Annotated in this window: 408 protein-coding genes, 7 tRNA genes, 20 pseudogenes, 2 riboswitches and 1 other annotated feature (2 of these 438 running past the window's edge); of the genes and pseudogenes, 277 read left to right on the top strand and 158 right to left on the bottom strand. The window is 49.1% G+C overall.

From position 1 onward, the window contains the following. A protein-coding gene (locus tag AC0IXI_RS08250; protein WP_083962901.1) for a threonine aldolase family protein crosses the window boundary here: on the top strand, positions 1-153 show its final stretch. It extends 957 nt beyond the left edge of the window; only the last 153 of its 1,110 coding nucleotides appear in the window; the start codon falls outside the window, past its left edge; its stop codon occupies positions 151-153. A 231-nt stretch (positions 154-384) separates the two neighbouring features. Here AC0IXI_RS08250 and trhP read toward each other — a convergent pair whose 3' ends face one another. From trhP to AC0IXI_RS08285, 7 genes are all read right to left on the bottom strand, one after another. After that, positions 385-1,731, bottom strand: a complete 1,347-nt coding sequence (gene trhP, locus AC0IXI_RS08255) for a prephenate-dependent tRNA uridine(34) hydroxylase TrhP (protein ID WP_064512274.1) — start codon at positions 1,729-1,731, stop codon at positions 385-387. Positions 1,732-1,977: 246 nt separating this feature from the next. Continuing rightward, positions 1,978-2,700 (bottom strand): envelope stress response regulator BaeR, encoded by a 723-nt coding sequence (gene baeR, locus AC0IXI_RS08260; protein WP_064512272.1) that lies wholly within the window; start codon positions 2,698-2,700, stop codon positions 1,978-1,980. Further along, on the bottom strand, positions 2,697-4,091 hold the full coding sequence (gene baeS / locus AC0IXI_RS08265; RefSeq protein ID WP_134185366.1) for an envelope stress sensor histidine kinase BaeS: 1,395 nt from the start codon (positions 4,089-4,091) through the stop codon (positions 2,697-2,699). The genes baeR and baeS overlap by 4 nt, the downstream gene beginning before the upstream one ends. Continuing rightward, entirely contained in the window at positions 4,088-5,503 is a 1,416-nt protein-coding gene (gene mdtD / locus AC0IXI_RS08270) for a multidrug transporter subunit MdtD (protein ID WP_471682225.1), read from the bottom strand. The genes baeS and mdtD overlap by 4 nt, the downstream gene beginning before the upstream one ends. 146 nt (positions 5,504-5,649) lie before the next feature. After that, on the bottom strand, positions 5,650-8,730 hold the full coding sequence (gene mdtC, locus AC0IXI_RS08275; RefSeq protein ID WP_413498598.1) for a multidrug efflux RND transporter permease subunit MdtC: 3,081 nt from the start codon (positions 8,728-8,730) through the stop codon (positions 5,650-5,652). Then, positions 8,727-11,852 (bottom strand): MdtB/MuxB family multidrug efflux RND transporter permease subunit, encoded by a 3,126-nt coding sequence (locus tag AC0IXI_RS08280; protein WP_471682226.1) that lies wholly within the window; start codon positions 11,850-11,852, stop codon positions 8,727-8,729. The genes mdtC and AC0IXI_RS08280 overlap by 4 nt, the downstream gene beginning before the upstream one ends. Then, positions 11,852-13,102, bottom strand: coding sequence for an MdtA/MuxA family multidrug efflux RND transporter periplasmic adaptor subunit (locus AC0IXI_RS08285; protein ID WP_471682227.1), 1,251 nt, complete (start codon positions 13,100-13,102; stop codon positions 11,852-11,854). Before AC0IXI_RS08285 ends, AC0IXI_RS08280 begins: the two co-directional genes overlap by 1 nt. 178 nt (positions 13,103-13,280) lie before the next feature. On the opposite strand from AC0IXI_RS08285, the pseudogene AC0IXI_RS08290 reads away from it, so the two are divergent. Further along, positions 13,281-13,421: pseudogene (locus AC0IXI_RS08290) on the top strand (transcriptional regulator); the annotation flags it as partial. 30 nt (positions 13,422-13,451) lie between these two features. Here AC0IXI_RS08290 and yegD read toward each other — a convergent pair. Then, the gene (gene yegD / locus AC0IXI_RS08295; RefSeq protein ID WP_471682228.1) at positions 13,452-14,810 is read right to left on the bottom strand and encodes a molecular chaperone; all 1,359 of its coding nucleotides are present in this window, start codon (positions 14,808-14,810) and stop codon (positions 13,452-13,454) included. A 132-nt stretch (positions 14,811-14,942) separates the two neighbouring features. On the opposite strand from yegD, the gene alkA reads away from it, so the two are divergent. After that, positions 14,943-15,788, top strand: coding sequence for a DNA-3-methyladenine glycosylase 2 (alkA, locus tag AC0IXI_RS08300; RefSeq protein ID WP_471682229.1), 846 nt, complete (start codon positions 14,943-14,945; stop codon positions 15,786-15,788). Positions 15,789-15,795: 7 nt separating this feature from the next. On the opposite strand, the gene AC0IXI_RS08305 is transcribed toward alkA, so the two are convergent. Beyond that, positions 15,796-19,128, bottom strand: a complete 3,333-nt coding sequence (locus AC0IXI_RS08305; RefSeq protein WP_471682230.1) for a diguanylate cyclase — start codon at positions 19,126-19,128, stop codon at positions 15,796-15,798. Positions 19,129-19,484: 356 nt separating this feature from the next. Here AC0IXI_RS08305 and udk point away from each other — a divergent pair, with 356 nt between their 5' ends. The 3 genes from udk to asmA all read left to right on the top strand — a co-directional run bounded on the left by udk (position 19,485) and on the right by asmA (position 22,727). Next, the gene (gene udk / locus AC0IXI_RS08310; protein ID WP_064512250.1) at positions 19,485-20,126 is read left to right on the top strand and encodes a uridine kinase; all 642 of its coding nucleotides are present in this window, start codon (positions 19,485-19,487) and stop codon (positions 20,124-20,126) included. 152 nt (positions 20,127-20,278) lie between these two features. Then, entirely contained in the window at positions 20,279-20,860 is a 582-nt protein-coding gene (gene dcd, locus AC0IXI_RS08315; RefSeq protein ID WP_064512248.1) for a dCTP deaminase, read from the top strand. Between the two features lie 22 nt (positions 20,861-20,882). Next, on the top strand, positions 20,883-22,727 hold the full coding sequence (asmA, locus tag AC0IXI_RS08320; RefSeq protein ID WP_413498592.1) for an outer membrane assembly protein AsmA: 1,845 nt from the start codon (positions 20,883-20,885) through the stop codon (positions 22,725-22,727). 101 nt (positions 22,728-22,828) lie between these two features. Here asmA and AC0IXI_RS08325 read toward each other — a convergent pair whose 3' ends face one another. Beyond that, on the bottom strand, positions 22,829-23,827 hold the full coding sequence (locus AC0IXI_RS08325) for a hemolysin family protein (RefSeq protein ID WP_471683214.1): 999 nt from the start codon (positions 23,825-23,827) through the stop codon (positions 22,829-22,831). 33 nt (positions 23,828-23,860) lie between these two features. Then, positions 23,861-24,408: pseudogene (locus AC0IXI_RS08330) on the bottom strand (TerC family protein); the annotation flags it as partial. Between the two features lie 735 nt (positions 24,409-25,143). Between AC0IXI_RS08330 and AC0IXI_RS08335 the strand changes: the two are divergent. The 38 genes and pseudogenes from AC0IXI_RS08335 (at position 25,144) to wzzB (ending at position 67,435) form a co-directional block, all read left to right on the top strand. Beyond that, the gene (locus tag AC0IXI_RS08335; RefSeq protein WP_134185384.1) at positions 25,144-26,277 is read left to right on the top strand and encodes a polysaccharide export protein; all 1,134 of its coding nucleotides are present in this window, start codon (positions 25,144-25,146) and stop codon (positions 26,275-26,277) included. Between the two features lie 6 nt (positions 26,278-26,283). Continuing rightward, on the top strand, positions 26,284-26,727 hold the full coding sequence (wzb, locus tag AC0IXI_RS08340; protein ID WP_064512241.1) for a low molecular weight protein-tyrosine-phosphatase Wzb: 444 nt from the start codon (positions 26,284-26,286) through the stop codon (positions 26,725-26,727). Positions 26,728-26,729: 2 nt separating this feature from the next. Further along, positions 26,730-28,898 carry a tyrosine-protein kinase Wzc gene (gene wzc, locus AC0IXI_RS08345; protein ID WP_134185386.1) on the top strand — a complete coding sequence of 723 codons (2,169 nt, stop codon included), beginning with the start codon at positions 26,730-26,732 and terminating at the stop codon, positions 28,896-28,898. A 115-nt stretch (positions 28,899-29,013) separates the two neighbouring features. After that, the gene (gene wcaA / locus AC0IXI_RS08350) at positions 29,014-29,850 is read left to right on the top strand and encodes a colanic acid biosynthesis glycosyltransferase WcaA (protein ID WP_064512236.1); all 837 of its coding nucleotides are present in this window, start codon (positions 29,014-29,016) and stop codon (positions 29,848-29,850) included. Between the two features lie 2 nt (positions 29,851-29,852). Beyond that, a pseudogene (gene wcaB / locus AC0IXI_RS08355) lies at positions 29,853-30,337 on the top strand (colanic acid biosynthesis acetyltransferase WcaB). Then, complete coding sequence (locus AC0IXI_RS08360) at positions 30,334-31,551, top strand: glycosyltransferase (RefSeq protein ID WP_471682231.1); 1,218 nt, start codon at positions 30,334-30,336, stop codon at positions 31,549-31,551. Before wcaB ends, AC0IXI_RS08360 begins: the two are co-directional and overlap by 4 nt. Continuing rightward, a complete protein-coding gene (gene wcaD / locus AC0IXI_RS08365; RefSeq protein ID WP_064512230.1) occupies positions 31,526-32,746 on the top strand; it encodes a colanic acid polymerase WcaD in 1,221 nt (406 codons plus the stop codon). The genes AC0IXI_RS08360 and wcaD overlap by 26 nt, the downstream gene beginning before the upstream one ends. A gap of 11 nt (positions 32,747-32,757) precedes the next feature. Next, a complete protein-coding gene (wcaE, locus tag AC0IXI_RS08370; RefSeq protein ID WP_471682232.1) occupies positions 32,758-33,510 on the top strand; it encodes a colanic acid biosynthesis glycosyltransferase WcaE in 753 nt (250 codons plus the stop codon). 53 nt (positions 33,511-33,563) lie between these two features. Further along, positions 33,564-34,103 (top strand): colanic acid biosynthesis acetyltransferase WcaF, encoded by a 540-nt coding sequence (gene wcaF / locus AC0IXI_RS08375; RefSeq protein WP_134185396.1) that lies wholly within the window; start codon positions 33,564-33,566, stop codon positions 34,101-34,103. A gap of 53 nt (positions 34,104-34,156) precedes the next feature. Continuing rightward, a complete protein-coding gene (gene gmd, locus AC0IXI_RS08380) occupies positions 34,157-35,278 on the top strand; it encodes a GDP-mannose 4,6-dehydratase (RefSeq protein ID WP_064512223.1) in 1,122 nt (373 codons plus the stop codon). A gap of 2 nt (positions 35,279-35,280) precedes the next feature. Continuing rightward, the gene (fcl, locus tag AC0IXI_RS08385) at positions 35,281-36,246 is read left to right on the top strand and encodes a GDP-L-fucose synthase (protein ID WP_134185400.1); all 966 of its coding nucleotides are present in this window, start codon (positions 35,281-35,283) and stop codon (positions 36,244-36,246) included. Between the two features lie 2 nt (positions 36,247-36,248). Then, a pseudogene (locus AC0IXI_RS08390) lies at positions 36,249-36,713 on the top strand (GDP-mannose mannosyl hydrolase); the annotation flags it as partial. A gap of 205 nt (positions 36,714-36,918) precedes the next feature. Beyond that, a complete protein-coding gene (locus AC0IXI_RS08395; protein WP_471682233.1) occupies positions 36,919-38,139 on the top strand; it encodes a WcaI family glycosyltransferase in 1,221 nt (406 codons plus the stop codon). 2 nt (positions 38,140-38,141) lie between these two features. Further along, a complete protein-coding gene (cpsB, locus tag AC0IXI_RS08400; protein WP_471682234.1) occupies positions 38,142-39,587 on the top strand; it encodes a mannose-1-phosphate guanyltransferase in 1,446 nt (481 codons plus the stop codon). A gap of 185 nt (positions 39,588-39,772) precedes the next feature. Next, positions 39,773-41,143 carry a colanic acid biosynthesis phosphomannomutase CpsG gene (cpsG, locus tag AC0IXI_RS08405; protein WP_471682235.1) on the top strand — a complete coding sequence of 457 codons (1,371 nt, stop codon included), beginning with the start codon at positions 39,773-39,775 and terminating at the stop codon, positions 41,141-41,143. Between the two features lie 67 nt (positions 41,144-41,210). Then, positions 41,211-42,605, top strand: a complete 1,395-nt coding sequence (gene wcaJ / locus AC0IXI_RS08410) for an undecaprenyl-phosphate glucose phosphotransferase (RefSeq protein ID WP_064512211.1) — start codon at positions 41,211-41,213, stop codon at positions 42,603-42,605. Between the two features lie 11 nt (positions 42,606-42,616). After that, on the top strand, positions 42,617-44,095 hold the full coding sequence (locus tag AC0IXI_RS08415; protein WP_471682236.1) for an MOP flippase family protein: 1,479 nt from the start codon (positions 42,617-42,619) through the stop codon (positions 44,093-44,095). 27 nt (positions 44,096-44,122) lie between these two features. Next, positions 44,123-45,403 (top strand): colanic acid biosynthesis pyruvyl transferase WcaK, encoded by a 1,281-nt coding sequence (wcaK, locus tag AC0IXI_RS08420; RefSeq protein ID WP_471682237.1) that lies wholly within the window; start codon positions 44,123-44,125, stop codon positions 45,401-45,403. After that, positions 45,400-46,620 carry a colanic acid biosynthesis glycosyltransferase WcaL gene (gene wcaL / locus AC0IXI_RS08425; RefSeq protein ID WP_471682238.1) on the top strand — a complete coding sequence of 407 codons (1,221 nt, stop codon included), beginning with the start codon at positions 45,400-45,402 and terminating at the stop codon, positions 46,618-46,620. The genes wcaK and wcaL overlap by 4 nt, the downstream gene beginning before the upstream one ends. Positions 46,621-46,649: 29 nt before the next feature. Beyond that, positions 46,650-48,077, top strand: coding sequence for a colanic acid biosynthesis protein WcaM (gene wcaM, locus AC0IXI_RS08430; protein WP_471682239.1), 1,428 nt, complete (start codon positions 46,650-46,652; stop codon positions 48,075-48,077). Between the two features lie 176 nt (positions 48,078-48,253). Then, the gene (gene galF / locus AC0IXI_RS08435) at positions 48,254-49,150 is read left to right on the top strand and encodes a UTP--glucose-1-phosphate uridylyltransferase GalF (RefSeq protein ID WP_471682240.1); all 897 of its coding nucleotides are present in this window, start codon (positions 48,254-48,256) and stop codon (positions 49,148-49,150) included. A 425-nt stretch (positions 49,151-49,575) separates the two neighbouring features. Further along, complete coding sequence (rfbB, locus tag AC0IXI_RS08440; protein ID WP_471682241.1) at positions 49,576-50,652, top strand: dTDP-glucose 4,6-dehydratase; 1,077 nt, start codon at positions 49,576-49,578, stop codon at positions 50,650-50,652. Next, entirely contained in the window at positions 50,652-51,515 is an 864-nt protein-coding gene (gene rfbA / locus AC0IXI_RS08445) for a glucose-1-phosphate thymidylyltransferase RfbA (protein ID WP_471682242.1), read from the top strand. The genes rfbB and rfbA overlap by 1 nt, the downstream gene beginning before the upstream one ends. Positions 51,516-51,523: 8 nt before the next feature. Next, positions 51,524-51,931 carry a sugar 3,4-ketoisomerase gene (locus AC0IXI_RS08450; protein WP_471682243.1) on the top strand — a complete coding sequence of 136 codons (408 nt, stop codon included), beginning with the start codon at positions 51,524-51,526 and terminating at the stop codon, positions 51,929-51,931. Continuing rightward, complete coding sequence (locus tag AC0IXI_RS08455; protein ID WP_471683215.1) at positions 51,918-52,376, top strand: acyltransferase; 459 nt, start codon at positions 51,918-51,920, stop codon at positions 52,374-52,376. The genes AC0IXI_RS08450 and AC0IXI_RS08455 overlap by 14 nt, the downstream gene beginning before the upstream one ends. 2 nt (positions 52,377-52,378) lie before the next feature. Continuing rightward, a complete protein-coding gene (locus tag AC0IXI_RS08460) occupies positions 52,379-53,482 on the top strand; it encodes a DegT/DnrJ/EryC1/StrS family aminotransferase (protein ID WP_471682244.1) in 1,104 nt (367 codons plus the stop codon). After that, positions 53,479-54,735, top strand: coding sequence for an O-antigen translocase (locus AC0IXI_RS08465; protein WP_471682245.1), 1,257 nt, complete (start codon positions 53,479-53,481; stop codon positions 54,733-54,735). The genes AC0IXI_RS08460 and AC0IXI_RS08465 overlap by 4 nt, the downstream gene beginning before the upstream one ends. 18 nt (positions 54,736-54,753) lie before the next feature. Then, entirely contained in the window at positions 54,754-55,842 is a 1,089-nt protein-coding gene (locus AC0IXI_RS08470) for a glycosyltransferase (protein WP_471682246.1), read from the top strand. A 1,207-nt stretch (positions 55,843-57,049) separates the two neighbouring features. Then, a complete protein-coding gene (locus AC0IXI_RS08475; RefSeq protein WP_471682247.1) occupies positions 57,050-57,520 on the top strand; it encodes a hypothetical protein in 471 nt (156 codons plus the stop codon). A gap of 4 nt (positions 57,521-57,524) precedes the next feature. Continuing rightward, entirely contained in the window at positions 57,525-58,559 is a 1,035-nt protein-coding gene (locus AC0IXI_RS08480) for a glycosyltransferase family 4 protein (RefSeq protein WP_471682248.1), read from the top strand. Beyond that, positions 58,556-59,674, top strand: a complete 1,119-nt coding sequence (gmd, locus tag AC0IXI_RS08485; RefSeq protein WP_471682249.1) for a GDP-mannose 4,6-dehydratase — start codon at positions 58,556-58,558, stop codon at positions 59,672-59,674. Before AC0IXI_RS08480 ends, gmd (AC0IXI_RS08485) begins: the two co-directional genes overlap by 4 nt. A gap of 3 nt (positions 59,675-59,677) precedes the next feature. Next, positions 59,678-60,640, top strand: a complete 963-nt coding sequence (fcl, locus tag AC0IXI_RS08490; protein WP_471682250.1) for a GDP-L-fucose synthase — start codon at positions 59,678-59,680, stop codon at positions 60,638-60,640. Between the two features lie 203 nt (positions 60,641-60,843). Continuing rightward, positions 60,844-61,095, top strand: a complete 252-nt coding sequence (locus AC0IXI_RS08495; RefSeq protein WP_471683216.1) for an NUDIX hydrolase — start codon at positions 60,844-60,846, stop codon at positions 61,093-61,095. A gap of 18 nt (positions 61,096-61,113) precedes the next feature. Further along, positions 61,114-62,526 (top strand): mannose-1-phosphate guanylyltransferase/mannose-6-phosphate isomerase, encoded by a 1,413-nt coding sequence (locus tag AC0IXI_RS08500; protein ID WP_471683217.1) that lies wholly within the window; start codon positions 61,114-61,116, stop codon positions 62,524-62,526. Beyond that, on the top strand, positions 62,523-63,266 hold the full coding sequence (locus tag AC0IXI_RS08505) for a glycosyltransferase family 2 protein (protein ID WP_471682251.1): 744 nt from the start codon (positions 62,523-62,525) through the stop codon (positions 63,264-63,266). The genes AC0IXI_RS08500 and AC0IXI_RS08505 overlap by 4 nt, the downstream gene beginning before the upstream one ends. A gap of 2 nt (positions 63,267-63,268) precedes the next feature. Beyond that, the gene (gene cpsG / locus AC0IXI_RS08510; protein WP_471682252.1) at positions 63,269-64,639 is read left to right on the top strand and encodes a colanic acid biosynthesis phosphomannomutase CpsG; all 1,371 of its coding nucleotides are present in this window, start codon (positions 63,269-63,271) and stop codon (positions 64,637-64,639) included. A 146-nt stretch (positions 64,640-64,785) separates the two neighbouring features. Next, positions 64,786-66,195 (top strand): NADP-dependent phosphogluconate dehydrogenase, encoded by a 1,410-nt coding sequence (gene gndA / locus AC0IXI_RS08515; protein ID WP_471682253.1) that lies wholly within the window; start codon positions 64,786-64,788, stop codon positions 66,193-66,195. Positions 66,196-66,439: 244 nt separating this feature from the next. Beyond that, a complete protein-coding gene (wzzB, locus tag AC0IXI_RS08520) occupies positions 66,440-67,435 on the top strand; it encodes an LPS O-antigen chain length determinant protein WzzB (protein WP_471682254.1) in 996 nt (331 codons plus the stop codon). Positions 67,436-67,492: 57 nt separating this feature from the next. Here wzzB and hisIE read toward each other — a convergent pair whose 3' ends face one another. The 9 genes from hisIE to hisL form a co-directional block, all read right to left on the bottom strand. Beyond that, positions 67,493-68,104: a bifunctional phosphoribosyl-AMP cyclohydrolase/phosphoribosyl-ATP diphosphatase HisIE gene (gene hisIE, locus AC0IXI_RS08525; RefSeq protein ID WP_471682255.1), complete on the bottom strand. Its 612-nt coding sequence runs from the start codon at positions 68,102-68,104 to the stop codon at positions 67,493-67,495. After that, positions 68,098-68,874 (bottom strand): imidazole glycerol phosphate synthase subunit HisF, encoded by a 777-nt coding sequence (hisF, locus tag AC0IXI_RS08530; protein WP_154153373.1) that lies wholly within the window; start codon positions 68,872-68,874, stop codon positions 68,098-68,100. The genes hisIE and hisF overlap by 7 nt, the downstream gene beginning before the upstream one ends. After that, entirely contained in the window at positions 68,856-69,593 is a 738-nt protein-coding gene (hisA, locus tag AC0IXI_RS08535) for a 1-(5-phosphoribosyl)-5-[(5-phosphoribosylamino)methylideneamino]imidazole-4-carboxamide isomerase (RefSeq protein ID WP_471682256.1), read from the bottom strand. The genes hisF and hisA overlap by 19 nt, the downstream gene beginning before the upstream one ends. A 5-nt stretch (positions 69,594-69,598) precedes the next feature. Beyond that, positions 69,599-70,189, bottom strand: a complete 591-nt coding sequence (gene hisH, locus AC0IXI_RS08540) for an imidazole glycerol phosphate synthase subunit HisH (RefSeq protein WP_471682257.1) — start codon at positions 70,187-70,189, stop codon at positions 69,599-69,601. Next, entirely contained in the window at positions 70,189-71,256 is a 1,068-nt protein-coding gene (hisB, locus tag AC0IXI_RS08545) for a bifunctional histidinol-phosphatase/imidazoleglycerol-phosphate dehydratase HisB (RefSeq protein ID WP_413498565.1), read from the bottom strand. The genes hisH and hisB overlap by 1 nt, the downstream gene beginning before the upstream one ends. Then, positions 71,253-72,335, bottom strand: coding sequence for a histidinol-phosphate transaminase (gene hisC, locus AC0IXI_RS08550; RefSeq protein WP_471682258.1), 1,083 nt, complete (start codon positions 72,333-72,335; stop codon positions 71,253-71,255). Before hisC ends, hisB begins: the two co-directional genes overlap by 4 nt. Further along, the gene (gene hisD / locus AC0IXI_RS08555; RefSeq protein ID WP_064512166.1) at positions 72,332-73,639 is read right to left on the bottom strand and encodes a histidinol dehydrogenase; all 1,308 of its coding nucleotides are present in this window, start codon (positions 73,637-73,639) and stop codon (positions 72,332-72,334) included. Before hisD ends, hisC begins: the two co-directional genes overlap by 4 nt. Before the next feature lie 4 nt (positions 73,640-73,643). Continuing rightward, positions 73,644-74,543: an ATP phosphoribosyltransferase gene (gene hisG / locus AC0IXI_RS08560; protein WP_471682259.1), complete on the bottom strand. Its 900-nt coding sequence runs from the start codon at positions 74,541-74,543 to the stop codon at positions 73,644-73,646. 35 nt (positions 74,544-74,578) lie between these two features. Then, positions 74,579-74,701 (bottom strand) — a sequence feature (His leader region). Continuing rightward, positions 74,677-74,727, bottom strand: a complete 51-nt coding sequence (gene hisL / locus AC0IXI_RS08565; RefSeq protein WP_208326149.1) for a his operon leader peptide — start codon at positions 74,725-74,727, stop codon at positions 74,677-74,679. (Overlaps the previous feature by 25 nt.) A 197-nt stretch (positions 74,728-74,924) precedes the next feature. Here hisL and AC0IXI_RS08570 point away from each other — a divergent pair, with 197 nt between their 5' ends. The 5 genes from AC0IXI_RS08570 (at position 74,925) to AC0IXI_RS08590 (ending at position 79,714) form a co-directional block, all read left to right on the top strand. Then, on the top strand, positions 74,925-75,752 hold the full coding sequence (locus AC0IXI_RS08570; RefSeq protein WP_471682260.1) for an SDR family oxidoreductase: 828 nt from the start codon (positions 74,925-74,927) through the stop codon (positions 75,750-75,752). 38 nt (positions 75,753-75,790) lie between these two features. After that, a complete protein-coding gene (locus AC0IXI_RS08575) occupies positions 75,791-76,705 on the top strand; it encodes a LysR substrate-binding domain-containing protein (RefSeq protein ID WP_471682261.1) in 915 nt (304 codons plus the stop codon). Positions 76,706-76,844: 139 nt separating this feature from the next. Further along, on the top strand, positions 76,845-78,143 hold the full coding sequence (gene gabT / locus AC0IXI_RS08580; RefSeq protein ID WP_064512158.1) for a 4-aminobutyrate--2-oxoglutarate transaminase: 1,299 nt from the start codon (positions 76,845-76,847) through the stop codon (positions 78,141-78,143). Positions 78,144-78,297: 154 nt separating this feature from the next. Further along, positions 78,298-78,360: a membrane protein YoeI gene (gene yoeI / locus AC0IXI_RS08585; protein ID WP_115631794.1), complete on the top strand. Its 63-nt coding sequence runs from the start codon at positions 78,298-78,300 to the stop codon at positions 78,358-78,360. Then, on the top strand, positions 78,350-79,714 hold the full coding sequence (locus AC0IXI_RS08590) for an APC family permease (RefSeq protein ID WP_064512283.1): 1,365 nt from the start codon (positions 78,350-78,352) through the stop codon (positions 79,712-79,714). Before yoeI ends, AC0IXI_RS08590 begins: the two co-directional genes overlap by 11 nt. 46 nt (positions 79,715-79,760) lie before the next feature. Here AC0IXI_RS08590 and sbcB read toward each other — a convergent pair whose 3' ends face one another. Further along, positions 79,761-81,188, bottom strand: coding sequence for an exodeoxyribonuclease I (gene sbcB / locus AC0IXI_RS08595; protein ID WP_471682262.1), 1,428 nt, complete (start codon positions 81,186-81,188; stop codon positions 79,761-79,763). 264 nt (positions 81,189-81,452) lie between these two features. On the opposite strand from sbcB, the gene dacD reads away from it, so the two are divergent. The 4 genes from dacD to AC0IXI_RS08615 all read left to right on the top strand — a co-directional run bounded on the left by dacD (position 81,453) and on the right by AC0IXI_RS08615 (position 84,969). Beyond that, positions 81,453-82,619, top strand: a complete 1,167-nt coding sequence (dacD, locus tag AC0IXI_RS08600) for a serine-type D-Ala-D-Ala carboxypeptidase DacD (RefSeq protein WP_064512154.1) — start codon at positions 81,453-81,455, stop codon at positions 82,617-82,619. A 205-nt stretch (positions 82,620-82,824) separates the two neighbouring features. Beyond that, positions 82,825-83,295, top strand: a complete 471-nt coding sequence (sbmC, locus tag AC0IXI_RS08605; protein ID WP_134185476.1) for a DNA gyrase inhibitor SbmC — start codon at positions 82,825-82,827, stop codon at positions 83,293-83,295. Between the two features lie 88 nt (positions 83,296-83,383). Further along, positions 83,384-84,442: an FUSC family protein gene (locus AC0IXI_RS08610; protein ID WP_064512130.1), complete on the top strand. Its 1,059-nt coding sequence runs from the start codon at positions 83,384-83,386 to the stop codon at positions 84,440-84,442. Positions 84,443-84,648: 206 nt separating this feature from the next. Continuing rightward, positions 84,649-84,969, top strand: a complete 321-nt coding sequence (locus AC0IXI_RS08615) for a DUF496 family protein (RefSeq protein ID WP_064512128.1) — start codon at positions 84,649-84,651, stop codon at positions 84,967-84,969. 133 nt (positions 84,970-85,102) lie between these two features. Here the strand turns inward: AC0IXI_RS08615 and AC0IXI_RS08620 are convergent, their stop codons facing one another. Beyond that, the gene (locus AC0IXI_RS08620; protein ID WP_422568320.1) at positions 85,103-85,963 is read right to left on the bottom strand and encodes a GHMP family kinase ATP-binding protein; all 861 of its coding nucleotides are present in this window, start codon (positions 85,961-85,963) and stop codon (positions 85,103-85,105) included. Between the two features lie 160 nt (positions 85,964-86,123). Next, positions 86,124-86,295: riboswitch (cobalamin riboswitch) on the top strand. A gap of 158 nt (positions 86,296-86,453) precedes the next feature. On the opposite strand from AC0IXI_RS08620, the gene AC0IXI_RS08625 reads away from it, so the two are divergent. From AC0IXI_RS08625 to AC0IXI_RS08730, 22 genes are all read left to right on the top strand, one after another. Continuing rightward, positions 86,454-87,836: a cobyrinate a,c-diamide synthase gene (locus tag AC0IXI_RS08625; RefSeq protein WP_471682263.1), complete on the top strand. Its 1,383-nt coding sequence runs from the start codon at positions 86,454-86,456 to the stop codon at positions 87,834-87,836. Next, complete coding sequence (gene cbiB / locus AC0IXI_RS08630; protein ID WP_471682264.1) at positions 87,833-88,792, top strand: adenosylcobinamide-phosphate synthase CbiB; 960 nt, start codon at positions 87,833-87,835, stop codon at positions 88,790-88,792. The genes AC0IXI_RS08625 and cbiB overlap by 4 nt, the downstream gene beginning before the upstream one ends. Positions 88,793-88,801: 9 nt before the next feature. Continuing rightward, a complete protein-coding gene (locus tag AC0IXI_RS08635) occupies positions 88,802-89,434 on the top strand; it encodes a cobalt-precorrin-8 methylmutase (protein WP_064512122.1) in 633 nt (210 codons plus the stop codon). Continuing rightward, positions 89,431-90,579 (top strand): cobalt-precorrin-5B (C(1))-methyltransferase CbiD, encoded by a 1,149-nt coding sequence (gene cbiD, locus AC0IXI_RS08640; protein WP_471682265.1) that lies wholly within the window; start codon positions 89,431-89,433, stop codon positions 90,577-90,579. Before AC0IXI_RS08635 ends, cbiD begins: the two co-directional genes overlap by 4 nt. Further along, on the top strand, positions 90,573-91,175 hold the full coding sequence (locus AC0IXI_RS08645; protein ID WP_413498551.1) for a cobalt-precorrin-7 (C(5))-methyltransferase: 603 nt from the start codon (positions 90,573-90,575) through the stop codon (positions 91,173-91,175). The genes cbiD and AC0IXI_RS08645 overlap by 7 nt, the downstream gene beginning before the upstream one ends. Beyond that, positions 91,165-91,734: a decarboxylating cobalt-precorrin-6B (C(15))-methyltransferase gene (locus tag AC0IXI_RS08650; protein WP_064512116.1), complete on the top strand. Its 570-nt coding sequence runs from the start codon at positions 91,165-91,167 to the stop codon at positions 91,732-91,734. Before AC0IXI_RS08645 ends, AC0IXI_RS08650 begins: the two co-directional genes overlap by 11 nt. Next, positions 91,727-92,500: a cobalt-precorrin-4 methyltransferase gene (locus AC0IXI_RS08655; RefSeq protein WP_064512113.1), complete on the top strand. Its 774-nt coding sequence runs from the start codon at positions 91,727-91,729 to the stop codon at positions 92,498-92,500. Before AC0IXI_RS08650 ends, AC0IXI_RS08655 begins: the two co-directional genes overlap by 8 nt. Next, positions 92,481-93,542, top strand: a complete 1,062-nt coding sequence (gene cbiG, locus AC0IXI_RS08660) for a cobalt-precorrin 5A hydrolase (protein WP_471682266.1) — start codon at positions 92,481-92,483, stop codon at positions 93,540-93,542. Before AC0IXI_RS08655 ends, cbiG begins: the two co-directional genes overlap by 20 nt. Further along, positions 93,536-94,264, top strand: coding sequence for a precorrin-3B C(17)-methyltransferase (locus AC0IXI_RS08665; RefSeq protein ID WP_471682267.1), 729 nt, complete (start codon positions 93,536-93,538; stop codon positions 94,262-94,264). The genes cbiG and AC0IXI_RS08665 overlap by 7 nt, the downstream gene beginning before the upstream one ends. A gap of 46 nt (positions 94,265-94,310) precedes the next feature. Continuing rightward, positions 94,311-95,096 carry a cobalt-precorrin-6A reductase gene (locus tag AC0IXI_RS08670; RefSeq protein WP_424222914.1) on the top strand — a complete coding sequence of 262 codons (786 nt, stop codon included), beginning with the start codon at positions 94,311-94,313 and terminating at the stop codon, positions 95,094-95,096. Beyond that, positions 95,093-95,887 carry a sirohydrochlorin cobaltochelatase gene (cbiK, locus tag AC0IXI_RS08675; RefSeq protein ID WP_064512106.1) on the top strand — a complete coding sequence of 265 codons (795 nt, stop codon included), beginning with the start codon at positions 95,093-95,095 and terminating at the stop codon, positions 95,885-95,887. Before AC0IXI_RS08670 ends, cbiK begins: the two co-directional genes overlap by 4 nt. Further along, complete coding sequence (locus tag AC0IXI_RS08680) at positions 95,884-96,597, top strand: cobalt-factor II C(20)-methyltransferase (protein ID WP_064512105.1); 714 nt, start codon at positions 95,884-95,886, stop codon at positions 96,595-96,597. The genes cbiK and AC0IXI_RS08680 overlap by 4 nt, the downstream gene beginning before the upstream one ends. A 3-nt stretch (positions 96,598-96,600) precedes the next feature. Further along, a complete protein-coding gene (gene cbiM / locus AC0IXI_RS08685; protein WP_034458382.1) occupies positions 96,601-97,332 on the top strand; it encodes a cobalt ECF transporter S component CbiM in 732 nt (243 codons plus the stop codon). A gap of 1 nt (position 97,333) precedes the next feature. After that, entirely contained in the window at positions 97,334-97,615 is a 282-nt protein-coding gene (locus AC0IXI_RS08690) for an energy-coupling factor ABC transporter substrate-binding protein (RefSeq protein ID WP_064512101.1), read from the top strand. Continuing rightward, positions 97,602-98,279, top strand: coding sequence for an energy-coupling factor ABC transporter transmembrane protein (locus tag AC0IXI_RS08695; RefSeq protein ID WP_471682268.1), 678 nt, complete (start codon positions 97,602-97,604; stop codon positions 98,277-98,279). The genes AC0IXI_RS08690 and AC0IXI_RS08695 overlap by 14 nt, the downstream gene beginning before the upstream one ends. 11 nt (positions 98,280-98,290) lie before the next feature. Next, positions 98,291-99,100 (top strand): ATP-binding cassette domain-containing protein, encoded by an 810-nt coding sequence (locus AC0IXI_RS08700; RefSeq protein ID WP_424222911.1) that lies wholly within the window; start codon positions 98,291-98,293, stop codon positions 99,098-99,100. Further along, on the top strand, positions 99,097-100,632 hold the full coding sequence (locus tag AC0IXI_RS08705) for a cobyric acid synthase (RefSeq protein WP_471682269.1): 1,536 nt from the start codon (positions 99,097-99,099) through the stop codon (positions 100,630-100,632). Before AC0IXI_RS08700 ends, AC0IXI_RS08705 begins: the two co-directional genes overlap by 4 nt. After that, positions 100,629-101,171, top strand: a complete 543-nt coding sequence (gene cobU / locus AC0IXI_RS08710) for a bifunctional adenosylcobinamide kinase/adenosylcobinamide-phosphate guanylyltransferase (RefSeq protein ID WP_064512096.1) — start codon at positions 100,629-100,631, stop codon at positions 101,169-101,171. Before AC0IXI_RS08705 ends, cobU begins: the two co-directional genes overlap by 4 nt. After that, entirely contained in the window at positions 101,171-101,914 is a 744-nt protein-coding gene (gene cobS / locus AC0IXI_RS08715) for an adenosylcobinamide-GDP ribazoletransferase (RefSeq protein ID WP_064512146.1), read from the top strand. The genes cobU and cobS overlap by 1 nt, the downstream gene beginning before the upstream one ends. 48 nt (positions 101,915-101,962) lie before the next feature. After that, entirely contained in the window at positions 101,963-103,015 is a 1,053-nt protein-coding gene (gene cobT / locus AC0IXI_RS08720; RefSeq protein WP_422568306.1) for a nicotinate-nucleotide--dimethylbenzimidazole phosphoribosyltransferase, read from the top strand. Between the two features lie 247 nt (positions 103,016-103,262). Further along, positions 103,263-103,526 carry a type II toxin-antitoxin system RelE family toxin gene (locus AC0IXI_RS08725; RefSeq protein WP_413498545.1) on the top strand — a complete coding sequence of 88 codons (264 nt, stop codon included), beginning with the start codon at positions 103,263-103,265 and terminating at the stop codon, positions 103,524-103,526. 73 nt (positions 103,527-103,599) lie between these two features. Next, on the top strand, positions 103,600-103,974 hold the full coding sequence (locus AC0IXI_RS08730) for a helix-turn-helix domain-containing protein (protein ID WP_134185507.1): 375 nt from the start codon (positions 103,600-103,602) through the stop codon (positions 103,972-103,974). 113 nt (positions 103,975-104,087) lie between these two features. On the opposite strand, the gene acuI is transcribed toward AC0IXI_RS08730, so the two are convergent. Continuing rightward, positions 104,088-105,062: an acrylyl-CoA reductase (NADPH) gene (acuI, locus tag AC0IXI_RS08735; protein WP_064559374.1), complete on the bottom strand. Its 975-nt coding sequence runs from the start codon at positions 105,060-105,062 to the stop codon at positions 104,088-104,090. A gap of 259 nt (positions 105,063-105,321) precedes the next feature. On the opposite strand from acuI, the gene AC0IXI_RS08740 reads away from it, so the two are divergent. Genes AC0IXI_RS08740 through AC0IXI_RS08755 form a run of 4 tightly spaced genes read left to right on the top strand, consistent with a single transcriptional unit; the run spans position 105,322 to position 108,365 of the window. Continuing rightward, positions 105,322-106,308, top strand: coding sequence for an ABC transporter substrate-binding protein (locus AC0IXI_RS08740; protein ID WP_471682270.1), 987 nt, complete (start codon positions 105,322-105,324; stop codon positions 106,306-106,308). Positions 106,309-106,317: 9 nt separating this feature from the next. Further along, positions 106,318-107,097 (top strand): ABC transporter ATP-binding protein, encoded by a 780-nt coding sequence (locus tag AC0IXI_RS08745; protein ID WP_471682271.1) that lies wholly within the window; start codon positions 106,318-106,320, stop codon positions 107,095-107,097. Next, positions 107,094-107,852, top strand: coding sequence for an ABC transporter permease (locus AC0IXI_RS08750; protein WP_064559369.1), 759 nt, complete (start codon positions 107,094-107,096; stop codon positions 107,850-107,852). Before AC0IXI_RS08745 ends, AC0IXI_RS08750 begins: the two co-directional genes overlap by 4 nt. Before the next feature lie 12 nt (positions 107,853-107,864). Next, the gene (locus AC0IXI_RS08755; protein WP_064512090.1) at positions 107,865-108,365 is read left to right on the top strand and encodes a nucleoside deaminase; all 501 of its coding nucleotides are present in this window, start codon (positions 107,865-107,867) and stop codon (positions 108,363-108,365) included. Positions 108,366-108,426: 61 nt separating this feature from the next. Here AC0IXI_RS08755 and cueP read toward each other — a convergent pair whose 3' ends face one another. After that, positions 108,427-108,969, bottom strand: coding sequence for a copper-binding periplasmic metallochaperone CueP (cueP, locus tag AC0IXI_RS08760; protein ID WP_134185511.1), 543 nt, complete (start codon positions 108,967-108,969; stop codon positions 108,427-108,429). Between the two features lie 678 nt (positions 108,970-109,647). Between cueP and AC0IXI_RS08765 the strand changes: the two genes are divergently transcribed. Beyond that, the gene (locus tag AC0IXI_RS08765) at positions 109,648-110,142 is read left to right on the top strand and encodes a putative pterin-binding protein (RefSeq protein ID WP_413498560.1); all 495 of its coding nucleotides are present in this window, start codon (positions 109,648-109,650) and stop codon (positions 110,140-110,142) included. A gap of 17 nt (positions 110,143-110,159) precedes the next feature. Next, positions 110,160-112,088, top strand: a complete 1,929-nt coding sequence (locus AC0IXI_RS08770; RefSeq protein ID WP_471682272.1) for a putative bifunctional diguanylate cyclase/phosphodiesterase — start codon at positions 110,160-110,162, stop codon at positions 112,086-112,088. A 106-nt stretch (positions 112,089-112,194) separates the two neighbouring features. On the opposite strand, the gene catA is transcribed toward AC0IXI_RS08770, so the two are convergent. The 5 genes from catA to AC0IXI_RS08795 all read right to left on the bottom strand — a co-directional run bounded on the left by catA (position 112,195) and on the right by AC0IXI_RS08795 (position 117,476). Next, on the bottom strand, positions 112,195-112,863 hold the full coding sequence (gene catA, locus AC0IXI_RS08775; RefSeq protein WP_134185515.1) for a type A chloramphenicol O-acetyltransferase: 669 nt from the start codon (positions 112,861-112,863) through the stop codon (positions 112,195-112,197). 441 nt (positions 112,864-113,304) lie between these two features. Then, a complete protein-coding gene (locus AC0IXI_RS08780) occupies positions 113,305-114,315 on the bottom strand; it encodes a DUF1214 domain-containing protein (protein WP_120066470.1) in 1,011 nt (336 codons plus the stop codon). 37 nt (positions 114,316-114,352) lie between these two features. After that, on the bottom strand, positions 114,353-115,132 hold the full coding sequence (locus tag AC0IXI_RS08785; RefSeq protein ID WP_120066471.1) for a hypothetical protein: 780 nt from the start codon (positions 115,130-115,132) through the stop codon (positions 114,353-114,355). 95 nt (positions 115,133-115,227) lie between these two features. Next, complete coding sequence (locus AC0IXI_RS08790; RefSeq protein ID WP_471682273.1) at positions 115,228-116,334, bottom strand: DUF1254 domain-containing protein; 1,107 nt, start codon at positions 116,332-116,334, stop codon at positions 115,228-115,230. A gap of 59 nt (positions 116,335-116,393) precedes the next feature. Further along, entirely contained in the window at positions 116,394-117,476 is a 1,083-nt protein-coding gene (locus AC0IXI_RS08795; RefSeq protein WP_424222396.1) for a DUF1254 domain-containing protein, read from the bottom strand. A 305-nt stretch (positions 117,477-117,781) separates the two neighbouring features. Between AC0IXI_RS08795 and AC0IXI_RS08800 the strand changes: the two genes are divergently transcribed. The 4 genes and pseudogenes from AC0IXI_RS08800 (at position 117,782) to AC0IXI_RS08815 (ending at position 120,782) form a co-directional block, all read left to right on the top strand. Next, a complete protein-coding gene (locus AC0IXI_RS08800) occupies positions 117,782-118,969 on the top strand; it encodes an OmpP1/FadL family transporter (RefSeq protein ID WP_471682274.1) in 1,188 nt (395 codons plus the stop codon). Positions 118,970-119,110: 141 nt separating this feature from the next. Further along, positions 119,111-119,341 (top strand): annotated as a pseudogene (locus AC0IXI_RS08805) (glycoside hydrolase); the annotation flags it as partial. Positions 119,342-119,892: 551 nt separating this feature from the next. Then, entirely contained in the window at positions 119,893-120,372 is a 480-nt protein-coding gene (locus tag AC0IXI_RS08810; RefSeq protein WP_471682275.1) for a transporter substrate-binding domain-containing protein, read from the top strand. Next, the gene (locus AC0IXI_RS08815; protein ID WP_471682276.1) at positions 120,360-120,782 is read left to right on the top strand and encodes a hypothetical protein; all 423 of its coding nucleotides are present in this window, start codon (positions 120,360-120,362) and stop codon (positions 120,780-120,782) included. Before AC0IXI_RS08810 ends, AC0IXI_RS08815 begins: the two co-directional genes overlap by 13 nt. A gap of 429 nt (positions 120,783-121,211) precedes the next feature. On the opposite strand, the gene AC0IXI_RS08820 is transcribed toward AC0IXI_RS08815, so the two are convergent. Beyond that, positions 121,212-121,910, bottom strand: a complete 699-nt coding sequence (locus tag AC0IXI_RS08820; RefSeq protein WP_413498537.1) for an RluA family pseudouridine synthase — start codon at positions 121,908-121,910, stop codon at positions 121,212-121,214. Between the two features lie 179 nt (positions 121,911-122,089). On the opposite strand from AC0IXI_RS08820, the gene AC0IXI_RS08825 reads away from it, so the two are divergent. Further along, entirely contained in the window at positions 122,090-123,073 is a 984-nt protein-coding gene (locus tag AC0IXI_RS08825; protein WP_166671981.1) for a Gfo/Idh/MocA family protein, read from the top strand. A 135-nt stretch (positions 123,074-123,208) separates the two neighbouring features. Here AC0IXI_RS08825 and AC0IXI_RS08830 read toward each other — a convergent pair whose 3' ends face one another. After that, positions 123,209-124,000, bottom strand: a complete 792-nt coding sequence (locus AC0IXI_RS08830; protein WP_471682277.1) for an MBL fold metallo-hydrolase — start codon at positions 123,998-124,000, stop codon at positions 123,209-123,211. 209 nt (positions 124,001-124,209) lie between these two features. Further along, positions 124,210-124,285 (bottom strand) — tRNA-Asn (locus AC0IXI_RS08835). A gap of 528 nt (positions 124,286-124,813) precedes the next feature. Here AC0IXI_RS08835 and AC0IXI_RS08840 point away from each other — a divergent pair. The 7 genes from AC0IXI_RS08840 (at position 124,814) to AC0IXI_RS08870 (ending at position 133,317) form a co-directional block, all read left to right on the top strand. Beyond that, positions 124,814-125,935, top strand: coding sequence for a branched-chain amino acid ABC transporter substrate-binding protein (locus AC0IXI_RS08840; protein WP_471682278.1), 1,122 nt, complete (start codon positions 124,814-124,816; stop codon positions 125,933-125,935). 169 nt (positions 125,936-126,104) lie between these two features. Next, complete coding sequence (locus AC0IXI_RS08845) at positions 126,105-127,019, top strand: ABC transporter permease subunit (RefSeq protein WP_134185620.1); 915 nt, start codon at positions 126,105-126,107, stop codon at positions 127,017-127,019. Positions 127,020-127,030: 11 nt separating this feature from the next. Continuing rightward, positions 127,031-128,323 (top strand): high-affinity branched-chain amino acid ABC transporter permease LivM, encoded by a 1,293-nt coding sequence (gene livM, locus AC0IXI_RS08850; protein WP_134185531.1) that lies wholly within the window; start codon positions 127,031-127,033, stop codon positions 128,321-128,323. Next, a complete protein-coding gene (locus AC0IXI_RS08855) occupies positions 128,320-129,195 on the top strand; it encodes an ABC transporter ATP-binding protein (protein ID WP_471682279.1) in 876 nt (291 codons plus the stop codon). The genes livM and AC0IXI_RS08855 overlap by 4 nt, the downstream gene beginning before the upstream one ends. Next, positions 129,192-129,911 (top strand): ABC transporter ATP-binding protein, encoded by a 720-nt coding sequence (locus tag AC0IXI_RS08860; protein WP_422568030.1) that lies wholly within the window; start codon positions 129,192-129,194, stop codon positions 129,909-129,911. The genes AC0IXI_RS08855 and AC0IXI_RS08860 overlap by 4 nt, the downstream gene beginning before the upstream one ends. Positions 129,912-130,107: 196 nt before the next feature. Continuing rightward, positions 130,108-131,550, top strand: a complete 1,443-nt coding sequence (locus AC0IXI_RS08865) for an EmmdR/YeeO family multidrug/toxin efflux MATE transporter (protein WP_134185537.1) — start codon at positions 130,108-130,110, stop codon at positions 131,548-131,550. Between the two features lie 249 nt (positions 131,551-131,799). Next, complete coding sequence (locus tag AC0IXI_RS08870) at positions 131,800-133,317, top strand: AbgT family transporter (RefSeq protein ID WP_134185539.1); 1,518 nt, start codon at positions 131,800-131,802, stop codon at positions 133,315-133,317. 39 nt (positions 133,318-133,356) lie between these two features. Here AC0IXI_RS08870 and AC0IXI_RS08875 read toward each other — a convergent pair whose 3' ends face one another. Beyond that, positions 133,357-134,268, bottom strand: a complete 912-nt coding sequence (locus AC0IXI_RS08875; protein ID WP_064559311.1) for a LysR family transcriptional regulator — start codon at positions 134,266-134,268, stop codon at positions 133,357-133,359. 110 nt (positions 134,269-134,378) lie between these two features. Between AC0IXI_RS08875 and AC0IXI_RS08880 the strand changes: the two genes are divergently transcribed. From AC0IXI_RS08880 to AC0IXI_RS08890, 3 genes are read left to right on the top strand one after another with little or no spacing between them, the layout of a single operon-like run. Then, entirely contained in the window at positions 134,379-135,386 is a 1,008-nt protein-coding gene (locus AC0IXI_RS08880) for a zinc-binding alcohol dehydrogenase family protein (protein ID WP_134185542.1), read from the top strand. Between the two features lie 27 nt (positions 135,387-135,413). Next, positions 135,414-136,067: an oxygen-insensitive NAD(P)H nitroreductase gene (nfsB, locus tag AC0IXI_RS08885; protein WP_064559309.1), complete on the top strand. Its 654-nt coding sequence runs from the start codon at positions 135,414-135,416 to the stop codon at positions 136,065-136,067. A gap of 2 nt (positions 136,068-136,069) precedes the next feature. Then, on the top strand, positions 136,070-136,372 hold the full coding sequence (locus AC0IXI_RS08890) for a putative quinol monooxygenase (RefSeq protein WP_134185544.1): 303 nt from the start codon (positions 136,070-136,072) through the stop codon (positions 136,370-136,372). A gap of 69 nt (positions 136,373-136,441) precedes the next feature. Here the strand turns inward: AC0IXI_RS08890 and AC0IXI_RS08895 are convergent, their stop codons facing one another. Next, positions 136,442-137,341, bottom strand: coding sequence for a LysR family transcriptional regulator (locus tag AC0IXI_RS08895; RefSeq protein ID WP_471682280.1), 900 nt, complete (start codon positions 137,339-137,341; stop codon positions 136,442-136,444). 107 nt (positions 137,342-137,448) lie between these two features. Here AC0IXI_RS08895 and AC0IXI_RS08900 point away from each other — a divergent pair, with 107 nt between their 5' ends. Beyond that, the gene (locus tag AC0IXI_RS08900) at positions 137,449-138,831 is read left to right on the top strand and encodes an MFS transporter (protein WP_471682281.1); all 1,383 of its coding nucleotides are present in this window, start codon (positions 137,449-137,451) and stop codon (positions 138,829-138,831) included. Continuing rightward, entirely contained in the window at positions 138,828-139,217 is a 390-nt protein-coding gene (locus AC0IXI_RS08905) for a DUF4440 domain-containing protein (RefSeq protein WP_134185551.1), read from the top strand. The genes AC0IXI_RS08900 and AC0IXI_RS08905 overlap by 4 nt, the downstream gene beginning before the upstream one ends. Here the strand turns inward: AC0IXI_RS08905 and AC0IXI_RS08910 are convergent. Both AC0IXI_RS08910 and AC0IXI_RS08915 read right to left on the bottom strand, forming a co-directional pair. Continuing rightward, positions 139,209-139,910, bottom strand: coding sequence for an ABC transporter ATP-binding protein (locus AC0IXI_RS08910; RefSeq protein ID WP_471682282.1), 702 nt, complete (start codon positions 139,908-139,910; stop codon positions 139,209-139,211). The genes AC0IXI_RS08905 and AC0IXI_RS08910 overlap by 9 nt on opposite strands. Positions 139,911-140,031: 121 nt before the next feature. Further along, positions 140,032-140,343, bottom strand: a pseudogene (locus AC0IXI_RS08915) (IS66 family transposase); the annotation flags it as partial. Positions 140,344-140,436: 93 nt separating this feature from the next. On the opposite strand from AC0IXI_RS08915, the gene AC0IXI_RS08920 reads away from it, so the two are divergent. From AC0IXI_RS08920 to AC0IXI_RS08930, 3 genes are all read left to right on the top strand, one after another. Then, positions 140,437-140,604 (top strand): hypothetical protein, encoded by a 168-nt coding sequence (locus AC0IXI_RS08920; protein ID WP_413498527.1) that lies wholly within the window; start codon positions 140,437-140,439, stop codon positions 140,602-140,604. 5 nt (positions 140,605-140,609) lie between these two features. Next, on the top strand, positions 140,610-141,125 hold the full coding sequence (locus tag AC0IXI_RS08925; protein WP_134185555.1) for a P-loop NTPase family protein: 516 nt from the start codon (positions 140,610-140,612) through the stop codon (positions 141,123-141,125). 137 nt (positions 141,126-141,262) lie between these two features. Continuing rightward, a complete protein-coding gene (locus tag AC0IXI_RS08930; RefSeq protein WP_424222400.1) occupies positions 141,263-141,562 on the top strand; it encodes a chorismate mutase in 300 nt (99 codons plus the stop codon). A 235-nt stretch (positions 141,563-141,797) separates the two neighbouring features. On the opposite strand, the gene AC0IXI_RS08935 is transcribed toward AC0IXI_RS08930, so the two are convergent. The 4 genes from AC0IXI_RS08935 to AC0IXI_RS08950 form a co-directional block, all read right to left on the bottom strand. Next, the gene (locus AC0IXI_RS08935) at positions 141,798-142,343 is read right to left on the bottom strand and encodes a cysteine hydrolase family protein (protein WP_413498526.1); all 546 of its coding nucleotides are present in this window, start codon (positions 142,341-142,343) and stop codon (positions 141,798-141,800) included. A 191-nt stretch (positions 142,344-142,534) separates the two neighbouring features. Then, entirely contained in the window at positions 142,535-143,161 is a 627-nt protein-coding gene (locus AC0IXI_RS08940) for a LuxR C-terminal-related transcriptional regulator (RefSeq protein ID WP_471682283.1), read from the bottom strand. Between the two features lie 1,127 nt (positions 143,162-144,288). Beyond that, positions 144,289-144,930: a helix-turn-helix transcriptional regulator gene (locus AC0IXI_RS08945; protein ID WP_424222380.1), complete on the bottom strand. Its 642-nt coding sequence runs from the start codon at positions 144,928-144,930 to the stop codon at positions 144,289-144,291. A 466-nt stretch (positions 144,931-145,396) separates the two neighbouring features. Further along, positions 145,397-146,206 (bottom strand): MipA/OmpV family protein, encoded by an 810-nt coding sequence (locus tag AC0IXI_RS08950; protein ID WP_471682284.1) that lies wholly within the window; start codon positions 146,204-146,206, stop codon positions 145,397-145,399. 345 nt (positions 146,207-146,551) lie between these two features. On the opposite strand from AC0IXI_RS08950, the gene AC0IXI_RS08955 reads away from it, so the two are divergent. The 3 genes and pseudogenes from AC0IXI_RS08955 to AC0IXI_RS08965 form a co-directional block, all read left to right on the top strand. Continuing rightward, complete coding sequence (locus AC0IXI_RS08955) at positions 146,552-147,217, top strand: response regulator (protein ID WP_413498523.1); 666 nt, start codon at positions 146,552-146,554, stop codon at positions 147,215-147,217. A 1-nt stretch (position 147,218) separates the two neighbouring features. Beyond that, on the top strand, positions 147,219-148,619 hold the full coding sequence (locus AC0IXI_RS08960) for a sensor histidine kinase (protein WP_134185571.1): 1,401 nt from the start codon (positions 147,219-147,221) through the stop codon (positions 148,617-148,619). Continuing rightward, a pseudogene (locus AC0IXI_RS08965) lies at positions 148,616-148,768 on the top strand (MDR efflux pump AcrAB transcriptional activator RobA); the annotation flags it as partial. The gene AC0IXI_RS08960 and the pseudogene AC0IXI_RS08965, both read left to right, overlap by 4 nt. Before the next feature lie 40 nt (positions 148,769-148,808). Here the strand turns inward: AC0IXI_RS08965 and AC0IXI_RS08970 are convergent. Together AC0IXI_RS08970 and AC0IXI_RS08975 are read right to left on the bottom strand one after the other, a co-directional pair. Continuing rightward, positions 148,809-149,279 carry a hypothetical protein gene (locus AC0IXI_RS08970; protein WP_424222377.1) on the bottom strand — a complete coding sequence of 157 codons (471 nt, stop codon included), beginning with the start codon at positions 149,277-149,279 and terminating at the stop codon, positions 148,809-148,811. Continuing rightward, positions 149,276-150,127: a winged helix-turn-helix domain-containing protein gene (locus AC0IXI_RS08975; protein WP_471683218.1), complete on the bottom strand. Its 852-nt coding sequence runs from the start codon at positions 150,125-150,127 to the stop codon at positions 149,276-149,278. The genes AC0IXI_RS08970 and AC0IXI_RS08975 overlap by 4 nt, the downstream gene beginning before the upstream one ends. A 1,443-nt stretch (positions 150,128-151,570) precedes the next feature. On the opposite strand from AC0IXI_RS08975, the gene AC0IXI_RS08980 reads away from it, so the two are divergent. The 10 genes and pseudogenes from AC0IXI_RS08980 to AC0IXI_RS09025 all read left to right on the top strand — a co-directional run bounded on the left by AC0IXI_RS08980 (position 151,571) and on the right by AC0IXI_RS09025 (position 172,525). Further along, positions 151,571-152,269: a hypothetical protein gene (locus AC0IXI_RS08980; protein WP_134185577.1), complete on the top strand. Its 699-nt coding sequence runs from the start codon at positions 151,571-151,573 to the stop codon at positions 152,267-152,269. A 70-nt stretch (positions 152,270-152,339) separates the two neighbouring features. Next, positions 152,340-153,569 (top strand): annotated as a pseudogene (locus AC0IXI_RS08985) (ESPR-type extended signal peptide-containing protein); the annotation flags it as partial. A gap of 288 nt (positions 153,570-153,857) precedes the next feature. Then, the gene (locus tag AC0IXI_RS08990) at positions 153,858-167,807 is read left to right on the top strand and encodes a YadA-like family protein (protein ID WP_471683219.1); all 13,950 of its coding nucleotides are present in this window, start codon (positions 153,858-153,860) and stop codon (positions 167,805-167,807) included. A gap of 84 nt (positions 167,808-167,891) precedes the next feature. Further along, entirely contained in the window at positions 167,892-168,701 is an 810-nt protein-coding gene (locus tag AC0IXI_RS08995; RefSeq protein WP_243839639.1) for an OmpA family protein, read from the top strand. 8 nt (positions 168,702-168,709) lie between these two features. Beyond that, on the top strand, positions 168,710-169,561 hold the full coding sequence (locus AC0IXI_RS09000; RefSeq protein ID WP_471682285.1) for a hypothetical protein: 852 nt from the start codon (positions 168,710-168,712) through the stop codon (positions 169,559-169,561). Between the two features lie 194 nt (positions 169,562-169,755). Continuing rightward, entirely contained in the window at positions 169,756-170,292 is a 537-nt protein-coding gene (locus AC0IXI_RS09005; protein ID WP_134186448.1) for a hypothetical protein, read from the top strand. Positions 170,293-170,380: 88 nt separating this feature from the next. Further along, positions 170,381-170,971, top strand: a complete 591-nt coding sequence (locus AC0IXI_RS09010; RefSeq protein WP_134186450.1) for a hypothetical protein — start codon at positions 170,381-170,383, stop codon at positions 170,969-170,971. A gap of 50 nt (positions 170,972-171,021) precedes the next feature. Next, the gene (locus AC0IXI_RS09015; RefSeq protein ID WP_471682286.1) at positions 171,022-171,606 is read left to right on the top strand and encodes a hypothetical protein; all 585 of its coding nucleotides are present in this window, start codon (positions 171,022-171,024) and stop codon (positions 171,604-171,606) included. 35 nt (positions 171,607-171,641) lie between these two features. Next, a complete protein-coding gene (locus AC0IXI_RS09020; protein WP_471682287.1) occupies positions 171,642-172,004 on the top strand; it encodes a PHP domain-containing protein in 363 nt (120 codons plus the stop codon). Between the two features lie 38 nt (positions 172,005-172,042). Then, positions 172,043-172,525: a PHP domain-containing protein gene (locus AC0IXI_RS09025; RefSeq protein WP_471682288.1), complete on the top strand. Its 483-nt coding sequence runs from the start codon at positions 172,043-172,045 to the stop codon at positions 172,523-172,525. Between the two features lie 126 nt (positions 172,526-172,651). Here the strand turns inward: AC0IXI_RS09025 and AC0IXI_RS09030 are convergent, their stop codons facing one another. From AC0IXI_RS09030 to mdtM, 4 genes are all read right to left on the bottom strand, one after another. Then, the gene (locus AC0IXI_RS09030) at positions 172,652-172,894 is read right to left on the bottom strand and encodes a hypothetical protein (protein ID WP_471682289.1); all 243 of its coding nucleotides are present in this window, start codon (positions 172,892-172,894) and stop codon (positions 172,652-172,654) included. 23 nt (positions 172,895-172,917) lie between these two features. Continuing rightward, positions 172,918-173,175 (bottom strand): YjhX family toxin, encoded by a 258-nt coding sequence (locus AC0IXI_RS09035; protein ID WP_134186456.1) that lies wholly within the window; start codon positions 173,173-173,175, stop codon positions 172,918-172,920. 303 nt (positions 173,176-173,478) lie between these two features. Beyond that, positions 173,479-174,225, bottom strand: coding sequence for an SAM-dependent methyltransferase (locus tag AC0IXI_RS09040; RefSeq protein WP_134186458.1), 747 nt, complete (start codon positions 174,223-174,225; stop codon positions 173,479-173,481). A 189-nt stretch (positions 174,226-174,414) separates the two neighbouring features. Further along, positions 174,415-175,641: a multidrug efflux MFS transporter MdtM gene (gene mdtM, locus AC0IXI_RS09045; protein WP_134186460.1), complete on the bottom strand. Its 1,227-nt coding sequence runs from the start codon at positions 175,639-175,641 to the stop codon at positions 174,415-174,417. A gap of 702 nt (positions 175,642-176,343) precedes the next feature. On the opposite strand from mdtM, the gene AC0IXI_RS09050 reads away from it, so the two are divergent. Beyond that, positions 176,344-177,153 (top strand): sugar-binding domain-containing protein, encoded by an 810-nt coding sequence (locus AC0IXI_RS09050; protein WP_243839646.1) that lies wholly within the window; start codon positions 176,344-176,346, stop codon positions 177,151-177,153. 33 nt (positions 177,154-177,186) lie between these two features. Here the strand turns inward: AC0IXI_RS09050 and AC0IXI_RS09055 are convergent, their stop codons facing one another. The 5 genes from AC0IXI_RS09055 to AC0IXI_RS09075 form a co-directional block, all read right to left on the bottom strand. Then, entirely contained in the window at positions 177,187-178,191 is a 1,005-nt protein-coding gene (locus AC0IXI_RS09055) for a GRP family sugar transporter (RefSeq protein WP_413498777.1), read from the bottom strand. Positions 178,192-178,351: 160 nt separating this feature from the next. Next, positions 178,352-178,999 (bottom strand): L-fuculose-phosphate aldolase, encoded by a 648-nt coding sequence (locus AC0IXI_RS09060; protein WP_134186466.1) that lies wholly within the window; start codon positions 178,997-178,999, stop codon positions 178,352-178,354. 43 nt (positions 179,000-179,042) lie between these two features. Further along, complete coding sequence (gene mtnA, locus AC0IXI_RS09065; RefSeq protein ID WP_134186468.1) at positions 179,043-180,146, bottom strand: S-methyl-5-thioribose-1-phosphate isomerase; 1,104 nt, start codon at positions 180,144-180,146, stop codon at positions 179,043-179,045. A gap of 9 nt (positions 180,147-180,155) precedes the next feature. Further along, a complete protein-coding gene (gene mtnK, locus AC0IXI_RS09070; RefSeq protein WP_134186470.1) occupies positions 180,156-181,433 on the bottom strand; it encodes an S-methyl-5-thioribose kinase in 1,278 nt (425 codons plus the stop codon). A gap of 228 nt (positions 181,434-181,661) precedes the next feature. After that, positions 181,662-181,874, bottom strand: coding sequence for a conjugal transfer nickase/helicase domain-containing protein (locus AC0IXI_RS09075; RefSeq protein ID WP_461336307.1), 213 nt, complete (start codon positions 181,872-181,874; stop codon positions 181,662-181,664). 56 nt (positions 181,875-181,930) lie between these two features. Here AC0IXI_RS09075 and AC0IXI_RS09080 point away from each other — a divergent pair, with 56 nt between their 5' ends. Beyond that, positions 181,931-182,152: an NUDIX domain-containing protein gene (locus tag AC0IXI_RS09080; protein WP_413498779.1), complete on the top strand. Its 222-nt coding sequence runs from the start codon at positions 181,931-181,933 to the stop codon at positions 182,150-182,152. Positions 182,153-182,554: 402 nt separating this feature from the next. Here AC0IXI_RS09080 and AC0IXI_RS09085 read toward each other — a convergent pair whose 3' ends face one another. From AC0IXI_RS09085 to mtfA, 4 genes are all read right to left on the bottom strand, one after another. Beyond that, a complete protein-coding gene (locus AC0IXI_RS09085) occupies positions 182,555-182,839 on the bottom strand; it encodes a phage integrase central domain-containing protein (protein WP_134186474.1) in 285 nt (94 codons plus the stop codon). Positions 182,840-182,923: 84 nt separating this feature from the next. Next, positions 182,924-183,118 carry an Arm DNA-binding domain-containing protein gene (locus tag AC0IXI_RS09090; RefSeq protein WP_134186476.1) on the bottom strand — a complete coding sequence of 65 codons (195 nt, stop codon included), beginning with the start codon at positions 183,116-183,118 and terminating at the stop codon, positions 182,924-182,926. A gap of 160 nt (positions 183,119-183,278) precedes the next feature. Further along, positions 183,279-183,354, bottom strand: a tRNA-Asn gene (locus AC0IXI_RS09095). A gap of 100 nt (positions 183,355-183,454) precedes the next feature. Further along, complete coding sequence (gene mtfA / locus AC0IXI_RS09100; protein ID WP_413498781.1) at positions 183,455-184,252, bottom strand: DgsA anti-repressor MtfA; 798 nt, start codon at positions 184,250-184,252, stop codon at positions 183,455-183,457. A gap of 801 nt (positions 184,253-185,053) precedes the next feature. Here mtfA and drpB point away from each other — a divergent pair. The 3 genes from drpB (at position 185,054) to AC0IXI_RS09115 (ending at position 187,618) form a co-directional block, all read left to right on the top strand. Beyond that, the gene (drpB, locus tag AC0IXI_RS09105; RefSeq protein WP_064512143.1) at positions 185,054-185,290 is read left to right on the top strand and encodes a cell division protein DrpB; all 237 of its coding nucleotides are present in this window, start codon (positions 185,054-185,056) and stop codon (positions 185,288-185,290) included. A 104-nt stretch (positions 185,291-185,394) separates the two neighbouring features. Next, positions 185,395-186,099 carry a phosphohydrolase gene (locus tag AC0IXI_RS09110; protein WP_064512078.1) on the top strand — a complete coding sequence of 235 codons (705 nt, stop codon included), beginning with the start codon at positions 185,395-185,397 and terminating at the stop codon, positions 186,097-186,099. 97 nt (positions 186,100-186,196) lie between these two features. Continuing rightward, positions 186,197-187,618, top strand: a complete 1,422-nt coding sequence (locus AC0IXI_RS09115) for a DNA cytosine methyltransferase (RefSeq protein WP_134186938.1) — start codon at positions 186,197-186,199, stop codon at positions 187,616-187,618. 56 nt (positions 187,619-187,674) lie between these two features. On the opposite strand, the gene AC0IXI_RS09120 is transcribed toward AC0IXI_RS09115, so the two are convergent. Beyond that, complete coding sequence (locus tag AC0IXI_RS09120; protein ID WP_471682290.1) at positions 187,675-188,193, bottom strand: hypothetical protein; 519 nt, start codon at positions 188,191-188,193, stop codon at positions 187,675-187,677. 445 nt (positions 188,194-188,638) lie between these two features. Between AC0IXI_RS09120 and AC0IXI_RS09125 the strand changes: the two genes are divergently transcribed. Beyond that, complete coding sequence (locus AC0IXI_RS09125; protein ID WP_134186482.1) at positions 188,639-189,136, top strand: very short patch repair endonuclease; 498 nt, start codon at positions 188,639-188,641, stop codon at positions 189,134-189,136. Between the two features lie 4 nt (positions 189,137-189,140). On the opposite strand, the gene yedA is transcribed toward AC0IXI_RS09125, so the two are convergent. Continuing rightward, the gene (gene yedA / locus AC0IXI_RS09130) at positions 189,141-190,058 is read right to left on the bottom strand and encodes a drug/metabolite exporter YedA (protein ID WP_064512074.1); all 918 of its coding nucleotides are present in this window, start codon (positions 190,056-190,058) and stop codon (positions 189,141-189,143) included. Between the two features lie 205 nt (positions 190,059-190,263). On the opposite strand from yedA, the gene AC0IXI_RS09135 reads away from it, so the two are divergent. The 3 genes from AC0IXI_RS09135 to dgcQ all read left to right on the top strand — a co-directional run bounded on the left by AC0IXI_RS09135 (position 190,264) and on the right by dgcQ (position 193,339). Continuing rightward, positions 190,264-191,178: a DUF808 family protein gene (locus AC0IXI_RS09135; protein ID WP_134186484.1), complete on the top strand. Its 915-nt coding sequence runs from the start codon at positions 190,264-190,266 to the stop codon at positions 191,176-191,178. Positions 191,179-191,270: 92 nt separating this feature from the next. After that, positions 191,271-191,450 carry a YodC family protein gene (locus AC0IXI_RS09140; RefSeq protein ID WP_134186486.1) on the top strand — a complete coding sequence of 60 codons (180 nt, stop codon included), beginning with the start codon at positions 191,271-191,273 and terminating at the stop codon, positions 191,448-191,450. 212 nt (positions 191,451-191,662) lie between these two features. Then, a complete protein-coding gene (gene dgcQ, locus AC0IXI_RS09145) occupies positions 191,663-193,339 on the top strand; it encodes a cellulose biosynthesis regulator diguanylate cyclase DgcQ (RefSeq protein ID WP_471682291.1) in 1,677 nt (558 codons plus the stop codon). Positions 193,340-193,344: 5 nt separating this feature from the next. Here the strand turns inward: dgcQ and AC0IXI_RS09150 are convergent, their stop codons facing one another. Further along, the gene (locus AC0IXI_RS09150; protein ID WP_471682292.1) at positions 193,345-194,160 is read right to left on the bottom strand and encodes a mannosyl-3-phosphoglycerate phosphatase-related protein; all 816 of its coding nucleotides are present in this window, start codon (positions 194,158-194,160) and stop codon (positions 193,345-193,347) included. 405 nt (positions 194,161-194,565) lie between these two features. Next, entirely contained in the window at positions 194,566-194,781 is a 216-nt protein-coding gene (gene yodD / locus AC0IXI_RS09155; protein ID WP_064512069.1) for a YodD family peroxide/acid resistance protein, read from the bottom strand. A gap of 131 nt (positions 194,782-194,912) precedes the next feature. Between yodD and dsrB the strand changes: the two genes are divergently transcribed. Next, positions 194,913-195,101 carry a protein DsrB gene (gene dsrB / locus AC0IXI_RS09160; RefSeq protein WP_064512068.1) on the top strand — a complete coding sequence of 63 codons (189 nt, stop codon included), beginning with the start codon at positions 194,913-194,915 and terminating at the stop codon, positions 195,099-195,101. 56 nt (positions 195,102-195,157) lie between these two features. On the opposite strand, the gene rcsA is transcribed toward dsrB, so the two are convergent. The 14 genes from rcsA to fliF all read right to left on the bottom strand — a co-directional run bounded on the left by rcsA (position 195,158) and on the right by fliF (position 206,910). Then, a complete protein-coding gene (gene rcsA / locus AC0IXI_RS09165; protein WP_134186492.1) occupies positions 195,158-195,781 on the bottom strand; it encodes a transcriptional regulator RcsA in 624 nt (207 codons plus the stop codon). A gap of 334 nt (positions 195,782-196,115) precedes the next feature. Beyond that, complete coding sequence (gene fliR, locus AC0IXI_RS09170) at positions 196,116-196,901, bottom strand: flagellar biosynthetic protein FliR (RefSeq protein WP_064512066.1); 786 nt, start codon at positions 196,899-196,901, stop codon at positions 196,116-196,118. Next, positions 196,898-197,167: a flagellar biosynthesis protein FliQ gene (fliQ, locus tag AC0IXI_RS09175; RefSeq protein WP_034458225.1), complete on the bottom strand. Its 270-nt coding sequence runs from the start codon at positions 197,165-197,167 to the stop codon at positions 196,898-196,900. The genes fliR and fliQ overlap by 4 nt, the downstream gene beginning before the upstream one ends. 11 nt (positions 197,168-197,178) lie before the next feature. After that, positions 197,179-197,916 (bottom strand): flagellar type III secretion system pore protein FliP, encoded by a 738-nt coding sequence (fliP, locus tag AC0IXI_RS09180; RefSeq protein WP_134186494.1) that lies wholly within the window; start codon positions 197,914-197,916, stop codon positions 197,179-197,181. Continuing rightward, positions 197,916-198,308, bottom strand: a complete 393-nt coding sequence (fliO, locus tag AC0IXI_RS09185) for a flagellar biosynthetic protein FliO (protein WP_064512064.1) — start codon at positions 198,306-198,308, stop codon at positions 197,916-197,918. Before fliO ends, fliP begins: the two co-directional genes overlap by 1 nt. Positions 198,309-198,312: 4 nt before the next feature. Beyond that, the gene (gene fliN, locus AC0IXI_RS09190) at positions 198,313-198,726 is read right to left on the bottom strand and encodes a flagellar motor switch protein FliN (RefSeq protein ID WP_134186496.1); all 414 of its coding nucleotides are present in this window, start codon (positions 198,724-198,726) and stop codon (positions 198,313-198,315) included. Further along, positions 198,723-199,727: a flagellar motor switch protein FliM gene (gene fliM, locus AC0IXI_RS09195; RefSeq protein WP_471682293.1), complete on the bottom strand. Its 1,005-nt coding sequence runs from the start codon at positions 199,725-199,727 to the stop codon at positions 198,723-198,725. The genes fliN and fliM overlap by 4 nt, the downstream gene beginning before the upstream one ends. Positions 199,728-199,731: 4 nt before the next feature. Continuing rightward, on the bottom strand, positions 199,732-200,199 hold the full coding sequence (gene fliL / locus AC0IXI_RS09200; protein WP_064512062.1) for a flagellar basal body-associated protein FliL: 468 nt from the start codon (positions 200,197-200,199) through the stop codon (positions 199,732-199,734). 249 nt (positions 200,200-200,448) lie between these two features. Next, the gene (locus tag AC0IXI_RS09205) at positions 200,449-201,681 is read right to left on the bottom strand and encodes a flagellar hook-length control protein FliK (protein ID WP_471682294.1); all 1,233 of its coding nucleotides are present in this window, start codon (positions 201,679-201,681) and stop codon (positions 200,449-200,451) included. Beyond that, positions 201,678-202,121, bottom strand: coding sequence for a flagellar export protein FliJ (gene fliJ, locus AC0IXI_RS09210; protein ID WP_471682295.1), 444 nt, complete (start codon positions 202,119-202,121; stop codon positions 201,678-201,680). The genes AC0IXI_RS09205 and fliJ overlap by 4 nt, the downstream gene beginning before the upstream one ends. A 62-nt stretch (positions 202,122-202,183) precedes the next feature. Then, positions 202,184-203,542, bottom strand: coding sequence for a flagellar protein export ATPase FliI (gene fliI / locus AC0IXI_RS09215; RefSeq protein WP_471682296.1), 1,359 nt, complete (start codon positions 203,540-203,542; stop codon positions 202,184-202,186). After that, on the bottom strand, positions 203,542-204,243 hold the full coding sequence (gene fliH, locus AC0IXI_RS09220; protein ID WP_471682297.1) for a flagellar assembly protein FliH: 702 nt from the start codon (positions 204,241-204,243) through the stop codon (positions 203,542-203,544). Before fliH ends, fliI begins: the two co-directional genes overlap by 1 nt. After that, a complete protein-coding gene (gene fliG, locus AC0IXI_RS09225) occupies positions 204,236-205,228 on the bottom strand; it encodes a flagellar motor switch protein FliG (RefSeq protein WP_064512055.1) in 993 nt (330 codons plus the stop codon). The genes fliH and fliG overlap by 8 nt, the downstream gene beginning before the upstream one ends. Then, positions 205,225-206,910: a flagellar basal-body MS-ring/collar protein FliF gene (gene fliF / locus AC0IXI_RS09230; RefSeq protein ID WP_471682298.1), complete on the bottom strand. Its 1,686-nt coding sequence runs from the start codon at positions 206,908-206,910 to the stop codon at positions 205,225-205,227. Before fliF ends, fliG begins: the two co-directional genes overlap by 4 nt. A gap of 217 nt (positions 206,911-207,127) precedes the next feature. Between fliF and fliE the strand changes: the two genes are divergently transcribed. Next, the gene (fliE, locus tag AC0IXI_RS09235) at positions 207,128-207,439 is read left to right on the top strand and encodes a flagellar hook-basal body complex protein FliE (protein WP_134186506.1); all 312 of its coding nucleotides are present in this window, start codon (positions 207,128-207,130) and stop codon (positions 207,437-207,439) included. A 650-nt stretch (positions 207,440-208,089) separates the two neighbouring features. Here fliE and AC0IXI_RS09240 read toward each other — a convergent pair. Then, positions 208,090-208,602, bottom strand: coding sequence for an LbetaH domain-containing protein (locus AC0IXI_RS09240; protein WP_134186645.1), 513 nt, complete (start codon positions 208,600-208,602; stop codon positions 208,090-208,092). 205 nt (positions 208,603-208,807) lie between these two features. On the opposite strand from AC0IXI_RS09240, the gene AC0IXI_RS09245 reads away from it, so the two are divergent. Both AC0IXI_RS09245 and yedD read left to right on the top strand, forming a co-directional pair. After that, a complete protein-coding gene (locus tag AC0IXI_RS09245; protein ID WP_471682299.1) occupies positions 208,808-209,428 on the top strand; it encodes a LysE family translocator in 621 nt (206 codons plus the stop codon). Between the two features lie 133 nt (positions 209,429-209,561). After that, on the top strand, positions 209,562-209,975 hold the full coding sequence (yedD, locus tag AC0IXI_RS09250; RefSeq protein WP_064512139.1) for a lipoprotein YedD: 414 nt from the start codon (positions 209,562-209,564) through the stop codon (positions 209,973-209,975). A gap of 46 nt (positions 209,976-210,021) precedes the next feature. Here yedD and amyA read toward each other — a convergent pair whose 3' ends face one another. The 4 genes from amyA to fliD all read right to left on the bottom strand — a co-directional run bounded on the left by amyA (position 210,022) and on the right by fliD (position 213,797). Beyond that, on the bottom strand, positions 210,022-211,509 hold the full coding sequence (amyA, locus tag AC0IXI_RS09255; RefSeq protein WP_134186647.1) for an alpha-amylase: 1,488 nt from the start codon (positions 211,507-211,509) through the stop codon (positions 210,022-210,024). Positions 211,510-211,611: 102 nt separating this feature from the next. After that, positions 211,612-211,974, bottom strand: a complete 363-nt coding sequence (gene fliT / locus AC0IXI_RS09260; RefSeq protein ID WP_471682300.1) for a flagella biosynthesis regulatory protein FliT — start codon at positions 211,972-211,974, stop codon at positions 211,612-211,614. After that, the gene (fliS, locus tag AC0IXI_RS09265; RefSeq protein ID WP_232864734.1) at positions 211,974-212,381 is read right to left on the bottom strand and encodes a flagellar export chaperone FliS; all 408 of its coding nucleotides are present in this window, start codon (positions 212,379-212,381) and stop codon (positions 211,974-211,976) included. The genes fliT and fliS overlap by 1 nt, the downstream gene beginning before the upstream one ends. Positions 212,382-212,396: 15 nt before the next feature. Then, positions 212,397-213,797, bottom strand: a complete 1,401-nt coding sequence (gene fliD / locus AC0IXI_RS09270; RefSeq protein ID WP_471682301.1) for a flagellar filament capping protein FliD — start codon at positions 213,795-213,797, stop codon at positions 212,397-212,399. A 243-nt stretch (positions 213,798-214,040) separates the two neighbouring features. Between fliD and AC0IXI_RS09275 the strand changes: the two genes are divergently transcribed. The 8 genes and pseudogenes from AC0IXI_RS09275 (at position 214,041) to sdiA (ending at position 221,637) form a co-directional block, all read left to right on the top strand. Continuing rightward, positions 214,041-215,549: a flagellin N-terminal helical domain-containing protein gene (locus tag AC0IXI_RS09275; RefSeq protein WP_471682302.1), complete on the top strand. Its 1,509-nt coding sequence runs from the start codon at positions 214,041-214,043 to the stop codon at positions 215,547-215,549. A gap of 176 nt (positions 215,550-215,725) precedes the next feature. Continuing rightward, the gene (locus AC0IXI_RS09280; protein WP_064512046.1) at positions 215,726-216,445 is read left to right on the top strand and encodes an RNA polymerase sigma factor FliA; all 720 of its coding nucleotides are present in this window, start codon (positions 215,726-215,728) and stop codon (positions 216,443-216,445) included. A gap of 149 nt (positions 216,446-216,594) precedes the next feature. Further along, positions 216,595-217,143 (top strand): annotated as a pseudogene (gene fliZ / locus AC0IXI_RS09285) (flagella biosynthesis regulatory protein FliZ); the annotation flags it as partial. A 211-nt stretch (positions 217,144-217,354) separates the two neighbouring features. After that, a complete protein-coding gene (tcyJ, locus tag AC0IXI_RS09290; protein ID WP_064512045.1) occupies positions 217,355-218,155 on the top strand; it encodes a cystine ABC transporter substrate-binding protein in 801 nt (266 codons plus the stop codon). A gap of 123 nt (positions 218,156-218,278) precedes the next feature. Continuing rightward, on the top strand, positions 218,279-219,265 hold the full coding sequence (dcyD, locus tag AC0IXI_RS09295) for a D-cysteine desulfhydrase (RefSeq protein WP_471682303.1): 987 nt from the start codon (positions 218,279-218,281) through the stop codon (positions 219,263-219,265). A gap of 24 nt (positions 219,266-219,289) precedes the next feature. Next, positions 219,290-219,958: a cystine ABC transporter permease gene (tcyL, locus tag AC0IXI_RS09300; protein WP_064512043.1), complete on the top strand. Its 669-nt coding sequence runs from the start codon at positions 219,290-219,292 to the stop codon at positions 219,956-219,958. Next, a complete protein-coding gene (gene tcyN / locus AC0IXI_RS09305) occupies positions 219,955-220,707 on the top strand; it encodes an L-cystine ABC transporter ATP-binding protein TcyN (protein WP_064512042.1) in 753 nt (250 codons plus the stop codon). The genes tcyL and tcyN overlap by 4 nt, the downstream gene beginning before the upstream one ends. A gap of 207 nt (positions 220,708-220,914) precedes the next feature. Beyond that, positions 220,915-221,637: a transcriptional regulator SdiA gene (gene sdiA / locus AC0IXI_RS09310; protein ID WP_064512041.1), complete on the top strand. Its 723-nt coding sequence runs from the start codon at positions 220,915-220,917 to the stop codon at positions 221,635-221,637. A 73-nt stretch (positions 221,638-221,710) separates the two neighbouring features. Here the strand turns inward: sdiA and AC0IXI_RS09315 are convergent, their stop codons facing one another. Continuing rightward, positions 221,711-221,935 (bottom strand): DUF2594 family protein, encoded by a 225-nt coding sequence (locus tag AC0IXI_RS09315; protein ID WP_034458173.1) that lies wholly within the window; start codon positions 221,933-221,935, stop codon positions 221,711-221,713. A gap of 421 nt (positions 221,936-222,356) precedes the next feature. Here AC0IXI_RS09315 and uvrY point away from each other — a divergent pair, with 421 nt between their 5' ends. The 4 genes from uvrY (at position 222,357) to ldtA (ending at position 226,542) form a co-directional block, all read left to right on the top strand. Next, the gene (uvrY, locus tag AC0IXI_RS09320; RefSeq protein WP_064512040.1) at positions 222,357-223,016 is read left to right on the top strand and encodes a UvrY/SirA/GacA family response regulator transcription factor; all 660 of its coding nucleotides are present in this window, start codon (positions 222,357-222,359) and stop codon (positions 223,014-223,016) included. After that, complete coding sequence (gene uvrC, locus AC0IXI_RS09325; protein WP_064512039.1) at positions 223,009-224,841, top strand: excinuclease ABC subunit UvrC; 1,833 nt, start codon at positions 223,009-223,011, stop codon at positions 224,839-224,841. The genes uvrY and uvrC overlap by 8 nt, the downstream gene beginning before the upstream one ends. A gap of 57 nt (positions 224,842-224,898) precedes the next feature. Continuing rightward, a complete protein-coding gene (gene pgsA, locus AC0IXI_RS09330; protein ID WP_064512038.1) occupies positions 224,899-225,456 on the top strand; it encodes a CDP-diacylglycerol--glycerol-3-phosphate 3-phosphatidyltransferase in 558 nt (185 codons plus the stop codon). Positions 225,457-225,606: 150 nt separating this feature from the next. After that, positions 225,607-226,542: a L,D-transpeptidase gene (gene ldtA, locus AC0IXI_RS09335; RefSeq protein ID WP_134186662.1), complete on the top strand. Its 936-nt coding sequence runs from the start codon at positions 225,607-225,609 to the stop codon at positions 226,540-226,542. Positions 226,543-226,600: 58 nt separating this feature from the next. Here ldtA and AC0IXI_RS09340 read toward each other — a convergent pair. The 6 genes from AC0IXI_RS09340 to ttrB form a co-directional block, all read right to left on the bottom strand. Further along, positions 226,601-226,676, bottom strand: a tRNA-Asn gene (locus tag AC0IXI_RS09340). Between the two features lie 132 nt (positions 226,677-226,808). Continuing rightward, the gene (locus AC0IXI_RS09345) at positions 226,809-228,587 is read right to left on the bottom strand and encodes an aminopeptidase P family protein (RefSeq protein ID WP_471682304.1); all 1,779 of its coding nucleotides are present in this window, start codon (positions 228,585-228,587) and stop codon (positions 226,809-226,811) included. Between the two features lie 12 nt (positions 228,588-228,599). Next, on the bottom strand, positions 228,600-230,060 hold the full coding sequence (locus tag AC0IXI_RS09350) for an AMP nucleosidase (RefSeq protein ID WP_064512035.1): 1,461 nt from the start codon (positions 230,058-230,060) through the stop codon (positions 228,600-228,602). 143 nt (positions 230,061-230,203) lie between these two features. Beyond that, the gene (ttrA, locus tag AC0IXI_RS09355) at positions 230,204-233,269 is read right to left on the bottom strand and encodes a tetrathionate reductase subunit TtrA (RefSeq protein ID WP_471682305.1); all 3,066 of its coding nucleotides are present in this window, start codon (positions 233,267-233,269) and stop codon (positions 230,204-230,206) included. Then, complete coding sequence (gene ttrC, locus AC0IXI_RS09360; protein ID WP_471682306.1) at positions 233,262-234,284, bottom strand: tetrathionate reductase subunit TtrC; 1,023 nt, start codon at positions 234,282-234,284, stop codon at positions 233,262-233,264. The genes ttrA and ttrC overlap by 8 nt, the downstream gene beginning before the upstream one ends. Continuing rightward, positions 234,285-235,019 (bottom strand): tetrathionate reductase subunit TtrB, encoded by a 735-nt coding sequence (ttrB, locus tag AC0IXI_RS09365; RefSeq protein WP_471682307.1) that lies wholly within the window; start codon positions 235,017-235,019, stop codon positions 234,285-234,287. Between the two features lie 178 nt (positions 235,020-235,197). Between ttrB and ttrS the strand changes: the two genes are divergently transcribed. Together ttrS and ttrR are read left to right on the top strand one after the other, a co-directional pair. Then, positions 235,198-236,979, top strand: coding sequence for a tetrathionate respiration histidine kinase TtrS (ttrS, locus tag AC0IXI_RS09370; protein ID WP_424222298.1), 1,782 nt, complete (start codon positions 235,198-235,200; stop codon positions 236,977-236,979). Next, a complete protein-coding gene (gene ttrR / locus AC0IXI_RS09375; protein ID WP_422568093.1) occupies positions 236,954-237,541 on the top strand; it encodes a tetrathionate respiration response regulator TtrR in 588 nt (195 codons plus the stop codon). Before ttrS ends, ttrR begins: the two co-directional genes overlap by 26 nt. A gap of 76 nt (positions 237,542-237,617) precedes the next feature. Here the strand turns inward: ttrR and AC0IXI_RS09380 are convergent. Continuing rightward, positions 237,618-237,809 (bottom strand): annotated as a pseudogene (locus AC0IXI_RS09380) (Arm DNA-binding domain-containing protein); the annotation flags it as partial. A 195-nt stretch (positions 237,810-238,004) separates the two neighbouring features. Next, positions 238,005-238,080: transfer RNA gene (locus tag AC0IXI_RS09385), tRNA-Asn, on the bottom strand. A 190-nt stretch (positions 238,081-238,270) separates the two neighbouring features. Between AC0IXI_RS09385 and AC0IXI_RS09390 the strand changes: the two genes are divergently transcribed. From AC0IXI_RS09390 to ltrA, 10 genes are all read left to right on the top strand, one after another. After that, the gene (locus AC0IXI_RS09390) at positions 238,271-238,636 is read left to right on the top strand and encodes a hypothetical protein (RefSeq protein WP_064512029.1); all 366 of its coding nucleotides are present in this window, start codon (positions 238,271-238,273) and stop codon (positions 238,634-238,636) included. A 49-nt stretch (positions 238,637-238,685) separates the two neighbouring features. After that, entirely contained in the window at positions 238,686-240,572 is a 1,887-nt protein-coding gene (locus AC0IXI_RS09395; RefSeq protein WP_424222297.1) for a protein-disulfide reductase DsbD family protein, read from the top strand. After that, a complete protein-coding gene (locus AC0IXI_RS09400; RefSeq protein ID WP_064512027.1) occupies positions 240,569-241,183 on the top strand; it encodes a DsbA family protein in 615 nt (204 codons plus the stop codon). The genes AC0IXI_RS09395 and AC0IXI_RS09400 overlap by 4 nt, the downstream gene beginning before the upstream one ends. Beyond that, the gene (locus AC0IXI_RS09405; RefSeq protein WP_424222295.1) at positions 241,173-241,676 is read left to right on the top strand and encodes a protein disulfide oxidoreductase; all 504 of its coding nucleotides are present in this window, start codon (positions 241,173-241,175) and stop codon (positions 241,674-241,676) included. Before AC0IXI_RS09400 ends, AC0IXI_RS09405 begins: the two co-directional genes overlap by 11 nt. A gap of 221 nt (positions 241,677-241,897) precedes the next feature. Further along, entirely contained in the window at positions 241,898-242,815 is a 918-nt protein-coding gene (gene nac / locus AC0IXI_RS09410) for a nitrogen assimilation transcriptional regulator NAC (RefSeq protein WP_064512025.1), read from the top strand. 105 nt (positions 242,816-242,920) lie between these two features. Further along, on the top strand, positions 242,921-243,865 hold the full coding sequence (gene cbl, locus AC0IXI_RS09415; protein WP_064512024.1) for an HTH-type transcriptional regulator Cbl: 945 nt from the start codon (positions 242,921-242,923) through the stop codon (positions 243,863-243,865). Positions 243,866-244,089: 224 nt separating this feature from the next. Next, a tRNA-Gly gene (locus AC0IXI_RS09420) sits at positions 244,090-244,165 on the top strand. A gap of 49 nt (positions 244,166-244,214) precedes the next feature. After that, a tRNA-Cys gene (locus tag AC0IXI_RS09425) sits at positions 244,215-244,288 on the top strand. Positions 244,289-244,300: 12 nt separating this feature from the next. Next, positions 244,301-244,387, top strand: a tRNA-Leu gene (locus AC0IXI_RS09430). A gap of 579 nt (positions 244,388-244,966) precedes the next feature. Then, on the top strand, positions 244,967-246,319 hold the full coding sequence (gene ltrA, locus AC0IXI_RS09435) for a group II intron reverse transcriptase/maturase (RefSeq protein WP_471681983.1): 1,353 nt from the start codon (positions 244,967-244,969) through the stop codon (positions 246,317-246,319). A gap of 305 nt (positions 246,320-246,624) precedes the next feature. Here the strand turns inward: ltrA and AC0IXI_RS09440 are convergent, their stop codons facing one another. From AC0IXI_RS09440 to AC0IXI_RS09450, 3 genes are all read right to left on the bottom strand, one after another. Continuing rightward, positions 246,625-247,227, bottom strand: a complete 603-nt coding sequence (locus tag AC0IXI_RS09440; protein WP_471683220.1) for an EAL domain-containing protein — start codon at positions 247,225-247,227, stop codon at positions 246,625-246,627. Next, positions 247,155-248,849 carry an EAL domain-containing protein gene (locus AC0IXI_RS09445; RefSeq protein WP_471682308.1) on the bottom strand — a complete coding sequence of 565 codons (1,695 nt, stop codon included), beginning with the start codon at positions 248,847-248,849 and terminating at the stop codon, positions 247,155-247,157. The genes AC0IXI_RS09440 and AC0IXI_RS09445 overlap by 73 nt, the downstream gene beginning before the upstream one ends. 489 nt (positions 248,850-249,338) lie before the next feature. Continuing rightward, positions 249,339-249,611 carry a hypothetical protein gene (locus tag AC0IXI_RS09450; protein WP_134186683.1) on the bottom strand — a complete coding sequence of 91 codons (273 nt, stop codon included), beginning with the start codon at positions 249,609-249,611 and terminating at the stop codon, positions 249,339-249,341. A 109-nt stretch (positions 249,612-249,720) separates the two neighbouring features. On the opposite strand from AC0IXI_RS09450, the gene AC0IXI_RS09455 reads away from it, so the two are divergent. The 12 genes and pseudogenes from AC0IXI_RS09455 to AC0IXI_RS09510 all read left to right on the top strand — a co-directional run bounded on the left by AC0IXI_RS09455 (position 249,721) and on the right by AC0IXI_RS09510 (position 263,762). Continuing rightward, the gene (locus tag AC0IXI_RS09455; RefSeq protein WP_064512021.1) at positions 249,721-250,305 is read left to right on the top strand and encodes a UPF0149 family protein; all 585 of its coding nucleotides are present in this window, start codon (positions 249,721-249,723) and stop codon (positions 250,303-250,305) included. A 323-nt stretch (positions 250,306-250,628) separates the two neighbouring features. Continuing rightward, positions 250,629-252,044 carry an undecaprenyl-phosphate glucose phosphotransferase gene (locus tag AC0IXI_RS09460; RefSeq protein WP_424222292.1) on the top strand — a complete coding sequence of 472 codons (1,416 nt, stop codon included), beginning with the start codon at positions 250,629-250,631 and terminating at the stop codon, positions 252,042-252,044. Further along, a complete protein-coding gene (locus tag AC0IXI_RS09465) occupies positions 252,034-253,320 on the top strand; it encodes an outer membrane beta-barrel protein (protein ID WP_471682309.1) in 1,287 nt (428 codons plus the stop codon). The genes AC0IXI_RS09460 and AC0IXI_RS09465 overlap by 11 nt, the downstream gene beginning before the upstream one ends. Before the next feature lies 1 nt (position 253,321). Beyond that, a complete protein-coding gene (locus AC0IXI_RS09470) occupies positions 253,322-253,879 on the top strand; it encodes a polysaccharide biosynthesis/export family protein (RefSeq protein ID WP_064512018.1) in 558 nt (185 codons plus the stop codon). A 2-nt stretch (positions 253,880-253,881) separates the two neighbouring features. Next, positions 253,882-256,020 carry a GumC family protein gene (locus AC0IXI_RS09475; protein ID WP_471682310.1) on the top strand — a complete coding sequence of 713 codons (2,139 nt, stop codon included), beginning with the start codon at positions 253,882-253,884 and terminating at the stop codon, positions 256,018-256,020. Further along, the gene (locus AC0IXI_RS09480) at positions 256,017-257,228 is read left to right on the top strand and encodes a lipopolysaccharide biosynthesis protein (protein WP_471682311.1); all 1,212 of its coding nucleotides are present in this window, start codon (positions 256,017-256,019) and stop codon (positions 257,226-257,228) included. The genes AC0IXI_RS09475 and AC0IXI_RS09480 overlap by 4 nt, the downstream gene beginning before the upstream one ends. Then, positions 257,225-258,598, top strand: a complete 1,374-nt coding sequence (locus AC0IXI_RS09485) for a capsular biosynthesis protein (protein ID WP_471682312.1) — start codon at positions 257,225-257,227, stop codon at positions 258,596-258,598. Before AC0IXI_RS09480 ends, AC0IXI_RS09485 begins: the two co-directional genes overlap by 4 nt. Before the next feature lies 1 nt (position 258,599). Beyond that, positions 258,600-259,587: pseudogene (locus AC0IXI_RS09490) on the top strand (glycosyltransferase family 2 protein). Between the two features lie 9 nt (positions 259,588-259,596). After that, entirely contained in the window at positions 259,597-260,808 is a 1,212-nt protein-coding gene (locus tag AC0IXI_RS09495; RefSeq protein ID WP_134186695.1) for a glycosyltransferase family 4 protein, read from the top strand. Between the two features lies 1 nt (position 260,809). Then, positions 260,810-261,922: a glycosyltransferase family 4 protein gene (locus AC0IXI_RS09500; protein ID WP_413498810.1), complete on the top strand. Its 1,113-nt coding sequence runs from the start codon at positions 260,810-260,812 to the stop codon at positions 261,920-261,922. Between the two features lie 2 nt (positions 261,923-261,924). Further along, on the top strand, positions 261,925-262,332 hold the full coding sequence (locus AC0IXI_RS09505; protein ID WP_413498811.1) for a hypothetical protein: 408 nt from the start codon (positions 261,925-261,927) through the stop codon (positions 262,330-262,332). Between the two features lie 38 nt (positions 262,333-262,370). Then, positions 262,371-263,762, top strand: coding sequence for a DUF4832 domain-containing protein (locus tag AC0IXI_RS09510; protein WP_471682313.1), 1,392 nt, complete (start codon positions 262,371-262,373; stop codon positions 263,760-263,762). A 107-nt stretch (positions 263,763-263,869) separates the two neighbouring features. On the opposite strand, the gene galE is transcribed toward AC0IXI_RS09510, so the two are convergent. From galE to yecR, 4 genes are all read right to left on the bottom strand, one after another. Continuing rightward, positions 263,870-264,886 carry a UDP-glucose 4-epimerase GalE gene (galE, locus tag AC0IXI_RS09515; protein WP_471682314.1) on the bottom strand — a complete coding sequence of 339 codons (1,017 nt, stop codon included), beginning with the start codon at positions 264,884-264,886 and terminating at the stop codon, positions 263,870-263,872. 105 nt (positions 264,887-264,991) lie between these two features. Further along, on the bottom strand, positions 264,992-265,915 hold the full coding sequence (locus AC0IXI_RS09520; RefSeq protein WP_471682315.1) for a glucosamine inositolphosphorylceramide transferase family protein: 924 nt from the start codon (positions 265,913-265,915) through the stop codon (positions 264,992-264,994). 287 nt (positions 265,916-266,202) lie between these two features. Beyond that, positions 266,203-266,700 carry a non-heme ferritin gene (ftnA, locus tag AC0IXI_RS09525; protein ID WP_064512007.1) on the bottom strand — a complete coding sequence of 166 codons (498 nt, stop codon included), beginning with the start codon at positions 266,698-266,700 and terminating at the stop codon, positions 266,203-266,205. Between the two features lie 228 nt (positions 266,701-266,928). After that, a complete protein-coding gene (yecR, locus tag AC0IXI_RS09530; protein WP_342446873.1) occupies positions 266,929-267,222 on the bottom strand; it encodes a YecR family lipoprotein in 294 nt (97 codons plus the stop codon). 392 nt (positions 267,223-267,614) lie between these two features. Here yecR and AC0IXI_RS09535 point away from each other — a divergent pair, with 392 nt between their 5' ends. Then, positions 267,615-268,769, top strand: a complete 1,155-nt coding sequence (locus AC0IXI_RS09535) for a methyl-accepting chemotaxis protein (protein WP_134186707.1) — start codon at positions 267,615-267,617, stop codon at positions 268,767-268,769. Between the two features lie 162 nt (positions 268,770-268,931). Beyond that, positions 268,932-269,570 (top strand): RpiB/LacA/LacB family sugar-phosphate isomerase, encoded by a 639-nt coding sequence (locus tag AC0IXI_RS09540; RefSeq protein ID WP_424222286.1) that lies wholly within the window; start codon positions 268,932-268,934, stop codon positions 269,568-269,570. A gap of 77 nt (positions 269,571-269,647) precedes the next feature. Here the strand turns inward: AC0IXI_RS09540 and AC0IXI_RS09545 are convergent, their stop codons facing one another. Both AC0IXI_RS09545 and AC0IXI_RS09550 read right to left on the bottom strand, forming a co-directional pair. Beyond that, a complete protein-coding gene (locus tag AC0IXI_RS09545) occupies positions 269,648-269,914 on the bottom strand; it encodes a hypothetical protein (RefSeq protein ID WP_424222285.1) in 267 nt (88 codons plus the stop codon). Positions 269,915-269,968: 54 nt separating this feature from the next. Further along, positions 269,969-271,387, bottom strand: coding sequence for an MFS transporter (locus AC0IXI_RS09550; protein ID WP_064512003.1), 1,419 nt, complete (start codon positions 271,385-271,387; stop codon positions 269,969-269,971). 216 nt (positions 271,388-271,603) lie between these two features. Here AC0IXI_RS09550 and azuC point away from each other — a divergent pair, with 216 nt between their 5' ends. The 6 genes from azuC (at position 271,604) to AC0IXI_RS09580 (ending at position 277,320) form a co-directional block, all read left to right on the top strand. Beyond that, positions 271,604-271,687, top strand: a complete 84-nt coding sequence (gene azuC, locus AC0IXI_RS09555) for a stress response protein AzuC (protein WP_115628089.1) — start codon at positions 271,604-271,606, stop codon at positions 271,685-271,687. A 201-nt stretch (positions 271,688-271,888) separates the two neighbouring features. Next, positions 271,889-273,481, top strand: coding sequence for an ABC transporter substrate-binding protein (locus tag AC0IXI_RS09560; RefSeq protein ID WP_134186713.1), 1,593 nt, complete (start codon positions 271,889-271,891; stop codon positions 273,479-273,481). A 95-nt stretch (positions 273,482-273,576) separates the two neighbouring features. Continuing rightward, entirely contained in the window at positions 273,577-274,530 is a 954-nt protein-coding gene (locus AC0IXI_RS09565; protein WP_064512001.1) for an ABC transporter permease, read from the top strand. 4 nt (positions 274,531-274,534) lie between these two features. Then, positions 274,535-275,380 (top strand): ABC transporter permease, encoded by an 846-nt coding sequence (locus AC0IXI_RS09570; RefSeq protein ID WP_064512000.1) that lies wholly within the window; start codon positions 274,535-274,537, stop codon positions 275,378-275,380. Further along, a complete protein-coding gene (locus AC0IXI_RS09575; RefSeq protein WP_064511999.1) occupies positions 275,373-276,356 on the top strand; it encodes an ABC transporter ATP-binding protein in 984 nt (327 codons plus the stop codon). Before AC0IXI_RS09570 ends, AC0IXI_RS09575 begins: the two co-directional genes overlap by 8 nt. Further along, positions 276,343-277,320 (top strand): ABC transporter ATP-binding protein, encoded by a 978-nt coding sequence (locus AC0IXI_RS09580; protein ID WP_134186717.1) that lies wholly within the window; start codon positions 276,343-276,345, stop codon positions 277,318-277,320. Before AC0IXI_RS09575 ends, AC0IXI_RS09580 begins: the two co-directional genes overlap by 14 nt. 16 nt (positions 277,321-277,336) lie before the next feature. Here the strand turns inward: AC0IXI_RS09580 and AC0IXI_RS09585 are convergent, their stop codons facing one another. Then, positions 277,337-277,909 carry a sugar O-acetyltransferase gene (locus tag AC0IXI_RS09585; RefSeq protein ID WP_471682316.1) on the bottom strand — a complete coding sequence of 191 codons (573 nt, stop codon included), beginning with the start codon at positions 277,907-277,909 and terminating at the stop codon, positions 277,337-277,339. Between the two features lie 170 nt (positions 277,910-278,079). Between AC0IXI_RS09585 and AC0IXI_RS09590 the strand changes: the two genes are divergently transcribed. Further along, on the top strand, positions 278,080-278,331 hold the full coding sequence (locus tag AC0IXI_RS09590) for a DUF2766 family protein (RefSeq protein WP_034496127.1): 252 nt from the start codon (positions 278,080-278,082) through the stop codon (positions 278,329-278,331). Positions 278,332-278,543: 212 nt separating this feature from the next. On the opposite strand, the gene AC0IXI_RS09595 is transcribed toward AC0IXI_RS09590, so the two are convergent. The 3 genes and pseudogenes from AC0IXI_RS09595 to AC0IXI_RS09605 all read right to left on the bottom strand — a co-directional run bounded on the left by AC0IXI_RS09595 (position 278,544) and on the right by AC0IXI_RS09605 (position 283,354). Beyond that, positions 278,544-279,887 carry an anaerobic C4-dicarboxylate transporter gene (locus AC0IXI_RS09595; RefSeq protein ID WP_471682317.1) on the bottom strand — a complete coding sequence of 448 codons (1,344 nt, stop codon included), beginning with the start codon at positions 279,885-279,887 and terminating at the stop codon, positions 278,544-278,546. Positions 279,888-280,086: 199 nt separating this feature from the next. Continuing rightward, positions 280,087-282,104, bottom strand: a pseudogene (locus tag AC0IXI_RS09600) (heparinase II/III domain-containing protein). 20 nt (positions 282,105-282,124) lie between these two features. After that, on the bottom strand, positions 282,125-283,354 hold the full coding sequence (locus AC0IXI_RS09605) for an alginate lyase family protein (protein WP_413499011.1): 1,230 nt from the start codon (positions 283,352-283,354) through the stop codon (positions 282,125-282,127). A 616-nt stretch (positions 283,355-283,970) separates the two neighbouring features. Here AC0IXI_RS09605 and AC0IXI_RS09610 point away from each other — a divergent pair. The 5 genes from AC0IXI_RS09610 (at position 283,971) to AC0IXI_RS09630 (ending at position 289,367) form a co-directional block, all read left to right on the top strand. Further along, a complete protein-coding gene (locus tag AC0IXI_RS09610; protein ID WP_471682318.1) occupies positions 283,971-285,263 on the top strand; it encodes an ABC transporter substrate-binding protein in 1,293 nt (430 codons plus the stop codon). A 123-nt stretch (positions 285,264-285,386) separates the two neighbouring features. Beyond that, positions 285,387-286,271, top strand: a complete 885-nt coding sequence (locus AC0IXI_RS09615; protein ID WP_157092028.1) for a carbohydrate ABC transporter permease — start codon at positions 285,387-285,389, stop codon at positions 286,269-286,271. A 10-nt stretch (positions 286,272-286,281) separates the two neighbouring features. Continuing rightward, positions 286,282-287,121 (top strand): carbohydrate ABC transporter permease, encoded by an 840-nt coding sequence (locus AC0IXI_RS09620; RefSeq protein WP_064511992.1) that lies wholly within the window; start codon positions 286,282-286,284, stop codon positions 287,119-287,121. Positions 287,122-287,131: 10 nt separating this feature from the next. After that, positions 287,132-288,220: an ABC transporter ATP-binding protein gene (locus tag AC0IXI_RS09625; protein ID WP_471682319.1), complete on the top strand. Its 1,089-nt coding sequence runs from the start codon at positions 287,132-287,134 to the stop codon at positions 288,218-288,220. Between the two features lie 10 nt (positions 288,221-288,230). Beyond that, entirely contained in the window at positions 288,231-289,367 is a 1,137-nt protein-coding gene (locus AC0IXI_RS09630) for an alginate lyase family protein (RefSeq protein ID WP_422568121.1), read from the top strand. Positions 289,368-289,474: 107 nt separating this feature from the next. Here AC0IXI_RS09630 and AC0IXI_RS09635 read toward each other — a convergent pair whose 3' ends face one another. Next, positions 289,475-289,978 carry a non-heme ferritin-like protein gene (locus tag AC0IXI_RS09635; protein ID WP_471682320.1) on the bottom strand — a complete coding sequence of 168 codons (504 nt, stop codon included), beginning with the start codon at positions 289,976-289,978 and terminating at the stop codon, positions 289,475-289,477. 351 nt (positions 289,979-290,329) lie between these two features. Continuing rightward, positions 290,330-291,181, bottom strand: coding sequence for an AraC family transcriptional regulator (locus AC0IXI_RS09640; RefSeq protein ID WP_471682321.1), 852 nt, complete (start codon positions 291,179-291,181; stop codon positions 290,330-290,332). Positions 291,182-291,410: 229 nt separating this feature from the next. Here AC0IXI_RS09640 and AC0IXI_RS09645 point away from each other — a divergent pair. From AC0IXI_RS09645 to otsA, 10 genes and pseudogenes are all read left to right on the top strand, one after another. Then, positions 291,411-293,242: pseudogene (locus AC0IXI_RS09645) on the top strand (DUF2264 domain-containing protein). Continuing rightward, the gene (locus tag AC0IXI_RS09650) at positions 293,239-294,519 is read left to right on the top strand and encodes an oligosaccharide MFS transporter (protein WP_422568123.1); all 1,281 of its coding nucleotides are present in this window, start codon (positions 293,239-293,241) and stop codon (positions 294,517-294,519) included. The pseudogene AC0IXI_RS09645 and the gene AC0IXI_RS09650 overlap by 4 nt, the downstream one beginning before the upstream one ends. Positions 294,520-294,533: 14 nt before the next feature. Then, positions 294,534-295,739: a glycoside hydrolase family 88 protein gene (locus tag AC0IXI_RS09655; protein WP_064511985.1), complete on the top strand. Its 1,206-nt coding sequence runs from the start codon at positions 294,534-294,536 to the stop codon at positions 295,737-295,739. 44 nt (positions 295,740-295,783) lie between these two features. Further along, complete coding sequence (locus tag AC0IXI_RS09660; RefSeq protein WP_424222882.1) at positions 295,784-296,341, top strand: DJ-1 family glyoxalase III; 558 nt, start codon at positions 295,784-295,786, stop codon at positions 296,339-296,341. Between the two features lie 333 nt (positions 296,342-296,674). Continuing rightward, positions 296,675-297,663 (top strand): annotated as a pseudogene (locus tag AC0IXI_RS09665) (arabinose ABC transporter substrate-binding protein). 54 nt (positions 297,664-297,717) lie between these two features. Next, positions 297,718-299,232 (top strand): L-arabinose ABC transporter ATP-binding protein AraG, encoded by a 1,515-nt coding sequence (gene araG / locus AC0IXI_RS09670; protein ID WP_413498826.1) that lies wholly within the window; start codon positions 297,718-297,720, stop codon positions 299,230-299,232. A 14-nt stretch (positions 299,233-299,246) separates the two neighbouring features. Beyond that, on the top strand, positions 299,247-300,233 hold the full coding sequence (gene araH, locus AC0IXI_RS09675) for an L-arabinose ABC transporter permease AraH (RefSeq protein WP_134186743.1): 987 nt from the start codon (positions 299,247-299,249) through the stop codon (positions 300,231-300,233). A 289-nt stretch (positions 300,234-300,522) separates the two neighbouring features. Then, a complete protein-coding gene (locus AC0IXI_RS09680; protein ID WP_471682322.1) occupies positions 300,523-301,788 on the top strand; it encodes an HAAAP family serine/threonine permease in 1,266 nt (421 codons plus the stop codon). Between the two features lie 147 nt (positions 301,789-301,935). Further along, positions 301,936-302,739, top strand: a complete 804-nt coding sequence (gene otsB / locus AC0IXI_RS09685; RefSeq protein ID WP_471682323.1) for a trehalose-phosphatase — start codon at positions 301,936-301,938, stop codon at positions 302,737-302,739. Beyond that, positions 302,714-304,139, top strand: a pseudogene (otsA, locus tag AC0IXI_RS09690) (alpha,alpha-trehalose-phosphate synthase). The gene otsB and the pseudogene otsA overlap by 26 nt, the downstream one beginning before the upstream one ends. A gap of 295 nt (positions 304,140-304,434) precedes the next feature. Here the strand turns inward: otsA and uspC are convergent. Beyond that, complete coding sequence (uspC, locus tag AC0IXI_RS09695) at positions 304,435-304,857, bottom strand: universal stress protein UspC (protein WP_134186751.1); 423 nt, start codon at positions 304,855-304,857, stop codon at positions 304,435-304,437. An 806-nt stretch (positions 304,858-305,663) separates the two neighbouring features. Here uspC and flhD point away from each other — a divergent pair. From flhD to cheW, 6 genes are all read left to right on the top strand, one after another. Next, positions 305,664-306,014, top strand: coding sequence for a flagellar transcriptional regulator FlhD (flhD, locus tag AC0IXI_RS09700; protein WP_034455083.1), 351 nt, complete (start codon positions 305,664-305,666; stop codon positions 306,012-306,014). 4 nt (positions 306,015-306,018) lie between these two features. Further along, positions 306,019-306,597 (top strand): flagellar transcriptional regulator FlhC, encoded by a 579-nt coding sequence (gene flhC / locus AC0IXI_RS09705; RefSeq protein ID WP_064511976.1) that lies wholly within the window; start codon positions 306,019-306,021, stop codon positions 306,595-306,597. Positions 306,598-306,724: 127 nt separating this feature from the next. Next, positions 306,725-307,618: a flagellar motor stator protein MotA gene (motA, locus tag AC0IXI_RS09710; protein WP_064511975.1), complete on the top strand. Its 894-nt coding sequence runs from the start codon at positions 306,725-306,727 to the stop codon at positions 307,616-307,618. After that, a complete protein-coding gene (motB, locus tag AC0IXI_RS09715; protein ID WP_471682324.1) occupies positions 307,615-308,544 on the top strand; it encodes a flagellar motor protein MotB in 930 nt (309 codons plus the stop codon). Before motA ends, motB begins: the two co-directional genes overlap by 4 nt. A 10-nt stretch (positions 308,545-308,554) precedes the next feature. Next, entirely contained in the window at positions 308,555-310,558 is a 2,004-nt protein-coding gene (gene cheA / locus AC0IXI_RS09720) for a chemotaxis protein CheA (RefSeq protein ID WP_134186954.1), read from the top strand. A gap of 29 nt (positions 310,559-310,587) precedes the next feature. Next, a complete protein-coding gene (gene cheW / locus AC0IXI_RS09725; protein ID WP_034455088.1) occupies positions 310,588-311,088 on the top strand; it encodes a chemotaxis protein CheW in 501 nt (166 codons plus the stop codon). Positions 311,089-311,156: 68 nt separating this feature from the next. Here the strand turns inward: cheW and AC0IXI_RS09730 are convergent, their stop codons facing one another. Next, positions 311,157-312,419 carry a dicarboxylate/amino acid:cation symporter gene (locus AC0IXI_RS09730; RefSeq protein ID WP_064511972.1) on the bottom strand — a complete coding sequence of 421 codons (1,263 nt, stop codon included), beginning with the start codon at positions 312,417-312,419 and terminating at the stop codon, positions 311,157-311,159. Between the two features lie 587 nt (positions 312,420-313,006). Here AC0IXI_RS09730 and tar point away from each other — a divergent pair. The 12 genes from tar to lpxA all read left to right on the top strand — a co-directional run bounded on the left by tar (position 313,007) and on the right by lpxA (position 327,156). After that, positions 313,007-314,668: a methyl-accepting chemotaxis protein II gene (gene tar, locus AC0IXI_RS09735; RefSeq protein ID WP_064511971.1), complete on the top strand. Its 1,662-nt coding sequence runs from the start codon at positions 313,007-313,009 to the stop codon at positions 314,666-314,668. Between the two features lie 42 nt (positions 314,669-314,710). Continuing rightward, a complete protein-coding gene (locus AC0IXI_RS09740; RefSeq protein WP_064511970.1) occupies positions 314,711-316,315 on the top strand; it encodes a methyl-accepting chemotaxis protein in 1,605 nt (534 codons plus the stop codon). A gap of 19 nt (positions 316,316-316,334) precedes the next feature. Next, positions 316,335-317,201, top strand: a complete 867-nt coding sequence (gene cheR / locus AC0IXI_RS09745) for a protein-glutamate O-methyltransferase CheR (RefSeq protein ID WP_064511969.1) — start codon at positions 316,335-316,337, stop codon at positions 317,199-317,201. After that, positions 317,198-318,247 carry a protein-glutamate methylesterase/protein-glutamine glutaminase gene (locus AC0IXI_RS09750; protein ID WP_064511968.1) on the top strand — a complete coding sequence of 350 codons (1,050 nt, stop codon included), beginning with the start codon at positions 317,198-317,200 and terminating at the stop codon, positions 318,245-318,247. The genes cheR and AC0IXI_RS09750 overlap by 4 nt, the downstream gene beginning before the upstream one ends. Before the next feature lie 17 nt (positions 318,248-318,264). Beyond that, on the top strand, positions 318,265-318,654 hold the full coding sequence (gene cheY / locus AC0IXI_RS09755; protein WP_034455094.1) for a chemotaxis response regulator CheY: 390 nt from the start codon (positions 318,265-318,267) through the stop codon (positions 318,652-318,654). Positions 318,655-318,664: 10 nt separating this feature from the next. Then, positions 318,665-319,309: a protein phosphatase CheZ gene (gene cheZ / locus AC0IXI_RS09760; protein WP_034455095.1), complete on the top strand. Its 645-nt coding sequence runs from the start codon at positions 318,665-318,667 to the stop codon at positions 319,307-319,309. A gap of 140 nt (positions 319,310-319,449) precedes the next feature. Continuing rightward, a complete protein-coding gene (gene flhB / locus AC0IXI_RS09765; RefSeq protein ID WP_064511967.1) occupies positions 319,450-320,601 on the top strand; it encodes a flagellar biosynthesis protein FlhB in 1,152 nt (383 codons plus the stop codon). Next, entirely contained in the window at positions 320,594-322,675 is a 2,082-nt protein-coding gene (flhA, locus tag AC0IXI_RS09770; protein ID WP_134186772.1) for a flagellar biosynthesis protein FlhA, read from the top strand. Before flhB ends, flhA begins: the two co-directional genes overlap by 8 nt. Beyond that, complete coding sequence (gene flhE / locus AC0IXI_RS09775; protein ID WP_064511965.1) at positions 322,675-323,067, top strand: flagellar protein FlhE; 393 nt, start codon at positions 322,675-322,677, stop codon at positions 323,065-323,067. The genes flhA and flhE overlap by 1 nt, the downstream gene beginning before the upstream one ends. A gap of 268 nt (positions 323,068-323,335) precedes the next feature. Next, positions 323,336-324,928, top strand: coding sequence for an MFS transporter (locus AC0IXI_RS09780; RefSeq protein WP_064511964.1), 1,593 nt, complete (start codon positions 323,336-323,338; stop codon positions 324,926-324,928). Then, positions 324,928-326,067 (top strand): beta-galactosidase BglB, encoded by a 1,140-nt coding sequence (bglB, locus tag AC0IXI_RS09785; RefSeq protein WP_134186774.1) that lies wholly within the window; start codon positions 324,928-324,930, stop codon positions 326,065-326,067. Before AC0IXI_RS09780 ends, bglB begins: the two co-directional genes overlap by 1 nt. A 297-nt stretch (positions 326,068-326,364) precedes the next feature. Next, on the top strand, positions 326,365-327,156 hold the full coding sequence (gene lpxA / locus AC0IXI_RS09790; protein ID WP_064511962.1) for an acyl-ACP--UDP-N-acetylglucosamine O-acyltransferase: 792 nt from the start codon (positions 326,365-326,367) through the stop codon (positions 327,154-327,156). A 141-nt stretch (positions 327,157-327,297) separates the two neighbouring features. Here lpxA and argS read toward each other — a convergent pair whose 3' ends face one another. Beyond that, on the bottom strand, positions 327,298-329,031 hold the full coding sequence (gene argS, locus AC0IXI_RS09795) for an arginine--tRNA ligase (RefSeq protein ID WP_064511961.1): 1,734 nt from the start codon (positions 329,029-329,031) through the stop codon (positions 327,298-327,300). A 249-nt stretch (positions 329,032-329,280) separates the two neighbouring features. On the opposite strand from argS, the gene AC0IXI_RS09800 reads away from it, so the two are divergent. Beyond that, the gene (locus AC0IXI_RS09800; protein WP_471682325.1) at positions 329,281-329,847 is read left to right on the top strand and encodes a VOC family protein; all 567 of its coding nucleotides are present in this window, start codon (positions 329,281-329,283) and stop codon (positions 329,845-329,847) included. On the opposite strand, the gene AC0IXI_RS09805 is transcribed toward AC0IXI_RS09800, so the two are convergent. Further along, positions 329,836-330,978 carry a MalY/PatB family protein gene (locus tag AC0IXI_RS09805; protein ID WP_413498832.1) on the bottom strand — a complete coding sequence of 381 codons (1,143 nt, stop codon included), beginning with the start codon at positions 330,976-330,978 and terminating at the stop codon, positions 329,836-329,838. The two genes, AC0IXI_RS09800 and AC0IXI_RS09805, sit on opposite strands and share 12 nt — an antisense overlap. 95 nt (positions 330,979-331,073) lie before the next feature. Between AC0IXI_RS09805 and cutC the strand changes: the two genes are divergently transcribed. The 7 genes from cutC to fumD all read left to right on the top strand — a co-directional run bounded on the left by cutC (position 331,074) and on the right by fumD (position 337,307). Beyond that, positions 331,074-331,823, top strand: coding sequence for a copper homeostasis protein CutC (gene cutC / locus AC0IXI_RS09810; protein WP_471682326.1), 750 nt, complete (start codon positions 331,074-331,076; stop codon positions 331,821-331,823). Between the two features lie 268 nt (positions 331,824-332,091). Then, positions 332,092-332,616 carry a DUF1003 domain-containing protein gene (locus tag AC0IXI_RS09815; protein ID WP_134186782.1) on the top strand — a complete coding sequence of 175 codons (525 nt, stop codon included), beginning with the start codon at positions 332,092-332,094 and terminating at the stop codon, positions 332,614-332,616. Between the two features lie 319 nt (positions 332,617-332,935). Then, positions 332,936-334,075 carry a D-alanyl-lipoteichoic acid biosynthesis protein DltD gene (locus tag AC0IXI_RS09820; RefSeq protein ID WP_064511956.1) on the top strand — a complete coding sequence of 380 codons (1,140 nt, stop codon included), beginning with the start codon at positions 332,936-332,938 and terminating at the stop codon, positions 334,073-334,075. A 127-nt stretch (positions 334,076-334,202) separates the two neighbouring features. After that, complete coding sequence (locus tag AC0IXI_RS09825; RefSeq protein WP_424222086.1) at positions 334,203-335,324, top strand: MBOAT family O-acyltransferase; 1,122 nt, start codon at positions 334,203-334,205, stop codon at positions 335,322-335,324. Further along, positions 335,321-336,757: an AMP-binding protein gene (locus AC0IXI_RS09830; protein ID WP_471682327.1), complete on the top strand. Its 1,437-nt coding sequence runs from the start codon at positions 335,321-335,323 to the stop codon at positions 336,755-336,757. Before AC0IXI_RS09825 ends, AC0IXI_RS09830 begins: the two co-directional genes overlap by 4 nt. An 18-nt stretch (positions 336,758-336,775) precedes the next feature. Further along, a complete protein-coding gene (locus AC0IXI_RS09835; RefSeq protein WP_134186790.1) occupies positions 336,776-336,994 on the top strand; it encodes an acyl carrier protein in 219 nt (72 codons plus the stop codon). 100 nt (positions 336,995-337,094) lie between these two features. Continuing rightward, positions 337,095-337,307: a fumarate hydratase FumD gene (fumD, locus tag AC0IXI_RS09840; protein WP_134186792.1), complete on the top strand. Its 213-nt coding sequence runs from the start codon at positions 337,095-337,097 to the stop codon at positions 337,305-337,307. Positions 337,308-337,337: 30 nt separating this feature from the next. On the opposite strand, the gene cmoB is transcribed toward fumD, so the two are convergent. The 5 genes and pseudogenes from cmoB to AC0IXI_RS09865 all read right to left on the bottom strand — a co-directional run bounded on the left by cmoB (position 337,338) and on the right by AC0IXI_RS09865 (position 340,935). After that, positions 337,338-338,309, bottom strand: coding sequence for a tRNA 5-methoxyuridine(34)/uridine 5-oxyacetic acid(34) synthase CmoB (gene cmoB / locus AC0IXI_RS09845; RefSeq protein ID WP_422568134.1), 972 nt, complete (start codon positions 338,307-338,309; stop codon positions 337,338-337,340). Beyond that, positions 338,306-339,049 (bottom strand): carboxy-S-adenosyl-L-methionine synthase CmoA, encoded by a 744-nt coding sequence (cmoA, locus tag AC0IXI_RS09850; RefSeq protein WP_134186796.1) that lies wholly within the window; start codon positions 339,047-339,049, stop codon positions 338,306-338,308. The genes cmoB and cmoA overlap by 4 nt, the downstream gene beginning before the upstream one ends. A 39-nt stretch (positions 339,050-339,088) precedes the next feature. Then, positions 339,089-339,484, bottom strand: a complete 396-nt coding sequence (locus tag AC0IXI_RS09855; protein WP_064511949.1) for an MAPEG family protein — start codon at positions 339,482-339,484, stop codon at positions 339,089-339,091. A 70-nt stretch (positions 339,485-339,554) separates the two neighbouring features. Beyond that, positions 339,555-340,372: pseudogene (locus tag AC0IXI_RS09860) on the bottom strand (DUF72 domain-containing protein). Next, positions 340,369-340,935, bottom strand: coding sequence for a hydrolase (locus AC0IXI_RS09865; protein ID WP_064511947.1), 567 nt, complete (start codon positions 340,933-340,935; stop codon positions 340,369-340,371). Before AC0IXI_RS09865 ends, AC0IXI_RS09860 begins: the two are co-directional and overlap by 4 nt. Before the next feature lie 260 nt (positions 340,936-341,195). On the opposite strand from AC0IXI_RS09865, the gene aspS reads away from it, so the two are divergent. The 6 genes from aspS (at position 341,196) to ruvB (ending at position 346,603) form a co-directional block, all read left to right on the top strand. After that, a complete protein-coding gene (gene aspS / locus AC0IXI_RS09870) occupies positions 341,196-342,986 on the top strand; it encodes an aspartate--tRNA ligase (protein ID WP_413498834.1) in 1,791 nt (596 codons plus the stop codon). After that, entirely contained in the window at positions 342,961-343,437 is a 477-nt protein-coding gene (gene nudB, locus AC0IXI_RS09875) for a dihydroneopterin triphosphate diphosphatase (RefSeq protein ID WP_471682328.1), read from the top strand. Before aspS ends, nudB begins: the two co-directional genes overlap by 26 nt. A 19-nt stretch (positions 343,438-343,456) precedes the next feature. After that, complete coding sequence (locus AC0IXI_RS09880) at positions 343,457-344,200, top strand: YebC/PmpR family DNA-binding transcriptional regulator (protein ID WP_064512136.1); 744 nt, start codon at positions 343,457-343,459, stop codon at positions 344,198-344,200. A gap of 43 nt (positions 344,201-344,243) precedes the next feature. Next, positions 344,244-344,765, top strand: coding sequence for a crossover junction endodeoxyribonuclease RuvC (gene ruvC / locus AC0IXI_RS09885; RefSeq protein ID WP_034455116.1), 522 nt, complete (start codon positions 344,244-344,246; stop codon positions 344,763-344,765). 197 nt (positions 344,766-344,962) lie between these two features. Beyond that, a complete protein-coding gene (gene ruvA / locus AC0IXI_RS09890; protein WP_064511944.1) occupies positions 344,963-345,574 on the top strand; it encodes a Holliday junction branch migration protein RuvA in 612 nt (203 codons plus the stop codon). Between the two features lie 21 nt (positions 345,575-345,595). After that, positions 345,596-346,603, top strand: coding sequence for a Holliday junction branch migration DNA helicase RuvB (ruvB, locus tag AC0IXI_RS09895; protein ID WP_064511943.1), 1,008 nt, complete (start codon positions 345,596-345,598; stop codon positions 346,601-346,603). 87 nt (positions 346,604-346,690) lie between these two features. Here ruvB and znuB read toward each other — a convergent pair whose 3' ends face one another. Both znuB and znuC read right to left on the bottom strand, forming a co-directional pair. Next, on the bottom strand, positions 346,691-347,476 hold the full coding sequence (gene znuB / locus AC0IXI_RS09900; protein ID WP_471682329.1) for a zinc ABC transporter permease subunit ZnuB: 786 nt from the start codon (positions 347,474-347,476) through the stop codon (positions 346,691-346,693). Continuing rightward, entirely contained in the window at positions 347,473-348,228 is a 756-nt protein-coding gene (znuC, locus tag AC0IXI_RS09905) for a zinc ABC transporter ATP-binding protein ZnuC (RefSeq protein WP_064511941.1), read from the bottom strand. The genes znuB and znuC overlap by 4 nt, the downstream gene beginning before the upstream one ends. A 79-nt stretch (positions 348,229-348,307) precedes the next feature. Between znuC and znuA the strand changes: the two genes are divergently transcribed. From znuA to lpxM, 3 genes are all read left to right on the top strand, one after another. Beyond that, the gene (znuA, locus tag AC0IXI_RS09910) at positions 348,308-349,252 is read left to right on the top strand and encodes a zinc ABC transporter substrate-binding protein ZnuA (RefSeq protein ID WP_471683221.1); all 945 of its coding nucleotides are present in this window, start codon (positions 348,308-348,310) and stop codon (positions 349,250-349,252) included. Between the two features lie 15 nt (positions 349,253-349,267). After that, positions 349,268-350,590: a murein DD-endopeptidase MepM gene (gene mepM, locus AC0IXI_RS09915; RefSeq protein WP_074391971.1), complete on the top strand. Its 1,323-nt coding sequence runs from the start codon at positions 349,268-349,270 to the stop codon at positions 350,588-350,590. Positions 350,591-350,713: 123 nt separating this feature from the next. Further along, positions 350,714-351,688 (top strand): lauroyl-Kdo(2)-lipid IV(A) myristoyltransferase, encoded by a 975-nt coding sequence (gene lpxM, locus AC0IXI_RS09920; protein WP_064511939.1) that lies wholly within the window; start codon positions 350,714-350,716, stop codon positions 351,686-351,688. Between the two features lie 58 nt (positions 351,689-351,746). Here the strand turns inward: lpxM and pyk are convergent, their stop codons facing one another. Next, a complete protein-coding gene (gene pyk / locus AC0IXI_RS09925) occupies positions 351,747-353,189 on the bottom strand; it encodes a pyruvate kinase (protein WP_064511938.1) in 1,443 nt (480 codons plus the stop codon). A 130-nt stretch (positions 353,190-353,319) separates the two neighbouring features. After that, positions 353,320-354,189, bottom strand: a complete 870-nt coding sequence (locus tag AC0IXI_RS09930) for a MurR/RpiR family transcriptional regulator (RefSeq protein WP_064511937.1) — start codon at positions 354,187-354,189, stop codon at positions 353,320-353,322. 481 nt (positions 354,190-354,670) lie between these two features. Here AC0IXI_RS09930 and zwf point away from each other — a divergent pair, with 481 nt between their 5' ends. From zwf to AC0IXI_RS09945, 3 genes are all read left to right on the top strand, one after another. Continuing rightward, complete coding sequence (gene zwf / locus AC0IXI_RS09935) at positions 354,671-356,146, top strand: glucose-6-phosphate dehydrogenase (protein WP_064511936.1); 1,476 nt, start codon at positions 354,671-354,673, stop codon at positions 356,144-356,146. Between the two features lie 379 nt (positions 356,147-356,525). Next, positions 356,526-358,337 carry a phosphogluconate dehydratase gene (gene edd, locus AC0IXI_RS09940; RefSeq protein ID WP_134186822.1) on the top strand — a complete coding sequence of 604 codons (1,812 nt, stop codon included), beginning with the start codon at positions 356,526-356,528 and terminating at the stop codon, positions 358,335-358,337. 62 nt (positions 358,338-358,399) lie between these two features. After that, positions 358,400-359,038 carry a bifunctional 4-hydroxy-2-oxoglutarate aldolase/2-dehydro-3-deoxy-phosphogluconate aldolase gene (locus AC0IXI_RS09945; RefSeq protein ID WP_064511934.1) on the top strand — a complete coding sequence of 213 codons (639 nt, stop codon included), beginning with the start codon at positions 358,400-358,402 and terminating at the stop codon, positions 359,036-359,038. Between the two features lie 153 nt (positions 359,039-359,191). On the opposite strand, the gene purT is transcribed toward AC0IXI_RS09945, so the two are convergent. Next, on the bottom strand, positions 359,192-360,370 hold the full coding sequence (gene purT / locus AC0IXI_RS09950; RefSeq protein ID WP_424221616.1) for a formate-dependent phosphoribosylglycinamide formyltransferase: 1,179 nt from the start codon (positions 360,368-360,370) through the stop codon (positions 359,192-359,194). A gap of 138 nt (positions 360,371-360,508) precedes the next feature. Between purT and AC0IXI_RS09955 the strand changes: the two genes are divergently transcribed. The 3 genes from AC0IXI_RS09955 to ptrB all read left to right on the top strand — a co-directional run bounded on the left by AC0IXI_RS09955 (position 360,509) and on the right by ptrB (position 363,824). Next, on the top strand, positions 360,509-360,859 hold the full coding sequence (locus AC0IXI_RS09955; RefSeq protein ID WP_413498838.1) for a YebG family protein: 351 nt from the start codon (positions 360,509-360,511) through the stop codon (positions 360,857-360,859). 116 nt (positions 360,860-360,975) lie between these two features. Then, positions 360,976-361,674 carry a tellurite resistance TerB family protein gene (locus AC0IXI_RS09960; RefSeq protein WP_064511931.1) on the top strand — a complete coding sequence of 233 codons (699 nt, stop codon included), beginning with the start codon at positions 360,976-360,978 and terminating at the stop codon, positions 361,672-361,674. Between the two features lie 92 nt (positions 361,675-361,766). Next, complete coding sequence (gene ptrB / locus AC0IXI_RS09965; RefSeq protein ID WP_413498840.1) at positions 361,767-363,824, top strand: oligopeptidase B; 2,058 nt, start codon at positions 361,767-361,769, stop codon at positions 363,822-363,824. Between the two features lie 7 nt (positions 363,825-363,831). Here the strand turns inward: ptrB and exoX are convergent, their stop codons facing one another. From exoX to AC0IXI_RS09980, 3 genes are all read right to left on the bottom strand, one after another. Continuing rightward, positions 363,832-364,494, bottom strand: a complete 663-nt coding sequence (exoX, locus tag AC0IXI_RS09970; protein WP_064511929.1) for an exodeoxyribonuclease X — start codon at positions 364,492-364,494, stop codon at positions 363,832-363,834. A 38-nt stretch (positions 364,495-364,532) separates the two neighbouring features. Beyond that, positions 364,533-365,264 (bottom strand): carbon-nitrogen hydrolase family protein, encoded by a 732-nt coding sequence (locus tag AC0IXI_RS09975; protein ID WP_064511928.1) that lies wholly within the window; start codon positions 365,262-365,264, stop codon positions 364,533-364,535. A gap of 131 nt (positions 365,265-365,395) precedes the next feature. Next, a complete protein-coding gene (locus AC0IXI_RS09980; protein WP_064511927.1) occupies positions 365,396-365,626 on the bottom strand; it encodes a DNA polymerase III subunit theta in 231 nt (76 codons plus the stop codon). Between the two features lie 148 nt (positions 365,627-365,774). Between AC0IXI_RS09980 and yobA the strand changes: the two genes are divergently transcribed. From yobA to AC0IXI_RS09995, 3 genes are read left to right on the top strand one after another with little or no spacing between them, the layout of a single operon-like run. After that, the gene (yobA, locus tag AC0IXI_RS09985; protein WP_064511926.1) at positions 365,775-366,149 is read left to right on the top strand and encodes a CopC domain-containing protein YobA; all 375 of its coding nucleotides are present in this window, start codon (positions 365,775-365,777) and stop codon (positions 366,147-366,149) included. 5 nt (positions 366,150-366,154) lie between these two features. Next, positions 366,155-367,027, top strand: a complete 873-nt coding sequence (copD, locus tag AC0IXI_RS09990) for a copper homeostasis membrane protein CopD (RefSeq protein ID WP_413498842.1) — start codon at positions 366,155-366,157, stop codon at positions 367,025-367,027. Positions 367,028-367,053: 26 nt separating this feature from the next. After that, on the top strand, positions 367,054-367,395 hold the full coding sequence (locus AC0IXI_RS09995; protein WP_471682330.1) for a YebY family protein: 342 nt from the start codon (positions 367,054-367,056) through the stop codon (positions 367,393-367,395). An 837-nt stretch (positions 367,396-368,232) separates the two neighbouring features. Here AC0IXI_RS09995 and AC0IXI_RS10000 read toward each other — a convergent pair. Next, the gene (locus AC0IXI_RS10000) at positions 368,233-369,255 is read right to left on the bottom strand and encodes a transporter substrate-binding domain-containing protein (RefSeq protein ID WP_471682331.1); all 1,023 of its coding nucleotides are present in this window, start codon (positions 369,253-369,255) and stop codon (positions 368,233-368,235) included. A gap of 202 nt (positions 369,256-369,457) precedes the next feature. Between AC0IXI_RS10000 and AC0IXI_RS10005 the strand changes: the two genes are divergently transcribed. The 3 genes from AC0IXI_RS10005 (at position 369,458) to AC0IXI_RS10015 (ending at position 372,592) form a co-directional block, all read left to right on the top strand. Next, on the top strand, positions 369,458-370,948 hold the full coding sequence (locus tag AC0IXI_RS10005; RefSeq protein WP_471682332.1) for a SulP family inorganic anion transporter: 1,491 nt from the start codon (positions 369,458-369,460) through the stop codon (positions 370,946-370,948). A gap of 416 nt (positions 370,949-371,364) precedes the next feature. Continuing rightward, positions 371,365-371,892, top strand: coding sequence for a GNAT family N-acetyltransferase (locus tag AC0IXI_RS10010; protein ID WP_134182074.1), 528 nt, complete (start codon positions 371,365-371,367; stop codon positions 371,890-371,892). A 55-nt stretch (positions 371,893-371,947) separates the two neighbouring features. Next, positions 371,948-372,592, top strand: coding sequence for a metallophosphoesterase (locus tag AC0IXI_RS10015; RefSeq protein WP_064511920.1), 645 nt, complete (start codon positions 371,948-371,950; stop codon positions 372,590-372,592). A 2-nt stretch (positions 372,593-372,594) separates the two neighbouring features. Here AC0IXI_RS10015 and AC0IXI_RS10020 read toward each other — a convergent pair whose 3' ends face one another. From AC0IXI_RS10020 to yebS, 5 genes are all read right to left on the bottom strand, one after another. Then, entirely contained in the window at positions 372,595-372,786 is a 192-nt protein-coding gene (locus tag AC0IXI_RS10020) for a YdfD/YebW family protein (protein ID WP_064511919.1), read from the bottom strand. A 105-nt stretch (positions 372,787-372,891) separates the two neighbouring features. Continuing rightward, positions 372,892-373,131 carry a YebV family protein gene (locus AC0IXI_RS10025; protein WP_471682333.1) on the bottom strand — a complete coding sequence of 80 codons (240 nt, stop codon included), beginning with the start codon at positions 373,129-373,131 and terminating at the stop codon, positions 372,892-372,894. A gap of 113 nt (positions 373,132-373,244) precedes the next feature. Continuing rightward, positions 373,245-374,687, bottom strand: coding sequence for a 16S rRNA (cytosine(1407)-C(5))-methyltransferase RsmF (gene rsmF / locus AC0IXI_RS10030; RefSeq protein ID WP_134182078.1), 1,443 nt, complete (start codon positions 374,685-374,687; stop codon positions 373,245-373,247). A 72-nt stretch (positions 374,688-374,759) separates the two neighbouring features. Continuing rightward, positions 374,760-377,393, bottom strand: a complete 2,634-nt coding sequence (locus AC0IXI_RS10035) for a PqiB family protein (protein ID WP_471682334.1) — start codon at positions 377,391-377,393, stop codon at positions 374,760-374,762. After that, entirely contained in the window at positions 377,362-378,606 is a 1,245-nt protein-coding gene (gene yebS, locus AC0IXI_RS10040; protein ID WP_064511871.1) for a membrane integrity lipid transport subunit YebS, read from the bottom strand. Before yebS ends, AC0IXI_RS10035 begins: the two co-directional genes overlap by 32 nt. A 171-nt stretch (positions 378,607-378,777) precedes the next feature. On the opposite strand from yebS, the gene AC0IXI_RS10045 reads away from it, so the two are divergent. The 4 genes from AC0IXI_RS10045 to htpX all read left to right on the top strand — a co-directional run bounded on the left by AC0IXI_RS10045 (position 378,778) and on the right by htpX (position 383,196). Continuing rightward, complete coding sequence (locus AC0IXI_RS10045) at positions 378,778-379,266, top strand: GAF domain-containing protein (RefSeq protein WP_064511870.1); 489 nt, start codon at positions 378,778-378,780, stop codon at positions 379,264-379,266. Positions 379,267-379,370: 104 nt separating this feature from the next. After that, the gene (proQ, locus tag AC0IXI_RS10050; protein ID WP_034455172.1) at positions 379,371-380,051 is read left to right on the top strand and encodes an RNA chaperone ProQ; all 681 of its coding nucleotides are present in this window, start codon (positions 379,371-379,373) and stop codon (positions 380,049-380,051) included. Positions 380,052-380,071: 20 nt separating this feature from the next. After that, complete coding sequence (prc, locus tag AC0IXI_RS10055; RefSeq protein WP_471682335.1) at positions 380,072-382,120, top strand: carboxy terminal-processing peptidase; 2,049 nt, start codon at positions 380,072-380,074, stop codon at positions 382,118-382,120. A gap of 194 nt (positions 382,121-382,314) precedes the next feature. Then, positions 382,315-383,196 carry a protease HtpX gene (gene htpX, locus AC0IXI_RS10060; protein WP_034457026.1) on the top strand — a complete coding sequence of 294 codons (882 nt, stop codon included), beginning with the start codon at positions 382,315-382,317 and terminating at the stop codon, positions 383,194-383,196. 45 nt (positions 383,197-383,241) lie between these two features. Here htpX and AC0IXI_RS10065 read toward each other — a convergent pair whose 3' ends face one another. Then, entirely contained in the window at positions 383,242-384,618 is a 1,377-nt protein-coding gene (locus AC0IXI_RS10065; protein WP_064511868.1) for an MFS transporter, read from the bottom strand. A 179-nt stretch (positions 384,619-384,797) separates the two neighbouring features. Here AC0IXI_RS10065 and kdgR point away from each other — a divergent pair, with 179 nt between their 5' ends. Beyond that, on the top strand, positions 384,798-385,589 hold the full coding sequence (gene kdgR / locus AC0IXI_RS10070; protein ID WP_034455177.1) for a DNA-binding transcriptional regulator KdgR: 792 nt from the start codon (positions 384,798-384,800) through the stop codon (positions 385,587-385,589). A 46-nt stretch (positions 385,590-385,635) separates the two neighbouring features. On the opposite strand, the gene AC0IXI_RS10075 is transcribed toward kdgR, so the two are convergent. Then, complete coding sequence (locus AC0IXI_RS10075; RefSeq protein WP_034455179.1) at positions 385,636-385,878, bottom strand: YobH family protein; 243 nt, start codon at positions 385,876-385,878, stop codon at positions 385,636-385,638. Positions 385,879-386,035: 157 nt separating this feature from the next. On the opposite strand from AC0IXI_RS10075, the gene mgrB reads away from it, so the two are divergent. From mgrB to rlmA, 7 genes are all read left to right on the top strand, one after another. Further along, positions 386,036-386,179 (top strand): PhoP/PhoQ regulatory lipoprotein MgrB, encoded by a 144-nt coding sequence (mgrB, locus tag AC0IXI_RS10080; RefSeq protein ID WP_074391970.1) that lies wholly within the window; start codon positions 386,036-386,038, stop codon positions 386,177-386,179. A 74-nt stretch (positions 386,180-386,253) separates the two neighbouring features. Next, positions 386,254-386,541 carry a YebO family protein gene (locus AC0IXI_RS10085; protein ID WP_134182082.1) on the top strand — a complete coding sequence of 96 codons (288 nt, stop codon included), beginning with the start codon at positions 386,254-386,256 and terminating at the stop codon, positions 386,539-386,541. 36 nt (positions 386,542-386,577) lie between these two features. Beyond that, positions 386,578-387,579, top strand: a complete 1,002-nt coding sequence (locus tag AC0IXI_RS10090) for an MBL fold metallo-hydrolase (RefSeq protein WP_471682336.1) — start codon at positions 386,578-386,580, stop codon at positions 387,577-387,579. Positions 387,580-388,109: 530 nt separating this feature from the next. Then, complete coding sequence (locus AC0IXI_RS10095; protein ID WP_072009398.1) at positions 388,110-388,253, top strand: DUF2627 domain-containing protein; 144 nt, start codon at positions 388,110-388,112, stop codon at positions 388,251-388,253. A 13-nt stretch (positions 388,254-388,266) separates the two neighbouring features. After that, positions 388,267-388,476, top strand: coding sequence for a transcription antiterminator/RNA stability regulator CspE (cspE, locus tag AC0IXI_RS10100; RefSeq protein WP_001062678.1), 210 nt, complete (start codon positions 388,267-388,269; stop codon positions 388,474-388,476). 233 nt (positions 388,477-388,709) lie between these two features. Next, complete coding sequence (gene ftsI / locus AC0IXI_RS10105) at positions 388,710-390,455, top strand: peptidoglycan glycosyltransferase FtsI (RefSeq protein WP_471682337.1); 1,746 nt, start codon at positions 388,710-388,712, stop codon at positions 390,453-390,455. 62 nt (positions 390,456-390,517) lie between these two features. Further along, positions 390,518-391,330 (top strand): 23S rRNA (guanine(745)-N(1))-methyltransferase, encoded by an 813-nt coding sequence (rlmA, locus tag AC0IXI_RS10110; RefSeq protein ID WP_471682338.1) that lies wholly within the window; start codon positions 390,518-390,520, stop codon positions 391,328-391,330. Here the strand turns inward: rlmA and mntP are convergent. The 5 genes from mntP to manX form a co-directional block, all read right to left on the bottom strand. Continuing rightward, positions 391,322-391,894 (bottom strand): manganese efflux pump MntP, encoded by a 573-nt coding sequence (gene mntP, locus AC0IXI_RS10115; RefSeq protein WP_064511863.1) that lies wholly within the window; start codon positions 391,892-391,894, stop codon positions 391,322-391,324. The two genes, rlmA and mntP, sit on opposite strands and share 9 nt — an antisense overlap. Positions 391,895-391,904: 10 nt before the next feature. Continuing rightward, positions 391,905-392,092, bottom strand: a riboswitch (yybP-ykoY riboswitch). Positions 392,093-392,290: 198 nt separating this feature from the next. Then, positions 392,291-392,749: a DUF986 family protein gene (locus AC0IXI_RS10120; RefSeq protein WP_064511862.1), complete on the bottom strand. Its 459-nt coding sequence runs from the start codon at positions 392,747-392,749 to the stop codon at positions 392,291-392,293. 65 nt (positions 392,750-392,814) lie between these two features. Then, positions 392,815-393,669: a PTS mannose transporter subunit IID gene (locus tag AC0IXI_RS10125; RefSeq protein ID WP_034495941.1), complete on the bottom strand. Its 855-nt coding sequence runs from the start codon at positions 393,667-393,669 to the stop codon at positions 392,815-392,817. 12 nt (positions 393,670-393,681) lie between these two features. Continuing rightward, positions 393,682-394,482 carry a PTS mannose/fructose/sorbose transporter subunit IIC gene (locus AC0IXI_RS10130; RefSeq protein WP_064511861.1) on the bottom strand — a complete coding sequence of 267 codons (801 nt, stop codon included), beginning with the start codon at positions 394,480-394,482 and terminating at the stop codon, positions 393,682-393,684. 75 nt (positions 394,483-394,557) lie between these two features. Then, positions 394,558-395,526 carry a PTS mannose transporter subunit IIAB gene (gene manX, locus AC0IXI_RS10135; protein ID WP_064511860.1) on the bottom strand — a complete coding sequence of 323 codons (969 nt, stop codon included), beginning with the start codon at positions 395,524-395,526 and terminating at the stop codon, positions 394,558-394,560. Between the two features lie 476 nt (positions 395,527-396,002). Between manX and yoaE the strand changes: the two genes are divergently transcribed. After that, positions 396,003-397,562: a CNNM family cation transport protein YoaE gene (yoaE, locus tag AC0IXI_RS10140; RefSeq protein WP_471682339.1), complete on the top strand. Its 1,560-nt coding sequence runs from the start codon at positions 396,003-396,005 to the stop codon at positions 397,560-397,562. A gap of 1 nt (position 397,563) precedes the next feature. On the opposite strand, the gene AC0IXI_RS10145 is transcribed toward yoaE, so the two are convergent. The 3 genes from AC0IXI_RS10145 to AC0IXI_RS10155 form a co-directional block, all read right to left on the bottom strand. After that, positions 397,564-399,159 (bottom strand): EAL domain-containing protein, encoded by a 1,596-nt coding sequence (locus AC0IXI_RS10145; protein WP_471682340.1) that lies wholly within the window; start codon positions 399,157-399,159, stop codon positions 397,564-397,566. 164 nt (positions 399,160-399,323) lie between these two features. After that, positions 399,324-400,499: an amidohydrolase gene (locus AC0IXI_RS10150; RefSeq protein ID WP_134182093.1), complete on the bottom strand. Its 1,176-nt coding sequence runs from the start codon at positions 400,497-400,499 to the stop codon at positions 399,324-399,326. Positions 400,500-400,509: 10 nt separating this feature from the next. Beyond that, positions 400,510-401,700 (bottom strand): MFS transporter, encoded by a 1,191-nt coding sequence (locus AC0IXI_RS10155; RefSeq protein ID WP_471682341.1) that lies wholly within the window; start codon positions 401,698-401,700, stop codon positions 400,510-400,512. Positions 401,701-401,858: 158 nt separating this feature from the next. Between AC0IXI_RS10155 and AC0IXI_RS10160 the strand changes: the two genes are divergently transcribed. Continuing rightward, the gene (locus AC0IXI_RS10160) at positions 401,859-402,767 is read left to right on the top strand and encodes a LysR substrate-binding domain-containing protein (RefSeq protein ID WP_232864962.1); all 909 of its coding nucleotides are present in this window, start codon (positions 401,859-401,861) and stop codon (positions 402,765-402,767) included. A gap of 45 nt (positions 402,768-402,812) precedes the next feature. On the opposite strand, the gene sdaA is transcribed toward AC0IXI_RS10160, so the two are convergent. The 3 genes from sdaA to pabB form a co-directional block, all read right to left on the bottom strand. Beyond that, positions 402,813-404,177: an L-serine ammonia-lyase gene (gene sdaA, locus AC0IXI_RS10165; RefSeq protein WP_134182099.1), complete on the bottom strand. Its 1,365-nt coding sequence runs from the start codon at positions 404,175-404,177 to the stop codon at positions 402,813-402,815. A 274-nt stretch (positions 404,178-404,451) separates the two neighbouring features. Continuing rightward, the gene (locus AC0IXI_RS10170) at positions 404,452-405,030 is read right to left on the bottom strand and encodes a CoA pyrophosphatase (RefSeq protein WP_413498890.1); all 579 of its coding nucleotides are present in this window, start codon (positions 405,028-405,030) and stop codon (positions 404,452-404,454) included. Positions 405,031-405,033: 3 nt separating this feature from the next. After that, positions 405,034-406,389, bottom strand: coding sequence for an aminodeoxychorismate synthase component 1 (pabB, locus tag AC0IXI_RS10175; RefSeq protein ID WP_471682342.1), 1,356 nt, complete (start codon positions 406,387-406,389; stop codon positions 405,034-405,036). Positions 406,390-406,503: 114 nt separating this feature from the next. Between pabB and AC0IXI_RS10180 the strand changes: the two genes are divergently transcribed. Then, positions 406,504-406,773, top strand: a complete 270-nt coding sequence (locus AC0IXI_RS10180) for a YoaH family protein (RefSeq protein WP_064511851.1) — start codon at positions 406,504-406,506, stop codon at positions 406,771-406,773. Between the two features lie 23 nt (positions 406,774-406,796). Here AC0IXI_RS10180 and AC0IXI_RS10185 read toward each other — a convergent pair whose 3' ends face one another. After that, positions 406,797-407,141, bottom strand: coding sequence for a RidA family protein (locus AC0IXI_RS10185; RefSeq protein WP_064511850.1), 345 nt, complete (start codon positions 407,139-407,141; stop codon positions 406,797-406,799). A gap of 129 nt (positions 407,142-407,270) precedes the next feature. Between AC0IXI_RS10185 and AC0IXI_RS10190 the strand changes: the two genes are divergently transcribed. From AC0IXI_RS10190 to rnd, 5 genes are all read left to right on the top strand, one after another. Continuing rightward, positions 407,271-409,181 carry an ATP-dependent DNA helicase gene (locus AC0IXI_RS10190; RefSeq protein WP_471682343.1) on the top strand — a complete coding sequence of 637 codons (1,911 nt, stop codon included), beginning with the start codon at positions 407,271-407,273 and terminating at the stop codon, positions 409,179-409,181. 71 nt (positions 409,182-409,252) lie between these two features. After that, a complete protein-coding gene (gene tsaB, locus AC0IXI_RS10195) occupies positions 409,253-409,948 on the top strand; it encodes a tRNA (adenosine(37)-N6)-threonylcarbamoyltransferase complex dimerization subunit type 1 TsaB (protein ID WP_471682344.1) in 696 nt (231 codons plus the stop codon). 45 nt (positions 409,949-409,993) lie between these two features. Next, the gene (locus AC0IXI_RS10200) at positions 409,994-410,596 is read left to right on the top strand and encodes a Slp family lipoprotein (protein WP_064511847.1); all 603 of its coding nucleotides are present in this window, start codon (positions 409,994-409,996) and stop codon (positions 410,594-410,596) included. A gap of 203 nt (positions 410,597-410,799) precedes the next feature. Further along, on the top strand, positions 410,800-412,485 hold the full coding sequence (gene fadD / locus AC0IXI_RS10205; protein WP_134182109.1) for a long-chain-fatty-acid--CoA ligase FadD: 1,686 nt from the start codon (positions 410,800-410,802) through the stop codon (positions 412,483-412,485). 71 nt (positions 412,486-412,556) lie between these two features. Further along, the gene (gene rnd / locus AC0IXI_RS10210; protein ID WP_471683222.1) at positions 412,557-413,678 is read left to right on the top strand and encodes a ribonuclease D; all 1,122 of its coding nucleotides are present in this window, start codon (positions 412,557-412,559) and stop codon (positions 413,676-413,678) included. 159 nt (positions 413,679-413,837) lie between these two features. Here the strand turns inward: rnd and minE are convergent, their stop codons facing one another. The 3 genes from minE to minC are packed head-to-tail and all read right to left on the bottom strand — an operon-like array spanning position 413,838 to position 415,664. Then, positions 413,838-414,116, bottom strand: coding sequence for a cell division topological specificity factor MinE (gene minE, locus AC0IXI_RS10215; protein WP_034455225.1), 279 nt, complete (start codon positions 414,114-414,116; stop codon positions 413,838-413,840). 3 nt (positions 414,117-414,119) lie between these two features. Continuing rightward, the gene (gene minD / locus AC0IXI_RS10220; RefSeq protein WP_064511844.1) at positions 414,120-414,932 is read right to left on the bottom strand and encodes a septum site-determining protein MinD; all 813 of its coding nucleotides are present in this window, start codon (positions 414,930-414,932) and stop codon (positions 414,120-414,122) included. A 24-nt stretch (positions 414,933-414,956) separates the two neighbouring features. Next, positions 414,957-415,664, bottom strand: a complete 708-nt coding sequence (gene minC / locus AC0IXI_RS10225; protein WP_064511843.1) for a septum site-determining protein MinC — start codon at positions 415,662-415,664, stop codon at positions 414,957-414,959. Between the two features lie 126 nt (positions 415,665-415,790). On the opposite strand from minC, the gene AC0IXI_RS10230 reads away from it, so the two are divergent. The 6 genes from AC0IXI_RS10230 (at position 415,791) to AC0IXI_RS10255 (ending at position 419,063) form a co-directional block, all read left to right on the top strand. Then, entirely contained in the window at positions 415,791-416,066 is a 276-nt protein-coding gene (locus tag AC0IXI_RS10230) for a YcgL domain-containing protein (RefSeq protein ID WP_034455230.1), read from the top strand. Between the two features lie 75 nt (positions 416,067-416,141). Next, the gene (locus AC0IXI_RS10235) at positions 416,142-417,209 is read left to right on the top strand and encodes a lytic murein transglycosylase (RefSeq protein ID WP_471682345.1); all 1,068 of its coding nucleotides are present in this window, start codon (positions 416,142-416,144) and stop codon (positions 417,207-417,209) included. A gap of 78 nt (positions 417,210-417,287) precedes the next feature. Beyond that, positions 417,288-417,947: a fumarylacetoacetate hydrolase family protein gene (locus AC0IXI_RS10240; RefSeq protein WP_134182113.1), complete on the top strand. Its 660-nt coding sequence runs from the start codon at positions 417,288-417,290 to the stop codon at positions 417,945-417,947. An 89-nt stretch (positions 417,948-418,036) separates the two neighbouring features. Then, a complete protein-coding gene (locus AC0IXI_RS10245) occupies positions 418,037-418,483 on the top strand; it encodes a YcgN family cysteine cluster protein (RefSeq protein ID WP_064511840.1) in 447 nt (148 codons plus the stop codon). 95 nt (positions 418,484-418,578) lie between these two features. After that, positions 418,579-418,755, top strand: coding sequence for a cold shock small protein YmcF (gene ymcF / locus AC0IXI_RS10250; protein ID WP_134183199.1), 177 nt, complete (start codon positions 418,579-418,581; stop codon positions 418,753-418,755). A 71-nt stretch (positions 418,756-418,826) separates the two neighbouring features. Beyond that, positions 418,827-419,063: a putative hemolysin gene (locus tag AC0IXI_RS10255; RefSeq protein ID WP_064511839.1), complete on the top strand. Its 237-nt coding sequence runs from the start codon at positions 418,827-418,829 to the stop codon at positions 419,061-419,063. Between the two features lie 48 nt (positions 419,064-419,111). Here the strand turns inward: AC0IXI_RS10255 and dsbB are convergent, their stop codons facing one another. Both dsbB and nhaB read right to left on the bottom strand, forming a co-directional pair. Continuing rightward, entirely contained in the window at positions 419,112-419,642 is a 531-nt protein-coding gene (gene dsbB / locus AC0IXI_RS10260) for a disulfide bond formation protein DsbB (protein WP_134182115.1), read from the bottom strand. A 144-nt stretch (positions 419,643-419,786) separates the two neighbouring features. Next, positions 419,787-421,352, bottom strand: a complete 1,566-nt coding sequence (gene nhaB / locus AC0IXI_RS10265; RefSeq protein WP_134182117.1) for a Na(+)/H(+) antiporter NhaB — start codon at positions 421,350-421,352, stop codon at positions 419,787-419,789. Positions 421,353-421,650: 298 nt separating this feature from the next. On the opposite strand from nhaB, the gene fadR reads away from it, so the two are divergent. Further along, on the top strand, positions 421,651-422,370 hold the full coding sequence (gene fadR / locus AC0IXI_RS10270) for a fatty acid metabolism transcriptional regulator FadR (protein ID WP_064511836.1): 720 nt from the start codon (positions 421,651-421,653) through the stop codon (positions 422,368-422,370). Positions 422,371-422,434: 64 nt separating this feature from the next. Here fadR and AC0IXI_RS10275 read toward each other — a convergent pair whose 3' ends face one another. Beyond that, entirely contained in the window at positions 422,435-423,970 is a 1,536-nt protein-coding gene (locus AC0IXI_RS10275; RefSeq protein ID WP_064511891.1) for a SpoVR family protein, read from the bottom strand. A 326-nt stretch (positions 423,971-424,296) separates the two neighbouring features. On the opposite strand from AC0IXI_RS10275, the gene AC0IXI_RS10280 reads away from it, so the two are divergent. The 3 genes and pseudogenes from AC0IXI_RS10280 to AC0IXI_RS10290 form a co-directional block, all read left to right on the top strand. Next, entirely contained in the window at positions 424,297-425,595 is a 1,299-nt protein-coding gene (locus AC0IXI_RS10280) for a D-amino acid dehydrogenase (protein WP_471682346.1), read from the top strand. A gap of 20 nt (positions 425,596-425,615) precedes the next feature. Next, positions 425,616-426,689: a catabolic alanine racemase DadX gene (gene dadX / locus AC0IXI_RS10285; protein WP_471682347.1), complete on the top strand. Its 1,074-nt coding sequence runs from the start codon at positions 425,616-425,618 to the stop codon at positions 426,687-426,689. A gap of 40 nt (positions 426,690-426,729) precedes the next feature. After that, positions 426,730-426,831, top strand: a pseudogene (locus AC0IXI_RS10290) (hypothetical protein); the annotation flags it as partial. Here AC0IXI_RS10290 and AC0IXI_RS10295 read toward each other — a convergent pair. Continuing rightward, a pseudogene (locus tag AC0IXI_RS10295) lies at positions 426,784-428,496 on the bottom strand (potassium/proton antiporter); the annotation flags it as partial. The pseudogenes AC0IXI_RS10290 and AC0IXI_RS10295 overlap by 48 nt on opposite strands. 91 nt (positions 428,497-428,587) lie before the next feature. Continuing rightward, positions 428,588-429,508, bottom strand: coding sequence for a muramoyltetrapeptide carboxypeptidase (gene ldcA / locus AC0IXI_RS10300; protein WP_471682348.1), 921 nt, complete (start codon positions 429,506-429,508; stop codon positions 428,588-428,590). Between the two features lie 134 nt (positions 429,509-429,642). Between ldcA and emtA the strand changes: the two genes are divergently transcribed. Continuing rightward, positions 429,643-430,251, top strand: coding sequence for a membrane-bound lytic murein transglycosylase EmtA (gene emtA / locus AC0IXI_RS10305; protein WP_471682349.1), 609 nt, complete (start codon positions 429,643-429,645; stop codon positions 430,249-430,251). A gap of 116 nt (positions 430,252-430,367) precedes the next feature. Here emtA and ycgR read toward each other — a convergent pair whose 3' ends face one another. Then, positions 430,368-431,099: a flagellar brake protein YcgR gene (ycgR, locus tag AC0IXI_RS10310; RefSeq protein WP_064511890.1), complete on the bottom strand. Its 732-nt coding sequence runs from the start codon at positions 431,097-431,099 to the stop codon at positions 430,368-430,370. Positions 431,100-431,332: 233 nt separating this feature from the next. Between ycgR and AC0IXI_RS10315 the strand changes: the two genes are divergently transcribed. After that, complete coding sequence (locus AC0IXI_RS10315) at positions 431,333-431,584, top strand: GlsB/YeaQ/YmgE family stress response membrane protein (protein WP_064511831.1); 252 nt, start codon at positions 431,333-431,335, stop codon at positions 431,582-431,584. Positions 431,585-431,748: 164 nt separating this feature from the next. Here AC0IXI_RS10315 and ygjK read toward each other — a convergent pair whose 3' ends face one another. Beyond that, the gene (ygjK, locus tag AC0IXI_RS10320) at positions 431,749-434,118 is read right to left on the bottom strand and encodes an alpha-glucosidase (protein WP_471682350.1); all 2,370 of its coding nucleotides are present in this window, start codon (positions 434,116-434,118) and stop codon (positions 431,749-431,751) included. 9 nt (positions 434,119-434,127) lie between these two features. Beyond that, positions 434,128-435,168, bottom strand: coding sequence for a protein YgjJ (gene ygjJ / locus AC0IXI_RS10325; RefSeq protein ID WP_413499020.1), 1,041 nt, complete (start codon positions 435,166-435,168; stop codon positions 434,128-434,130). Positions 435,169-435,380: 212 nt separating this feature from the next. Between ygjJ and ebgR the strand changes: the two genes are divergently transcribed. The 4 genes and pseudogenes from ebgR to AC0IXI_RS10345 all read left to right on the top strand — a co-directional run bounded on the left by ebgR (position 435,381) and on the right by AC0IXI_RS10345 (position 441,663). After that, positions 435,381-436,364 (top strand): transcriptional regulator EbgR, encoded by a 984-nt coding sequence (gene ebgR / locus AC0IXI_RS10330; RefSeq protein WP_134182128.1) that lies wholly within the window; start codon positions 435,381-435,383, stop codon positions 436,362-436,364. Positions 436,365-436,535: 171 nt separating this feature from the next. Then, the gene (ebgA, locus tag AC0IXI_RS10335; protein ID WP_471682351.1) at positions 436,536-439,607 is read left to right on the top strand and encodes a beta-galactosidase subunit alpha; all 3,072 of its coding nucleotides are present in this window, start codon (positions 436,536-436,538) and stop codon (positions 439,605-439,607) included. Positions 439,608-439,620: 13 nt separating this feature from the next. Beyond that, positions 439,621-440,072 (top strand): annotated as a pseudogene (locus tag AC0IXI_RS10340) (beta-galactosidase subunit beta). Positions 440,073-440,163: 91 nt separating this feature from the next. Further along, positions 440,164-441,663, top strand: coding sequence for an amino acid permease (locus tag AC0IXI_RS10345; protein ID WP_064511826.1), 1,500 nt, complete (start codon positions 440,164-440,166; stop codon positions 441,661-441,663). Between the two features lie 82 nt (positions 441,664-441,745). On the opposite strand, the gene AC0IXI_RS10350 is transcribed toward AC0IXI_RS10345, so the two are convergent. From AC0IXI_RS10350 to AC0IXI_RS10370, 5 genes are all read right to left on the bottom strand, one after another. After that, positions 441,746-443,923, bottom strand: coding sequence for a TonB-dependent siderophore receptor (locus AC0IXI_RS10350; protein ID WP_134182136.1), 2,178 nt, complete (start codon positions 443,921-443,923; stop codon positions 441,746-441,748). A gap of 304 nt (positions 443,924-444,227) precedes the next feature. After that, a complete protein-coding gene (locus AC0IXI_RS10355) occupies positions 444,228-445,940 on the bottom strand; it encodes an alpha,alpha-trehalase (protein ID WP_471682352.1) in 1,713 nt (570 codons plus the stop codon). A 136-nt stretch (positions 445,941-446,076) separates the two neighbouring features. Then, positions 446,077-447,462 (bottom strand): serine/threonine protein kinase, encoded by a 1,386-nt coding sequence (locus tag AC0IXI_RS10360; protein ID WP_471682353.1) that lies wholly within the window; start codon positions 447,460-447,462, stop codon positions 446,077-446,079. Between the two features lie 40 nt (positions 447,463-447,502). Further along, a complete protein-coding gene (locus tag AC0IXI_RS10365; protein WP_471682354.1) occupies positions 447,503-448,453 on the bottom strand; it encodes a hypothetical protein in 951 nt (316 codons plus the stop codon). 59 nt (positions 448,454-448,512) lie between these two features. Further along, complete coding sequence (locus tag AC0IXI_RS10370; protein ID WP_134182144.1) at positions 448,513-449,007, bottom strand: SH3 domain-containing protein; 495 nt, start codon at positions 449,005-449,007, stop codon at positions 448,513-448,515. A 288-nt stretch (positions 449,008-449,295) separates the two neighbouring features. Between AC0IXI_RS10370 and AC0IXI_RS10375 the strand changes: the two genes are divergently transcribed. The 5 genes and pseudogenes from AC0IXI_RS10375 to tnaB all read left to right on the top strand — a co-directional run bounded on the left by AC0IXI_RS10375 (position 449,296) and on the right by tnaB (position 455,172). Continuing rightward, positions 449,296-451,167 carry a putative nucleotidyltransferase substrate binding domain-containing protein gene (locus tag AC0IXI_RS10375; RefSeq protein WP_471682355.1) on the top strand — a complete coding sequence of 624 codons (1,872 nt, stop codon included), beginning with the start codon at positions 449,296-449,298 and terminating at the stop codon, positions 451,165-451,167. A gap of 2 nt (positions 451,168-451,169) precedes the next feature. Beyond that, on the top strand, positions 451,170-451,883 hold the full coding sequence (locus AC0IXI_RS10380) for an exonuclease domain-containing protein (RefSeq protein WP_471682356.1): 714 nt from the start codon (positions 451,170-451,172) through the stop codon (positions 451,881-451,883). A 172-nt stretch (positions 451,884-452,055) separates the two neighbouring features. After that, positions 452,056-452,133: a tryptophanase leader peptide gene (locus AC0IXI_RS10385; RefSeq protein WP_134183203.1), complete on the top strand. Its 78-nt coding sequence runs from the start codon at positions 452,056-452,058 to the stop codon at positions 452,131-452,133. A gap of 273 nt (positions 452,134-452,406) precedes the next feature. Then, positions 452,407-453,822 carry a tryptophanase gene (tnaA, locus tag AC0IXI_RS10390; RefSeq protein ID WP_413498970.1) on the top strand — a complete coding sequence of 472 codons (1,416 nt, stop codon included), beginning with the start codon at positions 452,407-452,409 and terminating at the stop codon, positions 453,820-453,822. 100 nt (positions 453,823-453,922) lie between these two features. Beyond that, positions 453,923-455,172: pseudogene (gene tnaB, locus AC0IXI_RS10395) on the top strand (low affinity tryptophan permease TnaB). Between the two features lie 156 nt (positions 455,173-455,328). Here the strand turns inward: tnaB and AC0IXI_RS10400 are convergent. The 3 genes from AC0IXI_RS10400 to pdxR form a co-directional block, all read right to left on the bottom strand. Beyond that, positions 455,329-456,258: a dihydrodipicolinate synthase family protein gene (locus AC0IXI_RS10400; protein WP_134182152.1), complete on the bottom strand. Its 930-nt coding sequence runs from the start codon at positions 456,256-456,258 to the stop codon at positions 455,329-455,331. A gap of 231 nt (positions 456,259-456,489) precedes the next feature. Then, positions 456,490-457,137 (bottom strand): metal-binding protein ZinT, encoded by a 648-nt coding sequence (zinT, locus tag AC0IXI_RS10405; protein WP_064511817.1) that lies wholly within the window; start codon positions 457,135-457,137, stop codon positions 456,490-456,492. Between the two features lie 94 nt (positions 457,138-457,231). Next, positions 457,232-458,704: a MocR-like pyridoxine biosynthesis transcription factor PdxR gene (gene pdxR, locus AC0IXI_RS10410; protein WP_134182154.1), complete on the bottom strand. Its 1,473-nt coding sequence runs from the start codon at positions 458,702-458,704 to the stop codon at positions 457,232-457,234. Positions 458,705-458,814: 110 nt separating this feature from the next. On the opposite strand from pdxR, the gene puuE reads away from it, so the two are divergent. Next, entirely contained in the window at positions 458,815-460,080 is a 1,266-nt protein-coding gene (gene puuE / locus AC0IXI_RS10415) for a 4-aminobutyrate transaminase (protein ID WP_471682357.1), read from the top strand. 11 nt (positions 460,081-460,091) lie between these two features. Next, on the top strand, positions 460,092-461,373 hold the 5' portion of the coding sequence (locus AC0IXI_RS10420) for an NAD-dependent succinate-semialdehyde dehydrogenase (protein ID WP_134183205.1). It continues 167 nt past the right edge of the window; the window shows 1,282 of its 1,449 coding nt (coding positions 1-1,282); its start codon is at positions 460,092-460,094; its stop codon lies off the right edge, out of view.

Consider the following 461,373-nt stretch of genomic DNA (forward strand, 5'->3'; position numbering starts at 1 on the left):
GGGTATTGGTTATTCAGCAATATGGACGAGGCGGAAGTGCCTGGTTGGTGTAAAACTGAGTTCTATATAGGTGACAGCTTGTTGCAGATGAGTGACGTTCAAATCCTGGATTTATTCAGCGAATTAATGGGGCAGGTTAATAAAGGCAATTAATGTTTCTGGATTGAAACTGGCGCAACGGTGTTTGCAAATGTTGAATCGGTAACGATAAAAAGGTGGCCTGCGGAAGGGAGATTCCACAGGCCAATGAGGTGGTTCTTGGTACAACTAGCATTTATGGGTTATGTTTTTCAGCCCGGCGATAATAACCGTATACAGCGAAGCGGTATGTGATCGGTTTCTAAGAAATGTTCTGGCGCGGAAAAAATACCCATAATGAGTGACTTAGCGCGCGTTCTGAGCAACTAAATTGCGCATCAGCAACGCATAATCCAGCGACACATCTTCTGGCACCGGCATCCATACAATATGGCCATCGCCAGGTGCGACTTCAATCGGCTGCGATTTGGTATTTTCCAGCACTTCAAGGGTGAAGGTGACGTTACCTTGCGGCGTCATTAATTCCAGACTGTCGCCGAGCAGGAATTTGTTCTTCACTTTCACTTCTGCCAGACCGCCACGGCGTTCACCGGTAAATTCACCGACAAATTGCTGACTTTCAGAAACTGAGTGGCTGTACTCGTAATTCTGATAAGAATCATGATTATGGCGACGTAAGAAACCTTCGGTGTAGCCACGGTGTGCCAGACCTTCCAGCGTGGTCAGAAGCGTTGGGTCGAACGGTTTGCCTGCTGCGGCATCGTCGATTGCACGGCGATAAACCTGAGCGGTACGCGCACAGTAGTAATAGGATTTGGTGCGGCCTTCGATTTTCAGCGAGTGCACGCCCATTTTGGTCAGGCGCTCAACGTGTTCGATGGCGCGCAGATCTTTCGAGTTCATGATGTAGGTGCCGTGTTCGTCTTCGAACGCCGTCATGTATTCGCCAGGGCGTTTGCCTTCTTCCATCAAAAACACTTTATCGGTTGGTGCGCCCGCGCCCAAAGTCGGCTCAATGTTTTGTACCGGAATCGGCTCATGAAGATGCACGATATTGCCGACATCATCTTCTTTGCCTTCTTCAACTTTGTATTCCCAACGGCAGGCGTTGGTGCAGGTGCCCTGGTTCGGGTCACGCTTGTTGATGTAACCCGACAGCAGGCAGCGGCCAGAATAGGCCATGCACAATGCGCCATGAACGAAGATTTCCAGTTCCATATCTGGCACTTGTTCACGCACTTCAGCAATTTCTTCCAGCGACAGTTCGCGTGACAAAATCACGCGGGTCAGACCCATCTGTTTCCAGAACTTCACGGTTGCCCAGTTTACGGCATTGGCCTGCACTGACAGGTGAACGTCCATTTCCGGGAATGCTTCACGCACCATCATGATAAGACCAGGGTCAGACATGATCAGCGCATCCGGGCCCATATCGATAACCGGTTTCAGGTCACGGATAAAGGTTTTCAGCTTAGCGTTGTGTGGGGCAATGTTGACAACCACGTAGAATTTTTTGCCGAGCTCATGGGCTTCGTTGATGCCGAGTTGGAGGTTTTCGTGGTTGAATTCGTTATTGCGCACGCGCAGGCTGTAACGCGGCTGGCCAGCGTAGACAGCATCTGCGCCATAGGCGAAAGCGTAACGCATATTTTTCAGCGTTCCGGCCGGGGATAGAAGTTCTGGTTTAAACATGGGGTTCTCGTCTGATTTCAGGTCAGAAACCACCGCATATGGTGCGGTGGTTTGAAAGCGTGTGCATAAGGCACAGTTTTAGGGCGGGAATTGTAGCGCTAATGCTCTTCATACTTCAAGTTGCAGGGGCGTTGGCTGCGCTCACTTACCCGAATCACTTACATAAGTAAGCTCATCGGGATAAATTCCCTTGCCGCCTACCTGAAACTCGAATTATTTTGAGCATATTGATTCCAGAAACTACCCTCACGCAATTCGGCAGGCGTCGGCTTCCCAGCGATAACCCACGCCGTAGACCGCACGGATAAACGACTGTTCTTCGTCTAACGCTTCGAGCTTGCGGCGCAGGTTTTTAATATGACTGTCGATAGTGCGGTCAGTCACTACGCGGTAATCATCATAAAGCTGGTTAAGCAGCTGTTCGCGGGAAAAGACTTTGCCCGGCTCGTGGGACAGCGTTTTAAGCAGGCGGAATTCAGCTGGTGTTAAATCCAAAAGTTTGTCGCGCCAGCTCGCCTGAAAACGACCTTCGTCGATGATTAACGGGCTGATTTCATCGGCTGCAACCGGGTCGCGCTGGCGTTTGCAGCGGCGCAAAATGGTTTTGACGCGCGCTACCACTTCGCGTGGGCTATAAGGCTTGCAGATATAATCATCGGCACCAATTTCCAGGCCAAGCAGGCGGTCGATTTCCTCGATTTTAGCGGTCACCATGACAATCGGAATTTCAGAGAAACGACGAATTTCACGGCACAGCGTCAGGCCATCGGTGCCTGGCAGCATTAAATCGAGCAGGATCAAATCCGGCGGCGTCTGGCGCACGAAAGGCAGCACTTTGTCGCCGTGGGTAATCAACTCTGGCGCATATCCCGCAGCACGTAAGTAATCAATTAACAGTTGGCCGAGCTTTGGCTCGTCTTCAACAATTAAAATACGCGGTGTGTTTTCGTCAATTGGCAATTCGGTCATACAGGTCTCAACGATTCTGGCTCCAGCGGTAACTCTACTGTAATGCTTACCCCGCCGAAAGGCGAATGCGAGGCGTAAAGCTTGCCGTTATGGGCGGCAACAATATTCTGGCAGATAGACAGGCCAAGTCCTGAGCCGCCACTGGCGCGGTTGCGGGAACCTTCAGTACGGTAAAAACGCTCAAACAGCATGGTTAACTGCTCGTCACTGACACCCGGCGCGCTGTCGGCAAAGTGCATGACAAAACGTTGATTCACCACTTCGCCGGAGATAACCAGCTGGCCGCCCGCATCGGTGTAGCGCAGGCTGTTTTCCAACAGGTTATTGAATAACTGCATTAAACGGTCGCTGTCGCCAAAAATGGTGGCGCTATCTGGCAGCGCCAGGCTAATGCTTAAACCACGTGAGTTGAAGCGTTCGCGGAATGCGCCCGCCACAATCTCCAGCAGGTTAATGATATCCAGAGATTGTTTTTGGTAGGCCAGTGCGCCTTCGTCTGACATCGACAATTGGTGCAGGTCATCAACCAGTTTGGTCAGTGTGGCGACTTCCATTTGCAGTGACGCCACGGATTCAGGCGTGAATTTGCGCACGCCATCCTGAATGGCCTCCAGCTCGCCGCGTAAAATCGCCAGCGGGGTGCGCAATTCATGGGAAATATCGGCCATGTAAGCGCGGCGCATATTGTGGTTTTTCTCAAGCGTGCTGGCGAGTTGGTTAAAGTCTTGCGCCAGCTTGCCGAGTTCGTCCTGGCTGGTGGAGTCCACGCGGGTGGTGAAGTCCCCGGCGGCCAGTTTGTGTGTCCCTTCAACCAGGCGTTTCACCGGGGCTAATAACCCACGTGCCAGCAAGAATGTTGCTGCTGCAGCAAGGAGTGTTGCCAGGCCGACGATTATCCAGCTGGTGCGCCGTTGTTGGCGGTCGAAATTAATATCGGTGTTGCGCGTCAGGCGTTCGACCGGCGAGGCGACAACCCAGCCTGCATCGCGACCGTTAACGTTTATCGCCCGGCGCATACCGTCGGTCGGAACCGGGCCGCGTGGGCCAACCAGCACTTTGTAATCCTGGTCGACGACCCAGAATTGGGTGCGCCAACCATGTGGCGGCAGGTTATGGTTTTCTTCATCGCCATGTTCGAACGAGCGCAGCAGCTTGAACATAAAGCGATCGTTATTGCGCAGAAACTGCCAGTTGCCGTGCTGCTCATACTGTTCGCCCAGCGCGTCACTTAGCATCTCCAGGCGTTGTTCATTGCCACGCTTGATGTAGTCAATAAACCCATGTTCGAAACTGAGCCGCACACCCCAATGCATGATTGCCAGCACCAGCAGGCAGGTCGAGAAAATCGCGAGGAACAGTTTGCCGGTAATACCAGGCCGCCAGAGCTTCATGAGCTCCTCCTTTTGCGTCGCGCAATCACGACATTTTTGGTGGTGTCTTTCGGGACGCGAGCAAAAATCAGCGCGGGCAGGGCGATAACCACCGCCATACTGAACCAGGTGTACATAAAGACGCTGTGGACTACGGCGCTATCCGCCGTCAATTGATGATGACCGTACATTCCCAGTAACAATCCGGCGATGGTGACACCGATACTCATTGAAAGCTGCATCACCATTGAGAGCATGCTGTTGCCGCCGCTTGCCAGATCGTCCGGTAAATCTTTCAGTGTCAGCGTGTTCATTGACGAGAAGCGCGTGGAGTTGACCATGCCAAGCAGGAACAAGACTACCGGCAGCAAGTAGTACCAACCCAGTAGTGCCGTCGCCATAAACAGCAGAATAACCAGTGATAAACCGAGCGTGGTGGCGACTAAAACATTGCGATAGCCAAAGCGGTTAACCACCTGCACCACAATGCGTTTCATGCCCATGCTTCCCAATACCATTGGGATCATCATCAGGCCCGCGTGGAAAGGCGAAAAGCCAAGGCCGATTTGCAGGAATACTGGTGTCATAAACGGGATCATTCCGCTGCCGATACGGCCACAAAAACTACCTAACAGGCCGAGCGAGAAAGTCTGCGTCTTAAAAAGATTGAGGTTGAACAGGGCGTTGTCATTGGCTTTGGCGTGCCACAAATAGAGCGCCATTGCCGCAGCACCGCCACCCACTAACATCCACACCGTGGATGGGCTCACGCCTAAACCTTTTGCGCCATCAAGCGCAATGGTCAGCGCCGCCATGCCAAACGCTAAATAGACAAAGCCCATCATGTCGAATTTACGTGTCTGCATGGTGTAGTTCGGCATCAGCCATAGCGTGGCGATGGCTCCGATAATGCCAACCGGCAGGTTAATCAGGAAAATCCAGTGCCATGAGGCATACTCCACCAGCACGCCGCCGAGTGCCGGGCCAAGCAGTGGGCCGATTTGCCCGGGCAAAGTCACAAAGGTCATTGCCGCCATATATTGCTCACGCGGAACGATTTTCATCACCGTTAAGCGCCCGACGGGTACCATCATGGCCCCGCCAACCCCTTGCACCACTCGCGCCATCACTAGTTCGTTCAGCGTGGAGGCGTGCGCGCAGAGTAGTGAGCCAATGGTGAACAGCACAATGGCAGTGAAGAATATATTGCGCACGCCAACACGGTCTGCCAGCCAGCCGCTTGCGGGCAACATCACCGCGACCGTCAACACATACGACACGATAACCGAGTGCATGTGTAACGGGCTTTCACCCAGGCTCGCCGCCATCGAAGGCAGGGCAGTGTTGACGATAGTGGTGTCGAGCGATTGCATGAAGAAGCCAAAGGCGACAATCCACAGTTGCCAGCGCACGGCGGCAGGCAGTTCAGTCATTTAAATATCCTTCATACTTGAAGCTGCAGCAGCGTTGCTGCGCTCTTTCGCCCAAATCACTTACTCAAGTAAGCTCATCGGGACTCATTCACTTGCGGCCTTGCTGCAACTCCAATTATTTTGGATATTCCAGTGCCATGGGATGATTAATCCGTTGTCGCAAGACGATCATTTTTACGCGCAAAGCGCATCCGCAGGCGGTCAAAGAACAAATACACCACCGGCGTGGTGTACAGCGTCAATAACTGGCTGACGACTAAACCGCCAACGATGGTTATCCCAAGCGGCTGGCGCAGTTCCGCACCGTCGCCGCTGGTGAGCACTAATGGCAATGCACCGAAAAGTGCGGCCAGCGTGGTCATCATAATCGGGCGAAAACGCAGCAGACAGGCCTGGAAAATCGCCTCTTCCGGTTGCAGATTGCCGTTACGCTGCGCGTCGATGGCGAAGTCGACCATCATGATGGCGTTTTTCTTCACGATACCAATCAGTAGCATGATGCCAATGAGCGCGATTAAGCTAAACGGCGCGCCAAATATCTCCAGGGCTAACAAAGCACCAACGCCTGCAGAAGGCAGGGTGGAGAGGATTGTCAGCGGGTGAACGTAACTCTCATACAAAATCCCCAACACGATATACACCGTGGCGATGGCGGCAATAATCAGCAAAACCTGGGATTTCATGGTGTCCTGGAATACCTGCGCGGTTCCCGCGTACATCCCGCGCACGGTTGAAGGCACGCCTAATGCCGTCATAGTGCGGTCAATGGCATCACTGGCTTCCGATAACGACACGCCAGTAGGCAAGTTAAATGACACGGTGGAGGCGGCTGATAACCCCTGATGGTTAACGGCAAGAGGCGCGTTTGCCGGTTGCCATTTGGCAAAATACGAAAGCGGGATGGCTTTGCCTTCTTTATTGATAACGAACATTTGGTCCAACGCGCTGATGTCCTGGGTGTAACGCGGGTCGACTTGCATCACCACTTTGTACTGGTTAAGCGGCTGGTAAATTGTCGAAATCTGCCGCTGGCCAAAGGCGTTATTTAACAGATTATTGGCATCTTGAACGCTTATGCCCAACCGTGACATGGTTTCACGGTCATAAATCAGATCCATTTCTGCGCCGTTATCCTGGCTATCGGAGTTCACATCAGCGAGCTGTGGCAGTTTGGCCAGCGCCTGGCGTATTTTGGGCTCCCAGGTGCGCAGATCGGCCAAATTATCCGACAGCAGCGTGTACTGATAACTGGCATTGGCCTGGCGTCCGCCGACACGAATATCCTGCACGGCCATTAAGAACAGGCTCGCACCGGGTTCTTTTGCCAGTGATTTACGTAAACGATCGATAACCTGTTGTGCCGTCTCTTTACGCTCAGAAAGCGGCTTTAATGAGATAAACATCATGCCGCTGTTTACCCGTGAACCACCGGTGAAGCCCGTTACATTGTCCACCGCCGGATCATCCCGGACGATTTTCATAAAGTCCTGTAACTTCCCACGCATCGCCTGAAATGAAATGCTTTGGTCGGCCTGAATGTTGCCCATCAAGCGCCCGGTGTCTTGTTCAGGAAAGAAGGTTTTTGGAATCGCGATATACAGCCAGATATTCAGTGCGATGGTTGCCAGCAGCACAACACCCACCAATTTCGTATGGTTTAGCACCCATTTCAGCGAACGCCCATAACCTTGTTGCATCGCGACAAGTACGCGTCCAAATCCACGGTTACGGGTTGGGGTATGCTGCGGTTTATTCTTTAATAACCAGCCACACATCATCGGTGTAAGCGTAATCGACACCACCAGTGAGATACCGATGGCGACTGAAAGCGTGACTGCAAATTCTTTAAACAGCCGGCCTGGCAAGCCACCCATTAATAGCAAAGGCAGGAAAACGGCGACTAACGACAGGCTCATCGACAACACGGTAAAACCAACTTCGCGTACGCCCTGAAGTGCTGCCTGCAATGGTTTCACGCCCGCTTCTAGATGGCGGGAAATATTCTCCAACACCACTATAGCGTCATCCACCACAAAACCGGTGGCGATGGTTAGCGCCATTAGCGACAGGTTATTGAGGCTAAAGCCGCACAGGTACATAGCGATGAAGGTGCCGATGAGCGACACCGGAACCGCGACTGCGGGTATCAGTGTTGCGCGCCCGGAGCGCAGGAACAGGAACACCACCAGAATCACAAGTGCGACCGAGATAACCAACGACTGCTCGACTTCAGCAAGAGAGGCACGAATGGTTGGCGAGCGATCCTGGGCGATTTGCAAATCGATCGACGCAGGAATCGTTTCACGCAACTCAGGGATTTTCGCCCGGATCCTGTCAACCGTCTCGATGATGTTCGCTTCCTGGGATTTGCGAATCATCAGCAAAATCGCGGGTTTCGCGTTGGTCATCCCGGCGTTACGCACGTCCTGTACTGAATCGGTGACGTTAGCGACATCACTCAGTTGTACCGCACCACCATTGTTGTAGTGAATGATTAACGGCTTATATTCCGCTGCGGTTTTTAGCTCATCGTTTGTCTGCAATTGCCAGCGCTTAGAACCATCTTCCACAGCACCTTGCGGACGGCGCACGTTAGCATTGTCGATAGCGGTGCGGACGGCATCGAGCGAAACGCCCTGGTTGAATAGTGCTTGTGGGTTGAGATCCACACGCACCGCAGGCAATGAACTGCCGCCGACATCCACATCGCCCACACCATCAATCTGCGAGACGGTCTGCGCCAGTTGTGTGGAGGCGAAATCGTAGAGCTGGCCTTGCGAAAACGTATCGGAAGTTAGCGTCAGGATCATAATGGGTGCATCTGACGGGTTAGCTTTGCGATAGGTCGGGCGGCTTGGCATTCCGCTTGGCAGCAGGCTTTGCGCGGCGTTTATCGCGGCTTGCACATCACGCGCTGCTCCGTTGATATCGCGGTCAAAAGTAAATTCCAGAATGATACGCGTGCTGCCAAGCGAACTCGATGAGGTCATCTCATTCACGCCAGCAATACGCCCGAGTGCCCGTTCAAGTGGTGTTGCCACTGACGATGCCATGGTTTCAGGTGAGGCACCCGGCAGTGAAGCGCTGACCATAATAACCGGGAAATCCACCTGTGGCAGCGGAGCCACAGGCAGCAGGCGAAAGCCCAACACGCCGCACAATGTGATGGCGGCGGTCAGCAGAATGGTGGCGACGGGCCGGTAGATGAACAGTGCAAAGAATTTCACAGCACTTCCTCATCACGACGACCAAAGCGGCGGCGCACCGCATGCGACAGGTTATCAAACAGCAAATAGATAACCGGCGTGGTAAACAGCGTTAATACCTGGCTCACCAGCAGACCACCGACCATGCCAATCCCCAGCGGGCGGCGCAGCTCCGCACCCACACCGGTTGAGAGCATCAACGGCAATGCACCTAGCAGGGCGGCGAGAGTCGTCATTAGAATCGGACGGAAACGCAGTAAACAGGCCTGGTAAATCGCATCGTACGGTTTCATGCCTTGTTCACGCTCCGCCGCGAGGGCGAAGTCGATCATCATGATGGCGTTTTTCTTCACGATGCCGATAAGCAAAATGATGCCGATAATGGCAATCACATCCAGTTCGGCTCCTGCTAGCATCAACGCGAGTAATGCGCCTACGCCCGCAGTTGGCAGTGTCGACAGGATAGTTATCGGGTGAATGAAGCTTTCGTATAACACGCCAAGCACGATGTACATCGCCACCACTGAGGCCACGATCAGCCAGATGGTGCTGCCTAATGCCGCCTGGAAGGCGAGGGTGCTGCCCTGGAACTCAGTGGTGATATCAGCAGGCATGGCGAGCTCTTTTTCCGCTGCTGTAATCGCTTTAACCGCATCTTCCAGTGAATGACCTTGAGTGACGTTAAACGAGAAGGTACTCGACGGGAACTGATCGAGATGGTTTATCGTCAACGGGGCAAAACGCTGCTCGATTTTAGCAATGCTACTTAACGGCACGCTGCCGCCGTCAGTGCTGGCAAGGCGAATATTATCCAACCCGCTCAGGCCAGGAGTGGTGCTGGTATCGTGCTCAAGCACCACGCGATACTGGTTGGCCTGCGTATAAATAGTGGAAATCAGGCGCTGACCAAATGCGTTATAGAGCGCGTTATCGACATCTGACATGGAGATACCAAGGCGGCTGGCACTGGCCCGGTCAACATTCACATAGGCCACAAGCCCTTGATCCTGCCAGTCGCTGCTGACATCAGCCAGTTGCGGCAATGCTCGCAATTTTTCAGTTAATTGCGGCACCCAAGTGCTCAGCTCGTCGAGTGAGGTTGTCTGCAAGGTGAACTGATACTGCGTACGGCTAACTGTGGTATCAATGGTTAAGTCTTGCACCGGTTGCAGATAAAGCTCGACCCCCGGCACTTTTGCCACGTTAGTTTGCAAACGCTCAATCACCACTGGAATACGGTCGTCACGGTCGCTTAATGGTTTGAGGTTAATTTGCAAACGTGCACTGTTCAGAGACGGATTGGTACCATCCACTCCTATAAATGAGGTCAGGCTTTCTACCGCAGGATCTTTCATTATCACATCTGCAACCTGCTGTTGGCGCTGCGCCATGCTGGCAAAGGAGACAGATTGCGGTGCCTGTAAAGTGCCCTGAATAATGCCGTTATCCTGGATCGGGAAGAACCCCTTCGGGATGAAAATCCACAGTACAACGGTGAGTGCCAGAGTGCCAAAAGCGACTCCCAGCGTTAGCCATGGGTGGTCTAATACGCGGGTTAACATGCGCCCATAACCGGCAATTACGCGATCGAAGAAGCGCTCACTGGCGCGGGAGAAACGGTTCTGTTTACGCAGTGATTCGTGGCTTAACATCCTTGCGCACATCATTGGTGTCAGTGTCAGCGACACCACCGCCGATATCAGAATCGCAATAGCCAGCGTGACGGCAAATTCCCGGAATAAGCGGCCCACAATATCGCCCATAAACAGCAGTGGGATCAGTACTGCGATAAGCGAAAATGTCAGGGAAATAATGGTGAAACCAATTTCACCGGCACCTTTTAGCGATGCGGCCAGTGGTTTTTCGCCTTTTTCGATATAACGCGAGATGTTTTCGATAACCACAATCGCATCATCGACCACAAAACCGGTAGCGATGGTTAACGCCATCAGCGTCAGGTTGTTTATTGAGAAATCGAGAAACACCATCACCGCAAAAGTCCCGATCAATGACAGTGGCACTGCAACTGCCGGGATAATGGTCGCCGGAACGTTACGCAGAAACAGGTAGATAATCATGACAACCAGCGCGATGGCGAGCATCAGCTCATGCTGGGTATCGGTAACGGAGGCGCGGATGTTGGTCGTGCGGTCGCTGAGCAGTTTGACTTCAACCGATTTCGGCAGGCTTTTGGTTAGCGCGGGCAACATCGCACGAATGCTGTCGGCGGTGTCGATAATATTCGCCCCCGGCTGGCGCTGCACGTTCATCACTATCGCCGGTTGCTTGTTCGCCCACGCGCCAAGCCAGGTGTTTTCTGCCCCTTGCTCAACGGTTGCCACATCGCCAAGACGAATTGGCGCACCGTTCTGATAAGCAATGATCAGGTTGCGATACTCTTCAGCCGACTGCATTTGGTCGTTTGCTGAAAGCGTAACGGCGCGCTCCGGGCCATCCAGACTGCCTTTTGCTGAGTTAACGTTGGCGCTGGTAATTGCTGTGCGCACGGTTTCGCTGGTTAAGCCAAGTGCGGCAATCGCCGGGGCGTTAAGTTTCACGCGCACCGCCGGGCGCTGGCCGCCGGAAAGCGTCACCAGACCAACACCGGAAACCTGGGAGATTTTCTGTGCCACGCGCGTTTCTACCATGTCTTCGACTTGGGTCATCGGCATGGCAGTTGAGGTGACAGCGAGAGTCATAATTGGTGGATCCGCTGGGTTTACTTTGCTGTAAACCGGCGGATTCGGCAGGTCGGTTGGCAACAGGTTTGTGGCGGCGTTAATAGCGGCTTGTACTTCCTGTTCGGCAACATCCAGTGGCAACGTGAGTTGGAATTGCAATGTTACAACCGATGCCCCACCGGCACTTTGTGATGACATCTGTTTGAGGCCCGACATCTGGCCAAACTGGCGCTCAAGAGGCGCGGTAATTGCTGATGTCACTACATCCGGGCTGGCTCCAGGGTAAAGCGTTACCACCTGAATTGTTGGGTAATCCACTTCGGGTAATGCAGACACAGGCAAGAAGCGATAGCCAATAATCCCGGCCAGCAAAATGGCCACCATCAAAAGTGTGGTGGCAACTGGCCGTAGGATAAACAGGCGCGATGGGCCACCTGTGGAGCTCGGTGGTAACACCTGCATCAGGAGGTCGCTCCGTTACGTTTGTGTTTTGGTGCGGCTTCGGTGTTGCTCTGCGGAGAGCTTGATTTCGCTGATTGTGCCTCGACAACTTCCACTTTCGCCCCTTCAGTCAGGCGATCAATTCCGTCCGTTATCACTTGTTCACCTGCAGAAAGGCCCGCGGTGATAACGACTTTCTGGCTATCCTGAATGCCGGTAGTCACCAGGTGTTTGCTGACTTTATCTTCGCTATTGAGCACCCAGACAAAGCTGCCTTCATTGCCCATTTGTACCGCAGCAGTGGGAACAACCACGGCATCTTGTTGGGTATCCACCAGCATGCGTGCGTTAACAAACTGGTTTGGGAACAGTGCATCGTCTTCATTATTAAAGCGGGCTTTGAGTTTGATGGTGCCAGTGGTGACATCAATCTGGTTATCCAGACTTAACAGTGAGCCGCTGCTGAGCTTCTGCTTATTAGTACGATCCCAGGCTTCAACACTCAGCGTTGCTCCTGCCTTTTGCGCTTTAACCACGGTCGCTATATCACCTTCAGGCAGGGTAAAGATCAGGTCGATAGGATGTGTTTGGGTCAGCACTACAATCCCGGCGGTATCACTGCTGGAGATCTGATTGCCAACATCGACCTGTTTTAACCCCACGCGGCCATTGATTGGTGCGGTGATTCGGCTCCAGTCGAGCTGCAACTGAGCGCTGGCAACGGCGGCTTCATCAGCTTTAATCGTGCCGACAGATTCATTGACTAATGCTTGTTGCGCGTCTAATTCCTGACGTGACACGAGATTGGTTTTAACCAGTTGTTGATAACGCGCCAGGTCACGGCGTGCATTGGCAAGTGTTGCCTGATCTTTTGCTAACTGGCCCTGTGCCTGGGCAAGGGTGATTTTGAACTGGCTTGGATCGATTTCAGCCAGTAAATCACCTGCTTTTACCTGCTGCCCTTCCTGGAAGTGGATCGCCAGTAATTGCCCATCCACGCGGCTGCGCACAGTAACGGTGTTCGCGGCAGTTATAGTGCCAAGACCTGTGAGATAACGCGGTACAGATTCACTGGTCGCCGTTGCGGCCTGAACCGGCGCTAATGCACCGCCGCGCATCCCTTGGCGGTTGCCGGCATGGCGCTGCTGAGTTGATTGCGAACCTGCGGTGTCATTACCCGTGCTCGAATGGCGCCAGTAAAAAATGGCGGCGATAACGACAATGACTGCTGCTGCAATCCATAACCCACGTGCGGTGAATGTGCCTTTCATAGATTTACGTCTTCTCTTCCTGAAACGATTATCCCCGTCGTACTCAGGGGTTAGGCCTAATGATACTAGTGTAGTGAGTTAAGGCGGCGGAAAAATGGAGGAAATATGGAGTACTGTATGGATAAGTCTGAGATGGCGGTTTTTTACGAGGCGGCTCGTAAGGTTATGGTCGTTAAGTAGCCAGCCAGCCGTCACGGCAATTGAAAAACGCGGCAATGAAGTCAAACTGGGGACACTAAAGCGTTATATCGAAGCGTTGGGTGGCAAGCTTTCACTGCAAATTGAGTTTCCGGATGGCGTTAAACAGCTAAAGATTTAAAACGCCGCAGGTTTCCCCACGGCGGTTTGATTAATCGCGGAACACCACATCAGCCCAACGGGCCAGGCCTGCGGTAACGGAGCCGAAATCATCGCCTCCCGCCAGCGGAATACCCGGTAATTGCTGAGCCAATGCATGTTTCAGCAGTGGTGAGCGAGCACTACCACCAGTGAGATAAATCACATCCGGTTTCACGGCACTGTTTTCCAGCGCAAGTGTGACTTGCTCGAGAATACGTTGCAGTGGCTGACTGATAGCACTTTCCAGATCCGGTTGAGTAATCTCGCAGCCCAATTCTTTACTGATAAACGGCAGCATGGTGGCGACTTGCTGACTATCGGAGAGCGCGATTTTACTCTCCTCTGCAGCACGCACCAGGCGATAGCTAAGGCGCTGGCGCCAGACCTTTTGCAGGAATGCCACTTTTTCAGGTTCACGTGAATCGCGCACCAGTTCGTTAAGCATGCGGCCATTGGCACTGCTGTAAAAATCGTTTTGTGCCGGGACGTCGCTTATTGCGACCGCGTTCCACCACGGCAATACCGGCAAGGCGATACCTTTTTCGGTTTGTCCGCCCATACCCAGTAATGGGGAAAGCTGTTTAAAGGCCAGCATAATATCCAGATCGTTACCGCCAACTCGGCAACCACTGTGGCCTAATAGGCTTTGTTCGCGATCACGACGAGCACGCCATTGCGGCCCCATCAGCAATACTGAGCAGTCAGTGGTACCACCGCCGATATCGACGACTAAAACCTGTTTTTCTTCGTTTAATGTGGCTTCAAAATCAAGTCCGGCCGCAACCGGCTCAAACTGAAACACCACATCTTTAAAACCAGCCCGATGAGCTGCGCGGTCAAGGATCCCTTGAGCCTGCCGGTTTGCTTCATCACCACCTAAACCCTGGAAGTTAATCGGGCGGCCGATCACAGCTTGAGTAATCGGCTCGGCAACCTGGCTTTGCGCCTGATTACGGATATGTAGCATCATCGCGCAGACTAAATCTTCGAACAAAGCGACTTGCTGAGGTTTTAGGCCTGTAGCGCCGAGGAAGGATTTGGGTGATTTAACGAAGTAAACTTCTTCCGGGTCTTCCATGTACTGGCGCAGGGAACTCAAGCCAAATTGCACACTGTTAGGCAAGACATCGATATCTTCTTCGCGATTAAAGGATACCGCGCGACGCAGCAATGCCTGGGTTTCGGTGCCAGTGGCAGGAACCTCGTGATGGCGATATAGCCATTCACTTACTGATTCACGTGTCGGAGCGCACAACATTGACGGAAGCAGTTTTGAGCCGTTCTCCATCTCCAGCGCCTGTGGAACGCCGTCACGCATTACTGCTACCGAGCAGTTTGCAGTACCATAATCGAAGCCAATAAATTGCATATAATCCCCATGCCGGTGAAGAAGGGGGCGACTTTAGCGGAATGTGAAGCATCGGGCAACTGAATATCAAAGCAAGGCATTATTAGTGGCGTGCACCTATGCTATTGCGATAGTTAACGACAGGAAGAGACAATGTATCAACTGGAGTACAACCCACCTTACGACTGGAAGTGGATGTTTGGTTTCCTGGCCGGGCGAGCGGTTAGTGGCGTCGAGATTGTCACAGATGAGAATTACTGCCGCAGTTTTGCTTTAGGGAAGTATCAAGGGTTAGTTACGCTTGAGCCCGATGAGAAAGCCTGCCAGCTAAAAGTGACGCTGAGTACGGGTCTGGAGCCGGTTGCCGATGAGGTTTTGCAAAAAGTGAAACAACTGCTCGACCTTGACTGTCAGCCCCATACCATTCTTGAAAGTCTTGGGGATTTAGCGACTGCACGTCCTGGCCTTCGTTTGCCAGGTTGCATGGACACCTTTGAGCAGTCTGTTCGCGCCATCCTGGGGCAACTGGTGAGCGTAGCAATGGCAGCAAAACTTGCCAGTAAACTGGCGCAGGTTTTTGGTGAACCGCTGGTGGATTTTCCTGATTGGCGACTTTTTCCCACCCCTGAACGACTGGCATCGTTGAGCCCTGAACAGCTAAAGCCGCTTGGTATGCCCTTAAAACGTGGTGCTGCGATCATTCATCTGGCGCAACAAATGGTAAAAGGCGAGTTTCCACTCCATAGCCCTGTGGATGTTGAGCAAGGTGTGAAAACGCTTGTCACTTATCCAGGGATTGGACGCTGGACGGCAAACTACATTGCTTTGCGTGGTTGGCAGGCAAATGATGTTTTCTTACCAGACGACTATCTGATTAAGCAGCGATTTCCAGGTATGACGCCAACTCAAATTCGCCGTTACGCCGAACGCTGGAAGCCCTGGCGCTCCTACGCGTTATTGCATATTTGGTATAGTGAGGGCTGGGTGCCAGGTACTTAATAGCGAATTAATTAATCGCGAAATAACTGGTGTTCAGCAGTATTTCCAGCGGGGTTGGTTGAGTCACTGCCTCACCGAAAATAAGGTCGATGCCAATGCCTGAGAGCGTATCCATCACCATTGGCATATCGGCAGGTCCTGCGATCGTTTGCAATGATTGACGCTGGGCGTGGCCATGAATGATGGTCACCATCATTTCATCCATCAGATTGCAGTGAACATTACTAATCAGTTCTTCATCCACAATGATGTAGCTGAAACGCTGGCGAGAGACGTGTTTAAAGATATCCAGGTCTCGACCAACGTGGCTTAGGATCAACTGGCATCCACTATCGCGCAGCCTTTTCAGGTTACTGTCTATCTTCTCATCATCACTTTGCAACACTTCGCAATTGACCATCAGGTGTAACAGACGAGCAGGTAGTGGGCTACGGGATAAGCCTCTTAACAGTTCGTCGACAACTTTATCATTCGCAAGGCCCGGGGAAGAAATAGGAAGCGCGATGCCAAAACCTTTGCTTGCTACTTGTTGAGAAAACTTGCTGAAGAATTCGTTAAAAACCCTCAGGTCGAGAGCGCATTGCAACTCTTTGTCGGTAACGGCTGTGCGGAAAGGGGACTCATCAATCACGACATTATCACTTCCCCAGAAGCGTAACGACACCACATAAAAACTGGTTGATTCCGGAACGCGTGGCGGGGCAACGCCTCTGGCTACCATCAGGATCGGGTTCTCGTTGATGATGCGCTTTTGCTCATCGACGGTCATATGTTGATCTTCTTTGCGAATCTCATGCTGAGAAGATTCAAAGACGGTCACGCGGCCGCGGCCACCATTTTTCGAGGCATAACAAGCGATATCGGCCTGAGAAAGCACTTCAGAAGCAATTCTGTTATCGGCATCAATTTGGGTTATACCTGCGCTGGCGCCAATGCGGTGCAAACGCCCGTTCCACGTAAAGTGATAGTCATTAATGCTTTGGATAATACGCTCAGAAATATGGCGCGCATTGTCAGAAGAGCAATCCGGGAGCAACAAACCAAACTCATCACCGCCCAGACGAGCCAGAAAATCACCTGTTCGCAACATGCTTAGCATCAAAGAGGAGAGCTCGCGTAGCAGCGCATCGCCCGCAGCGTGCCCTGCGGTATCATTCACTGCTTTGAAACGATCGAGGTCGATAAACACGAGAGCATGGCGCTGGCGATTTTCTCCAGCACTCTGCAGCAAACGTTTGAGATGGTTTTCGAAACTGACACGGTTTGCCAGGTGTGTCAGCCCATCATGTGAGGCACTGTAGCTCAACTGTTTAAGCATTTTACGCGATTCGGTGACATCCTGAATGACCAGCACCGAACCGATGCTTTGCCCGTCCAACGTTGTTAGCGGGGTGATGCTGTAGTGGATATCGTAGCTGCCGCCGTTGCGGCAATGCAGAACGACATCGTGCTCGATGGTCGTTCGCGCATAATCACCACTATGAATATTCTCCATCACGGGCCCGGTGTCGCCAAACGTGATGTGCAGAATGGCCAGAATATGCTGACCGATTGCCTGCTGTTGTGGCCAGCCGCTGAGTTTCTCGGCAATAGGATTCATAAAGGTGATATTCATATCTACATCGGTACAAATGACCGCTTCACCTATCGAGTCAAGCGTGATGTGTAGACGTTCTTTCTCCTGATACAACGCTTCGTTCAGCTGTTTAACTTCCGTCATATCCATGTTGATGCCGAGCAGGCGCTCAACATCACCATTTTTATTCAACACCCGGTTTGCGAGTGAGCGAATATGGCGGATACCTTCTTTGACATGAATACGATATTCCATCTTGAAAGGCACTCGAGCCTGCAAAGCATCGCGAACTGTTTTCTCAGCCATTGGCGCGTCATCGGCGACGATACATTCAAGCCACAGAGCGTAGGTGGGTTTTACATGCGCCGGGACTTCATAGAGATCAAACATACGTTTGTCCCAACTGATTACATCGCTGCCAAGATCCCATTCCCAGATACCGATGCCACCCGCTTCATTGGCAAGTGTAATGCGCTCCATCAAGCGTTTATTCACCCACTCGGTATGCTTGAGATCATTAATATCTTCAATCTGCGCGATTAAATAGAGCGGGGTGCCGTCAATGTCACGCACAATAGACACCGCCAGCAATGCCCATACGACATCGCCTTTGCTGGTGTAATAGCGTTTTTCCATCGAATAGCTGTTGATACTGCCACTCACCAGCATATTGAGTTGCTGTAAATCAGCGTGTAAATCTTCCGGATGGGTTATCTGCTGGAATGTCAGTGAGCGTAGTTGTTCGGCGCTATACCCGAGGAATTTGCAAAGCGATTTATTGACCTGCAACCACTGGCCATCGGTTGATACCAACGCCATACCGATGGCGGAATACTCCATCGCGTTACGGAAACGCGCTTCGCTTTCGGTGATGTGTTTACGCTCCTCTCGAAACGAATACATCACCATTGTCATCACATTAGCTGGCAATAAAATCATCAGGAACGGCAGCCAGGGGGCGTTATTCATGATGTCCGTGTGCGGTTGCATGTCTACCGTGCTATTGGTTGCCATCATCAAAGAGACAACCATTAATGTGGCCAGGAAAATAACAAAAGCTTCCAGACGTGGCAGGCGAATAGCACTCCACATCAGAAAAACAATAATAAAGGTAAATGGCCACGGCATATAACGCAGAGCAAGATAGCTAAGTGTCAGGGTGATAACAAAAGTGAATATTGTTTCTAATAATAGTTTCGGATTTTTATGGCGTAATAAATAGCTTGGTTTAAACAATAATGCTGTTGGAACTAACGCTAAAGTACCGATAGTTTCGGATAAGATCCAAACGAAAAAAGTTTTAGCGATGTTTCCACCATCAGGACCCGCCAACCAAACTGCCAGCACGCCGCCAATAAGAGGGGGAACTATTGCACTGCAGAAAACCAGGCGAACCCAATTATTGAGGTTTTGCAATGGGTTAATTTGCGTGAGGAAACGCCGCATTAACGATGCACCAAACAATGCCTCGATAATATTTATAGCGCTGTAGCCAAGATTAATTTCATGTATGGGCTGCAAAATAGCGGAAGCGCAAAGACTTCCGAGAGCACATACCACAATGATCATTGGCCATTGACGGACTGGATTACGGAATAAGGCCACCATCATGATGGATGTTGGGAACCAAAGCGGTGCTAAAACAGTACCGACCAGAGATAATTCCAGGGAGTACAAAGTGAATATAAAGCTTAAAAACCCCAACCCCGCAGGCAGAATGAAGGAAGGCATTGCGATTAACTCTTTTGTGCTTTGTTTGATCATTACCGCAAATCCGTTAAGGCGTGCCGCCAGGTGCCATGCCCGGATGCAAATAAAAAGATAAGTTTCGGTTTTATGCTAGTACAAACAATTTACAATTCCTATGCAGGTCGGTCATAATTTAACATCAAGAAGTAATAAAAAGTGTTATTTGACATACTTATTTTTACCATTCGTTAATAACCATTCTTATGCAGTGGTTATTGATTGACTTCCATCTACCTGCTACCAGCCAGTTAAAATCACCCTCGCGTGTGCATTACTCTGGTATCAGCGGGCGGATCTCCCTATAATTGCCGCGTTTGACGTCTTTTGCGTCGCCCTTCCTCAACATTTAAGTCAACAAGGCTCGTTACAACATGACTGACAAGTCCCATCAATGCGTCATCATCGGGATAGCCGGTGCGTCGGCTTCAGGAAAAAGTCTTATTGCCAGCACGCTGTATCGCGAACTGCGCGATCAAGTTGGTGATGAACACATTGGTGTCATTCCAGAAGACAGTTACTACAAAGACCAAAGCCATCTTTCGATGGAAGAACGAGTTAAGACCAACTACGACCATCCAAACGCGATGGATCACAACTTGCTGTTTCAGCATTTACAAATGCTCAAATCAGGTAACCCTATTGAGCTGCCTGTCTATAGCTATGTTGAACATACCCGTACCGGTAACTCTGTTCATTTAATGCCGAAGAAAGTCATCATTCTGGAAGGGATTTTGTTGCTGACGGATGCCCGTCTGCGCGAAGAGATGAACTTCTCCATTTTTGTTGATACGCCGCTGGATATTTGCCTGATGCGCCGTATGAAACGCGATGTTAATGAACGTGGCCGTTCAATGGACTCTGTGATGGCCCAGTATCAGAAAACCGTTCGTCCTATGTTTTTACAATTCATCGAACCTTCCAAGCAGTATGCCGATATTATCGTGCCGCGCGGGGGTAAAAACCGTATCGCCATTGATATCCTCAAGGCAAAAATCAGTCAGTTCTTTGAGTAATCTTCAGACATAACAGCCTTTCGCGGACGAGTTCTACTTATTCGCTCGCAAAAACGTAATGAAATCCCGGTATTTACCCTTCGTAGCGTGGCTATCTTAGCCCCGCTGTGGCAGGGTAAACAAAACTGAGCTTGAGATAAGGAGCATCACTGATGCGTTTGTGTGACCGCGATATAGAAGCCTGGCTCGATGACGGGCGCTTAACGATTACCCCTCGTCCGCCAGTTGAACGCATTAGCGGTGCTACTGTCGATGTGCGTTTGGGGAACAAATTCCGTACTTTCAGCGGCCATACGGCACCGTTTATAGATTTAAGCGGTCCAAAAGATGAAGTGACCGAAGCTCTGGAACGCGTCATGAGCGACGAAATCGTCCTCAATGAAGGCGAAGCATTCTACTTACACCCTGGAGAACTGGCTTTAGCGGTAACGCTTGAGTCCGTAACGATACCTGCTGATTTAGTCGGCTGGTTAGACGGTCGTTCATCTTTGGCGCGTTTGGGTCTGATGGTCCATGTAACCGCACACCGTATCGATCCAGGCTGGCATGGCTGCATTGTTCTGGAGTTCTATAATTCCGGTAAGCTGCCTTTAGCCCTGCGCCCTGGTATGATGATTGGCGCTTTGAGTTTTGAACCGCTTTCAGGCCCTGCCGCACGCCCTTACAACAGTCGCCAGGACGCGAAATATCGCGATCAGCAAGGGGCTGTGGCGAGTCGTATTGATAAGGACTGAGTTGCATCTCTATGGGGATTGTATGAGACGATTACTTACCACGCTGATGATTTTGCTGGTTGTGCTGGTTGCCGGCCTTTCTGCGTTGGTGTTATTGGTTAACCCCAATGATTTTCGTGCATATATGGTAGGCCAGGTTGAAGCTCGCAGTGGCTATCAACTGGATTTAGACGGGCCGCTGCGTTGGCACGTCTGGCCACAACTTAGTATTTTATCAGGACGTATGTCATTGACCGCACCAGGCGCTAGCCAGCCCTTGGTACGAGCCGACAATATGCGCCTTGATGTTGCCTTATTACCTCTGCTTTCTCATCAGCTTAAGGTTCACCAGGTGATGTTGAAAGGTGCAGTAATTCAACTCACTCCCCAGACAGAAGAGCGCCGTGCCAAAGATGCCCCTGTCGGGCCGTCATCCCCCACGCCTCCACCTGATGAAGACAGCGGTTGGTCTTTTGACATAGCTAAACTCAAAGTTGCCGACAGCGTGCTGGTTTTCCAGCATGCTGATGACGAGCAAATTACGGTGCGCAATATCAATCTGCAAATGGAGCAGAATGAGCGAAAACAAGCGCACATTGAACTGAGCAGCCGTATTAATCGTGACCAACGTGATTTGACCTTGTCATTGGTGGCTGATCTTGATGCCAGCAATTATCCGCAGCAACTCAGTGCCAATATCTCCAAACTCGATTACCAACTTCAAGGTGCAGACCTTCCTGCTAAAGGGGTTACGGGCAGTGGAACCTTTGCTGCACGTTGGCTTGAACCACAGCGCCGTCTTGAACTTAATCAGCTGCAACTGACTGCCAATGATAGCGACTTGCAAGGTAATGCCAGTGCTGTGCTGGAAGACAAAACTCAGTGGGTAATCGATTTACGCTCAAGTAAATTGAATCTGGATGGCCTGGTTGCTGGCAACTCAGTGACGAATGTCAACGTGCAGCAACAGGCACAGCAGCAAAGTGCGCTACCACGTCCGATCATTGCTTCCGGGGTCGAAGAGACCAACTATCAGAGTCTGCGCGATTTTACTGCCCAGGTTAATATTGCCGCGTCGAGTGTGGTGTGGCGAGGGCTGGATTTCACCGATGTTCAAGCGGCAATAACTAACAATTATGGCTTGCTAACGGTTTCTGAACTGATGGGGAAATTTGGCAAAGGGAGTATGTCATTCCCGGGCGAGCTTGATGCACGCCAGAGTCAGCCGCAACTATCATTTAGCCCAAAAGTTGAAGACATAGAAATTGGGCCGATTCTGACTGCGTTTAACTATCCAATCGCGTTGTCTGGATTGCTATCGATGGAAGGGGAGTTCAGCGGTGACAGACTCAATGCCGAAGCTTTCCGTCGTAGCTGGCAAGGGGATGCGAGCATAACAATGCTACATACCACAATGCAGGGTATGAACTTCCAACAGCTAATACAGCAAGCAGTAACCCGTAGCAATGATGATGTTCAGGCCCAGGAAAATTATGACAATGTCACCATGTTGGATAATTTCTCGGCGCAGGCAAGCCTCGATAATGGCGAGTTATCCCTCAAGAAAATGGTTGGCGCATCTTCCATGTTGGCGCTGACAGGCGCGGGGACTCTTGATCTTGTTAAGCAGCAGTGCGATACCCGCTTTGATGTCACCGTAGTTGACGGTTGGAAAGGGGATAGCAAGTTGATTGAGGTGCTGAAAACCACCCCAATCCCGCTGCGAGTATATGGGCCATGGCAGAAGTTGAATTACTCTTTGCAAGTGGACCAGGTACTGCGTAAGCAGTTGCAGAGTGAAGCAAAACGTCGCCTGAATGACTGGCTGGGCAAGCATAAAGACAGCAGCAAAGCGAAAGACGTTAAAGATTTGCTAGATAAGCTTTAGTAGTCATTTCAATCGTCGGATGTTGCTACACTAATCTCTCCTACAAATACTGTATTTCGTAGGTCGGATTAGCGCAGCGACATCCGACTTTTTTATTTAAATCACACCTCAAAATCCATCTCATCGTCGCGGGTCTTCGGCACAATTTGCACCTTCTGTACGCGATGGCTTTCCACCTGCAATGTCCGCAACAGAAAATCCCCTACCTGAACAGCTTCTCCTGTTACCGGAATATGTTGTAACGCCTCCATCAGCAGCCCAGCAATCGTGTGATAGTTACGTTTATCATCCAGTGGTATTGGCACATACTGCACTAAGTCTTCGAGCGGCATATGACCGTTTGCGGTCCACGTCCCATCAGGGTTTTTCTGAATATCATGGCGCGCGTCTATCTCTTCAGCTTCATTGGGCAAGTTACCGGCAATGGTTTCCATCACATCACTCAATGTCACCACACCTTCGACCGAGCCAAACTCATCAACCACAAAGGCAAAGTGGGTTCTGGCGTTGCGGAACTGCTCGAGTGCGGCCAATAAAGGCAGTGTTTCAGGGAAGACAAGCGGTTGGCGAATTAACACTTCGAGGTTGAGCGGTTCGCCTTTGAGTGACTGCTGGAGCAAATCAATGACGTGTACTACGCCCAGAATCTCATCGCTCTCACCAGTTATTACCACGCGTGTATGCTGGTTCTTATCAAGCAAGGCTCGTATTTGTTCTTCCGGGTCGGCCAGTTTAATGTGTTCGACATCGTGACGTGATGTCATGATGCTGCTCACCGTGCGCTGGTTGAGATTAAGCACTCGTTCAATCATCAGCCGCTCTTGTGGCTCAAATATCTCATCTTGCCGGGCGTGGTCAGCAATCAGCGATGCGGTTTGAGCATCCAGTTCAGCCTCTTCCTTCTTACCATTCAACAAACGCAGCACCGCTTCGGCGGTGCGTTGGCGCAACGATTGATCGGCAGATAGAAAGCGGCGGCGGTTGAATATTGCCAGCTGGTTTAAACTTTCAATCATCACCGAGAACCCGATAGCAGCGTATAAATAGCCTTTCGGGATATGGTAGCCAAAGCCATCTGCGACCAGGCTAAAACCTATCATCAGCAGGAAACTCAGGCACAGAATCACAATAGTAGGATGGTTATTCACGAAGCGCGTGAGTGCTTTACTGGCGAGCAGCATCAGGCAAATCGCGATTATCACTGCGGCCATCATCACGGGCAGATGGTCGACCATGCCCACGGCGGTTATCACCGAATCGAGGGAAAAGACTGCATCCAGAATGACGATTTGTGCGACCACGGGCCAGAACCGTGCACCGCGCCGCTGCGTGTGGTTTTCGCTATCTTTGCCCTCAAGCCGTTCGTTGAGCTCAACAGTCGCCTTAAATAAAAGGAATAACCCACCAAAGAGCATGATCAGATCACGGGCGCTGAATCCGAGTTCGCCCACGCTGAATAGTGGCCGTGTCAACGTGACCAGCCATGAAATGGAGGCCAGCAACAGTAAGCGCATCAACATGGCAAGAATGAGCCCGGTAACGCGTGCTTTGTCGCGTTGAGAAGGGGGAGCTTTTCGGCAAGGATAGCGATAAACACCAGGTTATCGATACCGAGGACCAGTTCAATAACGACTAACGTTATCAATCCGGCCCAGATTGAGGGGTCGGCAATCCATTCCATGCCTTAATGCACCTCTTGTTAGATGACAAACGTCACACTTAAAGGATGGTTAACCGCGCGGGAAATTGCAATGCCGCAGGGTGGGATAAATCATGTTGCCCTTTAAATGTTAAATATTGCCTGGTTAATTCCATTTAATCACTAAGGTAAATTATTAATTATTTTTTAATAATGGTTCAGTGGTTCTTATTATAATGAAATTCACATGAGATATATCTGTATATCACATTGTGACTTATCACTTATTCATATTCTGTCAATATAAAGAAATTCCTAAACGTGTGTAAATGTGCCGTTAATATTATTCTTAAAAGTCCCTGTCTGGTTCGGTGGAACCTTGCCTGATATAGGGTTAGCTGTAACAATCGATATCGGTGTCTGATATTAGATGTATTTTTTATATTCGCTGAAGCTGTGATATTTAACCTGGTGCCATAGGGCTTATCTCCAGAGAATTATTCTTTGGGTTTACTTCCTGGAATCGTTACTTCTTATAAATTGTCTTTTTTCAGTAGGTTGGTGACTGTAAACCAGGGGCGGTAGCATGCCCGAAGGCCAGAGAATAAGCCTCGGTTATTCTGTCGCCATCATGATGTCTAAATAAGTGCTTTTTAGGAATTATGCCATTTAGTTAGATCTACATTTGGGGCCAATTTTATATCTCACTGATAAGCCTAACGAGCCACTTATTTTATTCGATCAGGATAATTACTCTGCCATAGTGATAAATACTCAATGATTAAATACAAACTTAAATTGATGCCTTTATTGGTGTCAGTAGCCCTTATGAGTGGTTGCACAGTACTCCCCGGTAGCAATATGTCTACGATGGGGAAAGACGTTATCAAGCAACAGGATTCAGATTTTGATCTGGACCGCATGGTCAACGTGTATCCGTTAACGCCGCGTCTGGTTGAGCAATTACGTGTACGTCCGGCGGTCGCACAGCCAAATATGTCTCTCGACCAGGAGATCTCCGCCTACCAATACCGTGTGGGGCCAGGAGATGTTCTGAATGTCACGGTCTGGGATCACCCAGAACTCACCACTCCAGCAGGCCAATACCGTAGCTCAAGCGATGCGGGTAACTGGGTACAGTCAGATGGCACCATGTTTTATCCGTATGTCGGCAAAGTAAAAGTCGCGGGTAAAACCTTGTCTGAAATCCGCAGTGATATTACCGGCCGCCTTGCGACGTACATCGCTGACCCGCAGGTGGACGTTAATATCGCTGGCTTCCGCTCGCAAAAAGCCTATGTCTCAGGTCAGGTGAATAAATCCGGCCAGCAGGCCATTACCAACGTACCGCTCACTATTCTCGATGCTATCAATGCCGCAGGCGGTCTGACTGATGCCGCTGACTGGCGCAATGTGGTGCTGACGCACAACGGCCAGGAAAAACGGATTTCCCTGCAAGCGCTGATGCAAAACGGCGACCTGAGCCAGAACCATCTGCTTTATCCCGGCGACATTTTATTCGTGCCGCGCAATGACGATCTGAAAGTGTTCGTGATGGGTGAAGTGAAGAAACAAACCACCCTGAAAATGGACTTCAGCGGCATGACGCTGACCGAAGCGCTGGGTCAGGCCGAAGGTCTGGATATGACGGCTTCCAATGCCAGCGGCATCTTCGTGATTCGCCCAATCAAAGAGAAGCAGGGCGGCAAAATCGCCAACATTTATCAGCTCGATATGTCGGATGCGACGTCGCTGGTGATGGGCACCGAATTCCAGTTGCAACCTTACGATGTGGTGTATGTGACCACAGCACCTGTCACGCGTTGGAATCGTCTGATCAACCAACTGCTGCCGACGATCAGTGGCGTTCGTTATATGACGGATACCGCCAAAGATATCCATACCTGGTAACGCGCTATGTTCAACAAAATTTTGGTTGTCTGTGTGGGGAATATTTGCCGTTCCCCAACCGCTGAGCGGTTACTCAAAAGCTATCACCCGGAGCTGACTGTGACTTCGGCGGGGCTGGGGGCTTTGGTCGGGAAGGGGGCTGATGCTGGTGCCATTCGCGTCGCCGAGCAGCATAACCTCTCCCTTGAGGGGCACTGTGCAAAACAGGTTTCCGGCAAAATGTGCCGCGAATACGACCTGATCCTCGCCATGGAAAAACGCCATATCTCCGCACTTTGCGAAATGGCTCCAGAGATGCGCGGCAAAGTGATGCTGTTTGGTCACTGGGATGCGGAACGGGAAATTCCCGATCCGTATCGCAAAAGCCACGACGCTTTTGAAGCGGTTTACGGTCTTCTGGACCAGAACGCCCAAAAATGGGCTAACGCACTCAACGCTCATCAGGGATAACAATGACAGAAAAAGCACGCCGTTCGAGCGCCCCGACTGAGGGCAATGACGAAATCGATATTGGCCGATTGTTCGGAACGGTCCTTGAAGCCCGTTGGTGGGTTCTGGGGATCACCGCCATCTTTGCGATACTTGCCACCATATATGCCATGTTCGCCACGCCAATTTATAAAGCCGATGCACTGGTGCAAATCGAACAAAACGCCGGTAATTCGTTAGTCAACGACATCAGCTCCGCGCTATCTAACAAGCCGCCTGCTTCCGCTGCCGAGATGCAGCTGATTCAGTCGCGCCTGGTATTGGGTAAAACGGTCGACGATCTTAACCTGGATATTTCAGTCGAAAAAAATAGCTTCTGGTTATTAGGTGCGGGCTGGGACAGGCTGCAAGGCCGCCAGAACGATACCGTTGTTGTTGATACCTTTAACCTCCCGGCAGGGCAGGCCAAAAATGTATTTACTGTGGAAGTGGTTAGTCCAACACAGTATTTGCTGACTAACGACAACGGTTTTAGCGCCAAAGGGCAGGTGGGTCAGCCACTGAGTCAGGGCGGCATCACGATGTTAGTGAGCGCGATTAAAGCGCAAGTGGGCGATACCTTTACCGTTAATAAATACTCAACGCTTGGCATGATCAATCAGCTTCAGGGCAACCTGACCGTGGCTGAAAACGGCAAAGATACCGGCGTGTTAAGCCTCTCTTATACCGGTGAAGACAAAGACCAAATCCGCACTATCCTCGACAGCATTACGCGTAACTACCTGGCGCAGAACGTGCAGCGTAAATCGGAAGAAGCGGCCAAAAGCCTGCAATTCTTAGCGCAGCAGTTGCCGGAAGTCCGCAGCCGCCTCGATGCTGCCGAAAATAAACTGAATGCCTATCGCCAACAGCAAGACTCGGTTGACCTGTCACTGGAAGCCAAATCCGTGCTCGACACCATGGTGAACATTGATGCGCAGCTCAATGAATTGACCTTCAAAGAGGCGGAGATTTCCAAACTCTATACCAAGGTTCACCCGGCTTATCGCACCTTACTGGAAAAACGTCAGACGTTGCTCGATGAAAAAGCGCGGCTGAACGGGCGTGTTACCGCGATGCCGAAAACGCAGCAAGAAATCGTGCGTTTAACGCGTGATGTCGAGTCTGGTCAACAGGTATACATGCAGCTGTTGAACAAGCAGCAAGAGTTGAAAATCACCGAAGCCAGTACCGTGGGTGATGTGCGTATCGTCGATGCGGCCATTGCTCAACCAGGCATGGTGAAACCGCAGCGTGCCCTGATTATTCTCGGCAGCATTATTCTTGGCCTGATGTTGTCCATCATGGGCGTGCTGTTACGCTCCTTGTTCAACCGTGGTATCGAAAGCCCAGCGGTACTCGAAGAGGCCGGGATTGGTGTGTACGCCAGCATCCCACTTTCTGAATGGCAGAAATCGCGCGACAACGCCACGGTGCGCAGTGTTAAAGCGGCGAAGCGCAATAAGCAAAGCCAACTACTGGCGGTGGGGAATCCGACGGATCTGGCCATTGAAGCGATTCGCAGCCTGCGTACCAGCCTTCATTTCGCCATGATGCAGGCATCCAATAACGTCCTGATGCTGACAGGTGTTAGCCCGTCGATTGGTAAAACGTTTGTTTGTGCCAACCTGGCTGCCGTGATTAGCCAGACCAATAAGCGTGTTCTGCTAATCGACTGCGATATGCGCAAAGGTTATACCCACGAACTACTAGGCACCACCAACAACAACGGTCTGGCAGAAGTGCTCTCAGGCCAGGCAGAAATTACCCGCTGTGCGCAAAAAACCTCCGTACCCAATTTTGACCTTGTGCCGCGCGGTGTCGTGCCATCGAACCCTTCCGAATTGCTGATGAGCGAGCGCTTTGCGGAGTTAATCGCATGGGCAAGCAAAAGCTATGACCTGGTGTTGATTGATACCCCGCCGATTCTCGCCGTTACCGACGCCGCTGTTGTGGGTCGCCATGCGGGCACCACGCTGATGGTGGCGCGCTACGCGGTAAATACGCTCAAAGAGGTCGAAACCAGTCTCAGCCGCTTTGAACAAAATGGCGTCACCGTACGTGGTGTGATCCTCAACTCCATCTTCCGCCGTGCGGCAGGGTACGAGGATTACGGTTACTACGAGTACGAATATAAATCTGATGCTAAGTAATCAGGCATCAACTGGCGGATGACGTTTTGCTTATTCGCCCTACAAATCTCGCCGTAGGGTGGATAAGCGATAGCCCCATCTACCAATAAATAAAAACGATTTCCGGGGGAGCGCCATGAAACGCCCACTTATCTCTATTTATATGCCGACATGGAACCGCCAGCAGTTGGCTATTCGCGCCATCAAATCGGTGCTGCGCCAGGATTATGAACACTGGGAAATGTTAATCGTTGATGACTGCTCTTCCTCTTTCGAGCAGCTTCAGCGCTTTGTTGATGAGCTGGGTGACCCACGCGTGCGTTATACCCGCAATGATTTCAATTCGGGTGCCTGCTCAGTGCGCAACCAGGCCATCTGTAATGCCACGGGTGAATTAATTACGGGTATTGATGACGATGATGAGTGGACGCCAAACCGCCTGTCGGTATTCCTGGAGCAAAAACACCAATTGGTGACTCATGCATTTCTCTACGCCAATGACTATGTCTGTGAAGGCCAGGTCTATTCGCAGCCCGCAAGCTTGCCGCTCTACCCTAAATCTCCATTCTCATTAAAGCTGTTTTACAAGCGCAATATCATAGGTAATCAGGTGTTTACTTATGCTGACCGCTTCAAAGCTTGCCTGTTCGATACCACTCTCGCGGCGGCTCAGGACTACGATATTTTCCTGCGTATGGTGGTGGAGTATGGTCAGCCGTGGAAAGTGGAAGAAGCTACGCAAATTTTGCATATCAATCACGGTGAAATGCAGATCACAAAATCACCGAAAAAGTTTGCCGGTTACTTCCATTTCTATCAAAAGCACAAAGATAAATTCGACCGTGCCAGCAAGAAGTATCAGCTATTTACCCTTTACCAGATCCGCAACAAGCGTATGTCGTTACGCACATTATTAGCGCTCTTGAGCGTGCGCAATACTAAGCGTCTGGCTGACGGATTGCGGGGGAAATAACGGTGCTTGAAGACCTGCGCGCAAACTCCTGGAGCCTTCGCCCTTGCTGCATGGTGATGGCTTACCGTATTGCCCACTTTTGCTCGGTATGGCGCAAAAAAACGTCATCAACAATCTTTGGGCAGCTCCGATAATCCTGCTTTATCGCTTTGTGACCGAATGCCTGTTTGGCTATGAAATCCAGGCGGGTGCAACCATCGGGCGTCGTTTTACCATTCACCACGGTTATGCCGTTGTGATTAATAAATTCGTGGTCGCCGGTGATGACTTCACCATTCGCCACGGCGTCACCATCGGTAATCGCGGCAAAAGCAACGCCTGCCCGGTGATTGGCAACGGTGTCGAACTGGGTGCCAACGTGGTGATTATTGGCGATATCACGCTTGGGAATAACGTCATTGTTGGTGCTGGGAGCGTGGTACTCGATAGCGTGCCAGACAATGCGCTGGTGGTTGGCGAAAAAGCACAGGTAAAAATAATCAAATGAATATCATGCAATTTAACGTGCGCCTCGCTGAAGGCGGCGCAGCGGGCGTGGCGCTGGATCTTCATCAGCGTGCCAATGCCGCAGGTTTTAGCTCGCGATTTATTTACGGCTACGGTAAAGGCGGCAAGAAAAGTGCCAGCCATGACAAGTTCCAGGGCGTGGAAAAACACACCCCACGCCTGACGTCTATCGCCAACATTATTCTGTTTCGCTTTTTCAACCGCGACCCATTCGGCAACCTGAATAACCTGTATCGCAAAGTGACTCGTGCCCAAGGCCCGGTAGTGCTGCATTTTCATGTGGTACACAGTTATTGGTTGAATCTCGAAGAGATGGTGACGTTTTGCCAGCGTGTAAAAGCGCATAAACCGGATGTCACTTTTGTCTGGACGCTCCACGACCACTGGAGCATCACCGGACGCTGTGCGTTTCTGGATGGTTGCGATGGTTGGAAAACTGGCTGCCAGAAATGCCCGACGCTAAACAACTACCCGCCCGTGAAAAAGGATCGTGCACATCTTTTGGTGCACACCAAACGCCAGTTGTTCCGCGAAATGCTCGCGCTAGGCTGCAAGTTTATTTCGCCAAGCCAGCATGTGGCCGATGCCTTTAACCTGATTTACGGAGCAGGGCGCTGCAAAATCATCAATAACGGTATTGATGTGGCAACCGAAGCGATTCTGGCTGAATTACCGCTCACGCAAGCCGCGGGCGTTAAGCCAAAAGTAGCTGTGGTAGCCCATGATTTGCGTTACGACGGCAAAACTAATCAGCAACTGGTGCAGGCCATTATGGCGCTGGACGACGAAATCGAGTTGCACACTTTCGGTAAGTTCTCGCCGTTTAATGGCCCGAACGTGGTGAACCACGGTTATATGACCGATAAAAAAGCACTGATGAGCGAGCTTAACGAAATGGACTCGCTGGTGTTCAGCTCGCAGGTAGATAACTACCCGCTGATTCTGTGTGAAGCGTTATCCATTGGCGTGCCGGTTATCGCCACGCAAAGTGATGCTGCTGACGAAGTATTGCGTAAAGTTGGCGGCAAAACCTTTAGTGATGCTCGGGTGCTCGAACTGGTGAAAATGCCAAAAGAGCAGTTAGCGCAGCAGGTGTTTGGCAAAGAGTTGCAGGTATTTAAAGCTGCAAGCCGCCAGGCGTTTAGTGGGCAACAGATGCTGGAGGAGTATGTCTCGTTCTATCAGAATCTGTAGTTATCTGCTGTTACCGTTTATCTATCTGGTGGTCAACGTCAAGTTGGCCTCATTGGGGGAAAGCTTCCCAATAACGATAGTCACCTTCTTACCTGCAATCCTCTTTTTGTACATTGAACGAATCAGCGTCAAAAAATTGATGATTGCGCTGGGTATCGGTGCCGGACTGACTGCATTTAACTACATTTTTGGCCAATCGCTTGATGCCAGCAAATACGTCACCTCGACATTATTGTTCGTCTATATTGTGCTGATTATGGCAATGACATGGAGTTGCCGTTTCAAAACTATTTCACAGCGTAATCACCATAAAATTCTGCGGTTATTTTATGGTGTGGTGGGCATTATTGTGATGCTTGCGGCGGCGGAAATGGCTCAGATTATTCTGACCGGTGGAAGTAGCCTGATTGAGAAAATTTCGAAGTTTCTTATATACAGTAATAGCTATGTTCTGAACTTTATTAGCTTCGGTGGCAAGCGCACCACGGCACTCTATTTTGAACCGGCGTTCTTCGCTCTGGCATTAATCTCAATTTGGCTCAGTATCAAACAGTTTGGTATCAAAACACCGAAAACAGATGGTATGATTCTTTTAGGGATAGTGCTTTCAGGTTCATTTTCAGGGGTAATGACTTTTATCCTGTTCTATCTTCTTGAATGGGCATTCCAGTACCTTAATAAAAATGCCATAAAGAAGAAGTTGCCATTAGCAATTATTTCTCTTTCCGTGTTTTTAGTAGGGTTAATATTCGCATTCCCTTATATCGCGACCCGCCTTGGCGATTTGGGAACCGAAGGTTCTTCATCTTATTATCGAATTATTGGCCCGTTAGCGATGGTTGGGTATTCATTAACCAATATCGACGGGGTAGTGCGTTTCGGATCTTTATATGAATATGTCGCATCATTCGGAATCTTTAACGGTGCGGATGTCGGTAAAACAGTAGACAATGGTTTGTATCTGTTAATTATTTATTTTTCATGGTTCGCGGTATTACTGACCATTTGGTATATGTGGAAAGTCATTAAAATGATGCGCACAGCTTTTGGTAATAATGAAAATTACCGCGTTCAATTATGGCTTTTTACACCCGTGTCATTATTTTTTACCGGTTCAATTTTTAGCCCTGAATATGCGTTCTTGATTGTGTGCCCATTTATTTTACGTAAGGCGCTCAAAATTACGAACACCTGAGGTCAATAACAATGCTGCTAAGTGTCATCACGGTTGCTTATAAAAATCTCGCCGGAATAGAAAAAACCTGGCATTCGCTGGCTCACTTAGCGAAGGCTGCGGGCATCACATTTGAGTGGATTGTTGTGGATGGCGCCTCAAATGACGGCACCGCAGAGTTTCTGGAAAACCTCAATGGTCAGTACCAGTTACGCTATGTAAGCGAGAAAGATAACGGCATTTATGATGCAATGAACAAAGGTATTGAGATGGCCCAGGGCCGCTTTGCTTTGTTCCTCAATTCCGGTGACATTTTCCACCAGGATATTGCCACCGTCGCGCATCAACTGGCTGCTATGCCCTCGACTGATAATGCGATGGTGATTGGCGATGCGTTATTAGATTTCGGCGACGGTACAAAAATAGAACGCCGCGCAAAGCAGGGCTGGTATATCTACCACAGTTTACCAGCCAGCCATCAGGCGATATTTTTCCCAGTATCAGGGCTGCGTAAATACCCTTACGATCTGCAATATAAAGTCTCATCGGATTATGCGCTTGCCGCACGTATGTATAAAAAAGGTTATGCATTTAAACGCGTCAAGGGGTTGGTATCTGAATTTTCCATGGGCGGCGTGTCGACATCAAATAATATTGAATTGTGTCGGGATGCAAAAAATGTTCAGCGCAAGATATTAGGCGTGCCGGGATTTATTGCGGAATTATCTTATAAGCTCCGTCTGCGTACTACCGGAAAAGCAAAAGCACTTTATAACAAAGCCTGATTCTGTAGGTCGGATTAGCGTCAGCGACATCCGACAAAAACGTAGGGAATATTATGCAGGAATTAAATGGCTTCTCGGTACCGAAAGGTTTCCGGGGTGGGCACCCTATTAAGGTTCAACTGTGGTGGGCGGTACAAGCAACATTATTTGCCTGGTCGCCACAAATATTTTATCGCTGGCGTGCCTTTTTATTACGCCTGTTTGGTGCACGAATTGGTAAAGGTGTTGTGATTCGTCCATCGGTCAAAATTACTTACCCATGGAAATTAACGCTAGGTGATTATGCCTGGGTAGGTGATGACGCAGTGTTGTATACGCTGGGTGATATCACGATAGGGGCGAATTCTGTGGTGTCACAAAAGTGTTATTTGTGCACCGGTAGCCACGATTATATGAGTAAGCATTTTGATATTACCGCCTCGCCAATTGTTATCGGTGAGAAATGCTGGCTGGCAACCGATGTATTTGTTTCACCTGGCGTGAATATTGGAAATGGCACCGTCGTGGGTGCGCGTAGCAGCATTTATAAATCATTACCGGCGAATGCCGTTTGCCGGGGTAACCCAGCAGTAAAAATACGCGATCGAGCGTGAGCGCTTTATTTAAAGCAAAGCTCTTAATTTAATCTTCAATCATAGGAATTATTATGACTAAAGTAGCTCTCATCACGGGTGTAACCGGGCAAGACGGCTCCTATCTGGCGGAACTGCTGCTGGAAAAAGGTTATGAAGTTCATGGTATTAAGCGACGTGCTTCTTCCTTCAACACCGAACGTGTTGATCATATTTACCAGGATCCGCACACCAGCAACCCAAAATTCCACCTGCACTACGGTGATCTGACGGACAGCTCAAACCTGACCCGTATTCTTTCCGAAGTGCAGCCGGATGAAGTGTATAACCTGGGCGCGATGAGCCATGTAGCGGTTTCTTTTGAATCCCCGGAATACACTGCAGACGTTGATGCCATGGGTACGCTGCGCCTGCTGGAAGCGATTCGTTTCTTAGGCCTTGAGAAGAAAACCCGTTTCTACCAGGCATCCACTTCCGAGCTCTACGGCCTGGTACAAGAAACCCCGCAGAAAGAAACCACACCTTTCTATCCGCGCTCTCCGTATGCCGTTGCCAAACTTTACGCCTACTGGATCACCGTCAACTACCGCGAATCCTACGGTATGTATGCCTGTAACGGGATTTTGTTTAACCACGAATCCCCACGCCGTGGCGAAACCTTCGTGACCCGTAAAATCACCCGCGCCATCGCCAACATTTCTCAGGGCCTGGAAAAATGCCTGTATCTGGGCAACATGGATTCTCTGCGTGACTGGGGCCATGCCAAAGACTACGTGAAAATGCAGTGGATGATGCTGCAACAAGAGACGCCAGAGGATTTCGTGATTGCCACCGGTGTGCAGTATTCCGTGCGTCAGTTCGTGGAAATGTCAGCGGCACAACTGGGTATCAAACTGCGCTTTGAAGGTACGGGTGTGGAAGAGAAGGGCATTGTTGTTTCTGTCACGGGCCACGATGCGCCGGGTGTGAAACCAGGTGATGTGATTGTCTCTGTGGACCCACGTTACTTCCGTCCTGCAGAAGTGGAAACCCTGCTGGGTGACCCAACTAAAGCACACGAAAAACTGGGCTGGAAACCAGAAATCACGCTTAAAGAGATGGTTGGCGAAATGGTCGCTAAAGATCTGGAAGCGGCGAAAAAACACTCGTTGCTTAAGTCCCATGGTTACGAGGTTGCCATCGCGCTGGAGTCCTGAGCATGAATAAACACCGTATCTTTGTTGCCGGCCATCGGGGGATGGTCGGTTCGGCCATCGTCCGTCAGCTTGAACAACGCGCTGATGTCGAACTGGTGCTGCGTAATCGCGATGAACTGAACCTGTTAGATGGTGCAGCGGTGAATGCCTTCTTTGCCGAGGAGCGCATTGACCAGGTTTACCTCGCAGCGGCAAAAGTGGGCGGAATTGTTGCCAACAACACTTATCCGGCCGACTTCATCTACGAAAATCTGATTATTGAGAGCAACATTATTCACAGCGCGCATACGCACAATGTGAATAAGCTGTTGTTCCTCGGTTCATCGTGCATTTACCCGAAAATGGCTCACCAGCCAATGGCGGAAAGCGAGCTGCTGCAAGGCACGCTTGAAGCGACTAACGAGCCGTATGCGATTGCCAAAATCGCCGGTATCAAACTGTGTGAGTCATATAACCGCCAGTACGGTCGTGATTATCGTTCGGTGATGCCAACTAATTTGTATGGGCCGAACGATAACTTCCACCCAAGTAACTCGCACGTGATTCCTGCGTTACTGCGCCGTTTCCACGAAGCGACGCAGCAAAACTCGCCGGATGTGGTGGTGTGGGGTAGCGGCACGCCAATGCGTGAATTCCTGCATGTCGATGATATGGCGGCAGCCAGCATTCATATTATGGAAATGGCCAGCGAAGTGTGGCAGGAAAATACCCAGCCGATGCTGTCGCACATTAACGTCGGCACCGGTGTGGATTGCACTATCCGCGAGCTGGCGCAAACCATCGCCAAAGTCACGGGTTACCGTGGGCGCGTAGTGTTTGATGCCACTAAGCCTGATGGCACGCCGCGCAAACTGCTGGACGTTACCCGCCTGCGCCGCCTGGGCTGGTATCCGGAAATCACTTTGGAGCCTGGCCTTGCCAGCACCTACCAGTGGTTCCTCGAAAACCAGCAACGGTTCCGGGGGTAAATATGTTTCTGAGTGCTGAAGACTTCTCAACCGTTGTCCGCTCCACACCGCTGATCTCAATCGATCTGATCGTTGAAAATCAGGCAGGAGAATTCCTGTTGGGGCAACGCACTCAGCGCCCGGCGCAGAACTTTTGGTTCGTGCCGGGAGGCCGGGTACAGAAAGACGAAACGCTGGAGCGTGCTTTTGCGCGCTTAACCGAGGCTGAATTAGGTACGGCGTTCACCTTGCAGGATGGCGAGTTTTACGGCGTGTGGCAGCACTTCTATGACGACAACTTCTCCGGCACAGATTTCTCCACGCACTACATCGTGCTGGGATTCCGCCTGCGTGTTGATGCCGATGCGCTGCAACTGCCGGATGCGCAACACAGTGCTTATCGCTGGTTAACGCCTGAAGAATTGTTGGTTCGTGATGATGTGCATGACAACAGTCGGGCTTATTTCCTTGATAAGAAACGCGCGGAGTCGCCGGGCTATTACTCGAAATCATTCGGCCTGGGTCAAGGCGGCAAACCCGAGACAAATTCGTCGGGAACGAATTTGACCAGCCAAAGGCTGGCCTTCGGTGAGAGACAGGAGTCTCTCATTAATCCTCAGGAGCTTACTCAAGTAAGTGACTGGGGTGAGCGGGTGCAGCCAACGCAGAAGCAGGTTGAAGGATGAAGAGTAAATGAAAATTTTAGTCTACGGCATTAACTACTCCCCGGAATTAACTGGCATCGGCAAATATACCGGCGAAATGGTTGAATGGATGACACGCCAGGGCCATGAAGTGCGTGTTATTACCGCCCCACCTTACTATCCGGTTTGGGAAGTGCATCCCGATTATTGCGCCTGGAAGTACAAGAAGGAAGTGGGGGCCGCCACTGTCTGGCGCTGCCCGCTGTATGTACCAAAGCAGCCTTCAACGATAAAGCGCCTGATTCATTTGGGCAGCTTTGCACTGAGTTCATTATTTCCGCTGCTGGCACAACACCGCTGGAAGCCGGATCGCATTATCGGTGTGGTGCCAACATTGTTTTCTGTGCCGGGCATGCGGTTGCTAGCAAAATTGAGCGGCGCGCGCACGCTGTTACATATTCAGGATTACGAAGTCGACGCCATGCTCGGCCTCGGAATGGCGGGCAAAAAGCAAGGAAAAGTGGCCCGACTGGCCAGCCGTTTTGAGCAAAGTGGCCTGCATAACGTTGACAACGTTTCGACCATTTCGCGTTCGATGATGAACAAAGCGGCTGAAAAGGGTGTGGATCCGAAGAAAGTGATCTTCTTCCCTAACTGGTCCGAAGTAGAGCGTTTTCGCGGTATTTCCCGTGAAGAAATTCTGGCGGTTCGTGACAGCCTGCAATTGCCTGCTGATAAAAAAATCATCCTTTATTCCGGCAATATCGGCGAAAAACAGGGACTGGAGACGGTAATTGAAGTGGCGGAGCGTTTTGCCCTCCAGCCGTATGTATTCGTGATTGTCGGGCAGGGCGGCGGCAAGGCTCGCCTGCAAAAACTGGCGCAGGACAAAGGGCTGCACAACGTGGTGTTCCATCCGTTGCAGCCTTACGACGCGCTGCCAGCGTTACTTAAGCTTGCCGATTGCCATTTGGTCATTCAGCGCCGAGGTGCGGCTGATGCTGTTCTGCCATCAAAACTGACCAACATTCTTGCGGTGGGCGGTAATGCGGTGATTACCGCAGAACCGGATACCGAACTCGGCCAACTTTGCGATGCGTTTTCCGGTATCGCGGTGTGTGTTGAGCCGGAATCGGTTGATGCCCTTGCCGATGGCATTCAGCGCTGCCTTCAACTGCCGGAACATAACATCGTGGCATGCGAATATGCCGAGCGCACGCTCGAGAAAAACAGCGTGTTGAATCAATTTATTGCGGACATTCAGGGTTAATTATGACTAATTCCAGACTCTATCCGGTCATCATGGCTGGAGGAAACGGTAGCCGTTTGTGGCCGTTGTCCCGCGTGCTTTACCCGAAACAGTTCCTGTGCCTGAAAGGCGAACTGACGATGTTGCAAACCACCGTTAGCCGTTTAAACGGCGTCGATTGCGAAAGCCCGGTGGTAATTTGCAATGAAGAACACCGTTTTATCGTTGCTGAACAGCTGCGTGAGCTGAACAAGCTGACGGAAAATATTGTGCTGGAGCCTGCCGGGCGCAACACCGCTCCAGCCATCGCGCTGGCAGCGCTGGCGGCAATACGCAATCAGCCAGAAAATGACCCGCTGATGCTGATACTGGCCGCTGACCATGTTATCCAGGATGAAGATGCATTCCGAAGCGCGGTGCGTAATGCGCTGCCGTATGCCGAAGCGGGCAAACTGGTGACTTTCGGCATCGTCCCGGATCTGCCAGAAACGGGCTACGGCTACATTCGCCGTGGCGAAGTTTCAAACCCGAATACGCCAGACGTGGATGCAATTGCGTTTGGTGTGGCGCAGTTTGTCGAAAAACCGGATATCGCCACCGCGCAGGCTTACGTCGCCAGTGGCGAATATTACTGGAACAGCGGTATGTTCCTGTTCCGCGCCGGGCGCTACCTCGAAGAGTTGAAAAAATTCCGCCCGGATATTCTCAGCGCCTGCGAAAAAGCGATGGCGAACATCGACCCGGATCTCGATTTTGTGCGTGTCGATGAAGCCGCGTTCCTGGCATGTCCGGACGAGTCTATTGACTACGCGGTGATGGAAAAAACTGCCGATGCAGTAGTTGTGCCAATGGATGCTGGCTGGAGCGACGTTGGTTCATGGTCTTCGCTGTGGGAAATCAGCACCAAAAACCAGCAGGGTAATGTGCATCACGGTGATGTGATCAGTCACTCTACCGAGAACAGTTACATCTACGCCGAATCCGGCCTGGTCACCACCGTTGGCGTGAAAGATCTGATTGTTGTGCAGACCAAAGATGCGGTGCTGATTGCCGACCGCGATCACGTGCAAAGCGTGAAGAAAGTGGTTGAGCAGATCAAATTCGATGGTCGCCATGAACACCACAACCACCGCGAAGTGTATCGCCCGTGGGGCAAATACGACTCCATCGACGAAGGCGAACGCTACCAGGTGAAACGCATCACCGTAAAACCGGGCGAAGGTTTGTCTTTGCAGATGCACCATCACCGCGCCGAACACTGGATTGTGGTAGCCGGCACCGCGAAAGTGACCCTGGGTGAGGAAGTGAAACTGCTCGGTGAAAACGAGTCCATCTACATTCCGCTGGGTGTCACCCACTGCCTGGAAAACCCAGGGAAAATCCCGCTCGATCTGATTGAAGTGCGTTCCGGCACCTACCTCGAAGAAGACGACATTGTGCGTTTCGAGGATCGCTACGGACGCATCTAACCATCATATTTCACGCTGCAGATGCGTTGGCTTCCTTTGCGCACACCGGTCACTTAGTTAACTAAGCTCGCGGCGATGCACGCAGTTGCCGCCTTCCTGCAACGCGAAATCTAATGGTTATACATTTTAGAAAAAGTTATCTCCGTACTGGAGAGGGCTGACTGTTGCCTGAAAAGAGGTAAAACATGACTGAATTAACCTGTTTTAAAGCCTATGACATTCGCGGCAAGCTGGGCGAAGAGTTGAATGAAGAGATTGCCGAACGCATTGGCCGCGCTTATGGCGAGTACCTGAAACCGAAAACTATTGTGCTGGGCGGCGACGTGCGCCTGACCAGCGAAGCGCTCAAGCTGGCGCTGGCAAAAGGGTTGCAGGATGCGGGTGTGGACGTGCTGGATATCGGTCTTTCCGGCACCGAGGAAATCTATTTTGCCACCTGGCATCTCGATGTGGATGGCGGCATTGAAGTCACCGCCAGCCATAACCCGATGGACTACAACGGCATGAAACTGGTGCGTGAAGGGGCTCGCCCGATTAGCGGCGACACCGGCCTGCGTGATGTACAGCGCCTGGCGCAAACCAACGACTTCCCGCCGGTGGACGCGGCAAAACGCGGCAGCTACCAGAAAGTTTCGGTGGTGGAGTCGTACATCGACCATCTGTTCTCGTACATCAACGTCAAAAACATCAAGCCGCTGAAACTGGTGATTAACTCCGGTAACGGTGCGGCGGGTCCGATTGTCGATGCTATCGAAGCACGCTTTAAGGCACTCAACGTGCCGCTGACGTTCATCAAAGTACACAACCAGCCTGACGGTAATTTCCCTAACGGTATCCCGAACCCGCTGCTACCGGAGTGCCGCGACGATACCCGCAACGCGGTGATTGAACATGGCGCGGATATGGGCATCGCCTTTGACGGCGATTTCGACCGCTGCTTCCTGTTCGATGAGAAGGGGCAGTTTATCGAAGGCTATTACATCGTCGGCCTACTGGCGGCGGCATTCCTTGAAAAACAGCCGGGGGCGAAGATTATTCATGACCCGCGCCTGTCGTGGAACACGGTGGATATCGTTGAGCGCGCAGGCGGCACGCCGGTGATGTCGAAAACCGGTCATGCGTTTATCAAAGAGCGTATGCGCCAGGAAGACGCCATCTACGGCGGCGAAATGAGCGCCCACCACTATTTCCGTGATTTTGCTTACTGCGACAGCGGGATGATCCCATGGCTGCTGGTGACCGAGTTGCTGTGCCTGAAAGGGAAAACCCTTGGCGAGCTGGTGCGTGACCGTATGGCGGCGTGGCCGGCAAGCGGGGAAATCAACAGCAAGCTGGCGGACCCGAAAGTCGCGATTGCGCGTGTGCAGCAGCACTTTGCGCCGCACGCGCAGGAAGTGGACCACACCGACGGTATCAGCATGGCGTTTGCCGACTGGCGCTTTAACCTGCGCAGTTCAAATACCGAGCCGGTGGTGCGCCTAAATGTGGAATCGCGCAGTAATGAACAACTGATGCAGGCGCGAACGCAGGAAATTATGGAACTGTTGAATCAGTGATCTGTGGGGACGGAAATCTCCTGAGGCAGGAAAGGGGATCCGTCACCCTTTTAATAAAGGTAAAACGATGACAAACCTAAAAAAGCGCGAGCTGCCAAAAACGAACGCATCGTTAATCTCTATGGTGCAACGTTTTTCTGACATAACCATCATGTTTGTTGGGTTATGGGTAGTGTGTCAGGTTAACGCGTTACCGTTTTTGTATATGCATTTGCTGATGGCGCTACTCGCCCTCGTGGTCTTCCAGATGATTGGTGGAATGACCGATTTTTATCGCTCCTGGCGCGGAGTGAGAATTTCCAGCGAACTGATGCTGCTGCTGCAAAACTGGACGCTAAGTCTGATTTTTAGTGCCGGATTATTGGCGTTTAACCCTGACTTTGATGGCTCATTCTGGGTGTATCTGGCCTGGTATGTGCTGACCAGTTTCGGCATGGTGATGTGCCGTTCGTTTATTCGCTTCGGTGCTGGTTGGTTGCGCAATATGGGCTACAACACACGTCGTATTGCTATCGCGGGTTCACTGCCGGTGGGTTACACGCTTGCCGAAAGTTTCCGTAACGAACCGTGGTTAGGCTTTGATGTCACCGGGGTTTATGACGACCAGCAGCCTGAATCCCCACACGGTGATTATGCCGGCTCTTTTGCCGACCTGGTTGAACAGGCGCGCGCAGGGCAAATCGACAATATCTACATCGCCATGGCGATGAGTGAAGAAGCGCAGATTAAAACTCTGGTCCGCGAACTCACGGATACCACCTGTTCGGTGATGCTAATCCCCGATGTCTTCACCTTCAATATTCTTAACTCCCGCACCGAAGAAGTTAACGGTGTGCCGGTAGTACCGCTGTTTGCTACTCCACTGAATGGTATTAACCGGATTCTGAAACGCCTCGAAGATATCGTGTTGTCGGCGATGATCTTGCTGTTTATTTCCCCGGTACTGCTGTGCATTAGTGCTGCGGTAAAACTGACCTCGCCAGGCCCGGTTATCTTCCGCCAGACGCGTTACGGCATGGATGGCAAGCCAATCAAAGTATGGAAATTCCGCTCCATGAAAGTGATGGAAAACGATGCTGTCGTGACTCAGGCCACCAAAGGCGACAAGCGTATTACGCCGGTGGGGAATTTCCTGCGCCGCACGTCGCTCGATGAGTTGCCGCAGTTTATTAATGTGCTGATGGGTGAGATGTCGATTGTCGGTCCTCGCCCCCATGCGGTTGCGCACAATGAGCAATACCGCTTGCTGATTGAAGGCTACATGCTGCGCCACAAAGTGAAGCCCGGCATTACCGGCTGGGCGCAAATCAACGGCTGGCGCGGTGAAACCGACACGCTTGAGAAAATGGAAAAGCGCGTTGAGTTTGACCTGGAATACATCCGCGAATGGAGCCTGTGGTTTGACATCAAAATTGTCTTTCTGACCATCTTCAAAGGCTTTGTTAATAAAGCTGCGTATTAAGTGAGTCTTTAATGAGCCTGAGAGAAAAAACCATCAGCGGCGCGAAATGGTCCGCCATCGCCACGGTGATTATTATTAGCCTGGGCCTGGTGCAGATGACGGTGCTGGCGCGCATTGTCGACAACCACGAGTTTGGCCTGCTGACCATTTCACTGGTGATTATCGCGCTGGCCGATACGCTGTCGGATTTTGGTATTGCCAACTCGATTATTCAGCGCAAAGAAATCAGCCATCTTGAGTTAACAACACTCTACTGGCTGAACGTCGGCCTGGGGCTAGTGGTGTTTGCGCTGGTGTTTTTGCTGAGCGATTTTATCGCCTCGGTACTGCACGCACCTAAGCTTGCACCGCTTATCAAAACCCTGTCGTTTGCTTTTATTGTCATTCCCCACGGCCAACAGTTCCGTGCGCTCATGCAAAAGGAGCTCGAGTTTTCAAAAATCGGCTCAATTGAAACTGTTTCGGTGATGGCGGGCTTTACTGTCACCGTGGGCGCGGCGATGTATTACCCGTTCGCCATGACCGCGATCGTCGGCTACCTGGTGAACACCGTGGTGCGCACCTCTCTGTTTGGTTTCTTCGGCCGCAAGATATATCGCCCGGGCCTGCATTTTTCGCTCAAGTCCGTCGGCTCTAACCTCAAGTTTGGCGCATGGCTGACTGCTGACAGCATCATCAATTATGTGAATACCAACCTTTCTACACTGGTGCTGGCGCGTATCCTTGGCGCGAGCATCGCCGGCGGCTATAACCTCGCTTATAACGTGGCGGTGGTGCCACCGATGAAGCTTAACCCGATCATCACTCGCGTATTATTCCCGGCATTCGCCAAAATTCAGGACGACACTGACAAGTTACGCCTTAACTTCTACAAATTGCTGTCGATTGTCGGAATTATAAACTTCCCGGCGCTGCTCGGCCTGCTGGTGGTATCGAACAACTTTGTGCCGCTGGTGTTTGGTGAAAAGTGGCAGTTTATTACGCCAATTCTGCAACTGCTTTGTGTTGTGGGGCTGCTGCGTTCTATCGGTAACCCTATTGGGTCGTTACTGATGGCAAAAGCGCGAGTGGATATCAGCTTTAAATTCAACGTTTTCAAAACCTGCCTGTTTATCCCGGCGATTATTGTCGGCGGGCACCTTGCTGGCGCACTGGGCGTGACGCTCGGCTTCCTGTTCGTGCAGGTGGTGAACACCGTTCTTAGCTATTTCATCATGATTAAACCGGTGCTGGGGTCCAGTTACCGCCAGTACATTCAGAGCATCTGGCTACCGTTTTATCTTTCGATTCCAACCATTGTGGTGAGTAGTGCGCTGGGAATTGCCCTGAAAGGCCATCTCGCGCTCGGTTTGCTGGTGGGCGTACAAATCGCGGCTGGCGCATTCGCCTTTATCGTCATGCTGGTGCTCTCACGTAATGCGCTGGTGGTTGAGATGAAGCGACAGTTCTGCCGTAACGACCGTTTAAAAACACTGCTTCGCGCAAGCTAAAACCCCTTAATAAGAGGTCTGATTTATATGAAATTATTGATTCTTGGCAACCACACTTGCGGCAACCGTGGTGACAGCGCCATTCTGCGCGGACTGATCGATGCGATTACCACCATTGATGACACCGTGCAGGTTGATGTGATGAGCCGTTATCCGGTGAGTTCTGCATGGCTGCTGGGCCGCCCGGTAATGGGTGACGGGTTGTATAAGCAGATGAAACAGCACAACAATGCGGTTGGGCTGATGGGGCGGGTAAAAAAAGTGCTGCGCCGCAAGTATCAACACCAGGTTTTGCTGGCGAAAGCCACGGACAACGGGCGCCTGCGCAATATATCCATCCCGCAGGGCTTTATTGATTTTGTGAAATCGCTGCAAAAATATGACGCGATTATTCAGGTCGGCGGCTCATTTTTTGTCGATCTATACGGCGTTTCTCAGTTTGAGCACGCGCTGTGTAGCTTTATGGCCAAAAAGCCGGTGTACATGATTGGCCATAGCGTTGGGCCATTCCAGGACCCGCAGTTTAATCACCTGGCGAGTTATGTTTTCGGTAATGCCGAGTCGCTGATTTTGCGTGAGTCCGTCAGTCTCGACTTGATGAAGCAAAGCAATATTGATAGCAGCAAAGTGGAGCAGGGCGTCGACACCGCCTGGCTTGTCGATCATCACAATGACAGCTTTGTGCCGAGCTACGCGGTGCAGCATTGGCTGGAAACCATCAAGCGCAAGAAGACCGTCGCTATTACGCTGCGTGAACTGGCACCGTTCGACAAACGCCTTGGCACCACGCAGCAGGCCTATGAGCAGGCATTCGCCTCAGTCGTGAATCGTGTTATTGAGCAAGGTTACCAGGTGCTGGCGTTGTCGACCTGTACCGGTATCGATAGCTACAACAAGGACGACCGCATGGTGGCGCTAAATCTGCGCCAGTATGTGAATGACCCTGAGCAATACCATGTGGTGATGGATGAGCTTAACGATCTGGAGATGGGCAAGATTCTTGGCGAATGCGAACTGACGGTTGGCACACGCCTGCACTCCGCCATTATTTCCATGAACTTTGGCACGCCTGCGATTGCTATCAATTACGAACACAAATCAGCGGGCATCATGAAGCAGCTTGGCATGCCGGAAATGGCGATTGAAATTCGCCAGCTGCTGAATGGATCTTTACAGAGTGTGGTAGCGGATGTGCTGGGGCAATTACCCGCAATTAACCAACGCCTGGCTCATGCGGTGCGCGCCGAACGTGAAGATGGTTTGCGTATGGTGGAATCTGTATTGACGCGTGTTAAGGGGGAAAAATGAAAGTTGGCTTCTTTCTACTCAAATTCCCAGTGGCATCCGAAACCTTTGTGCTCAACCAGATAACCGCATTTATCGATATGGGCTATGAGGTGGAAATTGTCGCCATCCAGAAAGGGGATTTGAACAACACGCACTCGGCATTTAAAGAGTACAACCTGGCTGCGAAAACCACCTGGCTGATGGACGAACCTCAAGGCAAAGTGGCGAAACTACAAAACCGTGCCCTGAATACTCTGCGTGGCGCACTTCGCCCGCAGACCTGGCACGCGCTAAATTCGAAGCGCTATGGCGAGGAGGCGCGCAACTTGATCCTTTCCTCTATTTGTGGCCGTAACCCGCAAACCGTACAGGCTGATGTATTTATCGCCCACTTCGGCCCGGCAGGTGTCACGGCAGCAAAGCTGCGTGAATTGGGCCTGCTTAAAGGCAATATTGCTACGGTGTTCCACGGCATTGATATTTCAGGGCGCGAGGCGCTTGCGCACTACACACCGGAATATCAAAAACTCTTTACCCGTGGCGATTTGATGCTGCCGATAAGCAATTTATGGGCGGGGCGTTTGCAAAAAATGGGCTGCCCGGCGGATAAAATCTGTGTTTCAAGAATGGGCGTGGATATGGAGCGGTTTTCGCAGCGCGCTGTTAAAGCCCCTGCCAAAACGTTGGAGATTATTTCGGTAGCACGACTGACCGAGAAGAAAGGTCTGCATGTCGCAATTGAAGCCTGCCTGCTGCTCAAAGAACGCGGCGTGAAGTTCCGTTACAACATTCTCGGTATTGGTCCGTGGGAAACACGCCTGCGTACGCTTATTGAACAAAATCAGCTAGATGACGTGGTGTTTATGCCTGGCTTTAAGCCGAACCATGAAGTGAAAGCGATGCTCGATGAAGCCGATGTGTTCTTACTGCCGTCGATAACCGGTGAAGATGGCGATATGGAAGGCATCCCCGTGGCATTAATGGAGGCGATGGCGGTAGGTATTCCGGTTATCTCCACCGTACATAGCGGTATTCCAGAACTCATTGATGCCGGCCGTTCCGGTTGGCTGGTGCCTGAAAAAGATGCGCCAGCACTCGCGGATACCTTGCAGGCATTCGGCCACATCGAAGCCAATGAACTGAAACCGATGCTTAACCTTGCCCGCGCGAAAGTCGAAACTGAATTTAACCAGAAAGTTATCTACCGAGAATTAGCCCGTCAGCTACAAACGCTGTAAACCCACCGAGTGAAACCTCACGAGGATGTATGCGCAAAAGATTTGAATCGACTCACCCTTCGTTTTCCTCCTCCCGCCGCAAATTGCTTAAAGCCAGTTCAGTACTGGCTGCGGTGCCATTCATTTTACCTCGTAGCCTGTTTGCCACAGGCCTCAAAAGCGAGGTCAACGTGCAAAAGTTCTATAGCGGTGACTGGATTGCCGCTTTCAAACAAGCCTTCTCAGCCGCTGATATCGTGACCGTCCCGGCCGATTTGGTTTGCGACAACATTAATACCGCCATTTTTATGCCGGAAGGCAAAACTTTGCACGTCGCTGGTGGCTTAAAGGGCAATGGCAAAGGGCGTTTTGTGCTGCAGCATGGCTGCCAGGTGTTAGGGGAGAAGGGCGGGCGGTTTAACAATATCACCCTCGATGTGCGTGGCTCTGACTGCACTATCAAAGGCATTGATATGAGCGGTTTTGTGCCTGTCACGCAGATCTACATTGGCGGAAAAGAGCAGCGCACCATGCGCAACCTGGTGATCGACCAGATTACGGTGCACGATGCGAACTACGCGATTCTGCGCCAGGGCTTCCATAATCGTATGGAGAACGTGAAGATCACCAACGGGCATTTTAGCCACTTGCAGGGTGATGCTATAGAATGGAATGTTGCTATCAACGACCATAACCTGCTTATCTCTGACCATGTGATTGAAAACATTGATTGCACCAATGGGAAGATCAACTGGGGCATTGGGATTGGGCTTGCGGGCAGTACTTACGACAACGAGTACCCGGAAGACCAGGCGGTGAAGAATTTTGTGGTGGCGAATATTACTGGCAGCAATTGTAGGCAGTTAATACATGTCGAGAATGGCAAACACTTTGTTATTCGTAATATTAAGGCGCGTAATATTAATCATACTTTCAGCCAGAAAGCGGGAATTGATAACGCCACAATAGCAATTTATGGCTGTGATAATTTCGTGATTGATAATATCGATATGAAAGAGAGTGCGGGTTTTCTTATTGGTTATGGTGTTGTCAAGGGTAAGTATTTATCTATTCCGCAAAATTTTAAACTAAACGATATAGCACTTGATAATACTCACATGCAGTATAAAAGCCGTGGAATACAGATTTCTTCGGGTAACGCGACGTCGTTCGTTGCCATCACCAATGTGGCGCTAAAGCGCGCAACGCTTGAGTTGCATAACAAACCGCAACACTTGTTTCTGCGCAACGTTGACGTCATGCAGTACGCTGCCACTGGACCTGCGCTGAAGCTTAACTTCGACCTACGCAAAGACGTGCGTGGCCGCTTTATGGCTAAGGGTGATACGCTCCTGTCACTTGCGAATGTGCGAGCCGTGAATGAGAAGGGGCAGAGTTCGGTGGATATCGACCGGGTTGACCATCAGCACGTGAACACGAGCGGGTTGAATTTTGTGCTACCAGTTGTGACTAAGTAGATTGTCAAATCACATTGCGATTAATCTGAGCTTTTACAATGCATAAATCAAGGTTTTGGTTTTGCGTACTTTATTGAGAACGTTAAGATGAAGTACTAATTCTGGGGATCAATTCATGCTGGCATCAGCGCACGAAAAGACTATAATCCCCCAACCATTTTGAGGTGGGCTTGAATATGATTAATTTGAAAGCAGTTATTCCGGTAGCAGGCTTGGGCATGCATATGTTGCCCGCAACAAAAGCTATCCCAAAAGAGATGTTACCGATCGTCGATAAACCGATGATCCAATATATCGTCGATGAGATCGTAGCTGCTGGTATCAAGGAAATCGTACTGGTAACGCATTCATCCAAGAATGCTGTTGAAAACCACTTCGACACATCTTATGAACTTGAAGCTCTGCTTGAGCAGCGTGTTAAGCGCCAGTTGCTCGCTGAGGTTCAGTCAATCTGCCCTCCGGGCGTGACGATTATGAACGTACGTCAAGCTCAACCGCTAGGCCTTGGTCACTCCATTTTGTGCGCCCGTCCGATTGTTGGCGACAACCCATTTGTTGTGGTATTGCCTGACGTTATCCTTGATGGCGCAAGTGCTGACCCACTGCGTTATAATTTAGCTGCTATTGTCGAGCGTTTCAGAGAGACAGGGCGCAGCCAGGTTCTGGCAAAACACATGCCGAATGTTGATTTGTCTGACTACTCAGTTATCACAACGGAAGAACCGCTAGATAATGATGGGCAGATTGGCCGCATTGTCGAGTTTGTAGAGAAACCGGATGAACCACAAACACTGGATTCCGATCTGGCAGCGGTAGGGCGCTATGTTCTGTCAGCTGATATCTGGCCTGAACTCGAGAAAACCGAGCCAGGCGCCTGGGGCCGTATCCAGCTTACCGATGCCATCGCTGCACTTAATAAAAAGCAAGCGGTAGAAGTTGCATTGATGACTGGCGAAAGCTACGACTGCGGCAAGAAAATGGGTTATATGCAGGCATTTGTGCAATATGGGCTGCGTAACCATAAAGAAGGCCAGAAGTTCAGGGACAGCATTCAGAAGTTGCTGGCTCGCTGAGAGTTTGATAACGACAGTGATGACAGTTTGATGCTAAGAACGGCAGTCAATAGTGGCGGTGAGGTTGTTTGAAGCCTTGCCAAGACTGATTGCCGTTTTTTTGAGTTGCATGTTACAAAGTGTGTTTGCCGGTGATGGCAAGACATTCGAATGAACAAAATAGGGTAGTCATCTTAGAAGCTACTGATGCAGTAAGCTCTTGTTCATTCGAATGTTTCATAAAATGTAGCCGATATAGAGCAGGGAATTCGTTCTATACATAAGTGTTTAGTGTTCTGGTAGCTGTTAAGCCAGGGGCGGTAGCATGGCTGATTAAATTATTCCCCCTTTTGTATTAGCCATTATTAACTGAATTAAATTAATTGAAACGTACGATATTCATTTATCGAAGAAAATTACTACAAGATTAAAGAGAGATTGCATCCGTGAAAATTCTTGTTACTGGTGGTGCCGGCTTTATAGGCTCAGCGGTCGTTCGTCATATCATCAACAATACTCAAGACAGCGTCGTTAATGTCGATAAATTAACCTATGCCGGCAATCTTGAATCATTGGCTGAAGTTTCTGGCAATGCTCGCTATGCTTTTATGCAAGCAGATATTTGCGACAGAAATGCACTGGACAAAATTTTTGCCGAGCACCAGCCGGATGCGGTAATGCATTTGGCAGCGGAAAGCCACGTTGATCGTTCGATCACCGGGCCTGCGGAATTTATCGAAACCAATATAGTTGGCACTTATACATTGCTTGAAGCAGCACGAGCATATTGGTCGAAATTAAACGAAGAACGTAAAGCAAGTTTCCGTTTCCACCATATTTCTACTGATGAAGTCTATGGTGATTTGCCGCATCCTGATGAATGTGCGGTAGGAACGGATCTTCCGATATTTACCGAAACAACTTCATATGCACCAAGCAGCCCTTATTCTGCGTCGAAAGCGTCCAGCGACCATTTAGTTCGTGCCTGGCAGCGGACCTACGGTCTGCCTTGTATCGTAACCAACTGTTCAAATAACTACGGCCCATATCACTTCCCAGAAAAACTAATCCCATTGGTTATTCTTAATGCGCTTGAAGGTAAGAACTTGCCTGTATATGGCAAAGGTGATCAGATCCGTGACTGGCTATATGTTGAAGATCACGCTCGCGCACTTTATACCGTTGTGACTCAAGGTTCTCTCGGCGAGACTTACAACATTGGTGGTCATAATGAGAAGAAAAATCTCGACGTTGTTTTGACTATTTGTGATCTACTGGATGAGTTAGTTCCAAAAAATACCACTTATCGCGAACAAATTACCTATGTTGCTGACCGTCCTGGGCATGACCGTCGTTATGCTATTGATGCCAGCAAAATAAGCCAAGATTTAAACTGGAAACCACAAGAAACGTTTGAAAGTGGTATTCGCAAAACGGTTGAATGGTATTTAACTAATCAACAATGGTGCCATCGAATTCAGGATGGTAGTTATCAACGTGAACGATTAGGATTAAATAGATAATGAAAGGAATTATTCTTGCAGGTGGGTCCGGAACTCGTTTGTACCCTATAACTATGGGAGTATCGAAACAGCTGCTTCCAATATATGATAAGCCGATGATTTATTATCCGCTATCTGTATTAATGTTAGCAGGCATTCGAGATATTCTCATTATTACTACACCAGAAGATCAGGAATCATTTCAACGCCTATTAGGTAATGGTTCAGCATTTGGTATTAACTTAGAATATGCGATACAACCTAGTCCAGACGGCTTAGCTCAAGCCTTCATTATCGGCGAGAATTTCATTGGACAAGACCCTGTATGCCTAGTATTAGGTGATAATATATTTTTTGGACAAGGGTTCAGCCCAAGATTAAAAGCTGTTGCACAGCGCGAATTTGGAGCGACTGTTTTCGGCTATCAGGTGATGGATCCAGAGCGTTTCGGTGTGGTTGAGTTTGATGTAAATAATAAAGCTATATCAATTGAAGAAAAACCTATTTCACCTAAATCTCATTGGGCAGTAACAGGTCTTTATTTCTACGACAATTCCGTTGTTGAAATTGCCAGAAATGTGAAACCTTCTTCCCGAGGGGAGCTTGAAATCACTTCGATCAATGATGAGTATTTGAAACGTGGGCAGCTTAGTGTTGAATTATTAGGCCGCGGATTTGCTTGGCTTGATACTGGTACTCATGACAGTTTAATTGAAGCTGGGAGTTTTGTTGAAACCGTTCAGAAAAGACAGGGGATGATGGTTGCTTGCCCTGAGGAAATTGCTTGGCGGAATGGTTGGTTAGATATTGATGAGCTAAAGACTCGAGGCAATTTGCTAAAGAAAAATGACTATGGTCAGTATTTATTAAAGCTACTAAAATAAGATATTAGATGAAAATAGAACTTATTCCATTGCAGATTCATGGTGATGATCGTGGCTCTCTTGTTTCTCTTGAAACTGAAAAAAATATACCATTTGATATTAAGCGGGTGTATTACCTTTTCGATACTAAAGAAGAAGTTGTTAGAGGGTATCATGCACATAAGGCATTGAAACAAGTAGCAATTGTGGTAAGAGGATCTTGCCGCTTCACACTAGATGATGGGCATGAAAGAATAGATATTGTACTAAACAATCCTGCTCAGGGATTATTAATTGAATCTTTTATGTGGCGAGAGATGTCTGAATTTTCTCAAGATTGTGTGTTGATGGTACTTGCTGATAGTAAATATGATGAGTCTGATTATGTCAGAGATTATGAGCAATTCAAAACGATGGCCAAAAATGAATATTCATAGTTTGAGCGATGTACAGAGTGACAGTATTGGTGTTGGGACGAAAGTATGGCAGTTTGTTGTTATACTCCAAGGAGCAAAAATAGGTGAGAATTGCAACATTTGTGCTAATAGTTTAATTGAAAATGATGTTATTATTGGGAATAACGTTACAATTAAATCAGGAGTTTATATTTGGGATGGCACAATAGTTGAGGATAACGTATTTATAGGTCCATGTGCTACTCTTACAAATGATAAATACCCTCGTTCAAAAGTTTATCCCGATAAATTCCAAACTATCACCATTAAAAGAAACGCATCGATAGGTGCTAATTCAACTATTCTTCCTGGTATTACGATTGGGGAGAATAGTATAGTTGGTGCTGGTTCAGTAGTCACAAAAAATGTACCTGCGAATGTAGTTGTTGCTGGAAATCCTGCAAAAATCATCAAGCACTTGGATTAAATATGATAAATTTTCTCGATCTTAAAAAAATAAATTCTCGTTATAAAAAAGAGTTATTAACTGCTACCGAAAGGGTAATTGACTCGGGATGGTTTATTATGGGGAATGAGCTGAAGAAATTCGAATCAAATTTCGCCAGTTACTGTGGTGTTAAATATGCTATTGGTGTTGCTAATGGTCTAGATGCTTTAACTTTAGTATTAAAAGCATGGAAAATAATGGGCGTAGTTAAAGAACAAGATGAAGTAATCGTTCCGGCAAATACTTACATTGCATCAGTATTGGCAATTTCTGAATGTGGGTTAAAGCCTATTCTTGTTGAACCAGATGAAGAAACTTATAATATTGATCTGACAGGGATTAAAAGAGCGTTATCAAGCAAAACTAAAGTCATTTTGCCTGTGCATTTATACGGGAAAATATCTCCAATGAGGGAGATCATGGATTTCGCTAATGAAAATAATCTACTCGTTCTTGAAGATAGTGCTCAGGCACATGGGGCATCGATAGATGGAAGGAAATCAGGTAGTTGGGGAAATGCATCTGGTTTTAGTTTTTATCCGGGAAAAAATTTAGGAGCACTGGGCGATGCAGGGGCTATAACTACCAATGATTCCGAATTAGCAACACTACTTTTTGCACTAAGAAATTATGGTTCGAGTGAAAAGTACAAGAATGTTTATATTGGCGTTAATAGTCGTTTAGACGAATTGCAAGCTGCTTTTCTTGATATTAAGTTGAAGTATATAAATGAGGAGGTTTCTATACGAAGAAAAATCGCAAATTTATATATTGATAATATTTTCAATCCGTTAATACAACTACCTAAAGTTGAATGTCAAGAGTCCCATGTTTGGCATCTATTTGTAATTAGAGTAAAAGCCCGAAAGAAATTGCAAAAATATTTAGAGGGGAATGGTGTGCAAACTATAATTCATTATCCTACACCACCGCATAAACAAGCTGCTTATGCGGAGTTAAATCATCTAGTACTGCCATTAACTGAAGTGATTCATGAGCAGGTTCTTTCATTGCCTATTGGGCCAACACAAACGGAAGAAGAGACTTATAGAATAATTCAAGTTATTAATGGCTATGAAGAATGAAGAAGTTTTTATCTGTTACAATCTTCACTGCTATTCTTACTTTCCTTCGTATGGGATGTGGGTTTCTTATTGGTAAGGTTGTAGCTGTTTACACTGGGCCAACAGGATTGGCCCTTTTGGGCCAATTGCAGAGCGTATCAAATATTCTTACAGGAATTACCAACGCCCCAGGGGGAACTGGGGTAGTAAGGTATACTGCAGAGCATTCTGAGAAAGGATTTGAGGCATGTTCCACATGGTGGAAAGCGTCTACAAAGTGGATTTTTATTTTTTGTGGTATATTAATACCGATAGTTTGCATTATTTCACCACTGATATCATATTTAATAGTAGGTGAAAGTAATAAATGGATTTTTATCATAATTATAGCCACTACATTACCTATTTCTGCTTTTGGAACTATGGTGACATCCATATTAAATGGTTTTCAAGGTTATAAATATTATATTTCCATTGGGATGGTTTCGGTTATAATATCCGCTGTAATCATGGTCGTTCTAACAAAAGTATACGGCATTAATGGAGCTTTAATTGCTGCATCATTGCAGGCTGGCCTAATTGGTATTATTGTTTTATTGCTCACAATCAGGATGCCTTGGTTTAAGAAAAAATATTTATACGGCAATACCGCAGCAAAGTATTTCTATGATATTAGAAAATATATAATCATGGCAGTTGTTAGTGCTCTTGCCATGCCTATTTCATTAATTTTATTGAGACGTATTATTGCCCATTATGCCGGATGGGATGTTACAGGGCAATGGCATGCGGTATGGAAAATATCTGAAGCTTATCTGGCGATAATCACCTTAGCTTTATCAACATACTATTTACCTTTTTTATCAAAAATAAATGACAATAACAAATTAAAAAAAGAAATTTATTCATCATTGCTGATCATCGCGCCTTTGACTGTTGTATTATCTAGTTGTGTATATGTCAGTCGCGACATGATTATTTCATTGCTATTTAGCAATGAATTTAATTTGGCTCGTGATTTTTTCCTGTATCAACTCATTGGTGATGTGGTCAAGATTATTTCATGGCTCTTTGCATATCCTATGCTTGCAAGAGGTAATGTTAAGTGGTTTGTTACTACGGAATTAGTATTTGCAACTAGTTTTGTATTGATTGGATGGCCTCTAATTTATTTGTATGGAGCGCAAGGGGCAAACTTTGCTTACCTGTTAAATTACATATTATATTTCTTAGTTATGTATTTATGTCTGGACAGGATCATAAAAAATGATTAAATCTAATAAGGATGCGGTATGAAATTTGGGAAAATAATAATTTATCACCCTAGCAAGTATTTAGGGGGGACTGAAATCCTTTTCTCTAGAGTTATTGATATATTTCTTGAGTCGCATTTTAAAGAAATTATTGTCGTTGATTATAACTCGGGGATCTTATCAGCGAATTTAAAGAAGAATGGTGTGACATATTATAATGTCCGAGATGCTGAATGGATCAAATATGTCTCAACCAGCTTAGTTTTGGCAAGTGCAAGGAATATAAACAGACTATTTGACACTATTGGGTCAGCCACTAAAGTTCATGTCTTTTTTTGGCTCTTGCATCCTTCTGAACTTTACTCTGGCTATTGTATTGGAAGCACTGCTATAAAGAAAAAATTAGGTTATCCATTATTAAAATCTTATCTTAAACTTCTTCCTGGTTTCAGAATGTTTTCTAGAAATATTGAGTATTTAATATCAAACAATAATTTATGGTTCATGGATGAATCGTGTAAGGCAGAAAGCGAGTGGGCTTTAGATATAAAAATAGCAAATAATACAATATTACCACTTGTAACAAATTTGGAAGTAAATTCTTCCATTAAAGATAGGAGTGAACATCATTCAGATTTAACTTATAGGTTATTGGTTATTAGCCGCCTAGATGACTTTAAAGTTCATGGTATATATAAATTACTTAAAGATTTAAAAAGGCTTGAGAAAGAGAATAGAACTTTCGAATTACATTTAATTGGTGATGGAGAACATCGCGATTCACTAATAGAAGAATGTGGTAAGATAAACAATATAAAATTAGTTTTTCATGGTTATATTCAAAATGATATGTTAAATAAGTTTTTAACACAAAATTATTTTGACTTACTTTTTGCAATGGGTACTGCGGCTCTTGAAGGTGCCAGCCGGGGAATCCCTACAGTGCTGCTAGCTGCAACTAATAGCCCTATTGTTGATAGGGATGATGTTTATAAATATATTGATCGTCAGCAGAGTATATCTCTTGGTGAGTATTTAGACACACCCTTTGAAAATAGAAATGGGATGACGTTAGAAAATATTATCTATCTAAATGATCGTGAACATAATATCCTTAAAAAAATGTAAATAATTTCTTTACATATAATTATAGTTATAAGGCTACGAGAAATAATTTTTTAAGGACTCTGGAGTCAATAGATTGTATAAACTTGGCGAAACTAGAGAGTTCATTTTTTTCAAAAATATACATAAAATTCATTAATATGAAAAAGAATTAGATCGGGAATATAAGCCATCATTGTGCAAAAAACCTTAAAAATATAGTTGTCAATATTCTAAATATATGTAGAAAACTTAAATCATTATTAAAACAATCAAAAAAGAGCCATTAATTTTATACTCACGAAACGTTGTATTTCAAAACTATTCTTTTCTTTGATCAGAATTATTAAATATCTATTTCTAGGTTCTCTTTTGTAAGTTTAGTTCAGATTCTGAGTTGAAAATTAGTAACACTCTATTGCACATATAGTAATATATTATATTCTTAATAGTTTAAATCGTTTAGTATTGTTTTCCTTTTCAAGGAACTAAAGATGGCCAGTTTCTTCTATATCGTTTTTTTTATATTTCTGATGGTTTATTTATTACAGGGAGGTATTGATCATAGAAAATGCTTGGTTTTCGGTACTCTATACTATTTTCTAACTCCATTTATTGTGGGCGAATACTTTAATTCGTTAAATATACCTAGCTTTGATAAATGGTTTTTGGTCTATAGCGAGATAACATTAGAACAGAAATTATTATTTTTATTCAACTCGTTAATGATTTTGTTTTCGTATCATTTAGGAAGTTCATGTGCATATCGGACAGTAAATAGGAAAAAATACTATAGTTCTAAGTATATTTTTGAAAATGCTTCACTCGGGCGAACAGGGGGTAATTATAAGTTCGATTGTCATTATATTTACGGCTTTGATTTGGGGGGCGGCCAATAGTCTTTTTTTAAAGGGTATTCAGGCGAATATAATACTGAACTTATGGGGAAAATGGCAACATTAAATTTGCTATTATTGGTTACCGCATTTTTTGTAAATGGTTTTGCGAAAAAAACACTTTTCTTTTTGTTGTGTGTTAATAGTGTTTTTTTGTTAAGTATGGGCGGTAGGATGTATGTTATTACAAGTGCATTATTTGTTTTATTTTATTTCTTCGACAAACAAAAAATCCCTAAATATCTATTATTATTGATATTTTCATTATGTACCTTACTGGTGGCAGTCGGCATGTTTCGTGTCAACAACACTGACGGATTGGGGGGTTTTTATATATGGGATTAGCTGAGCCTGTGTTTACAAGTTTTTCAGCAATAACTTTTCTGCTTGTCCCTGAAAATTTCAATCTCATGAGTTTTCCCTCAAATTTTGTTAGTTCTTTCTTAATGTTAGCACCAAATATAATGAATTATAAAGAAAGTATAAATATTGGCATTGAATCCATGGGGTATGTTTTTTCTTCACCTCTAGGTGCAACAAGCGCTTTTACGTCACTCAGCGCTAATTTTGGTATTTTAGGAACGTACTTATATCTTTATATTTTAGGTTTCACAATAAGTAAAATACAATATTCCCAAAAAATATATTTTAGATGTATGTATCTAATGAGTTGCGCTGTTTTACCATTTATGTTTTATCGTGATGGATTTGGCATTGTAAATAAAGTTATTTTTTTTACAGGATTAATTATACCTTGGATGTATGTGATGGTTTCAAAGATATTAATTTCATTGAGAGGGAGATGAAGTTATGATTGTAATTGATGGGATTATCTTTTCCCTACAAAGATCCGGAGGAATATCAGTTTATTTTAATGAACTATTAAGCCGGTTGGATAAGGAACAAGAAAAAATATATCATTTATTATATGAGAATCAAAATAGTTACACTAAAAACCGTGATGTAAATAGAAAAATTCGTTGGAATTTAGCATCTGAAAGATTCAGACGCGTCAATGTTTTAGGTGGTGAGGGGGATATTTTTCACTCTAGCTATTATAGATTGCCTACTAATGAATTTTCAGGAAAAGTAATTACAACTGTTCATGATTTCACGGACGATATTTATCCGCGAGGTATTAATTCTAAGATTCTTACTGCGCAAAAAAAACATGCTATTTTACATAGCGATGGAGTAATATGCATTTCAAATAATACAATGAAAGATATGCATAAATTTATCCCTGAATCTGTAAATATTACTACAAAAGTTATCTACAATGGAGTTGGAAATTTCACTGTTTCACCCAAAATTGGTTCTTATGAGCCGTATGTAATTTTTGTAGGTGCAAGAAGTGGCTATAAGAATTTTTCTATGTGTGTCACTGCCTTAAAAAAATTAAATGATATTAATCTTATCGTAATTGGTGGCGGTGACTTTAGTGATGATGAGTGTAAAATATTAAACAATACAATACCAGGGCGCTTTAGACATGCTGGGTTTGTTTCTGAGGCTGAGCTCGAAAACTTATACCATAATGCCTTGGCATTAATCTACCCATCGTATTATGAAGGTTTTGGTATTCCTGTAATCGAGGCGATGAAAGCTGGATGCCCAGTAATTGCATCAAAATCCTCATCTATTGAAGAGGTTTCTAACAATGCTGCAATATTATTTGAGAGTATTTCTGCAGAAACAATAATACAAGGCATTTTAGAACTCAAAAATCAAAAAGTTAGAATGGAAAAAATATCATTAGGTCTCGAAAATTCCAAGAATTATTCATGGGATAAAATGGCGTTAGAAACTCAAGAATTTTACAATAGCGTAAGAGGTGCAAAATGAAGGTTGCTTTAATTACTGGTATTACTGGCCAGGATGGTTCGTATTTAGCTGAGTTTCTTCTAGAGAAAGGTTACGAGGTTCATGGCATCAAGCGTCGTGCATCTTCTTTCAACACTGAGCGTGTTGATCATATCTACCAAGATCCGCATACTAGTAACACCAAATTTCATCTTCATTACGGCGACCTGACCGATACATCTAACTTGACAAGAATTATTTCAGAAGTTCAACCAGACGAGATATATAACCTAGGCGCTATGAGCCATGTTGCCGTTTCTTTTGAATCTCCTGAGTACACGGCAGACGTTGACGCTATGGGTACACTGCGCCTGCTGGAAGCGATTCGTTTCTTAGGACTCGAGAAGAAAACCCGTTTCTACCAAGCTTCCACTTCCGAACTATACGGTTTGGTCCAGGAAATCCCGCAGAAAGAAACCACTCCCTTCTATCCACGCTCTCCCTATGCAGTTGCTAAACTCTATGCCTACTGGATAACTGTTAACTATCGTGAATCGTATGGCATGTATGCCTGTAACGGTATTCTGTTCAATCACGAATCGCCACGCCGCGGTGAGACATTTGTGACACGCAAGATTACACGCGCAATCGCGAATATTTCACAAGGGCTTGAGGAATGCTTATATCTTGGAAATATGGACTCGCTGCGTGACTGGGGTCATGCGAAAGATTATGTAAGAATGCAGTGGATGATGTTGCAGCAGGATCAACCTGAGGATTTTGTAATTGCAACAGGTAAACAAATTTCTGTGCGTGAATTTGTTCGAATGTCAGCCTTGGAAGCCGGTATTGAACTTGAGTTTAGTGGTGAAGGTGTTGATGAAATTGGCACTGTGCTAAAAATTTCTGGTGAACATGTGCATTCAGTAAAAGTAGGCGATATTATTATTCGTGTAGACCCTCGTTATTTTCGTCCAGCAGAAGTCGAAACGTTACTGGGCGACCCAACTAAAGCAAAAGATAAACTTGGCTGGGTTCCGGAAATCACCGTTGAAGAGATGTGTCAGGAAATGGTTAAAAGTGATCTTCAAAAAGCCAAGCAGCATGCTTTACTTAAAGCGAATGGATTTGATGTCTCAATCTCCTTGGAGAATTAATGAATGACTAAGAGAATTTTCATCGCTGGCCATAACGGCATGGTAGGCTCGGCTCTGGTTAGAAAACTACAACAACTTAAAGACATTGAAATTATCACTAGGAACCGAAATGAGTTGGATCTTCTCTCACAACAAGCGGTGAATGATTTCTTTTCAAGCGAGAAAATAGATGAAGTTTATCTAGCTGCTGCTAAAGTTGGCGGTATTCATGCGAATAATACTTATCCAGCCGATTTTATTTATCAGAATCTAATGATCGAATGCAATATTATTAATGGGGCGCATTCAAACGATGTTAATAAGTTATTGTTTCTTGGTTCAAGTTGTATCTATCCGAGAGATGTGCAACAACCAATGCGTGAGGATGCGCTGCTAACGGGAGTTTTAGAAAGTACAAATGAGCCATATGCCGTGGCGAAAATTGCTGGAATTAAACTATGTGAATCATACAATCGACAATTCGGACGTGATTACCGTAGCGTAATGCCAACTAATCTTTATGGACAAAATGATAACTTTCACGCTGAAAACTCACATGTTATTCCTGCACTAATTAGACGTTTCCACGAAGCTAAATTAGCAGATATAGAAACTGTAACTGTATGGGGAAGTGGCAATCCTATGCGTGAATTTTTATACGTTGATGATATGGCAGCAGCATCTATCCATGTCATGAATTTATCAGAAGAGAATTATGCTAAAAACACCTCACCGATGCTTTCACATATCAATGTGGGCTCAGGTGTTGATTGCACAATTCGTGAGCTTGCAGAAACCATTGCTTCTGTGGTTGGTTTTAGAGGAAAAATCCTTTTTGATGCCAGTAAACCTGATGGTACGCCGCGTAAACTAATGGACGTTGAACGCTTAGCCGATATGGGATGGAAATGGTCTACTTCTCTGCGTGACGGCCTAACATTAACCTATAAATGGTTCCTGGAAAATCAAAATTCTTTCCGAAAATAGGAATTTCTAATGTTAGATTATGCGTTATTTAAGATGGTAGTAAATAATGCACCACTAATATCAATTGACCTTATTGTTTATAATAACAAGTCAGAAGTATTACTTGGTAAACGGATTAATTCCCCAGCACGAAATTACTATTTTGTGCCAGGGGGAGAATTTATAAGAATGAAACAATTGACGCTGCTTTTCGACGGATTTGCCTGGCTGAGTTAGGTTTGCATACTGATATTTCATCCGCTAAATCTCTTGGCGTCTATGAACACTTTTATCATGATGCTTTTGTTGGAGCGGATATTAGCACACATTATGTTGTTTTAGCATATGAGCTAAATCTGGATCTTGAACTAACTGCTTTACCCCCTGTTCAACATGATCAATATATTTTTATGAGTGTGGCGGAGGCAAAAAAAGACACCACTGTTCATTCCTATTCTCAGCAATATTTTAACTAGAAGGTTAAGATGTCTAATATTATTTTACCTGTAGTAATGGCCGGGGGAACGGGTAGCCGATTATGGCCACTATCTAGGTCATTATATCCTAAACAATTTCTTTCACTGACGTCGACCTCTTCCATGCTTCAGGAAACCATTATGAGGCTCGATGGGCTAGCACACGAAAATCCTCTGATTATTTGTAATGAAGAGCATCGCTTTATTGTTGCTGAACAGCTTCGACAGCTAAGTTTGCAGCATAGCGGTATTATTCTTGAACCTGTTGGTAGAAATACCGCACCAGCTATTGCACTTGCGGCCATACACGCCATTCAACACCAAAACGATCCGATTTTACTGGTTCTGGCCGCCGACCATGTTATTCAGGATAATGTCGCTTTTCTTACTGCCATTCAAAACGCTCTGGATTTGGCTGAGAACGGTAAGTTAGTCACGTTCGGTATTGTTCCCAACAAACCGGAAACAGGCTATGGCTATATTAAACAGGGGGTGCGTGTTTCGGCAAATGCTTTCGAAGTGTCCAAATTCGTAGAAAAACCAGATTTGGAAACGGCACAGAAATATCTTGATGAAGGCACATATTACTGGAACAGCGGTATGTTTATTTTTAAAGCCTCTCGATATATAGAGGAGTTAAAATTATATCGTCCTGATATATTAGAAGCCTGTATTAATGCCCTTGAGAATGCTTCTCTGGATCTTGATTTTACTCGTTTAAATATTGATGCTTTCACTCAGTGTGCCGATGAGTCCATTGATTATGCTGTAATGGAAAAAACATCTGATGCTGTTGTTGTACCTTTAGATGCAAATTGGAGTGATGTTGGATCTTGGTCGGCTCTATGGGAAGTTGATACTAAAGACAATAATGAAAATGTTATTCATGGTGATGTAATCGCGATTGATACACAGCGTAGTTATCTCTATTCACAGCATCGATTAATTAGTGCTGTGGGGTTAGAGGATGTCATTGTTGTCGAAACTAAAGATGCAATTCTTGTTTCACACAAAGATAAAGTACAGTCGGTAAAAGATGTTGTAAACACACTTAAATCACTTTCTCGCAATGAGTATTTGCAGCATCGAGAACTCTATCGCCCGTGGGGAACTTCTGATGCCATATCCGAAGGAAGTCGCTATCACGTCCGTAAGGTGACAGTAAAACCGGGGGAACGAACCGCAACCCAGATCCATTACCATCGTGCCGAACATTGGATCGTAGTGACTGGTACGGCAAAAGTTTATTGCAATCAAAGCGTTCATTTATTAACAGAGAATGAATCGACTTATATTCCGGTTGGTATCCCTCATTATCTTGAAAACCCAGGAAAAATCCCTTTAGAAATTATTGAGGTCAGAACTGGTGCTTATCTGAAGGATGATGATGTTGTACGGTTGGAACAATACTCTCACGGTATCTCATCATGAAAGTTAGCATTATTACTGCTACTTATAACAGTGCAGCAACTCTGGCTGATACTTTGGCTTCTTTGGATTCGCAGAGTTATGCAGATATTGAATATATCATCATCGATGGTGCATCAAAGGATTCAACAATTGAGTTGATTACCAGTACTTCGCGTCGAGTTACAACAATTATTAGTGAGCCGGATAAAGGCATTTACGATGCACTGAATAAAGGTATTCAAGCGGCGACAGGTGATATCATTGGTTTTCTGCACTCAGACGATATCTTTGCTTATCCAGATGTGATTACAGATGTGGTCGCTAGGTTCAAAGAGAACCATTGTGATGCCGTTTATGGTGATCTAGAGTATGTTTCCAAAGACGATGTGACTAAGGTTGTCCGCCGTTGGAAAAGTGGCGAATTTAGTCGCTTTAAAATGCAACTTGGCTGGATGCCACCCCACCCAAGTTTTTATATGAAGCGAGAACTTTATTTACATTGGGGGAGCTTCAACCTGGATTATAAGATATCGGCTGATTATGATTCATTGATTAGGTATTTATGGACGCATAATGCCAAATTGAATTATTTGCCTAAAGTGCTCACCAAAATGCGTGTTGGTGGTATGAGCAATCGGTCCCTTTCCAATATCGTACAAAAATCCAAAGAAGATATCAGAGCGATGAGAAACAATGGTTTATTATGGCCTGTCGTTCTTTTATGTAAAAACTTTTCTAAACTTCCACAATTCCTAAAATAATTATGACTAATTTAACCTGTTTTAAAGCCTACGACATTCGCGGCAAGCTGGGCGAAGAGCTGAATGAAGAGATTGCCGAACGCATTGGCCGCGCCTATGGCGAGTACCTGAAACCGAAAACCATTGTGCTGGGCGGCGATGTGCGCCTGACCAGCGAAGCGCTCAAGCTGGCGCTGGCAAAAGGGCTGCAGGATGCGGGTGTGGACGTGCTGGATATCGGCCTGTCCGGCACCGAGGAAATCTATTTTGCTACCTGGCATCTGAATGTGGACGGCGGCATTGAAGTGACCGCCAGCCATAACCCGATGGACTACAACGGCATGAAACTGGTGCGCGAAGGGGCTCGCCCGATTAGCGGCGACACCGGCCTGCGTGATGTACAGCGCCTGGCGGAAGCCAACGACTTCCCGCCGGTGGACGCGGTAAAACGCGGCAGCTACCAGAAAGTTTCGGTGGTGGAGTCGTACATCGACCATCTGTTCTCGTACATCAACGTCAAAAACATCAAGCCGCTGAAACTGGTGATTAACTCCGGTAACGGTGCGGCGGGCCCGATTGTTGATGCCATCGAAGCACGCTTTAAGGCACTCAACGTGCCGCTGACGTTCATCAAAGTACACAACCAGCCTGATGGCAACTTCCCGAACGGTATCCCGAACCCGCTGCTACCGGAGTGTCGCGACGATACCCGCAACGCGGTGATTGAACATGGCGCGGATATGGGCATCGCCTTTGACGGCGATTTCGACCGCTGCTTCCTGTTCGATGAGAAAGGGCAGTTTATCGAAGGCTATTACATCGTCGGCCTGCTGGCGGCGGCATTCCTTGAAAAACAGCCGGGAGCGAAGATTATTCATGACCCGCGCCTGTCGTGGAACACGGTGGATATCGTTGAGCGCGCAGGCGGCACGCCGGTGATGTCGAAAACCGGTCATGCGTTTATCAAAGAGCGTATGCGCCAGGAAGACGCCATCTACGGCGGTGAAATGAGCGCCCACCACTATTTCCGTGATTTTGCTTACTGCGACAGCGGGATGATCCCGTGGCTGCTGGTGACCGAGTTGCTGTGCCTGAAAGGGAAAACCCTTGGCGAGCTGGTGCGTGACCGTATGGCGGCGTGGCCGGCGAGCGGGGAAATCAACAGCAAGCTGGCGGACCCGAAAGTCGCGATTGCGCGTGTGCAGCAGCACTTTGCGCCGCACGCGCAGGAAGTGGACCACACCGACGGCGTGAGCATGGCGTTTGCGGACTGGCGCTTTAACCTGCGCAGTTCAAATACCGAGCCGGTGGTGCGCCTGAATGTGGAATCGCGTAATAACATCGCGCTGATGGAAGAAAAAACAGAAGAAATCCTGAAACTGTTGCGACAGTAAGGTTTGACTATATTGAATGATAGTTCATCAGTAGGTGGGCATTGTTGATCAAACTCTACCCACACCCTACAAACCTGAGTTAACATCAAGACAACATTAGTACGGCGTTGAAGTCGTAGTAACCTTCCAAAAGACAGGAGTTTGTAATGTCCAAACAGCAGATCGGCGTCGTTGGTATGGCAGTGATGGGGCGCAACTTAGCGCTCAACATCGAAAGCCGTGGCTATACCGTTTCCGTGTTCAACCGTTCAGGCGATAAAACTGAAGAAGTTATCGCTGAGAATCCGGGCAAGAAGCTGGTTCCTTATTACACAGTTCAAGAGTTTGTTGAATCTCTGGAAACTCCTCGTCGTATTTTATTAATGGTTAAGGCAGGCGAAGCCACGGACAAAACCATTGATTCCTTGAAGCCTTATCTTGATAAGGGTGACATTCTTATCGATGGTGGTAATACCTTCTATCACGATACCATTCGTCGTAATCGTGAACTGTCTGCGGAAGGGTTTAACTTTATTGGTACAGGTGTTTCTGGTGGTGAAGAAGGTGCTTTAAAAGGCCCATCTATCATGCCTGGCGGTCAGAAAGAAGCCTACGAACTGGTTGCACCAATTCTTAAGCAGATTGCAGCAGTTGCAGAAGACGGCGAACCATGTGTTGCTTATATCGGTGCTGATGGCGCTGGTCATTATGTGAAAATGGTTCACAACGGTATTGAATATGGTGACATGCAGCTTATTGCTGAAGCCTATTCACTGCTTAAAAATGGCCTGAATCTGTCCAATGAAGAGTTGGCAACAACCTTTACTGACTGGAACAAAGGCGAACTAAGCAGCTACCTGATTGACATCACTAAAGACATCTTCACTAAAAAAGATGAAGAAGGTAACTACCTGGTTGATGTGATTCTTGATGAAGCTGCGAACAAAGGTACGGGCAAGTGGACTAGCCAAAGCTCGCTGGATCTCGGTGAGCCACTGTCGCTTATCACTGAATCTGTGTTCGCGCGTTATATCTCTTCATTAAAAGAGCAACGTGTTGCTGCATCTAAGGTACTGAGTGGCCCACAGGTTAAACCATTTGCTGGTGATAAAGCTGAGTTCTCCGAGAAAGTGCGTCGTGCATTGTATCTGGGCAAGATCGTTTCTTACGCTCAGGGCTTCTCACAACTGCGTGCTGCTTCTGAAGAGAATAACTGGGATCTCAACTACGGAGAGATTGCTAAGATTTTCCGTGCGGGTTGTATTATTCGTGCGCAATTCTTGCAGAAAATCACTGATGCATATGCTGAAAATCCAGCGATTGCAAACTTGCTGTTGGCGCCATACTTCAAGCAAATTGCTGACGAATATCAGCAAGCACTGCGTGACGTAGTTTCTTATGCGGTCCAAAATGGTATTCCAGCACCGACTTTCTCTGCCGCTATCTCTTACTACGATAGCTATCGTTCAGCGGTTCTGCCTGCCAACCTGATTCAGGCGCAGCGCGACTACTTTGGTGCGCATACTTACAAACGCACTGATAAAGAAGGTGTGTTCCATACGGAATGGCTTGAATAATCATTTTCTTAATAATAAATGCTTACTTAAGCGGCCCTTTACAGGGCCGCTTTTTTTCGGATTAACCGACTAGTTTTCTCGATTGAACATGATACAGTTAGAAAATAAGCGGTAACACAAAATTAACACAAGTGAAAATAGATATTGTTTTTGAACAAAATTCCTATTTTTCAATTATATATTTCATCTACACTTATGTTGTGCGCTTAATTAAATGAATGTGACTACTTTCTCTAGGGTAAACATGAACCAAGATTACAATAATGCGGGCAAAAACCACATTGCTGAACCAATGGAATCTATTGATTTAATTGATATTTTAATGCAGTTATGGAAGGGTAAAGTTACCATAATCGCTTTTGCTGTCGCAGCTATAATCCTTGCTGTTATCTATCTTTTCGTTGCTAAAGAGAAATGGACTTCTGAAGCTATCATTACGTTGCCGGATTCAGGGCAAATTGCGAACTACAATAACTCAATGAATATTCTGTATAGCCAAAATCCGTCAAGTATTCCGAGTATTGGAGAGATACAGCAGCGTTTCTTTGGCCGGTTTAACTCCGCGTTGTCTGCTTTGTCCGAACAGTTAGACAATCAAGATAAGCCTGAAAAACTGACGATTGAAGAATCGGTAAAAGGCCAGCCTGTTCCACTGAAAGTGAGCTATGTTGCAACCACTGCGGGTGAGGCACAAAAAACACTCACCAACTACATTCAGCAAATTAATAAACGCATTGTTACCGAGCTTGATGATGACTTGCAGACCAGTATCAATTCTAAAGTTGAAGATCTGAAAGTCGATTTGGCAACCAAAGAGAAAATTGCTCAAGAGAAGAAAGACAAGCGTCTGGAGATCCTGAATCAGGCATTGATAGTTGCGCAGCAATCCAACATCAAAAACACCCTGGTTCAGCAGGCTGAAACGCTGTCTGAAGACACATTGTTTGTATTGGGTAGTGATGCGCTTTCATCCACCATTAAGAATGAAGCGACGCGTCCACTGCCGCTGGATGAGTCTTACTTCAGCGCTCGTCAAACTTTGTTAGCGATCAATGCGTTGAAGTCTAAACCAGATACTACATACGCCTTCCGCTATGTAATGAAACCAAGCTTGCCAATTCGCCGTGATAGCCCGAAAAAAGGACTGACATTAGTCTTGGGTGCTCTGGTTGGCTTGATTCTAGGGGCTGGTGTTGTCCTTGGACGTAACGCACTGCGTAACTACAAGCCAATTGTGTAAGACTTGTCTAGATGTGAATAAGGCCGCTTTCGCGGCCTTTTTCACATCAAAGCAAACTTACTTATGCCTTTCCCGCAAATTCTCAATCACCGCGCTCAAATCCAAATCCTGATCCTGCAGTAACACCAGCAGGTGATACACCAAATCCGATGCCTCATTCTTCAGTTCAAAACGGTCATTAACTGTTGCCGCCAGCGCAGTTTCCACGCCTTCCTCACCGACTTTCTGCGCAATACGCTTGGTTCCACTCGCATACAACTTCGCGGTATACGAACTCTCAGGGTCGGCAGCTTTGCGTGATGCCAGCAGTTCCTCAAGTTGGTACAGGAAGTGCCAGTCGTGGTGGGTATCACCAAAGCAGCTTGAGGTACCTAAATGGCAGGTTGGGCCAATTGGGTTTGCCAGAACAAGAAGCGTGTCGTTATCACAGTCTGGCGCGATTTTCACGACATTCAGGAAATTGCCGGAGGTTTCACCTTTGGTCCACAAACGCTGTTTCGTGCGAGAGAAGAAGGTGACTTTTCCGCTATCGATGGTTTGCGCCAGAGCTTCTGGGTTCATATATCCCAGCATCAATACTTCACCAGATTTCGCATGCTGGACGATGACCGGCATCAGGCCATCGGTTTTTTCCCAGTCCAGTTGAGCTTGTTGTTCTGTTGTTAGCACACTCTTATCTCCACGCCTTGCTGAGCCAGATAAAGTTTCAGCTCACCAATATTAATAATTTGCTTGTGGAACACTGAGGCTGCCAGCGCACCATCAACATCTGTATCACGGAAAGCTTCGAGGAAGTGTTCCATGGTTCCCGCGCCACCAGAGGCAATCAGTGGCACGTGGCAAACTTCACGTATTTTCTTTAATTGCTCCAGGTCGTAACCGTTACGCACGCCATCCTGGTTCATCATGTTCAGAACGATTTCCCCGGCCCCACGTTTTTGTACTTCCTGCACCCAATCTGCCGTTTCCCACTTGGTGACACGCGTGCGGCTTTCGTCGCCGGTATATTGGTTGACGTGATATTTCCCGGTTTCGCAATCATTCCAGGTATCAATGCCGACCACAATACACTGCACACCAAAACGTTCAGCCAGGCGGGTAATCAGTTCAGGGTCAGCCAGAGCGGGGGAGTTGATTGAAATCTTATCCGCGCCAAAAGAGAGAATCTGTGCGGCGTCTTCAATCGACTTGATGCCACCGGCCACGCAGAATGGAATATCAATAACTTCTGCCACTCGTGACACCCAGCTTTTATCAACCACACGGCCATCGCTCGATGCGGTGATATCGTAGAACACCAGTTCGTCTGCACCTTCGGCGGCGTATCGTTGCGCTAGTGGGACGATGTCACCAATGATTTCATGGTTGCGGAATTGCACACCTTTGACGACTTGCCCGTCGCGTACATCCAGGCAAGGAATTATCCGTTTTGCCAGCATGAGATTGCCTCCGTTACGTTGAATTTCCCTTCCAGCAGTGCACGCCCAACAATCACGCCTTGAACGCCTGTTCCGCGTAAAGCGGCGATATCATCGATATCACCAATGCCACCGGAGGACTGGAACGCCACCTGTGGGAAACGCGCGCAAACTTCTTCATACAGCGACACGTTAGAACCTGCCAGTGTTCCGTCGCGTGAAATATCGGTGCACAACACATGTTTGAGCCCGACGGGCAGGTATATTTCCACCAGTTCTTCCAATGAAACACCAGAGTTCTCTTGCCAGCCGCTGACAGCGACGTGTTTATTGCCTTGTTCGTCAATGCGCACATCAAGTGCTAACACCAGTGCATCAGCACCAAAGCGGGTAAACCAGCCTTTGACAACCTCGGGTGATTTCACCGCCGTTGACCCGACGACAACACGTGCAACACCTGCTTCAAGTAGTGCGGCAACATCTTCTTCAGTACGAACACCACCACCCACTTGCACGGGAACTTTCACACCCGCAACCAGCGTTTTAATCAGTGGGATCTGGCGTTTGGCAGGGTCTTTTGCGCCGGTTAAATCGACCAGATGCAGCACTTGCGCACCTTGCGCTTCGTACTCTTGCAGCCGCGGCAACGGGTCGTTGCCGTAATCGCGTTGCTGGCCATAGTCCCCCTGATGAAGGCGCACCACTGTGCCGTCAATTAAATCGAGAGCAGGAATAATCATGGTGCTTACATCTCCAGGAAGTTTTTCAGTAATTTCGCGCCAGCAGCACCCGAGCGCTCCGGGTGGAACTGCACGCCAAAGAAATTATCTTTTTGCACGGCAGCGGTGAAAGCTTCACCGTAGCTTGCCTGCGCGATGGTGTTTGCACATACCGGCATCGCATAGCTGTGCACAAAGTAAAAATAATCACCATCGTCAATGCCACGGAACAAGCGGTCACCGGCTTTGGGATAGACGCGGTTCCAGCCCATATGCGGCAAAGGCAAACCATGGTCGGTCATTTTCAGCACCGGCTGCGCGATGATGCCGAGCATGTCGATACCGTTGCTTTCGTCACTGCGCGAACCCAGCAATTGCATACCTAGGCAAATGCCCAGCACGGGTTGCGTACAGGCTTTAATCAGATCGATAAGGTCGCGCTCACGAATCTGATCCATCGCCGCTTGTGCTGTTCCTACACCCGGTAAAAAGAGTTTATCGGCGCGTAGCACCACATCAGGATCGCGGCTCACCAGTGGCTCGTAGCCGTGACGCTGGATTGCTGAGCTCACCGAGTGCAGGTTGGCGCATCCTGTGTCCAGAATCACCACGTTCATTACAACACTCCTTTTGAGGAGGGCAGCGTGTCGCCTTCAACTTTGATAGCCTGGCGCAACGTGCGACCAAAGACTTTAAACAGGCTTTCGACACGGTGGTGGTCGTTTTTGCCTTTGGTTTTCAGGTGCAGCGTCACACCCATGGTGTAAGAAAGCGAACGGAAGAAGTGTTCAACCATCTCGGTGCTTAAATCGCCGACACGCTGGAAGTTATACTCGGCTTTATATTCCAGGTGCGGGCGGCCAGAAATATCCAGCGCACAACGGGCCAGGCATTCGTCCATCGGCAAAGTGAAGCCGAAACGGGTAATGCCACGTTTATCGCCCAGCGCGATTTTCAACGCTTCACCCAGCGCCAGACCCGTGTCTTCAACCGTGTGGTGGTCGTCGATGTAGAGGTCGCCTTTCACGCTGATATCCATACGGAAGCCGCCGTGGGTGGCAATCTGGTCCAGCATATGGTCGAAGAAACCCACGCCAGTGTTAATTTTGCTGCCACCTTCACGGTCGAGCCAGACTTGCACGTCGATTTGCGTCTCTTTGGTGGCGCGTTCAACATGGGCATAACGGTCACGTTTAGTCAGTTGTTCACTGATGGTCGGCCAGTTCAGCGTTTCGCCGTGGTAGCGTAAACCCTGAATACCCATATTTTCAGCCAGTTCGATATCGGTCGCACGGTCGCCAATCACATAACTGTTTGGCTTATCAAGCACGCCTTCTTCCAGATAACCCTTCACCATGGCAATTTTTGGTTTACGGCATTCACAGTTGTCAGTCGGCAAGTGCGGGCAAATTAGCACATCATCAAAGTTGACGCCCTGCGAGGTAAACACTTGCATCATCAGGTTGTGTGGGCCGTCGAAATCCGCTTGCGGGAAGCTCTCGGTGCCTAAACCGTCCTGATTGGTGATCATGACCAGCTTGTAGCCTGCTTTTTGCAATTGCAGCAGGGCTGGGATCACCGCTGGCTCAAAGGCCAGTTTGTCCATCCGGTCCACCTGGTAATCTGAAGGTGGTTCAGAAATTAAAGTGCCGTCACGGTCGATAAAAAGAATTTTCTGGCTCACACGCCCTCCGTGGCCGTCAGGCCTGGTTGTTCACGCAGCGCTGCAATAGTGCGCTCGCATTCTAAACGGGTGCCAACGGTTATCCGCAGGCAGCCGCTTAACGATGGTTGTTTATTTTGGTCACGTAGGATAATGCCCTGATCCCACAGAGATTTAAATACAGCACTTGAAGCGGTGATGCGCGCCAGAACATAGTTGGTTTCTGAGTCGAAAACTTGCTCTACGCAACCCACTTCCTGAAGTGCTGTGACCAGGTACTGGCGATTCAACAGAACTTGCGCCACGCGCTCGCGCATTGCGTTAATACCCTGCGGGCTTAACGCTTGAGCGGCAATATCCGCGACCGGGGTCGAAAGCGGGTAAGGGGCGATGACTTTCATCAGCAAATTGATCACTTCTTCATTTGCCAGCGTAAAGCCACAGCGCAGGCCAGCCAGCGCAAAAGCTTTGGATAGCGTGCGCAGCACCACAAGGTGCGGATACTCATTCAACCAGCCAGCGAGCGTCGCCTGCGGGCAAAACTCGATATAGGCTTCATCCGCCACCACTAAGGCTTTACCGCGAGCCATTTCCAGCAATACGCGCAAATCTTGCGGATTGATTAACTGCCCCGTTGGGTTATTCGGGCTGCAAACGTAAATGACTTTTACGCCTTCAATGTTCTCCGCAATTGCCGGTAAATCGAGCTGCCAGTCTGCCAGTGTGGGTACGACGCGGCATTCCACGTTGAAGGCTTCGCAGCTTACGCTGTACATACCGTAAGTTGGCGGGCAGTAGAGAACGGCATCTTTGCCCGGCTCGCAGAATGCGCGGATCAACAGTTCAATACCTTCGTCTGCGCCACGGCTGACCAGCACTTGCTCAGATTTCACGCCTGCGTATTCGGCGTAACGTTCGATGACCAGTTTTGGCTGGCATTCCGGGTAACGGTTCAGCGTCTGTTGCGTCAGTTCGTACTCAACCGCGGTTGGATATTCATTCGCGTTCAGCCACACATCACCATTGCCACCCAGGCGGCGAGCCGACTGGTAAGGGGTCAGGGCGCGAACGTTCTCACGGGCTAACTCTTCAATGCTCATGCTTGCTCCTTAAGTGCTGCAACACGCAGGGTAACGGCGTTTTTGTGGGCATCCAGCAACTCAGCGGCGGCCAGAGTTTCAATCGTTTTCGCAAGGCTTGCGAAACCTTGTGGTGAGAGTTCCTGAACCGTCATGCGTTTCTGGAAATCAGCCAGTCCAAGGCTTGAACACGTTGAGGTATAACCGTACGTCGGCAGCACGTGGTTAGTCCCGGAAGCGTAGTCGCCAGCCGATTCCGGTGACCAGTCACCGAGGAACACGGAACCTGCACTGGTGATGCTATCGACCAGCTCACGGGCGTTGCGGGTCTGAATAATCAGGTGTTCCGGGCCGTACTGGTTGGAGATTTCAATGCATTGCTCGAGGTCGCGAGCAATAATCAGGCGGCTGCTTTCCAGCGCTTTGCGAGCGGTTTCAGCACGCGGCAGAGCGGCTAACTGGCGCTCAACGGCTTCGGCGACGGCTTGCGCCATATCTGCATCCGGCGTTAACAGAATCACTTGTGAGTCCGGGCCGTGTTCGGCCTGTGAAAGCAGGTCCGATGCCACGAAGTCAGGCGTTGCACCGCTATCGGCGATGACTAACACTTCGGAAGGGCCTGCTGGCATGTCGATGGCCGCACCATCAAGGCGTTGGCTGACCTGGCGTTTGGCTTCGGTAACAAACGCGTTGCCTGGCCCGAAGATCTTATCCACTTTCGGGATGCTTTCGGTGCCCAGCGCCAGTGCAGCAATGGCCTGCGCACCGCCGACCTGAAACACTTCCTGCACGCCACACAGTTGCGCGGCATACAGAATTTCATCGGCAATCGGTGGCGGTGAGCACAGCACCACTTTTTTGCAGCCTGCGATACGGGCAGGCGTGGCAAGCATCAATACGGTTGAAAACAGCGGTGCGGAACCGCCAGGAATATAAAGGCCAACAGAGGCAACCGGGCGCGTAACTTGCTGGCAGCGCACGCCTGGCATCGTTTCGATATCAACAGTTGGCAGTTGCTGAGCAACGTGGAATTTTTCGATATTCGCAACAGCAACGGCCATCGCCTCTTTTATCTCTGGCCCCAGGCGCGCGACGGCAGCGGTAATTTCCTGCTCGCTGACCTTCAGTTGCTGCACATCGGTTTTATCGAACTTTGCGCTGTATTCGCGCAATGCAGCATCACCTTTAGCTTTCACATTATTCAGGATGTCAGCGACCGTGCGGGTGATGCTTTCCGATGCGGAAATCGCCGGACGGGTCAGCAAAGCCTGCTGTGCGGCTTCATCGCACTCATTCCAGTTAATCAACGTATTGAAGTTTGCCATGGTGTTACTCCATCATCTTCTCAATTGGTAACACCAGAATTGAACTGGCACCCAGCGCTTTGAGTTTCTCCATGGTTTCCCAGAACAGCGTTTCGCTGCTCACCATGTGCATTGCTACACGCTGTTGATCCCCTGCCAGCGGCAGAATGGTTGGGCGTTCAGCACCTGGCAGCAGAGCAATAATCTCATCCAGACGCTCGCTTGGCGCATGCAACATAATGTATTTCGATTCACGCGCCTGAATCACGCCCTGAATACGGGTCATCAGTTTGTCGATGAGCTGTTGCTTGGCTTCAGGCATTTCACCGTCGCGTTGAATAAGGCAGGCTTTGGAGCGGTAAATCACTTCAACTTCACGCAGGCCGTTGGCTTCAAGAGTTGCGCCAGTGGAAACCAGGTCACAAATGGCATCCGCCAGACCCGCACGTGGAGCCACTTCAACAGAACCGTTTAACAGGCAGGATTTAAACTGCACACCTTTGCCATCAAGGTAACGCTTCAACAGGTGAGGGTAAGAAGTCGCGATACGCTTATTGTTCAGACTGGCAGGGCCATCCCAAGGTTCATCAACAGAAATCGCCAGAGAGAAGCGGCAACCACCGAAATCCAGACGACGCAGCGTGAAATAACGTGGGTCCTCGCCCTGAGCGCGGCGCGTTAGCAACTCTTCTTCCAGCACGTTCTCGCCGATAATGCCCAGATCCACCACACCGTCCATAATCAGCCCAGGAATATCGTCATCACGAACACGCAGAATATCGATAGGCATGTTTTCTGCTAACGCAATCAGGCGCTGAGTATGCAGGTTGATTTTTATGCCACAGCGCGCGAGCAATTCGCGTGAATCATCGCTTAAACGGCCTGATTTCTGAATAGCTATGCGTAAACGTGTGTTGTCTAACATTGATGGTTTCCCCTAATTAATTCTTGTCTGACGTCCAAAAAAAGCCCCCGGAAGAAATCTTCCGGGGGCTTATTGACTCGTTCATGCACCACTGGAAGATTTTTCTGTCTCCCAGCACACATCGCCTGAAAGACTAGTCAGGATGATGGTGATGATGGTGGATAGCAGTTTGAACGCGTGTCATAAAATTCTCGTATGAATGTTTATTCATGATGTGCTTTTAACGTAAACCATATGCAGTGCCTTGTGCAAGGGCTTTTTACCCCGCCAATTAATATTCTGTTTAGTGCCATTGATTGTCAGTTGTCGTAACGTGGCGTAGCCTTAATGAAGGGCTAAAAAGCACAGCAGAGAGATATGCTGTAATCCAGGAGAGAAGGCATGAAAAAGGTTGCGATTGTCGGGTTAGGGTGGCTGGGAATGCCACTGGCGATGTCATTGTCAGCGCGTGGCTGGCAAGTGACAGGAAGTAAAACCACCCTTGATGGTGTCGACGCCGCAAGAATGAGTGGAATTGACAGTTATCAGTTGCAACTGACTCCTGAACTGGTTTGTGACAGCGACGATCTGGATGCACTGCTGGATGCGGATGCATTAGTGATAACGCTGCCCGCTCGTCGTACTGGCGAAGGCGACGATTTTTACCTGCAGGCGGTACAAGAAATTGTTGATAGCGCTCTGGCTCATAATATTCCGCGTATTATTTTTACCAGCTCCACGTCTGTGTATGGTGAAGCTGAAGGCAGCGTGAAAGAAACTTCGCCGCTTGAGCCCGTTACCGCCAGTGGGCGGGTGCTAAAAGAGCTGGAAACCTGGCTGCATGATTTGCCTGGTACTTCGGTAGATATTCTGCGTCTTGCGGGTTTGGTTGGGCCGGAACGCCATCCTGGGCGTTTTCTGGCAGGAAAAACCGACGTGGTAAATGGCGCTCATGGAGTCAATCTGGTACACCTTGAAGATGTTATTTCAGCAATTACGCTGTTGCTACAGGCTCCGAAAGGCGGGCACATCTATAATTTATGTGCGCCAGCTCACCCAACGCGTGCCGAGTTCTACTCTTTGATGGCACGACAGATGAATTTAGACGCACCCCTTTTTCGCACTGAAACGCAAAATGGCCACGGTAAGCTGGTGGATGGCAACCGTATTTGCAATGAACTTGGGTTTGAATATCAGTATCCAAACCCGCTGGTAATGCCCATGCAGTAACCGCTGTGGGGTGTTGCTCGTGACTTTCAGGAACGAGTATGAAACCACTGCTGGATGTACTGATCATTCTCGATACCCTCGATAAAGAAGGGAGCTTTGCTGCGGCGGCAACAAAGCTCTTTAAAACGCCTTCCGCACTCAGTTACACCGTTCAAAAACTCGAAAACGATCTCAACATTCAAATTCTCGACCGTTCAGGGCATCGCGCGCGTTTTACGCGAACGGGTCTGCTTCTTCTGGAAAAAGGGCGCGAAGTTCTGCATACGGTGCGCGAACTGGAACAGCAGGCAATCAAACTTCATCAGGGATGGGAAAACGAACTGGTGATTGGCGTTGATGACTCTTTCCCATTCTCCTTACTGACACCACTTATTGAAGCTTTCTACAAAAGTTATAGCGTGACGCGGCTGAAATTCATCAACGGCGTGCTGGGTGGTTCGTGGGAAGCGCTGACTGAAGGCCGGGCCGATATTATTGTTGGCGCTATGAGCGACCCACCATCGTTGAGCGGTTTTGGTTTTACGCTGCTTGGTCAGCTTGAAAGTATCTTTGTTATTGCACCTCATCACCCACTTGCTGAAGCTGAAGAACCACTCACTCGCCGGGTTATCAAACGCAGTCGTGCAGTCGTCGTTGGCGACACATCGCGTCTTGAGCCGTCACGTTCGATGCATTTACTCGAAGAACAAGATGCCATCACCGTTTTTGATTTCAAAACCAAACTTGAGCTGCAAATCAGCGGCATTGGCTGTGGTTACGTTCCCCGTTACATGGCGCAACGTTTTATCGAAAGTGGCGTACTGGTGGAAAAGCAGGTTGTTTCCCATGTGCCTTTTGTTCCGGTATGGATTGGCTGGAACGAACAGACTGCCGGGCTTGCCAGTGAATGGTGGCGAGAGCAAATCGTCAACAGTCCCGAAATCGCGCTGGTATACGGAACTGCGCAAAAATAATGCTTTTGGGTGAGTGGCAGAGCGCCTGGCTCACATCTATTGTTTAAAGTGGCTCGTTATTTCTTCTGAATATGTCTTCGCGTTTAAATTTTCTTCTCTGCGTTGTTTTGCGGAGTTTTTTTGCACGCAAGGAGTCTGTATGAAGCAAACCAATCAGCAATGGCAGTCGCGGCGTGAACAGGCGGTTCCTCATGGGGTCGGCAATGCACTGCCGGTATACATCGAAAAAGCGAAAAATGCCGAATTATGGGATGTTGAAGGCAAACGCTATATCGATTTTGCCTCGGGTATTGCGGTGCTAAATACCGGGCATAATCACCCCGCAGTCATTGATGCGGTGCGTCAACAACTTGAAAAATTTACCCATCCTTGTTTCCAGGTGACCCCTTACGGCAACTACATCGAGCTTGCCGAACGGCTCAACAAACTGGTGCCGATAAGCGAACCGTGCCAGACGCTGTTCCTTACCACGGGTGCCGAGGCGGTTGAAAATGCCATTAAAGTGGCACGTATTGCGACGGGGCGTTCGGCCATCATCGCATTTCGTGGGGCCTTCCACGGTCGGACCTTACTGGGCATGGCGCTAACGGGCAAAGTGCAGCCGTATAAAAAGGGCTATGGTCCATTCCCGGCAGGCATTTATCACGCCCCTTATCCGGCGGCCTATCTTGGCGTGAGTGACACGCAGGCGCTGGCGTCATTGGCGGGTATTTTTGCTGCTGATGTTTCGCCAGACGAAGTCGCCGCGATCATTATTGAGCCAGTGCAAGGGGAAGGGGGCTTCTATGCCGCGTCGCCTTCCTTTATGAAGCAACTGCGTGCGTTGTGCGATAAGCACGGCATCGTTCTGATTGCAGATGAAATCCAAAGTGGTTTCTGCCGCACTGGTAAAACCTTCGCAATTGAACATAGCGAGGTGGAGCCGGATCTCATCACCATGGCAAAAAGCCTGGCAGGCGGCTTCCCACTTTCAGCGCTCGTTGGCAAAAAATCGCTGTTCGATAAGGCGATGCCAGGTGGTCTTGGTGGCACCTATGCAGGCTCACCTGTGGCCATTGCAGCGGCGCTTGCGGTTACTGATGTTATTGAGCAAGAAAACCTCAATCAAAAAGCACAGGAAATTGGTGAGCTCATTACCCATCGTTTGCATGAGATGGCCGAGCAATTTGACTGTATTGGTGATGTGCGTGGTTATGGCGCCATGATTGCAATGGAGCTGGTGGAAGCACGCGATAGCCACCGCCCAAATAAAGAGTTAACACAGGAACTTGTGAAAGAAGCAGGCAAAAAAGGTTTGGTATTGCTGTCATGTGGAGTGAGAGCGAATGTCATTCGTTTTCTCGTCCCGTTAACGGCTGAAAAAGAAATTGTTAATGAAGGCCTCAATATCTTGTCATCCTGCCTCGAATTGGTGCAAAATACGCGCCTCACTAAATGAGAACAAAAAACCGACGTTAAACGCGTCGGTTATTTTTTTGCATTAAGTTCTAGTAGTCAAACAGGCATCCGCCAAAAAAACCAAGAGGCCGGGCTTCGTACCGGATAGATACTAGCTTTTAAAAAACGACAGTCGTGTCGCCGAGGAAATTCAGATGGGGCAGCTTTTTGCTTTTGCGCAGGTATTCGCCGTTTGGGGGAATGACCATGTCGCTTAACGTCACCGCAGGTGCAAAATCTCGTGTTGAACTCCGTAAGAGCCTGACGCTCATTCCGGTTGTTATGATGGGCCTTGCTTATATGCAGCCTATGACCTTGTTCGATACATTTGGGATTGTATCTGGCCTTACCGACGGACATGTCGCTACGGCTTACGCGTTTGCCCTTGTGGCAATTTTGTTCACCGCGTTAAGTTATGGAAAGCTAGTACGCCGCTTCCCATCAGCGGGTTCCGCCTATACCTACGCTCAAAAAGCAATCCACCCAGTGGTTGGCTTTATGGTGGGTTGGTCTGCCTTGCTTGATTATCTGTTTATGCCGATGATCAACATCCTGTTGGCGAAAATCTATTTTGAAGCCCTGGTGCCGTCTATCCCGTCGTGGATTTTCGTGGTGCTGCTGGTTGGCTTTATGACTATCTCCAACCTGCGCGGCATCAAAACCGTGGCTAACTTCAACAGCCTTATTGTTGTGCTGCAAATGATCGTCATGGTGGTCATCACCGGTCTGGTTATTTACGGTGTGGCAAATGGTGAAGGTGCGGGCACATTAACCAGTACTCGTCCGTTCTGGTCGGAACACGCGAATGTGGTGCCGATGATTACCGGAGCGACCATTCTGTGCTTCTCATTCCTCGGTTTTGACGGCATTAGCTCGTTGTCTGAAGAAACCAAAGATGCAGGCCGCGTCATCCCGAAAGCGATTTTCCTGACTGCCCTGATTGGCGGCGTGATCTTCGTTGTGGTGTCCTACTTCCTGCAATTGTACTTCCCGGATATCTCCCGCTTCCACGATCCGGACGCGTCACAGCCAGAAATCATGCTCTTCGTGGCAGGTAAAACCTTCCAGTTTGGCATCCTGATTTTCTCCTGTGTTACCGTTCTGGCGTCAGGTATGGCGGCACATGCGGGCGTTTCTCGCCTGATGTATGTGATGGGTCGAGACGGTGTGTTCCCGGAGCGCTTCTTCGGCTACATCCACCCGAAATGGCGTACCCCGGCACTGAACGTGGTACTGGTCGGTATCATCGCGCTGTTTGCGATTAAGTTTGACCTGGTAACAGCAACCGCGCTGATTAACTTTGGTGCGCTGGTGGCGTTTACCTTCGTTAACCTGTCAGTGATTTCCCAGTTCTGGATTCGTGAAGGGCGCAACAAGTCCATAAAAGATCACATCAACTATTTGGTGCTGCCAATTTGTGGCGCGCTGACAGTGGGTGCGTTGTGGATTAACCTGGAAGAAAGCTCGATGATTCTGGGTCTGATTTGGGCAGCCATCGGCCTGACCTATCTGGCCTTCGTGACTCGTCGCTTCCGTAACCCGGTTCCACAATTCAACGAAGATTTAGCGTAACAGCTAAATACGAAAAAGGCCGCGAAAGCGGCCTTTTTGCTATCTATTACCCTACCAAAAACTGCGCGTACTCAAACAGCTCCTTAAGCAACGCCGTCTTTTCCTTGTCCCCTTCATGCAGGTTATACAGCGCCTCCAGTTCTTGCGCGTAGGCTTGCAACGCTTCCTGAGACAACACATCACGGCGGTGTTCTAACCAACGCTGTTGTTCTGCTTCATCCAGTGTTCCTGGGAAATTACGAGCGCGATAGTTAAACAACAGCTTTTCAATGCGTTTATCGGCGAAAGTAATATCCAGAGCAGGCAGATTTTGCGGATCGGTTTGCAGCACAATGCGCATCGCCGCGCGGTCAGCATCGCTGAAAAAGCCGTTATAAAGCTGCGCATCAACATTATCAGACGGTACAAAAGGCTCGGCTTCAGCAAAGATAGCCACAGCTTTTTCACGCACCACAGGGTGCTCGCGCAGTAACTTCAGGTTATCCAGGCAACGCTTACGATCGATTCCTAACCGTTCGGCATCTTCCGGGCGCAACGTATTTGCCACCGCCAGTACCGGACATTTATTCAGATGAACCAGTTTGATTGGTACGGCTGCGGCATCGCCCAGTGAGGTTTTCGGGGTATATAAGCGTTCGCGTAACAAATCGGCGTCCAGTTCCAGTAGTGGTGAAATATCACCTGCTAAATCGACCATTATCACCGCATTTTTGTTATCCGGGTGCCAGGCCAGCGGCGCAATCCAACTGGTGTTGCCACGCCATGCGCCGAACATCCCGGAAACATGCACCAGTGGTTTCATCTGCGGAATATCAATCAGCGTGTTGAGCTTGTGCTTAGAACGATGGCTGTAGAGGTACTCAAACAAGCGCGGCTGGCGTGTTTTGACTAATTGCGCCATGGCGATAGTGGCATACACATCTGACATCGCATCGTGCGCATTCGCATGTTCAATGCCATTGGCTTTGGTCAGGTGCTCGAGGCGAAAACTCGGCAGCCCCTCTTCGTTTTCAGGCCAGATAATTCCTTCTGGGCGCAGCGCGTAACAGGCGCGCATCACATCGAGTAAATCCCAACGAGAATTATCGTTCTGCCAGCTCCAGCCATAAGGATCGTAGAAATTACGGTAAAAAATATTACGCGTAACTTCATCATCGAATCGCACGTTGTTGTAACCGATCACGCAGGTTTTCGGCACAGTGAAGATGCTGTGAATGCGCTTTGCAAAATCGGCTTCATTAACACCGCGCGCCAGGGCTTGCTGCGGCGTTATGCCGGTAATCATCACGGCTTCTGGCTGTGGGAGGTAATCATCCGCAGGCTTGCAGTAAAAGACTTCTGGCTCACCGATGACATTGAATTGTTCATCGGTACGAATAGCCGCAAATTGCGCCGGGCGGTCAAGGGATGGGCTTTTGCCGAAAGTTTCATAATCATGAAAGAGGAAGGTCGGTTGTTGCGTTGAATTTTCCACGGTTTACCCCCGCCCTTGAGTGATGTTTAACATACTGTTATTAAACTGAAATCCCACTAAAACTCTCTCCATGTATTCATCATTATTTGCTGGTGCTGCATAACGCCATGGTAAACCATTAACCCGCCGCCTGCACCACCGGGAGAAGTATCCAATCCGGCGAGCAAATTTGATTATTCATAACTTTTTGCAATTTAATTGCGAAAATTATCGCAAACTCCAGTAAAAGAAGCGGCTGAATTTATTGTTACCGAGGGTATATCGTTGAAGATCCGTCTTTTTGCTGTCTGTTCACTGCTGTCATTATCTGCTCACACCGCTTTTGCCGACGATATCTTTGTTAATGCGCCACCACCGCCACAAATCCAGGCGGGTTCATGGGTATTGATGGATTACACCACCGGGCAAATTCTGGCTGCGCAAAATGAACATGTGCGACGCAACCCGGCGAGTCTGACCAAACTGATGACCGGCTATGTAGTGGATCGCGCCATTGATAGCGGGCGTATCTCGGCAAACGATATGGTCACCGTCGGTAAAGATGCCTGGGCGAAAGGGAATCCGGTTTTTGACGGTTCGTCGCTGATGTTTTTGAAAGCCGGTGACCGACTAACGGTACATGATTTAAGCCGCGGGCTGATTATTGATTCCGGGAACGACGCTTGTGTCGCGTTAGCCGATTATGTCGCTGGCGGGCAGCCACAATTTGTGGCGATGATGAATAAATACGTGCAGCAACTGCGACTGCGAGATACCCATTTTGAAACTGTTCACGGTCTTGATGCGCCAGGCCAGCATAGTTCGGCGTACGATTTAGCGGTACTTTCTCGCGCCATTATTCACGGCGAGCCTGATTTTTATCATATGTATAGCGAGCGCAGCCTCACGTGGAATGGTATCACGCAGCAGAACCGCAATGGCCTATTGTGGGATAAAGGGCTGAATGTGGATGGTTTGAAAACCGGCCATACTGCCAGTGCAGGCTTTAACCTTATCGCTTCAAGTGTTGATGGCGAGCGCCGCTTAATTGCAGTTGTAATGGGAGCTGAAAGCCCGAAAGGCCGCGAAGACCAGGCGCGCAAACTGCTACATTGGGGTCAGGATAATTTTGATACTGTGCAGGTGCTGCATAAAGGCAAAAAAATTGGCACCGAAACTGTCTGGTATGGCGACCAAAAGAAAGTTGAAGTCGGCACCAATCAGGATGTCTATCTGGCACTGCCAAAATCGGAAGTTCCAAATATTAAAGCCAAATATGTCCTTGATAACCCGGAGATGGAAGCGCCTGTCGCCGCTAACCAACATGTTGGTGAAATTGAACTGTTTGACCGCGACAAGCTGATTGCACACTGGCCGCTGGTGACGCTAACCGATGTTAAAAAGGGCAGTGCATGGTCGCGATTTAGTGATTATCTGAGCCACAAGCTGTAGTTGCTTAAAATTTTCAACAGGCTGACTTTATGTCGGCCTTTTTTTTCGCCTTTAGTTCTAACCTGTGGTTCTCGTCTGTACTACGATTTATTGGCGAAAAGCGATCTTGCTCGCAAAGTAACCACATCACCCAGCCAAAGGATTGCTTCCCAGTAATAGAGTGGTGTATTTATATACAGTGCTTTTAATCGGGTCAGGAGGTCATATGGAATTTAACGTACAACAAGTTCATGAGCGAAAAGTAGCGGGTTTTCATATGGTAGGGCCGTGGGAAAAAACGGTTCAACAAGGATTTGAGCAACTTTCTCTATGGGTTAAATCTCATAAAGTCGTCGGTGAAGAGTGGCTGGCGGTTTACTACGATAACCCAGATGTTGTACCTGCGGAAAAGCTGCGTTGCGACACGGTTGTTTCTGTTGCGGAAGATTTTACCGTGCCTGAAAACAGTGAAGGTGTCATCACTACACGCATTGAAGCAGGGCAATATGCCGTCGCGCGTGCAAAAGTCGACGACGGCGATTTTGCAAAACCATGGAATCTCTTCTTTGATAGTCTCCTTGCAGATAACCGCTTCCAGTTAACCGGCAAACCTTGCTTTGAGCACTATCTGAATGATGGCTCTGAAAGTGGAGTGTGGGAAGTTGATATGTATATCCCGGTTGCAGATCAAGAGTGAAGCTGAAGGGGGCGTAAGCCCCCTAACTTTGTGATGCCCACACTTAAAAAACAGGTACAATCACGCTTTTGTTTCAGGAGAGCCGGGTGTGCGCCCCGACAAATCACTAAGTCCGTTTGAACTACGCGTTTATCGCAACTACCGAATTGTGCATGGCGTTCGTATCGCGCTGGCATTTGTTCTTACCTTTCTCATAGTTCATCTTCTGAAAGTTCCGGAAGGCACATGGCCATTAATCACTTTAGTGGTGGTGATGGGGCCAATATCCTTTTGGGGAAATGTAGTACCTCGCGCCTTTGAACGTATTGGCGGCACCATTTGTGGCGCAACCATGGGGCTTATTGCGCTAAGGTTGGAGCTGTTTTCTCTGCCGCTGATGCTGGTTTGGTGCGCTTTTGCGATGTTTATTTGCGGTTACCTGGCGCTGGGGAAACGCCCGTATCAGGCTCTGCTGATTGGTATTACCCTCGCAGTCGTAGTGGGTGCACCGGCTGGTGATATGGAAATTGCGTTGTGGCGCAGTGGTGATGTTATCTTCGGATCATTACTCGCAATGCTATTTACCAGTATTTATCCGCAGCGTGCGTTTATCCACTGGCGCATTCAAATGGCGAATTTCGTCACCGCCTTTGGTCGGGTTTATAACGCAGGTTTTTCTCCGAACTTGCTGGAGCGCCCGCGTTTGGAAAAACATCTGCATCAGGTGTTGACCGATGTAGTGAAAATGCGCGCACTGATTGGGCCGAGCAGCAAAGAAACGCACATCCAGAAATCTATTTTCGAAGCGATACAAACTGTCAGCCGTAATATGGTGTGCACGCTTGAGCTGCAAATCAATGCTTACTGGGCTTCCCGAGAGAGCCATTTCCTGATGATCAATGCTCATACTCTGCGTGATACTCAGCAGATGACGCAACGCACACTCGCTGCGATTGCCCATGCATTGCATGACGGTAACCCATCACCGATTTCTGCTAATAACGAAAAGCTGACCGAGATCGTCAGCGAATTGCGCCAGCTCATGCAGGAAGGGGGAAATGGGAAACTTCAGGAAACCCCAATTCACGGTTATGTCTGGTTGAGTCTGGAGCTTGCTCGTCAACTGGAATTACTCTCGCAGTTGATCTGCCGCGCGTTACGTAAATAATTGCGGGGTGCGGAGCGAATTGCTGGTTTCGATTCAGCACCAATTGAGGTTAAGATAGCGAAAGAGACTAATCGCCTGTACTGTTTGGCTATAGAGCCCGGAACGGACGGGGATAAAAGAATTGTCAGCGGCCGCCGCTACCATTAAGGTAATCTTATGGCGGTTGTCTTAACGAATCCGAGTATGAAATTAGCAGGGGTATAAAAATGGAACCAACTAAACCTTCTTTCCAGGACGTGCTTGAGTTTGTGCGTCTGTTCCGTCGTAAAAACAAACTGCAGCGTGAGATTCAGGACGTTCAGAAAAAGATCCGTGATAACTCAAAACGTGTTCTGCTTCTTGATAACCTGAGTGACTACATTAAGCCAGGTATGAGCATTGAAGCTATTCAGGGCATCATTGCCAGCATGAAAACCGACTACGAAGACCGTGTTGATGATTACATCATCAAGAATGCTGAACTGTCTAAAGAGCGTCGTGAAATTTCCAAAAAACTGAAAGTGATGGGTGAAATCAAACCCGAGTAAATTTACCCGCCATACTTCGAGCTGCCTCTGCCTTGGCTGTGTTCACTTGCCGCCTTGATGCAACTTGAATTATTTAGGGAAATTAGTGTTAATTGTGAAAACCGCCGATTCGGCGGTTTTTTTTCGCAAGAACTTAACGCACGCCGCCTGCAATCGTCTTCACCAGATGTTGCTGCGGATAAGGCACATCAATAGCGAACTGATTAATCTGCCAGAGTAATTTCCCAACATCATGCTTACTGGTATCAAGCATCAACCCCACAGCACTCCCGCTGTGCGCCACGTTCACACCGAATAAATCAAACTCTTCAACTAGCGCTAACAGCTGCGAAAACATCGGTTTTGGCAGTAACGCCTGGCTGGCGATCGCGCTTTGCGTGGCGGCTTCTCCCAACAAGCGAGGCTCTTGCATCTTGCAACTTTGTTGCAAGCGAAGCCACGCGTCATCAAGTACTGCGGCATGGCTAATTAACGCAGATTCGCGCTGATGACGACGGTAGTCCTCAGTCAGAATCGTGGTATCACTTTCAAGCAACAGGATATCCATAGCTGGCGCGGCCTGGCAGCTAAACTGAGTTTGCGCATTCAGGTGGGAGAAAAGCGTCGGCAAAACAAAAATCGTGCTGTCGGTCGGTTCAATGTTTACACATAAAGCCGCAAGGGTGGATTCGCTGAGCGTTTCACCCAAATACCGGGCGGTCGCCACTGCCGTTGCGGCAATATCTGCGGTGCTGCTCGCAAGGCCTTTACCTACGGGGATCGTGGACTCGAGAGCGGTGCTCAGGCTCTCTGATAATGCAGCGGGGTGACCAAAATACGCCACCACCTGTTCCAGTATCTGGCGCATACGCGGGCGCTCAGTTGGTTTTTTTGCACCATCACGCACTTCAACGGTGCTAAACCAGTCTATCGGGCAGGACACCAGTTTTTCGCTGCCGCTAATCCATCCCTGAATAAATTCCCCACAAGATGCCGGGCAGCTCGCTTCAGCCATCTTTTGGGCAACGCTCATTTATGCTGGGATTCATTATTTCATTACCTCAGGGCTTAAAAAATCAGTAAAAATTGTTATAGCGCAACACTCAATATCTATTAGCTTTTACACTGTGCCAGCTTTTACATATTCACGTGCATGATAATTTGAGAATCATGCACGATACAACTGACTCGTTTATGCCATGTGTGACACATGGCTGGGAAGGGGGTGAAACTCCCCCGCAGCCCCCGCTGCTGTGATGCCGACGAACCCGCGTAACCACTGATCTTTGATTGGGAAGGGCGGATGAGGATGAAGCTAAGCCAGAAGACCGACTCGTCAGAATACTTTTGATACTTCAACTTGCAGAGCCTTGCCTGCACTGCGAATTATCTGGACTCACAACAACTCCTTCGGTGGGAAGCCAGTTGTCATCAGATGCGTGCAGCCGCAAGGTGCGCGCACGTGCTGACATCCGCATTTTGCCGAAGTAAGTAAAAAGGCAATTATGGCAGGGGCAGCGAAACACGCATTCGTCATTGCAGGAACCAGCAGCGGCTGTGGCAAAACTACCGTCACGCTCGGGCTGCTCCGTGCCCTCATGCTGCGCGGTCTGCGCGTTCAACCTTTCAAAATCGGCCCCGATTACCTCGACAGCGGCTGGCACAGTGCTGTGTCCGGCATTGCCTCACGCAATCTCGATGCATTCATGCTGCCCACTCCAACCCTTAACGGTCTGTTTGCAAAACAAATGCAGCACGCTGATGTCGCCGTTATCGAAGGCGTGATGGGGCTGTACGACGGTTACGGAACGGACCCCAACTATTGCAGCAGCGCGGCTATGGCAAAACAGCTCGGTTGCCCGGTGATTTTGCTGGTAGATGGCAAAGCTGTGTCCACGTCCATTGCTGCCACAGTCCTGGGTTTCCAGCGCTTTGACCCCACGCTTAACATTGCCGGAGTCATACTTAATCGCGTTAATAGCGATAGCCATTATCAGTTGCTTGCCGATGCGATTACCCGATATTGCGGGCTACCGGTGTTGGGGCGAGTACCCGTTATGGCCGATGTCGCTTTACCCTCGCGCCACCTTGGTCTTGTTCCGGCACAAGAACACTCCCCGCAAGATGAACGCTGGCAGCGCCTGGCGCAGCAGCTTGAAGAAACTGTGGATATTGACCGCCTGCTGGCGTTATCTCACCTAAATTCTCTGCCGCACGGCGAAGCTCCCGCGATTGCTGACGAAGCCTTAGCGCATGGGCTAACCGTTGCCGTTGCCGAAGACGAAGCCTTCAACTTTTACTACCCGGATAACCTCGACATGCTCGAGCAGGCCGGGGTGAAAATCCAGCGTTTCAGCCCGTTGCATGACTCCCGACTCCCCGACAGCCAGATGATCTGGCTCGGCGGCGGTTACCCCGAAGTCCATGGCGCAAAACTTGCTGCCAATTCCGCCATGCGTGAGTCCTTGCGTGAAGCGCATCAACGCCGCATTCCGCTGTATGCCGAATGTGGCGGGTTGATGTATCTGGGTGAATCTTTGACTGACGGCAATGATGAAACCCATGCCATGTGTGGCGTGCTGCCAGGCCACAGCCAGATGGGCAAACGGCTAACACGTTTCGGTTACTGCGAAGCCACGGCATTACACGACACGTTACTTGCCAAAAAAGGCGAAACCCTGCGCGGGCACGAATTCCATTATTCAGATTTCAGCGGCTCATTACCCGCAGCTCTCGATTGTTGCAAATGGCGCGATGGTGTTGCTATTTCGCGCTGGCAGGGCGGTTTTCAGCATCATGCGACCTTTGCAAGTTACCTGCATGTTCATTTCGCTCAACGTCCATCATTACTCAATCGCTGGTTAGCACTTGCGAGGAACCACCTATGACACTCCTTGCGTGGGCTGTTGCGTGGTTACTGGATTATTGGCTCGGTGACCCGCATCACTGGCCCCATCCGGTGCGTTGGATTGGCAATCTCATCAGCTTTATGCAGCGCCAGATACGCCGGTGCTGCAAAAGCGACCGTGCACTGAAAATCGGCGGCGGTGTGTTATGGCTGGTTGTGGTGGGCACGACCTGGGGTGTGAGTTGGGGAGTATTGCACCTCGCAAACCAGGTATCTGTGTGGCTCGGCTGGTTGGTTGAGGTGTGGATGATTTACACCGTGCTTGCCGCCCGTTGCCTGGGGGATGCAGCAATGGAGGTTTACCGCGCCTTAAAAGACGGCACGCTGGCTGAAAGCCGCGAGAAATTATCCTGGATAGTCGGGCGCGACACCTCGCAACTTGAGCGCCCGCAAATCACCCGCGCGGTGGTAGAAACCGTCGCTGAAAACAGCGTTGATGGCGTGATTGCACCGCTGTTTTTCTTAATGCTGGGCGGCGCACCGCTGGCCATGGCCTACAAAGCGGTTAACACCCTTGATTCAATGGTGGGTTACAAAACTGAAAAATACCGCGCTATCGGTATGGTCAGCGCTCGCCTTGACGACGTCGCCAACTTTATTCCAGCACGCCTGAGCTGGCTGCTGTTAAGCATCTCGGCCTGGTTCGTGCGAGCTGATTTTAGACGCGCATTGCACATCGGCTGGCGCGACCGCTATCAGCACAGCAGCCCGAACTGCGCCTGGCCTGAGGCCACGGTTGCCGGTGCGCTGGGTATCCGCCTGGGCGGGCCGAACACCTATTTTGGCGAACGGGTAGAAAAACCCTGGATGGGTGATGAACGGCGCGGCATCGCGCTCGACGATATTACCCGCACCATTCAACTCATGATGTTGGCCTCACTGCAAGCTTTGCTGCTGTTCGCCGCATTGCGCGCACTCGCGCTTGGCACCGCTTAAGGACACCCAATGAACTACTTGCAACAACCGCAGCTTATCGAGCAAAACAGCTTTGAAATTATCAGTGAGATTATTGCCGCTGAGCGCCCGGAATATCGTTTTAACGATGCCACTCAGGAGGCGATGATCAAGCGCGTTATTCACACCACCGCCGATTTTGAGTGGCTGGATATTTTGTGGTTTTCACCCGATGTTATCGAAAAACTGACCGCCAGTTTGCAGCGTGGTTGCATTTTATATACCGATACCACAATGGTGCTTTCGGGCATCAACAAAAACCTGCTGGCGGAGTTTGGTTGCAGCTGCCGTTGTTTTATTAGCGACCCGCGCGTGGTGGCACATGCCAAAGAACAAGGTGTGACGCGCTCAATGGCGGCGGTGGATCTCGCCTTGCAGGAAGAAGGCGAGAAAGTCTTTGTCTTTGGTAACGCGCCGACCGCACTGTTCCGCTTGTTAGAGTTAGGGGCCAAACCTTCAGCCGTTATCGGCGTGCCCGTCGGGTTTGTCGGGGCTGAGGAGTCTAAAGAAGCGCTGGTTGAAAGCGGCTTACCCGCCATTGCCGCCCGTGGGCGCAAAGGCGGCAGTAACGTTGCCGCAGCCATTGTGAATGCGCTGCTTTACCGCTTGCGGGAGGCTCAGTGAGCGAGCAAACCGCCGATTGCGTCTGGCATAAAGGCAAGGCATACCGGAAAGGTTATACCACCGGTTCATGCGCCACTGCTGCGGCAAAAGTCGCGGCCCTGATGATATTGCGCCAGCATGTGATCGACCAGGTTTCTATCGTCACCCCTTCGGGCGTCACACTGCATCTCAACGTTGAAATGCCGATTATCGAAGGCCAGCAGGCGACGGCGGCAATCCGTAAAGACGGCGGCGATGATGTCGACGCCACGCACGGCATGCTGATTTTCGCCCGCGTGCAGCTTAATGACAGCGGTGTTATCACACTGCGTGGCGGCACCGGGGTCGGCAAAGTCACACGCAAAGGGATCGGCTTGCCGATTGGTGAATCAGCGATTAACCGCACGCCGCGCCAGACTATTGAAGCGGCGGTGCGTGAGGTGATCGGCACGGAACGTGGTGCCGAAATTGAAATCTTTGCGCCGGAAGGTGAAGAGCGGGCAAAGAAAACCTACAACCATCGCCTCGGGATTTTGGGCGGCATTTCGATAATCGGCACCACCGGTATTGTGATGCCGATGTCCGAAGAGAGCTGGAAGCGTTCGCTGGCACTCGAGCTGGAAATGAAGCGCGCCGCCGGACTGGACAAAGTCATTCTGGTGCCGGGGAACCACGGCGAGCGTTTTGTTCGCGAGCAACTGGGGCTGGACTGTGAATGCGTGGTGACGATGAGCAATTTCGTCGGCTACATGATTCAGGAAGCGGTGCGCCTTGAGTATCGCCACATCGTCTTGATTGGCCATCCTGGCAAACTGGTGAAGGTTGCCGCCGGGATTTTCCACACCCACAGCCACATTGCCGACGGGCGCATGGAAACGCTGGTTGCGCACCTGGCATTAATGGGCGCGCCGTTTGCGTTGCTGGAAGCCGTAAGCCGCTGCGACACCACAGAAGCGGCACTCGAAATCATCAGCGAACAGGGCTGGCAAAGCGTGTTCGAACGGCTGGCGATTCGCATTTGTGAACGCGTGGAAGAGATGCTGCGTTTTACCCAATCCCCGCCAAAGTGCGATGCCATTTTGTTCTCGTTCGATAACCAGGTTTTAGGCAGTAGCCGCCCGGTGGCTGAGATTGCGCAGGATCTTGCTGGAGAAAAGCGATGCTGACCGTCGCAGGCATTGGCCCCGGCGCCCGTGAATATTTGACCTTCCAGGCACACAACGCCATCAGTGAGGCGCAAATACTGGTCGGCGGCGCACGCCAGCTGGCACTTTTCCCTGAGTTCAGCGGTGAAACGCGCCTGCTGGATAGCGACCTCGACGCCTTAATCGACTGGCTTCGTGCACGAATCGATCTTCGAGTCGTGGTGCTGGCCTCCGGCGACCCGCTGGTTTATGGCATTGGCAAACGCCTGTCAGCAAGTTTCCCGCCAGAACAGCTGCGTATCATTCCCGGTATTAGCTCGGTTCAATATCTGTGCGCCAAAGCCGCCGTCGATATGAACGACTTATGGATCACCAGCAGCCATGGGCGTGAACCCGATTTCAAAGCGATTGTGGCGCACCAAAAAGTGGCAATGGTGACCGACACCATTATCGGGCCGTATGCCATCGCCCAGGCATTTCTGATGCGTGGCCTCAATCCTATTCTCATTATTGGCGAGAAACTTTCGTCAGCAGATGAACGAATCCATCGCCTGCGAGCCGCTGATGTGGCGCAAAGCTACGCGATGAATGTGGTGATAATTCTCAATGAAAGATGATCTGTTTTTACGTGGCGCACGCGTGCCGATGACCAAAGAAGTGGTGCGCACTCAGGCGCTCGACCGCTTGCAACTTCACAACGCTAAACGGTTTATCGACATTGGCGCAGGCACCGGCAGCGTGTCGCTTGAAGCGGCGATGCGTTACCCGCAATTGCAGGTGAGTGCGATTGAACGTAACCCCGACGCGCTGGCGCTGATGGCGGAAAACCGCGAGCTTTTCGCCTGCCCGAACGTTGAGATTATCAGTGGCTACGCGCCGATTGCGCTGAACGTGATGGCCGATGCGGTGTTTATCGGCGGCAGCGGCGGGCAGCTAACCGAACTTATCGACTGGTCGCTGGCGCATTTACAGCCCGGCGGACGGCTGGTGATGACCTTCATCCTGCTCGAAAACTTAACCTGCGCGCTCACTCACCTTGAACAGTGCGCGGTGAGCGATTTCGACTGCCTGCAATTGCAGGTGGCAAACCTCACAACGCTTGGCAGCGGGCACTACTTCAAACCGAACAATCCCACTTATTTGATCTCTTGTCGCAAGGAAGGAAGCAATGACTGAGTTATTTGATACCCGCAAAGTCTGGTTCGTTGGTGCAGGTCCGGGCGACAAAGAGCTGATCACGCTGAAAGGCTACCGCATCTTGCAACAGGCCGAAGTGGTGATTTATGCCGGTTCTCTGATCAACCCGGAACTGCTGGATTACTGCCAGCCTGGCGCCGAATGCCACGACAGCGCCGCGCTCAATCTCGAAGAAATTATCGAGCTGATGGAAAACGGTGTCAAAGCGGGCAAGCTGGTGGTGCGCCTGCAAACGGGCGATCTCTCACTGTATGGCTCAATTCGTGAACAGGGTGAAACCCTCTCCAAACTTGGCATCGGCTACGTTTCAGTGCCAGGTGTGAGCGCATTTCTGGGAGCCGCCGCGCAGCTTGGCGTGGAATACACCGTGCCGGAAGTCTCCCAGAGTCTGATCATCACGCGTATCGAAGGCCGCACGCCGATGCCGCCGCTCGAACAACTTGAATCCTTTGCCAGACACCAGACCTCGATGGCGATTTTCCTCTCGGTACAGCGCATCAACCGCGTGGCAGAGCGCCTTATTGAAGGCGGTTACCCGTCTGATACACCCGTTGCTGTGGTGTATAAAGCCACCTGGCCGGACTGCCAGGAATTGCGCGGCACCCTGAGCGATATTGCCGAAAAAGTACGTGAGGCCGGGATCCGTAAAACCGCGCTGATTATGGTTGGGGCGTTTTTGGGTGAGGAGTATCACTACTCGAAACTTTACGACGCAGGGTTCAGCCATGAATACCGCAAAGCCTGAGTCGATTGCGCTGTTTTGCCTGACGCCCGGTGGCGTGGCTTTAGCGCAACGTCTGCGTGATGCGTTACCCGTGACCTGCTTTACCAGTGAAAAGCTGCTGCAACCGGGTTTTATCCCGTTCGGCGGCAGCTTTGCCCAAACAGTACAGCAGGCGTTTAGCCAGTATTCCGCACTGGTGTTTATCGCCGCGACTGGAATTGTGGTGCGGGTGATTGCGCCAATGCTGAGCGACAAACTGCAAGACCCGGCGGTGGTGGTGATGGACGAACGTGCAGAACACGTGATCAGCCTGCTTTCCGGCCACATGGGTGGGGCCAATGAACTCACCCGTGAACTGGCTGAAATTTTAGGTGCCGATCCGGTCATCACCACCGCCACAGACGTTAACCAACTGGCGGCACTCGATACGCTGGCCGCAAAACTTGACGCCACCATGCAGGGTTTTCGCCTGGCGGTGAAAACGGTCAACCAAATGCTGGTCAGCCAGCAGCGCGTTGGCCTGTGGTGGGGCAGCGAATTTGCGCCAGATGCTGAGCGTTACGACACGCGTGGCTTAATCCCGGTCGAAAGCCTGGATGCATTGCCAGAGCTTGATGCGCTGGTGTGCGTCACGCTGCGTGATTCGCAGCCTGCGTTAACTATTCCCGTTTATAAACTGGTGCCAAAGCGCGTCGTCGCAGGCATCGGCTGCCGCCGTGACACGCCGCCACAAACCGTGGCCGCGCTGCTCCGTCAGCAACTGGCGGAAAACCATTTTGACCCGCTGGCGTTGCGCGCCATCGGCAGTGTGATGCTCAAGCAAGATGAGCCTGCACTGCTGGAGCTGGCACAGCAGCATCAAATCCCATTTGAACTATTTAGCGTTGACCAACTTTCCCAACATGAGCACCGCTTTCCGGCATCGGAATTTGTGCGCCAGACCCTGGGTGTTGGCAGCGTGTCACAGCCAACAGCATGGCTGATGAGCAACGGAAACCTGGTCGGCCGCACTGTGCGAGAGCAGGGCGTCACCATAACTTTAGGAGTTTCAGACAGATGTTAACGGTAATCGGCATTGGCCCTGGCAGTGAAGCCATGATGACTCAGGAAGCCATTGCTGCCCTGCAAGAAGCGGAAATTGTCGTCGGCTATAAAACGTATACCCACCTTGTGAAGCCCTTAACCGGCGACAAACAGGTGATCAAAACCGGCATGTGCAAAGAAATCGAACGCTGCCAGACCGCCATCGAACTGGCGCAAGCCGGGCATAAAGTGGCGTTAATCAGCAGCGGTGATGCCGGAATTTACGGTATGGCGGGGCTGGTGCTGGAACTGGTGACTTCACAACAGTTGGATATTGAAGTGCGCCTCGTGGCAGGGATTACCGCCAGTATCGCTGCCGCATCGTTGTTGGGTGCGCCACTGATGCACGATTTCTGCCATATCAGCCTTAGCGATTTACTCACGCCGTGGCCGGTTATCGAAAAGCGCATTATCGCCGCCGCTTCCGCTGATTTTGTTATCTGCTTCTATAACCCGCGCAGCCGTGGCCGCGAAGCGCATCTGGCACGGGCATTTGAATTAATGCGCGAATTTACCCGCCCGCAAACCCCGGTGGGTGTCGTGAAAGCTGCTGGGCGCAAGAAAGAACAAAAATGGCTGACCACCTTTGGCGAGATGGACTTTGAACCGGTTGATATGACGAGTCTGGTGATCGTCGGCAACAAAACGACCTTTGTACGCAACGGCTTAATGATTACCCCCGAGGTTACGAGCTGTGAGTGAAACGCTGCCTCTCGTAGGTCGCAATAGCGAAGCGACTTCCGACGTTATGAAGCAGGTGCTGGTGTTTGGCGGCACCAGCGATGCCCGGTTTATTTGCCAGATCCTCGATGAACACCGCATTTCGTACACGCTTTCGGTGGCGACGGCGGTCGGGGAATCGCTGGCAGGCAATATTGGCGGGCAGATTCGCGTCGGGCGTATTGATAGCGATGAAATTGCTGACTGGCTGGTGAACCATGCGGTGCAATGGGTGATTGATGCCTCGCACCCGTATGCCGAACTGCTTAGCCACAACATTACCCGCGCCTGCGAAACGGCAGGGGTCACCCTTAGCCGTTACCAACGCCGTAGTGAACTCAATGATCTGGAACACTCGTTGCTGCACAAAGTGGCCAGCCTGCAAGCCGCCTGTGCCGTGGCGCAAACATTCGGCCCACGCGTACTGTTGACCACCGGCAGCAAAGAGCTGGCGGCGTATCAGCAAGGTTTACCGGGGAAAACGTTGCTGGTGAGGGTGTTACCAACCAGCGAAGTGATTGCCGAGTGCGAAGCGCTGGGGTTAGGCGTCGACAATATTATTGCGCTGCGCGGCCCGTTCAGCGCTGAGTTTAACGCCGCCACTTATGACTTCTGTGCGCCCGATGTGGTGATAACCAAAGAGTCCGGTGCCGAAGGCGGTTATCTCGACAAAGTGAACCCGGCGCTGGCGCGAAACATTCCCTGTGTGGTGGTCACTCGCCCGCAACCGTTGGTTTGTGGCCCTGAATTACTGGAAAGCCGTGAAGATGTGAGCCGCCGTGTCACACGCTGGCTGCAAGAGAGAAAATCATGAAGAAAGCCCTGTTAGTTATCAGTTTTGGTACCAGTTACCACGACACCTGCACCAAAAATATTGTTGCCTGTGAAGAACAACTTGGCCGCACCTTTGCCGACCGCGATCGGTTCCGCGCCTTTACCTCCGGCATGATTATTCGCAAATTAAAAAACCGCGATAACCTGGACATCGATACACCTGCGCAGGCACTGCTGCGCCTTGCTGAACTGGGTTATCAGGATGTGGCTGTGCAGTCGTTGCATGTGATTAATGGTGACGAGTACGAAAAAATCTCCCGTGAAGTTAAGGCGTACAGCCATTTGTTCCAGCGCCTGGCATTGGGCACAGCATTGCTCAGCGATTTCAATGATTACGAGCTGCTGCTTAGTGCTTTGCAAAGCCAGATGCCAGCACTTGAAGCCGATGAGCGCGTAGTGTTTATGGGCCACGGTGCCAGTCACCATGCGTTTTCTGCTTATGCCTGTCTCGACCACTTAATGGCGGCGCGCCAGATACCTGCGCGTGTTGGCGCGGTAGAAAGCTACCCGGAAATCGACCTTATCGTGCGCGGTTTACTGCAAGAAAAGGTGCGCAAAGTACACCTGATGCCATTAATGCTGGTGGCGGGCGACCATGCCATTAACGACATGGCATCTGATGAAGAAGACTCATGGAAAACTCAGTTACAGGAAGCGGGTATTGAGGCGCAACCCTGGTTGCAGGGGCTGGGTGAAAACCCACAAATTCGCGCCATGTTCGTGAACCATTTGCAGCGTGCGCTGGAAAAATCGGCGGAGGTGGCAGCATGACCGGCCGTTTATATGCTCTCGGCACCGGCCCTGGCGCCAGTGACCTGATAACTGTTCGCGCGGCGCGCATCATTGGCAAGCTTGATGTGCTGTACGCGCCAGCAGGGCGCAAAGGCGGCGACAGCTTGGCGCTTTCCATTGTGCGTGAATACCTCAGTGAAACTACCGAAATACGCACCTGCCACTTCCCAATGAGTGCCGATAACGACGAAAAAGCGGTGGTGTGGGATGAAACCGCGGCGGCGCTGCAACACGAAGTGGAGCAGGGTAAACAGGTCGGGTTTATCACGCTCGGTGATTCAATGCTGTTCAGCACCTGGGTGTTTTTGCTGGCACGTATCGGCAACCCGGAGTGGCTGGAAATCGTCCCTGGCGTCACCTCTTTTGCCGCTATCGCTTCGCGGGCGCAGTTGCCATTAGCGATGGAACAACAGTCGTTGGCGGTGATGTCCTGCACCGCATCACATCAGGCATTGTCAGAAGCATTGCGCGCGCATGACAGCGTGGTGTTGATGAAAGTCTACGGGCGTTTCGCGCAAATCAAAGCGCTGCTGCAACACCTCGGGCTTATCGACCACGCCGTGTTAATGGCCGAAGCGACATTACCGGGCGAGCAATGTTGGCGAAACCTTAACGAAGTGCCTGATGACCAGAAACTGCCGTATTTCTCGACCATTTTAGTTAACAAGCAATGGCGTAATCGGGGCTAATTCATGGAATCACTACTTAAAAAACTCTCGCTAAGCGGGCTGGGCATGGGGATGTTGTTGCTCATCGTGCCGCAAGAAGCCTTCGCGATGCACATTATGGAAGGTTTCCTGCCGCCAATGTGGGCACTGGCATGGTGGATTCTGTTCCTGCCGTGTTTGTACGTCGGGCTGGTGCGTTTGCGCCAAATCGTAGCACATGACAGCAACCAGAAAGTGCTGCTGGCACTTTGCGGTGCGTTCATCTTTGTGCTTTCGGCGCTAAAAATCCCCTCGGTTACCGGAAGCTGTTCACACCCAACTGGCGTTGGCCTTGCGGTCATTCTGTTCGGCCCGGGCGTTGTGGCGGTATTGGGCGCCATTGTGCTGCTGTTCCAGGCACTGTTACTGGCACACGGCGGCCTGACCACGCTTGGCGCCAACGGCATGTCGATGGCGGTTATTGGGCCGGTTGTCGGTTATCTGGTGTGGAAACTGGCATGTAAAGCGGGCTTTCGCCGCGATGTGGCGGTGTTCCTGTGTGCGATGATTGCTGACTTAACTACTTACTTTGTCACTTCGATTCAACTCGGTGTCGCGTTCCCCGATCCGCACTTTGGCGTTACCGGTTCCTCGATGAAATTCATGGGTATCTTCTGCCTGACGCAGATCCCAATTGCCATCGCCGAAGGCTTGCTCACCGTGATGATTTACGACCAGCTAACCAAACGACAACTGCTTCCTGCCAGGAGCCAATAAGATGAAAAAGACGCTGATATTGCTCGCCCTGGTAATAGGGCTGATGATTGTGCCGTTCTTTGTACCTCACGGTGGTGAATACGGCGGTTCTGACGACCAGGCGGAAGGCCAGATACTGGTCGTCGCCCCGCATTACAAACCGTGGTTCCAGCCGCTTTATGAACCTGCGAGCGGTGAAATCGAGAGCCTGCTGTTTACCCTGCAAGGCTCTCTTGGCACGGCGGTCATTTTCTACATTCTTGGCTATTACCGGGGCCGCCGCGAAGACCATGCTGGGGATTGATAAACTCAGTTACCAAAGCCGCTGGTGCCGTGTTTCGCCGCTGCGCAAATTTGCGCTGTATCTGGTGATGATGGTGCTGGCGTTTGCATTGCCGCCCGTCGGGCAGGCGGTTTTGCTGCTAGTGATTGCCGCTTTTACCTGTTGGCTGTTGCGCGTCGGGCCAGTGCGTTATTTGCGCTGGCTGGCGGTGCCGCTGGGCTTTTTGCTGGTCGGCGTGGTGACGATTATCTTTAGTGCCGCGCACCACGCGCAGGCTTTGTTGTGGAGTGTGCCGCTCGGCTCGTTTTATATCGGCATTGATGCGCAGGGCCTCGTGATGGCAAACCAGACCTTCTGGCGCAGCCTTGCGGCTCTGGCCGCGACTTACTGGCTGGTGCTGAACCTGCCGTTTCCGCAATTGATTATCTTGCTACAACGCCTGCGTGTTCCGCGTTTGCTGACAGAGCAAATCCTGCTCACCTGGCGTTTTATTTTTATCCTGTTGGACGAAGCACAGGCCATTCACCGTGCTCAGACATTGCGTTTCGGTTATCGTACGCTGCCTGGTGGCTACCGTTCGCTTGCCATGTTAGTCAGCATGCTTTTTTCGCGCGTGCTGCTGCGATACCAACAAATGGTCACGACGCTGGATGTTAAACTTTACCAGGGTGATTTCCACCTGTGAGAACCGCACCGATGCTGACAACCCAAAATTTATCTTTTTGCTATCAGGACGATACCGTTCTGCACGATTTGACCTTTGATTTTGGGGCGCAGCCGGTAACGGGAATCGTCGGTGCAAACGGCTGTGGAAAATCCACGCTGTTTATGAACCTTAACGGTGTTTTGCGCCCGAAGAACGGCGCAGTTTTGTGGCAGGGCAAAGCGATAAATTACAGCAAAGCCGGGTTGATTGAGCACCGCCAACGCGTCACCACCGTGTTTCAGGATCCGGAACAACAAATCTTCTATACCGATATCGACAGCGATATCGCGTTTAGCTTGCGCAACCTTGGCGTGAATGAAGCCGAAATCGCCCGCCGTGTCGAACACGCTATTCAGCTGGTGGATGCGCAATCTTTCCGCCACAAACCGATTCAGTATCTTAGCCACGGGCAAAAGAAACGCGTGGCGATTGCCGGGGCGCTGGTGATGGAAGCCGACTATTTATTGCTCGATGAACCGACCGCCGGGCTTGACCCTTCGGGCCGCCAGCAGATGATTGAAATCATTGCCCGTATTACTGCGCAGGGTAAACATGTGGTGATCTCAAGCCACGATATTGATTTGATTTATGAAGTTTGCGACAGCGTGTATGTGATGAACGGCGGCAAAATCGTGGCATCAGGCGAGCCAGGCTTTGTGTTTAGCCAGCCAGACATGCTGCGCGAAGCCGGGCTGGTGCAGCCGTGGCTGGTCAAATTACACAGCGAACTCGGCTTTCCGCTGTGCAAAACCGAAACTCAATTATTCGACGCCTTACGCGTTGCAAAGGAAGCAGTATGAGCCTTTCAATCATGGTTCAGGGCACCGCCTCTGATGTGGGCAAAAGCATGCTGGTGGCAGGGCTTTGCCGGATTTTCGCCCAGGATGGACACCGCACCGCACCGTTTAAATCGCAAAATATGGCGCTCAATTCCGGCATTACGCCGGACGGTAAAGAGATGGGGCGCGCGCAAATTTTCCAGGCCGAAGCGGCAGGGATTGCCCCCGATGTACGCATGAACCCGGTGCTGCTCAAGCCCACCAGCGACTGCAAAGCGCAGGTGGTGTTGATGGGCAAAGTTGCCACCAACATGGACGCGGTGACCTATCACAACTACAAACCGCAGCTGAAAACGCAAATCCGCGAAGTCTATCAAAGCCTGGCGGCAGAACATGATGTGATGGTGCTCGAAGGGGCGGGCAGTCCGGCGGAAATCAATTTACGCGACCGCGATATCGTCAACATGGGTATGGCTGAACTGGCGCAATGCCCGGTGATTCTGGTAGCCGATATCGACCGTGGCGGCGTGTTTGCGGCAATTTACGGCACCATTGCGCTGCTGCTGGAGCATGAAAAATGGCGCGTCAAAGGCGTTATCATCAACAAGTTTCGCGGTGATGTTGCGCTGCTTTATTCCGGTATCGAACAGATTGAAGCGTTAACCGGCGTGCCGGTTTTGGGCGTGATGCCGTGGCTGAATGTCGATCTGGAAGACGAAGATAGCGTGGTGTTGCAGCGCGGAAAATACGACGAAGTGACAGCGAAAGATCTGGATATAGCGGTGCTGAAATTGCCGTACATGTCGAACTTCACTGATTTCAACGCGCTGGCCGCACAGCCTGATGTGCGCCTGCGTTATGTAGCCAAGCCTGATGAACTGCAAAACAGTGACCTGGTGATTGTGCCGGGTAGTAAAAATACCCTCGGCGACCTGCGCTGGCTGCGTGAAAACGGCCTGGAACAGGCGCTGCTGGCGCATCATCGTAATCACGGTGCGGTGCTGGGAATTTGCGGCGGTTACCAGATGCTCGGGCAGCATATTTACGACGAAGTAGAATCCGGGCTTGGCGAAATGCCGGGTATCGGCCTGTTGGATGTGGTGACCCGTTTTGCCAGTGAAAAAACTACGACGCGCGTCACAGGGCTTGTTCAGGCGCAACTGCCGGGTATTTTCGCCGCCAGTTCAGGTACTCCTTTGCAGGGCTATGAAATCCATATGGGCGAAACGCAGCGCGGCGAAAATACCGCACCGTTTGCCACTTTCACCGAGTGTAATACTCAGCCTTATCACAATCTTGACGGTGCAATAAGTGAAGATGGCCGCGTGTTGGGTACTTACCTGCATGGCCTGTTTGATAGCGGCGAGTTTACCCGCAGCCTGCTCGACAGTTTGCGCCTGCGCAAAGGGTTGCAGGCCTGGGAAGGTGAGGTGTTCGACTATCAAGATCATAAAGATCAGCAGTTTAATATTCTGGCCGACGCTATGCGCGAACACATTAATATCGAAAAGATTTACCAGATTATGCGTGAGCACCAGGAGCAAGCGGTATGAAATTAGTTACAGGCGGCGCACGCAGCGGGAAAAGCCGCCACGCCGAACAACTGGCGGCAAACTTTGAGCGTGTGCTGTATATCGCCACGTCGAAAATTTTCGACGCTGAAATGGAACAGCGAATTGCGCATCACCGCGACAGTCGCCCGGCACACTGGCAAACCGTTGAGCAGTATCGTGATTTAGACACGGTGATTCATCAGCAAAACCAGCGCCATGAGGCCGTACTGCTGGAGTGCATCACCACGCTTATCACCAACGTGATGTATGACGCGGCGGGTGATAAACCTGAAGACGACTGGGATTTTGAGTCGATGGAACAGGTGGTGAACCAGCAAATAGACATTTTGCTGGCGGCCTGTGAATCAAGCCCTGCGGAGGTGATTCTGGTCACCAACGAAGTAGGGATGGGCATTGTGCCGGAAAACCGCCTGGCGCGGCATTTCCGCGATATTGCCGGGCGAGTTAACCAGCGCCTGGCCCAGCGTGCCGACGAGGTCTGGCTGGTTGTTTCAGGGATTGGAGTAAAAATTAAATGATCTTCCGTTTGTTCTTCGCCACTTTGCAGTTTATGAGCCGCATTCCGGTGCGCGCGCGCTGGGCGGATGGTATCGAAACGCACCAGTACGTGCGCGGTATCGTGACGTTTCCGTTTGTTGGCCTGCTGCTGGGCGCTTTGGCTGGAGGCGTGTTTACGCTGCTGCAACCCTGGGCGGGTTTACCTTTAGCCGCAATGGGTTATGTGCTGGCGCTCGCGCTTTTGACCGGTGGTTTTCATCTCGATGGCCTGGCCGATACATGCGATGGCATTTTCTCGGCGCGGACCCGTGACCGGATGCTGGAAATCATGCGCGATAGCCGCCTTGGCACGCACGGCGGACTGGCGCTGATCTTTGTGATTGTCACCAAAGTGCTGGTGGTCAGCGAACTTTCGCTGCGCGGCAACAATATGTTGATGGTGCTGGCGGCGGCTTCTGTTGCCGGGCGCAGTGCTTGTGTGTTGCTGATGTACAACCATAAATATGCGCGTGAGCAAGGGCTGGGCAATCTGTTTATCGGCAAAGTGACCGGTACGCAGGCATTGCTGACGCTGATCGGTGGCGCGGTGCTGTGCACGGTTCTGCTGCCAGCTTCCGGGCTGCTGGCGCTGGTCATCACCATACTGGCGATGTATGGCCTTGGCCTGATGTTGAAGCGCACGCTTGGCGGGCAGACCGGTGACACGCTCGGTGCGGCGATTGAACTGGGCGAAGTGGTGTTTTTACTGGCGCTGCTGCGTTGATTGTCTTCACCCAAATAATTATTACCCATGTGAATCTGAGAATAAAAAATGCAAACACTGAACTCCCTTTTGGCAACAATTTCCCCGCTTGATAGCGATGCAATGGCTCGCGCACAACAACATATTGACGGCCTGCTAAAACCGTTTGGCAGCCTTGGGCGCCTCGAAGCGTTAGCGGTGCAACTGGCGGGAATGCCGGGCATGAAAAATGGCCTGAACACCGAACGCAAAGCCATTCTCGTGATGTGTGCTGACCACGGTGTGTACGCAGAAGGCGTGGCGATTTCCCCGCAAATCGTCACCGCAATTCAGGCGATGAATATGACGCGCCATAACACTGGCGTTTGCGTATTGGGCGCGACCGTGGGTGCCGAAATTCACGTGGTAGATGTCGGTATCGACAGCGATGCACTGCCTGGCGTGCTGGACATGAAAGTGGCGCGTGGTAGTGGCAACATTGCACAAGGCCCGGCGATGAGCCGTGAGCAGGCTGAAAACTTACTGCTGGCAAGCATGCAACTCACCATGCAGAAAGCCGCGGAAGGTGTCACGCTGTTTGGTGTGGGTGAACTGGGCATGGCAAATACCACCCCAGCAGCGGCGATGGTCAGCGTGTTAACCGACAGCTCACCCGATGATGTGGTGGGCATGGGGGCTAACTTCCCTGGTGACAAACTGCACCACAAGATTGCCGTGGTACGCAAAGCTATCGAAACCAATCAGCCAGATGCGGCGGACGGTATCGACGTACTGGCAAAAGTCGGTGGTTTTGACCTGGTCGGCATGACGGGCGTGATGCTCGGTGCGGCAGCAGCTGGCCTGCCGGTTGTACTCGATGGTTTCCTGTCGTATGCCTCAGCACTAGCCGCCTGCCAGATTGCACCAGGCGTGCGTGATTACTTAATTCCTTCGCATTTATCGGCGGAAAAAGGTGCAGTGATCGCGATGAACAAGTTAGGTCTGGAGCCGTATTTGCAGATGGGGATGCGTTTAGGCGAGGGTAGTGGTGCTGCACTGGCGATGCATATTGTCGATGCGGCGTGTGCGATGCATAACAATATGGGATCGCTGGCAGACAGCAATATTGTGTTGCCTGGGTGATTTTCTCGGATCACTAATCTGAATTTGCCAGGCTCGTGATAGTTCCGCTCACTAACCTTTCAGTACAATTTATGCCGGAGCTAAGGTCAAAAGCTAAACCTGTTTTGACCTTGTTCCCGGTAAGAAGATGTTTTGTAGTTCGGGCGCTCAAGCTTAACTATTTTTAAGTGTGATTATCACTAAATTACTTTATTTATCACTAAATTTAGTTATGCTAACTATCACGGATCGACATAAGGAAGCCAAAGTGCCGAATGTTGAATGGAGTAAGACTGCAATGAAACAGCTTCTCCGCATAGATAGCCGCTACCGTGAAGCGATATATGCCCGGATAAGTGAGCTAGAAGAATTCCCTGATGTGCAGCTAGATTTAAAGAAGCTGCAAGGCAGTAAAGGGAAAGAATATCGGGTAAGGGTGGGTGTTTATCGGATGCTGTTTACGGTAATAGATGGAAATCCAACCATAATCCAGATTGAAGAGGTAATGCGCAGACAATCAAATACATACTAAGTGGAGGCGAGGCAACCCGCTTCAACCAGTGAGAAAGCTCGACTTTTCTCCAATATTTGCGAGACCCGTAAGAATGAAAAACATACAATTTTTGACCGATGAAAATGGTGCACGTCAATCTGCTGTGATACCTATTGACCTGTTTAATAAACTGGTAGAAGCCGCAGACTTGGATGATTTTTACGAATCGGCTCCCTATGCTCCTGGCCCTAACGACGATGAGACAATCCCACATGAAGTCGTAGGTTACCAAATGAGAAAGGGCGCGACTTTACATGCCGCCTGGCGCATGTATCGTGGTCTATCCCAAGAGGCTGTTGCGGAAGTGCTCGGCATCTCTCAAGCGGGTGTAGCAAACATGGAGAAACGCGCTAAACCTCAGCGTTCCACGTTAGAAAAACTCGCTCAATTGTATAGATGTCGCGTTACCCAGCTAATTGATGACTGATAAAAAATCCCGACCAATGGAGTGTCTCCAGGGTTGGTCGGGGCAAGGGATAACTACAACAAACTATCTCAATTTTTATCCTTATTGAGATAGTTTGTGAAAGAGGTGAGAGCTTACTTCACCTTCACCAACGTCCGCCCCTGAACCGCATTGTTCATGATGTCATCGGCAAATTTCGGTGCCTGCTCCAGACTAATCTCGGTCGTCGCCGTCTCATAGAAACTCTCTGGCAGCAATTTGGCCAGACGCTCCCACGCGGCAACCCGGCGTTCAATCGGCGCACTCACTGAATCCACACCTTGCAGGCGCACATTACGCAGAATAAATGGCATCACAGTCGTTGGCAGCGAGAAACCACCCGCCAGACCACAGGCCGCAACACAGCCGGAGTAGTTCATCTGTGCCAGCAATTTGGCGAGCACATTACCACCCACGGTATCCACCGCACCGGCCCACACTTGTTTCTCCAGCGGGCGAGTCTCAGCAAACTCACTGCGCGGCAGAATGCGGCTGGCACCCAACTGGCGCAGGTAGTCATGCGTTGATTCACGGCCAGAAACCGCGACAACCTGGTAGCCCAACGCATGCAGCAGGGCGATTGCGGTACTGCCCACACCGCCGCTGGCACCGGTCACCACGACTTCACCACTTTCTGGCGTCACACCGGCTTCTTCCAGCGCCATCACGCATAGCATTGCGGTAAAGCCTGCGGTGCCGACGATCATCGCTTTGCGTGCGGTTAAACCCGCAGGCAGCGCAACCAGCCACTCAGATTTAACACGCGCTTGCTCGGCAAGGCCGCCCCAATGGTTTTCGCCAACGCCCCAGCCGGTCAACACCACTTCCTGACCTGCGCTGAAAGCCGCATCATCGCTGCTCGCCACACGGCCTGCGAAATCAATGCCAGGCACCATCGGGAAGTTACGGATAATTTTGCCTTTGCCGGTAATCGCCAGCGCATCTTTATAGTTCAGGCTTGACCACTCAACATCGACCAGCACATTCCCCAACTCTGCCGCCGGAGCTGAAAATTGCTTCACTTCGGCTTGCGTCTGACCTTCAACTTGTTCAAGTACTACCGCTTTCATAATCAATCCTCATTCTTTGAACCGAGTGTTTCGGTTGAGATGTTTCTAATGCTCAACACGGTATACCCCTATGGCCTGAGAATAAAGAAGACAGCTCTATTTGGTGGCTAAATGCCTGCTTTTTAGCTGGTTATAAGATTTTCCTATTTTAACTTTTGACCATGCTACTCGTATGTTTGAAACAAAAGTTTCTAACCGTTGTGACAAATGTTTCACATCTGCCCGCCGGGCCAATTCGATCAATTTTGAGGATAAACGCATGCGTGTGATTCGACTGACAACTGCTGTAGCTCTGGCACTGATAAGTGCGCATGCCGCCGCTGCGGATAAATTAAAACTGCAACTCGACTGGATGCCGAATGGCGGTGACAAAGCCTTTGTCTTTGTTGGCGTGCAGGAAGGGTTTTACGCAGCGGAAGGGCTGGATGTCACCATTTTACCAGGTCGTGGCAGCAGCGATACGCTGACCAAAATTGCCTCCGGAGCCGCCGATGTCGGCACTGGCGGGATTGCTTCTTTAATGATGGCGCAAGCTGAAGGTGGCATTCCAGTTAAAGCTATCATGAGCATCTACTCAAAACAGCCGGATGCCATTTACTCCTGGCAGGGCAGCGGCGTGACCGATATGAAAAGCCTGAAAGGCAAAACGTTGGGCATCCCGACGTTCTCTGCTTCTAATGCGTTGTTGCCCATCATGCTGGAAAATAATGGCGTTGATCCCGATAGCGTAAAACAGATCAAAGCAGATCCTGGCACGCTGGTGCCAATGCTGGCGCAGGGGCGTGTTGATGGCGTGGTGGTGTGGTCAACTAATCGCCCGAGTATAGAAGCGACGCTGACTCAGGTCGGTAAAAAACCGCTCGAACTGGCGTGGACCGATTACGGTCTCGATGGCTACGGCCTGTCGTTCTTTGCCTCCGACAAACTCATCAAAGAAAAGCCAGATGTTGTCACGCGCTTTGTGCGTGCTTCCAAAAAGTCTATCGAGTTTAGCCTTGCCCACCCGGACAAAGCGGCTGCTGATCAAAAAGCCATGGTGCCAGAAGCCGACGTCGCGATGCTGGAAGCTGACTTTAACGTAACAAAACCGCTGATTAACAACGAAATCAGCCAGCGCGATGGGCTGGGGCAATTCGACCCGACGCTTCTGAAACACACCTGGGAGTGGGTGGCGAAATCAATGAAATATCCACTCGATAAAGTGAACCCGGAAACGCTGGTCGACCGCAGTTATCTCGCCAAATAAGGGAATGCCATGCAGCCTGTAATAGAGTTGAGTCATGTTAATCAGACATTTATATCCGCAGATGGCACGCAGGTCACCGCGCTGGAAGAGGTCAATCTGACGCTACGCCGCCATGAATTTGTCTCGTTTATTGGCCCGTCAGGCTGCGGGAAATCGACCATTTTGCGCCTGATTGCCGGGCTTTTGAAACCGAGCAGCGGCACCATTTCGGTGTATGGCAAACCGGTGACCGAACCACGCGATGAAATGGGGTTTGTGTTCCAGAAACCGACGCTGCTGCCGTGGCTCACCGTGCTCGATAACATCACGTTTCCGATGAAACACAAGTATGGCCGCGTGGATGCTAAAGATATGGCGCGCGGGCATGAACTGCTGGAAATGACCAGCCTGACGCAGTTTGCCAATAAACGCCCGGCGGAGCTGTCGGGCGGCATGCAGCAGCGCGTTTCCATCGCCCGTTCGTTACTGCATGACCCGGATATTTTGCTGATGGACGAACCGTTTTCCGCCCTCGATTCGCTAACCCGCGATGAAATGAGTTTCGAGCTCATGCGTATCTGGAACGAACGCCCGAAAACGGTGCTGTTCGTCACCCACTCGATTCAGGAAGCGCTGCTGCTTTCTGACCGCATCGTGGTGATGAGCGCTCGCCCGGGCCGCGTGAGTGAAATTATAGATGTGCCGCTGGCACGCCCAAGAGATGAGGAAACACTCAACCATCCGCTATTCCATGAGTTAACGGCGGACATCCGCCACAAAGTCTTCAGCCGCCGCAAGGAGCATGCATGAAAGCGTTTCTGGAAAGGTACATCGCGCTGCTGGCGCTGGTGGTGGCGGTTTTGCTGTGGGAAGGGGCGTGTAAATTATTCGCCATCCCGGTGTTTATTCTGCCATCGCCATCGGCCATTTTTGCTTCAGTAAGCACGTTAGATGCCGGACGCTGGGCGACTCATATCCTTGCAACATTAAGCGTGGCGCTGAGCGGTTTCCTGCTGGCGATTGTGATTGCGCTGCCGCTGGCCATTGCGATTGTCAGCTCTAAATTGCTCGCCCGCCTGGTACTGCCGTGGCTGATTGTGATTCAGTCCACACCGGTGGTGGCGATTGCGCCAATTATTGTCGTGACCCTGGGTTCCGGCATGCTGCCACGAGTGGTGATCACCACACTTATCTCCTTCTTCCCACTGGTAATTTCTACGGCGACAGGGATGAACTCCGTGCCGTCCGAATTGCTTGAGCTGTCGAAGACATTACGTGCGCCACGCAACCGCGAATACTGGCAAATCCGCATGCCTTATGCGGTGCCGTATATTTTCAGCGCATTAAAAGTAGCGATTACGCTGTCGATTATCGGGGCAGTAGTCGCGGAGTTTGTTGCAGCCGACCAGGGCCTGGGTTACCTGATTTTATTCAGCACATCATCGTTCAAAATCCCCTTGGCTTTCGCCAGTTTGTTCTTGCTGGTGGTGTGTAGCCTGACGCTTTACGGGCTGGTGAGCTGGCTGCAAAAACGGCTGTTCCCGTGGAGCCTCGATACAAAATAAGGAAGGAAAAACATGTCATTAAAACGTGGGCCTGCACCAAGTAAAGAGCAAATTTTGCGCCACCTGCGCCGCTCCAATGCGGTGGCAGAACGGGCGATGGCGCTTGGGCACCATCCGTTTGGTGCGCTATTAGTCGCGCCAGATAACGAAACGGTGTTACTTGAACAGTGCAATATCGACACGGTAAACCATGCGGAATCAACACTTGCGCGCATTGCGGCAACCAATTACACCGCCGAATATTTATGGCAATGCACGCTGTATACCGCCGTCGAACCTTGCTGCATGTGCGCGGGAACGGCGTACTGGGCGAATATCGGGCGCGTGGTTTTCGGTATGTATGAAAGCCAATTACTGGAAGCGACCGGCAGCCATCAAGAAAACCCGACCATGAGCGTGTCGTCGAAATATGTCTTCGAGCATTGCCAGAAACCGGTGGAATTGATTGGCCCAGTAGAAGAGATTATCGAAGAGACAAGGGCGATGCAGCAGGCGTTTTGGGCGGGAAGATAACGGTGGATGTCGGATTAGCGTAAGCGACATCCGACAACTCAATCCGACATTAACGTTCCTATTAGCCCAGAAGCGGCAGCGTGGTTAAACAGGTTTGGCTACTGGTATGTGTCGCAATCGGTGCGGTGGCCTTTTTCCCCTGATAACTCACTTCAATCGTGCCTTTGATATCACGAGGCAACCAGATACCCACAAAGCCATTCGCGTGGCTGGTCATCTTTTTCTGCATCAACACCTTGCCGCTTTTATCCGTTACTTTCACATCAAACGGCGTATTCGCAAGCTCGCCACGGCAGCCAGAAAGACTGTGGTTAAAGCACGGATGGGTTTGCGTCAGATAAGGTGCGAAAGACAAATAGAACTTATCACCCAGCGGATAGCTGAACTGCTGGGTTCCATCAGACAATTTCAATTCGGTGCTGGTGATACCTGCGTTATATGGCAATGGTCGCGCCTGAGTCGAACCGTCGATCGCCTCCACCATTTGCTCGGTAGTTTTGCCCGCTAAACCGTGTGCTGCGAGAAATTCTGCATCAGATTGAGCGGCGATTGCAGAGCCACTGATGCTCAGTGCCAGTAATGCAAACAGCATATTTCGTTTCATCTATGATTCCTTTCAAAAGAGAGTTGAGTTGTGCTCGACTCTAGACCTTCCCCTAAGGGGAGGGTCAAAAGGATATGCAAAACTTTACAGAGTGTGCGGGTATTTTTGGCCGTATTTAGCAAGATTATAAGGCGGCATTAAAGTCCATTTCAGTTCTATTTGATAACGAACCGGAAGCTGGTACAGCTTAAGGTGATTATCTGGAAGTGATGGTGAGTTTTAGTGAATTAAATGAAGTGAAGCACTTTTCTGGTGGTGTTCCAGGCGGCGAATGACATAAATATTTCCATAAAGCTAAGAAAGTCTACTTAGGTAACTCTAAGTAGGCCTTTGTATTTGGTAGACGCAGAAGGTCTGTTATGTGCCAGGAGAGGAAATTGCTTGCGTGAAATCTCTGCCGACTCACAAACAAATAAACCTTTATATTGCTGTGTGTTTATTTGCGAAGGGTAAATAAGTGGTTTTTTTTGCACAGGCGCACCGCTATTTTGTGTATATCAAATAACGGTGCCGACCATTTTTATTCACTATAAAAAATAAAGTATTTTTTAACTGATTGATTTTAATGAGTTAAAGTGTTGGTGGGCTGATTGCATCAACAATAGCCATGGAGCATATATAAATAGCCCAGTAACTAAATTATAATTCTTTAACATCCGGTTGAAATACGAGGTCAGAATGCGGTTAATTGTCATGCTGTTAAGCTTTGTGCTCTCCACACAGGTCTGGGCGGGCGAATTTCCTAAACCTGCCGGTAAAGTCCTTTTAACGCTGTCTGGTAATATCGAAAATACAAATGAAGGTGGAAAAGCCGTTTTTGATCTCGCCAGCCTTGAGAAATTGGGTATGGTCAGCTTTCAGAGCACTTCTCCCTGGTATGATGGCCGCACTACCTTTACGGGTATTCCACTGCAAAAGCTCATGGATTATGTCGGGGCGAAAGGTTCAGTTGTTAAAGTCACTGCGCTCAATGACTACACCACCGAAATTCCCCTCAGTGATTTTAAGAAATACAACGTTATCCTTGCTTTAAAAATCAACGGAACATATATGCGTATCCGTGATAAAGGCCCGATGTTTGTTGTTTACCCCTATGACAGCCTGCCTGAACTGAATAATCAGATTTATTATTCAAGGTCAGCCTGGCAGGTCAGCAGAATGAATATTGAGTAAGGGGTCAGAAGACCAACATGAACAGAATTTTGGCTGGCATCATTTGTTTCCTTTTTATATCTACCGGATATATTTCTTTCCTTGTGCATGAAAGGCAACAAGAGTTACAGAAACTGACTCACTACGCCGCTTCGTGGTCTGTTGCACAGATGGTATCAGAGTATTACCGGTTCGAATCGTTGCTTGGTCTTTACACTATCGATGAGACGATGACGCTGGATGATGTACGCATGCGTCTCGACATTATGCTCAGCCAGAGTGATTTAATGAAAGAAGGTGATCTGAGTAATTACATAGAAAGCAATAAAGCCCATCATGCACTGGCTCTACAGCTTGAAAAGACACTTGAGTATCTGGATATTAATCTTGAGAAAATGAACCGCTCAGAACTCCAGGCATACCTGAAAAAAATGCAGACACTTGACCCACAACTGGCTCGTCTGTCGTCCGGCGCTTTAGACAAAGATATCAACACGATTAATGACGCCAACCTCAAAATTAAAACCCTGTACTATATTTACTCAGCGACATCTGTATTGCTGATAATAATGAGTGCGATACTTGGTCTGCTGATATTTTATCAAAACAGAAATATTCTGAAGGCGCATCTTCAGGTAAAGAGTCTTGCTGAAGCACTGCAGGAATCTAAAGAAAAACTGCAAGTCCAGAATGCAAGGTTGGAGTATGACGTCTACCATGACTCTCTGACAGAGATGAATAACCGCCATTTTTTCTGGGGGAATTTAAATGAAACCATCGAAAACGCAGTAAAAAACAATAATTCTGTGAATGTGATGTTGTTTGATTTAGATCGATTCAAGGAGGTCAATGATACGTATGGTCATGATGTCGGTGATACGTTATTACGCCAGATATCACACCGTCTGATTTCTATGTGCCTGGCTTCCGATACGCTTTATCGTTTAGGCGGGGACGAGTTTGCGTTTCTCTCGAGTGGTCTGACGGAGAGCAGTGCCGTTTCACGAGCCCAAAATATATGCGATGCTATCAACCAGCCCTACACTATTTATAATACGATTATCAATATAACCACCAGTGTCGGCATTGTCATCTCAGACACTGAACGCCGCTCCGACTATCTCTATAAATTTGCCGATCTGGCCCTTTATGAAGCCAAAAAAGAAGGCGTTGGTAAGATAAAAGTCTTCCGGCAATGGATGTTAGATAAGCTGCAAGAAAGCCGAACCCTTGAGCATGATATGGCACTGGCGTTAGTGAATAAAGAATTCGTGGTTTACTATCAGCCTATTGTCGATTCTTTCAGCCAGGAAATTTACAGCTATGAAGCCCTTATTCGTTGGATACATCCTCAAAAGGGCCTACTGTCGCCGGACAATTTTATTCCTGTGGCTGAAAAAACAGGAATGATTAACGAGATGGGTAAATCGGTGCTTGAAATGGCCTGCCGGGAAGCCGCTTCCTGGGTTATTCCGGCTAAAATTTCAGTCAATGTCTCTCCTGTCCAGCTAAGCAGTAAAACCTTTGCTGGAATGGTGTTGTCCATTCTGAACGAAACGGGACTTCCCGCGGAGCGTCTTGAACTGGAAGTGACAGAATCCTCTCTCTTTACTGAGAGCAATACGCCGATGAATACGCTTAACAGGCTGCGGGCTCTGGGGGTGAAAATCTCCCTCGATGATTTTGGTACCGGTTATTCTTCTCTTTCGCGCCTGAGCAGGCTTGCCTTCGATAAAATAAAAATAGACAAGTCCTTTGTGAATTCGATATCGACACATGAAGACGCTCTTAATATTATCAGGCTCATCATCGGCATGGCGAAATCCCTCAATATGAAGTCCGTTGCGGAAGGTGTTGAAACACAGGAGCAACTGGAAAGCCTTCAGGTGCTGGGCTGTGATTTCATACAAGGCTATCTGTTTGGTAAACCTCAGCCTTATATAGATGGGAAAACCAGATACGGTTAAATGGAAAATGTTCTTTCTGCCTGGTCATACACCGGAATATCTCCTCCTGGTTAAACGCGATGGAAAAACGACAGGAGTAGCAAACTCCTGTTGCCAGCCCTGTTTTTCAGTTTGCTGCGATGGTGGCTATGCCAACACTCATCTCTTGTAACTCATTGAACAGTCTTGCCACATGGAAACCATCGCACACGGAATGATGTACCTGAATGGCGAGAGGCAACAGTACTTTTCCATCTTGTTCGTAGTATTTTCCAAGAGTGAACATGGGGGCAAAAAAGTTCTGCATGTTAGCAACATTGATATTAAAACTGGTGAAACTTACCCAAGGAATAGCTGATACGAAAAATACATTTTCCCGAGACTCTTCCTTAGGCCAATAAGAAAGGTTATTACCATATTGTGCAACATCTTCTGAATAAACGTCCTGGAAGTGATGAATATTGCCATCGTAATGACTCCATAATGATGAAAAGGTCTCCGTTTCATTATGGAAAATGGTATAGCTTGGATGAATTTCATTCCATATGACAAGCTCATTGTTCTTTATGGCCATACGGAACTCCGCATGACTGTTTACGATTTTTGAGAGGAGAAAAATAATAGTAGGGTAAAATTTCCAGCCAACTTCCCTTATATGTTTTAGCAGCACGGTAATATCTACCAGGACAGTTTGGTTAATTGTACTTTGAGCAAATGACTGGAATACTTCAAAATGCTCCTTCCTTGCCCAACGCGCTAAGTCAACAGGTGTATATTCTGGGGGTGTTTTTTCCATTTTTTAACCTTTGATTGTAAGTTATATATCAGATGTTAGTCTAAGATTTTTATGAATTAAGCAAGAATATAGCACCAAAACCATTTGGGTAGCGAACGCATTTTTGAGAGTAGCGTATTCTTATGCAGGAGGGAAGGGGGTTGGAATATTTTATATATCAGATAGTAAAAGTACATTGCGCAATAAAATAAAAATCGCTCATGATATTTAAAATAGAACTTTCAGAAAACCAGGCTGTATCAAAAGTTAAAATATAAACAGCTGCGAGAAATGGACGGACATCTGGCAAAGTGTTTACCTGTTTTCATGTTTAACTTCCGCTTCTTGCTCACAGCCGCCCGAAAGAGCGCTTAGTGTTAAGAGTCACTCCAACAGAAACACCTGACGCAAAGACATCGGGAATACACAAAGGCCAGTTTTACCTGGCCCGCGTTCACAATCTTATTTCACTTCGACAGGTGTCGGTACGGTATAAGAACCATTAATGACAGACTCCCCAGGGCGATAAATACGCATTCCCAGATACCAGTTATCTCCAGGAGTGGGTAGCCAGTTTTTCTGCGTACCGCAGACCTTTTCAGGACCATAGTAAATAGTGAATTTGCCATCCGGATCGAATTTAATGGTGCGGTTATTCAGAATAGAATTCTCATCGTGCAGGTATTTATCCGCACCATACATCGTGAAGGAGAAGAAACCACCTTCATTGAAATCTGGTTTGCTGTAGGTAGCTTTGTAGCATTTATCCCCGCTCAGACCAAAATCACGATAGAGGTAAACTGCGTCTTCTGCGGGAAGCAAACCGAGCGCGACAGAGGCGCTAAGACGTAGCATTTTCGGGTCAATTTTACCCCGTGCACCTGCGGTGTCATTGAAGTTAGGTAATTTCGCTGCCTCAGCCTGGTACTGTTTACGCAACGTCATCAGGCTGTCTTTATCCCAGTCTACGGGCGTATAAGACTTAACTTTGGTACCTGCAGGCCATTTAACGGTTATTTCATCCTGTAACTTATGGACATAGTCAATATCCTGCGGATCGCCTGGATTCACCTGAGTGCGCACCACGATTGCCGCAAACTCGGTTTTTGATTTTATCTCAAAAGTACCCGGGCCATAAAAGACCTGATCGGTGAAGTCATCATTCTGCATGATCATTGCCGACTGGTAGCGGCCATCTTTTGATTTTGGCAACGTTACCGTCGTGCCATTCGGAACATAGTAGACGCCAAAGGAGTAAATTGTGTCGCGGTTCATGGTCACTGCAGGTTGCTTATCCAGCGGCATCAGTGTGCGATCATGACGGAATTTATTGCTGCCAACGTCGTTAACCACGTTTTGATAAGAAAGGTCAACTTCGGCACGGGCATAGTTTTCTGGGGTAACTGTTTGAGCAGCGTATGCTGAAGAGCCCATTATCAATGTCGTCATCAGTATGGCATTTACTTTTATCATTATGACCTCTGGTATAAGTGAGTAACACGCTTTCGTATCAATTGAACTGAAGGTTCAGACCGGCAAAAACTTGCCAGCGTGGTTGCCCGGGTCCGCGATCGGCAACGGAGCCTTGTGGCTCAATGAAGAAGTTATAAACCGTCTTGCCCTGTTTTATGACCTGCCCCACGCCCAGCCCCAGAGGCACGCCGTAACTGTCATTCTGGAAGTTATAGTTCCAGATAGGTGCAGATCTCAGATAGGTACCGCCGCCCAGTTGATAGAATACAAAGGGCTGGAAAGCGCCGAGGTTTACGTCACTGCGATCCCCTTCCCCGGCAAAGCTGTGCTGCCATGACGCCAGATAACCGTACTGAATTTTGGGTGAACTGGCATCGAAGAGTACGTTAACCAGCCCAGCTGACCATTTTTCGCTGCCGAGAGAATTTTCCGTCGCGGTTGGTGCAGTAAGCTGAGGTCCGAAGCCAAAACTGATGGCAGGATTGCCTGTATCAATCAGATACGCCGTGAAAAGGTTCAGATCACCCAGCCCGGTCTGATGCCCTCCGTCAGGCGGAGAAGGATAGGTGTTAACGGGAAGAGAAGCACGTAACAACCAATTGCTTTCTCCCAGAGAAAAAGGCTGGGCGTAGCGAAACCAGAACTGGTTGGCATCTTTGTCCGTCCCGCTGATATCGCCGATATAGTAGTTCTGCATATTGAATGCAGTCATATTTGCCAGAGGGTTATTTGCCTGTGCGGCATCCGGTGCGTGTTCTTCAGCAGCATGTGCGACCAAAGGCAGAGAAAGTGCAAAAAGTAGTTTTGTTAGATTCACGGACTATGCCTCACCACGGTAATAAATAATTATCGGCGGTCTAACCTGAGGGAGAGAAATACCGTCGACCTGACGATACTTCTCTTAATAGCAGGTTATTTCTGACTAATGACAGGATGATTCTCCTGCATGTCTTTGGAGAATTTAAGAATATCGTCAACGGAATTTGGCAAGTAGGCACGCATTAATGCGTTCCAGTTCTTCGTAGTCTGGAAATTGTTAATCGCCTTGTCGCCACAGTTGAAATGAAGCGTGTAGCTGCCATCTTTATTCGCTTTGGCATGATGTGAATTAATCACAAATGGGTCAGATTTAACCCAGCCTTCAGCATTGTAAACCGTCAAGGACCAGTAACCATTTTTGTCATACTGAACGGGAAGAGGACGTATGGTGGTCGAGCTACATTGTGCATTCTTCGCGCCTTCATCAGCCGGAGCCACTACCCAGTAAAAAGCGTGTTTTGCCGGTAGCCCACCCCAACCGCCAATATTCACTAACTGGTATTGTGGAGTGATAATTTTATCCCCTTTAGAGACAAAACCTTTATAAATCACCGCTTCTTTCGGGCCACGGCGAACAATTTCAGCACGCAGTTTGTTGAAGGAATCAACATCGTATTTCACGTCACTTTTATAGGGTTCAGGTGTGCCCCCAAAACTTACTTTCACCATATCCTGCCGCTTATTCAGTTCTGCTATTCCTTTTTCGTCCAGACTCTTGGGCTGAGTGCGCATGAAGAGATAAACAAAACGACCGTGTGTTAAGTCCGACTGTTTAACGGTGACGGTTTGCCCCGGATAAACCACGGCGATAGTGAAATGATCCTCATCGAAAATATGTACACTCTGATAAAGATCGTAAGCAGGAACTGAAACTGTTAATCCTTCTTTGGTATCGAAAACACCGTACGAATAAATCAAATCGAAATTTGAGCGGATAACCGTCTGATTTTTTAGATCAATACCCTTACGTTCATGGCGGAATTTATTTCCCCCTGACGTTAATGTCTCTGCGGCGAAATATTTGGCTGTTTCGGCTCGGATAAGATTATCCATAGTGACCTTGGCACCGTTGGTCGCGGCGAACGAAGGGTTCTGGGCCGTGACTTGTCCGTCAGCCTGTACACCAGTATCGACGGCAAGTACTGCAGAACTGGTTAGCATGGCGACAGCGATTGCTAAAGCGCGTAATGTTGTTTTCATAGGTATCTTCTTCAGGGTACGAGGAAGACTGAATGCTCAGCCTTCCTCCAGGGAATGAATTACTTCACCGGCTTTGGTTCAGGAAGTTTATATTTATTGTCCTGAATATCCGGGGTTGGGAAATAAACACGTAAAGCCAGTGTCCAGTTATCCGTTGGCGAAATAAGCAAATTTTGTGCGTCTTTTCCGCAGGTTTGCTCAGTACCATAATGCATGGTGAACGTTTTTCCGCCCGAATCGAGTTTCAGTTCTTTGTTAGAAAGACTGGACCCTTTTTCGTTATGCAGGTAAAGGTCATCACCGTAAATCGTCAGGGAATAAAAACCGAGATCGGGTTTTGCCATTCCCGGAACCTGATAGGTCGCGGTATAGCAGGTATTTTTATCCACCTTATAGGTATTAAATGAGTACCAGGCATCTTTGTCAGGCAGTAATCCCGTGGCCACTGCCGCACCGATATTCACATCCTCTTGCGGATAATCACCACGTGGGCCGGACGTTTTACTGACGCCACGTTTATCTGCGAGCTGGCGATAATGGGCCTGAAGTTTTTTCAGCTCATCTGTGTTCCAGTCAATCATCTTGAACGCTTTTGGCGTGTATCCGTCCGGGAAGGTGACCTTATATTCATCCTGGATGACATGTGCTTTCTGGATGTCAGCCGGATCGTTTGGATTCACCTGAGTTCGAATATTCAGAACCAGGAAATGAGTCGCTTTGTCAGGGTCAATTTTGTAATCGCCTGCGCCGTAATACACATGTTCAGTAGTGTGATCATGATCCATGACGTGCAGAGAAATATACCGACCATCCCCTTCAGGAACGTGAACTGTCGCACCGTGAGAAGCATCAATAATGGCAAAAGAATAGAGAGTATCGCGGTTCATTAATACCGCAGGCTGCTTATCAATCTCCATTGGCATACGGTGGTGATAAAACTTATTCGTTGCACCATGTTTCACTTCTTCGTTCATCGCCACGTCGAGTTCGGCAAAGGCATAGTTTTCAGGGGTGACACTGACATCCTTTTTCCCAACAAGCGTCGTTTCGAGTTCGCGGACCTTATCAAGACTGATAGCGTCCGCAGCCCATGCATTACTGGCACACAAAGCCAGCATACTCAGACAAAGTACCTTTTTCATAAAATTGCAGCCTCCGGGGCTGGGAATGTTATTGAAAATAGTAGTTTAGATTTGAGATTTTACATTTGATATTTCCACAAAGAGGGAAATAACACGTTAAAGCTGGATGTAAATATGCGGTTTGCCTGGCGATGAATGCCTCTTCGCTAACGCGCTGGAAACAGGGCTAGTGGTTATTTAATCGCTTCAGTTATGAAATCGTTATTGCAGGGATGAGCATCGTAATAGTGGATATTTGAATGGCGTAATCTACGCTGTTATTAGCATTAACTATTTCAATAATGACAATAATAATCAGGTGGCAAATGAAAAAACCGATGTTGATTTGTCTCGGTCTGTTTTTCTCGCAGACAACCCATGCGAGCGCGCTCTATTTTTACGAGATAGGTACCGAAGATACGGCTCTGGCGGGAGCGGGGCAGGCCGCGCGTGCTCAGGACGCTTCCACTATAGTGACCAATCCGGCAGGGATGACACGGCTACCGGAGCATATGTTTACCGGCGGATTACAGGCAATGAATGGTGATGTCTCTTACTCACTTGAGGATGAGACTGGCCGTAAAAGCCCGGGCAATATCATGCAGTTATTTCCTAACGCCAGTGCGTTCTATACGCAAAAGGTTAATGACGATCTCTACGCGGGGATTGGGCTCTACGGTAACTATGGGCTAAGCATTGATTTTGGTAACTGGCAGGGAGATCGCCTGATTAAGAAAAGCACTATGGTTGCCATGACGCTGAGCCCCTCGGTAGCCTATAAACTCAATGACAGGCTCTCCGTGGGCGGATCTGTCAACGCTAACTACGGTTTCCTTTCGCTAACGCGTAACGTCGGGGAAAACGATGAAAAACAGCAAGATCACGACTGGGCAATGAGTTATCGTCTCGGCCTGCTGATGGAGCTGACCGATCAAACCCGCGCCGGTCTCACCTGGACCAGTCAAACCAAATACAATTTTGATATTGACGGTAAAGTCCGGCTCCCGAACTTGCCCAATGTAGAATATGACCTGCCCATTTCTGCGCAGGTGAGGGCTCCACAGCAAATTATGCTGAGTCTGGTACATGACATAAATAAACAGTGGTCTGTGATGGGGGATCTTGGCTGGCAGGACTGGAGCCAGTTCGGTGCGCCGCAGATAACTGTATCAAGCCGGGATCTCGATAAAAACAGCCGTCTGAAAGACTCCTGGCACACGGCTCTGGGTGCGCAGTTTCGCCCGACGGAGCAGTGGCGTTTAAACGCAGGCGTTGCTTTTGACAGTACGGTTTACGATTCACAGAGTGACGTCGCACTCACGTTACCCACCGGTGACGAGTGGCGTTTTGCTACTGGTGCGCAATACCAAATCACTCAGCAAAGTAACATTGGGGTTGCCGCGTCATATCTGCATATGCAGTCCTCGCACGTACAATCTCCTGCACTTTACAAAGGTAGTTATGATGATCCTTACTTTTGGTTCGCCAACGTAAACTACAGTTATCAGTTCTAATACGTGCTGATGCATTAAGCCTGAATATGCAAACTTCTTTAGTCGTAATATGGAAAGTCGAGTGCCGAGCTGTGACACTCTCACCGTTATTAGCCATGAGCTATACGTTATGGTTTCGTACAGTAAGCTACAGTTGTATTCGAGCCGCGCTATTTACTCCCTCTGAATCAGACTGTTTTTTATGATGCAGTAATCGCCATGCATAACTGGACCTGTGATCATCTCAAATTCAGCGGTGTCAAAACTACGCGCTTAGCTGCCCAGGGAGGTCTTGCTGGCGGCTTTGTGCCAAGAGCGGAATATTCGCGCCTATTAATAGATGGCCAAATTCACTATGACACAACATTGAGGGCTTCCCTTTTAAACAACTAAACCTATTGACTCCGCCCTCATTGCTTCCGTTTTGGATGACCACCCACCAGTGGATAGGTTATTCAGAATACCTACACCGACTTAAAGGCAAAACAGATATTTCTGTTATCCCGCTTGTACAGAAAGTGGAAGTGTACGCTAACAGACGGATCCATGAGCCAGTCTGAACATCAATGTCCCGGAAAGCTAAGATATTGTATGTTTACCCGCCTCGTTGGCCATCAAAATAAAACGAGAAAATCAGTTTGAAGGGAAAGAGTTAGCATTGCATATATAAAAATTCCCACCGTTTCTGTTAACATAGCGCTCTATAAATAGAGTGGAAACTGAGCAGGGAAATAACAAATAGATATATTTTGATTTAAATGCCATCAATTTCAGAGTGTTTATTTTAACATTTTTTTAAAAGCTTAACTATAGGGATAACATTTTCAATGACACATTAATAATGTTTAATGTATTACCGTTTATTGAAAGATGTTACATTTAAGCGTTTCCATTGCAAATGGATATACTAATTCAAATTCCCGTGAAGTAAAGGCTTGTTAAGTATGTTGATGAAATGTAGTCATGTGGTAATAGCTATTTTTTTGTTCTTCTCTCATGGGGTTGAGGCAAAAAATATCATAGAAAATATCAGGGAAACGCACACAATAAATATTTCATACATAGATGATCAATACCCTTTTTCATATACTCTCATGGAGAAACCAGTTGGAATGGCTATCGACTTATGTAGGAAAGTTGCCAGCCATATAGCAAATGATTTAGGTATAAAAACTCTTAATATAAAATGGATTAAAACTAATCCGGCAGCCAGGTTTCAGATGGTACTCAATCACAAATCTGACATTGAGTGCTCTAACCTTACTGATACTCCAACAAGAAGGGCAAGACTGTTATTTTCAGAACCTTTTTTCTACTCATCAACAGCTTATATCTATCATAAGAAAGCGCATTTAGAAAAAAAGAACTGCTTTCAGGACATACAGTTTTTGTTACTTCAGGTGGCGTTGCTATGCCAGAAGTAACTCTTCTGAATGCCGAATTGCATTACTCATTTTTTATTCACTTATCACAGTCATCTGTTTCAGGATTTCACAACATGGAAAATAATGATAATTCTGTGTTTGTTGGGGATGATATTTTGCTTTACTCCTTAATGTCGAAGTATTCTACGGCTGGAGAATATGAAATCTCAAGCGATAGATTGAGTGAAGTTCAGCCTTTTGCATTAGTTTCAGCAAAGGGGTCAATATATTTGCAGGAAAAAACCAATGAGACATTACATGATTTATTTGATAGTGGCGAGTTTGAAAAGATATATAAAAAATGGTTCTTAACTCCCATTCCACCTGAAAATGTTTTATTGAACGTGCCACTTTCTACTCATTTGAGAAATGATATTGCGCGAGTACAACATATCCGCAGACGTAAATGAATCCTCAACCCAATAAATTGATAAAGACGTCGACTTCAACGAAGTACATCGTTTCCATGTAAGAAACCTGTAAACAGTTGGCCCAGATATTCACTCATCTACACACCAGATAAACTATATAAAATATAAAAAAGGTGGGTGTCTGTTGGGTGACAAACCAGAAGATGAATGCCGTACAGCTCTCGCTTCTGGGATTTACAAAGTTAATTGACATGAAGCAACGGGAACTGCCTAAGTTTATTATATGCTCTGAAATGAAAACTAATTCGTGGGACAGTTTTCTTTCCATTGTAGATTGCTAGATGAAAGGCCGAGAAAAACGCTAGACTATGAATCACCCGCAGAGCGGTTCAATAAGTGTGTTGCATCCATCGGTTGAACTCACAGCTCATAGCAGACGCAAATCTAGTTTAACGAGTGTTAATACCCTCAAAACAAACTCTCATTCCGCGCTCTAATCCACTCCCCACTAACCGGATGAACAAAATGCAGTTCGCTGGCGTGCAGCATCAGCCGTGGAGTCTGTTCAGTACCTGGTAGCAAAAGTCCGCCATACAGGTCACAGCCCAAAATAGGGTGGCCCAACTGCTGGCAATGGATGCGCAGTTGATGAGTACGCCCTGTTTCCGGGGTTAGCTCAACTCGTGTTAATGGCAGTAGCGTCCCATCTTCCAGTTCGCGATAAAAGCGTTCAATGACGCGATAGCCGGAACGTGCAGGCTTGCCATTGATTGCACAAATCGACATCAGCGGGAAGATCGCCGGATCTTTGGCAATCGGCGCATCTATCACCCCTTCATTTTCGCTCAGATGCCCGCAGAGCAGTGCGCTGTACACTTTGGTCACCGCACGCTGGCTGAATTGCTGGCAAAGGGCTGCATTGATAACCTTATTAAGGGCAATCACCATCAGCCCGGAAGTGCCGAAATCCAGGCGATGGACCAGCGTGCAGCCAGGGAATATTTGCACCAGCCGGTGGTGCACCGAGTCCAGGTTTCGCGGGTTTTTCCCCGACAGACTGAGCAACCCGCTGGGCTTATTGATCAGCACCAGGTGCTCATCCTGATAGAGAACCTCTATCTTGTCATGGCACGCAGGGGCAATAAAGGTATCGATAATCGTAGACATCAGGCTGCCTGGAGGGTGAGTGGGAGCGGATGATAACGAATTTTAAACCGTCAGGCGAATCTGGCTATTCGCCTTGTCATGCAGATTGGCTATGTGATTCCGATTTTCGAATAACTCGTTGAAACTGATGTGGCTCGGCGTTATTTTTTACAACATCAAAACAGTTAATGGTCATTAAAATGAAAAAAATCCGTTGGGGCATCATTGGTACAGGAACGATTGCTAAAAAATTCGCCGGGACTCTGGGTTACTTATCAGATGAGTGCGAATTTGTTGGTGTGGCATCACGTTCCATTGAAAATGCAGAGGCTTTTGCTACGCAATATGGTGCGAAGAAGGCATTTGGCAGTTATCTGGAACTGGCACAGAGCGCTGATATAGATGCAGTGTATATCGCAACACCGCACAACTCGCACTATGAAAATAGCTTGCTGTGCTTAAAAAATAATAAACATGTGTTATGTGAAAAAAGTTTCACGATTGATGTAAGCCAGGCTGAGCATTTATTTAAACAAGCATCTGATAATGGCTTGTTTATTATGGAAGCATTCTGGACGAAATTCTTACCAGCATATGCTGAAATACATAAAATTTTAAACAGTGGTCAACTGGGCGATGTAGTGAATATCGCCGCAGATTTTGGTATTAACCCGCCGGGAAGCAGAAATGATCGTAAAATAAACCCTGAATTGGCTGGGGGCGCACTTTATGATGTGGGAATTTACGTTATTGGTATTACCTGCATGCTGTTGGGGTATAAGCCTGAACGCGTGGTGTCCAATGCCGTGTTATCAGAAGGTGGCGTCGACCTGTCAAGTTTCTACTATATGCAGTATGAAAAAGGGCAAGTTGCTTTGCTAAGCTCATCGGTAGAAGCGTTGTCGCGCCAGCAAGCGGTTATTCAATGTAAGAATGGCTATATTGTTATCGACACACCTCATGCGGCAAATGGTTTTACTGTTTACCAGAATGACAATAAAAAAGAGTATCACTTCCCGTTTGATTTCGATGGCTTTGAATATCAATTAAGGCACACCAACAATTGTATTCGTCAGGGAAAAACGGCAAGTGACGTAATGAAACCGCAAGACACAATCGCCGTATTAAAAATCATGGATAATATGCGTAAAGAATGGGGCATGAAATTCCCATTTGAAATCTAGTTTTGCCCACAGGAACAAAATCCGGAAGTGAGTCTTCATTTCCGGACTCTGCATCGCCCGCCAGGTTTAACGATAAGCACCCGATGAATTTCCCAACAACGATTTTTAAACCAGCTTTCGAATCTGGCTACATCGTTAACTGAGGCAGGCAATATACTTTTCGCCTGAACGGCGCACTATCTCATCGGCATTTTTTGCGATCTCCTTTCCTTCAAACGCGCCATAGAGTTTCGAAAATTTCACGCCGCTCAGCTGGCTGATGATGTTGCCGACCGTCACTGCTGGCAGCGGTAGCATATTCGGGTAGCTCCACATGAAGGAGACCGCATCCGCGCCAGGGGTGACTTGAACGGTGTCCCCACAAAGCAGCATTCCTTCGTCTTGTGCCCAGTGCAGGACGCTGCTGCCGGCGAAGTGCCCACCGAGTCGTAATACAGTGACGTTTGTGCCCAGTTTAAGGGTGTCGCCTTCCCAAAGTGTAATCCATGGACTGTCGCGCATGATCCACTTGCTATCGCTGGCATGAAGGTAAATCGGGGCTTCAAACTCGGCGGCCCAATCCTGCATGGTGCTGTAGAAATGAGGATGCGATATGGCGATAGCTTTGAGACCGCCCAGTGAATGAATCAGCGTTTTTGTTGCGTCGTCGAGTGTGGCAATGCAATCCCACAGAATATTGCCCTCCGGCATTCTCAGAAGAAAAGCGCGTTGACCGATCGCAAACTCAGGCACGGTTTGAATGCTGAAGAGGTGGGTTTCATGTTGTTTCCACGAATTGGTATGTGAACTAAAAAGGCTGTCACAATCGACCCATTGCTGCCCCGTTACTGGCAGATACTGGCGTTCATCTTTGCAGATTTTGCAATGTTCTGGATGGAAACCGCTGGCCTCATAAGATGTGCCGCAAGCTTTGCATAACGTGATCATTGAGTCGTCCTCTCTATTCTGGTTAAGCCAGTTTTAAAGGGAGCAGTGTGAAAGGGTAGTATCTGCATGACTGCTCTGGTGTCTTTTAAAACACAATCAGCCTGGCACACAGGTACATCAGGATGTGCCCGTTAGTGCTGCCAGAGAATTATCAAAACCCACAAAAACAAAAAAGCCCGCTTAAGTTTCCTTAAGCGGGCTCTCGAATTTGGCTCCTCTGACTGGACTCGAACCAGTGACATACGGATTAACAGTCCGCCGTTCTACCGACTGAACTACAGAGGAATCGGTTAACGGGGCGCATATTAGCGATTCGGGAGGGGCATGTCAAAGGGTTCGCGAAAAAGTTTTTCGTTTGCTCTTTTTATGTTCAACTTGTTGAGTATTAAGGCGAATTTGTCTTATCTGCAATCAGTGTATGCAAATCACGCATCGAGCTATTTCTCTGCTGAATATTAACCATCATTTATATGCGGACTATATTGGTGCAAAGGCGTATGAATTTTGTACATCACTGCTTTATTGTTAACCAGATGTGATCCCCGCTGTAATTTCACTGCAAGGTGCCGGAGCGCTTAAAACGGCGCTCTATACTCAAATAAGTCTGAACCAGGCAACCGGTAACCAAATCTGGCAACCATTTTGCTTAATGTTCAAGGCCGTGAAAATCGTAAGGAAACCCCGTATGGAAACCTCGCTGTAACCCACAGGAAATTGACTGGATAGTGCATTTTGTTCGCGTTTTTGCTTTTGAAAATGGCTCTTACACCGTTTTGCATAAACCTCTTTGCTGATTTGCTAAGGAACATACAAATGTCGCTGAAATTGATCAGAAGTCCTCTTTCTCTGGTGTTGGCTGGTTGTCTGGTAACGGCGTTTTCCGCCCATGCCGATATTGTCATCGGTGTCGCAGGGCCGTTTACCGGGCCGAACGCGACCTATGGCGATCAGTACTGGCATGGCGCGACTCAGGCCGCCGAAGATATTAATGCTGCTGGTGGGATTAATGGTGAAAAAATCAAACTGGTCCAGGGCGATGACGCTTGCGAACCTAAACAAGCGGTCTCCGTAGCTAACCGTCTGGTGGATCAGGATAAAGTGAAAGCCGTGGTCGGCCACTTCTGTTCATCGTCTACCATGCCTGCCTCTGAGGTTTACAACGACGCGGGTATTCTTGCTATCACCCCGGGGTCGACCAACCCGCTTATCACCGAGCGCAAGATGAGCGATATGTTCCGCATGTGCGGGCGTGATGACCAGCAAGGGAAGGTCGCCAGCGATTTCATTATCGATAAGCTCAAAGCCAAACGTGTGGTGATTATTCACGATAAAGACACTTACGGGCAGGGGCTTGCAGATGCCACCAAAACGGCACTCGCAAAACGCGGCGTCAATGATGTGATGTACGAAGGCTTGTCGCGCGGTGAAAAAGACTTTAACGCACTGGTCACCAAAATCGGTGCGCAAAAACCAGACGTGGTGTTCTTCGGCGGTTGCCACCCGGAAGCGGGGCCGCTGGTGCGCCAGATGCGTGAGCAGGGCGTGCAGGCGAAATTCTTCTCCGGCGACTGCATCGTGAATGAAGAGATGGTGACTGCGGCAGGCGGCCCACAATACACCAATGGTATTTACATGACCTTCGGTAAAGATCCTCGCTTAATCCCTGATGGCAAAGCGGTAATCGACAAATTCCGCGCCAGTAAATTTGAACCGGAAGGTTACACCCTCTATTCCTACGCTTCTGTTCAGGCGATTGCTGCGGCATTTAAAGCCACTGGCGGCACAGATTCAGCCAAAGCCAGTGCCTGGCTAAAAGCAAACCCGGTGGATACCGTGATGGGCAAAAAAGCCTGGGATGATAAAGGCGACCTGAAAGTGTCCGATTACGTGGTTTATCAGTGGGATGATAAGGGCAAATACAAAGAGGTTCAGTAAGGCTATTTTATTTGCCATTTTGAACCCGGGCTGTGCTCAGAATCCTCACGTACTTCATGTACGCTCCGGTTCTTCCGCGCAGGCCGTGTCCAAACTGGCTGCAACAATTACGCCTTATTAATTCTGGCTGCGTCGTTATCGGCGCAGTCACAAAAGAGATTGCCTATCTATGGACGCATTCTTCCTGCAACAATTGATCAATGGCGTAACGCTAGGTTCCGTCTACGGGTTGATAGCCATTGGCTACACCATGGTTTACGGCATTATTGGCATGATTAACTTCGCTCACGGCGAAGTGTATATGATCTCCGCATATCTGTGCGCCATCGGGCTTGCGCTGTTGTCGTACTTTGGTTTGCAGTCGTTTCCTTTACTCATTCTCGGCACGCTGGTGTTCACCATTGTGGTAACGGGCGTTTACGGCTGGACTATTGAGCGCATCGCCTATAAACCGCTGCGCAACTCCACACGTTTAGCGCCGCTGATTTCCGCCATCGGTATGTCGCTAATCCTGCAAAACTACGCACAAATCAGTCAGGGGCCGCGCCAGCAGGGGATCCCAACCATGCTTGATGGTGTGTTCCGTTTCCATATTGGCGATGGTTTTGTGCAAATCACTTACACCAAAGTGTTCATTTTGATTGCCTCGTTTGCTGGCATGTTGCTGCTCACCTGGATTATCGGCAATACCAAACTGGGGCGCATGTGCCGGGCCGTGCAGCAAGACCGCAAAATGGCCTCGATATTGGGGATTAACACCGACCGCATTATCTCCATAGTGTTTGTGATTGGCGCCTCGATGGCCGGGCTTGCCGGGGTGCTGATCACCATGAACTACGGCACTTTCGATTTTTACGCCGGTTTTATTATTGGCATTAAAGCCTTCACGGCGGCGGTACTGGGCGGGATTGGTTCATTACCCGGCGCAATGCTTGGCGGGCTGATTCTTGGCATTGCCGAGGCGCAATTCTCGGGCATGGTGAATTCTGATTACAAAGATGTGTTCTCGTTTGGGTTGCTGGTCGTGATCCTCATTTTCCGTCCTCAGGGGCTGCTTGGCCGACCTATCGTTGCCAAAGTGTGAGGGAGCAAAACATGACATCTGAAACGGCTTTGCATGAAGGCTTTTCCCTAAAACGTTGCCTGCTGGATGCGGTTTTTGCAGGGTTAGTGGCGTTAATTGTTTTTGGCCCGATAGTTGGCGTGGTGCTCGATGGCTACAGCTTTAACTTCGAAGGCCAGCGGCTGGTGGCGATTATCGCGGTGGTGATGGTCGGCCGATTTTTGCTGAGTGCTTTTTTTACCACCTCTACCGGAATGCGTTTTTTAAGCCGTTTTGAAACGGATAACTCAGGCGTGTATGTGCGCCCGCCAGAATACAAAAGCCGCATGCGCTGGATAATTCCACTGGTGATAGCGCTGGCGATTTGCTTCCCGTTTGTGGCGACCAAATATGTGCTGACGGTGGCGATCCTCGGGCTTATCTATGTGCTGCTCGGCCTTGGGTTAAACATTGTTGTTGGGCTCGCAGGTTTGCTGGATCTGGGATATGTCGCCTTCTACGCCATTGGCGCGTATGGGTTGGCGCTGGGTTACCAGTATCTCGGGCTGGGGTTCTGGTCGATGTTGCCGCTTTCGGCGCTGATGGCAGCGGCAGCGGGGGCTTTACTCGGTTTCCCGGTTTTGCGCATGCACGGCGATTATCTGGCGATCGTGACCCTCGGCTTCGGGGAGATTATCCGCCTGGTGCTGAATAACTGGCTGACGTTTACCGGCGGCCCTAACGGCATTTCAGCGCCACCACCGACGCTGTTTGGCCTTGAGTTTGGACGGCGTGCCAAAGAAGAAGGTGGCGTGCCTTTCCACGAGTTCTTCCATCTCACCTATAACCCGAATCTGAAGTTTATATTCATCTACGCCATTCTGGTGCTGGTGGTTTTACTGGTGCTGTACATCAAACACCGCCTGACGCGTATGCCGATTGGCCGCGCATGGGAGGCGTTGCGTGAAGATGAAATTGCCTGCCGATCCATGGGGCTCAACCATGTGCTGGTGAAGCTCTCCGCCTTTACGCTGGGCGCTTCAACGGCGGGTATTGCTGGTGTGTTTTTCGCGACCTACCAGGGTTTTGTAAACCCGACATCATTCACCTTCTTTGAATCGGCATTAATCCTCGCCATTGTGGTGCTGGGCGGCATGGGCTCGACGGTTGGCGTAGTGCTGGCGGCGTTTGTGCTGACGGTGACGCCAGAACTCCTGCGCAGCTTTGCCGAGTATCGCGTTCTGCTGTTTGGCATGTTGATGGTGGTGATGATGATTTGGCGGCCACGCGGCCTGATTCGCATCAACCGCAGCGGCTTTGCGGTGCGCAAGGGAGTGGCACCATGAGCGAGATGATTTTAAGTGTTGAGCATTTGATGATGCACTTTGGTGGAATCAAAGCGCTCAATGATGTGAATCTTGAGGTGCGGCGCGGCTCGATAACCGCGCTGATTGGGCCTAATGGTGCCGGGAAAACCACAGTGTTTAACTGCCTGACCGGTTTTTATAAGGCTTCCGGCGGCAATATTTTGTTTAACACGCGCAGCAAAACCACCAATGTGATTCAGATACTGGGGCAGAAATTCCAGCCTGGCGACTGGATTAGTCCGGCCCGGCTCGGTTCGCGTATTTTCTACAAAATGTTTGGCGGCACCCATCTGGTGAACCGCGCCGGGCTTGCGCGAACCTTTCAGAATATCCGCCTGTTCCGCGAAATGTCGGTGGTGGAAAACCTGCTGGTGGCGCAACACATGCAGGTCAACCGCAATCTGCTCGCCGGTGTGCTAAACACGCCCGCTTATCGCCGGGCGGAAAACCGTGCTCTTGATCGTGCGTTTTACTGGCTGGAAGTGGTGGAACTGGTGGATTGTGCTAATCGCCTCGCCGGGGAGATGTCTTACGGCCAGCAACGGCGCCTCGAGATCGCCCGCGCCATGTGTACCGCGCCAGAAATGATTTGCCTGGATGAACCTGCTGCAGGTCTGAACCCGGTTGAAACGCGCACCCTGAGTAAAATCATCCGTTTCCTGCGCGACCACCACAACATCACTGTTTTGCTGATTGAGCATGATATGGGCATGGTGATGGATATTTCCGACCACATTATCGTGCTCGACCACGGGGATGTGATTGCCGAGGGTAAACCCGAACAAATCCAACACGATGAAAAAGTGATCGCCGCCTATCTGGGCACCGACGAAGACGAGGTCAGTGTATGAGTGAGGCGATGCTGGAGTTTCGCAATGTGGACGTTTTTTATGGCGCGATTCAGGCGCTAAAACAGGTTTCTTTGCAGGTGAACGAAGGGGAAACGGTGGCGTTGATTGGCGCGAACGGGGCAGGGAAATCGACGTTACTGATGTCTATTTTCGGCCAGCCACGTATTCGCGGCGGGCAAATCCTGTTTCGCGGTGAAGATATCAGCCATAAATCGACGCACTTTGTGGCGTCTGGCGGAATTGCCCAGGCCCCGGAAGGGCGGCGAATATTCCCGGATATGACCGTCGAAGAAAATCTGCTGATGGGCACGATTCCCATCGGCAACCAATTTGCCGCGCAGGATTTGCAAACCATGTTTGATCTGTTTCCGCGTTTAAAAGAACGCCGCAAACAGCGGGCGATGACGATGTCCGGTGGCGAGCAGCAAATGCTGGCGATTGCGCGTGCGTTGATGAGCCGCCCGAAACTGTTGTTGCTGGATGAACCGAGTCTTGGACTCGCGCCTATCGTAGTGAAGCAAATCTTCCAGACGCTGCGCGAACTGGCGCGTAACGGTATGACGATTTTTTTAGTCGAGCAAAACGCGCACCACGCGCTGAAACTTTCCGACCGCGGTTATGTGATGGCAAACGGGCAGATTCGGCTCAGCGGCAGTGGTGAGGAGTTGTTGGGGAATGAGGATGTGCGCAAGGCGTATTTGGGCGGGCATGGTTGACGGGTATTCTGTCGGATGTCGCTGCGCTAATCCGACCTACACAAACCGTAAATGTTTCCAAATTTTGGTGTTGTAGGGGGGATTAGCGCAGCGACATCCACCAGTGTCTTCGACTAATTTCAAAAAACTCTTTGCAGGATAACGATTTGTAAATCATTATTTGAAATGTGGTTTCACTTCCTCCCCAAGGTCAATCTTGAACTTAAAAGCAGCACTTCATCAGCGCGTGGAAAAAACTCGCTGGTACGCCAAACGGAAAAGCAACCGAGTCCTGTTCTGGCGCGAAATTACACCGCTTGCGGTGCCTATCTTCCTGGAAAATACCTGCGTTTTACTGATGGGCGTGCTGAGCACCTTCCTTGTGAGTTGGCTGGGAAAAGAGGCGATGGCAGGCGTCGGGCTTGCTGATAGCTTCAACATGGTGATCATGGCATTTTTTGCTGCTGTGGATCTCGGCACCACCGTTGTGGTGGCATTCAGCCTCGGTAAACGTGACCCAAAACGTGCGCGAGATGCCGCGCGACAGTCATTGATATTAATGACAATTATTGCGATTTTCCTGGCGGCGGGCATTCACCTGGCGGGTGAGCATGTTGTTAACGTTATTGCTGGGGCTGCCACACCTGAAGTTAAAGCATTGGCGCTCTCGTATCTGCAAACCACCGTCTGGAGTTACCCGGCAGCGGCGATTGCGCTTATCAGCAGCGGCGCGTTACGCGGGGCAGGGAACACTAAAATCCCATTGCTGATTAACGGCGGGATGAACATCCTCAACATTATCATCAGTAGCGTCTTGATTTACGGCGCGCTGGGTTGGAACGGGCTGGGCTTTTTTGGTGCCGGTTTAGGACTGACTATTTCACGTTATATCGGCGCTATCGGTTTCGTTTATGTGCTGGTGATTGGCTTTGCTCCTTCTTTGCGTATCTCGCTAAAAAGCTATTTCCGACCGCTCAAAGTGGGCATTTTGTGGGAAGTGTTAGGGATTGGGATCCCGGCGAGTATTGAATCGGTGCTGTTTAACGCCGGTAAGCTGCTGACACAAATGTTCGTCGCCGGGATGGGCACCAACGTCATTGCCGGCAACTTTATCGCGTTCTCGATTGCGGCATTAATTAACTTGCCCGGTAACGCCCTGGGTTCTGCGTCCACCATTATTGTCGGCAAGCGTCTGGGGAAAGGGCAGATTGGCCAGGCCGAAAGGCAGCTGCGCCATGTGTTCTGGCTCTCAACGCTGGGGCTGACGATCATCGCCTGGGGAACCGCGCCTTTCGCTGGGTTGATGGCCTCGTTTTACACCCATGAAGATGATGTAAAAGAAGTCGTCAAGATACTAATTTGGTTGAATGCCGCGTTTATGCCTATCTGGGCTGCGTCATGGGTATTACCCGCCGGGTTGAAAGGCGCTCGCGATGCACGTTTTGCCATGTGGGTTTCCATGGCGAGCATGTGGGGCTGCCGCGTAGTTGCAGGCTACACATTAGGGATTGTGCTAGAGATGGGTGTGGTCGGTGTCTGGATGGGGATGTTCTTCGACTGGACGGTGCGCGGCGTGTTGTTCTACTGGCGAATGATCAGTGGGCGCTGGCTGAAAAAATACCCGCGCCTTAAAAGAGAGTCGCTCTCACAAACAGAATAAAGCTCTTACTGGAAGCTTTTGAACGCTATCTTAATTGCCCCGTGTGTTTATTGAACTCACGGGGCGATTTTCGTTTAAAACCATGATATTCATCACCCTGCAATGTCTCGTTTTGACTAGTAACGTAAAGTTACTGGCAGTGAAATATTCTAAAATGTTATTAATTGCCGCAAGCAATGACTTTGGTGAATATAACAGGAAGACGAGGTAGTGATGAGCACAACGACAAGGAACACGGAAGGTCGTCTAATGACAGGATTTCTCAACGCTGTTGAGAAAGCAGGAAATAAATTACCCGAACCTGCATTAATCTTTTTCTATTTTTTACTGGTTGTGATGGCGATGTCGGCGGTGCTTTCCACCGTTGATTTTGATGTCGTCAATCCTGTGACCAATGAAGCAGTCAGAATTAATAACCTGCTTTCGGCGCAGGCGTTAACCGTAACCCTTTCCTCAATGGTGACAACGTTTACCACCTTTGCCCCGTTGGGGATCGTGCTGGTGGCGATGTTAGGTGTGGGCGTGGCAGAGAGTTCAGGCTTTATTAATACCGGCCTGAAAAAAATGCTGCGTGTGACGCCGAAAAAACTGCTCACTCCGATGATTATTTTCGTCGCGATGTTCAGCCACGTTGCCGCTGATGCGGGTTATGTGCTGGTTATCCCATTGGGTGCGATTATCTTTATGTCTGCCGGACGCCACCCGTTGGCGGGCATTGCAGCGGCATTTGCCGGGGTTTCTGGCGGCTTTGCGGCCAACATGGTGCCAACCGGTAACGATGCATTGCTACAGGGCTTCACCCAAACTGCCGCGCAGTTGCTGGACGGGACTTATACCGTCAACACCTTATGTAACCTGTTCTTCGGTATCGGTTCGACAGTGATGATTACGCTGGTCGGCTGGTGGGTGACTGAACGTATTGTTGAGCCACGCGTGTCGAAACTAGAAATCGACGGCGATTATCAACATAACGAAGATATGAGCAGCTACACCGCTGCAGAAAGCCGTGGTTTTAAAGTCGCGGGTCTGGTGATGGTTCTGGGGCTGGCAGGTCTTGCGGCGCTGGCGTGGCCTGAAACCTCTCTGCTTCGTAGCCCGACAGATGGCTCGCTGACCAGTTATGGCGCGCCTATCATGAAGTCCATCGTGCCATTGATTTTCCTGATCTTTATCATCCCTGGTATTGTCTACGGTTTTGTGGCTGGCACCTTTAGCCGCGGCAAAGATGTCATCGATGCGATGAACCAATCCATGAGCAAAATGGGTTCATACATGGTGATGGCATTCTTCTGTGCCATGTTTATCAAAGCGTTTGGTGATTCCAATATTGGTACGCTGATTGCGCTGGCGGGTGCTGACGTGCTGAAAACCATGGCGCTGCCGGGCGAAGCGACCATTATCGGTATGATTCTGCTGACTGCGGTCGTGAATATCCTGATTGGTTCGGCTTCGGCGAAATGGGCGCTGCTGTCACCTATTATGGTGCCAATGCTGATGGCTGTCGGTATCTCCCCGGAACTGACGCAGGCGGCGTTCCGTATTGGTGACTCCACTACCAACATTATTACCCCGTTGATGGTGTTCTTCCCGCTGGTGGTGGTGTATTGCCAGCGCTATGTGAAGTCCACAGGCGTGGGTACGCTGGTGTCGATGATGATGCCTTACTCGGTTATCTTCTTCATCTGCTGGAGCATCTTCCTGCTGGTGTGGTGGGCGGTCGGTCTGCCGCTGGGCGTGAACGCGCCGTATACCTATCCGATTCAGTAAGTGTTTTTTCAACCGGCCATTTTGATGGCCGGTTTCCATTTATGCAGGCATCAGGCTTTGCAACACGTCACAACGCTGTTTCACTGCCTGATGCAACAAATGCACCGTTGCCGAAAGCTGCTTACGATGCGGGCAAATCATATTGAGCGGCACGCTATCACCCTGATACTGTGGCAGAATAATTTTAAGACGGCCTTCATTCACATCTTCGCTGACATCCAGCCAGGATTTATAAGCAATTCCTTCTCCTGCCACCGCTAAGCGGCGAATGACTTCGGCATCATCACTCATCATCGCGCTTTTCACCGCCACATGGTGCATGTCACCGTCTAAACTTAGTGTCCACTTATCGTAAACCCGCCCGCGAAGCGCGTAGGTTAACGCGTCATGTTGAGCCAGTTCGCTAATCGTTTTCGGCTCACCACAACGTGCGATATAGGATGGGGCCGCTACCACAACCCGGCTATTAAGAGGGGCGAGCGGGAGTGCGACAAACGAGGCGTCGTCGTTGTTGCCGTAACGGAAAGCTATATCCACCGGATCTTTGAACACATCGGTAATCTGGTCAGAGAAGAGAATTTTAAGATGCAGTGCCGGGTGTTCACGCCGGAAAGCCTGAAATACCGCGAGTAACATATTGCGCCCAAGGTCTGATGGCACCGCAATTTGCAATACGCCGCGCACTTCGTCACTCGCAGGCTGGATTTGCTCAAGCCCGGCCTCCAGTGTTTGCAGGGCGCTGATGGCGTACGGCAGCCAGGTTTCCCCTTCCGGCGTTAGCCGCAGACTGCGCGTAGAACGGGCAAATAATCGGATATTCAGCGTTTGCTCAAGGCGCTTTATGGCGGTGCTGACCTGTGCGGGCTGCAAATCAGCTTCACGCGCGGTTTCACTAAAACTGTTTAAGGCAGCGGCTCTGACAAACAAAGTGAGGTCTTCCAACCTGAGCATTTTAACTCTCCGAGTATAAGTGTTGTTTTACAGGCACTATTTTTCGCCCGCAGCACACCTTGTACCATGAGTTCATTCACACGATGAACCCTTTAATCTCTGGAGCAACCATGAAAGCTATCGCGATTACTCAAGCTGCACAAAATGGCACCAATCTGGAATCTCTTAGTGAGATTACTCTCCCGACTCCGGTCGCTACAGGGCACGATTTGCTGGTAGAAGTGAAAGCGATTTCGGTGAACCCGGTCGATACCAAAGTGCGTGCCGGTTTTAACGCCGAACAGCCACGCGTGTTAGGTTGGGATGCCGTAGGTGTTGTGGTTGCAACGGGTGAAGCGGTATCGCTGTTTAAACCCGGCGATGAAGTGTGGTACGCCGGTTCGCTGACCCGTCCTGGTAGCAACAGCGAATTCCAGCTGGTAGACGAGCGCATTGCCGCACTGAAACCAAAATCTATTAATAATGCCTCCGCAGCGGCTATGCCTTTAACAGCAATCACCGCATGGGAAATGTTGTTTGACCGCCTGGGTGTGGCAGAAAACGGCAACGAAAATGATGTACTGTTGATTGTCGGCGCGGCAGGCGGCGTGGGTTCCATTCTTACGCAACTGGCCCGTAAGCTGACCAATATCACTGTTATCGGCACCGCTTCACGCCCGCAAAGCCAGAAATGGGTTACAGATTTGGGTGCGCATCATGTTATCGACCACAGCAAACCGCTGACGGAAGAACTGGCGCGTATTGGCGTAAAAAATGTGACTCACGTTGCCAGCCTGAATCAAACCGAACAGCATTACGCTCAACTGATTGAAGTGCTGGCTCCGCAAGGGAAACTGGCATTGATTGATGACCCTGAAACACTGGATGCGCGCCCGCTAAAAGTAAAAAGCATTTCTTTGCACTGGGAGTTTATGTTCACTCGTTCCATGTTTGAGACCAGCGACATGATTGAGCAGCATCGCCTGCTGACCCGTGTGGCTGACCTGATTGACCAGAAGGTGTTGCAGACGACGCTAGGCGAGCATTTCGGCATCATTAATGCCGACAACTTACGTCGCGCCCATGAATTAATTGAAACCAATCGTGCGGTCGGTAAAATCGTCCTCGAAGGCTTCTAATTACATAAAAATCATAGAGAAAATATCATGGACATTATTCAATCAGCAGCATCACGTTACTCGACTAAAGCGTTTGATGCAGACAAAAAAATTAGCGAAGAAAATATCGAGAAAGTGAAGGATTTGCTGCGCCTCAGCCCGTCCAGCACTAACTCACAGCCGTGGCATTTTATTCTGGCAAGCACTGACGAAGCGAAAGCGCGCATTGCTAAAGCGACATCCGGCTTCTATGTGTTCAACGAGCGCAAAGTGCTTGATGCTTCACATGTCGTGGTGTTCTGCTCGAAAACAGCCATTGATGAAACGCACCTGTCTAAACTGTTGGACCAGGAAAATGCCGATGGCCGTTTTGCCAGCCAGCAGGCGATGGAAGGGCAGCACAAAGGTCGTTCTTACTTTGTGAATATGCACCGCTTTGATTACAAAGATGCGCAGCACTGGATGGAAAAGCAGGTTTACCTGAACGTTGGCAACTTCTTGCTGGGTGTTTCCACCCTGAATATTGATGCGGTGCCAATCGAAGGTTTTGACGCCCGTATTCTGGACGAAGAGTTTGGCCTGCGTGAGAAAGGCTTCACCAGCCTGGTTATCGTGCCAATTGGCTATCGCAGCGTGGAAGACTTCAACGCGTCATTGCCAAAATCGCGTCTTGAGTTCAGCGAAATTTTAACGGAGTGCTAAAAATGTCCGATAACACACTGTCGATCATCGCTGTACTGAAGGCCAAAGAAGGGCAACGCGACAATCTGAAATCCGCGTTACAAGCGCTGATTGCACCGACACGTAAAGAAGAAGGTTGCCTGGATTACGCTTTATTCCAGCTGCAGGAAACGCCAGATGTCTTTTATATGCGCGAGTCCTGGAAAGGGCAGGAAGCGCTGGATGTGCACATTGCGCTGCCACATTTCCAGGTGTTTGTGCAGCAGATGGATTCATTGCTGGCAGAACCGTTACAGCTCATTCGTTTGAATGCGGTTGAACCATAAGCCCTGACTGTATTTCTCTATTCTGAACCACCGAACCGAGGCCGCCACAGTATCTGTGGCGGCTTTTTTTTACCTTTTCGTACGACCCACCCACGCTTGAAAGAAATCAATAAACACGCGTACTTTCTCAGGGACATGGCGAGTATTAGGGTAAAGCGCATAGATGCTCTGGCGAGGAAACTGGTGTTGACTCAATACCGCCTGTAACTGACCCGAGGCGATCGCCGGGCGCACCAGCCATTCAGGTAACAGTGCGACGCCTGCACCTGCAAGAGCAAAGGCCAGCAGCGCGGCTGCGCTATCGGCGACGATATTTGGCGCTTTTTCCACATCAAATAATATCGCCTGCCGCTCTGGGGTCGTGACTTGCCAGCTAAGGGGCGAAGCAAGACGGCTGTGAGCCAGCCATGCGGCTTGCGCCAACTGAGCCAGGTTTTCTATGGGGTGTCCGGCCAGATAAGCCGGGGCGGCTACGGGTAAAATCGCGAAGCTATCGACAGGTGCGGCCCGATGATTCGAGTCCGCAAGCTGGCCGAGGCGGATAGCCACATCGAATCGTTCCGCTATCAAATCCGCATGATACGAAGAAGAAACGTGCTGGACGCGCAGTTGCGGATGTTCACGCGAAAATGCCGCAAGCGCAGGCACCACCACCTGAGAGCCATATTCCGGTGTGCTGGTTATGCGCAGTACGCCGCTCAACCCCTGGTGATCGCGCTGCACATCGTCCAGCAGGTTTTGAGCTTCCTCGAGCAGATGCTGGCAACGGGGATAAAAACGCTCTCCCGCCTCAGTCAGCGAAAGCCGCCGGGTGCTGCGCACCAACAGCGACACGCCTGATTCGGCCTCAAGCTGTTTGATGTTAAAACTCACTACCGCCTTAGTCAGGCCCAGCGCGGTAGCCGCTGCGGTAAAACTCCCGGCCTTCACCACGGCGACAAATATGGTTAACCGTTGCAGATTCAGCACAATAACCCTCGTCACTGTCAAAAATATTTTGACAGTGTAACGCCTGCCAGACGATTTATCCCCATCTTCCATACCGCTACACTTCGTCGCCTCTAACCGGAGGTTTTATGCGTTATCGCACCAAAGTTGCCATTGTTTATCTGCTGGGTTTTTTCGTTGATTTGATCAACATGTTTATCGCCAATGTTGCGTACCCCGCTATCGGGCGCGGGCTTGGGGCTTCAGTCAGCGAACTTTCCTGGGTCAGTAACGCTTATATTTTAGGGCTGACGCTGGTGATTCCGCTCAGTGCCTGGCTCGCGCAGCGCCTCGGTGGGCGCGCAGTTTTGCTGCTTTCGCTGAGTTCATTTTTACTGGCGACACTGGGCGCGGGAATTGCGAACTCTATCGAACAACTGATTGGCTGGCGGCTCTTACAGGGGCTGGGCGGCGGACTGCTGATCCCCGTTGGGCAGACGTTAACCTACCAGCTTTATCGCAGCCATGAACGCGCCGCACTATCGGCGGCGATAATGCTCGTGGGCCTGTTAGCGCCGGCGATATCGCCAGCGATTGGCGGGGTGATTGTCGATTCACTCAGCTGGCGCTGGGTTTTCTTCGCTAATCTGCCACTGGCTTTCATCGCGCTGCTGCTGGCGGCAGTCTGGCTAGAAAAAGAACCCCGTACCACGCAGTCCACAGCGTTGGATTTTATCGGCATGCTTAGCGGTTGCGGTGCGCTGATGTGTACTTTACTGGGTTTCACGATGCTGGCTGAAAACGGTCAGATGTTGAATGGCATCGTATTGTTGCTATGCGCGATAGCGCTGTTCGCGGGGTTCGTTCGCCAAAGCCTACGTCATCCACAACCGCTGATTAATCTCCGCCTGGTGAAGGATCCGTTATTACGCAGCGCGATGATGATTTATCAGTGTATTCCGGGGATGTTTATTGGCGTCAGCCTGATTGCGACGCTTTGGCTGCAAAATCAACTTAACCTGAGTGCTACGCGAGTGGGCAGCCTAATGGTGCCCTGGTCGATTGCCTCATTACTGGCGATAACGTTCACCGGAAAACAGTTCAACCGTTTTGGTCCACGCCCTATGCTGATAACGGGTTGTCTGCTGCAAGGGTTGGGTATTCTGGCGTTGACCCAGGTTCACAGCGCGGAACAATATCCACTTCTGCTGGCCGCATTCGCCATGATGGGGTTCGGTGGCAGTTTGTGTAGCAGTACCGCGCAAAGTTGTGCCTTTTTACAGGTGGCAGATGAGCAACTTGGCCAGGCCAGCGCACTGTGGAACATCAACCGCCAACTGAGCTTTTGTATGGGCATATCGATATTGAGTCTGCTGCTCAATACCTTGCTGGAAACGCTTGCGCCCGCCACGGCTTATCAATGGTGTTTTTATCTGGCGGCGGCAAGCACAGTAATTCCTGCGCTGCTTTGTCTGCGCATCGCTAACGGCGCTATCTTGCGTCAACTCAAGGCTCAAAAGGAGAGAAGATGAATCGCTACATTCAGGAAGTGATAGAGGCACACGTGGCAATCGAAAACTGGCTTGGCAAAGGAGAAGGGGACGTGCAGGCGTTGCTGGCTCGCTTTTCACCGGTATTTACCATGGTCACGCCCGGTGGCAACACATTGGATTTTGACTCACTAAGCGCATTCTTTCAGGCTCAGCCAGCCGCAAAACCTGGATTGAAAATTTCACTGGACCAGATAACAGTGATTGCCGAGTGGCCTGCTGGTGCGGTGGTCAGCTATAGCGAGTGGCAAAGTTTACCGGGGCAAGAAAACACGCTGCGCCATTCCACCGTCGTATTCAGTAAGACGGATTCTGATCTGCTCTGGTTACGCTTGCACGAAACCGCCGCGGTTGAAGCGTTAAACTAAACGTTCCGTTTGTTGCGCGCGAGAATGCTGACTCGCGCAATACTCGCCTTGTTGCACATAACCGATATGGTCGGCCATGAGATGGGCTTCCTGTTCGCTGTGCGTCACCAGCAATGCTGTTTGCCCCGCGTCACGCAAAATATCACGCACCTCGCCGCTGAGGCGTTCACGCGTTTTCTTATCAAGACTTGAAAAAGGCTCATCGAGTAACAGGATTTCAGGATTCGGGGCCAGTGCTCGCGCCAGCGCAATGCGCTGTTGTTGTCCGCCGGAAAGCTCGTGCGGATAGTGGCTGGCATGGCTATGCAATTCCACCATTCGTAGCAACTGAGTCACTCGCGCCTGTTGCTCCTCGCGCGGTAACCGGCGCGGGCCAAATGCCACGTTCTGTTGTGCCGTCAGATGTGGGAATAGCGCATATTCCTGAAACACCATGCCGACGTGGCGCTTTTCCGGTGGCAGGTGAACGCCTGTTCCTGCGACACGGCGTTGTGAAACATAAATCTCACCGCTTTGCAGCCGTTCAAAACCGGCAACAGCCCGCAATACCGTGGTTTTCCCACAGCCAGAAGCACCTAACAGGCAGGCCAGTTCACCTTTGCGTACTGACATCGAAAACCCTTTCAGTACCCTTTGTTGGCTGTTGCCATAGGCAACATGTACATCCTGGAGGCGTAACGCAATTTCTAACATTAATCATTCCTTAGCCCTGACGGGTCATCTGGTGACGCACCAACAAAATAACCGGTAGCGTGCCTGCAAGAACAATCATCAGCGCCGCGATTGCCCCTTCCTCGTACGTTCCGCGTGCCGCTAGCACGCTGTACAGCAACGCCCCTCGCTCACCTCCGTGATCCGAGCCGAAGAACAGGAAGTTCTTGCGCCCCAGACTGACCCTCCGCAAGGCATTCTCGGCGATGTTGTTATCCACCTCGGACGAACCGACCTTGGTATAATACGTCAGCGCTGCCCATTGGTTCAGCGCATAGGCGAACGCCTTCGCCAGTTCCGAGTGTCGCGACAGCGTTTTCATCTTTTCCCGCAGCCAGCTTTCCAGCCCGTTTAGCAACGGGGTTGCCCTTCGTTGTCGTTCCAACAGACGCTGCTCTGCTGACCACCCGCCTACCGCGACCCTTGATATTGTTCTTGAATGTGGGATCACTGATTAGCTGAAAATTGATACAAACCAATTCCTCGCGCTGGGTATTATGGTAATTATTTGAACAGCAACAACGATGGTCACCGAGAAGATACATCAGTACCAAAAGTGACTTTTCATGTAGATGGTCGTACGGTTTGGGCTCTCGACAACTGTGATGCAATATTCAATACAACAAAAAGAGAAGCACAGGCGATTGTTGAAATGGACTTGTTTGAGGGAAAATAAAACCAGTGAAGAGAGTACTGATTGTTGGCTGCCCGGGAGCGGGTAAATCGACAGCTGCAAGGGAAATATCCCAAGTGACAGGTCTTACACTCATTCATCTTGATCGGCATTATTGGTTACCCGGTTGGAAAAAGCCAAAAAATGACGAATGGAGTAAAATCGTTTCAGAACTGGTCAGTCGACCTACTTGGATAATCGATGGAAACTACAGTAATACCCTTGAATTGCGCCTTACAAAGGCAGATACACTGATTCATCTGGATTATCCCACATGGTTGTGTGTCTGGAGGGTGTTATTCCGAACTTTCAATGGACTAGCTTGTAATCGGGACGAAGAGTTTGCTTCAGGATGTAAGGAGCGTTTTAACTGGGAATTCCTGCGCTACGTAATACTTTATCGCCATGAAACAAGGAAAAAGGATATGGACAAAATGGTTGGATTTTCCGGTCAGGTTTACCGTTTCACCTCGCCGTCTGCATTAGCAACCTTCATTAAAGCTCTTAAAATCCAAAATGCCTAATTGGGTTTTTCGCTTCACTCATCGCTGATGACCATACCTTCCGTTGAATTTGTAGGCCATCAGTTGCATCTGCTCTACCGTCTCCGTGGTGGTAGCGCATGGGTAACCAAACCAATCACGCCAAATCAGAGGTTTCTATGCATTACCAGTCAATTTCAGACGTCAGAAAGCAAATAGATGAGCTTGATTCTCAGCTGGTTAAGTTGATTGCGCAACGCGGGGAATGTGTTAAAGCGGCGGCTGCATTTAAAAAGGATGCTCAGGACGTAAGGGCACCAGACAGAGTGCAACAGGTTATCGATAAGGTGAGCATCCTCGCGCAAGAGCACGGCCTGCCTCAGGAGATTATCCAGAAAATTTACCGTTCTATGATCGAGGCTTTCATTGATTTTGAACTAAAACAGCACCAGGCTATCAATCATAGCGAAGCCAATTAAATCTGCCCCGACTATCTTGGCTCCCCGGCCTGTCAGCCTAGCCCGAGCAAGCTCCAGGCATAAGCTCACTTACCGGAGCTTCTCTCAATAAGAGCAACCAGGCTGGTTTAAATGGGCCAAATTGCCTCAAAAAAACAGCCTCAATATTCTAACCATCGGCCTCACCGTCATTAAGGCAGTGTTCAAAGCACGCTACTTCCGTTTTAAAACCTGTTAAAAACCACCCTAAACAAGCTTAGTGGCCAATTTTCTCCAGAATGCCATTGGTATCCAAAACCGTCGCAAAACGCGTTTCAAGCAAGGCGAGCGTGACTTCCAGGATCACTCCAGATTTAAGATGCTTGTTTTTAATCTCAAAACTAATCAGCGCATCACTGGCAACGATCATATTCAGGCCCAAATCAGCACCGGCACGAACCGTTGAGTTGACACAAAAACCAGCAACAGCGCCAACCACGACAACCGACGAAATAGCAGAGTCATTGATATAACCTACGAGTGGTGCGCAGCCAAAGGCGGAGGACGTTGTTTTAATGAAAACTGGCTCCCCTGCAACTTCTTTAAACCCATGAAATGGGTAAGCCGGGGAATCCTGGCTCAGGATTGCACTTGGGTCGGGGTCTTTATGGCGAACATGGATAATTGGATATTCTTTTTCTCTGAATGCTACCAGAATTCTGGACATATTCTCGATGTTCTCATAAGACGTGAACTCGGTACCACTTCGGAGCTCATTGCGAATAAATTGCTGCATATCAACGATCAGTAAAGCTACAGACATTTTTCTCTCCTTACTTATGCAAACGAATCGTATAGCTAAAAAGACAATGCATGAAAGTGACAAGTTTTGAGTAAGATGACATTTCATCCGCACCCGATAATTGTGCAGAGCGAAGCTGAAAATTGAATGTTAGAATCTCTGTTCAGGTGAAATAAATACCATCGTCATTTGGCTTGATAATATCACTAGAATTAGGTGAGATATAGATTCACGGGAGGGTTGTGGGTTCTCATATTATGAAGAAACGTCACCAGTTCAGCGTCAGAATCTAAATTAAACTTCACCATTATTAATCGCTTATGCCCGCTGACTATTTTTACCGACATATCCAAATTACAAGCAATTTGCTTTATGTTGTAACCACGAATAAAAAGCCTTGAGATTGCATATTGCTTATCAGTAAAAGTTCGACGGCAGCAATGTAGACATTTTCTGTAAAACTTCAATTCCGCCGGGACCGGACGAGATCTCCATGACTCAATTACAGTTTGTCTGACTTGGTTAATCGACTCATTACGGGAGATAAACACTATATTTTTTATGCATATAGGTAGTTCTGAAAGCTCGGGTTTTTTTCTTGAGTCATAAACTCCAATAATCAAACCGCTTTTGTTGCGGAATTTAAGTAAGGGGTGGCAAACGTATTCCTCACCAGGAACAAAGCTTTTAATGATAACATCAACATTAATTGAGTTTGAGACAGTTAGCTTATCAATATGAATAGTATTGAAATTTTCTTTCAGAAATATGTCTTGAAGTAAAATCTCCATACCATGACGATAAAATGCATCTTTGTCATCAATAGCAATAGTCAGCATATTAACCTTCGCATAGTCATGATTGAGTTGAATTTAACTAAAAATAGAAATGTCACTTTGAAAGTGAAGTCGTCATTTTAAAATATGAATACCATAATCTATGGGGTAAGTTTAATTATTTTGTGGTGTTCTTATTTTCTCCAAACTTAGCCTCATGTTAACTATGTTTTTTTTCATTTGTCCTGGTTTGGCCAACGTGTGAAAGCAAAGTAATAAAGCGTCAAAATATTTACAACAGGTATAAAAAGCAACAGACTAAGTAGTGGCCGAAATCCTGCACGCATAATGATTTTTGTCATAGGAAACACATAGGCAATCACAACGAGAACATAAACGAACATTTGTCCAGGAGAAGTCATTTCGTTACCTTCAATAAATCATAAGTCGGGTTAACACAAACTAGCAGCGAAAAAATTTAATATCAGTAAGCTGTGTTTTACTTGCCTGTGACCATAATAATCATCCTTTTGTTTTCGCATTCCGTCACGTTCAATTCACAAACGCCTGAAAGGTGTTATATCGTTTAAATTAACTTCTCACTCACTCTGATGTGATAAATAATAACGGAGCCGGATGCTTCAAGCCTTAAGAAAGTATTAAAGAAAGATTAAGGTTGTCTTAATATTGAAAGGTGGGCCATGCGCCGTGTTATCCTGCAGCAGGAAAAATGCGCACCTCATCTCCTGAAGTCATCAGCATTCAATAAAAACGTTTATCGACCATTCTAAAGAATTCAATAGCCCGACATCAGAAGCGTAGTCTCAATCCACGGTATGAAAAACCCCGACAATGAGTGAGCACTGTTTTTATAACCCGTAACCATCTGCGCGATTGACAAACATGGGGATGAAATCAGGTTTTTTGCGGGCATTCATAGCTTAGTACTTATCACTCGTCGCTTTCATATCGGGTTCAGGATCGCATTTGGGTTGGGGTCTTTATGGTGAACATGAATAACCGGATTACCTTTTTCTCTGAACTTTTCCAGAATTATCGACATATTATCGAAGTACATCAAAGGATGTGAACTCGGTACCACTTTGGATCTCATTGCGAATAAACTGTTGCATATCAACGGTCAATAAAGCTTACGTATATTCCCATACGCTAACCACAGGCCACTCTCATTAAACGTAACCTGAAGCATAGTCGTATTCAACCTCCTCGAACGTGTCCACCTTACAACATCCAACCGTAGTGAGTTCGCCCGGGGAATGCAGATGAGCAATATAATCATTTGGAAACCTGATAATATCCCCTACTTTTCGAACGCCAATCTTACGCAACACGTTATGTTTATGTGCATACACGGTCTTCATTGCGATGTTAAGACGCTCACTGATGGATGATACCGAGAGACCATTAAGCGTATAGAGCAGGACCGTTTTCTCACGGTCAGTTATCACCGGGAAAGAAAACAGATCACGTCTCTTATTTCTATTAAGGAACACACTCAAAATAGCATCAAGCGGAAGATTTTCATCTAAAAAATCACAGGCCAAATTCCCCACCAGTTTTTCGTTGGATTTGTTTTTAATCAGTAAAACACGTGACTCGAGCTTATTAAGGTAAAGAAGCAAAGAAAAACTCAGAAAAAGAGAGTCAGAAGCGATAATGAAAATATCATCTGGCTTCGCAGGCGTAAGCTTAAAGAGCGGGATCACATTCTTTGGCGTAAGATGAATGCAAGTCTGATTGAAATATTGGGAAAATAAATGATTAAACCCGGCATAAAGGTAATTGTTTTCGGTCAATACATATAATCCCATGTTAACTCCATGTGTTGATTTGGTTGTGTTAACGATTTCTCACATTGAAATGCAAACATCCCAATAGCAAGAAAAGGTAGTTATTATTTTTTTGCAATATGCTAACAAGTCAAAAAAGGACTATCACTTTTCCCGACGCTGCGCTGCATTGATTATGTTAAGAAAAATAAATATCTCCTTTTCTTTTTAAATATCACTCCTTGGCTGATGTCGTATCAATACCTTTACTCATCCTGGTTAGGCCATCTGGCAAAGGCCAGATAATAAAGTGCTAAAATATTAACCACAGGGACGAGAAGCAATAAACTAAACAGTGGACTAAAGCCGGTGCGCATAACTATTTTTGTCATAGGGAACATATAAGCAATTATAACGAGAACATAAATGAACATTTGTCCGAGAGAAATCATTTCGCCACCTTTTTGGGTATTGTTTATTATGTTGAATTAAATCAACGACCGTAATATCAAAACGTATAACTGCCACTGAAGAACGCTATTCCAGCAAGTTTCTTCTCGGTGAGGGGGCTTTTTGCTGCCTCGCCAACCAGATAGTTAACGCCACAACCACTTTGCAGACTTACTGAGGGAGAAAGTTCATAATTCAACGCGGCCTGCATCATGACATCCTTAAAACCCGCTTTTGGCTGATATTGACGGAACGACGTATTCTGGGCCTGCTGGCGCGTAACGCCAAAATAGGCATTCATCATATTTTTGTCGCCCCAGGTTGAGATGAGACTCAGTACCGTTGTCACATGCCCTGGCAGAGGGAAAGTCACCTCTGCACCCAGATAGCCATGAGTGGTATAGCTAAGTTCCTCACCGCCATATTTTCTTTTCTTCAGTGCTCGCAGGGCTTTCACATAGAAACGGTAAGGTTCAACGTCGTAACTGAACTGTGTCCCTGCTTCTATGGCACCGTTCAAATCCCCCATTCCTTTAAGCGTCTTGTCCCGACCGCCCCAGGTTCGTATCTCTTCATCACGCCCAACATCGTATCCAGCCACAAGCGCAACGCCGAAGGGTTTATCAATAGGGAGTTGCCAGGTCAATCCCGTCTCGCTCGCCGTCAAGGCCCCCCAATCTTGCTGATGCATACCTGCCTCAACGCCAATAATGGGAGCCGGGCTATAGGTTTTGGCACCTTGATAGACCGGAGCGACGGCGATACCGGTACGCACCTGCAAATGAGTCTCAACGCCATGGCTTGGCAGTGCTACGATAAGAAATGCGTTACAACACAGCGCCCTTAAACATCTAAAAGTACTCTTCATAGTCATAACATCCCTGCCATCAATTGGCTTTTTGCTGTCCGTGACAAAAAGAAAACAACGTCATAATTTGAAGCGTTATTCTTAATCCATCCATTCTCGCTTTCCTTTACTTTCAGACCCTTAAAGCCACCGTGTGTCATATGCTTCAACTGCGCATCACCAGCGCTCGGTTGTCATGAAAAAGAGCGTAACGGAGTTAGGCGCAGCAACCCTTAAGGGGACGTTAAAGAAAGATTAAGATAGCCTTAAAATCGTGGGGGTCAGGGCGGGCGTTGCGTTGTATTCCTGCGGGAATATCACTAAATTAAATTATCGCTTGTTCCCTTAATTCAGGAGTTATCGCGAGTGAAAATTTTACTTGTTGAAGACGACCTCCACCTGGGGAAAGCACTCTGCCGCGCCCTGGAGCTTGCAGGTTTTACGTTGTGTTGGGTACGACTGGTAAATGATGCACAACAGAGGCTCGGCAGTGAATCTTTCGATTTAATGCTGCTGGATTTAACGTTGCCCGACGGTGATGGGCTGACAAAACTGGTTGAGTGGCGCAAGGCGGGCGAGAAAATTCCTATCATTATCCTCACCGCGCGCGACCAGGTGCAGGACCTGGTTGAGGGCCTTGATTCAGGTGCCGACGACTTTTTGGCTAAACCTTTTGTTGTTCCCGAGTTGATCTCGCGCGTGAACGCCATCAGTCGCCGCATTGCCGGATATGCATCCCAGGTATGGACGCTGGATAACCTGACGCTCAATCCGGATAACCATCAGGTGATGCTAAACGACACCCTGTTGCTATTGTCAAAAAAAGAGTACCGGCTGCTACACGAACTGATGCGCTCCCCAGGCCAGGTGGTGCGTAAAATGGTTCTGGAGCAGCGGCTGTTTGACGATGGGGAAGTGATAGAGAGTAATTCACTGGAAGTCCATATCCATAATTTACGGCGCAAAGTGGGCAGTGAAAGAATTGTCACCATACGGGGTGTGGGATACTTGCTGAATAAAGAGGGACCATGACATGCACTTACGGTCATTCTTCGTCAGAACCGCATTCTTGCAGGTCGTCGGTATTTTTTTCCTCTGGGGCGTCTTGATCTTCTGGTTAACCTTTTACTATCTGCCAGACAGTGGAGAAAAATCCCTTGATCAACAGCTGCAATCCATTTCTCAAGGCATTGCCGACATGTCGGAGGATATTGATGAAGGGAAAGGTAATTACGTAAAATTTGTATATGACTTTGAAAACATGTTTATCAAGGCTATCGACACAGGATTGAACAATGGATTTAACTATCGTCCTTTGATTGCCGTTTTCGATAAACAAAATCAATTAATCTATACCTCTCCTGACACTATGTCTGACGTCATCCGTACATTGCCGAACAATAAGATGTCTGGCGTGTTGGACTATGCAGGAGATCGCTGGCATATCTTTGGCAGCATGAGTAAGAACCAGAATTATCGCGTTATTGTGGGTGAAACACACAGCGATCGTGCAGTCAGATTAGGCAGTCCAGTGGGATTAACTGCCATCCCGTTGGCCATTATTCTGGGGACAATTGTCCTCACCATACTGTTTACCGCTTACTACAGTCTCAGACCGTTATCCATGACCGCGAAAATGATCGCCTCGCGCCAACCTGGAAACTTTACCGCTATTGAAGTTAAAGATCAGTATCAGGAAATCAGGCCGATCATTATTGAAATTAACCAGCTCATGGCGCGCATTGAAGCTGCCGATATGCGTGAAAAACGCTTTATGGCCGATGCGGCACATGAATTACGCACCCCGATAGCGGCAGCGCTCGCCCAGTTGCATCTGTTGGCCCAGTTGCAGAACTGGGAAGAAAGGCAAGAAGTCATAGAGGACATGCAACGTGGACTGGATCGGGCGGCTTCTCTTTCACGGCAGTTAATCGATATTTCCCGGCTGGAATCGGACAGCTTCACGCTAAAAGTCGGCCCCGTAGATGTCTATGATGAAATTGGAAAGTGCATTGCATTCTATGCCCCCTACGGATTGAAGAAAGGCATCAACATTTCTCTGGAAGGAGACAAACATGTTGTTATCGATACTGATGGACAATCACTCAATGTCACCCTCTCTAACTTGCTCGATAACGCCATAAAATATGGCAACCACGGCGGCATGATTGAAGTTCACCTTCAATCCTATGCGCCGATTGGTTGTAAAATCACCATTCGTGATGACGGTCCTGGCGTATCTGCCGAGCATCGAAGTACCTTGTTTGAGCGCTTCTTCCGGGTGCCGGGGGTAATACAAGGTGGAAGCGGACTGGGGCTGGCAATTGCATATTGCCTGACGCAGAAAATAGGTGGCAACCTGCTGGTTACACAGGGGCTCGGAAATAGAGGGATAGGATTTGTCATCGACCTGCCTCAGAGTATCTCGTCATAAGCTTCTGGGTAGAGAGTAATCTTGAACGCCCCTTAACACTGGATGCGGTAACAGCTCGGGTGGGTTATTCAAAATGGCATCTGCAGCGATTATTTAAAAGCGTTACGGGTCAGCGGCTTGGTTCTTATTTGCGAGCGCGGCGTTTATCCGCGCGGCAAAAGAAATACGTTTGAGGCATAACCCCCGTTATTAATGATCCGTCCGAATGCAATACAAAAGCGGCATATCATCCTCAACCACCAGATAGCTCGTCGAATTCTGAGCCAGAAACTTTAAACTCAACCCTCGGGAGCGCAGCAGGAAGAAATCAGGAACAATCGCAGACAGCGAATTGATATTGCTCTGGTTTCGGTCATTTTCTTTCGACATCAACAAAATATGATGACCTTCTTTCCAGTACTCAAAATCAAGCTTTTGGGTCACTTTTTGCGTAGGTTTGCCGGGTGCTTTATATTCACCCAGCGCATCAAAGGTGCCTGTTCCATTGCGAAAGCTGAAGTGCAGAATGGTCGAGAAAGTATAGCCATTCTTATAAAACGTAGTCTCACTCTCACAAGAAAAATGATCGCTTTGGTAGTCATAGTACCAGAGCACCAGCAACGGTAATAAAGCCACAAACAATCCAAAAGCCGCGAGTAACATCAGGTTTTTATTTTTCATTCGTCTACCCGGTAAAGATTTGATATGCAACGTGAATTATTATCTTCAATGCCTTTATCACAAACGAGTATGGACGACGTCAAATTGTGCCGATTAATGGTGAGATAAGCCACTCCGCCGGCAGAGCAGCTGATTTTGCCGTTACGAAAGAAGTTGATGAACTCCTCTGTGCTTTTTTCCCTGCCAAAGTATGACGAAAACAACAGGCAACCATTCACCTCGCCAATCTTGTTGTATTCACTGAAAAAATGCTTCCCGTAATTTAATTTATTATACGTATAGCCCGCCAGTAAACAGAACACGAAGATAACCCCTCCAAACGACAACCACAGGTTCAACCTTCTGGCGCTTGTCAGGCGTTTTGTTACAACGCTGCCACGGCTTGCCGCGGTTTGTTCATCACGCACCTCTGCAGGCGTGACCGAAGGCCCGATACCTGACGCCAACGCTTCCTCGTGATAAGCAGATTGAACCGTCGTGGTGGGTAAAACGGGCTCGGGGGATTCAGCCAATGGCGCGTCGGCAACGAAAGGTTCATCGGCCAATGCATCAGATGCCGCCAATACAACCTCTTCAGGGGTGAAAATCTCAATATCTGCAACTAACTTCACACCCTCTTTGGGGACGGTTTTGATGATATCTGACGATAAACCAACCGATTTTAATCCTTTCCTCACGATAGTGATATTTTGGTAAAACGTATTAGCCGTAACATAGGCACCGTTTTGTTCCCAAATCTGGCTAAAAAACTCTTTTTGGCTCACCACCGTCCCTGCATGTTCAATCAACAACAGTAAACATCTGCTGGCAGGGGTATTGAGGGTAATAGAATGATCGGGTTGGTCCAGGGGGTTAAAGTCCGTTCTTCGGAATCAAACAAAACACTACCATTAATAATGTGTTTTATGTTCATTTTCAATATCTTACCTTTTATAGCCTTCAGGTTGTGCCCAAAGCTATTCAAACCACATCACATCAACAGCTACAGCAATGCCGCTCTTCGTCATTGGGCCGGCAAGCAGCTTGCGTTACAGCGCCTGTGGCACTCTAACAAGTGTATGCTAATGCGCCAGGCCTGACAGAGTGCCAGTGAAAAAATCTTAATAAGGTCTGATTAAGAAAAATAAAATAAAATTAAATCAATATATTACATGAATATCTTATTTCGAGGCGTTGAGCGAGGCAGACGAGTGTGAAAATACCCTGAAATCATGAACGGTAATAAAATCATGCTGTTAGTGCTTGTTGGGCATGAATACGAAAACTTCACTACTACAAAGATGCAGACCGCCATACATTGCATCTCATCAGATAGTTCTGGGTCACTGAGAGAGGATTTAAATCAATCACGTGGCCGCTCCCTCTCCAGGGGGAGAACCGGAGAGAGAGCGCAACAGCCATAAAAGGCAAATATAAAACAGAATAACGTCATTATTTTGCTTGCGGGTGAGTGAAGTAATAAAACAAGCATATTCTTTCTTTATCCTTAATCTGTAGATATATAAAACAATGGGCCACCAATGCAAATAGTTTATTTCCAATGTAAATATGCATGCACATTGAATAATTCAAAATTCAGGTAAGCACGCCAACGCGCGGTTGAGCCGCAGTACTGACGCACCCGCATGCCGCACTGGCTCACGAGGAGCAGGAATAATTATGGGATATTCGCGCCCACGGTTCGCTATGCCATGTGTTCCGCTCGCGTAACGGCATTGGATAATGTCGAACAGGACGCGCGATATTTTAAGCTAACCTTAATCTTTCTTTAATTTTACCTTAAGCATTGAGATATCTAACTCCGTTATTCTCTTACCCGAGCAGTAAAAGGAAATCACCGGATACACGGTGTAATCAAGCACGGTAATCTAAAAATAATAAGAATTAGCTTAACAAGTGCGAAACACATCTATCACAGAATGACGCTTTGCTGGTGAATTAACTAAATAATCAAAAGGCAACGCCTAATAACGATTTCATTTTACTGGTTCGGGTAATTGACAGGCCTCTTAATAATCTACTAAGGCGATGTAAATATACGTCGCACAAGGTATTTGATGAATTTATGTAACCAATTTTATTTTTGATGTAACGAAATTGTTGCCGATATACGGCTCCCGGAAATTATCACTACGTAACAAACCTGTGCGATGACACCTATCCGCGCATGCCAGGCATATGAGGAAATTATGAGTTTATTAGTTAGTGGGATGAGTCAATTACGAGAATCATCAACATGCGCTATTTCTTTTTTCAAAGAGCACTTGCAGAGAATTCGTGGGTTTTTGGTTGTGCAATTGTTATTGGTTGCGCCGTTGCTCTTGGTGTTGTTGTTATTATTATCTGGAGCTGCCTTAGCCAACACACCAGAAACAACCACAAATAACCCTTCAGCCCTCGCGCAGCAGCACCTCGATACCTTCAATCAGGCGTTATCAAACGACCTGGCCGGCAACCCGGCGCTTGCCCGCCCGGGCTACGATGCGCTGCAAATAACGGAATTGGCGCACTACATTGCCATCCCCTCGGCCATTAACATGGTCGCGCTGCAACGTTTCGCCTCTGCCAGAGTGGCTTTCGCCGAACTGGCTGCAAGCCCAGACCCACGCGAAGCCAGCTATGCCCAGCTGTGGCAGCTATGGCTAACCGCCCGCATGGAAATCGGCGGGCCTGCTGTTATGCAACAACAGCTTCGCCAGGCCGCCGCTAACATCCGGCTGGCTACCCCTTACCAGCAAGCCATTGTCGATTTGTATGGCGGCACCGGCAGCACGCAAGCCGTGTTTAACGCCATCAATGCTATGCGCTTTAACAGCCCCCTCGATCGCCAGAATGTCGTAACCGAAGCCACGTTTTTCACCCTCGGCTGGTTGCTGCATGTGCAGCATGACAGGCCCGCGGCACAAAAGCTGTATCACCAACAAGAAAATCAACTTTGCAGTGTTTCGCTAGAAAAACCACTAATCACCAGGGAAATGGCAGCGCTGTAATTGCCTCTGCCAGTTAATTACGGAACAGATTCCGGCCGAAAAGAAAATGCCGGAAGGAGATGGGAACATCATGAATAAAATTTATCGTCTGGTATGGAATGCCGTACAACGCGCCTGGGTGGTTGCAGGGGAATTTGCCACGGCCAAAGGCAAGGGGAAAACCATGCCGCGCCGTCTGTCTGTTAAATTGGCCGGGGTGGCCGGAGCAGGAATGGTGGCACTGCTTGCCGTTGAGCCCGCGCGCGCCTGGATGGTGGACCCGGGCTCTATCGCGAATGGCTCGGCAGCAACAGATGGTGGAATTAACACAAATACTGCGATTGGTGATAACGCAATCGCTTCATCAAGCGCCAATGATGGCGCTATCACGGCGATGGGGTGGCTTGCCAGGGCATCGGCCGCTATGTCAACCGCGATTGGAGCAGAGAGTTTAGCTGAAGCGGCTGGATCTACAGCTATCGGCGGGCAGGCCCGCGTGTACAGTGCGGATTCAACGTATTCAATCGCCATAGGGTACAGTACCGGTGTGAGTGGCAACTCCCGCAGTGCGACAGCATTAGGTAGCCAATCAACTGCCACGGGAGAGGGGGCGACAGTACTTGGTGCTCTGTCGCAAGCCATCAATGAAAATGCCGTTGCGGTGGGGCATAACGTAGCCGCAACGGGCATAAATGCCACGGCCCTGGGTGCCGGCAGCGGGGCATATGCCGATTTGTCCACCGCGCTTGGTGCGAACAGCTCGGTAATTGGCACCACGTCAACCTATTCGACCGCCATAGGCAGCAATGCGACAATAACGGATAAATCAAACGTCGCAACCGTAGTAGGCAGCTACGCAATCGGCACGGGAATGGGAGCAACAGGACTCGGCGCTCAGTCGCAAGCTCTCGGCAAAAAAGCCGTTGCGGTGGGGCATGCCGCAGTCGCGGTGGGTGAAGGTGCCATGGCCCTGGGTGGCGATAGCCAGGCACTGACGGCAGGCGCTCTTGCTGCTGGGTATGGTGCTAAAGCCATGTTAAATAATGATATTGCTATAGGTGCCGGTTCATCTGCCAGAGGTGGTGTTAGTACATTGTACGGTGCAATAGATTTATCCGCTATTGCTATTGGCCATAACAGTCAGGCTGGGACACGCGAAGACGATGGCTCATCCGGTTCTGGAGACATTGCGATTGGGGAGAGCGCCAAAGCGACAAAAGGGAGTACGGCAATAGGTTTCGGATCTACATCGTCTGGACAAAGTACAGCGATTGGTTACAGTTCTAATGCCTTAGCCCCGTCTTCTACAGCTATAGGTTTTAGGAGTTATTCCCTTGGTGAGTCCGCTGTAGCAATAGGCAGTGGAGCAAACGCGCGGGGCCTAAGTTCAACGGGGATAGGAAATGGGGCAGATGCCGTTGGTAAATATTCAGTGGCTTTGGGCTCATCGCTTGCAGCGGGGGAAAATTCTTTTGGGATTGGGGGAAACGCGTATTCCAATGACGATATTGCTATAGGTAATGCTGCATATAGTGGTGTGACCGGCGCAAATACCACCGGCTCTATTGCTATTGGATCTTTTAGTACAGCCAAGAGTACCGGTATCGCGATGGGATATCAATCCCAGGCGGCGTCGGCAGGCGCTATCGCTCTGGGTGCCGACACAAAGGCCAGTGGCAGAAGAAGTATGGCTCTGGGTATCAACTCAAATGCCAGTGTTGATTATGGTATGGCGTTAGGCTCTTACTCAACAACTAGCGCGATTGGCGGCGTGGCATTGGGTCATCGTTCCCAAGCAACTACGGATGCTGGCATTGCTGGTTACCAGTCAGCCGGTGCCAGCGCTGCACAAGCTGCCGCTATTACCGCCACCACCAGCACGCAGGGTGCTGTTTCTGTGGGGGATGCATCAAGTAATTTATTCCGCCAGATTAACGGCGTGGCTGCAGGCACCATGGACAGCGATGCGGTAAACGTGGCGCAACTGCGCGCGCTGGCCGAAACCCCGCTCAAATACTTCCATGCTAACTCCACCGACACGGATTCGTTGGCCTCCGGGCTGGATGCGGTGGCCATCGGCATGGGTGCGGTAGCCAGTGCCGATAACAGCGTGGCGCTGGGCGCCGGTTCACTGGCGAATGGCAACACGCTATCTCACCAGGCGTATCTGGTGGGCGGCACGGCAACGGGTGAAGTGAACGTCGGCGACCGCCGGATCACCGGGCTGTCTGCCGGTGCGGATGATACAGATGCGGTGAACGTGGCTCAGCTCAGAGCGGTGAGTGCGGGAGCCGTGGGCGATGCGGTGATGTATGACAGCACGGCGCATAACCGCGTGACGCTGGGCGGCGATACCTATAACAGCGACACACAAACTGGCGGCGCTAAAATCACCAACGTGGCGAACGGCACTGCACCAAGCGATGCGGTGAATTTCTCACAGTTAAACACCATTTACACCACCGGCACTAAATATTTCCATGCTAACTCAACTGGTGACGATTCGCAGGCGACCGGGGCGGACGCTATCGCAGTCGGCCAGGCGGCCCAGGCCAGTGGCGTGGATAGTATGGCTCTGGGGGCTGCCAGCCAGGCATCAGGGGCGGGATCGTTTGCGGCCGGGTATACCGCCAAAGCGCTGACAAAAAACGATATTGCAATAGGCACCAATGCCTCTGCCAGTGGATCTCTTGCTGATTCTGACGTTAACTATGATTTGTCCTCTATTGCCATCGGCAGGAACAGCACAGCATTGTCTCTGTTCTCTCCTGGAGTGGGGGCAATAGCTGGAGGAGGGCAGATTGCAATTGGGGATTCCGCTACCTCACTAGGACACGCCTCCATCGCATTAGGTGTCGGTGCTACTAGCGGCAATAGCGTTAGCGCGGCTTTCAATATAGCGATTGGCTTGAACGCTCGTGCTATTAATGCAAACGATACGGCTATAGGTGATTCGGCCAATGCTACAGGTTTCTATTCGTTAGCATTAGGAACACGTGCTAAAGCTAGCGGCCATTCTAGCATGGCCATGGGCCTGAATGCGGAAGCGAGTGGTTTGGATGCGACAGCAATTGGTCGTTTTTCTTACGCTTCAGGAGCTCGAAGTGTTGCCCTTGCGGGGGAAGCGAGAGCTTCTGGCGATACTAGTATGGCATTAGGCTATACATCCATGGCCTACCGTGATGGCAGTGTGGCGCTAGGCAGTGGCTCGATCGCGAACAAGGCGGCGGGGATTGCCGGATTTATACCGGCAGGCACTAACGCCGAGCGGACTGCCGCGATCGCTGCGACAACCAGCAACCTGGCGGGTGTGTCCGTGGGGAATGCCGATTACGGTCAGTTCCGACAGATCCATAGTGTGGCGGCAGGTGCCGCAGATAGCGATGCGGTAAACGTGGCCCAGTTGAAGGCTACCACCGCTGATATAGTGCTGTATGACAACAGCGCGCACAACAGCGTAACGCTGGGCGGCTCCGGGGCAGCAGCGCCGGTGGCGCTGACCAACGTGGCGGCTGGTTCTACGCCAAACGATGCGGTGAACTTCTCGCAGCTGAATTCCATCGACACCACAGGTACTAAATATTTCCATGCCAACTCCACCGGCACGGATTCGTTTGCTTCAGGTGCGGATGCGGTAGCGATTGGTATGGGGGCCATTGCCAGTGCCGATAACAGCGTGGCGCTGGGCGCCGGTTCGCTGGCGGATGGCAGCACGCTGTCTCACCAGGCGTACCTGGTAGGTGGGACCGCACGAGCCGAAGTGAACGTAGGCGATCGCCGGATCACCGGGCTGTCTGCCGGTGCGGATGATGCAGATGCGGTGAACCTGGCTCAACTCCGGCAGGTGACTGCAGGCTCGGTGGCCGATGCGGTGGTATATGACAGCACGGCGCACAACCGGGTGACGCTGGGCGGTACCGGAGCAACGGCACCGGTGGCGCTGACCAACGTGGCGAACGGCGTGGCGGCAAGCGATGCGGTCAACGTCTCGCAGCTGACCGAGCTGACCAACACCGGCACCAAATACTTCCACGCCAACTCCACCGGCACCGACTCGGTTGCTTCTGGTGCAGACGCGGTGGCCATCGGCATGGGCGCGGTTGCCAGTGCCGATAACAGCGTGGCGCTGGGTGCCGGCTCGCTGGCGGACGGCAGCACGCTGTCCCAGCAGGCGTATCTGGTGGGCGGCACGGCAACAGGTGAAGTGAACGTCGGCGACCGCCGGATCACCGGGCTGTCTGCCGGTGCTGCGGGCACCGATGCGGTCAACGTCGCCCAGCTGATGGAAGTGGCCACCGGCTCGGTGGCGGATGCGGTGATGTATGACAGCACGGCGCACAACCGGGTGACACTGGGCACCACCGGGGCAACGGCACCGGTGGCGCTGACCAACGTGGCGGCCGGCGCGCTGACCACCACCAGTACCGATGCGGTGAATGGTTCACAGCTGTTCGCCACCAACCAGGCCATCGACGGTCTGCAGACCGGCAGCGTGCTGTATGACACAAACCCGGACGGCAGTCCTGACTACAGCAGCGTCACCCTGGGCGGCGACAGTTATAACGCCACCACCCAGACCGGCGGCACGACCCTCACCAACGTGGCGAACGGCGTGGCGGCAAGCGATGCGGTCAACGTCTCGCAACTGACGGCGCTGACCAACACCGGTACCAAATACTTCCACGCCAACTCCACCGGCACCGACTCGTCGGCCACCGGGCAGGATGCGGTGGCGATCGGCATGGGTGCGGTTGCCGATGTGGCGCGCAGCGTGGCGCTGGGCGACGGCGCTAAAACCCAGGCCGCGGTGGGCACGCGCAGCGTGACCCTGAACGGTACCGAATACCTCTTCGCCGGTCAGGCCCCGGTGGGAACCGTCAGCGTGGGCGATGTGGGTGCCGAACGGACCCTCACTCACGTGGCGGCCGGGCGGCTGAGCGACAGCAGCACCGATGCCATCAACGGCTCGCAGCTGTTCGCCACCAACCAGGCCATCGACGGCCTGCAGACCGGCAGCGTGCTGTATGACACAAACCCGGACGGCAGCCCTGACTACAGCAGCGTCACCCTGGGCGGCGACAGTTATAACGCCACCACCCAGACCGGCGGCACGACGATCACCAACGTGGCGAACGGCGTGGCGGCAAGCGATGCGGTCAACGTCTCGCAGCTGACGGAAACCAATAACAACATCACCGAATTGGGTGATGACATCACCACTATCTACGGCCGTGGCATCAAATACTTCCACGCCAACTCCACCGGTGCCCTGGCATCGGCGACCGGGCAGGACGCTGTGGCGATCGGCATGGGTGCGGTTGCCGATGTGGCGCGCAGCGTGGCGCTGGGCGACGGCGCTAAAACCCAGGCCGCGGTGGGCACGCGCAGCGTGACCCTGAACGGTACCGAATACCTCTTCGCCGGTCAGGCCCCGGTGGGAACCGTCAGCGTGGGCGATGTGGGTGCCGAACGGACCCTCACCCACGTGGCGGCCGGACGGCTGAGCGACAGCAGCACCGACGCCATCAACGGCTCGCAGCTGTTCGCCACCAACCAGGCCATCGACGGCCTGCAGACCGGCAGCGTGCTGTATGACACAAACCCGGACGGCAGCCCTGACTACAGCAGCGTCACCCTGGGCGGCGACAGCTACAACGCCACCACCCAGACCGGCGGCACGACGATCACCAACGTGGCGAACGGCGTGGCGGCAAGCGATGCGGTCAACGTCTCGCAGCTGACGGCGCTGACCAACACCGGCACCAAGTACTTCCACGCCAACTCCACCGGCACCGACTCGTCGGCCACCGGGCAGGATGCGGTGGCGATCGGTATGGGCGCGGTTGCCAGTGCCGATAACAGCGTGGCGCTGGGTGCCGGCTCGCTGGCGGACGGCAGCACGCTGTCCCAGCAGGCGTATCTGGTGGGCGGCACCGCGACGGGTGAAGTGAACGTCGGCGATCGCCGGATCACCGGGCTGTCTGCCGGTGCTGCGGGCACCGATGCGGTCAACGTCGCCCAGCTGATGGAAGTGGCCACCGGCTCGGTGGCGGATGCGGTGATGTATGACAGCACGGCGCACAACCGGGTGACACTGGGCACCACCGGGGCAACGGCACCGGTGGCGCTGAGCAACGTGGCGGCCGGCGCGCTGACCACCACCAGTACCGACGCCATCAACGGCTCGCAGCTGTTCGCCACCAACCAGGCCATCGACGGCCTGCAGACCGGCAGCGTGCTGTATGACACAAACCCGGACGGCAGCCCTGACTACAGCAGCGTCACCCTGGGCGGCGACAGCTACAACGCCACCACCCAGACCGGCGGCACGACGATCACCAACGTGGCGAACGGCGTGGCGGCAAGCGATGCGGTCAACGTCTCGCAGCTGACCGAGCTGACCAACACCGGCACCAAATACTTCCACGCCAACTCCACCGGCACCGACTCGTCGGCCACCGGGCAGGATGCGGTGGCGATCGGCATGGGTGCGGTTGCCAGTGCCGATAACAGTGTGGCACTGGGCGCCGGCTCGCTGGCGGACGGCAGCACGCTGTCCCAGCAGGCGTATCTGGTGGGCGGCACGGCAACAGGTGAAGTGAACGTCGGCGATCGCCGGATCACCGGGCTGTCTGCCGGTGCTGCGGGCACCGATGCGGTCAACGTCGCCCAGCTGATGGAAGTGGCCACCGGCTCGGTGGCGGATGCGGTGATGTATGACAGCACGGCGCACAACCGGGTGACACTGGGCACCACCGGAGCAACGGCACCGGTGGCACTGACCAACGTGGCGGCCGGCGCGCTGACCACCACCAGTACCGATGCGGTGAATGGTTCACAGCTGTTCGCCACCAACCAGGCCATCGACGGTCTGCAGACCGGCAGCGTGCTGTATGACACAAACCCGGACGGCAGTCCTGACTACAGCAGCGTCACCCTGGGCGGCGACAGCTACAACGCCACCACCCAGACCGGCGGCACGACCCTCACCAACGTGGCGAACGGCGTGGCGGCAAGCGATGCGGTCAACGTCTCGCAGCTGACGGAAACCAATAACAACATCACCGAATTGGGTGATGACATCACCACTATCTACGGCCGTGGCATCAAATACTTCCACGCCAACTCCACCGGTGCCCTGGCATCGGCGACCGGGCAGGACGCGGTGGCGATCGGCATGGGTGCGGTTGCCGATGTGGCGCGCAGCGTGGCGCTGGGCGACGGCGCTAAAACCCAGGCCGCGGTGGGCACGCGCAGCGTGACCCTGAACGGTACCGAATACCTCTTCGCCGGTCAGGCCCCGGTGGGAACCGTCAGCGTGGGCGATGTGGGTGCCGAACGGACCCTCACTCACGTGGCGGCCGGGCGGCTGAGCGACAGCAGCACCGATGCCATCAACGGCTCGCAGCTGTTCGCCACCAACCAGGCCATCGACGGTCTGCAGACCGGCAGCGTGCTGTATGACACACTGCCGGACGGCAGCCCTGACTACAGCAGCGTCACCCTGGGCGGCGACAGCTACAACGCCACCACCCAGACCGGCGGCACGACCCTCACCAACGTGGCGAACGGCGTGGCGGCAAGCGATGCGGTCAACGTCTCGCAGCTGACGGAAACCAATAACAACATCACCGAATTGGGTGATGACATCACCACTATCTACGGCCGTGGCATCAAATACTTCCACGCCAACTCCACCGGTGCCCTGGCATCGGCGACCGGGCAGGACGCGGTGGCGATCGGCATGGGTGCGGTTGCCGATGTGGCGCGCAGCGTGGCGCTGGGCGACGGCGCTAAAACCCAGGCCGCGGTGGGCACGCGCAGCGTGACCCTGAACGGTACCGAATACCTCTTCGCCGGTCAGGCCCCGGTGGGAACCGTCAGCGTGGGCGATGTGGGTGCCGAACGGACCCTCACTCACGTGGCGGCCGGGCGGCTGAGCGACAGCAGCACCGACGCCATCAACGGCTCGCAGCTGTTCGCCACCAACCAGGCCATCGACGGCCTGCAGACCGGCAGCGTGCTGTATGACACACTGTCGGACGGCAGCCCTGACTACAGCAGCGTCACCCTGGGCGGCGACAGTTATAACGCCACCACCCAGACCGGCGGCACGACCCTCACCAACGTGGCGAACGGCGTGGCGGCAAGCGATGCGGTCAACGTCTCGCAACTGACGGAAACCAATAACAACATCACCGAATTGGGTGATGACATCACCACTATCTACGGCCGTGGCATCAAATACTTCCACGCCAACTCCACCGGTGCCCTGGCATCGGCGACCGGGCAGGATGCGGTGGCGATCGGCATGGGTGCGGTTGCCGATGTGGCGCGCAGCGTGGCGCTGGGCGACGGCGCTAAAACCCAGGCCGCGGTGGGCACGCGCAGCGTGACCCTGAACGGTACCGAATACCTCTTCGCCGGTCAGGCCCCGGTGGGAACCGTCAGCGTGGGCGATGTGGGTGCCGAACGGACCCTCACTCACGTGGCGGCCGGGCGGCTGAGCGACAGCAGCACCGATGCCATCAACGGCTCGCAGCTGTTCGCCACCAACCAGGCCATCGACGGTCTGCAGACCGGCAGCGTGCTGTATGACACACTGTCGGACGGCAGCCCTGACTACAGCAGCGTCACCCTGGGCGGCGACAGCTACAACGCCACCACCCAGACCGGCGGCACGACGATCACCAACGTGGCGAACGGCGTGGCGGCAAGCGATGCGGTCAACGTCTCGCAGCTGACGGAAACCAATAACAACATCACCGAATTGGGTGATGACATCACCACTATCTACGGCCGTGGCATCAAATACTTCCACGCCAACTCCACCGGTGCCCTGGCATCGGCGACCGGGCAGGACGCGGTGGCGATCGGCATGGGTGCGGTTGCCGATGTGGCGCGCAGCGTGGCGCTGGGCGACGGCGCTAAAACCCAGGCCGCGGTGGGCACGCGCAGCGTGACCCTGAACGGTACCGAATACCTCTTCGCCGGTCAGGCCCCGGTGGGAACCGTCAGCGTGGGCGATGTGGGTGCCGAACGGACCCTCACCCACGTGGCGGCCGGGCGGCTGAGCGACAGCAGCACCGACGCCATCAACGGCTCGCAGCTGTTCGCCACCAACCAGGCCATCGACGGCCTGCAGACCGGCAGCGTGCTGTATGACACAAACCCGGACGGCAGCCCTGACTACAGCAGCGTCACCCTGGGCGGCGACAGTTATAACGCCACCACCCAGACCGGCGGCACGACCCTCACCAACGTGGCGAACGGCGTGGCAGCAAGCGATGCGGTCAACGTCTCGCAGCTGAGCGAGCTGACCAACACCGGCACCAAGTACTTCCACGCCAACTCTACCGGCACGGATTCGGTTGCTTCTGGTGCAGACGCGGTGGCGATCGGCATGGGCGCGGTTGCCAGTGCCGATAACAGTGTGGCACTGGGCGCCGGCTCGCTGGCGGACGGCAGCACGCTGTCTCAGCAGGCGTATCTGGTGGGCGGCACGGCAACGGGTGAAGTGAACGTCGGCGACCGCCGGATCACCGGGCTGTCTGCCGGTGCTGCGGGCACCGATGCGGTCAACGTCGCCCAGCTGATGGAAGTGGCCACCGGCTCGGTGGCGGATGCGGTGATGTATGACAGCACGGCGCACAACCGGGTGACACTGGGCACCACCGGGGCAACGGCACCGGTGGCGCTGAGCAACGTGGCGGCCGGCGCGCTGACCACCACCAGTACCGATGCGGTGAATGGTTCACAGCTGTTCGCCACCAACCAGGCCATCGACGGTCTGCAGACCGGCAGCGTGCTGTATGACACACTGCCGGACGGCAGCCCTGACTACAGCAGCGTCACCCTGGGCGGCGACAGCTACAACGCCACCACCCAGACCGGCGGCACGACCCTCACCAACGTGGCGAACGGCGTGGCGGCAAGCGATGCGGTCAACGTCTCGCAACTGACGGCGCTGACCAACACCGGTACCAAATACTTCCACGCCAACTCCACCGGCACCGACTCGTCGGCCACCGGGCAGGATGCGGTGGCGATCGGCATGGGCGCGGTTGCCAGTGCCGATAACAGCGTGGCGCTGGGTGCCGGTTCGCTGGCGGACGGCAGCACGCTGTCCCAGCAGGCGTATCTGGTGGGCGGCACGGCAACAGGTGAAGTGAACGTCGGCGATCGCCGGATCACCGGGCTGTCTGCCGGTGCTGCGGGCACCGATGCGGTCAACGTCGCCCAGCTGATGGAAGTGGCCACCGGCTCGGTGGCGGATGCGGTGATGTATGACAGCACGGCGCACAACCGGGTGACACTGGGCACCACCGGGGCAACGGCACCGGTGGCGCTGAGCAACGTGGCGGCCGGCGCGCTGACCACCACCAGTACCGACGCCATCAACGGCTCGCAGCTGTTCGCCACCAACCAGGCCATCGACGGCCTGCAGACCGGCAGCGTGCTGTATGACACAAACCCGGACGGCAGCCCTGACTACAGCAGCGTCACCCTGGGCGGCGACAGTTATAACGCCACCACCCAGACCGGCGGCACGACCCTCACCAACGTGGCGAACGGCGTGGCAGCAAGCGATGCGGTCAACGTCTCGCAGCTGACGGCGCTGACCAACACCGGTACCAAATACTTCCACGCCAACTCCACCGGCACCGACTCGTCGGCCACCGGGCAGGATGCGGTGGCGATCGGCATGGGTGCGGTTGCCAGCCACAGCAACAGCGTGGCACTGGGTGCCGGTTCACAGACCGCGGCGGCGGTCGGCACGGCCGGGGCCACTATCGGTGGCAACGACTACCTCTTTGCCGGGACGGCGCCGACCAGCACCGTCAGCGTGGGCGATGTGGGTGCCGAACGGACCCTCACTCACGTGGCGGCCGGGCGTCTGAGCGACAGCAGCACCGATGCCATCAACGGCTCGCAGTTGTTTGCCACCAACAGCCAGGTGGATATCAACACCACCGATATCAGCAACCTGGGCGATAACATCACTAACCTGGGCGATAACATCACTAACCTGGGTGATGACATCACCACTATCTACGGCCGTGGCATCAAATACTTCCACGCCAACTCCACCGGTGCCCTGGCATCGGCGACCGGGCAGGACGCGGTGGCCATCGGCATGGGTGCGGTCGCCGATGTGGCGCGCAGCGTGGCGCTGGGCGACGGCGCTAAAACCCAGGCCGCGGTGGGCACGCGCAGCGTGACCCTGAACGGTACCGAATACCTCTTCGCCGGTCAGGCCCCGGTGGGAACCGTCAGCGTGGGCGATGTGGGTGCCGAACGGACCCTCACCCACGTGGCGGCCGGGCGGCTGAGCACCACCAGTACCGACGCCATCAACGGCTCGCAGCTGTTCGCCACCAACCAGGCCATCGACGGCCTGCAGACCGGCAGCGTGCTGTATGACACAAACCCGGACGGCAGTCCTGACTACAGCAGCGTCACCCTGGGCGGCGACAGTTATAACGCCACCACCCAGACCGGCGGCACGACCCTCACCAACGTGGCGAACGGCGTGGCGGCAAGCGATGCGGTCAACGTCTCGCAACTGACGGCGCTGACCAACACCGGTACCAAATACTTCCACGCCAACTCCACCGGCACCGACTCGTCGGCCACCGGGCAGGATGCGGTGGCGATCGGCATGGGCGCCATTGCCAGTGCCGATAACAGTGTGGCACTGGGCGCCGGCTCGCTGGCGGACGGCAGCACGCTGTCTCAGCAGGCGTATCTGGTGGGCGGCACGGCAACAGGTGAAGTGAACGTCGGCGATCGCCGGATCACCGGGCTGTCTGCCGGTGCTGCGGGCACCGATGCGGTCAACGTCGCCCAGCTGATGGAAGTGGCCACCGGCTCGGTGGCGGATGCGGTGATGTATGACAGCACGGCGCACAACCGGGTGACACTGGGCACCACCGGGGCAACGGCACCGGTGGCACTGAGCAACGTGGCGGCCGGCGCGCTGAGCACCACCAGTACCGACGCCATCAACGGCTCGCAGCTGTTCGCCACCAACCAGGCCATCGACGGCCTGCAGACCGGCAGCGTGCTGTATGACACAAACCCGGACGGCAGCCCTGACTACAGCAGCGTCACCCTGGGCGGCGACAGCTACAACGCCACCACCCAGACCGGCGGCACGACGATCACCAACGTGGCGAACGGCGTGGCGGCAAGCGATGCGGTCAACGTCTCGCAGCTGACGGCGCTGACCAACACCGGTACCAAATACTTCCACGCCAACTCCACCGGCACCGACTCGTCGGCCACCGGGCAGGATGCGGTGGCGATCGGCATGGGCGCCATTGCCAGTGCCGATAACAGTGTGGCACTGGGTGCTGGCTCGCTGGCGGACGGCAGTACGCTGTCTCATCAGGCATATCTGGTAGGCGGCACCGCGACGGGTGAAGTGAACGTCGGCGAACGTCGTATTACCGGGCTGGCTGCAGGTGCAGATGATACAGATGCGGTGAATGTGGCGCAGTTGAGCACGCTTAAGAACCATTACTACAGTTTCAACGATGCGGAAAACCGTGGTTTTAACTACGACAACGAGGGAGCCACAGGTGTTAACTCCATTGCTGCAGGTATCAATGCTGCAGCGACAGGCGAAGCGGCTGTTGCGACTGGTGTGAATGCAGAAGCAAACGGGGATCACTCTATCAGTCTGGGCTATGGCACCACCGTTAATGGGGCGCGTTCAGCAGCGATTGGTGATCCAACAGTGGTTAATGGTGATGACAGTTACTCCCTGGGCAACGAAAACCGAATCGATTCCAACAAAGTCTTTGTCATGGGCAACAACGTTACGGTTGGCGCAGGATTAGACGGATCGGTGGTTTTGGGTGATGGGTCTTCCGTCAACGCTGCTGTGGCAACGTCGGGCATTACGCTCAACGGCACTGACTATCTGTTTGCCGGTGTTGCCCCGACCAGCTCGGTCAGTGTAGGCAGCCTTGGGGCAGAACGTACTATTACCAACGTGGCGGCAGGTCGTTTGAGTGGTATCAGTACCGATGCGGTAAACGGTTCGCAACTGTTTGCCACCAACCAGGCAATCGACGGTCTGCAAACTGGCAGCGTGCTTTACGACACGCACGTAGATCGCACCACGAACCACAACAGCGTGACGCTGGGTGGCGACACCTACAACAGCGTAACGAAAACTGGCGGTACCCGGATAACTAACGTGGCGAACGGTGTTGCGCCGAGTGATGCGGTGAACTTCTCGCAGTTGACGGAAACCAACAACAGTATCACTAACCTGGGCGATAACATCACTAACCTGGGTGATGACATCACCACTATCTACGGCCGTGGCATCAAATACTTCCACGCCAACTCCACCGGTGCCCTGGCATCGGCGACCGGGCAGGACGCGGTGGCCATCGGCATGGGTGCGGTTGCCAGCCACAGCAACAGCGTGGCACTGGGCGCCGGTTCACAGACTGCGGCGGCGGTCGGCACGGCCGGGGCCACCATCGGCGGCAACGACTACCTCTTTGCCGGGACGGCGCCGACCAGCACCGTCAGCGTGGGCGATGTGGGTGCCGAGCGCACCCTGACCCACGTGGCGGCCGGACGGCTGAGTGGCAACAGCACCGATGCGGTCAATGGCTCGCAGTTGTTTGCCACCAACAGCCAGGTGGATATCAACACCACCGATATCAGCAACCTGGGCGATGACATCACCAACCTGGGCGATGAGGTGACCAATATCTTCGGGCAGGGCATCAAGTACTTCCATGCCAACTCCACCGGCGCCCTTGCATCGGCGACCGGGCAGGATGCGGTGGCGATTGGTATGGGTGCCCTTGCCAGTGCAAACAATAGCGTGGCGCTGGGGGCGGGTTCACTGGCGGATGGTAGCACCTTGTCTCATCAGGCGTATCTGGTGGGCGGTACGGCAACAGGTGAAGTGAACGTCGGCAATCGCCGGATCACCGGGCTGTCTGCCGGTGCGGAAGATGCGGATGCGGTGAACGTGGCTCAGCTCAGAGAGGTGACTGCAGGATCGGTGGCCGATGCGGTGATGTATGACAGCAGTGCGCACAACCGCGTGACGCTGGGCGGCAGCAGGGCAACGGCACCGGTGGCGCTGACTAACGTGGCGGCTGGGGCACTGACCAGTACCAGTACTGATGCGGTCAACGGTGCACAGCTGAAGTCCACCAATGATCAGGTGGATATCAATACCACTAACATTGCGAATCACACTGTCGATATCAGAGGGCTGAAACAAGATGCACTGCTGTGGGATACCTCGCTGGGTGCGTTCAGTGCCAACCATACAGGAAGTGGACCAAATAAGATCACCAATGTGGCTAAGGGGACCTTGAGTGAAACCAGTACTGACGCAGTAAACGGTGCGCAACTGTATGCGGTTAACAATAACGTGACCAATCTGGAAAACGTTATCAACAATCTGAGGCCGACAGATGTGAAGTACCTGAAGGTGAACTCCAGCAGCACCGCATCGGTGGCTACGGGGTCTGAAGCGATAGCCATTGGGCCGGATGCGGTTGCCTCCGGGAACAGTTCTATCGCTTCTGGTAAAGGTGCTCAATCTTCAGGTCTGAGTTCTATTGCGATGGGTACGGAAGCCAATGCCAGTGCCGATGGCAGTATTGCTACCGGTAATCATGCCAAAGCATCTGGCCTGGATAGCGTGGCAATAGGTAACAGTGCGAATGCCACAGCCTCCAACGCCGTTGCCTTGGGTGCCAACTCGGTGGCGGATCGTGCTGATAGCGTGTCGGTTGGTGCGGCAGGTAAAGAGCGCCAGATTGTCAACGTGGCAGCAGGGACCAGGGATACCGATGCAGTAAACCTGGCCCAGTTGAATAAGGTGACCGGAGATATCACCAACATCGATAATACGGTGAACAATATCTCTAGCGGTACCGACGGCATGTTCCAGGTGAACAATACCGATGGCTTACCAAAACCTGTTGTGGAGGGCAAAAACGCATTGGCCGGTGGTGCCGGTTCTGCAGCCAGCGGTGATAACAGTATGGCGGTTGGGACTAGCGCGAAATCGAGCGGGGTAGATTCAGTCGCACTGGGGAATTCTTCTTATGCAACCGCGAAAAACTCGGTGGCATTGGGGGCTAACTCTGTAGCGGATCGTGAAAATACCATTTCTGTTGGTTCTGTTGGTTCAGAACGTCAGATAGCAAATGTGGCAGCAGGGACTCAGGGCACCGATGCGGTCAACGTGACTCAACTCAATAGCAGTATTAGCAATGCGAATAACTACACGGATAACAAGTTCAGCTCACTGAAAAATATGATTGACGATAACAAGGACAAAATGAGCGCCGGTGTTGCGGGTGCCATGGCGATGGCCAGTTTGCCACAACCTTATTCACCAGGTGCAAGCATGGTGAGCATGGGCGGGGCGACTTTCCAGAATCAGTCCTCTGTTGCGTTAGGCGTCTCCACTATCTCTGATAACGGCAAGTGGGTAACTAAGTTCTCAGGGAGTACCAATACCCAGAATGATCTCGGTGTGTCTGTCGGTGTGGGCTACCAGTGGTAATTCGTCAAACGTCGTAGTATCGGCAGGCGATATCCCCGGCATTCGCCGGGGGTATCCCGTAAATCTATTGAAGTGAGAATAATCATGTTAGTGAAATCGAAGCAAATACATTGGGCATTAATACTGGGTGGCGTGTTGTTGTTGTCGGGGTGTACCCGTTCCGTAAGCGATGTGGCAGACAACGGCACAACAGCGATCCCGGTGTTCCCAAACCCTGACTGTGCGGTTAAACGTGAAGGCAGCTTTGTTAATCTGGATAACTTGCAACAGGTGAGGAAAGGTAATACCAAAGCACAGATTTATGAAATGCTGGGTACGCCGCACTTCTCTGAAGGTGTGTTAAAGGTCAAAGAGTGGAACTACATTTTCCACTTTACGAAAGCCGATAAGTCGGTTTTAACCTGCCAGTATAAAGTGCTGTTTGATAGCAAAATGACAGCGCAGAGTTTCTACTTTTTACCAGAAAACTGTTTATCGCAGTTGGACGTGAAACCTGCCAGACCTTCAGTGGTGCGCCAACATCAGGAGCTAAGCGGTGAAGGGTTATTTGCTTTTGGCAGTGCAATGCTGCTGCCGGGTGGGGTTGCCCAGATTCAGGCGCTGTCTGCCAATCTGCAAACACAACCGCTGGCAGGTAAACGTGTGACTGTCGTTGGTCATACAGACCGTTTTGGTCCTGCCGCGAGTAATCAGCGTTTGTCACTGGCGCGGGCAAATTCTGTAAAGCAGCAGATGGTGGTTAATGGTATTCCCGCCTCGATGATTGATACCCGCGGTTTGGGAGCCAACGAACCACGTGTTTATTGCCCTGGCAGTAAAACCCCAGCGGTTATCGAGTGCCTGGCACCGAACAGACGTATCACCGTGGATGTTGAAAGCGTTAAAGGCGAGTGAGTTTTATCATGAAGGCGTTCGGTAATGTTTTAAAGGCCGTCATTGGCGGTCTTATATGGCTAAGTAGCCTCCAGGTGTTTTCAGCGCCAGCAGATTTGCGCGTAAAAACCATCAGTGTGCCCGTTTATAATTTAATTACCGAGACATTGATTGATATTACGCCGCGGATAAAAGGTGAGCGCAATGAGTTTATGATGCAGTTAGTGTGCGATCTGGCGCGTGACAGTAAAAGTCAGGAGGCGGTTAATGCGATACTCACGGAAAACAACCTTAATCCAGAGAGCATTCCTGCAAAGGGCAGTTCGTTGTCACTGCTGGTAAACAATGATAAACCCCAGCAGCAAGCCGCCTGCGCCAGTTTTATAGCAACATCATTATTCTTCCCTGTGGATAATAGTGTGCTTTTTGAAACGAAAAAAGATGAGAAGGGTAAGGACGTCACGACACTGGATTCGGCGGGGTTTGCCCGGGAAATGAAAGTGAGGATGTCGATTGCCCAAGCGACAGCACAATTTTATGCCGTGATCGCCAATAACCTGAAAAAAGAAAAGAATATGACGTGGGTAGATTATCAGAAGGATGTAGCCAGTATTACCGCAGACTACGCGCCTGAGTATTTACGTTCTATAAAGCGAATTTTTGCTGCTAATCAGGCGACGTACACCCCGCGGGACATTACCGTCGGTGGTTATGATGTACAAGACAGTAATGGTCGTCGGCTTATTCAAAATAGCATGGAGTCACTTTTGGTATCACGTGGGGTTGACTGGTTAGGAAACGGAAAAATTATGGGTAAGGAGTACTTTGTTGATATTCAGGTTATTGATTCTGCGGCGAAGGTGAAATCCGGGAAGAAATAAAGAATACTATTTTTTTACCCGTTTTTAAATAAACCCAATAAGCGTTTTCTTGTTTGGGAAGGATAGTTACGTTTTAAGTACGGTGTATATCCTGTTTGATTAAGGATGCCATCCTCACCCCGGCGTAAAGTGTTGCAGGTTAAAGATATTTGTAATGTTTGTGTTCAACTATAAAACCAGTAAGGAAGTTGGAAATGAAGATCAGTTTAAAAAATGTTTTATTTGGAGTGTTTGCGCTTGTTTTTGCTGCATCTGCAATGGCGGGGCAAGGTAAAACGCAAAGGGTGGAGGTATTAGATAAGTTAGTGTCAATAGAGATGCCTGCGACATTCAAGGCGACGAAAATACCCGAATCAGATATCAAAAGTTCAACCTATAAACTTCCTCCGGAAGCTTACACTCACGTAAAAAATGCTGCTAATTTTGTTTTTAGCTACACCACGAGAAAGGTTGCTGACAATCAACTTGATGCTTTTGCGGAGAAAATGAATCAGATGTTGGCAAAGCATTCTCCAAAAGTGAGTAAGTTAAAAATAAATGGCCAACAAGCACAGCTCATTGACTATGTCGCACCTGCAACAGATGGCTTAAATGTACACTCTCTTATATTGGCAATGTCCGTCGACGGAAATTTGTTGATGGTCACATTTAATACCCCTGAAGTGCAGGCTTCAACATTTTTGGCTGTAGGGCGTGAGGCACTACTTTCTATTAAGGTAAATAAAAAGTAGTGGAAAAAAGGCATCAGGGGATTGTTATCCTGGTGCCGTTTTTACTGACGAAAATAGAAAAGGGAATAAGATGCAACAGAGGACTAAGATGGCAACCGATGTGATTACGCTACGAAAAGAGCAGCGGGCGGCTATCGGAACAGCGGGAGTGTTACGTTCGCTGCGAAATATCGTGAAAGTAATCAGCATTATGGGGGCTGTTATTTCTCTGATTGTTATCTTTTTTGCAGTGAAAGGATATTATTCATTACCGTCTGCAGATGACTATGTGGATAAAGGAATCTATACCTTTATGCCATCACGAACCTACACCATGCAGGAGAAATATAAAATTAAAATTTCTCGCAGTTGGCAGGAACGTTCCAGATCGGTGAATGTCGTGGAATATCGCGCGCATAAAGACGGTTATCGTCATCTCGTGAAAGTAGATTCAAAAACTGACGGGCAGAACCTTGTGCGTGAGCACGTTGCTATCCAAAGAAAAATTTTCTCACTTAAAAACACCAAGGATTTTATTACGGTAGGGTCAGAAGAAACAACGGTTAATTATACAAACCGTGCTCGCTTAAAATATATTTTATTTTTCTCTGCGAGTGCCTTCTATTTGTGCGTTTTTGGTGGGTTGTATTATTTTAAGAATCGGAAAGCAAAGCAGACTGTTACGATTGTTTCGCGGTAAGAATGCGTCTTTGCGGTTGATAATGAATGTTAGTCAAAGAGGATGTTGAAATGAAGAGAGTTGATGTTGCTTATGTTGGTAAATGGGTTGTTGGGTTTTTAGTCATTGCTATTGCTGTGTTAGCGGTTATTATTTTTTTCATTTTCGAAATGATTAATATGAATTTGTTGCTCTTGATAGTGGCTATCTCCTTTGCTTTGGCAATAGTGATTATCCCTGCGGTCATGGGGAATATAATGAAGAAGAGTGCTATCGCGTTGGAGAAGGAATTTCCCTCACAAGGATTCATCTATCAACAGAAGTACGTTTCCAATAATGCAGTTTTCTACATTGATATTGATGGTCGCCTTGGTGTTGTGTGGAAATATAATCCGACACAATTTTCCCTTGTCGATGTTTCTAAGATTACTGACATAAGAACCAATAATGGTAAACAGCTGAGGGGCACGTCACTGGTAAGTTGCCAATTTAAGCTCGATGGTCGGAAATTTAAAATCTATACGCTGCGAGTTTCTAATGGACAGCTTGCTATGACAGACGAAAAAGTAATAAAAGCAATCTCAAAAGCCGATAGGCTGGGTGAGGTTCTGGAGATTGCTAAGCAAAATGCTGCGAAAAAAACCAGCATGCAATAAAGAAAGTAATTGATCATATCAAGAAGAGGTAACTCATGGAAAAGATCGACCTACATATGCATTCCCGTTATAGCGATGATGCGGATTTTCCCGTTGATGTGTTAATCGCGCGCTGTAAGGCGAATGGCGTGAGTACTCTGGCAGTCACTGACCATAACAGCGCTCACTCGGTGGCAGAAGCTAAGGCATGGCTATCATCCGATCTGAATGTGATATCCGGTATTGAGATTGATTGTACCTTTGCCGGGAATAACTACCATTTGTTGGGCTATGGTTTCACTCCCAGTGATGATTTTGTTGAGATCCACAACAATTTCAACGCAATTCAACGGGAATTGACGCCGAAAAAACTCGCAAAGCTGCGCGAGTTGAATTTTTTCTTGATGAAACACGTTTAGCAGAGGTTTGTGGCGATACCATTCCTCAAGAAGAACAGATGGGAGAGGTGATTCTCGAAGATGAGCGCAATGACGGCCACCCATTGCTGTTGCCATATCGCACTGGCGGTGCCCGGGCGGATATGCCGCTGATTAATTTTTTCTGGGATTTCTTTGGCCCAGGCAAAGCCTGCCATTTACCGGTTACGTTTCCTCCAATGAACGAGATGGTTGATGTGATTCGCCATAATGGCGGGATACCGATTTTGGCCCATATCGGCGCTAACGTTAAGCAAGATCATACGCAGGTTATTGAAGAGATGCTGAAAATTGGTGTGATGGGCGTTGAGGTGTTCTCAAGCTACCATTCACCGGAACTGACCGATCAGTTATATGACTTTACCGTTAGCCGTTCGGCATATGTTACCTGTGGCAGTGACTTTCATGGGCGTAACAAGCCAAAAATTGAAGTCGGGCAATGTGTTTACGAGCCTTACCAACTGGCTGAAATTAAAAGATTCATTTCTTGCGTAAGTGCTTGATTGTTTTATTTAGTCTGCCCTGAAATTATTGTTCCAGATGATGTATGTACCCGAACACTTTAAAGATGCAGGTGCAATCACCTCGCCCTCTCCCTCCACAGTAGGGAGAGGGCGTTAAGGGAAGGATTACTGCTGGGTATGCGCTAAAAGCGTATACAGCTTGCCTTGAAACGTGTCACTTGTGGGCCAGGCTGAAGTCTCTATCCGCTGTGGTTTTTGAAAGCCACATTCTGTCAGTAGCTGCTGGTATCCGTTATCCTGCCATGCCGTCATTTGGCTACCGAAGCGCGTTACCGCGCCATTTTCTTCTACGGCCCAGAATAATGTTGAGCTTGTTTGCGTGGCGTCATCCCAACCGTGTTGCGTCAACAGCTGATATCCATATATTTTCCTTAACGGTTGTCCAGTTGGGCGCGAACGTTGTTCAGCCCCGTGGTGTTAATACGGTACGGCTGACCATTCACGGACTTGATAAGCTTCTTGGTTTTAAGTTTTTTGAACACGACGAGTGTGCAGTCGCTGAGCAATAGCCCTTCGCGGGTGTAGCATTCAACGGAAGTGATGCGGCCTGAAGTATCGCGGATGTGCGCAATACGTCCACCTTTGGCGAGAACGTGTAAGGTGCGTTGTTCCTGACGGGATAAATTCATACTGGAAAACCCTGTTAATCATCATGTGCAAAACGTGCAAACACACAGCGGTGTCCGCATTCGATTTCGGCGCATTGATAATCAGTCCGGCCTGAAAAGGTCGGGAAGCTGATTATCTGATGATTACATTCTCCAGCATCAAAGCCTCGGATTGAGTTGAAAGGTATTTACCGGTTAATTCTATCACAGGATTTTTATGCAGGAATGAGGGAGTCTGAAAAGTGTGATCCGCCAAAGGAAAGCGGGTGGCGTTAGCCACCCGGAGGAAAACCTCAGTTCAGAAAATAAACGCCAGTATTGACATTACCGTGCCATCAGGGCGAATACGCCCCATCCCAGGTATTCACGCGTATAGGTGACGTGGCGTTCAGGCCATATTGTTAATTGTGTCCTGACTTCTTTCGCAAAGTCATCGTTAGGGTTGGCTTCAAGCCAGCGGCGCATCGTAAGCCACTTGGCCGCTTCGTATCTGTCCCAGCCTTCCTGGTCGGCCAGGACCATTTCTACAATGTCATAGCCGAGCTTGTCGAAAGAGCTGACAAATTCAGGAAGGGTGAGAAAATCGGAGATAGAAGTGGCTCCGCATGATTTGGCTATCTCTTCCGTCGGCGGTAACTGACGCCACCAGGGCTCGCCGATGAGGATAATCCCATTAGGTTTTAGGCTCTTGGTCAGAAGCTCAATAGTGCCGGTGACGCCTCCACCAATCCAGGTAGCACCCACGCAGGCTGCTACGTCGCATTTTTCTTCGGCTACGTAGCCAGTGGCGTCGTTATGAATAAAATCGACACTACCGGTGACGCCAAGTTCTTCTGCGCGTTTTTTGGCTTGCGTGCTGAATAACTGGCTCATGTCTATGCCGATACCGGTGATCCCGAAATCACGTGCCCAGGTACAGAGCATTTCACCTGAACCACTGCCGAGGTCGAGCACCCGGGTACCTGGCTCCATGCGTAGCACGTTGCCGAGCGTGGCGAATTTTTCGGGCGTGAACGGGTTATGAATACGGTGAGCACTTTCACTAATGTTGAAAATACGTGGGATGTCCATTTCAGAGTTCCTTTTACTGGGTTATTTAATTTGGTTATCCCTTAGAGATGCGTGATCCGAAAAGGGAAAGTGGCTGGCAGGTCATTGGTGCCCAGCATGATATAAGAAAACATATCTCCTCCTTACCAGGGGTAACTGAAGCGAGAAATCCTCGCTCGCTCCGCATTTAAAACTGCTCCGTTATCCATTTTAGTCGCCTTGCAGATAAGTTTTATGCAGGTGTTGATAACGCAGCAACCGTGACAGGAATAAGACCCCCGTAACACCCGCGACCACTGCCAGCAGATGAAAAGGGATACGCCCTCCGGCTTCAAACCACAGCCAGCGAGCCAGTTCAACGGACGCGGCGCAAATGCTCAACACAACAATGTTGAGTGATGCTGATACCGTTCCTTTCGGAAGCTCGTTTGAGAATAAAGTAAAACGAAAGAGTGTCGGGAAGATGAGCCCGATACCAAAAGCATAGATACTGGTTCCGCCTGCTGACCACAACCAGACGTGCGGATAAACGATATTGCCGATAATCAATGTGGCCAGGCCGAGCAACTGGATGGGGACTGCCTTCCAGATAAAACGCGCAGAGGTAGGATCGTCGATAAACTTAACCACGACCATATTCGCCAGGATCACGGCACTAAAAACCGGTATCTGAGTCCAGGCAAATTGTGAAGTTGTAAGCCCCCCATGTTCGATGAGTATCACGGGGGATACTGCCACCCAGCTCATTATCGGTATGTAACATAACGAGATGGTGACTACACCGTTGAGGAAAATGCTGTTGCGAAACACCTTTCTAAAATCATGGAGTACGCCAGATACGCTGAATGGCGTGCTTTTTGCGCCTACCGTATCTGGCATGTTAAACAGTAATCCTGTCCATGCGATGAGCCCCATTAACCCCGTGATCCCAAACAACGCTTTCCAGTGAACGAAATGCATCAACGTAGCCCCTGCCAACGGACCTATAATAGGGGCGATGAGCACCACCGATGTGATGATAGCCATGAGTTGAATGCCCTTTTTTTCACCAAAGATCTCCTGCACGGATACGTATCCAACGGTGGCGATGAAGCAGATGCTGGTTCCCTGAATGAATCTTGCTATCAGATATTGCGTCATTGAGGTGGTAAACAGTGTGGCAAAACAGGCCAGGGTAAAAATCATTGCCCCGGTGAGTAGTACCGGTCGACGGCCAACGCGATCGGACAGTGGCCCAAGCAGCCACTGCAATACCATACCGCCAGCCATGTACAAACTAACGGAAGCGGGAGCAAGCCTGACATCGGCATTGAAATCCCGGACCACATCAATAATTCCGGGTTGGATCATGTCGGTACTCAGATATGCAGCAAATTCATAAAGAATCAATGCCAGAGGAAATAAACCTATGCTTAGGGTGTTCTGTTTTCGTGACATATTTTAATGGGCTCATCCGGGAGTCAGTTTTAAATATATATTTAAAATATTACTTTTATTCCTTCATAGTACATTATGTAACATAATTTATATTATTACCATTGGTTTTAGTAAGGTTAACTAGTGTAATTAATAGTTAAATAACTGTTTCTTATTCTATAAAATATATTTTAATATTAAAATTAACGATGCGGAATTAATATATTTATGAGTTTTATAAAGTAATTTTAGAATATTATTTTGTTGCGTCAGCAGAGAGTGACACTTCATCATTGCTGTTTCCGTGTTGCTGAGGTATCAAGGCGGCAACGTTGTAGAAAATTTTCAGATAGCGATGCCGTTAAAAGTCCTTTTAAAACAGTCGATAATAATGTTAGTAACCCCGCCGGGATGCACATTCTTTAGGGGATTAGGCGTTCCAATAATCGGTTTGCAGCTGTAAAGTAGTGGTTAATATTTGAAAGCACTTTGTCCGGCGCTGCTGTGATGAAGTAAAGACAAACTGGGATAACAAAAGTGGATATCGGACTGCAAAACGGCAGCTTGTTCAAAGATGACCCTGTACTGCATGCGACGTGGCTGTACTATCAAGAAGGGAAGAGCCAGAGTGAAGTCGCGGCATTGATAGGTGTGTCCAGAGTGACGGTGGTTAAGTACCTGCAGACAGCAAGAGAGAGCGGTCTGGTGCAAATTAACCTTGATATGAATGTCTTCGGGTCTATCGATGCCTCTTTGCGCATCCGCGAAAAATTTGGTCTGCATCAGGTTATTATTGTGCCAGACGGCGAGCACGTCGGTAAGCGTGACGATGCACAGCTCATGCGAGAGAGGCTCTCACGTGCCGGGGGGATGTACCTTAATCAGGTGATAGAAAACAATGATGTGCTCGGTGTTGCCTGGGGGAGAACTATCCACCAGATGAGCAAAACCATGACGCCAAAATCGTGTAAAGGCGTTACGGTCATCCAGATGTTGGGGTCTATGCCTTCGCAGCCCGATCTCACCATTATCGAATCCTCTTCCCAGATTGCTTATAAGCTTTCTGGTCGTGTTGCGTCTTTGCACGTGCCTGCCGTGGTATCGAGTGCCAGGCTTGCTATGGAATTGCAGGCAGAGCCAATCATCTGCTCTAACTTTGATGTGTTAACCCATTGTACCAAAGCATTTTTTGTTGTTGGAAACGCACTGGATGAAAACCCCCTGATTCGCGTCGGCGTGTTAAGTACCAAAGAGATGCAAGCCTATCGTGATTCAGGTGCTGTGGGCGTGATTTGCGGGCGGTTTTACGATAAAAACGGCATGCCGATTGTGATGGATGTTGATCAACGAATACTCGGGATCAGTCTTGCTCAGTTGCGGTTAATTGAACGAAAAATCTTCCTGGCGGGTGGTGAGCGGGGATACGCCGCCACGTTGGGCGCATTGCTTGGCGGTTATGTTACCGACTTGATTGTTGACGAAGGTACCGCCGAATTTTTACTGACGTGTGAATTGCCCTCTGCGAAATCCTGAATGATGCCCCACCGTGAGGGTGGGGCCGAATGCTTACTGATTGGCGGCGATGATAAGGATAATCCCGATGATATATAAGATAAACATGGCAAAGATCAGCTTATTGGTACCGGCTGGCGCTTTGGCAAACTCGCGCCAGATAAAGACGCCCCAGATGACGGCTATCATGGTGGCGCCTTGCCCAAGTCCATAGGACACGGCGTATCCTGCCTGGCCGGAGGCAATCAGACTAAAGCCCAGACCCACACACCAGATAATTCCACCAATTCCACCGCAGAGGTGATCCCGGAAGCTACCCGAAAAATACATTTTTCCATTGACCGGTTCACCGGTTATTGGCTTTTTCATCACCAGCGTGTTGAAAACAAAGTTGGATAAAAACAGCCCCACAGCAAACAACACCAGTGCTGAATAAGGCGTCATTAAACCAGCAACCGGTTCACTGAAGTTGTCCGACATGGACGCGGCCAGGAAGCGGAAAAACCAGCCCATAATGATCCCCGCGAGAATTGCGGTGATAAGCCCCTTGTTTCGACGGGATTTGTCTGATTCCTGCGTAACACGACCATAGGCGATGGCGGTCAGGATAATGGCGACAACAATACAGGCAACGCCCAGAAAGAGGATTTGGGCATCCCCCTGAGGGTTGCCGATATACGTGGTGATAACACCAAGTGCCAAGGCCAGACCCACACCCACCGGGAAGGCAACCGCCATACCGGCCAGGTTGATTGATGCAACCAGCAGGATATTCGAGATATTAAAGATGATACCGGCGAGCAATGCCGCGAACAGACTACCGGCACCCGCCTGCTGAATATCTGTTATAAAACTGCGACCAGACTCTCCCATCGACCCGAGAGTAAAAGCGAAAAGCAGGGAGCACAGTAACAGGCCAATCGAATAATCCCAGTAGAAAAGTGGAAATGCCCAGTTTTTATTGCTGACGAGTTTCGTGGTATTTGCCCACGATCCCCAGCAAATCATGGTGATGAAACACATGATTATTGCAACGGTATAAGACTCCACGATAAACATAAGTAACTCCTTGTGGTAGCTATAAATTATTGCTTCTATATAAGACCCCACGACAAACATAAATAACTCCCTGTGGCAGTCGTAATGATTTCCTATGGATAAAAACTGTGACATCCGCCATTTAAGGTGGTCGTCGTGTCTTCATAGAAGTTTTAAAATTTTACTTCTCAGTTTTTAAACCGTAATTTTTAAATTTTCCGATAACCTTTTTCATTTCGTCAGCCGGGAGTACGGGAGGAGGGGCGTGTAACCCACCTACTTTTAAATACAGTTCGGCGAGCGTTTCAGTTTCGCCAGCAAGCCACAGTGCTTTTTCCAGATTAATTTCCATGGCCAGCATGCCATGGTGTTGCATTAATATTGATTTGCTTTCTTTTATTCCGCTAAATACACTTTCTGCCAGTTCTTTAGTACCAAACGTATCATAAGGAATGCATGGAATATGATCGGTACCGGTTACCGCTACCATGTAATGAATCGCTGGAATAGCGTGGTTCATTATTGCTACCGCTGTTGAATTGACGGCATGCGTGTGGATCACGGCATTGAGTTCACCTCTGGCCCGGTAGCAGGCCAGATGAAACAACCATTCACTGGACGCTACTTTGCCGGGTTCAGATACACCATTCTCATCCACATACACAATCATTTCTGGTGTGAGTTTGACGTATGGAATACCGCTGGGCGTGATCAGCATACCGTCCTGATAGCGGACACTGACATTTCCTGAGGTGCCCTGATTGAGACCTGTGGCATTCATTTCCAGACAGGTATCAATAATATTTTGCGCTAACGAATTTCTTTCCATTTGAGATCCTTACAGCAGTGGGGAATTCCCCACTGCTGGTCTGTTATGCAAAATTCGATTTCAGGTCGCCAAACATATCAGCCAGCGCGGTTTCACTGGCGGTACACACGCCCCGTTCGGTGATTAAACCGGTGATGTATCTGGCAGGGGTGACATCAAAGGCGTAATTCCCGCATGCCGTGCCTTTCGGTGCCGTATCGACCCAGCTCAATTCACCTTGCGGATTAATGCCGTAAACATGCGACTGCTCTTTTCCGCTGCGTTGCTCGATTGGGATTTCCTTTAATCCGTCCTTAATGGTCCAGTCGATGGTGGGGGAAGGTAAGGCTACGTAGAACGGTACATTATTGTCATGAGCCGCCAGCGCCTTCAGGTAAGTGCCGATTTTATTGCAAACATCGCCGCGGGTTGTGGTGCGGTCGGTACCCACGATACACAGGTCGACTTCACCATGTTGCATCAGGTGCCCGCCGGCGTTATCGGCAATCAGCGTGTGCGGTACGCCATGTGAACCCAGCTCAAAAGCAGTCAGTCCGCCCTGATTACGTGGCCGTGTTTCATCCACCCAAACGTGAACGTTAATCCCCGATTCGTGCGCCTTGTAGATGGGAGAGAGTGCCGTACCCCAGTCCACAGTGGCCAGCCACCCCGCATTGCAGTGCGTCAGAATATTCACCACGCTGCCTGCGGGTTTCTTCTGAGCAATAGCGCGAATAATGTCGGCACCGTTTTGCCCGATTTTTTCACACAGGCCGACGTCTTCATCAGCAATTTCTGCCGCCAGTTGCCAGGCGGTTTTCACACGTGCTGCTGGCGGTGTGCTTTGCAATATGGCAAGTGTTCTATCCAGGGCCCACTTGAGATTAATGGCCGTAGGACGGGTTTTGATCAGCAGGTCATAACAGCGCTGCAGGTTTTCATCGCTGGTGTCTACTTTCATGCCCAATGCCATACCGTAAGCTGCCAGCACGCCAATCAGAGGTGCACCACGTACCCACATCTCCTTAATTGCAGTGGCCGCCAGTTCAACGGAAGTAAGCGCTACCACCTCAAATTTGAAAGGAAGTTTGGTCTGATCGATGATTTCTACCGCTTCTCCATTATCGGAAACCCAGACCGTTCGGTAGTGTTTACCACTTATATTCATAATTCCCTCTTAACGTGCTTTAGCAAATTGACCAACAGAAGACATATTTTTAAACAGGCGGGCGTTAACAATAAGTTCGCGTGCCATTGCAAGTGCGCGGCGTTCGCATTGCGCACGTAAATCAGCGTCATCAATCAGTTTGAAATCGGCTACACCGGCGAAACCAATAATCCGTCGGTTCATTTCCATACCGGCATTGACCAGGGTGTCTTCAAAGAGTGTCGCGAGGAATTGGTCCTGCGCTATTTCCCGTGCGTTATGATCCAGGTCGTTATCCGGGCACTGCTGATAGATTTCGACAGGCCAGGCTTCACCCTGTGTTTTTTCATTCCATAGCTGGCGGAAGTGAGTGGCAAAAACAGCCCAGGTTTCTTCCATCTGGCCGATTAACCAGTGTTGATACTCTTCACACGCCTGTGCTGTGGCATCCCAACCCGGCCGTGAGAAGAAGGCGAGCAACAGGTTGCCGATATAGTTTCCGATATCGAACGCCATTGGCCCCATAAAGCCAAATTCTGGGTCGATAATTTTGGTATCGCTTTCGGTTACCATAATTGAGCCAGAGTGCAAGTCGCCATGTAACAGTGCCTGCGCTTCAGTCATAAACTTGAATTTGTAACGCATCGCGACTTGAATCATTTCTTTGTCGTTCCAGACTTTCTTCATGTCAGCGTCAAGTTGTGGTGACGTCCAGTCGTTTCGTTTTGCTGGGTAGTACGGCTCAGTGAAAATCAGATCTTCAGTGATCTTGCACAGTTCGTGATTAAGGGAGAATTTAGCGGTAAGCGCTTTTTTCTTCTCCGCCGCCATTCCGATATCGGAGGTATAAAAAAGCGTTCTGGCGATGAAAGTGCCGACATCCCGTGCGAGATTCGGGAATTTTTTCCCGGCGATCAGCTCCTTACGCAGGATGACGTGCGGAGTCAGGTATTCCATGGCAAAAAGGGCCATTTCCTGATCGTAGAAATACACTTCGGGCACCAGGTCGTGGCCGGCGAATTGCGCTTCATTACAGAGTACGTTGTATTCGAAGCCTGCACGGGTCAGGGATAACGGCCAGTCTTCTCCTCCGGCCCGTAGCCAGGGCAGAGCTTGCTTCACAATGATGGTTTTCTCTAAACCTTTCACAATGAAAACCATATTCAGGTTTCCATCACCGACTTCTTCCACCTGCCACTGGTCGGGTGTTCCTCCAAGCTTAAGTGCGCCGGGAAGCTTTCTGGCGAGATAATCGGGCAATGTTTCATTCGTCTGCGGTTTGTAACCTGCGGGTATAGCGTTCGACATGATAGATCTCCTTTCTTTTCTCAAGATGCTTTGATAATTCGCTTCGCTGCTTGTGCTCCTTACATGTGCTGACTATATCTTGTCATGTGTAAAACATGATGTGACATATGTTTGGTTTTTAGATCATTTTATAAAATTGAGTAGATGGATTGAATTTAGTGGTTATTGTAACGTTTTCTTGTAGTTAGTGGTTGTGGTGTGGGTTTTTCGTTGTTTTCAAGTGTAAAATTATACGGTCATTTGTTTTGCGTGGCGAGGGTGGGATGCAGCGTAACTGCGAAGCGGCAGCTCTGTAAATATCACCAATGGATCCTGCAACAAATACCCATGCAACTGTCGTGATTTACGTGGTCCGGTGACGTCACACATCCAGATATTCAGGCCGCTGGGGTGCTTGCGGTGTAGCTGTGCATCTATCACTGCAACTTCATCCTTCGTCATCGACAGGTTCTGGTGCTTGCCGTTACTTAGGCCAATAACCTAATCATCCCGTTGGTTTGAACATCAGTAGGAAACTCGTCAGGCGTTCCAATCCGCCTGATGCTGGACTGTGGGGGGGGCCGGGTGGGAAAATTGATGCAGGTGAAACTATCGAAGAGGCCGCAGTCCGTGAAGTATACGAAGAAACCGGACTGGAAGTGGTGAGCCAGTCGAGGGAAGCCCTGCTTGAAGCTTTTGACTACGATGGGCCGGTTATCTTCGTTACCACTATCTTATGATACCGCTGCTGTGCATGTATCAGAGTGGTATGCCAGTTGCCGCATCGGACGTTTTTGCTGTGCGTTGGTTTAACCACTTGGATTTACAGAATAAATCTTACATATTCAGCGAGGGGGTCGTTCAACTGGCCTGCAAAGCGATAAATAAAAATAGTCAGACCTGCATATGACACGCTCTGGATATCACGTCAGTTATTTTTGAAATGGTAGGGCGCAACGTGAGTCAGCTGATTAGCATCGAGATAATCTACCCAGCACTGCATCATTTTTGAACCTCGCTCGGAATAGCGGACTCCGTGGAGGGATTCACGGATACTCGGTATGGTCCACAGGGCATTATCAAAATCTATTTCATCCCAGCGCGCAAAGCGCAACTCACTGGAGCGCACAAAGATATAGAGATTAAACAGCACGGCCAGCCGGGTTGTATTTGATTATCTGGTTCTGAACCGCGTAGCGCATGATACTGACAAGCCGTTGCTCTAAACGCAGTGCCACCTCAAGAAATTCTCTCTCTTCAACATTTTTCAAAACCGCGATCAGAGCAGCCGTGGTGATAGCCTGTTGTCCAGGGTACGGAAAGAGATAGATTTCGAGATTTCTGAGTATGCGGTTCGTATGATGAGCAGACCAGGTGCGATTGCTCTTGTGCCAGTTACGTGCGGCTTCTTCCAGCGGGTCTCCCAACTTTCGGGCTTGTTTTTCAGTGAGGCGCAGTTTGCTGGGGTCAGCACTCAGGCTTAGATGGGTACGGGAATCGTCACGCCGTTTTCAGGCCTGAGCAAGAGATACTGTGGGGTATGCTCCGAAAGCGAGCTTCTTCTCTTTCCCCGCATAGCGGTATTTGAGATACCAAAGTTTTGAACCGTTGGGTTTAACAAGAAGGTACAACCCTTGACCATCTGCCATTTTGAATGGCTTAGTGCAGGGTTTGGCATTACGAATAGAAGTATCATTCAGGGACATTGGGGATCTCGACTAAATCGAACCGGACAGGCCCTAATAAAGCCCCCAAATGAGTTGGCAGTCAACCACACTATATGGAACCGAGAAGAACCCGATTTTTATATAATGTGTTGATTTTCAAACATCTATGGTATTCGCTGGAATACCAAAGAACTAGAATTGGCTCCTCTGACTGGACTCGAACCAGTGACATACGGATTAACAGTCCGCCGTTCTACCGACTGAACTACAGAGGAATCGTTTGAACGAGGCAAATAGTAGCTTCAGGTTCCAAAAGAGTCAATGATAAAAATAACACATTGATTCAAGTGATTAAATTAAACCCAGCTTGCTGAATTAATGCACCGTATTTCCATTGGATGACTCGAAGTTTTCACTCTCACGTAACCGTAATAACGGGTCCTGACCATAAAACTGGCAAAAACGCTGATAAAGTGAAGGGAAACGAGGCGCCAAAAGCTCTGGGGCACTGAAAAAATACTCTGAGAGCACGGCAAAACATTCTGCCGGTTCAGATGCCGCATAGGCATCAATACTGGCGGCGTTTTCTCCCACCATATCAATTTCGTCCTGGATGTTACCCATTGCCGCCTGGAGATCGTGTTCCCAGCCCGCAACATCGCGCAGCGCTATCAACGGAACGCCGCTGGCACGATCGCCATTACGCATATCCAGTTTATGCGCCACTTCGTGGAACACCAGGTTAAAGCCAGAAGCGTCAAATGAGTCCTGCACATCAAGCCAGTTAAGAATGATGGGACCTTGCTGCCAGCTTTGACCAGACTGAACAACGCGTTGGTTATGTACCAGGCCAATGTCATCTTCCCATTCATCATCCACTACGAATGGAGCAGGGTAGATGAGGACTTCATGAAAACCGTCCAGCCATTCGATACCAAGCTCAAGCACTGGTAAACAAAACAGTAACGCAATCCGCACGCTTTTTAGTTCATCAAGCTCAAACCCCTGCAAAGGCACCAGCCGTTTTTGCTGTAAAAACCGGTCAGCCAGAAGGACCAGTTTTTTTTGCTCAGCAGTCGTGAGCGTTCCCAGGACCGGAATGGCTAAAGCCTGCTCCCACGGCAGTACCGTGACAGCGGATGAATCATTTGATTTCCAGGGCCACTTAATCATGTTACTCGCTCGCAATGTCATCTCTTGAACGGAAAACTACTATACCGTGACTGTGAAAATGCCGCACTAGTGGGGCACATGGCAGCGACCAGAACAGGACCGCCGAGAGATGGGTTGCACCCTATATCTCTGTGCCATTATTCAAACACTTACCACTTTTTCTTTCAACGACGCGGGTCACAGCTTGGGCGGGAAGCCATAAAATTATTTCACCCCTCAATGTTTGCAGTAGAAATATATGTATCAGCTATATGAACGCACGTTCCGGGGAGATCCTGGGGTAGGGGGGTTGCGAGTTGCCAGACTGCATCTATAGTCTGAGCATTTGACAGGGGAGCCCGCAGGTATTCGAAGTCTAATTAGTATTATTATCGATATCTATTGCCTGCATTTTTATAATCCAAAATGTCTTTTTGTCTTATATCTCTAATTTAATCTAACCGGATAAACTAAGAGCTAATATTTTTGAATGCATTCATGATTTTTGTTGTTGTTTTTACTGGACTTTAATTCAGTTGGGTATTGTTTTGGTGTTTGTGCTTAAAACTGGCTGGATATTAAGTTAACAATGTCTAAAATTACATATTTATAAAATCGTTCAATAAGTGACCTTATGTTTGCGGGTTGTTAATTTGGTGAGAAATGACATGATATATTACAATTTTAGGAATTATCCTGATTAAAAACAGCTATTTCATGCTGTTAAAAAACAATGAAAATGTGATAAAAATCACACCCATGGAGATGCTCCACCTATCTCAATACATCAGCTAATTAATTGAGGGACATATGTCAGAGGTTATGGACGAAAAACCGACTCGTACTCCGGGCGGAAAATTGGCGCTGTGGTTGTTTTATGGATTTTGCCTGTACACGGTTTGGGCTGTGGTACGTTACTTTTGGGTTGTCAGTGACGTAACCGGTGGCGATATGGGATCGCTCGGTGGAAAGTTGCTTGGCGCCTTAATGGGGTTATTAGTTCTGGGATCGGTTGCCGCCTTATTAGGTGGTTTGGCCTGGTATACGCGGGCCAGGTGAATAAAATCGTGCCAATGTGGTCTGTTGTCAGCGCTTTACTTGCTTATTTTGTGATCTTGTACTCATATTAAGTACCGGGTCCAGCTGCGAAGTGAGGAGTACGTATGCCGATAGCCCACTGGCAAGAACGTTTTGATGAGTATTTGCAACACAACTGGTTGCAGGACGATAAAGCCCATGATGTGGCACATTTTCGTCGTGTATGGAAAACATCACAGCAGATCATGGAAACCACAGAGGCCGATAGGCTGGTGGTCCTAACCGCGTGTTACTTCCATGATATTGTCAACTTGCCGAAGAACCATCCTGAACGTCATCTTGCTTCCACACAGGCCGCTCAAGAGACTTTACGTATTCTGGATGCTCACTTTCCCGACTTTCCGCATCCGTTATACGATGCCGTTGCACATGCTGTGCGCGCTCATAGCTTTAGCGCCGGGATTGCACCTCAAACACTTGAAGCGAAAATTGTGCAAGATGCCGATCGTCTGGAGTCTTTAGGAGCAATAGGACTTGCGAGGGTTTTCTATACTTCTGGTGCGTTAGGGCGACCACTGTTTGACAGCGAAGATCCACTGGCATGCCATCGCGAGCTGGATGATGCCACTTATGCCCTTGATCACTTCCAGAAAAAGTTACTTAAATTGCCTGATACCATGCAAACCGAGGCAGGGCGTGCGCTGGCTCTTCTTAATGCAGATTTCTTGGTGAATTACATGGCCAAACTTTGTGCTGAGTTGAAAGGTGATTACTGCGGTATTGAGCAGGACGTTGTGCATCAATTTTCTTCCCAAAAAATTCCCTCTTAAAATTAAATAGATGCCCGCATGGTTGCGGGCTGTTCTGATTCTCTCTGGGTCAAATCAGTGATAGAGTGACACTCTATTTTCCCTGCTATGGTTCATGATGAACGACTTCGACACTATTGCCGTGCAAATCTCACAACAATCCCTCCGCCAGCAGCAGCAACAACTAGAAGAAGACTACGCACTCGTGAGCCACATTCTGGAAATCTATGACCAGAAGACAGTGGCGCACCATTTGCGTCAGGTGAGCGGTGACTGGACTCGTGAATCGTTAAACCGCTGGTTTAACCGTAAATCGTCTCCGCGTACCTTGACGCCTGCTGAAAGCGAAATGCTGCAAAACATGTTGCCGCCATTGCCAGCGCATCATGGGAAATACGCATTTAAATTTGTCGATTTATTTGCCGGGATTGGCGGAATTCGTAGCGGTTTCGAAGCAATTGGCGGCGAATGTGTATTTACCAGCGAGTGGAACAAGCACGCGGTACGTACTTATAAAGCCAACTGGTATTGCAGCCCGGAGAATCATCAGTTCAATCAGGATATCCGCGATGTCACTTTGAGCCATCGTGACGATGTCAGTGATGAAGAGGCTGCGGCACATATTCAGGCAACGATGCCCGATCACGATGTTTTGCTGGCGGGTTTCCCATGCCAACCTTTTTCTCTGGCTGGGGTGTCGAAGAAGAATGCATTAGGGCGAGCACATGGGTTTGCTTGTGAAACGCAGGGCACATTGTTCTTCGATGTCGCGCGCATTATTGATGCGAAACGTCCGGCAATTTTTGTGCTCGAGAACGTTAAAAACCTCAAAAGCCATGATAAAGGCAACACCTTCCGTATCATTATGGAAACCCTCGATAGCCTGGGTTATGAGGTGGCTGATGCCGCAATAATGGGGGCGGGGGATCCAAAAATTATTGATGGTAAAAACTTCCTGCCACAACACCGTGAACGTATTGTGCTGGTAGGTTTTCGTCGCGACCTCAATCTGCATAAAGATTTCACATTAACTAAACTCAGTGAGCTATATCCTCAACGCCGCCCAACCTTTGGTGAATTACTGGAACCTTCTGTCGATAGTAAATATATTCTGACGCCAACGCTGTGGAAGTATCTTTATTATTACGCCAAAAAACATCAGGCGAAGGGTAATGGATTTGGTTATGGATTAGTTGATCCCCAGAACCCCGCAAGTGTGGCCCGCACATTATCAGCCCGGTATTACAAAGATGGCGCGGAAATACTTATCGACCGGGGATGGGATAAATCTCTTGGGGAAGCCGACTTTGACAACGCAGATAATCAGGTTAACCGCCCCCGTCGTTTAACGCCCCGCGAATGTGCGCGTTTAATGGGTTTTGAAGCGGTTCAAGGCAATGCATTCCGTATTCCGGTTTCGGATACTCAGGCTTACCGACAGTTTGGTAATTCAGTGGTGGTGCCTGCGTTTGCTGCGGTCGCCAAACTGCTTGAGAGCACAATAAAATTGGCGGTTAAAAATCGCACTTATAATAAGTGATTAACTTTGGGGTCATATGGCAATAATACGACCCCAAATTTCTTAAGCACCGAAAATTAATTTGCGCGATTCTGTCTCTGTTTCTCAATGCTGACTCCATATCTGGCGGTCACGATGCCAGTCTGGAATTCCATCGTTTTTATTTGCTCAAAGGCATCGTTGCCATCTTTAACATCCATATCCAGAAGCTGTGCACTTAGCGTTTTAACTAACAGCTCGCCATTTCCTTTGTGCTCATAGCTCGCACCTTCAATGCAGGATATTGTTGCCAGGCGGTCAAATAGCTGTAAATCTTCGGACAGAAATGCCGTCTCTGTCATTTTCGTGCCGGTTTTATGTTGCCACAAATTGACCATTGCACTGCGATAAGTCTTTGGCGCTACAGTTTTGCAACTCTTCACAATATCAGCATCGAGGATTGCGGCCTGTGAGATAGGATTGGCCTGTCCATCAATGGCTTCATTCCAGTGAGCCATATAATCCAGAGTAATATTATTTTCCACGTCCCCAGCCCATGTGCTGAATACGCCACTCAACAACAAAGTTGGGATGAATAATGCTTTGTATAGCTTCATGTTATCGTCTTAAAAAAGCCCAGTCCGGGCATAAAAAGTTAATTAGAATATTTGATATAATGAAGAGCTGTTACATGCCAACAAAATAATGCAACTGATGTTAACAACTTGAGTTTTTCTTCTTCATAATGGGTGCTACGGAATATAGATTGCCATTTTAATTCTACAGATCAAAGTTGAAATTATTTCAAAAGTGGCTAAATGATGAGCGGGAATTGGTGTATTTTTAGTTGATACATGATGTTAGGAGAATAGTTGCTGTCGTGGAATGTCCAAAAGTATACATAATTAAATTCAGCGATATTCATTTTCGGCAGCGAAAATAATTTTCCTATTAAATCATTTTTAATTATTCGCAGCGGAGCCCTTCTTTTTTATAACGTATGTTATGTGGTTGTTGCTAATATTGGTCTGAGTATATTAATAACGAGTAAGAGAGCCGCTAATGGTTGATGTGCATAGTAAGGCGATTCGCAGCAAAAACATGCGCGCCATTGCAACGCGTGACACGGCTATTGAAAAACGATTGTCTGGTTTATTGAGCGATTGTGGCTTTGCGTTTCGCGTGCAGGATGACTCGCTTGCTGGTTGTCCGGATTTTGTTATTGATGAGTATCGCTGCGTTATTTTTGCTCATGGCTGTTTCTGGCATCACCACGACTGTTATCTGTTCAAGGTTCCGGCAACCCGCACCGAGTTCTGGCTTGAGAAGATAGGTAAAAATGTGCAGCGCGATAAGCGAGATATACAGCTTTTATTGAACGAAGGTTGGCGGGTGCTTTTAGTCTGGGAATGCTCATTGCGTGGGCGCGAAAAACTCAGTGATAGCGCGCTTTGCGAACGGCTTGAAGAGTGGGTCTGTAGTGGTGGCAATCACGCGCAAATTGATACGCAGGGAATACATGCATTAAATGAAAGCGGGTGGCAAGCGCCACCCGAATGAGAGATCACTTCTCTATTTCACACGCCGTTACTACCGGCTTTGGGGGCAACAGATATTTCCCCAACGTCACCAGCACCACCGCAAAAATAATCACCCCCAGCGCCAGCCATTCTACTGGCGACAAGCTTTCCCCGGCAAAACCCGTACCTAAAAGCACTGCCACTACTGGGTTGACGTAGGCATAACTGGTTGCCACCGCAGGTGCCACATTACGAATCAGGTACATATAAGCGCTGATCGCAATAATAGAACCAAATAGTGAGAGATAAGCTACCGCTATAAAACCTGCTGGTGTAGGCATTGCAGTCAGGCGTTCACCGGTTAACGCGGAAGCGACCAGCAACACGACACCTGCCGCAAGCATTTCAACCGCGCCTGCCATCAAGCCGGTTGGCAATTCAATACGCGACCCGTATACCGAACCAAACGCCCAACTTAAGGAGCCAATCAGAATTAACAACGCGCCCCAGGGATTGCCACTCAGGTTTCCACCGCTATTAAGTAACACAATGCCAGCAAGCCCAATGGCAATGCCTAGCCATTCTAGTTTGCGCGTTTGAATGCCAAACAGTCGGCTAAAGCACAAGGTAAAGAGCGGAACCGTTGCGACCATGACTGCGGCAATACCCGAGGGAACATGCTGATGTTCTGCGACGGTCACAAAACCATTGCCAACGGCCAGCAACAACACGCCAATTAACGCGGCATTAAGCATTGGGCGCATGGCGGGTAACTTATGGCCCCGCAGTAATAAAACGCTCATCAACAACACACCAGCAACCATAAATCGCACGCCAGCCATCATAAATGGCGGCCAGCTTTTCACGCCTACGGCGATAGCAAAATAGGTGGAGCCCCAGATGATGTACAACGCAAATAATGCAGCAACCAGCGGCAATAACTGACCAGAACGAACGCGCATGTTTCCTCTCTTTACCCTTCCTGCAACTCGAATTATTCAGGGTAACTAACGCTAATAGAGCTAATAGTTAACGTCAAAACTATCTTTCTGGCGAGGATTTTACTTGTTTGTAGAATGTTAATTTTTATTGACAGATGAGTTTGATTTTCGCCAGCTAAGTTTTGTTCCATACTATTGAGTAGACAAACAAAAAAGGATGCTCATTTTGGCTGGAAGTAGCTTACTAACGTTGCTGGATGATATCGCCACTTTGCTGGACGATATCTCGATGATGGGGAAACTGGCGGCGAAGAAAACTGCCGGGGTATTGGGAGACGATTTATCCCTTAACGCACAACAAGTTTCAGGTGTACGGGCAAACCGTGAATTGCCGGTGGTGTGGCAAGTCGCGAAGGGGTCGGCCATCAATAAGCTGATCCTCGTTCCTCTGGCTCTTATTATTAGCGCTTTTGCACCGTGGGCTATCACGCCGTTATTAATGATTGGCGGCGCTTTCTTGTGTTATGAAGGCGTGGAAAAAGTCGTTCACACGCTTCAGGCCCGTAAGCACAAGGAAACACCGGAAGAGCGCCAGAAGCGGTTAGATGATATTGCCGCGCAAGACCCGATGGTTTACGAAAAAGACAAAGTGAAAGGTGCGATTCGTACCGACTTTATTCTCTCGGCTGAAATCGTAGCGATTACGTTAGGCATTGTCGCCGACGCGCCTTTGCTCAACCAGGTGTTGGTGCTATCGGGGATAGCGCTGGTCGTGACGATCGGGGTGTATGGCCTGGTAGGAATCATCGTTAAGCTCGACGATCTTGGTTTTTGGCTGGTTGAAAAAACCTCGGTTATCGCACGCGGGATTGGCAAAGGGTTATTAGTGCTGGCACCGTGGCTGATGAAATTCCTCTCGGTTGTCGGAACTCTGGCTATGTTTTTGGTCGGCGGCGGCATTCTGGTTCACGGTATTCCGGTCCTTCATCATGCCATTGAAAACTGGGCGCAGAAGGTGGGTGGAGCCGTTCATTTACTTGGGCCAACCGTAGCAAACCTGGTTATCGGTTTTGTCATTGGCGCCATTGTGCTGGTAGTCGTTAATGGCATAAGCCGCCTGCGCGGGCGCACAGTTCACTAATTTTTTGCGTAAATTTGCCTGGTTTGCCAGGCAAAACACCAGGTCATTGTCTATAACTGTAGAAGTTTTCACCCCTGATACAGGAGGCAGTTATGGTCTTTATGGTCAGCGATGAAGTCCAACCTAAGAATGGTGGCCCAAGGATGATTGTTACCGGGTTTTCCAGCGGTATGGTGGAGTGTCGTTGGTATGATGGTTTTGGTGTAAAGCGCGAGGCCTTCCGAGAGGATGATTTGGCCCCACTGGCAACAGGGGGCGGCTCGCAAGGATAAGCCTCAAATGCCCTGTCATTGATAGGGCATTTTTATTTCCTGATTACCTTTCGTTTTGAGGGTAATATAATTCCTATGAATATATTTACCCTTAGTAATAATCCTGAGTGGTCATGTATTCTCTACATATTAGAACCGACCCATGACCTGGGTGTCATGGCACCGGCAGTGTTGACAGATTTTAGATGATTGCGGTTTCAGGGAGAGTGTTAGTGTTAGGCAATGCATTACAACGCGTGATCGGCCGCTTCAAAAATCCGCAAAAGGTCGTTAACCTTTGTTTTATCTTCGTATTTTTGTTCTCCACCGTGTTGACATGGCGAGAGGCAGTGGTACTAGAAGGGGCTTATGTCGCCAACCAGCGTAATAGTCTCGATAGCGTTGCCACTTTGCTTGACCGACAGCTCCAGCACAGCATCGACAATCTGCTGTTTTATCGCAATGCGATGCTGTATGCGCTGCAATCCCCGATCTCAACGGATAGAACCCGCAAATCCCTGGCCGATTTTGATACCTTGCGTACCCAGCCTTTCTGGCAATTGCGCCTCGATTTAAGCCGCAGTTTGCCGATGAGTGGCGTATCTGATGAATTTGTAAACAAAAGCCCATTGCTCGACCGAGATGAGCATACGCTTCACTCAGAATTAAGCTCGGCGCTGGAATTAAGTTATATCATGCGCTTATCCGACAGTTCCGGGAAAATGCCACAGCGCATGTTCTATGCCTCGCGCAGCGGGTTCTTTTTGACGAACACGCCGCCCGCAAACGATCCGAATATCGTCTCGCTTTACTACCGCTTGATCGCCAGACCCTATTTTTCCTCTCAGTCGCTGCAAAATAACCCACAGCGGTCTTTGAAGTGGACACATACTTTTAATGGCAACGATACATCAGGGCAGATTGTTACCGCTTCGGTCCCGCTTGATTTTAACGGGCGTTGGTATGGCGTACTGGCTCTCGATTATCCTATCGAATCACTCCATAACTTCTTGCGGGAAGCCAAATATGATGACCATGAAGGCACGGTGCTGCTCTACGATAACGAATTAAATCCTATTGCGACTTCGGCCAGGAATTTGCCGCAGCATGAGCTGTTTACCGCACCCCAATTGGCGCGAATTGCCAACGTGGTCACTGCTGCAAAACAGGGGGAAGAGGGTGAGTTGCGTATGGATAGCCGTTTTATCACCTGGGCGAAGCTGAATAACTTTGATGGTTTGCTGGTTAAAGTCCATACCCTGGAAGAAGGGGTTCAGGGCGAATTTGGGCGGATTAGTATTGTCCTGAGCATTCTGTGGATGCTGTTTACGCTTATGCTGTTTGCTTCATGGATGGTGATTCGCCGCCTGGTCAATAACATGTTCAGCTTGCAACAAACCCTGACCTGGCGGGCTAACTACGACACGCTAACTCGTTTGTACAATCGCGGTGCCTTCTTCGAGATTGCGCGTAAATTGTCGCAGGAGTGCGAGCAGCAAGGATTACCTTTCTCGGTGATTCAGATGGACCTTGATCTCTTCAAAAGCATAAACGACAGGTTTGGCCATAGCTGTGGCGACAAAGTACTTATCCATGCGGCAGCGATGCTCAGTGATGCGTTTCGTACGGGCGATATTGCCGGACGCGTCGGCGGTGAGGAGTTCTGTATCGTGCTGCCTGAAACAACGCTGGAAGAGGCGACAAAAGTGGCTGAACGCATCCGAGTGCGCATTAACACTAAGGAATTACTCATCAAGCAAGGCAATACGGTAAGGATCAGTGCCTCATTTGGTGTGAGTAGTTCGTTTGAATTTAGCGATTACGATTTCGAACGCCTGCAAACTTACGCTGACCATCGGCTGTATAAAGCGAAGCAGGGTGGTCGTAATCAGGTCTGTAATCACGATTAAACCGATTACTCAGGGGTGATGAAATGATTGAGACCTTCTTTCCACCCTTCAGGACCGTAGTTCTGGCTGCGATACACGCGCTGTGGGTCGTCCCGTTGCAGCGTCACTGTCTGGCGGCTGTAGCCTTTGACAACCACGGCGTAATCGACGCTATCAAGCAGTAATGCATCGCTCGGGCTGTCCCCCAGACCTATTGTGATGTGGGTTTTCCCTTCGCGTTGTTGAAACTGCTCCTGAAGCCAGTGTAGCGCCTTATCTTTGCCGGCCTGCATATCTAATACATGCCAGAACCGCCCGCCTTGCAGCATCATTAAACCCAGGCTTGCCAACTGGTCGTTAAATGCGGCCATCATTTCTTCGCTATCGCGCCATATTAAGGTTTCAGATGCTTCACTGAGCTTTGCAAGGGCTGCCTGTTTGCGTGTAAGGCCAGTTAATTCACAGAGGGTATTCTCATCGGCGTCGGCAAAGCAGGTGAATTTAAAACCAAATTTCTGCCGTAACTTATCCAGAACAGAAAACAGCTCTTCATGACGAATACCCGTCATCAGACGAGGGTAATCGTCGCTGTCACTCCAGCGTGAATCAAGTTGGATAACCGCCCCGTTTTCAGCAATAAACGCCTGTCCGGTTAATGAAAACTCATTTTGCCACTCAATGATTTCCGCAGCACTTTTCGCACTACACAAAATCAGTGGGATCTCGTTCTGGCGCAAAATGTTAATCCAGGGACTTGCGGCCTCCCAACGGTAGGAATGGTGTTCCAGCAGTGTGCCATCGAGATCTGAAATGATTAATAGCGGATCGTGCAGATGCAGCATGGTACTTCTCCTGAATCCAAAGGCTAAATGATTGGTTGAGTAGGATAAATCTCAATTAAATTCGCAGCCTAATCATTAATGAGTATCCGTATTATTGCTGGAAACCGCTAAGAATAAGGAATGGCGGCACGATTCAGCTAAGTCGTTGCGAAAAATTGAATATTCATAGAACGAATCATTTCATTGTTTTGAAATAAATCTGATGTATGGTGGATGCACATCAGATTTCCTGGTGTAACGAATTTTTCAATTGCTTCTTGCTAACGCAAGTTTAATCCCGGCTTTCCTGCCGGGATTCTTTTATCCACTTCATACTTCAAGCTGCTGAAATCTGATTTGAACGCTGTAAGCGCTGTTCAAAAGGCTGAAGCCTTTTGTCCTGCAACTCGAATTATTTCGGGGAATTCAGCGGTTCACTTCATTAACACTAAAATCGTGTATATCCAGTTCAAAGGCTTCCGCTAATTCGGAATAGGTGTGCCATGTGCGCCCATCGATACTGACTCGATGCGGATCGTCACTCGCACGTGTCACTTCACTTTCGCTAATCTCATTGATGGCCGCCAATAGCGCATCGACATCGATACGTGTGGTTTCATTAAGCTCTTTCGCGGTCTTCATGCAGTCGTCCTCCAGGCTGTACCCGTGTTTAAGTATAGACGCTTAACAAAATGCATAACCTTGCGCATCATGCGATGCGAATGAGTCGTTTTTGATCTACACTGGCACAAAGAAACTTGGAGATTTTTGTTATGAATATCAACGATCGCGTGACAGTCAAAACCGATGGCGGCCCGCGTCGGCCTGGCGTGGTATTAGCTGTCGAGCAATTTAGCGAGGGAACGATGTACCTCGTATCGCTGGAAGAGTATCCGTTGGGGATCTGGTTCTTTAACGAACTGGGGCACCCGGATGGCGTTTTTGTTGAACGCTCTGAGTAAAATATTTGCGGTGGATATCGCTTGCGCTAATCCACCCTAAAACCATCCTGGTCGGCTTAACGCAAATTTACAAAGATACCGTTGGTGACATTATCTGTAAGGCGCACCACATGATAAATCACTTGCTTATTATGTGTCTTTATCTTGCGTTTTATATTCCCTTTGTGCGACGAAACCGTTTTTGCTTTGATATTCATCTGGTCGGATATTTGAATTGTGCCTTGTCCAGACATCCACATTTTAAGCATGCTGGACTCAGTTCGGCTTAATGATAACGTGGGTAAATTAATATGCCCGATGCAGTGAGCATTTTTTGCTAAATATTCTGAAAGTATTTCGTCCAGTGACTCTGGCTTAATAGATTTAGAACTGATCAACAGATTACTACGCACCAAAAGATATTCATCGAAATGAATATTAGCAATTGCCATAAAGACCAGGAATAAAGTACTGGGATGCTGATTAATGATCTGCTTAATTCGCTCGCTGCTTTGAGCGTCATGGATAAAACAGTCCTCATTAATAAACACCACATTGGGTGTCTGGGACTCACAAGCGAGCGCTAAATCCTCAATCGTCTCCACATTGGTCATCTGTCGTTTTCGGATGCCACGGCTGGTTAAATAACCTGTTAACCCCAACCGGGTATAACTGCATAAGTCCATAATGATCGTTGACATAACACCCCCCACCCGTAATTAAGTATTTTTAGGCGTACTAACCTGCATATTTCAAACTGCATCTTTGTTGACCGCACTGACTCGTCACAATCACTTACTGATGTAAGCTCATCGGGACTTATTTTCTTGCAGCCGCGATTCAGCTCGAATTATTTCGGTTACAACTATCTAGTAAAGTTATGTATAATTTGTTAAGAATGCTCTCAAAGTAAAGTGAATGTTACATTATGTGAGATAGCTAAAAGCATATAAGCCGCGCCAGTTATATCCTGGTGGATGTTATTCAAGAAAGCTTTTAGGAATATCCTCAGTAAGACTCCACAAAACCTGGGGGTTAATTCGCGGGAATTTCACTCACAATATCTGAGAGCAAATTAAATACTTCACTAAATAAGTGTTCGGCGAAAGGAGCCATTAAGGGAATTAATGCCGTCATCACCAACATGCCCACAGCAAGTGTCAGCGGAAAACCGATAACAAACACAGACAGTTGTGGTGACATACGGTTTAGCAGACCAAGGGCAATGTTTAGCGTGAGCAACAAAGTGATGAGTGGGAGGGCCAGCATTAAGCCATTGAGGAAGATCATGCCGCCTGCTCGAGTCAGCGCCATAAACGCGTTACTGTTAATCGGATTGCCACCGATTGGCAGGGTGTGAAAAGTGTCGACCAGCATCGATATCAGCCATAAATGGCCGTTAAACACCAAAAAAAGTAACATGGCCAGCATGTCCATAAAACGGGCAAGGACTGGCATATTCAGGCGGCTACCAGGGTCAAAGAAGGTAGCGAATGAGAGCCCCATCTGCAGGCCGATTATCTCACCTGCAGTACGAATGGCGGCAAAGGCAAACTGCATGGTGAAGCCAAGCGCAATGCCAATCAGAATTTGTTGTGCTGCGAGCCAGAATCCGGCCGCCGAGAAAATAGTGACCTCAGTTGCCGGAAGGGTCGGTGCCACTATCCAGGTAATCATCAACGCGAGGCCAATTTTTACCTTCTTTGAAATCGCGCGTTCACTGAGTATTGGTGCAGTTGAAATCAGGGCCAGAATACGAATAAATGGCCAGAACCCCATACTTAATAACGTGAGCCACTGCCCGCTATCAATGTGAATCATCCAATGTTCATCGGGATGTTCGTCAGCAGCGTGCGCATATAATCCAGCAGCAGATTAAGCATCCACGGCCCTGCAACGATAATAGTGACGAACACCGCAAGAATTTTCGGGATAAACGATAGGGTCATTTCGTTTATCTGGGTCGCGGCCTGCAGCATACTGATCACCAGACCTGTCACCAGTGCCACCATCAATAATGGGGCTGCGAGCGCCAAAGCCACTTTCATGGCTTCGGTGCCCATCATCATGACCGACTCAGGAGTCATCTTTTTCCCCTCTAACTGTAGAAACTTTGCGCAAGTGAGCCGACCAACAACTGCCAGCCATCCACCAACACAAACAGCATTAATTTAAAGGGCAGGGCGATAGTTGCCGGTGGCACCATCATCATCCCCAGCGCCATCAGTACGCTTGCGATAACCAGGTCGATAATCAAAAACGGAATGAAGACTGTAAAGCCAATCTGGAATGCGGTTTTCAGCTCGCTGGTCACGTATGCCGGCAACAATATGCGCATCGGAACCACTTCAGGCCCTTCCAGCGGCGGTGTATCTGCCAGGCGTGCAAACAGTGCCAGATCCGCTTCACGGGTTTGACGCAACATAAACTCACGCAGCGGCTTCGAACCTCGCTCGAGGGCTTCGTCCATCTGGATTTTGTTTTCACTAAATGGCTGGTAAGCGTCGGTATAAATTTTGTCGAATACCGGGGCCATAATGAAAAAGGTCAGAAACAGCGCAAGTCCCAACAATACCTGGTTGGGTGGTGCAGACGGTGTGCCCAATGCGCTACGCAGCAGGCCAAAAACAATGATGATGCGTGTGAAGCTTGTCATCATTAGTAGAATCGCCGGCAAAAATGTCAGCGAAGTAATAAATACCAGCGTCTGAACCGGCAGCGACCAGCTTTGGCCGCCGTTAGACATCGGCTGGCTGATAAGGCCGGGTAGTTGTGCAAAAGCGGCTGGCATGACTAACAACAGGCCAAGCAACGAGAAAGGGAGCCAACGTTTCATCAATCTTTCCCGTTACGTTTAAGCAGATTTTTCATCAGACTGTTTTTCATCAATTCGCGGAAATCAGCAGGTGCTGCTGGAGACACAGTTTCGCTCACTATCGCGGCGGGGAGCGTATGCAAATGAGTGATTTGCCCGGCAGTCACGCCGAGCACCAGACGCGCATCTTGCACGTCGACAATCACCACTCGTTCACGCGGGCCAACGCTACAACTGGCGCTGACTTTCATCTCTTTGCTGGAGCCAGTTTTCGGCGTAAAGCCAAAACGTTTTGCCACCCAGGCCGCGAGTAAAATAAAAATGATAATCGCCGTTAATGCGCCGCTCACTTGCACCAACGGAGAGCCGGTGCTGGCAGTGGGTTGTGACTGAACAGTTGCCTGGGTTTTCATGGTGTTAGCGGCTCAAACGACGCATACGCTCAGATGGCGTGATAATGTCGGTGATACGAACACCGTATTTGTCAGCCACTACCACGACTTCGCCCTGAGCAATCAGATAACCGTTGATCAAAATATCCAGCGGTTCACCTGCTAAGCCATCCAGCGCTACCACTGAACCTTGCGACAAACGCAGCAGCTCTTTGATAGTCATACGGGTACGGCCCAGCTCCACAGTCAGTTTGACGGGGATGTCCATAATCAGGTCGATGTCTTGCATCGCGCCCGCTATGTCATTGCCTTCAAGAGCACGGAATACGCTGTCTGCGGTGCTTTTGTTGGTCGTAACTTTCTGTTCGTTTAACGCGTCAGCCCACAGATCGTCCACGGAGTCTGCATTGTCGTCGGACGGTTGATTAATATCACTCATTTGGGCTGTTCCTCGTTCAGCGAATTCAGTATCGGGTTGATCAAATGTTCGACGCGCAGAGCGTACTGGCCGTTAAGCGTACCGTACTGACTAGTCAGTACCGGGACACCGTCAACGTGCGCCAGAATCCTGTCCGGTTTATCAATCGGCAACACGTCACCAGGTTTCAATTTTAAAATTTGCGACAGGCGTAGCGGGATGTCAGCGAAATTGGCAATTAGCTCAAGCTCAGAATGCTGAACCTGACGTACCAGGGTATCGCGCCAGCTTTGGTCTTCCTGACGGGAGTTTTCCAGCGGCGGATTCACCAGCAGCTCGCGCAAAGGCTCAATCATGCTAAACGGCAGGCAGATATTAAACTCGCCGGTCAGGTTGCCGATTTCCACATGGAATGGCGTATTCACCACGATGTCGTTGGGCGGCGTCGTAATGTTGGTAAATTTCACCTGCATTTCGGAACGCACATACTCCACTTCTAGTGGATAAATGGCTTTCCACGCGTCGCTATAAGATTCCAGCGCCAGTTTCAACATGCGGTTAATCACGCGCTGCTCGGTATGGGTAAACTCCCGGCCTTCAACTTTAGTTGGGAAACGTCCGTCACCACCAAACAGGTTGTCCACGGCGATAAACACAAGGCTTGGGGAGAATACGAACAAACCTGTGCCGCGCAGCGGTTTCAGATGCATCAAGTTGAGGTTGGTAGGCACGGGCAAGTTACGGGCAAACTCGTGGTACGGCTGAATGCGGATAGCCCCGACGGTAATGTCCGGGCTGCGACGTAACAGGTTAAATAACCCCATACGGAATTGACGAGCAAAACGCTCGTTAATAATTTCCAGAGCCTGTAAGCGCTCGCGCACCACACGACGTTGGGTATTGGGGTCATAAGGACGAATGTCGGTTTCATTAACGACACTGGTCTTGGGTTCGTCGGAGTTGTCACTGTCGCCATTTAACAGTGCGTCAATTTCGGCCTGAGAAAGAATGCTGTCGCCCATGGGATTACCGCAAAATAAAGGCGGTATACAGCACATCGCTGACTGCCTGTTGAGGTTGTCCGGCGACCAGAGGCGGTGCCAGCGTATTCTTTATCGCTTCAACCAGTTTCTGTTTACCTTCATCGGTCGCAAGGGCTGCACTGTCCTGGCGGGAAAACAGCAGCAATAGACGACTACGTACTTCTGGCAGGAATTCACTCAGACGTTGACGCGTGGCTTCATCCTTCAGGCGCAATGTGACACCGATATACAAGACGCGGTCAGCATCACCGAGGTTAACGGTGAAGGTGTCCAGTGCGAAAAATACCGGTGCTGGCGGTGGCTCTGGTGCCTTCGCCTGTGCGGCAGCAGGTTGCTGCTGCATACGCCAGTAGCTGTAACCAGCGGTAGCACACGCGGCAAGTGTAATCAGGACCAGTAATGGCATCCAGATGGAGCGCTTGCGGCTTTTTGGCAAAGCGTTGTCAGTCATAAAATGAATCTTTCCTGTATCGGTACTGCATATATACCCATCGCCCTTCAAGTTGCATGGGTGTTGGCTGCTCTCATTCACCCGAATCACTTACGCAAGTAAGCTCATCGGGATTCATTCGATTGCCGCCTACCTGCACCTTGAAGTAGCTTGGGTATCGGTTAATTATCGCGTGTCGGCGGGCGTTCAAAGGCCCGAAAACAGGTGATATTTGTTGTTACCTCTGACGTTTAGCTTAGGGAACGTGGCTCAGGCGAAAATATCCACCGCGTTATTACCCGACGCTAAACGTTGTACGCTGGCAGGAACTGCCAGCGAATCAGCATCACCCATTGATGGGAAAGTAGCGCCCGATCGTGATGCTTGTTGCTGCTGTTGGCCTGATTGCTGTTGCTGCTGCCCGGCAGAACTTTCGCTACTGATACTGCTCTGCCCAAGCTGAATACCACTTTCTGCCAGCGCAATACGCAGGTTTGGTAATGTCGCTTCAAGTGCTGCGCGAACGTGGCTGTGGGCTGAAACCATCTGCAATTGTGCCTGGTTGTCATCAAGCTTCATGCTGATTTGAATCTGTCCTAAATCTTCAGGGTGTAAACGTAGCTCGGCACTTTGCTGGCCCTGGCGAGTGAATAGGGTGATGTGCTGGCTAACTGCCTGCTGCCACTCCTGGCTGCCAAGTTGGGCGCTAATTTGTGGTGCGACTGGCACAGCAATTTGCGCCGAAGCAGGTGTCGCCACCGTTGCGGTACTGAAAGTTGGCGTGGTTAGTGCCGAAGCCGTGCTGGTGTTGTTCGCTGCGGCATCACGGTTGCCATTTTCAGTGCTACTTATGGTGAAAGCTTTTGCTTCAACCGGTGAGTCGGTTGTTGCGGGTGCATTTTTTGCTGTAACTGCGCTATCCAGAGCCAAGGTGTTATCTGTCGCGATGGTGCTGTTGGTTCGTGCATCAACCATCGGCGCATTTTTTATGCCGCTACTGGAAAGCAAAGTATTCAGGCTAACCGCCGCGCTGCTCTCACCATCTGGCAGGGGGGCAAGTGTGCTTGCTGCTGGCAATTGCTGTGGCAGCATGGCAAACAGCGCGCTTAATGCCTGCATGTCAGCATTGCTAAGCGTGTGGGTTTGCTCATGTTGCGCATCGACCTGCACCGTTTTTTCATCGTTGCTGCTTTTCTTCACATTAGAGAGCAAGGCAGATAATGCCTGTGGTGCATCGAGTTTATTTAATAGCGCGGCAAGCGTGGTTTTTTCATCAGCGGTATCAGCAGCAATAGCAGGCGCGTCTTTGCCTGCTGTTTTATCCAGAGCGGCTTCCAGAGACACGGTTTTACCATCTGCCAGAGTAACCTCACCCGGCAGCGCTTTGCTCAGCAGGCTCAGGAAATCCTCACTGAAGTCTATATCGCCAGGAACTACACTACCCGGAGCAGACGCAGTACTTGCGACATCGGGAGAGGTTGTAATCAGGGGCTGCATAATCATTCTGCTTTCCTCAATGTTGCCCGCTGGGCGTATTCATCCATCAGTTTTTGATCAAGCTTGTTCTCAGCCAACAGGACTTGCGCTGCTTTGCGCTGCTGTAACATGCTCCAGGCCTGCAATCTCTTCTGCTTCTCTTGCCATACATTCAGCGCCTGAGTGACCTTTCCGTTCCACTGCATCAACTGTTGGCGATGCTGATCGATAGCTTTCTCAAGCGTTTGTATAAATTGCTGATAATTCTGCCAACGGTTACTGGCAATGCCCTGACTCATGCTGTCGTTGAGGCTGGAGCTATATTCAAATTGATAGTTAATCAGCATGTTGAGCTGTTCTTCTGCCGCCTGGCAGCCGCGGCGCATTTCCCCTAAGCGTACTGCTGCGTCCTCGACCTCTTTTTCTGCCAGGTCGTGCAGGGTATCCAGTGCTGTGCTTTGGTTCATTGTTACCTCTCGTCAAGCTTAAGCCGGATGACGCTGATGCTTATCCGACCTACTATGGCTTATCAAACCGTTGGAAAAATAATCTCCAGTGACTGGCAAGCTTCTTCCCAGCCGCTGCGCTCAAAAATCCCTTGCTGCAAAAAGGCTTCCAGTTGCGGCCACAGCAGAATTGCTTTATCGAGCTGCGGGTCACTACCTTTGGCATACGCGCCTACGCTGACCAAATCGCGGTTGCGCTGGAAACTGGATAACAGATGTTTGAAATGGCGCACGCGTGCGTAGTGCTGATCGGTAATTAACGAAGTCATGGCACGACTGATAGACGCTTCAATATCGATTGCCGGGTAGTGACCGCCTTCGGCCAGACGGCGCGATAACACAATGTGGCCGTCAAGAATGGCGCGCGCGGAATCGGCAATCGGATCTTGTTGATCGTCACCCTCGGTCAAAACGGTATAAAACGCGGTAATCGAACCGCCGCCAGAAATGCCGTTACCCGCACGTTCAACCAGCGCAGGTAGCTTGGCAAACACCGACGGTGGGTAACCTTTGGTTGCAGGCGGCTCGCCAATCGCCAGAGCAATTTCACGTTGCGCCATCGCATAACGGGTTAGGGAGTCCATAATAAGCAACACATGCTGGCCACGGTCGCGGAAATCTTCGGCGATGCGCGTGGCGTAAGCGGCACCCTGCATACGTAGCAGCGGCGAAACATCCGCCGGAGCAGCAATGACCACCGAGCGGGCACGCCCTTCAGGGCCAAGAATGTTTTCAATAAAGTCTTTTACTTCTCGCCCACGTTCGCCGATTAACCCCACGACGATTACATCGGCCTGGGTATAACGTGCCATCATGCCCAGCAGCACACTTTTCCCCACGCCAGAACCGGCAAACAGGCCCATACGCTGGCCACGACCCACGGTTAGCAGCGCGTTGATAGGGCGCACACCAACATCGAGCACGTGTTCAATGGGGGTGCGTTGTAAAGGGTTGAACGGGGCGGCACCCAATGCGCCTAGCGTGGTGGTTTCCGGTGCCGGAAGGCTGTCGAGTGGGCGACCACTGCCATCCAGTACACGGCCCAGAAGCGCCGGGCCGAGGGGCAGTTGTTTGCCACTATGCAGGCCACCTTCGCTGGTGGCGCGGGCATAAACACGCGCACCGGGCAGAATGCCTTCGACTTCCTCAAGTGGCATCAGAAACAGTCTTTGACCGTTAAAGCCGACGACCTCACACTCGATATCTCGTGAGTGCTGCTCGATGATGCAGGTTGCACCAAGCGGTAATTGCAGACCTGTGGCTTCCAGTACCAGACCGGTTGCGCGAGTCAAACGACCATAACGACGCACGGTCGGCAGTTGAGACATTTTCGCCTCAAAAGTATCGAGCGAATTAAGCCAGCGAGTCAGACGCGCAGTCATCACAACACTCCTGGCGCTGCAAGGCGGCAGAGTTCTTGCCAGCGCGTTGCAACGCTTGCGTCGAGGTCACCTTCATCGGCGGAGACTTTGCAGCCGCCCTGATGCAGACTTGGGTCGCCACGCAAACGCCAGCCATGCAGGCTGAGGGTTGCGCCCAACATCTCGTCAACACGTTGCAAATCATCCGGGTGAACGCGCAACTGCGGTTTGCCGCTGAATAATGGTTCTTGCTGCAAAAGCGACTGAATCTGCTTAATCAGCGCATTGTTATCAATGCCTTTGGTTTCGCCGATAACCTGGCGAGCCGCCTCCAGTGCCATCTGCATCAAACGTGAAGCGATTACGCTGTCGAGCGCGTCGAGCGTGTACTGGAACTCGCTCACCAGTTGCTGCATTCGCGCATGTACCGGCGCTTGTTGCTGCTTAGCCTCAGCAAGACCTTGTTCAAGTCCTTGCTGAAAACCTGTTTTACGACCCTCTTCCACGCCAATTTTTTGCCCTTCGGCATAGCCCAGTTGATGGCCTTGCTCATGAGCCTGCATCTGCATTTGAGCAAGTTGTTGCTGTAAATCAGGCACGCTTTCCTGAGCCTGGTCAGGCTCATCGCCATCCGATTCCGACTGGAACATCGGCTCGAAGGTCTGTGATGGTGGGGCCAGGTCGTCTGGTGTCCAGATTTTCCATGGCAGCGAGTTAGACATAAGTATCCTCGCTGGTGCCAATTACCATCTCGCCGGTTTCTGCCAGGCGACGAACAATAAGCAGAATGGCTTTCTGTTCGTTTTCCACTTGCGACAGGCGCACCGGGCCACGGTTGGAGAGGTCATCGCGCAGAATATCTGCTGCACGCTGCGACATGTTGCGCAGGAATTTCTCGCGCAGCGGTTGCTCGGCACCTTTGAGGGCGATAAGCAGCGATTCGGATTCCACTTCCTGCAACAGTCGCTGGATACTGCGATCGTCCACTTCGACCAGGTTTTCGAACAGGAACATTTCGTCGATAATTTTCTGTGCCAGTTCGCCGTCGAAGTCGCGAACAGCGGAGATAACCGCTTCTTCCTGCTGCGTTTTCATCAGGTTGATAATTTCTGCTGCCGTTCTCACGCCGCCCATTTTGCTGCGTTTGAGGTTCTGGCCATCGAGCAAGTTGTTAAGCACTTCGGTCAACTCTGCCAGGGCCGCAGGCTGCACGCCGCCGAAGGTGGCGATACGCAGCATTACATCGTGGCGTAGACGTTCGTCGAACAGCGCCAGAATATCGGCCGCCTGAGCGCGTTTGAGATGAACCAAAATCGTGGCGATGATCTGCGGGTGCTCGTCGCGAATAAGGTCGGCGGCACTCTGTGGTTCCATAAAGTTGAGCGTTTCCATACCCGAGGTGGTTTCGCGGGTTTCCAGAATATCTTCCAGCAGGCTGGAAGCACGCTCTTCACCCAATGCTTTGATCAACACAGAGCGCAGGTAGTCGTTGGCGTTAATCGACAGCGCCGCATATTGCTCGGCTTCTTGTTCAAATTCAGCTAACACCTCGGTCAGCTGTTTGTTGGAAATCTGGCGAATGCTGGCCATGGCCGCACTAAGATGCTGGACTTCACGTGGACTAAGGTGCTTGAACACCTCTGCCGCACGGTCTTCGCCAATGGTCATCAACAGAATTGCGCTTTTCTCTGTTCCGCTAATACTCATAGTTCGTTACTCATCCATTGGCGTATCACCAGCGCAACGACGCGCGGATCGTTATCAGACATCTCGCGAATACGCTGGCTCATCACTTCAGCGCTCAGTTTTTGATTCACTTTGCGTTGCTGCTGCTGTTCGTCTTTCGTCAGACGAACTGAAACTGCATCTTCCTCTTCCGCACGCTGGCGTTGTGCTGCCACCTGCGTTTGTTGCACCTCGACCTTACGTTGAATAAGTGGGCGCACCAGTTTGCGCCACAGCAGCCAGGCAACAATCAGTACCACCAACCAACGGCCTGCGGACATCAACATTTCGAAGAAGGCTTGTTGCTTCCAGAACGGCAGCTCAAGGCTGGTTTCTTCTGTTGCACTAAATGGTGAGTTCACAACATTGAGCGTGTCGCCACGTGTATCGGAATAGCCCATCGCTTCACGCGTCAGGTTCTCAATTTGCTTCATCTGCTCGGCGGTCAACGGCAACGGTTTGCCATCGGTTAGCTGGCGGTAATTCACGACGACTGCCACAGACAGGCGTTGAATATCACCGACGTTCAGCTTGGTATGCAAAATAGTGCGGTCAACTTCGTAGTTGGTTGTTTCGTCGCGCTGAGTATTGCTTGAGCCGGTTGGGGTAGACCCACCCATCGGCGTCGTTTGATTTTGTTGAGGTGCATTTGCCGCATTGTTTTGTGGTGCGTTGGCAATAGGGGCATTGTTCGGCGGAGCCGGTTGGTTTGAAAGAGCACCCGGAACACCACCTGGGTTACGGCCATTAACCTGCTCACTTTGGTTTAGCTGGCGTGAACGCACGGCGGCCTGAGAAGGATCGCTATTCGGGCGATACTGCTCTTCAGTTTTTTCTTTATTGGCGAAATCTATCTGGGCGGTGACCTGAGCATGGACATTCCCGCTACCCACGATAGGTGCAAGGATTGATTCGATACGGCGCTGGAAGCGGCTTTCAACATCCATCGCATATTTCAGCTGGGCATCGTTTAAGTCGCGGCCTGCGGTATTGGACTGCGTGAGCAGATGCCCGCCTTGATCAACAAGCGTTACATTACCTGGTGGCAGCCCTGCAACCGCGCTGGAAACCATATGGACAACGGCGCTGATTTGCCCTTCATCTAAAGCGCGGCCAGGTTCGAGGCTGAGCGTTACGGAAGCAGAAGGGGATTTTTGCTCGCGAACAAAGAGAGACGGCTTTGGCATGGCGAGATGCACTCGCGCATTTTTTACCGGGCCGAGTGTTTCGATTGTTCGCGCCAGTTCACCTTCCAGTGCACGCTGGTAGTTCACTTGCTCGCTAAATTGGCTAATACCAAATTTTTCCTGGTCCAGCAGCTCAAAGCCGACTGCGCCACCTTTCGGCAACCCTTGTTGGGCGAGGCGCAGACGCAGGTCGTAGACTTTATCGGCTGGAACTTCAATGGCACTACCGTTATCGGAGAAGCGGTAAGGCACATTCATTTGGGTCAGTTGCGTGACGATGGCGCCACCGTCCTGATCGGCCAGATTGCTGTATAGCACTTTGTAATCAGGTGTTTTGGCCCACAGTACCAGCGCGATAATAACGGCGATCGCCGCCGCACCTGCGACCATCAGTGGGATTTTAGGATTCGCGCGAACGCGGGTCAGCCACTCCTGGGGTTTGTTTTGTGACGTTTGTGCCTGGTCCGCTGCGGTCATTGAGCACCTCGCAGCTGAACATAGACATCATTTTTACTATAAAGAGTGAACAAAACGAGCTCCCACAACAAAAGTTCCACATAGATGGCACCGTCATTATTTTCTTTCTCAAAACTTTCGATGGCTGAATTAGCTCTATTTATTGACGCTAATTACCGCCTTTGTCCTATTGACAAGGTGTTAATCTTGCCGCGTTAAAAATCATTGGGGCAGGTAAATGGCAATTCAGGGCATTGAAGGCGTTCTTCAGCAGTTGCAGGCAACCGCGCTGTCGGCGGGGAATCCGGTTCAGAATAACGAGCCTAAAGTGAGTTTTGCTGGTGAGTTGCAGGCAGCACTTGGTCGCATCAGCGAAACCCAAACCGCTGCGCGTACCCAGGCTGAAAAATTTGCCCTGGGAACTCCCGGTGTTGCGCTAAATGATGTGATGGTCGATCTGCAAAAATCGTCAGTTTCGTTACAAATGGGGATTCAGGTGCGTAACAAGATGGTGTCCGCCTACCAGGAAGTAATGAACATGCAGGTGTAGTTGCTTGATCTATAAGATATATAAAAATATAGACGTACAGTTTTATCACTAAACTAAGAGAGCGTAGGTCAGTACATATGCGCCTACGAAGAAGTGTTATTGTGAAAAAGTTTGTGGACTTGTTAATTATCATCATTGCTAACCCATGATAATCATTATTTTTTTGTCATTAATGCCTTAAAAATTCCTCAAATGTAATAAATGACTTGCCGCTTCCTGATTCGATTCACATAATCCGCGACTGTTTATAGGGGGTATTGTGGCAACTGTTTATTATTTTATGCTTCTGGCGTCAGGTTATACGAGTAATGTTTCATGGAACGTGACCCCCATGCCTAGCATGGAAGTGTGCGAACTCACCTTAAAAGAGGTGATGAAGGGAATTCCTGATAGAAGTTACGGTACTGTCCAGGCCCCATCCGCTGGAAAATGTATAGAAGTTCAGAAGTAAGCAAGATTTTTAAAATGATTCTAAAGGCTGACAATCGTCGGCCTTTTTCTATTTAGCCTGCCATCCATCAAACGCTTCTACTGTCAGAGAGCGTGCCGTGGTCAGATACTGACCGAGAAGGGGAATTTGAGTCCGCCTAAAGTTGTGGAATATGAGCGGCTTAAAACATGTTTCCGATGCTGGGTATTGCGCTAGTTAATTAAATGGTTAACGTTTCGGGCTTTTCGATAATAACCATTTTATTGCTGGAAATGACCGTGCTATTAGACGGAACGCTTTTTAAAACCAGCGTACCTACGCCAATTGTCACGTTGTCGCCAATTTCTATATCATCGCCAATGATGCAGGAATGGGCGCCCATATTGACGTTGTTTCCCACTTTAAATTTGATGTCGACACCATTTTTATTGCTGCCAAGGGTGCAGAATTGCCTGATAGTAAACCCTTCTCCAATCACACAACTTCTGTTGATAATCATTGAGTTACCGTGCCATATCTTAAAGCCCTTGCCAATTTTCAAATGGTAAGACAGCTCTACCCCAAACAGGCCTTCATTAATAACTCGGTTGAGTATCACAAACATCAGCGAAATCGGGTAAAGAGCCTTTGTTTTGGCATGAATAGTGGCCATTCTAAAAATTAAAATAATCAGCTTAGATTTGGCTGTGTTGATTTTTAAGTCATATTTTAATGTGGAAAAGAAATCACGCATGGCGATATTCCTTTTAAGATTTATAAGAATAATCTTAATTCATAATCTGCAACTCGCCATTGAGTCTGGTAAAAGATTTGCTGTGCCGCGCCTTACTGGAATGGCCCAGGCCAGGATAATCATGAAAAAGTCGCTATAACTTGAGTAGGTTTCAATTGTGCGAATGTTAACTTTTCAGTAACATCCGCTCTTTCGGAGATAGAAAATGTCTGTCGCGGATTCCCTTCTTGCCTTCTCAATTGCTGCACTCCTCTTAACGCTGACTCCTGGGCTTGATACCGCACTTATCCTGCGGACGGCTACTGTCGAAGGTGGAAAAAAGGCCTTTCAGGCTGCACTAGGCATCGATACCGGCTGTTTTATCTGGGGCGCTTTAGTCGCTTTTGGACTGGGTGCGCTACTTGCTGCATCTGAGCTGGCTTACGATATTCTCAAGTGGTGTGGCGCTGTGTATTTATTCTGGCTTGGGATACAACTCATTCTTAGGCCTCGTCATACATTTGATACAAGTCAGCTTGAACGGCCCACCTCAAGTAATTGGTTTTTGAGAGGAATGCTCGGAAACGTATTAAATCCTAAGATCGGTGTGTTCTACGTTTCGTTCTTACCTCAATTTATACCTGCAGGGCATTCGCCCATTATCTGGACATTCCTGTTGGTCTCTATTCATGTCGTTTTAGGCACACTTTGGTCATTAACCTTAATTATGGCAACGCGTTATGCGTCGGATCTGCTTAAGATCCCAGCCATTGTGAAATGGATGGATCGTGCCACCGGCGGAGTGTTCATGCTGTTTGCAACAAAACTGGCGTTGAGTAGCCGATAAGAATGAGCCGTATACACTCAGACGTGAAGATGGGGAGTCTTAATCTCCTTCGATGGGTTGCAAGCTACTGAAACACTGGCGGGCTAAGTGCTTTAATGCGAAAATTATTTTTTCTCCGCAGTCGGGATAGATGATGAAGAAGATTGCATTATTGACAGTGTTGCTGGCGTTAAGCGGTTGTGTGCAGGTTGATAATTACCGCGAAGTGGTTAAAACCCCAGCGCCTGCAGGGCTTGCTGGTTACTGGCAGTCACAAGGCCCACAAAGTGAGATGGTGAGCCCGGAAGCGATCGCGACTCTTGTGGTCACACCGCAAGGGGATACGCTCGATTGCCGCCAGTGGCAGCGCGTGCTTGCTCTGCCAGGTAAACTGACTGTGCGTTCAGATGACTGGTATAACGTGACCAACAAACGCGATGTTTATAGCGTTGAGCGTGAAGGCGATACGCTGGAATATGCCGGTATGACCCTGAAACGTGTTGATCGTCCGACGCAAGAATGTGCTGATTATTTGCAGAAGAACCCGCTGGATAGCAAATTACCGTAAGTGATGATTCCCTCTCCTTTAACTGGAGAGGGAAGTTTCAGTCAATCTATAACACCTCTTCCATTACCCACACGCTGACGCTTCCGCCGTTGCAGGAAAATGTCGCACTACCTTTTTCATCGGTGGTGACGGTTTCTTCACGGTTGCCCAGATAATCCCGCCAGTTTTTGCTGCCGTAATTATCGCCGAGCGTAATAGTTTTCTCGCCATCATCACCGTTTGATAACACCACCACGCAACCTGGATTTTCATCGGTACCGCTGCGGCTAAAGGCGATGCAATTAGGGTGATCAAACCATAGCGTTTGCACGCCGTGGGCGAAGCGTTCACGGGCATGGATTAAATCATCCAACTGCTCAATTATCGGCATGTCGATGTGGTAAGTTTCGCCATCGCCACCTTCGTCATCGTAACTGGCGCCAAATAAATCGGGATAAAACACACTCGGCACACCGTTTTCGCGCAGCAAAATCAGAGCATAAGCTAAGGGTTTGAACCACGGTTCTACAGGTGCTTCAAGTGATTGCAGGGGTTGCGTGTCATGGTTGGCAACGAGAGTGACGGCATGGAAAGGGTCAGCTTCAACTAGCGTGCCGGTGAAAATCTGGCTCATGTCGTAATCGCGACCTTGTTTTGACGCCTCGTGGAATTTCATTTGCAGCGGTGCATCAAACAGCATCGTTTTGCCATCGACCTGCGCGATATATTCCTGAAGTTTATCGACTTCATGGGACCAGTATTCTGCAACAACAAACAGCGGTTGTTCAGCCACTTCCTGAACATGTTCAATCCACTCTTTGTAGAACCACGCCGGAATGTGTTTGACCGCATCGAGGCGGAAGCCGTTACAACCCGTCTCTTCCATTACCCAGCGTGCCCAGTATTTCAACTCTTCTGTTACGGCGTGATTGCGAAAATCGATATTCTCGCCCATTAGATAGTCGAAATTGCCGAGCTCATCATCAACCTGGTCGTTCCACCCTTCACCGGTATAATCATTGATTATCTTGAAAATACCGTCCTCATTTGGGTTTTCGATGTGGTCAACGCCACTAAAGCATTTGTAATCCCAGACAAATTTCGAGTATTGACCGGCACGGGCAGGGAAGGTGTAACGCGTCCAGGCTTCGCATTCGATAACTTCGTCGTCTATTTCATTACGGTTTTCTTCGTTGACACGATTGACCTGAATGCGCTCTTTCTCATCAGCGCCCATTTTGTGGTTAACCACCACATCAAGCAGCACAGCAATATCGTTTTCTTTTAGGGCTTTTATTGCTGCCAGCAATTGCGCTTTATCGCCGTATTTGGTCGCCACAGAGCCTTTTTGGTCGAATTCACCGAGATCAAAAAGATCGTAACAGTCATATCCCACCGAATAGCCACCGGAGCTACCTTTGTAAGCCGGTGGCAGCCAGACCATATTGACGCCGATATCATTGAGCGTTGCCGCGCGTTCGGCGACTTCTGCCCACAACTGACCCCCACCGGGGTAATACCAATGGAAAAATTGCAACAAGGTTGGGTTTTTCATCGAGTCCACGCTCCAGGAGTCATTTAGCTGACCACTGGAGTATGGAAGATTTTAGGATGATTAGCGGATTAGTTATTGAATGCTTTGCAGTGTGAGGCAAAATTATTGTGGTGCATCAGGTACCAGTAACTGGCCTGATAACCTTCCATACGTGTGGTTCAGGGTTTGCTGGCGCGATGACTGGCCGATTAACGAACTCAGTTCGTCCAGGCGCTGCTGTAATAAGTTTTTAAGCGCCTGCTCATTTTCCAGAATTTGCTCTAGTTTTTGCTGCAACATATCCTGCACGCTTTTCGTCGTCCCTGGTGGAATAGGGTTGGCGTTAAGCGTCTCAATGCCTTGCAGGTAAGCGACTTCCTGCTCCAGCAATAAATCCCACTCGCCACGCTGTGCCAGTTCCAGCAACGACTGGCTTAACAGCACCACGTTCTGCCAGCGGCTGATCAGTTCTACATACGGCGACATTAGGCAGGCTCCCGCGCAGCATTCAGAGGTGAGATCTGTTTCCAGGCATCCGCAATATTGGTTAATAGCCTTTCGACCTCCTCTATTGCACTAACATCATTATGTAAATTTGCTTGCAATAGACGGCGAACCAAATAGTCGTATAGAGAAGATAAACTGTCTACTAATTCGCCACCTTGTTCATGATTGAGTCCTGCCTTCAGACCGTTATCAATAATATTGATAGCTTTGCTCAGTGCTTCACCCTTCGCTGCCACCTCTCCTTGCTGCATAAACAAGCGAGCTCTAACCAGGGCGCTTAATGCTCCATCGAAAAGCAAAACAATCAATTGATGAGGACTCGCGCTCATGACGGCGCTTTCCACACCTATCTGAGCATATGCTTGTGTACCCCGCGCGCTGTACATAATTACCCCTTGTTATCAGGAACTGCTGGATGAGAATTGTTGAGTCAGATATGAACTGGTGTTGTTCAGCTTGCTCATCATTGTATCGAGTTGCGTAAACTGAGCTTTATATCGGGCAATGGTGTCGTCAATGCTGGTGCTGACAGCAAGGTATTGCTTGGTCAGACTTTTCAGTGTGGAGTTGATGCTGGTGGTGGCGCTGTCGATAATGCCATCGTCAGCCAGGTAGCTTTTTACCAGGTTGGCGGTTGTTGTGGTGATACCGGTTGTTTTGCCATCGCCGACGAGTAATTTCTGAGTATCAACAGAGTTAGTTGTGAGAGCTGTTTTGAGCTTATCGTCGTCAATTTTGAGCTTGCCGGTCGTGGGATCTTGAGCAATGCCGATCTGCGACAGGGTACTAAATTTCGAACCAGTGTCGCCCGTCGTAAATTGACCACGAATGCCCGTCTGGATGGTGCGAACCACGCTGTCACCCAATAACACGCCGTTACCCGCGCTTTGGTCAGCACCTGCATCCACTGCACTGTATTTCGTCAGGGAGCTGAAGGTGTCCAGCATTGAGTTGTAGGCATCAACCCAGGCTTTAATCGCGGTTGTCGCTTTGTCGTTGCTTTTAGTGATGGTGACGGTAGCGTTAGTCACTTCTTTATTAAGAACTAAAGTGACTCCTTCTGGGGTGTCCTTAACGGTATTGCTACCGCTTACTACTTTAATATTGTTGATGGTTAACTCGGCATCTTGAGCAGAAATCGTTTCAGTTAACCCATTTTTCGTGGCGGTAGAATCATAGCCAATAAGTTCGTTTAGCTCGCTGTCGCCAGTGACACTAATCGTCATTGCTTTGTCTTCGCCGGTTTCGGTAGAAGTAATAACCAGCTGGAATTTGCCTTCACTGTTTTTAATAACGCTCGCAGAAACACCACCGTCGGCAGTATTAATCGCATCGCGAATACCATTCAGCGACGTCTGATCGTCGGTGAGTTTGATTTCCAGTGACTTTTCACGCCCTGGCTGGTTGATAACCAGCGTACGGTCGGTTGATGTAACAGTGCTTTGCTTGTCCGTAGCGTTGGCGATTCCGCCAGTAGCCAGAGACTGTGCCTGCGCCAGCTGAGTCACGCTAATAGTGTATTTACCTGCAGCGGCCCCTGCACCAGTGCTAACACCCAAATCCGTGGTGCTGCTGGTTGCGGTACTGCTTTTAAAAAGGGTGGCGTCATTAAGCGAGGTATTCGCGGTCTGGAATTTTTCAATCGCACTTTTAAGTGAACCGTAAGCTGTCAGTTTGGCGCTATAACTGGATTGTTGTGCAGTTATCGGAGTGAGTCGGCCTTTCTCAGCCGTACTTAGGTTAGTTAACAGTGTATCCAGTGGTAGATTGGAGCCGACCCCTAATGAAGAAACGCTAGCCATTATTAATCCCTTTTCATTACTAACAATTATTCATGTTGGTATCGGCATTGAGAGCGCAAAGTTTAATGATATTTGAAGGTATTTAATGGAGGGAATAATGAAGGCGTTGCGGGTTATTTCTGCGGCTAGTTAAAAAGTGAAATTTTTCTAAAGTTCGAAAATAGTGTGCCGATACATGGGTAGACGGTGAGAAACCGTGGGCAACAGCCCAACCACAAAATGTGAATTGATAAGGATAAAATCATGGCACAAGTTATCAACACTAACAGCCTGTCGCTGTTGACCCAAAACAATCTGAATAAATCTCAGTCAACTCTGGGCACCGCAATCGAGCGCCTGTCTTCTGGTCTGCGTATTAACAGCGCTAAAGACGATGCAGCGGGCCAGGCCATTGCCAACCGCTTCACTTCGAATATCAAAGGCTTGACTCAGGCTTCTCGTAACGCCAATGATGGTATTTCTCTTGCACAAACCACAGAAGGTGCGTTGAATGAAATCAACAACAACCTGCAACGTGTTCGTGAACTTGCTGTGCAATCATCTAACCAAACTAATTCAGATAGCGATTTGTCATCTATCCAGGCTGAAATCCAACAGCGTTTGAATGAAATTGACCGCGTTTCTGGACAAACTCAATTCAACGGCGTCAAAGTTTTGTCTGAAACACAGGGAATGACTATTCAGGTTGGTGCTAATGATGGTGAGACTATCACTATCAATTTGCAGGAAATTAACTCTGAAACTTTAGGTTTGACTGGTTTTGGTGTTAAAGATGCAACTACCTTAAAACCTGCCGCGCAGGCTACGACTTCATTTGGTTCTGCTGGTACACCTATAACCCTCGATGCAGCCACAACATTAGATGCCGATATTGCAGCTAAAGCTTCTGGTACAAGTACAGCAGGTGCACGCAATGGCGTAGTCATGACTGACACAAATGGAAATCTGTTTGTTGAAGTAACAGGCTCTGATGTGCCAGCGGAGAACGGCTACTATTCAGTTGCTGTTGATAAAGATCCAGCATCAGCTACTGCTGGTCAGCTTACCCTTGGCAATAAAGCTACTACTCAACCTACACCTGGTAACTTAACAACTGCCACAACTGTTTCTGGTTCAGATGGCTCTACAGTTGCTGTCAAAATTGGAACTGATGCAGCAACGGCATCAATTACCAACGCCAAGCTCTTTAAATTACAAGATGCAAATGGCAAAGATACCGGCTCTTATGCATTGATCGGTGATGATGGTAAGCAATATGCTGCAACTGTGGATGAAAAATCAGGTGATGTTTCTGTTAAAACCGCTTCTTACACAGATGCATCAGGTACTGCACAAAATAATGTAAAAGTGCAATTAGGGGGTTCTGAAGGTAAAACAGAAGTCATTAAAACCGCTGATGGAAAAACTTATAATGCAAGCGATCTAAGTGGCAAAAACCTTAAAACTGACACTGTAACGTCTATCTCGACTACTAAAGCTACTGATCCATTGACTAAAATTGATGCAGCATTGGCTCAAGTTGACGCTCTACGTTCTGACCTTGGTGCGGTACAGAACCGTTTCGATTCTGCTATCACCAACTTGGGTAACACCGTAAACAACCTGACCTCTGCTCGTAGCCGTATCGAAGATGCTGACTACGCGACCGAAGTTTCCAACATGTCTAAAGCGCAGATCCTGCAGCAGGCGGGTACTTCTGTTCTGGCACAGGCAAACCAGGTTCCGCAGGGCGTTCTGTCTCTGCTGCGTTAAGTTTCATAAAAAAACGCACATTCCTGACCAAACCCCGCGCTTGCGGGGTTTTTTCATATCCATTGTTACCCATAACCCCCAAATAACCCCTTATTTCACCCACTATTCTTGCGATTAAAAACCCTCCAGAAACGGATAATCATGCCGATAACTCAACTAACGCAGGGCTGTTTATCGTGAATTCACTGTATACCGCTGAAGGTGTGATGGATAAACACTCGCTGTGGCAGCGTTATGTACCGCTGGTGCGTCACGAAGCATTGCGCCTGCAGGTACGCCTGCCCGCGAGTGTGGAGCTTGACGACCTGCTACAGGCGGGCGGCATCGGGTTGTTAAACGCAGTGGACCGTTATGATGCCCTGCAAGGAACGGCATTTACTACCTACGCGGTGCAGCGCATCCGTGGGGCGATGCTTGATGAGTTGCGCAGCCGTGACTGGGTGCCCCGCAGCGTCAGGCGTAATGCCCGCGGCGTGGCGCAGGCAATTGGTCAACTGGAGCAAGAGCTGGGCCGTAATGCGACTGAAACTGAAGTGGCTGACCGGTTGGATATCCCGCTCAACGAATACCGTCAGATGTTGCTCGACACCAATAACAGCCAACTCTTCTCTTATGATGAGTGGCGTGAAGAGCATGGCGATAGTATCGAACTGATTACTGAAGAGCATCAGCAGGCAAACCCGCTTCAACAACTGTTGGAAGGGAATTTGCGTGAACGTGTGATGGGCGCAATTGATGCGTTACCCGATCGCGAAAAGATGGTGCTGACACTTTACTACCAGGAAGAGCTGAATCTGAAAGAGATTGGCGCGGTGCTGGAAGTAGGGGAGTCGCGCGTCAGTCAGTTGCACAGCCAGGCGATTAAACGTTTACGCACTAAGCTCGGTAAGTTGTAAATGCCCGTCATACTTCAAGTCGCATCTTTGTTGGCAGCGTGCACGCGCCCGAATCACTTACTGACGTAAGCTCATCGGGATTTGTTCTCTTGCCGCCGCGGTGCGACTCGAATTATTTGGGTATTTGGCGAGATAATCGGGATTACATAATGACGGTGCAGCAATTAAAAAAACGGCCATTAAGCCGTTATTTGAAAGACTTTAAACACACACAAACGCATTGCGCGCAGTGCGCAAAATTGCTCGACAGAATCACGCTTACGCGTGGGGGTGAGATTGTCAGCAAAACCGCAATTGCCCAACTTGATACCTTAATAGATGAAAATGGCTGGCAGGCTGAACGCCAGTCCTGGGCAGCACTGTGCCGTTTTTGCGGTGATTTGTATTGCAAAGAGCAGAAACACTATTTCGATATCATTGGCTTTAAAGAATACCTGTTCGAGCAAACTGAGATGAGCCACGGCACTATCCGCGAATATGTGGTGCGCCTGCGTCGTCTGGGGAATCATTTTGCCCTACAAAACATCCCATCTCCCACTTCAACTAAGGCCTTCTTCGACGATTCCCTGGAAGAATGGTTACCGCCAACCAGCACCAACAATTACCGTATTGCACTGCGCAAGTACGGGCAGTTCCAGACCCTGAACCAAAATACCCATGCCCATTTCCAGGAAAATAAATCAACTTCTGATCATTACCCAAAAGATTTCATGTTGCAGGAAGGCGGCAAGCGAGTGAATCCCGATGAGCTTACTGTAGTAAGTGATTCGGATGAAAGAGAGCAGCCAACGCACCTGCAACTTGAAAGATAAGGGTATATATTAAAATGGCATAACTTGTAGCGTAGTGGTTTTGATTGATTATATTAAGTCGTTACACTACATCAAATTATCGACATTCGGGGTATCTATGAAATTAGCAATGGTGGGGCGTCAGGCGCTAATGGGCGTGCTGGCTGTGGCAATGGTAGCTGGCGCGAGTGTGCAGACGTTTGCGGCGGAAAACTTACTCAATAAAGTTAAAGAACGCGGCACGTTGCTGGTTGGGCTGGAAGGGACTTACCCTCCGTTTAGCTTCCAGGGTGATGATGGCAAACTGACCGGTTTTGAAGTGGAATTTGCAGAACAACTGGCACAGCACCTGGGCGTGAAAGCCGCGCTTAAGCCGACTAAATGGGACGGCATGCTGGCGTCACTGGACTCCAAACGCATCGATGTGGTGATTAATCAGGTCACAATTTCCGATGTGCGTAAGCAAAAATATGATTTCTCCACGCCATACACCGTTTCTGGTATTCAGGCGCTGGTGAAGAAAGGCAATGAAGGCAGCATTACCGGACCTGAGTCGCTGAAAGGTAAGAAAGTGGGCGTTGGCCTTGGGACAAACTACGAAGAGTGGTTGCGTGCCAATGTGCAGGGCGTTGATATCCGCACTTATGATGATGACCCAACTAAGTATCAGGATCTGCGCGTAGGTCGTATCGATGCCATTCTGGTTGACCGCCTGGCGGCACTGGATCTGGTGAAGAAAACTAAAGATACCCTGGCAGTAGCTGGCGCTCCATTCTCTCGTCAGGAAGCAGGTGTTGCCGTACGTAAAGGCAACGAAGACCTGGTTGAAGCTATCAACAAAGGTATCGCTGAAATGCAGAAAGATGGTTCTTTAGCGAAGCTTTCCGAGAAGTGGTTTGGTGCTGACGTGACTAAGTAGTTTCCGAAAGCCTGAAAAAAGGTGCTGATTTCAGCACCTTTTTTTATTTGCATTTGCGGGCATTCGGCCAGGCTCGTGCATAATGAAGAGATATGAATTTTTAATAAGTGTATGGAGTTGCTCATGTCACTGCACAATCTGACGCGTTTCCCGCGTCTGGAATTTATCGGCGCCCCGACGCCACTCGAATATTTGCCGCGTTTTTCTGACTATCTCGGCCGTGAAATCTACATCAAGCGTGACGACACAACCCCTATGGCGATGGGTGGGAATAAGCTGCGTAAACTTGAGTTTCTGGCGGCTGACGCATTACGTGAAGGGGCTGACACGCTGGTCACCGCAGGGGCAATTCAGTCGAATCACGTTCGCCAAACTGCAGCGGTTGCTGCAAAGCTTGGCCTGAAATGTGTCGCTTTGCTGGAAAACCCGATTGGTACACAGGCAGAAAACTATCTCACCAATGGCAACCGTTTGATGCTCGACCTGTTTGATGTCGAAATTGAAATGTGTGATGCGTTGCATTCGCCGGACCAACAACTCGAAGAAATAGCCGTTCGTCTTGAAGCACAGGGTTTTCGCCCGTACGTGATTCCGGTGGGTGGCTCGAATGCACTGGGTGCGTTGGGTTATGTGGAAAGCGCGCTGGAAATCGCCCAGCAGTGTGAAGGTGCGGTGAGCGTATCATCTGTTGTTGTTGCGTCCGGAAGCGCCGGGACTCATGCAGGACTTGCGGTAGGGCTTGAACAGCTTATGCCGGATGTTGATTTAATTGGCGTTACCGTGTCGCGCACCATTGCTCAGCAATTACCGAAAGTGGAAGCATTGCAGCAGGCTGTGGCGCAGTCGCTTAGTGTCAGCGCAAACAATCCGATTAAACTTTGGGATGACTACTTCGCTCCGGGCTACGGCACGCCGAACGAAGAAGGGCTTGAGGCGATTAAAATTCTCGCCCGCCTGGAAGGGATACTGCTCGATCCGGTTTACACTGGCAAAGCGATGGCGGGGTTGATAGACGGCGTTACCCAGAAGCGTTTTAAAGACGAAGGCCCGATTATCTTTATTCATACCGGTGGGGCGCCAGCGTTGTTTGCTTACCATCCGCATGTCTAAGTCATAATAAAATACAGGGTTACTATGCAAGAAAGTATTCAACTGGTGCTGGATTCAGCGCCATTTCTGCTCAAAGGTGCGGTGTTCACGCTGCAACTCAGCATCGGCGGTATGTTCTTTGGGCTGATTCTCGGTTTTTTACTGGCGCTGATGCGCTTGTCACGATTTTGGCCGTTTTCACTGCTCTCACGTTTCTATGTTTCGATTTTTCGTGGTACGCCGTTAATCGCACAGCTGTTTATGATCTATTACGGCCTGCCGCAGTTTGGTATTGAGCTAGATCCTATTCCGGCTGCAATGATTGGTTTGTCGTTGAATATGGCGGCATATGCATCAGAAACTCTGCGTGCTGCCATTTCATCAATTGAGAAAGGGCAGTGGGAAGCGGCGGCAAGTATCGGTATGACGCCGTGGCAAACTTTGCGTCGGGCGATTTTACCGCAGGCCGCGCGCGTGGCATTACCACCACTGAGTAATAGCTTTATCAGTCTGGTGAAAGACACCTCGCTTGCAGCCACAATTCAGGTTCCCGAGTTGTTTCGTCAGGCTCAGCTTATTACTTCGCGCACGCTTGAGGTGTTTACCATGTATCTCGCGGCTTCCTTGATTTACTGGGTGATGGCAACGGTGCTCTCTTCGTTGCAGAACTACTTTGAAAATCAACTCAATCGCCAGGACAGGGATCCAAAATGAGTGCCATCGACGTAAAACAACTGATCAAGAAATTCCATGGGCAGACCGTGCTGCATGGCATCGATCTGGAAGTAAAAGCGGGTGAAGTGGTGGCGATTATTGGGCCAAGCGGCTCAGGTAAAACTACGCTCTTACGTTGCATTAACTTGCTGGAACAACCGGAGTCGGGAACCATCAGGGTTGGCGATATCTCCATTGATGCAGCGCTTTCGCTGAATAAGCAAAAGAATAAAGTGCGCGAACTGCGCCAGCATGTTGGTTTTGTATTCCAAAGTTTCAACCTTTTCCCGCACCGCACGGTGATTGAAAATATCATTGAAGGGCCGGTGATTGTTAAAGGTGAGCCGAAGGAAGAGGCAATAGCACGTGCTCGCGAGCTGCTGGCGAAAGTTGGGTTAAGCGGCAAAGAAACCAGTTACCCGCGCCGCCTTTCAGGTGGCCAGCAACAGCGTGTAGCGATTGCCCGTGCGCTGGCGATGCGCCCGGAAGTGATTCTGTTTGATGAGCCAACCTCAGCACTCGATCCGGAGCTGGTGGGGGAAGTGTTGAGTACAATCCGCCAGCTGGCTGAAGAGAAGCGAACCATGGTGATTGTGACCCATGAAATGAGCTTTGCTCGTGATGTTGCTGACCGAGCTATTTTCATGGACCAGGGGCGTATTGTTGAACAGGGTCCGGCTCGTGAGTTATTTGCTAACCCTAAGCAGGCTCGTACCCAGCAATTTCTTGAAAAGTTCCTGACGCAGTAGCTTGAACGGCCCCAAATGGGGCCATTTATTTATAGTGAACTAACCCTATAATTAATAAGCGTTATAAATAAAAAATAACTATTGAGTAATGACTTTCAATATTCAGCTGTTGTTGCAGTTAAATCATATAAAGAATGTTGGTAAATGTGATAGCGTTAAGCATTACATTTGAAAATGAATTCAATGTCAGGAGATTCGCCAGATATAATGGATGATCGTAACTTTTTTAGCTGGCGGCTGGATGCGCTTAATATCTTCCAGTCTGTCACTCAGGCTGATGAAATAACAAAAATTCTGCATCAGCAAACTGAGCTGTTGGAGTTTGACTATTACTCGCTATGTATACGTCACCCGGTGCCATTTACTCGTCCTAAAACCTCTTTAAGGTCTTCCTATCCTCAAAGCTGGCTCGATCACTACCATGCAGAAAACTACTTTGCGATTGACCCGGTGCTACGCCCGGAAAACTTTATGCGTGGTCATTTACCCTGGGATGACGAGCTTTTTAGTGATACCCCGCAGTTCTGGGATGCGGCAAGGGATCACGGCCTGCGCCGCGGCATTAGTCAGTGTGTAATGGCACCTAATCGGGCAATCGGTTTTTACTCGGTTTCACGTACTCAGGGCAAAGGGAAAGTATTACCTGGTGATGAGCTTCAGTTACGTCTGCAGTATTTGGGTGAATTGAGCCTGATGACATTAACGCGTCTCAACGATCCGTCTATGGATGCGCTGACATTAAAACTCAGCAAGCGCGAGCGGGAAATATTGCAGTGGACGGGGGAAGGAAAAACATCGGCTGAAATAGCTATTATTTTGTCGATATCAGAAAATACCGTCAATTTTCATCAGAAAAATATGCAGAAGAAATTTAACGCGCCAAATAAAACACAAATTGCCTGTTATGCGGCAGCGATTGGAATAATTTGAAAGGGGAGTTAATTCGATGACTCTTCAACGAAACGGCTGGAGAAAAATTCCTCATCCAGCCGCCGTTTAACGATTACTGACGGTAAGCCTGTTTAATTTGCTTAACAGTATTACCAAAGACTTCTGCGTGTGCCGAGTCGTCCATCTGAGCAATTTGCTTTTCCATTTTGATGATAACCTTGCCTGCATCGGCTTGGCCCATGGCTTTCAGCATCTGAGTCAGCATAGCTTTCAGGCAGGTAACTTCAATAGCCAGTTCACTACTGTTGTCTGCGGTGGAAAAATCAGGAGTGCTCATTTGTGTTCCTCGGTCTCGGTTGGTACACCGTTGTTTTGTGTAACGGTTTCGTAAGGCGGCGGAGTATAGCACAATCGTAAACCATTTTATTAGTGCTAACGCTGATCGTCCAGGTTGTAATCTGTACGATGCTGTTAAATTGTTTTGATTATGTTTGTTTGTAGTTAAAAGTTAGGGTGTATAAGCATTATTTAATACGTCTAATATTAATGGATTATCGTTTTTTTTAATGTGAAAAGCATTTTTATTATTTAAAGACATAAATTAATCAATTTGCTTGTACAGTTTCCACTGTACAATTAAATTTCCAAAAACAGTGGAAACTCTGAAAATCTGTTTTTGCATTTTAAAGTTACCGGAAAACCCGTTAATATAGCGTGATAATTTTTAGTAGCGTAATTCCTTTTCTGGAGAGTCCCCTTTGATCAACGTACTTCTTGTTGATGACCACGAACTGGTGCGCGCAGGGATACGACGCATTCTTGAAGATATCAAAGGGATCAAGATATCAGGTGAAGCAAATTGCGGTGAGGATGCCGTTAAGTGGTGCCGTAGCCATCAGGTTGATGTTGTCCTGATGGACATGAACATGCCGGGCATTGGCGGCCTTGAAGCAACACGCAAAATCGCGCGATACTCAACTGATATCAAAGTGATTATGCTGACGATTCACACTGAAAATCCGCTGCCGGCGAAAGTCATGCAGGCAGGTGCTGCGGGTTATTTAAGTAAAGGTGCAGCACCGCAGGATGTTGTTAATGCGATTCGTTCAGTAAACGCGGGTCAGCGTTACATTGCATCAGACATCGCCCAACAGATGGCTTTAAGCCAGATCGAACCAGAAAAAACGGACACACCGTTTGCCAGTTTGTCTGAGCGTGAATTACAGATTATGCTGATGATCACCAAAGGCCAGAAGGTCAATGAGATCTCTGAGCAGCTTAGTCTAAGCCCGAAAACGGTCAATAGTTACCGTTACCGCATGTTTAGTAAACTGAATATCAGTGGCGATGTTGAGCTGACACACCTGGCCATTCGTCATGGTTTATTTAGTGCGGAGACGTTAATCAGTAGTGAGTGAAATCTTTGACCCACGAGCTTTTCTCAAGACAGTAACCAGCCAACCTGGCGTCTATCGTATGTATGACGCCAGTGAGACGGTTATTTACGTTGGTAAAGCCAAAGATCTGAAAAAACGCCTGTCGAGCTACTTCAGGAGCAATCTTGCCAGCCGTAAAACGGAAGCTCTGGTTGCTCTCATCCAGCATATCGACGTGACGGTAACCCATACCGAGACAGAAGCGCTCCTGCTTGAGCATAACTACATCAAGCTTTATCAGCCACGCTATAACGTGCTGCTGCGTGACGACAAATCCTATCCTTTCATTTTCCTTAGCGGTGATACTCACCCGCGACTTGCTATGCATCGTGGGGCGAAACATGCGAAGGGTGAATATTTCGGGCCATTCCCGAACGGTTACGCAGTACGCGAAACGCTGGCGTTATTACAAAAAATCTTCCCGATTCGTCAGTGCGAAAATAATGTTTATCGCAATCGCTCTCGTCCATGTTTGCAATACCAGATTGGACGCTGTCTTGGGCCGTGTGTTGCAGGTTTGGTCAGTGAAGAAGATTACGCCCAGCAGGTGGAATATGTGCGCTTGTTCCTGTCAGGAAAAGACGATCAGGTTCTGAACCAATTGATCGCCAGAATGGAAGGGGCGAGCAAAAACCTGGAATTTGAAGCCGCTGCGCGAATTCGTGACCAGATTCAGGCAGTTCGCCGTGTGACAGAAAAACAATTTGTCTCAAATACCGGCGACGATCTGGATGTGATCGGTGTGTCGTTTGATTCGGGTATGGCGTGTGTACATGTGCTGTTTATTCGCCAGGGTAAAGTGTTGGGCAGCCGCAGTTACTTCCCGAAAGTACCCAATGGCACAGAACTGTCAGAAGTGGTTGAAACATTTGTTGGCCAGTTCTATTTGCAGGGCAGCCAGATGCGCACCTTACCTTCTGAAATTCTGCTCGACTTCAATTTGCCGGATAAAAACCTGCTCTCAGATTCACTGACGGAACTGGCGGGGCGGCGCATTAACGTGCAGACCAAACCACGAGGCGATCGCGCTCGTTACCTTAAACTTGCCCGAACTAATGCGGCTACCGCACTGGTGACGCGTCTGGCGCAGCAGTCGACTATCCATCAACGTTTAGCAGCCTTAGCCAGTGTGCTTGAGTTGCCAGCCATAAAACGGATGGAGTGCTTTGACATAAGCCACACTATGGGTGAGCAGACAGTAGCCTCCTGCGTGGTCTTTGATGCTAACGGCCCGCTACGTGCGGAATATCGCCGCTACAACATTGAAGGTATAACACCTGGCGATGACTATGCCGCGATGAACCAGGTATTGCGTCGTCGTTACGGTAAAACTATCGACGAAAGTAAAGTCCCGGACGTTATCCTGATTGATGGTGGCAAAGGACAACTCGGCCAGGCAAAAACCGTCTTCGCAGAACTAGATGTGGAGTGGGATAAAAATCATCCACTGTTGCTCGGCGTGGCAAAAGGCGTGGACCGCAAAGCCGGGCTTGAAACGTTGTTCTTCGAACCAGAAGGGGAAGGTTTCTCTCTGCCGCCGGATTCCCCGGCGCTGCATGTCATTCAGCATATCCGTGATGAATCCCACGATCATGCCATTTCCGGGCATCGTAAAAAACGCGCAAAAGTGAAAAATACCAGTGCGTTGGAGACAATCGAAGGGGTTGGGCCAAAACGTCGCCAGATGTTGTTGAAATATATGGGGGGATTGCAACCATTAAAGAATGCATCCGTAGAAGAAATTGCAAAAGTGCCAGGCATCTCGCAAGCGTTGGCAGAAAAGATCTTCTACTCGTTGAAACATTAAGGGCTCTGTAGCAACATAGAGACAATTTCCACTTACGACAGACAGTTAACCAGCACTATGCAATTTAATATTCCGACATTGCTTACTCTGTTTCGTATCGTCCTTATCCCATTCTTTGTGCTGGCTTTTTATCTGCCGTTCAGTTGGGCACCTTTCCTATGCGCGTTTATCTTCTGGTTTGCTGCAATAACAGACTGGTTTGATGGCTATCTGGCGCGCCGCTGGAACCAAAGCACGCGCTTTGGCGCCTTCCTCGACCCCGTAGCGGACAAAGTTATGGTCGTGGTTGCGCTGGTGCTGGTAGTGGAACACTACCACTCATGGTGGGTGACGCTGCCTGCGGCCACTATGATTGCCCGTGAAATTATTATCTCTGCGTTGCGCGAATGGATGGCTGAAATTGGCAAGCGCAGCAGTGTTGCGGTCTCGTGGATTGGTAAGTCCAAAACCATGGCGCAAATGCTGGCACTGATTGGTATGCTCTGGCGCCCAAATATGTGGGTTGAGTATGCGGGGATCGGTTTATTCTTTATCGCTGCGGTACTAACTTTCTGGTCAATGTTCCAGTACTTAAAAGCGGCAAGCAAAGATCTGCTCGACAGCTCCGGCACTTAATAACCGTATCAGACACAAGAGATGAGCTCCTTTCGGGCTCATCTCTTACAAGCACCAAACTCCCCCAGATCCAAATACCGAAATCCTCACCGAATCTCAATAGAAGGTTATATTTAACCTATCGATGCCATATCCGATAATAGGGAAATTATGATTCGCTTATCCTCGCTTGCCCTTGTGCTTGCCGCCGTTACCTGTAGCGCCCAGGCCGTTACCTATATGCTTCCACCCGAGGGTAGCCGCTTGGTTGGCTCGCCGCTAACCGTTAGCGTACCTGAAGGGAATACCCAGCCGCTAGAGTACTTTGCCGCGCTCTACGGGCAGGGACTAAGCAATATGCTGGAAGCCAATCCAGGGGTAGATCCATTTCTGCCAAAAGCCGGTACCCAGTTGACGATTCCGCAGCAAGTGATTTTGCCTGATACCGTACGCCAGGGCGTCGTGATAAACGTCGCCGAAATGCGGCTTTACTACTATCCGGATCAGAGCAACACGGTTGAGATCTTCCCCATTGGCATAGGACAGGCCGGGCGAGAAACCCCGCGTAACTGGGTGACGAGGGTTGAGCGTAAGCAGGAAGCTCCAGGCTGGACACCAACACCTAATACCCGACGCGAATACGCGAAAGAAGGGAAAACTTTGCCAGCGTACGTGCCGCCGGGTGAGGATAACCCGATGGGGTTGTATGCGATTTACATCGGCAAGCTTTATGCTATTCATGGTACTAACGCCAACTTTGGTATCGGCCTGCGCGTTAGCCAGGGGTGCATCCGCCTACGCAAAGACGACATTAAATATCTGTTTGATAATGTGCCGGTGGGCGCGCGCGTGCAGCTGATTGATCAGCCGGTGAAAGCAACCGTCGAACCTGACGGAAGGCATTGGTTGGAAGTGCATGAGCCTTTGTCCCGTAACCGCGCGGAGTTTGAATCTGACAAGAAAGTCCCGCTACCAATGACATCGGCACTGCGCGATATGACGCAAGGTTCTGGCGTAGATGCAGGTATGGCGAGCGCAGCGTTGACCCGTCGTTCCGGGATGCCGGTGCCAATTAGCATTGAATCTAGAAAAGCAGGTCAGCTATAAAACGCAAATGTTAAAAAGCAAAAAGCCCGCTTAGCTTCCTAAGCGGGCTTCTCTAATATGGCTCCTCTGACTGGACTCGAACCAGTGACATACGGATTAACAGTCCGCCGTTCTACCGACTGAACTACAGAGGAATCGGTTAACGGGGCGCATAGTAACTAGCGGCTACTGGGTTGTCAAAGGCTGTTTAGGTGAAATGCGTTTGATTGCTGGTTTAATCAACAAAAAGAATAAAAGAGCCGCAAAAACACGGCTCTTTGAGGGATTTACATGCGTTGCGTTCTAACTGGCGCTGTTGCCTCTATCAGCCATGGCCGCGCAGTACTGGAAACGAGCGGCGACAATGTTTCCCGCACCAACTGGTGGTAATCATCAAGCCAGGCAATCTCTTGCTCGCTTAACAACGGTAACTCTACCGCGCTTAAATCAATCGGAATCAGCGTCAGCGAGGCGAATTTACAGAATCCCGGCTGTGAGGCGACAACCTCAACCTGGTTTTCAATACGAATGCCGTGGCTGCCAGCGAGGTAATAACCCGGCTCGATAGTCAGCACGTTGCCCGGCAGCATTGGCCACGGGTTCACTTTTTTTGCCATACGGTGCGGGTTTTCGTGAATCAGCATGTTGTGCCCGACGCCGTGACCCGTACCGTGGTCATAATCCAGACCCAGTTCCCACAGCGGACGACGCGCAAATGCATCCAGTTGGTGGCCCTGTGCACCTTGCGGGAATTGCAGCGAAATCAGCGACAGGAAGCCTTTCAGAACCGCGGTGTAGTGCAGACGGCGTTGGGCATCAAGTTGCCCAAAGTTCAGCGTGCGGGTGGCATCGGTGGTGCCGTTGAAATACTGGCCACCGGAATCATTGAGGTAAAATTCATTACCGACGATGGCGAAGTTGGTTTCCGGCGCGCTGTGGTAGTGACACATCGCGGCGTTACTTGCTGCGGCGGAAATGGTGCCAAAGCTTTGCTCGATGAAATTGTCACATTCCTGACGGAAAGCGAGCTGTTTTTCCTGAGCTTCAAGTTCAGTAATCGGGTTGCCAGCGGCTTCACGCAGCGGTACTTCATGGCTGAGCCATGCAAGGAAATTAACCCATGCGGCACCATCCTGAACGTGGCTTGAACGATAGCCTTCAAGTTCAATATCGTTCTTATTGACTTTCATCAGTGTGATTGGATCTGGCTGCCATTCGATGTCACCGCCGCCTTGTTCCACAGCAAAGCGCACGGCGACAGGCGTGTTGTCGCCATCAAGCAAAAAGCGTTTGCCGGCCGCAAGTTGCTGGCAGCGCGCGAGGAATGTTTCCGGGCTGTGGAGGGCTATTGACTCCAGCACTGAACTGTCGAGTTGTTGCAGCTTCGCCTCGTCAACAAACCACTCAACGGCACCGTCGCTTTTAACCAGCGCAAAAGAAAGCGGCACCGGGCTTGTTGGGATGTCTGAACCACGAACGTTAAGCAACCAGGCAATATTGTCTGGCAACGTGAGGGCAAGATAATCGACACCTTCGTGCGTCAGTGCCTGCGCGACGCGGGCGCATTTGGAGGCGGTTGATTCGCCGCTAATCTCATCAGGCATCTGGCGTATCGGGCCGCGAGGTATCGCCGGACGTGTCGCCCAGATTTGATTGATCGGGTCATCATTAACGGCAACCAGGTCGCAGCCGCTGGTACGCAGGTTTTCATACTGGCTGTTGACCATCAGTAGTGGTTCAAATGCGATACGTTTACCGGCTGACAAGTTTTCATGAAGCCAGAGGTGAATCGGCTCATCGTGTAAATGGTGGATTTCAAACTCGTCCAGATTCACCTGCTGGCGCGCCTGAACCTGATAGCGCCCATCAACGAACAGCAACGCGCGGTCAGCCAGAATCAGCGCCAGGCCCGCAGAGCCATCAAAGCCGCTGATAAACTCCAGTTTGTCGTCATAAGGCGCGCAATATTCACTCTGATATGCGTCGGTGCGTGGAACCAGCATGCCATCCAGTTCGCGCTCTTTAAGCAGGCTGCGCAAGGCAGCCAGGGGTGAGGTGTGTTGCATTATTATTTTCTCTTAACGGAAAGGAGGTTCATTAAAAGTACGTAATTTGCGTGAATGCAGGCGTTCGCCCTCAGCTCGCAAGAGATCAATCGCGCAAATACCAATCTGCAAGTGCTCCGAAATCGCCCCTTCATAAAAGCGGTTGGCCTGGCCGGGGAGTTTAATTTCACCGTGCAGAGGTTTATCGGAAACACATAACAACGTGCCATACGGTACGCGGAAGCGATAACCCTGCGCGGCAATAGTGGCGCTTTCCATATCAATAGCGACGGCGCGGCTGAGGTTAAAGCGCAAGGCCGATGCGGAATAACGCAACTCCCAGTTACGATCGTCGGTGGTGACGACAGTCCCGGTACGTAAACGTTGCTTAACTTCTTCACCCGGCATGCCGCTCACCAGTTTGGTTGCGTCATAGAGCGCACGCTGCACTTCGGCAATGCTTGGGATTGGGATATCCGGTGGCAGCACTGCATCCAGAACGTGATCGTCACGCAGATACGCATGAGCCAGAACATAATCGCCAATCGACTGGCTTTCACGCAGACCGCCGCAGTGACCAATCATCAACCACGCCGCTGGGCGCAACACCGCCAGGTGATCACAAATGGTTTTCGCATTCGACGGGCCAACACCGATATTCACCAGCGTGATGCCGGTACCGTTGGCATCGATCAAGTGCCACGCAGGCATCTGGTGTTTTTTCCACGCGAGATCGGAAATCGCTTCTTCCGGGGCCTGGCTGTCGGCCGTCAACCACACGCCACCTGCGCAGGAAAGTGCAACATACGGGCTTTCAGGGTCAAGAATTTGCTGGCAGCCCCAGCGTACAAACTCGTCCACGTAGCGGGTGTAGTTGGTAAACAACACGAATGACTGGAAATGTTCTACCGGGGTGCCGGTGTAGTGGCGTAAACGCGCGAGTGAGAAATCGACGCGACGGGCATCAAAATGCGAAAGCGGGTAGAACTCGCCAGGGTGGAACAACCCATCGGCGGTCTCATCGCCAATTTGCGACAGTTCGGTGGTGGGAAAATAGCGCGGCAAACCGGCGCTCATTGAGCGGTCCAGCGACAAACTGGAACCATCAATCACATACGGATACGGGATTTCATGCTGCGATAACCCTACTTCAATTTGCGCGCCATAGTCGTCATAAAGCAGTGTGAGTTGTTCGGCGAGATAATGGCGGAATAAAGCAGGACGGGTGACGGTGGTGGTGTAACTGCCAGAGTGGGTGAAGCGGGCATAGGCACGGGTTTTATTTGGGTGATGTACGGTGCCATCCCAACTGACGCGTAACTCCGGGTAGACAAATAAACCGGCGGCACGTTTTTCAATTTCGGGTAGTGTGCCGTTCTCAACATACTGGCCAATAGCGTCGCGCAGTGCGTTGACCGAGGCATCGTACAGCTCCTCTAGTTTATCGAGGGCCTGGTTCGGGGTAAGGGCTGTGGCGGCTGTCTGATGCGTCATCTTTTCTCCTCATCCTGCTGATTTTTACAGGGCTGTTTGCAGCTTCGATAGTATGTCATCGGGAGGAGGGAACGGAAGGGGGCGTGGTCAGAAAAGCAAAAGCCGGCTCAGGAAACATGCAGGCCTTTGCACCTGTGAAAGGATTATATCCGTTCAATTTTTGCCGGAAGCCCCTGTCTGACTGATGCCCCAGACACCCAATCCAGCCAGGTATTTACGACCTTGCGTGTAGGGTCGGCAAAGCCCAGGTCATTGAGGTTTATCCCTGCTTTTATTTTCTCATCAATTGGCATGGCTTCACCGTCGAGATAATGCTGCGCCGCCCCCATTTCACGGTGCCCGTAACCGTGCTCAATGGCAATGACTCCAGGCATCACGCCGTGAAGCAGACTGATTTGTGCTACCGCGTGCCCGCCCGGTGTCGTGATACGGACGGTGTCGCCGTGCGCCAGGCCGTAGCGCTTGCCATCTTCAGGATTGAGCGCCACCAGGTTAGTCGGTTTGACTTGATGTAACCGTGGGATTGTTGATGTGCTGCTGGACATGGTATTGGATTTAAACGAAATCAGTTTCAGTGGCCACTGCTGCACAGGGAATATCTCGTCCACGGAGCGCCCGTCAGACAGCCGTGCAGGATACCAGGCCGGACAGCCGCTGTAACGTTCGCCAGTAATGGCATGACGATGTGCGGCGACTTCTGCATTCCAGATTTGCAGCGGTTTCTGCCACGCATTGCCGACGCGATTATCCTCACGCCCGCTGCAGTCTGGGGCAAAACGTCCGCCTCGGGAGTAGATGAAGGCGACGCGGCTGACCTCATCAGGTTTTAGCGTCTGTTGCATCACGGGCAAAATGCGTTGCACGCCGGTTAGAGCCACGTCCTCCTGATTTGCTGCCGCGACTGGGGCTTTGCCCATATATGCGATGTTGGCGGCAACACGCAGGTAGTAATCTTCCGCGCGATTAAGCGGGTAGCTGTTACCTTGCGTGTCGGTAATTGCATTGTCGCCAAAACCTGGCAGTTCGAGGCGTTTAGCCACTGCGATGCAGAAGGCCTCCATTGATACCGGCTGCCCATCTGCGGTTTGGCTAGTTGCGGACGAAACGACAGGCCAACGGGCGGTGGTGGCTTTGCTGGCAACGCCAGCCCACGGCGCGCTGAATCCCCAGCTTTCGAAGTTGTGCGTATCCGGCACGATATAATCTGCCAGCGCTGTGGTTTCATTCATAAACGCGTCAATGGCAATAAACAGCGGCAGGTTTTTAGGATCTTTGAGTTTCTCTTCCGCCACGGCCCGCAGCCCAGGGATGCCGTAAAACGGATTCGTCATATTGGAGATCCACGCTTTCAGCGGGTAGGGGTAGCCTTCCAGTGCCGAAGTAAGCAGTTCTGTCAGTTGCCCCGCCACGAACGGATACCACGGTGCTTTAGCTGGGAAGGGGGACTTCCCGGCGGCGACTTTATTCCGGTATTCTTCGGAGGATTCATAGGCCGTTTTGCTGCGCGCGATGCTCAGCCCTTTCGGTTTTACCTTTCCAGGGAAGCTGTCCATATTGTAGCGCGGGCCATCGGCTGCACCGTTGAATTTACCGCCGCTAACAAACACGCCGCCTTCCAGACTGAGGTTGCCAATCAGCGCGTTGAGCATCATGACGGCCCAGGCGTTGTAAAACCCGTTGCCTGCCATCATCCCGCCGTGGGTAATGACAGCGGCTTTTCGCCCGTGGCGGGTGAAGGCATCCGCCAGCGCGGCAATTTTTGCTTCCGACACTCCGCACTGCTGGCTGTACTGCGCCATTGTGAGTTTGTGGGCAGCCTCTTTGAGCAACTGGAATCCGCTTTTCACGGTGACGATTTGTCCGTCAGCCAGCGTGACTTGCTGAGTCACAAATAACTGCGCGCGCTGGCAAAGGCTGGCGGCAACTATTTCTGCGTTTTCATTAAGCACCACAGGATCGCTTGCGTCATCAGCCACCAGATGCGCCAGCGTCAAATGTTGCCCGGCAAGTTGCGGGAGCTCATCAGTGATCACCAGATGCGAGGCGTTGGTCCAGCTTTTCTCACCCGCCTGCTGCATGGCTTGCGCATCAGGGGTGGCAAGGTAGTCTGCGTTGTAACGTTCTTTCTCGATGATCCAGCGGATCATGCCCATCGCCAGCGCCGAGTCAGTACCAGGAATAACGGGCAGCCAGTGTCCGCGATCGTCGGCCAGCACTGTAGTTAACGGCAGCGCTGGGTCGACGACGACATACTGGAAGTTATCGCGCACGCGGGCGCTGGAGAGTTGCCGCGCCTGGCGTTTAAAAGGGTTGCCGGACTGCGCCGGTGAGGTACCCATAAACAGCGCAAATTCAACATGATCCCAGTCAGGTTTCACGTGCGGGTTTTTATCCAGATCGCCCATCAGTGCACCAGAACCGGCCCGATAAGCCAGGCCGCAATAGGCGCCGTGTGCGCCGAAGTTTTTGCTGCCGAAACTGTTGAGCGCAAAGCGTCGCAGGAACGTATCGCGGCCATCATCACCCGCATTGGTCACCAGTAATTGGTTAGTTTTCGGGCCAAATCCAGGATGCTTCGGATCGATGGGCGTAGTGGGGGCATGAAGCGCGCGTAAACCTTCTACGTACCCTTCACCAAATAGATCGCCACCTTCCACGACTTCTTCTATCAGTTGTTCAAAGCTGATGCGCTGCCATTTTCCTTCTCCACGTTTACCGACGCGTTTCATGGGTTCCAGAATACGTAGCGGGCTGTACAGGCCTTCCATCATGGTTGCGCCACGGGCGCAGGCGGTGGAGCGGGAGTCGAGGCCGGTTTCTCCTGCAAGTTGCGCCATCGACTCGGCAAACGGGACGGAGGCGTTAATGTGGTGTTCATGGGATAAAGGGTGATAAGGGTTGCCTGCAATTCGCAGCACTTTCTCTTTTTCGCGGTCAACCCGCACTCGCACGCCACACTGCGTCCAGCAGCCAAAGCATTGCGTCATCGAGATCACTTGTTGCGGGTTTTGTTGCCAGTGGGGTTGCGCGTTAGCCTCGGGAATCAACGCATTACCGAAGATGCGGTCGCGTGTTATCTTGCCGGAGGTGCCGTTTTGCAAACCGTCAATGGCACGCTTTGCGACATCCCGATAACTCAGCCCAAAAGTCACCATTCCGCCCAGAGCGAGGCCGACTTTAAGCCACTGACGACGGGTTAAATTAGCCATGTTGCATTCTCCTTGCCAGACCATTCACGGTTTCACGAACAATAATGAGCAGCGCTATCCACAAACCAAAGGTGCCGAAGATGGCGAGCCAGCCATCGGTTCCTGCGGGCAGGGTGTAAGGGTTAAATTGCGCGTTAAATTTCGGTATGGTTTGCACCTGAATCAGTAAGGTCCAGCGTATCAGCCAGCACAACGCCATGGCGCTGAACGCCTGCAAAATGCGTAACGGCGTGGATAACGGTTTAAGCAATGCCATACTGCTAATACCAAGAGATAAACACCAGAATACGGCCCAACTGATAGCGTAGCCTCTGGCGGAAGGGGCCACTGCAAGCCAGTCGCGAATAGCAGTGCCAGACAGCATGTCACCGCTGACCCAAAACACGACTACGATGGCAAGCAGCCCCAGAATCCAGAGTTGCCCTTGGGCCAGTTTCCGCTGTAATGCCTGTTCACTGCGCAGCGACACAATGAGCAGCGCAAAAAAGGTGTGGAAGGCACTGAGAAACATCACGAAAGGAAATGCGTAGCTAAACCAGACAGGGCGCGCCTGTACCACAGACACTTCGCGACCGGTATACACCAGTAATCCCACTGCCGTTAAGGCACTTGCCAGCGCCAGCCATTTCGTCACGCGGTAGCTTTTTTGTGTGAAGCGTTTGATAAGTTGTGCGAGAAACCACAATCCCAGAAACCCGGTGAACAGCGGTAAAAATAATGCGCCCCAGGGCATCCATGACCACGGCGTAGGGTAAGCGTAGAAATGCCAGAAGCGAGCGGTTTGGTGCAGATCGGCCGTTAGCGCCAGAGGGGCAGTAATGGCGCAGGTTAAGGCAATCAACAGCGTCAGGTTTTCCAGTTTTGCGGACTCTCTTTTGCGCCAGTGAAGTACACAGGCAAACAGGGCCGCACAGGCGGCAATGCCGATGAAAAAGAAGTATTGCACAGCCCAGGGAAGCCAGCTTATCTCTTGCGGGCGTGCCAGTACCTCCTCGATTAATAGAGAATGCGTCATTTAAACCTCCTGCCAGAGTGCGGGTTGAGCACGCCCCATCAATGGGGTGACGAAGGCCTCGTCCAGGCCTAAATAGAAAATATGGGGTAGGGTGCCGTTCTCCGGTTTCAGCACTTTGATGGCATCGCGGTGCTCGTGAAGCATCTGCGCGATGCGGCTGTTCTTATCCTTCAAATCACCAATAATTCGTGCGCCGCCAACACAAGATTCAACACACGCGGGGAGCAACCCGGCCTCGAGACGGTGGACGCAGAAGGTGCATTTATCGGCAGTTTGTGTTTCGTGGTTGATAAAGCGTGCGTCATAAGGGCAGGCCTGAACGCAATAGGCGCAGCCGACGCAACGCGTGTTGTCTACCACCACAATGCCGTCTTCCCGCTGGAAGGTTGCCTGAACCGGGCAAACGGGAACGCAAGGTGGGTTATCGCAGTGGTTGCACAGGCGGGGCAGCAACACGTTGGTGACGCTGAGTTCGCCTTCCAGTCGCACCTGATATTGATTGACATGGGTGCGGAATTCGCCCTGAGGTGTCTGGTTTTCAATGGCGCAACTAACCGTACAAGACTGGCAGCCAATACAACGGCGCAGGTCGATAAGCATGGCATAACGATGGCGTGTGGAGCCTTCATGTCGCTCAGGGGAGAAGGGGAATTTCGCCTGAGCCAGCGGCACTAAAGAGGCACCCGCGCTCAGGATACCCAGTTGCTGGAGAAACTGCCGTTTACTGCTGTCCATATTTTCTCCCGTCGTGATGCAACAACAAAACATAAGTCACGTCGTTGACTGGCTGGTGATGTATTAAAAATGTCTATGATTTACAGTGTAAAAATCAGGGAGGGGGGACTCTATTGTGGTTAACCACATACCCGTCTTGTTGTTGATCTAAAACAACATAATCAACAGGGATAATTCGGTGAGAGGCATAACGATGAGACGCCTGGCATTACTGCTGTCAGCCATCATGATGAGTAGTGCCGCATGGGCGGGGTCGTGGAATATTGGCATTCTGGCGATGCGTGGCGAGGTGCAGACTCGCAGCCACTGGCAACCGTTGGAAGCCCTCCTCAATCAACAATTGCCTGGCGAGGAGTTTCATATCCAGCCGCTGGACCTCCATCAAATGCAGGAGGCGGTGAACCGTAAAACGGTGCAGTTCGTGGTGACTAACCCCGCGCAGTTTGTGCAATTGAACAGCCATTCACCATTACGCTGGCTGGCCTCTTTGCGTTCCACTCGCGGCGGTAAAGCGGCGAGCAATGTTATCGGCAGTGCTATCCTGGCCAGGCGCGACAGCGGAATCACCTCGGTACACGATCTGATCGGCAAAACGGTGGGCGCTATTGATGCACAGGCTTTTGGCGGCTATTTACTGGGGTATAAGGCGTTAAATGATGCCGGCATTCGCCCTGAAAGGGACCTGCAACTGCGTTTTACCGGCTTCCCGGCCGATGCCCTGGTGTATTTGTTACGCGAAAAAGCCGTTCAGGCGGCGATAGTGCCGGTGTGCCTGCTGGAAAATATGGATAAAGAAGGGCTTATCCGTAAAGAAGATTTTGTGGCGCTGATAAACCATCCTGCTCCCATTCCCTGTTTAACCAGCACACCCCTTTATCCCGACTGGTCTTTTGCGGCACTGCCGACGGTCAGTGATGAACTGGCGGACCGTGTCACGCGGGTACTGTTTAATGCGCCAGAAACCGCCCCTTTTCATTGGGGGGCTCCGGCTTCTACCAGCCAGGTTGAAGCGCTGTTACACGACGTGCGCCAGCATCCGCAACAGAGACGTTTGTGGCTGGATATCAAAAGCTGGCTGATTCAGCACCAGGTCGCGATGGGCGCAGTTGCGCTGGTGTTACTGTTGCTCATGCTAAATTACATCTGGGTCATGCTGCTGGTGCGGCGGCGTGGTCAGCAACTGGAACGCAATAATGTACTGTTGCGCCAGCAAGAACAGGCACTGGAAACGGCAAGACAAATGAGTGTCCTGGGGGAGATGACCTCCGGTTTTGCCCATGAGCTTAATCAACCACTTAGCGCTATTCGTCACTATGCCGGGGGCTGCCTGATCCGCCTTGAGGCGCAGGATGAGCAGCATCCGTTGCTTCCCGCCCTGAAAGAAATTGACAGCCAGGCACAACGTGCAGCCGACACGCTGCGAAATTTGCGCCACTGGGTTAGCCAGGCACAGGGAAATCCAGTCATGACGGAGGAGTGGGGGCAGGTCAATATTCATGACGCTATTTTGCACGTCTGGCGACTATTGCGCATGGCGCAGAATTTCCCGGCAGTCACGCTGCAAATGGAAGTGCATTCTGAGTTGACCGTGCACCTGCCGCCGGTCCTGCTTGAGCAGGTGCTGACGAACCTTATCCTGAATGCAGCTCAGGCGGGAGCGACAACGGTGTGGATTATGGCGGAGCATAAAAATGGCGGCGCGCGAATCACCCTGCAGGATAATGCTGGAGGGATTGATGAAGTGTTATTGCGTCAGGCATTCCAACCCTTTGTGACAACCCGCGAAGAAGGGATGGGATTAGGGCTGGTGATTTGCCAACGCCTGGTCCGTTACGGGCAGGGCGAAATTACTATCCAGAATCACAAAGCTCCGGATGGCCTGACAGGTGTGGCCATAGTGTTAGATTTCACGGACAGAGAGGAACGAAGCCGCGATGGCGATAATTCATTTGCTGGATGACGATGTGGCAGTGACCAAAGCCTGCGCATTTTTGCTTGAAAGCCTGGGGTACGATGTTCGCTGCTGGAATGAGGGGGCGGTATTTTTGTCTCAGGCCGAGCTTTACCAGACTGGCGTGTTGTTGTTGGATATGCGTATGCCAGTGATGGACGGGCAGGGCGTGCATGAGGAGATGTTGCGGCGCGGCAGTACGCTGGCGGTGGTGTTCCTGACAGGGCACGGCGATGTGCCAATGGCGGTGGAGCAAATGAAACGCGGCGCCGTTGATTTTCTGCAAAAGCCTGTTGCGGCAAAGCCCCTTCAGATGGCGTTAGAGCACGCGTTACTGGTTTCCGTACAAGAGTTTGACCGGCAAAAAATTGTTACCTGTTATCAGCAACTCACCCCCAAAGAGCGGGAACTGGCAGGGCTTGTGGCAAACGGGTTACTCAACCGCGAAATTGCCGACAGCATGAATATTGCGGTGCGAACAGTAGAAGTGCATCGTGCCCGCGTAATGGAAAAAATGCAGGCAGGCAGCTTGGCCGAACTGGTGAACCGCCTGCAGCAGGTGCGGGAATGACTGGTTGCGGTAGAAACGAAAAAGCCGGGTTTATCACCTGAGTCAGCAGTTTGCGGATACCATCACGTTGCTGTCAGGCTTCTGCAAGAGACAATGCGGGATAACTCCCTAAACAAATGCGAGATTCTTTGCCGTTAAAGCGATATTTGAGATACCAGAGAAGGGAACTGTCGGGATTGAAAAGCAAATAGAAAACCTGAGCATCGCTCAGTTTGAAGAATTTATCAGAAGGTTTGGAACTGGGGATTTTAGAATCATTTAAAGACATTTGGTGGTCACTTCACAATCGAACCGGATAGACCCCATATCTGACCACCATTTTCGCCCGATGCATGCAGATAAATGAAAACACATCGGGAAGGTTTTTCACGCTAACTTATTGAATCAAAATAAAATAGAAATTCGAAAAGATGCCTAAAAACAAAAAAGCCCGCTTAAGTTTCCTTAAGCGGGCTTTCGAATTTGGCTCCTCTGACTGGACTCGAACCAGTGACATACGGATTAACAGTCCGCCGTTCTACCGACTGAACTACAGAGGAATCGGTTAACGGGGCGCATATTAGCGATGCGCTTCGGGGTTGTCAAAGGCTGTTATCACACTGCTGGTTTGTTTGCTGATAAAACAATCAAACCTGGCTATGCAGGCATGCAGACATATCTTTACAGCACATCAGTTGCCAAACGAGAACGACTGTTTAAGATATGCGGTTCATATAGTGCGAGGGATTTATGTTTAAACGGAAGCATTTTGCAAAGTGGTTTTTATTGCTGGCATGTCTGGTGGTGTTAGTTTGCACCGCGCAGCGCATGGCGGGATTGCACGCTTTGCAAATGAAAGCTGCCCAAAGCGTCATGCTCTCGCAAAGCAGCAATTCTGAAGTTGAAGATAACGCATCGATTACCCCTTGCGAATTGAGTGCAAAGTCATTACTTGCCGCACCTCCAGTGTTGTTTGAAGCTGCATTTTTTGTTTTCAGTCTACTTCTGGCGCTCATTGCGCCATTACAAGCTGAACGATCATCTGTTTCTCCCGCCAGGGCATTTAGTTCGCCCACCCTAAGAGTCCATCTGCGATTCTGCGTTTTTCGTGAATGAAACACCGGCTGTTTAACACAGTTCGATAATTCATTTACGGAGAAAAAATATGTTGAGTCTTTTTAGGCGAGCGTTGCTCTGCCTGCTACTGCTATGGATGCCATTTTCGTGGGCTGCGGAACCCGGCTGGCTTCAATCTACGGATAATCAACACGCCAGCGTTCGGCTGCGTGCAGATACTTCACAGCCAGATGAAACTCGCGTCCTGCTGGATGTGAAACTGGAAGAAGGGTGGAAAACCTATTGGCGTTCGCCGGGTGACGGTGGCGTTGCGCCGACTATTGTCTGGAGCGAACCCGTGAAATCGGCCCAGTGGTTCTGGCCGATGCCGCAACGTTTTGATGTGGCGGGGATCACCACTCAGGGTTACCACAACGCAGTCAGTATTCCACTGGCGCTTGATGGTGCATTTACAGGGAAAATCGCAGGTGTACTTACGCTCTCGACCTGCAAAGATGTCTGCCTGCTGACAGATTTTCCCTTTGAAATCACACCTGAGAATGGCAACGCAGCATTTGCCCACGATTATGCACAAGCGATGGGTAAAGTGCCGCTTTATAACGGGCTAACCGATAGCCTGAAAGCTGGTTATCACAGTGCTGAGCTGGTTGTGCAGGCCACACGTTCCGCAGGTTGGCAGAAACCCGAGCTGTTTTTTGATATGCCAGAGGATGCCAGTTTCGGTAAACCAAAATATCGTGTCGAAGGTGAAACGTTATGGGCAACCGTACCAGTTAGTGATGGTTGGGACGGCGCCGGACCCGATCTACGTGGGCGCAATCTCTCTTTGGTTATCGCCGATAATGGCATTGCTCAGCAAAGCAATGTCACGATAGCTGAAACGCCAGTTGTACCTGAGGCAGGGGGCGACTTTGTACTCTGGCAAGTGTTACTGCTGGCCCTGGTGGGTGGGTTCATTCTTAACCTGATGCCATGTGTGTTGCCGGTTTTGGGAATGAAACTCGGTTCTGTGTTACTGGCTGAAAAACAAGAAAAGCGCGTTATTCGCCAACAGTTCCTCGCCTCATTTGCCGGTATTCTCGTTTCGTTTATGGCGCTGGCGCTATTAATGACGGTACTGCGTTTGACAAACCAGGCGGTGGGCTGGGGGATTCAGTTCCAGAATGCCTGGTTTATTGGCTTTATGGCCGTAGTGATGTTGGTGTTCAGTGCCAACCTGTTTGGGCTATTTGAATTCCGACTTTCCTCAAAAGTGACAACCAGGATTGCTACGCAAGGTGGCAATGGCATAAGTGGGCATTTCTGGCAGGGAGCGCTGGCAACGCTGCTGGCAACACCTTGCAGTGCTCCATTCCTCGGCACAGCCGTAGCCGTGGCACTTGGTGCATCGTTACCAACATTGTGGGGCATCTTTTTAGCACTTGGTGTGGGAATGAGCCTGCCGTGGCTGCTTATTGCCATGCGCCCTTCATTGGCATTACGACTGCCGAAACCCGGGCGCTGGATGGTGTGGTTGCGCCGCATCCTGGCTGTGATGATGCTGGGCTCAGCTTTATGGCTGGTTAGTCTGTTACCGGTGCATTTTGGGTCAGCAGTAAATACTCCCGTTAAAGAAAATATTGCCTGGCAGCCGCTAAGTGAACAGGCAATTCAGGATGCAATCGCGCAAAACAAGCGTGTGTTTATTGATGTCACCGCCGACTGGTGTATCACCTGCAAAATTAACAAGTTAAACGTCCTTTCCCGTGACGACGTGCAAGCGGTATTGCAGCAATCTGATGTGGTTGCGCTGCGCGGTGACTGGACACTCCCTTCAAAAGAGATAACCACATTCCTCAAACAGCGTGGGCAAGTTGGTGTGCCATTCAACCAGGTCTATGGACCCGGCACACCGGAAGGAAAAGCCCTGCCAACTCTGTTGACACGAGATGTCGTATTGAACGCGCTAAATGATGCGAAAGGAGATAAAAAATGAAAATGATCATGACGCTTGTACTGCTGTTGGCGACCACTTTTGGTGCCACTGCCGAGACGCAACCTAATAATGAAGAACAAATACAGCAGATGATCTATCAAGCGTTGTATCACGATCCTGCCAGCCCAAGGATTGGTGCAACTTCACCGAAATTAACCATCATTTCGTTTACCGACTACAACTGCCCGTACTGTAAAAAATTCGACCCAATGCTTGAGAAGATTGTGGAGAAGTATCCCGACGTGGCGGTAGTGTTCAAACTGCTGCCATTTCGTGGTGAATCATCATCGCTTGCTGCGCGTGTCGCCTTAACAACCTGGCGCGAGAACCCGCAGCAGTTTCTGGCATTGCATCACAGTTTGATGTCGAAACAGGGTAATCACACCGCAACCACTATTGATGCCGCGTTCGTCAAAAGTGGGGTGACAGTGGTTAAGCCGGATGAATTGAGTAGGGAAACACTGAGTCTGAACCTACAGCTGGCTCGGGTCGTCGGTGTGGAAGGCACGCCGGCAACGTTGGTGGGTGATACTTTACTGGCAGGGGCAGTACCATGGGAGTCTCTGGAAACGCTAGTAATAGAAAAGCGGGCACAGGCCAATGAAAAGTAAATTAAAGCGCTGGGGACGGGAAGCGTTGGTGATGATGGTTGTCCTCATCACCATTGTCTTTCTGATGGACTGGTGGCGAGCGCCGAAAATGCCCACGACATTCGACAGCACACCACTTCATACACTAGATGGCCAGGCAGTAGTGTTGAGCGCGTTGAGTGAAGAGCGCCCATTACTCCTTTATTTCTGGGCCAGTTGGTGCGGCGTGTGTCGCTATACAACACCTTCTGTTGCGCAGTTGGTGGGAGAGGGAGAAAACGTGATGACAATTGCGCTACGCTCAGGCGAACCTCAGGATGTGACGCGTTGGTTAGCCCAGAAAAAGATCCATCTTCCAGTGGTCAATGATGCCTCAGGAGAGTTATCTCGCAACTGGCAGATTGGTGTCACGCCTACGTTGGTTGTGCTTTATAAAGGAGAGGTTGTCTCGTCAACGACCGGATGGACTACGCTTTGGGGAATGAAACTACGTCTTTGGTGGGCCTCATTGTAATGGCATGAACAGGCGCACCGTAATGGTGCGCCAATACCTCTAATGGGGCATAAGAGAACCACTGTTTCAAACTCATTTTTCCTCGTTTTAAATCACTTTCGCTTATTATCCAGCTTGTTAGCACATCTGGTCGGATGTTTCTCAAAAGTGGCAAGCATATTGCAATTCTTAGAAAGACATCACTGCCGAGACTGGCGTTGGCATTCCGTGTAGGGGGCAAAATGAATTTAAGACGACTGAAGTACTTCGTGAAAATCGTCGATATTGGTAGCCTGACTCAGGCCGCAGAAGTGCTGCATATTGCGCAGCCGGCGCTGAGCCAACAAGTTGCTACCCTTGAAGGTGAAATGGATCAGCAGCTGTTAATTCGTACCAAACGCGGCGTAACGCCAACAGAAGCAGGAAAAATTCTCTATACCCATGCGCGGACTATTCTGCGCCAGTGTGAACAGGCTCAATTAGCGGTTTGCAATGTGGGCCAAACTTTAGGAGGCCAGGTTTCTATTGGTCTGGCTCCCGGTACCGCAGCTTCTTCAATTACCATGCCTTTATTACAGGCAGTACGTGCGGAATTACCCGACGTGCTGGTCTATCTGCATGAGAACAGTAGTTCTGTCCTGAATGACAAGCTGTTAAGCGGCCAGCTTGACATGGCGGTCTTGTATGACCGTTCTCCAACGGCGGGCATCATCAGCCAACCGTTACTTAAAGAGGAGTTGTTTCTGGTCGGCACCCGCGATTGTCCAGGTCAGACAGTCGATCTTTCTGCGGTTGCCGAAATGAACCTATTCCTGCCGCGAGACTATAGCGCCGTACGTAAACGCGTGGATGAAGCGTTCTCGCTACGCCGCCTGACGGCAAAAATTATCGGTGAGATTGATTCTATCTCGACGCTGACGGCGGCAATTGCCAGCGGTATGGGGGTAACAGTGTTGCCAGAATCAGCGGCACGCTCGCTGGTGAGTTCGGCAAACGGCTGGATGGCGCGTATCACCAGCCCATCACTGAATTTACCACTCTCGGTGAATTTATCGGCCCGTACCGCGCTGACCCCTCAGGCGCAGGCAGTAAAAGACATTTTGATGTCGCTGGTGGTTCGTCCTGCGCAGGAAAATCGCGAACTGCTACTGGTAGGGTGATTCGGCTTATTGCTAAATCGAATAAGTTGCTGGTTTTTATTATTTGTTATATCGGGGTTGCCACTTTAACAATAGTGTAAAGAATGGTTATGCCCCGGGGGCAATGTGAACTTCCAGCAACTCAAAATCATCCGCGAGGCGGCCCGGCGGGACTACAACCTGACCGAAGTCGCCAACATGCTTTTCACTTCGCAATCGGGCGTAAGCCGCCATATCCGCGAGCTCGAAGAAGAACTCGGTATCGAGATTTTCATCCGTCGTGGTAAACGTTTATTGGGCATGACAGAGCCGGGTAAAGCCCTGCTGGTGATTGCTGAACGTATTCTTAATGAAGCCAGTAATGTACGTCGTCTGGCTGATGTATTTACCAACGACACCAGCGGTGTGCTCACAATTGCTACCACACATACTCAGGCACGCTACAGTTTGCCGTCGGTTATCAAATCGTTTCGCTCATTATTCCCTGAAGTACGCCTTGAGCTAATCCAGGGGACGCCGCAAGAAATCGAGATGCTGCTACATAATGGTACGGCAGATATTGGTATTGCCAGTGAGCGCTTGAGTACCGATCCCTTAGTCGTTGCTTATCCGTGGTTTCGCTGGTCACATACTTTATTGGTGCCACGCGGTCATCCACTGATCCATGCTAATCCTCTCACGCTTGATGATATTAGCCATTGGCCGATTATTACCTATCGCCAGGGGATCACTGGCCGTGCGCGCATAGACGAAGCCTTTTCCCGCCGTGGTTTAACGCCGGATATCGTTTTGAGCGCGCAGGATTCTGACGTGGTGAAAACTTACGTTGAGCTGGGATTGGGTATCGGTCTGGTGGCATTTCAGGCAAGCAGCGAGGAAGGGGAGTTAGTCAGACTCGATACTCGTCATCTTTTTGACACTAACACCGTATGGCTTGGATTGAAGCGAGGTCAGCTACAACGGAATTATGTCTGGCGCTTTATTGAGCTGTGCAATCCTGAGCTTTCTGTTGCCGACATTAAAAGACTGGCGCTAGAGCCAGAAGAGACGGTATTGGATTATCAAATTTGATTCCCTTTCACTGGTTAATGCATCAATATTTGCACGCAGTAGGGGCTTATTTGCTCGAACCGTGATCGGTACGGTGCAAAATTCAGCAAACGGAGTGCGATGACGGAAAATTTCATTGACTCATCGCGTCAGGTAAGTAGAATGCAACGCATCGAACGGCAGCACAGCTTGCCAGAAGATAGTAAAATCAAATGATTAGCTTTAAGGTTAATTGATTAGATTTTGCGGGAATAGCTCAGTTGGTAGAGCACGACCTTGCCAAGGTCGGGGTCGCGAGTTCGAGTCTCGTTTCCCGCTCCAAATTTATGTAGCAGAGTTTCTGTTACAGCCTGCGAAGGTAAAAGGTTTTGGCGCGTTAGCAAAGCGGTTATGTAGCGGATTGCAAATCCGTCTAGTCCGGTTCGACTCCGGAACGCGCCTCCACTTTCTTCCCGAGCCCGGGTGGTGAAATCGGTAGACACAAGGGATTTAAAATCCCTCGGCGTTCGCGCTGTGCGGGTTCAAGTCCCGCCCCGGGCACCATGGGAATAAAAGTAATAAAATCAATGATAAAGCAGTGTCGTGGAAACCACCTTCGGGTGGTTTTTTACTTTCTGCAATTTGAGTCAATGGCGATGGGGTGGCGACAGACTTTTAGACTGTGCTATCCGTGCAAATGAAACCCGCAACCTGCGGGTTTTTTTACGGTGTGCCGGGCATGCTCAGCAGCTCGGGGGTGAAAGTCCCCTGTCCAGCCTGATGGTGGTGAAGGACTAGTGAAGCGCAAGGGCGTCGCCGCGAGGCGGGGTCTGAAGGAAGCGTGGAGCAAAACCATGACCTGACGAACAGAAATCCAATATGAGGCCTACCCGGCAGGCGGAGCAAGCCGTTGATTGCGAAGGCCATAACCATCAAGAGCCGGGGTGGTAGATTGGGCAGGTGTGTGGTGAAAGCGGCTGAGCTTACCCCGGGAGGCCTGTCCGGCGTTCTGTATTCAGAACTGAGCGCATCGTAAGGTGCGCTGACCGGCGGACAGGAGTCAGCAGAGGGCATAGTAGGACGCAATGTCTGAAGGCCCGAACGGTAATGAGTGATGAGTATCAGCGGAGGTTCTGAACGGTCATGCAGCAGAAAACGCATCGCGGCCCTGAAATCCGAAGACGGGGTGAAGCCCCGGACGCCGGTTCTCAGGGGGCTGAAACCGTGCAGGCACCGACGACCAGAGAAAGTCCGTCGTCAACAGTATGGCTGATGGAAGCCATCTGCGAACCAGTCAATCTCAGGCAAGCCCTGAAAAGAGTGAAGGCCAATAAAGGTGCGGCGGGAGCCGACGGCATGAGCGTAAGCGAACTGCCGGAGTACCTGAAATACCACTGGCCCGAACTGAAAGCGCAACTGCTGTCCGGCAGCTATCGCCCATCCCCTGTAAGAAGAGTGACCATCCCGAAACCCGGTGGCGGCGAACGCCAGCTGGGTATCCCGACGGTGGTGGATCGCTTTATCCAGCAGGCGATGATGCAGGTGTTGCAGGCGCAATGGGATGCGTCGTTCAGCGACAGTAGCTACGGGTTTCGCCCCGGACGCTCGGCCCATCAGGCAGTGAACCAGGCTCAGGAATATATCGGGTCCGGGTATCACTGGGTGGTCGATCTCGATCTGGAGAAGTTCTTCGATCGGGTGAACCACGACGTGCTGATGGTCCGGATAGCGAAACGGGTGTCGGATAAACGGGTACTGTCACTTATCCGCAGGTTCCTGAACGCAGGCGTGATGGAAGCAGGGCTGGTAAGGCCGGTGACAGAAGGGACGCCGCAGGGCGGCCCGCTGTCGCCGCTGTTATCAAATTTGCTGCTGGACGACTTCGATAAGGAACTGGAGAAACGTGGCCTGAAGTTCGCCCGTTACGCAGACGACTGTAATGTTTATGTGAAAAGCGAACGTGCAGGCAATCGTGTGATGGCGGGACTGACGTACTGGCTGAGCCGGAAACTGAAGCTGAAGGTCAACGTGAAGAAGAGTGCGGTAGCGCATCCGGAGTCGCGTAAGTTCCTGGGTTACAGCTTCAGAAGAGGGAGAAAGGCGTGGTGCGTGGTGTCACCGGAATCGGTGAAGCGGTTCAAAATGCGGATAAGAGAACTGACGGGGCGTAACACGGGCAGAAGTCTGGAGCAGCTTATCGAGTCGTTAAAGCGATATATGATGGGCTGGGAAAGCTACTACAGGCTGAACGAGTGGCCATCGCTGATAAGAGAGCTGAACGGGTGGATAAGGCGCAGGCTGCGAAGCGTTCTCTGGAAACAGTGGAAAACGAGCGGCAAGCGCTTCAAAGAGCTGCATGGTCGGGGTGTGAGAAAAGACCTTGCAGCGCAAACGGTAGGGAGTTGCCATAAACAGTGGCGGATAAGCTGTAGCCCGGCGCTGAACATAGCCCTCCCCAATAATCTGTTCGTCAGACTGGGCCTGCCGGAGCTTTAGGCGGGTGACGATAAACATAACCGAACCGCCGTATACGGACCCGTATGTACGGTGGTGTGGGAGGAGGCTGGTCGTGAGATCAGCCCCTATCCCGATCCCAAAGAATAACGATCCCGGAGGCTGGGTTCTTGTGGTTGCTGTAGGATTGTCGTCTTCCTCGTACGCCATATTTCATCATGCCCAGCGTAGCTGCATGTCGCGCCTTTATTTTTAAGTCAAAATCACCCGGTAGCCAACCAGGATTTTAGGCTGCCGGGTGATTAAGCGGTTTCTGAGTAAAATGCGATTACTAACTTAATATTAAATTACAGTTCTGCTTGCTCAACGGGGATAGGTTTCCCAATATGGTATCCCTGTAACCAATCGATACCCATCTCAGTTAGCATTTTCGCGATTTCTTCATTTTCGACAAACTCTGCAACTATTTCCATATTTTTTAATTTCGCCATTTCGCAAAATGATTTAACGGCACAGTAGCTAAATGGATCATCAATGATGTTTTTGATAAAAGAACCATCGATTTTTAAAATGTCTGCATTCAGAACACGTAATCTGTCATAACTTGAGGAGCCTGTGCCAAAGTCATCAATGGCAATTTTACTGCCCGCATTGCGCAGACTCCTCAGGATGTCTGAGACATTTTCATTATCAAGAATTTCAGACTCAATAATTTCAAAAATAATACGGTAAGGAGCAATGCTGTACTTCTTGAATAATGTAGAGACATTATCCAGAAAGTCCGTTTGGTAAAGTGACTCTGGCGTCAGGTTGATTGAAAAATAACAATCAGGATCAGAGGTTTTTCGGGTCTGCATAAAGCGGAAGGTCTGTTCTATTACCGTGATATCCAGTGCAGGCAGCAGGCCACCTTTGCGGGCCAGGGAAGGAAGGTATCCGGGAAAATTAATTTTCCATCTGCTGTTTTGAGGCGAATAAGAATCTCATGGTAATGAATTTTACCCCGAACAGAGATGACGGGTTGCGCAGTGAGCACCGTGGATACAATGGGCTGTGCCATAAGCAACAACGATTGTCTGTCGATAGCTTGTTGCAGAACATCGCGTATCATCCCTGATTCAACAATGTTATCACCAGGAACTGTTGGGCTCAGAGATAACGGTCTTCCATGCAACAAAGAAATATAACTGTTAATATTTAACTGTTTTATTGCTTCTGATAAATTGCGAATGATTCTTTTATCACTAGTATAGGCCACCCCACAATTGAGCCCGAGGATAGATGTTTTCCATTGAAAGCGAAAAACCCTGAGTGATCTGTAAAATACTGGGACGTCCGGTAGCGTGTTCAGCCTAAGAATTATACCGTGACCAGGGCTGTAATAAACCTGGTCACAGCATGGCAATAAACCTGTTATATACGAACTTAGCGCTTTAACAAATTCAAAACGAAACTCCACACCATAAGTCTGTTCAAGCTCATTTAGCTCTGGGCAACGAATCAGGCATAATGCTTCTGCTGAGTGTTTATCTATATCCATACTCAGAGCCTGAAAATTTAGAAGCCCAGTGTTTGGCTCGGAGCGATATAATCTACTGACATGTTGGGAGTATTTTAGGTTATGCGCAGATATCACTCCTGTAGCAACAATTGTCAGGGAGAAAATGAAAATAGTTGTGGATGATATGATTAAGCTGTGTAGATGGTTGGCATCTGTAAGCGTATTTGCTATTGAAATATATCCATCAATATAATTTCCCAGCAATGCCAGTATGATAACCCATACAGGAGCTACCAAAGCATGCCCAATACGTACTGTCCCCCATAACATTACCGGCAATAACCACAGTAAAGAATAGTCGGTAAAAAGCAGTGTATTGAGATTTTCTGAAATCAGGCAGTACATAATTATGAGCAGTAAAAGCCACCAGATTGCCTGATATAAAATGGCTGGGCCTGATTTTACTGATGCCCTTACGTGTCTTAAATATTGAAGTCCCCATGCAGGTTTATGGCAGACCCGAAGCAAAAGATAGCAAAAGGGAATACCCGTAATACAAGAGTTCATCATCCATTGCAGGTTAATCAGTGTCTGCACTGTAAAAATTTCAGTGGCTGACTCTGGATCAAAATAAGTCTGAAGTGAGTGTTGAAAAAATATATATAACAGAGAGTTGCAGCAGACAAGCCAGCCTATGCGCCGCGGAGTTAACTGGCTACGCCCAAAACTGACCGTACCACGTTTTCCCGTGTTCCAGTAATACAGTAACTGACTGATTAATGCTGCTAGCAGCTGGGAAGTGAGTGTCAGTTTCGCTGATAATGGATGACTAGTGATCGAATAAAGGAAAAATATCCCTAGTATAGGAAGCGCCTTCTTTCTGTATAACACCAGCAAAGCAGAAATCAGCGGCAGTGTAAGGTCATAAAACCGGATTGTTGCATCTGCAATATGTTCCTGAGCGGTAAGGGACTCGGCCAGAAACTGAAAGATGAAAAATGCCACACCGGTACAAAAAGGGCCTATCATTCTTTTCAGTAAAATATCATCTTTGGCTTCTGCCAATAACATGCTTTATTCTCTGCTTAATAAGTTTATTTTTATAGTTGGATATATTTAATGTGTAAAATTACACATTAAATATGCCCGCAATCTCAGAATATTTCTTTACTGCAACTTGAAGGGGTGATATGCCGTCAAAAAGTTGGTTCTACATCGGATTGATAAAACCATCGTAATTAGCCACCCAAACAGATGAAAGAGATGTTTCTGTATCACATAAATAATCGTTCAAAACGTTCAATGAATCAATATAAAAATATTTTGTGATAGTTTTTTAAGGTCATTAACTCTAAAAATAACAGTTAAGACCTATCAAAACATCAATTGTTAAATTAATGTTATTTAATGGTTTTGGTATGTTGTATTGATGAGTTACACAAGCGCATGTGCAACGAAGACTCAATAAGTGATATCGGCGCACCAGGACTTTATCATTTTTCCTGGTTTAAATTTTTTCATATATTAACGTTAGTATTGGCTATGAATACTGATAATAAATTAATCACGAGTATTTGACTGTTTTATACTCAAAGCTTGTTTAGTTTGTGGTTTTATAATCGTACTCGTTTTGGCTTGCTGCACTTGTGCTATAGAGAAGACTGCTCTTTCCCCGCTATGGCTATCCAACGCCATCGCACTTACGTGTAAGTAGGCGACAACTCCCACTTTGAGCACCTTGATAATAAAATCAATGATAAGCCGTTCCTTCAGAGAACCTCTCGGTGGTTTTGTTCTTTTGGTGATCGGTATTTTATGAATCCATTCTGACAAATCTTTCATTCTTAGATGAATATCACGGCATACTACAGGCTGAAATCAATCGTATGAGTCTTTGTATCAACATTGACTTAAAAATCGCACAACTTCTGGAGAACTCAGTATGAATCAAGGGCCACTAAACGAAGAAGAATTGGAATGGCTGGATGATACACTCACTCAGTATGGTAACGATGACTCCGTACTGGATGTGTCCGAGTTGGACGGGATGCTCACTGCTATTCTTTCTGCCCCTGGAACGATTGAACTCACGCAGTGGCAAACTGCACTTTGGGGCGGCGAATCCCAGCTGCCTCATTGGGAGAGTGAAAAGGAGCAGCAACGCTTTAACGATCTCGCATGTCAGCATATGAACGATATTGCAGAACGTCTGTGTCATGCTCCTGATCAGTTCGAGCCGCTATTTGGTTTACGCGAAATTGATGGCAAGGAATACACCATTGTAGAAGAGTGGTGCTTTGGTTATATGCGTGGTGTAGAACTGAGTCATTGGGAGGCATTGCCAGAACAACTGGAAGCGGCGCTGGACACGATAGCTCTCCATGGGGATGAAGCGCACATTGCAAAGCTTGAGCAAATGACTGAGCAAGAATATGAAGCAAGTCAGGCAGCAATTGGTCCTGCTGCGTTACAACTGCATCGCTTCTGGCAAGAAAAGCGTGAGGCTGGGTCGGCGGTTTTACATTAATTACATGCAGCAAAGTCTTTCTTTTAATAACCAGGCAGCATTCGGTGTGCTGTCTGGCTTTTGAAAAAAACCTTCCAATTACCACAGCGAATTTCCATAAGTAAGTTAAAACAGCTTAAATCGCTGTGTTAACTTACTGTGGTAAAACAAACATCTACATGGCAAATTTCACTATTCCTAATAGTGTTTAAAATAACACTAACCACTAACACCTTCTTTTACAATTCTTAACAAATTCCCTTGTATTCTTTACATTTATGATATAATCAAGATGGGAAAGGCAAGTATCAACAACGATAATTCAATGAATAACGAGTCTACTTATGCCGAGAAATTCTTTGAAATTTACCCATGGAGGGTATCCAGTATTTATAAAGTTTGCTGATTTTCTCTTTATAAACTCGATTTTAATATTGAGCGCATTTCTATTAGCCATGGAATCAGCAAGTACTGTTTTGATGCTTAGCTTTCTTTTTTCTACCACTTTTTTACTATTTGGCGAGTACACTGAGCTTTATCTACATAAACCTAAGAAATGGAGCATACGTGGTCAGCTAAGATTGATCCTGTGCTCATTTTTAACTATTGTTTTTGTTGAGTTTGTCAGGTTTTCAGCTGGCGGACTGCAATCACTAGGTTATTTAAGAATTTTTGAGAATAGTTTTTTCCCAGCTACGCTCTTCTGGTATGCCATTCCACTGTTTTTACTCTATTTAATCCATTTAATTGTCCTTAAGTATTCAGCTAAGAAAAGCATTCATGTGGCTATTGTGGGAGTTACAGACAATGGTCTGGCGGCCGAAGAGGCGCTTCTTAAGGAATACTCGGATATGAAACTGGATTTGGCTTTCTACGATGAACGTGATGTTTCAAGATTCAGCACACTTATAGGCCAAATCAATAGCCCCTTTAAGGGGTCAGTAAGTGGCCTTGTTGAAGAGGCCAAAGCGGGAAGGGTAGATGAGATCTATATCGCATTACCGCTAGTGGCATTAGAGAGAATTCGTCACTTTTTGTCGATGATGTCAGATACCACGGTTAATACTTATATCGTTCCTGATTTTAACTCCTACAGTACTCACATGTCGAAGTTGCGCTCTATACATAACTTGCAAACGATCAGCATCCTGAGTTCTCCGTTTGAAGGATTTGGTTCTTTTATTAAGCGTGCCGAAGATTTAGTTCTTGGCAGCATTATTATGGTATTGATTTCCTCACTGTTATTACTAATTAGTATCGGGATAACACTAACTTCACGCGGGCCGATATTTTTCAAGCAAGACAGGTATGGTTTGAGTGGGCAAAAAATTAAAGTCTGGAAGTTCCGTACTATGCACGTGATGGAAAATTCTGATACGGTGGTTCAAGCAACAAAAGACGATCCACGTGTCACTCGTTTCGGTGCATTTTTGCGTCGCACATCACTCGATGAATTACCGCAGTTCTTCAATGTATTGCAGGGTAGTATGTCGATTGTTGGTCCCAGGCCTCATGCAGTCACACACAATGAACAGTATCGTAAGCAAGTCGAAAACTACATGATTCGCCATAAAGTCAAGCCTGGGATCACAGGATTAGCACAAATTAACGGTTATCGCGGCGAAATTGATGCACTTTATAAAATGGAAAAGCGTGTTGAATATGATATCGAATACATCCAAAACTGGTCGTTATGGCTAGATATTAAAATTATTATAAAGACTATTTTCAAAGGATTTGTCGGTAAAAATGCATATTAAATATTTTATTATTGCCGGAATGGTTTTATCGCCGCCGGCCATGGCAGATCTAACACCGAAATCACATATCGGCATTGCGGGTATTGATTTTCAGAGCAACGCTGGTGTGAATTATGGTTATGAAGATAATGTGACTTATCAGCCACATAAAAGAGATGCTATTGGTTCAAACTTTATCAGTGCTACACCTGAGTTAAGTTTAACCGGCCAAAGGTATCAGGATAAATACTTATTAATGTACTCAGGTGATTATCGCAATTATAACAATGATTCAACTGATAATTACAACGACCATTTCTTTCGTTTCAATGGCGCGTGGCGCTATGGGTTAATGCATGGCCTGATGTTAAATGTTGAAGATGCACTTGGACATGAAGACCGTGGTCGTGGCATTACTGAAGGGTTTATACCTGAACAATTTCAAGAGTTTGGCGTTAATTCTCCATTAAGCACTAACTTATTAAATAGTGAACTGCGTTATAGTTACGGCGCTCCTGAAGGGCGTGGCAAAGCAGAAGTTGCGTTGATTTATAAAAAACTTCGTTTCGGTAATACGCAGGATGTGCAGAATACTGACAATGATTTTTACAACTATATCCGGCAGCAGGAATGGCATCAAAACAGCCTCGTTGCTGAAATTTTTGACCAGTACACATCGCAAACGCGATTCCGTTATAGCTTTATTACCAACCAGATCCATTATGATCATGCTTCTGAAAAAGACAGTGACGAATATTATTTGCTTTATGGAATAAAATCACAGGTTACTGGTAAAACTAACATCGATATGAACCTGGCATGGTTGTATAAAACATTTGAGAACAATCCCAACTCACAGGATTTTAATGGGCTAAACTGGGATATTAAGGGCGAGTGGAAGCCGCTCAAACAATCTATTTTTACAGCACATACCTCACAACGCATTAAAGACCCTTCAGAAGTGGGGGGATATATTTTGGTTTCACAGTATGGCATTTCGTATCAACATTTTTGGTTCGATGACCGTTTCTCCACCTTGTTAGATTACTCGTACACCACAGAAGACTATAAGAAGCAAGATAAGGACAGAAATGACAAGGATGGTGTGTTCACCTTCACCATGAGTTATGACTTCAGGCCCTCTATTAACTTTGAGTTGAAATATCAAATAGATACATTGCGTTCAAATAAAGAGACCGATTCGTTTTATATCGGACCTGACGACGACAGAGAAGTCTTGAGAACGTTGGGTTATGACAATTCGCTGATTATGTTTACAGCTAAGGTGCAGATTTAAAATGAAAATAATGAAATTATGGGTATTTTTATTTTTCAGTGTGCTTCTGGCAGGATGTTCTGCATCTAAGCCGCCACTAATGGATAATCCTGATTCTGAATCAAAAGGATACCTGCTTGATGCAGGTGATGCCGTTAGTATTAATGTGTACGGCGAACCTGATCTAACAATGAAATTTATACTCGATAAAAGCGGAACTATTACTTTCCCTTATATTGGGCAACTCACGCTAAAAGGCAAAACTCCAGAACAGGTGAGTGCAGAGTTAACTAATCGTCTGCGAGGCGATTACCTGCAAAATCCAATGGTGACGGTTAATATTGCTGAGTTCCGAAAATACTATGTTTCAGGTGAGGTAAAAAATCCGAATGGATTTTCCTATGAACCTGGGCTCACAGTTGAAAAATCGATTGCGCAGGCCGGTGGCTTTACAGACAGAGCCGATCGCAAAGATATCAATATTCGCTTAGCTGGCACAAACCAATTGCTTGAGAACGTGGACGTAAGACATTCCGTTCACCCTGGTGATATCGTGATTATTGGCATGGGCTTCTTCTAACTATGAAACTATCAATAGTTGAAAATGGCAAGAAACGAGAAAGCTCTATCGATTTCTCCCGGTTTGCCAAGGAAATTAAAAGAAACAGTTGGAAAATCCTCCTCGGCGGTGTGATTGCTGGGGCGATTGCCTGGCCACTTATCAACATGATGACATCGAAATATGTCTCAACGGCGACAGTGCTGGTTAAGGCTCAGCCTGATAATGTCTCACCTTTCCCGCAAGTTGATGGCTATGACTCGACACGTAACGGCTACTACGAAACACAATATGCGTTGATGCAGTCACGTATTGTGCTTGCACAGGCCGTTCGAAATTTGAAATTGGATGAAAATCCAGATTTCAATGGCGTTAAATCAGACAGCAAAGATGCCAACACTCACGAAAATCAGCAGCAACGCATTGATAATGCGCTGAAAACTATGCTGAAAAATCTCACTATTACCAGTATTCGCACGACCCATCTGGCATCTATTTCCTATGAGTCACCTTCCCCAGAAATGGCAGCAAAGGTAGCTAACGGTGTTGCGCAGGCGTTTATCAACTATACGGCTGAGCAAAAGCGTATCAATACGCAGAAAGCTCGAGAAAGCAATCTGCAGAAAATGGACGATTTGCAAAAACAAATTGCCTTACAAAAACAGGCAATTGATGAATATCTCAATAAAGAAGGGTTGTTGACCTTCCGTGGTGTAGATGGTTTTGAAACAGAGCAGTTAGGTATTGTGACTAACCGTTTGGCCGATGCGACCCAGCGCCGCGTGGTTGCTGAATCGCTTTACAACGAAGTTAGTAAAGGGACAGGACAATCTCTCGAAGATGTCATTTCTCTCCCGGTAATTTCGGACCATGCGCAGATTCAGGACTTACGTATTGCCTTGATCCAGGCGAAACGTTCGCTTTACGAATTGCGTAAATCCTATGGGCCAAAGCATGCCAAAATTCAGGAGGCTCAGGCTCAGGTTCAGGCGATCCAGGATCAAACCTATAGTGTGCTGGGTGAGCTGGAAACTGGATTGCGTCAGCAATATCAGGCAGCGCTGGCAGATGAAAATAGCTACCAGAAACAGTTAGATCAGCAAAAAGAAATATTCCAGAAATTGGCAACCAAGCGCGATGGTTATAACAGTTTGAAATTGGCGCTGGATAAAACTGAAGAGTCATACAAAACGTTATATCAACGTACTCAAGAGCAGTCACTTTCGAGTAATTATGCTGAAGCGGATGCTGTATTGTATGACCCGGCAGTACCGGCTGAACGCCCATCCAAGCCTAATAAATCGCTGCTGTTTATTATGGTGGTTTTGTTAGCGCTGGCATTTTGCATCATGTACTTCATTGTGAAAGCGGCGATGGACAGCACGATTAACAACTTGAGCCAGGTGAAGAAGCGCTTGAACCTCGAACCACTCGGTGAGATTCGCCGCTATAAGGGGCTCGGGAGTCGTGCGCAAATCCGCGATATTATCTCTAATAACCCGCTCAATGCAGACATCATTCACAGCATCCGCACCCATATTATGTTGGATAATCGGCAGCTTCAGGCGATTACTGTGACATCAGCGGACCATGGTGATGGACGTACACTGCTGGCAAATCTGTTGGCTAACTCATTTAGCTTCGATCAAAAAACACTGCTTATCGACCTGGATTTTTACAATAACGAGGGTTTGTCGAGCGAACTTGCTAAGCATTCCGCGCAAGGTGTTGCCGAGTTGCTTCGTGGTGAAGTTACCTCCGAAAATCTGATTGTTAAAGTGAATGAAAATCTTGATTTCCTGGCGCGTGGTAATGCGACGGTTTCATCATTGCTCATGCTGTCATCAGAGAACCTTGAGCACTTAATGCGCGAACTACGCAGCAAGTATCAGCGCATTATTATTGATGCTGCGGCGGTGAATCAGAGCCAGGATAGCCAGTTAATTAGTCGGGTTACAGATGGCCTGATATTTGTACTAAAAGCAGGTGCGGCACCGGCTGAGCACATTATCCACGCGCTGGATAAAATCGAAACCAATCAGTCTGTTGTTATCGGCGTAGTCATTAATCAAGTTTTTGATAAAAATCTGGAAACCAAAGAGGGATTACGTTCACTCAACCTGCAAACTAATGAACTGATGAATGGCACAGGCCGGGCATGAGTTTACTGAAGAGCGCGTCTACAATTGCTGGTTCATCAGTCATTTCGCAATTGATTGGTGCGCTCTCTATTTGGTTGATTTCTCACAAATATGATCTGGCCGAGGTAGGGCTTTACGCGCTTAATTACAGTATTGCGCTGATTGGTGCCCAGGTATGCACATTTGCTTCGCAACTTTTGATTCCGAAGCAACAAGATGATGAACTAGCCCAAAACGTCGTGTTTTGTTTACTGCAAAGTCTGATTACTGCTCTCCCGTATGCTTTGCTAACTGCGTGGTTATTTGACCAGAATATCTTCTTCCTTTATTTGCTTACGCTTTCTAATACGTGGGTGTTGATATCGGAGAACTTATCGTTACGTACGGCTAATTTTGGCTTTTTAGTCTTTCAGAGAATATCTGTTTCCGTGGTGGTGGTGCTTTCTGTCATGCTCACCACACATGTTCAGGCGTTCTATTGGGCATGGGCAGGTTCAATGATGCTTCTGACGATTGGCTGCATTCTTTGCGCATTTGATTTGCGCTCGGTGACATTACAACATTTAAGTCCGAAAAATAATTTCGCGTTCTTTAATAAACACGTTCATCACATCACCAAAGTAGGCAGTGCTGAAGTGCTGGCAATGGCAAACGGTAATTTACCTATTATGCTGATTAACTTTTGGTTCTCTGCACTGACTGCAGGCTATTTTTCTATTGTCAGCCGTTTCTGTCTTGCTCCGGTGGTGATCGTTGGAAATGCCGTTCGCAATGCTATTTTTTCAAAATGGTCTATCGATTTTAGACATAACACCTTCAATTATGACGAGTACAAAAAAGTACGCTTGCTGCTGCTGGTACTGGGGGTTATTTGTACCTTAGGCGTATTTATTTTCTATCCGATAGTTATGCACCTTGGTTTTAGTGAAGATTGGATTAACTCAATTCCGACTTCGCGATATATGTTGCCTTATTTGTTCCCGGCTTTAGCTGTCTGCCCACTGACAGTGATTGAGCTTATTTTTGGCTCTCACCGTTACTTTTTACGCATTCAGTTTGAACAATTGGCTATCGTATTGATTTCGTTTGTTGTCGTACCCTATTTTTATAATGACTATGCCACATCAATCATTCTGTTCTCGGTACTAACATTCGTCCGTTATGCGTTTATTTATCTGAAGGTCAATAAGCGCGCCAACCTCTTAAAAGACAGACCGGTTGTATTATGAATCTTAATACTGGGCACTATTTACAGACCTACTCTTTAATTACCCTTGTGTTTTGTGGGGTGGCTCAATATTTCACCGGCTTATTGTCGGTGCTGTGGATCCCATTTTTCCTGACATTGCTGATGTTTAGCCTGTTGGTCATGCAAACGCGCTACGAAACATTACAGCTGGATAAGCAAGAAATAATTGTGCTCACGCTGTATCTCGTTTTCCTGGTCATGGCGGGGGTATCGACAATTTTGCAGGAAGGGGTAACGGATGCGATTGTCGGATTTAAAAATGAAATTGCACTATCTCTAATCATGCTCTGCCTGTTATTAGGATTCTGCCGTGAATCGCAGGTCTACCGTGTAACCAAAACTTTATACTGGGTATTTTACGCACAATTCCCGATGGTTCTTTACCAGTTGTTGTTTGTGGTTCCCCAGCGTGTGGCCACGTATGGTGAGGAAGATAAATGGGATTCAGTGGTTGGAACCTTCGGTGGTGACCCGATGGGCGGCGGTAATACTGCGGCCATGGGGCTGTTTTGCCTGCTGATTATGCTGTTGAAAATCTCTGAATTTAAGCACGGACTAACGACATTTAAATCAATGGCACTGCATATCATATTGGGCTTTGGCTTATGTATCGTTGGCGAAGTAAAATTTGTTATCTTGTTATCGCCGATACTCATGTGCTGGGTTTGGCTAATGCCAAGCTACGTTAAAGGGATGAGTAAAGTAAATCTAAAAGCATTGCTGCTGATTTTTGCAGGCATGGCTCTATTGATTACGTTTGCGATACTTATCCTGGCTTCTGGTTATTCATCTGCCTTTGGTAGTGACCCAACAGAGAGTTCATTAAGTGTCTTCCTGTCGTCGTTAGACTACATTTTTGATCCAAATTATATTCTGCCATCAGGGGAGGTGGGCCGCTTTACCACACTGACTTTTTGGCTTAAAAATAACGATCTTTGGGGGTTGTCGGGCACGTTATTTGGCTATGGTCTGAATGCGACAAACAGTGGCAGTATTGTCTCGCAGGGTTTTTTAAACCTTACCTATAACTTGATTCTGGATTCGACCTCTTTAAGTATGTTGCTTTGGGAAGTGGGTGTAGTAGGAACTCTGCTATTTATTGGCCTAATTATTTATACGCTAAAAATCGTGCAGCCTAAGCCCTTGTTGGATCGCGAGAAATTAGATCAACAAGACCTCCAGTTACTGAGTTTCTCACCTGCTTTTAGTGTTTTTGTTATTAGCTGTTTATTGAGTCTACCCTATAGCCAAATACTCACAATTACCCCAATGCTGCAATTTATTTTTTATTTATCGCTGGGTTCGAGTCTGGTAATTCGTCGGTCCGTTTATCGTTATGCGGAGCAATAGTATGGCTAATAAACCGTTTATTACAGTGAGTATTAAAACCCTTAACGAAGCCGAGTGCATCGAGAAAACCATCGATAGTATCCAACAGCAGATTGCTGATTATCCGCATAAGATCATCGTGGCTGATAGTTTATCGACCGATAACACTCAACAATTAGCAAGCGCTAAAGGCGTGACCGTGGTGTCTTTAACGCAGCCTGCGGATCGTTGCTGTGGGGTGGGGCATCAACTAGGTTATCTGTATAGCGAGGGTGAATATCTGTTGTTAATGGATGGCGATATGGAACTGGAAAAAGGGTTTATTGATAGTGCAGTTACATTTCTTGAGGCACACCCAGAATACGCGGGCGTTGCGGGTACCGTTGAAATGGATGATGCAGCAAATTATGAGTTTAAGTCACGCAAGCAACGACTACATGAAATATATCCGATAGGTGATTGCGATCATTTAGGGGGGAGGCTTATACCGTCGCGTGGCAATTGAAAAAATTGGTTATCTTACCAACCGTAATCTGCATGCCTTTGAAGAGGCAGAGCTCGGGATGCGTTTATTACATGCCGGTTATAAACTCCATCGCCTTGATGTTCCTTATTTCAGTCACACCTCACATAACATGCCGACATTCAAATTAATAATGTACCGTTGGCGCAGTGGTTATAACCAGGCAACAGGTGAGTTACTACGCAGTGCATGGGGGAGACCCTATCTGAGTCATGTTCTGAGTATGGTCAAAAACGAGATTATTTTTTCCATCTATATGTTTTTGCTTTTGGTTTCGATATTGACATTCAATGCTGAAATTATTGGTGTAGCGCTACTGCCATTACTTGCATTTATTATCCTGAAAGCGATTAAAAATCGCTCATTAATTAACGGGTTGCATAGTGTAATAAATTTAGCCGTGCTCTCTGCTGGGTTAGTCAAAGGGCTGACTCATCCAGTACGAGATCCTATGGTTCCACCCGATAGCAAAGTTATTCATGAATAGGCGGCCATGATGAAAATATTACTGGTAAATAAATTTTTCTACATCAAAGGCGGCGCGGAAACAGTTTATTTTCAAGAACGCGATATGCTGAAGCAGGCTGGTATCGAAGTTATTGATTTCTCTATGCAACATGAGAAAAATTTCCCCTCAGATTACGCAGAATATTTTGTCAGTAATGTTGATTATCATAAAAGCAGTAACTTATTAGGCGGGGTTAAAACAGCTGTAAATTTCATTCATAATGCTGAAGCATGCAAGAAAATGAAAGCGTTACTGGAGAAAGAGCGCCCGGATATTGTTCATTTTCATAATATCTATCATCAGCTAACGCCTGCAATTATAAAAGTTGCCCGTGATTTTGGTTGTAAAACGGTGTTAACTGCACACGACTACAAAATTGCTTGTCCATCATACGCGATGTTGCGCGATGGCAAGGTGTGTGATGCTTGTATCAACGGTGCCGTCTATAACGCATTCAAATATCGTTGCTATGAAGGCTCGGCATTTAAGAGTTTATTAATTTCTTTAGAAGCAACCTGGCAATATATTGCAAAAAATTATCAGGCCATTGACGTTATTATCTCCCCTAGTGAGTTTTTGCGGGGGGTGATAAAGCACACATTACCCAATTCGCGCATTGACGTTATAGTTAATGGCATTGATGACAGCCAACCATTTGACAATATAGAAGATAGAGGCTATTTGCTTTTTGTTGGTCGCATCAGCCCTGAAAAAGGAATTGAAACCTTGGCTCAAGCGCATCAGATGATGCGTAATAAAATACCACTAAAAATTGTCGGCCATGGTCCTATCTACAATGAATTGATTGAGAAGTATCCCGATGCTGAGTTTCTTGGTTTTGTACATCAGGGTGAAGAATTAGACAATCTGATAAAGCACGCGCGAGCGATTATTGTGCCTTCGGAATGTAATGAAAATTGCTCAATGTCAGTACTTGAAGCCATGTCTTTTGCTCGGCCAATCGTTGGGTCACGCATTGGCGGAATACCTGAACAAATCCGTGATGGTGTCGATGGGGCATTATTCGAACCAGGAAATGCGCAACAGCTTGCCGATATACTTGACGATTTGGCAATTAATCCAGAAAAAGCCCAACGCATGGGTCTAAATGCCCATGATCGCCTTTGCGGTAAATATGCAATGCGCGATCATCTTCAGGCATTACTGAATTTGTATCAAGAACTGTTAAGTAAGTCATAATATGACCAGAAAAATTACGGTTCTGGGCACTCGTGGAATTCCTGATGTACTAGGCGGGGTAGAAACGCATTGCCAAAATCTCTATCCCGCAATCAAACAACAATTTGATATCGATATCTGCGTTATTGCTCGTGCTCCTTATGTCGATTACCGTCATTCGCAATATAAAAATATCGAAACCCGCGCACTGTGGGCACCGAAAAAACGTTCTTTAGAAGCCATTGCCCATTCAGTTTTAGCGGCATTTAGCACCGTGTTTGATAAATCATCAATTGTTCATGTTCATGCCATTGGCCCTGGGCTTGTCGTGCCGTTACTACGTTTGCTGGGCAAGAAAGTAGTATTTACTCATCATGGCCCTGACTATGAGCGTCAGAAATGGGGATACATTGCAAAACAGGCTTTACTGATTGGCGAAAAACTTGCCGTTAATTATGCCAATGAAGTCATTGTTATTTCCGAGGTTATTAATCAGCTAATTCAAAAAAAACATCGGCGTATGGATGCACATTTAATCCATAACGGGGTTAATATTCCGGAACCGCTGGCAGCAGAAACCATTAGTAAAACACTGGGTCGGTACGCGTTAAAACCTAAGAACTATCTTGTAGCGGTAGGGCGTTTTGTGGAAGAAAAAGGGTTACACGATTTGATTACTGCCTATCATAAATCTGGCGTCTCAGAGACATTAGTATTGGTTGGTGATGCAGATCATCCTTCTGACTACAGTATGCAGCTGAAGCAATTAGCGATAAAAACACCGAATGTTATTTTGACCGGTTTCTTAAAAGGTGATGCACTGAAGGCAGTCTTTTCCCAGGCTAAGCTGTTTATAATGCCTTCGTATCACGAGGGATTGCCGATAGCATTGCTTGAAGCAATGTCGTATTCACTGCCTGCTGTAGTCAGTGATATTCCGGCGAATTTGGAAGTAGGGTTGCCAGCTGAAGCCTATTTTAAAGTCGGCAATGTGGCTGATTTAGCCGAAAAAATTAAGGCAAGAGTAGTACTCAACAATACCGATTACAGTGACTTCCTGCGAAATTATGACTGGCTTGAAATTGCCAGAAAAACAGTCAAAGTGTACCACTCAATAAACAAATCAATAGGTTAAAATTGAGCAATTCAACCAGACGCCCACTCGTACTTGATCGTTTTTATGAAGTGCTTGATGAGCAAACCCAGGCACAACTGACTGCTGAACAAAAGCAGGATATAGAAGATGCGATAGTTTCAGTCACGTTGTCGTCACGTCATCGCATCGATGTCCGCAAGAGCTTCCCATTTTTTGGCAGGCGCTATTATCTGGTCTTTTTGTTAGGGCGAGATTTCCGCAAGCGACTACGCAAAGAATCCACACTGGTGCGCATCGTCGTGACGATTTTGATCCTTTCAGGCTTGCTGTTCGCAACGCTCTGCGTGTTACTCACGCTATATATGATTAAGTCTGCCGTAGGCATTGATCTCATTCATGATTTCCATGTTGGGATTTGGGACTGGTGGCTCAGTCTGAGGAACAAATAGCTTTTGGCTCATTAACCCTCTACGGATAACGGAGTCTCATGAATATTAAAACTTTTATAGCGTTGATGTGCATGGTCGTTCCGGGAGCCGTACTGGCTGAGTCGATGACAGTCGTTACACCTAAGGCACTCTCAGGCCCACTCACTAACCCAGGCATGGGCATCGCCAGTTTTCACCAGGGTTACGGCGAGCAACACACTGAGGCCGACTACCCGAATCCCGGCATTGAATACGAACGCTTCTACTGGAGCGAGCTTGAACCGGTTGAAGGGCAATTTAACTACGCATTGGTTGACGACGCTTTTAAATTCGCAGCGATGCACACGCCCGCGATGAACGTCGGGCTGCGCTTTATGGCCCTCGATGGCCCGGAAAGCGGTTCAAAAATCCCTGACTGGTTGATTAAAAAAGTTAAGGGCGTATGGACTTCAGACGGAAAAACCTTCGTCCCCAATCTCGATGACCCAGTATTTCTGCAATACAGCCAGCGCCTGCTCAATGCTTTCGGCAAGCACTACGATGGAAATGAAAACCTGGCATACCTTGATATCGGCATGGTGGGGTCGTGGGGAGAGTGGCACAACAGCAATTTCCCCTCACTTAAACCGCTCGATAAACGCTACACACCAGCGCAATTAGAACAGTACGTCAGAATGCATTTTACCGCGTTTCCAAAAACACCGAAAATTATGCTGATTGCCGGTGGCGACAACCTGGTCAGCGCCGTGAAGCAGGGCGCAGGCTGGCGGGCTGATTGTTTGGGTGACTGGCGTAACTTTTCGGCAACCTGGAATCTGATGGAAGATGATTATCCGCAGCGCTTAGAGGCGGCTCAAGCTGCGTATTCCGGTTTCAATGATGCCTGGAAACGAGCACCTGTGAGTTTCGAAATCTGCGGGTACATGCCGGAGTGGAAAACCGAGCAACATTACAGTCTTACCGAAGTGCAACGCACATTTGACTGGGCCATCGCACAACACGCCAGTACGATTAATTTGAAGTCACGGGCGGTGCCAAAAGAGTATCGCGGCATTGTCGACCAGGCGCTGACCAGGCTTGGTTATCGTTTTCGTTTAGTCTCATTGAGCCATAATTCTGCTGTCGCGAAAGGTGGTGTTCTGACGCTTAATAGTCAGTGGGCAAATGACGGTATCGCACCCATTTACCTGAAATACAACGTGACATGGCGTGTGGTCAACGAGTTGAACAAAGTCATTGCTCAGGGGAAAACCAGTGATGATATTCGCACCTGGTTACCCGGAAAGCGGCCAATCGCATATCAACTGCCAATACCTGGGACGGTGGCTGATGGGCAGTATTATATCGAAGTGGCAATACTGGATGGGACGGGGAAATCGAGAATTAATCTGGCTAACGAAGGGAAACGTAGTGGTAGCTGGTATCGGATTTCTAAGTTAAATGTTCAGTGATTAATTGGCTCTGAGTCTGTCAAGACAGACTCAGAGTGTAAATACCCGTCATACTTTAAGCGGCATATGCGTTGGCAATACTTGGTCCATTCGCGGGCCTCGCCATACTACGAGCTGTAACCATTCGGATTATTTTTCTGCCAGTTCCAGGTATCACGCATCATTTCATCAATCGTTCGCGTGGCCTGCCATCCCAATGTTTGTTTTGCTAAAGATGAATCTGACCAGCATTCCGCAATATCACCGGCCCTGCGTTCCACAATCTTATAGTTAATCTTAGTCTGAGATGTTTTTTCAAATGCCTCAATGAGATCAATGACGGAATAACCCACGCCAGTACCCAGATTTATCGCTTTAAAAGATGCACCCTCATTTTGATGATCCAATGCCGCCAGATGTCCACTTGCTAAGTCCAGCACATGGATATAATCGCGAACGCCTGTGCCATCAGGTGTAGGGTAATCATTGCCATATACCGACAGACACTTCAGTTTGCCGATTGCCACTTGTGAAATATAGGGAACCAGATTATTTGGAATACCGTTAGGATCTTCGCCAATTCGCCCCGATTGATGAGCGCCAACCGGATTGAAATAGCGCAAACAGGTAATGCGAAACTCCGGTTGTGCGAGGGAGAAATCACGCAGAATCTGCTCAACCATAAGTTTGGATGTGCCATAAGGGTTTGTGGTGCCGCCAGTCTGGCAATCTTCGCTCAACGGCACTTTTTCGGGATTCCCATAGACGGTTGCCGATGAACTGAAGATGAGGCTATTTACACCGGCATTTAGCATCTCACTAAGTAACACTATTGTGCCAGTAACATTATTCTCATAATATTCCAGTGGTTTTTTAATTGATTCACCAACAGATTTTAAACCAGCAAAATGAATCACATCAGTAATCGAATGTTTTGAAAAAATAGTTCTCAAAATATTCTTATCTAAAACATTAGCAACATAGAGAGTAGGGTTTTTTCCTGTTAACTCTGCAACCCGGACTAAAGATTCTTGAGATGAGTTAGAGAGATTATCGATAACGATGACCTCATCACCTCTTTCCAGTAAAGCCAATACAGTATGGGAGCCTATATAGCCAGCACCACCTGTTACAAGAATTGCCATAATATCTCCAGATAAATATTACAAAACTAGTGTGGTATTCGGTGCTTAATTTACTGTCAACTATTGAAAACCTAGCACCGGTCGATGGATTTTTCTTATGTATATTCAGGCAAACGATTTTTTACGGTATTTAACCCAAGCCTTAAATAAAACTTTTTTTAAAGGAGACAAAAGGCTGAATACCCAATTTTTGGTGTCATAAACAAGATGGTTATTCGAAAAGTTTAACGTGTGAATACCTGCGCTTTGGTTGATTTCAGGTGTGACATGTGCCGCCAGTTTCTCCTCAAAAATCAGTGGATTGATGGTGATTAATTCTTTGATAAAAATGGATTTCCCGTAAGAGTCAGATGTGCATTCTTGAGTGAGGATATATTTCTTATCATTGATAAAATAAGAAGCACCGGCCCCACGGTGATGGTGGTTGCACAGTTTTAAAGACGGGTTTATTTTTTTCCACTCACCGAGTATTTGATCTGCAGTGTGAATAACCATCTCATTGTTAAGTGTGGTAGAAATGAGGTAACAGGTATTCTCTAAGGTGAAGAATATATTATCGGTAAATTCAGCGTCAGAAATTAGCACCTTCACCTTTTTCCAGCGAGTGGGAAACTCAGTGGATTGGAAGAGTATCACTTCTTTTCGCTCTGAAGACTCAGGAATCATAAACAGATTATCATTAAGATAAAAAAGATATGGGAAGGATAAATGGCACTTTAAATCATCAAACCCTTCTAGTTTGATATCCTGAATCTCATTAAGTTTATCGTCAAGAATCCGACATCTGAGAATGCCTTTAGAATTTAGAAAGCTAAGTGCTTCATAGAAAAGGTAGAGTTTATTATCTTTCTCTATAATAAAAGGATCTGCCTGGAAGGTATATTTTTTCTTCAGTAATTTTGCTTGTGAATTATTTAAAATATCCAGGGTATTTTCAGGAAAAGAATGAGAGTTATTTTTGATGATCATAATATCCCATGATTCATGGAAAAATAACTTTCTAATTAATTTATTGTTTTTACTTAACATTTTATCATATTGTCCATATTAGTTATTGCAAGTAACAGGAAAAACATGACGCTTATTATTATAAATAATGCTTAACAATCGATGTGTGGAGCAGCTCATTGCACCAGCAAGTAGCCATAGAAAACTGACATGAGAAGGTGCTGAATTGGAGTATAGACGCTTAACAGATATCCGCCACAGAGTAAGGTTTTTAGCGGAAAAGTGATTATCAGGGATTACTGAAGGGAGAGGGGAGTTTTAGTTAAGGAGAACCGGCAAGTACAAGATATACTTGCCGGGAATATTTATTAAGCTTGAGTATCGAGGGTAGAAAGCTCTTTATCTACGAAATACAGACCTTCGCCGCTTTTTCCAACCAGACTTAATTTATCCAGTACGGACTTGAACAGTTTCTCTTCTTCATGTTGTTCAGAAACATACCATTGCAGGAAGTTGAAAGTTGGATAGTCCTGAGATGTCATCGCAGCATGAGCCAATTCATTAATCTTGCGAGTAATTAACTGCTCATGTTCGTAAGTGGCATTAAACAGGTTATCTAAAGATGAGTAGTCATGGTCTGGTGCCGGGACCGCATTTATGCGTGGCAAGCTTCCAGTGTCAGTCAGGTAAGAAAACAGACGCTGCATATGCTCCATCTCTTCCTGAGCATGGCGACGCAGGAAAGCGGCAGCCCCTTCAAAGCTATGGTAGCTGCACCAGGCACTCATTTGTTGATAAAGCAGGGAGGAATAAAGCTCAAGATTCATTTGTTCGTTAAGTTTTTCGATCATTTCAGCTTTTAGCATGGTGCGCTCCACGAGAATGTATATTTAACAATGTCGCTACTTTAATTTTATTATTTCTATAATGCAAAGGAATTGTTAATTATATTATTGTAATGAGAATGGTTGTTAATATTGTTTCTTTTTTATAATTAATTCGTTCTGAAAATAAGAATTATTACTGTTTATTTATGGGTCAGAAGATAAATCTTAGCTAACCCTAATTTTAATGACGTTAAGGTGATTGTTCTATTATTGAACAACACTCTCATCTTTCAGATACCGCTCCATTCCCACTCCGCGACACTGGTACTCAAGCGTTACTTTTTGGCTCAGGCACACAGAGCCACTGGTCACGCTACAGGTTTTGATTGGCTCTCCGTAAGGATATGCGGCGATATAACCCCACTGCTGGCATTGGTGGCTGGCTGCTGATTGCGCAACATAAGTATCCACTTTCGCCGTTTGTAATGGCGCAAGGTCAAATCCCAGACGAACCACACCCACCACTTCACTACTTTTTACGGGCACAGGCGTTTTATTCACCGTACATCCAGCTAATAACGCCGTGGTTAAAATTAAATAAACAGTTTTCATTATTCTGATGCTCGAATGATTTTTTAATGATTTTAGCACGCACAAAAATGAAAAATGACCAACAGCATAAAGCTGTTTAATTTCGATTAGGGCGAGGTAAATGGATTTTCCTAACATAAATTTTGGGGCTTAATAATGGTGAAAATGGGCATCACCAATATTTGTGGTGTGATTAAATTTTGATCACAACTGCCATCAAGTTTGGCTGAATCGTGCCGACAATACTGGTAATGCACGGTCTTCTCTCAGTATTGGTATACAAAAACCGAATAAACGGAGCTGAGGTGACTACAGCTGGTGCAGGAAAGACTTTTTATTATTTCACCAGGAAAATACAAAACATGAAGTTTATTCGTAATATCAAAATCCGCGTCATGGTGGTGCTGATACTGATCTTCTCGTCAGTGGCGTGGCTCGGTGTTTCCGGGCTGGCGCTGTGGTTTTTACATGATTTGCAACAAAACCTGGTACTGAATGCGCAACAAGAAATGTGGATCGGTATCGTTCGTTTCTTGCTCGGGGCTTCGGTGTTAGCAAGCATTGCCATTACGTTGGTAACTGAGCGCTATCTTTATTTCTGCCTGGTGAAGCCGGTCGAGAACATTCGCGCACATATGCATATTCTTGCGCGTGGTGAACTCGAAACCCAATTACCTGATTTAGGCAGTAACTGCATTGGTTTGATGGTTTCACCGATCCAAAAAATGCAGTCGAATTGGGAAAAAGCCGTTTCCAACATTCGTTCCAGCGCTCACACCATTCGCGGAAATGCCACGGAAGTGGCTGAGGTGAACAACGAATTGTCTTCTCGTTCTGAGCAACTCGCCGCAGCGTTAGAAGAAACGACTGCCAGCATGGAGCAATTGAGTAGCACGGTTACGCTGAATGCTGAAAATGCCAGCCACGCGAGCGTACTTGCAAAAAATGCGACTAAGACGGCAGTAAACGGCGGGGAGTCGGTAAAAAAAGTGATGACCACGATGGAGACGATAACCAGCAGCTCTCATAAAATTGTCGATATCACCACCGTGATTAACAGCATCTCCTTCCAGACCAATATTCTGGCGTTGAATGCTGCAGTTGAAGCCGCTCGGGCCGGTGAGCAAGGGCGAGGTTTTGCAGTAGTAGCAAGTGAGGTACGTAATCTCGCTCAACGTAGTGCAGTGGCGGCGAAAGAGATAGAAACCTTGCTCAAAGAGTCCGTTGATAACATTCATACTGGTTCTGAACAGGTGAAGAAAGCGGGTGAAGCGATGGGGGAGATTCTGAATGCGGTCACTCAAGTGAACAATATTATGGGCGATATTGCCAATGCGTCGGGTGAGCAGAGCCAGGGTATTGGGCAGGTAGGGGTTGCAGTAAGACAGATGGATGCGGTCACGCAGCAAAACGTCAATCTGGTTCATCAATCTGCACTTTCGTCAGTGGAACTGGAAAAACAAGCGCACCAGCTTAACGATATTGTGTCGATGTTTCGCATCGCTAAACCCGGCTGAAAATGTGGGAATACTCTCAGTTGAACACAGAAGTGTGAGCGCACCTTAATTTTTTAAAACAAAATTTCATTAAATTTGAAAGTGTGTTTGTGAGCTAGTATCGTTAGTGCATACCAAAGCTATTCACCACGGAAAATCCCGTGACCCAATCAGGAGACGGAAATGAAAATAGCACTGATGATGGAAAACAGTCAGGCTGGCAAAAATGCAATCATTCTTAATGAGTTGCAAGCGGTTGCTGCTGAGAAAGAGTACCCGGTTTACAACGTAGGTATGAGCGATGAGCAGGATCACCACCTGACCTACATCCACCTCGGTATTATGGCCAGTATCCTGTTGAACTCTAAAGCTGTAGATTTCGTTGTGACCGGTTGCGGCACAGGTCAGGGCGCAATGATGTCTCTGAACATCCACCCAGGTGTGGTTTGTGGCTACTGCCTGGACCCTGCTGATGCATTCCTGTTCTCACAAATCAACAACGGTAATGCGTTGTCACTGGCATTCGCTAAAGGCTTCGGCTGGGGCGCTGAGCTCAACGTTCGTTACATGTTTGAAAAAGCATTTACTGGCCGTAAAGGCGAAGGCTACCCGATTGAGCGTAAAGAACCACAGGTTCGTAACGCCGGTATCCTGAACCAGGTTAAAGCTGCAGTTGTTAAAGAAAACTACCTGGATACCCTGCGTTCTATCGACCGTGAACTAGTGAAAACCGCTGTGACCGGCGAACGCTTCCAGAAATGTTTCTTCGAAAACTGCCAGAACAAAGATATTGAAGCATTCGTACGCGAAATCCTTGCTTAATCTCTTTTAGCCATGCTTACGGCCAGCCTTTGCTGGCCGTATTTTTTGTGCCAACACCGCTTTAACTCGTGGCGCTTTTAGCGCCATCCTTCGATTCGCCCGCTAAAATGCGCAACTGGCTCTTGCGGCCACCTCTGATGTTCGGCAGCCATATGCTGCTCATCCCAATGTTTACTGTTTATTCCTTGCTCCGGCATTATTTCCGGCCAGTCTTGCTGCACAGCACTGGTTTTTGGATAAGGGTTATGCAAAGAAGGGTTGGTAAGAGGTTGGATCTCAACAGCAAGAGCTTGAGACCCTATCAGCGATAACATCATCAGTAAGAATATCGATAAGCGTTTCATAGTGGCCTCACACACCTGACCTATAGTTAAGTGTAATTGAGGCCAGCGACCGGGTTAGTGTTTTTTCGACACACTGCTACCCGCATTGTGTGGTAAACGCAGCAGATCAAACAAACCTACCAGGCAAATGAGCGTAATCATCACAAAAGAAATCTTGATAGAAATGCCTGGGATTGCAGTTAAATCGAGCCACTGACTGACTTTCTCCCCCAGACGAATCCCTATCGCACCAAGCGTAATTCCCAGCCCTACAGAAAGCTGTGTGGCGGTACTAAATAGCGTGTTGGCGTAGCTCATTTGCGTGGATGGCACATCTGAAAAGGCGAGGGTGCTTATGCCCGTAAACTGCATCGAACGGAACATCCCGCCAAAGAAGAGTATTGCTATGGTCGCCCATGCTGCGGTGTGCGGAGTAAGAAACGCACAAGCCAGCAGAGAAGCGACGTTCAGAAGGCCATTAATAATGAGTAATTTCTTGAACCCTAATGCGCGAATTAACGATGTCGTTGCAGGTTTCATCGCGAGATTTCCGGCGAAGACTGCCAATACCAGTAAGCCCGAATGAAAAGCATCCATTCCGAAACCAACCTGGAATAGCAACGGCAATAAAAAAGGGACCGCGCTGATGGAGGTACGAAATAAAGAGCCCCCGTACATCGTCACACCAAAGGTCTGTACCTTTAAAGCATCAAGGCGAATCATCGGGTGCTTAGCGTGTTTAAAGTGCCACAGTGAGAACCACAGCGCCGCTGCACCTAATACCAGCAAGCTCACAGTTGGCAGCACCTTAATTTGCGATTGCCCAAGCATTTCCAGGCCGTACACCAGGCTAATCATTGCCACCGCAGTGCCGGTAAAACCAATGCCGTCAAACGGGCGGCGGTCATCATCATGAATATCGGGAATCAATCGCCACGCCAGCGCCATGGCAATTAACCCAAGTGGTAAGTTGATATAGAAAATCCAACGCCACGACGCGTAGCTGGTGATAAATCCGCCCAGAGGAGGGCCAATAATAGGAGCAACCAGCGCGGGCCAGGTGAGGGTGGCAATCGCGGTGATCAGTAAATGCTTAGGGGTTGTACGCAGCACAGCCAACCGCCCGACTGGCACCATTAGCGCACCACCGACCCCCTGTAAAATGCGCATCGCGACAAACTGCTCAATCGTATTGGCCATGCCGCACAGTACCGAGGCGAAGGTGAAGATCCCTAGTGCCAGGGTGAAAACTTTACGTGCGCCAAATCGGTCCGCAATCCAGCCGCTGGCGGGTATCAATACCGCCAGAGTCAGCAAGTAGGCACTCATACCGATATTCAGATCAACGGCATCAACACCAAAAGTTCGGGCCATTTCCGGCAGCGCGGTGGCAATGACCGTCCCATCGAGAAATTCCATAAAAAAAGCGCCAGCGACCAGGAGTGCCATTCCTGAAATGCCACGCTTTGCTGCCGGAGAAGGGGAGTTAGTCATGAGTGAAATTCAAAATTAAAATAATGTTTTAAAAAATTGTTGAGTCAATTAACCAGTTAAGTCGTGGATATGCAAGCCATTTTGTGTGACGAAGATGTAAAATCCACACTGAAAATGTGTGATGCGCATCACAAAACTATTGATTTATGTGACGGATGTCTTATTATTAGCCCCATAACAAGCAACACCTGCAAAACAAAAAAACTGGAGCACACAATGAAAATGCGCAAAATCCTGAAAAGCATGTTCGAGCAATACTGCAAGACTTTTAAAGATGTACCGCCGGCTGGCATGTTTTAATCTGCCCGCTTGAAAAAAAACCTGCTGCGGCAGGTTTTTTTATGTCTGAAATTTGCCTTTTTACCCACGATATTAATCTTTATATCCACAATTTCTTCTTTAGCACTATTTCGCATAACGTTATGCGTTTTACACTTATTTACATTGTGGGTATGGCTGGTGCACTATGCGGTCTCTAATTGAGATGGAGTCCGTGAATAAATGCGTAAACCCCTGTTGTTATCTGCGCTGTTTGCCTCTTTGGCCCTGGCCCTTTCTGGCTGTGATAATGCAAAAACTGAAACTGCGGCTGCTCCTGCACCGGCTAAACAAGCAGCCCAGGATGGCGGCAATTTAATTGTTGGCGTGACCACCGGCGATCCGCTAGCGATGAACCCACTGTATGCCAGCGACCGTACTACGCTGACTATCATGCAGACGCTATACGCACCGCTTTATAGCTTCAATGGCGATAAAATTGAATGGGCTCTGGCAGAGAGTCTTACGCCTTCAGAAGATAACCTCTCATACATCTTAAAACTCAAACCGAATTTGAAATGGCAAGACGGCAAGCCTATTACCGCAGGCGATGTGGTGTTCACTTTCAACAAATTGCTTGATGAGAAACAGCACAGCTTCTTCCGCAGCATGTTTGTGTACGGCGATAAGCCAATTCAGGTCAGCAAAATTGATGACCTGACCGTGAAATTTACTCTGCCACAGGTGAGTGCTGCGTTTGTAGGCACCCTGGTACAGATTTACCCAATCCCAGAACATGTGTTTGCTAATGACAGTGACGATCTGGAAAAGAGTACCAAAAACGATGCTCCAGTCGGTTCAGGCCCGTTCAAATTCAAAGAATATCGCGCCGGGCAGTATTACTCGCTGACACGCTTTGATGATTACTGGAACGGCAAGCCGAAGCTTGAGACTGTGACTTACCGTTTCGCTAAAGACAGCAACTCTGCCAATCTTGCGCTGCAAAACGGCGAAATCAATATGAAGATGATTGACCCGCAGGATGTCAATCGTTTGAAAAATAGCGGTAAATTTGACTTCGTTATCTACCCGGAAGGGCGTCTGGCATATATGACGTTTAACCAGAATATTGACAGTATGAAGAACAAGGCACTGCGTCAGGCCATTGCTTATGCCATCAATAAAGATGAACTGGTTCAGGCTGCATTCTCTTCGCTGGAATATGCGCAACCTGCCGCATCTATTCTGACGCCAGACACGCTGTATCAGACCAACGATGTTGAAACCTACAAGTACGATGTTGAAAAAGCGAAAGCATTGCTGAAAGAAGCGGGCACGCCTGCCGATCTGAAACTGCGCCTCGCCTACATCAATAGCAATAAAACTCAGGAAAGCATGGGGCTGTATATTCAGCAGCAGCTGAAAAACGTGGGTATTGCGGTTGAGCTGATGCCACTGGATGCTAACGCCATGTCGCAACGCAGCCTGGATATGAAAAATACCTCTTATGAGCTGAGTCTGGGTGGCTACATCATGGGTATGGAACCTGATGGCTATAAGTCTTTGTACCTGAGCAACGAAGCTTATAACTATGCCCACTACAAGAACCCAGCGTTCGATGCGTTGTGGAACCAGGGCGCAACTGAAACTGACAAAACCAAACGTGCTGAAATCTATAAGCAAATCCAGCAGACCGTTGCAAACGACATGGCATGGTACCCAATTGCTTATACCAATGCGGTTGTTGCGGTAGATAAACGTTTTGCCGGAACCAAAGAGGCTGAACCTAAGCCTGTTTATATGTTCCAGGATTGGTCGAAGATCTATCAACAATAATGAACACACTGCCCTGAGGTAGTCGTAGGGTGGGTAACGCAAGCTACCCGCCCTACAGTTTTCCCCTTCTGGGGGCTTATTTTTTGGAAAGCAGTATGAACAATGTGTTAGTCCGACGCCTGGCCCAACTGGTGCCGATGCTGTTCTTCATCTCGCTGGTGTCGTTTTTGCTGGTCAAACTTGCTCCCGGCGACCCGGTGCAGGCTTATATTACTCCGCGTATGAGCCCGGAGGATATCGAGCGTATCCGCCACAGCCTGGGGCTCGATAAGCCCATGTTTATGCAATACCTGTTGTGGCTAAAAAACGTGCTGCAAGGGGATTTGGGCTACTCACTGATTTACCATCGCCCTGTGTTAACTATGATTGCCGAGCGCATTCCTGCAACTCTTGGCCTGATGGGTGCATCACTAGTTCTGGCTATGGTGTTGGCTATCCCGCTGGGTTTAGTGGCGGGCGCTTACAAACACCGCTGGCTTGATCACTTCCTGAATATGTTTGCCTATATTGGTATTTCGGTGCCTATCTTCTGGTTTGGTATTTTGCTGATAACCGTGTTTTCGGTGCAGCTAAACTGGTTGCCGAGTATGGGCATGCGAACAATTGGTATGGAAGACTCGTGGCTTGATGTGGTTCGTCACGGTATTTTACCGTGCATTGCACTGAGTTTTTATAACCTCTCCAATTACGTGCGTTACATCCGCTCCAACACCATTACGCAGTTGTCGGCTGATTATGTGCAAACGCAGCTGGCATACGGTGCTACACGTCGTTCAATCCTATTCCGCCATGTCCTTAAAAACGTGCTGCTGCCGGTTATCACACTCTTTGGTATCTCCTTTGGCGAGCTGGTGGTGGGGGCGTACGTGACTGAAAGCGTCTTCTCCTGGCCAGGTATGGGCCTGTTGGGGATTCAGTCGATAACTTCCCTGGATTACCCGTTAATCATGGCGATGATCATGCTCTCTTCAACGATGCTTATCGTCGGCAATTTATTGGCTGACATGTTATATCGCGTGGCAGACCCGCGCATTAAGGCGTTGAGGTAAGACGATGAGTAGACGTTGGCAACAAGTTAAACATGGCCTGAAACGTAATCGTCCAGCTCAATTGTCACTTCTGGTTCTGGTCGTTTTCAGCATTGCAGCATTACTGGCAACATTCAGTCCCTGGGACCCAAACCAGATGTCACTGACCGCAAGGCTCACACCACCGGATGCGCAACACTGGTTCGGAACTGATGACTACGGACGTGACTATTTCACTCGCGCTTTATACGGCGGCCAGATTTCGTTAATGGTCGGTTTTCTGGCAATGATATTTTCAACGTTGATTGGCACGCTGGTAGGCACTGTCAGCGGCTATTTTGGTGGGCGAATCGATAACCTGATGATGCGGGTAGTCGATATTTTGATGTCGATCCCAGCCTTTTTCCTGCTGTTGGTATTGAACGCATACCTGAAGCCCGGCATTGCCAATATCATCCTGATTATCAGTGCATTGACCTGGATGAATATGTCGCGCCTGGTGCGGGCTGAAACCTTGTCGGTGAAAGAGCGTGAGTATGTGGTGTACGCCCGCGCGTGTGGTGAGCATCCGTTAATCATTATTGCGCGCCATATCATCCCGAATATTTTGCCGACCATTATGGTTGCGGCAACGCTGAATATAGCCTCAGCAATTCTGATGGAGTCGACGCTGAGCTTCCTCGGACTTGGTGTGCAGCAGCCAAATGCCTCATGGGGAAGCATGCTCAACAATGCGCAATCCTTTATTGGTGAAGCAACATGGCTTGCGATGTTCCCGGGTGTCCTTATTTTGCTGACGGTGCTGAGTTTTAACGTATTGGGCGATGTATTACGTACTGCCTTTGAGCCCGGAGCTAACCGCGATGAATAACTTACTGGAACTCGATAACCTGCAAACGTCCTTCTTCACCCGCGAAGGGGAAGTCAAGGCGGTGCGCGGTGTAAGCTTTGCAGTCAAACGCGGTGAAGTGGTAGGGATTGTTGGTGAATCAGGTTGCGGCAAGAGTGTTACCTGTAAATCAGTGCTCAAACTGTTGGGTAGCAACGGTAAAGTTGTAGGCGGCCATGTCCATTTTATGGGCGAAGATTTAGCCCGTAAAACTCCCGAACAAATGCGCCATATTCGTGGCAACGATATTGCCATGATCTTCCAGGATCCCATGACGGCACTTAACCCGGTGCTGACCATTGGCAAGCAGATGAGCGAAATCCTGATACGCAATCAGAACCTCAGTAAAAAAGCGGCCAAAGAAAAGTCGATTGCCATGTTGCAGCAGGTGGGGATTGGTAATGCGGAGCAGCGTTACAACCAGTATCCGCACGAGTTCAGTGGCGGTATGCGCCAGCGCGTGATGATTGCTATTGCACTCTCATGCCACCCGGCGTTACTGATTGCCGACGAGCCAACAACTGCACTGGATGTCACCATTCAGGCGCAGATTTTACGCCTGCTAAAACAACTACAACAGCAAACCGACACCGCAATTATGCTCATCACGCACGATCTTGGGGTCGTAGCCCAGGTTTGTTCACGTGTGGTGGTGATGTACGGTGGGCTTGTGATGGAGCAGGGGAGCGTGGAGGATATTTTCTACCGTCCAGCGCACCCTTATACCCGCGGGCTTTTGGCATCATTGCCGCGCCCAGGCGAGGCAAGCGCTCGTTTGTCACCTATCGAAGGCTCGCCACCAGGGTTACTCAACCCACCTCCTGGTTGCCCGTTTGCAGAACGTTGCCCGCAGCGCATGGATCGTTGTAGCAGCCTGCCTCCGATGTACCAAACCGGAGAGGGTCATCAGGCAATGTGCTGGTTATGGGATTCGGAGGTGAACAATGCAGGACGTTAAGCCATTAGTCCGTGTAAAGGGCTTACGCAAATATTTCCATAGCCAACAGGGATGGTTTAATAAAACGCCACCGGTGAAAGCTGTCGATGGCGTGAGTTTCGATATCTATCCAGGTGAAACCTACGGGCTGGTTGGCGAGTCTGGGTGCGGGAAATCAACACTTGGGCGCAGCGTCCTGCGCCTGTTTGATATTACCGATGGCGAAATTGAGTTTGCAGGCCAGGACATTGCAAAGATGAGCGACAAGCAACTTAAACCGTTGCGCCGTCGCATGCAGGCAATTTTTCAGGACCCATACTCATCGCTTAACCCGGGCATGACTGTCGCGCAATTAATTGCCGAGCCGATGAAAATCCATGGTTATGGTAAACAACAGCGCGAAACCCGCACACTTGAACTGCTGGAAAAAGTGGGGTTAAAAGCGGAACACTTAAACCGCTTCCCGCATGAGTTTAGCGGTGGCCAGCGGCAGCGTATAAGTATTGCCCGAGCTCTGTCAGTAAACCCTGAGTTTGTGCTTTGCGACGAACCACTGTCGGCACTGGATGTATCCGTGCAGGCGCAGGTGGTTAATATCTTGCAGGATTTGCAGCAGGCATTGGGGCTGACATATCTGTTTATTGCACATGACCTGTCCATGGTGCGCCATATTTCAGACCGAATTGGTGTGATGTATCTTGGCACTCTGGTTGAGGAAGCACCGGCTGAAACTCTATATACAGAGCCTGCGCATCCCTATACCAGGGCACTTCTTGCCTCAATCCCGGTGGCCGATCCGCATGTGCAAATGCTTGATCAAGGTGGCATTAAAGGCGAATTACCAAGTGCCATGAGCGACTGGCCAGGTTGCAAATTCTGCAATCGCTGCCCAAGGGCGATGGATAAATGCCAAAGCCAAAGCCCGGTGATGCAAGAGATTTCACCTGGGCATCGGGTTGCGTGTTGGTTGTTTGAAAACTCGTGATTAATAGCGGGGGAGCTTATTCAAGCTCCCGCACTACTTTGCATGGTTGCCCCATTGCCAGCACACCAGCAGGAATATCTTTGCTGACAATGCTTCCCGCGCCAATCGTGGTGTTATCACCAATCGTCACACCCGGTAAAATAACCACATTGCCGCCAATCCAGACATTGCTGCCAACAACAATCGGTTTGGCGCTGGTCAGGAATGGATAATCGGGATCTCCGGTCAGGCGCTCTTTCGCCGACAGCGGATGTACAGGGGTGTAGAACTGAACATTTGGCCCTACCAATGTGTTATCGCCAATCGTCACGGTATTACAGTCAAGAAACACCACATTGGTATTTATAAAGCAGTTACGGCCAATGGTGACGTGCTTTCCGTAGTCACACCACAACGGTAATTCAATCCAACTTTCATCACCAAAACCACCCAGCATTTCACGCAGCAGCATAAGTTTGGCTTCAAAGTCATGAGAATCCAGCTGTGCCAATTGTTTGGTTACCGCCCGTGCGTTGTGATACATCCCGAGCAATTCAGGATCTCGGGTGTTGTAATGCAAACCCGCCAGCAATTTTTCATGTTCTGTCATTGTTCTGCCCTTATGTTTATTGGCAGCATTCTAATCGTGTGACCATAAAAATACTGTTGTAAAAGCCACAAAATTCGCTGCGCGAATAAAGTAATGGGATGTCGATTACCGATACCGTTTCAGCGTGCAGAAATGTACTATGTCGCCCATTGTGAAACAGGAGAGAAATGATGTCTGAACAATTATCTGCCGACCAGGAACTGGTTTCCGATGTGGTGGCATGCCAGCTGGTGATTAAGCAAATTCTGGATGTAATTGATGTGATTGCACCGGTAGAAGTGCGCGAAAAAATGGCTAATCAATTAAAGACCATTGATTTCGCCACTCATCCGGCAGCGGCAGATCCGGTGACCCGCCGCGCAATTCAGAAAGCGATTAGCTTGATTGAGTTGAAGTTTACGCCACAGAACGAAGCGCATTAATTTCATCCGTTAAATACCCTAATAATTCAAGTTGCATCGCGGCGGCAAGAGAACAAATCCCGATGAGCTTACTAAAGTAAGTGATTATTCGGCCCGTCCATGGGCCTCACCCCTTCGGGGCGCTGTAAACAGCGTTCAAATCTGCTCCTGCAGATTTGTCGGGTGAGTGAATGCAGCCAACAAAGAGGCAACTTGAAGTATTACGGGTATTTTTAGAAGAACGTCATCACCAGCATATAACTCGCCGCACAAGCACAGCTCACGCCAATCAACCCTGGTAAAATGAAGCTATGGTTGATGATGAATTTACCAATCTTCGTGGTGCCCGAGCGGTCAAAGCCAATACATGCCAGATCACTCGGATAGGTAGGTAGGACAAAGTAGCCGTAAGATGCCGGGAAGAAGGCAATCAGCATTTTCGGCTCAACACCCAGCATCAATCCCATCGGTGCCACAGCTGTTAACGCAGCCGCCTGGCTATTTACCAGTTTAGAAACCAAAAACAGCACGATGGCATAAGTCCACGGGTGGCTTTTCACCACGCCTTCCAGTGCCATTTTCAGCTCTTCAAGGTGTGCCTGAAAGAAGGTATCACTCATCCAGGCGACACCAAACACCGAGAAAATCGCCACCATCCCGGCTTTAAATACCGCACCATTAGAGATAGCGGATGCATTTACTTTGCAGACTATCAACATTACGGCACCCGCAATCAGCATCATCATCTGGATAACCAGATTCATTGATAGCGGTTTTAACGCGCCTTTGATTTCAAACGCCGGACGCAGCGATGGGATCGCACCCAGTAACACCACCACCAGGATCCCAGCAAAGAAAATCCAGGTTGACCAGTAGGCTTGTTTTGGGAACACCTGGTCCATCAGCGTTTCGCTGCTGCCGTAAATAAATTCACGCTGTTTTGGGTCTTTGAGCTTCTCCTGAAACTCTTTATCGTCCTGCAAATCTTTACCGCGACGCAAACTCCACAGTGCAGCAATTAACACGCCAAATAACGATGCGGGAACGGAAACACAGAGAATATCGAGAATGCCCCAGGCATGACCAATGCCATGGTTAGCGGCCAGAATTGAGATTAGGGAAACTACGGCGACGGAGACAGGCGATGCGGTAATCGCCATCTGCGAAGCAATAGATGCCACCGCCATTGGGCGCTCCGGGCGAATCCCTTTTTTTAGCGCAATATCGGCGATAATCGGGAACATGGTGTAGACCACATGCCCGGTTCCACACAGGAACGTCAGCATCCAGGTAGTGAAAGGAGCAAGCAGTGTGATGTGTTGCGGGTGTTTACGCAGTAGGCGTTCAGCAAACTGCATCATGACATTCAGGCCGCCCGCGGTTTGCAATGTAGCTGCACAACCGATTACGGCAAGAATGGTGAGCATTACATCAACGGGCGGCTTTCCTGGTTCAAGGCCAAAAATGAAAGTCAGGATAAACAACCCAATTCCACTGATTAAACCAAGCCCCATCCCGCCAAAGCGAGTCCCGACCAGCAGGCATAAAATAATGACAATAAATTCAATAGTAATCATGACAATCCCTTTTAAAATTCAATCGTATAAAGCATTACAGATTGTAAGGATTACCATTGAGACGTAGATCGGATTTGTTAAAACTCAATTAAAACAATTGATTATAACAAAAAGTCAACAATTTAATGGACGGTATCTATGCCAACCTGGCAAATTAAGCGTTTAATTGAGTTGGGCGGAGAAGCATCCGCCCAGCAATTTAAAAGGGAATATGTGAGGTTTTAAGTTGTGGGAGTACTGCATATTCTTCACAAAGATCAACTAGTAAGGTTCTTTCTCCACGTCTGAGTTGGATAGTCATACCGTTAGAATCCGGCGTGACGTGCATATCGGTGATCGGTTGTTGATGGTCAAAATCCCAGACGCAAATGAACTGAGAGGTTTGTTCTTTGCTACGCAGAACCAGATAGCTCAGATCTTGAACCGCCGGGTTATCAGGAGCATTTCCTTGCCATAACTCAGCATGACCGTACAGCCATAACGCTTGTCCATTATGAGGGGTGGCGAAGTGACGTGGCTGACTATTGATTAACTGTACGCAACGGGCATCCTTCATAATCACCAGAGGGCCTTGAGTGCTAAATTGCGCACATTCTCCCTCGCTATCCAGCGCTTTACCCTGAAGATGCAACGTCCAGTCAATTTGTTGGCTGTGCGGGTTTTGCACAGTGCTGATATCAATAATCGCGTTATCCAGCCACAGTAAACGACGGCGAAAACGCACATCGCGCCAGGCTTCGCTATCCCACTGCACACGCGTATGGCTATCGAGATCCGGGGGAATTTGCCGCCAGTCTACTCCAGTATCCAGCCAGCAAAATGCATCACTTTCGTGATAATGATGCACCACAGGCACAGCAGGCGGTTGGTTGGTTTGATTTACCGTGATCGTATTGTGGGTGGCGCTATTTTTGTAATACGCATAATGCATGGGCGCGCCGTAACCGGTGGTGCCCAGATCGGGGAGGATCTCTTTCCCACCATTAAAAAGCAGGATATTCAGGCGGTCATAGTGGTCATGTTCACCGCCGAATGGCGTGTGTTTTATCAGTAATGCGCGTTTTTTTGCGAGTTGCGCCAGATAGTCAGGCCGCAATTTGGAGCGTGTAGGTGACACTCAGGAATCAGTTCCGGCAGTTTCTCTGGCAGTGACGAGTCGTAAACAAAGGTATCAAAATGGGGCATTGGATACTGCTGGCGAATAGCCTTTAGCGCCGCGGCGTATCGCTCATCCTGGTAGTAATACCAGGCAAACTCATACAGATGGCTATGATCGAGCTTTTCCTGGCCATAGATACAATCATTGATACGTGGAAAGGTGCCATCGGGCATCAGTAGCGCAAGAGGGAAGCTGAGCATTTTTTTATAGAAAGGCTCATCAAGCAAGCTCCAGCGCGAACCAATAGCCAACTTTTCGAATGCCAGGAATCCTTGTAGTGCGTAGAAGTGATAATGAATGGACCCTTCAAACCACAGTCCCTCTTCAAACAGACCATGTTCAAGTTGATAGCGCAGCCCGTAAGGCTGATTTACCGCAAATTCCAGCAAGGCCTCATCTTCGAGAACAAAGCCGAGAACCCCTATGGCACAGCCGATTTTTACCTCATGGTTATGCAATTGGGCAGTGCGATGGGCCATTAGGAATTGCGCACCTTCGCGTAATAAGCGGCTAGTAATGTATTCACGCTGCTGCGCGGACAAAGCTTCAGCGATGCAATCATAGCCGAGGGTGAAATCCAGCATACAATTGGCTTCGCACAGCGTCTGTGCGTTCATTTTTCCGGGGCCGTTGTAAGGGATACCACCGTGGATTTCGTAGCCCGGGTAAAACTCGGCATAGCGCATTAACAGTTCGCGGACCTTATCCAGATAACCTTGTTCACCTGTGAGTTGCCACAGCAAGCCAAGCTGGTGGCAGGCTTTGGCATTCAGCCCATTTAGCTCGCGCCACCAGGCTCCGTCATAGGGTTCTCCGCTAAACGACTGCCCATCAACCGGGCAGCAATGGGAGGTTGGGGTGTGACGATCCCACTTCAGTCTGACTCCGTGATCCGGGCAGAAATAGTAGAGGTTCCAGGTTGCCCGTGCGGTTTCCGGCACTTTGACCGGGTTGTTAAGCACCACGGTATTTTCGGCAATCAACTGCGCCACTATTTCAGGCTGCTGGGTCATGCGTTGGCGAAGGAGAATAAGTTGTTGCGTGGTGAACTGCTTCATCGCTCGATCCTTACTCTCTTTCAGTGTTGTTTTAATGGGGTAATAAGATGGGAGATATCATCAGGATATTTTGCCATTAGCCATTGTGCTTTTTCGGCAAAGGCGCTGTCATCTGGCCATGCACGAGCCGCACTGACCATGTTCACTAACGCTTTTTCATCATCCATTTTGTCGATATCTTTCCACGGCCATGGCTCATTGTTGTGAACATAGTTGGCGACATAGGCGTAACCTTTACGCAGGCTTCGGTCATCAAGGGTGAAGTTCCAGACATCCACCTGCGCGATTTCTCCAAGGCGGCCAAGTTTGTTGTAGGCTTCCAGGTGGAAATTGCTGTAATGCCAGGGACGAGTACGCTCAATTTCCGCCATCTGGCGGCCATCTCTGTCGAAATGAGCGGGAATACGACGCAGTTGGGTGATTTGCAGACGATTTTTAGCCGCAGCGAGATCGCCACTAAACAGTGCAAAAGACGCTGCCTGCAAATCAAAGTAAGTGCCGTGGTTGTTGTGCCAATTATCTTCTTCAAAACCATTTTGGCTGGTTGTCATCCAGTGGTAGAAATCGCCATACCACTGTTTAATTTTTTGATACTCATCATCACTAATCACGTTAGCCGGGCGTAGTAACTCCACGGCATCGATGACTTCCACCAATGCGCGGCTGTCGATGAGTCCAATTCCACGTCCGTCATTAATCCCAGGGATCGCCTGAGCGTGTTGTAGGTTAGGATTCATGCGCGTGTCAGGATTAACGAACCAGTTCAGTAACTGGTCACGTGCTTTTTCGGCATAGGCTGGCTTTTGGGTAAATTGCCATGCAAGCGACAGTGTCCAAACGTCATTGCTCATATTCACCAGGCGCTTTTTGTCCGTGGCGTCGCTGTTGGCATCCGGGTTGGTTTGACCATCCTTACGAATATAAGGCAGACCATCTTTTTTGTTCGGATCGGGCCACCAGTATGGAGGGAAGCTGTAGTAATCATGTTTGTCACCACTTGCGGCTGTCAGAGTCTTATCCATAACCGAGTAGAGTGGTTTGCCCAGCGCTTTGTCAGCCCCGGCAATGAGCTTTTCATATGCGCCAAGAAACTCAGGGTTTCTCGCCGCAAGCTGTTGTTGGCTGTAACGTAAATCATCAAGTTTGATTTGCAATGGATGTGCATCAGCGGCGTACAGTGGCGATGCTGTTAATACGCTAGCAACCGCTAACGAAAGTAATGACAAGCAAGACAATAAAATGGGTTTCATCGGGCGCATATTTTCTCCGTCCACCAATGGAATAATATCTGGTTATTTATACCCGTCATACTTCAAGTTGCATGTGCGTTGGCTACGTTTACTCACCCGAATCACTTACCTGAGTAAGCTCATCGGGACTCGTTCTCTTGCCGCCTTCCTGCATCTTGAATTATTTTGGGTATATATCTATAGAGGCACTGTTAATTCGTAAAATATAAGATTGGGAATAATATTTATGATGCCGAGTGCGCAGTGTAAGAGACAGAATGAATTTTTATGTGACTCACATCAAATTAACGCTTTCAAGGGTAAATAGCCTCAGAAAGTGAGGCTGGAGTCACGTAAATCAATGGTTTTAAATTATTTTTCAAATGTTACGAGTATTTTTTATTTATGTAATTCATTGAATTTAATGGTTATGTTTTTAACTGAGGTTTTTGACTGACTTTGCTGCGTGACCTGAAGCACACTTCTACATTATGAAACGCTATTTCTGTTTCGCCCCGTTGTTTTTACCTCATGCATTCTATTTAATTACTCCGCAGCCTTTTTTCATTCTTGAAATAATCTGCTTCACTCCATTTCCTCAATAATCAAATCTCTTAAAATAAGGACGTGAATATAAATGTTTTCCACAAAATTAAAATCCGTATTACTGATCTCCGCCCTCGGTTTTAGTGCTTCGCAAACATTTGCGGCTGAAACACTAAATGTCTGGATCCGTGCCAGCAATGATTCTAAAAATATTTACAAGCAAGAGGCTGAAACTTTTGAGAAGAAGACAGGCATTAAAATCGAATATTTTAATGCTACGACAGACTTTGAACAGCGCCTTGCTCGTGCCGCTGCAGGCAACGCATTGCCCGATCTGATCTTCAATGATGCGGTAGCCATTGGTCAGTTCATCCAACTCGGAATAGCTGATGAAATAGATCCGAAATCCATTGCAGGTGGCGAAAATATTTATCCTACAGCCTGGGAAAGTACTCGCTACACCGATGGGAAATTCTATGGGGTGCCCACTTCTGCCCAAACCTTTGCGCTGTTTGTTCGCAAAGACTGGCGTGAAAAACTGGGTATGCCTGAGCCCAAAACCTGGAGTGATGTGGCAAAGCTGGCTAAAGCCTTTACCACACAAGACCCGGACGGCAATGGTAAAAACGATACCTACGGCTTTTTGTTGCCGGGTTCCACCACGCGTGGTTACGCCAGCTGGTTTATGAGCGCATTTTTATGGCAGGCAGGTGGTGATTTCATTCGCGAATCAGGCAAGGGTAAATTCAAAGCCTCGCTTGATGAGCCAGCTGCCGCTGAAACCATGGCATTTATGCGAGGAATGCTGTGCGACAAAGTTGTTCAGCCTGGTGCTATCAACGCGACAACCGCAGACATTATCCCATCATACCGCTCAAGCCAGACCGGTATGTTCTTCACCGGCCCGTATCACATTGCATTGTTTGATAAAGATCCTGGTAAAGACAAGTTTGAAGTCGTGACCCTCGAAGGGCCGAAAAGTAGTGCGACTCTTGCCGAAGGCACCACTGTCTTCATGATGAAAAGTAGCAAGAATAAAGAAGCCGCGCGGAAGTTCATCGAATTTATGATCTCCCAGGAAGGGCAAGAAATCGGTATGGGCAAAGGCACGAAACACATGCCGGTGGTGCGCTTACCTGTGAATAAACAGGTTGATATCCAGACTGTATATGACGATGCACGTTGGGCAACCTTCGCCAAACTTTACGCTGAACACGGGCGTTATGTGCCGCAAGTGCCTAACTGGACGCCAATTCGTCAGATAACCGCCGATGGCTTCAACCGTATTCTGGCTGACTGTAATGGTGATATTGCAGCCGAACTGAAAGCGACCAATGAGAAGGTCAATGCCGAGCTTGATAAACAGCAGGTGCTGGCGAAATAAGTTTGATTTTTGAATTCGGTGAACGGTTCTTACGCTTATCCATCTGCATGCCCCGAAATGTAGATCGGGTAAGCGAAGCGTCACCTGACACTCAGTCACAGCCTGAATCTTTATAGAGTGAAAATAACGATGTTAACTTCTCGCCAGAAACGGAATCTGGTGCCGTGGATGTTTCTTGCTCCGGCACTGGTCATCTTCACCTGGTTTAAATTTATCCCCATGCTGCAAGGCCTGGTGATGAGTTTCTACAAGGTGAACTTCAATCAACCAGACGAATGGGTGGGATTTACCAATTTTGCCCGCGCTTTTGCCGATATTGAACTCCATGCTGCGGTATTCAATACCTTCCTTTATGTCGTGGTGACCATGGTGGTTGGAGCAGTACTGGCATTTTTCCTCGCCATGTTACTTGAAGGGCCCGCTCGTCATCTGCGTTTTATCCGCACCGCCATTTTCCTGCCCGCGGTAACCAGTGCGGCTATCGTCGCCGAAATGTGGCGAATCTTGTTTAACCCAACTCCGAATGGTGTGATGAACCACATCCTGAGCTGGTTTGGTATTGCCGACCAGGGATTTCTTGCAAGTTCAGACCAGGCTCTGTGGGTCATCATGTTGCTGCATATTTGGAAAGCGGTGCCGTACAACATGGTTATCTTTATCGCAGGCCTGGCAGGCATTAGCCGCGATTTATATGACGCCTCAAACGTTGATGGCGCGAACTGGTGGAACCGTCTGCGTTACGTCACGCTGCCCGGGATGATCCCGGCGATTTCAGTCGTGTTGATGCTCTCCTTTATTCGTGGGTTCCGTGTGTTTGCAGAAGTGTATGCCACAACCGGCGGTGGGCCATCTAACGCCACTGAAATGATCATGACCCATATCTACAAACTCGGATTTGAGCAATTTGACTACGGCTATGCTTCGGCGGTGTCGTTCCTGTTATTCGCCTTCACCGTGCTGTTGACGATTTGTCACCTCACGTTGAAAAAGCGTATTGCCCGTTATTAAGGAGCCACCGATGTTAGGTAAACGTTGGGATATCGCAGGCCGCTGGATGATTTATGGCTTGTTGCTGATTGTATTCGTTGGGCCATTCTGGGGCATTGTTGCTACTGCATTTAGCGGGGCACCGGTCAAACCGGGCGAGTTGCTGGCATGGCCTAATGAGTTTTCGTTGGAGAATTTTATATTCGCCTGGAACGACATTGGCGTTTGGCAATATCTGCTTAACTCAATGATTGTCGTTTTTGTCGGCACCATTTTGCAGGTGTCGGTGAGTGCGCTTGCTGCTTATGCCCTGGCGCGTAAAAAGTTCATCGGCGTGTCGCTGGTGAGTCTTGTGATCCTCTCCACCATGATGTTGCCGGAAGAAGTCATCGCTATTCCGCTGTACATGATAATCAACTGGAAGCTGCCGCTGATTGATGCGTCGCTCTATAACACCTATCTAGGGATGATCATGCCGGTAGTGGGTTGGGCATTTTCCATCTTCGTGCTGAGCGAATTCATGGCCGCTATTCCCAAAGAGCTAGAAGAGGCCGCACGCATCGATGGTGCGAATGAATGGCAAATCTTCTTCCACGTCATTTTGCCGTTGGTGAAACCTGCTCTAGGCACGGTAGTCACGTTTGGCTTCATCATGATTTGGGACCAGTACCTGCTGCCGCTAATTGTCGTCAACCACGACAGCCTGAACACTATTCCAGTGATTCTCGGCAGCTTGCGTACCGATGAAAGTATCACCCCGAACATATTTATAGCCATTACGCTTCTGGCGATGTTGCCAAGCATCATCGTTTATCTCGGTCTGCAAAAACATTTCAACCGCGGGATTATGTCCGGTGCGGTCAAAGGATAAGGAGAATCTCATGGGTTCCGTTGTACTGAAGAATGTCTGTAAATCTTATGGCGATGCACATGTCATTAAAGATGTTTCTCTCACTATCCCTGACGGCGAGTTTTGTGTGCTGGTGGGCCCAAGTGGCTGCGGTAAATCAACGTTATTACGCATGATTGCCGGACTTGAGGAGATAACGGGCGGTGAGGTGGCCATCAACGAAAAAGATGTGACCGACGTTGAGCCGAAACTGCGTGATATTGCGATGGTATTCCAGAGCTACGCACTTTATCCGCAGATGACCGTGCGCGAAAACATGGGCTTCGCGTTAAAAATGGCGAAGCTGCCAAAAGCAGAAATCAGCCGTAAGGTTGAGGCCGCAGCCGATCTTCTGGGATTAGGCGTCTTACTCGACCGTTTGCCAAAAGATCTTTCGGGTGGCCAGCGCCAGCGTGTAGCAATGGGGCGTGCGATTGTACGCAATCCACAGGTGTTTTTGTTCGACGAACCACTCTCAAACCTCGATGCAAAACTCCGCACCCAGGTGCGTGGGGAAATCCGTGAATTGCACCGCCGCCTGAAAACGACATCTGTATATGTCACTCACGATCAAATTGAAGCCATGACGATGGGGCAGATGATTGTGGTGTTGCATGAAGGGCGTATTGAACAGGTGGGTAGCCCGCTGGAGTTGTATGACCGCCCGGCAAATCTATTCGTGGCAGGATTCATTGGTTCTCCTGAAATCAATCAGTTAAAAGGTGAAGTCATGCTACAAAATGGTGAAATGATGCTGCGCCTCGCCGATGGCTCCCTGCTAAGCTTGCCGCCGGGTATGCAGGTAAAACCGCAACAGACAGTGGTTTATGCGATTCGCCCGGAGCAGGTCAATGTTGTGGAAGAAGGCGAGGGTAATGGGGCACTAAAAGCGACCATTACCGCCATCGAAAACACCGGTTCTGATATGCAATTGTTCTGTAACACTGGAGGTGGTTCATTTACCTCGGTGTTTAAGCAACGCTTAAATGTTCAGGAAGGTGAAACGGTATGGCTACAACCCAAACTGACCGGTATTCATATATTTGATGCCGAAAGCGGGCAACGAGTAGCATGCCATTAAGGAGCGATAGATGAAGTTGTACACCCTGGATGAGACGTGTCTTGAGAATGCCCGCCGTGGCCTACAGCAGCCTTTTTCTCCTTTGCAGCTGGCGTTGGGTCGTCTGGTTAGCGAAGCGGATAAGCTTCGTGGGCAGCCACCGGAAAGTGTGGTGCATAAGAAATTACGCCCGGTAAGCGGTGATCCTCATGATTATTACAGTCTGGGGACGTATTGGTGGCCAAATCCGCGCAGGCCAAATGGCCTGCCATATATTCGCCGTGACGGACATACTAATCCGCAATGCCAGAATAATGACACGGACACCACGCGTATCATCCGCATGTGCGAACGCTGTTTGACGCTTGGGCTGGCTTGGTATTTTACCGGCCATCGAAAATATGCCCAGGCCGCAGCAGAGCAAATCAAGTGCTGGTTCCTTGACGAACAAACGCGTATGAACCCGCATCTGAACTATGGCCAGGCGATCCCCGGTATTGTTTCCGGGCGCGGTACCGGGCTAATCGATACACGCCTTTTATGGATGGTGATTGATACTATTGGTTTGATTAGCCCTGCGGGTGTACTGGATACCGATGACATTATTGGTTTGCACCAATGGTTCAGGGACTTCAACCACTGGATGTTTTACAGCGACGTGGGTCATTCTGAATACGTGTGGCATAACAACCACGGCACCTGGTATGACGCACAACGTGTCGCTAATGCACTGTTTTATGGTGACAAAGGGCTGGTGGCACGCATTATTCAACAGGGCATTACCCAACGAATGGCGGCTCAAATCGATCAGGAAGGTAAACAGACGATGGAGCTGGAACGTCCGGTGCCATTCCATTACTCCTTATTTAACCTCGAAGCCCATCTGTTGCTTAATCGTTATGCGGAACACGTCGAATTTGACCGCTGGAATGCCGTACAAGATGGCAGGAGCGTGAAGCTTGGTATCGATTATCTGATGCCATTTATCGCAGACCCCGATTTGTGGCCTTACAGTGATTTGCAGGGTATCGTCTGGGACAGCGCGTTGCGCCTGTTACTGCAATCCATGAGGGGATATCCAAAGGAGATGGCGTGCTATAAAGTCGTGCTGGCTAATTTCCCGGAAGATACGCTCAGTCTACGTGAACAGTTGATGTGGTGTGCATGACTAAGGCGGATTAGCGCCAGCAACATTTATTGACGATGGCGACAAAAGTGAATGAATCGGTTTTGTCGCTCGGGTAATAAACGCTGTATTACCCGACACAATGAGACCTAGTGCTGTTGATGATTCACTAAATTTGTCAGGTGCTCATCTGTTTGGCTCATACACAATCCGGCTTTATGAGCACTACGTACTTCATCAAGAATAGTGTTGAGCAACAGGCCTTCGTCTTGTTGTTCCTGATCCATAGTTTTCAGGAACTTGAGGGTTGAATAATCTTTCAATGCTGTTGCTTCAGCGGTCAATTTAGTCAGTGTGGCGCAGCGCTGCTGATAATCTTCAACCGTTTTTTCAAATAGAGCTTCCAAAGAGTCACATTCGCTTTGTGGGGTTTCAATCGTCCCTACAATGGGAGTGCCGCCCGCTTGTTTCATAAAATTAAATATACGCATCATCTGCGTAACATTACATTGAGCCTGATTTCTTAAAAAATTCGCCGTGCCAGTTAAACTCTTTTCTGAGCACCAGTGACTCAACTGTAAATACAGATTTGAGGAATAAAAATCACGATTTATCTGTAAGTTGAGACTTTGAACCATGCCGGAAGTTGCCATGATAATTTCCTTATTTAGCCGGAACATCGGTTAGGATTAGAATTTTGTATGACATGAAATATGACGGGTATATAGATAAAAAAGATTGTATCCATGTCCTGTGAGTCCGCGTCCTGACTGCGTTGTAAAAAATAGTACCTCTTTAGGGTTATCAATAAAACAGTTGATTCTGGTGTTTCATTCTTATTTACAAATTTATTCAACAGGAAATATTAAAAAAGACTAATTAAATAATTATCTCCTGGTTTATCTATATTAAATAATTTAAGTGAAATGACCAAAACTGTGATTCATCACTGAATAATTAACCTGCTATGAGGTGGTTTATTGTGTCAGATCATATTTGAGCCCTTAAGTTGAATGAGCTCGTGACCGTTTACGATACTGCAATGGTGTCTGGGCCATCATTTTTTTAAAACAGGTGATGAAGTAGGTCACTTCTATGAACCCTACCTCCTGGGCGATAGCTTCGATGCTTAATGGTGAGGTGCGCAATAGATCACAACTTTTCTTTATGCGTCGCGTTAGCAAATACTCATGAATACTGCCGCCGGTTTGTTGACGAAAAATCCGCGAGGTATAGCTGCGTGATAAGCCAATGGATTGCGCCAGCTCATCCAGTGAAAACTTCTCACTATAGTTACTCTCAACCCACTGCATGATGCGTGATGCAACAGTCTGTTGCTGCGGGATAAATAGCTGCGGTTGAGCGGGCAGGAAGGCCATAATTTGCATCACCATAAACGCAACGTCGCTGGCGGTGGAGTGCTCCGTGGGGTCGAGTTTGTCGAACTGCTCGAGAATCACTTCCATATAATCGGCCTGCTCACTTAAATCGTAAATTTGTGCCGGAACGTTGCTTGCAGCGAGGGCAGAAAATTGAGCCTGCTGGCGTGGAAAGCCATGCAAGGTACTGATAACAGAAGAGTGTTCAATGTGCATGGTTGTGCGGTGATACTGGTTTTTGTCATCGGCATCGACATGAACCTTGTGTAGCCGAAAAGGTGGGAAGATAAAAAGTCGCCCGGGCCTTGCGGTGTAATGCTGGTTGTCCACCACAACGATTCCGTAGCCCTTTGAAATATAGAGAAACTCAACGCATTGGTGCCAGTGATAGTACCTGGCGCTGGACGCTCGCAGGCGGTGAAATGAGATAACCTGGCTGTCGAGTGTAATTCTCTCCATCAATTGTGGTTCACTCATTTCCCCTCCAGGACAACAAATTTAAATTTTTACGCCATGATTTGTAATTTATTACCCTCGCAAATTGAAAAATCCAGTGAAAATGAAATAACGGTTTATTTTTGTGATGCTGCTCACTCTGAGCCAGGAATAAAAGCGACTACTCTTTGCCTCAACGCACATAAGCAGTGCGAAGACGAATATTAATAACAACAACTTATAATATTCTCGTGTCTGGCGGGAGGACATTGTGCAACCTGAAAACATTACCCTGAATAACCCCCTTAAAAGTCGGGGAGATCTTCATAAACTGGTGAATGAATTATTAAATGCCGTTTCGCCATTCTTTAAAAAAGAGGCCAGTGGCGTAGACCTTGCTAATTTCACCGCCCATTACGGCCAGCAAGTAGCCAATATGGAAACTTTCTCTCGTTTACTGTGGGGTGTAACGCCACTGTTGGCGGGTGGGTACGAGCCTGAAGAGTTCTCTTTTTATATTCAGGCCATTAAAAATGGCACAGACCCTAAACATGCCGAGTATTGGGGAGAAGCCGCGGCATACGATCAACGGATTGTCGAAATGGCAGCATATGGACTCTTACTGGCAGTCGCCCATAAACCGCTGTTGGCGCACTTTAATGAACAGGAGAAACACAACCTCTGGCAATGGCTGAAACAGAGTGAAACTCTGGATATACCTGACAACAACTGGCATTTCTTCCCAATTCTGGTGCAGGTCGGTTTCCACCACTGCGGGATGTTGAACAATGCCGATACGTTAGAAAAGCATTTCGACGCCATGGAGCATTATTACCTCGGTGACGGTTGGTATTCCGATGGCCCAGGCCGACCACGTGATTACTATATTTCGATGGGCTTCCATTTCTATGGTCTCATCTATTCCAAATTAATGGCCGATGTTGACCCGCAGCGCTGCAAAAAACTACGCCAGCGCGCAACACTCTTTGCCGCAGATTTCATCCATTTCTTTGCCGACGATGGTGCAGCTATTCCTTTTGGTCGCAGCCTGACTTATCGCTTTGCGCAGGCCGCATTCTGGAGTGCTGCTGCATTTGCAGGTCTGGAAGTCTACGAACCTGGAGTAGTGAAAGGAATTGTGTTGCGTCATTTGCGCTGGTGGTTGCAACAGCCATTGTTTGATCGTGACGGTGTGCTGAGTGTTGGCTACAGCTATCCCAACCTAATAATGGCGGAAGATTACAACGCGCCGGGTTCCCCTTACTGGGGTCTGAAAACCATGCTGGTGCTGGCGTTGAGCGAACAAAATGCCTTCTGGCAAGCAGAGGAAATGCCGTTACCTGAGCGTGAAACGCCTCATAGCATTCCCCATGCGTCGCAAATTCTGGTTCATCAAAAGCACCATTTATGGATGCTGACATCCGGGCAGCTTGAGCTAAATAACTTCGTGAATACCGAAGCTAAATACTGCAAATTTGCCTATTCAACTCGTTATGGATTCACCATTGAGCGTGGTCGCTACGCGCTGAATCATGCGGCACCTGACTCGATGTTGCTGTTATCCGAGAAAGATAACTATTGGCGTGGACGCCGTGAATGCCAGCAAATCAGTACCGCAGACGGAATGATTTTCAGCCGTTGGCTGCCGTGGCACGACGTGAATATCGATACCTGGTTACTGCCGTTGGGCGACTGGCAAGTACGGGTTCATCACCTCAAAACGGCGCGTGAACTCGATTGTGCGGAAGGGGGTTCTGCCTGCCAAATCGTCCGCTTCCACAAGCACACATGACGCAGGGGAGTTGTTTGCTTACAACCAAAACTGATACCAGCGCCATTTATTGTTTAAGCCCGAAATCACGCAGTGCACAGTTAGTTCTGACACCACCAAACAGCAATCTACTCTTTGCCGAGCGGGCAGCAGTGCCGTTGCTGCAAGGTGAACTGAGTATCGGCACACATCTGTTAATCAGTGCCACCTGGGCAGGGGATACCGACGATTTTGATGCGCAATCTTGCCCGCAAGCCATTATCAGCGAGGGTGTTGTACGCCTGGTGATGGGCAATCAAAGCAAACTCCTTATTCTGGAGAAACACCCATGAACATCTCGACACCAACGCGTACCGCACAGATTAAAATGAGCAGTTTTATCTTTCTCTACTTTTTCACCTGGTCCTCAAGCTTCGGGTTATATGCTCTGTGGTTGAGCCAGAAAGTGGGGCTGGACAGCATCACCATTGGCAGTGTTTTTGCTATCAATGGCGTCTTTGCGGTAGTCATGAAACCGGTCTATGGCTACATCATGGACAAAATTGGTATGAGCAAGTGGCTGCTCTATTTTGTCTGCGCGATTTCGGCACTGATGGCGCCGTTCTTTGTCACGGTTTATCAACCGTTGCTGCTGACGCATACCACCCTTGGCATTGTGATCGGTGCTTTTTACCTGAGCCTCGGCTGGTACGCAGGTGTTGCGGCTTCTGAATCTTATGCCGACCGCTTTAGCCGATTGTATGGTCTGGAGTTTGGGCGCATTCGCATGTGGGGATCGCTTGGTTGGGCAATGGCGGCATCAGTTTCAGGTCTGCTTTTCAACTACACGCCGCTGGCAAACTTCATCGTCAGTAGTACCACCTCCGTATTAATGCTGTTGGTGCTGATTAGCCTGAAAATTGGTGATGAACAACTGCGTAATAACAATGTGATTTCAGCGAATAAAATCGTTTTCGCTGATGTTCTGATGCTACTGAAAAACCGCAAATTCTGGATGTTCAGCCTGTATGTGGCAGGTGTCGCGTGGATGATGTTTGTTGCTGAACAGCAATTCCCACGCTACTTCGTCTCTTTCTTCGATACCAAAGAGCAGGGCAACGCATGGTACGGCTACCTCAGCACGCTACAGTCCGGCATGGAATTCGTGATGATGATGTTCATCCCGCTGCTGGTGAATCACTACGGTGCTAAAAAAGGGTTGTTGTTGTGCGGCTGCGTAGTGGGGTTACGCTTGATTGCTTCGGGGCTGACCTCCGACCCGCTGGTGATTTCAATCATCAAGCCGTTCTACGGTGTTGAAATTGCCCTGTTGCTAATCTCGGTCTTCAAATATATCGCCGAGCATTTCCATAAGAAAATCAATGCCACCATGTATTTACTGGGTTATCAGGCGATGATTTATGTCGGCTCAGTTGTGGTGGCACCGCCTGCGGGTTACCTGTACGACAAAATCGGCTTCGAGCACACCTACTTAATGATGGGATGTTGCGCACTGATATTCACTCTGATCTCTGCTTTCACTCTCTCGCGCTGCCAGTCAAAACGCGATGAATCCAATACGTTCTTATCCGCTTTAGATACCGCTCCGGTTGAGCCGGCAAAACATTAATTAAAGGAAACGTTATGACCTGTAATTTAGTCACTGAAAATGTGGTGACCGAGCCACTGCGCCCTATTGAATTGCATCAGGTAGACCGTCTGGCCCTAAAACGTAAGCTTGATAATGCGCTTAATAGCGTGACAAAAAAGCTGGATAAAACTATTGCCATCGTCGGGAACAAATTCCCTAACGAAGCTTGTGAAGGGGGTAAATGGCAGCCGACCGACAACGTCGAGTGGACGACTAGCTTCTGGCCAGGCCAACTGTGGCTTGCGTGGGAGATGACTGGAGATGACAAATATCGCCAGGCGGCAGAGCGTTATTTGCCATCTTTTGCGGAGCGCTTAGACAAGCGTATCGAAACAGCCACTCATGATCTGGGCTTTCTGTATTCGTTGTCGTGTGTGAATGCCTGGCGTTTAACTGGCAATGAAACAGCCCGTCAAATCGCGCTGCAAGCGGCTGATATTCTGATGGAGCGCTATAACCCGGTGGCGAAAATCATCCAGGCCTGGGGAGATTTGAATGATCCAGAACAACAGGGGCGGATGATTATTGACTGTAATATGAACCTTCCGCTGCTTTATTGGGCAAGCCAGCAAACTGGAGATCCGCGTTACGCGCAGGCTGCTACCGCACATGCGCAGCAGGCCGCGAAGTATATCGTTCGCCCGGACGCTTCAACGTTCCATACTTATTATATGGATGTGATAACCGGTGAGCCGCGATTTGGTAATACGCATCAGGGGTATAGCGACACCTCATGCTGGTCGCGCGGGCAAGCGTGGGGGATTTACGGTTTCTTGCTCACTTATTTGTATACCGGTGATAAAAGCATGGTGGACCTCACCCGTAGCCTTGCGCATTACTTCATCAACCGCTTGCCGGAAGATGATGTTTGCCACTGGGATTTAGCATTGCTCGGAACGGATGCGGTGCGTGATAGTTCAGCTGCGGCAATCACTGCCTGTGGTTTGTTGGAACTGGTGAAAACATTACCCGTGCTGGATGAACATCGTGCCCATTATGAAGAAATGGCGCTGCGTATTATCCAGTCACTCACTGATAACTATCTGGCGCGGGACGATGAGCCATGTGAGGGCTTGCTGAAACATTCTGTGTATCACATGGCAAGCGGCAAAGGTGTCGATGAATGTTGTAGTTGGGGAGACTATTTCTACCTTGAAGCACTTATACGTGTGCGACAAGTGTGGAGTCTTTATTGGTAAGTTTTGCGCCCCCGCAAGACAGCGGGGGCTACATGGAGAGTAAAATGAAAACTGTTGCAGTTTTGCTAGCCCCGGGTTTTGAAGAAGGGGAAGCCATTGTTACCATTGATATTCTACGTCGTTTAAAAATTAACGTGCGTACCCTTTCTTGCGTCGATACACGCGCGGTAGTGAGTTATCACGATATCCCGATGGTGGCAGACGCTACGCTAAGTGAATGTTTTGATGAAACCTTTGACGCAGTTGTGCTCCCCGGTGGTCCGGAAGGCAGTGTCTTTCTAGCCCAAAGCGCGAACGTTATTGCATTCGTGCGTCGCCATGACGATCTTGGCAAATTAATCTGCCCGATTTGCTCTGCAGCGGCACGTGTCCTGGGTGGTAACAGTTTGCTTAAAGGCCGCCGCTACGTCTGTTCTGGTGATTTGTGGCAGCAGGTGACGGACGGTGAATATGTTGATGCTGACGTAGTCGAAGATGGCAATCTGATAAGTGGGAAAGGGTTAGGTAAAGTATTTGATTTTGCACTCACTGTTGCCGCGCGCCTTGAAGGCGACGAAGCCCCAGCGCGAGATCACGCGGAACATATTTATTACCAATGGTAATAGGTCAGGAATAGCGGCGGGTGAGCGCAATACTTACCCGCCTTCTTCAATCTGTATTTCTATCAATCAGCTTATCCACCTCAGCGCTGAATTTATGGATATATCTGCTAGTCCATATTTCATTTGTCCGACATAACGCCCTATTTTTATGTCTTTTATTGCTGAATACATGCACGGTCTTACTGTATTTCTGCCATGTGATTGCGCTCTCCTATGGATTATTAATTTCCCGCTACAACTATCTCCAGCCCCGAAGCAAAAAGCTCATACGGCTAATGGCTTGTTTTAACTAAACCTTACCCTACAGAAAATAAAATCGAGCTGGAGAATACCATGCACAAATTTACTAAAGCGCTAGCGGCAATTGGCATTGCTGCAATTATGTCACAATCCGCTATCGCAGAAACAATGAAGCTGGGTTTCCTGGTGAAGCAACCAGAAGAACCATGGTTCCAGACCGAATGGAAATTTGCCGATAAAGCCGGGAAAGATCTTGGCTTTGAAGTGATTAAAATCGCCGTTCCCGACGGTGAAAAAACCCTTAATGCTATCGATAGCCTGGCCGCCAGCGGCGCGAAAGGCTTTGTGATTTGTACTCCGGATCCAAAACTGGGTTCGGCAATTGTGGCGAAAGCCAAAAGCTACGACATGAAAGTCATTGCCGTTGATGACCAGTTCGTCAACGCGAAAGGCAAGCCAATGGATACCGTGCCATTAGTGATGATGGCGGCGACTAAAATCGGCGAACGCCAGGGGCAAGAGCTGTACAAAGAGATGCAAAAACGCGGTTGGGACGTGAAAGAATCCGCAGTTATGGCGATTACGTCTGACGAGCTCGATACTGCCCGCCGCCGTACTTCTGGCTCAATGGAAGCTCTGAAAGTAGCTGGTTTCCCGGAAAAAAAATCTACAAAGTACCGACCAAATCTAACGACATCCCCGGGGCTTTCGATGCCGCTAACTCGATGTTGGTTCAACACCCTGAAGTGAAACACTGGTTAATTGTTGGCATGAACGACAACACCGTGCTGGGTGGCGTGCGCGCCACTGAAGGGCAGGGCTTTAAAGCGCCGGATGTTATTGGTGTAGGTATTAATGGTGTGGATGCTGTAAGTGAACTGTCGAAAGCTAAGGCCACTGGTTTCTACGGATCTTTGCTGCCAAGCCCGGATGTACACGGCTATAAAAGTAGCGAAATGCTCTACAACTGGGTCACCAAAGGTGCAGAGCCACCGAAGTTCACTGAAGTTACCGACGTGGTGCTGATCACTCGCGACAACTTTAAAGAAGAGTTGGCTAAAAAAGGCCTCGGCGGCAAGTAATCTCTTTGGCGGATGAGGTTTATGCCCATCCGCCCTTCAACATTGGGGTATGTCATGCAACATGAGACACCGTATCTCTCTTTTCGTGGTATAGGCAAAACTTTCCCCGGCGTGAAAGCCTTACAGGACATCAGTTTCGACTGTTATGCCGGGCAAGTTCACGCACTAATGGGGGAGAATGGCGCCGGGAAATCAACGCTCCTGAAAATTTTGAGCGGCAATTATGCTCCCACCCAGGGCTGTATTGCCCTGCGCGGTGAAAAAGTTGCTTTTGCCGACACTCCCGCAGCGCTTAATGCCGGAGTCGCGATTATATATCAGGAGCTTCATCTGGTGCCGGAAATGTCGGTCGCAGAGAATATTTACCTCGGACAGCTACCTCATAAAGCGGGGTTCGTTAACCGCTCTTTACTGAATTACGAAGCAAAGTTACAGCTTGAGCATCTTGGGCTGGATATTGACCCGAGCACGCCGCTCAAATATTTATCCATCGGCCAATGGCAGATGGTCGAAATCGCTAAGGCGCTGGCTCGTAATGCGAAAGTGATCGCCTTTGATGAGCCGACCAGTTCTCTCTCTCGTCGTGAAATAGACAACCTGTTTCGCGTCATCCGTGAGTTACGCGCCGAAGGCCGCGTGATCCTCTACGTCTCGCATCGTATGGAAGAAATCTTTGCTCTCAGTGATGCCATCACCGTGTTTAAAGACGGGCGCTACGTGCGCACCTTTGATGATATGAAGCAGGTCAGTCATGACTCGCTGGTGCAGGCGATGGTCGGCCGCGATCTTGGTGATGTCTATGGCTGGAAACCTCGTGAGCATGGGACTGAGCGTTTACGCCTTGATGGTGTAAAAGCCCCAGGTGTACGGACACCTATTTCGCTTTCAGTGCGTAGTGGTGAAATTGTCGGTCTGTTTGGTCTGGTCGGTGCCGGTCGGAGTGAACTGATGAAGGGCATGTTTGGCGGTACGCGCATCACCGATGGCAAAGTGTTTATTGATGGTGAAGTTATCAATATCAATAAGCCCGCCGACGCGATTCGTGCCGGCATGATGCTCTGCCCGGAAGACCGCAAAGCTGACGGCATTATTCCGGTGCATTCGGTGCGCGACAATATCAACATCAGTGCGCGGCGTAAGCATATTAGCGCCGGTTGCCTGATCAACAACCGCTGGGAAACAGACAATGCCGCCTCGCATATCCGTTCGCTGAACATCAAAACCCCTTCAGCTGAACAGCTGATCATGAATCTCTCTGGTGGCAACCAGCAAAAAGCGATTTTAGGACGCTGGCTGTCGGAAGAGATGAAAGTGATTTTGCTCGATGAGCCAACGCGCGGCATTGATGTAGGGGCAAAACACGAAATCTATAACGTGATTTATGCGCTTGCTGCACAAGGTGTGGCGGTGCTGTTTGCATCAAGCGATCTGCCCGAAGTACTGGGCCTTGCGGACCGCATTATCGTGATGCGCGAAGGGGAAATAGCTGGTGAATTGCTGCATGGCGAAACCAATGAGCAACAAGCATTAAGTCTGGCAATGCCAAAAACCAGTGCGTCTGCCGCATGAGTAAGGAGATAAAAATGTCTGCATTAACTACATCAGGTGACAGCAATAAGAAATCGTCCCTAAGTCTTGGGCGTATCTGGGATAACTACGGCATGTTGGTGGTGTTCGCCGTACTGTTTATTGCCTGCGCTATTTTCGTACCGAATTTCTCTTCTTTCGTGAATATGAAGGGATTAGGGCTTGCCATCTCAATGTCGGGAATGGTGGCTTGTGGCATGTTGTTCTGCCTGGCATCTGGTGATTTCGATTTGTCCGTAGCGTCGGTGATTGCTTGTGCCGGGGTCACCACGGCGGTAGTCATCAACATGACCGAAAGCCTGTGGATTGGTGTGGCGGCAGGGCTATTGCTCGGTGTGTTATGCGGCCTGGTGAACGGTTTTGTTATTGCAAAACTAAAAATCAACGCGCTAATAACGACTCTTGCCACCATGCAAATTGTACGCGGCCTCGCATACATTATTTCTGATGGTAAAGCGGTGGGCATCGAGGATGAACGCTTCTTTGCACTGGGTTATGCCAACTGGTTTGGGCTGCCTGCACCCATCTGGCTGACAGTTGCGTGTCTGATAATCTTTGGTTTCCTGCTCAACAAAACGACCTTTGGCCGTAACACATTAGCGATTGGTGGCAACGAAGAAGCGGCACGTCTGGCGGGTGTACCAGTGGTGCGCACTAAAATCATCATCTTTATTCTCTCCGGGTTAGTGTCGGCAGCGGCAGGGATTATCCTTGCTTCGCGTATGACCAGTGGCCAGCCAATGACGTCTATTGGTTATGAGTTGATTGTAATTTCAGCCTGCGTGTTGGGTGGGGTATCACTCAAAGGTGGGATTGGTAAAATTTCCTACGTGATTGCCGGGATTTTGATTCTTGGCACCGTGGAAAATGCCATGAACCTGCTGAACATTTCGCCTTTCTCGCAATATGTGGTGCGCGGTTTGATTCTGCTTGCTGCTGTCATCTTCGATCGCTACAAACAGAAAGCAAAACGTACGGTTTAACGGCTTGGTTCTGCTGCGCAGATTTCGGGTAGTGGGAATACATTGTAGCGGTAAAGGGTGTGAGTTCTTTTTTGGGGGTGGATTAGCGAAAGCGACATCCACCATTTTTTTGCCATCAACATTGTTTAATTTTCACTCAGATAAGATATCCAGTGTTTAAATGTGATATTGATTAGATTGTTAGTATTTCCCTCCATAAACTAATTCAAACCAGGATATGAATCACTGTAACAATCACGCGGCTAAAGTAGAGTCGGCAGCCTGAATTCGGCCTCAAGGAGATGAGCCAATGAGCAGTGATGTTAATTACACCCGTAGTAAAGTGCATATTCCCGGGAATCGTAAGTTTGATACCACCTGGGTTCTGAGCCTTTTTGGTACGGCGGTTGGGGCAGGGGTGTTATTTCTCCCGATCAACGCAGGGATGGGCGGATTCTGGCCGTTAGTGGCACTGGCGGTTATCGTTGGGCCAATGACCTGGCTTGCTCACCGGGGGCTTGCTCGTTTTGTCTTATCATCACGTAACCCTGGCAGCGATATCACCGAAGTTGTGGAAGAACATTTCGGAGCTAAAGCGGGCATCTTAATCACTCTGCTGTACTTCTTCGCAATCTATCCAATTCTGCTGATTTACGGTGTAGGTATCACCAACACCATTGATTCGCTAATGGTCAACCAACTGGGAATGGCTTCACCACCGCGTGTGATTTTGTCGATTGTGCTGATTGTCGCGCTGATGGCGGTGATGCTGACGAGTGAGCGTGTGATGCTGAAAATTACCGAGCTGATGGTTTACCCGTTAGTCGGTATCCTGCTGTTCCTCTCTTTATATTTGATTCCACACTGGAACACGGCAGCTCTTTCCCAGGTACCTACTGCGATAGATTTCACTACCACTATGTGGCTGACTATTCCGGTGTTGGTATTTGCTTTTAACCACTCCCCGGCTATCTCCTCATTTGCGTTGTCTCAACGTCGTGAATATGGCAACCAGGCAGATGAAAAAGCCAGCCAGACACTGCGCAAAACATCCACCATTTTGCTGGCGTTTGTTATGTTGTTTGTCTTCAGCTGCGTGCTAAGTGTGACTCCGGCAGATTTGATGGCAGCAAAACAGCAAAATATTTCAATGCTGAGCTTCCTTGCCAACAAATTCGATAACCCGCTGATCTCCATCTTTGGCCCACTGGTAGCAATTCTGGCAATTTCCAGGTCCTTCTTCGGCCACTACCTGGGAGCACGCGAAGGTCTGCATGGACTGGTGAAAAAAATTGCCCGCCACAACGGCAAGCGTTTTGATGACCGCAAGCTGAATAAAGCTATCGCTCTGTTCTTCCTACTGAGCCTGTGGTTGGTGGCAACGCTTAATCCAAGCATCCTTGGCATGATCGAATCGCTGGGCGGCCCAATCATCGCGATGATCCTGTTTATCATGCCGATGTACGCTATCCACAAAATACCTGCGCTGGCGAAATTCCGTGGCAAAGTGAGCAATATCTTCGTTACGGTTATGGGGCTCGTGGCTATTTCAGGACTTATCGCAAGCTTCTTCTGACACCTGCCAAACCGAAACGCCAGGCCATATGCGGCCTGGCGATTTATCCTGGAAAATTGCGACACCCGTCACCCTGTCTATACTTACATGGCTAATCATAATCTACCGTTACGGTAGTAATACTAACTATGTAAGGAGGAGCCGCTGGTGGCTGAAGTTGCATCTGTACCGCCTCTACTTTCAGGAAACCTTGCCTTTTTCTTCGACCTCGATGGCACGCTTGCAGAAATCAAACCGCACCCGGACCAGGTTTATATCCCCGCTGCGGTGCGCACATTGCTGCAAAAAATGTCGCTCATGAGTGGTGGGGCGTTGGCATTGATTTCAGGGCGCTCAATGACTGAGCTTGATAAGCTCGCCACTCCATTTCACTTCCCGCTCGCGGGTGTGCATGGGGCAGAACGCCGTGATATCAATGATAAAACCCATGTAGTGGCGCTCCCTGAACCGGTAGTAACCGCATTACATCAGCATTTAAGCAATGCGCTTTTACAGCTTCCGGGTACTGAACTTGAAGCTAAAGGGATGGCTTTTGCGCTGCATTACCGCCAGGCGCCCGAAGCAGAAGAGGCTATTTTTGAATTGGCACAGCAAATGACACTGCGCTTTCCTGAACTGGCGTTACAACCGGGGAAATGTGTCGTGGAGTTGAAACCTTTGGGTATCGATAAAGGTGCTGCTATTCGTGCATTTATGCAGGAGGCACCCTTTGCGGGCCGCACACCGATTTTTATTGGTGATGATTTAACAGATGAAGCAGGGTTTAAACAGGTTAACGCCCTTGGAGGGGTGACCATTAAAGTGGGAAATGGCGACACGATTGCTAACTTCCGACTGGCAAACGTGCGCATGGTTTATCACTGGCTTGGCAAATTAACGCAACACATAGAACAACAAAAGTCAGATATTTTACGGGGAGAAGATTATGAGTCGCTTAGTGGTAGTCTCTAATCGCATTGCGCCACCGGACGATAAGAAAGGTGGTGCAGGTGAGCTTGGCTGTGGGGATTTTGGGTGCTTTAAAGACGGCCGGTGGGCTGTGGTTTGGCTGGAGTGGAGAGGTCGGTGACCCCGATGCTGCATTACAAAAGACTAAACGGGGCAACATCACCTGGGCTTCTTTCAATCTCAGCAAAGAAGACTATGAAAGCTATTATCTGCAATTTTCCAACGCTGTCCTTTGGCCAGCATTTCACTATCGTCTGGACCTGGTCGATTATCAGCGTGAAGCCTGGGAAGGCTATCAACGGGTTAATACCATGCTTGCGAGCAAGCTTAAGCCATTGTTGGAAAAAGACGATGTCTTATGGGTACATGACTATCATTTGCTGCCCTTCGCCGCAGATTGCCGCAAACAAGGGCTAAATCACCGCATCGGTTTTTTCTTACATATTCCATTCCCAACGCCTGAAGTATTTAACGCGCTCCCGCCGCATGAGGAGTTACTAGAAGCGTTGTGTGAATACGATTTACTGGGTTTTCAGACGGAAAACGATCGCCAGGCATTCCTGGATTGTGTTGCAAGTCAGACGCGGCTTGATAGCCTGGATAAAAACCAGCATCAGGCGTATGGCAATACGTTTCGCACTGAAGTGTATCCGATAGGTATCGAACCAGAAGAAATTAAAAAGAGCGCTCAAGGTCCGCTACCGCCGAAGTTGGCGCAGCTTAAAGCGGAATTGGGGAGTATCAAAAACATCTTCTCGGTTGAGCGACTGGACTACTCCAAAGGATTGCCTGAACGGTTTCTCGCTTTTGAAGCGCTACTGGAAAATTATCCCCAGCATCACGGGAAAATCCGTTACACGCAAATTGCACCGACTTCGCGTGGCGATGTGCAGGCGTATCAGGATATTCGTCATCAGTTGGAAACTGAAGCAGGGCGCATCAATGGTAAGTACGGTCAGTTGGGCTGGACTCCGCTGTACTATTTGAATCAACATTTTGATCGCAAACTGGTAATGAAAGTATTCCGCCATGCGGATGTTGGCTTAGTGACTCCACTGCGTGATGGGATGAACCTGGTGGCGAAAGAGTATGTTGCGGCTCAGGACCCTGCTAATCCGGGGGTGCTGGTGTTGTCGAAATTCGCCGGTGCCGCAAATGAATTATCCTCGGCACTCATTGTTAACCCTTACGACCGTGACGACGTTGCCGCAGCCCTGGATCGTGCGTTAACTATGCCTTTGGCCGAACGTATATCACGCCATAGCGAAATGATGACGGTGATTGAGAAGAATGATATTCACCACTGGCAGAAGCGGTTTATAGAGGACCTAAAGCAGGTTGCTCCACGAAATGAGGAGTTTGAGATGGGAAAGAAGGTGGCAACGTTTCCTAAGTTGGCGTGACTCTATCCCATCGCCCATGGTCGGGCGGTGATTATTCCGTTCGCATAGATGATTTACCTGCATTGCAAACCCGCTAACGGTGAACGTGTCAGGGGGTATTTTCCCCCTGACAACCCTCGCCAGATCATTAAATTGCCATTTCACGGTAAAGCTTAAGCAATTTATATTCGGAGCCAGGTCAAAATCGAATGGGCTTTTGAATTTTTGTTTTGAAGTTAGCTTTGAGTGACATCAATTTAAGATAGATACCCCTGTTATTTCTGATGATATAAGCCAGATTTAACTTAAATACTGCTTATCTCAGCGGGACTAGCAAAACATCAACTTGACTGGATGCTACCACTGCTTTCGCGGAGCAAATTATCTTGCTGAAAAAGGATTGATTGTGGTTACCACAAATCACTAAATCCACAGAACCCTTATTACATATTGCCAGAATGTGCTCACTTAATTCGCCGGTAGCAATAACCGTTTCTGTAATAGGGTAATTTGCCTTTTTAACCAGCTCATCAATAAAAAGCTGAGTCTCTTCAAGCATTAATTCCCGCAGGTTTTCCATCATGGGTGCGGCAAATTGATTATAAAGTTCGGGGTCGGATGCGAGTGTAATCAGCGAAATTTTCCCATTCACCGGTCGGGCGATTGAAACCGCCTTTTCAACCAGGATCTGGCTTTCTGGACTGATGGCGACAGCAACCAATATATGTTGGTAACTCATGACAACCTCCCACTTATTGATAACAAATCACTTACATTTTCCTTACTACAACTCACATTCTTACGCAAGAATAGTACCCATGGAAAATGTGAGTCTGCTCATGAAAAATGATTAATAATTCTAATGTAAACAACTTGTGAAGTGGCCTGAATGCCTGGGTAGCTCATTTTTCCATCAAACTTTAGTATTAATTTATATTGATACTGCGCCTGTCATCCTGGTGTAAGAATTTATCACCATTCTTACGCGAAATTGAAAAACTCAAGGCGTTATGTGCTAAAAACAAACATTAATGCAGTGTATTAAATTACTTGATAAAAAATGCGATATAAATCACATAGCTAAGTAGCTCTTAAGACGCGTTATTGATGTTAAGTCATCAGATTGTTAGGCAAACGAAAAGGTTTTACCAGATGAACGTAACGGTTATTTCGAGTTTGGTTGTTTAACGAGCAAATGAAAAGTCTTGCTGATGTTTTAAGGGGAGTCATAAAGCAAATATATGTGATCTGCGTCACATATAACTCAAAATTCGCAGGCATCCGCATTGTATGTCTAAAGGGCTACGAGTAGAGTTTGCCCGGAATTAGGAAAAATCTTAATTTAATGTCAGAAATTTAAGCTCCGATAAGAACGTACCCACAAGGAAGTCTCCACTGCATTTTCGTGTCGGTGGATTCAGTGCGTGTTATCAGTCAATTGAATTTGTCTTTTTTGGTTGTTCTAATTTTAACCGGGATTTCTCGGCGACTCACGGGGTGCGGTAATACCGCATGTATAAAAGTAAGTTTTTCAGGATGAACAAAATGCATACATCCGAGTTGTTGAAACATATCTACGATATTAATTTATCGTATTTGTTGCTTGCGCAGCGCCTTATTAGTAGCGATAAAGCCTCAGCAATGTTTCGTTTGGGAGTGACCGAGGATATGGCCAATTCCCTGAGTGAATTAACATTGCCGCAAATGGTGAAATTGGCGGAAACCAACCAGCTGATTTGCCAATTCCGCTTTAACGATAACCAAACCATTACCCGCCTGACACAAGACTCTCGTGTGGATGATTTACAGCAAATTCATACTGGCATTTTGTTATCCACCCGCTTATTAAATGAGGTCTCCGCAATAGACGAGGCACCTCGCAAAAAAAGGGCGTAACAAAATGAGCGAAAAAAGTATTGTTCAGGAAGCCCGTGATATACAACTGGCGATGGAGTTAATCACGCTCGGTGCAAGATTGCAGATGCTGGAAAGCGAAACGCAATTAAGCCGTGGCCGACTGATCAAACTATATAAAGAGCTCCGTGGTAGCCCACCACCGAAAGGGATGCTGCCTTTTTCTACCGACTGGTTTATGACGTGGGAGCAGAATATTCATGCTTCTATGTTTTGCAACGCCTGGCAGTTCTTGCTGCGCACCGGATTATGTACCGGTGTCGATGCAGTCATTAAGGCTTACCGCTTGTACCTGGAACAATGCCCGGCACAAGAAAGCGGGCCGCTGCTGGCGCTGACTCGCGCCTGGACACTGGTGCGTTTTGTTGAAAGTAACATGCTTGAATTGAACTGTTGCAATTCCTGTGGTGGTAACTTTATTACTCATGCGCATCAGCCCGCAGGTAGCTTTGCTTGCAGTTTATGCCAGCCGCCGTCGAGAGCGGTAAAAAGACGTAAACTTTCTACGAATACTGCCGATATTATTCCACAACTGCTGGATGAACAGGTCAAACAGGCCGTTTAACAGTTCGGTGTGGTAAACACTCCAGCAGCGATAAGCAATTATCGCTGCTTTTTTTTGCCCTGCACTGAGCCATAAACACCTCTGATTTGTGATTCCTCGTCACATTTAACAGCAGAAGGATGTACTCGTGCTGATTGTAATAGGCTATCTGGTCGTTATCGCGACTGTATTCGGCGGCTATATGATGACCGGTGGTCATCTTGGCGCACTCTATCAACCAGCTGAATTTATCATCATTGGTGGGGCGGGAATTGGGGCATTTATCGTTGGAAATAACGGTAAGGCTATTAAAGCAACGGTGAAAGCATTGCCATTACTTTTTCGCCGCTCGAAATACACCAAAAGCATGTATATGGATCTCATGGCCTTGCTTTATCGCTTGATGGCGAAGTCCCGCCAACAAGGGATGTTTTCGCTCGAACGTGATATCGAAAATCCGAAAGAAAGCGAAATCTTCGCCAGTTACCCACGTATTCTTGCCGACACTCTGATGCTGGAATTCATTATTGATTACCTGCGTCTGATTATCAGCGGGAATATGAATTCATTTGAAATTGAAGCATTGATGGATGAGGAGATTGAAACCCATGAAAGTGAGGCTGAAATACCGGCCAATAGCCTTGCCATTATGGGGGATTCACTTCCGGCATTCGGTATTGTCGCTGCGGTAATGGGGGTGGTGCATGCGTTGGCTTCTGCGGACCGCCCGGCAGGAGAATTGGGCGCATTAATTGCCCACGCCATGGTTGGAACCTTCCTGGGGATTTTGCTGGCCTACGGATTTATTTCACCGCTTGCGACCGTTTTACGCCAAAAAAGCGCTGAAACGACCAAAATGATGCAGTGCGTAAAAGTCACTTTGCTTTCGAGTCTGAATGGTTACGCGCCGCCGATTGCTGTCGAATTTGGTCGTAAAACCCTTTACTCCAGTGAGCGCCCATCATTTGTTGAGCTTGAAGAACATGTTCGTGCTGTTCGTTCTCCGAACGCGCAATCGCGCGCCACGGAAGAAGAAGTATGAAGCACAACGCGCGCCCGATTATTGTCGTAAAACGCCGTAAGCATAAAGGCCACGGCGGCGGCGCGCACGGTTCGTGGAAAATTGCCTACGCTGACTTCATGACTGCGATGATGGCTTTTTTTCTGGTGATGTGGCTGATTTCCATCTCCAGCCCTAAAGAACTAGCGCAAATTGCCGACTATTTCCGTACGCCACTTTCTGCCGCCATTACCGGCGGGCAGCGTATCGCCGACAGCCAAAGTCCCATTCCAGGCGGTGGCGACGATGTGACACAGCAACAAGGCGAAGTGAAAAGACAGCCGAATATTGAAGATCTCAGAAAACGGATGGAAGCCAACCGCCTTAAGCGCTTGGGCGACAAACTGGATCAACTGATTGAATCTGACCCTAAACTGCGTGCGCTGCGCCCACATCTGCAAATTGATCTGGTGCAGGAGGGGCTGCGGATACAAATAATCGACAGTCAGAACCGCCCGATGTTTAAAAACGGCAGTGCAGAAGTTGAGCTTTACATGCGCGATATTCTGCGCAGCATTGCGCCGTTACTAAATGATTTCCCAAATAAAATTAGTTTATCTGGCCACACTGATGACTTGCCTTATGCCATGGGTGAGCACGGTTATAGCAACTGGGAACTTTCCGCCGACCGGGCCAACGCCTCGCGGCGTGAATTAATGGCTGGCGGTTTAATCGACGGCAAAGTGCTGCGCGTCGTAGGTATGTCATCAACCATGCGCCTGACTAATCGCGGACCAGGTGATGCTATTAACCGGCGCATTAGTTTGCTGGTGCTCAACAAACAAGCTGAGGATGCCATCGTGCATGAAAACGCAGAAAGCGATAACCAGCCAATAAGCATTCTCCAACAACCTGCTGCCGCGGAACCGGCGCAGAACACATTACCGCCACAACCCGGTACGAGGTGATAGCGTGAGTATGGATATCAGCGATTTTTACCAGACATTTTTTGACGAGGCCGACGAGCTACTGGCCGATATGGAACAGCACCTGCTGAATCTGCTTCCTGAAGCGCCAGATTCAGAACTGCTGAATGCCATATTCCGCGCAGCACACTCGATAAAAGGTGGCGCCGGGACTTTCGGTTTCAGCGTTTTGCAGGAAACCACGCATTTAATGGAAAACCTGCTCGACGATGCCCGGCGCGGTGAGATGCACCTCAACACCGATATCATCAACCTGTTTTTGGAAACCAAAGATATTATGCAGGAACAGTTGGACGCTTATAAAAACTCACAGGTCCCAGATGCTGAGAGTTTCGATTATATCTGCAAAGCGCTGCGCCAACTGGCTCTGGAAGCCAAAGGTGAAATACCTGCGCCGCCTGCAAAATTGACCGTCGTGGAAAAAGAGTCAGTCGATGCGCTGCCAACTAACGATGGCAATCTGCGCATTGCGATTACCGGGCTGAAATCGACTGAACTGGATTTACTGCTCGAAGAGCTGGGTAACCTCGGTACCTTAAGTGAAGTGGAAAAGGGTGAAAACTCTGTCACTGCAACTATTGAAACGACGGTAAGTGCTGACGACATTAGCGCGGTGCTCTGCTTTGTCATCGAGCCTGAGCAAATCGAATTTCTTCCGTTAACGGCAACTGCTGCGCCAGCCGCTGCAGTTGAGTCAGAAGAAGTGCCGGTGGCACTTGCGGTTAACGCACCTCAGCCAGTAGTTGCCGCGCCTGTGGCTCCGGTCGCACCACGTACGGAAAGAGAAAGCAAACCTACGCGTGTCAGCGAATCAAGCAGCATTCGCGTTGCGGTTGAGAAGGTTGATCAGTTAATCAACCTGGTTGGCGAGCTGGTGATTACCCAGTCGATGCTGGCACAGCGATCCAATGAATTAGACCCGGTTGATCACGGCGAACTGATTACCAGTATGGGTCAGTTACAACGTAACGCCCGTGACTTGCAAGAGTCGGTGATGTCTATCCGTATGATGCCAATGGAGTATGTCTTCAGTCGCTTCCCGCGTCTGGTGCGCGATCTGGCAAGTAAGCTGGATAAACAGGTTGAACTGACTCTGCAAGGTAGCTCCACAGAACTGGATAAAAGTCTGATTGAACGCATTATCGACCCACTGACTCACCTGGTGCGTAATAGCCTCGATCATGGCATCGAAACCCCGGAAAAACGCCTTGCAGCGGGGAAATCAGCAGTTGGTAACTTAATTCTTTCTGCCGAGCACCAGGGCGGGAACATCTGCATTGAAGTTTCTGATGATGGTGCGGGCCTGAACCGTGAGCGCATTCTTGCTAAAGCGCTATCGCAGGGGATGCCAGTGCATGAAAACATGTCGGACGACGAAGTCGGCATGCTGATTTTCGCCCCTGGATTCTCTACCGCCGAGCAGGTTACAGACGTTTCCGGGCGCGGTGTAGGCATGGACGTGGTGAAGCGTAACATCCAGGAAATGGGTGGCCATGTTGAAATTAAATCGCAGGCCAATGTTGGCACCACCATCCGCATTATGTTGCCGCTGACCCTCGCCATTCTTGATGGGATGTCGGTAAAAGTATGCGACGAAGTGTTTATCCTGCCACTCAATGCGGTGATGGAGTCGCTACAGCCGAAAGAAGACGATCTGCATCCTCTTGCCGGTGGTGAGCGCGTACTTGAAGTTCGTGGCGAATACCTGCCGCTGGTTGAGTTGTGGAAAGTATTTGATGTTGCGGGTGCGAAAACTGAAGCGACGCAAGGCATTGTGGTGATTTTGCAAAGCGCTGGTCGACGTTACGCGCTGCTGGTGGATCAGCTGATTGGTCAACATCAGGTGGTCGTTAAAAACCTTGAAAGCAACTATCGCAAAGTGCCGGGGATTTCCGCAGCAACCATCCTCGGTGATGGCAGTGTGGCACTGATTGTTGATGTCTCAGCGCTGCAAGGTTTGAACCGTGAACAACGTATGGCCGGCACCGCCGCCTGATTCTCCGGGTTTTGAGAAAGGATAAGAAAATGAGTGGATTAACCAATGTGACAAAACTGACCGGGGAAACGGTAGGGCAAGAGTTCCTGGTCTTTACCCTCGGTGATGAAGAGTACGGCATCGATATTTTAAAAGTGCAGGAAATTCGCGGTTACGACCAAGTCACGCGTATCGCCAATACTCCGGCATTTATCAAGGGAGTCACTAACCTGCGCGGTGTGATTGTCCCGATCCTCGACCTGCGTATTAAGTTTGACCAGGATGGCGTGGAATATAACGATAACACCGTGGTCATTGTGCTGAACTTTGGTCAGCGCGTGGTGGGTATTGTGGTAGATGGTGTATCTGACGTGTTATCTCTGACCGCTGAGCAAATTCGCCCGGCACCAGAGTTTGCTGTGACGCTTTCAACTGAGTATCTGACTGGTCTCGGTGCACTAGGCGACCGTATGCTGATTCTGGTGAATATTGAGAAGCTGCTTAACAGCGAAGAGATGGCGTTGGTCGATAGCGCGGCGCGCGTGGCTTAATAGTTACTTCTTTATAGGGCGGATAAGCGCAAGCGCCATCCGCCACTATTAAAGCAAATACAGGAAAATTACGCTTCTACGCGCTCACCTGCTTCAGTTTGTTCTTCCAGCTCACCTTCATTTTTCGACAGCATTGCTGTTGCAACGCCATTACCCAATACGTTGATGGCAGAACGGCCCATATCCAGGAAGTGGTCGATACCCATCAGCAGTAAAATACCTGCTACCGGAATATTGAAGCTTGGGATGGTTGCTGCCAGTACAACCAGCGCAGAACGCGGTACGCCCGCAATCCCTTTTGACGCCAGCATTAATGTCAGCATCAGCACCACAATCTCAGAGAAAGTCAGGTGGATGTTGTACGCCTGAGCGATAAACATGGAAGCAAAAGAGCAATACACCATTGAACCGACCAGGTTGAACGAATAACCAATCGGTAGAACAAATGATGCAATGTTACGAGAGCAACCAAAGCGCGTGAGCTGGTCTAGTGTTTTCGGATAAGCCGCTTCAGAACTGCTGGTGGTAAATGCCACCAGAACCGGATCTTTCAGCATCGCAATCAGGCGGAATACATCGCGCTTGAGGACCATATAGCCAACACCAATAAGCACCATGCAGGTCAGGATAATTGCGAGGTAGTAACCACCAATAAAGGATGCGTAGTTAAGCAAAATCCCCAGGCCTTCCGTCGCAACGACAGAAGAAATAGCCGCAAAGATAGCCAGTGGTGCCACATACATTACATAGCCTGTCACTTTCAGCATGATGTGAGAAACCACATCCAAAGCCGCAACTAACGGGGTGTTAAATTTCTCACCCAGTGATGCACCAGCAATACCGAAGAACAGAGAGAACACCACAATTTGCAGGATTTCGTTGTTCGACATCGCGCCTGCAATGCTGGTTGGAATGGTATGAGAGATAAACGCTTTGAGGTTCATGCCGCTTACCGCAAGACCGGTTTGCACATCACCCGCTGGCACCTGAAGATTCATGCCTGAGCCCGGATGCTGGAGCGTGACGATGAACAGGCCAATCAGGATAGACAGCACAGATGAAGAGATAAACCACACCATCGCTTTGCCACCGACGCGGCCAATGGTGGACGTCTCGCCCATCTTCATAATGCCCACGGTCAGGGTGCTGAACACTAATGGAGCAATAACCATTTTGATCAGGCGTAAAAAGATGTCGGTAAACAGCGTGATGTTTTCGGCATAACTTTTGATGTTTTCTGCGGCTGCGTATTCATGGATTGCAGCACCCGAGAGGATCCCGGCAAACATGAACAGAAGAATGAACAGCGTGAGTTTGTTTGAACTAGACAATTACGTAATAACCCCGTCGATTAGTAACAATTAATTAACTTATTGAGCCATATGTAATTTTTATGGTTGGCCAATATACATTCGGCCCATAAATTGAACCAAAGCTCGCCAGGATTCAACTATTTTTTACTATTTGTCATATTTGTTAATTCGGAAACGCTGACGTAACAATGTGATTTTCATCACGAAAAAATCCTGTTGTTTTCGCAAAACCGCAGAGTTACCCAATGTTGGCATGAGTAATGAATTGATTAAGCGGGAAAATATTTCACATCATCCCATTAACCAGTCGCTTGTTCGATTTCTGAGCGCTTCTGAATTCCTGAGCTAAATTTCAATGCATGCGCTTATTCAGCGCTCAGGCAGTCGAACGTAAGGGTGTTTAAAATGAAGGTTTAACAAAAAAAGGATTCACTCTGGATGCCTTGCGAAAATGTAAACCTGACAGCACAACTGCAAACACTTCTCAGCATCTGGTTGTTAAATTCACTGCATTAATGCAATAACCCGCATCCCGCCCGGTTTCCGTTAAAGTTCCGTTTCTTCATGCCGATAACACCGATAAGAAATCATTAAAAGGGTGTTATATGTTGAACCGTATTCGCGTTGTCACCATGCTAATGATGGTGCTGGTGGTGTTCGCTCTCCTCCAACTCATCTCTGGCGGAATGTTCTTTAACTCGCTCAAACAAAATAACGATAGTTTTAAAGTTTCCAAAGAGTTACGAGTTCAGCAATCGGAACTGGCAAACACTTGGGAATTGATGCTGCAAACGCGCATTAACCTCAGTCGTTCGGCTGCCCGCATGATGATGGATGCCAGTAACGGGCAAAGCGCGGCAAAAACCGACTTGCTTAATAACGCCAAAAAATCCCTTGCCGATGCTCAGAAACATTACACCCTGTTTAAACAAATCCCTGCCATTAACCCGGAGCTCGAAGCTGTGGTTAACGGTATTGATGACGACTACCGGAACTACAACCAGGCGTTAAGCGAGCTGGTGGGCTACCTCGAAAGCGGCAATATGGACGCCTACTTTGCGCAGTCCACCCAAAGCCTGCAAAACGCGCTGGAGAAAGAATATAGCGACTATATTGCGCTAAATGACCGCATGTACGAGCACTCTTACATTGCCAGCACTCAGGATTACAACTTCGCGAAATGGCAAATTGTTGGCCTTGCGTTAGCACTGGCAGTTGTGATTTTGCTGGTGTGGGTTGGTATGCGCCGGATTTTGCTGCAACCGCTGTCGGTGGTAATCGGTCATATCCGTGAAATTGCCAACGGCAACCTGACTGAAAATATCGTCTCAAATGGCCGCAATGAAATTAGCGAACTGACTTCCAGTGTGCGCCATATGCAGCAAGAACTGATCATAACCGTCGGCAGCGTGCGTGATGGTTCTGATGCCATCTACAGCGGTGCGACGGAAATAGCCGCCGGAAATAACGACCTCTCTTCCCGTACCGAACAGCAGGCGGCATCGCTTGAAGAAACTGCCGCCAGCATGGAACAGCTCACCGCGACCGTGAAACAGAATGCGGAAAACGCCCGTCAGGCATCTCAATTAGCATTAAGCGCCTCCGAAACCGCTCAGCGCGGCGGCAAAGTTGTGGATGGGGTAGTGAAGACCATGCACGACATTGCCGGTTCATCGAAGAAAATTGCTGATATTACCGGTGTGATTGACGGTATCGCCTTCCAGACCAACATTCTGGCGCTGAACGCCGCAGTAGAAGCAGCTCGTGCCGGTGAACAGGGGCGTGGATTCGCGGTAGTTGCCGGTGAAGTGCGCAACCTGGCACAACGCAGCGCTCAGGCGGCGAAAGAGATCAAATCACTGATTGAAGATTCAGTTTCCCGCGTGGATACCGGCTCTGTGCTGGTTGAAAGCGCCGGAGAAACCATGAGCGACATCGTGAATGCGGTGACGCGTGTCACCGACATCATGGGTGAAATTGCCTCTGCCTCTGATGAACAAAGTCGCGGTATCGAACAGGTTGCGCTGGCGGTTTCAGAAATGGACCGCGTGACTCAGCAGAACGCCTCGCTGGTGGAGGAATCAGCCTCTGCCGCCGCAGCACTTGAAGAACAAGCCAGCATGCTTAACCAGCTGGTCGCAGCCTTCCGTTTAACAACGGAACCTGCGTTGACACCTTCGGTTAGCACCACACCTTCGCCTGCGCCGACGCTCAAAACGAGTAAACCGGCCGTAAGCGGGCGCGACGATAACTGGGAAACTTTCTAAGAAACATTAATGGCCGGCAGACGTGTCGGCTGAGGGGCTGTGATGTTCAACCGTATCCGAATTTCGACCACTCTGTTGTTAATCTTGATCGTCTGCGGCGTGCTGCAGATTGGCAGTAATGGATTGTCTTTTTGGGCATTCAGGGATGATTTTCAGAATCTTAAAATGGTTGAAGTCGGAAACCAGCAACGTGACACCTTAACGCAAAGCCGTGCGGCTTTGTTGCAGGCCAGTACTGCCTTAAGCCGTGCCGGTACGCTGACAGCACTCAGTTACCCGCCGGAAGACATTAAGCGCCTGATGGCAAATGCCCGTGGCAGCCTGAAACAGGCTGACATGCTGTTTAACCAGTTTCTGGAAATCCCACCTTTAAATAAAGAAGGTGAGGATATGGTGGTGTCGACGAAGCAGAGCTACGCCGCTTATCGCGATGATTTACAGCATCAGGCGACCTGGCTTGAAAGCAACCAGCTTTCTGACTTTCTGAGTGCGCCGATTCAGAAATCACAGGATATTTTTGACGCTTACTTTAACGCCTGGCAGCAAAGCATCAATGACACCGTGGCGGCATCGAGTGCTGACAGCAAATTGAACTACCAGATCTCGGCGATTATTTTCGCCAGCGTGACGGTGATCGCCATCCTGATGCTGGTGGGTTCAATTATCTGGTCGCGCCGTATGCTGGTGCAGCCGCTGGATATTGTGCGTAGCCACTTTGAGCACATTGCCGCAGGCGATTTAGCACGCCCGATAAGCGTGTATGGGCGTAATGAAATCTCCGAGATTTTCCGCAGCCTGAAAAACATGCAGCAAGCGCTGAAAGAGACTGTACAGCAAGTGCGCCAGGGCAGCGGGGCGATGCACACTGGGATCGCTGAAATTGCCGCAGGCAACAACGATCTCTCTTCCAGAACCGAACAACAGGCCGCATCGCTTGCGCAAACGGCCGCCAGCATGGAGCAACTGACCGCAACAGTGGGCCAGAACGCCGATAATGCCCGCCAGGCCGCACAGCTTTCCCGTACTGCTGCGGACACCGCACAGCAAGGTGGTCAGCAGGCCGCAAACGTTGCCCGCACCATGCACGACATCGCGGGCAGCTCGAAGAAAATTGGCGACATCACTAGCGTAATTGACGGCATTGCATTCCAGACCAACATCCTGGCGCTGAACGCCGCAGTAGAAGCTGCTCGCGCCGGTGAGCAAGGGCGTGGATTTGCTGTGGTGGCAGGCGAAGTGCGCAACCTGGCACAACGCAGCGCGCAGGCAGCAAAAGAGATCAAAGTGCTGATCGAAGAGTCGGTCGACCGCGTGCAGCACGGTTCACAACTGGTTGATACAGCGGCCACGACGATGGCGGAAATCGTGCGTTCGGTCACGCAAGTTAACGACATTATGGGCGAAATCGCGTCGGCATCCGACGAACAGCGCCGTGGTATCGAGCAGGTAGCACTCGCGGTAAGCCAGATGGATCAAGTGACACAGCAAAACGCCGCGCTGGTAGAAGAAGCGGCAGCAGCAACCGATGCTCTGGCAAACCAGGCCGAACACCTCAGCGGTGTGGTATCGGTGTTTAATCTGGAAAGTGTCGGCAACGAAGACGTCACCAGAGATTTAGTAACCAACGGGGTGCTCGTTACCCCCTGATTGTGACTGAGAAGGCGCTATGACATCACCACTGTCCACTGGACAATCGTCATTAATGTTACAGATGACACAGCGTCTACCGCTGTCCGACACGCACTTTCGCCGGATATGCCAGTTGATTTACCAGCGTGCAGGAATCGTGCTGGCCGATCACAAGCGAGACATGGTTTACAACCGCCTGGTGCGACGTTTACGTACCCTGGGACTGGAGGATTTTGGGCACTACCTGAGCATGCTGGAGGCCAACGGCAGTAATGCCGAATGGCAGGCGTTCATTAACTCCCTGACCACTAACCTGACGGCTTTTTTTCGCGAAGGTCACCACTTTCCGATTCTTGCAGAACATGCGCGTAAACGTAGTGGGGAGTACAAAGTCTGGAGTGCGGCGGCCTCAACCGGTGAAGAGCCGTATTCCATCGCTATAACGCTCGCGGATGTGCTGGGTATGGCGCCTGGGCGCTGGAAAGTCTTCGCCAGTGATATCGACACCCAGGTGCTGGAGAAAGCCCAGAGTGCCATTTATCGCCAGGATGAACTGAAAACACTGGCTCCGCTCCAGATGCAGCGCTACTTCATGCGTGGCACCGGGCCACATGATGGGCTGGTGCGGGTGCGTAGCGATCTGTCCAGCCATATGGAGTTTGCGCCAATCAATCTTTTGGACAAGCAAGCGCCAATTCCTGGACCGTTTGACGCCATTTTTTGTCGCAATGTGATGATTTATTTTGATAAAGCGACTCAGCAGCAAATTTTGCAGCGTTTTGTACCGCTGCTAAAACCGGGCGGATTGCTGTTTGCCGGGCATTCGGAAAACTTCAGTAACCTCAGCCGCGAGTTCTTACTGCGTGGGCAGACCGTGTACGGACTGAGTAAGGAAAGATCATGACAAAAATAACCGTGCTGTGCGTCGATGACTCCGCCCTGATGCGCCAGATCATGACCGAAATTGTGAATAGCCACGATGACATGGAAATGGTGGCAACCGCACCAGACCCGCTTGTAGCTCGCGATTTGATTAAGAAATTCAACCCTGACGTGCTGACGCTGGATGTCGAAATGCCGCGCATGGACGGCCTGGATTTTCTCGAAAAATTAATGCGTCTGCGCCCGATGCCAGTGGTGATGGTTTCATCGCTCACCGGGAAAGGTTCGGAAGTGACATTGCGGGCGCTGGAGTTGGGCGCGATTGATTTTGTCACCAAGCCTCAGTTAGGCATTCGTGAAGGGATGCTGGCTTACAGCGAAACTATTGCGGAGAAAGTGCGTACTGCTGCGAAGGCAAAACTGGCGGCTCGCGCACCCGTTGCAGCGCCCACGGTGATAAAAGCCGGGCCGTTGCTCAGTTCAGAAAAATTGATAGCAATCGGTGCGTCAACCGGTGGCACTGAAGCCATTCGCCATGTGTTGCAGCCGCTGCCGCTTTCAAGCCCGGCGGTATTAATCACTCAACATATGCCACCAGGTTTTACGCGCTCGTTTGCTGACCGGCTTAACAAGTTATGCCAGATAGCGGTGAAAGAGGCCGAGGATGGCGAGCGTGTGCTACCGGGGCACGCCTACATCGCACCGGGCGATAAACATATGGAGCTTGCCCGTAGCGGGGCGAACTACCAAATCAAAATTCATGATGGCCCACCCGTGAACCGGCATCGTCCGGCCGTGGATGTGCTGTTCCATTCTGTCGCGAAATTTGCCGGGCGAAACGCCGTGGGCGTCATTTTGACGGGAATGGGGAATGACGGCGCCGCAGGGATGTTGGCAATGCATAAAGCCGGGGCATGGACTATCGCCCAAAACGAAGCAAGTTGTGTGGTGTTCGGCATGCCACGTGAGGCCATTAACAGTGGTGGCGTTAGCGAAGTGGTCGATTTAAGCGAAATCAGTCAACAAATGTTGATAAAAATTAGTGCCGGACAGGCAATACGTATTTAACAGAAGGAACCCAATTAATGGCAGATAAAGAACTCAAATTTTTGGTGGTGGATGATTTCTCTACCATGCGTCGCATTGTCCGTAACCTGCTAAAAGAGCTGGGTTTCAACAACGTCGAAGAAGCAGAAGATGGTGTCGATGCGCTCAATAAACTTAATGGTGGCGGTTTTGGTTTTGTTATCTCTGACTGGAACATGCCGAACATGGACGGTCTGGAGTTGCTGAAAACCATTCGTGGCAACGGCGCAATGTCGGCTCTGCCGGTATTGATGGTGACCGCTGAGGCGAAGAAAGAGAATATCATTGCCGCAGCACAGGCGGGGGCGAGTGGCTATGTAGTAAAACCGTTTACCGCCGCAACACTTGAAGAGAAGTTAAACAAAATCTTCGAAAAGCTCGGCATGTAAGGAGAGGCTCATGCACTCATCTACCAATCCCGCGTCAGAGTTACATTCAACCGGCGATATTATCGTTCGGATAGGCAGCCTGACCCGAATGCTGCGCGACAGCTTACGCGAGCTGGGCCTTGACCAGGCGATTGCCGAAGCGGCGGAAGCGATTCCCGATGCTCGCGACCGCCTGGACTACGTGGTGCAGATGACCGCGCAGGCCGCAGAACGCGCGCTAAACTGTGTGGAGCTGGCTCAGCCTCATCAGAACAAACTTGAATCCGACGCCAAAGCACTCAATGGCCGCTGGGATGCCTGGTTTGAAAATCCAATCGAGCTGGGTGATGCCCGTGAACTGGTTACCGATACGCGCAGCTACTTGTCTGGCGTCCCGAGTCACACCAGCTTTACCAATGCCCAGCTTCTGGAAATCATGATGGCGCAGGACTTCCAGGATTTAACCGGTCAGGTCATCAAGCGCATGATGGATGTTATCCAGGAAATTGAACGCCAGTTGTTGATGGTGTTAATGGAAAACATGCCAGAACTGGATGCGCGTGCGAAACGCCCAGCCGACAGCCTGCTCAACGGCCCGCAAATGAACGCGACCGCAGCGGGTGTGGTTGCAAGCCAGGATCAGGTTGATGATTTACTGGATAGTTTAGGGTTTTAAGGCTTCGCGCAGTGCCTGATAATGGGCGCTGCGCATCGCTTAACCCACAAACAAACCCACAAATCCCCCCGTTTTCCTCCCATTAGCGTTACCCCTTTCTGACATGCTGTGCTGGTAATTGTGGCCACGAGATTGTTGCAGTGTCAGAAGAAAGCGACGACGACAAAACAGAAGCCCCCACACCCCACCGACTTGAAAAAGCACGCGAAGATGGGCAGATTCCCCGATCCCGCGAGTTGACCTCACTGCTTATGCTATTGGTAGGCATCAGCATTATCTGGATGGGCGGAGATCCGTTGGCACGACAGCTAGCGGCAATGTTGTCTACTGGTCTTCATTTTGATCACAGCATTATTAACGACCCCAATCTTATCGTTAAACAAATCAGCCAATTGATAAAACAGGCCGTTTGGGCACTGTTGCCGCTGATTTTCGGGCTGGTGATTGTGGCGATTGCCGCCCCCATGCTGTTGGGTGGCATCCTGTTTAGTGGGAAGTCGATACAGTTTAAATTCAGCAAAATGAATCCAATTTCCGGGCTCGGGCGGATGTTCTCAGCCCAGGCGGGCGCTGAACTCCTTAAAGCCTTCCTAAAAGCCATCCTGGTTGGCAGCGTAACGGCCTGGTATCTACTGCATAAATGGCCAGAGATGATGCGCCTGATGAGTGAACCGCCATTGGCTGCTTTGGGACACGCACTCAATATGGTGGCGGTGTGTGGTTTGCTGATTGTGCTGGGGCTGACACCAATGGTCGGCTTTGACGTGTTCTTCCAAATTTTCAGCAACATTAAAAAGCTTCGTATGAGCCGCCAGGATATTCGCGACGAGTTCAAGCAACAAGAAGGTGACCCGCATGTTAAAGGGCGTATTCGCCAACAACAGCGCGCGGCCGCACGTCGCCGCATGATGTCAGATGTGCCGAAAGCCGACGTGATTGTGACTAACCCGACGCACTACTCGGTGGCCTTGCAATACGACGAAAACAAAATGAGTGCGCCAAAAGTGCTGGCGAAAGGGGCTGGGCTGGTTGCGTTGCGTATCCGTGAAATTGGCAATGAGCACCGTATTCCAATGCTCGAAGCCCCACCACTGGCGCGTGCGTTATACCGTCATGCTGAGATAGGGCAACAAATTCCTGGGCAGTTGTATTCCGCTGTAGCAGAAGTGTTGGCATGGGTATGGCAACTGCGGCGCTGGCGTGTCGCTGGCGGTTTAATCCCGAAAAAACCTGAAAACCTTCCAGTGCCTGAAGCGCTGGACTTTGCAAACGAGAAGGACTCCGATGGCTAATTTGCTCGCAACACTGCGTCTGCCTGCCAGTATGAAATCCGGGCAATGGCAAATTCTTGCCGGACCGATACTGATCTTGATGATCTTGTCGATGATGGTACTGCCGCTGCCGGCGTTTATACTGGATTTGCTGTTCACCTTTAACATCGCGCTGTCGATCATGGTTCTGCTGGTGGCGATGTTCACTCAGAAAACCCTGGAGTTCGCGGCTTTCCCGACCATTCTGCTGTTTACCACGTTGCTGCGTCTGGCGCTGAACGTGGCCTCGACACGTATCATTTTGATGGATGGCCATACCGGTGGTGCGGCTGCGGGTAAAGTGGTTGAAGCTTTCGGTCACTTCCTCGTTGGCGGCAACTTCGCCATCGGTATCGTGGTGTTTATCATCCTCGTTATCATCAACTTTATGGTTATTACCAAAGGTGCCGGGCGTATTGCTGAAGTTGGCGCGCGCTTTGTGCTGGACGGGATGCCGGGTAAACAGATGGCCATTGATGCCGATCTTAACGCCGGGTTGATTGGTGAAGAAGAGGCTAAAAAACGCCGTTCAGAAGTCACCCAGGAAGCTGATTTTTACGGCTCGATGGACGGTGCCAGCAAATTCGTTCGTGGTGATGCCGTCGCCGGTCTGATGATCATGGTGATTAACGTGGTGGGTGGCCTGTTGGTCGGCATGCTTCAGCACGACATGCCCTTTGGCGCAGCAGCAGAAACTTATACGCTGTTGACCATCGGTGATGGCCTGGTTGCGCAGATCCCGGCGCTGGTCATCTCGACCGCTGCGGGTGTTATCGTTACCCGTGTTGCAACCGACCAGGATGTTGGCGAGCAGATGGTCACCCAGCTGTTCAACAACCCGCGCGTTATGCTGCTGAGTGCCGGTGTTCTTGGTTTACTTGGCATGGTGCCGGGGATGCCAAACTTTGTCTTCCTGCTGTTTACGGCCGCATTACTTGGGCTGGCATGGTGGATGCGTGGCCGCCAGATGGAGCAGCCCGCAGCCCCATCAGCCCCGGTCAAACCCCAGGAAAACCCGCAGGCGGTTGAGGCCACCTGGAATGATGTGCAACTGGAAGATTCGCTGGGAATGGAAGTAGGTTACCGCCTGATTCCGATGGTGGATTTCCAGCAAGACGGCGAGCTGTTAGGGCGAATCCGCAGTATCCGTAAGAAATTCGCGCAGGATATGGGATTCCTACCGCCGGTAGTCCATATTCGCGACAACATGGACTTGCCGCCGGCACGTTATCGTATCCTGATGAAGGGCGTCGAGATTGGCAGTGGCGATGCGTATCCTGGGCGCTGGCTTGCTATTAACCCTGGGACTGCGGCAGGTACCTTGCCAGGCGAAGCGACAATTGACCCAGCGTTTGGCCTTGCCGCCACCTGGATTGAAAGCGCACTTAAAGAGCAGGCGCAAATTCAGGGCTTTACCGTGGTCGAAGCCAGTACCGTGGTCGCCACACATCTCAACCATCTTATTGGGCAGTTTGCGCCAGAACTGTTTGGCCGCCAGGAAGCACAACAATTACTCGACCGTGTAACCCAGGAGATGCCGAAACTCACGGAGGACCTGGTGCCGGGTGTGGTGACGTTAACCACACTGCATAAAGTTCTGCAAAACCTGCTGGCTGAGAAAGTGCCGATTCGTGATATGCGCACGATTCTTGAAACTTTGGCAGAACATGCACCGATACAAAATGACCCGCATGAATTAACGGCGGTGGTGCGTGTGGCGTTGGGAAGGGCTATTACTCAACAGTGGTTCCCGGGCAACGGTGAGGTGCAGGTTATTGGCCTGGATGCGGCGCTGGAACGCTTACTTCTACAGGCATTGCAGGGCGGAGGTGGGCTGGAACCGGGGCTAGCAGACCGTTTACTGGAGCAAGCTCAGGAAGCGCTCAAACGCCAGGAAATGCTCGGTGCACCGCCAGTGTTGTTGGTTAACCATGCGCTGCGACCATTACTGGCGCGTTTCTTACGCCGCAGCCTGCCGCAACTAATGGTGCTTTCTAGCCTTGAGCTTTCTGAAAACCGTAATATCCGTATGACTGCGACCATCGGAGCGAAATAATGAGCCGCCTGTTATTGCTGATCCTTTTTCCTTTAATGACCCATGCGGCAGGTGAGGGAGCATGGCAGGCTAGTGGCGTGGGTGCCACGCTCAGCCACCGGGGCATTTCAGCATCATCCCGTGCTCTGGCACCTTCGCAACCCGTGAGTGGGGTAATGACTATGGTCGCCTGGCGTTATGAGCTGATTGGTCCAACCCCAGCCGGACTTAACGTAAGATTATGTTCGCTAACGCGCTGTGTTGAGATAGAAGGGCAGAGCGGTACGACGCGTGAATTGACCAATGTGGCGGCAAATGAGCCACTGCGTTTTGTCTGGGAAGTTCCCGGCGGCGGCGCTCTTTTCCCCACCTTAAAAGTGCGTACTAATCAGGTTATTGTTAATTATCGTTAGTCCTCAAAGCCGCATTCACGATGCGGCTTTTTCTCGTCTACCTCTCATTTTTAGTCTGCACTTTTGATAAAAACAAACCCCTGTTTTATAAATCGGTGATACGAGTGCTGAGACACTTTGTATTTTTGCCACCATTCATCGAACGATGGCAAAAATGGAAAGGTTTCAATTGCCCCGTCCTTCTACCTTAGCAAGGTAAGGTTCTCGCAAGCCCGACAAGTACCGGGACGTGCAATCTCCATAAAAAAATTAACGGGGTTTGACGGCAATGAAAACACGCAAAATTGGATTGGCAAATTATCTTGCCTACGGCTCCGGGGATTTTCTCGGTGCCGGGACGACGGCTCTGACCGCCGCCTGGTTGCTCTACTTTTATACGACCTTCTGTGGCCTCTCACCGATTGAAGCGACGTTTATCTTTGCGATGGCCAGGGTGCTGGATGCCGTTGTCAGTCCGCTGATGGGCTTCCTGACGGATAACTTCGGTTCGACATGGCTTGGTAAGCGTTTTGGTCGCCGTAAGTTTTTTATATTGCTCGGTATCCCATTAGTCTTCAGCTACAGCTTTATGTGGGTAGGGGAGATGAGTTACTGGTATTACCTGGTAACCTATCTTATTTTTGACGTGGTCTACACCATGATTCTGGTGCCGTATGAAACACTGGTCCCGGAAATGACCGATGACTTCAAACAGAAAACCAAATTCTCCGGCGCGCGTATTTCCATGGCGCAACTTTCCGCAATTCTTGCTGCATTCCTGCCGGGTATTTTGTTAAACCACTTCGGTAAAGACAACGCAATTTCCTTCTTCTATTCAAGCCTGGTATTCGCCACCATCTGCGCCATCGTGCTGACATTTGTCTGGTTCTTCACCTGGGAACGCCCTCGTTCAGACTGGACAGAAGCCGCACTGCGAGCAGAAGAAGAGAAGAAAACACTGACATTTGCCCAAAGCATGAAGCGCCTGAATGTCGAGTTGACCTCCACTTTGCGCGTTAAGATCTTCCGCCAACACTTGGGCATGTATCTGGGCGGTTATATCGCGCAGGACGTGTTCAACGCCGTGTTTACCTATTATGTGGTATTCGTGCTGATGCAAAGCGCAAGCATGGCTTCCAGCTTGCTCGGCACTATGGCGATTCTGCAATTTATCGCGGTTATCGGCATGATTCCACTGTGTATCAAATATGGCCCGGCTCCGTCCTACCGTATGGTTGTGGTGATCTTTGGCCTGAGTTCTATCTCTTATGCGTTGTTGTATTACGCGGGATTAAGCGATGTCTTCTCACTGCTGATGTTGGTTTCTGCTATCGCTGGCTTGGGCCGTGGCGGCATCAACTATGTGCCGTGGAATACCTACACCTATATTGCTGATGTTGATGAAGTGATTACCGGTCAGCGTCGTGAAGGGATCTTTGCCGGGATCATGACTCTGACGCGTAAAGCATCTCAGGCAGGGGCTGTGATGCTGGTGGGTATCGTGATGCAGCTTTCTGGTTTTGTTTCCGGGCAAACCACACAGCCACCTGCGGTTAGCCACACTATTCTGATGATTTTAAGCTTCGGTACAGTTGCGGTACTGGCGTGCGGTTTCTTAGTTTCTCTGCGCTTTAAACTCAATTTACAAACTCACAGCGTATTACGTGAAGAGACGGCGAAGATGCGTGTTGCGGGCCGTCCGGTTCCGGAAGCAACCACACCACAAGCTCGCGCCACAGTCGAAATGCTGGCTGGTATGCCTTACGACACGCTTTGGGGCAACAACAATATTGGTTATCTCAACCGTAATAAACCTGCGGCTCCATCATTGAAAGAGGCTGCCGCAATGCGTTCGAATACATCATCACAGAGGTTAAGTTAATGATTATTTATCCCGTCAAACACAGCGCTTTACTGTGCCAGCCGGAGCATTTTATTGCCCGGGATGAGCTGAAAACCCTGATCCACAAGGTGACGGATAATCTGATTAATATTAAGGATGAAACGGGCCAATTCTTGCTGCGACTGGATGACGGAAGAGTCATTGATACCAAAGGTTGGGCTGGTTGGGAGTGGACGCATGGCGTCGGTTTGTACGGCATGTATCAATATTATCGCCAGACCGGTGATAAGAAGATGTGCGAAATTATTGATAGCTGGTTTGCCGACCGTTTCGCAGAAGGCGCGACCACCAAAAACGTCAATACCATGGCACCGTTCCTGACGCTGGCTTACCGCTACGAAGAGACGCGAGATCCATCTTACTTACCCTGGCTTGAAAGCTGGGCTGAGTGGGCAATGTATGAAATGCCACGTACCGAACATGGTGGCATGCAGCACATTACGCTTGCGGAAGAGAACCATCAGCAGATGTGGGACGACACGCTGATGATGACCGTATTACCGTTGGCAAAAATTGGCAAATTGCTAAATCGCCCGGAATATGTGGAAGAAGCGACCTACCAGTTCTTACTGCATGTACAGAACCTGATGGACCGGGAAACCGGGCTGTGGTTCCACGGCTGGAACTATGAAGGCAACCATAACTTTGCGCAGGCGCGTTGGGCGCGTGGTAACAGTTGGTTGACGATAGTTATTCCAGACTTCCTTGAGCTGGTGGATTTACCTGAGAACAACGCGGTGCGTCGCTATCTGGTACAAGTACTGGAAAATCAAGTTGCCGCGTTGGCAAAATGCCAGGACGACAGTGGTTTATGGCACACGCTGCTCGACGATCCGCACTCTTACCTGGAAGCATCCGCGACAGCCGGTTTTGCCTACGGCATTCTGAAAGGTATTCGTAAGCGCTATATCGGCAAAGAGTATGCAGAAGTAGCGGAAAAGGCGATGAAAGGTATCGTCAAAAATATCTCGGCAGAAGGGGAGTTGTTGCAGGTTTCGTTTGGTACCGGAATGGGCAGCAATCTGGATTTTTATCGCCAAATCCCTCTCACCTCAATGCCGTACGGACAGGCGATGGCGATACTTTGTCTGGGCGAGTATCTGCGAATTTATTTGTAAGCACTCACAACAGGCCTGGGGAACCGGGCCTGCAAATTACTACTAAATCAAACCTACGGGCAAACCCCATAAAGTTCCTCCAATTTAATAATAAATAAATGGCGTAATGTGTGACGCAATTCATTATGCTGCCGCTGTCGATAAGCCCTTCACTGGTTTTTACCCTCCTTAACGATTATGCGAATGGCGAAGCGGAGCTTCTCTTTCGACCCCTCTTTTCTTGTTGATCCCTACTCTGGATTAATAAACAAACGATGACCGGCGTTCTCCGTTTCGTGCCGTCATCAGGATAATTTGATGTCTATTTCCCCGTTAGCCCGGGTTGCCAGTAATAGTATTGTGGAACCGGGTGTGGTGCTCGGTGCGCATGTAAGTATTGGCCCGTTTTGTGTTATTTCCGCAGGTGTAGTGATAGGCGAAGGAACTGTTGTTGGCGCTTACTCGGTGATTAATGGCCTGACAACAATCGGCTGTAACAATACTTTTGGCGAGTTTTCATCCATAGGCGATGCGAATCAGGATCTTAAATATGCCGGTGAACCCACGACGGTCGTTATTGGTGACCGGAATCAGATTGGCAAAAATGCCACTATTCATCGTGGAACGGTTCAGGGGCTTAGCACCACTATCATCGGTAATGACAATCGCTTTTTGAGTTGTGTCCATGTTGGTCATGATTGTGTGGTCGGTAATGGCACATTAATAGGTGATAACAGTGGGCTTGCCGGGCACGTTGAGCTAGATGATGATGCGCAGATAGGCTTTATGTGTGCTATCCATCAATTTTGCATATTGGCGAGTGGGGTTAAGATCCTCGACCAATCAGCAGTGGTTCAGGATGTGCCGCCGTTTGTGACGGCGGGTGGAAACCGCGCTGTGCCGCTGGGTATCAACGCAAGTTCGAAAGCGTTTCAGGCGTTAGAGCTAGAACAGCAGGATTTGATTCATACATTGTATGAGCGGTTTTACAACCAGGCGCTGGCGATAGAAGAAGTGAAGAGGTCTTTGAAAATACTGGAAAGTGATTTCCCGGTGATTGGCCTTTATGATCGGTTTTTTGCGCGGTCAGCGCGGGGAATTGTTCGCTAACAAGTACCCGTCATACTTCAAGTTGCAGGTGTGTTGGCTGCTTTCGTTCACCCGAATCACTTACTAGTGTAAGCTCATCGGGATTCTCTCAATTGCCGCCTTCCTGCAACTCGAATTATTTAGGGTACTGAAATTAGGAACTTACATACGTTCTACGGTTTCGATACCCAAGGTATCCAGACCCAGCTTCAGCGTTTTCGCGGTTAACAGAGCCAGTTTCAGGCGGCTGTTACGCGCTTCTTCGGAGTCAGCAGCCAGAATCGGGCAATGCTCGTAGAAGCCAGAGAACAGGCCTGCCACGTCATATAAGTAAGTACACATCACGTGCGGTGTACCATCACGCGCAACCACATTCAGCGTTTCTTCAAATTGCAGCAGGCGTGCAGCCAACTGTGCTTCGCGATCTTCACGAATCACTACTGGCGCTTTGAGCAGTTCAGCTTCATCAATCTCAGCTTTGCGGAACACGGACAGCACGCGAGTGTATGCATATTGCATATACGGTGCAGTGTTGCCCTCGAAGGCCAACATGTTGTCCCAGTCAAAGATGTAATCGGTGGTGCGGCTTTTCGACAGGTCTGCGTATTTCACTGCGCCAATACCGACGGATTTCGCTAACGCTTCCAGTTCATCCGCAGGCATGTTCGGGTTTTTCTCTGCCACCAGATTACGCGCACGTTCCATGGCTTCGTCGAGCAGATCGGTCAGTTTTACCGTGCCGCCAGAACGGGTTTTGAACGGCTTGCCGTCTTTGCCCAGCATCATGCCGAACATCTGGTGCTCCAGGGTGACAGATTCTGGAACGTAACCGGCTTTACGCACGATGGTCCATGCTTGCATCAGGTGTTGATGCTGGCGGGAGTCGATAAAGTAAAGCACGCGGTCTGCATGCAGGGTTTCATAGCGATATTTCGCACAAGCAATATCGGTGGTGGTGTAGAGATAGCCGCCATCTTTTTTCTGGATGATAACGCCCATTGGGTCGCCGTCTTTGTTCTTGAACTCATCCAGGTAGACTACGGTTGCGCCTTCGCTCTCGACCGCAAGACCTTTCGCCTTGAGATCTGCCACGATGCCCGGCAGCATTGGGTTATAAAGACTTTCACCCATTACGTCGTCACGGGTCAGCGTCACGTTAAGGCGATCGTAGGTTTGCTGGTTCTGCGTCATGGTGATATCGACCAGCTTACGCCACATTTCACGGCAGTATTCGTCGCCGCCTTGCAGTTTTACGACGTATGCGCGAGCACGTTCCGCAAATTCTGCGTCTTCATCGTAGTGTTTCTTTGCTGCGCGATAGAACTCTTCCAGGTCGGCCAGCGCCATTTCACCCGCGTTTTCTTGTTGCTGCTTTTCAAGATACGCGATCAGCATCCCGAACTGTGTGCCCCAGTCACCCACGTGGTTGGCACGGATAACTTTATGGCCAAGGAATTCCAGCGTACGCACCGCAGCATCACCAATGATAGTGGAGCGGATATGGCCGACGTGCATCTCTTTCGCCACGTTTGGTGCGGAATAATCGACCACGATGGTTTGTGGTGCAACGGTATTCACGCCTACACGGTCAGAAGCAACAGCTTCATCGACATTTTTTGCCAGGAATGCTGGGTCGAGGAAAATGTTGATAAAGCCTGGGCCGGCGATTTCAACTTTGCTGGCAATTCCGGTCAAATCCAGATTGGCAATCACCAACTCTGCGACTTGTCGTGGTGGCTTGCCCAGTGATTTTGCAACTGACATCACGCCATTGGCCTGATAGTCGCCGAACTGAACTTTTGCTGATTGACGAACCTGCGGTTCGCAATCCGCAGGTGCACCTGCGGCAATCAGTGCCTGACTGACTTTATCTGAGAGAAGAGCCTGAATATTCACCGGGATACCTTACTTTTTGCTAAGGGCTGCCGTGACTTTTACAGCAGCCGTATCATTGGGGATAAAATTAGGGCGTAAGTATAACTGTATTTACCCCCTTAGTCAGCAAAAGCCTTGCCCGGTGCGCCCTGGACTAATATCAACGGTATAGTGAATAACCATTCAGAAATATAGCCTCGTTTCGGGTGTTGGTGATATCTGCCTAAATTGGTAGATTAGCCCGCATTCGTGACTTGAGAGGATAGGGTGATGGCCAACTGGCAGACAATTGCAGAATTGAATGATATTTCAGCGGATCTCCCGCGATTTACACAAGCGTTAACAGAACTTGCCGCGCGGCTTGATCTTGAAATCGCACCACTCGACGCCGATCACATTTCTCTGCGTTGCCATCAGAATACGACGGCGGAACGCTGGCGTGCAGGCCTGGAAAAGTGCGGCACATTGCTGTCGGAAAATATCATTAATGAGCGCCCAATTTGCCTGTTCAAATTAGACGACCCCGTTTGTGTGGCACACTGGGAATTTAGCGTGGTTGAACTGCCGTGGCCGGGTGAGAAACGCTATCCGCACGAAGGTTGGGAGCATGTAGAAATTGTGCTGCCGGGGGAGTCTGAAACGCTAAATGTACGAGCGCTGGATTTAATGTCTGACGCGGGTTTACGCCAGACCGGAATTTCAGTGAAAACCAGTTCGCCTAAAGGCGAACGCGAGCGCTTGCCAAACCCAACACTTGCAGTGACCGACGGCAAAGTCACCATCAAATTCCATCCATGGAGTATTGAAGAGATCGTTGCCAGCGAACTAGCAGACTGATCTCACGGCTGCTTCCATGCGTTTAATGGCTTCATTAAGCGTTGCTGAGGTGCAGCCAAAGTTAATTCTCACGAATTTCGCTTCGCCAAAATCAGCCCCAGGAGAAAAACCTAATCCGGCTTTCTGGAAGAAGAGCGTCGGGTTTTCTACCGGCAGAGCGCTTGCATCCACCCATCCGAGGTAAGTGGCGGGTGGTGATGCCATCGTAAGAGCTGGCATATTATTCACGGCACTCACCAACGTGTTGCGATTGCGACGCAGATAAGGAAGTAACTCTTGCAACCACGGCTCACCATCGCGCCACGCTGCGGTGGCGGCTGTCAGCGCCAGCACATCCACACTCGGTACAATCCCATCGCGAACTGTATTAAATTGCTTACGCAATTGCGGGTCAGGGATTATCGCAAGTGATGCGCCAAGCCCGGCAATATTGAAGGTTTTCGAAGGTGAAAGCAGCGTGATAGAACGCTGTTCTGCGTCGTGGCTCAGTGTCGCGAAAGGGATGTGTTTAGCACCTGGATCAAGCAGCAAATCACAATGAATTTCATCAGAACAGACGATCATGTCGTGGCGTTGGGCGAATGCCAGGTGCTGTTGTAATTCCTCACGCGTATAGATGGTGCCGCCTGGGTTTTGTGGGTTGCACAACATCAGCAATTTTTCTTTGCCGGTTAGCTGAGATTCCAGCGCCTGCAAATCCATAACCCAGCGGCCATTTTCAAGGAGCAGTGGCGCGTTGAGTTGTGAGCGATTGGCAAATGCAGATGATTTTCGGAATGGAGGGTAAATAGGTGTTGGCGCAATGGTAGTTTCATCGGCGGCCGTAAAGGCGCGAACACTCAAATTCAGGCCCGCGACAATGCCCGGTAAAAAGACGATCCACTCTGGTTTAATCTGCCACTGGTAGCGGCTGGACATTCTTTCAACGACAATATCCACTAATTCTTGCGGCCGGTTACCGTAACCAAAAACTCCGTGTTCTACGCGTTTATGAAGGGCTTCGAGAATACAAGGTGGTGAGCGAAAATCCATATCTGCCACCCACATAGGTAACACTTCATCACCATATTTATTCCACTTCGAACTGTCGCTGTGACGGCGGTCGATGCCTTCATCAAAATTGAATGCCATCATGATTAGCTATTACCTTTTTGTGATCGTGTTTTCACATTATCATTTTGTGTCATTGACACAACCGCCAGGCTAAAGATTTTAAGGAGTAATCAATGCCTTTGCTTGAGATATGTTGTTATGGAATTGACTGTGCAGTCACTGCGCAACTTGCCGGAGCGGACAGGCTTGAATTATGTTCAGCCCCCAAAGAGGGTGGTTTGACCCCTTCTGCTGGGGTGCTGCGTAAAGTGAAAGAACGAGTTTCGATACCTGTGCATCCAATTATTCGCCCACGCGGTGGTGATTTTTGTTACACCGATGCCGAATTCGAGACCATGATTGAAGATATCGCTTTCGTACGCGAGCTCGGTTATCCGGGGCTGGTGATCGGTATGTTAGATGGGGAAGGGCATGTTGATGTATCTCGCATGAAGCGAGTCATGGAGCAGGCTAAAGGTATGGCAGTGACTTTCCACCGAGCGTTTGATATGTGCCATAACCCCCACCAGGCGTTGGAACAGCTCACCGATTTAGGGGTGGCGCGCATCCTGACTTCAGGCCAACAGCAGAATGCAGAATTAGGACTTTCATTACTTAGGGAACTAAAACAGCATTCCCGTGCTCCAATCATTATGGCCGGTGCTGGTGTGCGATTGAGCAACTTGAAAAAGTTTGTCGATCAAGGCATTGACGAAATGCACAGTTCAGCCGGGCAGACCGTGCCATCACCGATGCGTTACCGTAAAGCGGGTGTGTCGATGAGCGCTGATGCGGAAGCTGATGAGTTTAATCGTTACTGCGTTGATGGTGATGTAGTGGCAGCAATGAAAGCCGTGTTGGTTGCAGGGAAGACTGCAGCCTGACACTTAAAGATTTTAACCGCGCATCATGTCGCCCATGTGATGTTGCTCGTACCAGGCCCCGGCGTTTTGCTGGGGCTTTTTTTATCCATATTAATAAGTTACGATTTTATCGAGTGCTGTATAGGCGCTTAGTTATCCTTCTGAAATAAATACGGTTTCCGATTTAATCAACGCGCCTTGTTAGCCTCAACCCTTCCCAAAAGCCTGTTAATTCCTCTGCTAGACTTTAGTGTAATAAATAGTCATTCATTGCTGAGGAGTAACGGAAATGGCGCTATCCAACAAAGAGTCATCTGGAAAGATTACGGCCAGGGATCACTTACGTTTCCATCGTGCTCACCAGCATTTAATGCCAACGTTTGGGGAAAGTTGGTTTGCATTAAAAGCCGAAGCCTTTGCCAGGTTTTTTGGTACGCCTTTCTTCCTGGGCGCTCAAACTATCATCGTTTTAGTTTGGATAGTTCTCAACGTGACGGGTGTGAGCCACTTTGATCTCTATCCCTTTATTTTGCTGAACCTGGCATTCAGTCTGCAGGCCGCTTATGCGGCACCACTCATTTTGCTGGCCCAAACACGCCAGGCGGAGAGGGATAAAGCGCACGGGGAAGCCGATGCATTGCACCGTGAAGACTTAGCTCAGGCTAATGAAAAACGATTAAAATTTGCGGCCGAACAAGCCGAACAGATGATTAAATTGATTGAGATGAATACTGAGCTGACTAACGTGACTAAGCAGCTAACAGAACGTATCGAAATCATCACAGATCAACTGCATAAGCAATTAATTAAATAGAAATACGGTTAACCCTTTCCTGTGGCTGTGAGCCGTTTGCGGGCTTTTAGTTTCCCTTGGCCCAGGATCAGTTCTGCAAAAATTCACCATAATTTCTTCATATTTACATGGCACAATGCCAATTCTATCCTGCCTACCTCATGTGGTAAAATTGTTAACCACATATTTCGAAATTGCTACATTGTACAAAGCGTTACATACGGATACCAATCACTCAATGAATAGAGTAGTTCATTTCTTTATTATTAAAATCCATTTAAAAATATTGATTGAATAATATTTTCTATTTTTATTTAGTGTCGACAAAGTTGTGTTTATTATGAAAATAAATAAAGCTATTTTATTGCATGTTTCCATGGCGATCCTTGCTGCTTTGGTCTTAACCCTGCCGCCATTTATTAATAGCTTACAACCTGCGCTAAAATTTCAACCACTCATTAAAACAATGGAAGGCACGCGCAAAATTCAGTCTGAGAAAATGGCGACCATTTCGCATGCTTTAAATGGTAATGCGATATTTTTCCTCGGGGCATCTGAAGTTTCAACCTCTGAAGATGAGCATTTTGCGGTCTATAATTTCTTCAATACAAAACTGCATCAACCGACCGTTGCCTACGGTGACAGCTTTGTCGATAACATGACGCAGCTTGCTTTGTTGACGCGCTTTAAACAAGAACTGTCGCCAAAAACGAAACTGGTGTTGTTATTGTCACCTGATAGTTTCTTTTTTGATGGCATTCCACCGACAATTTTCGCTGATCATTTCCCTGACTCGGTATTTAAACCATTGATGTCGGATGCAACAATGCATCCCATCTTGACCCACTATTTAACCCATATCGACCCGCAAGATGTTGACCATTTGACGTTTAGCCAGATGCGCATTTTTGGCTGGCATTACAAAATTGTCTGGCGTGAAATTAAATATCAATTCTCATCATTCTGTGAATTGATCAGGAATTATTTCCTGTCATTTTCCCATTTTGGTCAATCGAATATGCAGCCGTGGCCTGCCCCCCGCGATAACTGGTCGAATATTGACTGGAACGCTGAATTGCAGTTGGCCCAGAAACTGAATCGTTCTCGTCATGAAAGTGCGGCCACGTTATGGATGGATAAAGACATATTTGCAGACGATAAAACGGTAGAGGAGTGGTATACCGCGCCTCCATCGCATCCAGAACAACAGGCGTTTACAGCTATGATAAAGCTGCTGCACGAGCGTCAGGTCAATGTAGTCGTGATTATCGATCCGCTCAACTCGTGGGCTTTAAAGAATACTGAAAAATTCCAGCCGACCGACCGCTTCATCCAACAGACACTGAAAAAATATGATATTCCATATTTTGATATGTACGACCAAATATATCAACCGGGATGGAATTGGGACCGTCTTCATCCAACCGAATTAGCATGGGTCGCAATGGACCGTTATATTGCAGAGGCATTTAACAAATGAAAAAAGCGATTCGACTCTTTTTCCTCTATTTCTTTTTGATGATCACCATTATTGCCTGGTCATCAATTGATAACAGTATGAATTTGAAGCTGCATTTTGAATATCAGCAGTTTTAAGGAATAAGAGAATGTACACAAGCGCACCTTTCTTTGCTGTGTTATTTGCGAGCTCACTCATTTTTACAGTAGCTAATCGCTTGTTGGGTAATCGCCTGACTTATGCATCGCTATTTTCTGCTTTTGCGCTGTTTGCCGTATGGGGATATGTCTTCAAAAGCCAGATCACTATTCCCATTTTAATGTTTGGCTATTTGTATACCATCGCCACATTAAAAGACAAAACATGGCTTAAAACCTGGCAATCAGTCATCTTGAGTTTGCTACCACTGATACTGGTAAAACTGCATTTAAATAACCACTGGGGCATGCTCGGGTTGTCATTTATGACCTTCAGAGCGATAGATGTTTTACTCTATCGCAACAAGAAAGACTCCCGTGATTTCTTCCAGTATTTTAGCTATCTCTTTTTACCTTTCATTATTTTGGCGGGGCCGATGTACCGCTGGCGTAGTTGGGTACAGGATATTTCTAAACCCAATTTTCGCCTCACGACTGCGGTGTTTTTGCAGTCAATGGAGCAAATATTCTATGGCATCGTGCAGAAGTTTCTGTTTGCTATGCTGATTGATAATTTCATTATCAGCCACTGGAGTCATCGTCCAGTTACTATGACGGTTTGGGTGGTGATGTCGCTTTCCTATAGCTTTTATCTTTATTTCGATTTTGCCGGCTACAGCAATATGGCGATTGGCGCAGGACGTTTGTTCGGGCTCAATCTCCCCGCCAACTTTAACCTGCCGTTACTGGCAAAGAATCCGCAGGATTTCTGGCGCAGGTTTCATATTAGCCTGTCAGAGTGGCTTCGTGATGTGGTCTTTATGCCGATTTATATGAATCTGATGAAGATCGATTTTTTCAGAAATCATAAGGTCACGGCACAAAATATCGGTATTTTCTGCACTCTGTTTTGTATGGGGGCCTGGAATGGGCTGGAGCTTAATTATGTTGTCAGTGGTGCATTGTTCGGCAGTATTTCCGTTATCCACAATATGATTCTTTGGCTTGCAAAGCATAGCCCACGAATGACCAGCTGGTTACAAAAACCACTGATTGTCCTGACGGGGCGGTTTTTAACCTTAGCAAGTGCGGCAGTCTCTCTTTATATTTTTAGTGGAATGTCTCCAGTATGATTAATAATTCTGATTTACAACAACTCAATGATTATCTGCAGGCGGTTTTACTTGAACCACAAAACAGTCACCAATTAGCGATCACTGGCAGTGATAATAGCTTGACCTGGCAGGAGCTTAGTTCAGCTGTAGTTGACTGGAAGATGCGTTTCGCCGGGCTAAATTTAACGCCAAATATACCCATTGTCCTTTATGGTCACCAGCAAGCGGAATTTGCCTGCGCTATTTATAGCTGCCTGCTCAATAACATTCCCTATATCCCGGTGGATAATATCTATCCGGCAGAGCGCCTGAAAGAGATCTGTGAATTAGCTAGTGCGCCTTACTATTATGATGTAAGGCTGCGTTGTTTTGTGGCGACCGGAGTCGAGGCGCAAGAACTGGAACAGCAGGATTTGGCCTACATTATGTTTACCTCAGGCAGTACGGGTAAACCAAAAGGGGTGCAGATTGGCCGTGAAAGTGTATGGAATTTCATGCAGTGGGTGCGCAATGATTTTTCCCTGCCTGAAACCCCGGTGCTGATGAACCATGCGGTATTTAGCTTCGATCTGTCTTTAATTCCACTGTTGGGAAATCTTGCGACTGGCGGGCATATCGTTCTTAACGCAAAAGAGGACATTGCAGCTGAAAACTGGCTGGCGACGTTAAAGCAGAAAAAGGTTTCTGCCTGGGTTTCGACCCCTTCTTTTACCTATCAAAAACTGCTGCTTCCAGAATTTTGTGCTGAATATTTAACTGACCTGAAAGTCTTTATTTTTATCGGTGAAGTTCTCAGTAAAGCACTGGTAAAGCATCTGCGTCGTCTTTTTCCTGAAGCCAAAATACTCAATTCTTATGGCCCAACGGAAGCGACCATTGCCACGACGGTTGTTGAAATCAGCGATGAAATGCTTAAAAGCGAATGTGATCTTCTGCCAATAGGCCAGATGATGCCCCATTCTGAAATGGAAATAACCGCAGATAATGAATTAATTATTTGGGGTAAGAACGTCATGCGTGGCTATCTCGGGTTGGCGAAAGAAAATAGCGAGAAACTGTTATGGAATGAAAGCAAACAGTGGCGTGGCTATAAAACGGGCGATCTGGGTCGTATTAATAAAGAGCATTTATATTGCCAGGGGCGCAACGATAGCCAGATTAAAATGAACGGTTATCGCATTGAAATCCATGAAATCGAAAACCGGCTGTTAGCACTTTCAGGAATTAGCGAAGCGGTTGTGTTACCGCTGACTAAAAAAGATGGGGCTGTTCTACGCCTTGCGGCTTTTTGTTCTTCATCGCTTTCTGAGAAAGAGATCAAAGCTAATCTCACCAAAACATTACCGTCTTATATGGTGCCATCTCAGATTGTCGTCATGGACATATTACCTCTCAACCCTAACGGGAAGATTGACCGCAAACTACTCGATGCACAGGCGCGTACCTGTTAATCATTAAAGGATAAGAAAATGGAACAGAAAATTTTAGCCCTCTTTGAAAACGTGTTGTCACGTAAAGTGGCGTTTAACGATGAGTTGGTTGAGTCCGGTATTCTCGACTCAATCACAGCGGTTGATGTTGTGCTGGAGGTGCAGGCCGAATTTGGTTGTGCCATTCCACCAACAGATGTGGCGACAGTGTTGAAGACACCAGCAACGTTGGCCGCCTGGCTTGAAGAAAACGTCTGAAGACGAGATTCACTACTTTATGGCCCCGGCGTTTTGCTGGGGCTTTTTTTATTTAAATGATTTAAACGTGTTAGGCTCCCTCTAAACAATGGAGGACGGTATGAGTATCACAGATAAAGAGCTTTACGATGAAATGTGTCGTGTTGTTGGAAAGGTGGTGCTTGAGATGCGCGATCTTGGCCAGGAACCTAAACATGTTGTTATTGCGGGTGTTGTCAGAGCCATGTCTGCTAATAGCAAGATTCAGCGTTCTGAATTGACGAGTAGTGCGATGCAAGAAGTCATTCGTGCGCTTGGATTTGAGGCGAAATAAGTAAGGCCACATTCTGTGGCCTTAAGATAATTATGGCTTACGAGCTACAAGAACGGCGCGCAGAGGGGCTGGATAACCTTCGATGGTTTTGTTCGCATCGTTCGGATCAAGGAAGTCGGCCAGTGATTCGGTGGTCAACCAGCTAGTACGACGTTGTTCTTCGCTTGTGGTGTAGCAATGGTCGACAATTTTCACATCAACAAAACCACATTTCTCCAGCCAGTTTTTCAACGCCAAAGCTGATGGGATGTAATAGACGTTGCGCATCTGCGCATAACGCTCGCCTGGCACCAACACCGTATTCTCATCACCTTCCACAACCAGCGTTTCGAGCACCAGTTCGCCATCTTTAGCTAGCTGATTTTTTAGCTGATAAAGATGGTCGAGTGGGGAGCGGCGGTGATAAAGCACGCCCATCGAGAACACGGTATCAAAGATATTGAGTTCAGGAAGCTGTTCGATACCAAGCGGCAGCACATGGGCACGTTGGTCATTACCCAACAGTTTACGCACCGCTTCAAACTGGCAAACAAACAACTGCATCGGGTCGATACCCACCGCGAGGTGTGCACCCGCACCAATCATCCGCCACAGGTGGTAACCGCTACCGCAGCCGACATCCAGAATTGTGCGCCCGGTAAGCGGGGAGATATGCGGTAAAACGCGATCCCATTTCAAGTCTGAGCGCCATTCGGTATCGATGTCTACACCATACAGAGAATATGGCCCTTTGCGCCATGGCATCAGGTTACGCAGTAGTTTTTCAATCCCCAGTCGCTGTCCATCGCTGAGTGGCGTTTCAGACTCAGCGGTGACGCTGTGCAATAAATCCAGACGATACGGCGCAAGTTCTGGCAGGTATTCAACGGTGTTATACCAGTGCTTGAACTGGCCGTGTAGGTTCTCACGCTGCCAGGTGGCAATTTGTGCAGGCAGGGTTTCTAACCACGGAGCCAGCGGGCTTTTCGCGATAAGCTGATAAAAATTACCAAAGTCGATCATGCAGAAGTTCCTGATTTCAGTGCAACTAAAGAGCCAAAGTTAAAGCACTGGAACCATAATTCTGCGTGGTCAAATCCGGCTTGTTTGAGGCGTTTTTTATGTGTTTCGACAGAGTCGGTAAGCATGACGTTTTCCAGCATGCTGCGTTTTTGGCTGATTTCCAGCTCGCTATAGCCGTTCGCACGTTTAAAATCGTGGTGCATATTGAACAGTAATTCGCCGACTTCACCATCTTCAAAACTGAATTTTTCCGACAGCACTAACGCGCCACCTGGGTTCAGACCCTGATAGATTTTTTCCAGCAGCAGTTTGCGGTCATCAGGCTCAAGGAATTGCAGCGTGAAATTCAGCACCACCATCGAGGCATTTTCGATAACGATATCGCGGATATCGCCTTCGATAACATCAACTGGGGTTTGCGCTTTAAACGCGTCAAGATGGCGTCGGCAGCGCTCGACCATAGCAGGGGAATTATCTACCGCGATAATTTTGCAGTTGTCATGCTGGATGTTACGACGCACGGATAACGTTGCCGCGCCAAGCGAACAACCAAGGTCATAGACCTGGCTACCTGGTGCCACAAAGCGCTCCGCCAGCATACCAATCATAGAAATAATGTTGGAGTAGCCAGGCACCGATCGTTGAATCATATCGGGGAACACTTCAGCTACGCGTTCATCAAAGGTCCAGTCACCTAATTTGGCGATCGGGGCGGAAAACAGCGTATCGCGGTCAGACATAACGTTAAATCCGGAAATTCGAAAGGGGCATATTTTGCGTTAATGCAGCGAGAAAACCAACTCCCATGGCATATACCATAGATTAGCCAGCACCATCAGGATTAAAGAGCTCCATGTTGCACTCATACCAGAGCGACGCCAGCGGATTAAGCGATGGTGAAAACCGTATGCATGCATCAGGCGACCAGCAATGAGCAGCAACCCGCAAACATGCACCATCCAGGTTTCGGCGCCGTTCATTTCCATCAGTAATAAAAGCAGCAACGCGACTGGAATATATTCCACCGCATTACCGTGAATTCTAATTGCACTCTGGAGTTCGCTAAAACCACCGTCACCATATGAGACGCGGTACTGCAAACGCATACGAACAACATCAAACGAGAACTTAATTAGCAACAAAGCACCCAACACGGCGTAGAGCGCGCTTACCATACCCACATCCTTTAGAGATAGTTCCAGCACCGCATATGATAGCAGTGCAACCTGTTAACTGTCGCTATTACTAAAATAGTGAGTTTTGCTTTGGAATCGCCGGTTCATTGCCCAATGCCGGAAAAGCCTGTTGCAAACCCGGCCATAGCGTATGAACCAGGTCTTGCACCAGGCCGATATCCGGGGTGTGTAAAAAGAGATATGGCGTGGTGGTTTGTTCCCACTTGGGCAAGGTTTTCATCCAGGCGCTAAAGAACGCCAGATTCTGCTCCATATCGTCGCTGCCGATAAATCGCACCAGTGGATTTTTGGCCGTCACGAGTGCGTGAACCGGAACCACCGGCTTTTTGCGTTGCGCTTCACGAATGGCTTCGTTGTGTGGTTTGGCGCTGTGAACCGGGCGACTATCAAGAATCACGCGATTGACGCCGCGCTCGTGCAGTCCACGATTAAGCGCTTGCTCATCGGGACTTTTATCGAAGAAAGAAAGGTGGCGAACTTCAACGCCATAAGTAAATTCTTTGGGCAACGAATCGAGGAAATTCCACAGCGCCGGTAAATCAGTTGGCCCAAATGCAGCGGGAAGCTGTAGCCAGTATTGCCCGATGCGGTTCGCCAGGGGGACATACGGTCGAGAAATTCCGCCGTCAAATCTCCACACTGGCGTAAGGCCGCATGGTGGGAAATCGTCGCCGGGAATTTAAAGCAGAAGCGGAAATCGTCATCAGTCATATCGCGCCAGCGCGACACAATCTCCGCTTTAGGTAGTGCATAAAGCGTGGTGTTGCCTTCCACACAATTAAAATGGCGAGCGTAATCTTCAAGAGAAGTTATGCCAAGGCGCACCCAATGAGGATGCGACCATTGCGGAAGGCCAATGTAGATCACAGCGCTGCAAGGACCTCGTCAGTGCTACGAACACGTCCTATACGCGGGAAGATATTCGTCATGCTGCCCTGGTGTTGTTCGCTGCTGGCCGCACTACAGGCATCTTCGGCAACGACCAGGTTAAAGCCCAGTTCCCAGGCGTTACGGGCGGTTGATTCCACACCGATATTGGTAGAAATACCGCACAGTACAATGGTATCAATACCACGGCGGCGCAATTGAAGTTCTAAATCCGTGCCGTAGAATGCGCCCCACTGGCGTTTAGTGACCTCAATATCACTCTCTTTTTTACCCAGTGCTTGCGGATAAACCCACCAGTTTTCAGGCAGCGCATGTGCACCTGCTTGTGCATCTACGGGCTGCTTGAGTGCTTCAGCAAAATCTTTTGACCATCCAACGCGCACCATAATAACGGGGGCACCATTGGCACGGAATTTTTCAGCAAGCTTTGCTGAACGAGCCACCACATCCTGTGCACTGTGCGGGCCGCCTGCAAACGGCAGGATCCCTTCCTGCAAATCAATGATTACCAGCGCGGTTCGTGAAGTATTCAGTTCTAACATTGGGTGACTCCGGGGAAAAATAAGGTGATCGGCTAATACCTTACGATGAAACCAGGGGCCGATAGTTTACAAATTTTGTTAATTTTTGTGAGTTTTACCAGAACATGGCGCTTTCAAACACGCCAGTCAGTCGTATCGGGCTTATCGCGGGGCATTATTTCCAGTATAATAACCCCCTTTTTTATCAATAGATGACAGACAGAAATAGTGGCCACCGTTGCAGGTAGTGGACAGTGAGCGGCTAATTTAAGGGATATCTCATGCGTACAGTATATTGCGGGCAGCTAAATCAATCCCATGTGGGACAACAAGTAACACTGTGTGGTTGGGTCAATCGTCGTCGTGACCTCGGTAGCCTTATCTTTATTGATATGCGCGATCGCGAAGGCATCGTGCAGGTGTTTTTCGACCCTGATCGTCAGGACGCGTTCCAGTTGGCATCTGAACTGCGTAATGAGTTCTGCATCCAAATCACCGGTACTGTTCGTCCGCGTGATGAGAAAAACATCAACAAAGATATGGCTACCGGTGCTGTGGAAGTTTTCGCAACCGACCTGACCATCATCAACCGTTCTGAAGCGCTGCCGCTGGATTCAAACCACGTCAACACTGAAGAAGCGCGTCTGAAATTCCGTTACCTGGACCTGCGACGCCCGGAAATGGCAAACCGCCTGAAAACGCGTGCGAAAATCACCAGCTTCGTGCGCCGCTTTATGGATGACCACGGTTTCCTGGATATTGAAACCCCAATGCTGACCAAAGCCACACCGGAAGGTGCGCGTGACTACCTGGTGCCGAGCCGTGTGCATAAAGGTAAATTCTACGCGTTGCCACAGTCCCCACAGCTGTTCAAACAGCTGCTGATGATGTCTGGCTTTGACCGTTACTATCAGATTGTTAAGTGCTTCCGTGACGAAGACTTGCGTGCTGATCGTCAGCCAGAATTTACCCAGATCGACGTTGAAACCTCCTTCATGTCTGCACCACAAGTGCGTGAAGTGATGGAAAAACTGGTTCGCGACCTGTGGCTTGATGTGAAAAGCGTTGACCTGGGCGATTTCCCGATCATGACTTTTGCTGAAGCGGAGCGTCGTTACGGTTCTGACAAACCAGACCTGCGTAACCCAATGGAACTGGTGGACGTTGCTGACCTGCTCAAAGACGTTGAGTTTAAAGTGTTCGCGGGCCCGGCAAATGATGCTAAAGGCCGTGTTGCTGCACTGCGAGTGCCAGGTGGCGCACAGTTAAGCCGTAAACAGATTGACGACTACGGCAAGTTCATTGAGATTTACGGCGCGAAAGGGCTGGCTTATATCAAAGTGAACGAGCGTGCTAAAGGCATTGAAGGCATCACCAGCCCGGTAGCTAAATTCCTGAATGCAGAAATCGTTGAAGCGATTCTGACCCGTACTGGCGCACAAGACGGCGACATGATCTTCTTCGGCGCAGACAACAAGAAAGTGGTTGCTGATGCGCTTGGCGCACTGCGTCTGAAAATCGGTAAAGATCTGAGCATCACCGATGAAAAAGCCTGGGCACCGCTGTGGGTTATCGACTTCCCAATGTTTGAAGACAATGGTGAAGGCGGCCTGACCGCAATGCACCACCCGTTCACCGCACCGAAAGATATGTCACCAGAAGAACTGGCGGCCGATCCGGAAGCAGCGGTTGCGAACGCATACGATATGGTTATCAACGGTTATGAAGTGGGCGGCGGTTCCGTGCGTATCCACAACGGTCAGATGCAGCAGACTGTGTTCGGCATTCTGGGTATCGCTGAAGAAGACCAGCGCGAGAAATTCGGCTTCCTGCTAGACGCCCTGAAATACGGTACACCACCGCATGCAGGCCTGGCATTTGGTCTGGATCGCCTGACTATGCTGTTGACCGGTACCGACAACATCCGTGATGTTATCGCGTTCCCTAAAACAACCGCAGCAGCGTGCCTGATGACTGAAGCACCAAGCTTTGCAAACCCAGCGTCTCTGACTGAGCTGGGCATAGAAGTGATTAAAAAAGTCAAAAATGACATTTCCCTCGAGAACGAGTGATATGGCCTTTAAGCGTCCCGTCTCGGTACTGATTGTGATTTTCGCTCAAGACACCGGACGGGTGCTCATGTTACAGCGGCGCGATGATCCTGATTTCTGGCAGTCGGTTACCGGCAGCATAGAAGAGGGTGAAACCGCGCTGTATGCTGCGCAGCGTGAAGTAAAGGAAGAGGTCGATATTGATGTTGTCTCAGAGCAACTGGCCTTGATTGACTGCCAACGCTGTGTGGAATTCGAGATTTTTACACATTTACGTCATCGCTATGCGCCGGGCATTACGCGCAATATGGAATATTGGTTCTGTCTTGCGCTGCCAAACGAACAGCCGATTACCATTTCGGAACATCTGGCATGGGAATGGACAGACGCACAAGCTGCGGCTGCTATGACCAAGTCGTGGAGCAACCGGCAAGCGATTGAAGAGTTTGTAATTAATGCTGCCGCAAGGTAGCCATTTTGGAGATATTTTTATGGCAGGTCATAGTAAGTGGGCCAACACAAAGCACCGCAAAGCTGCGCAAGATTCCAAACGCGGTAAAATTTTCACCAAAATTATCCGCGAGCTGGTAACCGCAGCCCGTTTGGGCGGTGGTGATCCGGGTTCTAACCCGCGTCTGCGTGCAGCCATTGATAAAGCGTTATCCAACAACATGACGCGTGACACCTTAAACCGTGCAATCGCACGTGGTGTGGGTGGTGATGAAGACGCCAACATGGAAACCATCATTTATGAAGGTTACGGTCCTGGTGGTTCAGCAGTCATGGTTGAATGCCTGAGTGATAACCGTAACCGTACCGTGGCTGAAGTACGTCACGCGTTCAACAAATGCGGTGGTAACCTGGGAACTGATGGCTCTGTTGCTTATCTGTTCACCAAAAAAGGCGTTATCTCTTATGCTCCCGGCAAAGACGAAGACACCTTGATGGAAGCCGCTCTTGAAGCTGGCGCTGAAGATGTTGTTGCATATGACGATGGCGCAATTGACGTGTTCACTGCCTGGGAAGAGATGGGTGCAGTACGTGATGCACTGGAAGCCGCAGGGCTTAAAGCAGACGAAGCCGAAGTTTCCATGATCCCATCTACCAAAGCAGATATGGACGCGGAAACTGCACCGAAACTGATGCGCCTTATCGACATGCTCGAAGACTGTGATGACGTGCAAGAGGTTTATCACAATGGTGAGATCTCTGACGAGGTTGCGGCAACCCTGTAATGGTGTTGTCTGAAACCGTACACCTGTTTACAGGAGACGCGTGATGGCGATTATTCTCGGCATCGACCCGGGGTCGCGCGTTACCGGTTATGGCGTCATTCGCCAAACTGGTCGGCAGCTTACCTATTTAGGTAGCGGCTGTATTCGTACTCAGGTTACCGACTTACCCTCGCGTTTGAAGCTTATCTACGCGGGGGTGAGCGAAATCATTACCCAGTTCCAGCCAGAATATTTTGCTATCGAGTCCGTGTTTATGGCAAAGAATGCCGACTCTGCACTGAAACTCGGTCAGGCGCGCGGTGCGGCCATTGTTGCCGCTGTAAACCATGATTTGCCGGTGTTTGAGTATGCGGCTCGTCAGGTTAAACAGACGGTTGTTGGCATCGGTAGTGCCGAGAAAAGCCAGGTTCAGCACATGGTACGCACTTTGTTGAAACTCTCTGCGAATCCACAAGCGGATGCTGCAGATGCTTTGGCTATCGCGATTACGCATTGCCATGTGACGCAGAACTCGATGCAGATGAGCGATACGCGGCTTAATCTGGCGCGGGGACGACTAAAATAAATATACCCTTCATACTTCAAGCTGTAGGTGCGTAGGCTGCTCTCGCTCACCCGAATCACTGACTTTAGTCAGCTCATCGGGATTCGTTTGTTTGCCGCCTTCCTACAACTCGAATTATTTTGGCTATAGGCTGGATATTTATCCAGCCTTTTTTATATGATAGGCAAAATTTTTTACGCAACAGTAGGGGAAGCAGTGTGATTGGACGACTCAGAGGCATCATCCTGGAAAAACAGCCACCGCTGGTATTGATGGAAGTGGGCGGCGTTGGATATGAAGTACACATGCCAATGACTTGCTTCTATGAATTACCGGAAATCGGCAAAGAAGCGGTGGTGTTTACCCAGTTTGTGGTGCGTGAAGACGCGCAACTGCTCTACGGTTTTAATAACAAACAAGAACGTACCCTGTTCCGCGAGCTGATCAAAGTGAATGGTGTTGGCCCGAAACTTGCGCTGGCTATCCTCTCTGGTATGTCGGCACAGCAGTTCGTTAATGCTGTTGAACGCGAAGAAATTGGCTCATTAGTTAAGTTGCCAGGTGTTGGTAAAAAGACTGCTGAGCGTTTGATTGTCGAAATGAAAGACCGCTTTAAAGGAATGCATGGCGACCTGTTTACTCCGGCGTCAGATTTGGTGCTGACCGCTCCAGAAAGTGGCGCAACAGATGACGCCGAATCAGAAGCTGTTGCGGCGCTAGTATCGCTGGGCTATAAACCACAAGAAGCCAGCCGCATGATTAGCAAAGTCGGCAAAGCCGGTGCCGATTGTGAAACCCTGATCCGCGAAGCATTACGCGCAGCACTTTAAAGCCCCTGAGGTAGATGAAGGATGATTGAAGCAGACCGTCTGGTTTCGCCAGATACTATCACCCCTGATGAGTTAATCGACCGCGCGATTCGCCCGCGTTTTCTGGCGGATTATGTCGGCCAGCCGCAGGTTACATCGCAAATGGAAATTTTCATCCAGGCGGCGAAACTGCGTGGGGATGCGCTCGATCATCTGTTAATTTTTGGCCCACCAGGGTTGGGTAAAACCACACTGGCGAATATCGTTGCCAACGAAATGGGCGTGAACCTGCGAACCACTTCTGGTCCTGTGCTGGAAAAAGCAGGGGATTTGGCGGCGATGCTGACCAACCTTGAACCGCATGACGTGTTGTTCATTGATGAAATCCACCGCCTTTCACCGGTTGTCGAAGAAGTGCTTTACCCGGCAATGGAAGATTACCAACTCGATATCATGATTGGTGAAGGCCCGGCCGCACGCTCAATCAAAATTGATTTGCCACCCTTTACTCTGATTGGCGCAACTACCCGTGCCGGTTCTCTGACATCTCCACTGCGTGACCGTTTCGGCATTGTGCAACGCCTTGAGTTTTATCAGGTCGCTGATTTGCAGCACATTGTTGGCCGCAGCGCGAGCGTGCTGGGTCTGGAAATGAGCGAGGAGGGCGCGTTAGAAGTGGCGCGTCGTGCGCGTGGGACACCACGTATCGCCAACCGTCTGCTGCGTCGTGTGCGTGACTTTTCGGAAGTCAGACATGATGGCACCATTAATGGTGACATAGCGTCGCAAGCACTGGATATGCTCAACGTTGATACCGAAGGGTTTGACTATATGGACCGCAAGTTATTGCTGGCGGTGATAGACAAATTCCTTGGCGGCCCGGTCGGGTTGGACAACCTCGCGGCTGCAATTGGTGAGGAGAGGGAAACGATTGAAGATGTGCTGGAACCCTTCCTGATTCAGCAGGGCTTCCTGCAACGTACTCCACGTGGGCGTATCGCAACGCCAAGAGCCTGGACTCACTTTGGGATTGTGCCGCCAGACGCATAGCAGTGAGTAAAACGGCGGATGGTGTTCGTGCTAATCCGCCTTGAGGATTTATAGGTTGGATAAGCGCAAGCGCCATCCAACACTATCTTAAGCAGGCTGCTTCTTTGCCATACTCAGAATAAACAACACCGCTGAACTGAGTACCACAGAAGGCCCGGCAGGTGTGTCATAGAATGCGGAGAACGTTAGCCCGCCCGTCACTGAAAGCATGCCGATAATCACAGCAAAACCTGCCATTTGTTCAGGTGTACGCGCAAAGCGACGCGCTGTTGCCGCAGGAATAATCAGCAGTGAGGTGATAATCAGTGCACCAACAAATTTCATCGCCACACCAATAGTCAGTGCGGTCACCAGCATAAGTAGCATCTTCACGCGTTGTAGGTTTACGCCGTCAACATGAGCAAGATCAGGGCTGATGGTCATCGACAACAGATTTCGCCATTGCCAAAGCAGCACGCCAACGACCACGGCAACACCCAGACCAATAGAGATAATATCGGGCATCGTGACTGAAAGCAGATCGCCAAACAGATACGCCATTAAATCGACACGAACGTTAGACATCAAACTGACTACGACCAGACCCAGTGACAACGCGCTGTGAGCCATTATTCCAAGTAAGGTATCTAACGCCAGATGTGGACGTTTTTCGAGCCACACCAGACCTAACGCCAGCATCAAGGTGACCGCAATCACGGCATAAAATGGGTTTACATTGAGCAGCAGGCCGAAAGCGACGCCTAATAAAGAAGCGTGGGCGAGGGTATCACCAAAGTAGGACATCCGACGCCAGACAACGAATGAGCCGAGCGGGCCAGCAGCGCATGCCAGCAAAATCCCGGCAAGCCAGCCGGGCAACAACAATTCAATCATGACTGGCCATTCCCTCTGCGCAGAACGATACGTCCGGTAAGATCGTGACGATGATTATGGTGGTGGCGATAAATCCCTAACTGTTCAGCACCACGCGCACCAAACATCGAAATAAATTCCGGATGCATAGACACCACTTCTGGCGTGCCAGAACAGCAAATATGGTGATTCAGGCACAACACATCATCGGTTTTTGCCATCACCAAATGCAGGTCGTGTGAAACCATCATCACTGCGCAATTCAGCTCCTGACGCAGTTGATCAATCAGGTTATACAGAGCCAGTTGCCCGTTAACATCAACGCCCTGAGTCGGTTCGTCGAGCACCAATAACTGCGGCTGATTTAACAACGCACGGGCCAGCAGAACACGTTGGTTCTCGCCGCCAGAGAGTTTTTGCATCGGTGCTTCAATCAGATGGGCTGCCTGAACGCGTTTTAATGCGGGCAGGATATCGCTTTTTTTCACACCCGGACGCAGGCGCATAAACCGGCTAACGGTTAATGGCAGGGTGGCATCGAGGTGTAATTTTTGCGGCACATAACCAATTCGCAGGTCGCGGTCTCGCTTGATCACACCTTCATCAGGTGCTACCAGGCCCAGTACCACGCGGACAAGCGTTGATTTTCCTGCACCGTTTGGCCCAAGCAGCGTCAGAATGCGACCCGGTTTGAGATCGAGTGAAATATCAGACAGCACACGGCGTTGTCCGAAAGAAACAGAGATATTTTCCAGTGATACCAGATTTGTCATGACAATTTCAGGGGTTGCAGAAGTTAGCGGATGTTATAATATCACACATCTCATATTCATAACGATGAAAAGTCGCATTATGTTACATAAAAACTCATTTCTTTGCGCAGCTTTAACAACTGCTTTTCTGGGTGCCGCTGCTGTACCGGCACAGGCCGCTGTCGTTGCCTCTATTAAACCGTTAGGTTTTATTGCCGCAGCGATTGCTGATGGCGTCACACCGACTGAAGTTTTACTGCCAGATGGCGCTTCTGAGCATGATTATGCACTTCGTCCGTCTGATGTAAAACGCTTACAAAGCGCGGACTTAGTAGTGTGGGTCGGTCCAGAAATGGAAGCGTTCATGCAGAAGTCCGTTAGCCAATTAGCTGAACAAAAACAAGTGCAACTGGCCGCTTTGCCAGGCGTGCAACCCTTGCTAATGAAGGGGAGTGACGACGATGGTGATAGTCACGAAGGACATGACCATTCAGCCGAAAATAGTGACAAAGATCACCATCACGGTGAATACAACATGCATATTTGGCTTTCTCCAGAGGTGGCGCGCCTGTCAGCGGTTGCAATCCACGATAAATTAGTGGAACTTATGCCCCAAAATAGAGCCAAACTTGACGCCAACTTGCAAACTTTCGAGTTAGGATTAGCCAATATCGATAAGCAAGTTGGTAGCGTGCTCGCGCCCCTCAAAGGAAAAGGGTATTTCGTTTTTCACGACGCCTACGGCTACTTTGAAAAACATTACGGTCTAACGCCTCTTGGTCACTTTACCGTAAACCCAGAAATCCAACCTGGTGCGCAGCGTTTACATGACATCAAAACACTGTTGGTTGAGCAAAAAGCCGTGTGCGTTTTTGCTGAGCCGCAGTTCAGGCCAGCAGTAATTAATGCCGTAGCCCGTGGCACTAACGTTCGAAACGGAACGCTGGACCCACTGGGGATTGAAGTTAAGCTCGGCAAAAACAGCTATATGCAGTTTTTGAACGGGCTTGCGAACCAATATGCGAGCTGCCTGAAAGGAGATTAATGAGGAAGTGAATACGTGCAACAGATAGCCCGCTCTGTCGCCCTGGCATTCGACAATTTGTCCCGGCCCCACCGCGTTATGCTGGGGTCTCTTACAGTTCTTACACTTGCGGTCGCTGTCTGGCGACCGTACGTCTATCATCCTGAAGCCAGCCCCGTCATTAAAACCATTGAGCTTGAGAAAAACGAAATTCGTTCGTTACTCCCTGAAGCCAGTGAACCGCTAGATCAGTCTCCGGACGCAGAAGACGACACAATCCCGCAAGATGAGCTGGACGATAAAACTGCCGGTGAAACGGGTGTTCATGAATATGTCGTGTCGACAGGGGATACGCTCGGTAGCATCCTGAATCAGTATGGTATCGACATGGGCGATATCAGCCAACTCGCGACGGTAGATAAAGACCTGCGTAACCTGAAAATCGGCCAACAGATCTCCTGGACGTTAAACGACGATGGCGAACTTCAGCGCCTGACATGGGAAATGTCACGCCGCGAAACGCGCACATACGACCGTTCAGGCAGTACTTTCAAACTCAGCAGTGAAATGCAGCAAGGCGAATGGGTTAACAATGTGCTGAAAGGCACGGTTGGCAATAGTTTTGTAAGTAGTGCGAAAGATGCCGGATTGACCAGTGCCGAGATTAGCTCGGTTATCAAAGCCATGCAGTGGCAAATGGATTTCCGCAAACTGAAGAAAGGCGATGAGTTTTCTGTGCTGATGTCACGCGAAATGCTCGATGGCAAACGTGAACAAAGCCAATTGGTGGGTGTGCGCCTTCGCAGCAGTGGTAAAGATTACTACGCCATTCGTGCGGAAGACGGCAAATTCTATGACCGCAGCGGTTCCGGTCTTGCGAAAGGTTTTATGCGCTTCCCGACTGCAAAACAGTTCCGTATCTCGTCAAACTTTAATCCACGCCGTCTCAACCCGGTAACCGGGCGTGTGGCCCCGCACAAAGGTGTCGATTTTGCGATGCCGCAAGGTACTCCGGTGCTGGCTGTCGGTGATGGTGAAGTTGTTATGGCCAAACGCAGTGGTGCGGCAGGTTACTTTGTCGCTATCCGCCATGGTCGTACATATACCACTCGTTATATGCACCTGAAAAAGCTGTTGGTTCAGCCAGGGCAGAAAGTGAAACGTGGAGACCGTATCGCTCTCTCAGGTAATACCGGGCGTTCTACGGGGCCGCATTTGCATTATGAAGTGTGGGTTAACCAGCAGGCGGTAAATCCATTAACCGCGAAATTGCCTCGTACCGAGGGGCTGACAGGCTCGGATCGTAACGATTATCTGGCTCAAGTTCGTGAAGTCACACCGCAACTTAGCTTTAATTAATCCATCATTATGAAAAAAGCCGGTACTTTGTTGCCGGCTTTTTCTTTGTCTGATGGGCATTAGCCCGCTAAGATACTTACAAATTCATGTCATCAACGATTTGATGCTGTACTGAGAATATGCATGGAAAAAGCAAAAAAAAGTCACAGTGAGTTCATTCCTGAATTTCAAAAGGCCTTCTTGCATCCGAAATTTTGGGGCGCCTGGTTAGGCGTTGGCGCTTTCGCAGGGCTTGCAATGTTACCGCCGTCATTACGGGATCCGCTTTTGGGCAAAGTAGGGCGTATTGCCGGACGCTTGGGTAAAAGTGCGCGCCGTCGTGCACAAATAAACCTGCTGTATTGCTTCCCCGATATGCCGGAAGCTGAACGTGAAGCTGTTATTGATGAAATGTTTGCCACCGCTCCTCAGGCGATGGTGATGATGGCGGAGCTTGCGATTAAAGATCCGCAAAAAGTCATGCAGCGCGTTGACTGGCACGGTAAAGAGATTATCGATGAGCTCAAACAACGCGAAGAAAATGTCATCTTCCTCGTACCGCACGGCTGGGCTGTGGATATCCCTGCGATGCTGTTGGCGTCTCAAGGGCAGAAAATGGCGGCGATGTTCCACAATCAGGGCAACCCGCTATTTGATTACATGTGGAATACCGTGCGTCGCCGTTTTGGTGGCCGCCTGCATGCACGTAACGATGGGATTAAGCCGTTTATAAGCTCTGTGCGTCAGGGATATTGGGGTTATTATCTGCCAGACCAGGACCACGGTGCCGAGCACAGTGAATTTGTTGATTTCTTCGGGACATACAAAGCGACATTACCAGCGATTGGCCGCTTAATGAAAATATCGCGTGCGCGTGTTGTTCCGCTGTTCCCTGTTTATAACAGCAAGACGCATCGCCTGGATATTCATATTCGCCCGCCGATGGACGACCTGCTTAATGCAGACGACCACACCATTGCTCGGCGTATGAACGAAGAAGTGGAAATTTTGGTGGGTCCGAATCTTGAGCAATACACCTGGATACTGAAATTGCTTAAAACGCGTAAGGAAGGGGAGACTGAACCTTACCGCCGCAAAGAGTTGTATCCTAAGAAATAAAGAATAAGAAATAACAAAGGGGCCGATTGGCCCCTTTTGCATTTATGCTGTGAATGGATTACTCAACACACAGAATACGCGTGGTGTTGGTGGTACCAATGGTACTCATCACATCGCCCTGAGTGACGATAACCAAGTCGCCAGAAACAAGGTAACCTTTATCACGCAGCAGATTGACTGCATCGTTTGCAGCTGCAACACCGTCGCTTGGGCTATCAAAGAACACAGGCGTAACACCACGGTACAAAGAGGTGAGATTCAGCGTGCGCTCATGGCGAGACATAGCGAAGATTGGCAAACCGGAGCTGATACGTGAAGTCATCAGTGCGGTGCGGCCAGATTCAGTCATGGTGATGATTGCAGTAACACCTTTCAGGTGGTTTGCCGCGTACATCGCAGACATCGCAATCGCTTCTTCTGTGTTGTCAAACTGTACGTCCAGACGGTGCTTGGAAACGTTGATACTTGGGATTTTCTCAGCACCCAGGCAAACACGCGCCATCGCAGCAACGGTTTCAGCAGGGTATTGGCCCGCAGCCGTTTCAGCAGAAAGCATTACCGCGTCGGTACCGTCCAGCACGGCATTCGCCACGTCCATCACTTCAGCACGCGTTGGCATTGGGTTGGTAATCATCGACTCCATCATTTGAGTCGCGGTGATCACCGCACGGTTAAGCTTACGTGCACGACGAATCAGGGTTTTCTGAATACCGACCAACTCTGGGTCACCGATTTCAACACCCAGGTCACCACGGGCAACCATCACCACGTCTGATGCCAGAATCACGTCGTCCATTGCCTCTTCGCTGCAAACGGCTTCGGCACGTTCCACTTTAGCGACAATCTTCGCATCACAACCTGCTTCACGCGCCAGGCGGCGAGCGTAGTTCAGGTCTTCGCCACAACGTGGGAAGGAAACCGCCAGGTAATCAACGCCGATTTTCGCAGCCGTCAGAATATCGGCTTTGTCTTTATCTGTCAGCGCTTCAGCGGACAGGCCGCCACCCAGCTTGTTGATACCTTTGTTGTTCGACAGCGGGCCACCCACGGTGACTTCGGTGAACACTTTCATGCCTTGTACTTCGAGCACTTTTAACTGTACGCGGCCGTCATCAAGCAGCAGGATGTCACCGGTCACGACGTCAGCAGGCAGACCTTTATAGTCGATACCGACTTTTTCTTTGTCGCCTTCGCCTTTGCCCAGGTTGGCATCAAGCAAGAATTTGTCGCCGATGTTAAGGAAAACTTTACCTTCTTTGAAGGTAGAAACACGAATTTTCGGCCCTTGCAGATCGCCCAGAATAGCGACATGACGCCCCAGTTTCGCTGCAATTTCACGAACTTTATCGGCACGGATCTGATGATCTTCTGCGGTGCCGTGGGAAAAGTTCATACGCACCACGTTAGCGCCAGCTGCGATAATCTTTTCCAGATTATTGTCGCGATCTGTGGCCGGGCCTAAAGTGGTAACGATTTTGGTTCTACGTAGCCGTCTGGACATGTATTACTCCGTTGACTGAAACAACTTTGGTGTTGCGTTAACAAAAGATTCGGTAAATCAGCGTGCGTTGAAAACGCAAAGCAACAACTTAACCGAATGACCTAAAAAGTTACAGCTTTGTTATAAAAACTTACTTGTTCTCGCCAGAGACAAACAGCCCCTTATCAAAACGCGATTCCTTGAGCGCTTCTTTGACTCGCTTCAAGTTATCTCTGAATTTCGCACCACGACGCAAAGTAAAGCCTGTCGCCAGCACATCAATGACCGTGAGCTGTGCAAGCCGTGACACCATTGGCATATAGATATCAGTGTCTTCAGGGACATCGAGCAATAAAGAGAGTGTCGCTTCGCGGGCCAGCGGCGAGCCTTCTGAGGTTATCGCCAGTACAATGGCATCGTTTTCACGCGCCAATTGAGCGAGTTCAACCAGATTTTTAGTTCGCCCGGTATGCGAGATGAGTACAACGACATCTTCTTCACTACAATTCATGCAGCTCATGCGTTGTAAAACGACATCGTCGGAATAGATAACGGGCACATTAAAGCGAAAGAACTTATTCATTGCGTCATGTGCTACAGCGGCTGAAGAACCTAGACCGAAGAAAGCGATTTTCTTGGCCTGGGTGAGTAAATCCACAGCACGATTGACTGCTGCCATATCCAATGATTGCCGTACCTGGTCAAGGCTTGCCATAGCGGATTCGAAAATTTTGCCGGTATAAGCTTCAACGCTATCGTCTTCGTCAACATTCCGGTTTACATATGGAGTGCCATTCGCCAGACTTTGCGCTAAATGTAATTTAAAATCTGGAAAGCCTTTGGTTTCAAGGCGGCGGCAAAAGCGGTTGACTGTCGGTTCGCTGACATCGGCACTGCGGGCAAGGGTTGCAATGCTTGAGTGAATGGCATCTTGTGGTGCGGTAAGAATCACTTCTGCGACTTTACGTTCTGATTTGCTAAGGTGTTCCAGTTGAGACTGGATTTTGTCCAGCATATTCATAGGTGTCCGGCATTCATGGATTTTATCGATTTCAACAAATGGAGAAATCGTGACGCGATTTAGCAAGAATATACGCTTGCCCATTAGTGATTGGACAAGTTAATCGATGTAAGGATGTTGTTTTTTTTCATAACATGATCAGTGTCTAACTTTCGACATGATATACATCAACAACGAAACTTCGAAAAATTCGATTTATTGCCGTGAAATGGCACTGGCGGCCAAATCTTGCCCATGAATGCGATCAAATAATGGCTGAAGACTTACCTGAACTCAGCAAAAGCAGTACATTATTCTGTAATTAAATTACACACGGGCCGGAGTTAACCTCCCGAAATAATTCGAGTTGCAGGTAGGCGGCAAAAGAGCACATTCCAGGAGCTTACTTGAGTAAGTGACTGGGATGTGTGAGTGCAGCCAACACCCCTGCAGCTTGAAGCATGATGGGAGAGCCCGGACATCCGAAACGAGGAGAAAAGACATGGCGGTAACACAGACAGCTCAGGCATGTGACCTGGTGATTTTCGGCGCAAAGGGCGACCTTGCGCGTCGGAAACTTCTGCCATCCCTGTATCAACTGGAGAAGGCAGGGCAGATCCACCCGGAGACGCGCATCCTGGGCGTGGGCCGCGCAGACTGGGATAAAGAGGCTTATACCAAAGTAGTGCGCGAAGCGATCGAAACCTTTATGAAGGAAAAGATCGACGAAAGCCTGTGGGATAAATTGAGCAGCCGTCTCGATTTTTGCAACCTGGATGTTAACGATACTGCAGCCTTTACCAAACTCGGTAAAATGCTCGATCAGCAAAATCGCGTCACCATCAACTACTTTGCTATGCCACCGAATACTTTTGGCGCAATCTGCAAAGGTCTGGGCAAGGCGAAACTCAACGCTAAACCTGCTCGTGTTGTGATGGAAAAACCGCTTGGCACCTCGCTTGCGACTTCCCAGGAAATCAACGACCAGGTTGGCGAGTATTTTGAAGAGTGCCAGGTCTATCGTATCGACCACTATTTAGGTAAAGAGACGGTACTGAACCTGCTGGCGTTGCGTTTTGCAAACTCCCTGTTTGCCAATAACTGGGATAACAAAACCATAGATCATGTGGAAATCACGGTAGCGGAAGAAGTGGGTATCGAAGGGCGCTGGGGTTACTTTGACCAGGCCGGGCAGATGCGCGACATGATTCAAAACCACTTGCTGCAAATTCTGTGCATGATTGCCATGTCTCCACCGTCCGATCTCACCGCCGACCATATTCGCGATGAAAAAGTAAAAGTACTGCAATCCTTGCGCCGTATCGACCGCAGCAATGTGCGCGAGAAAACGGTCCGTGGCCAGTACACCGCAGGCTTTGCGCAGGGTAAAAAAGTCCCGGGTTACCTGGAAGAAGAAGGTGCGAACAAAAGCAGTAGCACCGAGACCTTTGTCGCCATTCGTGTCGATATTGATAACTGGCGCTGGGCAGGAGTCCCGTTCTACCTGCGTACCGGTAAACGTCTGCCAACCAAGTGCTCTGAAGTCGTGGTCTATTTCAAAAGCCCACCATTGAACTTGTTCAAAGACTCCTGGCAAGATTTGCCACAGAACAAGCTCACCATCCGTTTGCAACCGGACGAAGGTGTGGATATTCAGGTGCTCAACAAAGTGCCAGGGCTTGAACACAAGCACAACCTGCAAACCACTAAGCTTGATCTGAGCTACTCCGAAACCTTCAACGAGTCACATTTGGCAGATGCTTACGAGCGCCTGTTGCTGGAAACCATGCGTGGGATTCAGGCACTGTTCGTGCGTCGTGATGAAGTGGAAGAAGCGTGGAAGTGGGTAGATTCCATCACCGAGGCTTGGGCCGCGGACAACGATGCACCTAAACCTTATCAGGCTGGAACCTGGGGACCGGTTGCCTCAGTGGCAATGATCACCCGTGATGGGCGTTCGTGGAACGAGTTCGAATAAATCTCCGTCATCCTTCGAGTTGCCTCTTTGTTGGCTTTCCTCGCTCACCCCAGTCACTTACTTGTGTAAGCTCCTGGGGATTCGCTGCGTCGCCGCCTCAATGCAACTCGAATGATTTAGGAGATTAAACTCCTCGGATTTTGCAAAAATCGTGTAACAAATGATTCATATTTTACCGGTAACATGATCTAACACCAAAGTGGTGCAAATTTTTTAATTTAAAAGCCCTGACTGGATTCACCAGCAGGGCTTTTTTATTTACACTAGCTGAAGCGATTTTGCCCTGATGGTACGGATTGCCGCCTCACGAGAAGAGAAAAGAGCCGGTAACGTCGACCACCTGCCCACAGCGACGGCAGCCACTTTATGAGGACTTGTTATGAATCCTAATTTGTTACGCGTAACACAACGCATCGTTGAACGCTCCCGCCAAACCCGTGAAGCCTACCTGGCACGGATTGAAAAAGCGAAGTCGAACACCGTACATCGCTCTGAATTAGCGTGTGGCAATCTGGCACACGGTTTTGCCGCCTGCCAGCCAGAAGATAAAGCCGCGCTGAAAAGCATGCTGCGTAACAACATTGCGATCATTACGTCCTATAACGACATGCTTTCCGCGCACCAGCCGTATGAGCATTACCCTGACCAGATTCGTAAAGCGCTGCATTCCGTTGGCGCGGTAGGGCAAGTTGCAGGTGGGGTTCCGGCCATGTGTGATGGCGTGACGCAGGGACAGGATGGCATGGAACTGTCATTGCTCAGCCGCGAAATTATTGCGATGTCTACGGCAATTGGCCTGTCTCACAATATGTTCGATGGTGCACTGTACCTCGGCGTGTGTGACAAAATCGTCCCGGGCTTAACCATGGCGGCGTTGTCATTTGGTCATCTGCCTGCGGTATTTGTGCCATCAGGTCCAATGGCTAGCGGTTTACCGAATAAAGAAAAAGTACGTATTCGCCAACTTTATGCTGAAGGCAAAGTGGATCGCATCGCGCTTCTGGAATCTGAGGCTGCTTCTTACCACGCACCGGGTACTTGTACATTCTACGGTACTGCCAATACCAACCAGATGGTAGTTGAGTTCATGGGTATGCAGTTGCCAGGCTCTTCATTTGTTCACCCGGATGCCCCTCTGCGCCATGAATTGACTGCCGCGGCAGCACGGCAGGTGACGCGTCTGACCGGAAACGGCAACGAGTGGATGCCGATCGGCAAAATGATTGATGAAAAAGTGGTCGTGAACGGCATTGTTGCTTTGCTTGCGACAGGCGGCTCCACCAACCACACTATGCACCTGGTGGCGATGGCGCGTGCGGCGGGGATTATCATCAACTGGGATGATTTCTCTGACCTCTCTGATGTGGTGCCATTATTGGCTCGCCTGTATCCGAATGGCCCTGCGGACATTAACCACTTCCAGGCGGCGGGCGGCGTGCCGGTATTGATGCGCGAATTGCTCAAAGGCGGTTTGCTGCATGAAGATGTCAACACCGTTGCGGGCTTTGGTCTGCATCACTACACCATGGAACCGTGGCTGGATAACGGTCAGTTGGCATGGCGTGAAGGCGCAACAACCGCGCTCGATACTGATGTTATCGCGACCTTCGAAAAACCTTTCTCTAAACATGGCGGCACGAAAGTCCTCAGCGGTAATCTGGGTCGTGCGGTAATGAAAACCTCTGCGGTGCCAGTAGAAAACCAAATTATTGAAGCGCCTGCGGTCATTTTCGAAAGCCAGCACGACGTTTTACCGGCTTTCGAAGCAGGCCATCTTGACCGTGATTGCGTGGTTGTTGTCCGCCATCAAGGGCCAAAAGCTAACGGCATGCCAGAATTACATAAACTTATGCCGCCACTTGGGGTATTATTGGACCGCTGTTTCAAAATAGCGTTAGTCACTGATGGACGGCTGTCGGGCGCTTCAGGTAAGGTGCCCTCTGCCATCCATGTTACCCCAGAAGCTTATGATGGTGGGCTACTGGCAAAAGTCCGGGATGGCGATATGATTCGCGTCAACGGGCAAACGGGTGAACTGACATTGCTGGTCGATGATGCCGAGCTGGAAAAACGCACTGCATACCACCCGGATCTCAGCGCGGATCGTGTTGGAACCGGCCGTGAACTATTTAGCGCGTTACGCGAGCAGTTATCTGGCGCGGAACAGGGCGCGACCTGCATTAAATTTTAAGGACCGGAGGCAGCACTTGCTGCGCTGGAAACGAATTATAAAGTTGGTTGAAGAGGCTTGAGATGAAAAACTGGAAAACTACTGCGGAACAGATCCTGAAAACAGGACCGGTTGTCCCGGTTATCGTAATTAACAAACTGGAACACGCAGTACCAATGGCTAAAGCATTAGTTGCTGGCGGCGTGCGCGTTCTGGAAGTGACTCTGCGTACTCCATGCGCAATGGACGCAATCCGTGCAATCGCTAAAGAAGTACCAGAAGCGATTATTGGTGCGGGTACCGTACTGAACCCAGAGCAACTGGCAGAAGTGACCGCAGCTGGCGCGCAGTTCGCCATCAGCCCAGGTCTGACCGAGCCACTGCTGAAAGCAGCAACCGAAGGCTCCATTCCATTGATCCCAGGTATCAGCACTGTTTCTGAACTGATGCTGGGTCTGGACTACGGCTTGAAAGAATTCAAATTCTTCCCGGCTGAAGCAAATGGCGGCACCAAAGCGCTGCAAGCTATCGCAGGTCCATTCTCTCAGGTTCGTTTCTGCCCAACTGGCGGTATCACACCGGCTAACTACCGTGACTACCTGGCGCTGAAAAGCGTGCTGTGTATCGGTGGTTCATGGTTGGTTCCGGCTGACGCGCTGGAAGCTGGCGATTACGATCGTATTACTACTCTCGCCCGTGAAGCTGTCGAAGGCGCGAAATAACACGTCATCCTTCGAGCCGTAGATGCGTTGGCTACGTTCACTCACCCCGGTTACATAGTTATCTATACTCCCGGGGATTCGTTCTCTTGCCGCCTTCCTACGACTCGAATGATTCGTGTTATTGAATCCCTGCTCAGATGAGCGGGGATTTTTTTATCCTTTGACGATTATGGCTTTGGTTGCAGCGATAGCACGTGCAATGGCATCTTCCACGCTGGAACCCGTTGCCAGTGCCACACCCATTCGGCGTTTACCGTTAATCTCAGGCTTACCGAACAGACGCACTTGCAAACCTGCGCCCACTGCGGCACCCACATTGCCGAAGTGCACGTTGTCGCTGCTCAATTCTGGAAGGATCACCGCAGAAGCTGCCGGGCCGTACTGGCGAATGTCACCAATCGGCAAGCCGAGGAAAGCGCGGACGTGCAATGCAAACTCGGAAACGTCCTGAGAAATCATCGTCACCATGCCGGTGTCGTGCGGGCGAGGGGAGACTTCACTAAAAATAACCTCATCGCCACACACGAAAAGTTCGACGCCAAACAAACCGTAACCCCCCAACGCTTTCACCACTTTTTCAGCAATTTCTTGCGCACGGGCAAGAGCGGCATCGCTCATTTGTTGCGGCTGCCAGGATTCGCGATAGTCACCGTCTTCCTGGCGGTGGCCGATTGGGGCACAGAAATGCACGCCATCGACAGCACTAATCGTCAGCAGGGTGATTTCAAAATCGAAATTCACCACACCTTCGACAATAACTTTGCCTTTACCTGCGCGACCGCCTTCCTGAGCGTACTCCCACGCTTTCGCTAACTGGTCGGCTGTACGAATAAAACTTTGCCCTTTGCCGGAAGAACTCATCACCGGTTTAACGATGCAAGGCAGGCCGATTTCTTCAACTGCCTGTAAAAATGCAGCTTCGTTATCGGCAAAGCGGAAGCTGGAGGTCGGCAGAGCGAGTTCTTCTGCGGCCAGGCGGCGAATACCTTCGCGGTTCATGGTCAGTTGGGTTGCGCGCGCGCAAGGCACCACGCACTGACCTTGCTGCTCAAGCTCAACCAGCATGTCTGTTGCGATCGCTTCAATTTCGGGAACGATGAAATCCGGCATTTCTACGGAAACCAGTTTTTTAAGCTCGGCACCGTCCAGCATATTGATGACATGGCTGCGGTGAGCAACATGCATAGCGGGGGCATCGGCGTAGCGGTCTACTGCGATAACTTCCAGACCAAGACGCTGGCATTCAATCGCCACTTCTTTTCCTAATTCGCCTGATCCTAACAACATAACTCGTGTAGCTGATGGACGAAGCGCTGTTCCCAAAATTGACATAATCTGTATACCCGAACGGAGAAAATAGACCGGCGGATTATAAACGAAAACGTTTGCGTACGCAGCGATTTTCCCACTTGCGATACAGGGGCAATATCATTACACTGTTTAAATAAACAGTTAAACCGGAGCTGCAAAATGGCGGTTGAAATCAAATACGTTGTTGTACGAGAGGGGCAAGAAAAAATGTCTTTTGCCAGTAAAAAAGATGCAGACGCCTACGACAAAATGCTCGATCTGGCAGAAGTGTTGAGCGAGTGGCTCGTACACAGCCCTGTTGCTTTCGAAGAAGGGCAAAGCGATGTGCTGGCTATGTGGATGGCAGAAAACAAAGACGTGCTTTCCAGCGTGCTGAAAAGCGGTAAATTGCCGGACCTTGAAAGTACTGAAACTGCCGGTGAAGCCGCAGATGAAGCCGATAACGCTGAAGAGTCTGTTGCAGACGATAAAGTGGCTGAACACCCGCGTAAACGCACTAAAGCTGCATAAGTTTTATCGCGTCGGGTTACCGGCGCGGTTCTTTTCTCATCTTTAGCCTAATCAGACACTTCTTGACAGCCTTTGGCTTAACCTCAGATGTTAAGTTCTCACAAAGGGTGTCTCTAATGAGCAATTGGTTACAGCAGCTTCAGTCTATGCTGGGGCAAGCGACGCAATCCATCCAGAATCACACTGGTCAGAATCAATCCTCACAAACTCCTCAGGGAAACAATTCTCAGGGGCTGAGTAAGTTACTGGTGCCTGGCGCACTGGGCGGGTTAGCGGGCTTGCTGCTGGCGAGCAAATCGTCACGGAAACTACTGACAAAGTACGGCACCAGCGCGTTATTGGTCGGTGGTGGTGCGGTTGCGGGAAGCGTACTGTGGAACAAATATAAAGACCGAGTGCGTGAAGCCCATCAGGGTGAGCCGCAGTTTGGGCAGCAAACTTCGCCTGTCGATGTTCGTACGGAGCGCCTGATTACCGCTTTGGTTTTCGCGGCTAAAAGCGATGGTCATATTGATGATAAAGAGCGTCAGATTATCGAGCAGCAACTACGTGATGCCGGTATCGAAGGGCCGGGGCGTAATCTAATTCAGCAAGCTATCGATCAACCTCTTGATCCGCAACGCCTCGTCGAAGGCGTTAATAATGAAGAAGAAGCGCTGGAGCTTTACTTCCTGAGCTGTGCTGCAATCGACATCGACCACTTTATGGAGCGCAGTTATCTCAATGCGCTCGGCGATGCGCTAAAAATTCCTCAGGATGTACGCGAAGGCATCGAACAAGATATTCAGCAGCAGAAACTAAATCTGCCGGGTTAATCCCGGCATTTTCCCTAAAATCCCACGTTACGCTTGCAAGGCTGTCTGAATTTGCCACCCTTACAGGGTGTTAACTCAAAAAGAAAAATGACATGCCACCAAAAGCAAAAAAAATCCCCCACTCCATGACCATGCATGGTGACACCCGCATCGATAACTATTACTGGCTGCGCGATGATGAGCGTTCTGATGCACAGGTGCTTGATTATCTTCATCAGGAGAATGACTACGGTCATCAGATCATGAGTACGCAGCAGGCATTGCAAGAACGCCTGCTCAAAGAGATGATCGACCGTATCCCCCAGCGTGATATTTCCGCACCTTACACGCAAAATGGCTATCGCTATCGCCAGATTTTCGAAACCGGTAATGAATATGCTATTTATCAGCGTCAGTCTGTAGTGTCGGAGGAGTGGGAAGAGTGGAGCACGCTGGTAGATGGTAATCGCCGAGCTGCCCATAGCGAGTTTTACACCATGGGCGGCATGAGTATTACGCCTGATAACACCGTCATGGCACTGGCTGAAGATTTTCTTTCTCGTCGCCAGTACGGCTTGCGTTTCCGAAATCTGGAAAGCGGGAACTGGTACCCGGAAGTGCTAGATAATGTCGAAAGTAGTTTTGTCTGGGCGAATGATTCCGCCACGCTTTATTACGTCCGCAAGCATCCCAAAACGTTATTGCCGTATCAGGTCTGGCGCCACACGGTGGGGCATCCATCCTCCGAAGATGAATTAGTCTACGAAGAAAAAGACGAAATGTTTTATGTCAGTGTGCATAAAACCACGTCGAAACACTTCGTTCTAATTTATCTCAGCAGTGCTACCACCAGCGAAGTACTGTTGCTGGATGCAGAGCTAGTAGATGCGCAACCGCAAAGCTTTTTGCCACGCCGCAAAGATCACGAATATACCCTCGATCACTTCCAACATAATTTCTATCTGCGCTCGAATCGGGCAGGTAAAAACTTTGGTTTGTACCGCACAAAAGTGCGTGATGAAAGCCAATGGGAAGAGCTGATTCCTCCGCGCGAAAATGTCATGCTGGAAGGCTTTACATTATTTACCGATTGGTTGGTCGTTGAGGAAAGGCAGCAAGGGCTGACCAGCTTACGCCAAATTAATCGCAAAACTCGAGAAGTGACGGGAATTGCTTTTGATGACCCTGCTTATGTCACCTGGCTTGGACATAACCCGGAACCGGGATCTTCTCGTCTGCGTTACGGTTACTCATCAATGACCACGCCAGATACATTGTTTGAGCTGGATATGGATACCGGCGAGCGGCGCGTGATTAAACAAACCGAAGTGGCGGGTTTTGATGCCAGCCATTACCGCAGCGAACATTTATGGGTCACGGTGCGTGATGGTGTGCAGGTGCCGGTTTCCCTGGTCTACCACCGCGACCACTTCCAACGAGGGAAAAACCCTTTGCTGGTATATGGCTATGGCTCTTACGGAAGCAGCATGGATGCGGATTTCAGCAGCAGCCGTTTAAGCCTGCTCGACCGAGGATTCGTCTATGCCATTGCACATGTACGAGGAGGTGGCGAACTCGGCCAGCAGTGGTATGAAGATGGTAAGTACCTGAAGAAAATGAACACCTTCAATGATTATCTGGATGTCTGTGATAGCTTGCTTAAACAGGGATACGGCAACGAAAACTTGCTCTATTCGATGGGCGGGAGTGCAGGTGGCTTACTGGTTGGGGCCGCAATTAATATGCGTCCAGAGCTCTTCCACGGTGTTGTTGCGCAGGTGCCATTTGTTGATGTGTTAACGACGATGCTCGATGAGTCCATTCCACTCACGACCGGCGAGTTTGAAGAGTGGGGGAATCCGCAAGACCCTGAGTATTACCACTACATCAAACATTACAGCCCGTACGATCAAATCACCGAACAAGCCTACCCGCACATGCTGGTGACCACCGGACTACATGATTCCCAGGTGCAATATTGGGAGCCTGCCAAGTGGGTCGCAAAGCTGCGTGAATTACGTAGCGATGATAATTTGCTCTTGCTATGTACTGATATGGACTCAGGGCATGGTGGGAAATCGGGCAGATTTAAATCTTACGAAGGCGTGGCTCTGGAGTTCGCTTTCTTGATAGCCCTGGCACAAGGAACTTTACCAGGGCGGGCGGGGTAGGTTGTTACTAATCCTCGAGATAATGCTTTAATGTCATTCTAAGATCCGGCGCTAATTCTTTGATGTTATTCAACATCCATCGTAAATAGCCCGGATCTTTATCTGCAATTTCTGCAATCGGTTCGCCGCGATATTTACCAAATGCCATGGTTTTCACAAGTGCGGGACGACCTGTAATGGTCACCATTTGGTCTGGCGTCCAGCCTGACTCATCCATAATGCGAATCAGTAAAGCAGCGGTGATATAGCAATCAAACAGCGCGCGGTGATGATGCAGCCCGGCAGGTGTTTCAACTTCCAGCTTGAGGGATTTATATAAACCCATATTGCTGTATTTGATACCTGGCCATAAACGACGCGCCAGTTTTACCGTGCAAATCCACTCGCTATCGGGCAGTTCAGGCAGCATGCGCTGGTCAAAACTGGCGTTATGAGCGACATAATATGGGCTGCCGTGATAGCGTGGAATAACATCCTCAATCCACGGTTTATCCGCGACCATCTCTTCGGTAATTTTGTGAATGGCCATCGCCTGGTAGCTAATAGGACGATCCGGGCGTACCAGGTCACTCATCGGATTAACAATCTTACCATTGACGATATCGACAGAGGCAACTTCTACCACGCCACCCTGTAGACCACAGGTTTCAGTATCAATAATGCGCAGCATATATACTCCATCAAGCCTTAGCGTATTTTATTAATGCGCTAGCGTAATGGAATGATTTCACCGTGCCAACCTTTTGCATCACGTCTTCCAACTGCGAGTAGCTCGCCATGATCGGCGCGAACAACTAATTCACCGCGATCGTCCCAACAAGCGCTACGTCCCGCAGACCGATATTTACCGGTAGAAAACGCGTGGTTAGCTAATAAAACGGGCAAATTGTATTTATGGGCCCAGCGTTGCAGATACATTTCATCTTTCTGGTAGCTGATTTCATTAATGAATTTCCCCGTGGCATAGAGACTTGCACCCATTTCAGCTGCACTACGCGGCCAGGTTTCTTCATCGCTGTCGGTGCTAAAACCCATTGCCACGCTACGGTTTTGCAAACCTACCAATGGCGTGTGTTGATCGGAGAGATCAATATCGCAGGATTGTGGTTTGCAACAGGCAACTCGGGAACCATCAGGCAAAAAACCCACTGATCCTGGAGATACACTTTGTTCACTGCGCAAGGGTAGACCCACGACAATAGTCATTTGGTGTTTTATGGCGGCAGCTTGCAAAGGATTCAGGCGTTCATCGGAGAAGGGAAGGGCGTAAACGTGATGGTTTTCAATGTTAAAACCGGTGAGTGAAAGTTCGGGGAAAATCAGCAGATCTATTCGTTCAGCAACCGCGCAGTGAACAAAATCTAAATGATGTGTGATATTCGCATCGAGGTCATCGGGTGTGGCGCCATACTGCGCCGCAGCAACATTCCAGACAGGCATACGTTCTTCCTTAATCAATCTACCCAACGGCCATCATCCTATGACCGCAACAAGTAATTCCTGTGTTTAGATATATAAACCGGGAAAAATCTTAACACCATTTTTGTCAGGAAGTTTAGTGTGGATAAGATTTATTTCACTTTAGGTTCGTACGGCAGTCTGGACAAATTGACTGAAGCCAGTCGATGAGCAGTCAGTCTTTCTCTGAACCAGTCACGCAAATGCGCCGGTTGCTCGCGTTCTACCACTTCAGCGATCACCGGCATATTGTAGCGTTCCTTAAATGCTACGCCAGCAGCCGCAAGATCGACGTTGATCTTATCCATTTCGTCCTGGGGTAATTCAGCAAGATTGTAATTCATATTGGCCTCCTATTTTTTGCCGCAAAGGTACTTGTTGATATCCGTGATGACAAGTTTTTACATTCAATGATAGCTGTTCTCATCTCGACTTAACCTGGGCTCAAGGTTATCCTTTTGCCGTCTCGAATAAGAAAAAGGAATAGTTGATATGGCTTTCACCCGAACTCGTCTCATTACCATCGCCACTCTCTTTACCGCACTTACCGTTTCCAGCTCAGCTTTCGCACATGCGCATCTAAAGCATCAATATCCAGCGGCAGATGCTGCGGTAACGGCTGCGCCGCAGGCGATTACCCTTAATTTCTCTGAAGGAGTTGAAGCGAATTTTAGCGGACTTACGCTCACCGGGCCACAGCAAACAGTCGTGAAGACTGGTACGGCTAAGCGCAACGAAAAAGATGATAAGCAGCTTATTGTTCCAGTCGATGAGGCTATGAAACCGGGTGATTACCAGGTTGATTGGCATGTAGTATCCGTTGACGGACATAAGACTAAAGGGAAGTATCACTTCTCGGTGAAGTAAGCCGGATGCTATCAGGTTTCTATATCGCGCTGCGATTTATTCATTTTACTGCATTAATGGTGCTGCTTGGCAGTACCATCTCATGCTCATTGCTTGCTCCTCAAGCGTTTAAACCGGTTCTTATTCGCCGACTAAAATGGCAATGGCATTCTGCCGTTTGGATGACGTTGCTAAGCGCAATATTGTTGTTATGTGCTCAGGCTGGGATGATGGGCAGTGGTTGGCGAGATGTCATTAACCCCCAGATTTGGCTGGCGGTTCTTGGCACGAGCTTTGGGTCCATCTGGTTGTGGCAGATATTATTGAGTGTGGTGACACTTGTAGTGTTGTTGCTGAAACCGCGCCCTTTGCAATCCATGCTAATGATCCTTGCGGCGGCACAACTTATTTTGTTGGCAGGTGTCGGGCATGCCGCGATGCGTGAAGGGATTGTCGGTGGCTTACAACGCATAAATCATGCAGTGCATCTTCTTAGCGCTGGCTGGTGGGCTGGCGGATTACTGCCGCTTTTGATGTGCATGCGCATGGCTCAAAAACCGCGCTGGCGGGGCTGTGCGATTACCGCGATGATGCGTTTTTCGCGTTACGGGCATCTGGCGGTTGCTGCTGTAATACTCAGTGGACTAATCAACAGCCTGATGATTTTAGGCTGGTCACTCCCACTGGAAAGTAACTACATGCGCTTCTTGTTGGTGAAGGTTGCCTTTGTTGCCGTGATGGTTATTATCGCCCTGTATAACCGCTATTTTTTGGTGCCGAGATTCAATCGTATGCCAACAGCCATAAAGCAGTTCATCCAGTTAACGTGGTTGGAAGTCATTTTGTCGGTGGTGGTGCTCCTTGCTGTAAGCATTTTCGCTACCTGGGAACCATACTGAAGACGTTATTAGCTCAAGAGATATTCATGAAAAAAAGTATTTTGACGCTGTTATTACTGGCTTGCACAGGTAGTGCGTTAGCCGCACCGCAAATTATCACCGTAAGCCGTTTTGAAATGGGCAAAGATAACTGGGCATTTAACCGTGAAGAGGTAATGCTAAGTTGCCGCCCTGGACATGCGCTTTTTGCAATCAACCCAAGTACCTTGATGCAATACCCGTTAAGCGACGTAGCGCAACAACAAGTGAGTAGCGGCAAAACCACTGGCCAGTCTATCTCCGTGATTCAAATTGATGATCCTAAGACACCGGGACAAAAAAAGAGTCTTGCTCCATTTATTGAGCGTGCTGAGAAGTTGTGTAACTAAAATGCTATAACTCACTAATTAACAATAAAAAACCGCAATAACCGTAGACCGGATATTGCGGTTTTTTGTCTAAAATATTACCTAAACCGCAGTTTTTTTCTGAACACTTTTGCGCCAGACTGGAAAACCTGCGCCGGTAATCTATTCTTAGAAGGCAAGGCGATGTCTGCCTGCATTAATGCCAACTTTTAGCGCACGGCTCTCTCCCAAGAGCCATTTCCCTGGACCGAATATAGGAATCGTATTCGGTCTTTTTTTATATGTCTTTATATACAAAGGCTTGGCGGTACACTGTCTGGATGTTCACGAAAAAATTTCAACTTTCCCTATTGGAACTGACGTAAACCCCGTAACAGAATCATAACAACATAAACTTCTTTTTGGATGAATCCAAATACTTTTCGAGCATTTTTCTGGGTGAAGATGGGACTGTTTAAGCCAAAAAAATCAAAACACTCTTCAAAAGCTTCTGTTCACCTGATGTCAGAATCCATTAACTTACTGAGCTTTATATTGAAAATATCACTTCAGTGGGAACAGTATCAGAATCACAACTTTGATGAATTATCATCACTTAAATCTTCCGTATTCATCTGATATTGCTCTCAGTTTTCCAGGTTTGTGTATTTCCCGCAAATACTTGTAGCCTTGATTCAGTTTTTGCATCATTAATGCGGCAGTCCCACCACTTATTACACCCACGGAATGCCCTGCCAATATTTATGTATTTGCTATGTTTTCTGACTGCGCTTCAATTATTGATTATTTATCATTCTAAAATGAGGTGAGTAGTCTTGAGGAGATGCTTACATTCTTTTAATATTTCTCTGTTCATTTTTAATCTGTAGTTGGAGTTTCTGTTGCAGGTAGATAGCTATTTTTTTCTTTGAGGAGATCTTTTGACATAGGTTGCCGCATGTTTTCACCAGTAGGGGAAATAGGGGACATAAACCATTTATTATATAACTCATCAAATCGTTTTGAGATAAACAGGTTTTTTAACTCTTCATTGATGATGGGCTCTATTTCATCTGCATCCTTAGCTATCACCATTCCATAGGGTATTACGTCACCAAATCCTTCGGTACTCATTTGATAGTCATCTCTGTCAGCCATTTCAGCTAACTTGCTATGTATGATAATGTCATCAGTGACAAATGCCGAGATGTGCCCTTGTTCTAGTAAATCAAATCCTTCATCGAAACTTCTCATCAGCTTAACTGAGATCGAATAGTTAATGTTTTGGTTCATTGCAGAGAGTAATAATGCAGATGTTCCGCCACTAATAGCACCCACGGTCCGTCCCGAGAGCATCTCCAGGCTATTTATATGCTGCGATTTTTTAGCCAGAAAATTTGTCCGTGTAAAAAACCATGGCTTTGAAAAATTAACAAATTTATTACGCTGCGCTGTATTTCCGGCAATGGCACAGAGAATGTCTGCTTTATGATGAATTATATATTCAAAGCGCGCAGCTGAAGAAATTTCTACCCATTGTATATTTATATTTGTGTTGTAGCGTTTTTTTATACTATCGACAACACCCTGGCAGATATCCACCGCCATACCCGTCGGTTTTCCATTTAGCTCCCAGGAAATAGGCTTGGAACTACCCACCCAAGCCAAGGTAATACTATGCGTGCTAAGTACTTTATTAAGAACAGGATCGGCAACAGCATTGCTGCAAAAAAATATCATAGCAGCCAACAGAAAAGAACCAATCATTTTACAATAAGTCAAATGACTAAGCAAAAGTAAGCCTCCATTAATTAAAATGGCTAAAGTAAAATTATATATTTCGAAAATATCGGCGGTATTGTAATTGCTTTTATGTTGGTTTACTAATAATTGTCTTTCCAATAATAGCCATTAATATCAATCTTTGTGGTATGCCTCAATATTCATCTCCCTGAAATCGTCCACATGAAAACCCTTGTTTGCTCAGAGGATAGGTCTGAGATAGGGATCACATTAATTAGCATCCATACTATCCTCTCTGTACAATCACGCCCGACCTGAAGGTCGCTTCAACTAATAACGACAAACCTGCAAAGACAAAACTATGACCACAACTCAAACTGAAACACATCGTCGGGAAAACTCTCTCGCCTCGGTTTTGCGTAGCCCTCGTTTGCTCGCTCGCGAATCCCTTGCGGGAGTGGTAACGGCCTTGGCACTCGTACCTGAAATCATTTCATTCTCAGTAATCGCTGGTGTTGACCCGAAAGTCAGCCTCGTCGCCTCTATTGTGCTTTGTTTATCCATGTCACTGCTTGGTGGGCGCCCTGCAATGGTGACAGCTGCTGCTGGCTCAGTAGCATTAGTTATCGGTCCAATGGTGCATCTGCATGGTGTTGAATATATTTTCCCGGCGGTGTTGCTGGCAGGGTTAATCCAGATTTTATTCGGTATCACTGGTCTTGCTCGTATGATGCGCTATATACCGCTGTCGGTGATGACCGGGTTTGTGAACGCGTTGGGCATTCTCATTTTCTTTGCGCAGGTGCCGCATATTTGGGGGGATAACCCGCTGATCTGGGGGCTGTTTGCGCTGACGCTGCTCATCGTACTGTTTCTGCCGCGCGTGTTCAAAACGGTCCCATCGCCACTGGTGGCGATAATTGTCATTACCGCGCTGTGCATCGGAATGGGGCTTTCAGTTCCAACTGTGGGTGAGGCCGGGCCAATGGCGGCGGGGTTGCCGGGTCTGACGCAACTGCTGGTGCCGTTGAATGTCGACACTTTACGAATTATCTGGCCTTGCGCTTTGAGCATTGCCTTCGTTGGCTTAATGGAGTCGTTGTTAACCGCCAAACTCGTTGATGAGCTGACTGACACACCATCGAGTAAACGTCGTGAATGTTGGGGGTTGGGAGTATCTAACATCTTCGCCGGTTTTTACGGTGGTATTGCCGGCTGCGCTATGATTGGCCAGACCATGGTCAATGTGGAACTTGGCAAGGGGCGTACGCGTATCTCGACAATTGCTGCTGGCTTAGTGCTGTTGCTGTTAGTCACCGGTTTAAGTGAACTGATGGCAAAAATTCCAATGGTGGTTTTAGCCGGAATTATGGTGATTGTGGCGGTGAAAACGCTCAACTGGCACAGTGTTAAACCCGCTACCTTAAAAAGAATTCCCATTCCGGAAACTTTAGTGATGGTGAGTACTGTCGCAGTGACCGTTGCGACCGGAAACCTGGCATTGGGTGTCGTCGGTGGGGTGGTTTTTGCGATGATCTTGTTTGCTCGCCGAATTGCCCACGTGGTACGCGCAGAAAGAACATTAGCTGAAAACGGGCAATCCGTAAGATATACGGTAACCGGGCCGTTGTTTTTTGCCAGTAGCAACGATTTGGTTGAACATTTCCAGTATGCCGACGATCCGCAAAACGTGATTATTGATTTGTCGCAGGCCCAAATTTGGGATGTATCGACAGTTGCCGTGCTTGATGCTATCGAAACCCGCTATCAACGCTATGAAAGCAAAGTACAAATTGTCGGTCTCGATTTACGCAGCAGCGACTTCCACGAGCGGCTGAGCGGCAAAATTTGACGACCATTCTCGAGGTAATCCAGATTTATTTGATGAGAAAATGGCAAAACTGTGAATCTGCCGTTACTTTTACAATGTTAAGGCTGCTAGATTAGCTTTAGTTCCAGAGTGAAACGGAGGTGCCAGATAGTTTTGAAACTGATCCTCAAAAGTAAACTGGTGGGTTCGTGGTAGGTTTAATGACCACATTCCCTTGGGGCGTAAGCCATATTTCATCGCTTTAAGAAGCGTAGTATTTACCAGACAACTCGTATCACCTCTCTAAAGGCTGCATTTATGCAGCCTTTTCTATTTGTAACGCTGACTTGCTTTTCCTTCAACTCCCACGAACGCAGTGTGCTGATTGTGTCTCAAGCCGTATGGCGGCAAAATAAGTAAAAAATCGTACGCCAATAATACGTTTGAAGGATATGAGCATGGTTAATGCAGCGCCTCGCCTGGAAACTGAACGTCTAATTCTCCGCCATTTTACGCTGGATGATTTTCCGGCATTAGCTGCCTGTTGGGCGGACCCAGAAATGGTGAGGTTTATTGGTGGTGGACAACCGCAAGGCCCGGAAATGACTTGGGGAAGATTGCTGCGTTACATCGGTCATTGGCAGGCGCTGGGTTACGGCTACTGGGCTGTTTTTGAAAAAGAGACTGAGCGTTATATTGGTTCGTTTGGTTTTCAGGACGCACAACGTGAGTTAACTCCAGCGCTTGAACTTCCAGAAGCAGGATGGTCACTGATTCCAGCTGTTCACGGTAAAGGCTATGCCAGCGAAGCGCTAAACGCGATTCTGCAATGGGCTGACCGTGAGTTTACGACACCAGTTTGTTGCATTATTGATGATGACAACCTGCGTTCCATCCATCTGGCTGAGCGATTTGGTTTCCAGTTCCAGCATTTTGTTGAATACCACGGCAAGCAAATCAAAATGTTCATTCGTTCTGCCCGCTAACCATTACTGCCCACTGGTTTATAATTGAGCAATAAATAAACAAAGTGGGGGCGGTATGTATCAGAGAATTGACGGCGAAGAGTGGCGGCATGTGTTTATTGTTGGTGATTTACACGGCTGTCTCTCTGAATTAATTAGCCAGCTTAAACTTCATCATTTTGACTATCATCAGGATTTACTTATCTCGGTGGGTGATCTTATCGATCGCGGTGCAAACAGCCCGGGATGCCTGGCACTGCTCGGTAGTAAGTGGTTCAAAGCAGTAAAGGGCAACCATGAAGCGATGGCTTTAGAGGCGCTTGACGAAGGTGAGGGGATCCTCTGGCAGATGAACGGTGGTGATTGGTATCGGGAATTGCCAGAACAGCGTCAACATAATGTGCAGCTAGCCTTATTACAGTGCCGCGATTTGCCGTTGGTGATTGAACTTCATACACACGACAAGACGCTGGTTATTGCTCATGCAGACTACCCTTCAGCACATTACAGTTGGAATCAGCCCGTCGATGAACATTTACTGGTCTGGAGCAGGGATCGGCTTAATAAGAATTTACAGGGACGAGGCGAGGATATCGACGGAGCTGATGAGTTTTACTTCGGGCACACGCCGCTCAAAGAAGTGAGTCATTTTCATAATCAATATTATATTGATACCGGCGCGGTGTTTGGTAATAAGCTGACTATGGTGCAGGTTCAGTAACACTACAACGAGCTGTATTCTTGCGCCGGGCGCCAGAAACTATCAATAAAATCTTCCACCGGGAAACAGCCACCGTAGCGTATCCGCTGCTCATCCATAGCGAACAGGCACTGCTGTTCAGTATTAAAGACATCTACCACAATATCTTCGCAGCCGCCGTCCAGGTAGCAAACAAATAAAACCAACGCAAACATGATTGCCTTTGAGTTGCACCGTTTGGCTTAATTGTAGGGGAAGTCACGAGAAGAGGGTAATCAGTGTCAATTAATTAACCCGTCTGGGCGACGGGTCACTTTGAGTTATGCAAGGCGCATGACCCAGGCATCAGATTTTTGGTCGTAATGGTGACGGTAGAGGACTGAATGTTCGCCATCAAGGACGGCGGGAATGCTTGTTTCATCATCCCAGGCATCAAGTTGCATGCACAGGTCCGGGTCGGATTTACAAGGGATGCTCAACGTGCGGTCCCCTTGCTGCTCGCCATGTAATTCAGCATCATCAATTTCGAAGATGCCTATTCGTACGCTAGTTTTCGTCATCTCGCTCTCCTTGGGTCTGGGTACATGTGGTATGACCAGTAAGGCCTCCCACAGTAGAGCGTAGACAAACGTACAAAAACTGCAAACTACATGGCGACTATTTTTTTTACGCATCAGCCCCTGGCGGCAAACAGTTTTCCGTCGCGAACCAATTCACGCGGATAGCTATTTTTCAGGCGAGATCCAACTTTTCTTGCCAGACCAAGAGGTTGCCCCTGGTATGTCACAACAACCTCATTTAGCGCGGGTGATACATCGGGGTAAATATCGCGACCGTGATACCACTCGTCCGCTTCAAATTCAGTAAGCGCAAATCCTAGCGGTGAATCACCAGGCACCAGGGCTATGACGGCTTCATGCTGCCAGCGGTAACCTTTGTTGTATTGCTCAGCAAGGCGCAAACCAATACGTGAAAAACGAACCTGGCCAAATAGCGGAATAATCTCTTTGGGAAATAGCCAGATTTCTTTATCTCTCAACCAAAGTTGTTGGTCAGCTTGCCAGGCGATCCCAGACTGTTTTGCAGCAGCGGTTACTTCCGCAGCTTGTTTTCCGTGCATTGGTACAAACGGGAATTTCCCCACTTTGTAACCGGGGGCCGGGAGCGCTTCTACGGATGCAGTTTTGCGCAGACGAGCAACAAAGAATCCTTCGCAATCGTAAATTTGCGGGAAAACATGCAGGTAGCCTTCGGCGGTAATAGCTTTATTCGCCTCTGGGAACAGATCGTCAAGCGGGGCGATTTCAACTGCATCAGGCCACTCATCCAGTAACCACTGGCAAATTTTCTGATTCTCTTCACGGTTTAAAGTGCAGGTGGAATAGATCAACGTACCGCCGGGGCGCAGCGCATGAAAAGCACTGGCAATCAGCTCACGCTGCGTATCGGCAATGCTCGCAGTGCTTTCTGGCGTCCAGTTGCGCAGGGCGTCAGGATCTTTACGCACCACACCTTCACCTGAGCACGGGGCGTCCAGCAAAATTGCATCGAAACACTCCGGTAGCGCAGCACCAAACACCCGGCCATCAAAATGCGTCAACGCGACGTTGCTGATACCACAGCGGCTGATGTTAGCGTGTAGCACTTTTACCCGACTAGCGGAATATTCATTGGCAAGGATAGCGCCATGATTGCCCATACGCGCAGCAATTTGCGTGGTTTTGGAACCAGGTGCCGCCGCGACATCCATAATCCGGTCCGGTTGATTGCCGTCAGCAAACAATGCCGTAACGGGTAACATTGAACTGGCTTCCTGAATGTAGAACAGACCACTTAAATGTTCGGCAGTACTACCCAGCGGCAGGCTTTCTTCATCATCTCGTTCAATCCAGAACCCTTCTGCGCACCACGGAATCGGTGTCAGATGCCAGTCATAAGAGGCGACAAGCGCAAGAAAATCGTTGACCGAAATCTTGAGGGTATTTACACGCAAGCTGCGACGCAATGGGCGCTGGCAATACTCGATAAAGCTCTCGAGAGTTTGATCTGCCGGGAGTGCATCACGAATAACATCAAGAAAAGCTTGCGGGAGAAAGGCGGTGTGAGAGTGAGCCACTAAGGAAGTCCAGAAAAAAATGAAGGAGCGATGGTAACACAAACGCCCCGGTGAGACACCGGGGCGAAAGTATTAGCGAGGCAGTGCGGTGCCCCATTGACGCCACTCTTTAGGCTCACTTTGCTCTAACAGGAAGTGTTTACCCGTTTCTGCTTTCGGTGCCAGTGGTGTACCAGGCGGTGTGGCGAAGGCGATACCACCGCGGATGAACTGGTTGAAGGTGCCGGTTTTCACTACACCACCCGTCAGACCGAAATCGAGACTATAACCAGAGGCCAGCCAGAATACTGAGCTATCACGCACCAGATGCTGGAAGCGCTTGCTGATACGCAGGCCGACCATCACGCGGTCAGAGAGGTTGCCGAGGGTTAACCCGGTCACCGTACCCACTTCGATGCCGCGGAATAGTACTGGCGTACCGATGTTTAGTGCGCCCGCTTCAGTCACTTCTACAACGATGTTCAGACCGTCTGAATAGCGAGAGTCGGTAATAGAGGCTTCCTGCAATTCAAAGTCACGACGTGCTGCGCCGCGGCCGGGTTCAACGTTGATATAAGGCTGGAGGATAGTATCGAGATTATCCACGCCAGAGGCCGAAATTTTCGGGGTGACAACAGAGAAGCGTGTGCCGCTGCGAGCAAATGTCTCTACAAACTCAGGGTAGAGTACAGCTTTGGCTTCTACTTCACTGCGTGAAGCTGTCAGATTCAGCGACTCAAGCTGGCCGATGTTAATACCCAGATAACGGATTGGCATACCTGTGGAAAGCTTACCTGCGTCAAAGGTGTGCAAGGTAATCTGGCTGCCAACGGCACGGGCGGCGGTTTCAGAGGCGTAAAGTATCCGCTTATCACCTTTTTTCAGGCCGACGCTTGCGCCACTTAAGTTGTCGAAACTGATTGCCCCTTTTAAGGCGCGTGAAAGCGGTGAAGCCTGAACCGTCAGGCCGCTACCGTTAAGTTGCACGCGTGCGCCACCTTCAGCCCAGAAGACGCTGTTGGCGGTAAGCAGACTGCGATATTCCGGTTTAACGTTGACGTCGATATCAAAACTATTCGCTCGTGGACGCACGCTGATAATTTCACCGACCTGGAATTTACGATAAAGCACCACTGAGCCGGTCTGAATATCTGGCAGGCTGGCCGCGGTTAACGTTAATGTGGTCGTTGGTAGGTCGCTCAGGCTGTTTTCCACTGCCTTTTCAAGGTTGGCGTAGAGTGGATAGCTATCTTTCATAGCGCCTTTGTTACCTGGAATGACCCTGACACCGCCGTTGACCCATTCGCTGGCGCTGGCGCCCAGGAATTCAACGCCATCAATACCCAGCTTTACATCAATACGGCTGTTGACGACGAATTTGCTGTCGCCCTGAATCAAATGGCGATATTCAGGATCAATAGCTGCGGAGAAGGTGACGCCTTTTGCCGATAATTTGCGCTCAAGAATCTGCCCTACCTGCACGCCATGCAAAATAATCGGCTGGCCTGCATCAATGCCATAACTTTCCGGTGCCGTGAGGTTCAGGGTCAGAACATCAGGTTGCTGCAAAAGAGTTTTATCGCTTGGGAAAACCACAAAATGATTTTGCGGTTCACCTTCACCGGGCACCAATTCAAAAGTACTTCCCGTTAACAGGCTGCTGATATTCGGGTTGCTGAGGGAAATCTTTGGGCTGCGCAATTCAATGCGTGTCCCGCTCCGCATCAGATTGACAACGCTTGGGTCCACCGTCATTTGACCGGTTACCGTGCTGCCTGGATTGAGGTTTAGTTTTGTCAGCGTTCCGACTTCAAGCCCTTGATACATCAGCGCGGTTGAACCGGCGTTTAAACCTTGTCCGCTCGGCAAATCAAGATCGATGATTACGCCACGCTGGCTATGCGCCAGATCTTCATACAGGCCAAATTCATCATCAGCTTTGGCTTCGGCTGAGTTTTCAGGTGAGTCAAAGGCGATAGCGCCGTTGACCAACGCCGCCAGGCTTTCTAGCTGAACTTGTGCGCCGGAAAGACTTACGTTGGCTTTTACGCCGGATACGTTCCAGAAACGGCTGCCTTTCTTCACCAGTTGGGTGAAGCGGCGATCAATAAGCACGTCAATAGTGACGCCCTGCTTATTGTTGTTGATGGTGTAGTCATACACTCGGCCTACCGGAATTTTGCGGTAATAAACGAGCGATCCACTGTTAAGCGAACCTAAGTCAGGAGCATGAAGATGAATCATCAACTCGCCGTTATTTAGGCGATATTTCGGTTGGGTATCCAGCGCGGTAAAATGCTCCTGCGGCTTGCCTTTACCTGGCATCATGCCGATATAGTTACCGCCTACCAACGCATCTAGCCCAGAAACCCCAGCCAGCGAAGCTTTCGGGGTCACCAGCCAGAACTGAGTATCTTCACGCAGTGCGTCTTTCATATCGCTTTTGACGCTGACTTTAACTTCAATTTTGCGCAGGTCTTTACTTAGGCTGATGCTTTGCACCGTGCCTACTTCAACACCCTGATAGCGTACAGGTGTGCGCCCGGCAACAATGCCGTCGGCTGAAATAAAATCAATAGTCGCCGTGGTGCCGCGCTCTTCCCAGGTTGTCCAGATGAGCCAACTGGCAATCATCAAGGCGATAATTGGCAGTAACCAGAAGGGCGAAATTCGGCGTTTTGTTTTAATTCGCGCTTCAGTCGGTGAAGCGGGCATTTCCTGACTCATGTGCGTCCCAAAGTAGTCGGCTATCCAGCCATTCGACTGCAAGAATAGTTAAAATAACCGCTGCGCCAAAATAAAACGCAGCCGGTCCCATAGTAAATGCCAGTAATTGATCGCGGTTAACCAGCGACATCGTTAGCGAAATAACAAAGAGATCTAAAATTGACCAGCGGCCAATCCAGGTAATAAAGCGTAGCAGCAAAATTCGCGTTCTAAGTCCTCGCTCGCATTTGAAATGAATGCTTACCAGCAGTGAAATCAGCACGATAACCTTAGTAAATGGCACCAGAATACTGGCAATGAAAACCACTGCGGCGACGGCAACATTACTGCTAGCTAGAGAGATAATGCCGGAAAGAATAGTATCTTCCTGACGCGAACCATTGACGTAAAGAATCGAAATTGGCAGTAGGTTGGCCGGCAGTAGGAAAATTAACGAACCGATTAATGCTGCCCATGATTTTTGTAAGCTGTGGCGACGACGTGCTCTTAATGGCACATGGCAACGAGGGCAACGCCCACGGCTGTCAGGCACTCCTGTGAAATGGCAGCCCAGGCAAACTCGTAACTGGGGACCCCACGCTCGAGGAGGTCGCTGTGGATAAAAGCGAGCCCATAGCTGTTCTACATTTAGGTGAATTAGCGTCAACAGGCTCAGCACCACTAATGCAATAAACGCCACGAGACCTACGCCCGGTTGGATAAATGCAAACTCTCTGACTTTGATGCAGGCCACACCGATAGCGACCAGATAAATATCTAACATTACCCATTCTTTGAGTTTATCAAGCATGAGTAAGACCGGGCGTAAATTCATCCCAAGAATATTACCAAAGTAGAGGTAAGCAATTGCGGCAACTAATGTTGCTGGCGCACCCACAGCACAGAACAACACCATTGCGGCTGTCAGGGGATCCCCCTGGCTAGTCATCTGCCATATGCCCTGGAACAAGTTGGCATCTATTCGTGTACCCAGTAAATAGATGCGTACCAGAGGCTCGGAAAAAGCGACAGGCATAAGCAGTAGCATGGCAATTGCCATTGCCGCCAGACGAGTAAGTGACCAGTCGCGTCCATGGTAAACTTTGGCATCGCAGCGTGGGCAATACGCGCTCTGCGAGGATTTAACCGACGGTAACGAGAAAAGTGTATCGCATTGGGGGCAACGCTGATAACGTGCCTGCGGTACAGCATGGCTAATGGCGTGTATTTTCATGTGTCATCGTAAACTGGGAATACCGCTGGCGCATGGGGTATCTCAATGGGTTATGAAATATTCGTTAAGCGTATAGTAATTCATTGAATGATACACCTTGTGGCATAAGGCATTTAATGCTTATTTTACTATGCTATGCAGTTGAGTAAGACAACATACTATGGTTAATCAATGAACAAAGAACAATTTTACGCGGACTTGAACCGCGATTTCAGTGCGTTAATGGCAGGTGAAACAAGTTTTTTGGCGACGTTGGCAAATACCAGCGCGTTGCTGTTCGAACGTCTCGACGGTGTTAACTGGGCAGGCTTTTACCTATTAGAAGACGAGACTCTGGTTCTGGGACCTTTCCAGGGCAAGATTGCTTGCGTTCGTATCCCGGTAGGAAAAGGTGTTTGCGGTACTGCGGCTTCCACTAAAAGCATCCAGCGCGTCGAAGATGTGCATGCTTTTGATGGTCACATCGCTTGTGACGCTGCCAGCAACTCCGAAATTGTCCTGCCACTTACGGTAAATGGCGAGCTAATAGGTGTTCTGGACATTGATAGCACGGAGTTTGGGCGCTTCACACCTGAAGACCAACTCGGCTTATCTCAACTGGTGACGCAGCTTTCGCTGACGCTTGCCGACACGGATTTTAAAAAATTCTTCACTCGTTAGCATGATAAACAACGGATAACGTGGCATTTGCTGATAGCGTCATTATAATGTCGCCTGTTCATGCCTGCGGATTGTTGGCAACTCCGTTGTAATCAGGAAATTTCATGGAAAATCAACCTAAGTTGAATAGTAGCAAAGAAGTCATCGCCTTTTTGGCAGAGCGTTTCCCACAGTGCTTTAGCGCTGAAGGTGAAGCCCGCCCCCTGAAGATTGGTATCTTCCAGGATTTGGTCGCGCGCGTTGAAGGGGAGATGAGTCTCAGTAAAACTCAACTTCGCTCCGCGTTACGTCTTTATACTTCAAGCTGGCGTTACCTGTACGGTATCAAAGTCGGCGCAATCCGTGTTGATCTCGACGGTAACCCTTGTGGTGAACTCGATGAGCAGCACGTAGAGCATGCTCGCAAGCAGCTTGAAGAAGCAAAAGCTCGTGTTCAGGCACAGCGTGCAGAGCAGCAAGCGAAAAAACGTGAAGCGGCTATTGCTAACGGCGAAACCGTTACCGATAAACCTCGTCGCGAACGCAAGCCTCGTCCTGCTCCGCGTCGTCCAGAAGCTACAGAACGTAAACCTCGTGTAGAAAAACCGGCGCCGCAAGCTCCGCGTGAAGAAAAACGCACTCCGGTTACAGACATTTCTGCTTTGCAGGTGGGTCAGGCAATCAAAGTCAAAGCGGGTAATAACGCGATGGATGCCACAGTACTGGAAATTACCAAAGATGGCGTCCGTGTACAGCTGACTTCTGGTATGGCAATGATCGTACGCGCAGAACACTTGCAGTTCTGAAACGGAGGCCAGACCCGGGCATGAACAAATTCTTTAAGCGTACGGCTGTCGCTAGTCTGTTGTTTCTTGCAGGTAGCGCACTGGCCGTCGAAAATATCACGCAAGCTTCTCAAATCCCGCAGTTAAAGGAAGAGACACAGCATGCAACGGTGAGTGAGCGTGTAACTTCACGCTTCACTCGCTCGCACTATCGTCAGTTTGACCTGGATGAAAATTTTTCCGCAAAAATTTTCGATCGCTATCTAAACCTCCTCGACTATAGCCACAACGTGCTGCTAGCCAGTGATGTTGAGCAGTTTGTGTCGCGGAAAAAACACATTGGCGATGAATTGCGCACCGGTAAACTGGACGTATTTTACGATCTCTACAATCTGGCCCAACAACGTCGTTTTGAACGTTATCAATACGCGTTGAAGGTGCTGGAAAAACCTATGAATTTCACGGGTAACGATACCTTTAATGTTGACCGCAGCAAATCGCCGTGGCCTGCAAACGTTACAGAGTTAAATTCCCTGTGGGACAGTAAAGTTAAATTTGACGAACTGAGCCTGAAGCTGACCGGTAAGACCGATCAGGAAATTCGTGAAACGCTGACCAAGCGTTATCAGTTCGCCATTCGCCGTCTGGCTCAATCCAATAGCGAAGATGTTTTCTCTCTTGCGATGACAGCCTTTGCCCACGAAATCGACCCGCATACCAATTACTTATCGCCACGCAACACAGAACAATTCAATACCGAAATGAGTTTATCTCTGGAAGGTATTGGTGCTGTGCTGCAAATGGACGATGACTACACGGTTATCAACTCGATGGTAGCGGGTGGTCCTGCTGCGAAAAGCAAAACGATTACCGTTGGTGACCGTATTGTTGGTGTCGGCCAAACAGGGAAACCTATGGTTGATGTGATTGGCTGGCGTCTTGACGATGTCGTTGCGCTGATCAAAGGGCCTAAAGGTAGCAAGGTTCGCCTGGAAATCTTACCTGCAGGTAAGGGTACTAAAACACGTGTGGTTACCTTAACCCGTGAACGCATTCGTCTTGAAGATCGCGCCGTCAAATTGACGATTAAAACGGTCGGTAAAGATAAAGTGGGTGTGCTGGATATCCCCGGCTTCTACGTTGGTCTGACAGATGATGTCAAAGTCCAGCTTCAGAAGATGGAAAAACAGAACGTGAAAGGCGTGATCATCGATTTACGCTCGAACGGTGGCGGTGCATTGACCGAGGCTGTCTCACTTTCTGGCCTGTTTATCCCAAGTGGCCCAGTTGTTCAGGTACGTGATAACAACGGTAAAGTGCGTGAAGATAGCGATACTGACGGCGTTGTCTACTACAAAGGTCCGCTGGTGGTGATGGTTGACCGCTTTAGTGCTTCGGCTTCTGAAATCTTTGCAGCAGCAATGCAAGACTATGGGCGTGCACTGATTGTGGGTGAGCCTACCTTCGGTAAAGGCACTGTTCAACAGTACCGTTCTTTGAATCGTATCTATGATCAGATGCTGCGTCCGGAGTGGCCTGCGCTTGGTTCTGTGCAATACACCATCCAGAAGTTCTACCGCATTAATGGCGGAAGTACTCAGCGTAAAGGTGTAACGCCAGACATCATGATGCCTACTGGTACTGAAGAGACTGAGACTGGCGAGAAGTTTGAAGATAATGCGCTCCCTTGGGATAGCATCAACGCCGCTACTTACGTTAAGTCAGGCGATCTGACTCAGTTTGAGCCGCAATTGCTTAAACTGCACCAGGATAGAATAGCAGCCGATCCTGAGTTCCAGTACATCATGAAGGATATTGCTCGCTTCAATGCCCTGAAAGATAAGCGCAATATTGTTTCCCTGAATCTTGCTCAGCGCGAGAAAGAGAACCAGGAAGATGATGCTACGCGTCTGGAGCGGATTAATGACCGCTATAAACGAGAAGGAAAAGCGCCGTTGAAGAAACTCGACGACCTGCCGAAGGATTATCAGGAACCTGATCCTTATCTCGATGAAACGGTTCATATCGCGCTGGATTTTGCAAAAATGCAGCAAGATAAACCAGCTGAGCAACCCGCTCCTGCTAAGTAACTCCTCCAACGGGCACAAAATTTTGTGCCCGTTTTTTTTACCTCTATCAAGCCGCGTAAATCAACCTCTTCTTAAATGTAAAGTTATGTATTATTAACCACTTGGCAACGATGAATGCTTGAAAATAGCAAGCTTGCCCCTACGATGTGGGGTAACGCAGAATGCGTATTTTTAACCGAGGTAAAAAGAAAATTATGATGCGTATCGGGCTTTTCCTGTTGACCAACCTTGCAGTCATGGTCGTTTTCGGGCTAGTGCTAAGCCTGACGGGGATCCAGTCGAGCAGCGTGCAGGGTCTGATGATCATGGCGGTGTTGTTTGGCTTTGGTGGTTCAATCATCTCATTACTGATGTCCAAATGGATGGCATTGCGTTCAGTGGGCGGGGAAGTGATTGAGCAACCGCGCAATGAAACAGAGCGCTGGCTGATGGAAACAGTGCGCCAACAGTCTCAGCAAGCGGGTATCGCCATGCCGCAGGTGGCTATTTACCATGCGCCAGATATTAATGCGTTTGCCACCGGCGCTCGTCGTAATGCATCGCTTGTTGCTGTTAGCACCGGTCTTCTGCAGAACATGAGCCGTGATGAAGCAGAAGCGGTTATCGCACACGAAATCAGCCATATCGCGAATGGCGACATGGTAACCATGACGCTGATTCAGGGCGTGGTGAACACCTTCGTAATCTTTATTTCTCGTATCATCGCGCAAGTCGCTTCTGGCTTCTTGTCTGGTAATCGGGATGAAGGTGAGAGCAACAACGGCAACCCGTTTGTCTATTTTGCCATTGCGACTGTTCTGGAACTGGTATTTGGTATTCTGGCGAGCATCATCACAATGTGGTTCTCACGTCACCGTGAATTCCATGCTGATGCCGGATCTGCAAAATTGGTCGGTCGTGAAAAAATGATTGCCGCACTGCAGCGCCTGAAAACCAGCTATGAACCGCAAGAAGCCAGCAGCATGATGGCGTTTTGTATCAATGGTAAGGCGAAGTCTATGAGTGAATTGTTCATGACTCACCCACCGTTGGATAAACGTATTGAAGCGCTGCGTAACGGCGAATACCTGAAGTAGTCGTAAAACGTGGTAAAAAAGCGTGCCATCGCTGGCACGCTTTTTTTATGCCTGCGAAGTCGTAGGTTGGGACATGCGTAAACTGCTGACAATGGCGGCGATGGTTGCAAAACTCCCTGCCAGTAAAAGCGAGGCATGCGTTCCGTGAATCGCGAAAAGGTTGAACATCAAAGCCACCAGGGCTGCACCGCAACTCTGTCCTAATAAACGAGCCGTGCCTAACATGCCACTAGCACCGCCGCTGCGGTTACGCGGCGCTGAAGAAATAATGGTGTGGTTATTAGGTGACTGGAACAAACCGAACCCAGCACCGCACAAAAGCATGCGCCAGATGATATCGATATCGGTAGGGTTGTGTGGTAACAGCGCTAAAGCAAATAAACCGAATGCCATAATAACAAGCCCGAGCCCACCCAGCAGCCCTGCATGTACTCGCCCAATCAAATGACCTGCAACCGGAGCCATTATCATTGTTGCAATTGGCCACGGTGTGAGAAGCAGACCCGTTTCGACTTCGCTGCGTCCTAATGTTGATTGCAGGAAGAAGGGAAGTGAAACCATCGCTAGCATTTGAGCGGCGAAGGAACAAACGGACGTTCCCATAGATAATGAAAATACAGGAATACGCAATAAATCCACGGGTAACAGAGGGAAGGGCAGTTTCAGTTGGCGACGAATAAAGAAGAAGCCAATCACAGCTAATGCAACGAGCTCGGAAATGATCAGCCACCCTGACTGCCCTTGGGCAAAACCACTAATTGCCGAGATCAACAGACCGAACGTCAAGGCATTCATAATCGCGCTGGGGATATCAAAGCGTTGGCCCTGTGATTTTTGTTGATTGGGAGGTAGAAAACGAATTGCTAGCAATAGCGCGAGAATACCAATTGGCACATTAATCAAAAACAGCCATTTCCAAGACGCGACAGAAAGAATAGCGGCGGCAATAGTTGGCCCGGCAGCTGAGGATACGGCGACAATAAACGAGTTAATTCCCATTCCGCGGCCGAGATGTCTTTGCGGGTAGATAAGCCTGATGAGAGCAGTATTGACGCTCATTAATGCGGCACCGCCAAAGCCCTGAAGCACACGAGCAAACGTCAACATGGGCAATGAATTCGACAGCGCACAGAATAGTGATGTCATGCAAAACAGAATCAGCCCGCACTGATATACCCGGCGATAACCAAAAATATCGCCTAAGAATGACATCGACAGTAACGAAATAATTATCGCGATTTGATAGCTGTTCACTATCCAGATGGATTCTGCCGGACTGGCGTTTAGTTCTCGGGCAATAGTTGGAAGTGCTACGTTTGCGATCACGCCATCCAGAACTGCCATTGTGATACCCAACGCAATGGCCAAAATAGCACCATAGCGCTGCGGTATTGGCAGCCCATCAGCAAGGGTTTTATCCATAAGGGAAATTTAACTTCATGGGTGATTTATTCGAAGAGCAATAATAATAGCACTAAATTTAAGGGATATGTCGCAGATTTGTAACGAAATAGAATAGATTCATTGCGATGACATGGTAGTCAACTTATACTAAAAACCAGTTCTGATTTTTATAAAACAAATGCGATCGAGGTGATTTAATGGCTATCGCAGATCTGGATAAACAACCTGATTCTGTCTCTTCTGTCCTGAAAGTTTTTGGCATTTTACAGGCGCTTGGCGAAGAACGCGAAATTGGTATTACTGAATTATCGCAACGCGTAATGATGTCAAAAAGCACCGTCTATCGCTTTTTGCAGACTATGAAATCCCTGGGTTATGTTGCTCAGGAAGGCGAATCTGAAAAATACTCGCTAACCCTAAAGCTGTTTGAGCTGGGTGCGCGTGCATTGCAGAACGTTGATTTGATTCGTAGCGCAGACATTCAAATGCGAGAACTATCGCGTTTGACGAAAGAAACCATCCACTTGGGTGCGTTGGATGAAGACAGTATTGTCTATATCCATAAGATTGACTCTATGTACAACCTGCGCATGTACTCGCGCATCGGTCGTCGTAACCCATTGTACAGCACCGCGATTGGTAAAGTGCTTCTGGCGTGGCGCGATCGCAATGAAGTGCGTGAAATCCTTGCTGATGTGGAATATAACCGCAGCACTGAGCGCACTATCATGAGTACCGACGAATTGTTGGACGTTCTGGATACCGTGCGTGAGCAGGGTTACGGTGAAGATAACCAAGAACAGGAAGAAGGTTTACGCTGCATCGGCGTACCTGTTTTTGACCGATTTGGAGTTGTTATTGCCGGTTTGAGTATTTCATTCCCGACACTTCGTTTTTCTGAAGACAGGCTCCATGAATATGTAGCGATGCTTCATGACGCAGCGCGAACTATTTCTGAACAAATGGGTTATCACGAATATCCATTCTGATGAAAGAGAAAACGCCGCTATTTAGCGGCGTTTTCTTTATATGTTCCTAGTTACCCGTATCGATAACTTCATCACTTTTACGCAATACTGGGCAATCGCTAAGTCCGATAATTCCACTACTGGTATGAACAAATTGTGCGGTGGTGACATTTCGAGCAGTTAGGTATTTGCATTGAAGCCCCATACCTGCAGCATTTTCATGACTTCCAATCAAAACTCCATATCCAGAGAGGAGTAAACCGATCCACAAAAGCGCTATTACAATAATAGTGCGGATCACAATACGCATAGGTGCCTCTTATTATTAAGTAATTAGACTTCTAAGCGTAGCGGATTGCACTGTACTAGCAATGTGATGATTCTTAAATAATATACGTGAGAGTTATGTGTCGTTTAGGCTGTCTATGTCAGACTTTACAATAAATAGGAAAGAGGTGGAGAGTGTAGTGAGAAAGTACAGATGGCTTATTCTGATTGCGGTTTTTTTCGTCTGCATGCTGCTATGGACCCAAATGGTCAATGTAATGTGCGATCAGGATGTACAATTTTTCAGCGGCATTTGTACAATTAATAAATTTATTCCCTGGTAGTGTGTTTTTATCCACATAGTGCTTACCTTAAGACCCGGCAGGTGTAGAATAGCGCGTTTTGCTGAGGTGGTAATATGAACGAATTAAGTGTTGGCGCGTTGAATATCGTGTCCCTGACAGTTTCCCTGGTGGTACTGGTTATCGGCCTCGTAATGTGGTTCTTTGTTAACCGTGCAAGTAGCCGCACCAATGAACAGATCGAGCTTCTTGAAGAGTTGCTGGATCAGCAAAAGCGGCAGACTGCACTGTTACGACGTTTGTGTGAAGCGAACGAGCCTGAAGTAGTCAAGGAAGCACCAGAAGTAGCAAAGGAAGATGACGAAGTGGAAGATGATTTTATTCGTCTGGTCGCTGAGCGCTAATCCTGATTAACCTGTTTGTGTTGCTGTGGAGTGACCATGCGGTGGAAAAATCCTTGGTTTGATCCCCTAAAATCTCATCACCAAATTGACGGTTTTCGTAATCTGGAGTCAAGCTTACGAAAACCGGGTGATGTTGAACGTTGGCGTAAAGAGCGAAAAGCGCAGGGATTGCCCCATCCTCCGAGTAATGGTTATGCCGCCTTCACTGAACGTTGGTGGCAAAAGGCTGAACTCCAGGGAGAAGATGACCGGCTGTGGTGGTTAGGGCATGCAACGGTATTGTTGCGTATCAATGGCCTGTATTTACTTACCGACCCCGTGTTGTCCCAGCGAGCTTCCCCATTATCGTTTGCAGGCCCTAAGCGCAAGACTCCATCCCCAATTCATATCAATGAATTGCATCAACTTGATGCTGTTTTGATTTCACATAATCATTACGATCATCTGGACCGTTCCACCATTCAACAGATTGTCCGTCGTTTCCCCGACACTCATTTCTTTGTCCCGCTGGGCTTAAAGCAGTGGTTTACCCGTCGTGGTATACGCCATGTAACTGAGCTTGACTGGTGGCAGAGCTTTACCCTGCAAGGAATGACTTTTACAGCGGTGCCGGCACAGCACTGGAGCATGCGTTCATTCTGGGATCGTAACCGGAGTTTGTGGTGCGGGTGGATTATCGAAAGTAGTCACTTAAGGATATGGTTTAGCGGTGATACAGGCTATACAGCAGGACTTGCTGATATTGCTTTGTTCAGAGGCTCCCTGGATGCGGCATTGATACCAATAGGTGCTTATTCCCCGCGCTGGTTCATGAGTAGCCATCATATGGATCCGCAGCAGGCGGTTACGCTTTGGCAGCAGTTGGGCAGGCCTTTTACGGTTCCTATCCATTGGGGAGTATTTGAACTGGCTGATGAATCACTGGACATGCCACCGCAAGAGTTACTAACCGCTCTTGATGATGAAGGTGAGGATGGGCGACTCTTTTCGCCGTTGTGTATTGGTCAAAGTTCACACTTATTTAAAATTAAGACTTAAACATTATTAAAAATTTTTAAGACGCTATTACGAGCTATCTTTTGGTTACTTTATTACATGAAAATATAGCGAAACGTTTTTATTGCCTCATCATGAAGCATGGGTTGATTAAACTTTCATTCTTTTGGTGCAATATAAACAGACAACTGCTCAAGCTTTATTCATTTTTCCATTCTCGCTATTTCTTATACCAGTTATATTGTTTTAGTAGCAATGTGAGATTGTTCATTTTTTGCATAGCTATGCTAAAAAAATCATAAGCATAATGCCGGTGATAGCGACTTTTTCGCACTTCGCCTGGACGAAAAGATATCTTTGGGCTATGGTAAAAACGTTGTCTGTGGTCGTCATATGAATGCACGGAATCATCATTGTTTACTGTTAATCTATGCACAAATTGTGCATTTCATTTTCATTACAATATGAGTTTCGGAATTTGTGCGACAGATCGATACACGCCGAAAAATGGCTTGCCATTGATTGCGTTGTATGTGATAACACGTTGGGTTAAACGAGGTACAGTTCTGTTTATGTGTGGCATTTTCAGTAAAGAAGTTCTGAGTAAACACGTTGTCGTTGAATACCGCTTCTCTGCCGAGCCTTATATTAGTGCCTCATGCAGTAATGTCTCTGTTTTAGCTAAGTTATGCCTCCGGGCAAAGAAAACAATCTAAGGAATTTTGCAAAATGGCAAAGATTAAAGGTCAAGTTAAGTGGTTCAACGAGTCTAAAGGTTTTGGTTTCATTACTCCTGCTGACGGCAGCAAAGATGTGTTCGTACACTTCTCTGCAATCCAGGGTAACGGCTTCAAAACTTTGGCTGAAGGCCAGAACGTTGAGTTCGAAATCCAGGACGGCCAGAAAGGCCCTGCAGCGGTTAACGTAACTGCTATCTAATTCGTCTGAATTAGACCTGGCGCGAATAACGCCAAATTTTGATGAAAGCCTCGCTCTTGTAGCGGGGCTTTTTCATGTCTGAATGTTGACCATTATTTTTCTATGTGTTTCTGGAAAGCTCTCTCAGTTATGTCTTGTAGCAAAGCAGCGCATCTTGTAGCACTGTTCCTGTCTGGTTAGTTTCCCCATTATGTTTAAATTTTCAATCGCTTAGTTGTCGTTAAGGATTGAATGTGAGAAAAACCGCCCCTGGAATCGTGGGTAATTTTATTCAGTGGCGTTTTGCTCTTCTTTGCATCGCTATCTTTATGTGTCTGGTGTTCTTACTGGGGCGTGTTGCCTGGTTGCAAATCATCTCGCCCGAAAATCTGGTTAAGCAGGAAGACATGCGTTCATTACGTGAAGAACCCATCGTCGTACCGCGTGGAATGATAGAAGACCGCAATGGCAGACCTTTGGCGGTGAGCGTCCCGGTAAAAGCAATCTGGGCTGACCCGAAAACAGTAATGGAAAAAGGTGGCGTGCAAATTAGTAGCCGCTGGCAGGCTCTGGCAACAACCTTACATATGCCACTTAATGAAATTGCCGCCCGCATTCGCCGTAATCCAGCCGATCGCTTCATTTACCTCGCCCGCCAAATTGATCCGCAACAAGCGCAATACATCGAGAGCCTGAAACTGCCAGGAATTTCATTACGTGATGAATCACGTCGGTTTTATCCCGCAGGCCATATTGCAGCAAACTTGCTCGGCTTTACCAACATTGATGATCAAGGTATTGAAGGTATTGAGAAGAGCTTCAATCGCCAGTTGACGGGTAAAGCGGGCGAGAGACTGGTTCGTAAAGACAGGCATGGGCACGTCATAGAAAATATCACGGAAACTGCAGCAAACCCTGCTCACAACCTCATGCTAAGCATTGATGAACGACTGCAAACGGTCACGGAAGACGCACTGAGTAATGCTGTCTCCTGGAATAAAGCTGAATCTGCCGCAGCAGTTATCCTTGATGTGAATACTGGCGAAGTATTAGCGATGGCGAGTTGCCCGACGTTTAATCCAAATAATCGTGACGGTGCCACGCTGAACGATTTCCGTAATCGGGCAATTAGCGACACATTTGAGCCAGGTTCAACTGTTAAACCGATGGTAGTTATGACCGCACTTCAGCAGGGGATTGTCCAACCAGATAGCGTGGTGGATACCCATCCTTACACCATCGATGGTCACCGTATACGCGATGTGGGTTACTACCCGCAGCTTACGTTGACCGGAATCCTGCAAAAATCGAGCGACACAGGGGTTTCACGGCTTTCTCTGGCGATGCCAATCCAAAAATTGTTGGATACCTATAAGAACTTCGGTTTTGGGATGCCAACAGGATTGGGGCTGACAGGGGAGAGCAGTGGCCTGTTACCGCACCGTAAGTTCTGGGGAGAGTTGGATCGGGCCACATTTTCATTTGGTTATGGTTTGATGGTCACACCTCTGCAACTGGCGCATGTTTACGCCACTATCGGTAGCTATGGCATTGCCCGCCCACTTTCTATTACCCGTGTTGATCCGCCAGTAGTTGGGCAAAGGGTGATGTCTGAAACCATTGCCCATCAGGTTGAACATATGATGGAAAGTGTGGCATTGCCTGGCGGCGGTGGGATTAAAGCCGCGGTGCGCGGCTATCGAGTTGCCATTAAAACCGGAACGGCCAAGAAAATTGGCGATGATGGCAAATACATCGACAAATACATTGCCTACACCGCAGGTGTCGCTCCTGCGAGTAATCCGCGCTTTGCGCTGGTGGTGGTAATTAACGATCCGGAAAATGGTGCCTACTACGGCGGTGCAGTTTCGGCACCGGTCTTTAGCCAGATAATGAGCGATGTGCTGCGACTGGAGAATATCGAACCTGATGGTTTGCCACAGGGAGATACCAATTTAACGGTGTTAAATAAGGCTGTTGTCGAGGGTCCTGCAGGTTAGTGGCTTTTCGAAGCGGAGCGTAAGCGGTACACTTGCGCCCTTTACGATTGCCTGGAGTTCTTATGTCTTATCTTTGCCCGCTTTGTCATGCACCGCTTGCCCCCGAGGGGAAGAGCTTTGTTTGCCCGCAAGGCCACCAATTCGATAAGGCAAAAGAGGGATATGTGAATTTGCTGCCAGTTCAGCATAAGCGTTCAAAAGACCCGGGCGATAGCAGCGAAATGATGCAGGCCCGCAGAACATTCCTTGATGCCGGGCATTATCAGCCGCTGCGCGATGCTATCTGCCTTATTTTAGAACAGGCTGCCCCGGTTACTTTGTTGGATATTGGCTGCGGGGAAGGGTATTACACGGCGGGTTTTGCACAAATTGTCGCAAAAAATGAAGGAATGACCTGGGGATTAGATGTTGCAAAAGTAGCGGTTCGCTATGGGGCAAAGCGCTATCCGCAGGTGCAGTTCTGTGTGGCATCGAGCCACCGTTTGCCGTTTGATGATAATAGTCTGGATGCCGTGGTGCGCATTTTTGCCCCGTGCAAAGCTGAAGAGTTGGCGCGGGTGGTGAAACCTGGCGGCATCGTCATCACTGCCACGCCGGGCCCACGCCATTTAATGCAGCTGAAAGGTTTAATTTATGACAACGTGGTGCTGCACAGTACCGAGTCTGAGTCTTTACCCGGTTTTGTAGCAGAACAGACGCAGAGTATTGGCTGGCCGATGACGTTACAGGGAAATGAAGCGGTTGCGCTATTGCAAATGACGCCGTTCGCCTGGCGTGCCCGCCCGGAAGTGTGGCAGGCTTTGACGGCTGAAACGGCATTCACTTGCGAGACAGATTTTGTCATTCGCGTCTGGCGACGCGAATCATCAGTTTAATGTGCTGAAGTGGCTATAAAGAATCTGACAACCAATCCCAATTAGCACCACACCGCCGAGGATCTCGGCGCGCTTACCGAGCAGAGGGCCGATAAACCGGCCCAGCATCATACCTAGCGTGGACATAATCATGGTCGCGCAACCAATAGCCAGAGCGGTTTCAATAATATTGACTTGCAGGAATGCGAGGCCGACACCGACCGCCATGGCATCAAGGCTGGTGGCGATAGCCGTGGTGACTAATAGCCAAAATCCATGACGTTGAAGCTTTGGCGCTTCTTCGTCATCGTTACCGCGCACACCTTCATAAATCATACGAATGCCGAGAAACACCAGCAGGATAAATGCAACCCAATGATTCCATTCCAGCACGACCTTGCTTGCCAGAAGACCCAGGCACCAGCCGATAAGCGGGGTGATGGTTTCGATGACGCCAAAGATAAGCCCGGTTCGTAACGCTTCAGAAAACTTAGGTTTATGGAGAGAGGCACCTTTCCCGATTGATGCAGCGAAAGCATCCATCGACATGCCAAAAGCGAGAATAATAGTAGCGGAGAGATTCATGCAAATGCCTCAGTTGGGAATATCCATATACACGTCAACCATCCCCAACTTAAATGACGGTTACGTGCCTATGGTCTCGCCTACTCAGTATTTGAGTCGTACATGCCACGTTATAAATCTTGCTTAAACAAGTAACGAGTATGTTGACATGTACATTTTCGCAATCGCGAAAATCGGCTACTCCCCAACGACGGGCGCAACCTTAACATATTCTTTAAAGATAAAACAATAAGTGAAGCTATTATTCTTAATGCTTAAATGATAACGATTTTCATTAACTTTAATTGATGACCTAATCGTTAAAATAAGAGCACACTAATTGTGCGAAATAGCAGCGGCTATATTTTATAGATTGTACAAAAAATATAAAAATATAGACTTTGCTATGTTGCTAACTTATTGAGTAACAACCATTAATTTATAAATCCTCTCCAGGTCATCAATGTTTTTCACTCGGATGAGCAAGCGGCGTTGTTCTAATTGCAAAACCAGAACACCATCCTCAGATAAATTCATCTCTTTAATTCGAGAATATAAAACCCACGCGTTCGCGAAGAAGAAGCCCTCTGTTTTAAACAGTAATTTAGGTTGTCTAATCCACGAAATATAAATAGCAATGAGTGCCAGCGCAGATAATAACCAGGTGGTGACCGGGGCGCCGCCAGAGGTGACGTTGTTGTAGATGAGGATAGCAACCAACCCGAAGAAAATGGTTCCGTCGATACGGTTGCGGCGCAGAAGGGGAACTTTCAGCAGGGTTTTGCCTTTGAGCTTATCCATGATGAACTCATCGTAAACCGCCCAGGCAAGCAACAGCACAATAAATACCAGCAGAACTACATCCGTCAAAGTCATAACACTACCTTCACTCTAAACAATAAAAAACCGGGGCAAGTGCCCCGGTTCGTATAACAAACTAATTACAGGCCTAGCAGGCCGATAGCATAACCGACAATACCAATAACGAAGAAGCCCATGATGATCCACAGCGCGTTGACTTTCTTACGCAGCAGCCACATACAAGCAAACGTTAACAGCAGTGGCACAAGGCCCGGCATCAACTGATCAAGAATAGTTTGAACGGTGGTCACTTTCACAGCGCCAGTCTGGTCGGTAATCTTCGACACGACTAGCGGTATATTAACGTGTGTCCACTTGTTAACCAGCGCCCCCATGACAAACAGGCCGAGAATTGACGCCCCCTCAGTCAGTTTTTGCAGGAAGCCGCCGCCCATATCCTTAACGATATCGATCCCTTTACGGTAACCGTAAGCGACGCCGTAATAACGAGTCAGCAAACGCACGGCGTTAAACAGGATGAAGAACAACAGTGGGCCAAGCAGGCTACCGCTCATTGCGATACCAGCACCAAGTGCTGCGAATACTGGACGTACGGTACCCCAAAAGATTGGGTCGCCTACACCAGCCAGCGGCCCCATCAAACCAACTTTGATACCGTTGATGGCACCATCGTCAATTTCTGCACCGTTTGCACGCTGTTCTTCCATCGCAAGCGTAACGCCCAATACAGGAGCCGCAACGTATGGATGGGTGTTAAAGAATTCCAGGTGACGCTTAATTGCTTGTTTGCGAGCATCGTTATTTTCAGGATACAGGCGTTTAATTGCCGGAATCATGGAGAAGCAGAAGCCCAACGCTTGCATACGTTCGAAATTCCAGGAACCCTGGAAGAGGTTTGAACGCAGGAACACGCCACGAATATCACCTGGGGTGAGTTTCTTCTCGGTAGTCGTTGTTTTGGTGGTATCAACCATTTCGCTCACCTATTAATCTAATTCGTTATCGAGATCGTTAGCACCGGCAGCAGAGGCTGGAGCACCTGCGGAACGGTTGTATTTCGGGCTCAACTGGATGTACAAAATTGCCATCACAGCACCAATCACACCCAGTGCTACCAGGTTGAAGTTGGTGAAAGCCGCGGTAACGAAGCCCAGATAGAAGAATGGCATCAGGTAGCCTGCGCGCATCATGTTGATGACCATCGCATAACCCACAACAACAATCATGCCACCGGCGATGTTCAGACCGCTGGTTACCACTTCAGGAATGGCATTCAGCATGTTCTGTACTTCGCTTGTACCGACGGAAACTGCGACGATAACGGCAGGAATTGCGATACGCATTGCTTGCAAGAACAGGGAGGAAACGTGAATCCAGGAGAGCGCCGATAGGTTGCCATTTTCGGCGGCCTTATCTGCTGCGTGCTGGAAGCCCACGGTAATAGTACGAACGATAATGGTCAGTACCTGGCCTGCTGCTGCCAGTGGAATGGCCAGAGCGATACCAGAACCGATGCCCTGATGCCCGGCTATAACCAGTATGGTTGAGATAATCGACGCAAGTGCGGCATCGGGAGCAACTGCCGCACCGATGTTCATCCAACCCAGCGCGATCATTTCAAGCGTACCACCGATAATAATACCGGTTTTCATATCACCGAGTACCAGACCGATTAAGGTACAGGCGACCAGCGGACGGTGGAACTGAAATTCATCGAGCACCGACTCCATACCGGCAATACAGGCTACGACAAACACCAGCACAATCTGAAGAGTGGTAATCTCCATTGTACTTCTCCTTAAACGTATGACTTATGTGTGAAAACTGAGCAAAACGTAGAATTAAGCAAATCACATCAGTAATTAGCTTTTCACCTTCGCGATCAGATCCATCATTTTCAATTTTTGATCGGTTGAAACTTTACGGGCTTCGAGCTCAATGCCGCGCTCGTTAAGTTTCTTAAAGGCTTCAATATCTTTTTCATCGACAGAAATCGCGTTGTTAACCTGGGTTTTACCCTGGCGGAACGCCATACCACCGATATTGACTGACTTAATGTCCACTCCACCTTCCACGACGCGTTCAACATCGGTTGGGTTGGTGAACAGCAGCATCACACGGTCGCCTGCATATTTCGGGTTATTCCACACGCGGATCATTTTAGCGACGTCAACGACGTGTGCCGTCACACCAGGAGGAGCAACTTGCGTCAACAGTGTTTTGCGTACGGTATCGGCTGCCACTTCATCACTGACAACAATAATGCGTGTTACGTTGGTTTCTTTGGTCCAGCGGGTTGCGACCTGGCCATGAATTAAACGGTCATCGATACGCGCCAGACCGATATTCATGTAGTCCTTCGGACCCATTGGCTTGAGCGGCGCTGCGGCTTTAGGTGCAGCAACAGGCGCAACAGGTACAGCTTTTTCAACAGGTTTAGCTTTCAGGGCTTTAACCCCTTCACGACCTGTTTCAACAGCGATTGCCACTAACTCATCAAATGAAGGGTTATCATCACGAGCCATCAAGGTCTCAACTAGCATCGGAATATTGACCCCGGCGACGACCTCGTAATGCTCTTTATCGACGACAATACGGCTGGCTGCGTTAAACGGGCTACCACCCCAGGTATCGACGAGAAACAGCACACCTTTGTCGGTGTTCAGGTTTGCCAGTTGAGCGTTGTACTTCTCGATTAGAGTTTCGGCGTTTTCACCGGGAACGAAATCTATCCAGCCAACATTTTCTTGTTCGCCCAATAGCATTTCTGCGGTTTTCAGCAATTGTTCTGCTGCCCAGCCATGCGTGCCTATGACAATAGCAATAGTCACTTGCTACCTCCTGTGTTGGTATAGCCACACCCTTAATAGGTGTTTTGTAGATTATCCGTTTCTCAAGCGAATCGATTCAGATAACGGTATGAGTAAAGATGTGTAACTTAAGACGGATTTATTTTAGTCAGTGAAAAAAATATTTTATGTGATGAAGATCCGTAATTTTGGTTTGCTAACAACTTAATGATTCGCTGGGCAAATAATGAACGAGGTCAATGACAGTAAAATTGCAAAATCAGGTAAATCTTTGCAAAAGGGTATTTTGCTCTGATATTGTTTGCATCTCGTTTAATTACTAAGGAGTAAAGGGCAGTAGCCCACCGTATGGACCGTCACCGACGTCTTTTCAATTTCAGGTCTGAAAACTCAGTCCTTCATATTGGCGTTTCACGCCCCGTTAATACCTCAATTTGCCTCTTTGCGTCCGCCTTGCGCGCGATGCCGATGAGTTATTCCCAAAGCAGGAGCTTGTCATGGAACTCTTAATGGATCCCCAAATATGGGTGGGTTTACTGACGCTGATTGTGCTGGAAATAGTGCTGGGTATTGATAACCTGGTCTTTATTGCCATCCTTGCAGACAAACTTCCACCAAAACAACGAGATAAAGCACGACTCATCGGTTTATCCTTGGCTTTGGTAATGCGACTGGGCTTATTGTCGTTAATTTCATGGATGGTGACGCTAACGCAACCGCTGTTCAGCGTTGGCGAAATGACGTTCTCCGGGCGCGATCTCATTATGTTATTTGGTGGCCTGTTCTTGCTGTTTAAGGCAACGACGGAACTACATGAGCGGCTGGAAAACCGCCAGCATGATGATGGGCATGGCAAAGGTTACGCCAGTTTCTGGGTTGTGGTTATACAGATTGTTATATTGGATGCGGTGTTTTCACTGGATGCGGTTATTACCGCGGTGGGCATGGTAAATCACCTGCCAGTGATGATGGCGGCGGTAGTTATCGCGATGGGTGTGATGTTGTTGGCGTCCAAACCGTTGACGAATTTTGTTAACCAACACCCTACGGTCGTCGTGCTGTGCCTGAGCTTCTTGTTAATGATTGGTCTGAGCCTTGTAGCAGAAGGTTTCGGTTTCCATATTCCGAAAGGTTACCTGTATGCGGCAATTGGTTTCTCGATAATCATCGAATTTTTCAACCAGATTGCGCGCCGTAACTTTATTCGCCATCAGTCGAATGTGCCGTTACGTGCCCGTACGGCTGATGCGATTTTGCGTTTGATGAATGGTAAACGCCAACAGCGTTCGTCTAACGAAGACAACAAAACCATCACGCCAATTGAAGCAGAATCTTTTGCCGAAGAAGAGCGTTACATGATTAATGGTGTGCTGACACTGGCATCTCGTTCGCTACGCAGCATTATGACGCCGCGTGGTGAAATATCATGGGTTGATGCCGATAAAACCACTGCTGAAATTCGTGAGCAGCTGCTGGAATCTCCGCATAGCTTGTTCCCGGTTTGTCATGGTGAGCTTGATGAAATCATCGGTATTGTGCGTGCCAAAGAGTTACTGGTAGCACTGGAAAATGGTGGTGATGTGGTTTCTATTGCTGCACGTTCACCTGCAATTGTGGTTCCGGAAACACTGGACCCGATTAACTTGCTGGGTGTGCTTCGTCGTGCTCGCGGTAGTTTCGTTATCGTGAATAACGAGTTTGGCGTGGTTCAAGGCCTGGTAACGCCGCTGGATGTTCTGGAAGCTATCGCTGGTGAATTCCCTGATGCCGACGAAACACCCGAAATCGTGCGAGATGGCGATGGTTGGTTAGTTAAAGGTTCAACCGACCTGCATGCGATTCAGCAGCATCTTGATATCAACAATCTGGTGAACGATGAGGAAGATATTGCCTCTATCGCCGGTTTGGTTATCGCGGTGAATGGCCAAATCCCTAAAGTGGGCGATGTTATTGAACTGGCTCCGTTACGCATCCAGATTGTGAAGGCCAACGATTACCGTGTGGACTTGGTTCGTGTGGTAAAAGAACGCTCTGAACATGAAGACGAGGAAGAGTAAATTAGCGTAGCGGGATAATGGGAATAACGTGACCATTCCTGCGTGGGGGTGGCGTGCTGCTCCCTAGCCAGCGTGGAAACTCCTTCAAAGGCATTGGCCGCGCATACAAAAATCCTTGTAGTACATTTACGCCGTGGTTACGCAGGTACTCTGCTTGCTGCGGCGTTTCAACACCTTCCGCAACTAAACCAATATCTAGCCGCTGCGCCAGCGCAATAATAATATCAGTCACTGTCGAATTGACCGCGTCGGTCCCAATCGCTGCAGTAAACGACTTATCGATTTTCAGCACGTCAGGATTTAATGTTTCGAGATAAGCCAGTGAACTTTGGCCTGTACCGAAATCGTCAATGGCTAAATCGACCCCCATGCGATGTAAATCGCGTATCACCCGAAGATCGACATCTGGTAAGGCATCACGCTCCGTAAGTTCAAGGGTAAGTTTCTGGATGGGGTGGACTGGAAACCAGTAGTGGCGTAAATCTTCGATAACTTCCCCATTATGGAAATGGCTAGCTGCGATATTGATCCCAATATTGAAATCAGGGGATTTCGGAAAGATATCAAGATTACGTACTGTTTCCGAAAGCACAAAACGTGTTAATGGCGCTATCAAATTTTGCTGTTCGGCAAGTGGGATAAATACATCAGGTGAAATCCAACCCTGGCGGGGATTATTCCACCGCAAAAGTAACTCCACGCCAACACATTGAAGATTACGTGAGCTGACCAGAGGCTGACAAAAAACTTCGAACTCATGTAATGCAAGCCCAAGATTAATTTCCCAGGAAAAACTCATTCGGTTCGCGGTGGCAAGCCACGTTATATAGCCAATCAACATGCTGAGAATTAGTGCCAGCGGCAGTTGCGTTGGCATATTTTGTAATGCCAGCTGACTGGAGGATGGGCCAATAATGGTGACGGAAAAAGGAAATATATCGGATTCCAGTTCATGGCTGACTTGCCCGTCTTCAACAGTAATTCGGGGTAGTAACCCTTTCCCATATTCATAATGCGAATCGGCGACATTTAACATCGCACGGGAAACCCAGGGGCGTCTGGGTTCAAGCATAAATCCCGATAGCAACTCAATATTAATAATTTGCATGACACCGTCATGCCGACTATTGCGCAGAGGATGCCAGGATAGAAGAATCGGCGTGCCTTTAAGTAGCGTATGGTCTATCGAGAGGAATAAGAGTGGCAATGATGATGGCAACCGGGGCTGCACCAGATCAATGGGTATTGAACGCGGGCCAAAAATACTTGAGCAATAAAAGATATCATCCTTAATTAGGCCAATATCACGTACTGTTTGCATACGAGCCACTAATTCCCGCATTCTCAGTTGCGCGGCTTCACATGATAACCCCATTAACTGCATTGCATCTTTGCTTGCTAAATCAAGCGGTATCAGGACGTTTTCAAGTGAACTGACAGCCCGTTGGTTAAATGCCTGCATACGTTGTTCATTCGAATCACGATCGGCAATATAGCGCGCACTGAGTGTCAGCAGCAGGACTAATACGGCTAACGCAACGCAGACTGTCAAACGTCTGCGGCGATAATCTCTTAATATGCGTTGTGCCGTTTGCATCCGCGACCACCTTGTTTAGAACCGCGACCGAAATCGGCACACAGAACATTCCAAGTGTAGTGGGGGATTGGATATCCGAAGGCAAAATCATACTTTTAGATGAAAGCTAATGGAGTATTACGTGCAAGCGTCGCAGACACGACGCTTGCTATTTTAGTTAATATTTAAACAAACATTTGGCTTATCAAACTCAGGTGCGTTTTAACCCCCACTTTCATTGCATCTTCATCCAGCAGGAAGTGAGGATTATGAACATTCCAAACGGCACCTTTGTCGGGATTTCTACAGCCGACGAAAATAAAGCATCCCGGAACATGTTGCTGATACGAAGAGAAATCTTCGCTACCAAATAAAGGTGTTGTTACCGTGTGCAACGTTTGAGGAGGGAAATTTTCTTCGATAACTTTGCGCGCAATCTCGCAGGCAGAAGCATGATTATTCCCGACGGCATAACCCGCTTGCCACTGAATATCAAAACTTGCTCCGTGAGCGGCAACAATCCCTGAAATCACTTGTTGCATGAGTTGAGGAACCTGTTCACGCACTTTTTGGTCGTGTGTACGCAGCGTACCCGCAAGATGGGCTCTATTCGGGATGACATTGTAGCTTTCACCCGACTGGAAGGTTGCGATGGTTAATACTGGTGCGTGCAGAGGGTCGAGTTTGCGAGCAACAATTTGCTGCAATGCGCTGACAATTTCTGCACCGATAACAATTGGGTCAATACACAAGTGCGGCATTGAGCCATGACCGCCTTTCCCGGTTATCACAATATCGAAGTTATCGCTTGATGCGCTGAATACGCCTTCTTTCAATGACAAGGTTTGCGTGGGCTTATCTGGCATCACATGCAGGCCAAAGATGTATTCGACATCTTGCAACACACCCAAATTTACCAGCTCTTGAGCGCCACCCGGTGGCACTTCTTCCGCATGTTGGAAAATAAAACGTACCGAGCCTTTAAGCTTGTCCTGAAAATGACACAGCACTTTTGCCGCCCCCATTAACATCGCCGCATGGGCGTCATGCCCGCAGGCATGCATCACACCAGGTTTACATGAGGAGAAAGCTTCGCCGCTCTCTTCCTGAATGGGTAGGGCGTCAATATCCGCACGTAGCGCCCATACTGGGCCGGGGAGCTTTCCCTTTAATTCGGCCACAACGCTATTTGGTGTAAGACGACGCAACTCAAGCGGCCCAAAGCTTGCTAACTCTGCGGCGATATAATCAGCCGTGGCTTGTTCCTGAAAAGAGAGGTCCGGGTTGGCATGAATATGTTGGCGCCAGCGAGACACGTCATGGGCCACTTCGTCAGTCAGAATATCGATATTGAAGGTCATAATGTCTCCGTTAATCAGTAACAGGTTTTAAAGCAGATTTCTTCGTCAACAGCGGTATGACGGCAAGTGCTGCACAGACCATAGCTAACGCGAGGAAAATGAAAGTGGTGTAGTAGTCCTGGCTAACGCCAATTAAATACCCCATCACAATAGGTGAAACAAAACCGCCCAATGTGCCACCAGTGTTGATAAGCCCCATCGCGGCACCCATGGTTTCGACAGGGAGACGTTTCATCGGCAGAGTGAAGACGGTGACAAAACTACCCATCAAAAACACCTGTCCCAGGAACAGAAAGATGCTGGCGGCGACAGGCGAACCCGTGTGATAAATCGCAAAAATACACAGCGAGCTAATGAGTGAGCAAATGACAATCACCCCAGGCTCACGCCCCTGGAAATATTTGCCGACCAGCCAGCCGGTTCCCAGAGATGAAATCCAGATCCCCAGCCCACCCGCTGCAATTACCAACCCGGAGATTTCAAGCGGCATATGACGTTGCTGCACCAGGAATTTAGGCAACCAGGCCATCAGCCCGTAGCTTGGAATGTTGATGCAGAAAATCGCAATAAACAGCAGAATTACCGTCGGGCTTTTCAGTAACGTGCGATAACTGACGGACGATGCTGATTTCGGTGCAACGGCAGGTTTTTGCACCAGCATAAAAATAACAATCGCGACCGCGCAAGCCATCAAACCGAGCCCGGCAAACGAGCCACGCCAGCCAATATGCGTTAATGCACTGACTGCCACCATCGGGCCAATGGTCATTGCAAGGCCAGCGGATGAGAGCAGGATTGATTGGGCGAATGTCCGTTTTTCAACGCTAAAATTACTGACCACCGCTTTGGCGCAGGAGCATGGATATCCAGAATGTCCGATTCCCGCCAGGAAGCGGAAGACTATCAACATACCAAAGCTTAGCCCCAGAACACCGAAACAAAGCGCAAATCCACCGAGCAGGCAGAGTGAAGCAACCAGCATGCTACGAAAACCAATGCGGTCATTTAGCCAGCCTGCGGGTATCTGAAACAGTGAGTAAGAGAGGAAGAAAATGCCGGTGATATACCCCAGTTGCTGTGTGGAGACGCCAAACTCTTTTTCGATAGGCAATAATGCGAAGCCCATCACCGTTTTATCTATATAGACAATGACATAGCCCAGAAATAACAGGAAAATCATCAAGGAGTGATTTTTTTTCATCGTGCGGACCCTTATGCGGAATTCCGTTCCAGGAGCGAATCGCCCCGTTGGTTGCAACGTTCATATGGATAACTCTGATAGCTATATAAGCAGTGCGGGTATTCTCGCAAAAGATGCAATTTTGTTTAGGGTGATGCTTTTTCTTGATAGGGGTACGCATGAAGTATTTGCCGAAAATGCAGCAGTTACATGTCTTCAGACAAGTGGTGCGCAGCCGCAGCATCCGTGGAGCTGCGCGAGTAATGGGGCAATCTCAGCCAGCGGTGAGCAGGACATTACGAGAGCTGGAGCAAACTTTATCAGCGCAACTATTTCTACGTGGAAACGAAGGCATCACCTTAACCGAGGCAGGAGAGGCATTTTCCCGTCGGGCTGAGTGGATTCTGGAGGAACTACAGCGTGCGGCCGAGGAAGTGGAACAAATTAACCACTTTTCCCAAGGCAAACTGACCATTGGTTTTTCATCATTGATTGCGTTAAGTGTTTTTCCGGCCGTAGCCGACAGTTTTAAATCACGCTTGCCGCAAGCAAGTTTGCATATCAAAGAAGGGCAACTGACAACACTGCTGCCGCTATTGCAACAAGGAGAGCTCGATCTGGCTATTGGGACAATCAATCCTGCCAAAGTGCCAGAAGATGTCATTGTTGAGCCGCTGTTTAGCGCACCATTCTGCGTGATTGCCCGGCGTGAGCATCCCTTAGCGCAGGCGACATCACTTGCCCAATTACGTAGGGCGAAATGGTTATTACCGGAAGCAAATATCGGTTATTACCAACAGCTGCAAGATGAACTCAATGAGTTTTATGGCCAGATGCATGAAGCACCGATTCGAACAGATTCAGTGATTTGTGGGCTTAATATGGTGCTGCATTCGGATTATTTGACGATAGTCGCCCGAGCGATGAGCACACCATTATTCTTACAAGACCGGCTTACCGTATTACCTATAACGACGCTGCCGTCGGCACAGTATTGCGTTATTTGGTCACAGAAGTCAGACTTGACAGCAACTGCGCGGCAATTTTTATTAGCGCTGCGTCAGCAGTGTCAAAATTATCCGTGGTAGGTTTGGCAGAGTAGGTTGGCCCTCTTTGCAGAGGGCCAGAAGGGATTAGTCACACTGTACTTTGATTGCCAGGCCGCCACGTGAAGTTTCACGGTATTTGGCGTTCATGTCTTTGCCTGTCTCGTACATGGTTTCGATAACCTTATCGAGAGACACTCGCGGTTCACTGGTACGGCGCATCGCCATACGAGTGGCGTTGATAGCCTTCACGGAAGCGATGGCATTACGTTCGATACATGGCACCTGAACCTGGCCTGCAACCGGGTCACAGGTTAAACCCAGGTTATGTTCCATACCGATTTCCGCGGCAACACAAACTTGCTCTGGGCTTGCGCCTAAAATTTCAGCAAGACCTGCGGCAGCCATAGAACAGGCCACGCCTACTTCACCCTGGCAGCCGACTTCTGCACCAGATATAGACGCATTCATCTTGTAGAGCGCACCAATTGCACCTGATGCGAGGAAGTAGCGGATATAGGTATCCGGGCTGACTGACTCGATAAAGTGGTCATAGTAAGCAAGAACAGCAGGAACGATACCGCAGGCACCGTTAGTAGGTGCAGTTACCACGCGCCCACCAGCAGCGTTTTCTTCGTTAACCGCCAGCGCAAACATATTCACCCAATCGACCACGATCATTGGGTCGTTTGACAGTTTATCGCTGGAAACCAACATACGGCGCAATGCCGATGCACGGCGCGGCACACGCAATGGGCCAGGCAGAACACCTTCGGTATTCACGCCACGGTCAATACACGCACGCATGGTTTGCCACACGTTGGCAAAATACTCTTCGATTTCTTTACGGCTATGCAAAGCCAGTTCGTTTTGCATAATCACGCCAGACAGCGACATGCCCGTTTCTTTGCAGTGCTTAAGCATCTCTTCGGCAGAGTTGAACGAGTAAGGCACGACGATCTCGTCGGCCGCTTCTTTGCCGAAATGCTCTTCATCAACGATAAAACCGCCGCCGATGGAATAATAGGTTTTGGTGTAGATCTCTTGCTCGCCGCTGAACGCATGAATGGTCATGCCGTTCTCATGTAGCGACAAATTATCGTTACGGAAACACATGCCGGAGTCTTTCGGGAAATCGACTTCATGGCGACCCTGAGCCAACCACAAACGGCTGCGGGTTTCTACATCACGGATAAACGCCGGGATAGAATCAATATCAACAGTCGCGGGTTCGTTACCTGCAAGACCCATAATGATAGCGATGTCGGTATGGTGCCCTTTACCTGTCAGCGACAGGGAACCGTAAACATCGACAGCGATACGCGTCGTAGTTTCCAGTAATCCTTTTTCGACCAGATCATCGACAAACAACTTACCGGCCTTCATTGGACCGACGGTATGGGAACTGGATGGCCCAATGCCGACTTTGAACATGTCGAATATGCTAATCACACAAAACTCCTTCCAAGGCACCAGATAAATAAAATTTGCTGCTGCAAAATCGCAGTCAGCTAGTTTAAAAATTTATTGCTCACTGTAGTAAACTATTCACATGAATTAAACTAATGGTTAACTATAACTTGACTAATCCGGCCTGAAAAGGCGGTTGTCGGGGGATAAGGCCAGAGTCATTCACCATTTCTTTTACCCATGATGCAAATAAGGGAATAAAACCTCAGCAAGACACTCTGCTAAATATAGCCGTTTTTACAGGATTAAAGAGTGATCAGGGTTCCACACTTATCTGCAAGGCTAATTCACGGATGATTCCGGCCGTCATGCCCCAGACAAAATAGTGCTGATACCAGGAAAGCCAAACTCTGTGGGCGTTGCCACGACGGTGAATATCCAGCGGATGGTAACGGCCAAGTGTAAGGGCCTCCATCAATGGCATTTCAAATACAGCCGCGACTTCATCCTCGCTGGCATGGTAGGGCAAGTTGGGCGGAATAATGCCTACAACCGGCGTGACCTGAAATCCTGTAACGCTATCAACCGGTGGCAAAGTACCAATCACTTCGACACTGTCAGGAGAAATGGCGACTTCTTCCCAGGCTTCGCGCAGTGCGGCCGCAATTAACGACTCATCCGTGTCATCAACCGCCCCACCGGGGAAGGCCACTTGTCCAGCATGTTTGCGCATCATGGCTGAACGCTGTGTCAGCAGCAATCCGGGTTGCGGGCGGCGGACGATAGGGATCAATACGGCGGCCTGGCGTTTATTACCGCTCATACGCGTTGCTGGCGGTTGCAGCAGTTGAAAACGCGATAAAAAATCGTTCATGGTCAAGGAGGAACCAGACATTCATCAACTCTCTAATTGCGGCAGAATACGATTAACTTTATCAAAGGTTTCCTGATATTCCGCAGATTCAACACTATCGGCAACTATGCCACCACCTGCTGAGCAGTACAGTTTGCCGCCTTCGGCGGTGAGTGTCCTGATGGTAATACTGGTGTCCATATTGCCGCAGAAGCTCAGATAACCAATGCTGCCACACCACGCATTGCGCCGTTGCGGCTCCAGTTCTTCGATGATTTCCATAGCGCGTACTTTTGGTGCTCCGGTAATAGAACCACCCGGGAAACATGCACGCAGCAAATCTGTTGCCTGTAGATGTTGTGGCAACTGTGCGGTGATCGTACTGACGAGGTGATGAACTGCCGGGAAGGGCTCGACTACAAACAGTTCCGGCACTTTTACGCTGCCTGGCACGGCAACCCGGCCAATGTCATTACGCAGCAGATCGACAATCATCAAATTTTCGGCCCGATCCTTTGGCGAGTTGGCGAGTTTTTCAGCTTGCTGCGCATCGGCAATCGGATCGGCAAGGCGCGGCAAAGTCCCCTTAATCGGGCGTGTTTGGATATTCTTGCCTTCGAGCAAAATAAAACGCTCAGGAGACAGGCTAAGAATTACGCTTTCAGGTAGACGAATAAAGGCGCTAAATGGTGCTCGATTAGCGGCATTCAGTTGCTCGAATGCTTGCCACTCATCACCTTCGTAACAGGCGTTAAAGCGCTGCGCGAGATTGACCTGGTAACAATCGCCGCTTTTGAGATATTCCTGTACCTGCCGGAATTTAAGTCCATACTGCTCGCGTGTCATACTGGAGCGCCACGCGCTTGTCAGGCGGAATGGCTCAACAACCGGAACTTTTTGCGCTTCCAGCCAGTTAAGTCGTGCAGAACATTCACCCCAGCAAATAAGCGTGAGCTTTTTTAGTTTATGGTCGGCAATCAAAGCCCAGTCATAAATGCCAATTGCCATGTCCGCAGTGTTGAGATCGGCCTGTGCAATTTCTGGTACTTTTTCGAAATGACGACCCAGATCATAACCAAATAACCCCAACGCACCGCCTAAGAAAGGTAATTCCGGGTGAGTTGCTGACTGGTAGCCAAAACTATCCAGCGTTTGCTGCAACAGTTGTAGTGGGTCGCTATGATGGGTCGAGCTGACTCCTTCCACGCAGATTGTCGTTTGAGCGTCACGGGTTACTAAGGTTGCACGCGGCTCGGCCACCAGAATATCAAAGCGATTATGGGGATGTTCAGCAAAACCGGAATGCAGCAGCATTGCCCATGGTTGCAGTGCAATAGCTTTGAACGTGTGTTGAACGGCATTCGGATGCCATGGCAAAGTGCGAAAAGTTAGAGTTTGCAACGTCATAAACCACAACTAAAAAAGAGACAGATCATCCTGCTTACCTGGAAACCCTCTGGAATCAATGAAAGCAGCGTGAAATAATTAACCCAGGCAATGTAACAGGAGTCGAAAATGATTTCAGGATTACCCTCATTATCCCACGAGCAACAGCAAAAAGCCGTTGAGCGAATTCAGGAACTGATGGCTAACGGCATGAGTAGTGGCGAAGCTATTACTTTAGTGGCCGCAGAGATTCGTGCCAATCACACCGGTGAAATGGTCGCAGTCCGTTTTGAGGATGACGATGTCGGCGACGCAGAAAACGACGAAGACACCGCTAACGATGATGACGAAGAAGAACACTACGTCGATCATTACGAAGAAAACGACGACGATAAGTAACGCGGGCCGCAGCCCGCGTAGTTTCAGACTGCTGCGATAATCTTAATTTCTACTTTGTAACGCGGATTCATCAATTTTGCCTGCACGGTACAACGTACCGGCGCATGGCCCGCGACTACCCACTCATCCCAGGCCTTATTCATCGCGGCAAAGTCAGTACTTTCTGGCAGGAAGATCGTGGCGTCGAGGATCTTACTCTTATCGCTACCTTGTTCGAGCAGCATTGCGTCAATTTGCGCAAGGGTGTTTGCGGTTTGTTCGTAAGCATCCGCATCCAGATTTTCCGGCACACCGGTGTAGTACAAGGTGTTGTTATGAATCACCGCATCTGACCAACGTGCTTCAGGTTTTATACGCACAATACTCATCACTGTTTCCTTTTCAGCTCACTTATATTGCGTGACAGCCTGCCACAATCCGCAGGTGGCTTCCACAGGCTTGCTGGATTAACACCGCTCACACTGACATAATCACTGTCAATAAACCCAGGGGGTATTGTGACAGACGATTTTGCAGCAGATGGCCAACTCGCCACGGCGATAAAAGGTTTTAAACCGCGTGAACCGCAACGGCAGATGGCGCAAGCCGTCACTAAAGCTATTACTTCCGGGCGTGAGCTGGTGGTGGAAGCTGGAACTGGCACCGGTAAAACCTACGCTTACTTGGCCCCAGCTCTGCGTTCAGGCAAAAAAGTCATTATCTCGACCGGATCAAAAGCTTTGCAAGATCAGCTTTTTTCCCGTGATTTACCCACCGTTGCAAAAGCACTCGATTTCAAAGGGCGGCTGGCGCTGCTTAAAGGGCGATCTAACTATTTGTGTCTTGAGCGCCTGGAGCAAAATGCGCTGGCGGGTGGTGATCTTCAAGTCCAGACGTTAAGCGATATCGTTAAACTGCGTGGCTGGGCGATTGAAACCGTTGATGGAGATATCAGCACCTGCGCAAGTGTTGCTGAAGACTCACCCGTTTGGCCAATGGTCACCAGTACCAACGATAACTGTCTTGGGCAAGACTGCCCGCTCTACAAAGATTGTTTCGTAGTTAAAGCGCGTAAAAAAGCCATGGATTCGGATGTGGTGGTAGTGAACCACCATCTCTTTCTGGCCGATATGGTGGTGAAAGAGGGCGGTTTCGGTGAACTTATTCCCGAGGCCGAAGTGATGATTTTCGATGAAGCACACCAAATCCCCGATATCGCCAGCCAATATTTCGGCCAGTCAGTCTCAAGCCGCCAGTTGCTCGATATTGCTAAAGACATCTCTATTGCCTATCGCACTGAAGTGCGTGATGCGCAGCAATTGCAAAAAAGCGCTGACCGTCTGGCGCAGAGCACACAAGATTTTCGTCTGCAAATGGGCGATCCCGGTTATCGCGGTAACTTACGCGAATTACTGGCTGAACCGTCAATTCAACGGGCCTTGCTGCTACTCGATGATGCGCTTGAACTTTGCTACGACGTCGCAAAACTTTCACTTGGCCGCTCCGCATTACTGGATGCCGCATTTGAGCGGGCGGTAATTCTGCGTGGGCGTATCAAGCGACTCAAAGAGGTTGATACGCCAGGCTATAGCTACTGGTATGAATGCAATGCGCGTAACTTCACGCTTGCACTGACACCGTTGTCTGTGGCCGATAAATTCCAGGAAGTTATCAGCCAAAAAGCAGGAACCTGGATCTTCACCTCGGCAACGCTGTCAGTAAATGATCAACTTAGCCACTTTACTGAACGCCTGGGGATCGCTAACGCAGATACGTTGTTACTAGCCAGTCCGTTTGATTACGCCAGCCAGGCATTATTGTGTGTGCCACGTGGACTACCAACACCCAATCAACCAGCAGCAGGCAGGCATCTTGCCAAAATGCTCAAGCCACTAATTGAAGCCAACAATGGTCGTTGCTTTATGCTGTGCACATCTCACTCAATGATGCGTGATTTAGCCGAACAATTTCGCGCCACCATGACGCTGCCAGTTTTACTGCAAGGTGAAACCAGCAAAGGCCAGCTATTGCAGCAGTTTGTTGATGCGGGTAATGCCTTGCTGGTGGCAACCAGCAGCTTCTGGGAAGGCGTTGATGTGCGCGGTGATGCGCTCTCCCTGGTGATTATCGACAAGCTGCCGTTTACCTCACCTGACGATCCGCTGCTGAAAGCACGCATGGAAGATTGCCGTCTGCGTGGCGGCGATCCCTTTGAGGATGTGCAACTTCCTGATGCTGTTATCACCTTAAAACAGGGCGTCGGCCGCTTAATCCGCGATGTCGATGACCGTGGTGTGTTAGTGATTTGCGATAACCGCCTGGTGATGCGCCCATATGGTGCCGTATTCCTCAATAGCCTGCCACCGACGCCGCGAACGCGGGATATAAATCGGGCAGTTGAGTTCCTTAACTTCCGTCCGGCGCAGTAATTTGTGCCAGGCTATGGTATGATGCGCGCCGATTTTTGACCCCACTTTTTACCGCCAGAGGTTGGCAAATCATGCGAATTTTAGCCATCGACACCGCGACAGAAGCTTGTTCGGTTGCCCTGTATAACGAGGGGACTTCCTGTGCCCGTTTCGAACTCTGCCCACGTGAACATACCCAACGCATATTGCCGCTTGTCCGCGATATTCTCAATGAAGGGGGCGTTGGTCTGACCGCATTGAACGCCCTTGCTTATGGCCGTGGTCCTGGTAGTTTTACCGGCGTGCGCATAGGTATTGGTATTGCGCAAGGACTGGCCTTGGGTGCTGAATTGCCGATGATTGGCATATCAACACTTGCCACCATGGCGCAAGGTGCATGGCGTGTGACGGGCGCTACCCGTGTGCTGGCCGCAATTGACGCGCGTATGGGAGAGGTTTATTGGGCTGAATATCAGCGTGATGAAAATGGTGTCTGGCGCGGTGAAGAAACTGAAGCGGTATTAAAACCTGAAGCGGTTGCTGCGCGGTTGAAACAACTACAGGGTGAGTGGGCTACTGTTGGAACGGGTTGGCAGGCCTGGCCGGATATGGCGCAGGACAGTGAACTGATAATCCGTGATGGAGAAGTCAACTTGCCTGCGGCGGAAGATATGTTGCCTTTGGCGATTCAGGCATTAAATGCCGGACAGACAGTTGCGGTTGAACATGCCGAACCGGTTTATCTGCGTAATGAAGTGACCTGGAAGAAATTGCCTGGCAGAGAGTAGTTCCCGACGTTTTCGTGAAGCGAAATTGCGTTAAGGAGAAAGGATATGGCTGGTTTACATGTCAGGATTGTTACCCGGGTTTTAGCCATCGCGGCAGTCATTGTGCTTAGCGGTTGTGTCAGCATACCTGATGCCATAAAAGGCACCAGCGCCATGCCTCAACAAGATTTAGTCCGGGTGATGAATGCACCACAGCTCTATATCGGGCAAGAAGCACGCTTCGGCGGGCGAGTGGTGAATATTGATAACAAGCAGGGCAGAACACGGCTGGAAATTGCCACCGTTAATCTCGATGAAGGTGCGCGTCCAGAGTTAGGTGAGCCTTCCAAAGGGCGTATCTACGCAGATGTGAATGGTTTCCTCGACCCTGTAGACTTCCGTGGTCAATTGATTACCGTGGTTGGCCCAATTACTGGTGTAGTTGAAGGTAAAGTGGGTGAGAGTGCGTACAAGTTTATGGTGATGCAGGTGAATGGCTATAAACGCTGGCGTGTCACTCAACAAGTGGTAATGCCACCACAACCGATAGACCCGTGGTTCTGGGGCGGGCCGTATCCTTATCGTGGTCGTTACGGCTATGGCGGTATGTGGGGCGGCGGATGGTATAATCCAGGCCCTGCACAGGTGCAGACCATCGTAACTGAGTAACAAATTGCTTTACTGAAACGAAGAGGCAGCGGCATGTCCGCTGCCTCTTCGTTTTATCATGGAATAAAAATAATTAGTGATGCGCTTCGCAACCTTAAATCAGTCTAATTAATAAACTGGTACGCTGAGTTAATACTATGTTAACGGCATGTTTATATATTGGGGTTGTGATGACGACGAATATTAAATTCAGAGGTGGATCCTTGAAGAAGGTTTGGCTTAACCGCTACCCAGCCGATGTTGCGGCTGAGATAAATCCTGACCGTTATCAGTCCCTGGTTGATATGTTTGAGCAAGCAACGGCACGTTATGCCGATCAGCCTGCATTCATGAACATGGGCGAAGTGATGACGTTCCGTAAACTGGAAGAGCGGAGCCGTGCGTTTGCTGCATATTTACAACAGGGTCTGGGCCTGCAAAAGGGCGACCGTGTTGCGTTGATGATGCCGAACCTGTTGCAGTATCCGGTCGCGCTGTTTGGTATTCTGCGCGCGGGTATGGTGGTGGTGAATGTTAACCCACTGTACACACCGCGTGAGCTTGAGCATCAGCTTAATGACAGTGGTGCCAGTGCGATTGTGATAGTTTCGAACTTCGCTCACACCCTGGAAAAAGTGGTTGATAAAACCCAGGTTAAGCACGTTATTTTGACGCGTATGGGCGATCAGCTCTCTGCGGCAAAAGGTACGTTGGTTAACTTTGTTGTTAAGTACGTCAAACGTCTGGTGCCGAAATACCATCTTCCTGATGCCATTTCATTCCGTAGTGCTTTGCAACACGGCTACCGTCTTCAGTACATCAAGCCTGAAATAATCAACGATGATCTCGCATTCCTGCAATATACCGGCGGGACGACCGGGGTTGCCAAAGGTGCGATGCTGACGCACCGCAATATGTTGGCGAATCTTGAACAAGTTAGAGCCGCATATAGCCCGCTGTTGTACGAACGCAAAGAGCTGGTGGTGACGGCGTTGCCGCTTTATCACATCTTTGCGTTAACCATGAACTGCCTGCTATTTATTGAACTTGGCGGACAGAACCTGCTGATCACTAACCCGCGTGATATTCCGGGGCTGGTGAAGGAACTTGCAAAGTATCCGTTTACCGCCATGACTGGCGTAAACACGCTGTTTAATGCGTTGCTCAACAACAAAGAATTCCAGCAGCTTGATTTTTCAAGCCTGCACCTTTCCGCGGGTGGCGGTATGCCTGTACAGCAAGTGGTAGCCGAGCGTTGGGAAAAACTAACAGGACGCTTCTTGCTTGAAGGTTACGGTCTGACCGAGTGTGCCCCATTAGTGAGCGCCAATCCTCACGATATGGATTACCACAGCGGCAGTATTGGTTTACCAGTACCGTCCACCGAAGTAAAACTCATCGACGATGAAGGTGAAGAGGTCCCTGCTGGCGAACCGGGTGAACTGTGCGTGAAAGGCCCGCAGGTGATGCTGGGTTACTGGCAGCGTCCGGATGCAACGGATGAAATTCTGCAAGACGGTTGGTTGCGTACCGGTGATATTGCGGTGATGGACGACGAAGGCTTTATGCGCATTGTCGATCGCAAAAAAGATATGATTCTGGTCTCAGGCTTTAACGTCTATCCGAACGAAATTGAAGACGTCGTTATGCAACATAGCGGTGTACTCGAAGTTGCAGCCGTTGGTGTTCCGAGCGGTGCTTCCGGAGAAGCGGTAAAAATCTTCGTCGTGAAAAAAGATGCATCACTCACCGAAGAAGCGCTGATTGTTTTTTGCCGTCGTCAGCTTACTGGTTACAAAGTGCCTAAGCTGGTGGAGTTCCGCGAAGAGCTGCCAAAATCAAACGTGGGCAAAATATTACGACGAGAACTACGTGACGAATCGGTCAGTAAAGGCAACAATAACGCCTGAACTCCGAGTCAGTCGCCCTAACGCCGGTTCTGCCGGCGTTTTTTATGGGCGCAAACCTAAGAGAACTGAATTTGACTTACCAAATGATTACTACCGACGAAGGCCTGGCTACCGTTTGTGAGGCTGCACGTCAATTTCCGGCTGTTGCGCTGGATACTGAATTTGTTCGTACCCGGACATACTACCCGCAACTGGGTTTGATCCAGCTGTACGACGGTGAAACCGCTTCGCTTATCGACCCGCTGACGATTTCTGATTGGTCGCCATTCAAAATGTTGTTGCAAGACACTGCGGTGATTAAGTTCCTGCACGCTGGCAGCGAAGACCTGGAAGTGTTCCTCAATGCGTTCGGCATGTTGCCCGACCCGTTTATCGACACACAGATTCTGGCCGCATTTAGTGGGCGCCCACTCTCCTGTGGCTTTGCCACCATTGTTGAGTCGTTTACCGGTATTGCACTGGATAAAAGTGAATCGCGCACCGACTGGCTGGCACGTCCTCTGACTGAGCGTCAGTGTGATTATGCTGCCGCTGATGTGCTCTATCTGTTGCCAATTGCACACAAGTTGATGGAAGAGACACAAGCTGCGGGCTGGATGGAAGCAGCTCTGGATGAATGCAACCTGATGGCCTCCCGTCGTCAGGATGTTCTCGATCCTGAAGAAGCCTGGCGTGAAATTGGTAACGCATGGCAGTTAAGAACGCGCCAGTTGGCTTGCCTGAAGAAACTGGCATCTTGGCGTCTGCGTAAAGCGCGTGAGCGTGATATGGCGGTTAACTTCGTCGTACGCGAAGAACACCTCTGGCAGGTTGCACGCTATATGCCGGGATCGTTAGGTGAACTTGAACACCTTGGCCTGAGCGGCAGTGAAATTCGTTTTCATGGTAAAACGTTGTTGGCATTGGTTGTTGAAGCACAGGCGTTATCTGATGATGAACTACCTGAACCGCTGAGTAATCTGGTTGATATGCCGGGATATCGCCGCGTATTTAAAGCTATCAAAGCGTTGGTTCAGCAGGTGAGTGAAACTTGTGGTTTGAGTGCAGAGTTACTCGCTTCACGCCGACAAATTAACCAGTTGCTGAATTGGCACTGGCAATTAAAAACCCAGACTACACAGCCGGAATTAATCAGTGGCTGGCGTGGACGTGTAATGGGTGAAGCTTTAAAAACGTTGCTGGCTGATTTTTAATATTTGCTGAAGGTTACTGGGAATAATCACAGTACTTTGCTAAATGGTAATAGAATATATCCATTAACCTTTAAGAATAGTCCGTATTTAAACATTGTCAGTTCGTAAAAATAAATAAGCCTCCGGAGTAATTCCAGGAGGCTTATTACGCAAAATGTATTACGCGGATTTGGTTGTTGCTTCCTGAGTTTCTGGCAACGTGACGTTAAGCTCCAGAACAGAAATATCGTCATCCTTTTGATCGAGAACGACTGTTAACATCTCAGGATCGATTTTTACATATTTGCAAATGACTTCCAGAATATCGCGTTTTAACTGCGGCAAATAATGAGGTTCACTATCACCACGGCGACGCTCTGCGACGATAATTTGCAGACGTTCTTTTGCAATGTTGGCGGTGTTCTTTTTCCGTGAGAGAAAAAAGTCTAGTAATGCCATAACTTATCCTCCGAACAGGCGTTTGAGGAAGCCTTTCTTCTCTTCTTCAATGAAGCGGAAAGGGCGATCTTCGCCAAGCAGGCGCTCAACAGTATCTGCATAAGCTTTACCAGCGTCAGCCTCCTGGTCAAGAATGACCGGCTCACCCTGGTTTGAAGCACGCAGCACAGATTGATCTTCAGGAATCACACCAACCAGAGGAATGCGCAGGATTTCCAGCACATCTTCCATGCTCAGCATGTCGCCGCGGTTTACACGGCCCGGGTTGTAGCGAGTTAACAGAAGGTGTTCTTTAATTGGCGATTCACCGTTTTCGGCACGGCGAGATTTTGAAGAAAGAATGCCGAGAATGCGGTCTGAATCGCGCACTGATGAAACTTCAGGGTTAGTCGTGATAATTGCTTCATCAGCAAAATAGAGCGCCATTAATGCGCCTGTTTCGATACCCGCAGGTGAATCGCAAACGATAAACTCAAAGTCCATATTTTTCAGATCTTCGAGTACCTTCGCCACACCTTCACGGGTAAGGGCATCTTTATCGCGGGTCTGCGATGCTGGAAGAATGTAGAGTTGTTCGGTGCGCTTATCTCGGATCAACGCCTGATTTAATGTGGCGTCGCCTTGAATAACGTTAACGAAGTCGTATACCACGCGGCGCTCGCAACCCATGATTAAATCCAGGTTACGCAGGCCAATATCAAAATCGATAACGACGGTTTTTCTTCCCTTCTGGGCCAAACCCGTAGCGATGGCCGCGCTGGACGTGGTCTTACCGACGCCCCCTTTACCCGACGTAACAACAATAATGCGTGCCATAAAGGAATTCCTTGTTAAAAGGGCTTAATTCAAAGATTGAACGGAGAGAGCACCACTCGCCAAACTCAGGCGCGCCGCTTTCCCATAATAATTGGCTGGTATTTGTTCACTTAGCCAGTATTCTCCCGCTATTGAGACCAGCTCAGCAGCAAGATTAGTACAGAATATTTGTGCATCACGATCGCCACTGGCGCCCGCCAGAGCACGGCCACGCATCATGCCGTAAACATGAATATTACCATCTGCTATAAGTTCTGCACCGGCACTGACGTGATTGGTGATAATCAAATCACAGTTTGGCGCATAAATGCGCTGACCGGAACGAACCGGGGCATCAATCAAACGCGTTTTTGTGATCGGGCTAACAATTGGTTCTACTGGTGCCGCAACCTCAGCGGGAGTGGCCCTGGAACGCGAATTCTTTTCTTTCCCTTCAGTCAGCAGTGGCAAGCCAGCGAGTTCGATTTCCCTCTTCAAAGCTTCGTCTTTACAACCACTTATACCGACTACTCGCAAACCGGAAGAAACAACCGCTTGCTGGACTTTCTTCCAGTTAACTGAACCATCGAGGCTGGCAACATTCACCACCACTGGTGCATTTTTCAGAAAGGCCGGAGCCTGGGATACTTTGTCCTGAAGGGCCTGGAGAATGACTTCGGGTTGTGCATCATGTATATGAAGCACTGATAAGGTAAAACTGCTGCCTTTTAACTCGATTGGCGTGTTTGACATCCTGGCCTTACTCAATTCAGTTTTAATCCCCACCTGTGTGGGACGATATTCCGAAGTACATCTGGCATGTTATAGTCACAGATATATTCAGGCAAGCCACCATCTGGCGAAAATAGAGTAAAAAAAATGTTTTGTGTGATCTACAGAAGTAGTAAACGTGACCAAACTTATCTTTATGTCGAAAAAAAAGACGATTTCTCACGCGTACCTGAAGAATTGATGAAAGGTTTTGGTACCCCACAATTGGCAATGGTATTACCGCTTGATGGGAGTAAAAAACTGGCTAATGCTGATTTTGATAAAGTAAAACAAGCTCTCAAAGATGTTGGCTATTATTTACAATTGCCACCACCACCTGAAAGTTTGTTAAAAATGCATCTCGAAAACAGTCCGAAAAAATAAGTTTCAGACTACTGCCAAATCTTTCCTGAACATAAAGGTAGATGATATTTAGAACAAATAACCGCGGGGAAAAAGATGAACACTCCAGCAATTTGTTTAACCGTCATCACCTTTATGTTGACCAGTTTTAGCGCTTTATCTTCTGACGAACAGGCGCAATCCATTGTTAATCCCTCAGTTGCGACGCAACCTGAGAGTACGCCTGTACCCACAACGCTTGCGCAGCAAGGGCGAAACCCCGCCGAATTTCCAGCTTTTGTTGAGACACTAAAAGAGCAAGCCCGCCTTCAGGGAATTGGCGACAGTACTATCAGCAACGCATTCGCTAGCATTCATTTTGTTGATCGGGTCATCAAATCCGACCAGAGCCAACTCGAAAAGAAAATTATGTTGGATGAATACCTGTCTCGGGTGATTACGCCACAAAAGATTGAACAAGCGCGCGCGCAGTATCAGCAGCACCGAAATGAATTAGAAGCTATCAGCACCCGTACTGGCGTTCAAAGTCAGTACATCGTTGCTCTGTGGGCGATGGAAAGCCATTTTGGCGAAATCCAGGGTAAAGAGGACATTGTTTCTGCACTGGCAACGCTGGCATTTGAAGGGCGGCGTGAAGCATTCTTTACCAAAGAGTTGATGGCTGCATTAAAAATTCTCGACCAGGGCCATATCACCGTGCAAGAGCTGAAAGGTTCATGGGCGGGGGCAATGGGGCAAAGCCAATTTATGCCAAGTTCCTATTTGCACTATGGCGCGGATGGTGATGGTGATGGGAAAGTCGATATCTGGACTAACACCAGTGACGTTTTTGCTTCAACCGCTAATTATCTTGAGACTGAAGGCTGGAAGGCGGGCGGAGAATGGGGCAGAGAAGTCACGCTTCCCGAAGGTTTCGACAGCACGCTTGCCGGAACCAAAACAGAGCAGGGTAAAACAGTTAGCCAATGGCAAAAATTAGGAATCACGTTAAAAGACGCAACCACACCACCTCCACCTTCGCAAAAAGCCTGGATTATCACACCCGATGACAACCTGGGGCGCTCGTTCCTTGTCTACAATAACTTTCGCACCATCATGCACTGGAATCGTTCTTACTACTTTGCGATAAGCATCGCGACTATGGCTGACGCTATCGTACGATAACTGATACTCATCAGTATTCAGCCGCGATTTTTTTCACTAGTATCAAAGGTAATTAACACAACGACGCAGAGGAAAGGCATGTATCAGCATCATAACTGGCAGGGTGCGCTGCTGGATTTTCCGGTCAGCAAAGTAGTGTGTGTAGGCAGTAACTACGCAAAACATATCAAAGAGATGGGCAGTGCAACGCCGGAAGAGCCGGTGTTGTTTATTAAGCCTGAAAGTGCATTGTGTGATATTCGCCAGCCACTGGTTCTACCACATGGTTTGGGTTCGGTGCATCATGAAGTTGAGCTTGCGATTCTGATTGGATCTACGCTGAGACAGGCAACAGATGAGCATGTTACTAAGGCCATTGCAGGATATGGTATAGCACTTGATCTGACGCTTCGTGACTTGCAGGGGAAATTAAAAAAAGCGGGCCAACCCTGGGAAAAAGCGAAGGGGTTTGACAATTCCTGCCCGATTTCTGGGTTTATTCCAGCCAGCGAGTTTAACTGCGATGCGCAAAATACGCCTATTGCATTAAAGATCAATGGCGAAGTTCGCCAGCAGGGCAGTACTTCAGACATGATCCATAAAATCGTGCCTTTGATTGCTTATATGAGCCGCTTTTTCACCTTACGAGCCGGTGATGTGATCCTGACCGGAACACCGGAAGGTGTGGGGCCGCTTGTGAGTGGCGACGAACTCGAAGTCAGCTTCGCAGACCGCAACTTGACCACCCGCGTTCTATAATCAATTTGCCGCCTGAGGGCGGCAAAACTTGCATCTGCGGCTCAGACTGTTTATAAGGTGCGCTTGTTTTTTATTACCGGACAAACATCATGACTACAGCACCGTTCTGGCAGCGCAAAACTCTTGACGAAATGAGTGACACTGAGTGGGAATCACTTTGTGACGGCTGCGGCCAGTGTTGTCTGCATAAATTGATGGATGAAGACTCGGATGAAATTTACTTCACCAATGTCGCCTGTAAGCAATTAAACATCAAAACTTGTCAGTGTAAAAATTACGAACGCCGATTTGAGTATGAGCCGGACTGTATCAAATTGACTCGTGATAACTTGCCAACCTTTGAGTGGTTACCGCATTCGTGCGCGTACCGTCTCTTAGCTGAAGGCAAGGACTTGCCGGTATGGCATCCCTTGTTGACAGGTTCAAAAGCCGCAATGCATGGTGAACGCATTTCTGTGCGCCATATTGCAGTGAAAGAGTCTGAAGTGACTGACTGGCAAGATCATATTTTAAACAAACCTGAGTGGGCAGACTAAACCACCAGCTTCGAGAAAGAACACAAAAATAAATCGTACAAAACGAAATCTTTATGATACGGTGTTCTTTCAATAACAAATAAAAGTAGGTTTTTATCCAGTACTTAACATTTAAGTGTCCGTCATGTGGCGGTTCACAGTATCGCACCTCCCCTTACGATGTCCGAGAAACAAATCCCCATGGCGCTGTTTGTATCTTCTGTAAATCAGGGATGCATCTTCTTCATCGTCCGATGAGTGCGATTCATCAATATAGTGTAGCTGCTCGCTAAGAGCGAATTGCGCTGCTTTTGCTTTCCCCACTTCTGCACTGTTAACATTCAGCCTCCATAACGGAGGAATAATGAAAAAAATAACATTACTAATTGGGGCACTCATCCTCAGCGGCTGTTCATCGCCTGAACCCGTGGCACCTAAACCGCCGCAGGTTATCGGCATGCCGAACCCGGCGTCAGTTTACTGCAAAGACAAAGGCGGTGAGTTGAGAACGGTGAAAACCGATCTGGGTGAAGGTGGCGATTGCATATTGCCAAGTGGCGAGCGAATAGATCAGTGGACGCTTTATCGTCGCGACCACTAATAATAAAAAACCCGCCAAGGCGGGTTTTTGTGTATCTGAATTTCGAACTTAGCGGCCGAACAGATCGCGACGTTTTGGTTTGAAAGGTTGAGCAACTAACACCAGGACGGCAATCAGTAGGAAGACAGCAAAAATCCCCACTAACCACTGCACCATATCCAGCGACAAAAATTCCCACTGACGTACAGAACAGTCACCTGTTGCCACAAATACTGACGGCATCCACTTATCTAGCGGCAGCCAGCTTGGGAAACGTGCGGCAAAGTCACAAGTCACAAACGGGGAAGGATGAAGCTGAAGCATGGTGTGTTCCCACGCTAATTGCAGACCTTTCCCTGCACTGTAGATCCAAAGCGCAATTCCGGCGTAACGCAACGGAGTTTTTGGCGCAATGGCACCGACAATCCCTGCACCCATAATGCCAAACAGTGCGCAGCGCTCGTAAATGCACATAACACAAGGTTTCAGCATCATGACGTGCTGAAACCACAATGCCACCATTTCCAGGGCAAAGGCTGTTAATGCCAGAAGAAGCCAGGCACCACGCCCACGGGAGCATTGGTTTAAATATCGCAACATAATCAGTATCCCTGCAACATGCGTTGAGTCGGCAGTGTAAACGAATTCGATTTCTGCGCCAGTACGCACATCAAAATAACACGCTAATTGAATGTTATTCAGACAAATAAGGTAAACGGGCGCTATACCGCCCGTTAGAATAACTTAATGCGGAATGGCGTTCATCACCGGTGAGGAAATCCAGCCAGCATGCAGCATCCATTCGGTTGCTGGCACCAGCGTAAATTCAACACCTAATAATCCAACGATGGTCAATACCAGCGTATACGGTAGAGCCATCAGCACCATACGGCCATAAGAAAGACGAATCAGCGGAGCCAGCGCGGAAGTGAGCAGGAATAAGAAGGCTGCCTGGCCATTTGGTGTAGCAACTGACGGCAAGTTAGTGCCGGTGTTAATCGCCACTGCCAGGAACTCAAACTGCTTGAGGTCAATAATGCCGTTGGTGAGCGCAGTTTTCGCTTCGTTGATATAAACGGTGCCGACAAACACGTTATCGGAAATCGATGAAAGGATGCCGTTAAACAAGTAGAACAGCGCCAGTTGCGAATGTGGTTCGGCCTGCAAAACAAACTGAATAACAGGCGTAAACAGATGCTGGTCAATTATCACGGCGACGACCGCAAAGAACACGGTAAGCAGGGCGGTAAACGGCAGCGCTTCGGTAAAAGCTTTACCTATCTGGTGCTCATCAGTCACACCACACAATGAGGTGGCAAAAATAATCACTGAAAGGCCAATTAACCCTACCTCGGCTAAATGGAGTGCCAGAGCAATCACCAGCCAGATACCAATCAGTGCCTGAACGATCAGTTTTACACTATCCTGACGGGTGCGTTTTTGCGCACTTTTAGTGTCATAGTCCTGCAAAATCCCACGCACCTTTTCTGGCAGTTTCTCACCGTAACCGAGCATTTTGGTGGACTCGAGCAACACGCAAGTGAGTAAGCCGCAGATTAGAACCGGAATGGTCACCGGAGCCATACGTAAGAAGAAATCGCCAAAGTGCCAGCCAGCATTTTTCGCAATAATCAGGTTTTGCGGCTCGCCGACCATTGTCATCACACCACCCAACGCGGTGCCCACACCGGCATGCATCATCAGGCTGCGCAGAAAAGCGCGGAATTGCTCGAGTGTGCTGCGAGTGTCGGAATCAAGTTGGGTGTCATCCTGAATACCATCTTCAAGATCGCCAGTCGACGCAACGCGGTGGTAGATGTCATAGAAGCCAACCGCCACGCTGATAACGACAGCGACCACGGTAAGAGCATCGAGGAAGGCCGATAAAAATGCGGCTGCGATACAAAAAGCGAGGGAAAGCAATATCTTTGAGCGGATACCTAGCAGGAGCTTGGTAAATAGCAGCAGCAGAAGCTGTTTCATGAAATAGATGCCCGCAACCATAAATATCAGTAGCAGCAAAACTTCAAGATTTGATGCAATTTCTGCGCGCACATGGTCTGGCGTTGTCATTCCAATGAACACGGCTTCAATAGCCAGTAGCCCGCCTGGAAGCAGCGGATAACATTTCAGAGCCATTGCCAGAGTGAATATAAACTCGGCAACCAACATCCAGCCTGCAACGAATGGACTAACAAACCAGAATATTAAAGGATTTATGACTAAAAAAGTCAGTAAAGTCAGCTTGTACCAATTAGGTGACTGACCTAAAAAGTTGCGAAAAAGCGCACGCCCGGTAGACATTTCCATCGTAGAATTTTCATGCTCCACTTATCCGTAATATGTCAAAGTGCCGGAGATTTGATCTTTTCTCCCCAAAACTTAAAACAGAAATATTTCGGATAAAGATAAAGTTGCGTCAATTGAGTTGTTTCAGGTTACCCGCGCATAAGATATCAATCAAGGTATAGGAATATACTTTGGTTGTGCGATGGTCTGCAAAATTAAACCATGATTCCAAATTTGGCGCACCTCGCTGCTACCTGCGCCGCATGGCATCTGGTATGATGAGTCTCTTTAGCAAAACCTGTGTAATGGAAAGCATACTATGGTCATTAAGGCGCAGAGCCCGGCGGGTTTCGCGGAAGAATACATCATCGAAAGTATCTGGAATAACCGCTTTGCCCCGGGAACAATTCTTCCTGCTGAGCGTGAGTTATCCGAGCTAATCGGTGTGACCCGTACCACATTGCGCGAGGTGCTTCAGCGCCTGGCGCGTGATGGCTGGTTAACGATTCAGCATGGCAAGCCGACCAAAGTGAATAACTTCTGGGAAACCTCCGGTTTAAACATTCTGGAAACTTTGGCGCGTCTCGATCATGACAGCGTGCCGCAGTTAATTGATAACCTACTGTCAGTGCGAACTAACATTTCCACTATCTTTATTCGTACTGCTGTTCGCCAGCATCCGGATAAAGCGCAAGAAGTGTTGGCTACCGCAAACAGCGTTGAAGATCACGCTGATGCGTTCGCTAAGCTTGATTACAACATTTTCCGTGGTCTGGCTTTTGCTTCCGGGAACCCGATTTACGGGCTGATCCTCAATGGAATGAAAGGGTTGTATACCCGCATCGGGCGTCACTACTTCTCAAGTCCGGAAGCGCGCAGTCTGGCGTTAGGTTTCTACCATCGTCTGGCGGAAATTTGCCAACAAGGTTTGCACGATCAGGTATTTGATACTGTTCGTACCTACGGGCGTGAAAGTGGTGAAATCTGGCATCGGATGCAGAAAAACCTACCGGGTGATTTGGCAATGCACACCCGTTAGTCTGGCCATGTCATCACCATCTGTAAAATGAAAAACGCTTCCTTTGGGAAGCGTTTTTTTATGCTTACAAGCTATTGAGTCGTGGCGGGCAACGTTCTAGTAACTCAACGCTGCCATCTTCGTTTTGCTGTTCAAGCGTTACGTCAAAGCCCCATAAACGATGTACATGTTTGAGAACTTCACGACGACCTTTATCTAGCGGAGCACGGTTATGCGGGATATAGCGCAAAGTCAGCGAGCGGTCGCCGCGTAAATCAACGTTCCAGACCTGAATATTAGGTTCAAGGTTACTGAGATTGTACTGTGCAGAAAGCTCAGCACGAATCTTGCGATAACCCTCTTCATTGTGAATCGCCGCAATTTCCAGATAGTTATTGCGGTCGTCATCCAGCACGGTAAACAGGCGGAAATCACGCATCAGTTTTGGCGACAGGAACTGGCTAATAAAGCTCTCGTCTTTGAAATCGCGCATCGCAAAATGCAATGTCTCTAACCAATCTTTACCCGCAATATCCGGGAACCAATAGCGGTCTTCTTCCGTTGGCGACTGGCAAATTCGCTTGATGTCCTGGAACATGGCAAAACCGAGTGCATACGGGTTGATGCCGCTGTACCAAGGGCTATTGTACGGAGGCTGGAATACCACATTGGTATGGCTATGCAGGAACTCCAGCATAAAGCGGTCAGTCACTTTTCCTTCATCATACAGGTGGTTAAGGATGGTGTAGTGCCAGAACGTCGCCCAGCCTTCATTCATAACCTGGGTCTGTTTTTGTGGATAGAAATACTGGCTGACCTTACGCACAATGCGCAAAATCTCGCGCTGCCAGGATTCCAACAACGGCGCATTCTTCTCCATAAAATAGAGCAGGTTTTCTTGGGGCTCAGAAGGGTAACGACGCGCTTCGGCAACCGTTTTTTCTTCTTCACGACGTGGTAGGGTACGCCACAACGTGTTTACCTGGCTTTGCAGATACTCCTCACGGCTTTTCTGCCGCGCCGTCTCTTCCTGCAACGAAATTTTTTGTGGGCGTTTATAACGGTCAACGCCATAGTTCATCAGCGCATGGCAGGAGTCGAGCAGGCGCTCCACTTCGTCCACACCATAACGCTCTTCACATTCGGTAATGTATTTACGGGCGAAGATCAGGTAATCGATAATCGAACTGGCATCGGTCCAACTGCGGAACAGATAGTTGTTTTTGAAGAATGAGTTATGACCATAGCAGGCATGGGCGATCACCAGAGCCTGCATCGTAATGGTGTTTTCTTCCATCAGATAGGCGATGCACGGGTTGGAGTTAATCACTATCTCGTAGGCCAGCCCCTGTTGCCCATGTTTGTACAGCCGCTCCGTTTCAATGAATTTCTTACCAAACGACCAATGTGGATAGTTAATCGGCATCCCAACGCTCGAATAGGCATCCATCATTTGTTCGGAGGTAATCACTTCAATTTGATGAGGATAGGTGTCCAGCCGATAGAGTTTGGCAACACGGTCTATCTCTGCGAGGTAGACATCAAGTAGTTCGAACGTCCAGTCAGGTCCATCACTTAGACGTTTAGAATCCTTTGTGGCGGAATCGGTAACAATAGCCATCAGCGCGCCCTCATTGTTGGCGGCTCTCTCTGGATGGAAAGCCTCACTTTCAAGAATAGACAACTCCTGAAACTTAGCTGCCGCAAGCAAAATTTTTTCCACGCGATTTACATATTCCAATGCCCCGTTAATTCTCTGATAGTCAGCATAATATTTTGTTGAGAATATTTTCATGCGCAGGAGATTCTAATTATCACTATCCTGCTATAACAGGCCAGGATGTGAGGAAAGTCACTATAACAAAGCCATATGTTGAATAACATTTTCATCTGAGTTATCAATTTGTAATCAGAAGATTATTCTTTTAGCTAAATGGTGGAATGGATATGCGAGTTGTGGTGCTGGGTAGTGGTGTAGTGGGTGTCAGCAGCGCCTGGTATTTACGCCAGGCAGGGCATGATGTCACTGTTATCGACAGGGAGCCGGGTCCTGCTCAGGAAACCAGCGCGGCGAATGCCGGGCAAATTTCACCGGGCTACGCTGCCCCATGGGCGGCTCCTGGTGTGCCGCTTAAAGCGATTAAATGGATGTTCCAGCGCCATGCACCGCTCGCTATTAGCCTTGATGGCACGCAATTTCAGCTTAAGTGGATGCTGCAAATGCTGCGCAATTGCGATATGCGCCACTATATGGAAAACAAAGGTCGCATGGTGCGCCTTGCGGAATACAGCCGTGATTGCCTGAAGGAATTGCGCCACACCACCAATATCAAGTACGAAGGCCGCCAGGGTGGCACGCTACAACTTTTCCGCACCGCCCAGCAGTATGAAAATGCGGCCAAAGATATAGCAGTACTCGAAGATGCGGGTGTGCCATATCAATTGCTGGAGGCAAGCCGTTTAGCCGAAGTTGAACCCGCGTTGGCTGATGTAGCTCATAAGCTCACGGGCGGCTTGCGCTTACCGAATGATGAAACTGGCGACTGCCAGCTGTTTACGCAAAACCTGGCTCAGATGGCGGCAGAAGCCGGTGTTGAGTTCCGCTTTAATACTTCGGTTGATCGTCTGTTGTACGAAGGCCAAAGTATTTACGGCGTGCAGTGCGGCAAAGAGGTCGTGAAGGCCGATGCTTACGTCGTTGCTTTCGGCTCATATTCCACTGGCCTATTGAAAAATATCGTTGATATTCCTGTTTATCCACTCAAAGGTTATTCGCTGACAATCCCCATTGCGGATGAGCAAGGCGCACCGGTTTCGACTATTCTCGATGAGACATACAAAATTGCTATCACGCGTTTTGATCAACGTATTCGCGTTGGCGGAATGGCAGAAATTGTCGGCTTCAATACGGAATTGCTGCAACCACGTCGCGAAACCCTGGAAATGGTTGTTCGTGATTTGTACCCGCGCGGAGGGCATGTTGAGCAAGCCACATTCTGGACGGGTCTGCGCCCAATGACGCCAGACGGTACGCCAATTGTTGGGCGTACACCGTTCAAAAATCTATGGCTTAACACCGGGCACGGGACATTAGGCTGGACGATGGCCTGCGGTTCCGGCCAGATGTTAAGTGATTTAATTTCCGGGAGAACGCCTGCGATTCCATTTGATGACCTCTCGGTTGCACGTTATTCCCCGGGGTTCAGGCCGACAGGATCACCGCGTCTGCATAACGCCCATAATTAAATTCTAACAAGGAGAGGACAATGTCCCGTCCTGTTGTTGCGACGCTGAATCTCAGCGCGCTACGTAACAATTTAAATGTTGTTCGCCAGGCCGCTCCTCATTCGCGTGTCTGGTCGGTGGTTAAAGCGAATGCTTATGGTCATGGAATTGAACGTATCTGGTCGTCGTTAAGGCAAACCGATGGTTTCGCGATGCTTAATATTGAAGAGGCGATCCTGCTGCGTGAGCAAGGCTGGAAAGGGCCGATTTTAATGCTGGAGGGCTTCTTCCACGCCGACGAGTTGCCGCTATTTGACCAGTATCGTTTGACCACCAGCCTGCACAGCAACTGGCAGGTAAAAGCTTTAGCTAATGCCAAACTCAATGCGCCGCTGGATGTTTACCTGAAGATGAATAGTGGAATGAACCGACTCGGGTTCAGCCCGGACCGCGTGCATTCTATCTGGCAGCAACTGCGTGTTATCCCGAATGTCGGTCAACTTACGTTGATGGCACACTTTGCTGATGCAGAACAACCTGATGGCATTGTTGAACCAATGAAGCGGGTAGAGCAGGCGGCTGAAGGTTTAGATTGCCCGCGCTCGCTCTCCAATTCGGCGGCAACACTCTGGCACCCGGAAGCGCATTTCGATTGGGTACGTCCAGGGATTGTGCTGTACGGCGCATCACCGAGCGGGCAATGGTGCGACGTTGCCACCACCGGCCTGCAGCCAGTGATGAGCCTGCAAAGTGAGATTATTGGCGTGCAGAACCTTAAACCGGGCGATGCGGTGGGTTATGGCAGTCGTTACCGGACAAATACCGAGCAGCGTATTGGTATTGTTGCCTGTGGTTATGCCGATGGTTACCCACGCCATGCGCCAGATGGTACGCCAGTGCGTGTTGATGGTGTGCTAACGCATACCGTCGGGGCTATTTCCATGGATATGTTGGCGGTAGATCTCACCCCATGTCCGCACACCGGTATTGGTAGCCCGGTCGAGTTATGGGGCAATGAAGTGAAAATTGATGATGTGGCCCATGCAGCCGGCACGGTGGGGTACGAATTAATGTGCGCTCTGGCACCACGCGTCCCTGTAGTTACAACATCCTGACTATTGTTGCATTAACGCTCTTTTGCACATCGGTATTGATATGCGGGTAAGTTACCTTACCCGCCATATCGTTTTATTACTCAGTCTCTTCACTCTCGACGCGCACACCAATCTTACGCACCTGGTTATCTTCTTTCTCGGCGACAGTCCAAATCATGCCCGCGAACTCTACCTGGTCACCAACCACCGGCGCACCGCCTAACATGCCCACCACAAACTCACCCAATGTTTGTTGAGTATTGACGTTGTCATCAAGTTCAAGGCCGTAAATGGTCGCGACATCGCCAAACTGGGCGCTGGCTTCGAGAATAAAATCACCGAAGAAGCGTTGGTCGAGTGCCACTGGTGGCGACTGGCTAAACATCTTACCCAGAGCCGGTAAGTCGCGCTCACGTCCAATAACACAGAGCACATCACCCACTTGCAAACGTGTACGGTCGCCTGGTTGCATCAGAACATTGTCACGGAACAGGGCGGCAATTCGTGTGTCTTTCGGCATTTTCAGATCCCGCAAAGAGGCACCGATGCACCATTTGTCTTCGCTAAGCTGATAAACGAACTGCTCCCAAGGGTTTTCCGGATGAATATCCAGGCCAACGCGGGATACCGGCCAGCCGACAGGCGGAACCACAACTTTGGCTTTTTTCGCCGCCCAACCGAGCGACGTGCCTTGTAATAACAGCGACACCAGGACCACGAAGAAGGCGACATTAAAGAACAGGCGTGCATTTTCAAGGCCCGCCATCATCGGGAATACGGCAAGGATGATTGGCACCGCGCCACGCAGGCCAACCCAACTGATAAACACACGTTCGCGCAGGTTAAAACCACGGAACGGCAGCAAGCCGAGGAAAACAGACAATGGACGAGCAAAGAATATCATCCAGATAGACAGCAACAGCGCCGGAATAGCAATCGGCAACAGATCGGTTGGATTGACCAGTAAGCCCAGCACCAGGAACATGCCGATTTGTGCAAACCACGCCAGACCATCAAAGTTTTGTAGAATACCAAAGCGGCTGCGAATAGGGCGGTTTCCGAGTAGGAAGCCACACAAATAGACCGCCAGAATACCGCTGCCGTTTAATGCGGTGGTGATGCCAAACACCATAATCCCGCCGCTTAATGCCAGCAGCGGATACAAACCTTGTGGTAGCGTAATGCGGTTAATCATTTGCAGCAGCAGATAACCGCCGCCGAGGCCAAGCAAAATGCCCAAACCAAACTGTTGGATAATATCCACCAGGAACATCCAGCTCAGGCCGGTTTGCCCATGCTGAATCATCTCAATCAGCGTGATGGTCAGAAACACCGCCATTGGGTCGTTACTACCTGATTCGATCTCAAGCGTTGAACCAACACGTTCGTTCAGCCCTTTGCCGCCGAGCAACGAGAACACGGCTGCCGCATCCGTTGAGCCGACTATCGCGCCAATCAGCAAGCCTTCGATGACATTGAGATTAAACAGCCAGGCTGCAGCCATGCCAGTCAAGCCTGAGGTGATAAGTACACCAACTGTAGCAAGCGAAAGTGCCGGGCCAAGCGCTACGCGAAAGGAGCTTGCTTGGGTGCGCATGCCGCCATCAAGCAGAATCACCGCCAGTGCCAAGTTACTGATTAAATAAGCGAAAGGATAATTATCAAACGGAATGCCGCCAATGCCATCGATCCCCGCCAACATACCAATAGCGAGGAATATAACCAGGATGGGGATACCAAGACGCGAGGAAAAAGAACTCAATAAGATGCTACAAGTTACCAATACGGAACCTAAAATAAACAGACTGACTATCGCCCCTGCGTCCAAAATTATCTTTCTCCTTTGCGTGTGTATCTATTCGTGAAGCAAATTTTAACACGGAAAGCATTGATTCATTGTGCTTTCTGAGGGGCATATTCTACTTATTTTGTCTCATTACCGGATGACCGCTGACGGTGAGACTGGCGGTTTGCCCGTCATGCTGTAGTTCGCCAAAAGCGCCCAATGGCAGAGTGACAGTTTCTGGTTCATGACCAAACGGTAAACCGCGCAGCACGGGAATGGATAACCGCTGCTCTAACATGCGACACATTTCATCGAAATCGTAACCGCCGTCGTAGTCACTTAACGTTGCTCCGTTGAAACTTCCGAGAATCAGGGCTTTCTGGCGAGCTAAAATTCCGGCGTGGTGGAGTTGCAATAGCAGTCGCTCCACGCGGAAAGGGTGCTCGTTAATATCTTCGACCACTAAAATGCCACCATCAATCACGTTGAGCCACGGCGAGCCAATCATTGATACCAGCATCGCGAGATTGCCGCCCCACAGCGTCCCACTTGCTGAACATGCAGGCGTTGGGCTTTGCCAGGTGAGGGTAAATTGCGGCTCAGTAATCGCCTGCCAGAAATGCTGCCAGGTAAAGCTGTTTAACTCATCGGCACCAAAATTACCCGCAAGCATCGGCCCGCTAAAGGTAATGGCACCTGTCTGGGATAAGAGGGCTAACTGGATTGCGGTAAAATCGCTATGCCCGCAAATAATCGGTGTACGTTCGTGGAACGCGTGCCCAAGGCTCGAATAGTCAATATTTTCAAGCAAACGGGATGCACCATAACCACCGCGCACCGCCAGAACGATATCGCATTCATTCGGGAGTGCGGATAAATCCTGAATATCAGCAAGTCGTTGATCGTCAGTTCCGGCGAAACGCTGAAAGCGCCGGGTAACGACGGATTGGTTTTCCACTCGGTGTCCCGCGGCTTTCAGGCGTTCGATACCGCGCGCAGCAGCAGCCTGATTAACACAGAAACCTGAAGGAGCAATCAAACGAATCGTGGACATGGCATTTCCTTGCTGAAAGTGAATTGGTTATCATGCCGTTATCAAAGGTGGTTGTCATCCGCCAGGCGGCGATGAATCAATGTTGTTTACCCCACAGATTTCAATATTCCGGGTAACTTTATAAGGATAGATGCGTGAATATCAGATGGCTCATTGTATTGGTTTTGTTTTTAGCAGGCTGTTCAAGCCATACCACCAAACAGCCCGAGTGGGACCCTACAAAACCGGTACAACGTGCATTAACCTGGATGCCAATAACCGATCAGGCCGCAAAAGAGTGGGGAGTAAGTCCACGAGTGGTTACGGCGATTATTGCTGTTGAATCAGGCGGTAATCCTACGCTCGTCAGCAAGTCCAACGCGGTTGGTCTGATGCAGATTAAAGCCTCAACCGCTGGCCGCGATGTGTATCGCCACCTGGGATGGGGCGGCGAGCCGTCAACTAGCGAGCTCAAAGACCCGGCCCGTAATATTTCGATTGGCACGGCTTATTTAAGCATTCTGGAACATGGCATTCTGGCTGGTATTGAAAATCCGCAAACTATGCAATATGCGTTGCTGGCCTCTTATGCTAACGGTGCAGGGGCTCTGCTCCGAACCTTCTCATCGGATCGCAAAAAGGCCATTAACGAGATTAATGACCTGAGCCCTGACGAGTTTTACGATTACATTGCGAAGAACCACCCGGCACCTCAGGCACCGCGCTATCTATATAAGGTGTCGCGGGCTTTAAACGCCATGTAACAAGTCATTTTTAAAGCACAACCGCACATCCCAGTCACATCGTTTTCTATGCGTCTGGGGTCTGCGGCCTTTCGCCTTTATGCAACTCGAATTTTTTAGTGTCTGTCTTAAACTGTTTACTTCACTCGTTCTGCTTTTTCACGCGCCGATCGTTCCAGCGAAAAAATAATGCGCTGTAGTTCGCGCTCAACGGCCGGGTTCACATTCAGGAAGCGGAAACTCAGGCGAGGGGTGCTGATGGTCTGATTTTTACCGTCGATGACTTTTCGTTCCGAAAGCGTTATCAGCTGCATATCAAAGTGAAACTTACCCCACTGCACTAAATCTATTTCCACCTGTGAGAAACGCATTCCTGTACTCAACCCTTCTGGCAGAGGCCCATCAACCAGTGCGCCCATTCCCCCTAATGACAAATCACATAGCCTGAACTGGAATGGCGAGCCATTAGAGAGCGTGGTATTGCAGAGGTAATAGGGCTGAAGTGGGGCACTGATGCGAAAGTATTCCCGGCGTTGTACGAACCACAAAGCGGGAGGTAGCGGGGCGTGGAATGCCGGTAAGTTCAGGTAACTTATTACCTGCATCTTAGGCATTATAAATTCTACCTTTGCTCCTTCCGTCTCAGCGATGAACTGTATGTTGGTCGCTTTTTGCGCCGCCTGATTTTCATGCCCCTGGCTTCCAAAATCCACGATCAAACCAGTCGCCGTAACCTCAAGGATTTTGCTGATAAATTGCCCCGATGGCCAACTCAGACGAACCGGGACTTGGTTTTTATGGAGATCACGTAACACGCCTAATACTGCCAGAGGACTTTGTTTCAGAAACTGCTCGTTATAGTTACTCAAGGCCAGGTCCATGTTGTGGTTTTTTGAAAGCGGTAAGCAATCTTATCGGCAATAATGTAAAAAACTTAAGATAAATCTCAAGGCGCGATGCGGATAAATTCAATAACTTAGTGATGCTAATCACATTTTCCTAACATTTGATTATACTTAGCGTACCGACAGACAGAACCCGCGACGATACTGATGTGGATTCTGGCTTGTTACCACACACAATAATGAAGAGGATGTTCAACATGGGTATTCTGGCCTGGATTATTTTCGGTTTGATAGCTGGTGTTATCGCAAAATTAATTATGCCTGGTAAAGACGGCGGCGGTTTTATCCTGACCTGTATTTTAGGGATTATTGGTGCTGTCGTTGGTGGATGGATTGCAACATTTCTTCATATCGGCGGCAGCGTCACGGGCTTTAACTTGCCAAGTTTCCTTGTCGCAGTAGCAGGTGCGATTATTGTTTTGGTTATTTACCGTATGGTTCGTCGCTAACTATCCTCGTCATACTTGAAGTCGCCTCGGCGTTGGCTGCACTCACTCACCCCAGTAAGCTCCTGGGGATTCCTGAGTTTGCCGCCTTGATGCAACTCCAATTATTTAGAGGATAGGTCTTTATCTATTTTGTAACGGCCCCATTTGGGGCCGTTTTACGTTTGCTACTTTTGCGTGAAGAAATCGTTATACAGCATGTAGAGATGTGCGGCGCTCCAGGAGAAATTCGGTGCCCCCTGTTGCGCGCCATTAAGCGGATTATAGTTCTCGCGAATAGGACCATCGCTCATCAGGCCATTGGCGTGGGCAAAGAAACGATTAGCCATCTCCACGGCATCGGCGCGATAGCCATACCGTTCCATTCCTTTTAGCCCAAAGTAGAATTGATCCACCCACACTCGTCCACGCCAATAAATATCAGCACCAAATGCCGGATTCGTCAGTGCCGCGGTCCCGAGTGGCACGTAAGTATTAAACTCTTTTGGATCTTTCATGACCTTCACGACGGCATCAGCATGGGATTGAGTTGCAGCACCATTAAATAACGGTGACCATCCTTCCGGTCCCTTGCCCCGCGCAACGATTGGTTTGCCGGCACAGCCATTGGCCAAAGGTTTATCTTCAATCCGAATGTCGTAATAGAAGCCCGTGGCATCGTCAAACATACAGGTGTTGATATAGCTGGCCAGTTTCTTAGCGTGCTGGCTAAAGTGTTGTTCATCTTGCGGTTTGCCGAGAATTTTCGCCATTTCAGCCAGATAACTGCTGTCACTGTACATGTAACTTGCCTGGTCAACTGACTCCTGCAAAAGTGAAAAACCGACAAGGCGCCCACTTGAGTCGCGGTTTTCAGCAAACAGCACCTGCCAGTCTTCGCGTTTGCCGCCTTTATCCAGATAACGTTGCAGTTGGTCAGGGTCGATAAAGCCAAATACGGCAGCGTCATCACGCCCGGACTCCCACGAAGCAGCAACCTGAGCCGGAATATCAATGCTGTCATATTTCCCGCTACGCAAAACTTGGTTGTAGTTCTCAAGCCCTACCATTTTTTGCTCTTTGCTGCCGCGTTTGACGGTAAAGATCATTTCACCCTTTGCGGTGTTGTGGGCTTTGTCACGAGTGGCACCATACTCAGGTAAACCATTTCTGTTGTGGTCACGGTTACGTAACCACCAGTCATGATAAGCCGCCAGATGCGGATACATTTCCTCAAGCCAGGCTTTATCCCCCGTGGCTTTGTAGACTTCCATCACAGACCAGGCGGCAAGGCTTGGCTTGGTATTGCGTTCATTCCAGTTGCTACCATCACCGCCACGTTCTGGGTTGGTGTTATAGGCAATCAAATCTGGAACAAAGCCTGCATCCCATGGGCGTAATGGGTCATCGGTTGGAATCTGCCAGGCGAAGACTGCGCGAATGTTATCTTTTGCCACGTCAGGATTAAAATGTGCCATAGCGTAAGCCTGCTTCCAGGTATCCCACGGCCAGGTTTGGTTACCGGAAAACCAGCGTCCAGTTACAGAAGGTGTGACGGAGTCAAATTTCATCGCACCCGCCACGCCACGCCAGTTTCCATTCAGCGTTTCGATAGCTTTTACTGCCACTCGGGTTTGCGCCGCCGTCGCGGCAGGGTTTTTTAGCCCGGATTCCAAATAACCTTCCCAGCGCTGCTCGGATGCTGTCTGGTAGGTTTGAGGATGCTTGAGAATATCGGCGATTTTACTTTGTTCTTTTTGTACTTCAGTAGCCGTCAATAAATGAGAATAAGTGGTGTAGAGGGTGATCGAGCTTTCAATATTGGCTTTTGCAATAAAGCGGTGGCCGTCAATTTGGGTGCGCATCGGCAGCGTTTTATGGATTTGGTACTGTGATTGGCCTGATGTCATCAGGTTTGAGTCGGCACGCACTTTGCCAAAAGTGACATTCAGACCATCTGATGTGGCATGTAGCGTGCGGGTATAGCCCGGAAACGCCTGCTCAATGGTTTCATCAGACTGAGGTTTTTGCTCCTGAAGATGATACTTCTCCAGTAATTCGCCATCCCAAACTAGCTCCAGCGGTGCGTCAGTGGTGATTTCTGTTTCCAGCAAGGAGGTGCGTGATGTCACAAAGCGCAACGTCATTTTCACAGTGACACCAGGGGAGGTGAGTGTCTGTATCAATGCCCCAGGAATGCTGTATGCCTTCATTGTAAATGCGATTTTTTTACCATTCTGGTACACGCTCAGGCGGTCGAAATTATTCGCCATAAAGTTGATGTACTCTTCGGTCAGCAAAGCAGGGCCTGGGAAACCACCCATTCCTTCGCTACTTGCTGGCAGCAAATGCCCATGCCAGGCACCATCATCAAAAAGCGGATTAAATCGTTGATGTTCGTCGAAATCGTAATCAAGCATCGCGTGTGGTGCACCGGTGCGATCGATAACGTTCTGGAAATCATTGGCCATTAACGTGGTGGTGTCGTGCTTTGTTGAATGGCAACCCGCGAGCACAAGCAGCATCGCGAGCGGGGCAAGACGGAAAATTGTTTTCATGAAGTATCCTTACCAGTAGAAATATTGCATCACGAATATCGAATTGCTGGCGTTCGTGGTGTCGTTATGAAGATAAAAACGGCTGTCGAGTGCAGTGGCGAGTTTTCCACCAAAGTATTCGTACCAGATACCAAACTGTGCGTAAGAGGTGGTCTGGTCTTCGGCGTTATCTAACAGATGCTGCGCGTAGCTCCAGGCGGTTGAAAGATAAAGTCCTTTAGCAGGTTCAACCATGCCGCTGATCATCATCCCGCTCTCACTACCAGGGTTATAACCATCGCCTTTGCCGGTATGGTGCCAGACTCGTCCTGCGAGGTGTTTACCCTGTAAACCCAGCAGATACATCAGCCCGGTGCCGTCGGTCACTTCCAACCCGCTCAACATGGTTAAATCATCAAGAATGTCGTACTGGAGGTAGCCGTTGATCATCGCCTGATAGGTATATTTATCTGAATAGCGGTCATATTTACCGAAGTGCAACCACGCTTTGCTCTCGTCGACACGGCTCTCTGGAGCTGCTGTGACACTGTAACGTAGCTTCCCAGTCAGGTTTTGTATCTTAGCGGCGTAGGTTAAATCACGGGTATTGGGGATGACATAGCCATACTCCGGCGTGAAATCTCCCCACCATTGCAAATCGTCCAGCGATGAATCGTTACGGGCACTTAAAATAAACTCGGTGCCTTTATCGGTACGATAGCCGCCATAAAAACGGTTAATCCCACCTTCAAAACCGCCCCAGCTGTGATCGGGAACCCAGGCATTACCATTATTGTCTGCCTGAACCGTCCAGCCTTCCCCATATAGCAGACCAAACCAGTTACCGTGTTTGACCTCAAGGCCGCCTTCGATATAAGTCCCGTCGCTGTATTTATGCTTGTCGTCGCCGTTAAGGTAAACGCTGCCACCCAGGCCCATCTCGCCATAAAAACGAAAGGCGGTGTTACTAGTATCTGCTGTAAGCGAAGGTGGTTGCGGAGTCTGGCGTGCTGCCGGAACAACGCTTTCTGCTGCCAGCAATGCCCCTGCGGGTGCGAACAGTGTTAGCAGCGGTGCCATAGATAAAATCTTAACCATACAATCCACTCCTTGTTGTTATTGCGGTTATCGATCCGTGGAATGCCGCTCATACTAGTTAAATATTTACTAAAATATATACTTAAATCGGTAAAGCGATAAGTGGATCACAATGCGAGTAGGGCTATACACGTAGTCGCAATGCCATTAAGCTATTGTTTTCACCTCTTGATTATTGGGATCTTATGGCTACATTGAAGGAAATCGCTCATGCGGCTCAGGTATCTGTGGCTACGGTTTCACGGGTCCTGAATGACGATCCCACACTGAGCGTGAAGAGTCAGACCCGTCAGAAAATTCTCGAAGCGGCAGAGCGGCTGGAATACAAAGTCCCCAGTGCCAAACGTCAGGCCGGTCAGCGTCTTACCTTTGCGGCTCTTTATACTCATGGGCAAGAGCTGGAAATCAACGATCCCTATTACCTGGCTATGCGTTATGGCATTGAAACTCAATGCGAAAAACTGGGTATTACGCTGGTTTCCTGTTACGACTTCAAAGGCGATCGCCCCTTGGTGGCAGCCGACGGTTTACTGGTAATTGGTAAACCCCAGCCTGCAACACAGGCGGTGCTGGAGCAGCAGGATTTGCCGTTGGTGTATCTCGATGGGGTAACTAACGATCCACGGTTTGACTGCGTAAGCGTTGATTTAGCGAAAATCAGCCAGAAGGTGATCGACTTCTTTATTTCACGTGGTTACCTGCGTATCGGCTTTATCGGTGGCCGGGATGACCCGGAATATGCCGATCAGCGCGAACAGGCGTTTGTTGATTATGGGCGTAGTAAAAAAGTTGTTCAGCCGCAGGATGTTTACTATGGGGACTTTAGTAGCCAGGCCGGATACCAGTGCGCGATGAAAATGCTTGCATCATCAAGCGATTACCCACCAGCCTTGTTTGTGGCGACCGACTCTATTGCGATTGGTGTTCTACGCGCTCTGCATGAACACGGTATTAAAGTACCAGAGCAACTGGCTCTGATAAGCGTCAACGATATCCCTACCGCGCGCTTTGTTTACCCGGCGCTTTCAACGGTAAGAATTCACTCTGAAACCATCGGTGCGCAGGGCGTTAACCTGCTGATGGAACGGCTGCGTGACGATCGCACCATCCCGCTATCGGTATTTGTCCCCAGCTCTTTGCAATTGCGTGACTCGACAACATCTGAATAAAATCAACAACTCATCCCATAAGCCCTGCTGGTTTCTTACATCAGCAGGGCTTTTTGTTTTATACCGCGTGTTGATTTATTGTGATCGCCGCGGCATTTAGTAAACTTTAATTTTTAGTTTTACTAAATATTTACTATTGTTTGCCCATACCCACGTAATGAGGATGTTGGCGTGAACAATTGGGAAAACATAGAAAAACAATCTGAGAACCGACTGCCACCGCGCGCCTGGTTCCACGGTTATGACAGTGTTGAAAAGGCAAAAGAGCTAAACCGCGAGCAAAGCCTGGGCTTTTCATTGCTAAGCGGAAAATGGGCGTTTAACTATTTCGACCATCCGCAAAAAGTACCGGCCGAGTTTTACCACCAGCCTATGGCTGAATGGGGTGAAATCACTGTTCCGGGAATGTGGCAAATGGAAGGCCACGGTAAACTGCAATATACCGATGAAGGTTATCCTTTCCCTATTGATGTGCCTTTTGTTCCGACCAACAACCCAACCGGTGCCTATCAGCGCCAGTTTTCGCTACCGTCAGACTGGTTACAACGCCAGGTCATTATTAAATTCGACGGCGTAGAAACCTACTTTGAAGTTTATGTAAATGGCCACTATGTAGGCTTTAGCAAAGGCAGCCGTCTGAGTGCCGAGTTTGATCTCAGCCCGTATGTGAAGGCCGGAGAAAACTTGCTGAGCGTGCGGGTGATGCAATGGGCTGACTCCACCTATATCGAAGATCAGGATATGTGGTGGATGGCGGGTATTTTCCGTGATGTTTATCTTATTGGTCAGCCGAACGTTCATGTACATGACTTAACCGTGGTGACGGAATTTGATGAAAACTACTGTGATGCTGAGCTCCGGGTATCGTGCGACTTAAACAATATATCGGCCGCACCTGTCGCAGGTTTGCAACTGCATGCACAATTGTTTGATGGTGAAAAATGTATCGCTGAGCAAATCCTTGATGCACTTAGCGTACAGAACAGTGCCACCTGTCAGTTCCTGATACCGGTAAAACAGCCGAAGCAGTGGAATGCTGAGCACCCCAATCTTTATTTACTGCTGCTGACGCTGCGCAATAACCACGGTGAAATCATCGAAGTAGTGCCGCAGCAAGTCGGGTTCCGCGACATCAAAGTGCGCGACGGCCTATTTTACGTTAATGGTCGTTACCTGAAATTGCATGGTGTGAACCGCCACGATCACGATTGCCAGAAAGGCCGTGCAGTCGATATGGCGCGTGTTGAGCGTGACATCGTCCTGATGAAGCAACACAACATCAACTCAGTACGTACAGCCCATTATCCGAACGATCCGCGTTTCTATGCATTGTGCGACCAGTACGGCCTGTTTGTGATGGCGGAAACTGATGTCGAGAGTCACGGTTTTGCAAACGTCGGCAATATTAGCCGCATCACTGACGATCCAACGTGGGAACAAGCCTACGTCGAGCGTATTGAACGCCACGTTCTGGCGCAGAAAAACCATCCTTCTGTCATCATCTGGTCCCTGGGTAACGAGTCAGGCTACGGCTGCAATATACGTGCGATGGCAGCACGCTGTAAGCAACTTGATCCCACTCGTCTGGTGCATTACGAAGAAGATCGTGACGCCGAAGTCGTGGACGTGATTAGCACTATGTATTCACGCGTCTCAATGATGAATGCCTTTGGTGAATACCCTCATCCTAAACCACGCATTATCTGCGAATATGCCCATGCAATGGGTAACGGGCCTGGCGGGTTAGCGCAATACCAGGCCGTATTTAATCAGCATAAAAGTTTGCAGGGGCATTACGTCTGGGAGTGGTGCGACCATGGTTTACTGGTGCATGACGAGCAGGGGCGTGAGCGCTATCAGTATGGCGGTGATTACGGCGACTACCCAAACAACTATAACTTCTGCATGGATGGGCTTATCTATCCGGATCAACGTCCAGGCCCAGGCTTGCGTGAGTACAAGCAGGTGCTTTGCCCGGTCAATATTCGCCCGACGCAACAGTGTGATGTGTTGCTGGTGGAGAACCGCTACTGGTTCAGCACACTTGGTGACATCGAGTTCAAGGTCGCATATCAGGTCGATGGTAAAACCATCGCACAGCAAACATTGTCACTGCCACACTTGCTGCCAGGTGAAGCCGAAGAGCTGCAATTGGCTGCACCTGTGGTGCCAGCAGGTGAAGTGTTTATCAATGTTGAAGTTGTTAAGCGCAGTGCGACAAGCTGGAGTGATGCGATGCACTCGCTTGGTCAGTTCCAGATCTTGCGCCAGCAGGCGGTTTCTCGTGAGCTATTGCCACTCAATCAGCACAGCGCATTACGCTGTGAAACCCAGCAAAACAGCCTGGTTATCAGCGGCAATCAATTTTCTCTGACTTTCTGTCAACTGACCGGAGAGCTGGTTTCATGGTTGGTAGACGGTGAGGAAATTGTTGGGCGCGCGCCGCATCTAACCTTCTTTAAACCGACTATCGATAACCACAAGCAGGAATTTGAGGGTTTGTGGCAGCCGTATCACGTGCACCTGATGCAGCATAATTTCCGCACCATGCGTCATTTCTCGCAAGGTGAAGATACCGTTGTTGAGATTACCAGCACGATTGCACCACCAGTGTTTGATTTCGGTATGCGCTGTACTTATCAGTGGCGCATAACTCCGGCAGGCCATGTCAGCCTGGATTTGTCAGGTACACCATATGGAAACTATCAGGCCATTGTTCCAAAAATTGGCCTCGATTTCGGCATCAGCACACGCTTTAAACAGGTTGAGTATTATGGCCGCGGGCCAGGTGAAAACTATGCTGACAGCTGCCAAAGCAATCTGATCGGCCATTACCGCCAGCCGGTAGAAAGCCTTTTTGAAAACTACCCGTTCCCACAGGATAACGGCAACCGCCAGGATGTGCGTTGGTTGAGTGTTGAAGATGAAAAGGGTAACGGTATTTTCATCCAGCCATCTAAGCCGATTAACTTCAGCCTATGGCCATATAGCGCAGAAATGTTGCAACAGGCGCAGCACATTAATGAGCTGGAAAAGGGCGATTACCTGACATTAAACCTCGATGATCAAATCCTCGGACTTGGCTCCAACTCATGGGGTTCCGAAGTGCTGGATTCATTCCGCGTTTACCTCAAACCATTCCACTACGGTTTCACTATGGTGCCGTTCAGTAAAGCACAGGTGGAGACGGTTGATCTCGCGAAATACGATTTCCAACCGCAAACCAACCGCGCACTTTCTTGATAGGGCAAACGTAATGATTATTTTAAATACCTTAGAAGATTTTAAGCAGATTTATCGTGCGGGGAAAAATGGCAGCGTTGTATCGAAGCTATTAATAACCTCGAAAATATTCAGCCTAATATTTTTTATTCAATTGGTGATTCTTTGGTTTATCGCCTTGCAGAAGGCCCAGTAAATAACATGGATTTATTCGAAGGGAATCGCCGTTATTTCGATGTTCATTATTACCTTGCGGGACAAGAAACCGTTGAGGTTGCAGCGAAAAACGAGTTAACCCCAGAAATTGCTTACAGCGATGAAACTGACCGTGAGTTTTTGCGCGGGCAGGGTGTTAAACATCAGCTTAACGCCGGAAACGTCATCATCTGTGAAAACCACGAAGCACACCGGTTTTCGCAGGGGAAAGACGTCAAAAAAGTGATTTTAAAAGTCACGATTGAAGAAACGTATTTTCTAAATAAATAGGGTGTTAAACGCCTGACTGGTGTCGGATGGCGCAAGCGCTATCCGACCTACGAAAAAATTACTAAAATTTACCCTACAGTGTGGAGTTCGTATGGCTTCAACAAACAGAAATACTATTGGCAAGTTCGGGTTATTAGCGATGACATTTGCGGCGGTGTTTAGCTTCAATAACGTCATTAATAACAATATTCAGTTAGGTATCGCATCGGCACCGGTTTTCCTGGTGGCGACACTCATTTATTTTATTCCGTTCTGTTTAATCATCGCGGAATTCGTCTCTCTGAACCGTAATTCCGAAGCGGGAGTTTATGCCTGGGTGAAGAGTGCGTTAGGTGGCCGCTGGGCATTTATCACCGCCTACACCTACTGGTTTGTTAACCTGTTTTTCTTTACCTCGTTACTACCGCGAGTTATTGCCTACGCCTCATATGCGTTCCTTGGCTATGACTATATTTTCACGCCGATAACGACGGCAATAATCAGCATTTGCCTGTTTGCTTTCTCCACCTGGATTTCAAACCACGGAGCAAAATTGTTGGGGCCGATGACCTCAGTCACCTCCACGCTGATGCTTCTCCTTACGTTCTCCTACATCATTCTTGCAGGGGCTGCCGTGATTGGTGGCGTCGAACCGGCTGACCCAATCAACGTGCAGGCGATTACACCGCAGTTTAGCTGGGCATTCCTCGGTATTATCGCGTGGATTTTCCAGGCCGCAGGTGGTGCTGAGTCGGTTGCGGTGTACGTCAATGACGTAAAAGGCGGCAGCAAAGCCTTTGTTAAAGTGATCATTTTGTCTGGTTTATTCATCGGTGGCCTTTATACCGTCTCCTCACTGCTGATTAACGTCTTTGTTCATAAAGCTGATTTGCATTACACCGGCGGTACGGTGCAGGTATTTGAAGGGCTGGCGAATCACTTTGGCTTGCCAACGTCGCTGATGAACCGCTTTGTCGGGATTGTCTCCTTTACTGCGATGTTTGGCTCACTGCTGATGTGGACTGCTGCTCCTGTGAAAATCTTCTTTACCGAAATTCCAAAAGGTATTTTTGGTGAGAAAACCGTGCGTCTTAACCAGCATGGCGTACCGACTCGTGCAGCGTGGATTCAGTTCCTGATTGTTATCCCATTGATGCTTATCCCAACCGTGGGTTCGGGTAGCGTACAGGAGTTGATGAACACGCTTATTAATATGACCGCTGCCGCGTCAATGTTACCGCCGCTGTTTATCATGCTTGCCTACCTGAACCTGCGTATGAAATACGATGAGGTCAATCGTGATTTCCGTATGGGCACACGGATGCAGGGGATCACCATTGTGAGTGTGTTGATAGTCATTTTCACCGTCGGGTTTATTGCATCCACATTCCCGACCGGTGCCAGCATTATGACTATCGTGTTTTATAACGTCGGTGGGTTGGTTATCTTCCTGGGCTACGCCTGGTGGAAATACAACAAATATGAGAAAGGGCTGGATGCCAGAGCGCGTTACGAAGCGGATACACCGCTTGCACAAATCGCACTGGAACAGCAGCAGGGAAAGCCAGCTTCACCGCTCGCAGGTGAGGTCGCGATAACACGTCAGCCATAGAAAAACGGCCCCAAACGGGGCCGTATCTATGTTTCGCAGGTCGGATTAGCGAAGCGACATCCGACACTGGAGTTAACAAAACTTAAAAATCATATCCCACGGTTGCAATAACAGAACGCTCTGCACCCCAGTAGCAATAGCCGGTACCGTAACAGCCCGCAACGTAATCACGGCCTGTCAGGTTGGTGGCATTAACTTGTACGAAAGCCCCTTTCAAAGATGGCGTCCACGCACCCATATCGGCACGTACCATCGCATCAAGCAGAGTGACAGAAGGTACACGCAGGGTATTCTCGTTATCTGCCCATTGCTTGCCAATGTAGCGTACACCAGCACCCAGACTGATACCTAAGTCGGCTTTGAACATTCCCCACAAGCTTGCCATTTGGTCAGGCGTCACATACGGCGTGTTGCCGTCGTTACCGTCGATTGCATCTTTAAAGCGTACTTTGTTGTACGTGTAACCAGCGATGGTTGAGAAACGCTGATTCCACTGCGAACGCGCTTCCAGCTCAACGCCCTGCGAATGAACTTTACCTGCTGGCTCAAAATAGCTGCCCTGAACTACACGGTTACCGACATCTTTTTGTGTCAGGTCGTACAGCGCAACGGTATACATATCTACTGTGCCAGCTGGCTGATATTTCACACCCGCTTCGTACTGCTCGGCAGTGGTCGGCTTCAGCAATTTGCCTTCAGCATCAGGCAGAACCTGCGGTGTAATTGCCTGGCTGTAACTGACGTAAGGAGAAACCCCGTTGTTGAACGCATACAGCAGGGAGGCACGTCCGCTGAAATGATCATCGGTGCGGTTATCTGTCACGTCACTGTCAATGGCTTCAGCCACGATATGGCTTTTGGTCACCATATGGTCGTAACGACCAGAGAGTGTCATATGCCACTGATTCCACTTCATATCATCTTGTAAATAGACGCCGGTTTGTTCGTACTGACGCTTACCTGCTTTGGTCAACAGACCCTGGTTGATAGTGGAGTAAGTCGGGTCACGCGGATCGTAATAGTAGAAACCGCCAGGTCCACCGGACTCGCCCGTCCATGGGTTTAGGTTGGTGGTATAAGCAGAATCGTCAGACAGGTTATTGGTGTATTTATGGAACTCCCCGCCAAGCACCACTTTGTGGTCCAGTTCGCCGGTTGCGAAATCTGCTTCCAGTTGGTTATCGATGGCGTAAGCGTCGAGAGACGAGGTTTCACCGCTGTAATAACGCATCAATTCGTCGTGCGCGGCATCTGCCCAGCCAATCTGGTAAGCCTGCTTGAGGCCCACGTTTGAGTGGGTGTAGCTGGCGTTGGAGCGGAACGCCCAAGTGTCATTAAAGCTATGAGCGAACTCGTAACTGTAAATCTGCTGGTGGCGTTTGAATTCGTCATTGCCCGGTTCTACATCAGAGAAGCCGGTGCTGAGTTTACGGCCAGTAGACGAATAGAGACTACCATCTGCCGGAACCGATCCGTGGAAGCCACCTGAAGGATCTTTTTCCAGGTATGCACGCATCACCAATGAGGTATTTTCGCTCGGCTGCCATAACACAGACGGGGAGATGGCATAGCGTTCTTCACGGGTTTTCTCATACTGGGTATCACTATTTTTTGTCATACCGATGAGGCGCCAGGCCCATTCATCGTTAATCGCATTGGTATAGTCGAATGCGGTGCCGGTGGTATTGTTGTTACCGTACATGGCGCGAACGTGGCCTTCCTCAATGAACTGCGGTCGCTTTGAGGTCTCCATTACCAGTCCGCCAGGAATGGTTTGTCCGTAAAGAGCTGAAGAAGGCCCTTTGATAACGTCAATACGCTCAAGGAACCATGGATCAACCTGCACCACGTTGTAGCTGCCGCCGTCACTCATCAGGCGCAAGCCATCAAGGAAGATGTTATTCACATCACCGCCGTGGAAACCGCGCAGTGCGACAGTGTCATAACGAGTTGCACCACCAGCAAAACCAGTGAAAGCACCCGGTGTGTAGTTGAGCGCGCTGTTTACAGATAATGCACCCTGATCATCAATTTGTTGACGAGTCACGACAGACACCGACTGACCGGTAGTGATTAACGGCTCATCAGTTTTAGTAGCACCACGACTAACCGTCGCGCTGTAACCCTGAGTTGGGCTGGTGGAGGTTTCTGTCAGTGTGTCGGTCACAATAACGGTATCTTCCGCCATCGCGTAGGTTGGAGCAGCAAGAGCAAGCGCGCAGAGTAAAGCGGAACGCTTTACGGTAAATGCCAGTTTCATTTTATTATTTTCCCGAGAATGTCTTTTTGTTATCACCTGAAGGGCCGATCTGTGTCGGAGAGGTTGGTATAAATTCAGGCGATCTTATAACGAATAGGAATGCGAATTATTATTGTTATTGTTTGTGTAAGCAAGTGCAAATATTGGCAGGTAGAGAATTAAAACCCATGAAAATATTGGTGTTTTTACAGAGGAGTACGACCCTTTCCATGGGAGAGGGTCTAAGGGGAATCGGTGGTGGGAGAATTTTTACTCCTTCTCCTTGAGAGAAGGAGAAGGAGGGAGTGAGGCCGTTGGAACGACGTTACTGGGTTGAGGCCGCAGTAGGTTTCGTAGTTTCAGTCACAGGCCCCGGTGTTGCTGAAGGCAATTTATCCGGTGTGGAATCGCAGGGCTTCTCTTTACCGCATAACAAATCGAGCATTTTCAGCGTCACGCCGTTGGTCCAGCCAAAACCATCCTGGAGAGGATATTCTCCGCCACCACCGCCCGTACCCGTGCTGGATACATCATACTTTTCAACCAGTTTCTGTTCGCGGTTGTAGGTATGCTGCACATTGGTGAGGAAGCGCCAGGTGACTTCCATGGCTAAATCTTTATGCCCATAGTTCTGCAGCCCTTCGGTGGCTACCCATTGCAAGGGAGCCCAGCCATTTGGGGCATCCCACTGCTGGCCCGTTTTCAGATTGGTTGTCGCAAGCCCACCGGCTTTCAGCAGTTGCGCACGGGTGATGGTTGCCATTTTGTCCGCGCGCTCTTTCGAGGCCGCATGCACATAAAGCGGGAACAGTGCGGCGGCGGTCAACTGAGAACGAACAGCATTATTTTTGAGATCGTAATCGGCATACCAGCCCTGTTTGCTATTCCACAAATGCGCTTCCATAGCTTTCTGGCGAGCATCTGCCAGTTGCTGGTATTGCGTTGCTGCACTGGTGTCTTTCGCTACAGTGCTGGCGTGCGCCAGCGTTTTTTCCATCTGGAATAACAGGGCGTTTAAATCCACCGGCACGATTGAGGTGGTGCGAATCGAACCAAGTTGTTCTGGGTTATCCATCCAGCGAGAGCTGAAATCCCAGCCCGAGGCGGCAGCGGCACGCAAATCACGATAGATTTCTGTTGCCGGGCGATTCGGGTTGTTCTTCGCGGTAGTCACATCATCCAGATAAGATTCTGTACGTGGCGTATCTCTGTCATCCCAATAGCGGTTCAGGACTGAACCATCTTTAAGTTTCACCACGCGCAGGTTTTCAGAACCCGCTTGCAGCGTATCGCTGCCCTGCATCCAGTAGGCGTACTCTTTTTTCAATTGCGGCAGGTAAGTGATGTAGGTTTCATCACCATTATGGCTGGCCAACAGTTTGACCATAAAGGCAAAGAACGGTGGTTGCGAACGGCTTAGATAATAACTGCGGTTGCCATTGGGAATATGCCCCCAGGCATCAATTTCATGGGCAAAGTTGTCCACCATATCCTGCACTTTGTCCCAGTGACCGCTTTCTGCAAGCCCAAGCATGGTGAAATAGCTGTCCCAATAATAAACTTCGCGGAAACGCCCACCGGGTACGACATACGGCTTAGGTAGCGGCAGCAACGAGTCCCATTTATCAACGCTATCTGTGGTGCGCGTTAGCACCGGCCACAGGCTATCGATATGTTCACGCAGCGTCTGTCCTTCAGGTGGAACATATTTTTCACCCTCGCGCGGCAAGGTGAAGTTCACATTCACAAAATGACGTAAATCGAAGCCAGATTGATTGCGCTGCATGCGGTAGTCCGCAAGGATCATTAACGGATCGTTATTAGGAACCGCATCTGCAAATGTCTTTTGGTCAGGGAATAATTTTGCAGTCTGGACATCGGTAAATAACGGGCCAAGGAGCACATCTGGTGGCTGGGGCTGCGGTTGTTGTTCGTCAGCCGCCGAAGCGGGCAAGGTAAAAGCGACGAACGCACAACCGATAGCTATTTGAATCGCAAGCAATAAACTACGAGGACGGCGCAAAGCAGGATTTATCATCTATTGTTCTCCTTTTCATGATCGCGTGAAGTTTTAGCGATCAACCCTATGAAAACCTTAGACGAATTTGCGGGCAGTACCAGGTGCCATGTCGCATATTAAAGGAAAGCAGATAATTTACCGGTGGCACTGGCTCTTACCCTTGCGGATTAATCAACCATGTTCCTGCTTTTTCCACAGACAACGTCATGTTTCGCGTCTGGTTATTATCACGCAGGGTAATCTGATATTTTCCGGCAGGCAGTTGCAGGAAACCATAACCATTGGCCCCCGGCGTGATTTTTTCTGTTTTGCCATTCACATTCAACTCTTCACCGTCATTCATGCGGACATAAACGCGCGCCAGCATACCCTCAGTGGCGGGGAGAGCAGCTGGAGTTGCCACCGCCTGGACTTTTTGTACCGCGGGTGACTCAAGTTTAGCTGTCTCGGAAGTCGGTGTTGTCGAGAAATGGCCACCAAAAATAACCGCACCTACAGCCACGCCGACCAACACACTGGCCGCTATCTGTAGTGGCAATTTGTAGCGTTTGCGTAAAGGAGACAGCGGGGTAATCTCTGCATCTTCCAGAGCAACCAACATGGTCCCTGGTTGTTTTAGCGATGCGAGGCCATTGATACCGCTCATCGGAATCTCGGCAAGGGCTGCAAATTCAGCAATAGATTGCGGGCGGTCTTCAGGTTTTAGCGCCAGGGCGTGATCGACGGCCTGCAACAAACTCTGGGAATAGCCTTCAGGGCGATTCTTCGCGAGCTTAACGCAAGGGTCCTGAATCGTGCGGGTAACACTGGCTGGAGGGCAGGTGCCTGTTATCAACGTATAAAGAATGGCGCCGAGTGCATAGATATCAGTCCACGGCCCTAGTTGGTTTTCGAGATCGTCAGCGTACTGTTCCAGCGGGGCAAAACCAGGATTAAGCGGCGTTTTAATCTCGTCGCTGTTTTCTGAATTGGCGCGCAGTGGAGCACCTGCATTAAGTAGCAGCGGCGCTCCGTTGTCCTGAATTTGAATACTGCGCAGGGACAAATCACGATGAATAAATCCTTCGTCGTGCAATGTTGCCAGCGCCCCGCACAGCATCGGCAATATCCTGCGTAACCAGGCATCGTTGATGATTTCAGGATGTTGTTGATGAAGTTCGGCAAGCGTCATACCGCTGGAGTAACGTGTTGCCGCATAAGCGGTTTCGTTTTGCGTCCAGAAGCTTAAAACCTGAAGCAGGTTTGGGTGGTTGAATTGCGCAAGCTGACGAGCCGACTGCACAAAACGATTCATACCCGAGCTGAATGCCTGGCTATCTTGTTTACTGCGCAAAACCAGCTGCATATTGTCGCTACGTATGGTCAGCGCACGCGGCATAAACTCATTGATAGTTACCGGTCGTTCGAGTTGATGATCCCACGCTTTATAAACCACGCTGGTGTTGGTGGACTCAGTCACTTTCTGAATTTCAAACTCGTCGAAACGGAAACCTGGTGGCAGAGCATCGGGAAGTTCTTGTTCGTAATCTTTATCAGTCATGATGGCCTTTCTCTGCACGAAATCGACGAATGTTCACAGGTTATTTCTGGGTGCGCCATGCGCCCACCGCCGGATCACGCAATTGCGGACGCAGGGAGTCAATCAACAGCAAGGTAATAGGTGTATCTGGCGCAAGCAATGCCGACCATACTTTGCGTACTTGGTTTAAACGCGCCTGGATTCCAGCCTCATCAACCGTCATTTCACGCGGAACTTCAACAGCCACGGTTCCGGTGGCTTGCCAGCCATTTAGCTCGGAGTTATAGGGCAAAATCATCCAGCTCTGCGGCGCGTGTTCATTACTGACGACCATGCGTTCATTGTTCAGGCTGGTGATAAGCAGGCTGTCAGAACCCGCATCGGCGCTCAGTCCACTGACCGGGAAACCATGCACGAAGGTCATCTCATTGCGTTTTTCACCGTGAATACCGCTTTGAATGATTTCACTACGGCCATTCAGCCAGCCGCCGTTTTCACATTTCCCGTTAGGGATAAACATTGCCGAAGCATTGGCGTCACCTTGCCAGAAGGTGCGCAGATGGCAGCCATCCTGCAGCGTAAATTCTTGCCATGGGGTGCGGTCTGCTAAAGGCGAGCTCTCATTGGGAAGTGGCAGTGTGTTTGGTTCACCTGAAACTACCGGCGCAACAATGACTGCCCAATCACTGTTTTTGGTCGCAGTGCCGACGGCAAGCGTCTGGCCTTGCGGATCTTCCAGTTTCCAGCTCACCAGTTGAACAGAGCTACACTGGCTTTCCAGCAAGGTGCCAAGACGCGGCATAAAAACGTTGAGCACAGACGGATTTTTATCGCCATTGGCTACGATTCGTAAGGGGAGTTCGGCAGCACACCAGCTCTGTGGCGTGTTGTTTTGCACATCATCTATCCAGACATCCAGCTTTTGCGAAGGAGACTGAACGATACGATAGTTCCCAGCCCATACGGTTGTAGATGCCAGCAACAGCGCCAGACCCGAAAGCCAGAGTTTCATAGAAATCCTTGTTAGCCGAGCAATATTAAATAAAAGGCCGTGACACAAAATGCCTTTGATTAATCAATAATCCAGGTGCCGCTGTTAGCGTTCTGACAGGCTTTGCTGGCGTCATCGACGGCAACACAAGTCGTTTTCTTAGAAGCCTTACGCGGACGTGGGCGATCTTTTTTTAGCGCCTGAGCATACAATTCACTTTTGACCAGAGCACGTGCAGGAACATAGCCCAACATTTCTTGTTTATCTTGCTCTGCAATCGCGAGCCATTTGTTCTCGACCTCGCCAAGCACGGTATAACTTTGTCCGTTTTCAAGGGTACTTATCACTTTCCCACCAAAATCCGGCTTGCTCAAAATAGAGCCCGGATAGAGTGCCCGATAACTGGCGTTAACTGGGGTAAACTCTTGTGGCGCGGCTACAGCGTAACGGTGTGTGAGGGTGACGCCATTGATTTCACTAGTCACGATAGTATCGTCCGTCATTTTTGGCGGCGGTGCTTTACAACCCACTACAGTGGCAACAACAGCAAGGATCAACAGGCTTCGCAATTTCATCGTAACTTTCCCTGAAAATATGATTCAAACCTGGTCGCCGGGAGGAGGTAAAAATGGCGAAGAAGAAATCCAGGAATCTGAAGAATTATTCACACTGCTTATACATAGTAACTTTAATTTTACATCGCTTGATTCACAATTCAATGCTGATGTAACTGATTGACATCATTAAGTGTTAAGTGGGTCAAGAACAGGGTCTGCAATGATAATTCACAAGTTGAATGTTATATGCTTAAAGCTAACCAGTAGCATATATTATAAAACATGATTTCAATTTTAGGACTGAGTATGACGATGGAACCGTTATTGCCTAATATCTGCGATTTTATTGCACATGTTTCGCCACTTAACACGCTCCCGGTGGAGGCGCAAAATGAAATCGCGCGCTCCATCAGCATTAGCTATCTGGCGGTTGGCGAGACGCTGCCTTTCGATATTGCGGCTGTTGAGCGCTATCTCTACATCGTACGTACCGGTTCGCTTGAGCAACGCTGGAGCGATGGGGTGCTACGTGCCCGTCTGGGGCCAGAAGACTTGTTTGGTTTCACCTTCCTTGAAGGGATTCCGGGTAACCCTGAAGATTGTTACAACGTCACTGCTATCGAAAACACGCTGCTCTATCAAATCCCACACAGCGTGTTGAAATCGATGCTGCAAAAATATCCCCAATACGCGACACACTTTTCGATTAACGCTCATGAACGCCTGAATTGCGCGATGGACGTCGTATGGAGCGATGAAGACAAAGGTATGTTTGTGCGTAAGGTTGCGGATCTGGCGAGCAACACGATTTCCGTCGTTGATGCTAGAACGTCCATACAAGAAACGGCCAGGCAGATGCGCTGGGTCGATCGCTGCTCAACGGCAGTGATAATGGATGATGATAAAATCATTGGCATCATCAGTGACCGGGACATGACGCGACGCGTAGTGGCGGAAGGTTTTGATATTTCACGCCCGGTTAGGGATGTGATGACCGCTGCACCGATAACTGTTTCATCGGGTGATCTGGTGATGCATGCGGTGGCGCTGATGATGCGCCACGGTGTCAGTAGCTTGCCGGTAGTTGATTGTGAAAAACCAGTTGGCCTACTGACGGCTTCGCATTTGGTGCAGCATCATCGCGTGCAGGCCATTTTCCTGATCGAGCGTATTAACCACTGCCAATCTGTCGATGAACTAGCCGTTCTTAAAGTTGAACGCCAGGCAATATTCGAAGCGTTGGTGGAGGGGAATTTGCGCAGTGGCGTGGTTGAAATGGTGATGTCGATGCTGATGGATGCCTTCACCCGCAGGTTAATTGAACTTGCCCTCGGCGAGTTTGGCGAGCCACCTTGTGAATTCTCATGGATAGTTGCAGGCTCGCACTCCCGAAATGAAGTTCATGTTCATTCCGACCAGGATAGCGCGATTATTTTGCCCGACAATGCAGGTATTGAAGAGCAAATGTGGTTTTTACGCTTTGCCCGATTTGTTTGCCTGGGGCTTGATGAGTGTGGCTATCCATTATGCACAGGCCATTTTATGGCTTCTGAGAGCCGTTGGTGCCAGCCGCTGTCGGTATGGCAAGCCTGTATTCGCAAATGGGTCACTAACCCGGAATATACGCAGCTATTGAATGCCACAGTATTTCTGGAAACGCGCGCATTTTACGGCAACACCTGGCTGCATGATGCATTCCAGCAATCCTTGCTGAACGATATTGCGGCTCATCCTGGCTTCTTACGTTCACTCACCCGTGATTCGGCCAATACTTCGCCGCCACTTGGTATCTTTAACAATCTGGTGCTGGAAAAAAGTGGCAACGACAGTAAGACACTTAACATCAAACGCTTTGCACTAACGCTTATCATCGACTTGTCGCGGATATACGCGCTGGCAGCAGGGAGCAGTGAAACCAACACCGAAGCGCGTTTCCGTGCCGCACGAGATAAAGGATTAATGTCACCCGGTGGGTGTACTGACATCATTGATGCTTTTCATTTTTTAACCCGGCTGCGTTTTAACCACCAGTTGTCGCAGCTGCGTAAAGGTATTACCCCCGATAACCAGATTGATCCGCGTGAGTTTGGCAGCTTTGAGCGCAAGCATCTGAAAGATGCCTTTCGAATTATTGCCCGCCAACAAGAGCTGGCCCGTATGCTGTTTGTGAAGGGGTAATAATGAGTTTTCTATCGCGTATTTTTCCGCCTTCACGAGAAAATCGTTTGCAGACCGAGCGCGAGCAGTGGCTGCGTGTGCCAGGCCTGAGTCATGCATTGAAACGCCTATTAGATACCCCAGTGCCGGATTTCAACGCGACCGTAACTGATGTTCCCTGGTTGGTGTTTGATTTTGAAACCAGCGGGCTTGATGCCACTACGGATTGTATTTTGTCGATTGGCAGTGTGGTTGCCGAAAAAGGGCAAATCGGGCTTGCGAGCGCGCAGCACCACTATATTTCCACCGGTAATCCAGTGAATGCGCGTAGCGCGATTATCAATCACATCACCCCGGAAATGCTGCGCAAGGGCATTGCCCAGGATGAAGCCATGGAGGCTTTGTTCGCGAGCCTTACGGGGCGAGTGGCAGTGGTTCATGGCCGAATGGTTGAGCGGGCATTTATTAACGCCTGGCTATTTACGCGTTACGGGCGAGAAGGGCTGCCCTTATTGTGGATTGATACGCTGGAGCTTGAACGACGTCATCAGCAAGCGGCAAGACGCATGCAGAATGACTTGCGGCTATCGAGTATTCGCCGTGATTACCATCTTCCTGACTATCCGGCACATCATGCATTGTGCGACGCGGTGGCGACAGCAGAAGTACTACTGGCCCAGATCCGTGCGCGCTCGCATAGCCATGATTTACCGTTGAAGGCGTTTTTGTGCGATTGAAGTAAAATCTGGGCTGAGGCTTGAATTAATTGCTGAGACTGCGGTGCAGTTATAATTTAAACCTCAATAAGTTTAATTTATGGTGATTTAACTCACAGATAAGCTCATTACTATTAGACAAATATATCCATTGCAATAATGTATTATTATGTTTAACGAGAGTTGATTTATTATGATTATCGTAATTAATTCATATGCAATCTCTAAGTGGTTCAACATTGACACCATTATCGTCAACCATCGCCCCTAGTACCCCTCCTGATTAATGCGATATAAACAAGCGCAGATACTGCGTCATCTGTTTTGTTTCGCATGCCCCAAATGATTATGTCCTGTTGGCGAAATACTCACGCCTGATTTCCTATTTGCCTTTATCTGGCAAAGTTTAGGGTTATGGCGGTAATTCTGCCTATGTTTGTGCGGCATAATACCATTAAGGGATACATACAGCTTATGACAGCCATTCATAATAGGTGAATGACTGCGGGTCCTGCTATATATAAATATGATTAAGGATTTTACAATGAATAACTTCAAACATTTGCCAGAGCCATTCCGTATTCGTGTCATCGAGCCTGTTAAACGCACTACCCGTGAACACCGTGAAAATGCCATTATAAAATCAGGTATGAATCCATTTTTGCTCGACAGTGAAGATGTTTTTATTGATTTACTGACAGACAGTGGTACGGGTGCTATTACCCAGAATATGCAGGCTGCAATGATGCGTGGCGATGAAGCCTACAGTGGAAGCAGAAGTTATTATGCCTTAGCCGATGCGGTTAAAAATATTTTTGGCTACCAGCACACTATTCCTACTCACCAGGGGCGTGGTGCAGAGCAAATTTATATTCCTGTATTAATCAAAAAGCGCGAGCAGGAAAAAGGGCTGGACAGAAGCAAAATGGTTGCGTTCTCAAACTATTTCTTCGACACCACCCAAGGGCACAGTCAAATAAACGGTTGTACCGTGCGTAATGTTTATATCAAAGAGGCATTTGATACCTCCGCTCGCTATGACTTTAAAGGTGATTTTGATCTCGAAGGGTTAGAAAAAGGAATTGATGAAGTCGGGGCCAGTAATGTTCCTTATATTGTTGCTACAATCACCTGTAATTCTGCTGGTGGGCAACCTGTTTCAATGGCAAACCTGAAGGCGATGTATCAGCTTGCTAAAAAATATGACATTCCGGTAGTCATGGACTCAGCACGTTTTGCTGAAAATGCCTATTTTATTCAGCAAAGAGAAGCTGGCTATAAGGACTGGAGCATAGAGGAAATTACCCGGGAAACATATAAATATGCCGATATGTTAGCCATGTCTGCGAAGAAAGACGCCATGGTTCCAATGGGTGGATTACTCTGTATCAAAGACGATAATTATTTTGATGTTTATACCGAGTGCAGAACGCTTTGTGTTGTCCAGGAAGGCTTCCCAACGTATGGCGGTTTAGAAGGCGGCGCAATGGAGCGCCTTGCAGTAGGGCTCCGTGATGGCATGAATCAAGACTGGCTGGCTTATCGCATCGCGCAGATTCAATATTTGGTAGACGGCCTTGAAGCTATCGGTGTTACCTGCCAGCAGGCGGGTGGCCATGCTGCATTTGTTGATGCGGGTAAATTACTGCCGCATATCCCTGCAGAACAGTTCCCGGCTCAGGCACTTGCCTGTGAGCTATACAAGGTTGCAGGTATTCGTGCAGTTGAAATCGGTTCATTCTTACTGGGCAGAGACCCTAAAACAGGCGAGCAATTACCATGTCCGGCAGAACTGCTCCGTTTAACCATTCCGCGGGCAACCTATACCCAATCACATATGGACTTCATAATTGAAGCCTTCAGTCATGTAAAAGAAAATGCAGTTAATATTAAGGGATTAACTTTTACATACGAACCAAAAGTATTACGCCACTTTACCGCTAAGCTCAAAGAAATTTAATTAATTACAATCTACCTGGGATGGTCACATTTCCCGTGGCCATTCTTTTTCTGCTTGAAGGTATATAGATAAAGAAAAATAACATTAAATAGGAGGCCATATGGAAGATAACTCCAGTACCAAGCATTCATCTTTTTGGGGAATTATGGTTATTGCAGGAACCGTAATTGGTGGGGGAATGTTTGCTTTGCCGGTTGATCTTGCCGGAGCCTGGTTTTTTTGGGGCGCATTTATATTAATAATATCTTGGTTTTCAATGCTGCATTCCGGTTTGTTGCTATTAGAGGCTAACTTAAACTATCCCGTAGGCTCTAGTTTTAACACGATCACAAAAGATCTAATTGGTAATAAATGGAATATTGTAAGTGGAATCACTGTTGCCTTTGTTTTGTATATATTAACGTATGCTTATATTTCGGCAAATGGTGCGATTATTAGTGAAACCATTAGAATGAATTCTGGGGTTAACATGAACCCGAGGGTTATAGGGATTTCTACAGCTGTTTTTGTTGCTTGTGTCTTATGGTTTAGTTCGCTTGCGGCCAGCAGGATTACCTCTCTATTTCTCGGCATAAAAATAATTGCTTTTGTTATTGTCTTTGGTTCACTTTTCTTTCAGGTGGATTATTCGATATTAAGTGGCACAGGTGAGGGTGGTGAGGTTATGCAATCATACTTCCCTTATATTTTTATGGCGCTACCTGTATGTCTGGCCTCCTTCGGTTTTCACGGCAATATTCCTAGCCTTATCATCTGTTACGGAAAGAAAAAAGATAAATTAATAAAAAGTATTGTCTTTGGTTCTTTACTTGCTCTGATTGTCTATCTGTTTTGGTTGTACTGTACGATGGGTAACATCTCACGTGATAATTTCAAAGGGATTATTGCCTCAGGTGGGAATGTTGACTCTTTGGTAGGTTCATTCCTCGGAACAAACCAAAGCGGTATGATTGAGTTTTGTTTACTTCTTTTTCTAACCTGGCTGTAGCAAGCTCCTTTTTTGGCGTCACGTTAGGGTTGTTCGATTTTCTGGCTGACTTATTTAAATTTGATAACTCACATATCGGTCGGCTTAAAACAACATTACTCACTTTTCTACCCCCGGCACTATTATATCTGATTTTCCCTAATGGTTTTATTTATGGCATAGGCGGTGCCGGACTCTGTGCAACAATCTGGGCGGTCATCATTCCTGCCATTCTTGCATTAAAATCAAGGAAAAAGTTTCCTGAGCAGATCTTTACAGTTTGGGGTGGCCGAGTCATTCCCGCTGTGGTTATTGTCTTTGGGGTGGTTGTGATTTTTTGTTGGTTTGGAAATATGTTTAATATCTTACCCAAACTTGGATAATAAAAACTATGCCGGATAGAAGTCACTGTCTCCCAGACTCGACTCGTCCGGCATCTCTACCTGTAGTGATGTGATTGCCTGTCGTGCACTTGAAGTTTTGGGTTGATTAAGGTGTCCAGCTTGCGGTCAGCCCACTGCTGACCGCGGTTATAAGCGTTACTTCAGCGCTTCTCCCTGAGTGTTAATGACTCCCGCCCGATTAAGAATATTTTCTATTTCAACCTTCATATCTTCAGTTAACGGCGTGGCAGGTGGCAACGAATACACCGGGATATTCAGGCCTACCAGGCGCAGGGCATATTTCACCGCGTTGTAAAACGGCAAGTCCATACTATAAAGCGGTGGTATCCAGGACAGCGATTGTTGCAATTCAATGGCCCGGGAAAGATCTTGTTTGCGCCATGCATCAAGGATCCCACAGGTCAGTTGCGGGGCGAAGTTCGCGCTGGCAGGGATGCAGCCATCACCACCAAGGATCAATGTTCCCAGCAGGTATTCATCGTAACCGGCGAATATCGCAAAGTCGGGTCTGTCCGCTTTCACTGCGTGGATGGTTTCACGAATATGGGACAAGGTATCAACGGTATCTTTTAGCCCGACAATATTTGGGCAGCTTAGCGCCAGCTCGCGAATAACATGCACCGGGATAGCCTGGCCTGTCAGGGCGGGGAAGTTATACAGAAGAATTGGCAACTCAAGCGCGCTGGCGATGGTTTTGTAATGACTCAGCAGATTTGCATCACTTAATGGGTTGTACCACGGGTTGACCACTACCACGCCACTGGCACCCAGTTTTTGGGCATGAAGCCCGGCATCAATAGTCTGTTGCGTGCCACAGTGGGCAATCCCTATCAAAACGGGTTTTCTACCTGCAACCTTCTTTATACAAAACTCTGCAACCTGTGCCCGCTGTGCTTCAGACATATGGGCAAATTCCCCGGCGCTGCCGAGAAAGAACAGGCCATTAACAGGCGATGAGACCAGGTGTTCAATTAACATTGCCTGTGCGACACCATCAAATTCACCATGCGCATCAAACAATGTGGGAACCGGGGGGATAACACCACTAAAACGAGGTTGCTTCATTAGCTACTCCTGCAGGTTTTTGAGTTTATTGTCCGTGAAAAGCTCATTGCTTGAATCTGTGAATGGCATTAATTGTAGCGGAACGAGAGATTGTGAAAGCCGATTATGTCGCATTACTGAACTGTTGTTTTAATTACGTACATTAATCGTTCGGGGAAAGGGTTTGCGACCATCTGGAGATGATGGCCGCAGGTAAATCAATATGCGAGGTGGTGTGAAATTGATAAACAATCAGTGCTCAAGCATCTCATGGACAACCTGTTCTTTGGACAAGTTGTATTGGTAAAACGTCGGCCAGTTATCCATCTCATTAAGTAAGGATTGTTGTGAATCATTACCCATGAATATATGGAAATGTTCGGATTTACGCGGGGAGATAATATGGTCGCTAAATTGCACGTATTTAGGTGCTTTTGATTGGCTGTCTTTGCATTCAAACAGATAGCGCACACCTTTTTTCCCTGAAGTGTAAGTCAGGATTTTATGACCTGCGTAAGTGTACTGGCAGGAGTTTACCGTGTCACCGCGATGGAATTCGATGACGTTATTCTCGATGCCAATCATATCAATATCAGTGGCATAGCCTTTCTTGTAATACTCTTTATATTGCGCCGCAGTTTTGCTGCTGTCGTTGCGCGCTTTTTTCTCCATCACCACATCTAAGTCGCCGTTTAACAGATAAGGATTGACTGACTGCCACACCCCATCCCAATCGCTTAATGCGCGGTCCTTCACCTGTTTATTTTCAAATACGCCTTCGCTGGCTTTGCGCTCTGCTTCAGATAGGGGGGTGCCATGCGTATGGCTGTGTGCAAATGCATTTGCGCTACTCAGTAACATGCCCATGCTAAGAACCATGGTGGTAATCCGTGCGGTCATCAGTCTCTCCGTTGGTGTTTCAGATAATGAAAGAATGTTATAACATAACAATATCGAGATTCAATATCTTTGCACATAAAACCGGAGTGGCAGGTCAGTACTTTTGCTTAATGATATTTGCCAGACGTACAAATGACGGGAGCATATCGCTATCTTTGATGCTGGCAAACCCAACTAATAACCCTTTGGATTTCTGTTGATTAAAGTAATAGCGGGACAATGGCCTGACTAAAATGCCTTCTGCATTCGCCTGTTTTGCAATCTGCATATCATCTGCGTCGGGCGGAAGTTGAATAATCAGATGCAGCCCGGCATTGCTGTTGAAATAGCCCAGATATTCTTCACCCAAATGCTGCTTAATTAACTCAACCAGTTGGTTGCGGCGTTTGCTATATAACTGACGCATTTTGCGAATGTGCGCGGCGTAATATCCTTCTTTGATGAATTCAGCCAGGGCTGCCTGTATGACCTGATGGCCACTACGGTATAGCTCGTTATGTACCTTTTTCAACGGGGCGGCTAAGGGTTTGGGTAACACCACGTAACCCAGTCGTAGCGCGGGATATAGAGTTTTACTGAAGGTGCCGATATAAATAACCGGGCTATCTTCTTCGAGCCCCTGAAGCGAAGGAATGGGCTGGCCTGAGAAACGAAACTCGCTGTCATAATCGTCTTCTACAATCCAACTGTGGAACTCCCGCGCCTGGGAAAGTAATAACTGGCGACGCGGTAAACTCATTACTGAACCCAGTGGGTATTGATGCGAAGGGGTGACGAAAATCAATTTCGGCTTTTCAGCCGGCGATGCTTGCGGAACCAGGCCCTGGTCATCGACCTCAAGTGCTGAAATACTCACGGCGTTCATGCGTAAGATATTTTTAATTCCCCAATAACCGGGTTCTTCAATCCAGGCATGATCACCTGGGTTACACAACGTACGAGTGACTAAATCCAGCGCCTGATGAATACCTTCGGTTATCAATATTTGATCGGTTGAGCATTTCACACCGCGCGCGGTACGCAGATAATCTGATAGCGCAGCCTTTAAATCCTCCAGCCCACCAACCGCATCGTAAGTCAGGTATTCGGGGTTTAAGCGCCTGGAAATACGGTCATAAATCTTCTTAAAAGTCCGATGCGGGAAGCTGTTTACATCGGGCACGCCAGGAATAAAGTCCCCCCATTGTGCAGGGCTGGCACTGGCGTTCTCAAGCAGTTCAAGGCCGCGTAGCGACAGGCTCGAGCGGTCTTCAGGTTGGGAGGTTTGGATTGTTCTCGCAACTTGTGTGTTGAGGTTATCCAGCACACTTTCGGTGACAAAAGTGCCGCTGCTGGTGCGCGTCGAGATATAGCCTTCAGCCTGCAACTGCTCGTAGACCCGCAAAACCGTATTACGCGACAGCACCAATTCGCTGGCCAAATCGCGCGAAGGCGGCATCCGCGTGGCCGGACGAAGACTCCCCTCAAGAATGCAATTACATATCGCAACATAAAGTTTCTTATGAAGTTTCTCGGCAGGTGTCTGGCTAAATGCCTGCTTAATCACATCTACGGCAAGTGAACGCATTTGGATCCTAATAATAAAACGATTTGGCACTCGATTCAGGTACCAGATACTGTCTAAATGGATCTCGTAATTCAACCTGTAAATCTGTTTTGTGTGCGAGGGATAAAAAAATGAGTAATAACGAACTCCATCAACGTCGTCTGGCTGCTACTCCACGTGGAGTAGGTGTGATGTGTAATTTCTTTGCCCAGACGGCAGAAAATAGCACCATCACGGATGTAGAAGGGAAGCAATATATCGATTTTGCAGCGGGTATCGCTGTGTTGAACACCGGCCATCGCCACCCGCGCCTGGTACAGGCCATTGAGCAGCAACTCCATTCATTTACGCATACCGCTTATCAGATTGTTCCTTACGAAAGTTATGTGTCACTGGCGGAAAAAATTAACAAAGTGGCTCCGATTTTTGGGCCTAAGAAAACGACATTTTTCACCACCGGCGCTGAAGCAGTTGAGAACGCCGTAAAAATCGCCCGTGCCCATACTGGCCGCCCTGGCGTGATTGCTTTTAGCGGTGGCTTCCACGGTCGTACCTATATGACTATGGCGTTAACCGGCAAAGTGGCTCCCTATAAAATCGGCTTCGGGCCCTTCCCTGGCTCCATTTATCATGTGCCGTATCCGTCGCAGCTGAACGGTACTTCGACTGATGATGCGGTGAAAGCCATTGAGCGACTGTTCAAGTCCGATATCGAAGCCACCCAGGTTGCAGCGATTATCTTTGAGCCAGTGCAGGGCGAAGGGGGCTTTAATGTAGCGCCACCTGAATTTGTGGCTGCGATTCGTCAGATTTGTAATACCCACGGCATTGTGATGATTGCCGATGAAGTACAAAGCGGATTTGCCCGTACCGGTAAAATGTTTGCCATGGACCATTACGCGCATCAAGCCGATCTCATGACCATGGCGAAAAGCCTGGCTGGTGGTATGCCACTATCAGGTGTGGTGGGTAGAGCGGAAATCATGGATGCACCTGCACCTGGCGGTCTGGGTGGTACTTACGCAGGTAACCCGCTATCGATTGCTTCGGCTCATGCGGTGCTGAATGTGATTGCGGAAGAAAAACTGTGCCAACGTGCTGACACATTAGGTGAGCGTCTGACAAAAACCTTGCTTGATATTAAAGAGAATTGCCCAGCATTAGCTGAAATTCGCGGGTTGGGTTCGATGATTGCCGCTGAGTTTTATGACCCATCAACAGGTGAGCCATCTGCCGCTATTGCCCAGCAGATTCAAAAACGAGCATTAGAGCAGGGGTTACTGCTACTGACCTGCGGCCAAAATGGCAATGTGATTCGTTTCCTCTATCCGCTTACTATTCCGGATGCTCAGTTTGACCAGGCATTAGATATTATTAAGAACGCGACGCTATTGTGAGACTACAGATGATTGAATTAAACAATGCAGACTTGCTGCTAACTACCTGTCCGCTTGATGGTGAGTGGAGTAATGCACTGTCTGGTAAAACAGCTCCAGTTTTGAATGCTGCGACAGGCGAGAAAATCGCCGAGGTTCCTTTTATGGGGCAGGCCGAGACTGCGCAGGCAATTACTGCGGCTGAAGTCGCGCAAAAAGAGTGGAAAAAACAGACTGCGGCAAGTCGCGCCAAAATTCTGCACAGTTGGGTGAGCCTGATTCACGAAAATAGCGAAGATCTAGCCCGATTGATTACCCTCGAAGGCGGCAAACCGCTTGCTGAAGCGCGGGGTGAAATTAACTATGCTGCTTCGTTTATTACCTGGTTTGCTGAAGAAGCCAAAAGGGTGGATGGCGTCTTGTTGCAGCCTACCAGTGCCGATCAGCGTTTTATCGTCTCCAAACAGCCGATTGGCGTTTGTGCAGCCATTACGCCATGGAACTTCCCGGCGGCGATGATTACCCGCAAAGTAGCTCCGGCACTCGCGGCGGGTTGTGCAATTATCGTCAAACCGGCCGAGCAAACACCGTTAACCGCACTGGCACTGGCGAAACTGGCAGAAACAGCTGGTCTACCGGCAGGGTTATTGCAGGTCATCACGGGTGATGCAAAAGAGATTGGTGGCGAGCTATGTCGCAACGCCACCGTTCGTAAACTCAGCTTCACGGGTTCAACCGAGACAGGGCGCTTATTGATGGCGCAATGTGCACCAACGATTAAGAAACTGTCGCTTGAACTGGGTGGGAACGCACCGGTTATCATTTTCGATGATGCTGATATCGATCTTGCCGTTAAAGGCATCATGGCGTCCAAGTTCCGTAATAGCGGCCAGACCTGCGTTTGCGCTAACCGTATCTACGTACAGAGCGGAATTTATCAGGCACTGAGTGTTGAGTTGGTCAAAGCGGTTGAGGCTCTGAAAGTCGGTAACGGCATGGATGATGGGGTCACTCAGGGGCCACTCATTAATGCTAAAGCGATTGAGAAGGTTGAGCTTCATATTAGCGATGCTCTGGATAAAGGGGCCACGGTGTTAACGGGTGGGCAAAAACATGCTTCCGGTGGGAATTTCTTCTCGCCAACGGTCGTGGCAAATGTCACGCAAGAGATGCGTTTTGCCAGAGAAGAGACATTCGGCCCGGTTGCTCCGCTATTTAAATTTGAAACTGATGATGAAGCAGTGAATTACGCCAATGACACGGAATTTGGCCTGGCAGCTTATATCTTTACCCGTGATGCGAAACGCCAATGGC

The sequence above is a fragment of the Buttiauxella sp. AC038 genome (assembly GCF_979253565.1).

What these genes read in the sequence shown, in the direction of transcription:
- trhP (WP_064512274.1), bottom strand. Translation starts at nt 1,731, where the DNA reads ATGTTTAAACCAGAACTTCTATCCCCGGCCGGAACGCTGAAAAATATG.
- baeR (WP_064512272.1), bottom strand. Translation starts at nt 2,700, where the DNA reads ATGACCGAATTGCCAATTGACGAAAACACACCGCGTATTTTAATTGTT.
- baeS (WP_134185366.1), bottom strand. Translation starts at nt 4,091, where the DNA reads ATGAAGCTCTGGCGGCCTGGTATTACCGGCAAACTGTTCCTCGCGATT.
- mdtD (WP_471682225.1), bottom strand. Translation starts at nt 5,503, where the DNA reads ATGACTGAACTGCCTGCCGCCGTGCGCTGGCAACTGTGGATTGTCGCC.
- AC0IXI_RS08280 (WP_471682226.1), bottom strand. Translation starts at nt 11,852, where the DNA reads ATGCAGGTGTTACCACCGAGCTCCACAGGTGGCCCATCGCGCCTGTTT.
- AC0IXI_RS08285 (WP_471682227.1), bottom strand. Translation starts at nt 13,102, where the DNA reads ATGAAAGGCACATTCACCGCACGTGGGTTATGGATTGCAGCAGCAGTC.
- yegD (WP_471682228.1), bottom strand. Translation starts at nt 14,810, where the DNA reads ATGCAATTTATTGGCTTCGATTATGGTACTGCAAACTGCTCGGTAGCA.
- alkA (WP_471682229.1), top strand. Translation starts at nt 14,943, where the DNA reads ATGTATCAACTGGAGTACAACCCACCTTACGACTGGAAGTGGATGTTT.
- AC0IXI_RS08305 (WP_471682230.1), bottom strand. Translation starts at nt 19,128, where the DNA reads ATGATCAAACAAAGCACAAAAGAGTTAATCGCAATGCCTTCCTTCATT.
- udk (WP_064512250.1), top strand. Translation starts at nt 19,485, where the DNA reads ATGACTGACAAGTCCCATCAATGCGTCATCATCGGGATAGCCGGTGCG.
- dcd (WP_064512248.1), top strand. Translation starts at nt 20,279, where the DNA reads ATGCGTTTGTGTGACCGCGATATAGAAGCCTGGCTCGATGACGGGCGC.
- asmA (WP_413498592.1), top strand. Translation starts at nt 20,883, where the DNA reads ATGAGACGATTACTTACCACGCTGATGATTTTGCTGGTTGTGCTGGTT.
- AC0IXI_RS08325 (WP_471683214.1), bottom strand. Translation starts at nt 23,827, where the DNA reads ATGATAGGTTTTAGCCTGGTCGCAGATGGCTTTGGCTACCATATCCCG.
- AC0IXI_RS08335 (WP_134185384.1), top strand. Translation starts at nt 25,144, where the DNA reads ATGATTAAATACAAACTTAAATTGATGCCTTTATTGGTGTCAGTAGCC.
- wzb (WP_064512241.1), top strand. Translation starts at nt 26,284, where the DNA reads ATGTTCAACAAAATTTTGGTTGTCTGTGTGGGGAATATTTGCCGTTCC.
- wzc (WP_134185386.1), top strand. Translation starts at nt 26,730, where the DNA reads ATGACAGAAAAAGCACGCCGTTCGAGCGCCCCGACTGAGGGCAATGAC.
- wcaA (WP_064512236.1), top strand. Translation starts at nt 29,014, where the DNA reads ATGAAACGCCCACTTATCTCTATTTATATGCCGACATGGAACCGCCAG.
- AC0IXI_RS08360 (WP_471682231.1), top strand. Translation starts at nt 30,334, where the DNA reads ATGAATATCATGCAATTTAACGTGCGCCTCGCTGAAGGCGGCGCAGCG.
- wcaD (WP_064512230.1), top strand. Translation starts at nt 31,526, where the DNA reads ATGTCTCGTTCTATCAGAATCTGTAGTTATCTGCTGTTACCGTTTATC.
- wcaE (WP_471682232.1), top strand. Translation starts at nt 32,758, where the DNA reads ATGCTGCTAAGTGTCATCACGGTTGCTTATAAAAATCTCGCCGGAATA.
- wcaF (WP_134185396.1), top strand. Translation starts at nt 33,564, where the DNA reads ATGCAGGAATTAAATGGCTTCTCGGTACCGAAAGGTTTCCGGGGTGGG.
- gmd (WP_064512223.1), top strand. Translation starts at nt 34,157, where the DNA reads ATGACTAAAGTAGCTCTCATCACGGGTGTAACCGGGCAAGACGGCTCC.
- fcl (WP_134185400.1), top strand. Translation starts at nt 35,281, where the DNA reads ATGAATAAACACCGTATCTTTGTTGCCGGCCATCGGGGGATGGTCGGT.
- AC0IXI_RS08395 (WP_471682233.1), top strand. Translation starts at nt 36,919, where the DNA reads ATGAAAATTTTAGTCTACGGCATTAACTACTCCCCGGAATTAACTGGC.
- cpsB (WP_471682234.1), top strand. Translation starts at nt 38,142, where the DNA reads ATGACTAATTCCAGACTCTATCCGGTCATCATGGCTGGAGGAAACGGT.
- cpsG (WP_471682235.1), top strand. Translation starts at nt 39,773, where the DNA reads ATGACTGAATTAACCTGTTTTAAAGCCTATGACATTCGCGGCAAGCTG.
- wcaJ (WP_064512211.1), top strand. Translation starts at nt 41,211, where the DNA reads ATGACAAACCTAAAAAAGCGCGAGCTGCCAAAAACGAACGCATCGTTA.
- AC0IXI_RS08415 (WP_471682236.1), top strand. Translation starts at nt 42,617, where the DNA reads ATGAGCCTGAGAGAAAAAACCATCAGCGGCGCGAAATGGTCCGCCATC.
- wcaK (WP_471682237.1), top strand. Translation starts at nt 44,123, where the DNA reads ATGAAATTATTGATTCTTGGCAACCACACTTGCGGCAACCGTGGTGAC.
- wcaL (WP_471682238.1), top strand. Translation starts at nt 45,400, where the DNA reads ATGAAAGTTGGCTTCTTTCTACTCAAATTCCCAGTGGCATCCGAAACC.
- wcaM (WP_471682239.1), top strand. Translation starts at nt 46,650, where the DNA reads ATGCGCAAAAGATTTGAATCGACTCACCCTTCGTTTTCCTCCTCCCGC.
- galF (WP_471682240.1), top strand. Translation starts at nt 48,254, where the DNA reads ATGATTAATTTGAAAGCAGTTATTCCGGTAGCAGGCTTGGGCATGCAT.
- rfbA (WP_471682242.1), top strand. Translation starts at nt 50,652, where the DNA reads ATGAAAGGAATTATTCTTGCAGGTGGGTCCGGAACTCGTTTGTACCCT.
- AC0IXI_RS08450 (WP_471682243.1), top strand. Translation starts at nt 51,524, where the DNA reads ATGAAAATAGAACTTATTCCATTGCAGATTCATGGTGATGATCGTGGC.
- AC0IXI_RS08455 (WP_471683215.1), top strand. Translation starts at nt 51,918, where the DNA reads ATGAATATTCATAGTTTGAGCGATGTACAGAGTGACAGTATTGGTGTT.
- AC0IXI_RS08460 (WP_471682244.1), top strand. Translation starts at nt 52,379, where the DNA reads ATGATAAATTTTCTCGATCTTAAAAAAATAAATTCTCGTTATAAAAAA.
- AC0IXI_RS08465 (WP_471682245.1), top strand. Translation starts at nt 53,479, where the DNA reads ATGAAGAAGTTTTTATCTGTTACAATCTTCACTGCTATTCTTACTTTC.
- AC0IXI_RS08470 (WP_471682246.1), top strand. Translation starts at nt 54,754, where the DNA reads ATGAAATTTGGGAAAATAATAATTTATCACCCTAGCAAGTATTTAGGG.
- AC0IXI_RS08475 (WP_471682247.1), top strand. Translation starts at nt 57,050, where the DNA reads ATGGGATTAGCTGAGCCTGTGTTTACAAGTTTTTCAGCAATAACTTTT.
- AC0IXI_RS08480 (WP_471682248.1), top strand. Translation starts at nt 57,525, where the DNA reads ATGATTGTAATTGATGGGATTATCTTTTCCCTACAAAGATCCGGAGGA.
- gmd (WP_471682249.1), top strand. Translation starts at nt 58,556, where the DNA reads ATGAAGGTTGCTTTAATTACTGGTATTACTGGCCAGGATGGTTCGTAT.
- fcl (WP_471682250.1), top strand. Translation starts at nt 59,678, where the DNA reads ATGACTAAGAGAATTTTCATCGCTGGCCATAACGGCATGGTAGGCTCG.
- AC0IXI_RS08505 (WP_471682251.1), top strand. Translation starts at nt 62,523, where the DNA reads ATGAAAGTTAGCATTATTACTGCTACTTATAACAGTGCAGCAACTCTG.
- cpsG (WP_471682252.1), top strand. Translation starts at nt 63,269, where the DNA reads ATGACTAATTTAACCTGTTTTAAAGCCTACGACATTCGCGGCAAGCTG.
- gndA (WP_471682253.1), top strand. Translation starts at nt 64,786, where the DNA reads ATGTCCAAACAGCAGATCGGCGTCGTTGGTATGGCAGTGATGGGGCGC.
- wzzB (WP_471682254.1), top strand. Translation starts at nt 66,440, where the DNA reads ATGAACCAAGATTACAATAATGCGGGCAAAAACCACATTGCTGAACCA.
- hisF (WP_154153373.1), bottom strand. Translation starts at nt 68,874, where the DNA reads ATGCTGGCAAAACGGATAATTCCTTGCCTGGATGTACGCGACGGGCAA.
- hisA (WP_471682256.1), bottom strand. Translation starts at nt 69,593, where the DNA reads ATGATTATTCCTGCTCTCGATTTAATTGACGGCACAGTGGTGCGCCTT.
- hisH (WP_471682257.1), bottom strand. Translation starts at nt 70,189, where the DNA reads ATGAACGTGGTGATTCTGGACACAGGATGCGCCAACCTGCACTCGGTG.
- hisC (WP_471682258.1), bottom strand. Translation starts at nt 72,335, where the DNA reads ATGAGCATTGAAGAGTTAGCCCGTGAGAACGTTCGCGCCCTGACCCCT.
- hisD (WP_064512166.1), bottom strand. Translation starts at nt 73,639, where the DNA reads ATGGCAAACTTCAATACGTTGATTAACTGGAATGAGTGCGATGAAGCC.
- hisG (WP_471682259.1), bottom strand. Translation starts at nt 74,543, where the DNA reads ATGTTAGACAACACACGTTTACGCATAGCTATTCAGAAATCAGGCCGT.
- AC0IXI_RS08570 (WP_471682260.1), top strand. Translation starts at nt 74,925, where the DNA reads ATGAAAAAGGTTGCGATTGTCGGGTTAGGGTGGCTGGGAATGCCACTG.
- AC0IXI_RS08575 (WP_471682261.1), top strand. Translation starts at nt 75,791, where the DNA reads ATGAAACCACTGCTGGATGTACTGATCATTCTCGATACCCTCGATAAA.
- gabT (WP_064512158.1), top strand. Translation starts at nt 76,845, where the DNA reads ATGAAGCAAACCAATCAGCAATGGCAGTCGCGGCGTGAACAGGCGGTT.
- AC0IXI_RS08590 (WP_064512283.1), top strand. Translation starts at nt 78,350, where the DNA reads ATGTCGCTTAACGTCACCGCAGGTGCAAAATCTCGTGTTGAACTCCGT.
- sbmC (WP_134185476.1), top strand. Translation starts at nt 82,825, where the DNA reads ATGGAATTTAACGTACAACAAGTTCATGAGCGAAAAGTAGCGGGTTTT.
- AC0IXI_RS08615 (WP_064512128.1), top strand. Translation starts at nt 84,649, where the DNA reads ATGGAACCAACTAAACCTTCTTTCCAGGACGTGCTTGAGTTTGTGCGT.
- AC0IXI_RS08620 (WP_422568320.1), bottom strand. Translation starts at nt 85,963, where the DNA reads ATGGCTGAAGCGAGCTGCCCGGCATCTTGTGGGGAATTTATTCAGGGA.
- AC0IXI_RS08625 (WP_471682263.1), top strand. Translation starts at nt 86,454, where the DNA reads ATGGCAGGGGCAGCGAAACACGCATTCGTCATTGCAGGAACCAGCAGC.
- cbiB (WP_471682264.1), top strand. Translation starts at nt 87,833, where the DNA reads ATGACACTCCTTGCGTGGGCTGTTGCGTGGTTACTGGATTATTGGCTC.
- AC0IXI_RS08635 (WP_064512122.1), top strand. Translation starts at nt 88,802, where the DNA reads ATGAACTACTTGCAACAACCGCAGCTTATCGAGCAAAACAGCTTTGAA.
- AC0IXI_RS08645 (WP_413498551.1), top strand. Translation starts at nt 90,573, where the DNA reads ATGCTGACCGTCGCAGGCATTGGCCCCGGCGCCCGTGAATATTTGACC.
- AC0IXI_RS08650 (WP_064512116.1), top strand. Translation starts at nt 91,165, where the DNA reads ATGAAAGATGATCTGTTTTTACGTGGCGCACGCGTGCCGATGACCAAA.
- AC0IXI_RS08655 (WP_064512113.1), top strand. Translation starts at nt 91,727, where the DNA reads ATGACTGAGTTATTTGATACCCGCAAAGTCTGGTTCGTTGGTGCAGGT.
- cbiG (WP_471682266.1), top strand. Translation starts at nt 92,481, where the DNA reads ATGAATACCGCAAAGCCTGAGTCGATTGCGCTGTTTTGCCTGACGCCC.
- AC0IXI_RS08665 (WP_471682267.1), top strand. Translation starts at nt 93,536, where the DNA reads ATGTTAACGGTAATCGGCATTGGCCCTGGCAGTGAAGCCATGATGACT.
- AC0IXI_RS08670 (WP_424222914.1), top strand. Translation starts at nt 94,311, where the DNA reads ATGAAGCAGGTGCTGGTGTTTGGCGGCACCAGCGATGCCCGGTTTATT.
- cbiK (WP_064512106.1), top strand. Translation starts at nt 95,093, where the DNA reads ATGAAGAAAGCCCTGTTAGTTATCAGTTTTGGTACCAGTTACCACGAC.
- AC0IXI_RS08680 (WP_064512105.1), top strand. Translation starts at nt 95,884, where the DNA reads ATGACCGGCCGTTTATATGCTCTCGGCACCGGCCCTGGCGCCAGTGAC.
- cbiM (WP_034458382.1), top strand. Translation starts at nt 96,601, where the DNA reads ATGGAATCACTACTTAAAAAACTCTCGCTAAGCGGGCTGGGCATGGGG.
- AC0IXI_RS08690 (WP_064512101.1), top strand. Translation starts at nt 97,334, where the DNA reads ATGAAAAAGACGCTGATATTGCTCGCCCTGGTAATAGGGCTGATGATT.
- AC0IXI_RS08695 (WP_471682268.1), top strand. Translation starts at nt 97,602, where the DNA reads ATGCTGGGGATTGATAAACTCAGTTACCAAAGCCGCTGGTGCCGTGTT.
- AC0IXI_RS08700 (WP_424222911.1), top strand. Translation starts at nt 98,291, where the DNA reads ATGCTGACAACCCAAAATTTATCTTTTTGCTATCAGGACGATACCGTT.
- AC0IXI_RS08705 (WP_471682269.1), top strand. Translation starts at nt 99,097, where the DNA reads ATGAGCCTTTCAATCATGGTTCAGGGCACCGCCTCTGATGTGGGCAAA.
- cobU (WP_064512096.1), top strand. Translation starts at nt 100,629, where the DNA reads ATGAAATTAGTTACAGGCGGCGCACGCAGCGGGAAAAGCCGCCACGCC.
- cobT (WP_422568306.1), top strand. Translation starts at nt 101,963, where the DNA reads ATGCAAACACTGAACTCCCTTTTGGCAACAATTTCCCCGCTTGATAGC.
- AC0IXI_RS08730 (WP_134185507.1), top strand. Translation starts at nt 103,600, where the DNA reads ATGAAAAACATACAATTTTTGACCGATGAAAATGGTGCACGTCAATCT.
- acuI (WP_064559374.1), bottom strand. Translation starts at nt 105,062, where the DNA reads ATGAAAGCGGTAGTACTTGAACAAGTTGAAGGTCAGACGCAAGCCGAA.
- AC0IXI_RS08740 (WP_471682270.1), top strand. Translation starts at nt 105,322, where the DNA reads ATGCGTGTGATTCGACTGACAACTGCTGTAGCTCTGGCACTGATAAGT.
- AC0IXI_RS08745 (WP_471682271.1), top strand. Translation starts at nt 106,318, where the DNA reads ATGCAGCCTGTAATAGAGTTGAGTCATGTTAATCAGACATTTATATCC.
- AC0IXI_RS08750 (WP_064559369.1), top strand. Translation starts at nt 107,094, where the DNA reads ATGAAAGCGTTTCTGGAAAGGTACATCGCGCTGCTGGCGCTGGTGGTG.
- AC0IXI_RS08755 (WP_064512090.1), top strand. Translation starts at nt 107,865, where the DNA reads ATGTCATTAAAACGTGGGCCTGCACCAAGTAAAGAGCAAATTTTGCGC.
- cueP (WP_134185511.1), bottom strand. Translation starts at nt 108,969, where the DNA reads ATGAAACGAAATATGCTGTTTGCATTACTGGCACTGAGCATCAGTGGC.
- AC0IXI_RS08765 (WP_413498560.1), top strand. Translation starts at nt 109,648, where the DNA reads ATGCGGTTAATTGTCATGCTGTTAAGCTTTGTGCTCTCCACACAGGTC.
- AC0IXI_RS08770 (WP_471682272.1), top strand. Translation starts at nt 110,160, where the DNA reads ATGAACAGAATTTTGGCTGGCATCATTTGTTTCCTTTTTATATCTACC.
- catA (WP_134185515.1), bottom strand. Translation starts at nt 112,863, where the DNA reads ATGGAAAAAACACCCCCAGAATATACACCTGTTGACTTAGCGCGTTGG.
- AC0IXI_RS08780 (WP_120066470.1), bottom strand. Translation starts at nt 114,315, where the DNA reads ATGATAAAAGTAAATGCCATACTGATGACGACATTGATAATGGGCTCT.
- AC0IXI_RS08790 (WP_471682273.1), bottom strand. Translation starts at nt 116,334, where the DNA reads ATGAAAACAACATTACGCGCTTTAGCAATCGCTGTCGCCATGCTAACC.
- AC0IXI_RS08795 (WP_424222396.1), bottom strand. Translation starts at nt 117,476, where the DNA reads ATGAAAAAGGTACTTTGTCTGAGTATGCTGGCTTTGTGTGCCAGTAAT.
- AC0IXI_RS08800 (WP_471682274.1), top strand. Translation starts at nt 117,782, where the DNA reads ATGAAAAAACCGATGTTGATTTGTCTCGGTCTGTTTTTCTCGCAGACA.
- AC0IXI_RS08810 (WP_471682275.1), top strand. Translation starts at nt 119,893, where the DNA reads ATGTTGATGAAATGTAGTCATGTGGTAATAGCTATTTTTTTGTTCTTC.
- AC0IXI_RS08815 (WP_471682276.1), top strand. Translation starts at nt 120,360, where the DNA reads ATGCCAGAAGTAACTCTTCTGAATGCCGAATTGCATTACTCATTTTTT.
- AC0IXI_RS08820 (WP_413498537.1), bottom strand. Translation starts at nt 121,910, where the DNA reads ATGTCTACGATTATCGATACCTTTATTGCCCCTGCGTGCCATGACAAG.
- AC0IXI_RS08825 (WP_166671981.1), top strand. Translation starts at nt 122,090, where the DNA reads ATGAAAAAAATCCGTTGGGGCATCATTGGTACAGGAACGATTGCTAAA.
- AC0IXI_RS08830 (WP_471682277.1), bottom strand. Translation starts at nt 124,000, where the DNA reads ATGATCACGTTATGCAAAGCTTGCGGCACATCTTATGAGGCCAGCGGT.
- AC0IXI_RS08840 (WP_471682278.1), top strand. Translation starts at nt 124,814, where the DNA reads ATGTCGCTGAAATTGATCAGAAGTCCTCTTTCTCTGGTGTTGGCTGGT.
- AC0IXI_RS08845 (WP_134185620.1), top strand. Translation starts at nt 126,105, where the DNA reads ATGGACGCATTCTTCCTGCAACAATTGATCAATGGCGTAACGCTAGGT.
- livM (WP_134185531.1), top strand. Translation starts at nt 127,031, where the DNA reads ATGACATCTGAAACGGCTTTGCATGAAGGCTTTTCCCTAAAACGTTGC.
- AC0IXI_RS08855 (WP_471682279.1), top strand. Translation starts at nt 128,320, where the DNA reads ATGAGCGAGATGATTTTAAGTGTTGAGCATTTGATGATGCACTTTGGT.
- AC0IXI_RS08860 (WP_422568030.1), top strand. Translation starts at nt 129,192, where the DNA reads ATGAGTGAGGCGATGCTGGAGTTTCGCAATGTGGACGTTTTTTATGGC.
- AC0IXI_RS08870 (WP_134185539.1), top strand. Translation starts at nt 131,800, where the DNA reads ATGACAGGATTTCTCAACGCTGTTGAGAAAGCAGGAAATAAATTACCC.
- AC0IXI_RS08875 (WP_064559311.1), bottom strand. Translation starts at nt 134,268, where the DNA reads ATGCTCAGGTTGGAAGACCTCACTTTGTTTGTCAGAGCCGCTGCCTTA.
- AC0IXI_RS08880 (WP_134185542.1), top strand. Translation starts at nt 134,379, where the DNA reads ATGAAAGCTATCGCGATTACTCAAGCTGCACAAAATGGCACCAATCTG.
- nfsB (WP_064559309.1), top strand. Translation starts at nt 135,414, where the DNA reads ATGGACATTATTCAATCAGCAGCATCACGTTACTCGACTAAAGCGTTT.
- AC0IXI_RS08890 (WP_134185544.1), top strand. Translation starts at nt 136,070, where the DNA reads ATGTCCGATAACACACTGTCGATCATCGCTGTACTGAAGGCCAAAGAA.
- AC0IXI_RS08900 (WP_471682281.1), top strand. Translation starts at nt 137,449, where the DNA reads ATGCGTTATCGCACCAAAGTTGCCATTGTTTATCTGCTGGGTTTTTTC.
- AC0IXI_RS08905 (WP_134185551.1), top strand. Translation starts at nt 138,828, where the DNA reads ATGAATCGCTACATTCAGGAAGTGATAGAGGCACACGTGGCAATCGAA.
- AC0IXI_RS08910 (WP_471682282.1), bottom strand. Translation starts at nt 139,910, where the DNA reads ATGTTAGAAATTGCGTTACGCCTCCAGGATGTACATGTTGCCTATGGC.
- AC0IXI_RS08930 (WP_424222400.1), top strand. Translation starts at nt 141,263, where the DNA reads ATGCATTACCAGTCAATTTCAGACGTCAGAAAGCAAATAGATGAGCTT.
- AC0IXI_RS08935 (WP_413498526.1), bottom strand. Translation starts at nt 142,343, where the DNA reads ATGTCTGTAGCTTTACTGATCGTTGATATGCAGCAATTTATTCGCAAT.
- AC0IXI_RS08940 (WP_471682283.1), bottom strand. Translation starts at nt 143,161, where the DNA reads ATGCTGACTATTGCTATTGATGACAAAGATGCATTTTATCGTCATGGT.
- AC0IXI_RS08945 (WP_424222380.1), bottom strand. Translation starts at nt 144,930, where the DNA reads ATGGGATTATATGTATTGACCGAAAACAATTACCTTTATGCCGGGTTT.
- AC0IXI_RS08950 (WP_471682284.1), bottom strand. Translation starts at nt 146,206, where the DNA reads ATGAAGAGTACTTTTAGATGTTTAAGGGCGCTGTGTTGTAACGCATTT.
- AC0IXI_RS08960 (WP_134185571.1), top strand. Translation starts at nt 147,219, where the DNA reads ATGCACTTACGGTCATTCTTCGTCAGAACCGCATTCTTGCAGGTCGTC.
- AC0IXI_RS08970 (WP_424222377.1), bottom strand. Translation starts at nt 149,279, where the DNA reads ATGAAAAATAAAAACCTGATGTTACTCGCGGCTTTTGGATTGTTTGTG.
- AC0IXI_RS08990 (WP_471683219.1), top strand. Translation starts at nt 153,858, where the DNA reads ATGGGATATCAATCCCAGGCGGCGTCGGCAGGCGCTATCGCTCTGGGT.
- AC0IXI_RS08995 (WP_243839639.1), top strand. Translation starts at nt 167,892, where the DNA reads ATGTTAGTGAAATCGAAGCAAATACATTGGGCATTAATACTGGGTGGC.
- AC0IXI_RS09000 (WP_471682285.1), top strand. Translation starts at nt 168,710, where the DNA reads ATGAAGGCGTTCGGTAATGTTTTAAAGGCCGTCATTGGCGGTCTTATA.
- AC0IXI_RS09005 (WP_134186448.1), top strand. Translation starts at nt 169,756, where the DNA reads ATGAAGATCAGTTTAAAAAATGTTTTATTTGGAGTGTTTGCGCTTGTT.
- AC0IXI_RS09010 (WP_134186450.1), top strand. Translation starts at nt 170,381, where the DNA reads ATGGCAACCGATGTGATTACGCTACGAAAAGAGCAGCGGGCGGCTATC.
- AC0IXI_RS09015 (WP_471682286.1), top strand. Translation starts at nt 171,022, where the DNA reads ATGAAGAGAGTTGATGTTGCTTATGTTGGTAAATGGGTTGTTGGGTTT.
- AC0IXI_RS09020 (WP_471682287.1), top strand. Translation starts at nt 171,642, where the DNA reads ATGGAAAAGATCGACCTACATATGCATTCCCGTTATAGCGATGATGCG.
- AC0IXI_RS09025 (WP_471682288.1), top strand. Translation starts at nt 172,043, where the DNA reads ATGGGAGAGGTGATTCTCGAAGATGAGCGCAATGACGGCCACCCATTG.
- AC0IXI_RS09035 (WP_134186456.1), bottom strand. Translation starts at nt 173,175, where the DNA reads ATGAATTTATCCCGTCAGGAACAACGCACCTTACACGTTCTCGCCAAA.
- AC0IXI_RS09040 (WP_134186458.1), bottom strand. Translation starts at nt 174,225, where the DNA reads ATGGACATCCCACGTATTTTCAACATTAGTGAAAGTGCTCACCGTATT.
- mdtM (WP_134186460.1), bottom strand. Translation starts at nt 175,641, where the DNA reads ATGTCACGAAAACAGAACACCCTAAGCATAGGTTTATTTCCTCTGGCA.
- AC0IXI_RS09050 (WP_243839646.1), top strand. Translation starts at nt 176,344, where the DNA reads ATGAATGTCTTCGGGTCTATCGATGCCTCTTTGCGCATCCGCGAAAAA.
- AC0IXI_RS09055 (WP_413498777.1), bottom strand. Translation starts at nt 178,191, where the DNA reads ATGTTTATCGTGGAGTCTTATACCGTTGCAATAATCATGTGTTTCATC.
- AC0IXI_RS09060 (WP_134186466.1), bottom strand. Translation starts at nt 178,999, where the DNA reads ATGGAAAGAAATTCGTTAGCGCAAAATATTATTGATACCTGTCTGGAA.
- mtnA (WP_134186468.1), bottom strand. Translation starts at nt 180,146, where the DNA reads ATGAATATAAGTGGTAAACACTACCGAACGGTCTGGGTTTCCGATAAT.
- mtnK (WP_134186470.1), bottom strand. Translation starts at nt 181,433, where the DNA reads ATGTCGAACGCTATACCCGCAGGTTACAAACCGCAGACGAATGAAACA.
- AC0IXI_RS09075 (WP_461336307.1), bottom strand. Translation starts at nt 181,874, where the DNA reads ATGACGAAGGATGAAGTTGCAGTGATAGATGCACAGCTACACCGCAAG.
- AC0IXI_RS09090 (WP_134186476.1), bottom strand. Translation starts at nt 183,118, where the DNA reads ATGTCCCTGAATGATACTTCTATTCGTAATGCCAAACCCTGCACTAAG.
- mtfA (WP_413498781.1), bottom strand. Translation starts at nt 184,252, where the DNA reads ATGATTAAGTGGCCCTGGAAATCAAATGATTCATCCGCTGTCACGGTA.
- drpB (WP_064512143.1), top strand. Translation starts at nt 185,054, where the DNA reads ATGGACGAAAAACCGACTCGTACTCCGGGCGGAAAATTGGCGCTGTGG.
- AC0IXI_RS09110 (WP_064512078.1), top strand. Translation starts at nt 185,395, where the DNA reads ATGCCGATAGCCCACTGGCAAGAACGTTTTGATGAGTATTTGCAACAC.
- AC0IXI_RS09115 (WP_134186938.1), top strand. Translation starts at nt 186,197, where the DNA reads ATGAACGACTTCGACACTATTGCCGTGCAAATCTCACAACAATCCCTC.
- AC0IXI_RS09120 (WP_471682290.1), bottom strand. Translation starts at nt 188,193, where the DNA reads ATGAAGCTATACAAAGCATTATTCATCCCAACTTTGTTGTTGAGTGGC.
- AC0IXI_RS09125 (WP_134186482.1), top strand. Translation starts at nt 188,639, where the DNA reads ATGGTTGATGTGCATAGTAAGGCGATTCGCAGCAAAAACATGCGCGCC.
- yedA (WP_064512074.1), bottom strand. Translation starts at nt 190,058, where the DNA reads ATGCGCGTTCGTTCTGGTCAGTTATTGCCGCTGGTTGCTGCATTATTT.
- AC0IXI_RS09140 (WP_134186486.1), top strand. Translation starts at nt 191,271, where the DNA reads ATGGTCTTTATGGTCAGCGATGAAGTCCAACCTAAGAATGGTGGCCCA.
- AC0IXI_RS09150 (WP_471682292.1), bottom strand. Translation starts at nt 194,160, where the DNA reads ATGCTGCATCTGCACGATCCGCTATTAATCATTTCAGATCTCGATGGC.
- yodD (WP_064512069.1), bottom strand. Translation starts at nt 194,781, where the DNA reads ATGAAGACCGCGAAAGAGCTTAATGAAACCACACGTATCGATGTCGAT.
- dsrB (WP_064512068.1), top strand. Translation starts at nt 194,913, where the DNA reads ATGAATATCAACGATCGCGTGACAGTCAAAACCGATGGCGGCCCGCGT.
- rcsA (WP_134186492.1), bottom strand. Translation starts at nt 195,781, where the DNA reads ATGTCAACGATCATTATGGACTTATGCAGTTATACCCGGTTGGGGTTA.
- fliR (WP_064512066.1), bottom strand. Translation starts at nt 196,901, where the DNA reads ATGATTCACATTGATAGCGGGCAGTGGCTCACGTTATTAAGTATGGGG.
- fliQ (WP_034458225.1), bottom strand. Translation starts at nt 197,167, where the DNA reads ATGACTCCTGAGTCGGTCATGATGATGGGCACCGAAGCCATGAAAGTG.
- fliP (WP_134186494.1), bottom strand. Translation starts at nt 197,916, where the DNA reads ATGAAACGTTGGCTCCCTTTCTCGTTGCTTGGCCTGTTGTTAGTCATG.
- fliO (WP_064512064.1), bottom strand. Translation starts at nt 198,308, where the DNA reads ATGAAAACCCAGGCAACTGTTCAGTCACAACCCACTGCCAGCACCGGC.
- fliN (WP_134186496.1), bottom strand. Translation starts at nt 198,726, where the DNA reads ATGAGTGATATTAATCAACCGTCCGACGACAATGCAGACTCCGTGGAC.
- fliM (WP_471682293.1), bottom strand. Translation starts at nt 199,727, where the DNA reads ATGGGCGACAGCATTCTTTCTCAGGCCGAAATTGACGCACTGTTAAAT.
- fliL (WP_064512062.1), bottom strand. Translation starts at nt 200,199, where the DNA reads ATGACTGACAACGCTTTGCCAAAAAGCCGCAAGCGCTCCATCTGGATG.
- AC0IXI_RS09205 (WP_471682294.1), bottom strand. Translation starts at nt 201,681, where the DNA reads ATGATTATGCAGCCCCTGATTACAACCTCTCCCGATGTCGCAAGTACT.
- fliJ (WP_471682295.1), bottom strand. Translation starts at nt 202,121, where the DNA reads ATGAACCAAAGCACAGCACTGGATACCCTGCACGACCTGGCAGAAAAA.
- fliI (WP_471682296.1), bottom strand. Translation starts at nt 203,542, where the DNA reads ATGACTGCGCGTCTGACTCGCTGGCTTAATTCGCTCGATACTTTTGAG.
- fliH (WP_471682297.1), bottom strand. Translation starts at nt 204,243, where the DNA reads ATGTCTAACTCGCTGCCATGGAAAATCTGGACACCAGACGACCTGGCC.
- fliG (WP_064512055.1), bottom strand. Translation starts at nt 205,228, where the DNA reads ATGAGTATTAGCGGAACAGAGAAAAGCGCAATTCTGTTGATGACCATT.
- fliF (WP_471682298.1), bottom strand. Translation starts at nt 206,910, where the DNA reads ATGACCGCAGCGGACCAGGCACAAACGTCACAAAACAAACCCCAGGAG.
- fliE (WP_134186506.1), top strand. Translation starts at nt 207,128, where the DNA reads ATGGCAATTCAGGGCATTGAAGGCGTTCTTCAGCAGTTGCAGGCAACC.
- AC0IXI_RS09240 (WP_134186645.1), bottom strand. Translation starts at nt 208,602, where the DNA reads ATGCGTGATTTCTTTTCCACATTAAAATATGACTTAAAAATCAACACA.
- AC0IXI_RS09245 (WP_471682299.1), top strand. Translation starts at nt 208,808, where the DNA reads ATGTCTGTCGCGGATTCCCTTCTTGCCTTCTCAATTGCTGCACTCCTC.
- yedD (WP_064512139.1), top strand. Translation starts at nt 209,562, where the DNA reads ATGAAGAAGATTGCATTATTGACAGTGTTGCTGGCGTTAAGCGGTTGT.
- amyA (WP_134186647.1), bottom strand. Translation starts at nt 211,509, where the DNA reads ATGAAAAACCCAACCTTGTTGCAATTTTTCCATTGGTATTACCCCGGT.
- fliT (WP_471682300.1), bottom strand. Translation starts at nt 211,974, where the DNA reads ATGTCGCCGTATGTAGAACTGATCAGCCGCTGGCAGAACGTGGTGCTG.
- fliS (WP_232864734.1), bottom strand. Translation starts at nt 212,381, where the DNA reads ATGTACAGCGCGCGGGGTACACAAGCATATGCTCAGATAGGTGTGGAA.
- fliD (WP_471682301.1), bottom strand. Translation starts at nt 213,797, where the DNA reads ATGGCTAGCGTTTCTTCATTAGGGGTCGGCTCCAATCTACCACTGGAT.
- AC0IXI_RS09275 (WP_471682302.1), top strand. Translation starts at nt 214,041, where the DNA reads ATGGCACAAGTTATCAACACTAACAGCCTGTCGCTGTTGACCCAAAAC.
- tcyJ (WP_064512045.1), top strand. Translation starts at nt 217,355, where the DNA reads ATGAAATTAGCAATGGTGGGGCGTCAGGCGCTAATGGGCGTGCTGGCT.
- dcyD (WP_471682303.1), top strand. Translation starts at nt 218,279, where the DNA reads ATGTCACTGCACAATCTGACGCGTTTCCCGCGTCTGGAATTTATCGGC.
- tcyL (WP_064512043.1), top strand. Translation starts at nt 219,290, where the DNA reads ATGCAAGAAAGTATTCAACTGGTGCTGGATTCAGCGCCATTTCTGCTC.
- tcyN (WP_064512042.1), top strand. Translation starts at nt 219,955, where the DNA reads ATGAGTGCCATCGACGTAAAACAACTGATCAAGAAATTCCATGGGCAG.
- sdiA (WP_064512041.1), top strand. Translation starts at nt 220,915, where the DNA reads ATGGATGATCGTAACTTTTTTAGCTGGCGGCTGGATGCGCTTAATATC.
- AC0IXI_RS09315 (WP_034458173.1), bottom strand. Translation starts at nt 221,935, where the DNA reads ATGAGCACTCCTGATTTTTCCACCGCAGACAACAGTAGTGAACTGGCT.
- pgsA (WP_064512038.1), top strand. Translation starts at nt 224,899, where the DNA reads ATGCAATTTAATATTCCGACATTGCTTACTCTGTTTCGTATCGTCCTT.
- ldtA (WP_134186662.1), top strand. Translation starts at nt 225,607, where the DNA reads ATGATTCGCTTATCCTCGCTTGCCCTTGTGCTTGCCGCCGTTACCTGT.
- AC0IXI_RS09345 (WP_471682304.1), bottom strand. Translation starts at nt 228,587, where the DNA reads ATGCAACACACCTCACCCCTGGCTGCCTTGCGCAGCCTGCTTAAAGAG.
- AC0IXI_RS09350 (WP_064512035.1), bottom strand. Translation starts at nt 230,060, where the DNA reads ATGACGCATCAGACAGCCGCCACAGCCCTTACCCCGAACCAGGCCCTC.
- ttrA (WP_471682305.1), bottom strand. Translation starts at nt 233,269, where the DNA reads ATGGCTAATTTAACCCGTCGTCAGTGGCTTAAAGTCGGCCTCGCTCTG.
- ttrC (WP_471682306.1), bottom strand. Translation starts at nt 234,284, where the DNA reads ATGACGCATTCTCTATTAATCGAGGAGGTACTGGCACGCCCGCAAGAG.
- ttrB (WP_471682307.1), bottom strand. Translation starts at nt 235,019, where the DNA reads ATGGACAGCAGTAAACGGCAGTTTCTCCAGCAACTGGGTATCCTGAGC.
- ttrR (WP_422568093.1), top strand. Translation starts at nt 236,954, where the DNA reads ATGGCGATAATTCATTTGCTGGATGACGATGTGGCAGTGACCAAAGCC.
- AC0IXI_RS09390 (WP_064512029.1), top strand. Translation starts at nt 238,271, where the DNA reads ATGTTTAAACGGAAGCATTTTGCAAAGTGGTTTTTATTGCTGGCATGT.
- AC0IXI_RS09395 (WP_424222297.1), top strand. Translation starts at nt 238,686, where the DNA reads ATGTTGAGTCTTTTTAGGCGAGCGTTGCTCTGCCTGCTACTGCTATGG.
- AC0IXI_RS09400 (WP_064512027.1), top strand. Translation starts at nt 240,569, where the DNA reads ATGAAAATGATCATGACGCTTGTACTGCTGTTGGCGACCACTTTTGGT.
- AC0IXI_RS09405 (WP_424222295.1), top strand. Translation starts at nt 241,173, where the DNA reads ATGAAAAGTAAATTAAAGCGCTGGGGACGGGAAGCGTTGGTGATGATG.
- nac (WP_064512025.1), top strand. Translation starts at nt 241,898, where the DNA reads ATGAATTTAAGACGACTGAAGTACTTCGTGAAAATCGTCGATATTGGT.
- ltrA (WP_471681983.1), top strand. Translation starts at nt 244,967, where the DNA reads ATGCAGCAGAAAACGCATCGCGGCCCTGAAATCCGAAGACGGGGTGAA.
- AC0IXI_RS09445 (WP_471682308.1), bottom strand. Translation starts at nt 248,849, where the DNA reads ATGTTATTGGCAGAAGCCAAAGATGATATTTTACTGAAAAGAATGATA.
- AC0IXI_RS09455 (WP_064512021.1), top strand. Translation starts at nt 249,721, where the DNA reads ATGAATCAAGGGCCACTAAACGAAGAAGAATTGGAATGGCTGGATGAT.
- AC0IXI_RS09460 (WP_424222292.1), top strand. Translation starts at nt 250,629, where the DNA reads ATGCCGAGAAATTCTTTGAAATTTACCCATGGAGGGTATCCAGTATTT.
- AC0IXI_RS09465 (WP_471682309.1), top strand. Translation starts at nt 252,034, where the DNA reads ATGCATATTAAATATTTTATTATTGCCGGAATGGTTTTATCGCCGCCG.
- AC0IXI_RS09470 (WP_064512018.1), top strand. Translation starts at nt 253,322, where the DNA reads ATGAAAATAATGAAATTATGGGTATTTTTATTTTTCAGTGTGCTTCTG.
- AC0IXI_RS09475 (WP_471682310.1), top strand. Translation starts at nt 253,882, where the DNA reads ATGAAACTATCAATAGTTGAAAATGGCAAGAAACGAGAAAGCTCTATC.
- AC0IXI_RS09480 (WP_471682311.1), top strand. Translation starts at nt 256,017, where the DNA reads ATGAGTTTACTGAAGAGCGCGTCTACAATTGCTGGTTCATCAGTCATT.
- AC0IXI_RS09485 (WP_471682312.1), top strand. Translation starts at nt 257,225, where the DNA reads ATGAATCTTAATACTGGGCACTATTTACAGACCTACTCTTTAATTACC.
- AC0IXI_RS09495 (WP_134186695.1), top strand. Translation starts at nt 259,597, where the DNA reads ATGAAAATATTACTGGTAAATAAATTTTTCTACATCAAAGGCGGCGCG.
- AC0IXI_RS09500 (WP_413498810.1), top strand. Translation starts at nt 260,810, where the DNA reads ATGACCAGAAAAATTACGGTTCTGGGCACTCGTGGAATTCCTGATGTA.
- AC0IXI_RS09510 (WP_471682313.1), top strand. Translation starts at nt 262,371, where the DNA reads ATGAATATTAAAACTTTTATAGCGTTGATGTGCATGGTCGTTCCGGGA.
- galE (WP_471682314.1), bottom strand. Translation starts at nt 264,886, where the DNA reads ATGGCAATTCTTGTAACAGGTGGTGCTGGCTATATAGGCTCCCATACT.
- AC0IXI_RS09520 (WP_471682315.1), bottom strand. Translation starts at nt 265,915, where the DNA reads ATGTTAAGTAAAAACAATAAATTAATTAGAAAGTTATTTTTCCATGAA.
- ftnA (WP_064512007.1), bottom strand. Translation starts at nt 266,700, where the DNA reads ATGCTAAAAGCTGAAATGATCGAAAAACTTAACGAACAAATGAATCTT.
- AC0IXI_RS09535 (WP_134186707.1), top strand. Translation starts at nt 267,615, where the DNA reads ATGAAGTTTATTCGTAATATCAAAATCCGCGTCATGGTGGTGCTGATA.
- AC0IXI_RS09540 (WP_424222286.1), top strand. Translation starts at nt 268,932, where the DNA reads ATGAAAATAGCACTGATGATGGAAAACAGTCAGGCTGGCAAAAATGCA.
- AC0IXI_RS09545 (WP_424222285.1), bottom strand. Translation starts at nt 269,914, where the DNA reads ATGAAACGCTTATCGATATTCTTACTGATGATGTTATCGCTGATAGGG.
- AC0IXI_RS09550 (WP_064512003.1), bottom strand. Translation starts at nt 271,387, where the DNA reads ATGACTAACTCCCCTTCTCCGGCAGCAAAGCGTGGCATTTCAGGAATG.
- azuC (WP_115628089.1), top strand. Translation starts at nt 271,604, where the DNA reads ATGAAAATGCGCAAAATCCTGAAAAGCATGTTCGAGCAATACTGCAAG.
- AC0IXI_RS09560 (WP_134186713.1), top strand. Translation starts at nt 271,889, where the DNA reads ATGCGTAAACCCCTGTTGTTATCTGCGCTGTTTGCCTCTTTGGCCCTG.
- AC0IXI_RS09565 (WP_064512001.1), top strand. Translation starts at nt 273,577, where the DNA reads ATGAACAATGTGTTAGTCCGACGCCTGGCCCAACTGGTGCCGATGCTG.
- AC0IXI_RS09570 (WP_064512000.1), top strand. Translation starts at nt 274,535, where the DNA reads ATGAGTAGACGTTGGCAACAAGTTAAACATGGCCTGAAACGTAATCGT.
- AC0IXI_RS09575 (WP_064511999.1), top strand. Translation starts at nt 275,373, where the DNA reads ATGAATAACTTACTGGAACTCGATAACCTGCAAACGTCCTTCTTCACC.
- AC0IXI_RS09580 (WP_134186717.1), top strand. Translation starts at nt 276,343, where the DNA reads ATGCAGGACGTTAAGCCATTAGTCCGTGTAAAGGGCTTACGCAAATAT.
- AC0IXI_RS09585 (WP_471682316.1), bottom strand. Translation starts at nt 277,909, where the DNA reads ATGACAGAACATGAAAAATTGCTGGCGGGTTTGCATTACAACACCCGA.
- AC0IXI_RS09590 (WP_034496127.1), top strand. Translation starts at nt 278,080, where the DNA reads ATGTCTGAACAATTATCTGCCGACCAGGAACTGGTTTCCGATGTGGTG.
- AC0IXI_RS09595 (WP_471682317.1), bottom strand. Translation starts at nt 279,887, where the DNA reads ATGATTACTATTGAATTTATTGTCATTATTTTATGCCTGCTGGTCGGG.
- AC0IXI_RS09605 (WP_413499011.1), bottom strand. Translation starts at nt 283,354, where the DNA reads ATGAAACCCATTTTATTGTCTTGCTTGTCATTACTTTCGTTAGCGGTT.
- AC0IXI_RS09610 (WP_471682318.1), top strand. Translation starts at nt 283,971, where the DNA reads ATGTTTTCCACAAAATTAAAATCCGTATTACTGATCTCCGCCCTCGGT.
- AC0IXI_RS09620 (WP_064511992.1), top strand. Translation starts at nt 286,282, where the DNA reads ATGTTAGGTAAACGTTGGGATATCGCAGGCCGCTGGATGATTTATGGC.
- AC0IXI_RS09625 (WP_471682319.1), top strand. Translation starts at nt 287,132, where the DNA reads ATGGGTTCCGTTGTACTGAAGAATGTCTGTAAATCTTATGGCGATGCA.
- AC0IXI_RS09630 (WP_422568121.1), top strand. Translation starts at nt 288,231, where the DNA reads ATGAAGTTGTACACCCTGGATGAGACGTGTCTTGAGAATGCCCGCCGT.
- AC0IXI_RS09635 (WP_471682320.1), bottom strand. Translation starts at nt 289,978, where the DNA reads ATGGCAACTTCCGGCATGGTTCAAAGTCTCAACTTACAGATAAATCGT.
- AC0IXI_RS09640 (WP_471682321.1), bottom strand. Translation starts at nt 291,181, where the DNA reads ATGAGTGAACCACAATTGATGGAGAGAATTACACTCGACAGCCAGGTT.
- AC0IXI_RS09650 (WP_422568123.1), top strand. Translation starts at nt 293,239, where the DNA reads ATGAACATCTCGACACCAACGCGTACCGCACAGATTAAAATGAGCAGT.
- AC0IXI_RS09655 (WP_064511985.1), top strand. Translation starts at nt 294,534, where the DNA reads ATGACCTGTAATTTAGTCACTGAAAATGTGGTGACCGAGCCACTGCGC.
- AC0IXI_RS09660 (WP_424222882.1), top strand. Translation starts at nt 295,784, where the DNA reads ATGAAAACTGTTGCAGTTTTGCTAGCCCCGGGTTTTGAAGAAGGGGAA.
- araG (WP_413498826.1), top strand. Translation starts at nt 297,718, where the DNA reads ATGCAACATGAGACACCGTATCTCTCTTTTCGTGGTATAGGCAAAACT.
- araH (WP_134186743.1), top strand. Translation starts at nt 299,247, where the DNA reads ATGTCTGCATTAACTACATCAGGTGACAGCAATAAGAAATCGTCCCTA.
- AC0IXI_RS09680 (WP_471682322.1), top strand. Translation starts at nt 300,523, where the DNA reads ATGAGCAGTGATGTTAATTACACCCGTAGTAAAGTGCATATTCCCGGG.
- uspC (WP_134186751.1), bottom strand. Translation starts at nt 304,857, where the DNA reads ATGAGTTACCAACATATATTGGTTGCTGTCGCCATCAGTCCAGAAAGC.
- flhD (WP_034455083.1), top strand. Translation starts at nt 305,664, where the DNA reads ATGCATACATCCGAGTTGTTGAAACATATCTACGATATTAATTTATCG.
- flhC (WP_064511976.1), top strand. Translation starts at nt 306,019, where the DNA reads ATGAGCGAAAAAAGTATTGTTCAGGAAGCCCGTGATATACAACTGGCG.
- motB (WP_471682324.1), top strand. Translation starts at nt 307,615, where the DNA reads ATGAAGCACAACGCGCGCCCGATTATTGTCGTAAAACGCCGTAAGCAT.
- cheA (WP_134186954.1), top strand. Translation starts at nt 308,555, where the DNA reads ATGGATATCAGCGATTTTTACCAGACATTTTTTGACGAGGCCGACGAG.
- cheW (WP_034455088.1), top strand. Translation starts at nt 310,588, where the DNA reads ATGAGTGGATTAACCAATGTGACAAAACTGACCGGGGAAACGGTAGGG.
- tar (WP_064511971.1), top strand. Translation starts at nt 313,007, where the DNA reads ATGTTGAACCGTATTCGCGTTGTCACCATGCTAATGATGGTGCTGGTG.
- AC0IXI_RS09740 (WP_064511970.1), top strand. Translation starts at nt 314,711, where the DNA reads ATGTTCAACCGTATCCGAATTTCGACCACTCTGTTGTTAATCTTGATC.
- cheR (WP_064511969.1), top strand. Translation starts at nt 316,335, where the DNA reads ATGACATCACCACTGTCCACTGGACAATCGTCATTAATGTTACAGATG.
- AC0IXI_RS09750 (WP_064511968.1), top strand. Translation starts at nt 317,198, where the DNA reads ATGACAAAAATAACCGTGCTGTGCGTCGATGACTCCGCCCTGATGCGC.
- cheY (WP_034455094.1), top strand. Translation starts at nt 318,265, where the DNA reads ATGGCAGATAAAGAACTCAAATTTTTGGTGGTGGATGATTTCTCTACC.
- cheZ (WP_034455095.1), top strand. Translation starts at nt 318,665, where the DNA reads ATGCACTCATCTACCAATCCCGCGTCAGAGTTACATTCAACCGGCGAT.
- flhA (WP_134186772.1), top strand. Translation starts at nt 320,594, where the DNA reads ATGGCTAATTTGCTCGCAACACTGCGTCTGCCTGCCAGTATGAAATCC.
- flhE (WP_064511965.1), top strand. Translation starts at nt 322,675, where the DNA reads ATGAGCCGCCTGTTATTGCTGATCCTTTTTCCTTTAATGACCCATGCG.
- AC0IXI_RS09780 (WP_064511964.1), top strand. Translation starts at nt 323,336, where the DNA reads ATGAAAACACGCAAAATTGGATTGGCAAATTATCTTGCCTACGGCTCC.
- bglB (WP_134186774.1), top strand. Translation starts at nt 324,928, where the DNA reads ATGATTATTTATCCCGTCAAACACAGCGCTTTACTGTGCCAGCCGGAG.
- lpxA (WP_064511962.1), top strand. Translation starts at nt 326,365, where the DNA reads ATGTCTATTTCCCCGTTAGCCCGGGTTGCCAGTAATAGTATTGTGGAA.
- AC0IXI_RS09800 (WP_471682325.1), top strand. Translation starts at nt 329,281, where the DNA reads ATGGCCAACTGGCAGACAATTGCAGAATTGAATGATATTTCAGCGGAT.
- AC0IXI_RS09805 (WP_413498832.1), bottom strand. Translation starts at nt 330,978, where the DNA reads ATGGCATTCAATTTTGATGAAGGCATCGACCGCCGTCACAGCGACAGT.
- cutC (WP_471682326.1), top strand. Translation starts at nt 331,074, where the DNA reads ATGCCTTTGCTTGAGATATGTTGTTATGGAATTGACTGTGCAGTCACT.
- AC0IXI_RS09815 (WP_134186782.1), top strand. Translation starts at nt 332,092, where the DNA reads ATGGCGCTATCCAACAAAGAGTCATCTGGAAAGATTACGGCCAGGGAT.
- AC0IXI_RS09820 (WP_064511956.1), top strand. Translation starts at nt 332,936, where the DNA reads ATGAAAATAAATAAAGCTATTTTATTGCATGTTTCCATGGCGATCCTT.
- AC0IXI_RS09825 (WP_424222086.1), top strand. Translation starts at nt 334,203, where the DNA reads ATGTACACAAGCGCACCTTTCTTTGCTGTGTTATTTGCGAGCTCACTC.
- AC0IXI_RS09830 (WP_471682327.1), top strand. Translation starts at nt 335,321, where the DNA reads ATGATTAATAATTCTGATTTACAACAACTCAATGATTATCTGCAGGCG.
- AC0IXI_RS09835 (WP_134186790.1), top strand. Translation starts at nt 336,776, where the DNA reads ATGGAACAGAAAATTTTAGCCCTCTTTGAAAACGTGTTGTCACGTAAA.
- fumD (WP_134186792.1), top strand. Translation starts at nt 337,095, where the DNA reads ATGAGTATCACAGATAAAGAGCTTTACGATGAAATGTGTCGTGTTGTT.
- cmoB (WP_422568134.1), bottom strand. Translation starts at nt 338,309, where the DNA reads ATGATCGACTTTGGTAATTTTTATCAGCTTATCGCGAAAAGCCCGCTG.
- cmoA (WP_134186796.1), bottom strand. Translation starts at nt 339,049, where the DNA reads ATGTCTGACCGCGATACGCTGTTTTCCGCCCCGATCGCCAAATTAGGT.
- AC0IXI_RS09855 (WP_064511949.1), bottom strand. Translation starts at nt 339,484, where the DNA reads ATGGTAAGCGCGCTCTACGCCGTGTTGGGTGCTTTGTTGCTAATTAAG.
- AC0IXI_RS09865 (WP_064511947.1), bottom strand. Translation starts at nt 340,935, where the DNA reads ATGTTAGAACTGAATACTTCACGAACCGCGCTGGTAATCATTGATTTG.
- aspS (WP_413498834.1), top strand. Translation starts at nt 341,196, where the DNA reads ATGCGTACAGTATATTGCGGGCAGCTAAATCAATCCCATGTGGGACAA.
- nudB (WP_471682328.1), top strand. Translation starts at nt 342,961, where the DNA reads ATGACATTTCCCTCGAGAACGAGTGATATGGCCTTTAAGCGTCCCGTC.
- AC0IXI_RS09880 (WP_064512136.1), top strand. Translation starts at nt 343,457, where the DNA reads ATGGCAGGTCATAGTAAGTGGGCCAACACAAAGCACCGCAAAGCTGCG.
- ruvC (WP_034455116.1), top strand. Translation starts at nt 344,244, where the DNA reads ATGGCGATTATTCTCGGCATCGACCCGGGGTCGCGCGTTACCGGTTAT.
- ruvB (WP_064511943.1), top strand. Translation starts at nt 345,596, where the DNA reads ATGATTGAAGCAGACCGTCTGGTTTCGCCAGATACTATCACCCCTGAT.
- znuB (WP_471682329.1), bottom strand. Translation starts at nt 347,476, where the DNA reads ATGATTGAATTGTTGTTGCCCGGCTGGCTTGCCGGGATTTTGCTGGCA.
- znuC (WP_064511941.1), bottom strand. Translation starts at nt 348,228, where the DNA reads ATGACAAATCTGGTATCACTGGAAAATATCTCTGTTTCTTTCGGACAA.
- znuA (WP_471683221.1), top strand. Translation starts at nt 348,308, where the DNA reads ATGTTACATAAAAACTCATTTCTTTGCGCAGCTTTAACAACTGCTTTT.
- lpxM (WP_064511939.1), top strand. Translation starts at nt 350,714, where the DNA reads ATGGAAAAAGCAAAAAAAAGTCACAGTGAGTTCATTCCTGAATTTCAA.
- pyk (WP_064511938.1), bottom strand. Translation starts at nt 353,189, where the DNA reads ATGTCCAGACGGCTACGTAGAACCAAAATCGTTACCACTTTAGGCCCG.
- AC0IXI_RS09930 (WP_064511937.1), bottom strand. Translation starts at nt 354,189, where the DNA reads ATGAATATGCTGGACAAAATCCAGTCTCAACTGGAACACCTTAGCAAA.
- zwf (WP_064511936.1), top strand. Translation starts at nt 354,671, where the DNA reads ATGGCGGTAACACAGACAGCTCAGGCATGTGACCTGGTGATTTTCGGC.
- edd (WP_134186822.1), top strand. Translation starts at nt 356,526, where the DNA reads ATGAATCCTAATTTGTTACGCGTAACACAACGCATCGTTGAACGCTCC.
- AC0IXI_RS09945 (WP_064511934.1), top strand. Translation starts at nt 358,400, where the DNA reads ATGAAAAACTGGAAAACTACTGCGGAACAGATCCTGAAAACAGGACCG.
- purT (WP_424221616.1), bottom strand. Translation starts at nt 360,370, where the DNA reads ATGTCAATTTTGGGAACAGCGCTTCGTCCATCAGCTACACGAGTTATG.
- AC0IXI_RS09955 (WP_413498838.1), top strand. Translation starts at nt 360,509, where the DNA reads ATGGCGGTTGAAATCAAATACGTTGTTGTACGAGAGGGGCAAGAAAAA.
- AC0IXI_RS09960 (WP_064511931.1), top strand. Translation starts at nt 360,976, where the DNA reads ATGAGCAATTGGTTACAGCAGCTTCAGTCTATGCTGGGGCAAGCGACG.
- ptrB (WP_413498840.1), top strand. Translation starts at nt 361,767, where the DNA reads ATGCCACCAAAAGCAAAAAAAATCCCCCACTCCATGACCATGCATGGT.
- exoX (WP_064511929.1), bottom strand. Translation starts at nt 364,494, where the DNA reads ATGCTGCGCATTATTGATACTGAAACCTGTGGTCTACAGGGTGGCGTG.
- AC0IXI_RS09975 (WP_064511928.1), bottom strand. Translation starts at nt 365,264, where the DNA reads ATGCCTGTCTGGAATGTTGCTGCGGCGCAGTATGGCGCCACACCCGAT.
- AC0IXI_RS09980 (WP_064511927.1), bottom strand. Translation starts at nt 365,626, where the DNA reads ATGAATTACAATCTTGCTGAATTACCCCAGGACGAAATGGATAAGATC.
- yobA (WP_064511926.1), top strand. Translation starts at nt 365,775, where the DNA reads ATGGCTTTCACCCGAACTCGTCTCATTACCATCGCCACTCTCTTTACC.
- copD (WP_413498842.1), top strand. Translation starts at nt 366,155, where the DNA reads ATGCTATCAGGTTTCTATATCGCGCTGCGATTTATTCATTTTACTGCA.
- AC0IXI_RS09995 (WP_471682330.1), top strand. Translation starts at nt 367,054, where the DNA reads ATGAAAAAAAGTATTTTGACGCTGTTATTACTGGCTTGCACAGGTAGT.
- AC0IXI_RS10005 (WP_471682332.1), top strand. Translation starts at nt 369,458, where the DNA reads ATGACCACAACTCAAACTGAAACACATCGTCGGGAAAACTCTCTCGCC.
- AC0IXI_RS10010 (WP_134182074.1), top strand. Translation starts at nt 371,365, where the DNA reads ATGGTTAATGCAGCGCCTCGCCTGGAAACTGAACGTCTAATTCTCCGC.
- AC0IXI_RS10015 (WP_064511920.1), top strand. Translation starts at nt 371,948, where the DNA reads ATGTATCAGAGAATTGACGGCGAAGAGTGGCGGCATGTGTTTATTGTT.
- AC0IXI_RS10020 (WP_064511919.1), bottom strand. Translation starts at nt 372,786, where the DNA reads ATGTTTGCGTTGGTTTTATTTGTTTGCTACCTGGACGGCGGCTGCGAA.
- AC0IXI_RS10025 (WP_471682333.1), bottom strand. Translation starts at nt 373,131, where the DNA reads ATGACGAAAACTAGCGTACGAATAGGCATCTTCGAAATTGATGATGCT.
- AC0IXI_RS10035 (WP_471682334.1), bottom strand. Translation starts at nt 377,393, where the DNA reads ATGAGTCAGGAAATGCCCGCTTCACCGACTGAAGCGCGAATTAAAACA.
- yebS (WP_064511871.1), bottom strand. Translation starts at nt 378,606, where the DNA reads ATGAAAATACACGCCATTAGCCATGCTGTACCGCAGGCACGTTATCAG.
- AC0IXI_RS10045 (WP_064511870.1), top strand. Translation starts at nt 378,778, where the DNA reads ATGAACAAAGAACAATTTTACGCGGACTTGAACCGCGATTTCAGTGCG.
- proQ (WP_034455172.1), top strand. Translation starts at nt 379,371, where the DNA reads ATGGAAAATCAACCTAAGTTGAATAGTAGCAAAGAAGTCATCGCCTTT.
- prc (WP_471682335.1), top strand. Translation starts at nt 380,072, where the DNA reads ATGAACAAATTCTTTAAGCGTACGGCTGTCGCTAGTCTGTTGTTTCTT.
- htpX (WP_034457026.1), top strand. Translation starts at nt 382,315, where the DNA reads ATGATGCGTATCGGGCTTTTCCTGTTGACCAACCTTGCAGTCATGGTC.
- AC0IXI_RS10065 (WP_064511868.1), bottom strand. Translation starts at nt 384,618, where the DNA reads ATGGATAAAACCCTTGCTGATGGGCTGCCAATACCGCAGCGCTATGGT.
- kdgR (WP_034455177.1), top strand. Translation starts at nt 384,798, where the DNA reads ATGGCTATCGCAGATCTGGATAAACAACCTGATTCTGTCTCTTCTGTC.
- AC0IXI_RS10075 (WP_034455179.1), bottom strand. Translation starts at nt 385,878, where the DNA reads ATGCGTATTGTGATCCGCACTATTATTGTAATAGCGCTTTTGTGGATC.
- AC0IXI_RS10085 (WP_134182082.1), top strand. Translation starts at nt 386,254, where the DNA reads ATGAACGAATTAAGTGTTGGCGCGTTGAATATCGTGTCCCTGACAGTT.
- AC0IXI_RS10090 (WP_471682336.1), top strand. Translation starts at nt 386,578, where the DNA reads ATGCGGTGGAAAAATCCTTGGTTTGATCCCCTAAAATCTCATCACCAA.
- AC0IXI_RS10095 (WP_072009398.1), top strand. Translation starts at nt 388,110, where the DNA reads ATGTGTGGCATTTTCAGTAAAGAAGTTCTGAGTAAACACGTTGTCGTT.
- cspE (WP_001062678.1), top strand. Translation starts at nt 388,267, where the DNA reads ATGGCAAAGATTAAAGGTCAAGTTAAGTGGTTCAACGAGTCTAAAGGT.
- rlmA (WP_471682338.1), top strand. Translation starts at nt 390,518, where the DNA reads ATGTCTTATCTTTGCCCGCTTTGTCATGCACCGCTTGCCCCCGAGGGG.
- mntP (WP_064511863.1), bottom strand. Translation starts at nt 391,894, where the DNA reads ATGAATCTCTCCGCTACTATTATTCTCGCTTTTGGCATGTCGATGGAT.
- AC0IXI_RS10120 (WP_064511862.1), bottom strand. Translation starts at nt 392,749, where the DNA reads ATGACTTTGACGGATGTAGTTCTGCTGGTATTTATTGTGCTGTTGCTT.
- AC0IXI_RS10125 (WP_034495941.1), bottom strand. Translation starts at nt 393,669, where the DNA reads ATGGTTGATACCACCAAAACAACGACTACCGAGAAGAAACTCACCCCA.
- AC0IXI_RS10130 (WP_064511861.1), bottom strand. Translation starts at nt 394,482, where the DNA reads ATGGAGATTACCACTCTTCAGATTGTGCTGGTGTTTGTCGTAGCCTGT.
- yoaE (WP_471682339.1), top strand. Translation starts at nt 396,003, where the DNA reads ATGGAACTCTTAATGGATCCCCAAATATGGGTGGGTTTACTGACGCTG.
- AC0IXI_RS10145 (WP_471682340.1), bottom strand. Translation starts at nt 399,159, where the DNA reads ATGCAAACGGCACAACGCATATTAAGAGATTATCGCCGCAGACGTTTG.
- AC0IXI_RS10150 (WP_134182093.1), bottom strand. Translation starts at nt 400,499, where the DNA reads ATGACCTTCAATATCGATATTCTGACTGACGAAGTGGCCCATGACGTG.
- AC0IXI_RS10155 (WP_471682341.1), bottom strand. Translation starts at nt 401,700, where the DNA reads ATGAAAAAAAATCACTCCTTGATGATTTTCCTGTTATTTCTGGGCTAT.
- AC0IXI_RS10160 (WP_232864962.1), top strand. Translation starts at nt 401,859, where the DNA reads ATGAAGTATTTGCCGAAAATGCAGCAGTTACATGTCTTCAGACAAGTG.
- AC0IXI_RS10170 (WP_413498890.1), bottom strand. Translation starts at nt 405,030, where the DNA reads ATGTCTGGTTCCTCCTTGACCATGAACGATTTTTTATCGCGTTTTCAA.
- AC0IXI_RS10180 (WP_064511851.1), top strand. Translation starts at nt 406,504, where the DNA reads ATGATTTCAGGATTACCCTCATTATCCCACGAGCAACAGCAAAAAGCC.
- AC0IXI_RS10185 (WP_064511850.1), bottom strand. Translation starts at nt 407,141, where the DNA reads ATGAGTATTGTGCGTATAAAACCTGAAGCACGTTGGTCAGATGCGGTG.
- tsaB (WP_471682344.1), top strand. Translation starts at nt 409,253, where the DNA reads ATGCGAATTTTAGCCATCGACACCGCGACAGAAGCTTGTTCGGTTGCC.
- AC0IXI_RS10200 (WP_064511847.1), top strand. Translation starts at nt 409,994, where the DNA reads ATGGCTGGTTTACATGTCAGGATTGTTACCCGGGTTTTAGCCATCGCG.
- minE (WP_034455225.1), bottom strand. Translation starts at nt 414,116, where the DNA reads ATGGCATTACTAGACTTTTTTCTCTCACGGAAAAAGAACACCGCCAAC.
- minD (WP_064511844.1), bottom strand. Translation starts at nt 414,932, where the DNA reads ATGGCACGCATTATTGTTGTTACGTCGGGTAAAGGGGGCGTCGGTAAG.
- minC (WP_064511843.1), bottom strand. Translation starts at nt 415,664, where the DNA reads ATGTCAAACACGCCAATCGAGTTAAAAGGCAGCAGTTTTACCTTATCA.
- AC0IXI_RS10230 (WP_034455230.1), top strand. Translation starts at nt 415,791, where the DNA reads ATGTTTTGTGTGATCTACAGAAGTAGTAAACGTGACCAAACTTATCTT.
- AC0IXI_RS10235 (WP_471682345.1), top strand. Translation starts at nt 416,142, where the DNA reads ATGAACACTCCAGCAATTTGTTTAACCGTCATCACCTTTATGTTGACC.
- AC0IXI_RS10240 (WP_134182113.1), top strand. Translation starts at nt 417,288, where the DNA reads ATGTATCAGCATCATAACTGGCAGGGTGCGCTGCTGGATTTTCCGGTC.
- AC0IXI_RS10245 (WP_064511840.1), top strand. Translation starts at nt 418,037, where the DNA reads ATGACTACAGCACCGTTCTGGCAGCGCAAAACTCTTGACGAAATGAGT.
- AC0IXI_RS10255 (WP_064511839.1), top strand. Translation starts at nt 418,827, where the DNA reads ATGAAAAAAATAACATTACTAATTGGGGCACTCATCCTCAGCGGCTGT.
- dsbB (WP_134182115.1), bottom strand. Translation starts at nt 419,642, where the DNA reads ATGTTGCGATATTTAAACCAATGCTCCCGTGGGCGTGGTGCCTGGCTT.
- nhaB (WP_134182117.1), bottom strand. Translation starts at nt 421,352, where the DNA reads ATGGAAATGTCTACCGGGCGTGCGCTTTTTCGCAACTTTTTAGGTCAG.
- fadR (WP_064511836.1), top strand. Translation starts at nt 421,651, where the DNA reads ATGGTCATTAAGGCGCAGAGCCCGGCGGGTTTCGCGGAAGAATACATC.
- AC0IXI_RS10275 (WP_064511891.1), bottom strand. Translation starts at nt 423,970, where the DNA reads ATGGCTATTGTTACCGATTCCGCCACAAAGGATTCTAAACGTCTAAGT.
- AC0IXI_RS10280 (WP_471682346.1), top strand. Translation starts at nt 424,297, where the DNA reads ATGCGAGTTGTGGTGCTGGGTAGTGGTGTAGTGGGTGTCAGCAGCGCC.
- dadX (WP_471682347.1), top strand. Translation starts at nt 425,616, where the DNA reads ATGTCCCGTCCTGTTGTTGCGACGCTGAATCTCAGCGCGCTACGTAAC.
- ldcA (WP_471682348.1), bottom strand. Translation starts at nt 429,508, where the DNA reads ATGTCCACGATTCGTTTGATTGCTCCTTCAGGTTTCTGTGTTAATCAG.
- AC0IXI_RS10315 (WP_064511831.1), top strand. Translation starts at nt 431,333, where the DNA reads ATGGGTATTCTGGCCTGGATTATTTTCGGTTTGATAGCTGGTGTTATC.
- ygjK (WP_471682350.1), bottom strand. Translation starts at nt 434,118, where the DNA reads ATGAAAACAATTTTCCGTCTTGCCCCGCTCGCGATGCTGCTTGTGCTC.
- ebgR (WP_134182128.1), top strand. Translation starts at nt 435,381, where the DNA reads ATGGCTACATTGAAGGAAATCGCTCATGCGGCTCAGGTATCTGTGGCT.
- AC0IXI_RS10345 (WP_064511826.1), top strand. Translation starts at nt 440,164, where the DNA reads ATGGCTTCAACAAACAGAAATACTATTGGCAAGTTCGGGTTATTAGCG.
- AC0IXI_RS10350 (WP_134182136.1), bottom strand. Translation starts at nt 443,923, where the DNA reads ATGAAACTGGCATTTACCGTAAAGCGTTCCGCTTTACTCTGCGCGCTT.
- AC0IXI_RS10355 (WP_471682352.1), bottom strand. Translation starts at nt 445,940, where the DNA reads ATGATAAATCCTGCTTTGCGCCGTCCTCGTAGTTTATTGCTTGCGATT.
- AC0IXI_RS10360 (WP_471682353.1), bottom strand. Translation starts at nt 447,462, where the DNA reads ATGACTGATAAAGATTACGAACAAGAACTTCCCGATGCTCTGCCACCA.
- AC0IXI_RS10365 (WP_471682354.1), bottom strand. Translation starts at nt 448,453, where the DNA reads ATGAAACTCTGGCTTTCGGGTCTGGCGCTGTTGCTGGCATCTACAACC.
- AC0IXI_RS10370 (WP_134182144.1), bottom strand. Translation starts at nt 449,007, where the DNA reads ATGAAATTGCGAAGCCTGTTGATCCTTGCTGTTGTTGCCACTGTAGTG.
- AC0IXI_RS10375 (WP_471682355.1), top strand. Translation starts at nt 449,296, where the DNA reads ATGACGATGGAACCGTTATTGCCTAATATCTGCGATTTTATTGCACAT.
- AC0IXI_RS10380 (WP_471682356.1), top strand. Translation starts at nt 451,170, where the DNA reads ATGAGTTTTCTATCGCGTATTTTTCCGCCTTCACGAGAAAATCGTTTG.
- AC0IXI_RS10385 (WP_134183203.1), top strand. Translation starts at nt 452,056, where the DNA reads ATGATTATCGTAATTAATTCATATGCAATCTCTAAGTGGTTCAACATT.
- tnaA (WP_413498970.1), top strand. Translation starts at nt 452,407, where the DNA reads ATGAATAACTTCAAACATTTGCCAGAGCCATTCCGTATTCGTGTCATC.
- AC0IXI_RS10400 (WP_134182152.1), bottom strand. Translation starts at nt 456,258, where the DNA reads ATGAAGCAACCTCGTTTTAGTGGTGTTATCCCCCCGGTTCCCACATTG.
- zinT (WP_064511817.1), bottom strand. Translation starts at nt 457,137, where the DNA reads ATGACCGCACGGATTACCACCATGGTTCTTAGCATGGGCATGTTACTG.
- pdxR (WP_134182154.1), bottom strand. Translation starts at nt 458,704, where the DNA reads ATGCGTTCACTTGCCGTAGATGTGATTAAGCAGGCATTTAGCCAGACA.
- puuE (WP_471682357.1), top strand. Translation starts at nt 458,815, where the DNA reads ATGAGTAATAACGAACTCCATCAACGTCGTCTGGCTGCTACTCCACGT.